This is a genomic window from Pelomonas dachongensis (assembly GCF_043555865.1).
GTDB lineage: Bacteria > Pseudomonadota > Gammaproteobacteria > Burkholderiales > Burkholderiaceae_C > Pelomonas > Pelomonas dachongensis.
In genome coordinates, this window is sequence record NZ_JBIGHY010000006.1 from 1 (window position 1) to 366,428 (window position 366,428).

The following is a 366,428-nucleotide window of genomic DNA, read 5'->3' on the forward strand; positions in this document are numbered from 1 at the left end:
CGGTTGATGCCGTCGCCTCTGCGTCGGGATCCGCAGGGAGCTTGCCGCTGTTCGTTCCCGCTACTGGCTCAGCTGCAAAACCGCGTCCTCACCGCCGAATAACAGCGGATCCTGACCGCCGCCAACAATGTCGAACGGCAGTTCGATATAGCGCGGGGAGCCTTGGTGGTGCGTATTCATTAGGCGGCACTTCAAGCCGACTTCGGTGAACGCGCACGCGCATTCAGCTCCTTCAATGCGCCTTCCTCTATCTCGCGCAAGTGGAAAACCCAGAGAGGGATGCTTTCCAAATACTTCTGCCGCATCCATTTAAAGAGTGAATTCCAGCCCTTGGCTGAAAGTCCCTGCCGTTCCAGTGCCAGTGCTCCAGCGTGAGGGAAGGGCGGCAGCGGCATTGAGATGCTCAAGATAGCGGGTCCCAATGGAGATGGGGCGGCAACAACTTCGATATTCGGGTGGGTTTCGGCCGATTCGATTGGTTGTAGCGTTGCTTTTCTGGTTTCAAAGTGGAAACCGAGGGTGCCACCCTTCATACACAGCACGGAAAATTCCTTCGTTTGGAGCTCCGTCAGGGCGTTAGCGATTGACGCTGAAATACGCTGGTCCGAAAGGGGCTCGGCAAAGGCGGAAATGAGAGTCGGAGGTTCCGCAAAGCGGTTTCGCGACGAGGGGATGGGGCTGGGAGTGACGACAGGCATTCGAAGAAACATTGATGAGCCAAGAGCCTCGGTCCGCGAAAGGGCGAGGGACGGGATCAATGGATTTCGATGCGCGACGGGCTGCGACGAAGTTAAAGGCTGGGCACCAATGGATCCGCAGCATCCAAAATGCGCAAAGCGCATTTGTTCAGAACGCCTTGCGCAGTCGCAATGTCGTTGCGATTTTGCCTAGTCAGTATAGGCCCGTGTTGCCGTATCCGCGAACGATGCTGCGTGAATTGTTCACGAAATTGTCGTCGATCTGAATTAAATGTAACTTGCAATTTGAGAGAAAGTGCTCGCCGTTCGCTTTGGGGCGTTCTTCTTTCATAACGTCAATTATGAAAGAAGAATTTTTGCTCTCATTCAGGGTGTCGGGGCTGTGGGTGCCTCTGCGGCCCAATTCAACGGTCGAGAGGCATGAAGTGGCTTCGGAAGGGGCTTCGAACTGGGCTGGAGGCAGCCTCCCTGGGAGCTGTCTGACACAGCGGGTGCACTAGGCCCTTGATTCAATATGGGGATTTTGGCTGCTGGGGCGGTAGGGTGGGTGGGCTGTCTGACGTTATATAGATATATATTAGGTAAGGATATAGATCAAAGCATTGATATGCTCATCTCTAAGATCTATGTAAGCGTTGATTGCCGTGCGCGCGAGGCTGCTTGCTTCGCCGGCGGCGGGCTTTGGGGTTGATGAGCTACTCCCGCCCGCAGCTGATGCGTGCCGCGACTCCTGCAACTGAGCTACTCCCGCCAATGTCCAACCAGGGACGAGCTGTCGCTCGTCTCGCCGGCTCGTTGGCCGGCTGGGTGGGACGCATGATCCGCTGCGCGGAGGGCCGTTGAGGTGTTAAACGAGTATTTGAGCGCTTCGGACATCGTCTGGCTACCCAGCCCTTGCCTGGCTCTCGTTCATGGCGTGGCGCCCGTATTCGCGCCCTTGCTGGCGGTCTTGGTGGGCCTGTCTTGCCTCGAGGGGGCTGTCGGCGGTTGGTCTGCCTGAAGCGGCCACCGGCCGCCTTGGTTGGGCTCGCACATATCCAGCGGCTTGACTCTCACATGCGTGCGTCCGAGGCGCCTCACCCGCAAGCGCGCAGCGCTTGGCTTTTGCTACACGCCGAGCCTCTCGTTCGTGCGCGCCAGCCGCTGTTCCAGCGCTTCTGCAAGCTCAGCTGCTTGCTGCATCAGCGCTTCGATCCGGCGCGTAGTCGAAGACAGCAGCGACAGCTCGCCGCGGTCAGCAAGCTCGTCGTGCGCTGCAACTCGCGCGCGCAGCAACTCAATCATCGTCTGCGTGCGCCGCAGCGTGTGCTCTATTGCGTGCAGCTCCGGTGCGTGCATGGCTTCCTCCTGCTTGCTCACAGTGTCGCCGGAGCTTCTGGCTTTTGCTACACGCCAGCCAGTGCGGCTGACTACCCCGGGTAGTAGAAGCCCGCCGAGTGGGGCGGGCTTCTGGCTGATGTGGTTGCACTTTCAGTGCGCGGGGCCGAAGACCTCGCCGATGTCAGCCCTTCCCGCATTTCGTCAGCGAGCAGTTCATGACGCAGTGCCGACATCTTGATGCGCGCCGGTGCGCATGCCTGTGACCATGTGGCTAATGCTGCCGAAGCTGTACTCGGGGTGCATATCGCTCTTAACTTGTGTCCAGGGCAGCCGCCTGAGCGTGTCGTGTAGCAAAAGCCAGAGCATCCGCCGAGCGTGTAGCAAAAGCCAGAACTTGCCCCGGGGCAACTCTGCCGGCGTCGTCTCCGCCGGCTGATCGAGGCCAGTTGCCGCTGATGTTGTCGACGACCAGGCGCATCGAAGAGCTGATGCTGCAAGCAGCTGAACTTGCGGAAGCGCTAGAGCAGCGCCTGACGCGTACTAACGAGCGGCTGCGCGTGTAGCAAAAGCCAGAGCAGTCGCCGCAGCGTGTAGCAAAAGCCAAAAAGTTGTCCTGGGACAACTCCGCCGCCGGTCACGTCTTCGCCTTCACCTTTGGCTTCATCTCCGCCTTCGTCTTCTGCTTCACCCTGAAGTTGCCCTGGGGCAAGTCGAGATGGGCGGGAGTTCTTCAGCGTGCTGTCGCTGCGCGTAGCCGGGAGTTTTTCAGCGTGCGATCAGGCCATGAGCGCCTGGCCAGCCACCTCGACGCCTCGTGCGCGCGTAAGTCAGACGGCTCAGGGACGCTGCATGACTCTACTCTAACGTCAGACTGCTCAGCCACCCTACCGATTGCAAAGGCCTGCCACCCGCAATCTCCCCACCCAGGCCCGCCACCCGCCATCTCACCACAAGCCCCTTCGCAAGCCCCTTCCACACCCCGCTCGCCTGCACTTATCCACCCCCGAAACGGCATAGCCAGACCCCTGGGGCGCAGCGTTTTTAGACCCGCTGGCGAGGCGTCTCCCAGCCCGCAGGCGAAGCGCAATCTGGCGCTACATGAGGGGTGCCACGCGAGCCCGGCAAGCCCGCCTGGGGCACGCTGCGGAGGCTCAGCGCGAGGGCTCGGCGCCGCGTTCGAGAGGTGCTAATCCGCGTTCGCGGGGCGCTTTGCCTGCGGGCTGGTGAGGCGCTCGAATCGCTGGCCGTCGAGCCGCCGTTTCAACCCCGCGCCGGGGTCGAAACAGCTCCCGACTCTGCGCTAGCTAGTGCGTCCGCGAAGAGTTGCCCCAGGGCAACTTTGCTCGGCGAAGCGCTACACGAGCCCGGCCCGGCCGTGTCCCTGGAGGGGTGGAAACCTGCTGTCTAGCGCAGCGCTGGAAGGCCGCCAGCGAGCGGCCGCCGAGGCGTGGATCAGAGTTCGGGGCCCCCTGGGGCGTTGCGCGCCTCGGCCCTGGTCGGACATCGAGGGTGGGGCGGAAATCAGTGCTGCAGGCGCCCGAGGGCCAGGTCTACAACTGATGGAACCGGCCCGGGCGCGTACCCGTGTTCGACCCCTTGGCGCAGCTCGGCGTTGAGCCCGAGCCGGTCGCAGACGGCCTCGAAAACCCACATCGGACAGTCGCCTCGGCCGCGCAACAAGTCAGCCATCTGCTGTCCGGAGATACCAGCCTGAATAGCGATGTCCCCGGCCCGCCGCCCGCTTGCTCGGATGGCTTGCCGAAGCTGATATTTGAGGGCTGCTCGCATGCGTTCAAGCATACTTGAAGCGTTGACTTTTTAGAGCCCGGCATAGCCTTTGAAACCACTGAAAACGCAGCGCTGGATGGGCTTGGGAGCCACGCTGAAGGGGTGGTTAGCCTACGTGCAGGAAGGGGTGAGCCTTCGGATGCAGCCCCGCCAGCTCAGGGTGTGCGTGCAGCAGCGCAGCTGGGTTGAACAGGCTCAGGAAGCCATCTCGCGCCAGACCTAGCGCGGGGTTCACGAGCTGGAAGCGTAGCCCCAGCTCTTGCTGCATCTGCCAGCACAGGAACTCTAGGCGCTCTGAGCTCGAGAGCTCGGCGTTATCGAGCCGGGCGCAGACTTCATCAAGCGCGGCTTCGACTGTGATCCCCGTGTCAGGCACCGGCAGGCGCAGGATAGCCTGGCGCAGGCGCTCTTCTTCAATGGCGCCCGGGCGCATTCCTGCTGGCGAGGGGCGCGGCGCTTCGGCAGTAGCTAGCCCGCCTTCGATAACTTTGAACTTCATCACGCGAGGGTAGCCGCGCGAGCACCCGCCGGCTCGGCGCTATACAGCCTCAGCGTGCAGTTCTGCTCGCAGCACGCGTCCGCGAACCCACCCCCTGGGGGTGTGCAAGGCGCTCAGGGGGGCGTAGCCCCCAGGGTGGCTGGCCTAGCGCCCGAAGGGCCCGGCTATGCCTGGTCGTGTAGAGTGGTTGCGGCCGCCCAGCGAGGCGGCTGCCGATGTTTGGGGATGTGGGCGGTCCTATGTGCATTGCGCACATCGGCCCTGGTCAGTACATGCCTTAGGCTCCCTGGATGTGAGGGAGCGGCCGCGCGTTGAGCGACGAGCGATCTCTCGGTACTGCTGCGGAGACATTGCCTTGCAGCAGGTGTCTGGTGGGATCAGAGCGCTTTGCGAGGCCTAATCATCCGCACCGGCCATCCGTTGATTCGTACCGCGCCATCTAGCCCAAAGCGCATTTCGACATCGCGCCCTGCCTTGGGCAGCCGCTCGATGGACGACTCGTATCGGTTGCTGAGGTAGTGAACGCCTTGATTCGTTGAGCCAATCCAACGCCTCTCCCTGTCCGGGTTCTGCGCCAAGTACGGACCATCTACCAAAACGTCTGTAACTTGCAGCAGGTCCTGCCACGCAACTGGCTGCACCGCTTCGAGCTCGTCGAGTGTGTAGCCTGTAAAGACCATCACTGAAAGGCCCATTGCCCGGGCTGCAAGCGCTACTTGGGCTAAACCACGCGCCTGTAGCATGGGCTCCCCTCCGAGGAATGTCACCCCTTCGATATCGAAAGTGCTCCGCGCAATGGATAGACGTCGGACGATTTCAGCAGCGGGCAGCAACTCCCGTTCGGTGAACTGAAGCATCCCGGGGTTGCAGCAACCTGGGCAGCGCTTGTCGCAACCCTGGACCCACAGCGCCGCGCGACGGCCAGGTCCCTCTGCCTCAGTGCATGGCAACCAGGACGCAACGTTGAGCCACGCGTCCTGCGTCATGCAAGGTCGAAGATAAAGGCGGCCCGGTCGCCTGCCTGCATGACTTGCAGGACTCTTCCGCGCGCGTCGTCCGGATGCGCCAGGTTGTCGAACAGGAACGACGACAGCGGATCGAACAGGTGCGTCATCATCGCATTGGGCACCCCGCGGCCGCCGGCGGTAGGGTCGGCTTGGCGCACGATTGCGCGCAGCGCACGTGCTTCGTCCTGAAAGCGTAGTTCCTCGATGCCCCACTTTTCGCGCAGTCGCTGGCGCAGTGGAGTGAGCTTGGTGCGCGCGATGTCGACGAGAAAGTCCTCGCTGCGAATGAAGTTGAACGGAACGATATTGCTCTCGCCGATGCGCCCGAGCAGTTCGGGTCGGTCGAGCTTGTGACAGAAGTGCTCGCGCACCCGTTCGACGAACGCGGCGCGTACGTCGACGGCTTCAGGGTCTACCTGTGAGGCTCCGATGTTGGAGGTGAAGACGATCATCGTCTCGGAGAACGACATCGTCTCACCCTTGCCATCGGTAAGCCGGCCGTCCTCCAGAATTTGCAAGAACTTGTCCAGGATGCGAGGGTGCGCCTTCTCGATCTCGTCGAACAGGAGCAGCGAAAAGGGTCGTTGCTTGACTGCGTTGGTGAGTTGTCCGCCGCTTTCGTAGCCGACGTAGCCCGGCGGTGCACCGACTAGGCGCTGGTCAGCATGCTCGTGGTTGAACTCGGACATGTCGAAGCGCAGGCAGGCCTCCTCGTCTCCGAAGATGAACTGCGCCAGCGCCTTGGCAAGTTCTGTCTTGCCAACACCCGTGGGGCCGACGAAGAACAACACGCCTTTTGGGGTGCGTTGGCGTGCCGAGTGCTGCAGGCCGGCCAGCCCGGTGAAGGCGCGTACCAACACTTGGTTAACGGCTTCAATGGCCTGAGGCTGGCCCTTAACACGCAGTGCCAGACGCTCGCGCGCCGAGACCAACTTGTCGCGGTCCAGTTCTTCCCACGGCGAGCGACGTGTGCCGTAGCGGTAAAGCGCCACCAGGGCGTCGGGTCGCATGCGCCCGGTCTGACGCGAAAGCCGGGCCAGATTGAGGATGTCGCGCATCGCTAGGCCGTCGAGGGCATCGGTCATGTCGGCCAAAGCCGTTGAGTTCGCCTGCAGCGCCGGGGCCACATCGAAGACATGAGCCAGTGTCAGCAGCGTTCGCTCGCGCTCCCGACGGGTGGGTAGTGGAACGGCCACGCCCTTGAACAGTGGGTTGTTCAGGTGCAACTGCGGTGGCAGTGCTAGCGCGCCGTCGACCACCATCACGAGCAGTGGCTGCGGACGGCGAAGATCTTGGAGTCGTAGATCGGTCGGTGCATCACGCGTGGCTTGCCCGATCTGTAGCAACCAGCCGCGCTCGGCCTCACTGAGGTTGTTTGCACTGCCGAACAGGTAGTGTGACCAGTCAATGACGAAGGCTACCGGCGCGCCGTTTTCGCCTGAGCGCAGGTGGTGCGCGACCGTGGCCAGAAAATCCTGCGGTGACACGCCCGGCGAGTTGCCTGCAGCGCCGCGCGGTACCGCAGTTGGCGCTCCGCGTGGAGGAATCGCGGGCTCGCCCAGGTCGTATTCCTCACCTGCGGTGGACTGTGGCGGCGCTGCCGCACGCGCATGAACGGCTCCGGCCTGGAGTGCCCGCCATGTCCGTTCGTCGACGCCCGAAACGCCATGCACGCGGTCCCAGGACACGACCTGGGAGTAGCCCAGCGCAGATAGCGCCTGTAGTGCCGCGTCGCGCGCCGTGATCCATCGACCGGCTTGCGTTGTGTCAGCCACCAAATCCTGCATCTGCCCATGCAGAATCACCACGCGCCGCAAGCCGCACTCGCGCCGGAAGGCACCCAGCCAGTCGTCCAGTTCGTCAGCCACGAGTGTTGCTCCTCTCGGTATCAGGACGCGGGCGTGCATCCTGTTGCAGGTCGTCGGGGTTCTCCCAAATTACGCGCCGCTCCGACAGGCGAATGCCGTAGACAGACTCAAGCGACGGCAGCACCTGGTCAATGTCTTTGCGGCAACTCGTGCCCTCGTAGCGGTCAAATTCATAGTGCATTGCGCCCGACAGGTCGACACGGAAGACGGCTTCGGCACCAGACGGGCGCGCTGCACGCAGCACTACTTCGTCCATGTCAGCCTCGTGCACGCGGCGCGGCTTCTCCACCACGAATCCCGCGTCTAGCAGGGCCTGATTCACCGCGCGCACCACCTCGCGACGCACCGCTTCGCCTACCGCTGCGTCGTCTTCTCGTTCCACTGCCTGGGCCAACGCTTGCGACAACGCTTGTGGCGACGCTGAAACATCTACGGGCGCAGCACCTACGGCCTGCAACTCGGCCCTCAGCGCCTGTGCAGCATGTGCCTCGGCCTCACGAGCAGCTTGCGCTCTGACGGCATCGGCACCGGCCTTCGCTTCGGCTTGCACCTGTGACAGTCCGGCGTCCAGATCGGAGAGCGTGGCCGTCTGCCCACGCTGCAATAGTTCCCGGCGTAGCCGTGCCAAAGCCGGTGCAGCCAACTCGCGTGCTAGCGGGTCTTCCCAGGCGGAAAGCCGGTCTCGCCAGGCGGCTTCCAGGCCTTGCAGCGCTACCTGCTCGGCATGTGCGTGCGCCTGCAGTTCTGCTTCCCGAGCAGCGCGGAATGTGGCGCGTGCCTGTGCCGGTAGGCCGTGCAGTCGGCTGCCGATCTCCATACTCAGCGTGCGCGCCGCCGCCGGGTCGCTGCGCAGCAAGGCGTGCGCGCGCTCCAGGTCTTGTCGCGCCTGACGCACTTCGGTCGCCACGCCGGCGTCAATGCCCTGAGTGCGCAGGTCGTCGAGCAGTGCCTCATGGCGCTGCAGAAAACGTTGCGCTGTCTCACGTACCCGCGCCTCGAACAACTCTTGGCGCCGTTGGCGCTCGAGTTCGTAGCGCATGTCTTCTTTCTTACTCATCGCACGGTGCTCCGGTCTCGCGCCGGTTGCAACGGCGCGTGGGGCTTGTTTAGGCTTTTTAGATAGTCCTGCGGCGTCTGCGCCGACACGCCAACGCCCTTGGCCGTGTGGCGCAGGTTGCGGTCGGTGCTTAACAGCAGCACGGGGCTGAGCGCGTAGTAGGCGGCAGCGGCCAGAATTTCGTTGTCGCGCGTGGGCGGCAGGTCGGCGGCACACTGCTCGCGACGTGGACCTTCGAAAACGATGCGATCAAGGTCTTGAAGTGCACGGCTAGCAGCCCTTGCGCGCTGCGCGAGGGCCTGCTTTTCCGGGTCTTCAGCCGGGCGGGGTTGCTTAAGTCCGTCCAACTCCTGGATCACCGCGCGCGAGACGATGGGAACGTCCTGTGCCGGTATGCACTCGAAAATCTCCGGCATGTCGAGCAACACGTTGGTGTCGATGACTACAGCCCGCTGGCCCGGCATCAGCGGCGGCGCCAGCCGGGCGTTCATCGCCAAGCGCAGCTCCTGCAGTCGGCCGGCTGGCTTGTCCAGAGCCTCCTTAGGAAGTTGCAGGACCGCAAGCACGTCGGCCATGGCACGCTGTAACTCGACAATGGCTGACAACGTGCGAGCCGGCTGCACGCGCATTGCCTCATGCCACGCTGCTGACGATTGAGCAGGCTGGTCGAGTAGCACCGGCGGTATCCGGCGTCGAGCCTGTCCGTAGGATTCCGCAAAGGCCTGTAGCGATGCCTGCAACTCGTGAGGTCCCCACGTCGGGGCCTTGTCGCCGCCTAGCGTTGCACGCAAAAGCGTCTTGCGCACCTGCTCGCCCAGCAGGCTTGCGGGTAGGACGATTGCCTCGTCACCTAGCGCCTGGCGTAGCCGTTGCAAGTCGGCGTCGTGATTTTGAGAGGAGATGCGATCAAGCACCATGCGCGCCAAGGCCGGCTGCCGCAGTGGCAGCCTTCGCAGCGCCTCAAGCAGTTCGATGCCTTCGGGCATGCTAAGTTGGCTGCCCGCACGGTCGATCACTCCTGCGCACGCTTCCCGCAAGGTCGTTGCCCAGGGGGCCCGGCCAAGCTGTTCTGACGAAACATCCAGTCTGTGTTTCAGGCGCGTCAGAAAGTCGGCCAGCCCGCCAAGCCAAGCGTCACTCCCAAGAGTTCCGGCATGGCGCAGCCATTGCGCCACAGCGGCTTCAGGGGATGCGACCCACAGTGCCATGGGAACGACGGCAAGCTGGGACTGGCTCGCCAACCACTCCCGCAGCGCGGCGCGCACCAAGTCCCACGCTGCCTGCGCGCGCTCAACGGTCAGTTCCGCGCGCATCTGCACCGGCCGGCCCTGGCCGCCCCAGTACACCATTGCGACACCCTCGGACCAGGCCTGTGGGGCGCCCTCGGGAGCGCGTAGCTCGATGCGGCGCAGGCCTACGGGTAGCTCTGCGGGAGTGTCTAGTTGCACCGCAATACTGCCCTCGGCCACTTTGGGTTCCTGGAGCTTGTGTGGCCACAAGCTGAACCGACGCGGGGCAGGGCGCAAGTGCACGATATCCGCCGCTTGCGCTGGCACGTCTTCCGTCGGCTCTTCGCCCGATAGAACAACCAGCGACCAGCCCTTGCGTGCCGGCACTTTCCGCTCGGTGTTCGAAAGTGGCGCGATGGTGGACGCTGCAACCACGTCGGTGAGGCTCAGCACCGGGGCACCGCCTATAGGCTGCGCACGCGTGACGCCCAAAGCCGGGGCTACGAGCCGCTCCCACACGATTTCGGGTTGTGCACTGCGCAGCCACGCGTTGAAAGCGTCATCGTTGACGGCTCGCAGTGTGAGTGTGCCGTCGGCTGCCATATCCAATTGCAGCGCCACGAGGCGCCAGCGCGTATCAACCACGCCCGCCTGCACGCTGACGATTTCGGTATTGGGCTTGAGCCAGGGGGGGCGCTTGGCATGCAGGGCCGCCGTCACCAGCGGGGCGAAATCGAGGTTAGGTACCGAATAGTCCAGGCTTGCCTGGGGGGCTTGCTCGCCAGTTTGCCCCTCGCGCCAGGGACTGAGCTCACCGCTGACTAGGTCGTAGCCGAGCATGACCGTCTCATGGTTGGCACGGCGCGGCAGTAAACCGCGGCGCCAGAAGTCACGGCCTTGAGCAGTGAGCTGCCACGTCGAAAGCGGTGCCTCTATCGGATCCTCGGCATCTGGTGCGACCAACACTTGTAGCCCGCACAGTTCGCCAATACACGGTGCGAGTAGTCGTGGCGCATCGGCCATGCCCAGCATGTCTTCGAAGGCTGCGCGCATGCTGGTCGCGCCCAGAGCGCTCTGGCTCTGTGCAGCTTCGACCAAACGCAGCACCATCTTCTCGAATGCCGTGGGCACGCGTGGCGTGACGTGCTCGACATCTGAATGCACCGCGAACACCGGTACACCTGCATTGAAACTGGCCAACAGCATTACCGACCTCCCTTTGTCTTATCGCCATGCATTTGTGGGCGAGGTGATCGCGGAGCCGGGCGCGGCGGTGCCAATACCTGGCGCGCCTCGACCAGGCGGCCGTCTCTCTCCAACTGTTTGAGCATGTCGCGGTAGACGGGACGGCTCACGATGCCGGGGCCATCCATGCGTGGCAGCGGCACCTCGAATCCTTCGAACATGGAGCGTGCGCCGAGCACCATGAGCAGGCTGCGCGCGCGCGACATCGCCACGTTAATGAACTCGTAGCGGGCCACGTTGGAGCGCGATGAGCGGTAGCGACGAGCGCCTCCGTCGTTGCGAACCAAGCTCACCAATACAACGTCCTTTTCCTTGCCTTGGTATCGGATGACAGTGTTGCTGTCTACATCCAGCGCACGCCAGCCCCCAGGCGGCTGGGCTGCTCGGATGGCCTGGCGCAGGCGTCGCAGCTGGCCGGCGTAGAAGGAAACTACGCCAACAGTGAGCCGCTTGGCAGTAGGGCCGCGAGTAGCCAGCGCCTGAGTGTCCAGCCGCTGCAGAAGCTCAACGATCAACTTCACCTCGAGCTCGTTGGTGCGCAGCGGCCGGCCTTGCGAGTCGAGGTCTTCCGTGCATAGCTGCCCGAGCAGGTCGCGGGAAGTGTCGATCCACAGCACGTGATCGTCGGGGCCCAGCAACTCGCGGCCAGAAGCGTCGGGAAGGGTGAGGCCATGGCTGCGCGCTTTGTCCGGGTCGGTCAGGCCGCAGGTGAGCGTGCCTTCGTAGAAGTGGTTGACCAGTTGCATGATCTGCGGATGCATGCGGAACTGGACATTGAGCCTGCCACGGATGTCGTCGGACGCCAGCTCAAAGTGCTCTTTGAACAGGGAGGCGGTGACCATACGCTCATAGCGCTTAAGGTTCGCTTCGGTCAACTCGGTGGCCTGGTTGCCACCGCCTTCCGAGGCCTCTTCGGCGGCGTCGGCGAACGTTACGGCGTCCATGCTCTCTTGGAACAGGGGCGGCAATTGGCGGTGGTCGCCCACCAGCACCGCGCGCCTCGCGCGCATCAGCGGCAGTAGCAACTCGAGTGGCGTGGCCTTGCTCACCTCGTCCACGATTGCTACGTCGAATCCGCTGTGTCCCTGGTCGTCGAGCGTGCGTGGGTTCTCAGTGCAGGTGATGGCCACTACATTGCATTGCGAGGGCCAGTCTTGCTCCAGTAGCTCCCAGTCTGCCGCTGCTGACTTCGCATCCCGCAGGTCGCGCACCCATTCCTGCAGCAGCGGCTGCCAAGCGTGGCGCCGCGCGTGCTGCAGGTCGGCCTGGCGCCTCAGCACATCCTGCGCCTGCATGCTGGTGGCTAGTGCGCTGCGCAGGCCTTCCTGCGCCTGGCCGCCACAGGACTGGAGCGCACCGGGCTGTGGGTGTTCCGCAAGCAATTGAGTCGCGCGGGTGTCAAATGATTCGGCTTCCTGCTGCAGTTCGGAAGCCACGGCGTGATGGCGCTGCAGTGCCGCCTGAGCCTCTTGCCAAGGTCTTTCGTCTACCGCGGTGTCCACTGGCGCTTGCGCTAGTCGGTTGGCTTGCTGAATCAGGCTTTGCAGCGCCAATTCCGCACAACGCAGCGGCGACTCGATGATGTCCAGCCGGCTTTGAAGTCGTGCGGCCCAGGCCTCGGCATCGCTGCCGACGACGAGCCAAGGGTGCGGCTCGACGAACAGATCGTGGCATGCGCCGACATCCAGTGCAGCCGTACCTTGTCGGCGCAATTGCTGCAGTTCCTTGTTCTTGCGTTGCCAGTCCTGTATGACCTGCGGCCCGGCATCCTCGCGCGCCGCAGCATTCATGAGTTCATTGACCTGCGCCGAGAGTTCGTCGATGCGCAGTCGCGTAGCAGGGTCCTGTGCCGCGGCCGGTTGTGCCTTGATGCGTAACGCGTCACTGCGCAGCTTGTCCCACGCCTTGCGTGCTCGCGTCGCGTCGCGCGACAGCAATGCCAGCACTTGGGGCCGCTGGTGGTCGAGGTCGCGCCAGTCCGCAGCCGTGGCCTTCAGCGGCACGCCTTGGGATGCCAAGTCCAGCACGGCGAGTGCCGCGGCATCGGCCTCAGCCAGCAGCCCAGGTGGCAGCGCGGCTAGTGTCCCTACCGCGGACGGGTCCTCTGCCAGACGGCTTAGCGCCGTCGCTGCCAAATGCTGAGCGGTGACTGTCTCGCGTGCGCGCAGCGTCGCCTGCAGGTCTTCCCATGCCGTGGACAGGGTGGCGCGAAGCGACTCTTCGTTCCGGGCATGCGACATCTGGCGGTCCAGCGCCGCCTGCGCGTCTGCCAGCACGAACTCGGCGCGCTGGCACCACGACGTGAGCGCCTGAAGCGCCTCGTCCTGACGCTGCCAAGGTAACAAATGCTCGCGCTCGGCATGGCTGGCCAGTGCCGCGTAGTACCGTCCAAGCGATGCTGCACCGATGAACGCCTTGCCATCGTCCGTCACTTTGTTGGGCGGACCCAGGCGAATAGCCCGCACTGCCGTGTTGTCGGCCAGTCGCGCTAGCGCGTTGTCAACGGCGGTATGGGCTTGGGACGCCAGCAACACCGACTCGCCGCGCCGCACCATCTGCGCAATGGCTTCGGCAATCACGGTCGTCTTGCCCGTCCCCGGCGGACCCTGCAGGAGGCAGAGGTCGGGGGCGTCCAGCATCTTGCGTACGGCCTCGCGCTGAGGCGGGTTGAGATCGGGCGATAACCAAGCCGGTTCTTGCCCTGCGCTCTGTGGACAGCGCGCCTGCTTGACGTCAAACAGGTAGGCCGACAGATAAGGCGAATACCCTCCCTGGTCGCGCAGCCGTCCCACGGCCTGTTCGTGACGGCGAAGCAGCGAAAGGTCGCCAGCCAGCGAAATTGAGAGGAAGCCCTGCTCCGGGATGCGGGCCAGAACCGCGGCCTGTGCTTCCGGGCCTCCGGCAATCAGGTCGACGTCGTCGTCCGCAGGCGCTATCTCCCATTCGGCACTCAGGCCGCCAGGATTCTCATCGCCGCGCGGTTGTGCGCGGCCAGTTCGGCGGGGATCGCGCGACGCTGCTCGGCCCAATGGGGTGCCTTGTGCGGACATGCGGCCGCGTCGACCCCGTTGCTCAGTCTCTTCAGCTGGAGTAAATGTCCAAGGGTCGGCTGAAGCTTCCAGCGGGAAGGCCTGAAGCGTCTCGTTGCGCAACGACTTCAGCGCATCAACCAGGGCGGCCTCGTCACTTACCTGCAGGCGGAACACCAAGTTGTTGCCGTCCTCGCTCCAGCCGCGGTCAACGTATCTCAGTCCGCGGGCGCAAGCCCGGACCAGATTACGTTTCCACTCAATGAAGTCGGTCCAGTCTTGGAGTCGCTGCTGGGTTTCGCGGGAGATTAGGGGCAGCGAGGCTGCCAGTTGGGAGTTGAGCAGGTTGTCTGCAAACGGTACACCGCGCGGCACGCGCTCGGCCTGATAGACGAAGGCTTGGGCCTGCGCCTCGAAGGCGCGGGTCGGCGCGTCGGCGATCTCGAACACATCGCGGATGCGTAGGACGGGCTGAGGCGCAGTGCGTGGCCATGAGCCGCTCACTCCTAGCGAGAAGCCGCGAGGAAAAGGCCAGGCCTCGGGCGCGAGAATCACTGGCCGCAGCGCCAGCGTCGTGCGCTCCTGCAAGTTGTCGAGGCTGACGTTGGCTACGTGCCAGGGTCGCGGCGCTCCATCTGGAAACAAGACATCGAGCAGGTACTGAACCGGGTCGTCGTCTTCGCGCAAATCCTGGAAATATCGGCCCGTCCTATGCAAGCGGCGCACCGTTCCGCGCAGCCGCTCTGTCGATCTTTCGTCGACATCTACGTACAGATTTGCCATGAACTCTGCCCCGCCTCCCGTCGGGATTCCGATTCATTTCCCCCAACGATACCAAGGCGAAGGCGCGCGCCAAAACATTAACTCGTGCCCAGAGGGTCCTCTCAACGAAAGATGCGGAATTTGCACATGCGTGTCTACGACGAATTCTGGAAAGTCGCCTGACAGGACGGCACGTACTGGACTGCGTTCGGTCGCAGGATTCATGTGTGCGACAGGCGCGCCTCTCCTGATCCCATGCGACCGCTGCGTCACCAACTGGCCTGGTCGGAGTCTGCCGGTGGCGCTTGAATGCTGCCTGGTTTACAAAGGATCAGTTCAACGCCAAGGATGTGCAGCAGCTTGAGAAGCCGGGCGGCTCCGACTGTGCCTGCGTTGCGCTCCAGCGCCGAGTACGTTTGCTGCGTCACACCCAGACGCAAAGCGACCTCGCTTTGGGTCAGCCGCGCCTCCTTGCGGAAGGCCTGAAGGAGGGTTGGTAGGTGGTCAGCGGTGCGGACCGTGAATTGCGAGCTCATACAGGCTGTGGGCAGCAAATTTGACTTACAGCATTTGATTTGTATCGCCAGAATACATATTAAAAGCTGTAGGGGCAATCGGCTGTGTTTTGGCTGGACTTCAGTGACATCAAAAAGTAGATGCAACCGTCGGACATGAGGGCCTCGGCGCCCTATACGTTGAATGTCCAACTTCAAATCGCCGGCTCGCCGGGTCAAGCCGTCTACCGAGGTAGCGCTGCAAAGCACTTCAGCATTCTCCCGAGTCCATTGCCGCTTGACCCAGGCCATCTGCATCGGCCCAGCAACCACCCCATGACGCAATCAACATCAAAACTCAAGAAGCAGGTCACCCAGCTCATCAATCAACTCGACTCGTTCGAACTCGAGTGCATCTACCTCGCTGGCGCGCGTCTGTGGCTGGACACGGGTGATCGGAGTAGTCTGTCCATTACGTATGTTCCACCTCCGGGTCGAGCGATGGACGAGGAGATGGACGATGACCCGAGCGTAGGTTCCTGGGTCTGGACGGACTTGAATTTCCGGACAGTCGAAGGCACGTTTCCAAACTCCGACGGCCATGAAATTGGCTTCGGCTGCCCAGGCCTTGCCGACTGGACGCGCCAGTTCTTGCTGCGAAGTGCCAAGGCGATTGCAGATGGCCTTGAGCATGCAGCGGAGATGACCTTCCACCGCCAATGCCTGGAGCGCATGTCGCGGTGGGCCTTGGTCCAAGCCGTGAAGTGTGGCCGGGCGATGCGTCACTGAAAGCTGGAGCATGTGTCGCGCGCCTCTAGGGCTGGCTTTAAAGGCGCGTACCGGCCCGGCGTTGCCAGGCCATGCGTGCGTTGAACCTGGACGCAGAGTCCAGCATCAGGGCAGCGCTAGTGCCGAACACCGGAGCGCGTGTCGGAGGTCCGCCCGTCGGCTGGCAACGGTATTCGGGTGCACACCCAGTTCGAGGGCGAGTTCCGAGACGCTCTTGGAAAGGTCGGCAATCCGTGCCAGGCCTTCCGACGAGAGCCGGAAACGCTTGTCATGCGCGAAGTCGAAATCCCGAGGACATGGGTGGCGGCCCGAAATGAACAGGTGATACGGATTCAGGCAGGTGCGGTCACCGCATGCATGGCTCACGATGTCGTATTTGCCTAGCGGGCCGTTGAACAGCGCGTAGACCTTGCGGTGTGCGCCAACCACTTCGCCAGACATGCTCGTTTCATGCACCTGCTGATAGCCATCGTGCGTGGAGTGGAGCCAGTCGCAATGCACGCATTCGCCCGGCTTGAACCCTCCAAAGCTCGCAGGCAAATGGCTGTCCTCAGCGCTGAGCACCAGAGGTTGCGGCATGAACACCGCCTCTTCACCGCGTCGATAAGTCAATTCGAGTGGACCCCATAGACAGTCGGCTTGTTGATGCAGGACCTTGTCCCTCCGGTTCTCCGCGTCTCCGCCTACATACAGGTGGTAGGGGTTGTAGCAACTCGCATGGCCGCATCGGTGAAGCGCCATGTCGCCGTATTTGAGAGGTCCGACTAGGAGCATGACCGCTAGTCGGTGTGCGGATACAGTGCCTTGGAAGTCTCGGGCCGTCAGCGTTGAGTAGCCGCTCTTGGTTCGAGGTAGCCAGGTCGGTGCGAAGCAGAGCTCAGGGTGGAGGCCGAAGAAGCAGGCTTCGCGTTGCTCGGCTGCGGGCGATGCAGGATTGAAAGAAGGCATATTTCCTCGCTAAAGGAACGCGTCGTTTTGATGACGGCCGCTTGGGCCAAAGAGAACGACGCGCCTGGTTGAATTCGATCTCCACGGCGTGGAGGGGTGCGGCAAGACATGCCGCCAACTGCCTCGCAACAGCCGGCGGTCAACGCTTGGGTGTCAGGCCGCCTCTTCGAGATGGGAATTTGCATCGGTCGAACCGACGTCGCCATCGGACTCCGAAGCGGGCTGCACCGCGGGTGCATCGGAGTCGCCAAGCGGCGTGTTCACAACCAACTCAAGCTTGACTTCCGCCTTGCTGGTCAGCCGCCTCCGCCCCTTGTGGGTCGTATGGGACTCGTCACCGGCGAACGCTGCGTCCAGTCGCTGGGCCAGACCTTTGGGGAGCAGGTTGGTGTAGCGCAGCAGCATGCGAAGGTCGCGATGGCCGCTGAACATCTGTAGGTCTGTGAGCGTAAATCCGCCGGGCGTATTGCTGCCGGCCTCTGCCACGCGAGAAATCGCCTCATGCCGCAGGTCGTGGATGTAGAGCGCGTCGTCGCCTTCCACTGGAATCCTGGCGGCAACGCGAATGCGCGTCCAGACCTTGCGCAGTCGCGCTTCGCTGATGGGGAAGATGCGTTCGTCCGTGCGCGGGAGTTGTCCGAGGAGGTGGATGAGGGCCGTGCGGACGATGAGGTTGCGAGGCCGCCCATTCTTCGTCTCGGGCAGGAAGATGCGCATGCCTTCAAGGTCGGCACGGTCCCACGTTGCCTTCAGGGCCTCGCTCTTTCGGGCGCCCGTCATCAGTTGGAATTGAATGAATGTCGCAAAGAGTGGCACATGGACGTAGCTGGCTTCTGCATCTGCCTGAACGACCTTGAGCAACTGAAGGCGTTGGTACTTCGTCTCGGTCGCTTGCGTGTACTTGGAAGCCAGGAGTTCCTCGACGCGGAAGGCGATGGAGGCCTTGCGGTCTTCATCCTCGGCGGCGGCCATGAGGCGTTGTTCCTCGTCACCCCGCAAGCGACGGTTCCGCTCGTTCCAATATTTGGGTGACTTGACCCCTTTCATGGGGTGGATGGCTACCGGGATACGGCAGAAGTCAATGCCGAAGTTGCACACGACGCGCAGGAGGTCGAACTCCCGATCCGCCGTGGCCGGGCTGACTTCCATGAGTCGCTCGTTGATGAAATCCCGAAAGTCTTCGGGCTCCAACGTGGCGAATGCCTTGCAGATGAAGTCGATCTTTTCGGACCGCGCCGACATGCGCTTCCCGTTTGGCTTGGGAAATTCCCGTTTGGGGTCGGCACGTCCTGGGTGCGCGGCGTACACCGCTGCGATGTCGTAGGTCGGCAGTCCTGCGTCACGCAGCCAGGAATTGATGGTGTAGGCGCTGATGAGATAGCCCTTGTTCTTCGGGGCTTCCTCATGCAGATAGCGCACCAAGACATCGGCGAACGATGTCTGATGACCTTTGGTGTGGTCGATGAAGAGCCCGTACTCCTGTTCGGACTCGATGCGCTTCTTGGTCGCGAGTGCTTCCTTCTCGGATGAACAGGCGAAGCTACGGCGTTTGCCGTTTACCTTGAATCGAACGAGGTAGGCCTCGTCGAGCACAGTCACGCTGGGCTTGAGTCCGTCGGCCTTCAACTGCTGGACGTAGTCGTAGGCGGCTTGCGACTTGTTGTAGGGGAAATGCTTGGTGAGGTCGCTGCGGTTCTTGACCGTGACCTGGGTGCGGGACTTGTTTTCGATACTTGCCATACGGCGAGCTCCAGTTGATTTAGGAACTCGGTATAGGAAAGTACAGGTGGCATGACGCGAACTTTTTCGCGTCCGTGGTACGTGTCGTACCACCGATTTACCACCGATCCCCTTCTTGCTGCATCTTGGACTGCCTCCTGATTCGGAGAAGTCCTTGATTCACAAGGGAAAATCTGGTCGGGGTGAGAGGATTCGAACCTCCGGCCTCTACGTCCCGAACGTAGCGCTCTACCAGGCTAAGCTACACCCCGAAGTCTTGTGTTGCCGCCAATTCCGTAACTTCAGGAGTGGCGCTCAACTGACTGAATCGCGAATTCTAGCAGAGATTCTGTCCACTTGTTGCGAGGCAGCAGCTTCAGCGATTCGGCTGCATGACGCGCTTCTTCGCGGGCGGCTTCGCGGGTCGACTCCAAGGCGCCCGTCGAGCGCACGATGGCGACGATCTCCTGGAGCCGTTCAAGTTCCCCTTCTTCGATGGCGTGGCGCAGCAATGCCCGCTGTTCGGGGCTGGCGCGCTCCATCGCGATCAGCAGCGGGAGCGTCGTCTTGCCCTCGCGAAGGTCGTCGCCGATGTTCTTGCCGAGTTCGTGCGTGTCGCCCTCATAGTCCAGCACGTCGTCGATGAGCTGGAAGGAGGTGCCCAGCGCCCGGCCGTACGCGGCACAGGCCTCTTCAACCTCGGGCGACGCGTCCGCCAGCACCGCGCCGAGCCGCGCGCTGGCCTCAAACAGCTTGGCCGTCTTGAAGCGGATGACGCGCAGGTAGCTGTCGACGGTGATGTCGGGGTCGTGCATGTTCATCAACTGCAGGACTTCGCCTTCGGCGATGACGTTGGTCGCTTCCGCCAGAACGTCCAGCACGCGCATGCGGTTCACCGACACCATCATCTGGAAGGCGCGCGAGTACAGGAAGTCGCCGACCAGCACGCTGGCCGCGTTGCCGAACAGCGCGTTGGCCGTGGGCTTGCCGCGGCGCAGGGATGACTCGTCGACGACATCGTCGTGCAACAGCGTGGCGGTGTGGATGAACTCCACAACAGCGGCGAGTTCGAAGCGATGCGCCTCGTCGTAGCCGAGTGCGTTCGCAAACAGCAGCACGAGCTTGGGGCGCATGCGCTTGCCGCCCGCGTGCACGATGTAGTGCGCGATCTGATCGATCAGCGCGACATCGGAGGACAGCCTTTTGGCGATGACGTCATCGACCTGGGCCATTTCGGCGGCCAGCAGGGACAGGGCCTCGGCAACTTGGGACGGGGGCGAGGCTGACTCGACACGCACTCTGGGGTTCTCCAGCAAGTAATCCGCTGATTATAGAAACGGCATGCCGGCGGCTTCCTTACTGGGCGAAGTCTTATCTCGCAGGCGCTGGCTCATGTGGCGGGTGACGAGCGGTTGCCTGATCGCAGGTCTCAGGGTATACTCGCGGGCTCTTTGCATCTCGTGCGTCCAGGCGCATTCGGGCAAGGAGACAAAAAATCGACAAAAAGGCTCGGCGAGAGTGGCAGGCTGCGATGCCTGGTGCGGGAGTCGGGTGAACGCACCGTCAGGTGTGAAAGGAAGAAAATGTACGCAGTCATCAAGACTGGCGGCAAGCAATACAAGGTTGCTGCCGGCGAGAAGATCAAGGTTGAGTTGCTCGACGCGGAAGTCGGCGCTGAGGTCACCATTGACCAAGTGCTGGCCATTGGCAGCGGTGATGGTCTGACGGTCGGCGCTCCGCTGGTCGCAGGCGCCACCGTCAGCGCCAAGGTCGTCAGCCACGGCAAGCACGACAAGGTCCGCATCTTCAAGATGCGCCGTCGTAAGCACTACAAGAAGAGCCAGGGCCATCGCCAGAACTACACCGAGCTGGAAATCAGCGCGGTGAATGGCTGATCCAGTCGTCTTTCGCTAATTTCTAGGAGCTAACTCATGGCACAGAAAAAGGGCGGCGGTTCCACACGGAACGGCCGCGACTCCAAGCCCAAGATGCTGGGCGTCAAGGTCTACGGTGGTCAGGTCGTCTCGGCCGGTTCCATCATCGTGCGTCAGCGCGGCACGCGCTTCCACCCGGGCACCAATGTCGGCATCGGCAAGGACCACACGCTGTTCGCACTGATCGACGGCGAAGTGTCCTTCACGGTCAAGGGCGAGAACAACCGCTCGACCGTCGTCGTGTCCCCCCTGGCCGCTTAATTGCAGGCCGTTTCGGGCGACAACATCGCCCGAACTTCCAAGCCCCGGCCTGCCGGGGCTTTGTCATTTCTGAAGTCTGGCGCGCCGCACGACGGTGCGACCCGACGCAACCCAGCCATTACGATGGCAGCCCGCCATGAAATTCGTTGACGAAGCCACCATCGATGTCGCCGCCGGTAACGGTGGCGCCGGCTGCGCGAGCTTTCGCCGCGAAAAATTCATCCCGTTTGGCGGGCCGGACGGTGGCGATGGTGGCAAGGGCGGCAGCGTCTGGGCTGAGGCCGACCGCAATCTGAACACGCTGATCGACTACCGCTACGCGCGTCGTCACGAGGCCCGCAACGGCGAAGCCGGCCGCGGCTCCGACTGCTTCGGTGCAGCGGCCGATGACATCGTGCTGCGCATGCCGGTTGGCACCATCATCACGGACCTTGAAACCGAGTCCGTCATCGGCGAATTGCTGGAGCCGGGTGAGCGCATCCTGCTGTGCAAGGGCGGCGACGGCGGTTTCGGCAACCTGCATTTCAAGACCTCGACCAATCGTGCGCCGCGTCAGAAGACGCCGGGCTGGCCGGGCGAGATCAAGAAGGTGCGGCTGGAACTGCGCGTGCTTGCCGACGTCGGCCTGCTGGGCCAGCCCAACGCCGGCAAGTCCACGCTGATCACGGCGGTGTCCAACGCCAAGCCCAAGATCGCCGACTACCCGTTCACGACGCTGCATCCCAACCTGGGCGTCGTGCGCGTCGCGCCAGAGAAGAGTTTTGTCGTCGCCGACATACCCGGCCTCATCGAGGGCGCTGCGGAAGGTGCGGGCCTTGGCCACCAGTTCCTGCGCCACCTGCAGCGCACGCGGCTGCTGTTGCACGTCGTTGATTTGGCGCCTTTCGACCCCGAGGTCGACCCGGTCAAGGAAGCCAAGGCCATCGTCGCCGAGCTGAAGAAGTATGACGCCGAGCTGCACGCCAAGCCCCGCTGGCTGGTGCTGAACAAGCTGGACATGGTGCCTGCGGACGAGCGTGCTGCGCGCGTGAAGGATTTCGTCAAGCGCTACAAGTGGAAGGGCCCGGTCTTCGAGATCTCGGCGCTGACCCGCGAAGGCTGCCAGCCGCTGATCCACGCCATCTACGACCACGTGGCCGCCGAGCAGCGCGTCATCGAAGAGCGCGACGTCCGTTTCGACACCCCCAGCGCTACCGATTCAGCCGCCGAATGAGTTTGCTGTCCAGCGCGCGTCGCATCGTTGTCAAAGTCGGTTCCAGCCTCGTCACCAACGAGGGCCGTGGCGTCGACGCCGAGGCGATTGCGAACTGGAGCCGCCAGTTGGCAGCGCTTGCGAACGAGGGGCGCGAGCTGGTCATGGTGTCCAGCGGTGCCATTGCCGAGGGCATGAAGCGGCTGGGTTGGGCAACGCGCCCCAAGGAGCTGCACGAGCTGCAGGCGGCAGCGGCCGTCGGTCAGATGGGCCTGGCCCAGATGTACGAAAGCCAGCTCAGCGCGCACGGCCTGCACAGCGCCCAGGTGCTGCTCACGCACGCCGACCTGGCGGACCGCGAGCGTTATCTCAATGCGCGCTCCACGCTGCTGACGCTGATGGCGCACCGCGTGCTGCCGGTCATCAACGAGAACGACACGGTCGTCAACGACGAGATCAAGTTCGGCGACAACGACACGCTGGGCGCGTTGGTGGCCAATCTTGTCGAAGCCGATGTGCTGGTCATCCTGACGGATCAGCGAGGGTTGTATTCAGCCGACCCCCGCAAGGATCCGGCGGCGCGCTTCATCGACACCGCCCAGGCGGGTGACCCGGAGCTGGAGCGCATGGCCGGTGGCGCCGGCTCGAGCATCGGTCGCGGTGGCATGCTCACCAAGATCCTCGCAGCCAAGCGCGCCGCAGGCAGCGGCGCCGGCACCGTCATCGCGTGGGGCCGCGAGCCCGACGTGCTGCTGCGCCTGGCGCGTGGCGAGGCTATCGGCACGGCGCTGCTGGCGGCAACGCCCAAGTTGCAGGCGCGCAAGCAGTGGATGGTGGATCACCTGCAGATGCGCGGCGCCGTCAAGGTCGATGCGGGCGCGGTGGGCAAGCTGCGCGGCGAAGGCAAGAGCCTGCTGCCCATCGGCGTCACCGAGGTGCAGGGCGACTTCCATCGCGGTGACGTGATCGCTGTGTTGGCGCCTGACGGCACCGAGCTCGCCCGCGGCCTGGCGAACTACTCGGGTGCAGAGTCCCGCCTGATTGCGCGCAAGCCGTCAGCGGAATTCGAGGCACTGTTGGGCTACGCCGCCGAGCCCGAGTTGATCCACCGGGACAATCTGGTTCTGCGCTGAGACGCGGATGGCCTGATCACTTGGTCGGCTCGCCGTCGGGTGGCAACGTCGCCTCGAGCGGCATCGGCCCGCTGTGGCGGCCGTCACCGCGGTGGCTGGGCCGCATGCCCGCTCTCAGATAGCGGTTGTGGTGGTTGATGCGTGGCAGATAGCGCGCCAGCTCCGTCAGCGCCATCTCGTAGACGCCGCGTTTGAACTCGATGACAGCCTCCAGTGGCACCCAGTACTCGTTCCAGCGCCAGGCGTCGAACTCCGGGTGGTCGGTGGCGCGCAGGTTCATGTCGCAGTCGCGGCCGACCATCTGCAGCAGGAACCAGATCTGTTTCTGGCCTTTGTAGTGCCCGCGTGCGTCGCGCCGGATGAAGTGCTCGGGCACCTCATAGCGCAGCCAGTCACGTGTCCGCGCAATGATGCGCACATGCTCTGGTATGAGCCCCACTTCCTCGTGGAGCTCTCGGAACATCGCCTGCTCAGGCGTTTCGCCGTGTTTGATGCCCCCTTGCGGGAACTGCCACGAATGCGTCCGGATGCGCTTGCCCCAGAACACCTCGTTGCGCTGGTTGAGCAGGATGATGCCGACGTTGGGGCGGAAGCCTTCACGGTCGAGCATAATCAACCTCGAATCTCTAGTTGGTTCGATTATTGCATCGGGCCGCAGTTGCCGGGCGGTCCTGGCTAACCCCGAGAGATCACCACGTTTTGCCCTGAATTGGCCGGGTTTTCACCCGGCCTTCGCATTTGCCGACGCCCATGAAAGCCACCCAGTTCTTCGTCTCCACGCTGAAGGAAGCCCCCGCCGACGCCGAGATCGTCAGCCACAAGCTGATGATGCGCGCCGGCATGATCAAGCGCCTGGGCGCGGGCATCTACAACTACATGCCGATGGGGCTGCGCGTGATCCGCAAGGTGGAGGCCATCATCCGCGAGGAGATGAACGCGGCGGGCGCGGTGGAGTGCCTGATGCCCGTGATCCAGCCCGCGGAGCTGTGGCAGGAGACCGGCCGCTTCGACAAGATGGGCCCGGAGCTGCTGCGCGTGAAGGACCGCCATGGCCGAGACTTCATCGTGCAGCCGACCAGCGAGGAAGTCATCACCGACATTGCCCGCCAGGAGCTGCGCAGCTACCGCCAGCTGCCGAAGAATTTCTATCACATCCAGACCAAGTTCCGCGACGAGCGCCGCCCGCGCTTCGGCCTGATGCGGGGCCGCGAGTTCACGATGAAGGATGCGTATTCCTTCGACCGTGATGTGGACGCGGCTGGCCGCAGCTACGACAACATGTACGCGGCCTACTGCAGGATCTTCGACCGCTTCGGCCTGGCCTACCGCGCTGTTGCTGCGGACACCGGCGCCATCGGCGGCGACCGTTCGCACGAGTTCCAGGTCATTGCCGACACCGGCGAGGACGCCATCATCTACTGCCCCACCAGCGACTACGCCGCCAACATCGAGCTGGCCGAGGCGCTGGCGCCGCAGGGCGGGCGCGCAGCCGCGTCGCTGCCGCTGACCAAGACGCCCACACCCGGCAAGTCCACCTGTGCGGACGTCGCCGAGCTGCTGGGCCTGCCGCTGACGCAGACCGTCAAGTCGCTGGTGCTGGCCACCGACGAGACGGACAAGGACGGCACCATCGTCAAGAGTCAGGTCTGGCTGCTGTTGGTGCGCGGCGATCACGAGCTGAACGAGGTCAAGGCCGGCAAGCTGGAAGGCCTGAAGGGTGGGTTCCGGTTCGCGACGGTGGCCGAGATCGAGGACCACTTCGGCTGCAAGCCGGGCTACCTGGGCCCCATCGGCTTGACGGCCGGCGTGAAGCACCCGGTCAAGATCATTGCCGACCGCACCGTGGCCCACATGGCCGACTTCGTCTGCGGCGCCAACGAGGCCGACTTCCATCTGACCGGCGTGAACTGGGGCCGCGACCTGCCCGAGCCGGACCTGGTGGCCGACATCCGCAACGTCGTCGCGGGCGATGCGTCGCCCGACGGCAAGGGCGTGCTGGCGATCCAGCGCGGCATCGAGGTGGGCCATGTGTTCTACCTGGGCACCAAGTACTCGGCCGCGATGAACGCGACCTTCCTCGACGAGACCGGCAAGCCCAAGCTGATGGAGATGGGTTGCTACGGCATCGGCGTGACCCGCATCCTGGGCGCGGCCATCGAGCAGAACCACGACGCGCGCGGCATCATCTGGCCGGACGCGATCGCGCCATTCACCGTTGTCATCTGCCCCATCGGCGCGGACCGCAGCGAAGACGTCAAGGCAGCCGCTGACAAGCTCTACGGCGAGCTGAAGGCACTGGGCGTGGACGTGCTGCTGGATGACCGCGGCGAGCGCCCGGGCGCGATGTTCGCGGACTGGGAGTTGATCGGCGTGCCGCACCGCGTGGTGCTGGGCGACCGCGGCTTGAAGGAAGGCCAGGTCGAGTACCAGGGCCGCCGTGACGAGGCCGCGACCAAGGTGGCCGTCGCCGACGTGCTGAGCTTCCTGAAGCAAAAACTGGCGTGACCGACGCCGCCCGTCAGCCGCCCCGCGAGCTGGCGGTGGATGCACTGCGGACGTTGGCGCTGCTGCCGGTGGTGGCGGTGAACTGGGTGGGCTATGCCGCGCTGCCCGACGCCGGACCGCTGGCCGCCGCGACGCCCTCAGCCTCGTGGCTTGCGCAGGGCGCGCTGATCGCCGTGGCCGCACTGCTGGCCGCCAAGGGCGTCACGTTGCTGACCTTCCTGTTTGGCTACAGCCAGGGCCTGTCGCGCCGGGCGCGCGGCGCGGATGCGCTGGCCGTGCGGCGGCGTCGCATGCAGAGCCTGCTGCTGCTCGGGTTGCTGCATGGCCTGTTGATCTACTCGGGCGACATCCTCACGCTCTACGCCGCTTGCGGGCTGGTCATGCTGGGCTGGTCGCGGCTGCGACTGCGGCAGCTGCGTCGGCGCTGCATCGTGCTGCTCGCGGCAGCCACGACGCTGGTCGTGCTCGTCGCGCCGCTGATGGTTCTCGGCGCCGAAGGCGAGCCCGCCGCCACGCGCATGTCGCTGGCAACGCCCACGGACATGCTGAGCTGGCTGGGCCTCAATGCGTGGGGCTTCTTCACCAACGTGGCGGCGTTGCTGCTGCTGGGCTTCCTGCTGCCGCTGGGCCTGATGACGGCGGGCCTGATGGCGGCGCGGTTGCGGCTGTTCAGCCATCCGCGCTGGCGACCGGCATTGCAGCGCTACGCGCGTCGCTGGCTGTGGCCGGGCCTGCTGCTCAATGCGGTGTGGGCGGTTGCGCTATGGCATGGGTTGCATCGGGCGCAGCCAGGGTGGGCGGATGCCTTCTACGCGCTCGGCATGCAGGTGGCGGTGCCGCTGCTGCTGGGGCTGGTGCCCGCGGCCGTGCTCGCGGCGCAGCGCGGTTCGGTCGTGATGGCGCGCCTGGCGGCGACGGGGCGGCACACGCTGAGCCTGTACATCGGCAGTTCGCTGGTGAGCCTGCTGCTGCTCAGCGGTGCGGGCCTGGCGTTGCCGCTGGGCACCGCGGCGCTGACCGCGTTGTCGGCGCTTTACTGGGGTCTGTGGGTGGCACTGGCGCCGCGCTGGCGCGGCCGGCTGCCGCTGGAAGCGTGGCTGTCGAGATGAAGGGTGCCAGGCACATGACGTTGTTGCTTGCCCGCCGCAGTCTGCTGGTGGGCGGTGTGGCCGGTTGGCTGCTGCCATGCACTGCGTGGGCCGGCGCGCAGGTCGAGGAGCCGCTGATCGACTCGGTGCGTTCGGCGCTGACGGCCTCCATCGCGCAATCGGCGCCACCGCGACCGAAGTTCGACGACCCGGACGCGCGCGTGGCCTACTTGCGCTGGCTGAGCGCGATGAGCGAGAAGCTGAAGAAGCGCAAGACCGAGACGCAGATCCGCATCGAGTTCCTGGAGACGGTCTGGTACGAGGCCAAGCGTGCAGGTCTGGAGCCCAGCCTGGTGCTCGGGTTGATCCAGGTCGAGAGCGGTTTTCGCAAGTACGCGATCAGCACGGCCGGGGCGCGTGGCTACATGCAGGTCATGCCGTTCTGGACGCGCAGCATCGGCGACGGTAACGCGTCCAGCCTGTTCCACATGCAGACCAACCTGCGCTTCGGCTGCGTGATCCTGCGGCACTACCTGGATCGGGAGAAGGGCGACCTGTACATGGCCCTGGGCCGCTACAACGGCAGCCGCGGCCGGCCCGAATACCCCAACCTGGTGTTCGGTGCGCGGCGGCAATGGCTGCTGCCCGGCGAAACGTAAAGCCGCATTTACAAACATGGCTTCCGGCCGCGGCTGGCGATGCGGTTAGCCTTCGCGGCTTCGTCCACAAGACATGTTTGCCATGCCCGCTGCTACCCGCTTCGCGCCCCTCCTGCTTGCCGGCCTGCTGGCCACCGGCCTCGCCGGCGCGCAGGCTCCGGCCACCGCCGCCGCCACAGACAACCCGCTGCTGACCCTCAGCCCGCTGCCGCTGCGCTATCCGCAGTTCGACAAGCTCAAGGACGAGCACTTCGCGCCCGCGCTGGACCGCGGCATGGCCGAGCAACTGGCCGAGATCCAGGCCATCGCCGACAACCCGGCCGCGCCAACCTTCGACAACACCATCGTCGCGTGGGAGAAGAGCGGCCGCCTGCTGGCCCGCGCGAACACGCTGCTGGGCAGCCTCAGCGGTGCCGACACCAACCCGGCCCGCCAGCAGCTGCAAAGCGACTACGCCGCGAAGCTGGCCGCCCAGCGCGACGCGGTGCTGCTGAACCCGAAGTTGTTCGCACGCGTGCAGGCGCTTTACGCCACGCGCGACAAGGCCGCGCCCAACGCCGAAGCGCGGCGCCTCATCGAGCGCTATCGCCGCGACATGGTGCGCGCTGGCGCGCAGCTGAGCGACGAACAGAAGGTCCGCATGAAGGCGATCAACGCCGAGCTGGCCACGCTGGGCGCACGCTTCAGCAAGGCGGTGCTGGCCGAGGTCAACGACTCGGCGATCGTCGTCGACAACGCCGACGAGCTGGCGGGCCTGAGCCCCGCGCAGATCGCCGCCGCGGCTGAAGCGGCCAAGAAGCGCGGCCTGGAAGGCAAGTACCTGCTGACGCTGCTGAACACGACCATCCAGCCGCTGGAGACCGAACTGCAGAACCGCGCGCTGCGCGAGCGGCTGCACCGGGCTTCGGTGGCGCGCGGCAGTCGCGGCAACGCCAACGACACCACCGCCCTCGTGTCGCGCATCATGACCTTGCGCCAGGAGCGCGCCGCACTGCTGGGCTATGCAACGCCGGCCGACTTCGTGCTGGAGGACGAGACCGCCCGGACGCCGGCCGCCGCGACCGCGCTGCTGCGCCAGCTGGCGCCGGCCGCGGTGGCGTCTGCCAAGCAGGAGGCCGCCGAGCTGCAGAAGCTCATCGACGCCGACCAGGCCGCCAAGGGCCAGCCGACGTTTGCGCTGCAGCCCTGGGACTGGAGCTACTACGCCGAGAAGCTGCGCGCCGCCAAGTACGGTTTCGACGAGGCCCAGCTCAAGCCGTACCTGGAAATCACCAGCGTGCTGGAGCGCGGCGTGTTCTTCGCGGCCAACCAGCTCTACGGCATCAGCTTCAAGCCTCGCACCGACCTGCCGGTCTACCGCGACGACGTGCGCGTCTACGACGTGTTCGACACCGATGGCAAGCAGCTGGCCATCTTCATCGCCGACCTGTACGCGCGCCCCAGCAAGCGCGGCGGTGCGTGGATGAACGCCTACGTCGGCCAGAACGCGCTGGAGGGCACGCAGCCCGTCGTGGCCAACCACCTCAACATCCCCAAGCCGCCCGCCGGCCAACCCACGCTGCTGACCTGGGACGAGGTGGAGACGCTGTTCCACGAATTCGGCCACGCGCTGCACGGCATGTTCAATCAGAGCCGCTACCCCAGCCTGGCACGCACGCCGCGTGACTTCGTCGAGTACGCGTCGCAGGTCAACGAGGTCTGGGCCGACACGCCCAGCGTGCTGGCCAACTACGCGCGTCACTACCAGAGCGGCGAGCCCATGCCGCGCGAGCTGCTGGACAAGGTGTCGCGTGCCAAGCGCTTCAACCAGGGCTACAAGACCCTGTCCTACCTCAGCTCGGCGCTGCTGGACCAGCGCCTGCACCAGCTGAAGGCCGGCGAGATGCCGGCGCCCGACGGCCTGATGGCCTTTGAGGCCCGGGTGCTGAAGGAGGAGGGCGTGGACTTCGCGCCGGTGCCGCCGCGCTACCGCACGCCGTACTTCAGCCACATCATGGGCGGCTACGCGGCCGGCTACTACGCCTACATCTGGAGCGAGGTGCTGGACTCGAACACCGTGGAATGGCTGAAGGCCAGCGGCGGTTTGAAGCGCGCCAACGGCGATCAGCTGCGCGCCAAGCTGTTGTCACGGGGCGGCAGCGAGGACGCGATGGTGCTGTTCCGCAACCTCGTGGGCCACGAGCCGAAGATCGAGCCGCTGCTGGAGCGCCGCGGGCTGGTGGTGCAAAAGCCCTGAACCCAGTGGGCCGCGCCGCTCAGGCGTTGGCGGTCAGCGATCCCGGGTAGGTCAGCGAGCTGCTGCCGGCCGACACGGAGAACACGACGCTGGTGGCGGCGGACTGCTGCATCAGCGTCTGGTACAGCGCGATGACGCCGCCGGAGGTCTTGGCCATCTTCGCGGCCTGCGAGATGGCGGCGCTCTGCTGGATCTCGGTCGACAGCTTCATCGCGTCGCGCGCCTGCGTGGCGATGCGGCTTGCGAAGCTCGGCTGGCTGGCGTCGGCCTTCAGAAAGGCCTGCGTGGCAGCCTTGTCGGCATCGCTGCCCTTGAGGCCGACGCTGCCGTCGGCCTTCACGGTGAATTCGATGGCGCCTTCGAGCTTGACGCCGGCCTTGGCCATTGCGGCGCGCAGATCGCTGCCGAGGGCCTTCTGGTTGGCCTGCAGCGACTGGACCGCCCCTGCGGCCTTGGCCGTGCCGGCGGCACGCTGCAACGCCGCCTGCGGCCCCGCCTTGGCGGCCGCACGCGCGACGACGGCGTCGCCCGCGGTGGCGGTGGTGGTGGTGGTGCTGCCGCCGGTCGTCGTCGAGCCCGCCTTGCCTTGGGTGGTCAGGTAGCTGAGCAGGGAGCTGTTGAGACGGGTGAACACCGCAAATCCACGGAGCGAGATCGAAAGGCGATCTTGCCCGCGCGGTACTGGCGCAAAGGCCGCAGCAACGCCGGATTTGCCCGGCTGATTGCGTTTGACGGCGGCGTTACAGCCCTGTCCAGGTCTTCGGCTGCGCTGCCGCCACGCCGGCCAGCTCCAGCACGCGCTCCACCGTCTCGGCCACCAGCTCGGCGATGGTCTGGGGGTGGTGATAGAAAGCCGGCAGCGGCGGGAAGCAGATGCCCCCCATCTCCGTGACCGCCACCATGTTGCGCAGGTGGGCCAGGTTCAGCGGCGTCTCGCGCACCATCAGGATGAGGCGGCGGCGCTCCTTCAGCGTCACATCGGCGGCGCGGGTCAGCAGGTTGTCGCCCAGCCCGTGTGCAATGGCGGCGAGCGACTTCATGGAGCAGGGCGCCACCACCATGGCAGCGGTGGTGAAGCTGCCGCTGGCGATGCAGGCGCCGACGTCGCCGGGTGCGTAGGCGTGGTCGGCTTCGGCTTCCAGCGTGGAGCGGTCCAGGCGCAGCTCGTGGTGAGCGTTCAGGATGCCCGCGGGCGTGGCGATCAGGTGCGTTTCAACGCCCAGCTCGCGCGCGCGGCGCAGCAGCTGGAGCGCGTAGGCCGCGCCCGTCGCTCCCGTGAGGCCTACCACCAGCCGTTGCTTCATGTCATCGAACCTTTGGAGCGCCCGCACCGGGCGGCAGCGTGCCTGACCGAGTCATGCCGTGGACCTGGCTTTGCCAGGTCACTGGCAGTTCCTCCCGGAGGGCGCGCGAAGTGCGTAGGGGGTGATCAGGCGGCCGACAGGGCCTGCTGCAGCTCACCCGACTCGTACATCTCCATCATGATGTCCGAGCCACCGACGAACTCGCCGCCGATGTAGAGCTGGGGGATGGTGGGCCAGTTGGCGTAGTCCTTGATGCCCTGGCGCACTTCCTCGTCTTCCAGCACGTTGAAGGTCTTCAGGTCGGTCACGCCGGCCGCCTTCAGGATCTGGATGGCGCGGCCGGAAAACCCGCACATGGGGAACTGGGCCGAGCCCTTCATGAAGAGCACGACGCGGTTGGACTTGACCAGATCGTCGATGCGTTGCTGAACGTCGCTCATTGCAGTTCTCGGTAAGGCAAAACCGCAATTATCCGGGACGCTTTCGTGTCGCCGTCAGTAGCTGTACGCCAGGCCCAGTTGCAGCAGGGGCTTGAAGCGCAGATCGCGCATGGCGTCCTCGAAGCCCTGGTCGGCGCTGCGACCCAGGCGCAGGCCACCCACGGACCCCGACATCAGACCCAGGTCGGCACTGAAGGCCAGGCCACCGCTTGTCACGCGGCCGGTGTAGCCGATGCCCAGATAGGACAGGCTGGCGCTGTGCTCCAGCGTGTACGGGTTCATGCCGCTCACCGACACGTGGCGCTGCCCGGCGGTGACGGGGCCGTTGCCCAGCGCCAGGCCGCCGCTGCTGTGCGACAGAGACACCGGGCCGGTCAGCAGGCCGCCCGTGGCGCGCAGGCCGCCGCTGAGGCCGCTCAGGCCGGATCGGGTCAGGTAATAGTCGCCCAGCAGATTGGCGCTCAGCACGCGCGAGCTGCCCAGTTGCAGGCGCGTGTCGGCAGTGCCATCGGTGCTGCTGAGCTGCAGCCGGGCCTGCCATCGCGGCTGCATGTCCACGTCCGCCGCCAGGGCAGTGGCCGTGGTCAACAGGGCAGAAAGGCTCAGTACTGCAGCGCGGGCGAGGCGGGTCATGGTCGTCTCCAGCGCGGTGCAAGGCAGGCACCGGAATTCGATACTACGCCCGCAATTCGTGCGCGGGAATGACGAACTGATGGCAAAACATCACGCAAACGACATCGCGCAAGCGCATGAGCGTTGCGTGGCGGCGCGCTTCACGCCTCAGCCCGGCCAGCGTCCGCCACTGGCGCGCGCGCGCTCGGCGAGGTCGCGGCGCAGCGTGACCTCGGCGAAGCCGCGCGTGGTCAGTTGTTGCGCCACCGCATCGGCCTGGTCCCAGCCGTGCTCCAGCAGCAGCCAGCCGCCCGGCGTCAGGTGGTGCGGTGCCGCCTCGACCAATGTGCGCAGGTCGTCCAGGCCGTCACCGCCGGGCGTCAGCGCAGTGATGGGCTCGTGCCGCAGGTCCGGCAGATGCGGGTCGTCGCCAGCGATGTAGGGCGGGTTGCTGACGATCAGGTCGAAGCGCTGGCCGGTCAGCGGCGCGAACCAGTTGCCCAACCGCCAGTCGACCGCCAGGCCCAGCCGCTCACCGTTGGCGCTGGCGACGGCCAGTGCCTGCGCACTCACGTCCACAGCCGTGACCCGCGCATGCGGGCAGGCCGCCTTGATGGCCAGCGCGATGGCGCCGCTGCCAGTGCCGAGGTCCGCGACGCTCGGTTGGCCGGGCAGGTCGGCCAGCAGCTCCAGCGCCCAGTCGACCAGCGTCTCGGTGTCGGGTCGCGGGATCAGCGTGTCCGGCGTGACGGCCAGCGTCAGGCCGTGGAAGGGTTGCCAGCCGGTCACGTGGGCCAGCGGCTCGCGGGCTGCGAGGCGGCGCAGCAGGCCTTCGGCGCCAGGTGCCGGCGCATCGCCGTGTGTGACGAGCCAGGTCCGGCTCTGGCCGGTCAGGTGGCCCAGCAGCGTCTGCGCGTCGCCGCGCTCCACGCCCAGCTGACGGGCGAGGGCGAGCGCCTCGTCGATGGTCATGTGCGTCCGGCTTCCAGCTCGGCCAGCTGCTCGGCGGCCTGCGCGGCCAGCAGCCCCTGGATGACGTCGCTCAGGTCGCCGTCCATGATCTGGCCGAGTTTGTACAGCGTCAGGTTGATGCGGTGGTCGGTCAGCCGGCCCTGCGGGAAGTTGTAAGTGCGGATTCGGTCGCTGCGGTCGCCGCTGCCAATCAGGCCCTTGCGCGTGGCCGCCTCCTTCGCGGCGCGCTCGCTGCGCTCCTTGTCCTGGATTCGCGCCTGCAGCACCTGCAGCGCCTTGGCCTTGTTGCTGTGCTGGCTGCGGCCGTCCTGGCATTCCGCCACGATGCCGGTCGGCAGGTGGACGACGCGCACGGCGGAGTCGGTCTTGTTGATGTGCTGGCCGCCGGCGCCGCTGGCGCGGAAGGTGTCGATGCGCAGATCGGCCGGGTTCAGCGTGATGGCCTCGGCCTCGTCGGGCTCGGGCATCACGGCGATGGTGCAGGCGCTGGTGTGGATGCGACCCTGGGCCTCGGTGGCCGGCACGCGCTGCACGCGGTGGCCGCCGGACTCGAACTTCAGGCGGCCGTAAACGCCACCATTCGCGCCGTCGCCCTCGATGCGCACGACCAGCTCCTTGTAGCCCCCCAGGTCCGACACGTTCTCGGACAGGATCTCCGTGCGCCAGCCCTGACTCTCGGCGAAGCGCAGGTACATGCGCGCCAGGTCCCCGGCGAACAGCGCGGATTCGTCGCCGCCCGCGCCGGCGCGGATTTCGAGGAAGGCGTTGCGTTCGTCGTCGGGGTCCTTGGGAATCAGCGCGAGCTGCAGCTCCGCGTCCAGGGCGGTCAACGCGGCTTCGTTGGCCGCGATCTCCTCGCGGGCCATTTCGGCCATCTCGGGGTCGGCGAGCATGTCGCGCGCCGCCGCGAGGTCGGCCTCATGCGCCTGGTAGCGGCGGTAGCGCTCGACCAGGCCCGACACCTCGGATTGCTCCCGGGTCAGCGCGCGGTAGCGCTTCATGTCCGAGGCGATGCTGCCGTCGGCGAGGATGGTGTCCAGCTCGGCGAGGCGGAAGCCGAGGCGGTCGAACTGCTGGCGCAGGGAGTCTTTCATGGGCGGAGAACGAAGAAGCAGTCAGGAGCGGCGCAAGGCTGGGCGCCGGGCGGCGAGCGAGGTCGCCGCTAAGACTGCCGGCCGCGCAGGAACAGGCGCGAGACGGTCTGCGCCAGCTGCAGCCGCTGCTCGCCATCGCTGGCATGCAGTTCGGCCAGCGTGCCGTGCAGCAGCTTCTGTGTCAGGCCGCGGGTGAGGGCGTCCAGCACCTCGTCCATGTCGGCGCCCTTGGCCAGCAGTTTGCGAGCCCGCGCGATTTCAGCGGCGCGCCAGTCGTCGGCCTGCTGGTGCAGGGCCTGGATCAACGGCACCGTGTGGCGCTGGTCCAACCAGTGCATGAAGCTCTGCACGCCGGTCTCGACGATGGCCTCGGCCTGTGCCACGGCGGCCTGGCGCTTTTCGCCGGCTGTCTGCACCTGCTGGGCCAGTTCATCGACGGTGTAGAGGTAGACGTCGTCCAGCTGCGCGACCTCGGGCTCGATGTCGCGCGGCACGGCCAGATCCACCATGAACATCGGGCGGTGCTTGCGCTTCTTGAGTGCGCGCTCGACGGCGCCCAGGCCGATCAGCGGCAGGCTGGATGCGGTGCACGACACGACGATGTCGAACTCGTGCAGGCGGTCAGGCAGGTCTGCCAGCCGCACGGACTCGGCGCCGAAGCGCGTGGCGAGCTTCTCGCCGCGTTCCAGCGTGCGGTTGGCCAGCGCCATGTGTCGCGGTGTCTTGGCGGCGAAGTGCGTGGCGGTCAGCTCGATCATCTCGCCCGCGCCGACGAACAGCACGCGCGTCTTGGCCAGGTCCTCGAACAGCTGGCCGGCCAGGCGCACGGCGGCAGCGGCCATGCTGATGGAGTGAGCGCCGATCTCGGTGGAGCTGCGCACTTCCTTGGCGACCGAGAAGCTGCGCTGGAACAGCTGGTGCAGCGTGGTGCCCAAGGCGCCGGCGTTCTCGGCCTCCTTCACCGCCTGCTTCATCTGACCCAGGATCTGCGGCTCGCCCAGCACCATGGAGTCCAGCCCGCTGGCGACGCGAAAGGCGTGGCGCGCGGCGGCACTGCCCTGCATCACATACGCGTGCTCGCGCAGTTCGCCGGCCTCGACGCCGCCCGTCTGCGCCAGCCAGGCAATGGCCGGCTGCACTTGCGTCGTCGGTGCGGCGACGTACAGCTCGGTGCGATTGCAGGTCGACAGGATGGCAGCCTCCGGCGTGCCGGGCAGCTTCTGCCGCAGTCCCACCAGCGAAGGCGCCAGTTGCTCCAGCGTGAACGCGAACCGCCCGCGCAGATCGAGCGGGGCGGTGTTGTGGTTCAGGCCAAGCGCAAAGACCGACATGGGTTGAATTGTAGGATTCGCGGCTTTGCCGCTTCTGACACCGGTCAAGCCCGAATGAGCCCTCTCGATGCTTTCTGGCATATCGCCAATTTGTTCGCACCCGCCTGGGGGCTGGCGGCGTTGCTGGCGGCGGCGATCAAGGTCGTGTGGCGGCGCGAGGCCAAGGCCTTGCGCTGGCTGCGGCTGTGGGGCTGGGGCACTGCGGGCGGCGTGCTCGCCACCCTCGTCGCGCTGGTCTTGTGGGGCCGCGACGGCCGCATGGCCGGCTACGCGTTGCTGGTGCTCGGCGTGGCCTTGCCGCAGTGGTGGCTGCTGAGTGTGAAGCGCTGATCAGGCGCTGAGCACGTCCTCGGTCGTGACGACCTCGCCGCGCAGCGAATGCGCGAACGCGGTCGTGATGCGCACGTCCACGAGCTGGTTCATCAAGCGCGGTGAGCCGGCGAAGTTGACGATGCGGTTGCACTCGGTACGGCCCATCAGCTCGGACGCGTCCTTGCGTGCGTTGCCGGTGACCAGCACCTTCTCGATGCGGCCGACCATGCCCTGCGAGATGGTCAGCGCATGCGCCTCGATGGCGGCCTGCAGCTCCTGCAGCCGCTTCACCTTGACCTCGTAGGGCGTCGTGTCCTCCAGCGCGGCGGCTGGCGTGCCGGGGCGGGGGCTGAAGATGAAACTGAACGACGCGTCGAAGCCGACGTCGTGCACCAGCTTCATCAACTTGGCATGGTCTTCATCCGTCTCGCCGGGGAATCCGACGATGAAGTCGCTGGCCAGGCGCAGGTCCGGTCGCAGCGCGCGCAGCTTGCGCACGGTGCTCTTGAACTCCAGCGCCGTGTAGCCTCGCTTCATCGCCATCAGGATGCGGTCGCTGCCGTGCTGCACGGGAAGGTGCAGGTGGTTCACCAGCTGCGGGATCTTGCCGTAGGCCTCGATGAGACGCGGGCTGAACTCGTTGGGATGGCTGGTCGTGAAGCGCAGGCGCCGGATGCCGGGAATCTCGGCGGCGTACTCCAGCAGCAGGGCCAGGTCGGCGAACTCGCTCGTGTCGCCCATCTTGCCGCGGTAGGCATTGACGTTCTGGCCGAGGAGGTTGATCTCCATCACGCCCTGGTCGGCCAGGCCGGCGATCTCGGTCAGCACGTCGTCGAACGGGCGCGAAACCTCTTCGCCGCGGGTGTAGGGCACCACGCAGTAGCTGCAGTACTTGGAACAGCCTTCCATGATGGACACGAAGGCCGACGCGCCCTCGACCTTGGCCGGCGGCAGGTGGTCGAACTTCTCGATTTCGGGGAACGAGATGTCCACCTGCGGGCGGCGCTGCTCGCGCCGGGCGTCCAGCATCTGCGGCAGGCGGTGCAGCGTCTGCGGGCCGAAGACCACGTCGACATACGGCGCACGCTCGATGATGGCCGCGCCTTCTTGCGACGCGACGCAGCCGCCCACGCCGATCATGACGCCCTTGGCCTTCAGATGCTTCACGCGGCCGAGGTCGCTGAACACCTTCTCCTGCGCCTTCTCGCGCACCGAGCAGGTGTTGAACAGGATCAGGTCGGCCTGTTCCGGGTCGTCGGTGGGTGTGTAGCCCTGGGCCGCCCCCAGCACGTCGGACATCTTGTCCGAGTCGTACTCGTTCATCTGGCAACCGAAGGTCTTGATGTAGACCTTCTTGCCCGTCACATCACTGCTCATCGCTTGATCCAGGTCTGGTTGCCCGGGTTGAACTGCCACGTGGCCGACTCGGCCGGCGTCGTGGGCCAGGGCTTGTTGGCGAACTCGACCGGATTCAGGATCCAGACGTCCATGATCAGCCCGCTGCTCTCAACCGTGTAGTGCACGACCAGCTTCTGCCCCGTCAGCCCAGCGGGTGGCACCCACAGGTTGACGTCGTTCCTGACCCGCGCGCCCGGCGCAAGGCGGGCCGGCTTGCCGTTCATCAGCACGCTGGGGAACTGCGTGATCTGCAGCTCGCCGCGCAATGCCGTGGCGGGAAAGGGGCGGTGTTGCTGCGCCTGGGCCACGAGGCAGGTGGCGGCGAGCGTCAGCGAAAGTGCACAGCGGTACATGGCATGTCCAGTGGCTGCGATGCAACCGCCTGATGGACGGCTGCGGAGGCTGAAAAGACAAACGGCCCGAGCATTGCTCGGGCCGTTCGGATTTTGGTGGCGCTTCAGGGACTCGAACCCCGGACCTGTGGATTATGATTCCATCGCTCTAACCAACTGAGCTAAAGCGCCTGAGCCCGCTATTCTAAGCGAAGTTTTTCAGGGCTGGCAAGAACTTCTGAAAAATCAGCGGACCGCCACCTGCAGGTAGGGCTGCAGCGGCTGACCTGGCAGGCGTTTCAGGGCCTCGACGAGCTGGGTGGCGTTGAACACCGCGCCGGCATCGTTGGTGTGCGTGCGGGCGTCGGAGAAGAAGGAGTCGACCTTCTCGGCACCGACAGCGCGGTAGGCCTGGGCCACCACCATCGTCAGGTCGATGAACTGGGCACCGTTGGCGCGAGCGACCTGTTCGCCCCAGGCGGCGTAGTTCTCGAAATCGCGTGGCTGCTCGGGCTTCCAGCGGTCCTTGTGCGGGATGGGCGACAGCACCACCACGTTCGCCCCTTTGGCTTTGGCATCGGTGATGTAGCGCTTCAGATACCAACCGAAGCTCTGCACCTGCTCCTTGCTGCCGTCGGGGCGCGTGTCTTCCTGCGTCTCGTTGCCGATGCCCGGCACCGAGCCGCGGTTCTTGCCGGCGGGGTCGCCGATGCGGGCGCCGTCGTTGTGGCCGAACTGGATCAGCAGCCAATCGCCGGCCTTGATGTTCTCCAGCACTGACGCCCAGCGGCCTTCCGTAAAAAAGGTGCGGCTGCTGCGGCCACCGATGGCGTTGTTGACGACGTTGACCTTCTGCGTGTCGAAGAAGGGCGCCAGGCGCTCGCCCCAGCCGAAGGCGCCGTTCTGGCCGCCGCTGCGCACGGTGGAGTCGCCGATCAGCACGAGGCTGGGCAGCTTGGGGTCGCGCGGGGCTTCGACCTTCACCTTGCGCGCATCCACCACGGGGCGGTCGTCCGAGCCGTCCAGCAGGAAGCGCTGCTTGTAGACGTCTTCCGGCAGCACCTTGTTCTGCAGCAGGCCGGCGATGACGAGCTGCGCATTGACCGCCGCGCCCAGCCAGTTGGTGTGCACGGTCTCGGGTGCCGGCGGGAACAGCGTGTCCACGATGGCCGGGCCCAGCGCCTCGTAGCGCTTGGCGCCCCACTCGTTGAGGTCGATGAAGGCCACGCCTTCCTGCTTGGCCACTTCGGCGGCCCAGCCGGCAAAGTTGCCGCCCGCGCGCGTCACGGTCTTGCCATCGGCCTCCCAGCGCTTGCGGATCACGGGGGACGCGATGACGGGCGTGGCGCCGGCCGCACGGATCTCGGCGACGTAGCCGCGAAGGTATGCGCCGTAGGTGTAGACGGTCTCGGGCTTGCCGGTCAGCAGGTTGGTGATGTCTTCCTTTTGCGGGCCGGTGCCGCGCAGCACGCCACGGGCACGGCTGTTGTCATTGACCGGGCTGGCGTCGTTATGGCCGAACTGCATGACCACCCAGTCGCCCTTCTTGATGAAAGGCTTGGTGCGCTCCCAGTGGCCGCTGCTGCGATAGGTGCGGCTGGACAGCCCGCCCACGGCGCGGTTCACGACGTTGATCTTGTTCTGGTCCAGATAGGCGGCGATGGGGTTGCCCCAGCCCCACTGACCCTCGGGCCCCTTGCCCTGGCCGTCGTCGCGGCCGTTGCGCACGGTGGAGTCGCCGATGAGGATCAGCGACGGCAGCGCGGGCTTGGCCGGTTCGGGCAGCGTGACCTGTGCGCGCGCGGGGTCGGTGCTGGCGGTGAACTCCTGCGCGTGCGCGGAGGCCAGCGGCAGGGCGAACAGCAGGGCCGCGACGAGGCGGCGGGTGTGGTGGGCAGTCATGGCGCGGATGCTAGGAGCAGGCCGGCCCGGGCGGCAGCCCCCGACGGCGCAAGTTCTTGAGCGATTGGGCGCCAGCAACATCGGGAAACGGCGCGCGTCCTAGAGTCCGCCCACTCAAGAATGGAGACCCACATGTCGTTGCGCAAGACTTCCCTGGTGCTGAGCCTGCTGCTCGCACTGGCACCCGCCTGGGCCCAGATCGGCCAGCGTTTCCCGTCCGAGAAGCGCGTCGTCAACGATCCGGTCACCGGCACGCCGCTGAGCTTCCTGACCACGCGGGCCGGCGGCGACTCCAAGATCTACCCCAGCCACCCGCAGTGGACGGCCGACGGCCAGTGGCTGGTGTTCCGCTCCAACCGCGTGAAGGGCGAGGCCATCGCCGTCAACGAGGCCACGGGCGACCTGGTGCAGGTCACCGAGGGCGGCTACGAGGGCATGTTGAACCTGTCGCAGTCGGGCGGCAACAAGCTGTACTTCATGCGCAAGCCGGCCACCGGGCCGGATAAGGCGCGCGAGGCCATCGAGGTGGACCTCGACCGCGTGTTCGCTGACAGCCAGACCGGCAAGATGAAGCCGGCCGCCACTTACCAGCGCGTCATCGCGACGCTGCCGGCTGAACTGGAGGCGTACGGCGACAACGCGCTGGATGCCGACAACCAGTGGTTCTACTTCCGCATCCAGGGCAAGGCCTACGCTGGCGCCAAGCTGCCCGCCGGCACCAAGATCGAGCCGCCGTTCGGCCCGCGCGGCATGGGCGCCGGCCCGCACGCCATCGGCAAGGTCAACGTGAAGACGGGCGAGTTCCAGCACGTCGTGTCCGTGCCCTTCCAGATCGGCCACATCCAGTCCAACCTGTGGAACCCGGGCGAGCTGGTGTTCAGCTGGGAGACCGGCGGCAAGTCGCCGCAGCGCACCTGGACGGTGAAGGGTGACGGCACCGGGCTGCGCCCCCTGTACCCCGAGGCGCCCTACGAGTGGGTCACGCACGAGGCCGTCATCAGCAAGGACGAGGTGGCGCTGGCCATCATGGGCCACCGCGCCATCCCCGGCGTGCAAGACCCGGCCCGCGCGCCGGGCACCGACGTGGGCGGCGCCAACCCGGGCCAGGATGCGTCCTGGGGCAACTCCGGCACGCGCGAGAAGCCGACCGGCCTGGCCATCGTGAACCTGCGGACTCGGGAGATGACCATCGCTGGCCAGACGCCCTCGGGCAGCGGCCTGTGGCATGTGCACGGCTCGCCGGACGGTCGCTTCGCGGTGGGTGACGACTTCAGCCGCAGCCTGTACCTGATCGACCGCAAGACGCGCGAAATGATCCTGTTGTCCACCGGCCACAAGGACACGGCGCGTGACCACCCGCATCCGACCTTCAGCCCGGACGGCAAAAAGATCCAGATCCAGTCCGCCATGCTGGCCGCGGACGGCCGCGAGATGAATATCGTGGTGGTGCCGGTGCCGCAGGCCTGGCTGGATCGCAAACCCTGAGCCGCGTTGCTGTTGAATATTTCATGAATATTCGGAGATCGAATTTCCAAACTCGATCCGAGGGATATGAAAAGTGATACGGGCCCGCTGAGCCATGTCGCAGTGCAGCATAGCTCGGCAATTTCGCTCACCTGCTTGATTGCTTTCTGCGTGTATCAGGGTTTGCCTGAGGCGAACCAATCACACGCTTGATTCTTTGGGGTGTGCCAAAGACGGCGGGAAACACCCCCTCTAGACTGCTTGCAGGGAAATATCGAGATTGCTGAAAAGCAGTCGTTAGTAGTAATTCAGTATTTCGGAGGTAGACACATGCTGAACACCCAACACGCAGGCGCACCGCGCTGGACCCCGCTGGCGCTGGCCATTTCCGCCGCGCTTGCCGGACAGGCTGCTCACGCCCAGGCCGCCGTTGCGCCGGCCGCCGCGGCGTCCGCGCCCGCCAAGGCCGAGACCACTCAGCTCGATACCGTCGTCGTGACCGGCATCCGTCGCTCCATCCAGAGCGCCAACGACCGCAAGAAGAATGCATCGACGGTGCAGGACAGCCTCGTGGCAGAAGACATCGACCAGTTCCCCGACAAGAACGTCGGCGAGGCGCTGTCGCGCGTGACCGGCGTGCAGTTGTCCCGCGATTTCGGCGAAGGCACGCAGGTGTCCATCCGCGGCGTCGAGCCGGATCTGAACCGCATCCAGATCAACGGCATGACGGCGCTAAACAGCAACGGCGGCACCGGCCGCGGCGCCGACCTGCGCGAGCTGCCGGCCGAGATGATCCAGTCCATCGACGTGGTCAAGGGCGTCACCGCCAACATGACCGAAGGCGGCATTGGCGGCACGGTGGACATCATCACGCGCAAGCCGCTGGACTTCACCAAGCGCACCGTGTCCATCCAACTGTCGGGCGAGAGCGGCAGCCTGCGCGGCGGCGTGCAGCCGCGCGGCTCCATCCTGGTGGCCGACAAGTTCCTGGATGGCAAGCTCGGCGTCATGGGCATGCTGGTGTACGACAACGTGCTGACGCGCGGCGACTTCGTCCGCAATACCTCCTGGGCCTTCCTGCGCGACTGGGACTTCTCGGACGAGAAGACGCTCACCAGCTTGAACCCCGCCGCAGCGGCCATCACCAGCCGCACCGGGTGCTCGGCCTTGTCGGGCAACGCCACCAACCTCGCCGATTGCAATCGGCAGTGGTTCGACTACTCGCCGCGCATCTCGCGCTACGGTATCTGGACGCGCGACCACAAGCGCACCTCCGTAGACGTGACGGCGCAGTACAAGTTCACCAAGGACTTCGACGCCTACGTGAGCCACAAGGTCAATACGGGCGACTCGATGCTCAATGACCGCAACTTCGGCACCGACTTCTCGGCGGTGACGCGGCTGTCCTCAGCGGGCACTGCGCCAACCTACAACGCCAGCGGTGTTCCGTCGGGCGGCACCTGCACGGGCGTGAGCGGCAGCGCAACACCGGCCGGCATGGTGGTCGAGAACCACCACGTCACCCAGTTCACCGTGGGCAACTGCCTGAATGTTGCAGGCCAGGGCGGCCAGGGCGCCTTCGGCACGTCGGCGCGCGACTTCAAGCAGGACAGCGAATCCAAGTACACCGACGTCGGCTTCAAGTACCGGAACAACGCCTGGCGCGTGGAAGGCCAACTGGTCGACTCCCAGGCCGACTACTCGAACGAAACCAACAACATCAGCCTGACGCAGAACGCGCCGGGCCTGGTCGTGAAGCTTGGTGCTGACCGACTGCCGCAGTTCATCTTCCCGGCCAACTACAGCCCCGACGACGCCTCCTCCTACGTGCAGGCTCAACTGCAATACCGCCCGACGGCCACGCAGCACAAGGAGCGCATGGGCAAGCTGGACCTGCAGTACAACTTCGACCATGGGTTCTTCCAGACCCTGTGGTTCGGCGGCCAGGCCAAGGAGAACAGGGCGCGCCAGTTCAACGGCGGCGGCTACTTGGTGCAGAACAACGGCAGCCTGTCGCTCACCGATGAGGCGGTGGACATTAACGCCCGCACGGCCAACGTCAACCAGATCATCAATTTCGATCCGCTGTATACGGGCACCGCACAGCGTCCGAATGTTACGCAGACATACATCAACAGCGGCTTTAAGGAGTCGTATGTAAATGGTGCGCGGATGCAGGAGATCATCAACGCCATCCGCACCACGTCGCCGGGCACCTTCATGGGCGGCTACGGCGGCTCAGGGTTGCCGAGCAACTGGACGGCCCCTAGTTACACATCAGCTGTTGCGTCCGGCATCTTTGACACCAGCGCGTTCAACCACAGCTACCTTTACGAAACGCCGGGCAACGACGGCAAGACCTATCCGCAGATCCCGGCCTTCGACATCCAGGAAAAGACCCAGGCCGCCTATGTGCGGCTGGACTGGGGCACTGAGCTGTTCGGTATGCCGCTGGACGGCAACATCGGTGTCCGCTATGCCAAGACGGACGTGTCCTCGACCGGCGTGCAGGTGGACCGCATCTGTGACCCGACCGTGTTGACCAGCTGCACGGTCCGCGTGATCTCCAACAAGGTGGTCACCCTCAACAACAGCTACAACGACGTGCTGCCCAGCCTGAACGCCGCGCTGCAGCTGGTTCCCAACAAGCTGATCGTTCGCGGCGGCTGGGCCAAGGTGATGTCGCGGCCTGCGCTCAACCTGCTGGCGCCCAACGTCACCTGCACGACCGGCGTTGGTGATCCTGGCCGAGGTGGCGATGGCACGGACGACTGCACGGCCGGCAATCCCGATCTGAAGCCCTACCGTGCTACCAAGTACGACCTGAGTTTCGAGTACTACCCCAACCGCGACACCAAGCTCTCGCTGGCGCTGTTCCGCACCGACATCGACACCTATGTGCGCAGCAACATTTACCAGCCGGCCGTGAACTTCTACGGCGACGGCCGCCTGTTCGATGTGACCCAGCCGATCAACGGCCAGGGCGCCAAGACCCAGGGCATCGAGTTGGACGGCAACCAGGCGCTGAGCTTCCTGCCGGGCTGGCTGAGCGGATTCGGTGTGAATGCCAACTACACCCGCATGACCTACAGCTATGCAGCCGGCAACCAGCTGGTCAGCGCGCTGGACGGTTCGGAACTGCCCTACCCGGGCCTGTCGAAGAACGCCTACAACGTGGGCTTGTGGTACGACAACGATGTGATTAACGCCCGCATCGCCTACCACCATCGCGACAAGTACTACACCGGCGGCAACGACGTGTCGGGCAACCCTAACTTCCGCGACAAGACCGGCTACCTGGATGCCAAGCTGCAGTGGAAAGCAACGAAGAATTTCACCATCTCGATCGAAGGCAAGAACCTGACTGACCAGGCCGAGCTGAGCTACGCGGGCGACCTGTCGCGCCCCAACGAGCTGGCGTGGTCGGGCCGTCGCTACTACGTGACCATCGGCTACAAGCTGTGATCTCCGGGCCTGGCCTGAGCGGCCAATCCTGTTGCACCTGAACTTCAGGTGCGGGCCCCGCAAGGGGCTTTTTTTTGGCCTCTCGCCCAGTCCGCCCTGCTGGACGCGGGCGGTCTGGTCGGTCCCCTGAGGGAACGGCGATGCACGCGGCGTCGAGCCGCGTGCACATCGACTGACGGGCCGGCTTGGGAGCGGCCCGGCGCTTGGCCCTAAAACACCAGAGATGGATTGCTGACATGAGTTTTTCGCTTCCCAAGCTGGCCTGCGGGCTGCTGCTGGCAGCGGCCGGCGTGGCCCATGCCGCCCCCCGCGTCGTCGAGAAGCTCGACCGCGGCGTCGTCGCGCTGGCGACGCCATCGGGCGTCTTCGTCAGCTGGCGGTTGCTGGGCAACGAGCCGGCCGGCGTGCGCTTCAACGTGTACCGCGATGGCAGGCAGGTGACCAGTGAGCCGCAGGCCCTGACGAACCTGACGGATCCGAAAGGCAGCGCCGACAGCCTCTACACCGTGCGCGCCGTCGTCGCCGGCCGCGAGCTGCCGGGCGAGGCGGGCGTGGCGCCGTGGGCCCAACCCTATCTGCGCGTGCCGCTTCAAAAGCCCGAGGGCGGCACCACGCCCGACGGCGTGGTCTACACCTACCAGGCCAACGACGGTGCGCCAGCCGACCTGGACGGCGACGGCCAGTACGAATTGGTCGTCAAGTGGCAGCCCACCAATGCCAAGGACAACTCGCACCGCGGCTACACCGGCAACACGTTTGTCGATGCCTACAAGCTGGATGGCACGCGGCTGTGGCGCATCGACCTCGGGCGCAACATCCGCGCCGGGGCGCACTACACCAGCTTGGTCGCCTACGACCTGGACGGCGACGGCAAGGCCGAGGTGATGATGAAGACCGCCGACGGCACGGTCGATGGCCAGGGCCAGGTGATGGGCGACGGCCGAGGCGACCACCGCAATGCGACGGGCTATGTGCTGACCGGCCCGGAGTGGATCACCGTGTTCAACGGTCAGACCGGCGCAGCCATGGCCAGCGCCGACTACGCACCGCTGCGAGGCGACGTGGCCGCGTGGGGCGACGCCTACGGCAACCGCGTGGATCGCTTCACCGCCGGCGTGGCCTACCTGGACGGCCAGCGGCCCAGCGCCGTGTTCGCGCGGGGCTACTACACGCGCGCCGTCCTCGCGGCCTGGGACTGGCGCGATGGCAAGCTCAGCCAGCGCTGGATTTTTGACAGCGCCGCGGACGACGCCAGCAAGCCCGCCGCAGGGCAGGGCGCGCACTGGTTCTCGGTGGCCGACGTGGACGGCGACGGCCGCGACGACATCGTCTACGGCGCCGCGACCATCGCCAGCACCGGCAAGCTGCTCTACAGCACCGGCCTGTGCCACGGTGATGCGCTGCACGTCAGCAACCACGACCCGGCGCGCGCTGGCCAGCAGATTTTCATGGTGCACGAGAGCCCGCGCTGCTACGGCGAGCATGGCCTGGAGATGCACGACGGCGCGACCGGCAAGGTCCTGTGGAGCATGTCTGGCAACAACACCGACGTGGGCCGTGGCGTCTGCTTCGACATCGACGCCGCCCACCCCGGCGCCGAATGCTGGGGCAATGTCGGCGGCCTGATGAACGCCAGCGGCAAGCTCATCAGCGACAAGCACCCGAATCGCTACAACTTCGCCATCTGGTGGGACGGCGACCTGCTGCGCGAATCGCTGGACCATGTCGCCATCGACAAGTGGAACCCCAGCGCCTTCAAGTTCGAGCCGCTGCTGAACGGCAAGGCGTTTGGTGCCGCGTCCAACAACGGCACCAAGGGCAACCCGGTGCTGTCAGCCGACCTGTTCGGCGACTGGCGCGAGGAGGTGGTCTGGCGCAACGACGACAGCACCGCGCTGCTGGTGTTCTCCACGGCCATCCCGACCGAGCACCGGCTGGTGACGCTGATGCACGACTCGCAGTACCGCGTGCAGGTGGCCGCGCAAAACGCCGGCTACAACCAGCCGCCGCACACCAGCTACCACCTGGGCGCCGCCATGAAGGCACCGCGCTACTTGCCCATCAAGGTCACGCCATGAAGCGCATCGCCTCGCTCGCCGTGCTGGCCGCACTTGCCGGCTGCGCCACCTCGCCTCCGCCGGCGCCTGAGCCCGCGCCGCGCCCGCTGTACCGCGACCCCACCTACGACGGCGCGGCCGACGTGTCGCTGGTATTCAACCGCGGCCTCAAGCGCTGGGAGATGTTCTACACGAACCGCCGCGCGACCGTGCGCATGGACGACCCCAAGGACGTCAGCTGGGTGCACGGCACGCCCATCGGTGTCGCGACGACCGACGACGGCAACCGCTGGCGCTTCGACCAGGAAGCGAAGTTCCCCGCCGAATGCACCGGCGTCACGCTGTGGGCGCCCGAGATCCAGGACATCGACGGCACCTACCACCTGTGGCTGACCATCGTGCCGGGCATCCACAAGAGCTGGACCGGCGAGCGCCGCATCGAGCACATGACCAGCACCGACCTGCGCAACTGGCAATGCGCCGGCACCGCGGACCTGGGCTCGCCCAAGGTCATCGACGCGTCCGTCATCCGCGCACCGCAGGGTGGCTACCGGATGTGGTTCAAGGACGAGGCGGCCGGCAGCAAGCTGAAGTTCGCCGACAGCCCCGACCTGAAGGCGTGGACCGTGCGCGGCCAGGTCAGCAACCTGCCGGGCGAAGGCCCCACGGTGTTCCAGTTCGGCGGCAAGTGGTGGCTGGTGGCCGACCTGTGGAAGGGCCTGTTGGTGCTGCGCTCCGACGACGCGTTGAATTGGGAAGAGCAGCCCACGCGGCTGCTGGCTGGCGTGGGCCAGCACCCCACCGACCGCGCCAAGGGTCAGCATCCCGGTGTGACCGTCGTGGACGGCCGCGCCTACCTCTTCTACTTCACGCACCAGAGCGGCGAGCCCGAGGCCAAGACGGACGATCGCTGGCACCAACGCACCGTGATTCAGGCGGCCGAGCTGACGGTGAAGGACGGCTGGCTGAGCGTGGACCGCAACGCGGCGCCGCCTGACCTTCGCTCCGCCTTCAAGAGCCGTTGACCGCCATGCGCCAGCTTCTGACTTCTCTGTGGTTGCTGGCGCTGTCCAGCGTTGCCCACGCGGGCCTGGACGTGTCCACCCGCGCCACGGCCGGCAGCCTGCCGCTCGATGGCGCCGTCATCGTCGGCAGCGCTAACGCCGACCCGCTGGAAGCCTTCGTCGCGCAAGACCTGGCCGACGACTTCAAGCGCCTGGGGCTGCGTACCGGCGACGAGGGCCCGGTGCAGATCTGGGTGGGGACGGCCGGCCGGCATGCGCAGATCGACGCGCAGGCCGAGAAGCTGGAGTTGGCCCGGCTCAACGGCTGCTGGGAGTGCTTTCGCATCGCCGTGCTGCGCGACCCCGCGCCCGGCGTGAGGCAAGCCCTCGTCATCGCCGGCGCCGACCGCCGCGGTACGGCCTATGGCGTCTACACGCTGAGTCAGGCGCTGGGCGTGTCGCCCTGGGTCTGGTGGGCCGACCTCGCGCCGCGCAAGCGCGGCCCGCTACATGTCTCGCTGAACGAGCCGCTGCAGGACGGCCCCGCCGTGAAGTACCGCGGCATCTTCATCAACGACGAGGGCTGGGGCCTGCAGCCCTGGGCGGCGCAGACCTTCGAGCCAGAGGCCGGCAACATCGGCCCGCGCACCTACGAGCAGGTTTTTCGCCTGCTGCTGCGCCTGAAGGGCAACACGCTGTGGCCGGCCATGCACCAGGTGTCGCGCGCCTTCAACGACAACCCGCGCAACGCGCAGCTGGCGCAGCGCTACGGCATCGTCATGGGCAGTTCGCACGCCGAGCCCATGCTGCGCAACAACGTGTCCGAATGGACCGCGCCGCACGACCAGTACAACTACGCGACGCATGCGAGCCAAGTGCGCGACTACTGGGCCGAGCGGCTGAAGACCAACGGCCGGTACGAGAACCTGTACACGCTGGGCATGCGCGGCATTCACGACTCCGGCATGCAGGGCGGCGGCACGGTCGCCGAGAAGCAGGCGCTGCTGAACCGGCTGCTGGCCGACCAGCGCGAGCTGATCCGCCAGCACGTGGGCGACCCGGCCAAGACACCGCAGATCTTCGTGCCCTACAAGGAGGTGCTGCCGCTGCTGCCCGGTCTGGTGCTGCCCGATGACGTGACGCTGGTCTGGCCCGACGACAACTTCGGCTATATCCGCCAGTTCCCCGACGCCGCTCAGGCGAAGCGTTCGGGCGGCTCCGGCATCTACTACCACCTGTCATACCTGGGCGCGCCGCTGTCCTACCTGTGGCTGGACACGACGCCGCCGGCGCTGGTGGCCGAGGAGATGGGCCGTGCGTTCGATGCCGGTGCGCGCCAGCTGTGGGTGGCCAACACGGGCGATATCAAGCCGCACGAAGTCAACCTCAGCCACTGGTTCGACCTGGCCTGGAACCCCGCCGCCGTGCGCGCGCAAGGCCAGCCGGCCTGGCTGCGCGGGCTCGCGCAGCGGCTGTTCGGCAATGACGAAGTGGCGCCGATCTGGGACGGCTATTTCCGCGTCAACTTCGAGCGCCGCCCCGAGCACCTGCAGTACCACCTGGTGGGCGAGCGCGTGAAACGCAGCGGCCTGAGCGTGGCGGCGGTGCAGCAGCGCCTGAGCCGCTTCGCCGAGCTGCTGGCCCGGGTCGACGCCGTGCGCCCGCACATCGCCGCCGCCCAGTTGCCCGCGTTCTTCCAGGTCGTCGAGTACCCGCTGCGCGCCTCGGCGCTGGCCAACGAGCGCTTCTTCGCGCTGGAGCGCTACGCCGCCACGCTGGAGCGCGACCCCGCCGGCGCACGGGCCTTCGCGTCCCAGGCCGTGCGTGCTGACCAGCGCCTGAAGGCGCTGACCGCGCGCTACAACCAGGGCCGCTGGGCGGGCATCCTTGCCGAGGAGCCCGCCGATGGCCTGTGGACGAGCTTTCGCCAGCAGCTGCCGCTGCTGCCCGCGCCCGGCCTGGGCGGCAGCGCGCCTGACGCGCTGCTCGATCTGGCCCGCGCCGCGGCCGACCTGGCGCCACTGCCGCTGCTGGAGCCCATCGCGCCGGCTCTGCGCGTGACGGCCAGCGACGCCTGGCGCCGCGTGCTCGGCCTGGGGCACGGCGAGGGCGTGCTCGCCGCCCGCGAGCCCGGCGCCACGCTGGTCATCACCGCGCCAGGTGTCGCCCCCGGCGCGACATGCCTGCGTGTGCACGTGCTGCCTCGATACACCGCGACGCCCGGTGAGGCCTGGGTCGCCGAGGTGCGGGTCGACGGCCAGACGCTGCCGCTGCGCTGGCCGCGCGGCCCGCAGGATGCCGCCTGGGCGCAGGGTGTGCTGGCCAACCGGCTGCCCGCATCGGTCACACTGCCGGAGCGCAGCGGTCCGCTGACGCTGCAACTGCGCGCACAGCAGCGCGACCTGATGTTCGACGGCGCCGAGCTGCTGCCCGGCGCGTGCCGCTGAACACGAGGAGCCCCCGATGACCTCTCGCCTGATTGCCTGGCTGCTCGCGCTGCTGCTGGCCCTGCCGGCGCTGGCCGCCGACAAGCCGCGCGTCTTTGTGCTGACCGACATCGAGAACGAGCCCGACGATGCGCAGTCGTTGGTGCGCTTCCTGCTTTACGCCCACCAGTTCGACATCGAAGGCCTGGTGGCCACGACGTCGGTGCACCAACCGCGCAAGACCGCCGCCTGGCGCATCCGCGAGATCCTGGCCGCGTATGGCCAGGTGCAGCCCAATCTGCTGCTGCATGAGCCCGGCTATCCGGCCGTCGACAAGCTGCTGGCCGTTGTCACAGAAGGCCGCGCCGACTACGGCATGCAGGCGGTGGGGCAGGGCATGGACTCTGCCGGTTCCGACGCACTGATTGCCGCTGCCGACCGCGTCGATCCGCGCCCGCTGTGGGTGAGTGTCTGGGGCGGGCCCAACGTGCTGGCGCAGGCGCTGTGGAAAGTGCGCGCCACGCGTTCGTCCGATGCGGTCGACAAGTTTGTTGCCAAGCTGCGTGTCTACGCCATCTCCGACCAGGACGACTCCGGCCCGTGGATCCGCAAGACCTTCCCCGGCCTGTTCTACATCGCCAGCCCCGGCTTTCACCCCGGCGGCGCTTATCACCACGCCACCTGGGCCGCGATGGGCGGCGACAACTTCCACGGCCGCTTCGTCGGCGCTGACCACTCGCTGGTCGACAACGCCTGGATCGACCGCTACATCCGCCGCAACAAAGGGCCGCTGGGAGCGCAGTACCCACACCTCGAGTTCATGATGGAGGGCGACACGCCCAGTTTCCTCGGGCTGATCGCCAACGGGCTGAACGTGCCCGAGCGGCCGGACTGGGGCGGCTGGGGCGGGCGCTACGAGTTCTACACGCCGCGCAAGCAGAAGTGGCACCTGGTGGCGGAGACCCGCCCGATGTGGACCGATGCGGTGGACGAGGTGCGCGGCGCCGACGGCCGCTGGCACACCAGCAACCAGGCCACGTTGTGGCGCTGGCGCGCCGCCGTGCAGAACGACTTCGCCGCACGCATCGACTGGACGACGCAGCCCTACGCCAAGGCCAACCACCCGCCCGTGCCGAAGCTCGCACACGGCGACGAGCTGACCGTCAAGCGTGGTGACACCGTCCAGCTCAGCGCTGCCGGCAGCAGCGACCCCGATGGCGATGCGCTGTCCTACGAGTGGTTCTATTACGGCGAGGCCGGCAGCTTCACCGTCTCCAGCGGCCGCTCCGGTCAGCCGCTGGACATCCGCGGCTTCGACCAGCGCGAGGCCTCCTTCGTCGTTCCCGCCCAGCGCGTGATGCCGCCGGGCACGGGCACGATGCACATCATCCTGGCCGTGACCGACCACGGCACGCCGCGCCTCACGCGCTACCGCCGCGTCATCGTGAAAGTCGAACCATGAAGCTCCTGCCTCTCGTACTCTCCGCGCTGCTCGCCACGTCGGCCTCTGCCCAGAACCCGCTGAACCTCGGCAAGGACCTGCGCACCGCCGACCCCTCCGGCCACGTCTGGAAGGACGGCCGGATGTGGCTCTACACGTCGCACGACGAGGAGTGCCAGGCTGACTTCCACATGAAGGACTGGTACGCCTTTTCGTCCACCGACCTGGTCAACTGGACCAACCACGGCGCGGTGCTGTCGGTGAAGGATCTGAAGTGGGCCGACGACTACGCCTGGGCGCCCGACGCTGCTTACAAGAACGGCAAGTACTACCTCGTCTTCCCCGCCGGCACCGGCATCAAGGACCGCCAGAACCCCAAGAACAGCACCAAGTGGATGGGCATCGGCATCGCCGAGAGCGACAACCCCGCCGGCCCGTTCAAAGACATGATCGGCGCGCCGCTTTGGCGCAAGCCGTATGCGAACGACCCGGTGCTGTTCGTCGACGACGCGGAGAGCGGCGGTCGCGCCTACCTCTACAGCCGCACTTCGGGCGTCAACTACCTCGTGGCCGAGATGGCCGACGACATGCGTTCTATCAAGGGTGAGCTGCAGAAGATGGACATGGGCGGCTACGAGCCGCCGATGGAAGGGCCGTGGGTGTTCAAGCGCAACGGCCTGTACTACTTCACGATGCCCGAGCACAACCGCATCCTGACTTACTACACGGCCAAGACGCCCACGGGCCCGTGGACCTACCGTGGCGTCATCATGGAGCAGGAGAACAACGCCAACAACCACCACTCCATCGTGCAGTACCAGGGCCAGTGGATCCTGTTCTATCACCGCTGGCTGGACACGCCCGGCGCGGCCTGCAACAAGAAGCAGCGGCACGTGGCGGCGGAGTACCTGCACTTCAACGAGGACGGCACCATCCGGAAGGTGGAGCGCACGCAGGAAGGCGTGCGCGATTTTCCTCGTCGGGCAACACCTGGCACTGCCGTCGGCATGGCAAAGTAGTTCGCATCACAAAGCGCGAACAAGCGCTCATCAAGGGGGGAACTTGTCATGACGAAACCGGGTGTTCGGCGTCTTGCGTGGCTGGGCGGCATCGCCTGTGTCGGTGCCATCGTTTTCGCTGCAGTTGGCTGGCGTGGCGATGACGCGGCAGCGCCGCAGCCGGCCCCAGCGCCCAAGCCAGCGCCGCCCATGGTGTCGGTCGTCCCGGTAGACCCGGTGCCTCCTGCCGCGGTGGCCGCCGCTTCGATGCCTGCCGTTGCCATTGCCGCGATGCCCGCATCTGCCGCCTTGCGAGTTCCGTCTTTGGACGTATCGCGCATGCAGCGCGACATTCAGCTCGCCATCAGTAGCGATCAGCCTGGCAAGGCCGGGGAGGCCGCGCGGCACATCCAACGCTGCCTGGCGCTGGAGCGCGACCCAGAGCGGCAGCGCAAGTCGCGGGAGGAATTCATCCGCCGCTTGCCCGAGGCCATGGCCAGCACCATGAGAAACGTCCAGCATCAGCTGGACGCTTCGTGCCAGGCCGTCGACGCGGCCTCTCGCGCCCAGCTGGTCCCGCTGCTTCGCCGCAGCCTGGCCGAGGGCGACAAGGGCGCGGCTGCAGGCCTGGTGCGGGCCTTGGGAAAGAACTTCACGCTGGCGGACGAGCCCGGCGTCGTCCCGGCGTTGCGTCGCGACGCCTGGGACTGCGACCGCACCTCGCAAAGCGTGCTGAGCAGCCTGGCCCGCCGGGATCCTCAACTGTTGACACCCAACGACATCGGGGCCTTGCGCGATCAGCAACGCCTATTGCTCGGCCAGGGTTTGGAGGCCGTGCGGCGCCAGTCTGAGGGTGACCCGAAGCGCCAAGCCGCCATCGAAGGCATGCTGGCGACCTTCAACCCGCCGCCCGAGGCCGACCCGGTGGAAGTGGCGCGGATCTCGGCCGAGATCCAGAGCCGCTGCAAGGCGGATCCGGCCAAAGCCGGCGGTCTGTGAACCACAGCACCCGATGAACGACCCGACGATCGACTACGACCAGATCAACGCACTGGCCCGCCAGGCCTTTGCGCACTGGGGGCAAGCGCGGCTGGCCGAGGCGGCAGCAGGCTATGCCGCAGCCATCACGCTCGTCCGCGAAAGCGGCCTGCCTGCCGGGGCCGACCTGCATGCCCAACGGGCCGGCGTGCTGGACGCTTGGGGCCAGTTGGATGAAGCTGTTGCCGAGTCCGAACTGGCGCTGGGCGCCGAACAGGCCCGAGGTGGGGCGAGTGATGCCGCGCCCGCCGTGAAGATCGCGCGTCACTTCCTGGCGGACAGGCTGGTGCGCCAGGGTCAGGCTGAGCGCGCACTGGAAGTGCTGGCGCCCTCGTTGGCAGTCTTGTCCGATGACTGGCTGCTCCACATGACGCAAGCCGAGGCACTGTCAGCGGCGGGCCGAACAGACGATGCCAGGAGGGCTGCCGAACATGCGGTCGCGCAGGCCGGCTCGGAGGCAAAGCGGGCACAGATCGCCGAGAGGCTGGCAGCGGTGTTGCGCCGCTGATGCATCGGCCCTGGCGGCAAGCGGCTGACCGTGCAGCCGCCATGCTTCAGAACCGGTACAGCCACCCCGCAAACAGGCTCGCCTGGTAGCGCCGCTCCACCAGTGGGCTGTCCTCCACCGCGCTGCCCAGCAGGCGGCCCGACACGTCCATGAACAGCGACTCGTTGCGATTGGTGGCGTAGGTGAAGCGCAGGCCGCCCTCGGTCTGCAGCGCGGACCTGCCCTGATAGGTCGGCCGGTCAGGAAGGGCCTCGCTGGGTTTCACGCCGAAGTAGTAGTCGACGTATTTGCGGTCCACGTGGCGCACGCCCAGGCGCGGCGTGACGGCCAGCGCGCCGAAGTCCAGGCGCCTCTCGAAGTCCAGCGACGCGATGAGTCCCTTGCTGTGCCCCAGCGTGTCGCCCTGCAGCTTCAGCGACAGCTCGCCCATGCCGGTGGCCCAGATGGCCGCGCCGCCCAGCCACAGGCTTTCCTTGCGGCGGTCCATCCCGCGCAGGAAGTCGGAGTCCTTGGCCTCGTAGCCATCGAACGCGTAGCGCGTCAGCAGCCGGTACTTCACCGGGCCCGTGCTGCCCAGCTTCAGGCTGATGCTCGGCAGGGCGACGGACACCCAGTCGTTCTCGTAGACCAGCAGCGGCAGCACGCGCGCCTTGGTGTCCACGCCGCGGTAGGGCTCCAGCGTGGCGCCGGCACCGATGCCGACGAGGGTCAGCGAGGTGGGCGGGCCGTTCTGGGCCAGGGCCGGTGAGGAGACCGCCAGCGCTGCTGCGAGACGAAGGACATGGGCTTGCATCGAGACTTCCTTGCTTGAGTGGGAGCGCTGCACCGGCTGCGCAGACTGACTCAGCGCCATGATGAACGAGCGACGTCGGCCCTGCCGAGACCGTTATACGCAGTCCGCCCCGTTTGGATCTCTAACGGGACGCGTGTCGTATGGCCCGCTGGGCGTGTCAACGAATGATGTGCACCACCAGCCCGTTCAGGTAGCGCTCGAGCTGCGTGTAGCCGCTGGCGGGGTCGATGGCTTTGGCGTCGCCGGGGTCGCGCGGGTTCAGCCCGTGCGCCACCTCCCAGGCGTCGGGCATGCCGTCACGGTCGCTGTCCAGCGGCGCCGGCTTGCTCTTCAGCTCGGGCCAGCCGCCCACCTCGGTCTGGCTGTTGATGAGCCCGCCGCGGCGCTGGCGCACGTCTTCGACGAGGCGCTGATCTACCGCGTCGCGCACCAGCGAGGCGCCCACGCCGGCCAGCACGCGCTCCAGCGTCTGGTCGGGGGCATCCACCGTGACCGGCGCGAAGGGCAGGGCCGCCGCCAGCTTGTAGCCCGCTGGCAGGCCGGCTGGCAGGTTCTTAGCGTGCGCGCGCACCAGCGTCCATGGGTCGGCGGGCACCTGGCCGTCCATCCTGTTGCCGGCGAAGAAGGCGCGTGCGCCGGGGTTGCTTTCCTCGAACGCGAAGGCCCCTTTGGAGCTGGGCCCGCGCAGGTAGACGTTGCCGACGAAGTTGTAGCTGGCGCGCTCGCCGCCGCGGTCCAGGTTGTAGCCGGCGCGTTCGGTGGCCCAGTTGTAGAAGACGTTGGCGCGCAGGTCGTAGAAGCCGCCGATGGGGTCGGCCTCGGGGCTCAGGTAGTTGCCGGGGCGCGGCATACGGTCCTGGTGGTGGGCCCAAAGGTTGTGGTGCAGGGACAGCCGGGTGCCGCGCGCGCCGCGCAGCAGGCTGCCGAAACCGTGGCAGGCGCGCTGCTTGGCGGTGTTGCAGTTCAGCGATTCGCCGATGAGGCTCCACTGCACGGTGACGTGCTGGTAGGCGGGGCGACTCAGGTCGGCGCGAGCGACCGAGACGGACAGCGACTCGTCGCTGGACCAACTGGTGGACACGTGGTCCAGGATGATGCGCTGGCCAGAACCCACGGAGATGGCGTCGGCGTCCGCGTTGGCCGCATCACCCAGGCGCGATCGGATGAAGCGCACGACGACGTCGTCGGCGTCGATCATCAGCGGGTGGTCGCGCAGCGTGATGCCGTCGCCGGGGGCCGTCTGGCCCGCGATGGTGATGCGGCCGTGGGTGACGTGCAGCGGCTTGGACAGCGCGATAGTGCCCGACACCGCGAACACGACGGTGCGCGGCCCCTGCGCCTCCACCGCGGCGCGCAGCGAGCCGTGGCCGTGGTCGGCCAGCGTGGTCACATAGATCGTGCGGCCGCCGCGGCCCCCCTGCGAGATGGCGCCTTCGCCCTCGGCGCCCGGGAAGGCCGGCAGTAGCGCAGCCGTAGGCGGCTGTACCGGGGTCGTGCACGCAGCAAGCAGCAGGGCGGCGGCGAGGGAGATCGTTGTTCGCATGGGCGGGATCTATGGATACGGCGGGAGTAGGTTGCGAACGCCCTGGCGCGCGACGGCCTGCATCAACGGCAGCCGCTGCCAAAGGCGGTCGCGGACATGACGCGAGGGCGCCTGGAGCGCCTCAATCGGCCGCCCACGCGCCGTTGGCGGCAAGTGCGCGCCAGGTTGCCATCGTGCGTCCGGTGCGGCTGGGCGGGGACGGTGCGCGACTGGGCATCAGCAGCGCCACGGCCTGCGTCGTGCGTGCCAGGAAGGGCAGCGCCGCCAGCAAAGGCGTCGCCACCAGCCGCGGCGCCTCGGGTGAATCCGTCCGTAGCTCGAACAGCTGGCCGACCGACGACGGCAGCGTGTGCGCGTGCTGCGACAGCGTCATCGTGATGCGCCCGTGCCATGCCGCGTCCACGCCGCTGTGCGCGCAGCGCTGCCGCTGGCTCAGATGGAAAGCGGGCGGCTCGCCCTTGGCGATGCGCTGTAGCAGCTCCCCGCGCAGCTCCGGCCGCAGCGACGGCAGGAACTGGTGATGTTCCAGCGCGGTGCGCCGCCGGTGGCCTTCCGCCTGGAGGTCCGTGCCGTCCTGCATCTTCATCCGCCGTGTCAGGTCATGCAGCTCCCACAGCCGGATGCGGAAGTCGCGTTCGGCGCTGCTCACGTCGTGCCCGGCCACGTACTCGAAGGCATCGAAGGCCTCCACGACGCTGCGCGCCACGGCACTCATGGACGCCACCAGCCACAGCCCGCCTGACGGCGTTGCGCTGACGCTGCCCGCCAGCTCGCGCAGCGCGATGCAGTGGGACAGCAGCTTGACGAAGATGCGCCCGCCGTGCGCGGCATTCGGCGTGATGGGCTGCAGCCCGTCGAGCGCGGCGGCCACCGCCTTGGCGTGCTCCAGAACGGCATCGAATTCGCGGGACTTGGCGCGGTAGTCGCCCCAGGTGGTGATGGTTGGCAGCATGGAAGGTTCATTGCCCTGAAGAGGCGCGGAGATTAGGCGAAGTCCGCGCGTTTCATTCGGGAGTTGCGCTTGCTCACGCGTCAAGGCCTCAGCCTGTCGGTCATCCACCGCGCCGCCAGGGCCGGCCACTGGTCGTGCGTGCCGTCGAGCCCGCGCAGCGCAAAGCCGTGCTCGGCTTGCGCGAACACATGGGCCTCGACGGGCCTCGACGTCCAGATGGTGCTGCTGCGCCGCGACGATGAGGTTGAGCGCGTACTGGATGGGAACGATGGGGGCGTGCAGTGCGTAGGCCAGGAACACCGGACACTTCGGCAGGCCGTGCGGCTGGCTGGCGATGCCGATGGGCCAGGCGTCGTAGAAGGCCTGCTTCTCGGGCGGCGGGAAGTCGGGCTTGCCGGGCGGGCAGTGGTCTTGGCTCCGCGGCGCTGTGCGGGCGCAACTCGCCCCATGCGGCGCCGACCGCGCCCCGCCGGCTGCGGCGCCGCGCTCCTCGCCACCCGTGTGCTTTCGGCCGCCGCCGTGAGCGTGCTGCCCAGCCCGCGCTTAACGGCGAGATCAGCCCGCAAGTTCACCGCGCTGCGAGCCTCAATTGGTGGCGAGTAAGAGCGGTTCGTCCCGGCGCACGATGTTGAAGCTCGGTGCTGTGCCAGCCGACCCCATTTCACTCATCGCTTGTACCAGCTGGGTGGCGCTGGATTGCGTCGGGCTGGGAACTGCCAGTTCGCCCTCGGTATCGAGGATCGCCTCGACACTGAAGTTCGAGGACGTGCGGGGCTGGTAGTAAAGAGGCGGCGGCTCGAAATCCCACCAGTTGCCCGCATGCTTCCAATGCCAACTAAATACCGCTTCAGCACCAATAGCAGAGACGGGATAGTCCGACAGGTCATAGTATTCATCAATGTAGAGCTCGCCATTGACGAAAACCGTCAGCCTGTTGATCGGGTCGGGCCCGGGTGCATACCGCTTGTGCGACCATGGCTCATGGGCGGGCACCGCGCCGACGTCGCGGATAACGCCATCGATGTAAACGCGATAGTCCCATGGTGCGGGATATTCAGAGTCATCTTGCTCGTCGAGTGCCAGGACGTCAGCGCTTGGAAAATAGTCGGTCTCGAAAGGGTCGGCCATTGCAAGCATGATCTCTCGGGGAAGGTACTTGAATTCCGCTGTTATTTGAGCTCTGTAGGGGCTGTCCGGGTCACGCGATCCATTCAGCATCAGCCCGGACTTGTCTACGTCCATCGATTCGCGGAGTCCGCCTGCGAGCGCTCCGATTGCTCCATCTACTGAATCGATAAAACTCTCGACGGTGCCTGGGATCAACTCGTTGAGCATTGCGGTCAAGTCTTCCCCCAGTGCGTTGACAATCGGAACGTCGAGTCCCAGGCTTTCCTGGATGTAGTACTGTGAAAAGTAGTTTCTCGCCTCCAGTTGCGACAAACCATCCATGAAGCCCGACAGATTGTCGCTGTCAATGGCATTGTTGAAGCTTGCGGAGTCAAACTCCGCTCCCTGACCGAAAAAACCACTGGCCATCAGCGATGTGCCGAGCTGCCCCATCAGTGTGGAGGTCACAGCCTCTTGCACCGTCATGCCAGCTCGAACCATGTTCGCAAGCGATGGCACAGAAATGGTGTATTCGTCCGCTGAAATCACTTCCGAGCCGAAGTCGCTGAAATTTAGGTTCAGCGCGGCGCCGGCCATCAGCGGCGCTAGTCCTTCGTAAGCCGCGATTTCACGAACATCGGCTTCGGTCAGGTTTGCTACACGGTCCATGGCCTGAGTGATGTCCTCCTCCTCGTAGCGATCCTGGAAATAACTGCTCGTAAGCGGGTTCGTCGCCGAAGGGGCGGGCATGCTGATCATTTTTCGAGGGCCGGTGTCCACACGCCATTCTCTCTTCTGGATCCCTGTCTCAATATCTTCAACCACCGTCCCATTGCGGGCGACCTGGAATTCTTCTGTATAGAGTGTTGCGAGCGCGTTCGGGTTGAACTTGAGCTGGTCGGGCACGGCGCCCAGTGCCGTCCCCAAGTTCTGGAAATAGCCCGTTATTCCTTCCAGCACCGCAGCAGAGGTGCCATTGAGGTCGTAGCCGCCGCCAATGCCGCAATGGTTCCCACGCATCCACATAGCGGTGACTCGTGGATCGTTGCTGAAGTCCATTGGCCGAAAATCGGTGCGTGTTTCGTCGATCGCATAGGCCACGAGGACTGAGGTTGTAACGTTTGGCGGGATGCCACGACTTTCATCAACTAAACGATTGACAGGGTCCATCATCGCGAACCCCCCGGAAATTTTTATGCTCCCTGGTTGTGCTAGGACGGTACCGTCGGCATTAGTTATGCCTCTGTCGTTGATCATCCATGCAAACTCAAGGCCAGCCGGACAACCGCGACTGAAGCAAGTGATGGAAGCCGTTATGTCCTCTGGCTTAAAGTCACTTTTGTTATTTAGATTTTCGTAATAGTTGCGAACGTTTTGTTTAAAGGAATCGAACGCCTTCTCGGCTATCGTGGTGATAGCTTTGGTTGGGCGGATTGAAGCTTGCAGAAATCCGCCTTCATCCCCCCCGTTCCGACGCCTTTGAAGTAGCCAAGCCTTAGTGTCTGATTTGTTGCTGTTGCTGCATCCACTTGATCGGCGAGGTTTGCGACATTTGTTTTAAGTTCTCCTGCCGGGATATTGTTTCTGTCGTTATTGGTCCCGTAGAAGGCTGCGACATAGTTGAATTTTGCCGTAGTTGCAGTGCCGGCGCCAACTGCGGACAACGGACATTGCGTTCCGTGCTTGTACGACGCCCTGCATTTCGGCTGTCGTAAGAGTGCCTGTGGTGCTCTTCCCCATTATTTCCTCTCCTGAGTTTTAAGATCGTTGTTGGGGTAAATTTCATAGGTCACTTGGTGGCGGGAGCGCCATGTTCTTAGTGGTGCCTGTGGGAGATTTGTGGTTATTTTTTTTGGTGTTACTAGATAGACATAAAGTTGTCGCCCGTCGAGCACGAAAGTTACTTCATGGTCTTTCATGTTGTATGGTAGGCGTCCGCGCAGATCGACCCGTTCTTCAACGATCTCGTTTGTGGATCTAATGCGCCATTTGACATAGAGAAAGCTTGCTGTTGGCATCGGGGACCACACTAGTCCTGCGCACCCGAGGCCGGTTTCATTTTGTGATTTTTTATGCAGTGATGGTATTTCGTCGCCGTAGCTATATTCAAGAAGTGCAACTTTCTCTCCCCACCCGTCATACCACATGTCGCAAGAGAAGCCTTGCGCCACTTGGCTCGGGCTGCTTGCGCATCCCGCCACCACCGAAATTAACAAAATCCAGATGGAGTTTCTTAGCGTTGAAAATAATGATCGAATCGTCATTTATCTCTCCTTCATGCTCTCGTTCAAATGCCGCTGAACCGGACTCAGCAGGTAGTCCGTAATCCGCCGCTTGCCGGTCATGATTTCAGCGGTGATAGTCATCCCCGGCACCAGCCTGACGCGTCTGCCCTCCACGCTGATGCCAGACTCCCCAGCACCAAACCCACCGGAAAAATTGCGCCGCGCTTCTCGTCCTGCACTGCGTCGGCCGCTGTGCTGCTCACCGTGGCCTGCACCGTGCCGTAGCGCGTGTACGGGAAGGTCTCCAGCTTGACCGTCGCGCTCTGCCCGGGTTGCACAAAGCCGATGTCCTTGTTCTCCAGCACCACCTCGGCCATGATCGCGCCGTCGTCGGGCACCAGCACCAGCAGCAGCTGGGCGGGCGTGACCACGCCGCCCGAGGTGTGGACGGCCAGCTGCTGCACCGTGCCGGCCACGGGTGCGGTCAGCCGGGTCAGCGCATTGCGCTTGTCGGCCTTCGTGGCTTCCTCGGCCAGCTGACGTGACTTGAGCCCGGCCTGCGTCTCGCGGTCCTTCAGGCCGCGCAGCGTCTCGGCGCGGTAGGCGTTCAAGCCCTGCTCCGTTTCCGTCAGCGCGGCCTTGGCTTCCTGCAGTCGGGCCTGGGCCATGGCCAGGTCGCGCTCCATCTCGATGCGCTCGCGCGTGCGGTCCTGGCCGGCATGGCTGGTGACAAAGCCCTGCTCCATGAGCGACCGGAAGTCCTTCTCGCGCGCCTGCGCCAGCGGCAGCGTCGTTTGCAGCTTTCCCACGAACTGCTCTGCGGTCGCGATCTCGGCCTGGCGCCGGGCGGCCTCGGCCGCGAACTTGGCCAGCCTGGCGTTGATGTCGGCCCATTCGTTTTGCAGCTGCGTCTGGATGCTGGCATGGTCGGTCGCGCCCAAGGCCTGCAAAGGCGAGGCGGCCAGGTTGGGTACGCCGCCCCGGGCCAGCGCGGTCAGCAGCGCCTGGCTCCGCAGCGCCTCTGAGCTTGCGGCGCTGCGCTCCTCGCCCACCCGCGCGCTGTCGGCCGCCGTGAGCGTGCCGTCCAGTTCCACCAGCAGGTCGCCCGCCTTCACCTTGTCGCCGTCCCTCACATGGATGGCCTTGACGACGCTGGTCTCCAGCGGCTGAATCGTCTTGCTCCGCTGGCTGACGAGGAGGCGGCCCTGCGCCACGGCGACGATGTCGATGTGGCCGAGGCAGGCCCACAGCAGCGCGATCGTGAAGAAGCTGCAGATGGCGAGGATGGCCCGGCGGGGGGCGGGGTGCGGCGGGGTCTCCTGCAGTGCGATGGACGCTGGCAAGAAGGCTTGTTCGTCCTGCATGCGCCGGGCGCCGGCCAGTTCGTCACGGCGGTCCCAGGCGGCCTCGAAGATGGTGCGGTAGCGGGCCAGCAGCTCGATCGCCGGGTGGCGCGGTACTTCGCCGGCTGTAGGCCGTTGGGGTGGGGTCATGGTGGTCATGCCGTCACCTCGTACCCCGCCTGCATGCGCGACAGGTGCGCATAGAGCCCGCTCGTCTTGGCCAGCAACTCGTCGTGGCTGCCCATTTCCACAATGCGCCCTTTGTCCATCGCAATGATGCGGTTTGCATGCCGCACTGCGCTCAGCCGGTGGGCAATGATGAAGACCGTGCGGCCTCGGCAGATGGCGCGCATGTTCTTCTGGATGATGGCTTCGCTCTCGTAGTCCAGCGCGCTGGTGGCCTCGTCGAAGATCAGGATGCGGGGCTGGCTGAACAGTGCCCGGGCGATGGCGATTCGCTGGCGCTGGCCGCCGGAGAGGCTGCTGCCCTGCTCGCCGACGGTGGTGTCGTAGCCCTGCGGCAGCTCGGTGATGAACTCGTGGGCGCCTGCCAGCCTGGCGGCCTGCATCACGGCCTCCAGCGGCGCGGCCGGGTCAGCGATGGCGATGTTCTCGCGCACGCTGCGGTTGAAGAGCATGTTCTCCTGCAGCACCACGCCCACCTGGCGGCGCAGCTGGGCGGCGTCGATGAGCGCTACATCGTGCCCGTCCACTATCACGCGCCCGTTCTCGGGCACGTACAAGCGCTGGATCAGCTTGGTCAACGTGCTCTTGCCCGAGCCGCTGCGACCGACGATGCCGATGACCTCGCCGGGCTTCACGTCCAGGCGCACGCTGTGCAGCACGGGCTGTGCGTCTGGGCGGTAGCGGAAGGTCAGGTTGTCCAGCGTCACCCGACCTTGCAGGCGGGGCAAGGGGCTGACGCTTTGCGGCGGCAGCTCGGTGCGGGTGTTCAGGATGTCGCCCAGCCGCTCCATGGACAGGCCGGTTTGCTGGAAGTCCGTCCACATCTGCGCGATGCGCATGATGGGCTGCGCCACTCGACCGGCAAACATATTGAACGCGATGAACATGCCGACGGTCAGCTCGCTGTCTATCACAAGCTGCGCGCCGTACCAGAGGGTGGCCGCGTTGACGACCTTGCCGATGAGGTTGATGCCCTCGTGGCCGTACTGAGCCAGTGTCTGCGTGCGCAGCGACGCACTGACGTAGGCTGCCAACTGTTCGTCCTAGCGGCGCGCCATCTGGGCTCCAGCGCGCTGGCCTTGACGGTCTGGATGCCGGTGACGGTTTCCACCAGCAGCGACTGGTTCTCGGCGCCTCGCGCGAACTTCTCCTTCAGCCGGCCACGCAGCACCGGCACGAGGGTCAGGCTGAGGATGAGGTACAGCGGCAGCGAGGCCAGCACGATAAGGGTCAGCGGCACGCTGTACGCAAACATCACCGCGATGAAGATTACCGAGAACAGCACGTCCAGCACCAGCGTCAATGCATTGCCGGTCAGGAACTGGCGGATGTTCTCCAGCTCCCGCACGCGGGCCACCGAGTCGCCCACACGCCGAGCCTGAAAATAGGCCAGCGGCAGGTTCAACAGGTGGCGGAACAGCCGGGCGCCCAGCTCTACATCGATGCGGCTTGTGGTGTGGCTGAGGACAAAGGTGCGCAGCACGGTCAGCACACTCTCGAACAGCATGATCACTACGAGGCCCATGACGATGACGTCGAGCGTGGTGACGCCCCGGTGCACCAGCACCTTGTCCATCACCACCTGGAAGAACAGCGGCGAGACCAGCGCGAATAGCTGGAGGAACAACGACACCAACAGCACCTCGCCCAGCAGCTTGCGGTGCTTGACGATGCTGGGGACGAACCAGGAGAAGTCGAACTTAGCGAGCGAGCCGGTCAGTGACGCTCGGCTCGTGACGAGGATGAGCTCGCCGCTCCACTGGGTGGCAAACCTCTCCAGCGGCTCGATGGTGGGGCGGGCGGCCTGATTGCCGTCAGCCGCGCCGCTGGCCGGGTCCATGAACAGCACGCGCTGGCCGTCGCATTGCGCCAGTACCACCTGCCGGCCGTCGTTCAAGCGGGCGAGTGCCGGCAGGGGAGCCAGCGTCAGCCGCTCGGGTGTGCTGCGTGACACCTTGGCCTTAAGGCCGATGCGCTGGGCGGCCAGCAGCAGGTCCTGCTGGCTGACCACAGCGGTGTCGCCCAGGCCCAGCTCATGACGCAGCGACTGCGGCTCCGCGGCGATGTGGTGCAGCCGGGCGACGACGCACAGCGCCTGCAGCGCGCAAGGGCGCTGCTGAGGTTCCGCCTGATCTGGTTGCGCGTCGCCAGGCGTACCTCCGCCTTGGTCGCTGCGTTGGACGTGGGTCCGCACTCGCTGTCTCCCCCTGATGCCGTGCCTGCTGATGCGTGGCCGACGTTTCACTTGTTATGGGCCGGGGAAATCTAGTCGATGCGCGGCGTCGCCGCATAACTCCAGCTTGTGCGCGCGTTAGGGGTTTCGAGAGGGGGGCAATCAATCAAGGATTTGATCGATTGCCGGGTGGCCAAGGCCTCAGCCTGTCGGTCATCCACCGCGCCGCCAGGGCCGGCCACTGGTCGTGCGTGCCGTCGAGCCCGCGCAGCGCAAAGCCGTGCTCGGCTTGCGGGAACACATGGGCCTCGACGTCCAGCTGGTGCTGCTGCGCCGCGACCATGAGGTTGAGCGCATGCTGCACCGGCACGATCGGATCGTGCAGCGCATAGGCCAGGAACACCGGGCACTTCGGCAGGCCTTGCGGCTCAGCCGCGATGCCGATGGGCCAGGCGTCGTAGAAGGCCTGCTTCTCGGGCGGCGGGAAGTCGGGCTTGCCCACCGGGAACTTGTGGTTGCGGTGGTTGGCGTTGATCGGTGCGTAGGCGATGACGGCACCGGCGCATTCACGCTGGCAGGACATCACGCCGGCCAGGTGGCCGCCCGAGGACAGACCCACGTGCAGCAGCGGCAGCGGCGGCAGCGTGGCGACGTGGTTCAGCGCCCTCAGGCCGTCCTGCAGCGCGATGTCGAACGCGTTGCCGTCCTGCCCCGGCAGGCGGTGCACCAGCACATAGGCATCCAGCCCCAGCGTGTTGAGCCACTGCGCGATCTCCACGCCCTCCTTGTCGTGCATCAGCTGCAGGTAGCCGCCGCCCGCGTAGACGAGCGCGCGGCCCCGCGCCGGCGTGGGCGACAGATAGGCGTGTAGCTCGGCGCGGGTAGGGCGGCGGCAGATGCGGTCGGGCGATTCGCCGTCAAACGCGTTGGGCGCGCCTTCGGTCAATGCAATCACGTCAGTCATCGCTGCGTCTCCTTCAGCGGCGGGCCGAAGTCCGGCATGCCGTCGGCGGTGAAATTCAATGGCTGCACGCGCGTGGCGCGGCCGGTGTCCTTCAACGGGTCGCCGACGATGTCCCGGTAGTTGCGGGCGTGGAAGACGTTCAGCACCGTGCCGTCGGGCTCGATGAGGAAGCTGTTGTGACCAGGGCCGAACTGACTGTTCTCAGCGCTGGTGCTGAACACCGGGCCGGGCGACTTGCGCCAGCTCTCGGGCGCAAGCAGGTCGGCTTTCTCGTCGGCCCACAGCAGGCCGAGGCAGTACTCGGCGCCGGTGCCGGCCGCGGAGTAGGTCATGAAGACACGACCGCCGTGGATGAGCACGGCCGGCGCCTCGTTGACCTGGTGACGCACCTTCTCCCAGGCGTACTCGGGCTGCGTGAGCCGCACCTGCGGGCCTTCCAGTTCGGTCGGGCTCTTCATGCGCGACAGATAGATGTTGGTGCTGTGGTTCTTGCTGGCCGGGTCGTTCTGCGCCCAGGCCATGTAGCGCTTGCCGCGGTGCTCGAAGACGGTGGCGTCCAGAGTGAAGCTTTCCCACGCGGTCTTGATCTGGCCGCGTTCGTTCCATGTGCCCTGCATGGGGTCTGCCGACGTGTTCTCCAGCGTCCACATGCGGATCTTCCACGGCTCCTTGGCTTCGCCGGCGCTGAAGTGGATGTACCAGCGGCCGTCCAGGAAGGCCAGCTCCGGTGCCCAGATGTGGCGGCTCATGGGGCCGCTGTCGTGCTTGCGCCAGACGACCTTGGCCTCGGCCGTGGCCAGGCCCGCGATGGACTTGGCGCGGCGCAGCTCCAGGCGGTCGTACTCCGGCACCGTGGCCATCAGGTAGTACCAGTCGCCGTGGCGCAGGATCTGCGGGTCGGCGCGCTGCGGGATCAGCGGGTTGGGCCAGGGCAGTGGTGCCTGGGCGGGCGCGGCGGGGGCTTGGGCCAGCGCAGGCAGCGCCGGGGCCAGCAGGGTGGCAGCGATCAGGCTGCGCCGGGTCAATGCGTTAGGAGTCATGAACTTTCAAATGCGTTGCAGCGCGCCGTTGCGGCGCTCGAATCGGGCGGTCTGGCCGGCCGCGAGCTTCAGCGGCAGTTTGCCGCCGGGCCAGCGCAGCTCGGTACTGCCGCCATTTTTGCCGCTGGTGATCCTCAGCGCCTGCAGCTCGCCGCCCTGCCAGCTGAAGGCCAGCTCGAAGCCGCCACGCGCACACAGGCCGCTGATACTGCCTGCCGGCCAGGCCTTGGGCAGCGCCGGCAGCAGCTGGATGCGGCCGCGGTGCGACTGCAGCAGCATCTCGGCGATGCCGGCCGCGCCGCCGAAGTTGCCGTCGATCTGGAACGGCGGGTGGGCGTCGAACAGGTTGGGGTAGCTGCGGCTGGGGTGCAGCAGGCGGTTCAGCGTGGCGTAGGCGTGCTCGCCGTCTTTCAGCCGCGCCCACAGGTTGATGCGCCAGCCGATGCCCCAGCCGGTGGTGTCGTCGCCGCGGCGATCCATCACGTTGCGCGCGGCGGCGGCGAAGGCGGGTGTGTCCTCGGGCGTGATCTGCGCCGACGGGTACATCGCGTACAGGTGCGACACATGGCGGTGCTGCAGCTCGGGCGCCTCCATGTCCCAGTCCTCCATCCACTCCTGCAACTGGCCGGCCTTGCCGATGCGGTCGGGCGGCAGGCGGTCGCGCATGGCCAGGCAGTCTCGCGCGAAGGGGCGGTCGGTACGCAGCTCGCGCGCGGCCTCGGCGCAGTAGGCGAACAGGTCGCGCAGCAACTGGCTGTCCATCGCCGGGCCGGCACAGACGGAGGAGCCGTGCGGGTGGCTGTTCTCGGGTGACACGCTGGGGCTGGTGACCATGTAGCTGCTCTTGGGGTCCTTCACCAGAGTGGCGAGCTGGAACTCGGCGGCGCCTTTCATCAGCGGGTACAGGCGCTTGAGCACGGCGGCGTCGCGGCGGAACAGCCAGCTCTCCCACAGCGTGTTCACCAGCCACACGCCGCCCATGGGCCACAGGCCCCACTTGGCGCCGTCGGTGGGCGCCGCGACGCGCCAGCCGTCGGTGTTGTGGAAGGTTACCCAGCCCGGTGCATCGAACATCGCGCGTGCCACCTTGGCGCCGCTGACGGCCAGGTCTTCCACCATCGCGAACAGCGGCTCCACCGTCTCGCCGATGTTGCACAGCTCGGCGGGCCAGTAGTTCATCTCCGTGTTGATATTGATGGTCCATTTGGACCCCCACGACGGATTGGTCTTTTCGTTCCACAGCCCCTGCAGGTTGGCCGGGAAGCGCGAGCCCGGCCTCGAGCAGGACAGCAGCAGGTAGCGGGCGTACTGCAGGTACAGCGCGGCCAGGCCCGGGTCCTGTCCCTCGGCGAAACGGGCGATGCGCTCATCGGTGGGCAGCTTGCCGTTGGGCCCGGCGCCGAGGTCGATGGCTACGCGCTGGAACAGCTGCTGGTGGTCGGCGCGGTGCGTCTCGCGCAGTGCCTCCGGGCCACGGGCGACGGCTGCAGCCAGGGTCTGCTGGTTGAGTGCAGCGGGATTGGCCGAGATGTCGTCAAAGCGCTTGTAGCCGGTGGCGCCGGCGATGAGGATGAATACCTCGTCCGCACCCTGCACGAACAGGCCGCCGTTGCGAGCCGAGACCTTGCCGCCGCGTGCGATGACCTGCAGCCGGCACTCGAACGGCAGCCGGCCCTCGATGCCGCGCACCGTGGGGCTGATGCCCGCCACCCACAGCGTGTGGTTGCCTTCACCGCCGCTGGTCTTCTGGTGCGGCGCATTCAGCGTGATGTCGGTGGTGATCCACCTGGGCTTGTCGGCTGCCAAGCGCACGACGATGAGCTGGTCGGCCGCCGAGGCATAGACCTCGCGCGTCAGCGTCGCGCTGCCGGCATGGAAGCGCGTGGTGGCAACGGCCTCGTCCAGATCCAGGCTGCGCTCGTAGCCGCGCACGCCGTCCAGGCCGGGAAAGACCAGCAGCAGCTCGGCCAGCGGCTGGTAGGTCATCTGCCCGTTGGGCACGCCCAGCAGCGTCTCGTTGGCCAGCTTCTCGGCATCGGCGTAGCGGCCGGCAAAGATCAGCTCGCGCACCTTGGGCAGGCCTTCGCGGGCCTTCGGGTTGGTCGTGTCGTAGGGGCCGCCGGAAAAGAAGCTGTTCTCGTTGAGCTGCAGCCGCTCCGTATGCGTGCCGCCGAAGACCATCGCACCCAGCCGCCCGTTGCCCACCGGCAGCGCCTGCACCCATTCGTCGGCGGGGCGGCGGTACCAGAGGCGGTGGGGCTGTGGCTTGTCGTCCTCGGCGCTGGCCACGGGCGCGGCGAACAGAGGGGCGAGCGGCGCGCCGAAGCGCAGCAGGCCGGCCTGGGCCGTCTGTTGTTGCAGCCAGTGGCGACGGGTGTGCTTGCTCATGGTTGGCGATAGAACTCGGCTTCGACGATGGACAGGACACCGCGGCCCAGTCGGGCGGCGCCGGTGTCGACGATCTTCTGGTTGGCGACTTCGGTGTTCGTGGTTGCCGCACCTCCCTGTGCGTCGCCAGTCAGCTCGATGGTGACGTTCTGACCGCGCCGGGGTTTCAGCGGCAGCGTGACGTAGCCCAGGCTGCGGTCGGTCAGGCCACGCCAGACTTCCACGCCATCGACGCTGATGCGCAGCGGGTAGCGGCGCTCGCGCCAGCCGCCCAGCTTCAGCGTGATCTCGCTGAGCGTGGCGGGTTCGGCGAGGCGGAACTGTAGGGCGCCTTTGCCCGCCTCGCTGGTCCAGGCGGTGGATTCGTCGTCGTCGAACGCACTGGCTGCGCTGCCGCTGTCGGCCGTGGCGCTGGCCACCGGCACGGCCACGCGGCTGACGGTGAATGACGGCGTGGCGGGCGTAGGACCACGCACGGATTGCGCCGGCACGCCGTCCGCCGGCATGCGACGGGACAGCCCACCGCTGACGGCGACCGGCTGCGAGCGCAGTTCGACGACGGCAGGCGCGAGGCCCTGCGCCTCGACGCGCAATGTGATGGCGCCCGCCTCGGTGGTGCTGCGCACCAGCACGCGGTTCACGCCTCCTTCCACCGGCAGTTCCTTGGCCAGCACGAAGTTGCCCGGCCCCTGCGCAATGCCACCGCGCCATTCGGCTGGGCCGTCCAGCGTGAACTTCACGGTGTCCAGCGCGATGGGGTTGCGCCGGCCTTGCGCATCGACGACTTCCACCTGCACCAGCGCCAGGTCGGCGCCATCGGCCTGCAGGCCTTGCGGGTGGGTCTGCGCGGTCAGCTTCAGCGCGGCGGGGGCGCCGGCGGTGATGCGGACGTCTTCGCAGACCTTGCGGCCGTCCTTGTCCAGCCCGATGGCGCGCAGCTCACCGGGCTCGAAGGCCACGCCGGGGAAGCTGAAGACGAAAGGCGCACTCGCCTCGGCCGCGCCCAGCGGCTTGCCGTTCAGCGTCAGCAGCACGCGCGCTGCGCTGGAGATCACGGTGACCGTCTTGACCGTGCCGGCCGCGTAGTTCCAGTGGCCGATCAGATGCGCTCTGGGCCGTTCCACGTCCACCCAGCCGTCCCACATCACCTGGTGCGCGAAGAAGCCGTCCTTCGGGATGCGCATGGCGTCGACCTCGCCGCTGCGGCGGTAGTTCTCGGCGCCGCGGTGGTGGGTGTTGCTGTCGCTGAAGATGATGTTGACGCCGCCCGACGACACGCGCGTGCCGGTGCCGGGGCGTTCGCGCCAGTAGTCCACCCAGCGGCGCACGTTCTCCAGCGCGTGCGAGTCCTGGTTGTGGTTGTAGCCGGACGCCGGCTGGCCTTTGTACGGCGGGCCGTCGCCGTTCTTGTGGAAGGGTGGGCTCAGCTCGTCCCAGAACTTGCGGGCGCCTTCGTCGCGCGAGTACTCGGTGGCCCACAGCGGGCGGCGCGCGCTCTTGTTGATGTAGAGCATCTCGCCGCCCCACTCGGCCACGTCCTGCAGCGCCTTGGTCAGCATCTCGCGGCTGCCGGCCGCGCGGCCGCCGTGCGGGTCGTAGCGGTCGCGAATGGCCTTGACCTCGGCCATGTGTTCGGCGCTGACGCCCCGGTTGCCTGCCTCGTACATGACGATGCTGGGGCTGTTGCGGAAGTAGATGATGGCGTCGCGCATGGCCTCCATGCGCTGCTCCCAGCGCCGGCCGGTCACGTCAGCCTCGGAGTCCCCGGCGGGCATGGCCTGCATCAGGCCTATGCGGTCCAGCGAGTCCACGTCCTGCTTCCAAGGCGCCGTGTGCATCCAGCGCACGAGGTTGGCGTTGCTGGCCAGCATCTGGCCGTTGCTGTGGTCGCTGAGCCAGGCGGGCACCGACAGTCCGATGGCCGGCCATTCGTTGGACGTGCGCTGCGCGTAGCCCTTGAACTGAATGACGCGGCCGTTGAGCTTGACCATGCCGTTGGCGAACTCGGTCTGGCGAAAGCCCGTGCGCGTGACGACTTTGTCGGTGGGCTTGCCGTTGACGGTCAACGTGGTCTCGACGTCGTACAGCGCGCCGTCCCCCCAGCTCCAGAACTGCAGGCCGTTGACCGGCGCCTTGGCGGTGACGGTGGTGGTGGCGCCAGCGGCAACCGTTTGTACCGGCGCTTTGAAGGTGGCGATGGCCTTGCCCTGCGCGTCACGCAGCGTCACATCGAAACCGAAGCGCTGCGCGGCCTGGTTCTCGTTTCGCACCTGGGCTTCGGCGGTGATGGTGGCGCGGCCGGCCTTGTGGTCGAAGTCCGCCGCGTGCACATAGACGCCGGTGGTGCCGAGATTGGAGAACAGCGGCAGCGTCTGGTAGAGCTTGTCGGTAACGTGCAGCCGCAGGTTCTTGGGCAGGCCGCCGTAGTTGGCGTTGAAGTTGCGGTCGGCCCACTGGTAGCGCTGGTTCGTCGCCTGCTCGCGGTAGTCCCAGCGGTTGTCCGTGCGCACGGCGATGAGGTTGTCGCCGGGCTTCATGACCGCGCTCAGGTCGAAGCCGAAGGCGGTGACGCCGTTTTCGTGCAGGCCCACGCGCTGCCCGTTGACGAACACTTCAGCGGCTTGCCTGGCGCCTTCAAACTCGATGAAGACCTTGCGGTTTGCAACGTCGTTGGGGAGCGTGAAGCGCTTGCGGTACCAGGCGATGCCGGTGCTGTGGTCGACGATGTCCTTGGCGAACGCATCGTCTTCGTTCCAGGCGCGGGGGAGGGTGACGGGCTTCCAGGCTTTGTCGTCGAATGTTGGAGCTTCCGCACCAGTCGCGTCGCCGACGTGCAGGCGCCAGCCCGGGTTGAAGTTGTAGACCTCGCGGGCGGCGTGGGCTTGCGTCGTGGCCAGCAGGGTGGCGATGAGCAGGAGGCGCTTCATGTGTTTGTCTCGTTGTTATGGCTTTGTGGGGAGGCCCAGCGGGGACTTCGCCCGCGCGGGCGAGTCACTTTCTCGTGCGCACAACAAAGTAACCAAAGAAGGCGCCCCGGCCGCACCGCCCCTCGCGTTGCTCGGGGTTCCCTGCGCGCCTTGCTAGCAAGCGGCAATTCCTTCGGCAGGCGTCGCACAGCACGCAGGTCGTGTGCTCGGTCCTGCCTCAGTACATCAGGTCTTGAGGGCCCGCGCGGAACTCGCGCCGCTACGTTCTGCTCGAACCACCGTGCGGAGTCAGTTCTTGAAGTGCGCTGCGCAAACGCACTCAAGACCTTGCGTTCCTCGGCGTTGCTAAAGGGGGGAAGAAAACTACCAACCACCAGTCGGCGTGCGCGAGTGACCTCGAGATTCCGACCCGAGGCAGCTGGCTTTTCCGGCTGTTCCGGCTGTTCCATCACCCCCCTTTGGAGGAGCCGAGAACCGCAGGAGCCCCGGGCTCGCGCGAAGCGCGCATCAAGGACTGACTTCGCGCCGCCTGTTTGAGCGGAGCGTAGCGAAGCGAGTTCGGCGCGGCCCTGCGTTCCGAGCATCGCAGGGGACCCCGCAGCGCAGCGAAGCGGCGACGGAGCAGGCGCGACTTTTTGCTTTCTTCTTGGTCGCTGAAAAAGAAGGTCGCCCGCTGGGGCGAACTCCCGGCTGGGCATTTCCACAAAGCAACTGCAACGAGTCACAACACCGAAACCTCGACAGCATGCCGATGGTCATGCGCCTCACCCAGCAGCGTCTCCACCTTCACGCGCTGCACGCTCACGCTGCGGATTGGCAGTGACGCCCCGATCCGCAGCCGGCTCACGTGCTTCGCTTCCAGCACCTCGATGTCCGACACGAACAACCCCTCGACGGGCGTCAACCGCTTCTACAGCGACTGCGTCAACAAGGGCGTCCGCATCGTGGCGCAGCAGGCCAGGCCCGCCGTTGCGGCCAGCGCGGCGCAGCGGGTCAACGTCACGACACCAGTCCGGCCGCTTTGGCGGCTTCGTCCAGCGAGTCGCCCACCAGCGCCAGGTTCTGGATGGCCGCCAGCCCCCACTGCGCCGAGCCGTTGGTGCTGATGCCCGGCTGCTCGTCCAGCGGCCGCAGCACATCCACCCCGCCGATACGCCGCGTGCGGCCGTCGCCCTTGAGCGCGTTCGACGAGAAGAACTCCCGCCAGGCGCGAAGCGCCAGCGCGCGGTCCTTCTCGTGGAATGCGGCATAGGCCGTCATGCGCGAGCCGGTGTCGGCCAGGTTGAGCTTGCCGGGGTCCTTGCCCAGCAGCGCGGTCAGCTCTGCCCGGGGCGCGTTGTAGTAGCGGCAGTACTCCAGCCAGGCCTTGCGGTAGGCGGGGACGTCCACCAGCGTCAGCAACTCTGAACTCATCTCGATGACGCCGAACACGCCGTTCAGGTGGGAGATGGAGACATGGTCCCCGGGCCCCTCGAACTTGCCGGTCTTGGCGTCGTAGGGCGCGCCGCCGGCGAACCAGCGGCGCTTCAGGTCGCCGATGCTCTGCATGCCGTTCACGAGCTTGTCGCGCCAGCGCTTGTCGCCGGTGCGCTCCCACTCGGTCAGCCAGGCGGCGATCCACGAGCCCCACGTGGTGCCGAAGGATGCGTTGGGCAGGCCCGGTGCCGAGGCGCGCGCGGGGTCCTTGGGCAACTTGCGCGAGATGTCGACCTTGTCGATGTCGGCGTCGGACTCCAGCAGTTCGCGGATCAGGTCGCCGCAGCGCTCGTCGGCGGTCAAGTAGAAGTAGATGCGGCGGTAGGCGGCGTTGGAGACGCGCGGCTGCTTGGACGAGTCTGACCAGTGCTGCACACCGTGACGCGTGCCGAAGCCCTTGAAGCGGCCCAGGTGATACACGTCCACCTCGCCGGTGTGGCGGGTCATCGCCTCGGCCATCTTGAACACGTCGGCGCGGCCGGTGCGCAGGTAGCTGGTCCAGAGCCACAGGTCGGTCGACAACTCCGAGTTGTCCCAGGCGTAGCCGCCGATGTCGTAGCGCCACATGTGCCGGTCGGCGTCGTAGGCGTGCATGACATCGCCGTAGTTCCAGAAGCCATACCAGCGGTGTTGTTCGATCTCCTTCAGGTACTGGTCCAGCTGAACCGACATGCGGTCTTCGATGAGCTTGCGCGCGGGCGTGCTGCGGTCGGCCGGATCCCAGTCGCCGAACACGGCGGCGGCGTGCAGCCGCTGCGGCGACAGCACCAGGCGCGCCGGGTTGGCGACCTGCTCGGCCATGTCGGAGAAGGCCTGGTGCGACGGCGTCGCGGGCAGGGCCCACAGCACCAGCTCGCTGGTGCGGGCGACGCCGTGCGCGTCGTCCCAGCCGGCTTCGTAGTCCTCGTAGGTGATGTTGAGGCCTTCGATCTGCTCCTGGAACGTGTCCATCTCACCCGCCGAGCGGTAGGAGCGCATGTCCATCGCCGGGGCAGACGGCGACCACAGCCACGCGGTTACCTCCGCGGTGGCCGTGGCGGCGCCGCGCACATCCAGCCGCACGGGGGCGCGCTGCCAGAAGTCCTTGAAGCCCAGCGCGACGCCGCCGGACGCGCCGCCGGCGTAGACCAGCCCCTTGGTCCGGTGGCCGGCGTTGGCGTCGATCCACGCGTGGCCGGCGGCCGTGCGCTTGCGCACGCTGAAGCCGTCCGCATGGGCCTGCGACAGCGAGAAGTCATTCCACTCGGGGATCCACTTCAACCCATCCTGCACGGTCTTCGCCATGCCCGACAGCGGCGGCAGCGCGCGGCCGGCGACCTGCGCGTCCTTGAAGGCCTGGCCAGGGTCGCGGCGCAGGCCTGTGATGGGACGCACAGCCTCGCCCCACACACCGATGTCCTCGCCCGAGAAGCGGACGTGACGGTCGTGAGAGGCGTCGGTCATCGGCACCTGCGCCGTCACGCCCAGACCGGCGATGTAGTCCTGGGCGGGCACGCCGTCGAAGATGAATGTGTGCACGATGCGCACGCTGTCGGACCCCGCGTGGAAGTACAGCCGCACGGAAAAGGGCAGCCAGTCGCGGCCCTTTGCCTGACTGCTGGCGGTGTGCATGCCGTCCAGCTTGACGACCGCGCGCACCGGTCCGCGTTGCTCGACGGTGACGGCCGTGACCTTGCTGGTGAAGGCCTGGCGCGCGACGCCGCCTTCACCTTCCAGCTCGGCGCCGTCCTGCCGCAGCGCGACGAGCTTGACGGCCTTCAGCGTGACGCGGCCGGCGCGTGTGGCCTCGGCGATCAGGTGCTCGCCGCGTGTTGGGATGGTCCAGCTCAGGTCGCCCGCGCTGACGACGATCTGCGCATCGCTCTGCTTCACGCTGAGGTTGCCGGCGAGTGACGCGCCGGGCTCCAGCTTCAGGCCCGCCGCTGGCGCGCCGCCGCCGACGGCGTGGGCCGTCCACTTCAGCGAACCGTCGGGCCAGTAGGCCAGCGGCCATGACTGCACCGGCAGGTTGGCGCCGGCTACGCGGAACTGCAGCGCCTGCCCTGCCGCGGGCTTGCGCACCTGGCCGCGTGGCCAAGGCACGCCGAGGGTCGTGCCCTCGAAGCGCGCGGGCGGCTGGCCGTCCAGCCACTGCAGCGCGGTTTCAGTCACCGGCTTGGCAGGTTGGCCGGGCAGGTTGGCCGTGGCCGCGTGGCCCAGCGGCGGCAAGGTGGAGGCGAGCGAGGCCGCCGCCGTGGTCTGCAGGAAGCCGCGGCGGGAGGGGGTCATCGAGGACATGGGAACTCCGAAGGAGAGGCGGCTCGGGGAGCCAAAGTGCGGTCGGGCAAGGCCTTCACGAAGGCCAGCATGTGCCTCAGGGCTGGACTTCCAGCACCAGAACGGACTTGGCCGGCACATTCAGCGCCAGCACGCCGTTCTTCGCGTCAGTCTTGAAAGGCTGGGGCTTCACGCGGTCAGGGGCGTCGTACCAGTTCTGGGCGTCCATGGACGCAGCGGTCAACAACTGGCCGGTCACGGCGCGCACGGCCTTGCCGCCGACGGCGAGCTGCACCGCCAGGTCTTGCCTGGGGTGGGTGTTGGTCAGGCTCAGGATGAGCTTGCCGTCCGTCGACTGGGCGGCGCTGGCGCTCAAGGCCGGGATGGCGTAGTTGCTGCTTGCATTGACGGGCACGACGACTGGCGCCTTGGGTCCGAGCGTGTACGTCGGCACGCCGCTCAGCTGCACCGGCAGCGAGGTCGCGTCCATGAAGGGCAGGTGCATCGCGAACGCGTGGTACGTCGGCGTCAGCACCATGCGCTCCTTGTCGGTCAGCACCACGGCCTGCAGCACGTTGACCATCTGTGCGAGGTTGGCCATCTTCACGCGGTCGGCGTGGCGGTGGAAGACGTGGAAGTGCAGCGCGGCCAGCACGGCGTCGCGCAGCGTGTTGCGCTGGACGAGGAAGCCGGGGTCGGTGCCCGGCTCGGGGTCGTACCAACTGCCCCACTCGTCGAAGTAGATGGCGAACTTCTTGGCCGGATCGTTGCGGTCCAGGATCTCGCGGTGCTTGGCGAGGTAGCCGTCGATGGTCTGCGGCACGGCCAGCGTGGAGATCCATTCGGCCTCGGGAAAGCCCACGGCCGCGCCCTTCTTCTTCCAGTCGCGCGTGGGCAGCGAGTACTGGTGGTGGGTGATGGCGCTCATCTGCTTGACCTCGGCGCTGAGCGTCTGGGTCCAGTGCAGCTCCAGCTCCTGGCCGCCGCTGGCGATCAGCTTGGGTCGGTTGCCGCGAGGTGCCTTGGCGAAGGTGGCCCATTGCTTGTACTGGTCCACGTAGTAGGCCGGCTTCATGTTGCCGCCGCAGCCCCAGCTCTCGTTTCCGATGCCCCAGTAGTGCACCTTCCAGGGCTTGTCGCGTCCGTTGGCACGGCGCTCGCGCGCCAGCGCGGTGTCGCCTTCAGCGGTCAGGTACTCCAGCCACTGGGCCATTTCCTGCACGGTGCCGGAGCCGAGGTTGGCGTTGATGTAGACCTCGGTGCCGAGCTGGTCAGCCAGGTCCATGAACTCGTGCGTGCCAACGGTGTTGGGCTCGATGACGCCGCCCCAGCTGGTGTTGACGCGCGGCGGACGTTGCGCCTGCGGGCCGATGCCGTCGCGCCAGTGGTACTCGTCGGCGAAGCAGCCGCCGGGCCAGCGCAGCACGGGCACCTTGATGGCCTTCAGTGCGTTGACGACATCGCTGCGCCAGCCGCGCACGTTGGGGATCTTGCTGTCCGTGCCGACCCACAGGCCTTCGTAGATGCCGGCGCCCAGGTGCTCGGCGAACTGGCCGTAGATCTGGCGCGCAATGACCGGGCCGGGCTTGTCGGCCTGGATGTCGATCTTGACCGGCTCCGCCGCCGGCACAGCGAACGACGTCAAGGAACTGAGGGCGAGGCTGAGGGCGGGGAGCAGGTTTTTCATCGGCATTGGAGGATCTGGAAATCTCTGATCTGCAACCGGCTGGCTGTTGTCCTCAGCGCGAAGTAGCCGTGCAGCCGCGCATTGGCGTCCGCCCGTGTAAAGAGTTCGTTGCTGTCGGCGCGCCAGCGCAGGTGAACAGCGTTGTCAGGCGTGGGGTGGCGCGAAACAATCTCGACGCTGAGCGGTTTGCCCAGGTGCAGACGGGTTTGCAGCGTCATCGGCTGCTCGTTCGGTTCGGCGATGGCGCCGTCGGCAAAGCCGGCCAGCAGCCGCTTCTGGCTGCCCGTGTAATGTCGCAGCCGCGTCGTCATGTTGGCATTGGCGCCAAAGCCGACGTAGTAGGTCGGCAGCGTGTCGTAGCCAGCGAACTTGCCGGTGCGGGGATACGGTTCGCTGCCGTCAGCCTCCAACGCATTCCAGAACATGTTCAGGTCCGAGATGCGGCCGGCGTGTTCTCCGGCACTGGCCGGCGCGGGCAGCGCCACGGCAGTGAAGCGGATAGCGTAGTCGCCGCCCAGCGGCTCGCGCCACCACAGGCTCAGGCCGGCCGGCGTGGCGATGTCCAGCACGCCGTTCTCAGCCGTGACGACGGCGCGCGCGTCCTCGGCTTCGAGGCGCCAGTGCTTGAGGCCGGCGCGGAAGTCGTCAGTGGCGATCTGATCCAGCTTTTTTGGCGCCTCGCACCAAGCCGCTGCAACGAGCGGCGCAGCGAGGATCAGCCCGCAAAGTGGAAGACGGAGGGCAGGTCCCATTGGCGCGGCTTGTTGTCGGGTTCCACTTCCATCAGCGGGGCCATGTAGTCCCACCAGCGGCGCATGACGGGCAGCGTTGGCAGCTCGGCGATGGGCATGCCCGGCTTGAGCTTCAGCACCGCGAACAGGCTCAGCGTGCTCTCGTCCAGAAAGATCGAATAGTCGTGGATGCCAGCGCCGCGCAGCGCCTCGGCCAGGTCGGGCCACAGCTCGTCGTGGCGCTTCTTGTACTCGGCGACCACGCCGGGTTTGAGCTGCATCTTGAAGGCGCGAATCTCGTCGCTCATGTCTGCTTGTCTCCTAGAGAACGTCTTGTTCGGCCATGGGCCGGTCGGACACATCGCGTCGTTTCAGCGCGGCGTCCACATGCCAATGGGTGGGTGCGAGCCCGTCGAGCTGGCAGCTGGCGCCTGCGCGCAGGGGCTCACCCAGCTGCAGGCGACAGGCGTCGTCGAAATGCCAGGCCAGCGCGTCCTGCACATGGCCGCCGCGTACGGCCTCAATGTCCAGCGCGCGGAAGTCGAAGCGGCGCAACGGCACCTCGGCCGTCGCGTCGACCTCGAACGCGGTTTGCGCGCCGCGCGCGACGAGACGCTGGATGCGCACGCCTTCGACGCGCGTGCGGCCTCGCTCGCGCGGCACGGGCTGCGCCAGGGTCTGCCAGTAGGGCGGGGCGTTGGGCAGTTCCGCCTCGGGGATCCGCGCCTGGCTGTAGGCGGGGTTCCAGTTCATCGTCGCGCGCATGGCGACCGGCACGTTGTGCAGGCTCAGGTCGCTGATGGACACGTCCTCGACGAAGCCGCCGCGCGTCGGCGCGCTCTTGAACAGCAGGCCCACCGGCACGGGCGCGTGCACGGCGATGCGCTGGGCGTTGATGCGCCGCAGGCCCCCCGAGGTCTCGCTGCCGAAGGTCAGGCCGGCCGCGCCCTCGCGGACGATGCAGTCGCTGATGCTGATGTCCTCGCAGACACGCGCCACGCGCAGGCCGTCAGCGTCGCGGCCGGCCTTCAGGCACAGTGCATCGTCGTTGACGGCGATATCGGCGTGGCGGATGGTCACGCGTCGCGACGAGTCGATGTCGATGCCGTCGGTGGACGGGCCGTGCGCGTCCTCGTTGTTGCGGATGGTGACGCCGTCGACGGTCACGTCCTCGCTGTAGCAGAGGTGCAGCGTCCAGAAGCCTGAGCGGCGCAGCAGCAGGCCCTCGCCGATGTTCACGCGGGCCGACTCGAAGACCTGGATCAGGCGGGGCCGCTGGCAGTCGTAGTCCGACGCCCAGCGCAGGCCGCGCGGCTCGTAGGTGGCACGCAGCGCCCAGTAGCTGTCCCAGAAGACCTTGCCGTCGCCGTCGATGCATCCTTCGCCGACGACGCCCACGTCATGCTCGCCGTAGATGTTGACGAGCGCGGCCGGCCAGCGCATCTCAATGCCGGCCACGCGGGTGGGCAGCAGCGGGTAGTCGGCCAGGTGGCGCGAGCCCAGTAACGTGGCGCCGCGGTCCAGCCGCAGCGTCATGCCGCTCTTCAGGAACAGCGCGCCGGTCAGGTAGACGCCGGGGCCCAGACGCAACTCCGCGCCTTGCAGGGCCGCCGCGTCGATGGCGGCCTGCAGGGCGCGGGTGTTGAGGGTGCACCCGTCGCCGCGTGCACCGTAGGCCTGCGCTTGCACGCAAGCCCGCGTCATCAGACGATGCCGGAGCCGGATGCGCCCGCCTTCGGGGGACGCTTGATGGCCACTTGCTCGCGATAACCGGCAGCGCGGTAAGTCGCCACCGGGTCGATCGCGCCGCCCGAACGCAGGCGGGCCATCGCGAGGATGGGGCTCACGTCGGTGCGGAAAGCCTTCTTCAGCGTCTGCGCGGCCTGCAGCACGTCGTTGCTTTCCTGGAAGCCGGCGAGCGCCACGCGGTCCACCATCGACGCCTGCACGAAGGCGCGCTGCACTTCGACGGCGCTGCTCATCAGGCTCTCGATGGGATCGGTCACGTTGTGCGACTGGTCCAGCATGTACGACGGGTTGAAGCCGGCACCGTCACGGGCCTGCGAATCCGCCAGCTCGTTGAAGATCAGGAACAGCTGGAACGGGTCGATGGAGCCCGAGTCCAGGTCGTCGTCGCCGTACTTGCTGTCGTTGAAGTGGAAGCCGCCGAGCTTGCCGAACTGCGCCAGGCGCGCCACGATCATCTCGATGTTGGTGTTCGGGGCGTGGTGGCCCAGGTCCACCAGGCACTTGGCCTTCGGGCCCAGCGTCTGCGCGACGGCGAAGCTGGTGCCCCAGTCGGCGATGACGGAGCAGTAGAACGCCGGCTCGAACAGCTTGTGCTCGATGTACATCTGCCAGTCATCGGGCAGCGCGTCGTAGATGCCCTTGGCGCTGTCGATGTAGCGCTCCAGCGCGCCGCGCAGGTTGCTCTGGCCGGGGAAGTTGGCGCCGTCGCCCACCCACACCGTCAGGCCCTTGGAGCCCAGCGTCTTGCCCAGCTCGATGCAGTCGATGTTGTGCTGCACGGCCAGCTCGCGCGAGGCCTTGTTGGTGCTGGTCAGGCTGCCGAACTTGTAGGTGGCGGGCTGGCCGGCCTGGTCCTGGAAGGTGTTGCTGTTGACAGCGTCAAAGCCCAGGCCCAGCTCGTCGGCCTGCTCGCGCAGGGCCTTCGGGTCGCTCGGCTTGTCCCAGGGGAAGTGCAGCGACACGGCGGGCGTGGCGCGCGTCAGCTGGTTGATGACGGCGCAGTCTTCCAGCTTCTCGGTCACGTCACGCGGCTCGCCCTTGCCGGGGAAGCGCGCGAAGCGCGTGCCGCCCGTGCCGGCGCCCCAGCTGGGCACGGCCACGCCGAAGGTTTGGGCCTTGGCGGTGAGGGCCTCAATGTCCACGCCGCGGCGGGACAGCATGCCGCCCAGCGCGTCGTAGTCGGCTTGCAGCTCGGCGCGCTGCTTGGCGTTGTGTTGCTCGACCTGGGCCGCGTCAATCATTTGCTTGGTCATGGATGTCTCCTGGTTCAACGCGTGAAGGCGGCAGCGTTGCCGGCGTCGACGTTGAGGATGTTGCCCGTGCTCTTGCCGGACTTGTCACTGGCCAGGAAGTACACCGCTTCGGCGATGTCCTCGGGCAGCACGCTGAGCTTGAGCATGCTGCGCTGACGGTAGAACTCTTCGATGTTGTCGCTGTCGATCTTGTTCGACGCGGCACGCTCTTCCTTCCACTTGCCGTCCCAGATGCGCGAGCCGCGGATGACGGCGTCGGGGTTGACGACGTTGACGCGCACGCCGACCGACGCGCCTTCCAGCGCGATGCAGCGGGCCAGGTGGATCTCGGCCGCCTTGGCCGTGCAGTAGGCGGACGCGCCAGCCGAAGCAACGAGGCCGTTCTTGCTGGCCACGAACACCATCGAGCCGCCAGTCTTCTGCTGCTTCATCAGGCGGAAGGCGCCACGGCCGACCAGGAAGTAGCCGGTGACCAGGATGTCCTGGTTGCGTTGCCAGATCTCCAGCGTCGTGTCTTCCAGCGGGGCGGCGGAAGCGATACCGGCGTTGGACACGAGGATGTCCAGGCCGCCGAAGCGCAGCGCGGTGGCCGTCAGCACGGCTTCCACTTCAGCTTCGGACGTGATGTTGCCCTGCACGGTGGCAATGGCGTCCTTGCCGCCGACCTTCAGCAGGTTGGCCTTGGCTTCTTCCAGCGCACCGGCGTCGATGTCGGTCAGCATGACGCAGGCACCTTCCTGCAGCAGCTGGCGGGCAACGGCCTGGCCGATGCCACCGGCACCGCCGGTGACCAGGGCCACGCGGCCGGCCAGGCTCTTGGGCTTGGGCATGCGCTGCAGCTTGGCTTCTTCGAGCAGCCAGTACTCGATGTCGAAGGCTTCCTGCTCGGGCAGGCCGACGTACTTGTCGACGCCGTTCGCACCACGCATCACGTTGATGGCATTGATGTAGAACTCGCCGGCGATGCGTGCGGTGGCCTTGTCCTTGGCGAAGGACAGCATGCCGACGCCGGGGATCAGGTAGATGATGGGGTTGGCATCACGCACGGCCGGGCTGGTCGGGCGCTTGCAACGCTCGTGGTAGGCGCGGTAGTCGGCGCGGTAGGCTTCCAGCGCGGCGTCCAGGCCGGCCAGCACGGCGTCCACATCGGGGTTGCTGGGGTCGAAGTCCAGCACCAGCGGGCGGATCTTGGTGCGCAGGAAGTGGTCGGGGCACGAGGTGCCCAGCGCGGCCAGCTTCTCCAGGTCGTTGCTGCCGACGAACTCCAGCACCGCGGCGCTGTCGTTGAAGTCGCCCAGCTTGCGCTCGTCGGCGCTGATGCGGCCGCGCAGCGCGGGCATCAGCTTGGCGGCGATGGCAGCGCGCTGCTCGGCGGCCAGCGTCACGGTCTTCACGCCACCGAACACCGGCTGCTTGATGTTCTCGTTCAGCCACTGCTCGGCCAGGCGGATCATGTCCAGCGTGATCTCGTAGCAGGACTTGGCGGTGTCACCCCAGGTGAACAGGCCGTGGCCTTCCAGGATGATGCCCTTCAGGTTCGGTTGCGACGTGGCCAGTGCTTCCAGCTTCAGGCCGAGGTCGTAGCCGGGGCGCTGCCAGGGCAGCCAGCCCAGCTGGCCGCCGAAGATCACTTCGGTCAGGCGCTTGCTGTCGGCGCAGGCGGCGATGGCGATGATGGCGTCCGGGTGCATGTGGTCGACATGCGCCTTCGGGATATAGGCGTGCAGGGGGGTATCGATACTCGCGGCACGCGGGTTCAGATTGAACGTGCAGTGCGGCAGGTAATCCACCATCTCGTCTTCATGCTCCAGGCCGCGATAACGCTTCTTCAGCGCATTCAGCTTGTCCATGTAGAGCGTGGAGAAACCGTCCAGCTTGATACTGCCCAGGTCGCCGCCCGACCCCTTGACCCACAGCACCAACACGTCTTCACCGGTCAGGTGGTCGCGCATCATGACCTTGGCCGAGGTATTGCCGCCGCCGAAATTGGTCACGCGCAGGTCCGAGCCCAACAGGTTGGAGCGGTACAGCAGCAGTTCCGGCTCGCTCAGCTTGGCGGCAACGGCGTCATCCCACTTGGAGGCGATCGGTGGTTGTGCGGGGGTTTGGGAATTTGCAGTCATGAGCTTGCCTGTGATCAGTGCGTCGTTCGTCAGCGTGGCCGCGACATGCGGCCCGGTGCCCGTTCTCCACGGGTGAAACGGGCCGCAGTGTGGACTCAAACCCGGGCTCATGCGCAGCGTGCGTGAGCAAAATCAAAAGGATGATCGAATGCTGCGCTGCACAAGCAAACGCTCACGAAACGCTCACGGCCGTGAGCGTTTCGTGATTGACGCCCCCTTGGGATTGACGTAATCTGCTTTCGGAACTGTGTTTCACCCTGCAACCTGAGCGATCTTGATTGCAGTGCAACATGGCGACGGCGCCCGGTGATGCTCTCACGGGGCGTGACCCGAGAGAGGGCCGATGAAGGCCTGATCCGGCAAAGCGATGCCCACCCTACGAGGTCGGGCAACTCCCAAGAGACAACGGTCGCCCTCGACCCGGAAGGCGCCCGACAGCAAGGTGGCTTCCATGATCAATCACAAGCGACACAAGCGTCTGCTGAAGCTGCTGGACGAGCGTGAGCACGCCAGCGTTCAGCAATTGATGGAGTGGTTGTCGGCATCTGCCGCAACCGTGCGCCGGGATATTTCCTGGCTGGCCGCCAAAAACCAGCTGACCCGCACCCGCGGCGGTGCGCAGCGGCTGGAACAAAAGAAAAAGTCATACACGCTGTCCAGCGAGACTTTTCAAAACAATATTCAGCAACATACTGCTGCCAAACGTGCCATCGCCCGTTATGCCACGTCGATGTGCAATAACGGCGAAACCATCATCATCAACGGCGGCAGCACCACGTTCATGATGGCTGACTTTCTCGTCGAGAAGCAGCTGAAGATCCTGACCAATTCGTTCCTGATGGCGCAGCGCCTGCTGCTGACCAGCGACAACGAGATCATCCTGCCCGGCGGCAAGGTCTACCGCGAGCAGAACGTCATCCTCAGCCCGTTCGAGAACGACGTCGCCCAGCACCACTATGCGGCCAAGATGTTCATGGGCGTCTACGGCCTGAGCATCCTGGGCCTGATGGAAGCCGACCCGCTGCTGATCCAGGCCGAGAAGCGCCTGATCGGCCAGGCAGAAGAACTGGTCGTGCTGGTCGACAGCTCCAAGTTCGCGCGCAAGGCCGGGCTGGTGTTGTGCGGGCTGAACCGCGTGTCCACGGTCATCACCGACACCGGCGCGTCTGACAGTGCCGTGCAGCTGCTGGAGCACTACGGCGTGCGCGTCATCACTGTCGAGCCGGAGGCCGTCGACCCCCAGGACGTGCACGCGGCGGCGCTGGGCCATGACTTCGCCGGCGTGCTGGATGCCAGCCCCTACGCCACCACGCCGCACTGAACACCTCAGCATGAAACAGACGGGCACCGTCGTCCTCGACATCGGCAAGACCAACGCCAAGCTCACCCTCATCGACGCTGCCGGCAGGACGCTGGCCGAGGTGCGCACGCCCAACACCGTGCGCCGCGTCGGGCCCTACCCGCACTGCGACACCGAGCGGCTTTGGACCTGGATGATGGGCCAACTGGCCGAGCTGGCCAGCCAGGCCGACATCCGGGCCATCGTGCCGGTCACGCACGGCGCCACCGCGGCGCTGGTGGGTGACGACGATCTGGTGCTGCCGGTGCCCGACTACGAGCACGAGTTCGATGACCCTGCCGACGTGGCGCGCTACGACGCGCTGCGGCCGGGGTTCGACACCAGCGGCTCACCCCGGCTGCCTGCGGGCCTGAATCTGGGCCGCCAGCTGGACTGGCTGCAAGCGCATTTCCCGGCCGAGTTCGCGCGCACCCGCCATGTGCTGATGTACCCGCAGTACTGGGCCTGGCGCCTGTGCGGCGTGGCCGCCAGCGAGGTCACTTCACTCGGTTGCCACACCGACCTGTGGCAACCGGCCGAAGGTCGTTGGTCGTCGCTGGTCGAAGCGCACGGCTGGCAGCACCTGTTCCCGCCGCGCCGCGATGCCTGGGCGCGGCTGGGCCGCATCAAGCCCGAGCTGGCGCAGCGCACCGGCCTCAGCGCCGACTGCGAGATCGTCTGCGGCATCCACGACAGCAACGCGTCGTTGCTGCGCCACCTGCTGACGCTGCAACAGAGCGGCCCCTGCACCGTGCTGTCCACCGGCACCTGGCTCATCGCCGCGGCGCTGGGCTCGGCGACCCGGCCGCTGGTGGAGGCCCAGGACATGCTGGCCAACTGTGATGTGTTCGGGGCCCCCGTGCCCTGCATGCGCTTCATGGGTGGGCGTGAGTTTGGCGCCATCGCCGGCACGCAGCCGGCGCCGTTCGAGCGTGCCGATGTCGAGCGACTGATCGCACAAGGCACGCTCGCCTTGCCCTGTTTTGCCGAGACGGGTGGTCCGTTCGCCGGTCAGGTGGGACGTTTCGTGGGCCCGCTGGCCAAGACGGCGGCCGAGCGCGCGGCGCTGGCCACGCTGTATGTGGTGCTGATGACTGACCACTGCCTGGACGCGCTGGGTGCCAGCGGGCGCGTGGTCGTGGAGGGCGCCTTCACCGCCAACGCGGAGTTCGGCCCGCTGCTGGCCGGCCTGGCTGGCGTGGATGGAGGCCGTGACGTGACCGTGTCCGACGACAGCAGCGGCACCACCTGCGGCGCCTGGCTGCTGGACGCCTGGGGCCGCCAGGCCGAGGGCGCGGCGGCGTCGGTACCCGCGTGGAATCCGCCGGGCTGGCATGGCTATCGTGACGCGTGGCGGGCACAGGCCGGCGCACGCTGACTTCCCTGCCTCACAACACAAAAGGGCCGGCCTCTCGCGAAGTCGGCCCTTTGCGTTGGTGCTGACGTGATCAGCGACGGCGGCGGCGCGCGCCGATCAGGCCCAGGCCGGCCAGCGATGCCAGCGCCAGCGAGCCGGGCTCGGGGATGGTGAAGCCCCGCACGCTGTCGATCTCGGCGCGGCTGTAGCCGCTGGTGTCGGTGGCGCTGTCGAAGGTGAACACGCGCACCTCGTCGAAGCCGGCTGCATCTTGCAGGCCCAGCACTTCGCCGACCAACTGGCTGCCCAGCGAGGCACGGCCGGTGCCGGTGACCACGCCGTCCAGAAGCGTCTGCCACAGCACGTGGATGCTGGCGTAGCCGGAGCCCACCGCGAACTCGATGCCATGCAGGTTGGGGCCGTCGGTGGCAATGGACACATAGGCGTTCGTGCCGGCGGTGCCGAAGAAGTTGCCGCTGAACTTCTCGGTGTAAACGTCGGCTGGATCGACAAGGCAGTCCAGGCCGGCGTAGCCGCAGCCGCCGTTGTCGTTGGCAAAGCCTGTGTGCCGCACCGTCAGCCCGCCCTCGCTCCAGGGGTTGTCGAGGTTGGTGTTGGTCTCGAAGTCAGCGGCGTAGACCAGATGCGTCGCACCCGGCGTGGCGCTGCCGGCGCCGGTGGTCTGCACGACGGCGGCCATCGCGGGCGCTGCGATCAGCGCAGCCATCAGGGAGATGAGTTTGCTTTTCATGATGTTCTTGTTCAGTTCGCGTTCACGAGGTCGATGGCGTCGAACGACAGCGCCGGGCTCAGGAAGCGGGCGCCCGCGGTACCGCTGACCGTGTTGATGGTCAGCACGTTGGTGCCGACGACCAGCTGGTTGGCGGGGATGTCGAACGTGTAGGTGCGGTTGAAGCCGCGGTAGGTGCCGACCGTCAGGTTGCGCGACACCTTGGGTGGTGCCGGTGGGATGGCGGAGTTCCAGCTGTTGACCGTGACCTGCGGGCGGGCGCCGGCGAAGTCGGCCGAGATGCCCAGGCGCAGTCGCAGCGGCGCCGTGTTCTGGCCCCGCTTGAGCACGAACCGCACCTGCAGGCCGTTGTTGACGTCCTTCCACTGGTAGGCGGGCCATTGCGTGGCGGCGTTGGACTGGCCGACGACGAAGGGGCCGACGTTCCACGACGCCATGCGCACGTCGCTGGGGTGCATGAAGGTCAGCTTGTCGCCGTTGATGAACTCTTGCGGCGTGCCGTCCCAGCGGCCAATGCGCCACAGGGCCGGCGTGGTCTCTGGGTCGGCCGTGATGGCCACCGGGTTCATCGCGTAGTTGGCGTTGGCGGTCACCGTCACGCTGGCGGTCTGCACGGCGAGCTCACCCTTGTAGACGGTCATCGTGTAGTTGCCCGGCAGCATGCCGGTGGCCGTGAAGTGGCCGTCCACCGGGTCGGCGTCGGCCCAGTACTGCGCCTGCGAGTTGGCGAAGCCCACCGTGTACGGCACGCCCGGCAGACGGTTCGTCAGGCCAGCCACGCTGACCGATCCACGGCCGACCGGCGGCACGTAGCCGACCATGCCGACCTGCCCGTACCAGCTGGTGTCGGGCCTGGCGGTCGGCACCGTGCCGTCGTTGAAGATCATCGTGTACGTGTTCAGCACGTTCAGCCGGAACGGCTCCGTCTGCGCCTCGCCGTAGTTGACGATGTAGGTCAGCTCGTTGGTGGTGCTGGTGATCTGCTGCAGCAGGCTGCGGTAGAAGGGGCCGCTGGAGCCGCCCTCGTTGTTGTCGCGCCAGAACCAGACGCCCACGCCGGGGCCGGTGCCGCCGACGAACTCCCAGTCCTTCAGGCGACGGTTGGCGTAGTGCTTGGAGCGGGTCTGGCCGTAGCGCGCGTCCGTGGCGGGGAAGCCGAACACGTCGCTGGCCTCGATGGCGCCGCTGGTGCCGCGCAGGTCCTCGGCCCAGAAGCTCTCGCCGCCGTAGGTGATCAGGCCGCCGGCGGCATGCGCCGGGCCGCCGTTGGGCAGCTTGGACACCGGGATGCGCGCGATGAAGCGCACCAGACCGTGCACGTCGGGCTGCTCGGTGAAGTGCGTGCCCATGTGGATGTTGGACTCGCCGCGCTTCACCACGTAGTAGTGCGTCAGCACGCCGCCCTTGGTGCTGGTGCTGGTCAGCGTGACGCGGATGTAGTCGCTCGCGTTGACAACGCCGCCGTTGGTGGTGGCAGCGGGCGTCACGGCGCCGTTGGCGCTGACGGCCTCGACCTTCAGGCCCACGGCGCCCACGCCGTTGTAGAGCCAGTCGGCGCCGGAGTTCAGCTGCGTGCCGCGCGACGGGTCGGCGTACTCCACGCCCTTGTACACCATGCTGGACAGGTCGCCGATGGCGGTGGTGCTGCTGGCGTCCCAGCCGCGCACCTTGAACACCAGGCCGCCATCGGTGTCGATGATGTACTGCGGCCGTGCCGGGTTGTTGTTGTCGTGGACGGTGGTGATGCTGAAGGCTGCCAGCGCGACCGGCGAGGCCGTGGCAGCGAGCAGGGCCGTGGCCATCCATCGCGCCCAGGCCGGGCGCGAACTTGTGGTGTTCATGAAGTCTCCTGGTGTGTCTTTTTTCACGACCTGACGGGGTTGCCGCCGGTCGCAGCGGACTCTAGGCAGGCACCCGGTCGCCGTGTACTCAACCGCGTGAGCGTTTGGCCGGGCCTATCCCGTAGCGAGCGTTCCCATGCGTGGCGCTATGCCCTGGCCGGCATAGGTGATGGCCGTCGGCCGGGTTTCGCCTCGCTGGCGACAATAGCCACCTCACCCGACCGTCACCGCCATGAACACCCGCACCGTCTTCGGCGCCTGCCCCCACGACTGCCCCGACACCTGCGCCATGCAGGTCACCGTCGAAAACGAACGCGTCATCAAGGTCCAGGGCCGCGCCGAGCATCCCAACACGCACGGCGCGCTGTGCACCAAGGTCTCGCGCTACCCCGAGCGCACCTACCACGCCGAGCGCGTGCTGCACCCGCTCAAGCGCGTCAGCAAGAAGACAGAGGCGCCGCGCTTCGAGCCGGTGAGCTGGGCCCAAGCGCTCGCCGACATCGCCGCGCGGCTGAAGGCCCTCCCGGACCCGCAATGCATCCAGCCTTACAGCTACGCCGGCACCATGGGCCTGATCCAGGGCGAGGCCATGGCCGGCCGGCTGTGGAACGCGCTGGGCGCCGCGCGGCTGGACCGCACCATCTGCGCCTCCGCCGGCGGCGCCGGCCTGGCAGTCACCTACGGCCACAAGCTGGGCATGCACACGCGTCACTTCGCGGGCGCCAAGCTCATCGTCATCTGGGGCAGCAACAGCATCACGTCCAACCTGCATTTCTGGACCTATGCCAACCAGGCCAAGCGCGAGGGCGCCAAGCTGATCTGCATCGACCCGCGCAAGACCGAGACCGCCGACAAGTGCCACCAGCACATCGCCGTGCTGCCCGGCACCGACGGCGCGCTGGCACTGGGGCTGATGCACGAGTTGATCGCCAACGGCTGGCTGGACCAGGACTACATCGATCGCCACGTCGACGGTTGGGATGAGCTGCGCGCGAAAGCGCTGGCCTGGGATCCTGAGCGCGTGGCCGCGACCTGCGGCATCACCGCTGACGAAGTGCGCGGCCTGGCGCGCGATTACGGCGACCGCGACGTGATGGCAGCACCCGCCGCCATCCGTTTGAACTACGGCATGCAGCGCGTGCGCGGCGGCGGCAACGCGGTGCGCCTGGTCGCGCTGCTGCCCTGCCTGACCGGGGCGTGGCGCCACGCCAGCGGCGGCATGCTGCTGTCGGCGTCGGGCTGGAACGCGCCGTTCAAGAACCCCGATCTTGAACGGCCCGACCTGCTGGCCGGACGCCAGCCGCGCATGGTCAACATGAGCACCATCGGCGACGCGCTGCTGCAGGCCGATCCGCCCATCCAGGCCATCGTGGTCTACAACAGCAACCCCGTGGCGGTGGCGCCCGAGTCGCCCAAGGTGGTCAAGGGCTTCCAGCGCGAAGACCTGTTCACGGTGGTGCTGGAGCACTTCATGACCGACACGGCCGACCTGGCCGACTACGTGCTGCCGGCCACCACGCAGCTGGAGCACCTGGACGTGCACACCAGCTACGGCCACACGGACGTGCTGATGAACCACCCCGCGGTGGCGCCGCTGGGCGAGGCCAAGCCCAACACGCAGATCTTCCGCGAGCTGGCGGCGGCGATGGGCCTGACCGACCCGTGCTTCAGCGACACCGACGAGCAGCTGGCCGACCAAGCCTTCACCGCCGACATCGACATGGCTGCGCTGCGCACGCAGGGCTGGCAACCGCTGCCCATTGCCGAAGCGCCGTTTGCCAACGGCGGCTTTCGCACGCCCAACGGCCGCGCGCAAGCCGGCGGCGCCGACTTCGTGCCCAACTACGAGAGCGCGCAGACGACGCCCGCGCTGGCCGCGCGCTACCCGCTGGCCATGATCTCGCCGCCGGCGCGCAACTTCCTGAACAGCAGCTTCGTCAACGTGAAGAGCCTGCGCGACATCGAGGGCGAGCCCATCATCGAGATGCACGCCGCCGACGCCGCTGCGCGCCAGCTCGCCGACGGCGCGCGCGTCGCCGCCTTCAATGACCGGGGCCGCTACGTCGCCACGCTCAAAGTCAGCCCGCGCGCCCGGCCCGGTGTCGTCAACGGCCTGGGCGTGTGGTGGCGCAAGCTGGGGCTGGACGGCACCAACGTCAACGAGGTCACGCACCAGCAGCTGACCGACCTGGGCAACGCACCGGCGTTCTACGACTGCCTCGTCGAGGTCGAGGCTGCGTGAACCGCGGCCTCTTTCAGAAGGTGTCCGCTTGATCCGCCGCCTGCTGCTGTCCGCCTCGCTGCTGGCTCTGGCCGGCTGCAGCGCCGTCGGCCACTGGAGCCAGGCGGCGGGCGGTCACCTCGGCATCACGCGCGCGGCCCGGCCGGTCAGCGACTGGCTGGCCGACCCCGCCACGCCGGCTGATCTCGCCGCGCGGTTGCGGCTGTCGCAGCAGATGCGTGACTTCGCCAGCCGCGAGCTGGCGCTGCCGGACAACAACAGCTACCGCCGCTATGCCGATCTGAAGCGCAGCGCCGCGGTCTACAACGTCATCGCCGCGCCCGAGTTCGGCTTCACGCTGAAGACGTGGTGCTACCCGCTGATGGGCTGCGCCGGCTATCAGGGCTGGTTCGAGCTCGACGCGGCGAAGCAGCGCGCCGACGCGCTGAAGGCCGAAGGCTGGGAGGTGCAGGTGCAGCCCATCCCGGCCTACTCCACGCTCGGCTGGAGCCGGCTGCTGGGCGGCGACCCGCTGCTGAACACCTTCATCCGCTACACCGAGGGCGAACTGGCCGCGATGATCTTCCACGAGCTGGCCCACCAGCGCGTCTACGTCAGCGACGACACCGGCTTCAACGAGGCCTACGCCAGCGCCGTCGAGCTCATCGGCGCACGCCGGTGGTTGGCCGGCAAGCCCGAAGCGCTGACCGCGTTCGAGGCGGGTCGCGAGCGGCGCGCACGCTTCCTGGCGCTGGCCCGCGACGGGCGCGAGCGGCTGCAGGCGGTCTACAGCGGCCCGGCTGCATCTCGCCCCGCGGGCAAGGCCGCTGTCATGGCTGCGCTGCGCCAGCGTGCGCCGACGGAAGCGCCGGGCTACGAGGCCTGGTTCCAGCGCGCCAACAACGCCAACTTCGCCATCTTGTCGGCGTACAGCGACCTCGTGCCCGCGTTCATGCGGCTGTTCGAGCAGGAGGGCCGGGACTGGGTGAAGTTTCACGCCGCCGTGGAGCGCCTGGCGCCGCTGCCGCGTGACGAGCGCCGGGCTACATTGCGGGGCCTTGAGGGAGGCTCTGATGACACTGATCCTGCGACGCGTCAAACCCGCTGACGCCGCCGCCATCGCCGAACAGTTTTCCGACCCGGACGTCTTTGGCGGCACGCTGCAGCTGCCGTTCGCCAGTGAAGAGATGTGGACCCAGCGCATTGCCGGCATGAACCCACCGGCGGCCGGCTCCAACGAACTGGTGCTGGCCGCGGTGCTCGGCGACAAGCCCGTGGGCCTGGCCGGTCTGCATCCGGTTGGCCCGTCGGTGCGCCGCCGCCACGTGATGGGCCTGGGCATCACCGTCGCCAAGGCATCGCAAGGGCAGGGCGTCGGCCAGGCGCTGATGGCCGGCCTGCTGGACTACGCCGACAACTGGGCGCAGGTGCTGCGCATCGAGCTGACGGTCTATCACGACAACGTGCGGGCGATCCGGCTGTACGAGCGCAATGGCTTCGAGCATGAAGGCCGGCTCAGGGCCTATGGGCTGCGCAACGGCGTGTACGAGGACGTGCTGACGATGGCGCGGCTGCATCCGCGGCAGCCGTTGGTGCGGCGAACTGTGTAGCCGTTCATCGGCGTTTGCCGGGCCAGGCGGCGCCCATCGCCAACACTGTGCTGATGAACACGCCCATGCTTGCCGAGTCAGCAAGGCTGTAGTTCCCTCGCGCGAGCACACCCTGCCAAAAGGCGATCTGCATCACGGCCACCATGGCGGACAGACATCCAGCCGCCCATGTCCAGACGGCGAGCATCACGGTTTTTCCGTCCGAGTCGAACCATCCCGTTCTTGGCGCGCGTTCGAGTTTCATCGTGGCGAACGTTCCTGCGCACGCAGCGATGAGGAATGGGTACGACAACAAAGTGCCGTAGGCGGCATGACTGGCGACGTCTTTTGAACGTCCCCACACGACCAGCGACCAACCCAACCCGCCGAGCAGCAGCAGCCACTTGCCGCCGCCCAGCGCTGAGGCGCGAAAGACCGGCCAAAGCCGCAACTGCTCAGGCACGATTCAATGGCGGCTTGCTCACGGCAACGCCTGTCCCCGCGCCGTCACATACAGCCGATACCACTCCTCCCGGCTCAGCTGAATCCGCGTCGCGTCACCACAGGCGCGAATTCGCTCCGCACTGCCGCTGCCGATGACCGGCTGGATGCCCGCCGGATGCCGCAGCAACCAGGCCAGCAGCACGGCATTGGCCGTCGTGCGGTGCGTCTCGGCAATCTCGTGCACGACCTTGGCGGCGCCCGAAGCGGCAGGTTCGTTGAACCGCCCCTGCGCCAGCGACCCCCAGGCCTGCAGCTGCACGCCGTGCTGCTGCGCGTACTCCAGCGTGCCGGCCCAGGCCGCGGCGCCGGGCCGGGTGGCGGCCTGCGGATCGTTGAACGTGGTGCCGGCGTCGATGAAGTCCAGCTTCGCCAGGCTCAGCTCCAGCTGGTTGGCCACCAGCGGCTCGTCCAGCGCGGTTTGCAACCAGCGCATCTGAGCCGCGTGCATGTTGGACACGCCGAGGTGTCCCACCTTGCCTGCCGCCTTCAATCGACCGAAGGCGCGGGCGACCTCGGCGGGTTCCATCAGCGCGTCGGGGCGGTGCAACAGCAGGATGTCCAGATGCGTGATGCCCAGCCGCTGCAGGATGCCGTCCACGCTGCGTTCGATGTGGTCGGCGCTGAAGTCGAAGCGGCCCACATTGGCGTCGTCGGCAAAGCGGATGCCGCACTTGCTCTGCAGCCGCATGCGCGCGCGCAGACCCGGGTCGCGCTTGAGCAGCTCGCCGAACACGGCCTCGGCCTTGCCGCGGCGGTAGATGTCGGCGTGGTCGAACAGCGTGACGCCGATGTCCAGCGCGGCCTCGACGGCTGCGTGCGCGTGGGCGATGTCGGTCTCGGTCACGGGCCCGCCGTTCCAGTCGCCACCCAGGGCCATGCAGCCGTAGACCAGCGGGGTGACGTCGCGGAGGTGGGTTTGAAGAGGCAGCGGAAACGACATGGATCAGGCGATGGACGTGGGGCCCGCATCATGCGGCACGCCGCCGCGGCCACGCCACCCGAACAACCCGGCCAGCGCGTCGGCCAGACGGGCGAGGAAAGCTGCGCTGCTCCCAGTCCGCGCGCCGTGGCCGCGCGGCCGGTGCCGCGTGATCTGTGAGAGCTGCTGCATCAGTGCGATCTCGCGCTGGCGTTCCTCGATGACGTGCGGCAGCGCACCCTCCAGCGCCAGCCGCCGCGCCAGCTCGCGCACGGCGGGCAGCTCGCGCTGGCGGATGCGCAGGCCCGGCGCGCGTAGCCGGCAGCCCAGGGCGCGGGCGCGCAGGAACAAGGCCTTGGCGGCCAGGCGGTCGAGTTGGCAGCCCCATCCGGCGTCCAGGCAGGCGGCCAGGTTGAACGTGGCGTCGGCGTGACCTCGCAGCGCCGCGCCGGCATACAGCGCGAAGCCGCGCGCCGGGTCGGGAGCGCCGCCCCAGCCGCCCAGCAGCGTGCGCCCGAGGTGGAACTGCGCGGTCAAGCTGCCCTGGGCCGCCGCCTGCTCCAGCCCGGCACGTGCCAGTGCGGGGGCGCGCGGCAGGCCCAGGCCTTCAAGCTGGCACCAGGCCAGCAGCGCCAGCGCCTCCGTGTCGCCGCCCTCGGCGGCGATGCGCAGCCAGTACACCGCCTGCGCGTGGTCGGGCTCGGCGGCGCGCAGGTGCATCAGGCCCCTGTCGAGCGGGGCGGGGTCTGGCGGGGCCGGTTCGTCAACGCGCATGGTCTCTCCCTGAGCGGTGCCGGCGGGCTTGGTGGCCCGGCTCTGGCGTTGCCGCAGTATGCGTTCAAACGGTGCGTCAGGGCGCGTGGCCGGGCTTCTCGCGTAGAGTGGGGCGCACGACATCCAGGAGAGCCGCCGTGGCCGAAATCCGCATCCACCGAGACCACGAACTCGGCTTGAAGAAAGCACGCGAGATCGCGTGGCAATGGGCCGAGAAGGTCGAGCAGAAGTTCGACCTGGAGTGCACCGTGCACGAGGGCGACGACGAGGACACTGTCGAGTTCACACGCTCTGGCGTGAAGGGCGAGCTGACGGTGTCGGCCAGCCGCTTCGAGCTGGTGGCGCAGCTGGGTTTTCTGCTGGGGGCGTTCAAGGCCACCATCGAGGGCGAGATCCAAAAGGAGCTGGACGCGCTGCTGGCCTCCGGCAAGAAGGCGTCGGCCAAAAGGAAACCGGCCTGAGGCCGGTAGGTCGTGGGCGCCGCGAGCGCTTACTTCAGTGATTCGATGAGGTCGACGTACTGCTGCATCGCGTCGTCCTGCGACGTGCCCTTCAGCTCGTTCCACGCGTCCCACTTGGCGCGCCCGACCATGTCGGTGAAGCCGGGGCGCTTGTCCTCGACGTCGCCGACGCTGCCTTGCTTGTAGAGGGCGTAGATCTTCAACAGCGTCATGTTGTCCGGCCGCTCGGGCAGGTTCTTCGAATCGGCGACGGCGGCTTCGAATTGATCTTTCAGGCTCACGGGGTTCTCCAGGGCTGATTCGATGGGTTCGACTGGTGACAATCGAATGATGGGCTGCGGAGTTTAGGCCCGCGAAAACAGGCATCAAGGAGACCAATTTGGCCCTCAGCAGCGAACGCATGTCCAAGGTGGATACGGCCTGGTTGCGCATGGATACCGAGGCCAACCTGATGATGATCGTCGGGGTCTGGTCCATCCGGCCCGGCATCACGCTGGACGCGCTGCGCACGCGCGTGGCCGAGCGGCTGCTGCAGTACCCGCGCTTTCGGCAGAAGGTGGTGGAGGACGCGCTGCTGGGCGCCCAGTGGGTGCAGGACAAGGACTTCGACATTGCCCACCACGTGGTGGGCGAGGTGCCGCTGCCGCTGCGCGGTCAGACACGTGACCAGGTGCTGCGCGAGCGCGTGGCCGAGCTGTGCAGCCAGCCGCTCGATCCCGCGCGCGCACTGTGGCAGATGCAGCTCATCGAGGACATGGGCGACGGTAGCAGCGCGCTGATCTGCCGCGTCCACCACTGCATCGCCGACGGCATCGCGCTGATCGCGGTGATGCTGTCCATCACCGACGACGGCAAGGCACCGCCTCAACGTTCAAGTGCGGGCTCGCGCCGCCCGGCGCAGGAGCCGCAGGAGGCGCACGAGGCCGATTGGCTGCTGGACGCCTTCCTGCGCCCGATGAGCAACATGACAGTCAAGGCCATCGGCCTGGCGGGCAAGGGCGTCTCCAAGGGCGTGGGCGCAATGATGAACGGCACCACGCCGGTGGACTCGTCGCTGGAGATGGCGCGCATGGGCTACCAGGCGGTGTCGGACGTGGCGGCCTTTGCGCTGATGCCGGACGACTCGCCCACGCGGCTCAAGGGCAAGCCGGGCGCGAAGAAGACGGTGGCCTGGGACGACAGCCTGTCGCTGGCCGACGTGAAGGCCGTCGGCAAGGCGCTGGGGGCGTCCATCAACGACGTGCTGCTGGCTTGCGCCGCAGGCGCCATCGGCAAATACCTGGCGGACAAGGGCGAGGATCCGGCCGGCAAGGAGATCCGCGCGATGGTGCCCGTCAACCTGCGCCCGCTGGAGCAGGCCTGGCAACTGGGCAACCGCTTCGGGCTGGTGCCGCTGGTGCTGCCGGTGGGTATCGCCAACCCGGTGGAGCGGCTGTTCGCGGTCCGTGCGCGCATGAGCGAGCTGAAGGGCAGCTTCCAGCCCGTGATGGCGTTCGGCCTGCTGTCGGTCGCGGGGCTGCTGATCAAGCCGGTGCAGCACGCCATGCTGAACCTGTTCGCCAAGAAGGCCACCGCGGTGATGACCAATGTGCCTGGCCCGGCCGAGGCGCTGAAGTTCTGCGGCTCGACGGTGGAGAAGGTGATGTTTTGGGTGCCGCAGTCGGGTGACATCGGCTTGGGCCTGAGCATCCTGACCTACGCCGGCCGGGTGCAGTTCGGCCTCATCACGGACGCGGGTTTGTGCCCCGACCCGGAGGCCATCATTGCCAATTTCGCGCCCGAGTTCGAGAAGCTGCTGATGCTGGCGCTGATGATGCCCTGGGAGCGCGACGCGGCCTGAACGGCGCAGGCCCCCAAGCAAAAGGCGCTCCGGGGAGCGCCTTTCTTGCGAAGGGAGAGTCGGCGCCTTACTGCGCGGTCTTCTCGACCTTCTTCTTCGTGGTGGGGCGGCCGGCGGCCGTCGGGTAGGCGGTCATCACCTTGGCCGGATCAGCCTTGTTGTCCAGGTAGGCGGCGTACTGCTGAGACGTGCAGGGCAGCAGCTTGCCCGGGCGAGCCTCACCCTTGTACTTGCCGTTGGCGTAGACGAATTGGTACTCGTTGGCCGCCACCGGCGTCGCGATGCTGCTGGTGTCGCTGTAGCTCTTGGCGCACTCGGCGCGCAGTTCAGCCTGTTCGGGCGTCGCGTTGTTGGCGGCCTGGGCGGCGAAGGCGGTGAATGCGGCGAGGGCGGGGATCAGGAACTTCATGGCGCTTGTCTCGTTCATTGGGGGGTGAGTGACGGCGTCAAGCTTACGTCTCGACGGGGTGGGGCGCATCCCCGGAAGCACGGGTAAAAACCGCGTGATATCCGTCACGCACGGGCACGTCCCTCAGGGTTTGTCACGGTCGACAGCCTCAGTCTTCCAGTTCCTCGCGGGCCAGCTCGACGTCCAGTTGCTCCATCGCATCCATCGCCTCGCAGGCGGCAGCGTCGGCGTAGAGCTGCTCTGCCACGTCCATGCGCTTGTCGCCCTCCAGCATGACCAGGCCGTTGGCCCGCTCGATCATCGCGATGGCGCTGCTGGGGTTCAGCTTGAGGGCCTGCTCGAACATCTTGAGGCCGGTGGCGGTGTCGGCGCCCTGCGTCTTGCCCAGCAGCTTGCCAACCTTGTCGATGACCTCGGCGTGGAAGGCGCCCAGCGCGATGTGGGCGTCGGCGTGCTTAGGCGCGAGCTTGATGGTGGTTTCCAGCGCCGTCTTGACCTTGGTGCCCAGCCCCTGCGCCAGCGCCTTGGCCACGCTGATGCCCTGGCCATAGCGACCCAGTGCGTAGGCCTGCCAGTACCAGGCGTTGGGGTTCTTGGGGTCTTCGGCCTGTTGCGCTGCGGCGCGCTCGGCGATCTCCAGGAACATCTCCAGCTTCACCGCGTCCTTCTTCTCAAGGTAGTTGGCGTAGATGCCCTGGGCCTTGTTGGCGACCGTCAGTCCGGCGCCACCGGCGGCCAGGCCGGCGTCGTAGGCGGCGCGGAATTCACCGGCGTGGAAGTGGATCCAGGCCTGCACCACGTCGGCGTCCTTGGGGAAAGGCTCGGCATCGCCGGCATGCAGGCGGGCCCAGTGCTTCTTCAGCGTGGCCGGCGTGTAGACGAACGCGCTGTTGTCGTAGGGGAAGGCAGTCCACTTGGCCATCGCTTGTCTCCGTCAAGGTGTTGATTGGTATTGGCCGGCGAGCTTGAAGAGGTGGTCCCTGGACGCGGGCTCCAGGTAGGGTAGCAGCAGGCTCAGCGCATGGAACGCGCCGCGCAGCAGCGCCGCGCCGGCGCGTTCGGGCTCCAGCGCGTGGCGGGGGTCGCGCACGTATTCGTAGCTCAGCCAGTAGCTGACGACCACGACCATCGCGTTCGCCGTGGGCGCGGCGTCGCGCAGGTCCATCTTCAGCGCGCCGCCCAGGTGCAGGCCCGACAGCACGTGGCGCATGGCTTGCTCCTTGGCGGCCAGCAGCGTCTGGAAATGCGTTTCCAGCCGGCGGTTCTTGAACAGCAGGTCGTTCAGGTCGCGATACAGGAAGCGGTGCTTCCAAATCAGCTCGAACAGCATGTGGAAGAACAGCCAGGCGTCCTCCACGTGTCGAACGTCGTCGGCGGCGCCGAGCAGCCGGTTCAGTTCTTCCTCGTAGCGGCCGAACAGCGCGTTGACCAGCTCGTCCTTGGCCGGGTAGTGGTAGTAGAGATTGCCCGGGCTGATCTTCAGTTCGGCCGAGATCAGCGTCGTCGACACGTTGGGCTCGCCGAAACGGTTGAAGAGGTCCAGCGTGACCTCCAGGATGCGTTCGGCGGTGCGGCGGGGTTTCTTGGGCGGCGGCATGGACCACGGCATTCTGGCAGCGAACGCGTGGCGGGCGCGCCGCGCATATGCATCGGCGAATTCCTTCGTTCGCCGGCGCCGCCGTCGCCCCTAGCCTGACGGTTTGCACCACAGCCCCGCATGAGCTCCGTCCTCCATTTCCCCTCCACGCCAGCGTCGATATCGACCGCCGACGCGCTGGCGCTGGCCGAGCCGCTGGCGCGCCAACTGGCCGACACGGCCATTGCGCGTGACCAGGCCGGTGGCCATGCAGCTGCGCAGCGTGAGCTGATCCGAGACAGCGGGCTGCTGGCGCTGACGGTGCCGACGGCGCTGGGCGGGCTGGGCGCTTCGTGGCCCACCTTCTACCGCGTGCTGCGCCGCCTGGCGCAGGCCGACAGCGCGCTGGCCCACGTGTTTGGTTTTCATCACCTGCAACTGGCCAGCGTGCAGCTTTACGGCACGGCTGAGCAGCAGCGGCGCCTGTTGGGCGACACCCTGCGCCACCGCTGGTTCTGGGGCAATGCGCTGAACCCGCTGGACCGCCGGCTGCGCGCGGTCGACACGCCGCAGGGCTACCGACTGGACGGCGTCAAGAGCTTCGCGTCGGGATCGGTGGGGGCTGACATGCTGACCTTCTCTGCCTGGCACGATGGCGCGCAGGCCGCGCTGATCGGCGTGCTGCGGGCCGACACGCCCGGTGTCGCCGTTCAGACCGACTGGGACGCCTTCGGTCAGAAGCAGACCGACAGCGGCACCGTTGCTTTCGACGCCGTGGCGTTGGCGCTGGCCGACGTGCTGCAGCCGCCCGGCCGCGTGCCCACCCCTCGCGCCACTTTGCGCCAGCAGATCGCGCAGCTCATCCTGGTGCACCTGTACGTGGGCATTGCGCAGGGCGCGTTGCAGGCAGGGCTGGGCTTCACGCGCGACGACGCGCGGCCGTGGTTCCAGTCCGGCGTCGCTGCCGCCGTGGACGACCCCTACGTGCAGCACCGCTGGGGCGACCTGTGGTTGCAGGTGCGGCCTGCGGAGGTGCTGGCCGACGCGGCAACGATAGCGCTGCAGCAGGCGCTGGACCGCGGCGAAGCGCTGACCTTCGATGAGCGTGGCGAGGTGGCGATCGCCGTCGCCGAAGCCAAAGTGCTGGCGCACCGGGCCGCGCTGTCGGTCAGCTCGCAGTTGTTCGAGCTGGCCGGCGCGCGCGCGACGTCGGGCCGCTACGGGCTGGACCGCTTCTGGCGCAACGCCCGCGTGCACACGCTGCACGACCCCGTCGACTACAAGCTGCGCGACCTCGGCCGCCACGCGCTGACCGGCGCGTGGCCTGAGCCCACGCCGTATTCCTGACCTTTCATCGCCAACTGAGCGCGCCCCATGCAAAGACGCCACCTCCTCCAGATCGCCGCCAGCGGCCTCGCCGCACCCGCCTTCGCGCGCGCGACAGACGACAAGCTGCGCGAGCTGCGGCTGGATTACGCCACCTACTCGCCGGCCAGCCTCGTGCTCAAGCGCTTCGGCTGGCTGGACGAGGACTTCAGGCAGCGCGGCATTGCGGTGAAGTGGGTGTTCAGCGCCGGCAGCAACCGCGCGCTGGAATACCTGAACGCCAACAGCCTGGACATCGGTTCCAGCGCCGGGCTGGCCGCTCTGCTGGCCAAGACCAACGGCAACCCCATCCGCGCGCCGTACATCTTCTCGCGGCCGGAATGGACGGCGCTGGTCGTGCCCAAGGACTCGTCCATCAAGACGCTGGCCGACCTGCGCGGCAAGAAGATCGCTGCGACCAAGGGCACCGACCCCTACCTGTTCCTGCTTCGCGCGCTGCACACCGTGGGCCTGAAGCGCAAGGACATCGAGCATGTCAGCCTGCAGCACGCCGACGGCCGCGTGGCGCTGGAGCAGGGCCGCGTGGACGCGTGGGCGGGCCTGGACCCGCTGATGGCCGCCACCGAGCTGAACACCGGCGCGCGGCTGCTGTACCGCAACGTGGCGTTCAACACCTATGGCTTCCTGAATGTGCGCGAGGACTTCCTGACGCGTCACCCCGCGGAAGTGAAACGCGTCGTCGGCCACTACGAGCGTGCGCGGCTGTGGATACAGGCCAACACCACGGAGGCTGCCCGCATCCTGGCCGATGAGGCCAAGGTGGACCTGCAGGTCGCGCTGCTGCAGCTGAAGCTGCGCACCGACCTGACGCAGCCGCTGCCGTCGCAGCAGCATGTGCAGGCGCTGCAGGCCGCGGCACCCATCCTGCTGGACGAGGCGCTGGTGAAGCCGGGGTCCGACTTGCGCGCGGTCATCGCGTCGCTGGTGGACACGAAGTTCGCCGCCGGGCTGGTGAAAGCCTGAAGTGAACGCGCCCTTCGCCCAGTCCCGCGCCACTGAACGCGGGCGGCCCTGGTCGGTCCCCCGAGGGGACGGCGATGCTGGCGGCATCGAGCCGCCAAAACATCCCCTGCCGGGCCGGCATGGGAGCGGCCCGGCGCTCCGCCCGAAGACGCATCGACCACCGCAGGTGTTGGGCCTGGTGGTGCCGCTGTTGCTGCTGGGCGGCGTGGAGTTGGCCGTGCGTGCCGGCCTCGTCGAGGGCCGGCTGCTGCCGGCGCCGACAGAGGTGCTCAGCGCGCTGTTCGGCCTGGGCGCGGCCGATGTAGCGGGCCATGTGGCGGCCAGCAGCGGTCGGGTAGCCATCGGCTTCCTGGCCGGTGCGTTGCTGGCGCTGGGCGTCGGTGCGCTGGTGGGGCTGTCGCGGCTGGCCGAGGCGTTGCTGGACCCGTTGTTCCAGGCGCTGCGCGCCATCCCGTCGCTGGCCTGGGTGCCGCTGCTGCTGTTGTGGCTGGGCATTGACGAGGCGCCCAAGCTGGTGCTGATCGGCATCGGCGCGTTCTTCCCGGTTTACATGGGCACCGTGGCCGGCATTCGCGACGTGGACCGCAAGCTGGTCGAGCTGGCGCGGCTGTACGGCCTGTCCGGCGTGGCGCTGGTGCGGCGCGTGCTGCTGCCGGCCGCGGCGCCGGCGGTACTGACGGGGCTGCGCAACGGGCTGAGCCTGGCGTGGATGTTCATGGTTGCGGCCGAGCTGATCGCGGCGACGCATGGGCTGGGTTACCTGCTGACCGACGGCCGCGAGATGGGCCGTGCGGACCTGGTGTTTGCCGCCATCCTGCTGCTGGCCGCGTTGGGCAAGCTCAGCGACGGCCTGATGCGCCGCTGGGAGACCCGCGCGCTGGCCTGGCGCGACAGCGTGGGGGCGACGCCGCGATGAGTGCGGACCCCGTGCTGGACCTTCACGTGCAGGCCAAGCGCTTTGGCGCGCGGCTGGTGCTGTCCGACGTGCGGCTGCAGCTGGCGCCGGGCGAGATCGTCAGCCTGGTGGGTGCCAGCGGCTGCGGCAAGAGCACGCTGCTGCGCGTGGCCGCCGGGCTGGATGCGGACTATGTTGGACGGCTGACGCTGGCGCCCGGCGCCGGGCCCCGCGACGTCGGCGTGGTGTTCCAGGAGCCGCGGCTGTTCCCGTGGCTGACGGTGGCGCAGAACGTCGCCTTCGCGGCCGGTGCGCCGCCGGAGGACGCGCGCGCGCTGGCACTGCTGGCCGAGGTGGGGCTGGCGGGCCAGGAGCAGGCCCTTCCCAAGCAGCTCTCAGGCGGCCAGGCGCAGCGTGTGGCCATCGCACGCGCGCTGTTCACCGCACCGCGCGTGCTGCTGCTGGATGAACCGTTCTCCGCCGTCGACGCCTTCACGCGCATGAAGCTGCAGGACCTGCTGGCTGACCTGGCGCGCCGCCACGCCGTGACGTTGCTGCTGGTCACGCATGACATCGACGAGGCCGTGCTGCTGGGCGACCGGGTGGTGGTGCTGGGCACCCAGGCGCGGGGCGTGGTGGACGACATCGCCGTGGCAGTGCGGCGCCCGCGTGACCGGCGCGATGCGGCGCTGGCCACCGCCCGCAGCCGCGTGCTGGACGTGTTGCGCGAGGCGCACGCGCTGTAGTCCAAACCGCGCGGCGCTGCAGCGGGCGGGGCAATGCGGCGCCTCCCTAGAATTCCGCGCCATGCCGAATTCGACCGCGCCCCCCGCCATCTCATTCCAGAACGTCAAGAAGACCTACCGGGGAGGGCAGCTGAAGGCGCTGGACGGCGTCAGCTTCGACATCCAGCCCGGCGAGTTCTTCGGCCTGCTGGGCCCCAACGGCGCCGGCAAGACGACGCTGATCAGCGTGCTGGCCGGCCTGGCCCGCGCCACCGAAGGCCGCGTGCGCGTGATGGGCCATGACGTGGTGGACGACTACGCCGCCGCCCGTCAGGCGCTCGGCGTGGTGCCGCAGGAGCTGGTGTTCGACCCGTTCTTCAGCGTGCGCGAGACGTTGCGCATCCAGAGCGGCTACTTCGGCGTCAAGAACAATGACGCCTGGATCGACGAGCTGCTGGCCAACCTCGGCCTGGCCGACAAGGCCAACGCCAACATGCGCCAGCTGTCGGGCGGCATGAAGCGCCGTGTGCTGGTGGCGCAGGCGCTGGTGCACCGCCCGCCGGTCATCGTGCTGGACGAGCCCACCGCCGGCGTGGATGTGGAGCTGCGCCAGACGCTGTGGCAGTTCATCGCCCGCCTGAACCGCGAAGGCCACACGGTGCTGCTGACCACCCACTACCTCGAAGAAGCCGAGGCGCTGTGCCAGCGCATCGCCATGCTGAAGCTGGGCCGCATTGTCGCGCTGGACCGCACGTCGCAGCTGCTGGCTGGCACGGCGTCGACCATGTTGCGCTTCAAGACGGACGCGGCGCTGCCGCCGGACATTGCCGAGCGGGCCCGCGTGACGGGCCGCATCGTGCAGGTGACGGCGCACGACGCCGCCGAAGTGGAGACCACGCTGGCCGCGCTGCGCGCCGCAGGCGTGCCGGTCGAAGACCTGGAGATCGGCCGCGCCGACCTGGAAGACGTGTTCCTCGAAATCATGCAAGGAGCACCCCAATGAACGGCGCCGCCACCCTGTTCTACAAGGAAGTGCTGCGCTTCTGGAAAGTCGGCGCCCAGACGGTGGGCGCGCCGGTGCTGACGGCGATCATGTACCTGCTCGTCTTCGGCCACACGCTGGAAGACCACGTGAAGGTCTACGACAACGTGGGCTACACGCAGTTCCTGATCCCGGGCCTGGTCATGATGAGCGTGTTGCAGAACGCGTTCGCGAACAGCTCGTCCAGCCTCATCCAGAGCAAGATCACCGGCAACCTGGTGTTCCTGCTGCTGACGCCGCTGTCGCCGCTGGCGTGGTTTGCCGCCTATGTGGGCGCGGCCGTCGTGCGCGGGCTGGCGGTGGGGGCCGGCGTGCTGCTGGCCACGGTCTGGTTCGCGCCGCCGGGGCTGCACAACATCGGCTGGGTGCTGGCCTTCACCGTGCTGGGTGCGGGGCTGATGGGCGCCCTGGGCCTCATCGCCGGGCTGTGGGCCGAGAAGTTCGACCAGATGGCTGCGTTTCAGAACTTCATCATCATGCCGATGACCTTCCTGTCGGGCGTGTTCTATTCGGTGCACTCGCTGCCGGCGTTCTGGCAGGGCATCAGCCACCTGAACCCGTTCTTCTACATGATCGACGGCTTCCGGCGCGGCTTCTTCGGTGTCAGCGACGTGTCGCCATGGATCAGCCTGGCGGTCGTGGCCGGCGCCTTCGCAGTGACGGCCGGGGTCGGTTTGTCGCTGCTGAAGCGGGGCTACAAGATCCGTTCGTAGACCCTATCTAAAATCCCGGGTTTCCACCGAGGACCCCTGATGGCCGACCCGACCCCGCAAGAAGTGCGCGATTTCATTGCCGCAGGCCTGCCCTGCGTGCATCTCGAAGTCGAGGGCGACGGCCGCCATTTCTTCGCCACCATCGTGTCGGCCGAGTTCGCCGGGCTGACCCGCATCAAGCGCCACCAGCGCGTGTACGCCGCCTTGGGCGAGCGCATGAAGGAGCAGATCCATGCGTTGTCCATGAAGACGCTGGCGCCCGAGGAGTGGACGCAATGAGCGGCCTGACCCTTGCCCTGTCCAAGGGCCGCATCTTCGAGGAGACGCTGCCGCTGCTGCGCGCCGCGGGCATCGAGGTGCTGGAGGATCCCGAGACCTCGCGCAAGCTCATCCTGCCGACCAACCGGGACGGCGTGCGCATCGTGATGGTCCGCGCCAGCGACGTTCCCACCTACGTGCAGTACGGCGGCGCCGACCTGGGCGTGGCCGGCCGCGACGTGCTGCACGAGCAGGCGCTGGCCGAGGGCGGCTCGCACGGCCTGTACCAGCCGCTGGACCTGAAAATCGCCCGCTGCCGCATGAGCGTGGCCACGCGTGCCGACTTCGACTACGAAGCCGCCGTGAAACAGGGCTCGCGCATCCGCGTGGCCACCAAGTACACCGAAATCGCGCGCCAGCATTTCGCCGCCAAGGGCGTTCATGTGGACCTGATCAAGCTGTACGGCTCCATGGAGCTGGCGCCGCTGACCGGCCTGGCCGAGGCCATCGTCGACCTGGTGTCCACCGGCGGCACGCTGCGCGCGAACAAGCTGGTGGAGGTGGAGCAGATCATGGACATCTCGTCCCGCCTCGTCGTCAACCAGGCCGCGCTGAAGCTCAAGCGCGACACGCTGCGACCGCTCATCGACGCCTTCGCCGGCGCCGTCACCGCATGATCCGCCAGCTCTCGACCGCCGCCGCCGACTTCCAAGCCGAGTTCGAGCGCCTGCGCCATTGGTCGGCGGAGACCGACGCGGCCATCGAGGGTCGCGTCGCGGAGATCCTGGCCGACGTGCACGCCCGTGGCGATGCCGCCGTGCTGGAGTACACCGCCCGCTTCGACCGGCTGAGTGCGGACAGCGTTGCCGCGCTGGAGATCAGTCAAGCTGAGCTGCAGGCCGCGCTGGCCTCCATCTCGCCTGCCCAGCGCGATGCGCTGCAGGCGGCGGCCCGGCGCGTGCGCTCGTATCACGAGCGCCAGATGGAGGCCTCGGGCCGCAGCTGGAGCTACCGCGACGAGGACGGCAGCCTGCTCGGCCAGAAGGTCACGCCGCTGGACCGCGTGGGCATCTACGTGCCCGGCGGCAAGGCGGCCTATCCCAGCAGCGTGCTGATGAACGCGATTCCGGCCGTTGTGGCCGGCGTGCAGGAAATCATCATGGTCGTGCCCACGCCGGACGGCGTGCGCAACCCGCTGGTGCTGGCCGCCGCCGCCGTGGCCGGCGTGCATCGCGTGTTCACCCTCGGTGGCGCGCAGGCCGTGGCGGCGCTGGCCTACGGCACGGCGACGATTCCGCGCGTCGACAAGATCACCGGCCCGGGCAATGCCTACGTGGCCTCGGCCAAGAAGCACGTGTTCGGCCAGGTCGGCATCGACATGATTGCCGGCCCCAGCGAGATCCTCGTCATCGCCGACGGCACGACGCCGCCCGACTGGGTGGCGATGGACCTGTTCAGCCAGGCCGAGCATGACGAGCTGGCGCAGAGCATCTTGCTGAGCCCCGACGCCGCGTTCCTCGACGCCGTGCGCGCGAGCATGGAGCGCCTGCTGCCGGAACTGCCGCGCGCCGACATCGTGCGCGCCTCGTTGGCCGGCCGCGGCGCGCTGATCCACACGCGCTCGATGGAAGAGGCCTGCGAGATCAGCAATGGCATCGCACCCGAGCACCTCGAGATCAGCGCCGCCGAGCCGGCTCGCTGGGAACCGCTGCTGCGCCACGCCGGCGCCATCTTCATGGGTGCTTACACGAGCGAAAGCCTGGGTGACTACTGCGCCGGCCCCAACCACGTGCTGCCCACGGCCAGCACGGCGCGCTTCTCGTCGCCACTGGGCGTGTACGACTTCCAGAAGCGCAGCAGCCTCATCGAGGTCAGCGAGCAGGGCGCGCAGACGCTGGGCCGCATCGCGTCGACGCTGGCGCACGGCGAGGGCCTGCAAGCCCACGCGCGAGCTGCGGAGCTGCGTCTGAAGTGATGGCCTGCGCGCCGCCAAGGCGCGGACATCGCCCGCGCGGCGCCCGGTTTGCGGCACGTCATGGCGCTGCAAAACCCGCTGCTGCCGCGGCTGATGAAACCTGAGCTCTGGTGCGGGCCTTGATGATCCACGAAGTTCGTGGAACACGAACTTCGTGTAATCTTGAGGCCATGAAGAACGTCACCGTCTCGATGGACGACGCCGTGGCCGAATGGGCCCGGCTGGAGGCGGCGCGGCGCAACACCAGCGTCTCGCGCCTGCTGGGCGAGCTGCTGGCCGAGAAGATGCGGCACGACGACGCCTACGAGCGGGCGCTGCAGGACTGGCTGCACCGCGAGCGCAGCTGGTCGTCCGACGGCCAGCCCTATCCCGTTCGGAGCACGCTGTGAAAGCTGACCCGGTCTTCGTCGACACCTCTGTGCTGCTGTTCAGCGAGGACGGCGCCCGCCCGGCCGAGCGCGAGCAGGTGCTGGCCTGGCTGCGCGAGCTGTGGGCCGCGCGCACCGGCCGGGTCTCCGTGCAGGTGTTGAACGATTTCTACCTGCTGGCCACGCAGCGCGTGAACCCGCCCATGCCGCAGGGTGACGTGCGCGCGGAGGTGCGGCGCTACCAGCACTGGCAGCCGTGGGGCGCTGACCAGGCCACCGTCGAGTCTGCCTGGTCGCTGGAAAGCCGCTTCGGCCTGCCGTTCGCCGATGCGCTGGTTGTCGCCAGTGCCAAGGCGCAAGGCTGCACCCGTCTGCTCAGCCTGTCCCTGCCCCACGACGCTCAGTACGACAGCGTCCAGGTCCTCAACCCCCTCGTTTGCCCGCCATGACCGACCGCCTGCAGCAAGCCCTCGCCCGCATCCGCCCCGACGTGCGCGCGGCCCATGCCTACGTGGTCCAGCCCAGTGCCGGCGTCGTGAAGCTGGACATCATGGAGAACCCGTTCCGCCTGTCGCCCGAGCTGCAGCGCGAGCTGGGCGAGCGCCTGGGTGCCGTGGCCATCAACCGCTACCCGGCCGAGCGCACCGCCGAGCTCGCTGCTGCGCTGCGCACACATGCAGGCGTGCCGTCCGACGTGGGCATCACGCTGGGCAACGGGTCGGATGAGCTCATCAGCCTGCTGACGCTGGCCGTCGCGCAGCCCGGTGCGGCCATCGTGTCGCCGCTGCCGAGCTTCGTCATCTACGAGATGTGCGCGCAGCACCAGCGGCTGAACTTCGTCGGCGTGCCGCTGCGCGCGGACGACTTCGAGCTGGACGAAGCGGCCATGCTGGCGGCCATCGAGCAACACCAGCCCGCTCTGGTCTACCTCTCGTACCCGAACAACCCGACCGGCAACCTGTGGGACGCGGGCGCTATCGAGCGCATCGTTGCCGCCGCGCCGGGGCTGGTGGTCATGGACGAGGCCTACCAGCCGTTCGCGTCCAGCGACAGCCTGACGCTGATGGCGCGCCACCCGCACGTGCTCGTCATGCGCACCATGAGCAAGTTCGGCCTGGCCGGCGTGCGCATCGGCTACCTGCTGGGCGCCAAGGAGCTGGTCGACCAGATCGAGAAACTGCGCCCGCCATTCAACGTCAGCGTGTTGAATGCCGAAGCCGCGATGTTCGCGCTGGACCATGCCGACGTGTACGCCGCCCAGGCCGCGACGCTGCGCACTGAGCGGGAGCGTGTGTTCGCCGCCTTGCAGGCGCTGCCGGGCATCACCCCGTGGCCCAGCCAGGGCAATATGATTTTGGCCAGGGTCGGCGACGCGGCGGCCACCTTTGTCGCGTTGAAGGCCCGCGGCGTATTGATCAAGAACGTCTCCGCGGCCCACCCCTTGCTCGCCAACTGCCTGCGCATCACCATCGGCACGCCGGACGAGAACATCCGCCTGCTGGCCGAACTGCCCGAATGTCTGTCATGACCGCCACCGCTCCCGTCGCTCCCCGCACTGCCGAAGTCACCCGCAACACCCGCGAGACGCGCATCACCGTGCGCGTCAACCTGGACGGCACGGGCCAGTCCAAACTGCACACCGGCATCGGTTTCTTCGACCACATGCTGGACCAGATCGCCCGCCACGGCTTGATCGACCTGGACATCCACTGCGAGGGCGACCTGCACATCGACGGCCACCACACCGTGGAAGACGTGGGCATCACGCTGGGCATGGCCATCGCGCAGGCGGTCGGTGACAAGGCCGGGCTGACGCGCTACGGCCACAGCTATGTGCCGCTGGACGAGGCGCTGTCGCGTGTCGTCATCGACCTGTCGGGCCGCCCGGGTCTGCACATGGACGTGAAGTTCACGTCCGGTGCCATCGGCGCGTTCGACACGCAGCTGACCTTCGAGTTCTTCCAGGGCTTTGCCAACCTGGCGCTGGCGACGGTGCACATCGACAACCTGAAGGGCCACAACGCCCACCACCAGGCCGAGACGATGTTCAAGGCCTTTGGCCGCGCGCTGCGCATGGCCACGACGCCCGACCCGCGCTCGGCGGGCGTGATCCCTTCCACCAAAGGCAGCCTCTGACATGACCCGGACTGTTGCCGTCGTCGACTACGGCATGGGCAACCTGCGCTCCGTGTCGCAGGCCGTCATCCATGCTGCCCAGGGGCAGGGCTTCGAGGTCGCCATCACCTGCGACCCCGACGTGATCCGCGCCGCCGAGCGCGTCGTGCTGCCGGGCCAGGGCGCGATGCGCGACTGCATGGCCGAACTGGCCGCATCGGGTGCCAAGGACGCCGTGCTCGAAGCCGCCGCCAGCAAGCCGCTGCTGGGCGTGTGCGTCGGCATGCAGATGCTGCTGGACCACAGCGAGGAGCAGGACACCCCGGGCCTGGGGCTGATCCCTGGCCGCGTGCAGCGCTTCCGCCTGGAAGGCCAACTGCAACCCGACGGCAGCCGCTACAAGGTGCCGCAGATGGGCTGGAACCGCGTGCACCAGCCGAGTGCGCATGCTGTGTGGGATGGCATCCCCGACGGCAGCTGGTTCTACTTCGTGCACAGCTTCTACGCGACCACCGCGTTGCCGCAACACAGCGCGGGCGAAACCGACTACGGCCTTCGCTTTACCTGTGCGGTAGCCCGGGATAATATTTTTGCGACCCAATTCCATCCCGAGAAAAGTGCCGCGCTGGGCCTCGCGCTCTACCGCAACTTCCTTCACTGGACGCCCTGACCGTTTCCCTGCGGTCCGCACCTTCTCGTCCCCCATCTTCTCCTTCCAGCCCCTCAGCCACCGGCCATGCTGCTGATCCCCGCCATCGACCTGAAAGACGGTCGCTGTGTCCGCCTCAAGCAAGGCGACATGAACGACTCCACCACCTTCGGCGAAGACCCCGCCGCGATGGCCCGCCGCTGGGTGGATGCCGGCGCGCGCAGGCTGCACCTGGTGGACCTGAACGGCGCCTTCGCGGGCAAGCCGGTCAACGAGCCGGCCATCAAGGCCATCATCAAGGAGGTGGGCGACGAGATCCCCATCCAGCTGGGCGGCGGCATCCGCGACCTCGACACCATCGAGCGTTACCTGGATGACGGCCTGAGCTACGTCATCATCGGCACGGCTGCGGTGAAGAACCCCGGCTTCCTGCGCGACGCCTGCACCGCGTTCGGTGGCCACATCATCGTGGGCCTGGACGCCAAGGACGGCAAGGTCGCCACCGACGGCTGGAGCAAGCTGACCGGGCACGAGGTGGTCGACCTGGCGCTGAAGTTCCAGGACTATGGCGTCGAGGGCGTCATCTACACCGACATCGGCCGTGACGGCATGCTGACCGGCATCAACATCGAAGCCACCGTCAAGCTGGCCCAGTCGCTGACCATCCCCGTCATCGCGTCGGGCGGCCTGTCCAACATCGCCGACATCGAACGCCTGTGCGCCGTGTTCGGCGACGGCGTCGAGGGCGTCATCTGTGGCCGCTCCATCTACACCGGCGACCTCGATTTCGCGGCCGGCCAGGCGCGTGCAGACGCCTTGATGGCGTCGCAAGCCTGATGCTCGCCAAGCGCATCATTCCCTGCCTGGACGTCACCGCCGGCCGCGTGGTCAAGGGCGTCAACTTCGTCGGCCTGCGTGATGCGGGCGACCCGGTGGACATCGCCGCTCGCTACAACGAGCAGGGTGCCGACGAGCTGACCTTCCTGGACATCACCGCCACCAGCGATGGTCGCGACCTGATCCTGCACATCATCGAAGCGGTGGCCAGCAAGGTCTTCATCCCGCTGACGGTGGGTGGCGGCGTGCGGGCGGTGGCCGATGTGCGGCGGCTTCTGAACGCGGGCGCCGACAAGGTGTCTTTCAACTCCGCTGCAGTGGCCGACCCCGAGCTGATCCGCGCCGCCAGTGACAAGTACGGCGCTCAGTGCATCGTCGTCGCCATCGACGCCAAGCGCCGAGCGGAAGATGACCCGCGAGGCAGGGGCTGGGACGTCTACACCCACGGTGGTCGCAAGAACGTGGGCCTGGACGCTGTTGCGTGGGCCAAGCAGATGGCCGAGTTCGGCGCCGGCGAGATCCTGCTGACCAGCATGGACCGCGACGGCACCAAGAGCGGCTTCGACCTGGCGCTGACCCGGGCTGTCAGCGACGCGGTGCCGGTGCCGGTGATCGCATCTGGCGGCGTCGGTTCGCTGGACGACCTGGCCGACGGCATCACCCAAGGCGGCGCCGATGCGGTGCTCGCCGCCAGCATCTTCCACTTCGGCCAGCACACGGTGGGCGAGGCCAAGGCGCTGATGGCGGCGCGCGGCATCCCTGTTCGGCAGTAGGCCATGGGCAAGCGGGACGAGCGCCGGGCCGACGCAAGCCGGCCCGCATCCCCTCGGGGGATCGCAGCCGGTACGCCGGCAGCGAGAGGCCCTGGAGAGATCCGCATCATCGGCGGCCAGTGGAAGCGCTCCAAGCTGCCAGTGCCCGACCTGCCCGGCCTGCGCCCGACGTCCGACCGGATTCGCGAGACGCTGTTCAACTGGCTGGGGCAGACGCTCTCCGGCTGGCGCGTGCTGGACGCGTTTGCGGGCAGCGGCGCGCTGGGTTTCGAGGCGGCATCGCGTGATGCGGCCGAGGTCGTGATGATCGAGCGCGAAGCGGCGCTGGTGGACGGACTGCGGGCCAGCCAGAAACGGCTGCAAGCCACGACCCTCGTCATCCACCGGGCCAATGCCCTGAACTGGATGACGGCCTGCGCGGACCGCTTCGACCTGATCTTTCTGGACCCGCCGTTCGCGGATGACCTCTTTGACCGGGCGCTGGCCGCCGCCGTCCCGCTGCTGAAGGATGACGGCGTGATCTACGTCGAATCGCCCCACGAGGTCGCCCCCCCAGCTGGATTCACCACCTGGCGCCAGGGCCGTGCCGGCGCGGTGCACTACCGATTGCTGCGTCGCGAGGACAATCCGGCGTCATGATCATGCCCCCACGCTCGCTTCGCTCGCTGCCCCCCAGGGGGGCGCCTCAGTGCCTTTGGGCGACCGGGCAGCACTGAGATGACCTCGCGCACGCAGATCACCGCCATCTATCCGGGCACCTTCGACCCGATCACGCTGGGGCACGAAGACCTGATGCGCCGCGCTGCCGGCATGTTCGAGCGCCTGGTGCTGGCCGTCGCCGTGGGCCATCACAAGAAGACGCTGTTCACGCTGGACGAGCGGCTGGTGATGGCGCAGGAGGTGGCCGCCCAGATCGGCAACGTCGAGGTCATCGCGTTCGACGGCCTGCTGCGCGATTTCGTGCGCACCCATGGCGGCCGGGTTGTCGTGCGCGGGCTGCGCACGGGCGGCGACTTCGAGTACGAGTTCCAAATGGCGGGCATGAACCGCAAGCTCATGCCCGAGGTCGAGACCATCTTCCTGACGCCCGGCGAGAAGCACCAGTACACGTCCAGCACCTTCGTGCGCGAGATCGCCACGCTGGGCGGCGAAGTGGCGGAGTTCGTGTCGCCCGGGGTGCTGACGCGGCTGAACGAGCGCTGCAGGAAGGGGGGCTGATGATGGCTTTGATGATCGCTGACACGCACGGCGGCGGGGATCGGCAAGGCATGCCTTGCCCCGCCGTGCGCGGCAAGCGCATGCAAGCGCTTGCCCTATTCGTCCGCCAGCGCGATGGAGGCGAAGCATGGCGCTGATGATCACGGACGAGTGCATCAACTGCGACGTCTGCGAGCCCGCCTGCCCGAACAACGCGATCTCGATGGGCGAGGAGTTCTACGAGATCGAGCCGTCCAAGTGCACCGAGTGCGTGGGCCACTTCGACGAGCCGCAGTGCGTGATGCTGTGCCCGGTGGCCTGCATTCCGGTGAACCCGGCCCACGTCGAGACGCGCGAGACGCTGCTGCAGAAGTACCAGCGTCTGACCGCCGTTTGAGCGCCGCTTGAGCCCGCTCAGGCGGTCGTGATCGCCGGCTGCTGCGCCAGCACGGCCGCCACCCAGTCGATGAAGGTGCGCAGCTTGGCGCTGACATGCCGGTTCGGCGGGAAGGCCATGTACAGCGGCATCGCGTCGACCTGCCAATCGGCCAGCACCGGCAGCAGTTCGCCACGCGCCACGTGCGCCGCGGCCATGTAGCGCGGCAACCAGAGCGCGCCCAGGCCCGCCAGGCCGGCGGCCAGGTAGGCATTGCCGTCGTCCACCGCCAGCAGGTGGCGGCCGTGCAGTTCGACGGTCTCGCCCTCGCGGTGCAGCGTGAGCGGCGCCACGCTGCCGCTGCGCCAGCGCAGGTAGCCGACGGTGCGGTGCGGTTCGTCCGCCAGGTCCAGCGGGTGCTCGGGTGTGCCGGCCCGCTGCAGGTAGGCCGGCGCGGCGTAGACGCCCATGGTCAGCGAGCCGACACGGCGCGCGATCAGTGTCGAGTCGGCCAGTTCGCCCCCCCGCAGCACGCAGTCGACGTGGTCGCCAATGACATCCACCATGCGGTCGCTGACACCCAGATGCAGCTGGATCTCCGGGTAGCGGGCGTGGAAATCCGGCAGTGCGGGCACCAGCACCAGCCGGGCGAGCGGGCTGGGCACGTCCACGCGCAGCCTTCCCCTCAGCGCGGCCGACGCATCGGACAGACTGGTGTCCGCGGCCTCCAGGTCGGCCAGCAGGCGCACGACGCGCTCGTAGTAGGCCGCCCCATCCTCGGTCACGCGCACCTGCCGCGTCGTGCGGTGCAGCAGCTTCACACGCAGCCGCGCCTCCAGTTGCTGCACGAGCTGCGTGACGGTGGCGTTGCTCACGTCCAGCGCGCGCGCCGCCTTCGTGAAGCTGCCGGTTTCCACGACGCGGGCGAATGCCTGCAGCGCATCGAAACGGTCCATGGCTTGCGGGGCTCCCGATTGTTTGGTGTGGGCAAAAACTGATTGTGGTGCCGGCCTCTTTTTCTGCCGCCGTCCGCTGCCTAGAGTTCACGACATCCCTGCAAAGAGAAAGTGATGCCATGTCTTCCCCACGCGATGTCGTCTTCCCCGCCGGCCGTCAGGCGCTGTACGAGCGCAACCGCTATTCGCCAGCCATCCGCGCCAACGGCTTCCTGTTCGTGTCGGGCCAGGTGGGCAGCCGGGCGGACGGCTCGCCCGAACCCGGGCTGGAGCCGCAGGTCGGGCTGGCGTTCGACAACCTGAACCACATCCTGGCGGCAGCCGGCTGCACGTTCGGCGACGTGGTGGACGTGACGGTCTTCGTCGTCGATGCGGAAAAGAACTTCGAACGGGTCTGGCCCGTGGTGATGGCGCATTGGGGCGAGGCGCCGCACCCCACGCTGACCGGCATCGGCGTGACCTGGCTCTACGGCTTCCAGTTCGAGATCAAGGTCATCGCCAAGCTGCCGCAGACGCTGGCTGCCTGACAACGCACCGGCCCGCCAGCGCCAACGCCAGCGTCAAGGCATGCCCAGCGTCGCCTGCAGCACCTGCGCCAGTCGTGCGGCAGCGCGCGTCAGCTGCTCGCGCTTGATCTCGGCCATCCGGGCCTCGTAATCCGGCGGCAGCGTGGCGGTCCAGACCTCGCCCTGGCGGGGGCCGAAGGCCAGGTCGTGCAGCGCCGGCCGGGCCTGGTCCAGCGACTCGCTGGCCCAGCGTGCCGGCCAGCCGGCCATCTCGCCGGGCGTGACCGGCACCTGGCGTGCGGCCTGAAGCCAGGCGGCGTCGATGCTGGCCGGCGTCAGCGCGGCCGGAACGCCGTCCCAGAGCGAATGCAGGTTGGGCATGCGCCAGCCGGCCGCCACGGCCTTCAGGCCCGCGGCGCCGGTGGGTGGGCGGGCCGGAATGACGACCTGATTGCTGCCACGCGTGAACGTGGCGGGGTCCAGGCCGGTCTTGTCCGGGTCCACGGGCTGCCCCTGCGCATCCAGGTAGACGGAGCCGATGTGCAGGGGCTGGTGCATGTCGCCAACGAGATGGGCGATCACCAGCAGCGCGTCGCGTGGCGACTCGAAGCCGAACGGCGCCGTGGCCGTCTGCCCCCGCAGCACGGCGATGGCCGCCGTGGCGGCGCCGACGATGTCGTCCGGCCGCGCGCCGGTGCTGCCCGGCAGGTAGCGGCTGCGCTGGTAGGCGAGGTTGGCGTAGTGGTAGCCGCGGTGGCAGTCCTCGGCACCGGGCGCGGGGTGGCACTGGCGGTGGTTGCGCTGCACGAAGGCGCGCAGCTCGGCGATGCCGGCATCGGTCTCGAACGGCGCGCATTCGGCATTGCGTCCGCGCGCCGTGTAGTCGAAGCCCTTGGCGGGGTCGATGCCGCGAGCGCAGTCCAGCCACACGGCGGCCTGGGCGAGCGGCAGGTCGCCCAGCAACTCGGCCACGCGCCGCGCGGCAGGCGTGCCCTGCAGCAGCTGTTCGGTCAGGGCGCCCACGGTCTGGTGGCCGACGCCGCTCCAGGCGTGTGCGGTGGTGGCAAGGGCCAGCAGCAGCGGGGCGGCAAGTCGGCGAACAAACACGGGTCAATCCTTCTTCATGCGATCAGGCCCGCCAGTTTGCCCGGTTGGAAGTGCAGGTCGATGAAATCCGCCAGGCCGTCGAACACCGCGTCCAGCGGCCGGCCGGTCTGGCCGAACAGCGCCTGCAGCACGGCCGGCTGCTCGAACAGGCCGTGGGCGTAGACGCCCAGCGTGCGCCCCGACTGCCAGCCGATCGCCTCGCCCGCCGCGTTGCGCAGCGCGACCTGCGGTGGCGGCAGACCCGCATGCGGCTGCGTGCGGCCGTGGTGGATCTCGTAGCCGTCGGCCTGCACGCCGGCCAATGTTGACCACGGACCGTCAGTGGCGCCGAACTGCAGCTGCGTGTTGCGCAGCAACTTTTCCGGCTCGAATGCCGTCACCAGCGGCAGCAGGCCCAGGCCGGGGGCATTGCCGTCCACGCCGTGCGTGTCGATCAGCGCCTCGCCCAGCATCTGCAGCCCGCCGCAGATGCCCAGCACGCGGCCACGGTGGGCGTTGATGGCCAGGTCCAGCTTCTGCGCACGCAGCCAGGCCAGGTCGGCCGTGGTGGCCTTGCTGCCGGGCAGGATGATCCAGTCGGCACCTTGCAGGTCCCGCGGCTCGCGCGCCCAGGACAGGCGCACGCCGGGCAGCTGGCGCAGCGGCTGGAACTCGTCGAGGTTGGAGATGCGCGGGTAGGCGATGACGGCGATGCGCACGCCTTCGCCCCCGTGGCCGGTCGTCGCGTCGTCGAACACGCCGTCTTCCTCCGGCAGGCCGTGACCGCGCCACATCGGCAGCGTCGCGATGGTGGGCACGCCGGTCAGGTGCTCCAACTGCTCGGGGCCGGGCGACAGCAGGCCCGCGTCGCCGCGGAAGCGGTTCAGCACGAAGCCCTTGACCCGCGCGCGCACGTCGGCGGGCATCAGCTGGTGCGTGCCGTACAGGTGGGCGAAGGCGCCGCCGCGGTCGATGTCGGTGACCAGCAGGCATGCTGCTTTCGCATCGCGCGCAGTGCCCAGGTTCACGTAGTCGGTCGGCGCGAGGTTGATCTCGGCCGGCGAGCCGGCACCTTCGACGACCACCACGTCGTTCTCGCTCAGCAGTTCGTGCAGCGCGGCGCGGGCGCGGGGCTTCAGCAGCGCGCTGCGCTCGCGCCAGGGCATGCGCGACAACGCCTCGTCCACCTCGCCCAGCACGACGACCTGGCTGCGCGTGTCCGCCTCGGGCTTCAGCAGCACGGGATTCATGCGCACCTCGGGCACGCGGCGCGCGGCCAGCGCCTGGAAGTACTGCGCGCTGCCGATCTCGCCCATCAGGCCGTTCAGTCCCGGCACCACGCGCGCGTTGTTGCTCATGTTCTGCGCCTTGAACGGCGCGACCTTCAGGCCTTGCCGCGCGTACCAGCGGCACAGCGCGGTGGCCAGCCAGCTCTTGCCCGCGCCGCTGGTGGTGCCCAGCACCATGACGGCTTTTCCTCTGCTCATGCATCCTCTCCCTCGATTTCCAGCACGGCCAGCTGCAGCGCTTGCTGCGCGGCCGGTGGTTGCGTCGACACGCGCACCCAGCCAGGCAGGCCGAACGAGGTCGCATCGCGCAGCCGGATGCCGCGCTCGCGCAGCCGCGGCAGCATGTCGGCCTGCGGCGGGCGGGCCAGCCAGAAGTTCGTGCAGCTGTCGCGCTGCTGCCAGTCCAGGTCGGCCAGCAGCGCGCGCTGGGCGGTGCGCCACACGCGCAGTTGTGTGCGCACATCGGCCAGCCAGGCTTGTGTGTCCTCGTCCAGCCAATGCGTCAGCAGTGCCACGCCCTCGGCCGACAGCACCCAGCTGGGGGCCAGCGAGAGTGCCAGCGCCCAGATGGCGTCGGTGGCCGGTGCGAGGGCGTAGCCGGCACGGATGCCCGTCAGGCCCAGCGCCTTGTTGGGGCACACCAACTGCCACGCATGCGCGGGCAGCGTGGGCGCCTCGCCCTGCAGCCGCAGCGGCTCGTAGGCGCGGTCCACGATGAGCAGCGTATCCCCCAGGTCGGGCCACGGCGCCAGGCACGCGCCGGTCGGGTTGCTGGGCTCGCAGATCCAGACGAGCGCAGGCGCGGTCGGCCGGATGTCGGCCGGGTCGCTGTAAGACTTCACCGCCAGGCCCAGCGCGTGTGCGGCGAGCGCGTAGTCGCCGAAGCCGGGTTGCGGCACCCAGGCCTCGCGGCGGCCCGACAGCATCGCCGCCAGCGTCAGCCGGCGTATGCCCTCGGCGCCGCCCGCGGTCGGCAGCACGCGTTGCTCGTCACCGAGGCGGCGGCGCAGCGCGCGGTAGCCCGGGTCGGGGTAGCACGCCCGGTCGGCGGCCTGCACGGCGCGCAGCAGCGCGGGCGGCGGGCCCAGCGGGCTGGCGTTGGTGGAGAAATCGAACGCCGCCGAGGGGCCGTCGTCCGGGCCGCCGTGTTCGGGCAGCAGGGGGGTGTGGATCATGACCTCAGCGTCCAGGCCAGCCCCGCGATCAGCGCGGCGCCGGCAACGACAGCGTGCCACGCCACAGCCAGCACGGCGTGCAGATCGTCGGGCCTTGCGGACCGGCCGTCGGCGTGCAGCGTGTAAACCCCCGGCTTGCCCAGCCTAACGCCCAGCCGCAGCGCCATGGCCGCCATGGGCCAGCCGCTGTTGGGCGACGGCGTGCGGCGGGCCTCGCGCAGCAGCCGCAGCGAAGGCCGCGCGATCAGCAGCGCCGTCAGGCGCGCGGGGATCCACGACAGCACGTCGTCGGCCCGCGCCGCCCATTTGCCGCTCCACTCGCGTTCGTCGCGGTAGCCCCACATCGCATCCGCCGTGTTGGCGAAGCGGTAGAGCGCCGCGCCCGGCAGCCCGGCGATGGCGAACCAGAACAGCGGCGCGATGACGGAGTCGTTCAGGTTCTCGGCCAGCGTTTCGATGGCGGCCTCGCGCACCTCGATGTCGGTCAGCGTGGACGTGTCGCGGCTGACGAGGCGGGACAGCCGCGCGCGGCCGGCGTCCAGCGACTCGCGCAGCGCGTCCTCGACGGCCCTGGCCTCGTCGGCCAGCATGCGCCACGCCAGCAGCGGCTTCAGCAACACGCCCACCAGCACCGCGGCACCGGCCAGGCGCAGCGGCGACAGCCAGGGCTGCAGCACCAGCAACACCTGGCCCTCCAGCCACAGCGCGATGAAGACCACGGCTGCCGCACCCAGCAGCCACGCCAGCGCACCGGCCGCGAAGGCCGCTGCCGCGGGCAGGCCTGTGAGCCTGAACCAGCCCAGGAAGCGCCCCATGCCGACGACGGGGTGCATCCAGCCGGGCGGCTCGCCCAGCCGGTCCACCAGCAGCGCCACCATCACCGCCAGCGGCAGCAACAGCGGCATCAGCGAGACGGCCTGCATCAGCCCAGCGGCGGCAGGCGGGCCAGCAGGCCGCTCTTGAGCCGCTCGGGGCGCCGTGCCCAGGCCAGCAGGCCGTCGCCGGGTTCGGCGTGCTGGGCGGCCACGTCCAGCAGCGCGGCGACGCTGTCCGCATCGGGCGCCAGTTGGCCGAAGAGGTAGCTGTGCTTGCCCGCACCCTGTAGCGCCGCGGTGCAGCTCTGCCGACAGGCGGCCATGCAGGCCTGGCCGCGGATGGGCAGCGGCAGGTCGCGCGCCAGCGCCTCGTTCTCGACGGCTTCCAGCAGTGCCTGGCCGCGGCCGTCATCACAGGTGGTGCAGATGATGAGCACGCTCAATCCTCGATGCCCCGCTGCGCCGGCACGCCGGCCTGGTAGTGATGCTTCACCAGCGTCATCTCCGTGACCGTGTCGGCCACGGCGATCAGCTCGGCCGGGGCGCCGCGGCCGGTCAGCACCACGTTCACGTGCGCCGGCCGCTCGCGCAGGCAGGCCAGCACCTGGTCCAGCGCCACCCAGCCGTAGCGCAGCGGGTACATGATCTCGTCCAGCACGACGAGGAAGTGGTCGCCGCTGCGCAGGGTGGCCTCGGCGCGCGCCCAACCTTCGCGGGCCAGCTCGGCACTGTGCTCCAGGTCCTTGCTCTTCCACGAGAAGCCGTCGCCCAGGCCGATGATGGGCACGCCCAGCTGCTCGAACACGCGGTGCTCGCCGAAGCGGGCGCTTGGCACCTTCATGAACTGGTAGATCAGCACGGGCTTGCCGCGGCCGTGGGCGCGCAGCGCCAGGCCGAAGGCGGCGGTGCTCTTGCCCTTGCCGTCGCCGGTGTGCACCAGCACGAGCCCACGGCGCTCGCCGGCGGGGGTGACACGTTCGCGGTTGACGGGTGGCGGTTCGATTTCCATGGACATTCAGCCGGCAAAGAAGGCGGCAACCGCCTCGGCGTTGGACGGGAAGTAGTGGTGCACGTAGCTCGCGCGCAGCGACCCCTGCTGGTACAGCGCCTCGGCGGTCTTGCCGCCGTTTGGGTTGCTGGCCGTGGCGATGGGCACGAGCGGCGTGTCCAGCGTGGAGTAGTGATAGCTGTGGCCACGCAGCGGGCCCTCGGGCCAGTTGATGGCCTGCAGCCCCAGGGCCGCCAGGCGCTGCTGCACATGGGCGCGGCCGGGCAGCAGGCCGGCCATGCGGCGCGTCTCGCCGGCCACATCCGTCAGGCCGTCCAGCAGCGTCAGCATGCCGCCGCATTCGGCCAGCAGCGGCTTGGCGCGCGCCACGTGCGCGGCCAGCGAGGCGGTCAGCGTGGGGTGAGCGGCCAGCCGGTCGGCGTACAGCTCGGGGTAGCCGCCCGGCAGCCACACGGCGTCGCAGTCGGGCAGCGGCTCGTGTCGCAAAGGCGAGAAAAACGACAGCTCGGCGCCCAGCGCGTGCAGCGTGTCGACGTTGGCCGGGTAGATGAAGCCGAAGGCCGCGTCGCGCGCGATGGCGATGCGGCGGCCCTGCAGCAGCGGCCGCGGCGGCGGATGGATTGCGTCCTCGAAGGACACGGGCGCGAACATGAAGCCTGGCTGCAGCGCGGCCTCCCAGGCGTCGGCCCAGGCGTCGAGTTGCACGTCCAGCCCCGGCTGCTCCAGCGCCTGCACCAGGCCCAGGTGGCGCTCCGGCATGGTGAGCCGGGGTTCCCGCGGCAGCGCGGCGATCAGCGGCAGGTCGGCGGGCAGCCCTTCGCCCACCATGCGGCCGTGCGCCGCGCTGCCCAGCCGGTTGGCGACGACGCCGCGGTGCCGCAGCCCGGGCCGGAAGTTCGCCAGCCCCGTGGCCAGCGCCGCGAAGGTCTGGGCCATGGCCGCTGCATCGATGACGCAGACCACCGGCAGGCCAAAGGCCTCGGCCAGATCGGCACTGCTGGGCTTGCCGTCGAACAAGCCCATAACGCCTTCGACCAGCAGCAGGTCGGCCTCGGCCGCCGCCTGCGAGAGCAGTGCCTGGCAGTGCGCGAAGCCGCCCATGAACAGGTCCAGCTGGTAGACGGGCGCCCCGCTGGCGCGTTCGAGGATGCTCGGGTCCAGGAAGTCGGGCCCGGTCTTGAAGACGCGCACGCGCTGGCCGCGCCGTGCGTGGCTGCGTGCGATGGCGGCGGTGACGCTGGTCTTGCCGGAGCCGGAGGAGGGGGCGCTGATGAACAGCGCGGCGCAAGTGGTCGTCATAGCGGCAGGGCGACCCAGCGCCCTTCGATCTGTGCAATATGAAGACGCGGGCCGAACACGCGCTTCAACGCGTCGTGCGTGCCCGCGTCTGCGGGTGAACCGGTGTGCACGATGCGGCCGTCGGCCATCAGCACCAGGTGGTCGGCCTGCAAGGCCAGGTGCAGTTCGTGCAGCACGCTGACGACCGTGTGGCCGCTGTGCACGCGCGCGCGCACCAGCGCCATCCAGTCGGCCTGGTGCGGTGGGTCCAGGTGAGCCAGCGGCTCGTCCATCAACGTGAGCGGCGCCTGCTGGGCCAGCGCGCGGGCCAGCAGCACGCGCTGGCGCTCGCCGCCGGACAGCGAACCCAGCCGGCGCTCGCGCCAATTCCAGCTCTGGGTGGCCGTCATCGCGGCCTGCACCGTGGCAAGGTCCACTGCGGTGGGGGGCGCCAGCCACGGCCGGTGCGGCAGGCGGCCCAGCATGACGACGTCCTGCGCGAGCAGGTCGTCGGCGCCGGTCTCCTGCTGGCCCATCCAGGCCAGCTGACGACCCCGCTCGCGGGCGGGCCAGTCGTGCAGCGCGCGTCCGGCGAGCTGCACGGCACCGTCGCAGCGCTGCAGGCCGGCGATGGCGCGCAGCAGCGTGGACTTGCCCGCGCCGTTGGGCCCGACGATGGCCGTCCAGCGGCACTCGGGAATGGCGAGGTCGATATCGCTGATGAGGTCGCGGCCGTCGATGCGGACGCGGGCTATGCGGGCGGTCAGCGCGTTCATCGGCGTGGTGCTCCGCGGCGATGCATCAGCACGAGCAGGTAGACGCCCCCGAGCAGCGCGGTGACCAGGCCCACCGGCAGCTCCTGCGGCCGGATCAGCGCGCGGGCCAGCACGTCTGCGGCCAGCAGCAGCGCGCCGCCGGCCGCGGCCGACAGCAGGATGAGCCGGCCGTGCAGCACCGGGCACATGCTGCGCACCAGGTGCGGCGCCACCAGGCCCACGAAGGCGACGATGCCGGTCTGCGCGACCGCAGCACCCGTGGCCAGCGCGAATGCGAAGATCAGCAGCAGCCGCACCAGCGGCAGCCGCACGCCCAGCGACGCGGCGGTGGATTCGCCCAGCGTCAGCGCGTCCAGTGCCGGGCTGGCCACCAGGCCCACCAGCAGGGCCGCCACGCCGCAGCCGGCCATCACGGCGACGCTGCGCCAGCCCAGCAGGCCGGTGTTGCCGAGCAGGAAGGCCTGCATGGCGCGCAGGATGTCCGGTGCCCACAGCGTGGCCAGGCCAGTCAGCGCGTTCAACACCACGCCCACGACGACGCCGGCCAGCAGCAGCCGAAGCGTCTGCTCCACGCCGCGCGCCAGCACCAGCGTCAGGCCCACGCCCACCAGCGTGCCGACGAAGGCGATGCCGGTCAGGCCGAGGTGGGCCAGCAGCGACGACGTGTGCGGCGACACACCGGTCAGCGCCAGCGCGATGGCAACGGCCAGGCCCGCGCCGGAGGCGCTACCCAGCAGGTAGGGGTCGGCCAGAGGGTTGCGGAACAGGCCCTGCGAGATGGCGCCGGCCATGCCCAGCAGCGCGCCGGCGCACCAGGCGCCCAGCGAGCGGGGCAGGCGGATGTCCCACAGGATGACGGCCATGTCGTCGTTGCGCAGGTCCGCCCAGCCGGTACTGCCAATCAGCACGCCGCCCAGCACGCCGGCCGCGCTGGCGGCCAGCAGCAGCGTGAGCAGGACGCCTGGCCTCAGGTTCACGAGCCGGCCTTCTCGCGCAGGCACTTGGCCATGATCTGCGCCGCCTCGGCCATGCGCGGGCCGGGGCGGGCGAGGATGTCGCCCTCCTCGGGCTTGAAGATGCAGAGGCGGCCGCGCTTCACCGCGTCGATCTGGTTCCAGCCCGGCCGCTCCGTCAGGCCTTGCGCGCCGCGCGAGCCGACCATGATGAGCGCCGGGTTGGCCTTCACGACGAACTCGGGGTTGATCTTGGGGAAGGGGCCGAGGTCTGCCGGGATGATGTTGCCGGCACCCAGACGTGTCAGCGTCTCACCCATGAACGACACCGGGCCAGCGGCCCAGAGGCCGCTGGCGACCTCGTAGTAGACGCGCACGCCGCGCGCCTGGGCCGGCACGCTACCGGCCGCCGCGGCCACGCCGGCCTCGATGTGGCGCCAGACGCGCTGCGCGTCTGGCACGGCCAGGATCTGGCCGATGGTGTTCAGCACGCGCTGCACGTCCTGGTAGCTGCGCGGCTCCAGCGCGACGACCTTCATGCCCAGTGCCCGCAGCCGCTCGGCCACGCGCGAGGACACGGCCACCAGCACCACGTCGGGCTTCAGCGCCGCGATCAGCTCGACATTGGTGTCGTCCATGCCGCCCAGCTTGGGCAGCGCGTTCACGCTGGCCGGAAAGTTGGAGTAGCGGTCCACGCCCACCAGCTTGCCGCACGCGCCCAGCTCGCAGACGGTCTCGGTCAGCGACGGCAGCAGGCTGACGATGCGTTGCGGCGGTGCCGGGATCTGCGTGACGTGGCCCAGATCGTCCTTGATGTCGACGGCGGCGGCTGGCAGCGTGGCGGCCAGCAGGCCAAGGGTCAGGAGTCTTCTAAGCATCTTGCGAATCCTCGATGGGCCGGGGCCAGGCCTGGCCGGCCACCATCAGTGTCAGCTGCCCGCAGCGGCGGGCCACATCCTGGTTCAGGCGGCCAAGTTCGTCCACGTACTCGCGCACCTCGCGACCCAGCGGCGAGATGCCCCAGCCGACCTCGTTGGAGACGAAGACGACGCGGGACTGCAGCCGGGGCAGCAAGGCCAGCAGCGCGTTGCGTTCGGCCTGCCAGCCGACGGTGTCTGGTGTGCCGCTCATGGGCATCAACCAGTTCGTCAGCCACAGCGTCAGGCAGTCGACGATGACCAGCGTGCCAGCCTCGTCGAGCTGTTGAAGGGCCGCAACCAAGGCCAGCGGCGCTTCGATGGTGTCAAAGCCCGCCGGCCGAGTGGCTCGGTGGTGGGCGATGCGCGCACGCATCTCCTCATCGGCCGCCAACGCGGTGGCGACGACGGCCACATGGCCGCCGAGCGCCTGCCAGCGCAACGCCAGCCTTTCGGCCTGGTGCGACTTGCCGCTGCGCTGGCCACCGACGATGAGTTCGTGCGCGCTCATCGGGCTCGTATTACAGCTGGGGTGTCCAGCGCAGCGAGGCCAGCGCGGTCATCGGCGACGAGGCATAGCCGTAGGCCGTTTGGTACTCACGCTTGAACACGTTGTCGACGTTGAACTGCAGCTTCACCTCGCGGCTGACGGCGATCTGCGCGCTCAGGTTCAGCAGCGCGTAGCCGCCCAGCTTGCGCGTGTTGAGCGCATCGTCGAAGCGGGCGCCTGCGGCTTGCACGCCCGCCCCCAGCGTCCAGTCGCCCAGCACCCAGTCGGCATTCACTGTGGCCAGCCGCTTGGCGCGGCGGGCCAGCAGCTTGCCGTCGGCGGTGTTGGTGGGTTTCTGCAGGTCCAGCGTGGCGCGCAGGTTGACGGCCATCAGCGTCGTGGCGCCGGCCAGGCTCACGCCTTGCAGGCGTGCCTTGGCGACGTTCTGGTAGCAGCCGAAATTGCTGTTGCAGGTGCCGGCGGCGCCGAAGACGATGAGGTTGCTGATGCGGTTGCGGTAGGCCGTGGCAGACAGCTCGTGCGCGCCGCTGTTCCACTTCAACGCCATCTCCACGTTGCGGCCGCGCTCAGCGTCCAGCGGGGTCACGCCGGGCTTGCTGAGGTCGGGGCCGTAGACGGTGCCTTGCTGGTAGATCGTCGGTGCGCGGAAGGCGTTGCCCACCGAGCCCACCGCGCGCAGGCCTCGGGCGATCTCGTAGCCTGCCAACAGCGTGCCGGTGTTGACGTCGCCGAACTGGCTGTCGCGGTCGTGGCGGGCATGGGCTTGCAGGTCGAAGGCGCCGGCCGACAGCAGATAGCCCAGGCCAAAACCGTCGCGGTCGCGCTTGCCGACGCCGGCGGTCACGAGGCCGCTGTTATCCAGTTTGTCTTCGATGCGCTCGGCCGTGAAGTTCAGCTGCTGGCCGGCGGCCAGCTTGTAGAAGCCAGTCAGCGCGAGGTTGCGCACGCGCGTGTCGGTCAGGTAGGGCGACGGGGTGGTCTCGTAGCGGTCGCGCGATTCACCGAAGCTCAGCTGCGTCTGCAGGTCGGGAGTCCATTGCGCCGTCCAGGCCAGGCGTGCGGCGTCGGCGTCCTGCTTGGTGATGTCGTCCACCAGCGGCCGCGAGCGGCTGCCGTCATACTGGCCGCGCGTGTAGGTGCGCATGACCAGAGCCTCGACGCGCTGCTCGGCGCTGAACTGCGCGCCCACGCGCACCATGGCCTGGCGCTTGCGGTGGCCGTCGCGGTCGGGCACGTAGCTGAAGGTGGATTCGGGCGTCGTCGCATTGAAGCCATCGGTGCCCTCGAATGCGCCGGTGATGGCGTAGTCGAAGATGCCGGCCGCGCCGAAGAGGCCGGCGTCGGCCTTGTAGGCGCCCAGGTTGCCGGCCGCCACGCCGAGGTCGGCGCTGGTGCGGCCACCGCCCTTGCGCGTGAAGATCTGCACCACGCCGCCGACGGCGTCGGAGCCGTAGATGGCGCTGGCCGGGCCCTTCAGCACTTCCACACGCTCGATCTGCGACAGCGGCAGGCCTTGCCAGCTGGCGCCGCCGGTGCTTTGCGAGTCGACCTTCACGCCGTCGATCAGCACCAGCGTGTGGCGGCTGTCGGCGCCGCGCAGGAACATGGACGTCGTCGCGGCCGGGCCGCCGTTGCGGACCATCTCGGCGCAGCCGTTGTTGCGCAGCAGATCCGCCAGGCTGGCGGCAGCCTGGCGCTCGATGTCGGCGCGGTTGATGACGGTCAGGTCGGCCAGCACCTCGGACAGCTTCTGCGGCGAGCGCGTGGCGGTGGTGACGACGGTGTCGAGCTTGTTGGACTGAGCGTGTGCGGACGCAGCCAAGGCCAGCACGGACAAGGCGAGCAGCGGCCGACGGGCCGCAATGGACAGTTGAGACATGAGAAAGACGCGAACGATCAACCAGCCGTGCTGACCCCCGCAGCAAGGCTGAAAAACGGCTGTTCGAAACAGCCCCGTTGTTGGCCGGTATCCGGGCTGGTGGACATCCGTTCGACGCCTTCCCGGTGTGGTGCACCAGTGGCTTGTGAGTCGAGCAGTGAGGCACGGGGCCTCGTCCACTTACCGTTGCGGGGACAGCTCAGGTTAGGCGTGCCGCGTGGCGGCGTGCCCTCCTGATTCCCGTTGAACTGCACCCGGCTTGGAACCGGGTGCGAGCACCAACGGCGCGCATTCTATCGGCCGCTGCTGGCGGCCGATCCGGGCTTGCGGCGCTTGGCCGTCTAGGGCGGATTCAACGTGGTGACCTGCGGGCCGCTGGCCGGCTGCGCTGCGGTCGGCAGCCTCTGGAACGACGCGTAGCCACGCTGGCGGCGCGCCTCGGCCGCGCTGGCGCGCCGTGCCGACGCCAGCGCGGCGGCCTGTTTCGCTTCCGGCAGATGGTGCGCACGCGCCGCGCGGCTGTCGGCGGCGCTGGGTCCGTCGAAGTCGATGGCGGCGCTGCTGCTGGCGCCGCGGCCGGCGGGGCAGGGCGAGTCGCGCAGGTCGCGGCCGTCAGGCCCGCCGCGGTAGACCTGGGCGCGTCAGACCTGGGTCTGCGCCGCCAGCGGCAGCGCGATGCACAGGGTCAGCAGCAGCACCAGGGTCTTGCTCACGGGGCGGGAGCGTCGCCCGGCGGCGCCGGTTTGGGGGGCTTGGGGCGGGGCGGCTTGGCGTGAATCTTGGCCAGTGCCTTGTCCATCTCACCCCGCAGCATCAGCTCGACGGCGCCGTAACTTTTCTCGATGCAGTCCTCCACCGCCTGGCGCTCGGCCAGAGGCGGCTTGCGCAGCACGTAGTTGGCCACCTCGGCCTTGTGGCCCGGGTGGCCGATGCCCAGCCGCAGCCGCCAGAAGTCGCCGCTGCCGAGTTGCGCGCGCATGTCGCGCAGGCCGTTGTGGCCGCCGTCGCCCCCGCCCAGCTTGAACTTCATCTCGCCGGGCGCCAGGTCCAGTTCGTCATGCACGGCCAGGATCTCCTGCGGCTCGATCTTGAAGAAGCGTGCCAGTGCCGCGACCGACTTGCCGGACAGGTTCATGTAGGTCATGGGTTCCAGCAGCCAGAGCGGGCCGCTGGCGCCGGGCGCGTTGTTCACGCGCGCCACCAGGCCGTGATAGGCCTTGTCGGGCTGCAGCGAGGCCTTTAGCCCGCGCGCCAGGCCGTCTATCCACCAGAAACCGGCGTTGTGCCGCGTGTCCTCGTACTCGGTGCCCGGATTGCCCAGGCCAACCATCAACTTGATCATTTCAGGATCGTAGCGGCCAGCAACGTGGCAGCTACATTCGGCCGGGACACTGCGCGCAACCAGGAGTGGACCGGATGAAGAACAAGGATTCCAGGGGCAGGTTGTCGGCAGGGGCCGCGCGGACATGGGTGTTGGTCGCGCTGGCCGTCGTGGCCCTCGCGCTGGCCGGTTGGTGGTGGACGGGTCGCAGTGCGGCCGATGGCCGCGACGCTGCGGCGTCTGCCGCATCGGGCGCCGCAGGCGCCGGCCGCCCGGCTGGCGGGCGCTTCGGCCGCAGCGGCCCGCAGCCGGTGTCTGCCGCGCGTGTGCAGCAGCGCGACATGCCGGTGGTGGTGGACGCCATCGGCAGCATCGCCGCCGCCAACACGGCCGTGGTGCGTGCGAAGGTCAGCGGCGAGCTGAAGGCGATTTACTTCAAGGAAGGCCAAGCCGTGAAGGCCGGCCAGGTGCTTGCGCTGATCGACCCGCGGCCCTTGGAGATCGCCCGCGACCAGGCGCAGGCCACGCTGGCGCGCGACCAGGCGCAGCTGGAGAACGCCCGCGCCGACCTGGCCCGGTACAAGGACCTGGTCGCCAAGGAGGCCGCGCCGCGCCAACAGCTGGACACGCAGCAGGCGCTGGTGCGCCAGCTGGAGGCGACGCTGCTGTCCGACCAGGCGAGCGTCGCCAATGCGAAGCTGCAGCTGTCGTACACGCAGGTCACTGCGCCCATCGCGGGCCAGGTGGGCCTGAAGCAGGCCGACCTGGGCAACAACGTGGGCCCGAACGATGCCAACGGCCTGCTGACCATCGCGCAGATGCAGCCGGCGGCGGTCGTGTTCGCGGTACCGGACGCGCGGCTGGCGCGCATCCGCGAGCAGCTGTCGGGCAAGCAGGCGCTGCCCGTGCAGGCCTGGGACCGCGAGCGCCGCGTGAAGCTCGCCGAGGGGCGCGTGGCCAGCACCGACAACGCCATCGACGCGACGACCGGCACGATCAAGGTCAAGGCGTTGTTCGACAACCAGGACGGCAGCCTGTTCCCCAACCAGTTCGTCAACGTGCGCCTGCAGCTGGACGTGCTCAAGGACGCGCTGGTGGTGCCGGCCGCCGCCGTGCAGCGTGGTGCGCCAGGCAGCTTCGTCTACGTCATCGCCGACGGCACGGTGACGCTGCGCAAGGTGCAGCTGCTGGCCACCGACGGCGACTGGACAGCGGTGCAAGGCGCGCTGAAGCCGGGTGAGCAGGTCGTCACCGACGGGGCCGACCGGCTGCGCGACGGCGGCAAGGCCGAGGTCATCACGGCGCCGGCCGGTGGCGCTTCGGCGCCGGGTGGCCGGGGGCGCAACCGCGGCGCGGCGGCGGCGTCCGCAGCCTCGGCAGCTTCGGACCGCTGACGGGACGCTGCGATGAACCCGTCACGCCTCTTCATCGAGCGGCCGGTGGCCACGTCGCTGCTGATGCTGGCCATTGTGCTGGCCGGCGCGCTGGCCTACCGGCTGCTGCCGGTGGCGGCCCTGCCCGAGGTGGACTACCCCACCATCCAGGTCACGACGCTGTACCCCGGCGCCAGCCCCGACGTGATGACGTCCTCCGTCACCGCGCCGCTGGAGCGCCAGTTCGGCCAGATGCCGGGCCTGGGGCAGATGTCATCCACCAGCTCGGGCGGCGCCTCGGTCATCACGCTGCGCTTCGACCTCAGCGTGTCCCTGGACGTGGCCGAGCAGGAGGTGCAGGCGGCCATCAACGCCGGCAGCAACCTGCTGCCGTCGGACCTGCCCATGCCGCCGGTGTACAGCAAGGTCAACCCAGCCGACGCGCCGGTGCTGACGCTGGCCGTCAGCTCCACGACGCTGCCGGTCACGCGTGTGCACGACCTGGTGGAGAGCCGGCTGGCGCAGAAGCTGTCGCAGGTGCCTGGTGTGGGCATGGTGGGCATCGCCGGCGGCCGGCGGCCGGCCGTGCGCATCCAGGCCAACCCCGGCGCGCTGGCCACGCTGGGGCTGTCCATCGACGACGTGCGCACCGCCATCGCGGCGGCCAACGTGAACCAGTCCAAGGGCAGCTTCGACGGCCCGCTGCGCGCGTCCACGCTGGATGCCAACGACCAGTTGAAGAGCGCGGCCGAGTACGCCAACCTCGTCATCGCCTACAAGAGCGGCAACGCGGTGCGGCTGCGCGACGTGGCCCAACTGGTGGACGACGCAGAAAACCTGCGCCTGGCCGCGTGGGCCGGCAGCAGCGGCCAGCCGTCCACGACCGCCGTCATCCTGAACGTACAACGCCAGCCGGGCGCCAATGTCATCGAGACGGTGGACCGCGTGCGCGCCGTGCTGCCTCAGCTACAGGCGTCGCTGCCGGCCTCCATCGACGTGCAGGTGCTGGGCGACCGCACCGAGACCATCCGCGCGTCGGTGCGCGATGTGCAGCATGAGCTGCTGTTCGCCATCGTGCTGGTCATCGGCGTCATCTTCGTTTTCCTGCGCAGCCTGCCGGCCACCATCATCCCGGCCGTCGCGGTGCCGGTGTCGCTGGTGGGCACCTTCGGCGTCATGTATCTCGCCGGTTTTTCGATCAACAACCTGACGCTGGTGGCCTTGGTGATCTCCACTGGCTTCGTCGTGGACGACGCCATCGTCATGATCGAGAACATCGCGCGGCACATGGAGGAGGGCGGCGAGGGCGTCAGCGCGTTCGCCGCGGCGCTGACCGGCTCCAAGCAGATCGGCTTCACCATCATCTCGTTGACCGTGTCGCTGATCGCGGTGCTGATCCCGCTGCTGTTCATGGGCGACGTGGTGGGCCGACTGTTCCACGAGTTTGCGATCACGCTGGCCGTCTCCATCCTGATCTCGGCCTTCGTGTCGCTGACGTTGACGCCCATGATGTGCGCGCGGCTGCTGAAGCACGAGCATCCCGAGGACCACGGCCGGCTGTGGCATGCGGTGGGCGACATGTTCGACCGCACCATCGCCGGCTATGGCCGCATGCTGACCTGGGTGCTGGACCGCTCGGCGGCGACGCTGCTGGTCTTCGTCGCGACTCTGGGGCTGACGGCCGTGCTGTACCTGATGGTGCCCAAGGGCTTCTTTCCAGTGCAGGACACCGGGCAGATTCAGGGCATCACCGAGGCGGCGCAGTCGGTGTCGTTCGGTGCGATGGCCGAGCACCAGCAGCGCCTGGCCGAGCGCGTGCTGCAGGACCCGGCGGTGCAGAGCGTGTCGTCCTTCATCGGTGTGGACGGCGGCAACACGACGCTGAACCAGGGCCGGCTGCAGATCGTGCTGAAGCCGCTGGACAGCGGCCGGCCGCGGGCGCCCGAGGTGACGCGGCGCATCACCGAGGCCGTGCGCAACGTGCCGGGCATTGCGCTGTACCTGCAGCCCGTGCAGGACCTGACCATCGAGGACCGCATCGCCAAGACGCAGTACCAGTTCACGCTGTCCTCGCCGGATTCGGCGGAGCTGAGCCGCGCCACCACCGCCGTGCTGGAGCGGCTGCGCAGCCTGACGCAGCTGGCCGACGTGGCCAGCGATCAGCAGGAGCAGGGGCTGCAGGCCTTTGTCGATATCGACCGCGACGCAGCCGGCCGGCTGGGCGTCAGCGTCGCGGCCATCGACAGCACGCTGTACAGCGCTTTCGGCCAGCGGCTGATCTCCACCATCTTCACGCAGAGCAACCAGTACCGCGTCGTGCTGGAGGTGGCGCCCAGCTTTCGCGACGGTCTGGACGGGCTGAACAAGCTCTACGTGCCCGGCACCGGCGGCGTGCAGGTGCCGCTCAGCTCGGTGGCGCGTTTCAGCGAGCGGCTGGCGCCGCTGGCGGTCAACCACATCGCGCAGTTCCCGTCGTCCACCGTGTCGTTCAATCTCGCGCCGGGCGCGTCGCTGGGCGAAGCGGTGCAGGCCATCCAGGCCGAGGTGGCGGCGCTGCAGCTGCCGCTCAGCGTGGAGACGCGCTTCGAGGGCGCGGCGCTGGCCTTCCAGGCTTCGCTCACCAGCACGCTGCTGCTGATCCTGGCGGCCATCGTGACGATGTACATCGTGCTGGGTGTGCTGTACGAAAGCACCATCCACCCGCTGACCATCCTGTCCACGCTGCCGTCCGCCGGGCTGGGCGCGCTGCTGGCGCTGCTGGCCTTCCGGCTCGACCTGGACATCATCGCCATCATCGGCATCGTGCTGCTGATCGGCATCGTCAAGAAGAACGCGATCATGATGATCGACTTCGCGCTGGAGGCCGAGCGGGATATGGGGATGGCGCCGCGTGAGGCCATCCATCAAGCCTGCCTGCTGCGTTTCCGCCCCATCCTGATGACGACGATGGCCGCGTTGCTGGGCGCGCTGCCGCTGATGCTGGGCACTGGCGTGGGCAGTGAACTGCGCCATCCGCTGGGTGTGGTGATGGTGGGCGGCCTCATCGTCAGCCAGCTGCTGACGCTGTTCACGACGCCGGTCATCTACCTGGGCTTCTCGGCGCTGGCCGCGCGGTTGAAGCGCGGTCGCGGCAAGACGGCTGAGGCTTCGGCGTGAACCTCTCGCGCGTCTTCATCGAGCGTCCCATCGGCACGGCGCTGATCACGTGCGGCGTCGCGCTTGCCGGGGCCATTGCCTACCTGCTGCTGCCCATCGCGCCGCTGCCGCAGGTGGAGTTCCCGACCATCTCGGTCAGCGCCTCGCTGCCCGGCGCCAGCCCCGACACGATGGCCGCCACCGTGGCCACGCCGCTGGAGCGCACGCTGGGCGCCATTGCCGGCGTCACGGAGATCACGTCGTCGTCTTCGCTGGGCAGCACGCGGGTGACGCTGCAGTTCGACCTCAGTCGCGACATCGACGGCGCCGCGCGCGAGGTGCAGGCCGGCATCAACGCGTCGCGTGCGCTGCTGCCCACCGGCATGCCTGGCAACCCGACGTACCGCAAGGTCAACCCGGCCGACGCGCCCATCATGATCCTGGCGCTGACGTCGGACACGTTGACGCGCGGACAGATGTACGACGCCGCCAGCACCGTGCTGGCGCAGCGGCTGTCACAGGTGGACGGCGTGGGCCAGGTCACGGTGGGCGGCGGGGCGTTGCCGGCGGTGCGCATTGACCTGGACCCGAACAAGCTGTCGGCGCAGGGCATCGCGCTGTCACAGGTGCGCGCGGCGGTCGTCGCCACCAACGCCAACCGTCCGAAGGGGCTGCTGGAGAGCGATGCCCGCAACTGGCAGATCGCGGCCAATGACCAGGCGCGCACGGCAGCGGACTATGCGCCGCTGATCATCAGCTACCGCAATGGCGCCGCGGTGCGGCTGCGCGACGTGGCTGACGTGACCGACAGCGTGCAGGACATCCGCAACGACGGCCTCGCCAATGGAAAGTCGGCGGTGCTGCTGATCCTGAACAAGGCCCCCGACGCCAACATCATCAAGACCGTGGACACCGTGCGCGGCCTGCTGCCGCAGCTGCGTGCGTCCATCTCGCCGGCCATCTCGTTGGACGTGATGATGGACCGCACGATGACCATACGCGGCAGCATCGACGAGGTGCAGCGCACGCTGGCCATCTCGTTCGGGCTGGTCATCGTGGTCGTGTTCGTGTTCCTGCGCCGGCTGCGCGCGGCGCTGCTACCGGCGGTGGCGGTGCCGGTGTCCCTGGCCGGCACCTTCGGCGTCATGTACCTGCTGGGCTACAGCATCGACAACCTGTCGCTGATGGCGATGACGGTGGCGACCGGCTTCGTCGTCGACGACGCCATCGTCGTGCTGGAGAACATCAGCCGCCACATCGAGCGCGGCATGGCGCCGCGCGAGGCCGCGCTGAAGGGCGCGCGCGAGATCGGCTTCACGGTCGTCTCCATTTCGCTGAGCCTGATCGCGGTGTTCATCCCCATCCTGGCGATGGGCGGCATCGTGGGTCGGCTGTTCCGCGAGTTCGCGGTGGTGCTGTCGGTGGCCATCCTGGTGTCCATGGTCGTGTCGCTGACCACCACACCGATGATGGCCGCCACACTGCTGCGCCCCCATGACAAAGCCAGGCCGCCGGGGCGCTTCGCACGCTGGCTGGGCCGCATCGGCAATGCGATGGTGCGCGGCTATCGACGTTCGCTGCGCTGGACGTTGCGCCACCAGCCCGTCGCGTTGGCGGTGCTCGCCGGCGTCGTCGCACTGAACGTGCATCTGTACGTGGCCATCCCCAAGGGCTTCTTCCCGCAGCAGGACACGGGCTTGATGATCGGCGGCGTGCAGGCGGACCAGGCCAGTTCCTTCCAGTCCATGCAGGGCAAGCTGCGCACCTTCCACGACATCGTGCGCGCTGACCCCGCCGTGGCCAACGTGACCGGCTTCACCGGCGGCGGGCGCAGCAACAGCGCCAACATGTTCATCAGCCTGAAGCCATTGTCCGAGCGCCGCGAGAGCGTGGACGCCGTCATCGCCCGGCTCCGCGGCAAGCTGGCCAAGGTGCCCGGCGCCAACATGTTCCTCGCGCCGGTGCAGGACATCCGCATCGGGGGACGGCAGTCCAACTCATCGTGGCAGTACACGCTGCAGGCCGACGAGCTGGCCGATCTGCGCACCTGGGAGCCGCGCATCCGCCGCGCGCTGACCGAGGTGCCCGAGATCACCGACGTCAACACCGACCAGCAGGACAAGGGCGTGCAGACCTCCCTGGTGGTGGACCGCGACGCGCTGACCCGCCACGGCCTGACGATGAGCGCGTTCGACAACGTGCTGAACGACGCGTTCGGGCAGCGGCAGGTGGGCGTCATCTACAACCCGCTGAACCAGTACCGCGTCGTCATGGGCCTGGCGCCGCCGTGGCTGCAGAGCCCGCAGACGCTGCAGAGCCTGCTGCTGACCGGCTCCGGCGGCCAACAGGTGCCGCTGGCCAGCGTGGCGCGCGTGGAGACGACGTCCGCGCCCCTGTCGGTGAGCCACCAGAGCGGCACGCCGGCCAGCACGATCAGCTTCAACCTGGCCGAAGGCGTGTCGCTGTCCGATGCGGTCGCCGCCGTCAACGACGCCGTGGCCCGCAGCGGCGCGCCGGTGTCGGTGCGCGGCAGCTTCCAGGGCACGGCGCAGGCGTTCCAGGCGTCGCTGAAGTCGCAGCCGCTGCTGATCCTCGCGGCCGTCGTGACCATCTACCTGGTGCTGGGCATGCTGTACGAGAGCCTCATCCACCCGATCACGATCCTGTCCACGCTGCCGTCTGCCGGCGTGGGTGCGCTGCTGGCCTTGATGGCCTTCAACACGGAGTTCTCCATCATTGCGCTGATCGGCGTGGTCCTGCTGATCGGCATCGTGAAGAAGAACGCCATCATGATGCTGGACTTCGCCATCTCGTCGCAGCGCGACGCCGAACTGCGGGGCAGCCGCCTTGCACCGGGCGCGGCCATCTACCGTGCCGCGCTGCTGCGGCTGCGGCCCATCCTGATGACCACCGTGGCCGCCGTGTTCGGTGCCGTGCCGCTGGCGCTGGGCCACGGCGAAGGCGCTGAGCTGCGCGTGCCGCTGGGCATCTCCATCGTCGGCGGCCTGCTGCTCAGTCAGCTGCTGACCCTCTACACCACGCCCGTCGTGTTCTGCTGCATGGACCGGCTCAGCCGCAGGCGCAGGCCAACCGCCACGCCCCGGACCGCCGCTGCAGCCGCCTACCCATGAAATCCATCCCCGCATTCGTCCCGCTGACGCTGTCCCTGCTGCTGGCCGGCTGCGCCGCGACGGCGCCCAGTCCACTCGCCGATGCGCCGCCGCCTGCCGCGTTCAGAGGTTCGACCGAGTGGCAGCGCGTGGCGGCCGACGTCGCCGTGCCGCAAGCCTGGTGGGCGCTGTTCAACGACCCGGTGCTGGACGAGCTGCAGGCCGCCCTCACTGTCGGCAACCAGGACCTTGCCGCCGCGCTCGCTCGCGTCGCGTCGGCGCGTGCGGTCGTGCAGGCCAGCAGTGCGGCGCTGTTCCCGACGCTGTCCGTCGGCGCTGGCACCGCAAGGTCGGCCAGCGAGGACAAGGTCGCCACCACGAACTCGCTGACGGCCAATGCAGCCTGGGAGATCGACCTGTGGGGGCGCCTTGCCGCCGGCGTGAAGGCAGCCGGCGCGAGCTACCGCGCCAGCCAAGCTGACCTGGCCGCGCTGCAGCTGTCGGCCCATGCGACGTTGACGCAGACCTACCTGTCGCTGCGCACCGCCGAGGCCCAGCAAGCGCTACTGGAACGCACCGTGGCCGCCAACGAGCGCGCGCTGGAGCTGACGCAGGCCCGCTACGCTGGCGGCGTCGTCGCCCAGACCGACGTGCTGCAGGCGCGCACGCAGCTGCGCAATGCGCAGTCGTCGCTGGCCGATGCGAGAAGCCAGCGCGCGCAGCTGCAGAACGCACTGGCGACGCTGGTGGGTCGCGCGCCGGTTGAGTTCCAGTTGCCTGCCAGCGCGAGCCTGCCAGCGCTGCCGCCCGTGCCCACGCTGCTGCCGTCCACGCTGCTGGCCCAGCGCCCCGACATCACCGCTGCACGCGAGCGTCAGGTCGCGGCCTATGCGCAGATCGGCATTGCCGACGCGGCGTTCTTCCCGAGCATCGACCTGTCGGCCAGCGCCGGCTACCGCGGCGCGTCGTGGTCCAACCTGGTGTCGGCGCCCAACCTCGTGTGGTCATTGGGCGCTGCCATCGCGGCGCCGCTGCTGGACGGCGGGCAGCGCCAGCTCGCCAGCGCGCAGGCACGGGCGTCCGCCGATGCCGCCACGGCGACCTACCGCCAGACCGTGTTGACGGCCTTCCAGGAGGTCGAGGACAACCTCGTGGTGCTGGCCGAGACCGGCGTCCAACTGGCGCTGCAGACCGATTCGCTGGAGGCCGCGCAGCGCAACCTGCAGATCGTGCTGGACCAATACCGTGCGGGCACGGTCAGCTATTTGAACGTCAGTGCCGCACAAGCCTCGGCGCTGTCTGCCGAGGCCGCTGTGCTGAGCGCCCGCAACCGCCAGTTGGCGGCGGCCAACGTGCTGTTGAAGAACCTGGGCGGGCGCCTGCCGCCGGGCTGATGCAGGCGAAGAGGCCGCCATACTGGGAGCCTCTTTCTTGACCTGCTGCTGCAAGAAGGGCTTTCCTGGCCGCCACCTTCTGGATGTGCGCGCCGGACGTGTCCTTTCGTCTCGGCCCTGACGCCGAGCGCAGCATGACTTCCTCTTCCCAACGTCTCCAGCGGGCCTTCGCCCGCCGTGCCATCGCGCTCGAACATCGCGATGGCATCTATCGCGTCCACAACGATGCTGCGCAAGCCACCTCCTGCTGCCGGCCGGATGGAGCGTTGAGGCGATGAGTGGATCTCACCGAGAAGCCCGCGAAGAAGACTGGCTGCAAGTTCCAGCGGCTGCCCAACATGTGTTTGGTTGCAACCTAACCGGACAGGTTGCTACTCATCCTTTAGTTGCAACCTTTGGGCTATGGTTGCGACTGATCCCTCAGTTGCAACTTTTCTGCCTCGTGGAAGACCTTGGCTTTGACCTGACCCTCGCGACCCCCACTGGCCGCAACGTGATCGTGGAGATCAAGCGCACGCATTCGATGCGTGACGTGCGGAACGCGCTCCTATCGCTGGTCACAGCGCTTGCGCAGCGCCCTGACGCCGACGCCCTCTGTCTGGTGTACGAGAGTCGGCTGTCGTCCCAGCGTCTGGAGGAGGAGCTTTCAACATTTCGTGAGCTGCTGCGACCCGACCTTGCCGAGCGCGTCTACTTGGCCATGGCCGTAGACCAAGATTTCCAAGGCACCCTGCCCCGTGGAACCGAAGGCCTGCTAGATGACTTGCGGGCTGCTATCCAACGGGACGGTGGCGAGGCGGCCGCACCCCGCGTGTCCCGCCAGCATGTGATGGCCACCTTGGTGCAACGGTGGCTTGACGGTTTCCAAGGCTCCAGCATCACGCAAACGCAGCGCCTCACTGGCGCGAGCCGTCCCACGGTCGCAGCAGCACACGCCGATCTGCGAGCTGCCAATGTCGTGCGGGTGCAGTCGCTCATGGTCACGGTCATTGACGACATCAGCGGGCCCATCCTGCAGAAGCTGGCTCAGGAGTACGCGAAGACGCGCAAGCTAGCTTGGTACACGGACGTTAGCGGGATGAACAGGTCGCCAGCCGAGATGGCGTCACGCCTCCTGAAACTGCAGGCCTCCGGGCGGATCGGCCTGGACGTGCAGATTGGGGGCGTGATTGGCGCCAAAGAGCACTATTCCGACCTGGACCTCACTGCCGCGCCGAGGCTGGATCTCTGCGTCTATGGCAGCGCCGACGGCATCGCGCGCCATCTTGATGCGGGCCTACAGCCGATCAAGCCTTTCGCGCATGGTCACCCCTTCTTGCAGCCCAGCCTCGTGCTCCACGAGCAGAGACCGTTGGCCGACACGACCGGTGCGAGCGGGAATGCTGCCCCCAGCTTGGACTGCCTGGCTGACCTGATGGAAATGGGGCTTGAGGCCCAGGCGCAACAGATGGCCAGCTTCCTTGTCGACCGCGCCAGAGGGATGCACCGATGAAGATCGACGAAGCGATTTCACCGTCCGAGGTTCTCGCCAGCGTGGCCGCCGCCCTGCCGGAGTCGGCACGGGCAAACGTCATCGTCGTCGGCGGCCTCGCCGCGGGCTACTACTTCTTCGCGGGCGATGGCGCCCGCGCTATTCGAACCGAGGATGTGGACTGCCTATTCAGTCCCTGGGCCCGCGCTGTGGCGGCGGCCGAAGACGTGACCGAGCAACTGCTTGAGGCCCACTGGACGCTTCGGGAAAACCGTGCGTTTGGAGCTCCCGGGGTCGGCAACAGATCCGCTGGAAGCTTTGCCGCGGGTCCGACTGCTGCCGCCTGGCGCCGATACGAGCCCCTGGTTCCTGGAACTGCTCTCGGCGCCGCCAAGCTTTGAGCCTGGCGACCCGTCGCGCAAGAAGCTGCGCAGGCTGCAAACCTCAGTAGGCGACTTCTCCATCGCCAGCTTCGACTTCTTGGCTTTGGCCGAGTGGCAGCCCATTCGGACCAGCCATGACCTCCACATCGCGCGGCCGGAGATGATGGCTCTCGCCAACTTGCTCCACCACCCCCGCGTAGACCCTCATCGCTGGCACGACGCAGAAGCGCTCAAACAAGGACCTGGGTCGAGTGCTGGCGCTGGCCTATCTCACCGTCCTACGGGACCGCCGGGACTGCGCGGACGAGTTGGCCACCTGGCCAGTCAACATGTGGGCCGCACTCCAGGACAAGTTCGGAGCCGCCGCCAGGAGTCTGGCCGCAGCTGCCAGTTCGGGCCTACAAGACCTGCTGTCCCGGTCGGTGGACTTCGATCAGGCGCTGATGATCGCCAACCTAGGGCTCTTGGCTTCGATGGACGTGGATCGCGAAGCGTTCCGCGCAACGGCCGAGCGCGTCCGGGCTGAGGTGCTCGAAGAACTGGTGGAGCTGGCGTCGTGAGGGCTGCGTCGCCTGAGCTGTCAAGCGCCCCTGCCGCCGTGGATCCACGCCAACGACGGCCACAACGGTGGCGATCCGCAGGCAGCCCTCGACCAGGTCAACGCCTTTGCGAACTGGTGGCGTGCCCGGCGGCCGGATGACGAGGCGCTCGCTGAAGTGCCTTTTGAAGCCAGGCGGGCGGACGGCACCACCTCGTACTGCTTGGCGAGGGCTTTGTACCCAATCGGTCCAGCCAGATAGGCCTGAACAATTTCGAGCTTCAGGCTCTCGTCATGCTTTGCCAATGAAAACACCCCATCGGTTGGATTGGTGTCCAACCTTTGGGGTGCAGTTCAAGAAGAAGCCCTTTGCGTTGGCTTGAAGCCGGCAGGAATTACTTCTTGCCCTTCTTGCCCTTCTTGTCGTCGGCGGCCGGAGCGGCGGCGACGATGATTTCTTCCGCCACCGGTGCCACCGGCGTCGCGACGACGGGGTTCGGCTTGCCGTGGGTGACGACCTTGACGCCGGCCGGCAGCTTCACATCATTGACGTGCAGCGAGTGACCTGCGGTCAGGCCGGACAGGTCCACCTCGATGAACTCGGGCAGTTGCTGGGCCAGGCAGGTGATTTCCAGCTCGGTGATGACGTGGTTGACCGTGTTCTTGTCGGTCTTCACGGCCACCGAGTTCTCTTCGCCGATGAAGTGCAGCGGCACCTTCTTCGTGATCTTGGTCGTGGCGTCCACGCGCTGGAAGTCAATGTGATTGACTTGCGGCTTGTAGGGGTGCATCTGGAAGTCGCGCAGCAGCACTTGCGTGACCGAGCCGTTCAGCTCCATGTCCAGCAGGGAGCTGTGGAAGGCTTCCTTCTTGAGGGCGTGGTACAGCGCGTTGTGATCGAGTTCGATCAGTGCGGGCTCACCGGCGCCGTAAACGATGCCGGGCACCTTGCCGGCCACTCGCAGGCGGCGGCTCGCTCCGGTCCCCTGCAACTTGCGCTCGAAAGCAACAAACTTCATGGTTTTCTCCAAAAGAGAACGGCACCCGCGACCAGGCGCCGTTGAAAAAGCCGTCTTGCGACGGCCGAGTGTTCCGATCAGAAGTTGTTGTTCTGCTCGGAGAAAAGGGAGGTGACCGACTCGCCGTCAGAGATGCGGCGGATGGTCTCGGCAAACAGGAACGCCACCGACAGCTGGCGGATGTTCTTGCAGGCCTTGGCTGCGTCGGTCAGCGGGATCGTGTTCGTGATGACGACCTCGTCCAGCTGCGAGCCGGCGATGCGCTCGATAGCCGGGCCCGACAGGATGGGGTGGGTGCAGTAGGCGTAGACGCTCTTGGCGCCGCGCGCCTTCAGCACCTCGGCCGCCTTCACCAGCGTGCCGGCGGTGTCGATCATGTCGTCCATGATCACGCAGTTGCGGCCTTCGATGTCACCGATGACGTGCATCACCTCGGACACGTTGGCGGCCGGGCGGCGCTTGTCGATGATGGCGAGATCGCAGCCCAGCTGCTTGGCCAGCGCGCGGGCGCGCACCACGCCGCCGACGTCGGGCGACACGACGACCAGGTTGCTGTAGTTGCGGCTCTTCAGGTCCGACAGCAGTACCGGCGAAGCGTAGATGTTGTCGACCGGGATGTCGAAGAAGCCTTGGATCTGGTCGGCGTGCAGGTCCATCGTCAGCACGCGCTCGACGCCCACGGTCTCCAGCAGGTTGGCGACGACCTTGGCCGAGATGGGCACGCGGGTGGAGCGCGGGCGGCGGTCCTGGCGGGCGTAGCCGTAGTAGGGGATCACGGCCGTGATGCGGCGGGCGCTGGCGCGCTTGAGCGCGTCGACCATGATCAGCAGCTCCATCAGGTTCTCGTTCGTCGGCGCGCAGGTGGGCTGCACGACGAACACGTCGCGGGCGCGGACGTTCTGCTGGATTTCGACGGTGACCTCGCCGTCTGAGAAGCGGCCGACGACAGCCTTGCCCAGCTCGAGACCGAGATGGGTGGCGATTTCCTGAGAGAGAACCGGGTTCGCGTTGCCGGTGAAGAGAACCGTGTTGAGCAGCACTTGGAGCCTCTGGTGTCAGTCAGTGGCTCGCTGAAGCGCGCGCCGGTTCAGCGAAGTATCAAAAGAATTTGGCAGGGGAGGAAGGACTCGAACCCTCGCATGTCGGAATCAAAATCCGATGCCTTGACCAACTTGGCGACTCCCCTACACAGGACCCGGCCTGGCGGCCGAACCCGTAAACCTTGTCAGTCGGCCCAGCCCGCGAGCGGGTGTTGAGCCAGACTGCGGCAGATTCGACCTGTCCACTCTGCAGGCTGAGCCTGCAGCAATGTCGCCAGGGACTGGTCGTCCTTGCCATCTATTCCATCCTCGGCGAGTACCGAAAACACCGCCGCGCCTGAGCCCGTCATCCGGGCGTTGCCGAATTGCTTCGACATCAGTTGCAACGCGTCTCGTACTTCACTGCTGATCGCTTCTGCTGCGGGCTGCAAGTCGTTGCGACCGAAGTCTTGACCAAAGCCTGCTGCGATTTGTTCTGCAGTTCCTGCCGAGGCGGGAAAGCCCGTGACTATAGCCAGATTTTCGGACCTTGCCAACAACGGGCTTGAAAAAATAGCCTGGGTCGACAAGCCCGCAGGTCCTTTGAGGATGGCGAAGCGCTGCTCCGGCAACTGGATGGGGTGCAGGATCTCGCCGATGCCTTCGACGAAAGCCGGGCCGCCGCCGAGGAAGAAGGGCACGTCGGCGCCGAGCTTCAAGCCCAGCTGCAGCAGGCGTGGCAGCGGCAGCTGCAGATCCCATAACCGGTTCAGCGCCAGCAGCGTGGTGGCCGCGTCGGACGAGCCGCCGCCCATGCCGGCACCGGCGGGAAGGCGCTTCTCCAGGTGGATGTCCGCGCCCAGCGTGCAGCCGGTCTCGGCCTGCAGCAGCCGCGCGGCGCGCAGACACAGGTCGTCGGCTGGCAATTCGGCATGACCGTCGCCCGGCACATCGTGGCGCTGCAGTCGACCGTCGGCGCGCCGCTCGATGTGCAGCGTGTCGGCCCAGTCGATGAGCACGAACACGGATTGCAGCAGGTGATAGCCATCGGCGCGCTTGCCGACCACGTGCAGGAACAGGTTCAGCTTGGCCGGCGCGGCCAGGTCATGGAGTGCCTTCATCGCTCCCTTCCAGCTTGGCGCGCAGCGTGACGACGGGATCGGCCAGACGCGTGGCCACGAGGCTGGGCAGCTTGGGCTCGATGCGCCAGCCCAGTTGCTCGAAGCCGCCGGCCGTCTTCTGGTGAGGCGCTGCCGCCCAAGGCCGGGCCTGCAGCCAGTCGAACAACGCGGCCACGGGCACCGGCTCGCCCAGCAGCTCGCGGGTCAGCGCGTCGAGGTCGTCGAAGCGGCGTTCGTCGTCGGGCGTCTGCAGCGTGACGCGGCCCGGCTGCCAGCTCGCGCGTGCGACCAGCGAGCCCAGCGGCGATGTCAGCTCCAGCCGGCCAGCCTGCGGCCCACCGAACAGCTCAAAACTGGCCGCGCCGCCGGTGCCGCGCTTGTGGGCGTCGCCGGCCACGGTCACGCTGATGCGCCCGCCCAGGCGTGTCTCGGCGGTGGTGGACGGTGGCGTCTTGGGCACCTGTGCGCAGCCGGCAAGGGCCAGCGCAAGGACGAGGAGTGCGGCTTTCATGGGTTCAGCTTCAGTCGGTTCATCGTCTCGCGCAGGGCCGCGTTGTCAGGCTCGCGCTTCGCAGCGTCGGCCAGCACGCGCCGGGCCTCGTCCTGTGCGCCGCTTGCCCACAGCACCTCGCCCAGGTGCGCGGCGATCTCGGCGTCGGGGCGCCCGGCATGGGCCTGGCGCAGCAGGCGTGCCGCCTCAGTCAGGTTGCCCAGGCGGAACTCGACCCAGCCCAGGCTGTCGACGATGAAGGGTTCGCCCGGCGCCAGCTTCAGCGCACGTTCGATCAGCTCCTTGGCCTCGGGCAGCCGCACGTTGCGATCCGCCAGCGAATAGCCGAGCGCGTTGTAGGCGTGGTGGTGATCGGGCTTGATCTCGATGACCCGGCGCAGCAGGCGCTCCATCTCGTCGAAACGGCCCAGCTTCTCGCCCATCATGGCCTGCTCGTAGACCAGGTCGGCGTCGTCCTTGAAGCGTTCCGAGGCGCTCTTCAGCACGGTGAACGCGCCGGCATGGTCGTTCTGATCGCGCAGCAATTGAGCTTCGGCCAGCAGCGCGCCGCGCACGGTGTCGTCGCTGGCGCCCGCGGCAGGCTGCAGCAGCTTGCGCGCGTCCGCCAGCTTGCCCTGGCGGGCCAGCAGGCTGGCGCGGCGGAAGGTCACGGCCGTGCTGTTGCTGTCGATCTTCTGCAGCGCGGCCTCGGCGCCCTTCAGGTCGCCGCGCTGCTCGGCCGCCTGCGACAGCATCAGCCAGCCGCTCTGCCGGCCTTCGGCGCGCGCGCGGATCTCGGCGTCGGTGCCGGCGGCAGGGGTGTCCAGGCGCTTCAGGCCTTCGCGCAGCGCCGTCTCGGCGGCGGCGGGGTTCTTCAGCTCCAGCTCGATCGCGCCGAGCGCGAGCCAGGCGGCGACGTTGTCGGGCGTCTGCTCGGTCAGCACGCGGAACTCGCGGCCCGCCTCGGCCGGGCGCTGCGCCTTCACCAGCGCGCGTGCGTAGGCCTGGCGCAGCGCGTGCTGTTCAGGCTTGGCGTTCAGACGCGCGGTGATGAGGGCCTCCGCCTGCGGTTCGGCGGGCAGCAGGTCCACCGCGAGCTGCATCGCGTCATCGCTGTCCGGCAGGGCCTGGCCGAGCTCGCGCGTCAGCGCCAGCGAGCGAGCGTTCTCGCCCGCGTTCAGCGCAAGCCGCGCCTCGGTGTACAGCGCCGCGGGCTTCAGTGCGCCGGTCTGCGCCTGCAGCACCGGCGTCAGCGCGGTCAGCACGGCCCTGGGGTCGGGCGAACGCTGGAACAGGCGCGGCAGCGCGGCGATGAGGCCCGGGCGCTGCACGGCAGGTGCCACACGCAGCAGCGTGGCCAGCGGCTGCGGCACCTCCGCCGGCTTGTTCATCAGTGCCAGCAGCTGCACCACGCTCTGGTGCGCTTCGACGGACGTCGGCTGCGTCTCGGCCCAGGCGCGGGCGGCCATCAGGGCCTGGTCGCCGGCGCGCTCCTTCAGCGCAATCTGGACGACGCGCTTGAACAATTCCTCGTCGCCGGTACGGCGGGCGGCGTCCAGCAGCACCTGGAAGGCCACGCCGGCCTGGCCGCCGTTCAGCTCCAGCTCGCCGATCAGCAGTTGGTAGAACAACGGCGCGTCCATCGTCGAGTTGGTGACGGGCGTGGCCGGCGCCTCTTGGGCCTGGGCATGCAGCCCCAGCAGCGACAGGGCGGCAGCGCAGACGGCGCGACGGACGGGAAGAGGCATGCGAAGGAACTCCGGGAGCGAGCGCTGATTATGATTTCCGTCCCATGCCCGAGTTACCCGAAGTCGAAGTCACCCGCCGCAGCTTTGCGACGGCCATCCACGGGGCTCGCGTGACGGGCCTGCGCCTGGGGAAACCGCTGCGCTGGCCCATCGGCGTGGACCCCGAAACGCTGCTCGGCAGCCGCGTGGGCGACGTGCAAAGGCGCGGTAAATATTTGTGGCTGCCGCTGCAGGAGCGCGGCGGGCTGCTGATGCACCTGGGCATGTCCGGCTCCCTGGCGTTCCTCGACGCGACGCCCGCCGCCGGGCCGCATGACCATTTCGACCTGCACACCGACCGCGGCCTGCTGCGGCTGACCGACCCGCGCCGCTTTGGCGCCGTGGTGTGGGGCGCGGCGCTGGATGCCGACCCTGTGGCGACGCTGCTGGCCAGCCTGGGTCTGGAGCCCTTTGACGACCGCTTCGACGGACTGCATCTGCATGCGGCACTCAGCGGCCGGCGCGTCGCCATCAAGCAGGCGCTGCTGGCGGGCGACATCGTCGTGGGCGCCGGCAATATCTACGCCTGCGAGGCGCTGTTCATGGCAGGCATCGACCCGCGCCTGCCCGCGGGCAAGCTCAGCCGCCCCCGCGCGGACAGGCTGGCGCTGGCCGTGCGCACGGTGCTGGGCCAGGCGCTGGAGGCTGGCGGCACGACGCTGCGCGACTTCCGCGACGCGCATGGCGTGGCTGGTAGCTTCCAGATGCAGGCGCAGGTCTACGGCCGCGAGGGCGAACCCTGCCGGCGCTGCGGCACGGCCATCCGGCGCATCGTGCAAGGCCAGCGGTCGACGTTCTTCTGCCCTTCATGCCAGAGGCGTTGATGGAAGACTTCGGCAAGATCGTCGTCGCCTGGCAGAAGCGCCACGGCCGCCACACGCTGCCGTGGCAGAACACGCGCGACCCCTACCGCGTGTGGCTGTCGGAGATCATGCTGCAGCAGACGCAGGTGACGACCGTGCTGGGCTACTACGAACGCTTCCTCGCGCGCTGGCCGCAAGTGACCGACCTGGCCGCCGCGACGCTGGACGAGGTGCTGGCCCAGTGGGCGGGCCTGGGCTACTACAGCCGCGCGCGCAACCTGCACGCCTGCGCGCAAGCGGTGGCGCAACTGCATGGCGGCGAGTTCCCGCGCAGCGCCGCGCAGCTGCAGACGCTGCCGGGCATCGGCCGCTCGACGGCAGCCGCCATCGCGGCGTTCTGCTTCGGCGAGCACGTGGCCATCCTGGACGGCAACGTGAAGCGCGTGCTGTCCCGCGTGCTGGCTTTTGACGGCGACCTGTCCAGCAGCGCGGCCGAGAAGCGGCTGTGGGACCGCGCCACCGAGCTGCTGCCGCAGCAGGACGTGGACCGCTACACGCAGGGCCTGATGGACCTGGGCGCCACCGTCTGCACTGCGCGGTCGCCGGACTGCCTGATCTGCCCCGTTCAGCCGCTGTGCCGCGGCCAGCATGCGGGCGACCCGACGCGCTACCCCGTCAAGACGAAGAAGCTCAAGCGCGGTCGCCGCGAGAACTGGTGGCTGTGGATGGAAAGAGACGGTGAAGGTGGGGGACAGGTCTTGCTGCAGCAGCGCCCGGCAACGGGTGTGTGGGCCGGCCTGTGGACGCTGCCCATGTTTGAAGACGAGGCCAGCGCCAGGGCGGCCCTGTCGGGCGCCCTGCCCGAGGTGCTGCCGCGCATCGAGCATGCGTTGACGCACTTCGACTGGGTGCTGCACACCTTGCGTACCTCGGGCGAACTGAAGGCTGCGCCTGGTGGCACCTGGGTGGCGCGCGAGAAACTGGCGGCCTACGCGCTGCCGGCGCCGCTGAAGAAACTGATCGGGGTGAACTGATGAGAGCGGAAGTCAAGAACGGCCTGGAGTACGCGGTGATCGCGCTGCTGGTTGCCGGGCTGTGCCTGTGGCAACTCATCGCCGGCACACAAGCAGGCGAGCCGCCCGCGGAAAAGGTCGTGCTGCTGAGCCTGGGGCTGATGGTGGCCGGCACCATGCATTGCGTTTTCATGATGCAGCTGGTGCAACGCACCGGTCGCTCGTTCTGGCCCTGGTTCGTCGCCATCGTGCTGCTGATGCCGCTGGGCAGCGCCGTTCTGCTGGCGTTGTTGCTGGGCGATTCGGAGGCTTCATCAAGCTGACGAACACGTGCCTTCTCCGCATTGCCTGAGTCTTTTGAAAGAGGCACAGTCTCCGGCAATAACGTGAGGAGACTGCCTTGAATTTCCTAAAGAACCTGCGCGTCGGGGCCCGTCTCGGCCTGGCCTTTGCGCTGCTGCTGGCGTTGCTGCTCGCGATGGCCGGTGTCGGCGCGATGCTGGCGAAGTCGATCAACAAACACGTCGAGTATTACGGCAGCGACATCGTGCCGTCGCTGCGCATCGTGCGCAATGTCGACAGCACGATTTCGGACGCGCGGCGCCTGGAGCAGCAGCACCTGCTGACGGAAGACGACAAGGAAAAGAAGTCGCTGTCCGAACGCGTGGGCAAGGCGCGGCAGGACTTCGAGGAGGCCGTCAAGAAGTACGAGGTCCTGGTGTCGGACGACAACGACCGCGCTTTCCTCAAGCGGGTGACCGACGGCGGCCGCGCCTACTTCGAAGTCGGCGCCAAGGTGCTGAAGGCCTCCGAGGAGAGTGCCGCCGACCCGGCCCAGGGAACGGCGGCCAAGGCCCTGACCTTTGGGCCTGCGCGCGATGCCTACCGCGGCGTTCGGGATGAAATCCAGAAATGGTGGGCCTACAACGAAGAAGTGGCCAATGAAGAGACCCGGGCCGGCGGGGCGGCCTACCAGCGCGTGCTGCTCAGTTTTGCCGTGGCCTCGGCCGTGGCCCTGGCCCTGGGCATTGTGGCTGCGATCGCCATCACGCGCTCGATAACGCGCCCGCTGGTGCAGGCGTCGGCGGCTGTGACGGCGGTGGCGGGCGGTGACTTGACGCAGCGCCTGCACAGCCACTCGCGCGACGAACTCGGGTTGCTGCTCGGCAAGCTCGACGAGATGACGCAGAACCTCGCGCGCATGGTGTCCGGCGTGCGCGCCGGCTGCGACCAACTCGGCGTGGCCGCGGCCGAGATCGCACAGGGCAACGCCGACCTGTCGGCTCGCACCGAAAGCCAGGCGTCCAGCCTGGAGGAGACGGCCGCGTCGGTCGAGCAGATGGCCGCGCAGATCAAGGCCAATGCCGACAACGCGCGCCAGGCCGACCAACTGGCCAATCACGCGTCGGAGACGGCCAAGACCGGTGGCGAAGCGGTGGGCGAGGTGGTCGCCACCATGGACGCGATTTCGGCGTCCAGCCGCAAGATCTCCGACATCATCGGCACCATCGACGGCATCGCATTCCAGACCAACATCCTGGCGCTGAACGCCGCGGTCGAGGCGGCGCGCGCCGGCGAGCAGGGCCGTGGCTTCGCGGTGGTGGCCGGCGAGGTGCGCCTGCTGGCGCAGCGCAGTGCCGAGGCGGCCAAGGAGATCAAGAGCCTGATCGGCGACAGCGTCACCAAGGTGGAGAGCGGCAGCGCGCAGGTGCTGTCGGCGCGCGACACCATCGTGCAGATGGTCAACGAGGTGCGCAAGGTGACCGACCTGGTGGGTGAGATCACCGTGTCCAGCCGTGAGCAGAGCGAAGGCGTGGGCCAGATCAACGCCGCCGTCAGCCAGCTGGACCAGGCCACGCAGCAGAACGCAGCGCTTGTGGAGCAGACGGCGGCTGCTGCGGAAAGCATGCGCCAGCAGACCAGCAAGCTCACCGAGGCGGTCGCGGCGTTCCGCGTGGATGGCAATGCAGCCGCTGCGGTGCGCAGCGCACCGCGGCCGGCGCCGCGTCCACCCGTGGCCGGGCCAAAGCCTCCAGCGCACAAGCCTGCCGCAACGCCGACCTCAAAACCGGCCATGAAACCGGCCACGAAGCCGGTGCCCAAGACTGCTGCAGCGGCGCCCGTTGCTGCCGCCCCGGCACCCAGGCCCGCGCCACCCGCCCCCAGCGCGGCCGAAGGCGACTGGGAGACCTTCTAGAACAAGTGGGCCAAGCGCCGCACGGCGTCCTCGGACTGGGTGCGATCCGGGCGCAGGTCGCTGCTGCCGAAGTCGCCCGGTGCCATGGTGGCGACCAGCAGGCCGTCGCGACGCGGCAGCGCGACGATGCCCTGGCCCCGGTAGATCAGTGCGTAGTCCACTTCGGGCTGCGGGATCAGCCGGGCCGTCTGGCCGCGCACCGGCGTCATGCTGGCGTCGCCCAGCAGCATGCGCGCGCCGTCGCCCGTGCAGTTGACGACGACGGTTTCTGGCAGGCGGGCAAAGTCACGTGTCGAGCGCAGCTCGTGCGGCTGCCACCGGCCGCCGTCGCGCATGAAGTCCTCCCACAGCAGCCGCTGGTAAGCCGGTATGTTGAACACCAGTTGCGTGAAGCGGCGCGCATGCCGCAGGCCGAACGGATGCTCGCCCGCTGCCAGGGCCAGTCCTTGCGGCCGCAGGTCGGCCACGTGCGGGGCCAGGTCGGGGTAGTCGGGCTCGCCCGCGTAGGGATTGGGCACCGGCTGATCGAAGCCGACATCGCCCACGACGTAGCCGTCATGCCATTGCACCGGCCCCGAGGACAGGCCCAGGTAGCTCTGGTGCACCTGGAACGCGTCGCGGGCCATGGCTTCCCAGTCGGACATCCACTCGGGGCTGGCATGTGCGGACGTGACGATGCGCGACTCCGGCGTCCACAACCCCGTGGCGGCCGACGAATGCACGCGGGGCGCCCGGTCCTTGCCATACAGCCGCACCGGGTACCCCGCCTGCTGGGCCCAGCGTGCGGTGGTGAGGCCGATGGCGCCCGCGCCCACCACGGCCAGCCGCTGGCCCGGCTTCAGCCCGGCGGCCTGCACCAGTGCCAGCGCACGTTGCGCCGAGCCCCACGACAGCGACCAGCCGCTGCCGCCGTGGCCGTAGTGGTGGACAACCGTCTTGCCGTGCAGGCGCTGGATTTGCAGGCGAGGCCCTTGCGCGCGGAACGGGCGGATGCCCACGGTGATGTCGATGATGCGGTCCGGGCTCAACCGCATCGCGACCGGCGGGCGCGGTGCTGCGAACTCCAGCGCTGAAGCGGGCAGGGCGAGACCCGCGGCGCCTGCCGCGAGCAGATGACGTCGTTGCATGAGGGACCTCAGGGTTTCGGGCGTGCCAGCGACTTGCGGATGAGCGCCGCGTCGCGAAGGCGCTGGGCCGAACCGTCGGCGTCCAGCAGCACGACGGTGATGGGGCGCTTGCCGTTGAGCATGCGCATCGCCAGGCAGCGCCCGGCCTCCTCGGTGTAGCCGGTCTTGGAGACGCGGATGTTCCAGCCCTTGGTGCCCACCAGCCGGTTGGTGTTGCGCAGCTCGCGGGCGCGACCGTCCAGCGTGGCGCTGGACTTTTTGACGCTGGTGATGCGCTCGATCTCGCGGTAACGCGCCGCGGCGGCCGTGATGACGGCCATCTCGTTGGCCGTGGAGATGTTGTCGGGCGACAGGCCGGTCGCCTCGGCGATGCGCGTGCGCTTCAGACCCAGTGCGCGCAGCTTGGCGTTGACGGACTTCAGGAAGCCCGCCTCGCCACCGGGGAAGTTGCGCGCCAGCGCCGAGGCCGCGCGGTTCTCGGACACCAGCAGCGCCATCTCCAGCGCATCCTGGCGTGTCATCTGCGTACCGACACGCACGCGCGAGCGGCTGTGCTTGAGCGTGTCGACATCGTCGCCGGTGATGCGCAGCTTCTCGGTCGGGTCCAGCTTGGCGTCCAGCACGACCATCGCAGTCAGCAGCTTGGTCAGCGATGCGATGGGCACGACGGCATCGGCGTCACGTGCCATCAGCACCTCGCCGGTGGCGTCGTCGATGACGGCCACATGCTTGGCATTGACGGGCAGGCGCAGCTGCTGGGCGGGCAGCACCTTGGCTGGCTGCGCGGCGGGTGCCGCGACGCCGGGGGCGTCGACGGGCGCTGGCGTGCTTTTCGCCTGCACGACGAAGCTGGTGGCAGCGATCAGCAGCGCTGGCAGCGCCAGCTTCCAGCCGGTGGCCTGGGGGCGCGGCGCCAGCAGCCGCTCGACACGGTGCAGCAGGTTGCCGCCGCGCGCGGCCAGTGCGACCCCGGACACGCGGCCGGGCGTGGATTGCGGCGCGTCGAGCTCGGCCAGCGCATGCAGCGCCTGGGCCAGGCGACGCGCGTTGCCGGGCAGCTCCGCCGCGATCTCGTCGGCCACCAGCTCGCGCTCGGCGCGCAGCCGCGCCGACAGCCACCACACCACCGGGTGGAAGAAAAGCAAGGCTTCCACGGCGCTCTGCAGCAGGTTGGCCGCGTAGTCCCAGCGACGCACGTGGGCCAGCTCATGAGCCAGCAAGGCCTCCAGCAGTTCCACCGGCAGCCGGCTCAGCAACGCGGCGGGCAGCAGCACGCAGGGTTTCAGGGTGCCCAGGGCGATGGGGCCGTCCAGGCCATCCAGCAGTCGCAGGCCGACGGGGCGACGCAGGCCCAGCCGGCGGGCGAGGGCGTCCAGCCGCGCCTGCCACTCGGCCGGCGCTGGCGCGGAGCGGCGCCGCGCGCGCCCCACCCAGGCCAGGCCCAGTGCCAGCCGCGCCAGCATCAGCACCGTGCCGAGCGCCCAGGCGCTGACCAGCGCCGGCATCTGCGCCAGCAGCGGTGGCAACTCTGCGGCGAACTCCACCTCGGCGGGCGCCAGGTCCAGGCATTGCGCCAGCGGCAGGCCCAGGCAGGCCAGCAGGCCCGCGGCACAGACGGCGTAGCGCCAGCGCGCAGGCGCACCACGCAGCAGCGCCAGCAGCGCCAGCAGCAGCGCGACGGCGAGCCCGACCACCACGCCCTGCCAGACGAAGTTCAACAGAGCCAGGCCCCAGGCATTCATGGCGATGTCCAGGTTCATCCCTGCTCTCCGTTCTTGGCCAGCAACTGGCGGATCTCGGCGCGCTCCTTGGCGCTGACGTGGCTCTTCAGGGCGGCCAGCACCAGCGCCTTGCCGGAGCCGGCAAAAGCCTTGGCGATGAAGTCCTTGACGAGGGACTGCTGCAGCTTGTCCTGCGTCTGCACAGGCGCGTAGCGCTGCGGGCGCTGGCTCTCGTCGCGGGTCAGCAGCCCCTTGCCGTGCATCACCTGCAGCTGGCGCAGCACGGTGGCATAGGTCGCGTCGGGCCGTTCGGGCAACAAGGCCTCATGCACGGCCTTGGCGTCGGCGGGGCCCAGGCGCCACAGCACCTGCAGCAGGTCCAGCTCGGCGGCCGTCGGACGCGTGGTGGAAGGGGAGGGGTGTGGCATGGCGAGCAGAATACGAGTTCTAGAACTCAATGTCTAGAACTTTTATTCTGAACTCGCGCGCCGTCTTTGGAGCACCGTTGCATGCCGCGATGCCACACCGGCACAAGCGAATGTGCTGCGTCTGGTCAGCCCGGCCTGCAGAGGCGTGCGGACCTAGCGTGCATCCAGCTCGCGGTGGCGCTTTAGAACGTGGCCGTGGTGGCCGAACTGCCGGGCCAGCATCTCGACGAGATAGACCGAGCGGTGCTGGCCGCCCGTGCAGCCGATGGCCACGGTCAGGTAGCTGCGTTGGTCGGCCGCGAAGTTGGGCAGCCAGCGCGACAGGAAGCCAGCGATCTGGCCCATCATCAGCCCCACCTCGGGCTGCGCCGCCAGGTAGGCGGCGACCGGCGCGTCGCGACCGGTGAGCGGGCGCAGCTCGCGGTCGTAGTAGGGGTTGGGCAGCACGCGCACGTCGAACACGAAGTCCGCGTCGCTGGGCACGCCATGCTTGAACGCGAAGCTCTCGAACACCAGCGTCAGTTTGGTGCCGGCGTTCGGGCCGACGAGGTCGCTGACCCAGGCCCGCAACTGGGCCGGGCGCAACTGGCTGGTGTCGATGACGGTGGACTCGGCCTTCAGCCCGCCCAGCAGCTCGCGCTCCAGCTGGATGGCATCCAGCAGCAGGCGATGGCCTTCCTCGACCGTGGGAGCCCCCAGCCCGCCGAAGTTGGTGTCACGGTCTTCGCGCAGTGGATGCGGGCGGCGAGTCTCGGAGAAGCGCCGCATCAGCGCCTCGTCGCTGGCGTCCAGGAAGATGGAGCGCACTGGCACGCCGGTGGCACGCAAGTCCTTCAGCAGCGGCAGCATCATGGGCAGCGAACTCGCGCTGCGCACGTCTACCGCAATGGCGACACGCCGCTCGCCGCGCTGCTGTTCCAGGCGCAGGAAGTCCAGCAGCAGCTCGGCCGGCAGGTTGTCGACGCAGAAGTAGCCGGCGTCCTCCAGTGCATGCATGGCGACGGACTTGCCGCCACCGGACATGCCGGTCAGCAGCACGACGTCGCCTTGCAGGTCGCCTTGCGGATGGAGATCGCCGGTCATGACTTGGCCTTCTTCTTGGGGCTGGTGGCGGCGGAGGCCGCCAGCATCTCCTGGGCGTGCGCGAGGCTGGTGGACGACAGGCGCTCACCGCCCAGCATGCGCGCGATCTCGGCCACGCGGGCTTCGCCGTTGACAGGCGCGACGGAGCTCACGGTGCTGCCATCTTGCAGCGCCTTGGCGACGACCAGATGACGGTCCGCGCAGGCAGCCACCTGAGGCAAGTGGGTGACGGCCAGCACCTGGCGCTCGCGGCCCAGCTGCTTCATCAGGCGCCCGACCGTCTCCGCCACCGCACCGCCGATACCCACGTCGATCTCGTCGAAGATCAATGTGCCGGGCGCGTATTCGCTGGCGTTCTGGCTGGTCGTCACGGCGATGGCCAGCGCGATGCGCGACAGCTCGCCGCCCGACGCCACCTTCGCCAGCGGCCTCGGCGTGCTGCCGGCGTGGCCTGCCACGAGGAATTCGGCGGACTCCTCGCCCCAGCTTTGCGGGCCGTCGGTCGGCGTCAGTGCGATGTCGAACTGGCCACCAGCCATGCCCAGCTGCTGCATCGCCGCGGTGACGGCGCCGGCCAGCGCGGGTGCTGCCTTGCGGCGCAGTCGGGTCGCGGCCTGGGCCTGCGTGTCGAAGGCTGCACGCGCTGCGGCCAGTGCGGCCTCCAGCTGCGCCGGGTCGCTGGCGGCGTCCAGCGCGGCCAGCTCCGCGCGCCATTGCGCCAGCAGTGCGGGCAGCTCCTGAGGCTGGCGGCGGTAGCGGCGGGCAAGCTGCATCCACGCCGACACGCGGTCGTCCAGCTCGGCGAGGCGGGCCGGATCCAGGTCGGTCTTGTGCAAGTAGGCAGACAGCGTGTGGCTGGCGTCCTGCAGTTGGGCCTGCACGTCGCGTAACGCCTGCACAGCGGGCAGCAAGCGGGCGTCGTGGTCCAGCACGCGCTCCAGCTGGTCCAGCGCCTGCGCCGTCAGCGATTGCGCGCTGGGCTCGGCCTCGTCCACTGCGTCCAACGCCGCCTTGGTGGCGTCCAGCAGCGACTGCCCGTGCGACAGCCTTGCATGCTCGGCATTCAGCTCGTCCCATTCATCGTCGGCCGGCGCCAGGCCGTCCAGCTCGCCGATTTGCCAGGCCAGGCGCTCACGTTCGCGCAGCGCGTCGGCCCGCTGGCCGCGGGCCTGGTCCAGCGCCTCGGCGGCCTGCTTCCACGCGGCGTGGGCGCGCGCCAGCGGCGCGGTGTCCAGGCCGGCGTACACGTCCAGCAGCTCGCGCACGGCGGCCGGGCGGGTCAGGCCTTGCCAGGCGTGCTGGCCATGGATGTCCAGCAGATGGTCCGCCAGCTCGCGCAGCTGCGTGGCGGTGGCGGCACCGCCGTTGATCCACGCGCGGCTCTTGCCGGAAGCGTCGATGACGCGGCGCAGCAGCAGCGTGTCTTCGCTGTCGAAGCCGGCCTCGTCCAGCCAGGGGCGCAACTGCGTCGGCGTGTCGAATTCGGCGCAGATCTCGGCCTTGGCCGCGCCCTCGCGCACTACGCCTGCATCGGCGCGGCCGCCGAGCGCCAGTTGCAGCGCGTCGATGAGGATGGACTTGCCCGCGCCGGTCTCGCCGGTCAGCACGGCAAAGCCGGACTCGAAATCCAGTTCGAGCGTGGGGACGATGACGAAGTCGCGAAGGGAGAGGTGCCGCAGCATGGTGAGTTGCGCTTACAGATACCAGCGGAGTTTGCGACGCAGCGTCGCGTAGTAGCTCCAGCCCTGGGGGTGCAGGAAGCGGACCTGATGCCGGCTTCGCCGCACGGTGATGGTGTCGCCGTGAAGCAGGCTGGCCAGGCTTTGCATGTCGAAGTTCACCGACGCGTCGCGCCCGGCGACGATCTCCATGCGAACCTCGCCGCTGTCCGGCAGCACGATGGGCCGGTTGGACAGTGTGTGCGGAGCGATCGGGGCCAGCAGCCAGCCGGCGATGCTGGGATGCATGATCGGACCGCCGGCCGACAGCGCATACGCCGTGGAGCCGGTGGGCGACGCGACGATGATGCCGTCGGCGCGCATGTTGGCGACGAACTGCTCGTCCACCGAGATCTTCAGCTCCACCATCCCCGCCGTGCCGCCGCGGCTGACGACGACGTCGTTCAGCGCCAAGCCCGCGTAGATGGACTCGCCGTCGCGCAAAACGGCACCTTCCAGCATCGCGCGCGGCTCGACCTCGTAGTCGCCGGCCAGCACGGGCGCGAGCGACTCGCGCCAGCGCTCGATGGGGATGTCGGTGATGAAGCCCAGCCGGCCCTGGTTGATGCCCAGCAGCGGCACGCCGTGGCGCGCCATCTCGCGCGCGAATCCCAGCATCGTGCCGTCGCCGCCGACGACGACGGCCAGGTCGCAGCGGCTACCGAGTTCGTCGTGGGACACGATGTCATAGCCCGTCATGCCGGTGTTCAGCGCCGTGTCCGCTTCCAGCGACACGTCGACGCCGTGAGTGCACAAAAATTGGGCAATCTCCTCCAGCACCGGCCTGATGCCCAGCGCTTGATGCTTGCCCACGATGGCGACATGTCTGAAGCGCTCGGCCATGCTGCAAATTACACCACAGGGGTATGGCCTCTCCGTGGATGAAAGGGCGTGGTTCTCAGTCAGTTGGAGCCAGGGCTGCTCGCTTCGCTCGGGTGGTCTGGCACGCAAGTTCTAGCCAGTTGGTGCCAGAGCTACTCGCTAACGCTCGATCGGTCTGGCACGCAAGACATAAGATCGCTTCATGCTCGACGAGCGCTCCAAATCCCTGTTGAAGACCCTGGTCGAACGCTACATCGCGGACGGGCAGCCCGTCGGCTCGCGCACGCTGTCCAAGGCCTCGGGCCTGGAGCTGAGCCCTGCGACCATCCGCAACGTGATGGCCGACCTCGAAGAGCTGGGTCTCATCGCCAGCCCGCACACCAGCGCCGGTCGCATCCCAACGCCGCGTGGCTACCGCCTGTTCGTCGACACGATGCTGACGGCACAACCCGGCCTCATCGGCGTGGAGACCGCGCAGCTGCAGCCCGACCAGCCCCAGCGCGTCATCGCCAGCGCGGCGCAGATGCTGTCCAACCTGTCCAGCTTCGTGGGCGTCGTCACGGCGCCCAAGAAGCCCAGCGTGTTCCACCACATCGAGTTCCTGCGGCTGGGCGAGCGGCGGGTGTTGGTCATCCTCGTGTCTCCCGACGGCGACGTGCAGAACCGCGTCGTCTTCACGCCGCAGGACCTGAGCCAGAGCGAACTGGCCGAGGCCAGCAACCGCCTGAACGCCGGCTATGCGGGTCTGACGCTGGAAGCTGTGCGCGAGCGCCTGCGTCACGAGGTGGATGCGCTGCGTGGCGAGATCGCAGGCCTCATGAGCGCGGCGGTGCAGGTCGGCACCGAGGCCATGACGCAGCAGGACGAGCAGGTCATCGTCTCCGGCGAGCGCAACCTGCTGACCGTGCAGGACTTCAGCCACGACCTGGGTTCGCTGCGCCGCCTGTTCGACCTGTTCGAGCAGAAGACCCAGCTGATGCGCCTGCTGGACAATTCCAGCCGCGCGGAGGGTGTGCGCATCTACATCGGCGGCGAGAGTCAGGTCGTGCCCTACGAGGAGCTGTCCATCGTCAGCGCGCCTTACGAGGTGGACGGCCAGGTGGTGGGCACGCTGGGTGTCATCGGCCCCACACGCATGGCCTACGACCGCATGATCCAGATCGTCGACATCACCAGCCGCATGGTGGGGCAAGCGCTGAGCCAACGCTGACTAGAATGCGCCCCTTCCCATCGGGGGCCGTTAGCTCAGTTGGTCAGAGCAGAGGACTCATAATCCTTTGGTCGTTGGTTCAAGTCCAACACGGCCTACCAATTAAATCAACAACTTAGGACGATATTTGCGCCTCGTCGGCGCCCTGGTTGTCAACCAAGTGTCAACGCCGTCAACGGGTTGAGCTTCACGACCTCTTGCAGATGGTCGGGTGCAAGATGCGCGTACCTCATGGTCATGGTCAGGTTCGCATGACCGAGGCTGCGTTGCAGCACAAGGATGTTCCCGCCGTTCATCATGAAGTGCGATGCGAAGGTGTGGCGCAGCGCGTGCGTAAGCTGGCCCTCTTGAAGCGTTAGGCCGGAGCGCTCAACCGCCTCGCGAAAAGCTGAGTACGCGTAGGCAAACAGGCGTTGTCCTGTCTCTGTCGTGCCGTGGTGCTGCCGAAGCTCCTTTTCGAAGTTGGAGCTGATAGGTATTGCCCGGACCTTGCCTGACTTTGTGCCCGCGAATTGGATCTGGCCGTTTCGGATGTGGCGCGCCTGAAGGTTCTCGGCCTCGCTCCACCGAGCGCCCGTAGTCAAGCACACCTTGGCAATCATGACGGCGTGACCTGCCAGTTCCTTGACCATCTGAAAGAGCTTGTGCGGACCGCTGGTCCGAAGCAGCAGTGACGGAATTGAGCCGGCGGTCCCAGCGGGAGGCGAGGACGGACGATGGGCTTGCGATGGCTGCGAGCCTTTTTCGCGTCCGCGAAATTCGGGTCAGGCTTGGAGGTGCCGTCGCGGCCCTCCGGACTGGTGCGACACCGGGCAGAATTGGCTGCATGGAAAAGTGGAGCCAGGACGAGGCCATTGCGTTTGAATGCGCCAGGGAGTGCATCACGCAGTTGATGGCGATTCTGACCGCGCGAATCTCCAGCGGTGAGCTCACGCCAGAGCAGTGCGAGAAGCTTCTAGCTAGGCGCTCTGTCCTTGCGGCTGAACGTGCGAGCCTACGTGTGGATCAACACGTTGAGATTGCCCGCATACGAAGCGTCTACGGGCAGGCCTGTCGATCGGCGACCTTCAGCGAAGGAGCGACGCGGTTCGTAGCGATCTACGCTGACGGTAGGGGTGCTGGATTGAAGCGAAGCGTAGGGCCTGCACCCCTGCCACGTGGCGAACGCCCCCGGAGGGGTGTCAGTCGCGACTTGACCTTCGTGGTAACACCTGTTATCATCCAACCTTGAGTCGGGAGTGCTGTCCTTGTTACGGTGCGTTGGGCGATTGTCCCACCCGGCTTACCAAATAAGAGCGGACCGCAGTTGCGGTCCGTTTTTCTTTGTGCTGCAGTGATCGCTCTATGTACCTCTTGTACCTTGATGAGTCGGGCCACTCTCATGACCCCAGTTCGCAATTTTTTGTGCTCGCTGGGTTCAGTATCTTTGAGCGTCAGACGCATTGGCTGGAGTCCGCAATTGATCCAATAGCGGCCAGATTCAATGCGGCAAATCCGAGCGCCATTGAATTCCATGGCGCTGTTATGCGCGCTGGTCGCGACGTCTGGCACGGAGTGGCTCCTGCTGATCGAGTGCAGGCGGTGGTTGATGTGCTTGCTCTGTTGGCAAACCCGCAATTGCAGGTTCGCGTCTTTGCATCTGTCATCGAGAAGGCCCTAGTGCCTCAGGATCAAATCCTTAGCAAGTCGTTTGAGAATTTGGCATCTCAGTTCGACAAGTACCTTGCGGGCATGTACCTCAGGAAGAATCCGCAACGAGGGCTGGTTATTTTTGACAAGACTTCGTATGAGGAGAAATTGCAGACGCTATCCCATTTCTTCAAGCATCAGGGACATGCGAATGGCAAGCTGAGGAACTTTGCTGAGGTGCCGTTGTTCTTGGATTCCAAAGCCTCTCGATTGATCCAGTTTGCAGACTTGCTCGCATACTGGATATTCCGGTATTTCCAGGCAGGAGATGATCGGGGCTTCAACATGATCTCGCCCTACTTTCATGCCTACAACGGAGTGCAGCATGGCTTTATTAAGCAGGTCAGTTCCGCGACGGAGCAGCGCTTAGCTGCGCTTGCTCCAGCACAGTACCCGTTTCCGACTCCTACACCCACGCCTTAATCCTTGTCTGGCGCGCGGCGTGCGACGGGTTGTTGGTGTCGACGAACTGTCGACCGCATAGTTGGATAAAGCAGCTCCAATGCATGGGTTGGGGCCAATAAGTACTTGATCTGAAGGGCAAAGCAGGCCCATTGCATAGGTATTGGATGGAATCATAATCCTTTGGTCATTGGTTCAAATCCAATACGGCCTACCATGTATTCATGCGGGTTTGCGGGCGATTTCACGAATCGCCGACGGTGCCGAAGATGGGCTTCGGTACAGTATCCCCCCGCGGCAGACTCCAGGTCTTCTGAAGGCGCAAGCTGTTCATCCCGTCGCTCCAAGTGTGCAGCATGCGCTTGCCCGTCTCATAGAACGCTGGGTACCTCTCTGCGGCCTCGACAACCTGTGGCGTGACCTGAACGATGGCCTCGCAGATGCGCTCGACGCGCTCGAGCGTTTGCGCCGGCATGACGTTGCACCTCGTCTGCAGAAACCGCTCCAGGGCTTTGCCAGGCATCCAGGTGCTGCGCCCGTCGACGGGCAGTATGCGTCCGCCCAAGTCACCTTGAAGTCGGGGGACCGAACTTGGATGCTTGTGTCCACGACATGCGTGGACATATGGGCACTTCAGACTTGAGCACAGAGGAACCGACGACACCGACCGGGCGTAGCTGGCGCCGGCACTCGGCAGAGTTCAAGACACTAGTTGTCGAGCTGGCGCGCCAGCCCGGCGTCTCGACGGCGGCGGTGGCTCTGGCCAACGGCCTCAACGCCAACATGCTGCGCCGCTGGGTTCGGGAGGCTGATGAGCGCGTGCCGAGCAGTGCACACAAGGACGCGGCGGAGGTGCCGGCGTTCGTTCAACTGCCCATGCCGCAGGAGGTGCCGCCCGCCTTGCCGTCCGTATCGGTGCAAGTGCGGAGCCGCATCTCCGTGGAGATCCGCCGCGGCAGCACGGCCGTGCATGCCGAGCTGCCGATGGACGCATGCAGCGCCGCCTGGCTGCGCGAGGTCCTGGGTTGATCCGCGTCGATGCGGTCTGGCTAGCCGTGCAACCGCTGGACATGCGGCTGGGCACCGAAGCGGCGCTGGCCCGCGTGGTCGGCATCTTCGGTGCCGCGCATCCGCACCACGCATACCTGTTCGCCAACCGGCGCGCCAACCGCATGAAGGTCCTCGTGCATGACGGCATCGGCGTGTGGCTCGCGGCCAGGCGGCTCAATGCCGGCAAGTTCGTGTGGCCGCTGGGCGGCGCGAGCACGCTGAGCCTGACGCGCGTGCAGCTCGACGCGCTGGTGCTGGGCCTACCGTGGCAACGCCTGGGCGAGGCCGGCATCATCCGCACGATCTGAAGTGCAGTGCCCTGGCACGGGCAATTGCTGGATGTGCCGATGTGCTGAGCGCGACGATGCGGCACGATGGCTGTCCATGATCAGTGCGCAGCAACTGGACGCCTTGGACCCGCAGACGCGGCAGGCCGTGCAGTCCCTGCTCGCCCAGGTCCAGCAGCGTGACACCGAGCTCGCCTTCAAGCAGGCGCTGATCGACAAGCTCACGCACGAGATGGCGATCCTCAAGCGGATGAAGTTCGCCGCCACCAGTGAGCGCTTCGCCAGCACCCTCTCGCCCGAGCAGAGAAGCCTGCTGGAGGAGACGCTGGACACCGACATCCATGAGCTCGACGGCGAGCTGCAGCGCCACCGCAAGAAGAGCGACAAGAAGGACGAGGACGAGAAGCAGCAACCCAAGCGCGCCCAGCTCCCCGCCCACCTGCCGCGTCGCGACGTGCCGCACGAGCCGACAGACACGAGCTGCCCGACACCGAATTGCGGCCAGGCCATGCAGCGCATCGGCGAACACGTGTCCGAGAAGCTGGACTACCAGCCCGGCGTGTTCACGGTCGAGCGCCATGTGCGCGGCAAGTGGGTCTGCAAGTGCTGCGAGCGCATCGTGCAGGCGCCGGTGCCCGCACACGTGATCGATAAGGGCATCCCGACGACCGGCCTGCTGGCCCACGTGCTAGTGGCCAAGTTCATGGATCACTTGCCCCTGTACCGGCAGGAGGCAGTGTTCGCGCGGGCCGGCCACGTGATCGCCCGCTCGACGCTGGCGGAGTGGGTGGGCGCCTGCGGCGCGCAGCTGCAGCCGCTGGTGCAGGCCCTGGCCGACGAACTCCGGCGCCACATGGTGTTGCACGCCGACGAGACGCCGGTGGCCATGCTCAAGCCCGGCAACGGCAAGACCCACAAGGCCTACATCTGGTCGTACTGCACGCCGAGCACCAACCCGGTCAAGGCGGTGGTGTTCGAGTTCAGCGAGACCCGCAGTGGCGAGAACGTCCGAGACTTCCTGCGCCTGGACACGCCCAACGCCTGGCAAGGAACGCTCGTCACCGACGGCTTCAGTGGCTACTCGGCCTGTGTCGACAAGGGGGTCACCTCCGCCCAATGCATGGCCCATAGCCGCAGGAAGTTCCACGAGCTCTGGGCCAACCACGGCAGCAAGGTCGGCGAGCAAGCGCTGCGCTTCTACCAAGCCCTGTTCCGCATCGAGCGCCAGGCCGAGCAGCTCACCAGTGACGAGCGCCGGCGGATTCGCCAGCGCAAGTCACGACGGGTGCTCGCCGTGTTCTACCGATGGCTGCTCGGGCAACGGCAGCTGGTGCCGCCGGGCTCCGCCACCATCAAGGCGATCGACTACAGCTTGAAGCGCTGGAAGGAGCTCACGCACTTCGTGAACGACGGCGACGTGCCGATCTCGAACAATTGGGTCGAGAACCAGATCCGCCCGATTGCGGTTGGACGATCGAATTGGTTGTTCGCTGGCAGCCTGCGGGCGGGCAAACGGGCCGCGGCAATCATGAGCCTGCTGCACTCGGCCCGCATCAACAGGCACGACCCGTACGCCTACTTCAAGGACGTGCTGGACCGCTTGCCGACTCACCCGGCCAGCAGGATCGACGAGCTACTGCCGCACCGCTGGATGGAACCCACGACGCGCAGCTAGGCGCTACAGATTGGCTGATCCACTCGGCCAAGCTCAACGAGCTTGATCCCTATGCCTAACTGCGCGACGTGTTGGAGGCGACCGACCGATCACCAACAAGGGTGGTCGCCGTTGCTCACTGCAGCCGCAGTGCTTCGATGTGCAGGCCCAACGGCGAGGTGACACCAACTGCCAGCAACTTCTTGCCGTCAAGTACCTCGCCTTGCGCCAGAAACGGGTCTGCGCACAGCCGTGACTTGACCTCCATGTACTTCACTTCAACCCGCTGAAGGCAAAGCGTCCGCCGGGACTCGTACCTACCGACGGTCACCACCTGAAGTTCGACAGTCGACTGATCGCGCGCAAGTAGCCGACTTCCGCCCGCTACCCAGCCTTGGCCCGAGATGAATAGCATGCCTGCCAGGCAGAGAATGAAGGCAGGCCAAACAAGCCATCTGACCCAAGCCGTGGGATATCGGGCACGCACTTGAGCACGCAATGGTGTTGACGTCATGAGAAGTGCTGATGGAGCGATCAGCATCGGTGCAAGCACCGCCGTCGGTATCGAATAAACCGCGAGAAACTGATCGCCAAAAACGCTGTCAAGCAGCAGCCCGCCAACGGCAAGGATCAGCAGCAGGAATAGGCTCACAACACCACGGTGACGCATCAATGTCTTGGGCTGATATCGAAGTCAGATTGTGATCGCTGACCGCCTTGAATCCGGGGCGTCAAGACGACTTGACCGGACGCATACCTCACAACACCACGGTGACGCATCAATGTCTTGGGCTGATATCGAAGTCAGATTGTGATCGCTGACCGCCTTGAATCCGGGGCGTCAAGACGACTTGACCGGACGCATACGACGGGCATGCCCGGTGGATTCTTCGCGTAGTCGTCGTAGACCGTGATGGTCAGCATGTCGTAGATGGGCGCCAGCTCGATGCGGTCGCGGGCGCTGTAGAGCAGGGCAATGTTCTTGGTGTGGCAGTCGGCGTTGCGCAGCGCGTAGGTCAGCAGCATCAGGTCGGCAAGGTGCGAGAGCGCCGTGTTTTGCTGCTCGGCCTGCAGCGTGACGTCCTTGATGCGCCCGACCACGCGCTCCCAGGTCGACTCGTACTTCTGCTCCGGCCGCAGCGTGAGCAGGCTGCACAAGTCCTCCATGCCCTTGCGGGTCGTGCCGTCGTCCTCGAAGTCGAAGCGGTGCACCACCAGCGCTTGCCCATCGGCGGAGACCTCGGTCGTTGCCGTCGGAAACCCAGCCTGGCGTGACACCTCCATGCACAGATGCTCGTTGAGGGCCACGCCGGGCAGCCGAGCGGTCGTGCCTTTGATGATGTAGCGCTCGGTGGCCAGCGTGCCCTTGCCGTGCTCGCCAAGGGCGTTCGGGGAGAGGAACTTCGGAACGACGCCGGACACGCCTGACGCTGCGTGTCGGCGCACCAGGTCCACAAAGGCCTCTTCCGAGTTGTCGCCCCGCAGGATGCCGCTCAGGTCGAACGGCACCGGCGGCTGCGTTGGGTCAGCGCCTGGTGTGGCGACCTTGACTCGCCCGATGGCATTGCGCCCGACGACAGAGAGCAGGTTCAGGGGCGATGCGCCGACGTGCGGTCCGAGTTGCTCTTGCAGGATGGAGAGCAGGAAGCCCTCGGGCAGATTCATCCGAAACAGCGGATGCAGTTCAGGGTAGGCATAGGACTCCGTGCGCACGGGCATAAGCAGGGAGACGAACTGCTCAGGCTGGACGTCCGGGTGGTACGTCATCACATGCCGGAAGCCGTCTGTCGACTCCAGCGTGGCGACAGGCTGGTTGTGGACATAGACGTGCAGCTTCATCGGCTCATACGCCTGCGCGGAACATCGGCGTTATCCGGCTCCCGCGCCAGCCGCTGCCGCTCTGCCAGGGCGTCGTCCAGAGTGAAGCTGCTGCTCTTGGGCGTGAACGTCAGCTCGTGGCCCAGAACCTCCAACAAGCGGAGCAGCTTGCGTGAGCCGAACTCCGCGACGCCCCCCGTCTCAAAGCGGGCCAGGGTCGACTGCCCCAGGCCGCAAAGCGCCGCGAGCTGCTTCTGGGTCATCCCGCGCTCCTGCCTGAGCTGCGCCACCGCTCTACCGAGGGAGTAAAGGCTGTCCATATGCTGTATGTGCTATCGCGGTAGTTGGCGTGAAGTCCCTCTCACCTTCGAGGCGAGTGCACTTCTTGCATGCATGAATATAGCAAATAAGGCATCTTTTGCTGCTGGGGGTGTGCTGATTTATTGCTGTATTTGCTATGCAAGGATGGGGAAGTCAGTCAAATACAGACTGTAAATACCCTCCTTGGCAGTTTGATTGATAGCAAATACGGCATCTATAGTGGCGACAGGTGCAAGAGAGCGCCGTCGCGGCGTGCGCCACGACGAGCCATCTCAAGAGAATGGGGCATGGTTCCAGCTGACTTTCCCGGCGGCACTCAAGCCGGCACATTGCCCGGAGCGGCGCCCAAATTCCTGGCGCGACTCGTTGATGGACGCTAAGTCGTTGGTCCCACGGCCGAGGAGGTCGAGGTGCGGAATCAGGGTTGTGTGGACCTAGTGGAGCAGTTGCAAAAGACGGTGCTTCAGTTCACCGCATAAAACCCCGCGTGGGCCGGGTCGGCGAGGGCGGTCTGGGGCGCCGTTCGGTACAGGGGCGAGAGTGTCGGGTCCTTGGCGCTGCCGGTGGCGTGCGAGCGGCTTCATGCACAAGACATGTTCAATGCGTCCAGCGCGGGCGTTGAGGGTCGCTCACCGGGCTCGGCTTCAGAGCGGCCCGGACGCGCTCCACGGTTGCTGATGAGTCCTTGTCGTCGACGGCAACGATCAGCCTCAGCCAGCTGGCCTTGAAGTGATCGACGTCACGCCGCGTCCAGCACCACACCTCCGCGCCAAGCTCGCCGGACCGATCAGCCAGGCGTACCTCGTCGAAATCCGCGCCCTCGTAGGTCAGGAGCTGTTCTTCGTCGACATAGGTGTTGAAGTAGGCGGGCATGCGTTGAGCGGGTGACGGAGACAAAAAGAACAGGGCGCCATCGGCGCCCTGGGTCAGCGTTCGCGGTGCTGTGCACCGCCCCCCAAAGGGCTCGTGACGTTGGAGATCAGAAGTCGCGGCGGCGGCGAGCCACGAACGCGACGATGCCGAGGCCGGCTGCCAGCAGCGCGTAGGTCTCGGGTTCCGGGACTGCCGTGACGGTGGACGACAGCGCGTAGGCAGAGCCGCCAGCCAACGCGCGGCCGCCAACGGTGTAGTAGTAGCTGCCGGCATCCAGCATCAACACGTTGTTGGTCGCGGGACCGGGCAGCGCGCTCAGATTCCACAGGCCCAGCGACACGTCGTCGGCGGTGCCGAACGCGTTGTCGGAACCGAAGGACCACAGGCCGTAGTTGCCGCCCAGCGAATTGCCGAACGACAGCACGCTGCTCGTGACGTTGGACGTCGAGTCCAGCGAGAACGAGAACGTATCGAGGAAATTGCCTGCGGCATTCCAGGCGCCGGTGAGCACCGGTGCGTCGGGATGCGTGCCCCAAGTCGTGTCGGCGGCTTGCGCCCCGGTAACAGCGAGGAACGCCAGCGTCGCGGCAGCGATGGATTTCAGTTTCACAGAGACTCCATAGTGAAAGGTTGCTTGGCACTTAAAGCATGATTTGTGCCATCGGCAACAACCCTTTCAGGGATAACCACTTACCGGGGTCGGACGCTTTGCGCGGAAGTCATCTGTCAAACGTGCCGACACGCGTGACGTCGCAGTTCGCCGTGAGGCACTCTCTTGAGTGGCGCCGAGAAATCGCAACTGCGGTGCTGTCCGACAAAGAGAAGGCCGCGGATGCGGGAGGCTCTCGGCTCAGCATTCAAGGCGCCGCCTTGGCTGACGAACCCCGGAGATTCGCATCATGAGCAACCCACCGTCTCGCACCACCTCGCAGGCCCAGCAGCAGGGGAGCCAGGATGCCACCCAGGCGCAGCACCAGGCGCCGCAAGCGGGTCAGCCCGAGAACCCGCCGTCGGATGCAGGCACGTGGAACCCGCCGGCCACCCGCCTGCCGCAGCACCCGCAGCAGCAGCAGGAAGATCCTGCCCAGCGCCCGGGCGAGCAGCAGCGCATCCGGCAACAGGGTGAAACCAGTGCTGAGGACACCTCCCTGCCGGCTCCCACTGAGGTCGACTGACCCGGTCGCCGCAGCGGCCTGACCGGGGCCGTGTCACTGAACTCAACAAACGCCGGCCACGCCTGTCGTCAGGCCTTGTCGCTGACGAGTTGGACGACGCTGGAGAAGTCCAGCCCGCCGCGCCCGGCCTGCTTGTTCAATGCGTAGAGGTTGCGGGCCAGTTCGCCGAGCGGGATCGTCGCGCCCACGCCCATCGCGGCTTCGACGGCCAGACCCAGGTCCTTCAGCATCAGGTCGTTGCCGAAGCCGCCCGTGTAGCCTCGCGAGGCCGGCGCGTTTTCCAGCACGCCGGGCCAGGGGTTGCAGACCTCGGTGGCCCAGCTGCGGCCGGTGCTGACGGCCATCATCTGTGATAGCACCTTGGCGTCCAGCCCATGCGCCGCGCCCAGCGCCAGCGCCTCGCCGGTGACGGCCATGATGACGCCCAGTGCCATGTTGTTGCACAGCTTGGCGACCTGGCCGGCGCTGCTGGCGCCCATGTGGAAGATGTTCTTGCCCATGGCCTGGAACACCGGCCGGGCGCGTTCCAGCACGTCGGCTTCGCCGCCGACGATGAAAGTCAGCGTGCCGGCCGCGGCGCCGGCGGTGCCGCCGGAGACGGGCGCATCCAGCATGGCAATGCCGCGCGCGGCGGCCGCCTGCGCGACCTTCAGCGCGGACGCTGGTGCGATGGTGCTGCAGTCGATGACCAGCGTGCCGGCCGGCAGCTTCGCCAGCAGGCCCTCGTCACCCAGGTACAGCGACTCGACATGCCGGCTGGCCGGCAACATAGAGATGACGATCTGCGCCCCGTCCACGGCGGCAGCAGCCGACGGCGCGATAGTCACGCCGGGCTGCTGGGCGGCCTTGGCGCAGGCTTCGGCGCTGAGGTCGTACGCAGCGACGCCGTGGCCGGCCTTCGCGAGGTTGACGGCCATTGGGCCGCCCATGTTGCCCAGGCCCAAGAAGGCGATGCGTGTCGTGATCATGGAGTCTCCTCTTGGGGTATTCAGCGGTTCTTCCACTGCGGTGCGCGCTTGCCGAGGAAGGCGCCGACGCCTTCGCGTTGGTCCTCGGTGTCGAACAGACCGACGAACAGCTCGCGCTCGCGGATCAGCGCCTGCTGCGCCGGCATGTGGCGCGCGCCCTGGATCAGCTGCTTGCAAGCCGCGACGCTGCTGGGGCTCTGCTTCCGCACGGCCTCGGCCATCTGCAGCGCGCGGGCCAGGCCCTGGCCCTTGTCGACGACCTCGTCGGCCAGGCCGATGCGCAGCGCCGTGGCGGCGTCCACCCGCTCACCCAGCAGCACCATGCGCTTGGCCCAGCTCTCGCCGACGGTCCATGTCAGCCACTGCGTGCCGCCCGCGCAGGGCAGCAGGCCCACGGCCGCCTCTGGCAGCGCCATGACGGCGTGCGCCTCGGCCACGCGCAGGTCGCAAGCCAGCGCGCATTCCAGCCCGCCACCCATCGCGTAGCCGTTGATGGCGGCGATGCTGACGCCGCGGAACGCGGACAGCGTCTCGAACGCGTCGCCGAAGCGCTTGGCCATCGTGGCGGCCACGCCCTTGTCGCCGTCGGCAAACAACTTGAGGTCGGCGCCGGCGCTGAAGAACTTCTCGCCGTCGCCGGTGATGACCAGCGCGTAGATGTCGCGGTCGGCGTTCAGGTCGTGCACGAGGCGCGTCAGCGCCGCGAGGCTGTCGGCCGTCCAGGTGTGCGCGGGCGGGTTGTGCAGCGTGACGAGGGCGGTGTGGCCGCGTTTTTCCAGCTTCAGGCCGGTGTAGTCCGTCATGTCGATTCCTTGTTCAGCGGATGTCGGAAGCGTCGTCCTGCAGCACACGGCGGGACACGATGACGCGCATGATTTCGTTGGTGCCTTCGAGGATCTGGTGCACGCGCGTGTCGCGCACCAGCCGCTCCAGCGGGAACTCGTTCAGGTAGCCGTAGCCGCCGTGCAGCTGCAGCGCCTCGTTGCAGATGGCGAAGCCCGCGTCGGTCGCGAAGCGCTTGGCCATGGCGCAATAGGTGCTGGCCTCGGCGTGGCTGGCGTCCAGCTTCGACGCGGCCAGCCGCACCATCTGGCGTGCGGCGACCAGCTCGGTGGCCATGTCGGCGATGCGGAACTGCAGCGCCTGCAGGCTGGCCAGCTTTTGTCCGAACTGCTGGCGCTCGTGCAGGTAGCGACGCGCGGCGTCCAGGGCGCCCTGCGCGGCACCCACGGAACAGGTGGCGATGTTGATGCGCCCGCCGTCCAGCCCCTTCATCGCCAGCTTGAAGCCCTGGCCCTCGGTGCCCAGCAGTGCGTCCGCCCCGACGCGCACGCCGTCGAAGCTGATGGTGCGCGTGGGCTGGCTGTTCCAGCCCATCTTGTGCTCCTTCTTGCCGTAACCGACGCCCGGCGCATCGGCCGGCACGACGAAGGCCGACACGCCCGACGGTCCCGCGCCGCCGGTGCGCGCCATCACGATCAGCACGTCGGTCGCGCCCGCGCCCGAGATGAAGGCCTTGCTGCCGTTCAGCACCCACTGCGTGCCATCCCAGTCGGCGCGCGTCTTCAGCGAGGCGGCGTCCGATCCCGCGCCGGGCTCGGTCAGGCAGTAAGACGCGAGCTTGCGGCCGGCGACGAGGTCGGCGCCCCAGCGCTCGCAGGCGGCGTCGCTGCCCCAGGTTCCCAGCATCCACGTCGCCATGTTGTGGATGGTGATGAAGGCCGTCGTGGACGGGTCTACCGCGGCCATCTCCTCAAACACCAGCGTCGCGTCCAGCCGCGGCAGCGCCAGGCCGCCGATGCGCTCTGGCGCATACAGACCGCACAAGCCCAGCTCGCCGGCCGCGCGGATCGCGTCGCGCGGAAAGGTCTGCTCGCGGTCCCACTGCGCCGCGAACGGCGCCAGCTCGGTCTGTGCAAACGCACGCGCGGTGTCGGCAAAGGCGCGCTGCTCCTCGCTCAGCTCGAAGTCCATCGCGCGGCCTTACTTCAGAGAAATCGTCGTGTTGACGCCGGTCGACACATCGTCATCGAACCAGCGCGCCGTCACTGTCTTGGTCTGCGTATAGAACATGATGACCTGCTTGCCGTAGGGTCCCAGGTCGCCCAGCTTGGACGCGCGCGAGCCCGTGAACGAGAACAGCGGCACCGGCACCGGGATGGGCACGTTGATGCCGACCTGGCCCACGTCGATCTCCTCCTCGAACTTGCGCGCCGCCGCACCCGACTGCGTGAAGAGGGCCGTGCCGTTGCCGTTGGGGTTGGCGTTGATCATGGCGATGGCTTCGTCCATCGTCGCAGCCTCGGCAATGCACAGCACGGGGCCGAAGATCTCCTGGTCGTAGATGCTCATGCCGGGCTTCACGCCCGAGAAGATGGTCGGGCCGACGAAGTTGCCTTTGCGCAGCGCGCCGTCCAGCGGCGGCTCGCGGCCGTCCAGCTCCAGCTTCGCACCGTCGGCCGCGCCGCGTTCGATCAGCGCCTCCACGCGGTCGCGCGCGGCGCAGGAGATCAGCGGGCCCACATCGGTGCCGGCTGCATCGCCCGCGCCGACCTTCAGCGTCTTCGCTTTGGCCACCAGTTCGGGAATCCAGCTGCGCGCCTCGCCCACCAGGATGGCCACCGACACCGCCATGCAGCGCTGCCCGGCCGCGCCGAAGCTGGCGCCGGCCAGCGCGTTCAGCGTCTGCTCCTTGTGCGCGTCGGGCAACACGATGGCGTGGTTCTTCGCGCCCATCATGCATTGCACGCGCTTGCCGGCCGCGCAGGCGCGGTGGTAGACGTGAGTGCCGACCTGTGTGGAGCCGACGAAGGACACGGCCTTGATGTCCGGGTGGTCGCACAGCGCGTTGACGACGTCCGCGCCGCCGTGCACCACGTTCAGCACGCCGGCCGGGATGCCGGCTTGCAGCGCCAGCTTCACCAGCTCCATCGTCACCATCGGGTCCTGCTCGGACGGCTTGAGCACGAAGGTGTTGCCGGTGGCGATGGCCATCGGGAACATCCACAGCGGGATCATGGCGGGGAAGTTGAACGGCGTGATGCCCGCGCACACGCCCAGCGGCTGCAGCAGCGTGTAGGTGTCGACGCCGCCGGCCACGTTGTGCGCGCGCTCGCCCATTTGCAGGCTGCCGATGTTGGCGGCGTGCTCCACCACCTCCAGACCGCGGAACACGTCGCCCTCGGCGTCGGCCAGCGTCTTGCCCTGCTCCGCGGTCAGCGTGGCGGCCAGCGACTTCATGTTCTCGCGGATCAGCTGCTGGTATTTCAGGAAGATGCGCGCGCGCGTGCCGATGGGCGTCTTCTTCCAGGTCTTGAACGCGGCCTGCGCGCTGGCGATTGCCGCAGCCACTTCGTCAGGCGTCGCCATGGGCACGCGGGCCAGCACCTGTTGCGTTGCCGGATTGACGACGTCGCGCCAGTGCGCCGTGCGCGACTCGACGAACTCGCCGTTGATCAGCAACGGGACGGTGGGGATGGCGGTGCCGGCATGCATCAGTGTCTCCAGAAGAAGGGGTCGCGGGACGCGATCTCGGCTCATCCTAGCTTTGCACTTTTGCGTCAGCAAGGCGCAAAACTGCGCTGCAGGTTTGCAAAAATGCGCATCACGATGGACTGGAACAACCTGCGCTATTTCCTGGAGCTGGCCCGCGCCGGCACGCTGCACGCCGCAGCGCGGCGGCTGGGGGTGGACTACACCACGGTCGCCCGTCGCATCCGCGCGCTGGAGCAGCAGAGCGGCTCGCCGCTGTTCACGCGCGAGGTGGACGGCCACCGGCTGAGCGAGGCCGGTCGGCGCCTGCTGCCGCAGGTCGAGGCCATGGAGGCGGCGTTCCGTCAGGTCGAGCGCAGCGCGCCGGTGACGGCCGCGGACGAGGGCCTGGCAGGCCTCGTGCGCATCGGCGCCACTGAGGGCTTCGGCACGCTGGTGCTGGCACCGGCGTTGTCGCGCTTCTCGCTCGCGCACCCGCGCCTGGTGGTGGACCTGCTGGCGCTGCCGCGGCTGGTACACCTGTCGCGGCGCGAGGCCGACATCGTCATCTCGCTGGAGCGGCCCGCGCGCGGGCCGGTCATCGTGGCCAGGCTGGCCGACTACAGCCTGCACCTCTACGCCAGCCGCGACTACCTGAAGGGTCGCCCGAAGATCGCCACCGCGCAGGACCTGGCCGGGCACAGCTTCGTCAGCTACGTGGATGACCTGCTGTTCAGCAAGGAGCTGCAGATCCTCGACGAGCTGCACCGGCCGCAGCGGTTCTCGCTGCGCTCGACCAGCATCCTGGCGCAGTGCGAGGCGGTGGTGGCGGGCGCCGGTATCGCGGTGCTGCCGGCGTTCGTCGCCACGCGCGACCCGCGCCTGGAGCGCCTGCTGCCGCAGCAGCAGTTCCGGCGTACGTTCTGGATGTCCATGCCGCAGGAGTCGCGGCAGCTGCCGCGCATGCAGGCGGTGTGGAGCTTCCTGCGCCAAGTGGCCGATGACGAAGGCGCGCGGCTGCTGGCGGTGTGACGGTCGTGCCTGGAAACATCCGTCACGGCGTTGCGGCGTATGCTGTTTTGCACCATGAACGCAGAACCGCTGCCGCAAATCCTGCTGGGTGCAGACCCGTCGCCGCAGGCCGACCTGGCGCTGGCCACCGAGGGCGTGCTGCGCTACGTCTGGCGCAGCGCGTTCGGCGACATGCTGATCGAGGTCATCGACGGCGTGAGCTACGTCAACGGCGAGCGCGTGGACGCGGCACCCGCGTCGCGCAAGGCCTAGCTGCCTAGCTGCCGCGCAACGCGGCCAGGAACCGCGCTGCCGCCACGTCCGACGGCCAGGGCTCCCAGGCCGCGCCACCGTAGACGGCCTGCAGCGGGTCGTCGTCGCGCACAGCCTGCTTGATGCCCAGCACCTCGCGCACCTCGTCGCGCGACCAGCCGGTGCAGTGCACCGCTTCGGAGGCAGCGGCAATGCTGTCGGCCAGCTTGTGCGCGCGGTAGGCGTCGGGCGTCCAGTCGGGCAGGTCGTAGCGCTGCGCGATGGCGGCCAGCAGCCGCTCGCTGACCTCACGGAACGGCGCGCCCAGCACCCGCTTCAATGGAGAGATGCAGTCAAAACCGAGGAAGCCTTCCTCGGCATCGTGCAGCAGCTCGGCGCGCACCCAGGCCGCGCCGAGCGGGCGCTCGGCGGCCTCGCGGCGCAGCGCCAGCACCAGCAGCGAATGCTGCGCGACCGACAGCGGCCACGGCCACACCGACTCGCCGCCCCAGCGGTAGGTGCGCGCCAGCCGCAGCGCCAGATCCTCGTCCGTCCAGGCATCGGGGGCGGGGTTGATCAGGTCCAGCGCGCGGCCGGAGGGCAGGCGTATCCAGGCGCGGGAGGGGGCAGGGGAACTCATGCCGGCAGCATAAAAGCCGGTTGACCAGATTGCGTCAGGTGTACTTCTTCTCCAGCGCGTCCCACGCCGGCTTGCCGACCAGGCGCTGACGCTCGGCGAAGGGTGCGACCAGGCCGCTGCTCTCCAGCACCTGCTTGTCGTCGCGCAGCGCGGTCAACGCCTTCTGCATGCCCAGCACGGCACCCTGCAGCGCGGCGTTGGCGTACAGCACGATGCCATAGCCCATCCGGCCCAGTTCCTCGGCGCCGAAGATGGGCGTCTTGCCTCCGATGACCATGTTCATCAGCTGGGGCTTGCCCAGCCGCTGCGGCAGGGCGCGGACTTCGTCCGCCTTCGTGACGGCTTCGACGAACAGGATGTCGGCGCCGGCTTCGGCAAACATCTGCGCGCGTTCGATGGCGGCCTCGAAGCCCAGCGTGGCGGCGGCGTCGGTGCGCGCCATGATCATGAAGTCGCTGTCGCGGCGTGCGTCCACGGCAGCCTTGATCTTGGCCGTGGCTTCCTCGGCGGAGATGACTTCCTTGCCCGAGAAGTGGCCGCAGCGCTTGGGCGCCATCTGGTCTTCCAGCTGGATGCAGTCGGCGCCGGCACGCTCGAGCGTGCGCACCGTGTGGACGACGTTCAGCGCATTGCCGAATCCGGTGTCGGCGTCGACGATCAGCGGCAGCTCGACGGCGTCGCGGATGCGGGCCGTGTGGTCGGCGATCTCGGCCAGGCCCATGAAGCCCTGGTCGGGCATGCCGAACCACATGTTGGTGACACCGGCGCCTGTGACGTAGAGGGCCTCGTAGCCCAGGTCTTCGACGACCTTCGCCGACAGCGCGTTGAACGCGCCCGGCACGATGACGCCACGGCGGGCTTCAACCAGGGCCTTGAGTTGCTTGCGGGTGGACATGACGTGTTGATGTTGAGTTAGAAACTGCCGGCCGGCACGCGCACGAAGCCTTCCATCAGGATGCGCGCGCTGCGGCTCATGACGGCCTTGGTGACGGTCCATTGGCCGTTGGCTTGCGCGGCCTGGGCGCCGACGCGCAGCACGCCGGACGGGTGGCCGAAGCGCACCGCCTCCCTCGCGCCGCCGCCGGCGGCGAGGTTGACCAACGTGCCGGGAATGGCCGCCGCGGTCGCGATGGCAACGGAGGCCGTGCCCATCATGGCGTGGTGCAGCTTGCCCATGGACAGCGCGCGCACCAGCAGGTCGATGTCGGCCGCCTTGATCTGTTTGCCGCTGGACGCGGTGTAGTCGGCGGCCGGCGCGACGAAGGCGATCTTGGGCGTGTGCTGGCGGGTGACGGCTTCTTCGGGCGTCTTGATGAGGCCCATGCGCAGGGCGCCGGCCACGCGGATGGCCTCGAACTTCGCCAGCAGTTCGGGCGAGCCGTTGATGTGCTCGCGCAGTTCGGCGCCGGTGTGACCGATGTCGGCCGCGTTGACAAACACGGTGGGGATGCCGGAGTTGATCAGCGTGGCTTTCAGTGTGCCCAGGCCAGGCACGTCCAGTTCGTCGACGAGGTGGCCGGTGGGGAACATCGCGCCGCCGTCGTCACCGTCGTCGGCCGGGTCCAGAAACTCCAGCACGATCTCGGCGGCCGCAAAGGTCACGCCGTCCAGCTCGAAGTCGCCGCTCTCCTGCACCTGGCCACCGCGCACGGGCACATGCGCCACGATGGTCTTGCCGATGTTGGCCTGCCAGATGCGCACGGTGCACACGCCGTCCTGCGGCACGGGGCGCACATAGCCGGCGTGGATTGCGAAGGCGCCAGCGCCGGTGGACAGGTTGCCGCAGTTGCCGCTCCAGTCGACGAAGTCCTTGTCGATAGACACCTGGCCGTACAGGTAGTCCACGTCATGGCCGGCGCGCGTGCTGGGCGAGATGATCACGCACTTGCTGGTGCTGCTGGTGGCGCCGCCCATGCCGTCGATCTGCGCAGCGTAAGGGTCGGGGCTGCCGATGACACGCTGGAACAGCCGGTCGCGCGGCTTTCCGGGAACGCGGCACGACTCGGGCAGGTCTTCCAGCCGGAAGAACACGCCCTTGCTGGTGCCGCCGCGCAGGTAGGTGGCGGGGATGCGTACTTGTTTTTCGTAGGTCATGCGTGCTCCGCCAGGAAGTCCTGCGCAAAGCGCTGCAGCACGCCGCCGGCCTCGTGCACCTGCACTTCTTCTGCAGTGTCCAGACGGCAACGCATTGGCGCGCGGTCCACACGGCCATCGCGACGGTGGATGACCAGCGCCAGCGTCGCGCCCGGGGCGATGTCGCCTTCGACGTCGTAGGTCTCTGTGCCGTCCAGTTGCAGCGTCAGGCGGTTGGTGCCGGGCAGGAACTCCAGCGGCAGCACGCCCATGCCGATCAGGTTGGTGCGGTGGATGCGCTCGAAGCCTTCGGCCACGACGACCTCCACGCCGGCCAGCCGCACGCCCTTGGCAGCCCAGTCGCGTGAGCTGCCCTGGCCGTAGTCGGCGCCGGCAATGATGATCAGCGGCTGGCTGCGCTGCTGGTAGGTCTCCATGGCCTCCCACATGCGCATGACCTGGCCCTCGGGCTCGACGCGCGCCAGAGAGCCGGCACGCACCGTGCCATCGGCATTGCGCACCATCTCGTTCTTCAGCGTCGGGTTGGCGAAGGTGGCGCGCATGGCCGTCAGGTGGTCGCCGCGGTGGGTGGCGTAGGAGTTGAAGTCCTCCTCCGGCAGGCCCATCTGATGCAGGTACTCGCCCGCGGCCGAGTTCATCAGGATGGCGTTGGACGGCGACAGGTGGTCGGTCGTGATGTTGTCCGGCAGGATGGCCAGCGGGCGCAGCCCGCGGCGGGTGCGCGGGTGTGCGGCCAGCGCGCCGGTGCCTTCCGTGTCCCAGTAGGGCGGACGGCGGATGTAGGTGGACTGCGGGCGCCAGTCGTACTGCGGCGCGGCGCGCTCGCCGCCGTCGGCGTGGATGGCGAACATCGGCTCGTAGACGGCACGGAATTGCGCGGGCTTGACCGCCTTGGCGACCAGCGCGTCGATCTCGTCGTCGCCGGGCCACAAGTCCTTCAAGCGGATCTCGCGGCCGTCCGCCACGCCCAGCACGTCGCGCTCAATGTCGAAGCGCATCGTGCCGGCAATCGCGTAGGCGACCACCAGCGGCGGCGACGCCAGGAAGGCCTGCTTGGCGTAAGGGTGGATGCGGCCGTCGAAGTTGCGGTTGCCGGACAGCACGGCCGTCGCGTACAGGTCGCGGTCGATGATCTGCTGCTGGATGGCCGGGTCCAGCGCGCCGCTCATGCCGTTGCAGGTCGTGCAGGCGAAGGCCACGATGCCGAAACCCAGCTGCTCCAGCTCCCCCAGCAGGTCGGCTTCCTTCAGGTACAGCTCCACGGTCTTGGAGCCGGGCGCCAGAGACGACTTGACCCAAGGCTTGCGCAGGAGGCCCAGCCGGTTGGCGTTGCGCGCCAGCAGGCCGGCGGCGATGACGTTGCGCGGGTTGCTGGTGTTGGTGCAGCTGGTGATGGCTGCGATGATCACCGCGCCGTCGGGCATCAGGCCCTGCGCTTCTTCCGCGCGCGCCTTGTCCAGATCGACGGCAATGCCGCGCTCGGCCAGCGCTGCGGTGGGCAGGCGGCGGTGCGGGTTGGACGGGCCGGCCATGTTGCGCTCGACCGTGGACAGATCGAACGTCAGCACGCGCTCATAGCTGGCGTCGGCCAGGCTGTCGGCCCAGAAGCCGGCCGTCTTCGCGTAGGTCTCCACCAGTTGCACCTGCGCTTCATCGCGGCCGGTCAGGCGCAGGTACGCCAGCGTCTGCTCGTCGATGCTGAACAGAGCGGCGGTGGCGCCGTACTCAGGGCACATGTTGGAGATGGTCGCGCGATCACCGATGGACAGGCTGCGCGCGCCGGCGCCGTAGAACTCCAGATAGGCGCCGACGACCTTCTGCTGGCGCAGGAACTCGGTCAGCGCCAGCACGATGTCGGTCGCCGTGATACCCGGCTGGCGCTGGCCGGTCAGCTCCACGCCGACGATGTCGGGCAGGCGCATCCACGACGCGCGGCCCAGCATCACGTTCTCGGCCTCCAGCCCACCTACACCGATGGCGATGACGCCCAGCGCATCAACGTGCGGCGTGTGGCTGTCGGTGCCGACGCAGGTGTCGGGGAAGGCGACACCCTCAGCAACATAGACCACCGGCGACATCTTCTCCAGGTTGATCTGATGCATGATCCCGTTGCCCGCCGGGATCACGTCCACGTTGTCGAAGGCGCGCTTGGTCCACTCGATGAAGTGGAAGCGGTCCTCGTTGCGGCGGTCCTCGATGGCGCGGTTCTTCGCGAAGGCGTCGGGGTCGAAGCCGCCGCACTCAACGGCCAGCGAGTGGTCGACGATCAGCTGAACCGGCACGACCGGGTTCACCTTGGCCGGGTCGCCGCCCTCCTTGGCGATGGCGTCGCGCAGGCCGGCCAGGTCCACCAGCGCGGTCTGCCCCAGGATGTCGTGGCAGACCACGCGCACCGGGAACCACGGGAAGTCCAGGTCGCGCTTGCGCCCGATCAACTGGCCGAGGTAGTCGTCCAGCTGCGCGGGGTCGGCGCGGCGCACCAGGTTCTCGGCATGCACGCGCGCCGTGTAGGGCAGAGCGGCCCAGGCACCGGGCGCCAGCCGCTCGACGGCCTCGCGGGCGTCGAAGTAGTCCAGCGTGCTGCCGGGCAGGGACTTGCGGTACGGCGTGTTCATGTCACTTGCGCTGGTCGATGGGGACGAACTTCTGATCTTCCGGCCCGGTGTAGTTGGCACTCGGCCGGATGATCTTGTTGTCGATGCGTTGCTCGATGACGTGCGCCGCCCAGCCGCTGGTGCGCGAGATGACGAACAGCGGCGTGAACATGGCCGTCGGCACGCCCATCATGTGATAGCTGACCGCGCTGAACCAGTCCAGGTTGGGGAACATCTTCTTGATCTCCCACATCGTCGACTCGAGCCGCTCGGCGATGTCGTACATCTTGGTGGAGCCGGCTTCTTCGCACAGCTTTTTGGCCACGCCCTTGATGACGACGTTGCGCGGGTCGCTGACCGTGTAGACCGGGTGGCCGAAGCCGATGACGACCTCCTTGCGCTCCACGCGGGCGCGGATGTCGGCCTCGGCCTCATCCGGGGTGTCGTAGCGCTTCTGGATCTCGAACGCCACCTCGTTGGCGCCGCCATGCTTGGGGCCGCGCAGCGCGCCGATGGCGCCGGCGATGGCCGAGTGCATGTCACTGCCGGTGCCGGCGATGACGCGGGCGGTGAACGTGCTGGCGTTGAACTCGTGCTCGGCGTACAGGTTCAGCGACGTGTGCATCGCGCGCACCCAGCTGTCGCTGGGCTTGTGGCCGTGCAGCAGGTGCAGGAAATGGCCGCCGATGGAGTCGTCGTCGGTCTCGACCTCGATGCGCCGGCCGTTGTGGCTGAAGTGGTACCAGTACAGCAGCATGGAGCCCAGCGACGCCATCAGCCGGTCAGCGATGTCGCGCGCGCCGGGCAGGTTGTGGTCGTCCTTCTCGGGCAGCGAGCAGCCCAGCGCCGACACGCCGGTGCGCATCACGTCCATCGGGTGGGCGGCGGCGGGCAATGTCTCCAGCGCGCTCATCACTGCGTCCGGCAGGCCACGCAGCGACCGCAGCTTGGCTTTGTAGCCCTTCAGCTCGGCGCGCGTTGGCAGCTTGCCGTGCACCAGCAGGTGCGCGATCTCCTCGAACTCGCAAACCTCGGCGATGTCCAGGATGTCGTAGCCACGGTAGTGCAGGTCGTTGCCGCTGCGGCCCACCGTGCACAGCGCGGTGTTGCCGGCCGTCACGCCGGACAGGGCCACGGACTTCTTGGGCTTGAAGCCGGGGGTGGGGGTGTCGCTCATGGAAGGTCTCCGGGAAGGCAGTGCGTTCTGATGTTCGCAATCTTCGCAGCGGTGCGCGGTGATCTCAACCGATATGGGGCGTTGAAGTGCGAAGATTGCGGACGCGATTTGCAATGTTTGCAAAGTTTGAGGGCGCGATGCGCAAGATATTCCTGGGCGTGAAGCTGAAGACGTTGCGCGAGCAGCGTGGCCTGACGCAGGCGGCGCTGGCGCAGCAGCTGCAGCTGTCGCCCAGCTACGTGAACCAGCTGGAGAACAACCAGCGTCCGCTGAGCATGGCGGCGCTGCAGCGGCTGCAGGCGGCGCTGGGCGTGGACCTGGCGTTCTTCTCCGAGGACGACGAGGCGCGGCGCTTCGCGCAGCTGCACGAGATTGCCGCCGAGGCCGCGCTGGCCGGTGGCGTGCCCGACGCCGAGCTGCGCGCACTGGCCCAGCAAATGCCCGCCATCTCACAGCTGCTGCTGCGCCTGCATGGCCGCGCACGCAGCGCCGAGCAGCGGCTGGCCAGCCTGGGCCGCGGCGAGCGAGACGGCGGCGCAGCGGCGGGCCAGGCCTCGCACGAGGAGGTGCGCGACTTCTTCTATGCCCACCACAATCACATGGACGGCCTGGACCGCGCCGCCGAAGCGCTGGCGCTGCGGCTGGACGCCGCCGACAGCACGCAAGACCTGGTGCCACGGCTGGAGGCGCACCTGCGGGCCGCGCACGGGGTGCAGGTGCGGGGCGTGGTGGAAGGTCGACTGCGCCGCTTCGACCCCGTTCAGCGCCGCCTTCGGCTGGCCGACACGCTGACGGCCGGGCAGCGCGCCTTCCAGCTCGCCACGCAACTGGCCTACCTGGAGGCCGGTGCCGAGATCGACCGGCTGGTCGCATCCAACCCCTTCAGCGCGGACGCCGCGGCGCTCGCGCGCATCGGCCTGGCCAGCTACTTCGCCGGCGCGCTGGTGCTGCCCTATGGCCGCTTCCTGGCCGCCGCGCAGGAGCAGCGCCACGACATTGCGCTGCTGGCGCGGCGCTTCAACGTCAGCTTCGAGACCGTGTGCCACCGCCTGTCCACGCTGCAGCGCCGCGACGCGCGCGGCCTGCCATTCTTCTTCGTGCGCGTGGACCGTGCCGGCAACATCTCCAAGCGCCAGTCCGCCACCGACTTCCACTTCTCGCGCGGCGGCGGCACCTGCCCGCTGTGGAACGTCTACGAGGCCTTCGCGCAGCCCGGCCGCGTGCTGACGCAGGTGGCGCGCATGCCCGACGGGCGCAGCTACCTGTGGATCGCGCACTGCGAGACCCGCGCCACCGGCGGCCACGGCTCCCCGGAGCGCGCGTTCGCGGTGGGCCTGGGCTGCGACCTGCGCCATGCCGGCCAGACGGTCTACGCCAAGGGCCTGGACCTCAGCGACCCCGACAGCGCCACACCCATCGGTCCCGGCTGCAAGCTGTGCGAGCGCGAGGGCTGCGCGCAGCGCGCCTTCCCGGCGCTGGGCAAGCAGCTGCGCATCGACGAGAACGAGCGTTCAGCGGAGCCCTACGCGGCGGGCTGATGCCCTCTCAGCGGCTCAGCGCACCCTCCACCCAGGCCTGCAACTGGGCGGCGGACATCGCGCCGCTCTGCCGCGCCACTTCGCGGCCGCCGACGAACAGCAGCGTGGTCGGGATACTGCGGATCTGCAGCCGGCTGCTGGCCTGGGGCGCGGCGTCGCTGTCGACCTTGACGAAGCGCAAGTCAGGCCGAGCGGCGGCCAACTGCTCGAAGTGCGGCGCGTACGAGCGGCACGGGCCGCACCAAGCCGCCCAGAAGTCCACCAGCACCGGCGCGTCCGTGCCTTGCAGATAGGCGGGCAGCGCGGCGTCGCTCAGCGAGACCGGCGCGTGTGGCGCGACCGCCGCGCCGCACTGGCCGCAGCTGGGGTGTTGTGCAACACGTTCGTCCGGCACGCGGTTGCGCGTGCCGCATTGGGGGCAGACCAGCAGCATGACAGCTCCTCGTGGTTTCAGCAGGCCTCAGTGTCGGCCACGTCGGTGGGCATCGCGGCGGCCGGCGGTGGTCAGGGCTCGGCGCTGCTCTTGTCGCTCGCCGCGCCCGGTGTGTTGAACAGCTTCCAGCGCCCGCCGCCGGTCAGCTGCAGCACGCGGCGGTGAAAGCCCGCCACCGCCGCGCGGTGGGCGATGCTGATCAGCGTGGTGCCGCGTTCGCGCAGCCGCTCGTACAGGCGCTTCTGGTTGGCGTCGTCCAGCGCGCTGGTGGCTTCGTCCAGGATGGCCACCTTCGGCGCGTGCACCAGCAGCCGCGCGAACGCCAGGCGCTGCTGCTCGCCGCCGCTGAGCACCTTCTCCCAGTCTTCCTTGCGGTCCAGGCCAGACGCGCTCTCGGCCAGGTGACGCAGCTGCACCTCGTCCAGCACCTTCAGCAGCGCGTCGTCGCCCAGTTCGGTGTGCGTGCTGGGGTAGATCAACTGGCTGCGCAGCGTGCCGGTCTGCAGGTAGGGGCGCTGCGGCAGGAAGAACACGTCGTCCTGAGGCGGCTGGTCGATCCTGCCGCCGCCCTGCGTCCACAGGCCGGCGATGGCGCGCAGCAGCGAACTCTTGCCGCAGCCGCTGGCGCCGGTGATCAGCAGCGATTCGCCCGCCGGCACGGTCAGGGACAGGTCCTGCACCAGCACGCGGTCGCTGCCGGGCGCGGTCACGGTCACGTTGGACAGCGCCAGGTCCTGCGCCGGCTGCAGGTCGATGCCGGCCGCCGCTGGTGCGGCCTCCAGCTTCTCGGCCATGAGGTGCAGGCGGTCGATGCCGGCGACGAAGCGTGACAGGCTCTCGAAGTTGTCGACGATCAGCGACACCGCGCTGAGCACCGCGGCGAACGCGCCGGCCGCCTTGACCGCCTGGCCCACCTCCAGCTCACCGGACAGCACCTGGGCGGCCAGCACGACGAACGGCACCAGCAGGCTCAGCTGGCTGAATGAGCGCTGGAACAAGTTCAGCAGGAACTGTGCGCGGATCATCTTCTTGGTGTTCAGCAGCGCGGCGCGCAGGCGCTGGTCCAGCTGGTGGCGCTCTTGTTGCTCGCCGCGATAGAAGGCGATGGACTCGGCGTTCTCGCGCAGCCGCATGAGCCGGAAGCGGAAGTCCGCTTCGCGCTTGAGCTGCCAGAAGTTCAGCCGGATGAGCGGCCGGCCGAACAGCCCGATGGACAGGACCGTCCCGATCACCGCGTACGCGATCAGGAAACCGACCAGCGTCTTCGACAGCCCCCACAGCACCGTGCTGAACGCGACCAGCTGCATCGCCGAGCCGAGCAGGATCAGCATGAAGTTCAGCGAGCGGCCGGTGAAGGTGTTGATGTCATCGGCGATGCGCTGATCGGGGTTGTCCACGCCGGCCAGGCGGAAGTAGGCGCGGTCGCCCAGGTAGGCGTCCAAGTAGCGGCGGGTCAGCCAGCGGCGCCAGTCATTCGCGTAGGCGTCGCGGGACGCGTAATAGAACGCATAGACCGGCACTGCGATGCCCACCACCCACAGCATGCCGCGCACGGCCTCCCAGAAGCGCCCCTCGTCGCGCGAGGCCAGCGCCGAGGTCAGCTCGCCGGCCTTGTCGTTGATGAGCACGGCCAACTGCGTGTCCAGCAGCATCAGGGCGATCAGGCCCACCAGCACGGACCAGGCGACGCGCTTGCGGTCGCCCAGCCAATAGGGCTTGGCGACCACGAGGAAACGCCCCCAGGCGGAGGGCGCATCGGCAGCGACGGTAGCGGTCATGGAGCAGGTCGAGGGTATGGCGACATTGCCAAGGCTAGGCGTCGGCCACCACAGCGCTTGTCGGACGCCGCGCCACGGCCGCGTCACCGGCCGGCGCGATTGGGGGGATGGGGCGGCGGTCGCGGCTGCAGTAAGGTGGTCCGGGTCTGCAACGAGATGGAGTGGCTCGCATGAGATCGATGAACAACCCCGTACCGCGTCTGTTGGTGCTCCTCACCACCTGGGCGGCCTTGACGACGGCGCATGCCGCCTCCGTGGCCCCCGTGGCCGCCGAGAACGGCATGGTGGTGACGGCCCAGCACCTGGCCACACGCGTGGGCGTTGACGTGCTGAAGGACGGCGGCAACGCGGTCGACGCGGCGGTGGCGGTGGGCTATGCGCTGGCCGTCGTCTACCCCGCGGCGGGCAACCTGGGCGGCGGCGGCTTCATGACCGTGCAGCTCGCCGACGGCCGCAAGACCTTCCTCGACTTCCGCGAGAAGGCGCCGCTCGCCGCGACGGCGAACATGTACCTCGACAAGGACGGCAACGTCATCAAGGGGCTGAGCACGCGCAGCCACCTCGCCGTGGGCGTGCCGGGCAGCGTGTCGGGCCTGGAGTACGCGCTGAGAAAGTACGGCACGCTGAAGCGCGCAACCGTCATCGCGCCGGCCATCCACTATGCCGAGAAGGGCTTCGTGCTCGATCAGGGGGACATCGACATGCTGCAAAGCGCGACCGACGACTTCCGCAAGGACCCGGCGACGGCCGCCATCTTCCTGAACAAGGGCGAGCCGTTCCAGGTCGGCCAGAAGCTGGTGCAGAAGGACCTTGCCACGACGCTGAAAGCCATCCGCGACAAGGGCGAGGCGGGCTTCTACAAGGGGCCGGTGGCGGCCGCCATCGTGGCCAGCAGCCAGGCCGGCAAGGGCATCCTGCAGCAGGCCGACTTCGACCAGTACACCACCCGCGAGCTGCAGCCCGTGGAGTGCGACTACCGCGGCTACCGTGTCGTGTCGGCGCCGCCGCCCAGCTCGGGCGGCGTCATCATCTGCGAGATGCTGAACATCCTGGAGGGCTACCCGCTCAAGGAGTTGGGCTTCCGATCCGCGCAGGCAGTGCATTACCAGATCGAGGCCATGCGCCACGCCTACGTGGACCGCAACAGCTACCTCGGTGACCCCGACTTCGTGAAGAACCCGCTGGACCGGTTGCTGAGCAAGGCGTACGCAGCCCAGATCCGCGCAGCCATCCAGCCGAACAAGGCAGGCGTGTCGCAAGAGATCAAGCCCGGCGTGGCGCCGCACGAGGGCAGCAACACGACGCACTACTCCATCGTCGACAAATGGGGCAATGCGGTGTCGGTGACGTACACGCTGAACGACTGGTTCGGTGCCCGGCTGACCGCCGCGAAGACCGGCGTGCTGCTGAACGACGAGATGGACGACTTCACCGCCAAGGTCGGCGTGCCCAACCTGTACGGCCTGGTGCAGGGCGAGGCCAACAAGATCGAGCCGGGCAAGCGGCCGCTGTCGTCCATGAGCCCCACCATCGTCAGCAAGGACGGCAAGCCGGTGATGGTGGTCGGCACACCGGGCGGCAGCCGCATCATCACGGCGGTGCTGCACACGATGATCAACGTCATCGACTACGGCATGGACGTGCAGGAGGCGACCGACGCGCCGCGCTTCCATCAGCAGTGGCTGCCCGAAGCCACCAACGTCGAGGACTTCGCGCTGTCGCCCGACACGCGCAAGATCCTGGAGGGCTGGGGCCACAAGTTCGCCGAGCCGCAACCGGCCAACCATCTCGCCACCATCCTGGTCGGTGCGCCGAAGCTGGGCGGCAAGCCGGTGGGCAAGAACCGTTTCTACGGTGCCAACGACCCGCGGCGCAACAGCGGGCTCGCCCTGGGGCATTGAAGCCCATCGCCCAGTCGCACCTCGCTGAACTCGCCTTCGCCTGGGCGGTGCCTCGAAGGGACAGCGATGCTCGCGGCTTCGAGCCGTGAGCACATCGCCATCGTGGGCCGGCTTGGGGCGGCCCGGCGCTCGGCCCGAAGGCGGCACCGTCGTCATCGATCTGACACACACCGACGCGAGCATGCGGCCTTTTGATCAGGCCCTGCTGCATGCGTCTGCCTTCCCTGTTGCTCGCCGCTGCGCTGAGCCTGTCGCCGCTGGCCTCGAGGGCTGCGGCGCCCGTTGAACTCCGCTTCACCGACTTCTTCGCCCAGCCCATCGGCCCGCGCGGCCTGGAGCCCAGCGCCAAACTGCTGTCGGTCAACGGGCAGGCGGTGAAGCTCACCGGTTTCATGGTGCGGCGCGAGCAGCCGCAGGCCGGCAGCTTCCTGCTGGTGCCCGTTCCCATCACGATGGCCGAGCACGCTGACGGCGAGGCTGACGACCTGCCGCCGTCCGCTGTCACCGTCGTGCTTGCGAGCGGGCAGCGCGACCGCCTTGTCGCCTTCCAGCCCGGCCCGCTGACGTTGAGCGGCCGTCTCGAATTCGGCGCCGCCGAGGACGCCACCGGCCGCGTGTCGTGGGTGCGCCTGCATCTCGACCCCGCCGCGCTGGCCACCCAGGCCGGCACCGCCGCACCCGCCCACACCCACGGTCATTCGCACTGAGCTTCAACGCGCCATGAAAAACATCGTCCTCCTGGCCTTGATCGCCAGCGCCTCGGCGAGCGCCGCGCCTACCGTCACGCGCCTCACGCCACCCAGCGAGCTGTTCGCCAGCGGCCAGCCCGATCCCGTCATCGCGCGCTTCCTGCCCGGCCAGCGATTCGACCTGCAGGCCACCATCAAGGCCGATGCGGGACAGAAGATCACCGCCGCGCGTTTCCTCATCGACGGCAAGCCGGTGAACGCCACCGTCGCGCTGCGCGATTGCGCCACCGGCTGCGTGAAGGATGTGGCTGCCGAGAGCAGTGTGGCCACCTTGCGCGCCGTGTCGACCGACCGCGCCGGCAGGCACGAGTTCAGCGTCGAGGCCACGCAGGCCGACGGGCAGAAGGTCGTGGCCAAGGGCAACTTCGAGGTCGTGCCGTTCACGGCCGCCATGGGTCCCAAGGTCAAGAACATCATCGTGCTGATGGGCGACGGCATGGGCGCCTCGCAGCGCACCGCAGCGCGCATCGTGCACGGCTATGCGCAGGGCAAGTCCCTGCAGCCGCTCGCGATGGACAGCTTCACTGCGACGGCGATGGTGAAGACCGCGTCTCTGAACTCCATCGTGACCGACTCTTCGCCCGGCATGACGGCCTACGTCAGCGGCAACAAGAACAACAACAACGAGGAGGGCGTGTTCCCCGACGACACCGTCGACGCCTTCGACAACCCGCGCGTTGAGTACCTCAGCGAGTACCTGCACCGCACGCAGGGCAAGCAACTGGGCATCGTGACGACGGCCGACGTGTTCGACGCGACGCCCGCCGGCAACGCCGTGCACACCAGCAACCGCGGTGCCGGCACCGGCATCGTGGACCAGTTCTTCGACGACCGCGGCCGCACCGGCCTGACGGTGCTGATGGGCGGCGGCCGCAAGTGGTTCTTGCCGGGCGGCAGCGCAGGCACTCCGGGCTCGGCGCGCACCGACAGCAACGACTACGCGTTCTCTGCCACCGACCCGCACACGGCCGAGATCGTCAGGCGCTGGGGCGCCGCACCGGGCGCGATGGACAAGGACCGCGACCTCATCAAGGACTTCCAGTCCGCCGGCTTCAGCTATGCCGCCACCAAGGCCGACATGGACCGTGCCGACAGCACCAAGCCGCTGCTGGGCCTGTTCGCGTTCTCCAACATGAACGTTGCGCTGGACAAGATCAACGGCCGCCGCGGCGCCGACAGCAATGGCCTGGGCGGCAGCAGCGTCGTCGCCGACTTCGGCCTGCCCGACCAGCCCATGCTGGACGAGATGGCCGCCAAGGCGCTGGGCGTGCTGCAGCGTTCGCCCAAAGGCTTCGTGCTGATGATCGAAGGCGCGTCCATCGACAAGCAGGCGCACGCGATGGACACCGAGCGGTGGATGCTGGACACGCTGGAGTTCGACCGCGCCGTTCGCGTGGCGCAGGACTTCGCCGCCGAGCACGGTGACACGCTGGTCATCGTGACGGCCGACCACGAATGCTCCGGCGCCGCGCTGATCGGCGGCGCCACCGTCACCGACAAGGCGCTGCAGGAACTGGGCGCAAAGAAGGGCGTGGTCAATCTGCGCAACGCCGTCGTCGGCCCCTACGAGAAGGCCGGCTTCCCGCGCTACAAGATCGCCGCCGACGGCTACCCCGAGACCACTGACATCGACTACCGGCTGCTGGTGGGCTACGGCGCCAACGCCGACCGCTATGAGGACTGGCGCACCAAGAAGACACCGCAGCGCGACGGCCAGCAGCCGTTCGGCAAGCAGCCGCCGTTGAGCTGGTACCCCGCGAATGCGCAGGAGCGCGACGACGCGGTGGGCGAGTACCTCATCACCGGCCAGGTGCCGGGCGACTCCGCGGTGCATACCGCCACTGACATCCCGCTGTCCGCCTACGGCCCCGGCGCCCTGGCTTTCACCGGCGTCATCGACAACACCGACGTGTTCTTCAAGCTCGCGCAGGCGGCCGTGCGCGGTGTCGTCGCGCCTGCCGACACCAACGGCGCGAAGAAGCCGCCGAGACCCAGGCGCTGAGCCGGGCACTGACGTCTGGCAGGGGGACTCAGGCGGCCCGATACTGGCCGCCCCCACAAGGAGACCTCTGCCCATGAAGACCTGGTTCACCGCCGCTGCTCTCATTGCCGCCGCCCTCGGCACGCAGGCCCAGACCGCCGACCCGCTGAAGGCGGCCATCGCGGCCGACCACCGCACGGTCGGCAACGTCGCGCGTGATGCCGCACGCCACCCCTACGAGACTTTGAGCTTCTTCGGCATCAAGCCGACCGACACGGTGGTGGAGCTGGCGCCGGGCGGTGGCTGGTACACCGAGATCCTGGCGCCCTACCTGCGCGAGCAGGGCCAGCTCTACGCAGTGGCCGGCGCCAGCGCTCGCTTCAAGGCCAAGATGGACGCGTCGGCCGTGTACGGCAAGGTCAAGATCACGACCTTCGATGCTGCCAAGGGCCAAGTCGAGATCGCGCCTGCCGGCACGGCCGATGCGGTGCTGACTTTTCGCAACGTGCACAACTGGATGAGCAACGGCAGCGCACAGGCGGTGTTTGACGCGGCCTTCAAGGCGCTGAAGCCGGGCGGCACGCTGGGCGTGGAGGAGCACCGCCTGCCGGCCGCCCGCACCCAGGACGCCAAGGCCAGCACCGGCTACGTGCATGAAGCCACTGTCATCAAGTTCGCCGAAGCCGCCGGCTTCAAGCTGGCCGGCCGCAGCGAGGTCAACGCCAATCCGAAGGACACGGCCGACCATCCCGAGGGCGTCTGGACGTTGCCGCCGACCTACGCGCTGAAGGACAAGGACCGCGCGAAGTACCAGGCCATCGGCGAGAGCGACCGCATGACGCTGAAGTTCGTGAAGCCCTGAGGATGCAGCGGCGCCATGCCGTCATCGGCCTCGGCCGGTTGGCGCAGGCGCTCGTGCCTGCGCTGCGGTCGGCGGGCGACGAAGTCGTCATCGGGCGGCGTACGCCGGCTGATGGCGAGTTCACGCCGACCGGTGCCGCGGCCCGGGCTGACTGGGTCTGGCTGACCGTCCCTGACGACCACATCGCCGCCACGGCCGCCGCGCTGACCTGGCGGGCCGGCCAGTTGGCGCTGCATTGCAGCGGTGCGACGCCGCTGGCCGCGCTGGCCCCGGCGCCGGCCGCGGCAGGTTTTCATCCGCTGAAGCTGCTGGCGGGCGACACCGGCCTGGCGGGAGCCCACGTCGGCATCGAGGCCGACGCTGCGCACCGGCCTGAGCTGCAGGCGCTGGCGCTGAGGCTGGGCATGCAGCCGCTGGCGTTGCCGTCGCCCATGCCGGCGAGCGCGCGCGCCGCCTATCACGCAGCGGCCAACCTCGCCGCCAGCGGTGTGCTGGCCGTGCTGGCTGAAGCGGGATCGCTGTGGAGCGCCGCGGGCCTGGCCGGCGATGACGCCTTGCCCGCGTTGCTGCCGCTGACCCGCGGCGCGTTGGACACCGCACAGGGCCGTGGCCTGGCGGGCGCCGTGTCCGGCCCCATCGCACGCGGCGACGCCGGCGTGCTGGCGCGCCACCTGGACGCACTGACCGCCGCCGGGCTGGACGACGACCTGTTGCGGGCGCTGGGCCGCCGGCAACTGCGGCTGGCCGAGGCTGCCGGGCGGCTGGATGTGGCACAGGTCACGGCGTTGAGGGCGTTGCTTGCGCCGCTGTGACCGCACCGCCCCGCGCCGGTGCGCCCGGCGTGAACTAGGCCGCGCCCGGCGCGTTTGAGGCTGTGCAATGCAGCAGGCCCGCTCCTAAACTGCCCACCGGCCAGCGCCAGTGCGGGTCGCAGCCCCAAGGGAGTTCACATGTCCGACGCGTCGTCCATCCAGACCCAGATCAAGGCCGAAGCGGCTCAGGTGTTGCGGGGCGTCGCCGCCGAGCTGCCCGACGCTCGGGAGCGCCTCGCCTACGTGCGCAGCATGACCGAGCAGGCCGCCACCAAGGTGCTGAACCTGGTGGAGGCCGCGCAGGAAGATGCCGAGGCCGTGCGCAAGAAGGGGCGGGAGCTGTCCGACGCGCTGAACCGGCTGGCACTGTCCAGCAACATCAGCCAGGACCGGGCCCGCGCGCTGATGAAACTGTGCGCCGCCTACGCCTCCGACGCTGCCAGCTTTGCCGCGCGCGAGAAGTCGTTGCACACCGAGATCATGATGTCGCAAGACTTCCAGGATCTCTCCGGCCAGGTCATCAACAAGGTGACCAAGATGCTGGAGCGCGCCGAGCCGCCGCTGAACGACCTGATCGCCAGCCTGCCGATGGCCGACGCCGCGGTGCCGGAAGAGCTGACCGGCGTACAGACGCCCGACAAGGCGCTCAAGCAGGACGACGTGGACGACCTGCTGGCCAGCCTGGGCTTCTGAGCGCCAGGCTTGCTGGCCCGCCGGCGCCTCAGTGCCAGCCTGCGGGATCCAGCCGGTAGTAGCGGCTCAGTTCGGCGTACAGCGCCGGGTGCGCCGCGGCCAGCTCCAGTGGCCGCTCGAAGAACAGCTCGCTGATGACGGCGAAGAATTCCGCCGGCTCGGTCGCGCCATAGGCGTCGATCAGCGAGGGCTCGCCTTGCGCCAGCCGCGCTCGCAACGCATCGAACTCGTTTTGCATCACCGTCGACCAGCGACGGTAGTCGGCCGCCGTGGCCAGGGCCGGCGCGCCGTTGGCCTGGCCGCCCGCCTGATCCAGCTGGTGGGCGAACTCGTGGATGACCACGTTGTGGCCGTCGCCCGGCGTGGCGGCGCCGCGCTTCACTTCGTCCCAGGCCAGCAACACCTGGCCCTGGCTCCAGCTCTCGCCGGCCAGCACGCGGCGCTGGTCGGACAGCACGCCGCCCGATTCGGTCACCGGTCGCTCGACGACGAAAGCGCCGGGGTACAGCAGGATCTGGCGCAGCTCGGGGTACAGGCCACGCGCCGCGCCCAGCAGCGGCAGGCAGGCCAGCGCGGCGATGGTCACCCGCATCTCGTCCGTCACCTTCAGTCCGCGGCAGCCGATGATGGGTTTCTCGGCCAGAAACACCTGCATCAGCCCTTTCAGCCGCAGCTGCTGGCGGGCCGGCAGCCGGGCCACCAGCGGCACATGGCGGCGCAGCAGCCGCCGCCACGCGGGCGGGAACGGTTGGCTGGCGATGCGTTCGCGGCGGCTGCGCACCCACCGCGGCCACAGCGCGATGGCGGCGGCGGCCAGCAGGACGAAGGCGAAGCAGATCAGCAGCGGCATGGTGGGCACATAGGTCTGGCGGCTGGCTTTGCAAGTGCGGACCTTCCCACCCATCAGGGGAGGCGCGATGCGCGTTAGGCTGACCGGCATGCCGCACGAATCCAGACTGCAGGCGTGGCAGGTGCTGCTGGGCGGCATCTGCGCGCTGGTGCTGACCATCGGCCTGGCCCGCTTCGCCTACACGCCGCTGCTGCCGCAGATGCAGGCGCAGGCGGGCCTGGGCCTGGCCGACGGCGGGCTGCTGGCGGCCATCAATTACGCCGGCTACATGAGCGGCGCGCTGTTGGCGGCCTGGATCGAGAGCCCAGTGTGGCGCCAGCGGTTGTACAGCTGGGGGCTGCCGCTGGCGCTGGCGATCACCGCACTGATGGGGTGGAGCACGTCGTTCGGCGTGTGGGCCGCATCGCGCTACCTGGGCGGCTTGTGTGGCGCGGCCGGCATGCTGCTGGGCTCGGGGCTGGTGCAGGGTTGGCTGATCCGCTCCGGCCGGCGGCCCGAGCTGGGCATCTACTTCATCGGCCTGGGGCTGGGCATCGTCGTGTCGGCGCTGGGCGCCATGGGCATGACCGGCGCGGGCCTCGCCTGGGACAGGCAGTGGCTGGGCTTCGCGCTGCTGGGGTTGGTGTTCCTGATTCCAGCCTGGCGCTGGCGGCCGCCCGTCCCGCCGCCCGGCAAGTCCGCCGCCAGGGGCGACGCGCCCAGCCGGCGCTGGATGGCGCTGATGGTGGCGGCCTACTTCTGTGCCGGCTGGGGCTTCGTCATCAACGCGACGTTCACGGTTGCCATCGTCGAGGGGCTGCCGCTGCTGGCGGGGCAGGGCGCCTGGGCCTGGCTGCTGGTGGGACTGGCGGCCACGCCGGCGGTGTTCCTGTGGGACCACGTCGCCAGACGGTTGGGCGACGTGGGGGCACTGCTGCTGGCCTTCGGCCTGCAGATCGTGGGTGTGCTGCTGCCGGTGCTGGCCGGCGGCCTGGCTGCGGCGCTGCTGGGCGCGCTGCTGTACGGCGCGACCTTCATCGGCATCGTCAGCCTGACGCTGGCCCTTGTCGGCCGCCGCTCGCCAGCCAACCCTGGCAAGGCGATGGCGCGGCTGACGCTGAGCTACGGGGCCGCGCAGGTCAGCGCGCCGGCGCTGACGGGCCGCATGGTCGAGGCCAGCGGCAGCTTCGAGGCTGCGCTGTGGCTGACGGCGGCGGTGCTGGCAGCCGGCATGGCCTGCCTGGCCGCCGTGCTGCGCGAAGCGGACGGCTGATCAGGGACCCTTGCCGCCGCCCACAGGCGTGGGGGCGCTCTGACGCATGTTCTCGCCCACCGCAGCGGCAGCGCGCCGCTCCGCCTCGCGCTGCGCTTCCGTGCGGCAGCGCGAACTGGACAGCATGCTGCCCGTGCGCGACTCGCGCTCGCAGATGGTGCCTTCGGCGTCGGCGGTGGTGCCGGCACCTCGGGGTGACGCTGCGCACGCAGCAAGCAAGAGCGAAAGCAAAGGCACCAGCAACAGTTTCATGACGAGCGATGAAAAGGAAGAGGCGCGCAGGATACGCGGTCACTGCGGTTGAGCCGGCAGGGTGGGGCGTGAATCGTGCCGCGAGGCGCCGCTCCGCGTGAGGTAAAGCTGGCGTAACGCCTTGTGAGCGAGGTCATCCCCAGCGCCCGCCGCACAGTTAGATCACGCGGGCCGCGCTCTTGCGGCCGGAGAGAAATTCATGAAACGAACGACCCTCGGCGTGGTGTTGGTGGCTGCCGCAATGTTGTCCGGCTGCATCATCGTGCCGCCGCGCCACCATGGACACCGCTATGGCTCGGCCCATGTGACCGTGGTGGAGAGCCCCCGCTACGAGCGCGGCGACAGTGGTGATCGCGGGGGCCGCGACTACGGCCCACCGCCGCGGCGCGGCTGGTGAGCTGTCGCGCCGTCAGGCGTCGCCGCTGGACGCCTGGCGGCGGCCGCTGCGCCTTGCCTTGTCGGCGGCCTGTGCCGCCTCGCGCTCGGCGGCCTGCAGCGCCTCGGCCTCGGCCAGCTCGCGGCGCCAGGCGGCCATCTCGTCCGGCGTCTCCAGCGTGATGGCGCCCAGTTGTCCGCCGCGGAAGTCGCCCAGCAGTGCCTCAGCGGCCTTGTGCATCTGCACCGCGCCACCGCGGATCTTGGCGCCGCGTTTCACGCCGATCGCCTCCAGCACCGCCTCGTCCGTGCCCAGCTCGGCCAGGTCGTAACGCTGCTGCAGCCGCTCGGGATAGTGGCGCTTCAGCGTCGCGATCAGTTCCAGCGCCACCTCTTCCTCGTCGAACGCGTTGCGGCCGATCGCACCGCTGGCGGCCAGGTGGTAGCCGCTCTGCGCGATGGCGATGCGCGGCCACATCATGCCGGGCGTGTCGAACAGGTAGAACCCGTTTTCCAGCACGATCTTCTGCTCGATCTTCGTGATGCCGGGCTCGTCGCCGGTCTTGGCGGCGCGCTTGCCCACCAGCGTGTTGATCAGTGTGCTCTTGCCGACGTTGGGGATGCCACAGATCAGCACGCGCAGCGGCTTGTGCATGTCGCCGCGCAGCGGTGCCAGTTCGCGGCAGGCCTTGATCAGCGCGCGTGCCGGTGCCTTCTCGCCGGCATCCAGCGGGATGGCGCGGGTGTGCGGCTGCGCGTTGTAGAAGTCCAGCCAGGCCGCGGTCTGCGCCGGGTCGGCCAGGTCCTGCTTGTTCAGCACCTTCAGCGCCGGCCGGCCGGTCGTCAGCGCGGCCAGCATCGGGTTGCTGCTGGAGCCGGGCAGCCGCGCGTCCAGCAGCTCGATCACGACGTCCAGCCCCGCCTTGACGCGATCCTTGATCGCGCGGGCGGTAGAGTGCATGTGGCCGGGAAACCAGTGGATGGACATTCGCTAGGGATTCGCAAAGGCGTCAAAAGCCAGCATTGTCGGGCTTACATCCCGTTGCGGGGCGCACGCTGGCTGCGCCCACCATTGGAGGATTGCGTCAGAGGAGCGTATGAGATTTGAAGGAACGCTGAGCGCCTGGAACGCCGATGGCGGTTACGGCAGCATTCGCCCGCTGGGTGGCGGGGATGAGGTGTTCGTGGCGCTGGCGGCTTTTCCGACCGATGGCGATGGGCCGCGGCTCGATGAGCCGCTGAGCTTTGAAATTGTGACCGGGCGTGACGGCCGCAAGCAGGCCGTGCAGCTGAAGCGGCTGCCTGCGGCGCAGCGCAGCGCGGCGTTGCGCGAGGCCACCGGCATCGGCCACCAGCGGGTGCGGCAGGCGCAAAGAAAACGGCGCCTGGGCCTGGCGGCCGGCGCCGTGTTCGCGGTAGCGCTGGTGGTGGGCGGTGTGCGGCTGTGGCCCGGTTCGCACGCGGGCGACGTGCCGCCCTCCATGCGGCGCTGAGCGCCTGCAGCCGGCGTGGTGCCGGCTCAGCCGCTCAGTCTTCGTTCTTGAAGACCAGCTTCACTTCGTGCGTGCCCTTCTCGCCCGCCTCGAACTTCCACTCCATCAGCGCTGCTTTCACGGCACGATCGAACACGCGCTTGGGCTCGGCCTCGAGGATCTCGACGTCGCTGACCTTGCCGTCGGCCTCGATGACCAGCTTGGCCTTCACAGAACCCGTGGAGATGCCCTTCTTGGCCGCCTCCGAGGGGAATTCGGGCGGCACCTTCTTGACGACCTTGGGGGCGGCTTGCGCTGCCCCCACCGCCAGCATCAGGCTGGCGGCGACGGCGGTGATGGAACGCAGGATGGACATGGCGAACCTCGCGTGAGAGTGACTAGGGTTCAGGCAGCGCGGAAGAAACCGACCGCTTCGATGAGGCGTGTGGAGCTGTCGCGCAGCGCGTCTGCCGAGCGGCTCAGGTCGCCCACCAGGCTGGTGTTCTGCTGCGTGGCCTTGTCCAGCTCGTTCATGGCGCCGTTGACGACGCCCACGCCCGTGGCCTGCTCCTGGGCCGAGTGCGAGATCTCCTCGATCAGCTGACCCATGTTGTTGACCTCGTCGACGACGCTGCGGATGGTGACACCGGCGTTGTTGACCAGCGTGGTGCCGTTCTCCACCTTGACGGTCGATTCTTGGATCAGCACCTTGATTTCCTTGGCGGCGCCGGCCGAGCGCTGGGCCAGCGCGCGCACTTCGGCGGCCACCACGGCGAAGCCGCGGCCATGTTCTCCGGCACGGGCGGCTTCCACGGCAGCGTTCAGCGCGAGGATGTTGGTCTGGAAGGCGATGCCGTCGATGACGCCGATGATGTCGCCGATCTTCTTGGAGCTGGCGCTGATCTCTTCCATCGTCTCGACGACCTTGGAGACCACCGAGCCACCGTTGCTGGCGGCCTGACGGGCTGTCACCGCGATGCCGGCAGCGCGACGGGTCAGGTCGCTGGCGCCCTTCAGTGTGGAGGCGATCTGCTCCACCGAGGCGGCGGTGTTCTGCAGGCTGGCGGCAGAGCGCGTGGTGCGCTCTGCCAAGTTGGTGTTGCTGTCGGCGATGGAGCCGGAGTTGGAGGCGACCTCGCTGGCCGCGGTGGACACGTCGCGCACGACGCCGGACAGCGCCGCCTGCATGTCCTTCATGGCCTGCAGCATCTGGCTCAGTTCGTCACGGCCTTCGACCTTGATGTCCTGCGTCAGGTCGCCGGCGGCGATGGCTTCGGCGGCCTGCTGCGCCTTGCGGGCCGGGCCGACGATGGAGCGGGCGATGACCAAGAAGCTGCCGATGCCGATGATGACGGCCACCACCACCAGCACGCCGGTGATCATGACCGACAGGCGTGCCAGGCTCACGCCGTTGGTGGCCAACTGCTTGCCGTTCTCGAACTGCATGTCGACCAGCTTCTTGATGCCGTCCTGCAGCGCGGTCTGGGCCGGGCGCAGGTCGGTGATCAGGCTCTCGCGGGCCTCGTCGGGGCTGCCGTCGGTCTGGATCTTCTGGAACTTCTCCAGCGCGGCCAGGAACTTGGTCTTGTGGCCGCGCACATCGGCGACGACCGCCTTTTCCTGCTCGTCGACGATGTTGGCCTCCAGCTCCTTGAGCTGCTTCTCGCTCTCGTCGACGGCGCCGGTGATGGCAGCCTTCTGCTTCTTGATGGCTCCGGCGGTGTCCAGCAGCAGCAGGTCGCGCACGGCGCGCGAGATGATGTTGACCTGACTTTCGAGGCCGTTGGCGGCGCCGATCTTCACCAGGCTGGAGTTCGCGGTGCGGTCCAGGTCCTTGGCCAGGCTGTTGGCGTTGTAGGCACCATAGACGCCGATGCCGACCAGCAGCAGGGTGAGAAAGCCAAAGCTCACGGCCAGGCGGAGGCCGATGCGCAATTGCGTCAGGAAGTTCATGCTTTCAGATCCTTGTCCGGTGATGCCCGGGTAGCGGCAGCGTGGTCGCTGCCGTGATTCCAACGATGACTTTGGGGCGCGCCGCCCGCTTGTTCTGGCCACACCAACTGGCCGCCGTGCAGTGTGGGGCGACCTGTGACTGTTTGCATCACAGGTGCTGGCGGGACGCGTGAAAACCTTCACGTCGCCCTCCTTGCTCGGGGGCTGGCGGCGGACTGACGGACCGTTAGCGGGCGGCTGCGGCCGCTCGCAGGCGCAGAACTTCGACCGTGTCGACCTCGCCGGCCCGGTGCCCAAACGACTCGCGCAGGTGGCTGGCCAGCGCGGCCAGTTCCTCGGCACCCAGCACGCCGGCAAAGGGCGGCATGCCGTAGGGGCGCGGGTGCCCGGGCGTGGCCGGGGCGAAGCCGCCGCGCTCGATGAGGCGCAGCAGGTTCGCCGCGCTGGCCTGCGTGACCAGCCGGCTGCCGGCCAGGGGCGGGTAGGCCAGCGCGCCGGACGCGTCGCGCCGGCCCTCGCCGGCGTCGCCGTGGCAACTGGCGCAGTGCTCGCGGTACAGCGCCGCGCCGAGCTGGCGGCGGCTCACGTCGGGGTCGGCCGGCCGGGCGCGCGCCACGGCCTGCTCCGGCAGGCTGCGCAGGTAGGTGCTCATCGCACCCAGGTCACCATCGTTCAGCGCCGCCGTGCTGCCCAGGATGACCTCGGCCATCGGGCCCTGCGCGGTGTGGCTGTCGACATGGCCATCGCGCAACCAGCGCCTCAGCGTGGCGTCGGGCCAGCGCTGCACGCCCGCCTCGGCCGGGTCCAGCAGCGACGGGGCGTACCAGCCCAGCCCGGCCAGCAGGCCGCCGCGAAAGTCCGCTGCACCGCCGTCGCCGCCCAGCGGGCCGCGCGTCGCATGGCAGGCGCTGCAGTGCGCCAGGCCTTGGGTCAAGTAGGCGCCGCGGTTCCAGGTCGCATCCTGGGCGGCGTCCGGCCGGTACACGCCCGGCTTGAAGTACAGCGCCCGCCAGCCGGCGATGGCCAGCTGCGAGCCGTAGGGCCAGCGCAGCTCGTGCGCGCGGCGCGGCGCGGCGACGGCCGGTTGTGCCTGCAGCCAGGCGTGCAGCGCATCGGCGTCGTCGCGCGTGACGAGTGTGGTGTTGGTGATGGGATGCACCGGCACCAGCAGCCGGCCGTCGCGCGACTGGCCCAGGTGCAGCGCGCGCCAGAAGTCGTCGGCGCTCCAGCCGGCCAGCCCGCTGGCATCGGGGGTCAGGTTCGGCGCGAACACGGTGCCGAACGGCGTCGGGATACCGCGACCACCCGCCAGACGCTCGCCGCCGCGCGCCGTATGGCAGCCGGCGCAGTTGCCGATGGCGCCCAGGTAGGCGCCGCGCTGGATGCTGACCGGGCCTGTGCGCGGCGCCGCCGCCTCCGTCAGGTTGCGTTGCCAGCCCAGCAACGCCGCAGCGGCCAGCACGGCCAGCAACACCAGCGCCGCGGCGCCGAGCAGCAAGCGTTTCACCGTCATGGCGCCACCCCGCCGCAGCGGACCGGTGCCGGCGCGGGCAGCGCGGCGACGGGATGCGGATCGGCAGGCAGCGGCCGGCTGGCCAGGAACTGCGTGATGGCATTGATCTCGGCGGGGGCCAAGGTCTTGGCGATGTCCGCCATGCAGTCGGGCGCATGGGCACGGCGCAGGCCGCTGCGCCAGGCGCCGAGCTGGCCATTCAGGTAGTCGCGCGACAGTCCGAGCAGGCCGGGTGTGCCGGGCTGCGCGCCCGTGAGGCGCTCGCCGTGGCAGGCGGTGCACGCCGGCAGGCGGCGGGCCGCGTCGCCGTCGCGGATCAGCCGCTCGGCCTTTGCCAGCTCGGGGGCGGGCAGCGTGGGCGGCTGCGGTGGCGGGTAGGGCAAGTCCAGCGCCGCAAAGTGTCCGGCCAGCGCCTTCAGGTAGTCATCCGACAGGGGCGCGATCAGCTCGCTCATCAAGCCGTAGTCGCGCCGGCCGTCACGGAAGTTCAGCAGTTGGTTGTACAGATAGCCGGCCGGCTTGCCGGCCAGGCGCGGGTAGTAGCCGTCTGCCGCGGCGCGGCCTTCCTTGCCGTGGCAGACGGTGCAGGCGACGGCGCGCTGGGCCAGCGTGTCGGGCACGGGCACGGGCACGGGCATGGGCGGAGCGGCAGGCAGCGTCTGTGCCTGGGTCCACGAGGCCAGCAGGCACAACGCGGCAATGAGCGAGCGGATCACGGAGGGCATGGCCCGTCATCTTGCCTGCATTGGCGCGGGCGGATAAGGAGCAGATGCGGCCGTCTGCGACCGTATCAGTTCGCCCAGCCGTGCGACGGCCGCGGCGAGCGTGGGTGTCCAGGGTTGGCCGGCATTCAGGCGCAGGCAGTTCAGGAAGCGGCCCTGCGCGCAGAACAGCGGTCCGGGCGCGAGGCTGATGCCTTCTTGCAGGGCCGCGCGCTGCAGCGAGAGGCTGTCGTGCGCCGCGGGCAGCTCCACCCACAGGAAGTAGCCGCCCTCCGGCTGCGTCACGCGCGTGCCGGCCGGAAAGTGCCGCAGCACGGCGGCCCGCAGCGTGCGCTGCTGCGCCGCCAGCGCCCGGCGCAGCGCGCGCAGGTGGCGCTCGTAGTCCCCGCCTTCCAGGTAGTGGGCGATGGCGGCCTGCGCCGGCCAGGAGCCCGACAGGCTCTGACTGAGCTTGGCGCGCTGCAGCGCTGGCGCGAACCGGCCCGCGGCGACCCAGCCGACGCGCCAGCCCGGTGCCAGCGTCTTGGCGAACGAACCGGCGTGCAGCACGCCGCCCTGCGTCGCGTAGGCCTTGGCGGGCAGCGGGGGCAGCCCGTGGTGCTGCAGCTCGGCGTAGACGTCATCCTCGATGAGCGGGATGCCGTGGCGCTCCAGCAGCGCCACCAGCGCTCGCTTCTTCTCCACCGGCATCAGGCTGCCCAGCGGGTTTTGGAAGCTGGTCATCAGCCAGCAGGCAGCTGGCGCGTGGCGCTCGATCAGACGGGCCATGGCGTCCAGGTCGGCGCCGGAGGCGGCCTGCGTGGGCACCTCGATGGCGCGCAGGCCCAACCGCTCCAGCGCCTGCAGTGCGGCGTAGAAACAGGGCGACTCGATCAGCACGGCGTCACCCGGCCGGGTCAGCAGCTGCAGCGAGAGGTTCAGCCCTTCCAGCGCGCCGTCGGTCAGCACGATCTCGTCAGGCGCGATGCTCATGCCCAGCCGCAGGTAGCGCAGCGCGATCTGGCGCCGCAGGCCCTCGTGCCCGCCGGGAAGCTGCTGTGTCAGCTCCTCGGGCACCAGGCGCCGGCTGCCGGCGATCATCGCGCTGCGCAACCGCGCGAACGGAAACAGCGTCGGGCTCGGAAAGGCCGAGCCCAGCGGCGTGTGGATCTCGTGCCCACCGGTGCCGAGCAGCTGGAACACCATCTCGCTGACGGCAACGGGCTGTGGCTCGTGTGCCGGCGTTGCCACGGGGGCGGCTGCCGGCGCGACGAAATAGCCGGAGCGCTCGGCGGCGCGGATCAGGCCGCGCGCTTCGAGCAGGTGGTAGGCCTGGAACACCGTGGCAGCGCTGCAGCCGCGGCTGGCCTGGGTCTGGCGCACGGAGGGCAGCCGGTCGCCCGGGCGCAGCGCGCCGGCCTGGATCAGCGCCGACAGTTCATCCGCGAGCCGGCGGTAGCGCGGTGGCTCCGCGCTCACCGCGCGCCAAAAATGGCGGAGCCCACGCGCACCATCGTCGAGCCGGCCGCGATGGCGTCCTCCAGGTCGGCGCTCATGCCCAGCGACAGCGTGTCCAGCGGGAGGCCTTCCGCCTGCAGCCTCGCCCACAGCGCCGCCATGGCTTGATGCTGGGCCAGCGCGCCCGGGCCAGGCTCGGGCACGGCCATCAGCCCGCGCAGCGACAGCCCGGGCAGCGCGGCCACTTGATGGGCAAGTGCGGCCGCGTCGGCCGGCAGCAGACCGCTCTTGCTGGCCTCCGCGCTGATGTTGATTTGCAAGCAGATGTTCAGCGGCGCCAGCCCGGCCGGGCGCTGCTCGGACAGGCGCTGCGCGACCTTCAGCCGGTCCACGCTGTGCACCCAGTCGAACCGCTCGGCCACGGGTTTGGTCTTGTTGGACTGCAGCGGCCCGATCAGGTGCCACTGCATCTGGCTGCGCAGATCGCCCAGTTCCTCGATCTTGGCCAGGCCTTCCTGCACATAGTTCTCGCCGAACGCGCGGGCGCCGGCGTCGAAGGCTTCACGCACGGCGGCGGCAGGGAAGGTCTTGCTGACCACCAGCAGCTGTACCGCCTCGGGTGGACGGCCGGCTGCGACACATGCCGCAGCAATGCGGGTTTTGACGGCTTGGAGGGAGTCTGGGATCGCCATAATCAGCTGAGCATCTACAGGCACACCAATGGACATCACTCAGCTGCTGGCATTCTCGGTCAAGAACAAGGCCTCCGACCTGCACCTCTCCGCCGGCCTGCCGCCGATGATCCGCGTGCATGGCGACGTGCGCCGCATCAATGTCGAGGCGCTGGACCACCGCGCGGTGCACGACATGGTGTACGACATCATGAACGACTCCCAGCGCAAGGTGTACGAGGACACGCTGGAGGTCGACTTCTCGTTCGAGATCCAGGGCCTGGCGCGCTTTCGCGTCAATGCCTTCAACCAGAACCGCGGCGCGGGCGCGGTGTTCCGCACCATCCCGAGCAAGATCCTGTCGCTGGAGCAACTCAACGCGCCCAAGGTCTTCGCCGAGCTCGCGCTGCGCCCGCGCGGCCTGGTGCTGGTGACGGGGCCTACCGGCTCGGGCAAGAGCACGACGCTGGCCGGCATGGTGAATCACCTCAACGAGAACGAGTACGGGCACATCCTGACCATCGAGGACCCGATCGAGTTCGTGCACGAGTCCAAGAAGAGCCTGATCAACCAGCGCGAGGTGGGGCCGCACACGCACAGCTTCAGCAATGCGCTGCGCTCGGCGCTGCGCGAAGACCCGGACTGCGTGCTGGTGGGCGAAATGCGCGACCTGGAAACCATCCGCCTGGCGCTGACCGCGGCCGAGACGGGTCACTTGGTGTTCGGCACGCTGCACACTTCGTCGGCCGCCAAGACGGTGGACCGCATCGTCGACGTGTTCCCCGCGGCCGAGAAGGAGATGGTGCGCGCGATGGTGTCGGAGTCGCTTCAGGCCGTCATCTCGCAAAGCCTGTGCAAGCTCAAGGACGGCACCGGCCGCGTCGCGGCGCACGAGATCATGCTGGGCACCTCGGCCATCCGCAACCTGATCCGCGAGAACAAGGTGGCGCAGATGTACTCGGCCATCCAGACCGGCAACAGCCAGGGCATGCAGACGCTGGACCAGAACCTCACCGACCTCGTCCGCCGCAACATCATTTCGCCAGCCGAAGCGCGCGCCAAGGCCAAGTTCCCCGAGAACTTCCCGGGCTAGCCCGGGGAGTTTGACGTCACTCATATGGCCAAGCCATGTGGGTGACTGCAGAACGCTGTACGAGAAAGACAGGACCAACATGGAACGCGATCAGGCCTCGAAATTCATCAACGACCTGCTGCGGCTGATGCTGTCGCGCAAGGGCTCCGACCTGTTCCTGACAGCCGAGTTCCCACCCGCCATCAAGGTGGACGGCAAGATGACCAAGGTGTCGCCGCAGCCGCTGACCGGCCAGCACACGCTGCAGCTGGCGCGGGCCATCATGAACGACAAGCAGGCCGCCGAGTTCGAGCGCTCCAAGGAGTGCAACTTCGCGATCTCGCCGCACGGCATCGGGCGCTTTCGCGTCAACGCGTTCATTCAGCAGGGCCAGGTGGGCCTGGTGCTGCGGACCATCCCGTCCACGCTGCCCACCATCGAGTCGCTGGACTTGCCCATCGTGCTGAAAGAGGTGGTGCAGCAAAAGCGCGGGCTGGTCATCATCGTGGGCGCCACCGGCTCGGGCAAGAGCACGTCGCTGGCCGCGATGATCGATGAGCGCAACGAGACGACCTACGGCCACATCGTGACCATCGAGGACCCGATCGAGTTCGTGCACCCGCACAAGAACTGCATCGTCACGCAGCGCGAGCTGGGCATCGACACCGACAGCTGGGAGGCGGCGCTGAAGAACTCGCTGCGCCAGGCGCCCGACGTCATCCTGATGGGCGAGCTGCGCGACCGCGAGACCATGGACCACGCCATCGCCTTCGCCGAGACCGGCCACCTGTGCATGGCCACGCTGCACGCCAACAGCGCCAACCAGGCGCTGGACCGCATCATCAACTTCTTCCCTGAAGACCGCCGCCAGCAGCTGCTGATGGACATCTCGCTGAACTTGCGGGCGCTCGTCAGCCAGCGGCTGCTGCCGCGCCGCGAGGGCAAGGGCCGCGTCGCGGCGGTGGAGATCCTGCTGAACACGCCGCTGATCTCCGACCTCATCTTCAAGGGCGAGATCAGCGAGATCAAGGAGCTGATGAAGCGCTCCCGCGAGCAGGGCATGCAGACCTTCGACCAGGCGCTGTTCGACCTGTACGAGGCCGGCAAGGTGACCTACGAGGACGCGCTGCGCAACGCTGACTCGGTCAACGACCTGCGCCTGCAGATCAAGCTCAACAGCGAGCGCGCCCGCAGTGGCGACCTCACCACCGGCACCGAACACCTGACAATCCTTTGACCATGAGCACTCGTGCCTACGAAGCCCAACCCTCCCGCCGCGTGGCCTTCCTGGGCCTGGGCGTCATGGGCCACCCGATGGCCGGCCACCTGGCACGTGCTGGCCACCATGTCACGGTCTACAACCGCACGGCGGCCAAGGCCGAGGCCTGGGTCAAGGAGTACGGCGGCATGTGCGCCGCCACACCGGCAGAGGCGGTCAAGGCAGCGGAGTTCGTGTTCTGCTGCGTGGGCAACGACGACGACCTGCGCTCGGTCGTGCTGGGCGACAACGGCGCGCTCGCCGGCATGGCTGCGGGTGCGGTGTTCGTCGACCACACCACCGCATCGGCTGAGGTCGCGCGCGAGCTGCACGGCGAAGCCGCCCGGCGCGGCATCGCCTTCGTCGATGCGCCGGTCTCCGGCGGTCAGGCCGGTGCTGTCAACGGTGCGCTGACCGTCATGTGCGGCGGCGACGCGGCGGCCTTCGACGCGATGAAGCCGCTGGCGCTGAACTTCGCCAAGGCCGTCACGCTGCTGGGCGGATCGGGTTCGGGGCAGCTGGCCAAGATGGTCAACCAGATCTGCATCGCCGGTGTCGTCCAAGGCCTGGCCGAGGCGGTGCGTTTCGGCCAGAAGTCGGGCCTGGACATGGCGCAGGTGCTGGACGTCATCGGCAAGGGCGCGGCCCAGAGCTGGCAGATGGAGAACCGCGGCAAGACCATGGTCGAGGACAAGTTCGACTTCGGCTTCGCGGTCGACTGGATGCGCAAGGACCTGGGCCTCGTGTTGGACGAGGCCCGCCGCAACGGCGCCCGCCTGCCGCTGACGGCGCTGGTCGACCAGTTCTATGCCGACGTGCAGGCGCAGGGCGGCAATCGGTGGGACACGTCCAGCCTCATCAAGCGCCTTTGATTCAAGCGCGCCGTCTCAGGGCGGTCCCGCCCCGCGCATCAGCCCTGGGCGAGCGGCTCACTGCGCCGGCTTGGGCGCGTACCCCGCCAGTTCGTCATCGCTGATGATCTCGAATGACCGGATCACCTTGCGCACGCCGCTGACCTGGCGGGCGATTTCGGTGGCGCGGTTGGCCTCGCGCTCGCTGACGCGGCCCATCAGATAGACGTTGCCGCGTTCAACCACGACGAAGAACGCATTGCTGATCAGGTCGCGGGCGTCGATGAGCCGGGCCTTGACCTTGCTCTCGATCAGCAGGTCGTTGGAGCGGCCGCTCAGCGAACTGGCTGGGCCCACGGCGATCTCGTTCATCACCCGCTGCACGTTCTCGACGCCGCCCGCCAGTTCGCCGGCCCGGGCGCGCGTCTCTTCCGTCAGCGCCTCGCCAGTCAGCAGCGCGACGCGGTTGTAGCTGTTGACGTTGATGTGGGCCTTGTCGCCCAGCTCGCGCAGGCGCGCGCCGGCCTTGATCTCGATGCTCTTGTCCTCCAGCTGCGTGCCGGAGGTGCGGCGGTCGGTGGCGACGTTGACGCCGCCGACCATGGCGCCGCCGATCAGCAGCGGGGCGCAGCCGGTGGTCAGCGTGCTGACGAGGACAGCGGCGAGCAGGGTGCGGTGCAAGGTTGACTTCATCGGATTTCCATCAAGAGGGTTTCATTCGTCGCTGCCGAGCAGTTGCATGTCGACGGCGTCGGCCAGCGCATGCAGCAGCACGCGCTGGGCCTCGATAACGCGCGGCTCGCGCGCGTGGCTGACGCGGATCTGGATGTCCGTGTCCTCCAGCAGGCCGCGCCATTCGTCGGTGTTGCCACCCGTCAGCGCGATGACGCTCATCTCCTGCGAATGCGCCGCAGCCAGCGCGGCGGCCCAGGCGTCGCGCTGTTCGCGCAGCGGCTCCAGCATGACGAGCACGTCGCCCGGATGGCCGTGCGCCTGCAGCAGCCGCGCCAGGTCCAGGCCTGCCGCGTCGCGCGCCTGAGCCGACAGGCTCCAAGCGGCCAGGCCCGGGCGCTCCTGCTCGAAGCGGCCGGCCAGCCGGGCGGCGAGGTAATCGGCGTCCAGCGCTGCCAGGCCATGCGCGGCGCACAGGATGCGGTTGCCCCCGGTGATGGCGTCCACCACCATCTGCGCGGCCATCGCCAGGGGGCGGGCCAGCTGCTCGGCCGCCTGGTAGAGCAGGTCGGCGCTTTCGAAGAACTGCTGCTGGATTCTTTGTTCGATCATTGGGGCCGGATCATAGTCAGCGCCTCAGGGTTGCCCCCGAGGGCCGGCGCGTTGGCATCTTCATCCAGTGTCGAAGGCGCCTTGTAACCAGGTGAGTTCGGCGCCGACGATGGCGACCGCGTCGAACCGGCAGGGCGGCGGGCTGGTGTGGCGTTGTAGGTCGTGCTGGGCGGCGTAGATGAGGCGCTGCTGCTTGCGTGCCGTCACGCTGGCCCCAGCGCCGCCGTGCGAGGCATCGGCGCGGGCGCGCACCTCCACGAACACCAGCGTGCCGTCACGGTCCTGCAGGATCAGGTCCACCTCGCCGGCACGGCGGCTGGGGCCGCGGCGACTCGATAATTGCGCTCCAGCAGGCGCAGGCCCGCGCGCTGCAGATGCGCCAGCGCGGCTTCCTGCGCCGCGTCGCCGCGCGTCTTGGACGCCGGTTTTGATCGAGAGCCCCAGTTGAACATTGACGCTACCCTGCTCAGACAGGCCGCCCAGGCGGCGGCCGGCGGCCAGCAGTATCCGGCCGCCACGCTCTACCTGGTCGCCACGCCCATCGGCAACCTGGCCGACCTGTCGCTGCGTGCCATTCACTGCTTGAGTCTGGTCGACGCGCTCGCCTGCGAGGACACGCGCCAGGGCGGCGGCTTGCTGCGCCACCTGGGCCTGCACAAGCCGCTGATCGCCGTGCACCAGCACAACGAACGTGAGGGGAGCGCCGCCGTCATCGCGCGGCTGGCGGCCGGCGAGCGCGTGGCCTATGCATCGGACGCCGGCACGCCTGCGGTCTCCGACCCCGGTGCGGTGCTGGTGCGTGAGGTCGTTGCGGCGGGCTACCGCGTGTTGCCGCTGCCTGGGCCCAGCAGCGCGGTGACGGCGCTCAGCGTGGCCGGCGACACGGGCGCCACGAGCTTCGCGTTCATCGGCTTTTTGCCCACCAAGACCGGTGAGCGGCGCGCGGCCCTGCAGGCGCTGCTGGCCATCGAGGCCCAGAGCCAGGTCGTGTTCGAGGCGCCGCATCGCATCGTCGAACTCATTGCACTGCTGGCCGAACTCGCGCCCGGGCGCCGCGTGACGGTGGGACGCGAGCTGACCAAGCAGTTCGAATCCATCCACACGGCCGAGGCCGCCACGCTGCCAGCATGGCTGGGTGCCGACTCGCAGCGCCAGCGCGGCGAGTTCGTGCTGGTGCTGCATGCGCTCGGCGCCCAGGCGGCGGCGGACGATGACCTGCCGGCCGAGGCGCTGCGGGTGCTTGCCCTGCTGGCGGCGGAATTGCCGTTGAAGCAGGCCGTGGCGCTGGCCGCACAGGTCACCGGCGCACCGCGCAACCGGCTCTACGACGCCGGCTTGAAACTCAAGCGCGGCGGCGACGAGTGAGCAGGCTGACCGCCGCCAGGCCCAGCGCCAGTAGCAGGGCCGGTGCGGGCTCCGGCACCGCGGCTGCGAGCAGGTAGACGCTGCCGTTGCCGACCGCGTAGAGCGCGCCGTCGCTGCCTTCGCCGAAGCTGGTGAGCTGGAAGCCGCCGAAAGGTGAGTCCAGTGCCGTCCTCGTGCCGGCGCTGTAGCTCCAGATGTCGCCGCTGACGAAATCGCCGAACACGTACTTGCCTTCCAGGCTGGCATCGGCGCCGCCGCGATAGACATAGCCACCGATGACCGTGCCGCCGACATCGCGGCCGTAGTCGAACAACGGGTCGGTCATGCCGGGCGCTGCCGGGCCACCCACGCCGGGCGTGGCGATGCCGCCTTCCCGCACACGCCAGCCGTAGTTGGCGCCGCGGCCCAGGCCCGCCGCTGCCGACGCGAAGTTCACCTCTTCGCGCGCGCCCTGGCCGACGTCGGCGAGCCACAGGTCGCCGGTCTGGCGGTCGAAGCTGTTGCGGAAGGGGTTGCGCAGGCCATAAGCCCAGATTTCGTCGTTGCCCGCCGTGCCGACGAACGGATTGTCCGTGGGCACCGTGTAGCCCCCGGCCGCGGCGCTACCGGGCGTGACGCGCAACAGCTTGCCGAGATTGCTGTTCAGGTTCTGCGCGTTGTTGTCGGGGTCGTTGCCGCTGCCGCCGTCGCCGGTGGCGATGTAGAGGTTGCCCGGGTCGGCGGCGCTGAAGCCAATCCAGCCGGCCTTGTGGTTGCTGCGGCCAGCCGGCTGCTCGACGGTGAGGATGGTGCGAGCGCTGTTCGCGTCGCCCTTGCCGTCGGCGCCGAGGGTGTAGCCCGCGACGACGGTGTTCAGCGTCGTCTTGTCGATGTAGTTGACGTAGAAGCGGCCATTGGCCGTGAAATTGGGGTCGAACGCCAGCCCCAGGAGGCCACGCTCACCGCTGGTGTCCACTTTGGCACTGAGGTCCAGCCACGGGGCGGCTTGCCCCACCACCTTGATGACGCCGGCTTTCTCGACGACGAACAGGCGCGAATCGCCAGCCGCCGACGCGAGGAACAATGGGTCGGTGAAGCCTGTGCTGACCAGGGTGGCGGCAAAGGCCGGCGCGGTGGCCAGCGCGAGGCCGGCGGCGGCAAACAGTTTCATGAAAACTCCAGCGGGAGGTGGACGCGCCGGATGCTGTGCTTTGGTGCAGCGCCTCGACATCCCTAGCAGCGAGAGCTGCGGCATTGATTTGTGAGCAGGTGTTCAGATGACCCGCCAGCACAGACGCGTGCGACTTCCTAGAATCGGCCCATGATCGCCGTCGAACCCACCCTGGCCCGCCTGGCCACCGCCCGCTCGCAACTGCTGGAGCCCTTTGGCCTGACCGAAGCGTCGCTGTCGCAGGCGCTGCGCCTCATCACCGAGCACCGGGTCGACGACGCCGACCTGTACTTCCAGACCACGCGCGCCGAGGGCTGGAGCCTGGAGGAGGGCATCGTCAAGAGTGGCTCCTTCAGCATCGACCAGGGCGTGGGCGTGCGCGCCGTGGCCGGCGAGAAGACGGCGTTCGCTTATTCGGACGACATCTCGATGGAGTCGCTGCTGGACGCGGCGCGCACCGTGCGCACCATCGCCGCCGCGGGACAAAGCAAGAAGGTCAAGGTGCCCAGCCAAGGCCGCGTGGCCGGCAGCCGCGAGCTGTACGGCGTGGCCGACCCCATCGCCAGCTTGGACAGTACGGCCAAGGTGGCGCTGCTGGAGCGCGCGGAGAAAATGGCCCGCGCCAAGGACCCGCGCATCGTGCAGGTGATGGCCGGCCTGGCCGCGGAGCACGAGGTGGTGCTGATCGCGCGCGCCGACGGCACGCTGGCGGCTGACGTGCGCCCGCTGGTGCGGCTGTCCATCACCGTCATCGCCGAGAGCAACGGCCGCCGCGAGGTGGGCTCCGGCGGCGGCGGCGGGCGCTTCGGCCTGGCCTACTTCACCGACGAAATGATCGCGACCTACGTCGAGCAGGCCGTGCATGCAGCGCTGACCAACCTGGAGAGCCGCCCCGCGCCGGCCGGCGAGATGGTGGTCGTCGTCGGCCCGGGCTGGCCCGGCGTGCTGCTGCACGAGGCGGTGGGCCACGGGCTGGAAGGCGACTTCAACCGCAAGGGGTCAAGCGCCTTTGCCGGCCGCATCGGCCAGCGCGTGGCTGCCAAGGGCGTGACGGTGCTGGACGACGGCACGCTGCCCGACCGCCGCGGCTCGCTGAACGTGGACGACGAGGGCTGCGCTTCGCAGCGCAATGTGCTCATCGAGGACGGCATCCTGAAGGGCTACATCCAGGACGCGATGAACGCGCGCCTGATGAAGACCGCCCCGACCGGCAACGGCCGCCGCGAGAGCTACGCCCACGTGCCGATGCCGCGCATGACCAACACCTACATGCTGGGCGGCAAGGACGACCCGCAAGAGATCGTCGCGTCCATCAAGAAGGGCCTGTACGCCACCAACTTCGGCGGCGGCCAGGTCGACATCACGAGTGGCAAGTTCGTGTTCTCGGCCAGCGAGGCCTACTGGGTGGAGAACGGCAAGATCCAGTACCCGGTCAAGGGCGCCACCATCATCGGCAACGGCCCGGACGCGCTGACCCGCGTCAGCATGATCGGCAACGACATGGCGCTGGACACGGGCGTCGGCGTGTGCGGCAAGGAGGGCCAGAGCGTGCCGGTGGGCGTGGGCCAGCCGACGTTGCGCATCGACGGGTTGACCGTCGGCGGCACGGCCTGAAGCAAGCCTTGGCATCTCGCGAACGCCCGAACCTGCCAGCGTGCTAGATTCCGCCCCCATGTTCCGCGCAGCTTATTTTGGCTTTTGGTTTTTTCCCCGTCCCGGCGGTGGAGAGTCCTGAGCGCGCGCGCTGAACACAGAAACTCCCCAAAAACCGCCGAGGCCGCCAAGCCCGGCGGTTTTTTGTTTTGCAGAGGTGCCCCCGATGAACGCCAAAGTCTCTTCCGTCGAACCCGAAGCCCAGCGCTGGTACTCCCAGGACGACAAGACCAGCGCCACCGACGACGAGCGCATCGTCGACGTGACGCCGTTGCCGCCGCCGGAGCACCTGATCCGCTTCTTCCCGATCCGCGGCACGCCCGTCGAAGGCCTGATCGGCCAGACCCGCCAGCGCATCCGCAACATCATGGGCGGCAAGGACGACCGGCTGCTGGTCATCATCGGGCCGTGCTCGATCCACGACCCCGCCGCCGCGCTGGAGTACGCCCGCAAGCTGAAGGTCGAGCGCGAGAAGTACGCCGACACGCTGGAAATCGTCATGCGCGTCTACTTCGAAAAGCCGCGCACCACCGTCGGGTGGAAGGGCCTCATCAACGACCCCTACCTGGACGAGAGCTACCGCATCGACGAGGGCCTGCGCATCGCGCGCCAGCTGCTGTTGGAGATCAACCGCCTGGGCATGCCGGCCGGCAGCGAGTTCCTGGACGTGATCTCGCCGCAGTACATCGGCGATCTCATCAGCTGGGGCGCCATCGGCGCGCGCACCACCGAGAGCCAGGTGCACCGTGAGCTGGCCTCGGGGCTCTCGGCCCCCATCGGCTTCAAGAACGGCACGGACGGCAACATCAAGATCGCGACCGATGCGATCCAGGCGGCGGCCCGGGGCCACCATTTCCTGTCGGTGCACAAGAACGGACAGGTCGCCATCGTCGAGACGCGCGGCAACGCCGACTGCCACGTCATCCTGCGCGGCGGCAAGGCGCCCAACTACGACGCCCAGAGCGTCGCGGAGGCCTGCGCCGACCTCGACAAGGCCAAGCTGCCGCAGCGCCTGATGGTCGACTGCTCGCACGCCAACTCCAGCAAGCAGCACCAGCGCCAGCTGGATGTGGCGCGCGACATCGCCGGCCAGATGCGCGAGGGCAGCAACAGCATCTTCGGCGTCATGGTGGAAAGCCACCTGAATGACGGCGCCCAGAAGTTCACGCCCGGCAAGGACGACCCGGCCAAGCTGGAGTACGGCAAGAGCATCACCGACGCCTGCCTGGGCTGGGATGACTCGCTGGCCGTGCTCGATGTGCTGTCGGAAGCCGTCGAGGCACGCCGCTGACACAATCGCGGCTCTTGAAATCTGCATCGCGCGGCCCCAGGTGGGCCGCGTTTTCGTTCACGGACCTCTCCACCATGACCAAGCAAACCCACGCCTTCCAGGCCGAAGTCAAGCAGATCCTGCACCTCGTCACGCACTCGCTGTACTCCAACAAGGAGATCTTCCTGCGCGAGCTGGTCAGCAACGCCAGCGACGCCTGCGACAAGCTGCGCTTCGAAGCGCTGGACAACGCGGCGCTGTTTGAGGACCAGCCCAACCTGGAAGTGCGCATCAGCTTCGACGAGGAAGCCAAGACGCTGACCATCAGCGACAACGGCATCGGCATGAGCGCCGAGGAGGCCGCATCGCACCTGGGCACCATCGCCAAGAGCGGCACGAAGGAGTTCATGGCCAAGCTGGAAGGCGACCAGAAGAAGGACGCCCAGCTGATCGGCCAGTTCGGCGTGGGCTTCTACTCCGGCTTCATCGTGGCCGACCGCATCACCGTCGAGACGCGCCGCGCGGGGCTGCCCGCCGATCAGGGCGTGCGTTGGAGCAGTGAAGGCACTGGCGAGTACGAGCTGGAGACCATCACCAAGGCCGGCCGCGGCACCGATGTCATCCTGCATCTGCGCGAGGGTGAAGAGGAGTTCCTGAAGACCTGGCGGGTGAAGTCCACGGTGGGCAAGTACAGCGACCACATCTCGCTGCCCATCCTGATGAAGAAGGAGACCTGGGACGCAGAAGCCGCGAAGCAAGTCGTCACGGACGAGTGGGAGCCGGTCAACAAGGCCTCGGCGCTGTGGTCGCGTTCCAAGAGCGAGGTCACGCAAGAGCAGTACGAAGAGTTCTACAAGCAGATCAGCCACGACACCGAAGCACCGCTGGCGTACACGCACAACCGCGTGGAAGGCCGCAGCGAGTACACGCAGCTGCTCTACATCCCGGCCAAGGCGCCGTTCGACCTGTGGAACCGTGACAAGCGCGGCGGCGTGAAGCTGTATGTGAAGCGCGTCTTCATCATGGACGACGCCGAGGCGCTGATGCCGGTCTACCTGCGCTTCGTGAAGGGCGTCATCGACTCGGCCGACCTGCCGCTGAACGTGAGCCGCGAGCTGCTGCAGGAGAGCCGCGACGTGCGCGCCATCCGCGAGGGCTCGACCAAGCGCGTGCTGGGCATGCTGGAGAGCCTGGCCAACAGCGAGGAGCAGGCCGACAAGGACAAGTACGCCGCGTTCTGGACCGACTTCGGCCAGGTGCTGAAGGAGGGCATCGGCGAGGATCACCAGAACCAGGAGCGCCTGGCCAAGCTGTTCCGCTTCGCGTCCACGCACGCTGACGCCAACGTCAGCCTGGCCGACTACGTGTCGCGCGCCAAGGAAGGCCAGGAGGCCATCTACTACATCACCGCCGACTCGCTGGCCGCGGCCAAGCACAGCCCACAGCTGGAGATCTTCCGCAAGAAGGGCATCGAGGTGCTGCTGCTGGTGGACCGTGTCGACGAGTGGATGCTCAGCCACCTCTACGAGTTTGAGGGCAAGCCGCTGCAGTCCGTCGCCAAGGGCGCGGTGGACCTGGGCAAGCTGCAGGACGAGGACGAGAAGAAGAAGGCCGAGGAAACCGCGGAAAGCCTCAAGCCGCTGCTGGACAAGCTCAAGGACGCGCTGAAGGACCGCGCCAAGGACGTGCGCGTGACGACCCGCCTGGTCGACTCGCCGGCCTGCATCGTCGTGGAAGAGGGCGACGTCAGCGGCCACCTGGCGCGTCTGCTGAAGCAGGCCGGCCAGACGGCGCCGGTGTCGCTGCCCACGCTGGAGATCAACGCCGAGCATGCGCTGGTGAAAAAGCTGGAGGCAAGTTCGGCGTCTCAGAGCCATTTCGACGACCTCGCCCAGGTGCTGTTCGACCAGGCCGTGCTGGCCGAAGGCGGTCACCTGGAAGATCCGGCGGCCTACGTGAAGCGTGTCAACGCGTTGCTGCTGGGCTGACGACGCTTCCATCAAGGTGCATTTGCGCCCCGAGAAGCGGCATTTGTGCGCTATTGCTGGGATTTGTGACAACAATGCGACAAATCCCAGCCGTCGGGCTTCCAGTCAAGTCGTTGAGTGGATACCCTCCTAGGGTTTTCACCGAATTCTGACGAGATGGTTCAGCTTGAGTCCCGCGAGCCTGTCGCCGCCGTTCCGGCAGCCATGGTTACCCGCCGCCTGGTGCTGCGCCCGCCCCGCAGCAGCGATCTGGACCTCCTGATGGCGCTGTACGCGGACCCGGCAGTGACCCGGTTCTGCGCAGCCGCCACCCCGCATGGCCGCCAAGCCACCGAGGCCCAGTTGCAGGCCTGGTTGGCGCACTGGCAGACGCACGGTTTTGGCCACTGGGCCATCGCCGAGCGCGAGCAGCCCGATCAGTTGATCGGTTTCGGCGGACTGATGCACCGCAGCGTGGCCGACCACTCGGGGCTGTTCCTCTACTACCGCATCACGCCCCAGGCCTGGGGCCGCGGGCTGGCGTCGGAGATGGCGCAGTATGCGATGGCGCAAGCCTTCGAGCAGCGCCGCGAGGGTTCGGTCGTTGCGGCCGTGCTGCCTAGCAATGCGCCGACGCGCAAGACGCTGGAACGCCTGGGCCTGCGTTTGAAGGGCTCGCTGGCCGATGGCCCGGGCAGCGCCGCAGCGCTGCTGTACGAGATGAGCGCCGAACGCTGGGCGAGCACGCCCCACGGCGAGCCCGAAGCGATCGCATTCGCCGCTTGATCAGCCGGGAAACCGGCGCAGGCCCTGCAGTTCCAGGACTCTGAGCCCGCCGTACTCGATCCGGATGAGCCCGGCAGCGCTCAGCCGGTGCAGCGCCTGGTTCACGCGCTGGCGTGACAGGCCCACCAGATAGCCCAGCTCCTGCTGCGTGATGCGCAGCCAGTTGCCCACGCCCGGGTACAGCTGCGGATGGAAGAGGGCGGCCAGGTTGCGTGCCACTCGCACGTCGGGGTCGTGGACGCGGTCGGTCTCACGCGCGGCGATGAACTGGCCCAGCCGCTCGTTCAACTGGTTCAGCACGAAGCGGTTGAACGCGATGCTGCCGTCCAGCAGCGCGTGGAAGCTGGCGACAGGCAGCCCCGCCACGATGCTGGGCCGCAGCGCCTGAATGTTGTAGCGGTAGGCCTCGCGCTTGAGCAGCGTGCCCTCGCCGAACCAGCCGCCTGGCGGGATGCCTGTGAAGGTGACGGCCGCGCCCCGCGTGTCGTCGTTGCTCATCTTCAGCAGCCCGTCGACGACGCCGAACCAGAAAGTCGCCGGCCGGCCAATGCGGCACAGCCGCTCACCCGGCTCGGCGTCGGCCACTTCCAGCGTGCTGACGGCCAGTTCCTGCTGACCGTCGTCCAGCAAGGTCAACCACGGAATGGCGTCCAGCTCGGCAGGTGTCGGCCGTCGGGCGCGTTGGCGCAGAGGGGTGTTCGCCATGCGGGAAAGTCTGGGCCGTGAAGACCCTTGGATTGTCGTCGGACCGACAGATGGGCGTCAAAGTCGTGGCCAGAATGGTTTGCACAGACGGAGGCTCCAGCCCCCGCGACGGAGACAAGCTTGACGGACACCTTCCCTCGGCTCCTGCTCGACCACGCTGCACAACGGCCGCATGCGCCCGCGCTGCGCGAGAAGGCGTTCGGCCTGTGGCAGACGCTGAGCTGGGGTGAACTGGCCGCGCTGGTGCAGGACCTGGCCCTGGGGCTGGCGGCCGCCGGGCTGCGCCGCGGCGAGCACGTGGTGGTCATCGGCGAGAACCGTCCGCGGCTGTACGCCAGCATGCTGGCCGCGCAGGCGCTGGGCGCCGTGCCGGTGCCGCTGTACCAGGACGCCGCGGCGGCCGAGTTCGCCTTCCCGATCAACAACGCCGAGATCGCCTTTGCCGTAGTGGAGGACCAGGAGCAGGTCGACAAGCTGCTGGAACTGCGCGCCCAATGTCCGCAGCTGCGCCAGATCTGGTTTGATGACCCGCGTGGGCTGCGCCACTACGACGAGCCGGGCCTGGCGGCGCTGGACGCGCTGGTCGAACAGGGGCGCGCCGCGCAGGCGCAGCGGATGGGCTTCTTCGCCACCGAGGTGGCGGCCGGTCAGGCCGGCGACGTCGCCGCGCTGTTTTTCACGTCGGGCACCACTGGCCACCCCAAGGGCGTCGTGCACACGCACGCCACGCTGATTGACCGGGCCCGCGCCGGCCAGCGCTTCGACCGGCTGACCGAGCGCGAGGAGGTGCTGGCTTATCTGCCGCCGGCATGGATCGGCCAGAACATCTTCAGCTTCGCGCAGTGGCTGGCGGTGGGCTATGTCGTGAACTGTCCGGAGTCGGCGGCCACTGTCGGTATCGACTTGAAGGAAGTCGGCCCGACCTACTACTTCGCGCCACCTCGCGTGTTCGAGGCGCTGCTGACGACGGTGATGATCCGCATGGAGGACGCCGCCCGCCCGAAGCGCTGGCTGTTCGAGCGCTGCATGGCGCTGGCAAGGCGCGTCGGCACGCGGCTGATGGACGGCGAGCGCGTGGGTCTGCCGGACCGCCTGGCGTATGCCCTGGGCGACTTGGCCGTCTACGGTCCCCTGCGCAACACGCTGGGCTTCTCGCGCGTGCGGGTGGCCTACACGGCGGGCGAGGCCATCGGGCCCGACCTGTTCAGCTTCTACCGCGCGATCGGCATCAACCTCAAGCAGCTCTACGGCTCGACCGAGACGGCCGTGTTCGTCTGCCTGCAGCCCGACCACGAGGCGCGCGCCGACACGGTGGGCGTGCCCATCGAGGGTGTGGAGATCCAGCTGAGCGACAGCGGCGAACTGCTGGTGCGCTCGCCGGGGCTGCTCAAGGGCTACTACAAGAACGACGCCGCCACGCGCGAGGCGCTGGACGCGGACGGCTGGTTCCACACGGGCGACGCGGGCTTTCTGACGCCGGGCGGCCACCTGAAGATCATCGACCGCGCCAAGGACGTCGGGCGGCTGCAGGGCGGCGCCTTCCACGGCGCGATGTTTGCGCCCAAGTACGTCGAGAACAAACTGAAGTTCTTCCCGCACATCAAGGAGGCGGTCTGCTTCGGCGATGGCCGCGAGAAGGTCTGCGCCTTCATCAACATCGATTTCGAGGCGGTGGGCAACTGGGCCGAGCGCCGCAACCTGCCGTATGCCGGCTACGCCGATTTGGCGCAGCGCGAGGAGGTGTACGCGCTGATGCTGGAGTGCGTGGAGAAAGTCAACGCCGACCTGGCGCGTGACGAGCTGCTGGCCGGCAGCCAGATCAGCCGCTTTCTCGTGCTGCACAAGGAGCTGGACGCCGACGACGGGGAGCTGACGCGCACACGCAAGGTCCGCCGCGGCGCGATCGCCGAGAAGTACGGCGTGCTGATCGATGCGCTGTACGACGGCAAGGTCTCGCAGCACATCGAGACGCAGGTGACGTTCGAGGACGGTCGCACCAGCCTGGTGGCGGCGGACCTGCGCATCGTGGAGGCGCGCACCTTCCCGGCCATCAAGGGAGCGGCGGCATGAACGAGATCGCCAGCCCCCACGCTCGCGGCGATGCCGCTTCGCTGCCCCCCGAGGAGGTGCTCAACGACCTGGGGGCGGCCCGGCGGTCGTTGATCGGCGATGCCGTGCTCGACGTGCAGAACATCTCGCTCGCCTTTGGGGGCGTGAAGGCGCTGACCGACATCAGCTTCGATGTGCGCGAGCACGAGGTGCGCGCCATCATCGGCCCCAACGGCGCGGGCAAGAGTTCGCTGCTGAACTGCATCAACGGCGTCTACCAGCCGCAGCAGGGGCAGATCAGGTTACGCGGCAAGACCTTCAAGGGCATGAGCCCGCGCCAGGTGGCCGAGATGGGCGTGGCGCGCACCTTCCAGAACCTGGCGCTGTTCAAGGGCATGAGCGTGCTGGACAACCTGATGACCGGCCGCAACCTGCGCATGCGTCGCGGCCTGTTCTGGCAGGCGCTGCACGTGGGGCCGGCGCGGCGCGAGGAGACCGAGCAGCGCGCGGCGGTGGAGCGCATCATCGATTTCCTGGAGATCCAGGCGCACCGCAAGACGCCGGTGGGCCGCCTGCCGTACGGCCTGCAAAAGCGCGTGGACCTGGGCCGGGCGCTGGCGATGGAGCCCAGCCTGCTGCTGCTGGACGAACCCATGGCGGGCATGAACGTGGAGGAGAAGCAGGACATGTGCCGCTTCATCCTCGACGTCAACGACGAGTTCGGCACGACCATCGTGCTGATCGAGCACGACATGGGTGTGGTGATGGACATCTCGGACCGCGTGGTGGTGCTGGACTACGGCAGGAAGATCGGCGACGGCGTGCCCGACGAGGTGCGCCGCAATGAAGACGTGATCCGCGCCTACCTCGGGGCGGGGCACTGATGGGCCCCTTCCTCGAAACCCTCATCGGCGGCCTGATGGCCGGCATGCTGTATTCGCTGATCGCGCTGGGCTTCGTGCTGATCTTCAAGGCCAGCGGCGTCTTCAACTTCGCGCAGGGCGCGATGGTGTTGTTCGCGGCGCTGGCGATGGCGCGCTTCGCCGAGTGGATTCCGAAGTTCACGGGCCTGGACGGCAAGGTGCTCATCAATGTGCTGGCCTTTGCCGGCGCGGTGGTGGTGATGGTGGTAGTCGCCTGGCTGGTCGAGCGGCTGGTGCTGTCCCGGCTGGTCAACCAGGAGGGCATCACGCTGCTGATGGCGACGCTGGGCATCGCCTACCTGCTCGAAGGCCTGGGCCAGACGCTGTTCGGCAACGACATCTACAAGATCGACATCGGCCTGCCCAAGGACCCGATGTTCCTGTTCGAGCAGCAGTTTCCCGGCGGCATCCTGGTCAGCAAGGAGGATCTGTATGCCGCGCTGATCGCCGCGGCGCTGGTCGCGTCGCTGAGCCTGTTCTTCCAGAAGACCGCGACGGGCCGCGCGCTGCGTGCCGTGGCCGACGATCACCAGGCGGCGCAGAGCATCGGCATCCCGCTGTCGCGCATATGGGTCATCGTGTGGAGCGTCGCCGGCTTCGTCGCGCTGGTGGCCGGCATGATCTGGGGCAGCAAGCTGGGCGTGCAGTTCTCGCTGTCGCTGGTCGCGCTGAAGGCGCTGCCGGTGGTCATCCTCGGCGGCCTCACCAGCGTGCCCGGCGCCATCGTCGGCGGTCTGCTGATTGGCGTGGGCGAAAAGCTGTCGGAGGCCTACCTGGGGCCCATGCTGGGCGGGGGCATCGAGTACTGGTTTGGCTATGTGCTCGTGCTCGTCGTGTTGCTGGTCAGGCCGCAGGGCTTGTTCGGCGAGAAGATCATCGACAGGGTGTAGACATGCAGCCCCCACGCTCACTTCGTTCGCTGCCCCCCGAGGGGGTACAAGCCTCCTTTGAGGCGGCTCGGCAGGAGGCTTGATGCTCTACCGCGAGAACGGCCAGTTCAAGACGACCTACGCGGCGGACAGCCAGATCCTGCCCATCCGCCAGGACCGCATCGCCTTTGCCGTGCTGATGGCGGTGGCTTTCGTCGTTGTGCCCATGGCGGCCAGCGAGTACCTGCTGCGCGCGATCCTCATCCCGTTTCTCATCCTCAGCCTCGCCGCGCTGGGGCTGAACGTGTTGGTGGGCTACTGCGGCCAGATCTCGCTGGGCTCGGGCGCCTTCATGGCCGTTGGCGCCTACGTGGCCTACAACTGCCAGGCGCGCTTTGACGGCATGCCGCTCGTCGTGTCGTTGCTGGCCGGGGGGCTGGGTGCGACGGTGCTGGGTGTGGCCTTCGGCCTGCCGTCATTGCGCATCAAGGGGCTGTACCTCGCGGTCGCGACGCTGGCGGCGCAGTTCTTTGTCGACTGGGCCTGCCTGCGGCTGAAGTGGGTCACCAACGGTTCGACATCGGGCTCGGTCAGCGTCGCCCACCTGGACCTGTACGGCCTGCCCATCGAGTCGCCGCAGGCGCGCTACCTGCTGTGCCTGGCCATCGTGGTGCTGTTTGCTTTGGTCACCAAGAACCTCGTGCGCGGCCATATCGGCCGCTCCTGGATGGCCATGCGCGACATGGATGTGGCCGCCGCCGTCATCGGCATCCGGCCTCTGCAGGCCAAGCTCAGCGCCTTTGCCGTCAGCAGCTTCATCATCGGCGTGGCGGGTGCGCTGTGGGGCTTTGTGCATCTGGGCTCATGGGAGCCGGCTGCCTTCGGCATCAACCGCTCGTTCGACCTGCTGTTCATGGTCATCATTGGCGGGCTGGGCTCGATCTCGGGCGCCTTCCTGGGCGCGGCCTTCATCGTCGTGCTGCCGCTGCTGCTGGACAAGCTGCCCTACTGGACCGGCCTGCCCATGGACACGGCCACCGCCTCGCATCTCGCGCTGATGATCTTCGGCGCGCTGATCGTCTTCTTCCTGATCAAGGAGCCTCATGGCCTGGCGCGGCTGTGGGCGACTACAAAAGAGAAGTTGCGCCTCTGGCCCTTCCCGCATTGAGACCCACAACGACAGGAGACAGCCCATGAAGACGTTCATCACCTGCGCGGCCCTGGCCGCTCTGCAACTTGTTTCTCCGGCCGCCCAGGCGCAGGCCAAGGAGCAGTTCTTCCCGTTGCTGGTCTATCGAACCGGGCCCTACTCGCCCAACGGCACGCCGTGGGCCAACGGCAAGCAGGACTACATCAAGCTCATCAACTCCCGCGACGGCGGCGTCAACGGCGTGAAGCTGACGTTCGAGGAATGCGAGACCGGCTATGCAACCGACAAGGGCGTGGAGTGCTACGAGCGCCTGAAGGGCAAAGGCGCCAGCCTGTTCGACCCGCAGGCCACTGGCATCACCTTCGCGCTGACCGACAAGGTGCCTGCCGACAAGATCCCGCTGATCACGCTGGGCTACGGCCTGTCCGCTTCCGCCGATGGCGGCGTGTTCGCATGGAACTTCCCGCTGATGGGCAGCTATTGGACCGCGGCCGACATCCTCATCCAGCACCTGGGCAAGAAGGAGGGCGGGCTGGACAAGCTCAAGGGCAAGAAGATCGCCCTGGTGTATCACGACAGCCCCTTCGGCAAGGAACCCATCCCGCTGCTGGACGAGCGCCAGAAGATGCACGGCTTCGAGCTCGTGAAGATCCCCGTCACCGCACCCGGCGTGGAACAGAAGAGCGCCTGGCTGCAGGTGCGCCAGGCGCGACCCGACTACGTGCTGCTGTGGGGCTGGGGTGTCATGAACTCCACCGCGCTGAAGGAGGCGCAGGCCACCGGCTATCCGCGCGAGAAGATGTACGGCGTCTGGTGGTCGGGCGCCGAACCCGACGTGAAGGACGTGGGCGAGGGTGCCAAGGGCTACAACGCGCTGAACCTGAACACCTCGGGCACCTCGCCCAAGGTCATCCAGGACATCCTGAAGCACGTGCACGCCAAGGGTCAGGGCACGGGCCCGAAGGACGAGGTGGGCTCGGTGCTCTACACGCGCGGCCTGGTCATCCAGGCGTTGGGGGTGGAGGCCGTGCGGCGTGCGCAGGAGCGCTTCGGCAAGGGCAAGGTCATGACCGGCGCACAGGTGCGCTGGGGGCTGGAGAACCTGGCGCTGGATGATCAGAAGCTGGCTGCTCTGGGGCTGACGGGCGTCATCCGGCCGATCAGCACCAGTTGCACTGATCACCAGGGATCGACATGGGCGCGCGTGCACACCTGGGACGGCAGCAAGTGGGGCTTCAGTTCGGACTGGTACCAGGCAGATGAGCAGATCATCAGGCCGATGGTGAAGGTGGCGGCGGACCGCTATGCCACCGAGAAGAAGCTCACTCGTCGCACGCCGGCGGAATGCCAGAGCTGAGCCGCTGGGCGGCTCAGCTCTTCGAGCTGGTACAGCCCGCTCCGACCCCTCCCCCGCGGGGAGGGGGATCAAGCGCGAGAACCTACATGCTGATCCGAGAGTCGCCATGACTGCACCCCTGCTCAACGTCAACGGCATCGAAGTCATCTACAACCACGTCATCCTCGTGCTCAAGGGCGTCAGCCTGCAGGTGCCCGAGGGCAAGGTTGTCGCGCTGCTGGGTGGCAACGGCGCCGGCAAGACGACCACGCTCAGGGCCGTGTCCAACCTCCTTGAAGGCGAGCGCGGCGAGGTCACCAAGGGCAGCATCGAGCTGCGCGGCGAGCGCATCGAGAAGCTGTCCACCGCGGCCATGGTGGAAAGGGGCGTCGTGCAGGTCATGGAAGGCCGACACTGCTTCGCCCATCTGACGATCGAGGAGAACCTGATGACGGGTGCCTACACCCGCCGGGATGGTCGCGCGGCGATCGCCGCGACGCTGGACAAGGTCTACACCTACTTCCCGCGCCTCAAGACCCGCCGCGGCAGCCAGGCGGCGTACACGTCGGGCGGCGAGCAGCAGATGTGCGCCATCGGCCGTGCGCTGATGGCCAGCCCGAAGATGGTGCTGCTGGACGAGCCGTCCATGGGGCTGGCGCCGCAGATCGTCGAGGAAGTCTTCGAGATCGTGCGCGACCTTAACCAGCGCGAAGGCACCACCTTCCTGCTCGCCGAGCAGAACACCGCCATGGCATTGCGCTATGCGGACTACGGGTACATCCTGGAGAACGGCCGCGTCGTGATGGACGGCGCTGCCGCCGAGCTGCGCGAGAACGAGGACGTCAAGGAGTTCTACCTCGGCGTGGGTGGCGAGGGTCGGCGCAGCTTCAAGGACGTGAAGTCGTACAAGCGCAGAAAGAGGTGGCTGGCATGAGTGACGATGGCTGGGAGGTGGCGCTGCCGCCCTTCAACGCAGAGGGCACGCTGCAGACGTTGAAGCGCTTCATCCGCGATCTGGGCGCGCTGACAGAGCGCAGTGAGGGCTGGACGCTGCGCGGCAGCGTCGTGCTGAAGCTGGCCGTGGACGGCGCGTCCATCCGCGCACACCTGGCCAGACGCCCGGCAAGCACCCCCGAATGGGATGTGTTCACGCTGAAGTCCGCGCCCGACGCGCGCAAGCTGCAGGACGAGATCAGGCGCCGCCTGGTGCGCTGGAAGGACGATGTGTGATCGACGATTGCTTTGACGCGCTGGAGGCGCGCGACCCTGCCGAGCGCGAGGCCGCGCTGCTGGTCGCGTTGTCGGCGCAAATCGCGCATGCCCAGCGCAGCAGCCCGGCGTACACCGAGCTGCTGGCCGATGTGGACCCCGGTGCCATCACGTCGCGTGCCGCGCTGGCGCAGGTGCCGCTGACCCGAAAGAGCAGCCTGGCCGCGGCCCAGGCCGCGCGGCGGGCGCTGCGGCTGGGTGGTTTCGCGGCCGGCATGCCGCGGCGCATCTTCCAGTCGCCTGGCCCGCTGTACGAGCCAGAGCCGGACGCCGACGCGCTGGACCCCTGGCGCCTTGCGCGCGCGATGCATGCGGCGGGTATCCGCGCCGGGCAGCTGGTGCATGTGGGCTTCAGCTACCACCTGACCCCGGCCGGCGCGATGGTGGAAGGCGGTCTGCGTGCCATCGGCGCGGCCAGCTTCCCTGGCGGTACGGGCAACACCGACCAGCAGCTGCAGGCCATGCTGGACCTGCAGCCGCAGGCCTATGCCGGCACGCCCAGCCTGTTGCGAATCTTGCTCGACAAGGCCGCCGAGGCCGGCCACCCGCTGCCCGGGTTGAAGCACGCGCTGGTCAGCGGCGAGGCCTGCCCGCCGCCGCTGGTGGCATGGTTCGCTGCGCGCGGCGTGCAGGTCAGCCAGTGCTACGCCACGGCCGATCTGGGCCTGATCGCCTACGAGACCGCTGCGCGCGACGGCCTGGTGGTGGACGAGGGCGTGCTCGTCGAGATTGTGCGCCCCGGCTCGGGCGACCCGCTGCCCGACGGCCAGGTGGGCGAGGTGGTGGTGACGACGCTGTCGCCCGGGTACCCCCTGATCCGCTTCGCGACCGGCGACCTGTCGGCGGTGATGCCCGGTACCAGTCCTTGCGGCCGCACCAACCAGCGGTTGCGCGGCTGGCTGGGCCGGGCCGACCAGTCGGCCAAGGTGCGCGGCATGTTTGTGCACGCCGGGCAGGTGGCCGACATCGTCAAGCGCTACCCCGAACTGCTGCGCGCGCGCCTGGTCGTCAGCGGCGAGCTGGCGCAGGACCAGGTGCAGCTGCAGGTCGAAGCCATGCCGCTGGATGCCGCTGCCTTCGTGGAAAGCCTGATGCAGACCGCGCGCGAGCTGACCAAACTGCGTGTCGAGGTAGTCCTGCTGCCGTCTGGTAGCCTGCCCAACGACGGACAACTCATCGAAGACCGTCGTTAACCGTTGGAGACACCCTTATGCGCACCACCCTGTTGCTTGCCGCCGGCCTGATCGCCTGCGTGCCGGCCCTGGCCCAAGCTCCGTACCCCGGCGACAAACCCATCACGCTGATCGTGCCATTCACGGCCGGCGGTCCCACCGACAAGGTCGGGCGCGACCTCGCGGAGGCGCTGCGCAAGCCGCTGGGCGCGACGATCATCATCGAGAACGTCGGCGGCGTGGGCGGCACGCTGGGCGCCAACAAGGTGGCCAAGGCGGCACCGGACGGCCACACGCTGCTGCTGCACCACATCGGCCTGGGTACCGCGCCGGCGCTGTACCGCAGCCTGCCGTACAAGACGCTGGACGACTTCGAGTACCTGGGACTCGTCAACGAAGTGCCCATGACGCTGATCGGCCGCTCCACGCTGCCCGCCAACAACTACGCCGAACTGGCCAAGTGGCTGGAGGCCAACAAGGGCAAGATCAACCTCGCCAACGCAGGCGTGGGCTCGGCCTCGCACCTGTGCGGCCTGATGTTCCAGTCGGCCATCAAGATCGACATGACGACCGTGCCCTACAAGGGCACCGCGCCGGCCATGAACGACCTGCTGGGCGGGCAGGTCGACATCATGTGCGACCAGACCACCAACACCACCGGCCAGATCGAGTCCGGCAAGGTCAAGGCTTACGCGTTGATGTCGTCCCAGCGGCTGACCACCGGCGCGCTGGCCAAGCTGCCGACCGCCGACGAGTCCGGTCTGAAGGGCTTCAACCTGGCGATCTGGCATGGCCTGTACGCCCCCAAGGGCACGCCCAAGGCCGTCGTGGACAAGATCAACGCCGCACTGCGTACGGCGCTGAAGGATGCCGACTTCCAGAAGCGCCAGGCGGCACTGGGCGCGGTCATCGTCACCGATGCCCGCCTCTCGCCAGCCGAGCACAAGAAGTTCGTCGAGGCCGAGATCAACAAGTTGGGCCCGGTCATCAAGGCCGCCGGGCAATATGCCGATTGACGTGAACTAGACGCGCCCCCAGACGTCTCAGAAGGGCCCACCACGCAGCGCGTGGTGGGCCCTTCATCCGTCAGGTGGCGTTGACCTGATCGACCACCAGCCGGTGGTCGGCATCCAACACCCAGGCATCCTCGTAGTCCACCTCGAACAGATGCCCGTCCGGGTCGGCGAAGTAGCCGGCCACGCCCCAGTGCGTGCGAGTAGCGGGCTTCACGAGCCGGCCCCCAGCCACCACCGCCTGGGCCAGGATGCGCGGCACCTCTTGCGGCGACGCGGCCAGGTAGATCAGTCCCACGCCGGCAAACCCGCTGCCCTGCGCTGACGCGAAACCGGCGTCCTGCGCGAACGCCTCGCGCGAGATCAGGCACAGCGCATAGCCCCCCAGATCGAACTTCGCAAAGCCGTCGTTGCCGGTGGGCGAGCGCGTCCAGCCCAGCGCCTCGAAGAAGGCCGTGGACCGCGCCACATCCGCCACGCCCAGCAGCACCAAGTGCAGGCGCTGGCGCGGTGACAGGCCGGCGACGGCAGTGCTGGGAAAGACGGTGCCAGTGGGCTGGTCGAGCATGGTGAGCGGCGATGTTGAGATCGGCGCGCATGCTAGCGACGCCGTCAGGGGCGTGGGTTGCGGCTGAGGTACGCGCGCGGCGTTGCATTCGGAACACAGCGGGTTTTTGCGCGGATTGACGTGTGAAGTCTTTCCGAAGAAGAATGCATGAAAACGTTTACATGGCCGGCGCAGCAATGCAGCCGGCATCACGGATGAGACAACCGTTCCCGCCCGACTTCCTGTGGGGCTGCGCGACTTCTGCCTATCAGATCGAAGGCTCGCCGCTGGCCGACGGGGCCGGCGTCAGCAACTGGCATCGCTTCGTACGCACGCCCGGCCGTGTGGCCGGCGGCGACACCGGCGACGTCGCGTGCGACCACTACCGCCGCATGAAGGACGATGTGGCCCTGATGCGCGAGCTGGGTCTGACCGCCTACCGCTTCAGCATCGCCTGGAGCCGGGTCTTGCCCGAGGGGCGCGGCCGGGTCAACGCCGCCGGCCTGGGCTTCTATGAGCGGCTGGTGGACGAGCTGCTGGCCAACGGCATCACGCCCATGGCCACGCTGCATCACTGGGACCTGCCCGCCGTGCTGGACGATCGCGGCGGCTGGCTCAGCCCCGACATGCCCGGCTGGTTCGCCGACTACGCGCAGGTCTGCTTCAAGGCGCTGGACGACCGCGTGCCGCTGTGGACCACGCTGAACGAGCCCTGGGTGATTGCCGATCAAGGCTACATGCACGGCAACCTGGCCCCGGGCCACAAGAGCGCCTATGAGGCGGCCATCGTCGCCCACCGGCTGATGCAGGCCCATGCGGCCGGCGTGCAGGCCTACCGGGCCGTCGGCCGCCACAAGATCGGCCTTGTGGTCAACATCGAGCCCAAGCACGTGGCCCCCGACGCGACCGACGCCGACCGCCATGCCGCGCAGCTGGCCGACGCCTACATGAACCGGCAGTACCTGGACCCTGCGCTGCTCGGCACTTACCCCGACGAACTGCGCGAAGTCTTCGGCGAGGCCTGGCCCGACTGGCCGGCAGCAGAGGTCCAAGCGCTGAAGGTGCCCATCGACTTCCTGGGGCTGAACTACTACACCCGCGCCGTCGTGCGGCACGACCCCAAGGCCTGGCCGCTGCCCGTTGCGCCGCAGCGCCAGCCGGGGGGCATCTACACCGAGACCGGCTGGGAGCTGCACCCGCAGAGCCTGGCGGACACGCTGGTCTGGATGCACGAGCGCTACGGCGGCCTGCCGCTGTACGTGACCGAGAACGGCGCCGCCTTTTACGACCCGCCGGCGGCGATCAACGGTGAAGTGAACGACCCGCTGCGCGTGCATTACCTGCGCACCCACATCGCTGCCGTGCAGGACGCGATGGCCCGCGGTGCCGACATGCGCGGCTACTTCGCCTGGTCGCTGTTCGACAACCTGGAATGGGCGCTGGGCTTCGCCAAGCGCTTCGGCCTCGTGCACGTGGACTTCCAGACGCTGCAGCGCACGCCCAAGGCCAGCGCGCGCTACTACGCCGATGTCATCGCCAGCCACGGCGCCGCGCTGGACCAACCGTCATGAGTGCGCGTCCGCCCGCCACCATCAAGGACGTGGCCCGCGAAGCGGGCGTGTCGGTCGCCACCGTGTCCCGCGCGCTCAACGGCGCGGAGAACGTGCTGCCCGATACGCGCCAGCGCATCGTCGAGGTTGCCCGCGAGCTGCGCTATGCGCCCTCGGGCGCCGCGCGCAGCCTGATCACGCGCAAGACCGACACGGTGGGCGCGCTGCTGCCCGACCTGCACGGCGAGTTCTTCTCGGAGCTGATCCGCGGCATCGACCAGGCCGCCCGCGCGCGTGGCCTGCACCTGCTGCTGTCCAGCTCGCATGACGATGCGAACGAGGCCGCCGCCGCACTGCGCGCGATGAACGGACGCGTGGACGGCCTGGTCGTCATGTCGCCGCATGCCGACGACGACTTCCTCGCGCAGAACCTGCCGCACAACCTGCCCGCCGTGCTGCTGAACTCCGGCGTGCGTCGGCCGTCGCAGCGGGTGTTCGCCATCGACAACTTCGGCGGCGCGCGTGAGATGACCGAGCACCTGGTGCGCACCGGCCGCCGCCGCATCGCCTTCCTGGGCGGCCCCGCCGCCAACTTCGAGGCGCGCGAGCGCGAGCGTGGCTACCGCGCTGGCCTCGGCAAGTCTGCCAAGCCCTGGCTGCTGGCAGGCGACTTCTCCGAGTCCGCCGGCGAGCGCACGGGCGCGGCGCTGCTGGCCATGCCGGCGGCCGAGCGGCCCGATGCTGTTTTCGCCGCCAATGACATCATGGCCATCGGCCTGCTGGGCGCGCTGCAGGCCGGCGGCGTGCGCGTTCCCGAAGACATCGCGCTGGCGGGTTTCGACGACATCCCCGTGGCGCGTTACGTCAGCCCTGCGCTGACGACCATGCAAGTCCCCATCGCCGCACTCGGCGGCCAGGCGCTGGATGCGCTGGCCGACGCGCTCGACGGGGCCGCTGCAGGCACGGACGCGACCGTCATGCCCGTGCAATTGGTCGTGCGCCGATCCTGCGGCAGCAAGACCTGACCCTCTGATTCCAGTCCGTTACCAGAGCACCCACACAACACCAGGAGACAAGGATCATCATGAGCACACGTACCACTTGCGGCAAGCCCAGCCTGCTGGCCCGCCACCTCTGCGCCGCCGGCCTGCTCAGCGGCCTGCTGATCGCCGCGCTCCCCGCGCAGGCGCAGACCGCCAATGCCACGGTGCGCGGCACCATCACCACGGCCGGCGCCGCGGTGCCTGCGGGCACCGATGTCATCGCCGTCAACAAGGCCAATGGCAACACCTACCGCACCAAGGCGCTGGCCGACGGCAGCTACGTGCTCGTGGGCCTGAACCCCGGCACCTATGAGATCCGCGTGGGCGGCGCGACCTCGGGCAGCCTGGTCACGCTGTCGGTGGGCCAGAACGCGACGGTGGACCTCGGCAGCGCTGCCGGCACCGCGACCAGCCAACTCGGCACCGTGGTCATCGAAGGCAGCGCGCAGCGCCAGGGCGTCATCGACTCGCAGGTCGGCACCACGGTGTCGAACAAGATGATCGAGGCCATCCCGCAGGCGTCGCGCAACTTCCTGTCGGCAGCGGACTTTGCACCGGGCGTTCGTTTCGACACGGACGCCGGCGGCAACACGCGGCTGCGCGGCGGCTCGCAGAACATCGATTCGGTCAACGTGTTCATCGACGGCGTGGGCCAGAAGAACAACATCCTGCGAGGCGGCGTCGTCGGCCAGGACACCAGTCGCGGCAATCCATTCCCGCAGGCGGCCATTGCCGAGTACCGCGTGCTGACGCAGAACTACAAAGCCGAGTACGACCAGGTGTCCAGCGTGGCGATCTCCGCAGTCACCAAATCCGGCGGCAATGAAACGCATGGAAACGTTTACGTCAACCGCACCGGGAGCAACTGGACGGCGCTGAGCCCCATTCAGAAGAAGGACGAGGCCAACGGCATCGCCTCGCCGTCCAGCCGGCAGATCGAGGCCGGCTTCAGCCTGGGCGGCGCGATCAAGCCGGACACGCTGCATTACTTCCTGGCTTACGACGGCAAGTCGCTGGACAAGCCGCGCCAGCTGACCGCGATGAACCTGGACAAGTACCCGGGCAGCCCGGGGCTGGTGCCGACCATCGCGGGTCAGCAGGGTTCGTTCAAGGGCCAGTTCGAGCAGCACCTGCTGTTTGGCAAACTGTCCGCCGAGATCGACGACCGCCAGCGCCTGGACATCTCCACGACGTTGCGCAAGGAGACCGGTTACTCGGTGGATGGTGACCGCTTCGCGCCGAGTACGGCCCTCAACAACAACAACAACGCCTACCGCGTCGACGTGACGCACGAATACACCGGCAACGACTGGCTCAACGAGGCGCGCGCCGGCTGGGAAAGCAGCAAGTGGAACCCGCAGTCGGATTCGGCCGAACCGCTGGTGCGCTACAAGTACTCGCCCACCAACGCGATCAGCAACGTCCAGGACATCTTCTTCACGGGCGGCTCGCCCAACGCGCAGGACCGCCGCCAGAGCGGTTTCTACCTGAAGGACGACGTGACCTACACCGGCCGAGCCGGCCACGTCATCAAGGGCGGCGTGCAGTTCAAGGCGATGGAGTATGAGTTGAGCGGCACGGCCTTCCGCGTGCCGGCCATCGACACCGTGCTGAACGTGACGACTGGCCAGCCCTACTTCAACGGCCTCGCCTGCACGGGCACCAACGTCAGCAGCAACGGTCTGTCCAGCGACCAGTGCAACATCCGCCTGGCCATTCCGACCGCGTCAGCCGCGTTCAAGAACAACCAGTTCGGCATCTACCTGCAAGACGACTGGAAGGTCACCAAGCAGCTGGAAGTGAACGTCGGTGCGCGCTGGGACTATGAAGACAACATGCTCAACAACAACTACGTGACGCCCGCCGACCGCGTCGCCGCGCTGAACGCGCTGGACGGTCGCACGGTCGACGGCATCACCGCTCCGGCGGGGCAGACGTACGCGCAGTCGCTGGCAAAGGGCGGCATCAACATCGCCGACTACATCTCCAACGGCAGCTCGCGCAAGCCCTTCAAGGGTGCGTTCGCGCCGCGACTGGGAGCCTCGTACGACGTGCTGGGCAACAAGGCCACGGTGATCTACGGCGGCTGGGGCCGCAGCTACGACCGCCGCATGGCCAACAACGCGCTGGACGAACTGCAGAAGAACGCGGCGCCTGGTGGCGAGACCTGGCTGATCAAGAACGACTTCAAGATGCCCTATGCGGACCAGGCCAGCCTCGGCGTGCGCCAGGCGCTTGGCATGTGGAACATGGACGTTGCCATCTCCAAGATCCACGCGAAAAACCAGTTCATCTGGTTCCACGGCAACCGGGACCCCAACGGCGGCTTCGGTAACTCGAACTCGGTGGATCCGCTGTGGGGTGGCCCGAACGGCTTCGGTTCCGTGGTGCTGGGCGATTTCAAGGGCCAGAACAAGGCGACCAGTCTGTTCCTGTCGCTGGAGAAGCCCTACACACAGGCCAGCGGCTGGAGCATGACGGTGGCCTACACCTACACCGATGCGAAGACCACCAACAACGAGTGGTCAGACGACATTTTCGACTGGACATACGGCAAGAGCACCTACGGCTTCCGGCCCTCCAAGGATGCCGAGAAGCACCGGTTGGTCGTCGGCGGCCTGATGGACAAGCTGCCCTGGGGCATGCAGCTGTCCGGCAAGCTGACGGTGGGTGACGGCCAGCCGCGCCGCGTGGTGGACTGCCACACCGGTTTCAGCGGTGCGAACGGCTGCAGGGCGGTCTCGCGCGGCTCCGACACGTTCAAGCAGATGGACCTGGCGCTGGCCAAGAACTTCAAGGTCTGGGGTGGCGAGCTGCAGCTGCGTGCCGACGTGCTGAACCTGTTCAACACCGCCAACTGGGGCTATTACGACGACTGGGTCGGCGGCCCCTCCACGCCGCCGAAGAACGCGCTGGGCGGCGACAACGCCAACTTCGACACCCGCACCGGCGTGCGGGGCTCAATGCGTCAGTTCAAGCTGGGCGCCAGCTACACGTTCTGATCCTGCTGATCCGGAGCCGGCTTTGCCGACGGCGAAGCCGGCTCCCACAATCCCGCGACATGATGGATTCACTGACCCGACGCGCCTTGCTGGCGCAAGGCGCCGGTCTGGCCTTGGCCACCGCGCTGCCCTCGCTGCCGGCCTGGGCCGAGGCGCCCCCGGCTGCGGCCGACCTGTTCCTGGCCGACCTCGAACGCCGCACGTTCGATTTCTTCTGGGAGACGACCGACGCCCGCACCGGCCTGGCGCCGGACCGCTGGCCCACGCCGTCGTTCGCCAGCATCGCAGCCGTGGGCTTCGCGCTCAGCGCCTATCCGGTGGGCGTGGCGCGCGGCTACATCACGCGCGCGCAGGCCCGCGAGCGCACGCTGAACACGCTGCGCTTTTTCATCGGCCTGCCGCAGGGGCCAGCCAAGCGCGGCGTGGCCGGTCACAAGGGCTTCTTCTATCACTTCCTCGACATGAAGGAAGGCCTGCGCTTCGGCCGCTGCGAGCTGTCCACGGTGGACACGGCGCTGCTGCTGATGGGCGCGCTGCATGCGCAGAGCTTCTTTGACGGCGTGCATGCCGAGGAGGCCAGCATCCGGGCGCTCGTCGACGAGCTCTATGGCCGCGTCGACTGGACGTGGGCACAGGTGCGCCCGCCGTCCATCGGCCACGGCTGGACGCCGGAGAAGGGGCACATTCCCAACGACTGGAAGGGCTACAACGAGGCCATGATGGTCTACCTGCTGGCACTGGCCTCGCCCACGCAGCCAGTCAAGGCAGAGGCCTACGACGCCTGGCTCAGCACCTATGACCGCAGCTGGGGCGACAGCTACGGCCATCAGCTGCTGCGCTTCCCGCCGTTGTTTGGCCACCAGTTCACGCACTGCTGGGTGGACTTCCGTGGTATTCGCGACGCCTACATGCGCGCCAAGGGCCTGGACTACTTCGAGAACTCGCGTCGCGCCACCTATGCGCAGCAGGCCTACGCCGCGGCCAACCCGCTGGGCTGGCAGGGCTACAGCGCCGAGGTCTGGGGCGTGACGGCCAGCGACGGCCCCGCCGACATCACGCTGCCGTACAGGACCACGACCGGCAAGACTGTGCGGCGCCGCTTCATCAGCTACGCTGGCCGCGGCATGGGCGAGTATGACGACGGCACGCTGGCGCCCTACGGCGCGGGCAGCTCCATCGCGTTCGCGCCCGAGATCGTCATCCCGGCGCTGATGGCGATCAAGGAGCGCCATCCCCACACCTGGAACCGCTACGGCTTCTGGGACTCGTTCAACCCCAGCTTCAACTACCCGGATGTCAGGCTGCAGCACGGCCGCATCGAGCCTGGCAAGGGCTGGGTGGATACGGACATGCTGGGCATCGACCAGGGCCCCCTGCTGGCCATGATGGGCAACCACAACGGCGAGCTGATCTGGCAGGTGATGCGCAGGAACGCGCACCTGGTGAAGGGCCTGAAGCGCGCTGGCTTCACCGGAGGCTGGCTGGATTGATCGACATGCGCCGTCGCAGTCTGCTCACTGCTGCTGCAGCCGCCTCGCTGGCCGGCTGCGCACGAGACACCGGCATCACCACGCTGCGCTTCTGGGCCATGGGCCGCGAGGCGGAGGTGGCGGCCGAGCTGATCGCTGGCTTCGAGCGCGAGCAGCCCGGCGTGCGCGTGAAGGTCGAACAGCTGCCGTGGACCGCCGCGCACGAGAAGCTGCTGACGGCCTTCGCCGGCGACGCCACGCCCGACCTCGCGCAGGTGGGCAACACCTGGCTGCCCGAGATGCAGGCGCTGGGCGCGCTGGAGCCGCTGGACGCGTGGATCGCTCGCACGCCCGTGCTGCAGCCGGCCGACTACTTCGACGGCATTTGGGCCACCAACGCGCCCAATGGCGAGCGCGTGGGCCTGCCCTGGTATGTCGACACGCGGCTGCTGTTCGTGCGGGAGGACCTGCTCAAGCTTGCTGACATCCCGCGCATCCCGCAAAGCTGGGACGAATGGCGCGCCGCGCTGGCCCGGCTGCGCGAGACCGGCATGGCCACGCCGCTGCTGCTGCCCACCAACGAGTTCGAGCCGCTGCTGGCGCTGGCGCTGCAGCAGCCGGCTGAGGTGCTGCGCGACGGTGGCCGGTACGGCAACTTCTCGTCGCCCGACTTCCGCCGCGCCCTGGGCTTCTACATCGAGCGCTTCCAGACCGGCGACGCGCCGGGGCTGACAAACAATCAGGTCGCCAACCTGTACCAGGAGTTTGGGCGCGGCACCTATGCGTTCTACATCTCCGGCCCGTGGAACATCGGCGAGTTCAAGCGCCGCCTGCCGGCCGAACTGGACGGCGCGTGGACCACGGCCGAACTGCCGGGGCCGGCCGGCCTGGGTGCCTCAGTGGCCGGCGGTGCCAGCCTGGCGATGTTCAAGCGCTCGCGCCACAAGCGCGAGGCCTGGGCGCTGATCAGCTACCTGAGCCGGCCCGACGTGCAGCAGCAGTTCTACCGCCTGACCGGCGACCTGCCGCCGCGGCGCAGCACGTGGGCCATGCCGCTCCCCGGCGCTGACAGCGGCGCCACGCTGGCCGAGGATCGCCATGCGGCGGCCTTTCGCCGCCAGCTGGAGCGCGTGCGGCCCACACCGGCCGTGCCCGAGTGGGAGCGCATCGCCAACGAGATGCAGCTGGCCGCGGCGCGCGTGGTGGGTGGCCGCGACAGCCTGGACGCCGCCGTGCGTGAGCTGGACCAGCGCGTGGACGGCATTCTGGAAAAGCGCCGCTGGATGCTGGACAGGCAGGCTGCATGAGTGCCCGCAAGGAATCCCTGGCCGGCTGGGCCTTCGCGGCCCCGGCGCTGATCGTCATCGCGCTGTTCTTCGGCGTGCCGGTGTTTGCTGGCCTCGCGTTGAGCCTGACCGACTTCGACATCTACGCGCTGGCCGATCTGCGCAACCTGCGCTGGCAGGGCTGGGACAACTACGTGCAGGTGCTGTCCATGCCGCTGTTCTGGCAGGCGCTGGGCAACACGGCCTACTTCGTCGTGCTGGGCGTGCCGCTGTCCATCGCGCTGTCGCTGGCCGCGGCGGTGCTGCTGCAGAGCAAGCTGGTGCGCTTCAAGCCGTTGCTGCGCACGGCGCTGTTCGCGCCGGTGGTCACGACGCTGGTGGCCGTGGCCGTCATCTGGCGCTACCTGTTCCACGTCAAGTACGGACTGGTGAACTACACGCTGCAGTCGGTCGGCATCGACCCCATCGACTGGCTGGGCGACCCGCGCTGGTCCATGCCCACCATCATTGGCTTTGCCGCGTGGAAGAACTTCGGCGGCAACATGATCATCTTCATCGCCGCGCTGCAGGCGGTGCCGAACGACTTGTACGAGGCTGCGCGGCTGGACGGCGCGCGCAGCTGGAACCAGTTCCGCCACATCACGCTGCCCAGCATCGCGCCGACGCTGCTGATGGTCACCATCCTGACGACGGCAGGCTACTTCCAGCTGTTCGCCGAGCCCTATGTGATGACGCAGGGCGGCCCGCTGCAGAGCACGGTCAGCGTGCTGTACCTGATGTACGACGAAGGCTTCAAGTGGTGGAACCTGGGCCTGGCCTCGGCCGTGGCCTTCGTGCTGTTCGTCATCATCGTGGCCGTCAGCAAGGGCCTGATCGCGCTGCAGCGCCGCTGGACGGGAGGCGACGCATGAAGCGCTGGCTGCTCAACGGCGCGCTGTGGCTGTTCGCCGGTCTGGCGATCTTCCCGCTGGTGTGGATGGTCTGCGTGTCGCTGATGCCGGCGGGCAGCGCGTCCAGCCTGCCACCGCCGCTGATCCCGCACGATCCGACCTTGGTGCACTACCAAAAGCTGCTGGGCGACGGTGGCCTGAAGCGAGCCTTCGTCAACAGCCTGGCGCTGGCAGTGGTCAGCACCTTCGTGTCGGTGAGCTTCAACACGCTGGCCGGCTACTCGTTTGCCAAGCTGCGCTTCAGGCATCGGGAGCGGGTGTTCGGGCTGCTGATTGCCGCTCTGGTGATTCCGGGTCAGGTGGCCATGCTGCCGTTGTTCCTGATGCTCAAGGGCATGGGCCTGGTGAACACGTGGATGGGCGTGCTGATCCCGTCGATGGCGGGGATCTTCGGGATCTTTCTCGTGCGCCAGTACGCACGGGGGGTGCCGGACGAGCTGTTGGAGGCTGCACGTTTGGACGGCGCCGGCGAGTGGCGCATCTTCTGGAACATCGTGCTGCCGACGTTGAAGCCGGTGCTGGTGACGCTGGCGGTGTTCGCGTTTTTGGGCAGCTGGAACGATTTCATGTGGCCGTTGATCGTGCTGACCGATGGCGACATGCACACGTTGCCGGTGGCTTTGGCGGCACTGTCGCGGGAGCATGTGCAGGACAGCGAATTGATGATGGCGGGGGCGGTGATCACCGTGCTGCCGGTGCTGGTGTTGTTTGTGGCGCTGCAGCGGTACTACATGCAGGGCTTGTTGATGGGAAGCGTGAAGTGAGCAAACTCTTCGCCCTGGTCCTGCTGCTGACGGCTTCGACGGCCGGTGCTGCGGTGCTGGACGACATGAAGGACGCAACGCTTTGGAAGGCCACCGCCTCAGACCAGGTGAAGGCCACCGTCCGCCGCGACGCCCGGGACGACAGCCTGTGCCTGGACTACGACTTCGCCGGCGTGTCCGGCTACGCCGTGCTGCGCCGCGAGCTGCCGCTGGACTGGCCGGCCGACTTCGCGCTCACCACGCAGCTGAAGGGCGCCGGCAAGGCCAACGACGTGCAGATCAAGTTCGTCGATGCCAGCGGCGACAACGTCTGGTGGATCAACCGCCCGGCCATGCCGCTGCCCGACACGTTGACGGACACCACGTTCAAGCGCCGCCACGTCGCGTTCGCCTGGGGCCCCACGCCCGACCGCACGCTGACCCGCAGCCAGTTCATCGAGTTCGTCGTCGTCGCCGGCCAGCAGGGCGGCGGTGGGGCAGGGGCTTTGTGCGTCGGTGCATTGGCGCTGGAGCCCCGCGAGCCCGCACCCGCGAGCTGGCCGGAACCGAAGCGCAAGGTCAGCGGCGGCGAGCTGACGCTGGACTTCCAGCAATTGCGAGAGTTCAACGGGCTGTGGTTCCCGAACGGCGGCGTCGTGCGCGTCGAGGCCTCCGACGACAACCGCCGCTGGAAGCTGCTGTCGGCCCGCCCCGGCCGCGCGCTGTTCCTTGGCGAGCAAGAGTGGCGCTGGCTGCGCATCCGCCACGACGGCGGCCGCAAGCCGCCCGAGGTGCAGCTGCGCGACGCCGCCCAGTGGCCCGACCGCAATGCCGCCGTCTCGGAGCTGGCCAAGGCCTTGCCGCGCGGCGAGCTGCCACGCGCCTTCCTCGGCGAGCAGAACTACTGGACCGTCGTCGGCGTGGACGGCGGCGCGCAGCGCTCGGGCCTCGTCAGCGAGGACGGCACCATCGAGCTGACGCGCGGCGGCCCGAGCATCGAACCCGCCATCCGCCTGGCCGACGGCCGCTTCGTCACCTGGGCCCAGGTGCGCACGGAACACAGCCTCGTCGAGCACGCGCTGCCCGTCGTGCAATGGCGGCACGCCGACGTCGAGCTGCGTGTGGAGGCAGGCGCCGACGGTGCGGCGCAGCATCCGCAGCTGCTGGCACGCTACACGCTGCGCAACCCGACGAGCAAGCCGCAGCGTTACGCCCTGCTGCTGACGCTGCGGCCCTGGCAGGTCAACCCGCCGCAGCAGTTCCTCTCCACGCCGGGCGGCATCAGCCCGCTGCAGGCCATCGGCTGGGAGGCCGGCGCGCTCAGCGCCGCTGGCCTGCAGCTGAAGCCGCGCGAGACGCCTGCCGAGGTCCGTGCCGCGCGTTGGAGCGGTGGCCCCGGGCTGGCCACATTGCTGCAGGCCGCGCCGCTGACGCAGCTGAGCGACCCCGAAGGCCTGCCGTCCGCGCTGATGCGATTCGACGTCGAGCTGGCGCCTGGCGAGGCCAAACAACTGGGCTGGGTGTCCGGCAGCGGCGCCGTTGGTGCCTCGCTGCTGGACACCCGCCTGGCCGTCACCGCCGCGCAGTGGCGCGACCGCCTGGGCGTGCTGGAGCTGCGCCTGCCGCCGCAGGCGCAGCCCGTGGTCGACACCATGCGCGCGGCGCTGGCGCAGATGCTGATGTCCCGCGAGGGCCCCGCGCTGCGGCCCGGCACGCGCTCCTATGCACGCTCGTGGATACGCGACGGCGCCATGATGGTGGCGGGCCTGGTGCGCATGGGCGAGGTGAGGGCAGCGCGCGAGTTCGTCGACTGGTTCGGAGGGCACATCTTCGAGTCCGGCAAGGTGCCCTGCTGCGTGGACCAGCGGGGGGCCGACCCCGTCGTCGAGAACGACAGCCATGGGCAGTACCTGTTCTCGGTCGCCGAGCTGTGGCGGCACACGCAGGATCGAGCGCTGCTGGATCGCCACTGGCCCCAGGTGCAGAAGGTGATGGCGTGGATGGAAGGCCTGCGCCAGAGCGAGCGCCTGCCGGGTGCGGACCCACGGTTCAAAGGGTTGATGCCGCCCTCGATCAGCCACGAGGGTTACAGCGACAAGCCGGCCTATTCGTACTGGGACGACTTCTGGGCACTGCGCGGCTACAAGGACGCCGTGCAGATGGCCGAGGCGCTGGGCGACAAGGCGCTCGCCGCGCGCTGGGCCGGCTGGCGCGACGAGTTTGAGGCCGATCTGTCCGCGTCCATCACCGCGACGGCCCAGCACTTCAAGCTCGACCACATTGCTGGCGCCGCCGACCGAGGCGACTTCGATGCCACGTCCACGACGATGGCGCTGAATCCCGCGCAAGCCGAAGGCAAGCTCCCCGCTGATCTGCTGCGCGGCACCTTCGACCGCTACGTGAAGGAGGCCGACGCGCGCATCAGCGGCGCCAAGGCGTGGAAGGACTACACGCCCTACGAGCTGCGCAACGTCAGCGCACTGGCCCGGCTGGGCCGCGTGGAAGACGCACACCGGCTGCTGGCCTGGTTCTTCACGCACCAGCGCCCGGCCGGCTGGCACAGCTGGGCCGAGGTCGTGCTGCCCAACGCGCGCGAGCCGCGCTTTCTGGGCGACATGCCGCATGCGTGGATCTCGTCGGACTACCTGCGTGCCGCGCTGGACCTGCTGGCCTACGAGCGCGAGGCCACAGGCAGCGTCGTGCTGGGCGCGGGCCTGTCGCCCGCGTGGCGCGCGGCCGGTGACATCGTCGTGACGGGCCTGTCCACCGCCTGGGGCCGGCTGGACTACCGGTTGCTGAAGCGTGCCGACGGTGGCTGGACGCTGCACATCGACCGCCGCCCCGAGCGCCTGCCCGGCGAGCTGCGCCTGGCCTGGCCAGGCTCGGAGCCGCTGCCGCGCGCTAACGGCGAAACTCAAGGCCTCACCTGGCAGGGGCGCGAGCTGACGCTGCCCGCCAACGCCACCACCATCCATCTGGAGCCCGTGCCATGACGATGAACCGCCGCCAGCTGCTGTTGACGACACCTGCGCTGTTGAGCGCCTGCGCCGCCTTGCCGCCCAAGGTGCCCGATGGCCTGGCCGCTGGTGAGCAGCGCGCCTGGGAGCTGGACGGCCAGCGTTTCTGGATCTGGCTGCCACGCGACTACGCGCAGCGCAGCGAGCGCTGGCCGCTGGTGGTCTTCCTGCACGGCTCCGGCGAGCGCGGCACCGACCTGGCCAAGGTCAAGGTGCACGGTCCGCCCAAGCTGATCGCCGCCGGTGCCGCCTGGCCCGCCATCGTCGTCAGCCCGCAGTGCGAGGACGGCCGGCGGTGGGACCCCGAGCGGCTGCACCGGTTGCTGGGCGAGCTGAAGGCCAGGCTGCATGTCGATGCGCAGCGCTGCGTCGGCACCGGCCTGAGCATGGGCGGCTTCGGCATGTGGCAGTGGGCTTGCCGCCATCCACGTGACCTGGCCGCCATCGCCCCCGTCTGCGGGTACGGCGACCCGGTCGAGGTCGCGGCGATGCGTGATGTGCCCGTGCGGGCCTACCACGGCGACCAGGACACCGTGGTGCCGCTGGCGCCGCACATCGCGTGCGTGGACGCCCTGCGTGCCGCGGGCGGCAAAGCCTCGCTGACCATCTACCCCGGCGTGGGCCACGATTCGTGGACGCGCGCCTACAACGACCCCGACCTGCTGCCTTGGCTGTTGGCACAGAAGCAAACATGACCCCGCACCTGATCCGCAACGCCGCCGGCCTCGAAGCCGAGCTGCTGTCCCACGGCGCGCTGCGCCGGCTGCAACTCGACTCCGGGCTGCTGCTCAACCTCTTTCCCGGCAACGAGCTGGAGGGCGGGCCTGCCAACCTCTGGTTGCGCCGCCGCGACGCCGGCGGTGGCGACTGGCGCGCCGTGCCGCTGCTGGGGCCGCTGTCGCCGCTGAGCGCGCACTTCGGCGACAACGCCTTGGAGATGCGCGGCGTGTGGGACGGCCTCGCGCTGCGGCTGCAGTTGCGCCTGGCAGCCGACGAGCCCGTGCTGTTCTGGCATCTGCAGGCCATCAACGACTGCGGCACCGCGTGCGACATCGCGCCGGTGCTGGTGCACGACGTGGGCCTGGCCGACTACGGCGCGGTGCGCACCAACGAGTTCTACGTCAGCCACTACATCGACCTGCAGCCGCTGCGGCATGCGCAGCACGGCGCGCTGCTGGCCGTTCGGCAAAACCAGGCGCAGAAGGGGCGCCACCCCTGGTTGCTGGCGGGCTCGCTGACACGGGCGGAGAGTTTTGCGACCGACGCCGCACAGGTCTGGGGCCATGCCGCGCGCGACGGCGCCGTGGTGCCACCCGCCGTGCTGGCCGGCCTGCCCGGCGCGCGGCTGCAGCAGGAGCACGCCGTGGTGGCGCTGCAGGACCAGGCCGTCACACTGGTGCCCGGCGCCAGCACGTCGGCCGGCTTCTTCCTGGCGCTGCAACCCCATCACCCCGACGCCAGCGGCGACGCTGACCTGGCCTGCGTGCCCGCTCTGCTGGCATTGCCCGAGGCCAGCCCCGGCTCGGCGCTGGACGAGCCCGGCCAGGCGCCTGCGGCCAGCCTGTTCGCCACGGCGGCGGCGCTGGCCGCCATCGACCTGGACGACGCGGCCTGCAGCGAGCTGTTCCCTGGTGAGCGCCGCCACGAGGAACGTGATGACGCGGGCCGGCTGCTGAGCTTCTTCACCGGCGACGCAGGCCACGTCGTGCTGCGTGCCAAGGAAATGCTCGTGCAGCGCCCGCACGGCCACATCCTGCGCGCGGGCGACCACCTCGTGCCCGACGAGGGCGCGCTGACCTCCACTTGCTGGATGGGCGGCGTGTTCCATTCCATGCTGACGCAAGGCCATGTCAGCATCAACCGGCTGCTGTCCACGCAGCGCAGCCTGCTGGGCCTGTTCCGCACGGCCGGCCTGCGGCTGTTCGTGCAACCGCAGATGGCCGACTGGCAGCTGCTGGACCTGCCCTCGGCCTTCGAGATGCAGCCGCAGCAGTGCCGCTGGCTTTATGCGCATGCGGGCGGTGTCATCGAAGTGGTGGCCGCGGCCGGTACCACGCCGGACGAGATGGCGCTGACGCTGCGCGTGTTGAAGGGCCGTGGCCTGCGCCTGCGCGCCAGCCTGAACCTCGCGCTGGGCGGTGACGACGGCGCAGCGCCGCACAAGCCCGCGTGGGAACACAGCGGCGACAGCCTGCGCATCACGCCCCCGGCCGGCAGCGCGCTGGCCGAGCGATTCCCGGGCGGTGCGCTGGTCATCGAGGCGCCAGGGCTGGCCATCGTGGGCGACGACGGGCGGCTGTACGACGACGGCGTCAGCCGCGGCGAGCCCCTGGTCTGCCTGGACTTCTCGCCGGGACATGCCTTCACGCTGACACTGCGCGGCGAGCTGCTGCGCGTGGCGCCGCCGCCGGCCCAGCCGCTGGCACTGCCGCAATGGCGCCACCCGGCGCTGGCCCAGCTGCGCGACATCCTGCCCTGGTATGCCCACAACGCGCTGGTGCACTACCTGTCGCCGCGCGGGCTGGAGCAGTACTCCGGCGGTGGCTGGGGCACGCGCGACGTCTGCCAGGGACCGCTGGAGATGCTGCTGGCGCTGGGTCAGACGGCGCCCGTGCGCGACCTGCTGCTGCGCGTGTTCAGTGCGCAGAACCCGGATGGCGACTGGCCGCAGTGGTTCATGTTCTTCGACCGCGAGGTGGACATCCGCGCGGGCGACTCGCACGGCGACATCGTGTTCTGGCCGCTGCTGGCGCTGGCGCAATACCTCCTCGCCAGCGGCGACGCGGGCGTGCTGGACGCCGTGCTGCCCTTCCATGGCGACGCGCCCGCGCCGCTGGCGGCGCATGTCGAGCGCGCGCTGGGCCTGATCCGCCGGCGCGTGGTGCCGGGCACCGGCCTGGCCGCGTACTGGCATGGTGACTGGAACGACTCGCTGCAGCCCGCCGACCCCGCGCTGCGCGAGCGCCTGTGCAGCGCCTGGACCGTCACGCTGCATCACCAGATGCTGCACACGCTGGCCCGCGCCTTCAGCCAGATCGGCCGCGCCGACGACGCCGCGCGCCTGGTGGCCGAGGCAGCCGGCGTGCGCGCCGAGTTCCAGCGCCTGCTGGTGCAGGACGGTGTGGTGGCCGGCTATGCGCTGTTCCCGCAGCAGGGCGAGCGCGAGCTGTGGATCCACCCACTGGATGCGCGGACCGGCCTGCGCTACAGCCTGCTGCCGATGATGCATGCCGTCATCGACAGCCTGCTCACGCCCGAGCAGGCACGCACCCAGGCGGCGTTGATCGAGCAGCACCTGAAGGGGCCTGACGGCGCCCGCTTGTTCGACGCGCCGCTGCCCTATCGGGGCGGTCCGTCGCAGCTGTTCCAGCGCGCCGAGACCAGCACCTTCTTCGGTCGCGAGATCGGCATCATGTACATGCACGCCCACCTGCGCTACGCGCAGATGCTGGCGCACCTGGGCCACGCCGAGGCCTTCCTGCACGCGCTGATGCAGGCCCATCCCATCGCGTTGCGCGACCGCGTAGCCAGCGCCAGCCCGCGCCAGGCCAACTGCTACTACTCCAGCTCCGACGCCGCTTTCCCGGACCGTTATGTGGCTCAGGCCGACTATGACCGGGCGCTGGCTGGCGAGGTGGCGCTGGACGGCGGCTGGCGCATCTACTCCAGCGGCCCCGGCATCGCGCTGGGCCTGGTCATTGGCTCACTGCTGGGCCTGCGGCTGGAGCAGGGCGAACTGGTCATCGACCCGGTGATGCCGCAGCGGCTGGACGGCCTGCAGGTGCAGGTGCAGCTGGCTGACCTGCAGTTCGAGCTGAACTACCGCGTGGGCCCGCGCGGCCACGGCGTGGAGCGCGTGTGCGACGAGGCCGGTCAGGCGCTGCCCTCCACGCGCCGGCCCCATGCCTATCGCATGGGCGCGCTGGCGCTGCCGCGGCCGGCGCCGGGCAGCGTCAGCCGCTGGACGATAGAGCTGGGTTGATCAGGCCCTACTTGGTTTACAGGTCGATGATCCTGGCCGGCTTGCCCTTGTCGTCCGGGAACTGGATGCTGGGCTTGCCGTCGGGCGTGACCATCAGCATCAGCATCAGCCGCGGCTTGCCGCTGGCGTCGCTGAGCGTCAGCGCCGAGGACTTGCTGAGCGTGTTGCCCAGGCGCACGCGGTTGGCCGGCAGCCGACCCTGCTCGCGCATGGCCGGGATAGCGGCCTTGCGCGCCTCGGGCTCCAGCTTGAACGCGGCGTCGACCTTTTCGGTGCGCCTGTAGCACGTCCATCTGCAGGCCGTCGGGCTCTTCGTTGATGCTAGTGTGCTGACGGGCTGGCCGCCCTGCTCGGCATGCAGCAGCTGGATGACCTGGCCCTGGCGGAAGCGGTCGAAGCTGAGGCTCAGCCAGCCATTGGGCTTGCAGTCGGCGCCGATGACGCCTTTCTGGATCAGGCCGCCGTTCTCGGTGCCCTCGTCATGCGTTCACATCAACGAAGACGAAATGCTTCCTCACTGCCTCCACCACCTCGAACTCCCCCTCGAACCCCGGCGGGATGACGGCGCCCTGGCCGGGGCCGATGTCAACCGTGCCCGCCGGGCCATGCAGCCGCACGCGGCCCTGCAGCACATGGAAATACTCCTGCCGCCCGGCGGGAAACACGATGCGCCAGCGGCCCGGTTCGCATTCCCATATGCCGGCGCTCATGGGGCCCGCCTCGTGCAGCGTCCACGTGCGGCGCTGCGGCGCGCCCTGCACGCGCCGGTCCGCGCGGGGCTGGTCCAGCGCCGGCTCGCGGCCGGCCGTGGCATCGATCAGGACGATATTGGGTGTGGTCATCAGTTCATCCGCATCGGAAGGGTGACGGGGCCATCGTTGACCAGGTGCACCTGCATGTCGGCGCCGAACTCCCCGCTGGCGACCACTGGGTGCTGCTGGCGCGCAATCGCCAGCGCGTGTTCGTAGAGCCGCCGTCCCAGCTCGGACGGCGCCGCACCGGTGAAGCTGGGCCGGTTGCCGCCAGAGGTGTCGGCGGCCAGCGTGAACTGGCTGACGATGAGCAGCCCGCCGCCCACGTCCTGCACGCTGCGGTTCATCTTGCCGGCGTCGTCGCTGAATACGCGCAGCTTCAGGACCTTGGCGATCAGCTTCTCGGCGGTGGCTTCGGTGTCGGTGGGCTCGGCGCAGACCAGCACCAGCAAGCCCTGGCCGATGGCGCCCACGACGGCGCCGCCCACTTCCACGCGCGCTTCGCGCACCCGTTGCAAGACCGCAATCACTTCGTCGTCTCCTGGTCGTCCAGCGTTCGGGGTTCCACGTCCATGGGCAGCAACTGGATGCTGGCGTGCAGGTGGGGAATGGCCTGCATCAAGGCCTGCTCCACCTCGGCCCGCAGCGCGGCCGAGCGGGCCAATGTCCAGTTGGCGGGCAAGTGCATGTGCAGGTCGATGAAGTGGCGCTGGCCGGCGACACGGGTGGCGATGTGGTCGAAGCGCAAGCCGTGGGGCTCACGAAAGCCGTCAAGCACCGCCTGCACGCGGGCCTGGTCGTCGTCGTCCAGCGCGCGGTCCATCAGGCCGTTGCTGGATTCACGCAGCAGGTGCACGCCCTCTCTCAGGATGTTCAGCGCGACGACCATCGCCAGCAGGGGGTCGAGCCAGTGCCAGCCGGTGGCCATCACGCCGATCAGCCCGGCCACCACGCCGGCGGAGGTCCAGACGTCGGTGATCAGATGGCGGGCGTCGCCCTCCAGCGCCACGGAGCGCACCTCGCGCGCTTTGCGCAGCATGGCCCAGGCCATCAGGCCGTTCAGCGTCGAGCTGACGACGGCGAGCGTGACGCCCAGCCCGATGGCCTGCAGCGGCTCGGGGTGCCGCCAGCGGTCCACGGCACCCCACAGGATGCCCAAGCCCGCCGCGATGATGAGGATGCCCTCGAAGCCGCTGGAGAAGTATTCGGCCTTGTGGTGGCCGTAGGGGTGCTCTTCGTCGGGCGGCTGGGCGGCCAGCGTGACCATGGCCAGCGCGAACACGGCACCCGCCAGGTTGACCAGCGATTCCAGCGCGTCCGCCGCCAGGCTGACCGAGCCGGTCCACCACCAGGCGGCCGTCTTCAGTGCGATGGTCACCAGCGCGGTCGCGACGGAGAGCTTCAGGTAGGTGCGGGCGTGCATGGCGGCATTTTCGCCACGGGCAACAATGCCGGTCTTGCAAGACCGGCCGGGAGCCCGCGTGACGACTCTCCTCGTGAAGTTCTGGATGCTGCGCTTTGTGCAGTCCTTCCTGGGCGCGGGGGCGGCGCTGGCCCTGTTTGAGTGGCCGCAGCAGCGCGGGGCAGGATTCGACGGCGTCTCAGTGGTCGCGTGGGCCGCGCTGACGGCGCTGCTGACGGCCAGCGTATCGGCCTGGTGGGCCTACAAGCGCCAGTGCCGGGTGGTGTTCAAGCAGCCCAGCTGAGACGCTCTTCCTAGAATGCCGCCCAAATCTCCGGAGATTCCTGCATGACCACCCCTCACACCACCGACGTCTCCCACATCGCCCCGCGCGAGAAGGCCGAGATCCTCTCGCAGGCCTTGCCCTACATCCGCAGGTTCCACGGCAAGACCATCGTCATCAAGTACGGCGGCAACGCGATGACCGACCCGGAACTTCAGCAGGACTTCGCCGAGGACGTGGTGCTGCTGAAGCTGGTGGGCCTGAACCCGGTCGTGGTGCACGGCGGTGGCCCGCAGATCGAGGACGCACTGAACAAGCTGGGCAAGAAGGGCCACTTCATCCAGGGCATGCGCGTCACTGACGCCGAGACCATGAGCGTCGTCGAATGGGTGCTGGCCGGCGAGGTGCAGCAGGACATCGTGGGCCTGATCAACGCCGCCGGCGGCAAGGCCGTTGGACTGACCGGCCGTGACGGCGGCATGATCCGCGCGCGCCAGCTGAAGATGGTCGACAGGGACGACCCTGCCAAGGAGCACGACATCGGCCAGGTGGGCGACATCGTCTCCATCGACCCCAGCGTCGTGAAAGCGCTGCAGGACGACCAGTTCATCCCGGTCGTCAGTCCCATCGGCTTCGGCGAGAAGAACGAGAGCTACAACATCAACGCCGACGTCGTGGCGGCCAAGCTGGCCACCGTGCTGCAGGCCGAAAAGCTGCTGATGTTGACCAACATCCGCGGCGTGCTGGACAAGCAGGGCCAGCTGTTGACCGAGCTGACACCGCGCCGCATCGACGAGCTGGTGGCCGACGGCACCATCAGCGGCGGCATGATCCCCAAGATCGCCGGCGCCATCGACGCGGCCAAGAGCGGCGTCAACGCGGTGCACATCATCGACGGCCGCGTCCCGCACTCCATGCTGCTGGAAGTGCTGACCGACCAAGCCTACGGCACGATGATCTCCTCTCGATGAACCCACGCGACCGCGTCTGGCTGTTCGATCTCGACGACACGCTGCACAACGCCTCCCACCGTGCGTTCGTCGAGCTGAATGCGTCGATGGCCACCTACATCGAGACCCACCTGGGCATGACCGCGGCCGAGGCGGCCACGCTGCGCAACCACTACTGGCTGCGCTACGGCGCGACGCTGACCGGCCTGCAGCGCCACCACGGCGTGAAGCCCGCGCACTTCCTGCACGAGACCCACCTGTTGCCGGGACTGGAGCCGCACCTGCATGGCCATGCGCACGATCTGGCGGCGCTGCGCCGGCTGCCGGGCCGCAAGTTCCTGATGACCAACGCGCCGCGCTCGTACGCCGAGCGGGTGCTGAAGAGGGTCGGCCTGCAAGGTTTCTTCGAGCAGTTGATCTGCGTCGAAGACATGGTCTGCTTCGGGCAGTCGCGGCCCAAGCCGGACGCGCGCATGTTCCGCATCGTGCTGGCCAGGCTGGGTCTGAGGCCGCAGCAGTGCATCCTGGTGGAAGACACGCTGATGCACCAGAAGACCGCGCGCCGGCTGGGGATGGCCACCGTCTGGATGCAGCGCTGGATGCGCCAGGCCGGCGCGCAGCGCCTGCACCGCCGCCCTTCCTACGTCAGTCGGCGTGTGCGCTCGCTGGCCGTGCTGGCGCGCTCTCCCAAGTTCTGAAGTGGTGTCCGCGGGGTTCAGGGGTATCCTCCACCCGCCAAGCGAAACACGCGTTACCCGTTGCCCCTGCTGACTCGATGACCTCCTTTTCGGTCCTGATTGTTGAAGACCAAGCCCGCTTCCGCGAAGGCTTCACACACGCGCTGTCCAGCGTGCCCGACATCGAGTTGCTGGGCATCGCGCCCGATCTGCCGCAGGGCCGGCGCATGTTCGACCAATTGCTGCCCGACGTGCTGCTGGTGGACCTGGACCTGCCTGGCGGCAGCGGCATCGAGCTGATCCGCCACGCCGCGCAGACGCGCCCGCAGTGCGAGGTCATGGTCATCTCCGTGTTCGGCGACGAGCAGCACGTGGTGTCGAGCATCGAGGCCGGCGCCACCGGCTACCTGCTGAAGGACAGCCTCGCGCTGGACCTGCCCGGCCAGCTGCGCTCGCTGCGCGCCGGCGGCAGCCCCATCAGCCCGATCATCGCGCGCCGATTGCTGACGCGCCTGGCGCCCGGCGCGCAGGGCAGCAGCGGCCCGTCGCCCGAGGCGATGGCTGCGGCGATGGCCGACGAGGAAGTCGTCGCGCTGTCCGAGCAGGAATCGCGCGTGCTGCATCTTGCGGCCAAGGGCTTCACGTTCGATGAGATCGCGCAGTTCATGCAGGTCTCGCCGCACACGGTGATGACCTACGTGAAGCGCGTCTACCGCAAGCTGCACGTGCGCTCCAAGGTCGAGGCGATCTACGAAGCGCGCCGGCTGGGCTGGCTGCGGGACTAGGTGCCCGTCATGGACGCCGACCTGCCGGCCGCCGCCGACTTCCCCAGCCCCGCGCCCAGGAAGCGCCCCAAGCCCGGCGAGCGCCGCACGCAGATCCTGCAGGTGCTGGCCGGCATGCTGGAGCAGCCCGGCGCCGACCGCATCACCACTGCCGCGCTGGCGGCCCGGCTGGACGTCAGCGAGGCGGCGCTGTACCGCCACTTCGCCAGCAAGGCGCAGATGTTCGAGGCGCTCATCGACTTCATCGAGAGCAGCGTGTTCGGCCTGGTCCACCAGGTCGTCGATGTGCCCCAGCCCATGCCGGGCCAGGCCGCGCGCATCGCCGCGCTGATCCTGCAGTTCGGCGAGAAGAACCCCGGCATGGCCCGCGTGATGGTGGGTGATGCACTGGTCTACGAGAACGAGCGGCTGACCGCGCGCATCAACCAGTTTTTCGACCGCATCGAGTCGTCGCTGCGCCAGGTGCTGCGCACAGCGGCCGAGGCGCAGGGGTCGCTGACGCCCACCGTGCATGCCAACGCGCAGGCGTCGGTGTGGGTCTGCTTCATCATCGGCCGGCTGCAGCGCTATGCGCGTTCGGGCTTCAAGCGGCTGCCGACGGAGCAGCTGGAAGCCTCGCTCAAGAGCATCGGCTAACTACACTGGCGGCATGTCCGCCGCTCTTGATTCCTTCCTCGCCCGCGCCGAGGGTCTGCTGACCCGGCTGGAGGCCGTGATGCCCCATGCCGCCACGCCGCCCGACTGGGCCGCGTCCACCGCGTTTCGCGCGCGCCGGCGGCATGGCGCGCTGTGCCTGGAGCCGGTGCGGGCCATCAGCCGCATCCGGCTTGCGGACCTGCAGGAGGTGGAGCCGCAGAAGGAAAAGCTGCTGCGCAACACGGCCCAGTTCGTCGCCGGACGGCCGGCCAACAACGTGCTGCTGACGGGGGCCAAGGGCACCGGCAAGAGTTCGCTGATCAAGGCCGTGCTGAATGAGTTCGCCGACCGCGGCCTGCGCCTCATCGAGGTCGACAAGGCCGACCTGGTGGATCTGCCGGACCTCGTCGAACAGGTCGCGGCACGCCCGGAGCGCTTCGTCGTTTTCTGCGATGACTTGAGCTTCGACGAAGGTGAGGCCAGCTACAAGGCGCTGAAGAGCGTGCTCGATGGATCGGTCGCGGCCGCCAGCGACAACGTACTCATCTACGCGACCAGCAACCGTCGCCACCTGCTACCCGAGAAGATGGTCGACAACCTCGCCGGCACGCGGGGCGAGCACGGCGAGATCCACCCCGGCGAGGCGGTGGAGGAAAAGATCTCGCTGTCCGAGCGCTTTGGGCTGTGGATCAGCTTCTACCCGTTCAGCCAGAACGAGTACCTGGCCATCGTGGCGCAGTGGCTGCGCCATTTCGGGCTGGATGACGCGGCCATCGAGGCCGCGCGCCAGCCGTCGCTGGTGTGGGCGCTGGAGCGCGGCTCGCGTTCGGGTCGGGTGGCCTACCAGTTCGCACGTGACCTGGCGGGGCGCGGCGAATGAACGAGCCGCGTCCCATCACGGAAGTTGCCGTCGGCGTGCTGGTGAAACCTGACGGCCAGTTCCTGCTGACCTCCCGCCCCGAAGGCAAGGTCTACGCCGGCTATTGGGAGTTCCCGGGTGGCAAGGTCGAACCGGGCGAGAGCGTCGAGCAGGCCCTGGCGCGCGAGCTGCGGGAGGAGATCGGCATCCAGATCGGCGCCGCACACCCGTGGCAGACGCTGGTGATGGACTATCCCCATGCCCGCGTGCGGCTGAACTTCTGCAAAGTGTTCGACTGGACCGGCGAGTTTCAGATGCTGGAGGGTCAGCAGATGGCCTGGGCCGCGCTGCCGGTGCACGTGAAGCCGGTGCTGCCCGGCACCATCCCCGTGCTGCAGTGGTTTGCCACCGAACGCGGGCATGCCGGCCCGACTCACCTAGACTGACTCCAATGAACAGCAGTTGGCTTGATGAAGTGAAGTGGGACGACAAGGGCCTGGTGCCTGTCATCGCCCAGGAGCAGGGCACGGGCGACGTGCTGATGTTCGCGTGGATGAACCGCGAGGCGCTCAGCGCCACCGCCGAACGCGGCCAGGCGGTCTACTGGAGCCGTTCCAGGGGCAAGCTGTGGCACAAGGGCGAGGAGAGCGGCCACTTCCAGCAGGTGCACGCCATCCGCATGGACTGCGACAACGACGTCGTGCTGCTGACCATCACGCAGCTGGGCCACGAACCCGGAATCGCTTGCCACACGGGCCGGCACAGCTGCTTCTTCCAGAAGCTGGAAAACGGTGCCTGGAGTGTGGCCGAGCCCGTGCTGAAGGACCCCGCCAGGATTTACGAATGAGTGACGACATCCTCCGCCGCGTCGGCGCGGTCATCGACAGCCGCAAGGGTGCCGACCCGGGCACCAGTTACGTCGCCAAGCTGTTCGACAAGGGTCTGGACAGCATCCTGAAGAAGGTCGGCGAGGAGGCCACCGAGACTGTCATGGCGGCAAAGGACGTGCAGACGGGCGGTGACCCGCACAAGCTCGTCTACGAAGTGGCCGACCTGTGGTTCCACAGCCTGGTCGCGCTGGCGCATTTCGGCCTGAAGCCCGAAGACGTGCTGGCCGAACTGGCACGGCGCGAAGGCCTGTCCGGCCTCGCAGAATTTGCGTCCCGCACGCAGGATTGAAACGGAGTCAGCATGCAACCCGGAAACCTTGACGTCGTCCCCGCGGTCGACACCCAGCAGCTGCAAAGCCTGCGCACCCTGACGTTGGTGGTCTATCTCCTCTACGCGGTCGGCCTGTTCACCGGCCTGCCGGCGCTGATCGGCATCATCGTCAACCATGTGAAAGTGGGCGACACCGAGGGCACGATCTACCGCAGCCACTTCAGCTGGCAGATGCGCAGCTTCTGGTGGAGCCTGCTGTGGGCCATCGTGGGCTGGGTCACCGTCTGGATCGGTGTGGGCTTCGTCATCCTGGCCGCCAACTGGATCTGGCTGGTCTACCGTCTGGTGCGGGGCTTCCTGAACTGGAACGACGGCAAACCCATGCCCGTCTGAACGAGGAATCGACGTGTCCCACGACCCCAACTGCATCTTCTGCAAGATCGTCGCCGGCCAGATCCCGAGCCGCAAGGCCTACGAGGACGACGACGTTCTTGCCTTCCACGACATCAACCCCTGGGCGCCGGTGCACCTGCTCATCATCCCCAAGCGCCATATCGCGTCCATGGCCGATGTGACGCAGGCCGACGGCCCGCTGCTGGGCAAGATGGCCGCGCTGGGCCCCCGGCTCATGAAAGAGCTGGGCGTCACGGGGGGCTTTCGCCATGTCATCAACACCGGTCCCGATGGCGGTCAGGAGGTGTATCACCTGCATCTGCATGTGATGGGCGGACCTCGCCCGTGGTTGAAAGGCTGAGTTCCGCCCCGACCTAGGGCTTGCGTACGGCACAAGCTGCCGGCAATCCGCGCGGTGGTGTCACAGGCGTCACCTAGAATTTGAGCCAGTCCTCAAGGAGTCAACATCATGGGTTCATTCAGCATTTGGCACTGGCTGATCGTGCTGGTCGTCGTCATTGCCATCTTCGGCACCAAGAAGCTGCGCAACGTCGGCTCCGATCTGGGCGCCGCCGTCAAGGGCTTCAAGGACGGTGTGAAGGACGGCGGTACGGCCGACGACCCGCAGGTGCCGCCCCAGCAGGTCACCGCCAACAAGGTCAACGACCCGAACACGGTCGACGTCGACGCCAAGACCAAGTCCTGAGCTGACACCGAGTGCTGGATTTCGGCTTTGACAAGCTCGCGCTGATCGGCGCGGTGGCGTTGATCGTCATCGGCCCCGAGAAGCTGCCCCGCGTCGCCCGCACGGTGGGCACGCTGCTGGGCAAGGCGCAGCGCTATGTGGCCGACGTGAAGGCCGAGGTCAACCGCTCCATCGAGCTGGAGGAACTTCAGAAGATGAAGTCCCAGTTCCAGACGGCGGTCAGCGACGTCGAGCAGAGCGTGCGCCAGGAGGTCAACTCCGCCACGCAGGCACTGAACCAGACCTGGAGTGACGTGACCGCTGACGGCACGTCGTACGAGGCCAGCCTGCAGACGCCGACGCCCGAGTACCGGCATCCGAAGAAGAACTGGCGCCTGAAGCGCGGCGCCACGCCGCTGTGGTTCAAGCAGAAGGCCGGCGTGAAGCGACATACCCAGTCGGGAGCCGCCCGGGTGGCGCGCTTCCGGCCCCCAGGCCTGAACCGATGAGCTCCTTCCAGAAACCCGACCACGACGAACTGGCGGGCACCGAGCAGCCCTTCGTCGCGCACCTGATGGAGCTGCGCGACCGACTGCTGCGTGCGGTCATCGCGATCGCCGTCTGCTTCGGCGCGCTGGCCGTCTACCCCGGCCCTGGTGCGCTGTACGACCTGCTGGCGGCGCCGCTGGTGGCCCACCTGCCGGCTGGCACCACGATGATCGCCACGAACGTCATCGCGCCGTTCTTTGTGCCGGTCAAGATCACGCTGATGGCGGGCTTCATGCTGGCGCTGCCGGTGGTGCTGTACCAGGCCTGGGCGTTCATCGCACCCGGCCTGTACTCCCACGAGAAGCGCCTGGTGCTGCCGCTGGTGGTGTCGAGCACGCTGCTGTTCTTCGCCGGCGTCGCGTTCTGCTACTTCTTCGTCTTCGGCCAGGTCTTCAAGTTCATCCAGAGCTTTGCGCCCAAGAGCATCACCGCGGCGCCGGACATCGAGGCCTACCTGGGCTTCGTCATGAACATGTTCATCGCCTTCGGCGCCGCCTTCGAGGTGCCGGTGGTGGTGGTGGTGCTGGCCCGCATGGGCATCGTGCCGGTCGAGAAACTGCGCGAATGGCGCGGCTACTTCATCGTCGGGGCCTTCGTCATCGCAGCCATCATCACGCCGCCTGACATCGTGTCCCAGCTGGCGCTGGCCATCCCGATGTGCCTGCTCTACGAGGTGGGGCTGCTCGCCGCGACGTACCTCGGGCGAGGCGCCGTGAAACCGGCCGCAGGCGAAGAGGCCGCCGAGCCCTGATCAGTCCTCTTCAGTCTTCTTCGTTCAGCTGCCGCGGGCGCTGTTCGACGGCGAGCTGAAAACTCAGGGCCTTGCCGGCTCGCTGCACGGCCACTTCGACCCGGCTCTTGGGCGGCAGCGCGGCCACGCTGGCCAGCAATTCGGCCGGCGACGTCACTGCATGGTCACCCACGCGCGTCAGCAGGTCGCCTGGCTTGATGCCGGCACGGGCGGCGGGCGCATCTGTGATCACGCCGCCGATCAGCACGCCCTTGACGTCGCCCAGGTTCAGCGCCTCGGCCAGCTCCGGCGTCAGCTCGCGCGTCTGCACGCCGATCCAGCCGCGTGCTACGGAGCCGTCCTTCAGGATGGCCGTTGCCACCTGACGGGCCACGTCCACGGGGATGGCGAAACCGATGCCCAGCGAGCCGCCGCTGCGAGAGAAGATGGCTGTGTTGATGCCGATGAGCCGGCCGTCGGCATCTACCAGTGCACCGCCCGAGTTGCCGGGGTTGATGGCCGCGTCGGTCTGGATGAAGTTCTCGAAAGTGTTGATGCCGAGCTGGTTGCGGCCCAACGCGGACACGATGCCCGAGGTCACCGTCTGACCGACGTTGAACGGGTTGCCGATGGCCAGCACCATGTCGCCCACCTGCAGGCTGGCTGCGTCACCCAGCGCCACGACGGGCAGATCGCGCAGGTCTATCTTCAGCACGGCCAGGTCGGTCTCGGGATCGGTGCCGACCAGCGTGGCACGCGCCTGGCGGCCGTCGGTGAGCTGCACTTCGATGTCGGAGGCGCCGTCAACGACGTGGTTGTTGGTCAGCAGCACGCCGTCGGCCGAGATGATGACGCCCGAGCCCAGCCCGCGCTGCGGCGCACCGCGCGGCTGGCGCTGGCCAAACGGGAAGTTGAACGGGAAGCCGTGCTCCTGTGCGCGATTCGCGGCGCGCGGCGGCGCCTTGCTGGCGGTGATGCTGACGACAGCCGGTGACGCGGCGCGTGCGGCCTGGGCAAAGCCCGTTCGCAAGACCGAGGCTGCGGGCGACGGCGGCGCGGGCGGCAGTGCGATCTCCCGGGCGGTCGCGGCCGTCACCGGAGGCGGCGCGTCGCGCCAGCGGCCCTGCTGCAGCCACTGCGGCTTCAGCGTCGCGATGACGAAGAGCACGCCCAGCGCGACCGTCACCGCCTGCGCGAAAATCAGCCAGAGCCTTTTCAACACCCCACACCCCTCAAGCCATGACCGACCGCGCCGCGCTGGAGCGCCATCTGAACCAGATGCTGGAGCCCTCGCGCTTCAAGGATTATGGGCCGAACGGTCTGCAGGTCGAGGGCCGAGCGGAGGTCAACCGGCTGGTCTGCGGGGTCACCGCGAGCCTGGCGCTGATCGACGCCGCCGTGGAAGCGCGTGCCGATGCGATCCTGGTCCACCACGGCCTGTTCTGGCGCGGCCAGGACGGGCGCGTGACGGGCTGGATGAAGCATCGGCTGGCGCAGCTGATCCGCCACGACATCAACCTGTTCGCCTACCACCTGCCGCTGGATGCGCACCCCGAGCTGGGCAACAACGCGCAGCTGGGCAAGCGCCTGGGATGGACGGCGGAGGCGCGCTTCGGCGATGCCGAGCTGGGCTTCATCGGGTCCACCGCGCCGACCACGCTGGATGCACTGGCCGCGCAGCTGCGCACGCTGACCGGCCGTGAGCCGGTGCTGGCGTTGGGCGACGGCCGGCCGCTGCGCCGCGTGGCCTGGTGCACGGGCGGCGCGCAGGGCTACTTCGAGGCGGCGATCGCGGCCGGCGCCGACGTGTTCATCACCGGCGAGATCTCCGAACCCCAGGCCCACTATGCCCGCGAGACGGGCGTGGCCTTCATCGCCGCCGGCCACCACGCGACCGAACGCTACGGCGTGCAGGGCGTCGGTGCCCAGGTCGCTCAGGACCTGGGCCTGGACTGGCAGTTCATCGACGTGGACAACCCCGCTTGAGGGGCTGCCGCAGGTTCACTGGCTGAAGTCCAGTGCATCGATGGACACGCCCGGGCTCAGGTAGGTGGTGCCGGACGAGCCGCTGATAACGTTGATGGTCATCGTGTTCGTGCCGGCCACCAGCGCGCTGGCGGGCAAGGTGAAGCTGTAGGTCGTGTTGTTGCCGCGGTAGGTGCCCACCGTCAGGGTGCGCGTGCCGGGTTGCGTGGAAGGCGACGGGTTGGCCGCAGTCCAGTTGTTCACGGTGATGCGCGGGCGTCCGCCGGCAAAGGCGGTGGTGATGCCGATGCGCACGGTCGAGTCCTTCAGCTGCGCGGCGCTCAGGTTGAACTGCACCACCTGCGCGTCGTTCACGCTCTTCCACAGGTAAGCCGGGAAGGCCGTGTTGCCCGAGCTGCCGACGACGAAGCTGCCGGGCACCCAGCTGGCCATGCGCACGTCGGAGGGATGCATCCAGGTGAGCTTGTCGCCGTTGCGCAGCTCGGCGGGCGAGCCGTCCCAATTGCCGATGCGCCACAGCGATGTGGTGGCTGCCGGGTCGGCATTGATGGTCAGCGTGTTCAGCGTCGTCGTGCCGCCGGCGTTGACGGTGACACTGCCGGTGTAGACGGCGAGTTCGTTCTTGTAGACCTTCAGCGTGTAGGTGCCCGGCAGCATGCCGGTGCTCTTGAAGAAGCCGTTGCTGGCCAGGTTCGCGCCGGCCCAGTACTGCGCCTGGTTGTTCGAGAAGCCCACCGTGTAGGTGTTGCCCGCCACCGTGCCGGCCAGCCCCACGCCGGCCACCGTGCCGCGGCCCGAGGCGGGCACATAGCCTTGCAGGCCCATCACCGAGAACCAGCTGGTGTCGGGTGCGGTGGGCGCGCTGCCGTTGGTGAACACCAGCGTGTAGCTGTTCAGCACGCCCATGCGGTAGGCCTCGGTCTGCGCCTCGCCGTAGTTGACGATGTAGGTCAGCTCGTTGTCGGTGCTGGTGATCTGGTTGAGCAGGCTGCGGTAGAACGGCCCGCCGGAGCTGCCTTCGTGGTTGTCACGGTAGAACCACAGGCCCACGGTGCCGGCGCTGTTGCGGCCGCCGAAGAAGCTCCAGTCCTTCACGCGCATGTTGGCGTAGTGCTTGGAGCGCGTCTGCCCGGCCAGGCTGCCGGAGGAGAAGCCGAACACGTCGCCGGACTCGATGGTGGTGTCGGTGCCGCGCAGGTCCTGGGCCCAGCTGCCGCTGGGCGTCAGGCCGCCGGGCAGGCCCGCAGCCGGGCCGCTGGACAGCACACCCACCGGCACGCGCAGGATGTATCGCACCAGGTTCAGCGTGTCGGGCTCCTGGGTGAAGTGCGTGGCCATGTAGATGCGCGGCTCACCCGCCTTGGCCAGGTAGTAGTGCTTCAGCACGCCACCGGTGCTGCTGTTGCTGGTGACGGTGATCTTGATGTAGCTGCCGCCGCTGACGACACCGTTCTGCGCCGTGGAGGCCGGCGTGGCTGCACCGGTGGCCGAGACCATCTCGGCGCTGACGCTGACGGCCGACACGTTGCTGTACAGGAAGTCGAAGCCCGAGTTCAGCTGCGAGCCGCGCGACGCGTTCTGGTACTGCGCGCCGTTGTAGACCAGGCTGGAGATGTCGCCCGCGGACTGCGTGCTGACGCCGTTGTCGTAGGCCCGGATCTTGAAGACCAGGCCGGCATTGGTGTCCACCTCGTACTGCGGCTGGGCGGCATTGCCGCTGTCCCAGCGCGTGGTGATGCTGAACGCGGCCTGGGCCAGCGGTGCGGCCGTGGCCAGCACGGCCGAGAAGAGGCCGGCGACGAGTTGTCGCCAACGACGGGAATCGAACATGTTGTCTCCTTGGTGTGGTGGACTGCAGGCCCGTTCCCGCGTCCGGTTTGGAATGCTCGTTGCAGGCAGTCTAGGAAGCGGCCTCGCGGCGCACCGCTCATTCGGATGAGTGTTGCGAGGCGGTGTGGCGCGCGGTCCACGCGGGTTTGCATGGCGACAATGCGCTGAATGACCACTGCGCTGCCGCTGTTGCTGACCCAGGGCGACCCCTGCGGGATCGGCCCCGAGATCCTGGCCCGGCTGTGGCTGGCTGACACGCCGGCGCATGCGCCGCGCGATGCCGTCATCGTGGCCGACGTGCAGGTGATGCGCGCCGCGCTGGCGCGCCTGGGCGGCGGTCTGGCCGTCGCCGAACTGGACAGCCCGCTGGCGCTGCACCGCGTGCCGCCACACTGCCTGCCGGTCTGGCAACCGCCGGGGCTGCCGCCGGGGCTCGCCGACCTGCCGCTGGGCCGCGTGGACGCGCGCGCCGGTGCTGCAGCCGCGCGCTGCATCGAGGCGGCCGTGGCCGAGATCCAGGCCGGCCGGGGCCGTGCGCTGGTGACCGCGCCCATCCACAAGGAGGCGCTGCACGCGGCCGGCTCGCCCCACCCGGGCCACACCGAGATGCTGCAGGCGCTGGCCGGCCAGGATGGGCAACTCAGGCCGGTGCGCATGATGCTGGCCAACGAGGAGCTGCGTACGGTGCTGGTGACCATCCATTGCTCGCTGCGCGACGCCATCGCGCGCGTGACGCGCGAGGCCGTCCTGGAGACCCTGCGCATCACCGGCACGGCGCTCAGGCGCATGGGGCTCGAAGCGCCGCGCATCGCCGTGGCGGGCTTGAACCCGCATGCGGGCGAGGGTGGCCTGTTTGGCGACGAAGAGATCCATCACATCGCTCCCGCCATCGCCGACGCGTGCGCCGAGGGCTGGGACGCCACCGGCCCCTACGCGCCTGACACCGTCTTCATGCGCGCGCGCCGTGGCGAGTTCGACGTCGTCGTCGCGATGACACACGACCACGGGCTGATCCCCGTCAAGTACCTGGGCGTGGAGCACGGCGTCAACGTGACGCTGGGCCTGCCGTTCGTGCGCACCAGCCCCGACCACGGCACCGCCTTCGACATCGCCGGCCGCGGCGTGGCCGATCCGGCCAGCCTGGCCGCGGCACTGAAGATGGCGCGTCGGCTAGCATCTGCGCAGACATGAGCACAGGCCAGGGAGGCCGACATGCAGATGATCAGGAGAGCGCTGACGACTGCCGCGCTGATGGTCTTCGCCGGCGCGGCGGTGTCAGACGACAGCTACCGCGTCACGGCCGTCTTCGATACGTTGTTCGATGCGCAGGGGCAGGTCGCCGGTCTGCGGCCCCATGACCAGTCGGCGTATCCCGCCGCCTTCTGGGAGGTCGTGCGCCAGCGCGTCGGACTGCTGCGCATCCCACCGCCCACCGACGCCGCCACCGGGCGCCCCGCGACGCTGAGCACCGGGTTGTACGTGACCTTGCAGGTGACGCCGGACCGGCAAGGCAACGGCGTGCTGAAGATCGTCGATCTGGACGTCAAGCCGCTGGTGCTGCAGCAGGTGCACGCCGCGTTTCCGCCCGAACTGGTTCGCAGCGCCGGGTGGACCGGGGCCGTGCAGGCGGAATGCGTGGTCGGCACCGACGGGCGCTGTGGCGACGTGAAAGTCAAGGCACTGCCCGGCATGCCGCAATCCTTGCTGCGCTGGGCTCGGGACACGATGGAGCTCTGGGAGTTCGAGCCACCGCGCCTGAACGGCCGGCCCATCATGGCGCCGACCCGAGCGAGCTTCGAGCTGGAGACCCCCGACATCGCCCCAGTGAACTTCATCGAACGCGGCAGCGGGCAGTTCCGCTGGTGAGCCTCACCCGGCCGTGACCGGTTTGTCCACACCCCAGCGGCGGTACAGCTCCGCGGCGTCGGGGCCGCGCAGCCAGCGCTCGACGGTCTGGTCGTAGCGCTGCGCGAGCGCCTCGCCCGACGCGCTGCGTGCGAAAGCCATGTGGCCGTGCAGCACGTCCAGCGGCGGCGAGCATCGCGTCAAGGCGTCACCGAGATTCAGCCGTTGCAGCACCGGCAGGCAGTTGCGGTCGTTGGCGGCGAACAGCTCCACGCGGCGGCGCGCCAGCATCTGCAGGCCGGACTCGACGTTCTGCACCCAGGTCAGCTGCGCCAGCGACGGCTTCAGCCGCTCGAACCGGCTGCCGTAGGCCCAGCCGCGCACGGCGGCCACGGGCACCTGCGCCAGCTCGGAGAACTCGCCGCTCCAGCGCGACTCTTCGCCGCGACGTGCGTACCAGGCCATGGCGTCCGAGTAGAACGAGCGCACGCTGAACAGCATGCGCGCCTCGCGCTCCGGCGTGCGGTAGGGGCCGATGAGGATGTCGGCTTCCCCTTGCTCGACCATCAGCTGCGCACGCGACCACGGCACCCACTCGCAGCGCACGCCGTCACCGAACATCTGCCCGAGCAGGTCCACGGCCAGGCCTTTGGGCGGTTGGCCCTCGGTGCCCTCGAAGATGCGCGAGAACTGCGAGCCCACGGCGCGCAACGGCGGTGCCGCCGGCGTGCCCGGCGCCGCAGCCGCCGACCCGGCCATGGCCAGCCCGCCCATCCATCCCAGCCCCGTCTTGCACCACGCGCGTCGTGTCGGCATGTCGGCCTCCCTTGCGTCCTTGGGGATGAGCGGATGATGCGCCCGAGTTCAGGCGATGTCGATCTCGTGCAGCCCGTATCCGCGGCCGGCGCGGCGATCGTCGAAGAAGCGAAGCAGCGTCTCGCGCGTGGTCTTGAACGCGATCTCGTCCCACGGGATCTCTTGCTCGGCGAACAGCTGCGCCTCCAGCGATTCGGGGCCGGGGTTGAAGTCCGGCGAGCGCAGCGTGGCGCGGTAGAACAGGTGAACCTGGCCCACGCGCATCACGTTCAGCACGGTGTACAGCCCGCCCATCTCGATGTCGGCGCCGGCTTCCTCGTGCGTCTCGCGCAGCGCGCCCTCGGCGGTCGTCTCCCCGAGCTCCATGAAGCCGGCGGGCAGCGTCCACAGGCCGCGGCGCGGCTCGATGGCGCGGCGGCACAGCAGCACGCGGCCGTCCGCCTCCCACACCGGCAGCGTGCCCACCACGTTGAGCGGGTTCTGGTAGTGGATGGCGTGGCAGGCCGGGCACACCGCGCGTTCGCGGCTGTCGTCGGCCGGCACGCGCAGCTCCACTTCGGTGCCGCAGTTCGGGCAGTGCTTGAAGGGCGTGGGGAAGGGCATGCGCGGAGTTTAGAGGTCGCAAAATGACAGCCATGAAGCTGCACAACTACTTCCGCTCCAGCGCCTCGTGGCGCGTGCGCATCGGCCTCGCGCTGAAGGGCTTGAGCGCCGACTACGTGTCCGTCCACCTGCAGAAGAACGAACAGTTCGCCGGCGCCTTCGCGCAGCGGCAGGTGTCGCACCTGGTGCCGGCGCTGGAGCTGGACGACGGCCACTGGCTGAGCCAGTCGCTGGCCATCCTGGAGTACCTGGACGAGACCCATCCCGCGCCGCCGCTGTTGCCGCGCGACCCGTTCGAGCGCGCCCAGGTGCGCGCGCTGGCCATGGACATCGCCTGCGACATCCACCCGATCAACAACCTGCGCGTGCTGCGCTATCTGAAGAGCGACCTGGGCCACGAGCAGGCGCAGGTCGACGGTTGGTACCGCCACTGGGTGGCGACCGGGCTGGCCATCGTCGAGCAGCGGCTGGCGCAGACCGCAGGGACCTTCTGCTTCGGCGATTCACCCGGCCTGGCCGACTGCCTGCTGGTGCCGCAGGTCTACAACGCGCAGCGCTTCGAATGCCCGCTGGACGCCTACCCGACCGTCATGCGCATCAACGCCGCCTGCCTGGCGCTGCCGGCGTTTGCGGACACCCGTCCCGAGGCCTGCCCCGATGCCGGTTGATGCGAACTGGCTGCGGCCGGACTGGCCGGATCGCCGCGCCTTCATGACCACGCGTGGCTTCAACTGCGGCCGCAAATCGGGCGACGCCGACGAGGTTCGCGCCCACCGCGCCGAGTTGCAGCGGCTGCTGGGCGCGCGGCCCATCTTCCTGGACCAGGTCCACGGTGCCGACGTGGTGCGGCTGCAGCGTGACTGGCACGACGACAACGCGCCCTCCGCGGATGCTGCCGTGTCCACCGACCCCGAGCTGGCCGTCGCCATCCTGGTGGCCGACTGCCTGCCGGTGCTGTTGAGCGCACCCGGTGGCGTGGCGGGCGCGCATGCGGGCTGGCGCGGCCTGGCCGCAGGCGTGCTGGAGCGCACGGTCGCCGCGCTGTGCGACGCCAGCGGCTGCGCGCCGCGCGACGTGCAGGCGTGGCTGGGCGCCTGCATCGGCCCCGAGGCCTTCGAGGTCGGACCCGAGGTGGTGACTGCCTTCGGCCGCGAGCCGATGGCGCACGACCAGCCCGGCTTTCTGTACCGGCCCAATCCGCAGCCTCGCTGGCGCGCGGACCTGACCTTGCTGGCTCGCGAACGGCTGATGGCCGCCGGTGTCACCCGAATCAGCGGCGGCGGCTGGTGCACGCTGACCGATGATTCACGTTTCTTCTCGTTCCGGGGCGAGTCCCTGGGCCGGCCCCGGGGGCGCATGGCCGCCTGCGTCAGCCTGGGCCGCTAGTTCCGCGGCCTGTCGCCTGCGCCTGCGCCCCGGCGTACCCAGGATGTAGAGCAGCAGGCCCAGCGGCAGCACGCCGTACAGCATCAGCGTGACGAACGCGCCGAACAGCGTGCCCTGCGGGCTGATCGCTTCGGCGGCGGCCATCATCAATGCAACATAGGCCCAGGCGATGGCGATGAGGTACATGAGGGTCTGTTGACCTTTGTCATTGGCATGTCGGCACATGCGGGTACAACCACCGCTGCTGCCGGGATGTGGCAAGCTTATTGCAATGGTCTTTCGCAAGACCGGCTCGACGGAGAGTTCCAGGAGATTCATGGCTACTCGCAAGAAGAATGATGCACCGCCCCCGGCGGACGGGCAGGTCTTTTCGGACCTGATGCAGCAGGTGGCGCAGCTGCCGCAGATCTCTCCGCTGACGCTCGCCGAGCTGCAGGCCGGCTACCTGCAGCAGGCCACCGCGCTGTGGAACGCCTCGCTGGGCCAGGCAGAGGCTCCGGCACTCGGCGACCGCCGCTTCGCCGCGCCCGAATGGCGCTCCAGCCCGGCGACCCATTTCATGACCCAGCTCTACCTGCTCAACGGCCGCACGCTGCAGCAGATGGCCGCGGCCGTGGAAGCCGACGACAAGACCAAGGCGCGCATCCGCTTCGCGGTGCAGCAGTTCGTTGACGCCGTGTCGCCCAGCAACTACCTGGCGCTGAACCCCGAGGCACAGAAGCTGGCGCTGGACAGCCAGGGCGAGACGCTGACGCGCGGCCTGCAGCAGCTGTGGGGCGACTTGCAGCGCGGCCATGTGTCGCAAACCGACGAGAGCGCCTTCGAGGTGGGCAAGAACGTGGCCACGACAGCCGGCCACGTCGTCTACGAGAACGACCTGTTCCAGCTCATCGAGTACGCGCCGCTGACCGCGCAGGTGAAGGCGCGCCCGCTGCTGATGGTGCCGCCCTGCATCAACAAGTACTACATCCTGGACCTGCAGCCGGACAACTCGCTGATCCGCTACGCGGTGGCCGAGGGCAACCGGGTGTTCGTCGTCAGCTGGCGCAACCCGGACGAGTCCGTGAAGCACCTGGGCTGGGACGACTATGTCGAGCAGGGGGCCATCCAGGCCGTTCGCGTGGCGCAGGACATCTCGGGTCAGGCCCAGATCAACACGCTGGGCTTCTGCGTCGGCGGCACGCTGCTGGCCACCGGCCTGGCCGTGCTGGCCGCGCGCGGGGAACAGGCCGCGGCGAGCCTGACGCTGCTGACCACGCTGCTGGACTTCGAGGACAACGGCGTGCTGGACATCTTCGTCGACGAGGCCAGCGTGCGGCTTCGCGAGGCGACCATCGGACCCGACGCGCCCAAGGGCCCGCAGCTGCTGCACGGCCAGGAGCTGGCCACCACGTTCAGCTTCCTGCGGCCCAACGACCTGGTGTGGAACTACGTCGTTGGCAACTACCTGAAGGGGGAGGCGCCGCCGCCGTTCGACCTGCTGTACTGGAACGGCGACTCGACCAATCTGCCGGGGCCGATGTACTGCTGGTACCTGCGCCACACCTACCTGCAAAACGAGCTGAAAGCGCCGGGCCGGCTGACCGTCTGCGGCGAGAAGCTGGACCTGACCCTCATCGAGGCGCCGGTCTACATCTACGGCTCGCGCGAGGACCACATCGTGCCCTGGCACGCCGCCTACCGCAGCACGCAGCTGATGAAGGGCAAGAAGCGCTTCGTGCTGGGCGCGTCGGGTCACATCGCCGGCGTCATCAACCCGCCGCCCAAGCCCGGCAAGCCGCCCAAGCGCAGCCATTGGATTGGCAAGGGTGCCGCGCTGCCGGCAGACGCCGATGCCTGGCTGGCCGGCGCCACCGAGCACGCCGGCAGCTGGTGGCCCGACTGGTCCGCCTGGCTGGCCTCGCACGCCGGTGCGGCCAAGGCCGCGCCCAAGGCGCCCGGCAGCCGCAAGTTCAAGGCGATCGAGCCCGCGCCCGGTCGTTACGTCAAGGTCAAAGCCTGATCATTTCCTAGGAGACACCATGAGCCAACAAGACATCGTCATCGTCGCCGCCGCGCGCACCGCCATCGGCAAGTTCGGCGGCACGCTCGCCAAGACGCCCGCCAGCGAGCTGGGCGCGGCCGTCATCCAGGACCTGCTGCGCCGCACCGGGCTGGCGGGCGAGCAGATCAACGAGGTCATCCTGGGCCAGGTGCTGACGGCCGGCGTGGGCCAGAACCCCGCCCGCCAGGCGGTCATCAAATCGGGCCTGCCGAACGCCGTGCCGGCCATGACCATCAACAAGGTCTGCGGCTCGGGCCTGAAGGCCGTGATGCTGGCTGCGCAAGCCATCCGTGACGGTGACAGCGACATCGTCATCGCCGGCGGGCAGGAGAGCATGAGCCTGAGCCCGCACGTGCTGCCCGGCTCGCGTGACGGCCAGCGCATGGGCGACTGGAAACTGGTGGACACCATGATCACCGACGGCCTGTGGGACGTGTACAACCAGTACCACATGGGCATCACCGCCGAGAACGTCGCCAAGAAGTACGGCATCACCCGCGAGCAGCAGGACGCGCTCGCGCTGGGCTCGCAGCAGAAGGCGGCCGCCGCGCAGGAAGCCGGCCGCTTCAAGGACGAGATCGTGCCGTTCACCATCCCGCAGAAGAAGGGCGACCCGGTCGTCTTCGCCGCCGACGAGTTCATCAACCGCAAGTCCACCGCCGAAGCGCTGGCTGGGCTGCGTCCCGCCTTCGACAAAGCCGGCAGCGTGACCGCCGGCAACGCGTCCGGCCTGAACGATGGCGCGGCCGGCGTGATGGTCATGACCGCTGCCAAGGCCGCCGCCCTGGGCCTGACGCCGCTGGCGCGCATCGCGTCGTACGCGTCCGCCGGCCTGGACCCGGCGTTCATGGGCATGGGGCCCGTGCCCGCCGCACAGAAGGCCCTGGCGCGCGCCGGCTGGAAGGCCGCCGACCTGGACCTGCTGGAGATCAACGAAGCCTTTGCGGCCCAGGCCTGCGCCGTGCACAACGAGATGGGCTGGGACACGAGCAAGGTCAACGTCAATGGCGGCGCCATCGCGCTGGGCCACCCGATCGGGGCCAGTGGCTGCCGCGTGCTCGTCACGCTGCTGCACGAGATGGTCAAGCGCGACGCCAAGAAGGGCATCGCCTCGCTGTGCATCGGCGGCGGCATGGGCGTGGCCCTGACCGTCGAGCGCTGATACCCTCATTCACCACAACAGGAGACATCCAATGAGCCAGAAAGTTGCCTACGTCACGGGCGGCATGGGTGGCATCGGTACCGCCATCTGCCAGAAGCTCGCCAAGGCCGGCTTCAAGGTCATTGCCGGTTGCGGGCCGAGCCGCGACTACCAGAAGTGGCTGGACGAACAGAAAGCCCTGGGCTACAGCTTCCACGCGTCGGTCGGCAACGTGGCCGACTGGGACTCCACCGTCCAAGCCTTCACCAAGGCCGTGCATGAGCATGGCGTCATCGACGTGCTGGTCAACAACGCCGGCATCACGCGCGACCGCATGTTCCTGAAGATGACGCCGGAGGACTGGAAGGCCGTCATCGACACCAACCTGAACTCCATGTTCAACGTGACCAAGCAGGTCGTGCCGGGCATGGTGGAGAAGGGCTGGGGCCGCATCATCCAGATCAGTTCGGTCAACGGCGAGAAGGGCCAGGCCGGCCAGACCAACTACTCCGCCGCCAAGGCCGGCATGCACGGCTTCACGATGGCCCTCGCCCAGGAAATGGCGGCCAAGGGGGTGACGGTCAACACCGTGAGCCCCGGCTACATCGGCACGGACATGGTCAAGGCCATCAAGCCCGAGATCCTGGAAAAGATCGTCGCGACCATTCCAGTCAAGCGCCTGGGCACACCCGAGGAAATCGGCTCGGTGGTGACCTGGCTGGCTGGTGAGGACAGCGGCTTCACAACCGGCGCGGACTTCTCCTGCAACGGCGGCCTGCACATGGGGTGATGTTTGGATGGTGCTCCCTGTGTTTCTCATTCTGTTCAATTTCTATGATTTGACTGAAATGAGATTCATAAGCCATCCAAAGCGCCATTCAGCAGTCTGGCGGTCAACGCCCAGTTGACCGAACTCGGCGCGCGTATCCGCGCGCAGCGCCAGCGCCAGAGGGTTTCGGCGACCCATGCGGCCGAGGCCGCTGGCTTGTCGCGTGTGACCCTGCATCGCATCGAGCGCGGCGAGCCATCGGTGACCATGGGCAACGGTGTAGTCCTTCTCGGTCCTTTCCCCCCTATGGAGAGACTAGAGGTGGCCGCCGAGGGGTCATGGGCGGCCCGGCGGGATTGGCGGCCATCACTCGGCCCGGCGCCGCGCTGAGGCCGGTGCGCGACCTGCGCGCCGACCAGTACGGCCTGCGCACGCTGGTGGGTGAGGGCGGGGTGCCCATCAAGTTCGAGATCGTGCTGGAAGCGCGCATCTCCTTCGACCGACCCGGGCCGAGTGACGTCATCGCAGGCGTGGCCGGCCTGATGCCACTGGACTTGGCGGCCACCAAACTGCTGCCCCTGACCGATCGCTGGCGTGATGACGGCGTCTTCAGCCGCGACCTCATCGATCTGGCCATGATGCAGCCGGATCGGTCACTGCTGCGCGCGGCCATCGAGAAAGCGGCCCAAGCCTACGGGGACAGCGTCGAAACCAGCCTGAACAAGGCGGTGCAAGACTTGCGCGAGCGCCCCCACCGGCTCGATGCCTGCATGGGGGCGATGCAGATGACGACGCTGTCCAAAGCCCAGTTGTGGGCCCGGATCAAGGCGCTGGAAAAGCGCTGAAGGTCAGGCTTCCCAGGGCAGCGCCGCAGGGATCACGATTCCCGGCGCAAGGCCGGAAGGATCAGGACTCCCGGCGCAAGGCCGGGAAGAGGATCACGTCGCGGATCGACGGCGAGTCGGTGATCAGCATCATCAGCCGGTCGATGCCGATGCCGCAGCCACCCGTCGGGGGCATGCCGTACTCCAGCGCGCGGATGAAGTCGGCGTCGAAGTACATCGCCTCCTCGTCGCCGTCGTCCTTGTTGGCGACCTGAGCCTGGAAGCGCGCTGCCTGGTCCTCGGCGTCGTTCAGCTCCGAGAACCCGTTGGCGTACTCGCGGCCGGTGATGAACAGCTCGAATCGCTCGGTGATCTTGGGGTCGGCGTCCGACGCGCGGGCCAGCGGCGAGACCTCGACCGGATAGTCGATGATGAAGGTGGGCTCCCAGAGCTTTTCTTCGACCACGGCCTCGAACAGGCCGAACTGCAGCTCGGCCAGGCTCCACCGGGCGGGCGCTTGTTCACCTGCGGCAATGATCTTCGCGCGCAGCACCTCGGGGTTGTCGGCCTCCTCGCCCGTCAGGCCGGCGAACTGGATCAGCGAGTCGCGCACCGACAGGCGCGTGAACGGCTTGTCCAGCGCCACCGGCTTGCCGGCATAGGTCAGCGCGGCGCTGCCGGTCGCGGCGATGGCCGCGTGGCGCAGCACGGCTTCGGTGAAGTCCATGATGTCGTGATGCGTCCAGTAGGCCGCATAGAACTCCATCATCGTGAACTCGGGGTTGTGGCGGACCGAGATGCCTTCGTTGCGGAAGTTGCGGTTGATCTCGAACACGCGCTCGAAGCCGCCCACCACCAGGCGCTTCAGGTACAGCTCGGGCGCGATGCGCAGGAACATCTCCTGGTCCAGCGCGTTGTGGTGCGTCACGAACGGCTTGGCATTGGCGCCGCCCGGGATGGGGTGGAGCATGGGCGTTTCCACTTCCAGGAAGCCGTGGTCCACCATGAAGCTGCGGATGGCGGACACGCCCTGGCTGCGCGCGACAAAGCGCTTGCGGGCCTCCTCGTCAGTGATCAGGTCGACGTAGCGCTGGCGGTACTTCTGCTCCTGGTCGGTCATGCCGTGGAACTTGTCCGGCAGCGGGCGCAGGCTCTTGGTCAGCAGGCGCAGCGTGGTCACGGCAACGGACAGCTCGCCGGTCTTGGTGCGCATCAGCGTGCCTTCGGCGCCCAGGATGTCGCCCAGGTCCCAGTGCTTGAAGGCGTCGTAGACCTCGGGGCCGACGTTGTCGATGGTCACGCGCAGCTGGATGCGGCCGGTGGCGTCCTGCAGCGTGCAAAAGCTCGCCTTGCCCATCATGCGCTTGAGCATCATGCGGCCGGCCACGCTGACCTTGACGGCCTGCGGCTCCAGCTCCTCGTTGGGCATCTCGCCGTACTGCGTTTGCAGCGGCAGCGCCCGGTGCTGGGGCTTGAAATCGTTGGGGAAGGGCACCGCTGTGGCGGCCCGCAGCGCGGCCAGTTTGCCGCGGCGCTCGGCGATCAGTTGGTTGTCGTCTGCCTGAGCGGGGAGGGCGGGGGTCGGAGTGGCTTGAGTCATTGCGGGCCTTGGTGAATCCGCGATTTTAGAATCCGTCACCCGCCTGCGCCCGCATCCCGCCTCACGATGCGGCGCCAACCACCCTTCGCCCCTTCCCTCCGCCATGTCGCGACCCGCTGCCGCCCCTGCTTGCCTGCCGTGCCGCCACGCGACGCGGGTGCCGCGCTGATGGCGCTCTGGCCGTATCGCATCGAGGCTGCTGCCGCCCGCCTGCGTGCGTTGCTGTGGCGGCTGCGCGGGCTGGCCGTCGGGCAGGGTGCGGCCGTGCATGGCGGCGTGCGCCTGCGTTTTGGTGCTGGCAGCGCGCTGGGCGCGCGCAGCGTGCTGTATCGCGACGTGCAACTGCTGGCCACCGGCGACGGGCGCTTTCGGATCGGCCGCGACAGCCACCTGGCGCCGGGCGCCTATGTGCTGGTGGGCGGGCAGACGCTGGACATCGGCGACGACGTCGCCATCGGCCCCGGCCTGATGCTGTTCTGCGAGTCCAACGACGCGGGCCCGGACGGGCTGTTCCGCACGCAGTACCGGCGGGCGCCGGTGCGCATCGGCTCCAACGTCTTCATCGGTGCCCGCGTCACGGTGCTGCCGGGCGCGGTGATCGACGACCACGTCGTGGTCGCCGCGCATGCGGTGGTCAGCGGGCGGTTGGCGTCCGGCTGGGTCTATGGCGGCTGCCCGGCGAGGCCGCTGCGGCCGCTGCGACATCCGGCGGCCGCCTCATGAAGTCCCACGCGGCGACGGCGCTGCGCTGGCTGGACTTCCCGATGGCCACCTGGCGCTGGCTGCGGCGGGGCGACGCCAGCCTGAAGGACTTCCGAGCCCGCTTTGCGGCGTCGCTGGGGGTGGAGCCGGCGCGCGTGCACCTGTTCGGCAGCGGCCGCGCGGCGCTGCATGCCTACGTCGCCAGCCTGGGTCTGCCTTCAGACGCCGAGGTACTGCTGCCGGGCTACACCTGCGCCGTGGTGCCCAATGTCTTCGAGCATCTGGGCCTGGCGGTGCGCTACGTGGACATCGCCCCCGGCGGCTTCAATCCCGATGCCGCGGCCGTGGCGGCAGCCATCGGCCCCCAGACCCGGCTGGTGGTGCTGCCGCACAACTTCGGCCTGTGCATGGCCGGCATCGCCGGGCTGCGCGAGCGCTTCCCGCGGGTCGTGTTCGTCGAGGACGCCGCGCATGCCTGGGGCAGCCGCGACGCCGATGGCCGCATGGTCGGCACGCTGGGGCATGCCGCCTTCTTCAGCTTCGAGTACTCCAAGCCGCTGTCCACCGGATTGGGGGGCGCGCTGCTGGTCAACACTGAAGCCGTCTGGCAATCTCCCCCGCTGCATGCACCCGCTGCCAGCGTCGTCGCAAAACAGGCGCTGACGCTGGCCTGGCACCGCCTGGTGCAGGCGCTGCCCGCGCCCTGGCTGCGCGGCATCAAGCAGTTGCTGCGCGCGCCGACGCGGCGTCTGGGCGTCGTGGCCGACACACCGGCGGGCGAGCTGCAGGGCAGCGCGAGGCCGGACTACCGCCTGGGGCTGCATCCCTGGTCGGCCGCGCTGGGCGACCGCCAAGCCTGCCGAGCGGCCGAGGTCTGGGCCGCTCGCCGCGCGCAGGCCCAGGTGTATGACACGCTGGTGCCCGCCGCGCTGCGCCCCGAGCGCGGGGCCGGCGATGTACTGCTGCGCTATCCGGTGCGGCTGCCCGCCGGCCTGAGCCGGGAAGCGTTTGCCGCGCTGCTGGCAGTCGACGACATCGAGCTGGGCTGCTGGTTCGACGACGTCGTGCACCCACGGGGCAGCCTTCGCTACGGCTATTGCACCGGGGATTGCCCGGTGGGCGAGGCGACGGCGGACAGCGTTGGCAATCTGCCGCTGGGCCTGCATGCCGGCCTGAGCGATCGGCACCGGCAGGCGCTGCAGCGGCGGCTGTCGGCATGAGCCTGCGCCAGCGTTTCGCGCAGCTGGCCGCCGCCTCGGCCATCAGCCAGGCACTGCCGATGGCCATGGCGCCGCTGCTGACGCGCACCTTCGGCGCCGAGGTGCTGGGCCAGTGGGCCTGGTTCGCCGCCATCGTCGCCAGCCTGGCAGTGGTGGCCAATGCGCGCTACGAGTACGCCATCCCACTGCCCCGTCGGCGCGGCGAAGCCGGCTTGCTGCTGGCGCTGTCGTTGGCCCTCGCGCTCGCGGCCACGGGGGTGACGGCCTTGCTGGCCTGGGGGCTGGCCGCGTTGCCCGGTGGCGCCCTGAGCGGGCGCTGGGCGCAGGTCGGCTGGCTGCAGGATTACGCGCTGCCGCTGGCGCTCGCCGTGGGCCTGCTGGGCCTGCAGCAGGGCCTGGCACTGTGGAACAACCGCCATGGACGATTCGCCGCGATTGCTCAGGCGCGCGTGGGCCAGCAAGTCGTGATGGCCCTGGCCCAGCTGGCCGCCGTGGCGGCCGGCTGGCTGACGGCCGCGGCGCTGGTGGGCGCGCAGCTGCTGTCCCTGCTGCTGCCGCCGCTCTGGCTGTGGTGGCGCGGGCAGGCCCTGCGGCTGCGCGTCGCCCGCACGGCGGTGGCCGCGCGGCGGCGCTGGCGGCGGGTGCGGTCGCTGGCCTGGCGCTACCGCCAGTTCCCGCTCGTGAACAGCCCTCACGCCTTCGTCAACGGGCTGCAGGAAGCCATCGCGCTGTCGCTGATCGCAGCCTATGCCGGCCTGGCCGCGGCCGGCTGGTATGCGGTCATGGTGAGGCTGGTGAAGGCGCCCGCCACGCTTGTGGGCGGCGCGTTGTCGGAGGCGCTGCTGTCGCGGCTGGCCGAGGACTGGCGTGAGGGGCGCAGCCTGCAACCCACGCTGGCCCGTGCGATGCGCGGCCTGCTGTTGCCGGCCATCGGGGGCGCAGTGTTGCTGGCGCTGGTGGGGCCCACGCTGTTCGGCTGGGCGCTGGGCGCCGACTGGGCGCCTGCGGGCGAGTACGCGCGCTGGATGGCGCCGTATGTCGCGGCACACTTCGTCTGTGCGCCGCTGACCGTCGCGCCCATGGTGACGCAGCGCCAGACCGGCGCGCTGGCCTTCAGCCTGGTGGGCAACGCCTTGTATGCGCTGGCGCTGGCCGCCATGCTGGCGTCGGGGCGGCCGGTCACCGAGGCGCTGGGCGCCGTGTCGATCGTGATGCCGCTGTACTTCGCGGCCTATCTGGCCTGGCTGTATCGGGGCGCGGTGCCGCCTGCCGTTGTGAGGACCTGACTTTGAAACTGGTGTTGATCGGCGACGGCGAAAGCCCGCACCTGCTGAAATGGGCGCGCATGCTGCAGCCGCGCGTGCGGCTGTACGCCATCTCGTCGCGCGGTTTCGCGCCGGGCTGGGAGCTGCTGCTGCCGGATGCACAGCGGCTGGCGCTGAACCTGGCGCCCGACCATGGCGGCGGCAACGTCGCGTTGGTGAAGACGTTGCCCCGCGTGGGCGCGTGGCTGGCGCAGGTGGACGCCGACTGGCTGCACGCCCACTACCTGACCTCTCACGGCACGCTGGCCTGGGCGGCCCGGCTGGGCTGGCGGCTGCGCGCGCAGATCGCCGGTTCGGCATGGGGCAGCGACATCCTCGTCACGCCGCAGCGCGGTGGTGCCTGGCGCTGGCTGACGAAGAAGGCGCTGCGCGAGTGCGCGGTCACGACGTCGGACTCACAGCACATGACCGAGCGCATGCGCGAACTGGGCGCGCGCGAGGTGATGACCTTCCCCTTCGGCCTGGAGGCCATGCCCAAGCAAAACGTGAAGAAGCAGCCGTGGCTGTGCTTTGCCAACCGCGGGCTGGAGCCCATTTACCGGCCGCAACGGGTCATCGAGGCGTTTGCGCGCATCGCGGGGGTGCAGCCCGATGCGCGGCTGGTGGTGGCCAACGATGGCTCGCTGCGCGCTGCGCTGCAGGCCGATGTGGCCACACGTGGACTGGCGGATCGGGTCAGCTTCGTCGGCCTCCTGGATGCTGCAGCGCAGGCCGCGCACTACGCCCGCTCGACATGGTTCCTGAGCCTGCCGCAAAGCGATTCGGTCTCCGTGTCGGTGCTGGAGGCGATGGCGCACGGCTGCGTGCCGCTGCTGTCCGAGCTGCCGGCAAACCGCGAGTTGATCGGCGATTCGGCCCGCGGGCTGATCGTGTCGGACACCGACGGCGCGCTGGACGACCTGCCGGCCCGCATGGCGACGCTGGACACAGCGAAGCTCGCCATCGCCAATCGCGACTGGGTGGCCGCGAACGGCCTGTTCGAGCCGCATGTGCAGCGTTTCCTGACCCGCCTGCGCGAGCTGTCGACATGAAGCTGCTGCTCGTCAACCACTACGCCGGCTCGCCGCACCATGGCATGGAGTTCCGGCCTTACTACCTGGCCCGCGAGTGGGTGCGGGCGGGGCACGAGGTCACCATCGTCGCGGCCAGTCATTCGCATGTGCGGGCCGTGCAGCCGGTGGTGCCGGGCCAGCCCGTCGAGGAGATCATCGACGGCATCCGCTACCGCTGGCTGCCCACGCCCACCTACCAGGGCAACGGCGTGGGCCGGCTGCGCAACATCCTGAGCTTCCTGCGCCAGCTGCGCGCTGACGCGTGGCGGCTGACGCGCGAGTTCCGGCCCGATGCGGTCATCGCGTCCAGCACCTACCCGATGGACGTGTGGGTGGCCAGGAAGCTGGCCAAGCTCGCCAAGGCCAAGCTGGTCTACGAGGTGCACGACCTGTGGCCGCTGTCGCTGATCGAGCTGTCCGGCATGTCGCCGCGGCACCCGTTCGTGCTGATGTGCGGCAAGGCCGAGGCTGATGCGTACCGCGACGCCGACCGCGTGATCTCCATGCTGCCCTGCGTGCATGAGCACATGGCATCGCGCGGCCTGGACCTGAAGAAGCTGCACGTCGTGCCCAACGGCTTTGCGCCCGAGGAGTGGCAAGGCGAGTCGCAGCCGCTGGGCGCGACGCTGCAGGCGCATCTGGATGCCGAGCGCGCCGCCGGCCGCGTGATCGTCGGCTATGCCGGCTCCATGGGCCTGCCGAACGCGCTCGACGTGCTGCTGGATGCCGCCGCCCGCGTGAAGGGCGCGCCGTTGAGCTTCGTGCTGGTTGGCAGCGGCCATGAGGCCACGCGTCTGGCTGAGCGCGCCGCAGCCGAGGGGCTGGCGAACGTGCGCTTCTTCGCGCCCATCCCCAAGCTCCAGATCCCGACGCTGCTGGGCCACTTCGACATCGCCTACATCGGCTGGCAGCGCACACCCATCTACCGCTTCGGCATCGCGCCCAACAAGCTGATCGACTACCTGATGGCCGGCCGCGCCGTGCTGCATTCGGTCGAGGCGGGCAACGACCCGGTCGCCGAAGCCGGTGCGGGGCTGACCGTGGCACCCGAGGACCCGCAGGCCGTGGCCGACGGCCTGCTGACGCTCGCGGCGCTATCGCCCGCCGAACGCGCGGCCATGGGCCAGCGTGGCCGCGCCTTCGCGATGGCGCACCACGCTTATCCCGTGCTGGCCGCACGCTTCATCCACGCCCTGCAATGAGCGAACTGGACCAGATCGCTCAGCGCTACGCCCGCCGCGATACCGGTGATCGCTACAGCCTGCTGCGCCCGGAGGTCTGGCAGATGTGGCAGGAGCGCCAGCGCGTGCTGCTGCGTCTGCTGGCGCTGCGGCCTGGCGTGCCAGCCGATTGGCGAGCCACGGAAGTCGGTTGCGGCGCCGGTGGCAACCTGATGGACTTGCTGCGCCTGGGCCTCCAGCCGGCGCATCTGACCGGCATTGAGCTGCTGCCCGAGCGCCTGACCGCCGCCCGCGCCGCGCTGCCGGAAAGCGTGCGCCTGCTGGCCGGCGATGCTGCCGCCGCTGACGTGCCGACCGCCAGCCAGGACCTGGTGCTGCAGTCCACCGTGTTCTCGTCCATCCTCGACGATGCCTTGCAGCAGCGCGTGGCGGACGCGATGTGGCGCTGGCTGAAGCCCGGAGGTGCCGTCGTCTGGTACGACTTCACCGTCGACAACCCGCGCAATCCCGACGTGCGCGGCGTGCCGCTGGCGCGCGTGCGACAGCTCTTTCCGCTGGGCCGCTTCACGGACCGCCGAGTGACCCTGGCGCCGCCGTTGGCGCGCGCTTTTCCGCTTGCCTACCCCGTGTTCAATCTCATCCCGTTGCTGCGCACGCACCGCCTGATTTTGATTGAGCGTTAACATCAGCGCATCACTGCATCAGATGTATTGCTATGCGCACCACACTTGATATCGACGATGACTTGCTGGCGGCGACGAAGGAACTCGCGCGTCACGAAGGCACGACGGCCGGTGCCGTGGTGTCCCGCCTGCTGCGGCAGGCCTTGACTGCGCGGGGTGTGGCTGAAGACGCGCCACGTTATTCGGTGCCCGGCTTCAGGCCGTTTGCAGCCAAACCGGGCGCGGTGGTGACCAACGACATCCTCAACCGGCTGCGCGACGAGGAGGGCGTTTGACGTTGCGCGCACTGCTTGACGTCAACGTCCTGCTGGCCCTGCAGGATCAGGCCCACGTTCACCATCACACCGCGATGCAGTGGCTGGCTGGCCATTGGGACGGCGGCTGGGCGTCTTGCCCGTTGACGCAGAACGGCTGCCTGCGCATCCTCAGCCGCCCCGGCCATCCCAACGCGCAGACGCCCAATGCGGTACGCGAGCGTCTGGCCGAGGCGACCAACCACGAGATGCACCGCTTTTACGCCGACGATTTCAGCTTGCTGGACCCCGGTGTGCTGAACTGGAGCCACATCACCGGCTCGCGCCAGCTCACGTACGCCTATCTGCTCGCGCTTGCGGTGCGCCACGGCCTTCGCTTGGTCACCTTCGACCGTGGCATCCCGCTGCACGCGGTACCCGGCGCGCGGCCCGAGCATCTCGTCACACTGGCCTGATGACGAAGCTCGCCGCCTCGTGACGATCGCCAAGCCCCGATGACCGAAAATCCCGCCCGATGAGCGCCCAGCCCCTTCTTCCGTTCCTGCCCTTCGCCCTGCCCGACATGGGTGACGACGAGATCGCCGAGGTCGTCGACACGCTGAAATCCGGCTGGATCACGACCGGCCCCAAGGCCAAGCGCTTCGAGCAGGCCTTCGCCGATTTTCTCGGTGACCCGCAGATCGAATGCATCGCCGTCAACTCGGCGACCGCCGGCCTGCACCTGGCGCTGGAGGCCATCGGCCTGGGCCCGGGCGACGAAGTCATCACGACGACCCACACGTTCACCGCCACGGCCGAGGTCGTGCGCTATCTGGGCGCCGACGTGAAGCTGGTCGACATCGACCCAGCGACACTGAACATCGACATCGCCGCCATCGAGGCCGCGATCACGCCGAAGACCAGGGCCATCCTGCCGGTCCACTACGCCGGGCTGGCGGTTGACATGCTGGCCATCCTCGACATCGCCCGCCGCCACGGCCTGCGTGTCGTCGAGGACGCGGCGCACGCGTTGCCGACCACGCTGGAAAAGGAGCTGATCGGCACGCTGGGCAGCGATGCCACGGTGTTCAGCTTCTACGCCAACAAGACCATGACGACGGGCGAGGGCGGCATGCTGGTGACGCGCAACCCGGAGTTGGCCAAGCGCGCCCGCGTGATGCGCCTGCACGGCATGAGCCGCGACGCTTTCGACCGCTTCACGGCGAAGGTGCCGAGCTGGTACTACGAGATCGTGGCGCCGGGCTTCAAGTACAACCTGACCGACATCGCGGCGGCGCTGGGGCTGCACCAGCTGAAGCGCCTGCCGGCCTTCCAGGCGCGCCGCGAGCAGATTGCCGACCGATTCAACGAGGCCTTTGCCGACCTGCCGCTGATCCTGCCGCCGGACGCCCCCGAAGGCGACACGCACGCGTGGCACCTGTATGCGGTGAGACTGTCCGACGACGCGCCCATCACGCGCGACGCCTTCATCGAAGGCATGTACGCGGCCGGCATCGGCTGCAGCGTGCACTACGTGCCGCTGCACCTGCACCCCTACTGGCGTGACCGCTACGCGCTCACGCCGGAGCAGTTCCCGCAGTCGCAGAAGGCGTTCGAGCGCACGGTCAGCCTGCCGCTGTACACGGCGATGAGTGACGCCGATGTCGAGCGCGTCGTCGCGGCCGTACGCGGTCTGCTGGCCTGAGCCTGCCTTGGCCAAGCGCTTGTTCGACGTGATCTGCGCGGGGCTGGGCCTGCTGCTGCTGTCGCCGCTGCTGCTGGCTGCGGCCGTCTGGGTCCGGATCGACTCGCCAGGCCCGGTGCTGTTTCGCCAGACGCGCGTAGGCCGCTTCGGCGTGCCCTTCACCATCCACAAGTTCCGAACGATGCGAACTTCGGCGGGTGCGCAGATCACCGTCGGCGCGGACCCGCGCATCACCCGCGCTGGCCGTTTGCTGCGCGCCACCAAGCTCGACGAACTGCCCCAGCTGTGGGACGTGCTGCGCGGCGCGATGAGCCTGGTCGGCCCGCGGCCCGAGGTGCCGCGCTACGTGGCGCTGTACCCGGCCGAGCTGCGCGAGGTGGTGCTGTCGGTGCGGCCGGGCATCACCGATCCGGCCTCGCTGCGCTTTCGCAATGAGAGTGAGCTGCTCGCCAAAGCCGCTGACCCCGAGCGCGAGTACGTGGAAGTCGTGCTGCCGACCAAGCTGCGGCTGGCGGCCGACTACGTGCGCAGCGCCAGTTTGATGGGCGATGTGCGGCTGATCCTGGCCACGCTGGGCGCGCTGAAGAACTGAGAGCCTGACGATGAACTGGTTGTCCCTGGATGCCTGGCTGACGCGCATCCGCCCCCACCGCGAAGCGCTGGCGCTCGCACTGGACATGGTGGCCGTGGCCGTGGCTTGGCAGGCCACCTACCTGTTCCGCCTCGGCTTCGAACGCTGGTTCAGCGCCCGGCCCGACTACGACGCCTGGGTGCTGCTGGGTGTCGTCGCCGTCTACGCGCTGCTGTTGAAGCTGCTGAAGGTGCCCAAGGGCATGTGGCGCTTCAGCGGCTTCGGTGAGATCAAGCGGCTGGCCGTCGTCTGCGTGGCTGCTGGCCTGACCGTGGCCGTCGTGGTGCTGATGGCTCAGCTGACCAAGGTGCCGCGCGCCGTGCTGGCGCTGCATCCGGTCTTCACGCTGATGGCGCTGGCGATGATGCGCATGGGCTACCGCATGCTCTACGAGCACATGCGCAGCCGCATCAGCGGCAGCGCCCAGGAGCAGCGGCGCGCGCTGGTGATGGGCGCAGGAGACGCCGGCCGGTTGCTGGTGGCCGGCATCCAGCACAGCCAGGGCTGGGTGGTGGTCGGTTTTCTCGACGACGCGCCCGAGAAACGCGGCGCCCGCGTCGCCGGCGTGCCGGTGCTGGGCACACTCGAGGAGGCCCCGCGCTTTGCGGAACTGCACGGCATCACCCACATCGTCGTCGCGATGCCGGCGGCGACCACTGCGCAACGACGACGTGCACTGGACCTGGCCGGCCAGGCTGGCCTGCCCTTGCTGACCGTGCCCACCAGCCAGGAGCTGCTGGCCGGCCGTCACGTGGACCAGGTGCGAGACATCGAACCCGAGGATCTGCTGGGCCGCGAGCCGGTCGAGCTGGACGAGGGTGGCATCAGCGAATGTCTCAACGACAAGGTCGTGCTGATCACTGGCGCGGGCGGTTCCATCGGCTCCGAGCTGTGCCGGCAGGTGGCACGCTACGGCCCGTCCAAGATCGTGCTGTACGAACTGAGCGAGTTCGCGCTGTACACGATCGAGCAGGAACTGGGCGAGAAGTTCCCGCACATCCCGCTGGTGCGCCTGATCGGCGACGTGAAGGATCTGGAGCACTTACGCCATGTTTTCGGCAAATACAAACCGCAGATCGTGTTCCATGCGGCGGCCTACAAGCATGTGCCGTTGATGGAGGAGGAGAACGCTTGGGCGGCGTTGCGGAACAACACGCTGGGGACATATCACGCGTGCCTGGCGTCGGCGGAGCACGGGGTCGAGCGCTTCGTACTGATCTCGACGGACAAGGCCGTCAATCCGACCAACGTGATGGGGGCGACCAAGCGTGCGGCAGAACTGGTGATCAGCCACATGGCGCGTCAAGGCCATGCGACTAAGTTTATGGCGGTGCGCTTCGGCAATGTGCTGGGGTCTAGCGGGAGTGTGATCCCGAAGTTCAAGGAACAGATCGCGAAGGGCGGGCCGGTGACGGTCACGCATCCGGACATCACGCGCTACTTCATGACGATTCCGGAGGCCGCGAGGTTGGTGGTGCAGGCGGGCGCGATCGGGGACTCGGGCCAGGTGTTCGTGCTCGACATGGGCGAGCCGGTGAAAATCGTTGATCTGGCCCGGACCATGATCCGGATGAGCGGCAAAGACCTGCGTGAGATTGGTATCGAGTTCTCTGGACTGCGCCCGGGTGAGAAGCTATACGAGGAACTTCTAGGCGACGAGGACACCACATTGCCCACCCGGATCGCAGCGCTACGGATTGCCCTGCTGGGCGACAATGTGATCGACGACGAGGCGGTGTCAGTGCTGCTAGAGGTGCTCGAGTCGGGCAGACTTGCCGGTGAAGGCTCGACTACCCGCGCCTTTCTGGCGAAGCTGCCGTTGAGCTACCGCTGTCCAGGATGAGCGATCAAAGGTGAGCGGCGGTGAGGGGCCGGTTCGGCCCCCTCTCCATTGCCATTCGGGGCGATCAGCCAGAGGCCTTCTTCCAGACCTTTCGGTTCACGAAGTCGGTGTAGCTGACGATGATCCGCAGCACCTTGTCTGAGACATTGGCTGGCGCGTAATCGGCCACCAAGCGCAGCAGTCGCTCGTCGCCGCGTGGTTGGTCCTGGAGTATGCGCAGTCCATCCAAGACGCGATCAACGTCCAGGCCGACCATCATGACCGCAGCTTCCTCGACGCCCTCTGGGCGCTCATGAACCTCGCGCAGGTTCAGGGCTGGGAAGTTCAGGATCGACGATTCTTCGGTAATCGTGCCGCTGTCCGACAGCACCGCGCGGGCGCGGGTCTGCAGGTGTATGTAGTCCAGGAAGCCGAAGGGCTTCATGAACTGCACCCGCGGGTGCACCTTCACGGCGTCGCCGAGCTGCTCCAGCCGCTTGCGCGTGCGCGGGTGGGTGGAGACGATCATCGGTTCGTCGTAGCGGTCGGCCAGCGTGTTCAGCACCGCCAGCAGACGCTGCAGGTTCTCGGCCGAGTCGACATTCTCCTCGCGATGCGCGCTGACGACGAAGTACTTGCCGGCTTCCAGGCCCTGGCGTGCTAGCACGTCGGAGGCCTCGATGCCGTCGCGGTAGAACTCGATCACCTCGCGCATCGGGCTGCCGGTGCAGATGACCTGGTCGGGCGGCAGGTTCTCCCGCAATAGGTAATCGCGCGCGATCTGGCTGTAGGTCAGGTTGATGTCGGAGGTGTGGTCGACGATGCGGCGGTTGATCTCCTCGGGCACGCGGAAGTCGAAGCAGCGGTTGCCGGCCTCCATGTGGAAGATCGGCACCTTTCGGCGCTTCGCGGCGATCGCGGCCAGGCAGCTGTTGGTGTCACCCAGGATCAGCAGCGCGTCCGGCCGCGTTTGCTCGATCACCTTGTCGACGTTCATGATGACCTGAGCGATCGTTTCGGCCGCCGTGCCGCCGGCAGCTTCCAGAAAGTGGTCCGGCTTGCGTATGCCGAGGTCGCTGAAGAAGACTTCGTTGAGCTCGTAGTCGTAGTTCTGGCCGGTGTGTACCAGCACGTGTTCGCAGAAGCGGTCCAGCTTGTCGATGGTCCGCGACAATCTGATGATCTCCGGTCGAGTGCCGACTACAGTCATCACCTTAAACACGGACGGCCTCCTGCACTATTTCGAGCTTCATCAGCACTTCCTTCACTTGCTTAACGTTCAGGCGGTGCGTGTTGTGTGAGGTGTAGTCCTCGATGCGCGAGATCTCGGTCTCGCCCTGCACAAAGTACTTGTCGTAATTCAGGTCGCGGGAGTCGGCCGGGATGCGGTAGTAGCCGCCCAGGTCCTCGGCGCGAGCCATCTCCTCGCGCGACACCAGCGACTCGTACAGCTTCTCGCCGTGGCGCGTGCCGATCACTTTGACCTCCGACTGAGCCTTGAGCAGTTCGCGCAACGCCTGCGCCAGGTCGCCCACTGTGGAGGCGGGCGCCTTCTGCACAAAGATGTCGCCGGGGCGCGCATGCTCGAAGGCGTACAGCACCAGGTCCACGGACTCGTCCAGGGACATCAGGAAGCGGGTCATCGCCGGATCCGTCACGGTCAGCTGCTTGCCGGCACGGAGCTGGTCCAGGAACAAGGGGATCACCGACCCGCGCGAGGCCATCACGTTGCCGTATCGAGTGGCGCTCAGGACAGTCTTACCGGGGTCGCACAGACGCGACTTGGCGACCATCACCTTCTCCATCATCGCCTTGGACATGCCCATGGCGTTGATCGGATAGACCGCCTTGTCCGTGCTCAGCACGACGCAGCGGCTGACTTCGTTGGCGATCGCGGCGCGGATGACGTTCTCGGCTCCGACGATGTTGGTGCGCACCGCTTCCATCGGGTAGAACTCGCAGGACGGCACCTGCTTGAGCGCGGCCGCGTGGAAGACGTAGTCGACGCCGCGCAGCGCGTCGTGGACCGCGTCGTAGTCACGCACGTCGCCTATGTAGAACTTCACCTTGTCGTTCTTCAACGCGATGCGCATGTCCTCCTGCTTCTTCTCGTCGCGCGAGAAGATGCGGATCTCCGCGAAGTCAGAGTGCAGGAAGCGCTGCAGCACAGCGTTGCCGAAGCTGCCGGTGCCACCGGTGATGAGGAGGGTCTTGTCTTTGAACATGATCGGAAACCGGGTCGTCGGTGGAAGCGTGTCTCAGCCGAACGCGCGCATGCGCTGCACGAGTTCGGGCCAGGCCGGCGGCTGGTAGCCGGTGGCCTCACGGAAGCGGGAGGAGTCGAGCGAACGATCGATCACGAGGCGATCGTCCGGCGTGATGACGATGTCGCGGCCGTAGGCTTGGCCGACGAGAGTCAGCAGCGCGTGCTTGTCAATGGGCGCGGCCGACACGTGGTACAGGCCGCGCAGCGCAGGCTGCGGCAGCACGTGGTCGCGGATCACGCGAGCCAGCTCCACAGTCGGCAGCCCCGAGAAGATTGCACGGGTGAAGCCCTTGACCGTGCCGCTCTGCGAAAGGAACCAGCCCACGAGACCGTTTGCGCTGTCGAGCTCGTGGCCGATGATGGACGTGCGCAGCGTAATGGCGTTGGGGTAGTCCACTTCTCCCATCAGCTTGCTGCGACCGTAGAGGTCGGTCGCGTCGGGCGTGTCACTCTCGTGGTAGCCGCCGGTCTTGCCGGAGAAGACGCAGTCGGTGCTCATGTGGATCAGGCGGGCGCCGGCCACGTCGCACAGCCGCGCCAGCCGGTGGGGCAGCAGCGCATTGATCGGGATCGCAGCGAGCGGGTCCTCGGCCTCGGCCAACTGCTTGATCAGGCCGACACAGTTGATGACGACGTTCGGCCGCGTGACGGCGAGAAGGCGCGCCAGGCTGTCGGCGTTGTCGACATCGACACCGGTGACGATGTGCGGATGCAGCGCCGCAGGCAGCTTGCGCAGCAGCGCGGCGGAGCGCGCGGAGCCGAAGGTGCGGTAGCCTTCGCTCTCGGCGAACACCCGTAGCATGGCATTGCCGAGCATGCCAGAGGCGCCGATGACGAGGACCTTGGTGGGGGTGGGCTCGAACATGAGTCAGTCTTTCAGGCGCGTCGCGGCTGAGAGCGGCGCGGCGCGTGTCAGTTCCTCGAACATCCCGATCAGGCGTCGGGACAGCATCGCGGGTTCGAAGTGATTGTCGTAGAAGCGACGCGCGGCGTCGCCGAGCACCTGCCGGCGATCGGCTGGCATGTCAGCCAGGTCCAGCACGGCCTGCGCCAGCGCGGCGGCATCGCCCGCCCGGCAGGCGATGCCCGCGCCGGCTTCCTCAATGACGCGGGCGCCTTCGCCGTTCAGCGACGCAATCACCGGCCTGCCGGCGGCCAGGTAGGCCTGGACCTTGCTTGGGATGGTTTGGTCCATGATGGGACTGGGTACCAGGCTGACCATCAGCGCCGAGGCCTGTTCGAACAGAGCCGGCATCGCGGTCACCGGGAAACGGCCCGGGAGTTCCACGTTCTCGAGGCGCCTGGCCGCGACTTGTTCCTTGAGCCATTCCAGCCGGCTGCCGCTACCCACCAACACGAAGCGGAGCCCGGGACGGTTGCGCAGCAGCTCGGCGGCATCGATGACCGTGTCCAGCGACTGCACGGTGCCGAGGTTGCCCGCGAAGACCACGTTGAAGCCCGGCTTGAGCGTCAGCGCCGGCGGTTGCGACCGATCCGGCGGCGCGCTGAAGGCAGCCTCGCCCGGATTGGGGTAGTACTTTACCGGCGTGTCGCCCGCCATGGCCCGAATTGTCCGGGCGAAGGCCTCCGACTGAGCCAGCAGCAGATCGTTGCGGCGATAGATCCAAGACACCAGCCGGCGCACGGCGCCCAGGACCTGCGGATTGCGGACAAAGCCAGTCACCTCAAGGCTCTCAGGCCACAGGTCCTGCACCCAGGTGACCAACTTCGCGCGCTGGATCGTCGCGACGACATGCGCCGACAGTGCATGGAGAACCGGCGAAGTGGCGTACACGAAGACTACGTCATACCGCCTGCCGCGCAGCAGATACGGGCCGAGCACCGCCATGTTGACGATGCTGGCGAGGTAGTTGCGAGCCAAGTTCGAGGCGTTGCCGCGCCGGCGCGGATGGCTGGGCACTCGCACGACATCAAAGCCGGCCGGATGGCGCTCGCGCCGGATCGAGAGGGCCCGATAACCGGGAAAGATGTCGCCGTCGGGATAGTTGGGCTGGCCGGTCAGGACGGTGACCTCGCAACCCTGCGCAACCAGCTCTGCCGCCATATCGTTGATGCGGAAGGACTCGGGCCAGAAGTAGTGGCTAACGATCAGGACCTTCAAGCGCTCTTCCCGGAAAGCGAGGCGGGCCGCGAGATCGGCGCGCCGAAGTGACGCATAACCGTGTCGTGCAGGGCCTTCACGTGAGCGCCGGAGGCCGGCGCGTGACGCGCGATGTCGCCGCGGAAGAAGCTGAAGCCGCGGCCACTGTGCATGCCGTTCTTGATAGCGACAAAGGCCACGTCGTCGTGGAAGTCCCAGGTCCGGCCGTTGCCGTCCTTGATTTTGAAACCTACCGAGATCTCCTTTGGATAGGTCAGCGTGACAAAGAGGCTGGTGCCGCGCGGATCGATGTCGCCGAAGATCGCCTGGTCGTCCGACACTGCGCGCACGGCGGCCAGCCGCTGGGCAGCCTCGGCCGCCTGCGCCTCGTCGGCGCACTCAACCAGGAAATCCCGCGTCATCCGCGGCAGGGCCTGCGTGAACGGCACACTCAGGCGGGAGAGGAAGGCCTTGTGGTTCTTCAACCGGTAGTAGAACTTGACCCTGTCATAGGGGACCTGCGACAGCCCGGTCGCGACGATCAGGTCGCGCGACTCGTCGAGGTGGCGTCCCAGGACGCGGTCGTAAACCTCGAGCATCTCGCCGAAGGGGTCCACGTCGGGGCTTACGTACCAGCTTGGATTGCTCAGCCGGTTTTGCTCCAGGCCGCGGGCATTGAACAGGTAGTGGTGCTGGATATGAGCCCCGGCGTTCAGGAACAGGACGGTGAACTGCGGCCGTTTGGCGCGCAGCAGGCCGGCATGCACGTCGTCGAGGAAGGCGTCGAGGAACAGCGCCTTGCGCCACGGTGCCCCGCGCGCGCGGGAGAGCAGCGACTTGTAAAGGCCCAGGTTGCGCCAGCTCGCGAAGCGCGCGAACGCCAGCGCCAGCCAGGCCACGGTGGACGGCGTCAGTCGGCTCTGGGCGTTATCGTTGACCGCCTGCGAGATCGCGTCCCAGATGCGCGCGCTCCAGGTGGAACCGTCAGTGGGCGTCTGCGTCCACGGGTCCGGGATGAAGTAGGCCGGCGCACGCGTCTGGTTGGACATGTTCATCGGGGACACGCCGCCGACCGAGACGCCGTGGCGCTCCAGCGTGCCCAGCAGCTGCGGGAAGTCGGTGTTGACCGCGTCCCCGAGACGGAAGACGCCATGCTCGTCGGCCGTCATCCCCGAATGGGCCGAGACCCACTGGATCCAAGGCTCGAGCTTCTCGTAGCTGTCCTCCGACGAGGTCTCCCGGTACTCAATGCGCAGCAGGCGCTCGAAGTTGGGGAAGCGTGCGGGGAACTGCTGCGTGTAGCGGCGCACGATGTCGAAGTTCAGCTCGTTGAGTTCGAGCAGCGTCAATGGGCGCTTGCCGGTCGCGGCGGTCGGGGAGGGCTGTTTCATGACGATTGGCCAGGCACGGAGGTCGGGGAAGATCGCACCATCATGCGTGCGCGATGCGCGACGGCATAGTGGCGTTCATCAACTCGTCCTTCTGCTCGGGGGTCGGATAGCTGATTAGCACCGCACGGTACTGGCCCTTGAAGACGAAGAAGCTGCCCGCGGAGGCTCCGACCACGCCGCATTCCTTGATCAGCGCGCCGATGTCCTGGAGCGAGCCCGCGCCGCCCAGCACCGACATCGGCAGCCGGGTGGCTTCGCGGATCTTGCGGGCCAGCGCCAGATCGTAGCCCTTCATCTGGCCGTCGCGGTCGATCGAGTTGATGACGACCTCGCCGGCACCCAGGCGTTCGGCCTCCTTGGCGAGCTCGAGCGGCGACTTGCCGCTGTTCTTGCGGGCGTTGTGGGTCCAGACCTCCTGCTTGCCGAACAGGCTGGTCTTGACGTCCAGCACGACGACCACGCTCTGGCTGCCCACCTCGGCCGCGATGCGGGAGATCAGCGTCGGGTCCTCGACCGCGGCGGCGCTCAGCGCGACCTTCTCGACGCCCAGTCCGATGATGCGCTTGGCCTGCTCAACGGTGCGCACGCCGCCGCCGTAGCACAGAGGCATGCGGCATTCGGCGGCGAACTGCGCGATCAGGCGGAAGTTGGGCTCGCGACCCTGCACGGTGGCGTCAATGTCCAGGACGATCAGCTCGTCCGCTTCCTTCTCGTTAAAGATTTTGACCGCGTTGATCGGATCGCCGACGTACTTGGGATCCTTGAACTTGACGGTCTTGACCAGTCCGTCGTCGTGGACCAGCAGGCAGGGAATGATGCGGGGACGCAGCATGTCAGAGCTCCGCGAAGTTTTTCAGGAGCTGAGCACCGAAATGATGGCTCTTCTCCGGGTGGAACTGGACGCCGTAGATATCGCGGGCGCTGACAGCACAGCTGAAGTCCTTGCCGTAGCTCGAGACGGCGGCGGCATGCGCGGGGTCCGTGCACTCGAAGTAGAACGAGTGAAGGAAGTAGAAGCGCGCATCGGCCTCGAGTTCCTTGAACAGCGGATGGCCGGCGGTCGGCTGTACGTCGTTCCAGCCCATGTGCGGGAGCAGCAGGTCGGGCTGGTTCAAGCCCTTGAAACCCTTCACTTCGCCAGGGATCCAGCCCAGGCCGGGCAGCTTTCCCTCGTCGCTGCGCTCGGCCAGCATTTGCATGCCGACGCAGATGCCCAGCACCGGCATCTTGCGATCCAGCACCAGCTCGTCCAGCCGCGCGCGCATGCCGGAGCGATCGAGCTCCTCCATCGCATGGTCGAAGGCGCCGACGCCTGGCAGGATCAGGCGCGTCGCGTCGGACAGGTCGTCTGCCGTCTTCGCCAGCCCAACAGGCACGTTGAGCCGCTTGTACATGTTCTGGAAAGCCAGGATGTTCCCCAGCCCGTAGTCCACGATCCTTATCATCGGATGATGCCCCGCTGGATGCCAACCGCGCGCATGACCTTGGTGCCCACATCGATCAGACTCTTGCGCGACTTGTAGTCGCGCCAGCTCTTCTTCGGGCCTTCATGCAGCGCGCGTAGTTCCTCGACCGAGATGTCGAGCTTGGTGGCGATGTACTCGAAGTCGGTGGCGATGGTTGCCTCGTCGTAGGCCGGCTTGGCGATGCGCTCCAACGCCTCGTCCCGGGTCATCTGCCCGGTGAGGATGAGGCTGGAGAAGTGTGCGCGGCGCTTGTCGTAGCCGAACTTGGTCGGCTGCCAGTAGCCTTCGTAGAAGCGGGTGAAGCGCGACTCGTAGTGCTTGTGGGCGTACTTCTGCCAGCCGAACTTGTCGATCAGCAGCTGCATCGCCTCGTCCTTGATGTAAGGCACGCAGTTCAGCGGGCGCCAGACCTGCACGCCCTTGATGTAGCGGTAGTAGATTTTGTAGGTGAAGATGTCCGACTGCGGGAAGGTCTTCAGCGGCCGGGTGCCGAACTTCGAATGGATGTCGCGCAGTTGGACCAGGTCCGAGGCGTGATACGCCCACTCCAGCGGCTCGCGCACGCACTCGGTGGAGTAGTTGCCGCCGTTGAGGATGTACTTGATCTTGTGCTTGGCCGCGAAGTTGTAGAGCGTGGCGAAGAAGGCGTGATCCTGGGGCGTGTCGAGATGAGGCACCTGGGCCTTGAAGTAGGCCAACTGCAGGTCTTTCATCTCCTGCCAGTTGATCACCTCGGTGTGCAGGTGCAGGCCCAGGCCGTCGACGATGCGCTCTATGTTGTGCACCGCCTGCTGCGAGTTCCAGCCCGCGTCGACATGGAAGATCAGCGGGCGTAGCCCGAACTTCTCCTTGGCGAGATAAGCGAGGTAGGAACTGTCGACGCCGCCGCTGATGCCGAGCAGGCAGTCGTACTCGCGGCCTTCTCCGTCCTTCTTGATCTTGGCGACCATAGCGTCGATCTCGGCCTGGCCGCGCTCGTCCGTGTGCCAGTTCGGCAGGATGTTGTCGTAGTAGTTGTTGCAGTAGTCGCACCAGCCGCGGGCATCGAAGGTGATGCCGGCATCGCTGGTGTCCATGATGCAGTTGGCGCAAATACGATAGTTCTGTTGTGACATGACGGACGGTCCCTGGAGGAATTCAGATGGTCGAGTAGAGGGTGCGGTTGTGCTCGAGCGCGACGGGGTCCGACAGACGCGCCGCGGCGGCCTGCTGGATCGCCGGCCGCGCTGCGGCACGGGCCTCGGGCGTCTGGCTGGCAAGATCGTCCAGCACCTGTGCGAAGGCGGCGGTGTCGGCCAGGTCGAGGTCCCAGCCCACGCCGTCGACGGCAAGGCCACGCCAGGGCGTGTTCTGGCTGATTAGCACCGGGGTGCCAACGGTGATCGATTCCGCGACGACGTGGCCGTAGTTCTCGCCATGCGACGGGAACAGGAACACGTCATATCCGGCCAGGTGCTGGAAGACTTCCTCCGGCGCGACCGGACCGAGGTAGCGGGCCTGGACATGCGCCGGCAGCTGCTGCAGCAGCGCGGCGCATTCGGACCAATAGGCAGGGTCTTCCTGCGGGCCGATGATGTCGAAGTCCATCGGGCGACGAACCTGCTGCAGGATACGCAGCGCGCCGTCCAGGTTCTTCTCCCGCGTCAGCCGCGATAGGAACACCACGCGCAGCCGTTCCTGCGGCGGCGACTGGGGGGCCAGGACGACGGCTTCGCGGATCGGGAGGTCGATGGCCGAACGCACGCGGGACGCCGGCAGCCGCATGGCGTTGACGATGCCCTGCGCCTCGTGCGGGCTGGAGGCATGCCATTGCATGCCGCCGCCGTAGAAACCGGCCAGGCGGGAAAGCTCGATGTAGAGCTTCTTCTTCGCATACTTGATCTGCAGCGGGCCCTCGACGAACTCGCCGCGCGGCGACATGACGACCCGGGATGGGCGAATGCGGCCCAGGCGCATCAGCAGCAGCAGCTTGATGGTGAAGACCGGATCGAAGAAGCTGTTGAGGTGCAGGATGTCGTGGGGCGTGCCGTTGACCAAATCGGCCAGTGCGGACAACCCCAGTTCCTCCGGTGCGAGGTAGCGCACGCGGGAGCGACCCATTGGCACCCAATCGCCTCGGCGCACGTCGTAGGGCTGGTCCGAGCCCAGGTCGCGATCGCGGGTGACGATGAGGAAGGAGAACTCGTCTCCCAGCCATTCGACCGTGTTGAGGACGGTGCGCGCGATGCCGCCCGACATGTAGCCGGGGAAGTAGTTGGGGACAAAGATCAGGACGGTCTGCATGACTTGGGGGCGGCTCAGGTCGGAGTGAGCGTATGCGGTAGTGCGGCGGTCTGTAAGACAGGCACGGTGGGATCGGGCGCCGACCCCGGAGACGCAACACCTGCAGCCACGGCCGGCGCGCGACGCTGTTCGCAGGCGAAGGCGATCAGCAGGAACAGGTAGATGTGGAACACGGCGCTGTCGGTGGACATCGCCTGATTGCCATTCGTACCCATGTAGAAGAAGAACGGTAAACCCGCCGACATCAGGAACAGGCCCAGCGGATCGCGGATGCGGCGCGCCTGCATCACGCCGAACAGATAGCTGCCGAAATAAAGTGCGCTGCCTATCAAGCCCAGCTTCATGAGGGTGGCCAGAAAGTCGACCTCGTAGCTGAATGGACGTTCGTCGCTTCGTCGCAGCGAGGCGTAGGTGCCGAAGCCCCCGCCGAGGATGGGATGCTCAGCAATCTTGTCCAGTAGGGGAGGAATCTGCTCGAAGCGCGCCGCGGAGGACACGTCCGAGTCGGTGAACTCGAAGCGCTGCTGGATCCAGTCTAGGTTCGCGACGACGGCCACCGTGGATAGCGCGACGGCGCCCAGCGTCAGTCTTAGCCGCTGGGCCGGCTTCAGCATGGCCAGCAGCTGAGGGGCAGCGATGAGCAGTTGTAAGATGGCCGCGATGGCCAGCGCGCGACGCCCGTCCAGCAGCAGCGCGACCAGGTAGAGCAGGACCAGCAGCAGCTCGCGTCGGCGCCGCGCGAGCGAGAAGCGATACAGCGACAGCGCGAGGCCGAGCATCATCAGGTGGGCGACGTTGGTGTACAGGCCTAGCGCGCCGGAGTTGCTGTCGACCTTCCAGGACAGGCCAAGACCTTTCAGGAAGGCGTTCACAAGCAGCAGGGAGTCCGCCTCGACCGGACCGAAGAGTACGAAAAAGCTCACCGCCAGCACAACGCTGAGTACGGCGATCACCATCGACAGCTGTTCAATGATCTGGAAGAACGAGTGCTGCAGGTCGTTCTGCCGGATCAGCAGGTAGAGCACAGGCAGGACGCCGATGTAGAGCAGGAAGCCCGCAGAGTCCGTGACGATGTACTGCCCTACGTTGCCGTGCACGATCGCGACGGCGCACCAGCCGACGTAGACGATCAGCAGCGATGCCCAGATGCCAAGGATGAAGGTGGACGGCATGCGCAGCCGGCGGTGCAGCAGGCCCGCGCCTGCAACCATGGCGGCCAGTGCGAACGACATTGCCAACACCGGCGCGATGAACTGCTCCAAAAGCGGATAGAAGCCCAGCGAACCGCAAGCGGCCAGCAGCAGCAGCTGTTTCAGTCGCAGTGCCGTCGTCGGCGCCGGCCGCGGCATATCAGTGAGAACGGAGGTATGCATGGATCAGCGGTCCGACGCGCATCTTGCGCCGCAGCTTGGCCATCGACGCCGCAGCCGCGCGCAGGCGGAATTCGCCCGGGCTCGTGCTCTTGGCATCGCCGTGATAGATCACCATGCGCGGGTCGTAGACCACGCGCAGGCGGCGGCGGACGCAGTTGAAGGCAATCAGGTCCTCCTCGCCGTACATGAAGATGTCCTCGTCCAGCTCGCCGAAGGCATGCAGGTAGTGTTCGGAGAGGAACAGGAAGCAGCCGTGGACCATGTAGACGTCGGTGAGCCCGTCCCGCGCATCCGTTGCACCCGGCGCGTCCGCTGCGGCCGGATCCGGTGACCGGCTTGGACGCGGTTTGACCACCGTTCGCATCGCGATTCCCTTGAGCGCTGTCCAGAGCTTGCCCAAGTGGATGGCCGCGATGTACTGCAAGGTCAGCCGCGGCAGCATCGGGTTGTCGGAGCCGGGTTCGTCGCCACGCACATAGGGACCCACGACGGCGATGCCGGCGTCGCGCGCGGCCAGGCAGCGGGCGACGAGATCGGGCGATTCCACGCGCGTGTCGCTGGTGGCGATCACGACATTGAGGATGCCCCGTTCCCTAAGCGCACGGATGCCCACGTTGTTGCCCGACGAATAGCCGCCGTTGCGACCCGACTGCAGCACGGTGACGCGGGCGTGACCGGCAAAATGCCGCGCCAGCACGTCGAACGCGCCATTCGGCGAGGCGTTGTCGACCACGATGACCGGCGCGTCGCCCGCCAGGGCGAGGATGCTGTCGACGCAGCGCGCCGTTTCGTCGTGGTTGACGTAATTCAGGACGACGAAGCCAAGGTCGGGGGACATGGAAAGACGGTCAGCGAGAAGTGAAACGGGGAGCTCGCGGCGCATCGGCCACCGTCCTAAGGATCTGCAGATATCGCTGCCCGAACTCGACTGTCCGGCGGTGGAGCGCGATTCTAGCGGTGGCCTCGGCGGGCTCGTCCACGCCGCCGGGCAGCGATTGCCAGGCCTGGCGCATCAGCGCGGCCAGCGCCGACGGATCCTTCGGATCGAAATAGGCGGCGTGGGGATGGGCCTGCTCGCGGTGCACGGCGAGGTCCGAGGCGATCAGCGGCTTGCCCATCGACTTGGACTCTTCGACGCTGCTGCTCCAGCCCTCGAAGAAGGACGGGTTGACCACTGCGACGCAGGCGCGCATCAGGCCCTGTACGTCGGCGTAGTCGATGCTGCCCAGCAGCCGGACGTGCTGCTCCAGCCCCTGCGCCTCGCGCACACGCAACGCGTCGTCGGCAAGCGTGTTGCCGTTCGGGTCCTTGATCCAGCCGGTGCACACCAGCGTGACGTCCAGGCCTTCGCGCTTGAGCTGGGCGACGGCCTCGAAGGCGGCCCGGTGGTTCTTGTGGGCCCAGAACTGGTTGGGCAGGAAGAAGAAGCGCTCCGGCAGGCCGTGCTTGTCCAGCAGCGCGCGTGTCGCCTCGGCGCTGGTCGGGCCCAGGTGGAGCTGCGAGACGAAGGGCAGCACGTGGGTCCGCGCCGGGTCGGCCACGCCCATCACCTGCGCGAAGTCCTTGTGCGCGTCCAGGCTGCTGACGACCACCGCGTCGCTGTGGCGGTGCAGCGCGCGCAAGTCGGCGCTGCGGCGTTCGACGTTCAGACCCGGGAAGAGGTGGGGCAGGTGCAGGTACTGGAAGTCAGGGATCCAGGAGATCAGCCGGAAGCGCGGGCTCAGGCGTTCCACCATTGACGGGTGCGACACGACGTCCACGTCGTGGCGGCGGAGTTCGCGCTCGACGAACACCTGCCAACGCAGGCCGCGGTAGGCAAGCCGGTGGAAGAACCAGGGCACGGTGCCGCGGGTGAGGATGTCCAGTTGGACAACTTCGGTCACGGTCTGGAACTCCGCCAGCAGCCGGTCCGGTATGTCCTTGCCGATGAATAGCGTGACGCGCACGTGCGCCGGCCGCGCGGCGTGCAACGCATGCAGCAGGTTTCGGAAATAGTTCAGGCCGCCGGCGTAGGCGAGACCGAAGTCAAACCAGAAGCCGACATGGAGCGGTTCTTGGGACGATGCGGACACAGGCGTCGAGACAGTCATGGGGCAGGTAAGTGGGCTTTGCGCGCCCAGAGGGCGTAGTCCGCAAGTCCCTGTTCCAACGTGATCGATGGGCTCCATCCTGCGGCATGCATCCGTTGGACGGCTGCGTGATAGAAGCGTGGATCGCCGGCGCGGACGGTGCCATTGAACCGGATCTCCGCGGGACTGCCGAGTGCGAGAGCAAGCCGTTTCAATACCTCGCGCACCGTCACGCGCTTGCCGGACGCGCCGTTCACAAGGTCCAGGCGAGCCTGACTGGTGGGCTTTGCCTTGACGCGGTCGGCGAGGTGCAGGATCAGGGCTGCAGCATCGTCGACGTGGATCCAATCTCGAGTCTCTTCGCCTGTGCCGAAGAAGGTCTGCGGTGACTCGCCCGACAGCAGCCGGCCCGACGCGTCCCACAGCAATTGCTTGCGCAGGCCCGGGCCGTAGATGGAGAAGAAGCGCACCGCGACCGCCGGCTGGCCGAAGCAGGCGGCATGCGCGGCCAGCAGCTGCTCGACCATCACCTTGTGGAAGCCGTACGGCGAGACCGGGTTGGGAGGGTCCGACTCCTGCAGCGGCCGGTCCGGCGCGGCGCCGTAGACGGCCGCGCTGGAGGGATAGAGCACCATGGCTTGTGGCGCATGCCGGCGAAGATAGTCCAGGAGCACGGCGGTGATGCCGACGGTGCGCTCATAGGCGTCCAGCGGATGCTCCAAAGAGTACGGAACGGAGCCGTTGCTGGCGCAGTGGGCCACGGCGTGCAGATCTTGGCCGAGATCTGCCAGGCCCTCCAGCGCCTCGGCCGTCACACCTGCGTTGACCCAGCGGTCGTAACCGGCCGCGCGCGCTTCATCGGCGGTCCAACGACCATGGCCGAGGCCCACGACACGCCAGCCCGCCACTCGGAAGCGTCTCGCGCAAGCCTGGCCGAGGAAACCGGCGCCGCCAGTGATGAGCACTGTCGGGAATGGGGTATTGGAAGTCTGCCGCATACCGGTTCAGAGACTACCCAGGTCGGCGGCCAGGGCGACCCACGGCATGTCCACTTGCGGATGCGTCGAGCGCAGCCGAGCGAGGTAGGTCGAGGCGTCGGGGTTATCGTCCAAGTCGCCTGCTTGCATGGCGTCGACGGCGATCCAGGCGTCTCGCTGGAAGCTGTAGCGCTTGAGCACACGGGCCGGGTTGCCGACGACCAGGCTGAAAGGTGGCACATCTGAAGTTACGAGCGCACCCGCGCCGATCACGCAGCCGTGACCGATCTCAACGTTCCCCAGCACCATGGCGTTCACGCCGAAGAAGCAGTTGTCCCCGACTCGGATCTCGTCCTCCCCGGTCGTGCCGGTGGTGACGATCGGTGAGTTCCGGATGTCCGCGATGTGGGTGCTGCAGATGAACTTGCAACCCAGCGTGGTCAGGCAGTAGTGACCGATCCGGATCGAGCGGCCTGAACTCATGAAATTGTCGCGGCCAATGAAGGCGTGATCACCGATCGTGATCGCGTAGCCACCTGGCAGCGGATGATTGACATTCAACCAGCAACGTTCAGAGAGGCCGCTGTTCTCGCCAATCCACACATGGCGGCGCCCCAGGATCTGTACGGACCGGTGCACGTGAGATCCCTGGCCCAGCGCCAGCGGTCCGCGTTGACGCCACAAGGAGATCCGCTCGCGCAGGAGAGCGGGGGCATGGCGCCGCACAATTCGCTTCAGGGCCTGGAACATTTCCTCTGGTCCTTAGGCAGGAGCGACCGCGTCAGCGGTTGGCAGGTGTTGACGCAGCTGGTGCTCGTGGTTTAGCACTGCCGAGGGCGTTCCGGTCTCGAGCACGGACAGGATCACGTCCACGTCAGGAGCGACTAGCAGGTCCGCTAACGGGCGCAGGAAGAAATCATCGCTCACTGGGTTGAAATGGGTGAAGTTCCAGTTGCAGACCTGCGTCGTGTAGTAGCAGAGCAGCGCATCTCGCGACATGGCCGGCGTGACCGTCAACTGCCCGTGGGCGGCCTGCCCCAGCAACTCGAAGTAACGTTCGCGCGACTTGGCGGACCATACGAACCCGAGGTCGGCGTAGTAGCTACGCGAGGCGGTGATGGTCGGTTTTCCCAGGGCGCTGGCTTCGACACCGAAAGTCGACGTGTAGGCGAGGACGGCAGATGACACCGATAGCAGGTCGTAGCTATTGAGCGGATTCGCCGCGGAGATGAAGAACAGGCGTTCGTGGTCGCCGACGGCCTTCCGCAGCAGCGCACCGTAGTCGTCCGACGTGCGGGCCAGATCGAACCGCTCAGCCGGATGCTGGCGGACGACGACCTTTGCGTCTGTATGTTCGAGGATCCATCGCACCGACTCAACGATCCATTCTGTGCTGTCCTTGAAGACGACGTGTAAGCCCAGGGCGGCCTGGTCCCACGAGGAGTTCAACGCGATCAGGATGGCACCCTTGTAAGGATCCAGCGGATCGGCGATACCCGATGCTTGTTGGTAGTTGAAGGCGCTGCGACCGTTGTGGCGCTTCTCGATCTCGGCGCGCCCCAAGTTCAGCATGACAGCCTCTTGCGCCGGGGAAGCCGCGTCCTGCTTTACGCGGGCAAAGGCGGCCGGTATGTCCTGCAACTGGGCGGCGATGCCGCGGGCGGCGAGCAACACCAGTCCTGCGCCAGCATCGTAGGTAGAGACGCGCACGCCGCGCGCCTCCCCAGCAGCGATCCATAGGCCGCTGGTTCCGTACACGCCGCCAGGCATCACGATGGCATCAAAGTCGTGTTCGCTCACGACCCGCTCGATCGCGGGGAGGGCGCGGCGCAGTTGTTTACGCACCAGTGTTTCGTAGGCCGATCGGCCTGCGGCCAAGGTCTCACCCCGCAGCTTATGTACGGCGTTGAGTTCGGCGAGCCGAGCGATCCGGACGAGCGCTTCGTCGGAGAGGGCGGTGCCGTCACGGAGGAAGTCCGAGAGGTTGATCACCTGGTAGCGCGCGGCTAGTCGTCGCATCACGCGACGGATGAAGTGGCGCACGATCGAGGCGACCCATGGCGCGTCGCTGAACGGCAGGTCGTCATGGATATAAACGACTCGATTGCCGCGCACGCTCAGGAGCAGACCCATCAGTACGGCATACCAAGGCACCCAAGTCGTGAGCCACACGGTCACCACGAGAGCGATGGTGCGCTGCTCCGAGCCCGAACGGATACTGCGCGCGTGTTGGGCCTCAGTCTGGTCCACCAGCGCGTGCATGTGGCCCACGCTTTCCGACCACCGCAGTGGATTGATGCCGAGCCATTCGCCGATGAGGTTCTTGAAGGTCTTCTTCTTGGCGGTCATGCCAAAGCTCCTGCGGAGAAGGGGTGCAGGTCCGCCGGTGGGCGGTCTGATAGGTCACGCATGACGGGCTGACAATCTTCGATGGATGACAAAAAGCGTTCCAGCCAGCGCAGCCGAGAAGGCGAACTTGGCGGCCAGCAGCGTCGCCAGTGGCCAGCTCTGTGCCGAAAGCCACTGGGCACCACCGCCGATGGCGCCCAGCGCCGTCAGCGATGTCGCTATCAAGAGGAAGTCGCTTTGTCCTGTAAGCCGGCGTGCCATCCATTGACTCACCAGCATCCGGCCGGCAAACGCGGTGCAGGTGGCGACCGCCGCGCCCAGAATGTGGTGTTCCGGGATCAGCACCAGCCCGAGGAGCATCGCCAGGATTGCGCTGAGGATGGAAACCGCTACCGAGGTCTTGGGGCGGCGGTGGTAGAGCAGCACCGTGTCTGACATCAGCGTGAAGGTATTGCTGAAGTTGGCCGCCACCAGGATCAGCAGGAGCGTCAGGCCGCCCGCGTAGCCGCGTGGTGCGACCAGGGCAAAGATCTCCTGCGCGAAGATCATCAGTGCCGCGCACACTGCCAGCATCAGTACCATCAGGATGCGAGTGGCGCGATGGATCATGCGCGGCACCTGGTCAGCCTCGGCCCCGTAGACGGCCGGCTGCAGGGCCATGCCGAACGACGAGCAGGCGATGCCGGCCACCATCGATAGCTGCTGCGCCAGGCCAAAGACGGCCAGTTCCTCTGCCGGCACGTGATGCTGAAGGATCAATGTGCTGGCGCGGTTGAGCAGGAAGTACGCGACATAGCCGACGAGGATGGGGACAGCGTACCTCAGCGTTTCAGCCAGCCAGGCGCGCGGCAGGGCCAGCCGGAAGGACTTGCCCAGCATCACTGGGAGCGCGCCGGCCGACAGCACCGACCCCGCGAGCAATGCCAGCAAGATGCCGGTCAGGCCCAAGTGGAAAAACTGCAGCATCACCGTGGCGACGATGGCGATCAGCGCTGCGCCGCCGACCTGCAAGGACACGACCGCGATTGCGCGCCCTTGCATGCGCAACCATATGACGCTGATCGCGCTGAGAAAACCGAGTGCGCCGATGGCCACGCTTAGCGGGAGATTGGGGATGATCGGTACCGCTGGCGAAAGCCCGCTCCACAGCGCGCGGCCGGCCAATGCCAGCACGGCGCTGGTGCACAGCAACAGCAGTCCGAAGAAGCAGACCAGCGCGCTGATGTACTCCCGCTCCGTGCCTGCCTTCCTGTGGTCGAAGTAAAGGCGACCCAGAGCCGACGGGATGCCAAACTGAAGCAGGTAGGTGAAGATATCGATGTTGGCGCGAACGGCGACGAAATGACCGAACTCCGCCTGAGTGAGGCTGCGTGTGTACATCGGCAGCAGCAGGAAGCCACCCACGACGAGGACAGCCATGTCGGCCAATCCATAAATCGCGGCAGAGGAAAGCAGGCGGCGGGTATCCATCGTGGCGGGACGTCGTCAATCTTGCCGGGACTCACTCATGCGAATTCAGCGCCTTGAAGCCGTGGCCTTTGATCAACTCGTCGCGCTGAGCTGCGATCAAGTCCTCACGGGTCATCTCGCGCACCAGTTCCTCGAAGCTGATCTTTGGCTCCCAGCCCAACTGCTTCTTCGCCTTGCTGGGGTCGCCCAGCAGCGTCTCCACCTCAGCCGGACGGAAGTAGCGCGGATCCACCGCCACGACGACACGCTCCGTGCCATCCGCGTGCACGAGGAACGCCTTCTCATCGACGCCTCTGCCTTCCCAGCGCAGCGTCATCTCCAGTTCCTTGGCCGCGGCCTTGACGAAGTCGCGCACGCTGTACTGAACGCCGGTGGCGATGACGTAGTCCTCGGGCCTGTCCTGCTGCAGCATCAGCCACTGGGCCTCGACATAGTCCTTCGCATGACCCCAATCGCGCAGCGAGTCCATGTTGCCCAGGTATAGGCAGCTCTGCAGGCCCAGCTTGATACGGGCCAGCGCGCGGGTAATCTTGCGCGTCACGAAGGTCTCGCCGCGCAGGGGGGACTCGTGGTTGAACAGGATGCCGTTGCAGGCGTACATGCCATAGGACTCGCGGTAGTTCACCGTGATCCAGTAACCGTAGAGCTTTGCCACGCCGTAGGGGCTGCGCGGATAGAAGGGCGTGGTTTCCTTCTGCGGGATCTCCTGCACCTGTCCATACATCTCGGACGTGCTGGCCTGGTAGAAGCGGGTCTTCTTCTGCAGGCCCAGCAGGCGGATTGCCTCCAGGATGCGCAGCGGGCCGATGGCGTCAGAATTGGCGGTGTACTCGGGCTCCTCGAAGCTCACGTGCACGTGCGACTGCGCGGCCAGGTTGTAGATCTCGTCGGGCTGCACCTGCTGGATGATGCGCACCAGGCTGGACGAGTCCGTCATGTCGCCGTAGTGCAGGAACAGCCGCGTGTCGGGCAGGTGCGGATCCTGGTAAAGGTGGTCGATTCGGGCGGTATTGAACAGCGAGGCGCGGCGGCGCACGCCGTGGACGACGTAGCCCTTGTCCAAAAGGAATTCTGCGAGGTAGGCACCGTCCTGGCCGGTGATGCCGGTGATAAGAGCGACTTTTTGGTTCATGGCTGCGCGTTCGATGAAGGGCGTGGGAAGGGGACGAGGAACGGGCGGGTTCAGCGGACGCCGGGCGCGTCTGCCCAGTGCGAAGCCAGCGCCCAGTCGTCGGCGGTGTCGATGTCCAGGCTCTCGCGAGCATCGGTCATCACGAAGGGTAGGACGCCAGGCCGCACGATTGGGTGGCCGGTTCGGGCGTCCTCGGCCGGGATCACGTAGAGCGCGCCGTTGAGCGCGTAGGCCGGGGTCAGGTCTTGCGAGCGCAGCGCCAGCGGCTCCCAGCCGAGGCTGGGGCGCAGCTCGCCGTCCTGCCAGGCGAAGGTCCAGGCTGGGTGCGACGCGGCGGGGCTGACGCTGACCACCGGATGGCGCGTCGGACCGGGCTGGTCGGAGTAGCTGCGGACGGCGCCGCGGATCGCTGCGGCACTCCGGAAGGGGCTGGTCGGCTGAAGCAGCAGCACCGCGTCGACGGCGCCGTGCGCCTGCTCATACCAGGCTAGCGCGTGCGCAATGACGCCGGCGCTGCCGGCGGTGTCGGTGGCCAGTTCGGCCGGGCGCAGCCAGGGCACCATCGCACCGCCGGCACGGGAAGTCGCGGCGATCTCCTCGTCGTCGGTGCTCACTAGCACGTCAGCGCAGACACCGCTCTCCAGCGCCGCCGCGATCGACCACTGGATCAGCGGACGCCCCCCCAGCGGCAGCACGTTCTTGCGCGGCAGCCGCTTGCTGCCTCCGCGGGCCGGGACCAGCGCGAGCAGGCGCGGCGCGCCGACCAGGGACTCAGCCATGGAATAGCCCTGCGACGTCGTACTGGGCGCGCTGGAAGTCTTCCATGCGGCCGATGTCCAGCCAGTACTCGTGGACCGGGAACATGTTGACTGGCTGGCCCTGCTCCATCCGCTGCTGCAGCAGCGTCGGCATGTCGATGCGCTGGCCGCGCGCGACGCCGTCGAGCACCGACGGCGACAGCACGTAGATGCCGGCGTTGATGAAGTAGCGATAGGCCGGCTTTTCGACCATCGAGGTGATGCGCAGGCCGTCGCCCTCGATGACGCCATAAGGCACGCGGTGTTCGTGCTCACGCACGCACATGGTGGCCAAGCCGTCATGGCTGTCGTGGAAGTCCAGCAGCTTGTTAAAGTCGAGGTTGGTCAGCAGGTCGCCGTTCATCATGAACATCGGCTCGCGGATCGCGTCGCGCGGCAGCAGGCCCAGCGCGCCGCCGGTGCCCAGCGGCTCGTCCTCGTGCACGTACTGGACCTCGATGTCCCAGCGGCTGCCGTCGCCAATGTGCTCGCGGATCATCCCGGGCAGGTAGTGCGTCGAGATGAAGAAGCGGTGGAAACCGGCGCGCACGAAGTTCTCGATGATGATCTCGAGGATGGGCTTGTCGCCGACGTTGAGCAGCGGCTTGGGGCAGTTGTCGGTGAGCGGCTGCAGCCGCGTGCCGAAGCCGCCAGCCATCAGGAACACCGCGTTGTCGCGGCGCCTGCCGTGCAGCAGGCCGTGCAGCGTCTCGATGCCGACGACGCGGCCTTCGGCGTCCACCAGCGGGATCTGCGAGACCTGGTGGCGCTCCATCAGCTGCAGCACGCGTTCCTTGGTCGAGCCGGCCGTGGCGGTGCGGGGCTGGCGGTTCATCGCCTCGGCGACGGGGGCCTCCAGGCCGACCTGGCGGATCAGCGCGCGGCGCACGTCGCCGTCGGTGACGGTGCCCAGCAGGCGGCGATCGCCGTCGACGACGACGGTGATCTGCAGCCCGCCGCGATCGAGGGCTGTCATGGCGTCGCGCAGCGAGGCGCCGGGCAGGACGAGGGCGAGTTCCCAGTGGTTCATGGTCGGGTGGTCGGTAGGCGGGCGGGGCACTCGCGAGCCGGCGCGAGCAGCTCGGCGAGCGAGCGCACCAGGCCCTGCGGTTGATGTTCGGGCGCGGGCGCGAGCGCCTGGCCGTGCTCGGTCCCGGGGCGGACGATGCGCAGCGTGCGCATGCCCAGCTGATGGGGCCCGGCGAAGTCCTTCAGCGGGTTGTCGGACACGTACAGCGCTTCGTCGCCGCTCACGCACAGCGCGTCCAGGATGCGTTGGAAACCGCGTGGCGAAGGTTTCCAGGCGTCGCGGCCGATTTCGTCGGTGATCACGATCTCGTCGAAGAAGGGGGCCAGCCCGAGGGTGTCCAGCTTGCGCCGCTGCACCTCGGCCCAGCCGTCGGACAGCAGGGCCAGGCGGTGGCCGCGCGCGCGCAATTCGGTGAGCACGGGGATCGTCTCGACATGCGGGCGGATGGCCGGCGCGTGCTCGCGATACGCGGGCACCAGCACGCGGCCGACATAGTCGTCCCCCGGCGTGGCGATGCCGAGGTCGGCGAGCACCGTGCTCATCAGGTCGCCCCGCTGGCCGGCGGCGAAGCGGCGTCGCAGTTCGGGTTCGATATCCACGCCCAGGTCCTGCCAGGCACGTTCGGCCACTGCGCGGTGGCCCGAGCGGACGAAATCGGCTTCCGGATACAAGGTGTCGTCCATGTCGAACACGATTACCGGCGGCAGCGGGACCGGGATGCCGCGCGGCACCGACAGCCGGGACGGTGGCAGGAATATCGAGCGGTCCGTGCGCGTCATGACCATGCCGTCGTGCACCGTCGCCGCCGCGACGGAGGGTTCGCGTCCAGCGGCCATCTGGAGGATCCATCGCGGCCAGTCCGCGCCGGCGCCGATAGCCAGCGGCAAGCCGCCGCCCATTCGGGCGTTGAGCTCCATCGCGACCCAGCGTCCGGGTGCTGGATTGCGGAACTGCACTGTCACCGGGCCGATGCAGCCCAGACCTGCCGCGATCGCCATCGCGCGCGCCTCGAGCTCGGGGGAACGTTCCACGATGCCGCGCGTCACTTCGCCGCCCCGCACCTGCAGCCGACGGCGCGGCACCGCGCACAGGGCGCGCCCCGAGAGGTCCAGCAGGACGTCGACCGTCGTTTCGTCGCCGCCGACCAGACGTTCGACCATCGGGTCGGCGGTCTCGGCCAAGCGGGCGCGGAGTTCATCGGCGTCCTCGACGCGGACCGCCCCGATTGATGCCGAGCCGGAGGCCGGCTTGATGAAGAGCGGGAATGTCAGGTCCGGCGCGGAAGGGTCGACCGCCTCGGGCACCTCGGCGCCGAGCGCGGCGAAGGCGTCGCGGCTTAGGCGCTTGTCGCGGGCGATCTGGATGACCCGGGGCGGGGACAGCAGCAGGCGCGCGTCGGGCGCGCGCTCCGCCAGAGCCGCGCGCCAGCGGTCCAGGCGTACGAGGTCCGGATCGATCGTGGGGATCACCAGGTCGATGCGCTCGTGCACGAGGAACGCGCACAAGGCGTCGATGAACGCGTCGCTGTCGATCGGCGTGGGCAGCTCGATCCGGCGATCGACGACGGCCAGCGCCGGCGCGAGCGGGTTCGGGTCGCTGCCCCAAATCAGGCCGGGAGACACCGCCGGCAGCGCCCGGGCGAAGGCCTCGACCAGCTCGCAGCGGCGTCCGACATTCAGGAAGAAGACATTCATGGAGGTTCCGTCGCGGCGGGCGTTCAGCCCAGCCAGGGCTTGTCGACGGCCAGGGGCCAGCTCAAGCGGTCGAACAGGGAAAGGGTCCGCGCGGTGAAGCTGCCGTCGCCGTAGGGATTGATCACGCCGCGGCTGCGCTCGACGAAGGCGGGCGACAGCGCGAGGTCGATCGCGTCGGCGATCGCCGCGGGGTCGAACGGGCAGTCGAGCACGTTGCCGGCGCGGTCGCGACCGGCCTGGCGATCGCCGATGTTGAGCACCGGCAGGCCGGCCGTGGCGGCCTCGATGATGCCGGACGAGGAATTGCCGACCATGGCCGCCGCGTGATGCAGCGCGGCCACGTAGCGGCGCAAGCCCAGATTGGGGACGTAGCGGACGCCTTCCCGGCGACGGGGCAAGGCGTCGCACAGCGCTAGGAAGGGCGCGTTGCCCGGATCCGCGCAGGGCGCGGTGATCAGGATCTGCGGCGCCGCCGTCGCCAGCGCCTGCTCAGCGGCATGGGCAAAGCGGGTATTGGCCGCTTCGTCCACATTGGTCTCCGGATGCAGCGTCACCAGCAGGAAGGGGCGCGCCGGGTCCAGGCCGACCTCGGCGCAGAAGGCGTCGCGCGCGGCCGGCGCGGTGCGCACCAGCGCGTCGAGTTCGGGCGCGCCGGTGACATGGATGGTGGCGGGGTCCTCGTGCAGCGCCGCCACGCGGGCGCCGCAGCCCTCGGAGGCGACCAGGTGCAGCGCGCTGAGCTTGGACAGCGCATGTCGCACCCGCTCGTCTATCGCGCCCAGCGTCAGGTGACCGCCGCCGATGTGGATGACCGGCACGCGCGCCAGCATCGCGGCCTGCGCGCCGGCCAGCATCTCGTAGCGGTCGCCGAGGATCAGCAGCGCGTCCGGACGACGGCGCTCCAGCCATTGCGCCATGCCGGACAGCACCGCGGCGCTCTGCGCTCCGGCGTCGCCGTCGACGGCCGGCAGCACGCAGTCCAGCGGCAGGCCGCTGCGTTCGACATCGCCTAGCGTGCGGCCCAGCCGCTCGTCATGATGTCCCGCGCCCGCGGCGAGCAGCAGCCGGTAGCGGTCGGAGGCATGCAAGGCGCCGTACAGTTCCTCCATGCGGCCGAAATCGGACCGCGCTACGGTGAGCGAGGCGAGCGTGATCGGGGCGGGCATGGGGCGGGTGTCGAAGGCGGCGCGGCGGCGGGGAGCGGCCGGCGGTCAGGCCAAGTCGGTCCAGCGGATCAGCGCGTTCTCGGCGACGTCGCGCGCGAGCGTGCGGCCGAACACCAACTCGGCGTCCATCGCGGGGATTCCGGTGCCGGGACGTTTGGCGGTCAGGTCGGCCTCCGTGATTACGTGGCCCGCGTCCATGGCGCGCACCGTGACGATGGACTTGCGTGCCACCTTAGCGACCTCGACCTCGACCGGCCACGGACGTTTCTCGCCATGTCCCAGGGCCGCATTGATATTGCGGATGCCGTCGACCAGCGCGCGGAACTCATGCGGCTCCAGCGAGGCGGCCTGGTCCGGGCCGGGCAGCTTCTTGTCGAGGGTGAAGTGCTTCTCGATGACCGTCGCGCCCAGTGCGACGGCGGCCAGCGAGATCTCGATGCCGGGCGTATGGTCCGAGTAGCCGACCGGCAGGCCGAACTCGCGCGCCATCGTCGCCATGGCCCGCAGGTTGCAGTACTGCGGTTCCGCCGGGTACTGCGTCGTGCAATGCAGCACCGTGACCGGACCGCTGTCGTGGCGCTTCAGGAAGTCCAGCGAGCGCCGGACCTCCTCCAGCGTGGCCATGCCGGTGGAGACGATGAGCGGCAGCCGGGTCGCGGCGGCGGCGCGCAGCAGGAAGGGGTTGACCGTCTCGCCCGACGGGATCTTCATGCGCCGCATGCCGATCGTGCCGAGGAAGTCGGTGGAGGGTACGTCGAAAGGCGAGGACAGGAACTCGATACCCAGCTCCTTGGCGTAGGCCTGCAGCGTCAGGGTCTCGTCGAAGGACAGTTCCAGGCGGCGCGCCAGTTCGAGGAAGTTCTTGTCCCCGTCCTTCATATAGCCGGCCAGGGGCGTCTCGTCGGTCATGACTTCCTCGGCCTTGTAGGTCTGGAACTTCACGACGTCGACGCCGGTCTCCCTGGCGGCGGCGATCATTTCCTTGGCGAGGCCGATGTCGCCGTTGTGATTAACGCCGATCTCGGCGATGACGAGGGTCTGGTCCATGTCGAATCCGATCTTGTTCCGGGTTGATCTATCGGTACTTGAGGGGGCCGGCGAACCGTCGTCAGCCCGGCGTCACGCTGCTGGGCAGGTTCACGACTCGCGCTTCCAACCACTCCGAGTTGTCCAGCGGACCGCGCGGCGCGTTCGCATACAGCGGCAGGCGGTTCATCAGCGCCCAGATCGGCCGCGTCATCACGCCGGCGTCGTTGGTCGCCTTGAGCAGCGCGTCGCGTTGCGCCGGGGTCTCGCAGATCACGCCGTTGAGCCAGTAGTTCGAGCGGCAATGCTCTGGCTCGACGATCGGCCGCAAGTCCGTGCCCAGGAAGAAGGCGATGTAGCGCTCCGCCAGCGCGCGCTTGGAGGCCAGGAAAGCCGGCAGCTGCTCTAGCTGCGCGCAGCCCAGCGCCGCGTTCAGGTTGGGCATGCGGTAGTTGTAGCCGACCTCGTCGTGGAAGAACTCGTACGGGTGCGGGATCTTGGCCGTCGTCGTCAGGTGCTTGGCGCGCTTGCCGATGACTTCGTCCGCCAGCACCATGCCGCCGCCGCCCGTAGTCATGATCTTGTTGCCGTTGAAGCTCAGAACGCCGATGCGGCCGAAGTTGCCGGTGTGGCGACCCTTGTAATAGCTGCCCAGCGATTCCGCCGCGTCTTCCACCAGAACCAGGTGCCAGCGGTCGCAGACCTCGACCAGCGCGTCCAGTTCGACCGGGTGGCCGAAGGTGTGCATCGGCAGGCAGGCGCGGATGCGGCGGCCGCCCTCGCGAGCACGGCACACGCCGTCGTCGTCGATCCGGGCACGCGCCTGCAGCCAGGCGTCCAGCGCCGTCGGCGACAGGCCCAGCGTGTGGCGGTCGACATCGATGAACAGCGGCGTCGCGCCGCAATAGGCGATCGCGTTGCAGGTCGCCACGAAGGTCAGCGACTGTGTCACCACCAGGTCGTCCCGCTCGACGCCCGCCAGCACCAGCGCGATGTGCAGCGCCGCCGTGCCGTTCATCACCGCGACCGCGCGCGCGCTGCCGGTGAAGGCAGCCGTGTCCTTCTCGAAGCGGTCAACATAGGCGCCGACGCTCGACACGAAAGTTGAGTCGATCGTGTCCACCAACAGCTCGCGCTCGCGGCCGCGGAACACGGGCGCGTGCAGCGGGATGAACTCGTTCGTGGCGTATTGCTCGCGGACGAAACTGACGAGGCGGTCGAACATCGCAGCGGTCCTCAGACGTTGTAGATGTGGGCCTTGTACTTCGCCAGGTTGGCCGACTGCGTCATCCAGTCGATGGTGCGCTGCAGGCCGTCGCGGATGTCGTGGCGCGGCTCGAAGCCGGTCAGGCCGCGGATGCGCGTGTTGTCGCACCACAGGCGGAAGACCTCGGACTTCTCCGGGCGGATGCGCTGGTCGTCGGTGATGAACTCGACGTCGCTGCCCATCAGTTCCTTGATCAGGTTGAGCGTGTCGCTGACCGAGATCTCGAAATTGGAGCCGATGTTTACGGTCTCGCCGATCGCCTGCTCACATCGCGCCAGCTCGAGGAAACCGCGGCAGGTGTCGGCCACGTAGTTGAAGTCGCGCGTGGGCGTTGTATCGCCGAGCTTGATCTGCTTCATGCCCGAGGCGATCTGCGTGATGATCGTCGGAATCACTGCGCGGGCCGACTGCCGCGGGCCGTAGGTGTTGAACGGTCGCGCGATCGTCAGCGGCAGGTTGAACGCGTTGAAGTAGCTCAGCGCCATCGCATCCGCGCCGATCTTGGACGCGCTGTACGGCGACTGCGGCTGCAGGGGATGCTTCTCGTCGATGGGCACGTAGCGCGCGGTGCCGTAGACCTCGCTCGTCGAGGTGTGGATCACGCGCTGCACGCCGTTGTCCAGCGCCGCCTGGCAGATGTTGAGCGTGCCTTTCACGTTGGTATCGACGTAGCTGTCCGGAGCCACATACGAGTAGGGAATCGCGATCAGCGCCGCCAGGTGGAACACGGCGTCTTGGCCCTTCGTGACTTTGCGGCAGAAGTGGGGGTCGCGGACGTCGCCGCTGACGATCTCCACATCCTTGGCACAGTCGATGTCGTCCAGCCAGCCCCAGTAGTTGAAGGAGTTGTACTGGCTCAGGGCCCTGACCTCCAGTCCATCACGAACAAGGAGTTCGACGAGGTGGGAGCCGATGAAACCGTCGGCGCCGGTCACGAGTACACGCTTCATTGTGGTGTTGCTTTCAATCAGGACTTGGAGGTCGGAGAGGGGGGCGCGTCGGCATCGACCTGCGGGCTGCGCCGGAGCTCTTCGTGCAGCGCGTCGATCGTGCGGCGCAACGTTTCGAACTCCGCTTCCTTGCGCTGAAGGAATTCCTTGGTCATGCGCGCCTTCTCTAGCAAGCCTATGGGTGTCAGCAAATAGCTGTACGCCAGCTTGTGGTCGCTGCGCTCGAAATTGCGCATCTTCACCAGCCCCTTGTTCAGCAGCGCCTGCAGCAGATAGTGCGTCTTCCCCAGGCTTATGCCCAAATGCCTGGCGAGGCCGCGCTGCGAGATGTGTGGATCCTGTTCCAAGGCGCGCAGCACCATGAGGCGGGCGTCGTCGGTCGTGGGATCGGCGGCTTCTTCGGCTACAGGGGCGGGGAGGGCGGACATGCGTTCAGATTATGAACGGATAGTCTAGCACGTCCGTTCATTGATTGAACGCGTTGGGTCTCCTTCGGGTAGTCTCCGAAGCTCTGTAGTTTCGTTATGACGCCTTCAGCGTGACGGTGCAGAGCGCCACAGATGACGGCTCACAACGTGCACCGCCAGAAGCAGAGCCACGATCAATGACACGGCTAGCGCGATCGATGCTCGCTTTGGCTTGCTTTTCCACTCGGGCACCAGGGCTTGATCGACTACTTGGATGTTGTTGTCCTCAAGACTTTCTTCTAGTCTCGCCGCTTCGAATTGTCGAGCAATCTGGTCGAAAAGCACCTCTTGATACTTGTACTCGCGGTACTTGCTGACGTAATCAGGTCCCTGTGCTGCATCCGTCTTTTTCTCCAGCGCCTGCAATTGCGAGCGTAGAGATGCAGCGGTTACTGAGAGCCTGGTGACCTCGGGTGACCTGTCTGCAAGTACGCTACGCGTACTATCCAAACTAACTTCAGTTGCAGCAAGTTCAGCCTTGATGCGCGCATACTCTTCGGCTGCGGCCTTGGGCTCCGCGCGAAGCGCACTTTGATTGAATCCACTTCCTTGCAATGCGGTTTGTGCAGCGCTCAAGTTGACTTTTGTGCGCTCGAGTTGTCGTTCGAAGAATGAGCGTTTGCGCTGCGCTTCGGTTAATGACATGTTCGTGGTCGCCGTGCGTAACTCGCTGACATATTGGTTGGCCAATGCTGCAGCGCGCTTTGGATCGTTGTCATCTACTTCGATAGCAATCAACCCATCTTTCTTGTTGAAAGAAATTCGAGATACCGATCGGAGAACTTCTCGCGCTTCAAATCGGTGCTGAGTTTTATAGAGCTGTTGAAGTTGAAATTGATCAATCAACCTGTCAGCGATGGTTCTGCTCTGAAGCAGAGATACATACATGTCACCTGACCCTTTTGCAGCTCCACCCGACAGCCCTGCAAGCGATCCAAGAGAGGAGTTCAAGGCGGCAGTCAAGGCGCCGCCGCTGCCACCCTGCGGCGGCAGGAAGCTGGTACGCGCAGTGAACTGAGGGGTCATCAGATAGGTCGCGCACAGCGCGATAGCACCGGCGGCAAACGATCCAAAAATCAGGCGGCGCCAGTGTCGAGCAAGCTCACGTGCAACATCTATCAAGCTGATCTCGGCTTCGCGGGCAGCAGTGTTATCTGCCCTACCCTCGGTGGGGAGTTGCGTCATTATCAATTCCTGATGGTCTTGAGGGCCGCAGCGCCAAGTCCGAATTGGTAAAGGATCTGTGTCCAGTCCTTCGCCTCTTGCATGAACGTGGTCTTATTCATCTCCTCCGGTACAAAGACTGTATCGCCCGGCAAAGCCTGCAGACTAGCCAGGCGCGAGCCAAAGTTGATCCACCCACCCCCTGTGCTGCGTGAACTCGTGACGGAGCCATTGGCGCGAATGACGAAGATGCTGCCGGTGTCTGCGCCACGGGTCGGGCCGCCGGCGAGTTGCAGGATGTCTTCAACGGAATTGCCGTCGCTCAGCAGGTAACTGCCGCCGTTGAAGACGCTGCCGAACACCCCCACGGTGTTGGGGCGCGGCGGTATATAGAGGCGGTCGCCATCCTCTACAGGCAGTGAAGGCAGTTGTGCGGACTCCGCCTTCAGATCCAAAACGATGCGACCTGTCGGGCGAATTGCACGCAAACGCTCAATCAAGCGGCTAGTGCTGAGTTGGTTCTGCGTAACTGCCTGGGCGTCGTCCGAGCTGGCGACCTTCTTCGTTGCGTTGTTGCGAGTGAAGTCAGTCTCGAGGTCGCGCAACGCGCGGTCGTACTGCACCTCCTGGACTTTTCTGACGCTCTCGCGCGAGAAATCGGTGCCGAACACATAGGCTTGCGTTGTGAACCCCCCCGCCGCCTGCACAGCCTCCATCAGCGTGCTCGTTGGGGGTAGCACGTAGTCGCCGGGGCGTGCCACTTCACCTTCGATTCGGACATTTTTGTACTGTTTGGCTTGCGGCAGTGCGGCCGTCACGCTGTTGAACGCCCTCACCACATCGCCGTTGGCGACCTTCTGTTCACCATCGCGAGGCATGGCCAGCACAACCACCCTACGGTCATTGCGCTCACTGAGGCGCTCGATGGCCAGTCGGGTGGTATCGGCTACGGTAGAAAGTCCGCCCACGTAGGCGAGGGCGTCGCTCACGGTGTCGCCGGACGTCAGCTCAATGACCGCCGGCTTATTGACGCTGCCGATCATTGCGATTTGCGGACCAATGGGGCCGACGTGGAGGACGTCATCCGCCTGCAGCGGTAGGTCACCCCTCTTGTCGCCGCGCACCAGCATGTCGTAGAGGTCAAAGCGAGTCACAACCTGGCCGTTGCGGCGCAGCTCGATGTTGCGGAGACTTCCGGCCACAGAAGGCCCCCCAGATTGCACCAGGCCGGTCATCACGGTCGCCAGGCTGCTGACGCTGTAGGCGCCTGGCTTGGTGACGAAGCCGGTGACGTAGTACCGAATACTGCGCAGCCGGCCCAGCGTGGCGCTCAGTTGGAAGTTCTTGAACACCTGCCCGACGCGTCGCGTCAGCAGGTCATTGAGGTCCGCGTGGCGCACGCCCGCGACTACGACAGGGCCGACGCGCGGAACGACGATGCGACCGGACCGATCCACGGTCAGGCGCAGGTCGGCATCGACGGAGCCCCACAGCGTCAGCTGGATCTCGTCGCCCAAGCCTACGATGTAGTCGGGTGGTACCTGGCGATTGGCCTCCGTGGCAGCCACGCTGCGGCTGGGTAGCATCAAGTCGCTGCCCAGCCGCCGGATGGGCGCCCCCGCCAACTGCGATGCATACGTCTCGAATTCACTGCGCTTGGTGCCGGCGCCAACTAATTGGTCTGAATTGCCGGGCGGTGTCGCCAGGCCTTCTGTCAGCTGCGCAGACTCTCCGGCGGCATTGGATCGAGGCAAATTCAGCCGGATTGGCCCTTGGCCAGCGCTTGAGCTGTCAACGTCTGTCGCATCAATGGCTGGAGCGACGGCGGCCGCAGAACTGCTCCACAACGCCAAGACAGTGAGGCCACATGAAATGGGGTGCCGGCGAAGAACGTTCATCAGTGAATGGTGCATGAAGGGCCGGTCGGGTCGAGCCGACGCCTTGAAGGCAAATGGACGCGGATTCTAGTGGGCATCCCAACCGGAATTCCTGCGGCAGGCTCTCTCTAGAATGGCGTTAATGCTCTATCTTCTCGTGTCATTTCTTGTTGCTGCGGTGGTGACCCTGCTCGTCATCCATTCCTCGCGCAGCCACGCGCATTTCTCTGCTGACGTCGATCTTTCCGGCCCCCAGAAGTTCCATGCCGCGCCGGTGCCGCGCATCGGCGGCGTGGGAATGTTCACCGGCCTGCTGTGTTGCATATTGGTCGCAGCCTTTACGGCGCGGCCTGACTGGAAGTTCGGTGCGATGCTGCTGGCCTGCGGGCTGCCAGCGTTCCTGGCGGGCCTGGTCGAGGATTTGACCAAGCGCGTGTCGCCGGCGAAGCGGTTGCTGGCCACTGCGATCTCGGCTGCGCTCGGCAGTTGGCTGCTGGGCGCGACCATCACCAAGACCGACATCCCGGGCATTGACTGGCTGGTGTCCTCGGCTGCTGGCGCATGGATTGCAACGGTGTTCACCGTCTCCGGCGTCGCGAACGCGGTCAACATCATTGACGGCTTCAACGGCCTGTCGTCCATGTGCGTGAGCCTCATGCTGCTGGTGTTTGCCTATGTGGCCTACCAGGTGGGCGACGTCACCCTGGCGCTGTGGGCCTTGGCGGGCGTGGGTGCGGCGTTGGGCTTCTTTGTCTGGAATTTCCCGGCAGGCCTGATTTTTCTGGGTGACGGTGGTGCCTACTTCCTGGGCTTCTACCTGGCCGAGATCGGCATCCTGCTGGTCGGGCGCAATGCCGAGGTGTCGCCGCTGTTCCCGTTGATGGTCTGCATCTACCCGGTGTTCGAGACGCTGTTCTCCATGTACCGCCGCCAGATCGTGCGCTCGGTTCCCGCCGCCCTGCCGGACGGTATCCATCTCCATTCGCTGATCTACCGCCGCCTGATGCGCTGGGCCATCGGTGCGCGTGACGCCCGCGCGATGACGCGCCGCAACTCCATGACGGCGCCCTATTTGTGGATGCTGTGCCTGTCGTCGCTGCTGCCCGCTCTGGCCTTCTGGGACTCCACGCCGCTGATCGCCGTTTGCATGCTTTTGTTCATCGTCACCTACGTGGGGCTGTATCGCCGCATCGTGCGATTCAAGACGCCCAAATGGCTGGTCATCACGCGTTGAAAGGGTTTCCAGGTACTCCGGCGATAATCGTCGGATATGAGCGAACACGCTTTCGAGCCTGACACGACCGCCACCGCGGTCGAAACCTCCGCGCCGCCCGCGCGGTTTGATACCCTTCCCCTGGACGCCAAGCTGCTGCGTGCCGTGGCCGATTCCGGCTACCTGACGATGACGCCCATCCAGGCCAAGGCGATCCCCATCGTGCTGGAAGGGCGTGACGTGATGGGTGCCGCGCAGACCGGCACCGGCAAGACGGCCGCCTTCTCCATCCCGCTGCTGCAGCGCATGCTCAAGCATGAGAACCCCAGCGTGTCGCCCGCCCGCCACCCGGTGCGCGCGCTGGTGCTGGCGCCCACTCGCGAGCTGGCCGACCAGGTCGCCGAGAACGTCAAGAAGTACGCCAAGCACACGCATCTGCGCTCGGTGGTTGTCTTCGGCGGTGTCGACATGAAGCCGCAGACCGCCGCACTGAAGGCTGGCGTCGAGGTGCTGATCGCCACGCCCGGCCGCCTGCTGGACCACATCGAAGCCAAGAACTGCGTGCTGAACCAGGTCGAGTACGTGGTGCTCGACGAGGCCGACCGCATGCTGGACATCGGCTTCCTGCCCGACCTGCAGCGCATCCTCAGCTTCCTGCCCAAGACGCGCCAGACGCTGCTGTTCTCGGCCACGTTCTCGCCCGAAATCAAGCGGCTGGCACAGAGTTACCTGCAAGACCCCATCTTGGTCGAGACCGCGCGGCCGAACCAGACGGCTTCGACCGTCGAGCAGCGCTTCATCAGCGCGACCGACGACGACAAGCGCGCCATCATCAAGCAGATCCTGAAGGATCGTGCCATCCGCCAGGCCATCGTGTTCGGCAATTCCAAGCTGGGTGTCGCCCGCCTGGCGCGCTCGTTCGAGCGCGACGGCCTGCGCACGGCTGCGCTGCATGGCGACAAGTCTCAGGACGAGCGGCTGAAGTCGCTGGACGCGTTCAAGCGCGGCGAGGTCGACCTGCTGGTGGCCACCGACGTGGCCGCCCGCGGCCTGGACATCGCCGACCTGCCGGCCGTCTTCAACTTCGACGTGCCGTTCAATGCTGAGGACTACGTGCACCGTATCGGGCGCACGGGTCGGGCCGGCGCGTCCGGCCTGGCGGTCACGCTGGTCACCAAGTCCGATGCCCGCCTGGTGGCTGACATCGAGAAGCTGATCAAGCGCAAGATCGATCCCGAGGCGTTTGAGGTGGTGGATGCCGAGCGGCCTCGTTTCGAGCACCGTCGCCGCGACGAGGTGCCGGGTGCCGAGCGTGTGGAGCGCGCGGAACGCAGCGACCGGGGCGTGCGCGACGAGTCGTCGCCGCGCCCGCCGCGGCCGTCTTACCGCCCGCCGGCGCCGCCTGCCGACCCGTTCTTCGACAAGCCCTATGAATCCAGCGGCCGCGATGAGCCGCCGGCCTGGGAAAAGGCCAAGTCTGCCTCGCCGGGGGCCAAGGGTCTGTCCAGCTACATCAAGCCCAAGCGCCAGGTCGCCGCGCTGTTCGGCGCCAAGAAGCCCGCGCAGGCCGAGTCCTGAGCGGCGGCGCTCAGGCCAGCAGCGCAAACACCGCAGGGATGCGGTCGGGCAGGGTGGTGCGGTTGGCGCGCCAGTCGGCCACCGTGGCGGTCTGGGTCCAGCCGCCGGGCAGTGTCAGGCCCACGCTGACGGACAGTCGCGTCGACGGCTTCAGCGTGGCGAGCAAGGCCTGGCGCAGCGCCTCATTGCGGTAGGGCGTCTCGATCAACAGCTGGGTCTGTTGTGCCCTGGCGGACAGTGCCTCCAGCTCACGGATGCGCGCCGTGCGTCCGCCTGCATCCACGGGCAGATAGCCCACGAAAGCGAAGCTCTGGCCGTTGAGTCCGCTGGCGGCCAGCGCCAGCAGCAGGGAGCTCGGGCCCGACAGCGCGACGACTTCGATGCCCGCCTCATGTGCAAGTGCCACCAGCCGCGCGCCCGGGTCGGCCACTGCGGGCAGCCCTGCCTCCGAGATCAGGCCCAGGTCGTGTCCCGACTGCACCGGGTCCAGCAAGGCGAGCCATGCCGCGGCGTCGTCGCCACCGCCGCGGCCTCCCTTGGGCGGGCGCGGCAACTCGGTGATCTGCAGGGCCTGCAATGGCTGAGCCAGCGGCACGAGGGCGTCGACGCGCTTGAGCAGGGCGCGTGTGGTCTTCGCACTTTCTGCCGCCCAGTGCGTCAGGCGCGCGGCAGTTGCGATCACGTGCTGTGGCAGCACCTCGCGCAGGTCCAGGGAGTCGTCCACGCCGAAATCCAGCGTGTTGGGCATCAGCATCAATCGTCCCCGCGTCGCGCTCATGCCAGCGGCTCCAGCCCGGCGCGGCGCAGCAGCGCGCACGTGCGGATCAGCGGCAGCCCCACCAGCGCGGTGGGGTCGTCGGACTCGACGGCGTCCAGCAGCGCAATGCCCAGGCTCTCGACCTTGGCGCTGCCGGCGCAGTCGTAGGGCTCATCGGCGCGCAGGTAGGCCTCGATGGCGGCGTCGGTGAGTTCTCGCACCTGCACGCGCACCTCGGCGCGTTCGATGGCGGCCAGCCCGGGTGCGACGACAGCAACGGCGGTTTGGAAGACCACCTCGCGCCCGCTCATGCGCCGAAGCTGCGCCGCGGCGGCCTCGTGGGACCCGGGCTTGCCGATGGCCTCGCCGCCGAGGTCGGCGACCTGGTCGGAGCCGATCACCACGGCGTCTGGATGCGCGGCAGCGACGGCGCGCGCCTTGGCCAGCGCCAGCCGTTCGGCCAGCGCTCCCGGCGTCTCTCCGGGCAGGGCGGCCTCGTCGACGGCCGGGCTGATGGCCTCAAACGGCAGGCGCAGCCGTGACAGCAGCTCGTGACGGTATCGGGAGGTGGAGGCAAGGATCAGGCGGGGCATGCGGTCATTCTCGCCCGCCTAAACTGCGGGATATGAAACCGCGCGCCTTTGTTCCTGAGAAGCTCGATGTCGCCGTCTTCGCCCGTGAAGATGGCAGCCTGGAGGGCGAGTGGCCGGCTGTCACACTGCAGCGCCTGGCCGATTCCGCTGCGCCCGAGGCACCCGCGTCAGGCTGGCCCGCGCTGCGCTGGAGCCTGCGCGGCGAGATCCGCCAGCCCAAGGGCGGCAAGGCCCAGACGTGGCTGCATCTGCGCTGCCATGCCGAGGTCGCGCTGACCTGCCAGCGCTGCCTCAAGCCGGTCACCGAGGCGCTGGACATCGACCGCTGGATCCGTTTCGTCGAGAGCGAGGCAGAGGCCGAGGCGCTGGACGCGGACAGTGAGGACGACGTGCTGGCGCTGCCACGCCATCTGGACGCCCGCGAGCTGATCGAGGACGAGTTGCTGCTGGCGTTGCCGCTGGTGCCGCGTCACGAAACCTGCCCTGAGCCACTGGCCCATGTCGATGATGACGAGGAGGCCGACGCCGAACTGGAGCGTCCCAACCCGTTCGCGGCGCTGGCGGCCCTGAAGAAGTCCGGCGGCAGCGCCTGAGTTCCGCCATGCCCTGCCGGCGTCCACGAGCCCCGGTTTCAGGCGGGGTTTGGCGAACTGCACATTCAGCGCTATACTCGTGGGCTTTTCTGCGGCCTGGAGATCGAGCGCAAGTCTCTCTCCCCGGGGCAGAGCCCCAAAGTCCGCCCTCAAACCCCGCAGAGTCTGGAGTTTTTCATGGCTGTTCAGCAAAACAAGAAGTCGCCTTCCAAGCGCGGCATGCACCGTTCCCACAACGCCCTGGTCACGCCGGGCACGGCCGTCGAGTCGACGACCGGCGAAGTGCACCTGCGTCACCACATCAGCCCCAACGGCTTTTATCGTGGCCGCAAGGTGCTGAAGAGCAAGGCCGACGCGGCTTGATGCTCTCGCGCCGCCGCGTGGCGGTGCGCATCGATGAATCTGCCGACCCGGCCTGCGCATGGCGCTGTGCCGGGTTTGGTCTTTTCTGAATCGCTTTCGCCTCCATGACCCACGCGCCCCTGCCTGATCCTGTCCGTCTTGTCGTCGACTGCATGGGCGGCGACCACGGCCCTTCGGTCACGCTGCCGGCCTGCCGCGCCTTCCTCGACAAGCACCCCGGTGCCGAGCTGATCCTGGTCGGCAAGCCCGAGGCGCTGACCGCAGCCGATGCCTGGCCGCGCTGCCGCATCGTTGCGGCCAGCGAGGTCGTCACGATGGACGACCCCATCGAGGTGGCGCTGCGCCGCAAGCGCGACTCGTCGATGCGCGTGGCCATCCAGCAGTTGAAGGAAGGCCGCGACGGTGAGGCGCCGCTGGCGCACGCCTGCGTGTCGGCCGGCAACACCGGTGCACTGATGGCCATGGCCAAGGTGATGCTGAAGACGGTGCCCGGCATCGACCGACCGGCCATCGCCGCGGTGATGCCCAACGCTGCCGGACGCTTCACCACCGTGCTGGACCTGGGCGCCAATGTCGACTCGTCGGCCGAGAACCTGCTGCAGTTCGCCGTGCTGGGCAGTGCGCTGGTGTCGGCCGTCGACGGCATCGAGGAGCCCAGCGTCGGCCTGCTCAACATTGGTGAAGAGGCCATCAAGGGCAGCGAGACCATCAAGCAGGCCGGCGAACTGCTGCGCGCCGCCGGCGGGGCGGGTCAGTTGAATTTCTACGGCAACGTCGAGGGCAACGACATCTTCAAGGGCACGACGGACATCGTGGTCTGCGACGGCTTCGTCGGCAACGTCATGCTGAAGGCCTCCGAAGGGCTGGCCAGCATGATGAGCGGCTTCATCAAGACCGAGTTCACGCGCGACTGGTTCAGCATGCTGGGCGGTCTGCTGGTCAAGCCGGTGCTGAGCCGCTTCAAGCACCGCGTGGACCACCGCCGGTTCAACGGCGCGGCGCTGCTGGGCCTGCGCGGCCTGGTGTTCAAGAGCCACGGCTCGGCCGATGCCTTCGCCTTCGAGAACGCGCTGGCGCGCGCTTATGATGCCGCCCGCAACCGGCTGCTTGACCGGGTACACGACCGCATCGTCAGCACGCTGCAGGCGGGCAACACCGATGCCGGAGACACGGCGGCGCCGACCGCCCAGGCCGCATGAGCCCCACTGCAAACTCCCCCCGCTATTCCCGCATCCTCGGCACCGGCAGCCATCTGCCGGCTGACCGCGTGACCAACCAGGCCCTCGTCGACCGCCTGGCGGTCGAAGGCATCGAGACCTCGGACGACTGGATCGTCGAGCGCACCGGCATCCGCGCGCGCTACTTCGCGGCGCCCGATCAGACCGCCAGCGACCTGGCCTTCCCCGCCGCGCAGGCGGCGCTGGCCGCGGCCGGCATCTCGGCCGAAGAGCTGGACCTCATCATCGTCGCCACGTCCACGCCCGACATGGTGTTCCCGTCCACGGCCTGCCTGCTGCAGCAGAAGCTGGGTGTGCACGGCTGCGCCGCGTTCGACCTGCAGGCCGTCTGCTCGGGCTTCGTCTACGCGCTCAGCGTGGCGGACTCGATGATCAAGGCCGGCGCCGCCAACAAGGCGCTGATCGTGGGCGCCGAGGTGTTCTCGCGCATCCTGGACTTCAAGGATCGCACCACCTGCGTGCTGTTCGGCGACGGCGCCGGTGCCGTGGTGCTGGGTGCCAGCGCCGAGCCTGGCATCCTGGCCACCGAGCTGCACGCGGATGCCCGCCATGTCGACATCCTGTGCACGCCGGGCGCCGTCAGCGGTGGGCAGGTCATCGGCACGCCGCTGCTGCGCATGGACGGCCAGGCCGTCTTCAAGCTCGCCGTGGGCGTGCTCGAGAAGGTCGCACGTTCCGTGCTCGAGAAGGCTGGCAAGACGGAGGCCGACGTGGACTGGCTGATCCCGCATCAGGCCAACATCCGCATCATGCAGGGCACGGCCAAGAAGCTGAAGCTGGACCTGAACAAGCTCATCGTCACCGTCGACGAGCATGGCAACACCTCGGCCGCCTCCGTGCCGCTGGCACTGGACGCCGCCGTGCGCAGCGGCCGCGTGCAGCGTGGCGACACCGTCATGCTCGAAGGCGTGGGCGGCGGCTTCACGTGGGGCGCAGCCCTGCTCAATTATTGATATCTCTGAGACCATGACCGCACCCTTTGCAGTCGTCTTCCCCGGGCAGGGTTCGCAGGCCGTCGGCATGCTGGACGCCTGGGGCGACCACCCCGAAGTCCGCTTGACCCTGGAAGAGGCCTCCACCGCGCTGGGCGAGGACATCGGCGCGCTGATCCACGCCGGCCCCAAGGAGCAGCTGGACCTGACCACAAACACCCAGCCGGTCATGCTGACGGCCGGCATCGCCTGCTGGCGCGCCTTCGTCGCCGAGACCGGCGCCGTGCCGGTCGCCGCCGCGGGGCATTCGCTGGGCGAGTACACGGCGCTGGTCGCATCCGGCGCGCTGAGCCTGGCCGACGCGCTGCCCCTCGTGCGCTTTCGCGCGCAGGCGATGCAGGAAGCCGTGCCGGTGGGCGTGGGCGCGATGTACGCCATCCTGGGCCTGGACGGCGACGCCGTGCGCGCCGGTTGCGCGCAGGCCGCCGCCGAGACCGGCGAGGCCATCGAGGCCGTCAACTTCAATGATCCGAAGCAGACCGTCATCGCCGGCAGCAAGGCCGGCGCCGAGAAGGCCGCCGAGATCCTGAAGGCTGCGGGCGCCAAGCGCGCGCTGCCGCTGCCGGTGTCCGCGCCGTTCCACTCCAGCCTGATGAAGCCGGCCGCCGAGCGTCTGAAGGAAAAGCTGGCCTCGGTCCAGTTCCACAAGGCGGCCTTCCCGGTCGTCAACAACATCGACGTGGCCGTCACCGACAGCGACGCCGCACTGCGTGACGCGCTGTACCGCCAGGCCTTCGGCCCGGTGCGCTGGGTCGAGGTCGTGCAGGCCTTGAAGGCCCGTGGCGTCCATCACTTCATCGAGGCCGGCCCGGGCAAGGTGCTGACGGGCATGGTCAAGCGCATCGACGGCGAACTGCAGGCTGTCTGCGTGCTCGATCCCGCCTCACTCACCGAAGCTCGCGCGCTGCTGGGAGGCGGCTGAACCATGACTGAATCCGCAATCAAGGGCGTCGCCCTCGTCACCGGTGCAAGCCGCGGCATCGGCCGCGCGATCGCGCTGGCGCTGGCCGCTGAGGGCTGGCGCGTCGTCGGTACCGCGACGACCGAATCGGGCGCCGCCGGCATCACCGAGGCGCTGGGTCCCCATGGCGGCCGCGGCATCGTGCTGAACGTGACCGACGGCGAGGCCGCGCAAGCCGCGGTGGACGGCATCGTGGCCACCGATGGCGGCCTGCACGTGCTGGTAAACAACGCCGGCATCACGCGCGATGGCCTGTCCATGCGCATGAAGGATGACGACTGGGACGCTGTCATCGACACCAACCTGAAGGCGGTGTTCCGCCTCGCCCGCGCGGCCACCAAGCCGATGATGAGGCAGCGCTCGGGTCGCATCATCAACATCACGTCCGTCGTCGGCGCCTCCGGCAACGCCGGCCAGGCCAACTACGCGGCCGCCAAGGCCGGCGTGGCCGGCCTGACGCGCTCGCTGGCGCGCGAGCTGGGCAGCCGCGGCATCACGGTTAACTGCGTCGCGCCCGGCTTCATCGCCACCGACATGACCGAGGTGCTGCCCGAGGCCCAGAAGGCCGCGCTGCTGGCGCAGATCCCGCTGGGCCGCCTGGGCGCGCCCGAGGAGATCGCCGCCACCGTCGCCTTCCTGGCCTCGCCTGGCGCGGCCTACATCACTGGCAGCGAACTGCACGTCAACGGCGGCATGTTCATGGCCTGATCACCGTGGCCTGCGGACCCTCCCAGGCCACCCGGCGCTGCCAACTTAGGGGCGTCACCCTAGAGCCCGTAGAATGACGGGCTGTTTTCTGCAAACCCCTCCTGGAGGAGTCATGAGCGATATCGAAGCACGAGTCAAGAAGATCATTGCCGAACAACTGGGCGTGGCCGAGGCCGACGTCACCAACGAGAAGGCTTTCGTTGCCGACCTGGGCGCCGACTCGCTGGACACCGTCGAGCTGGTGATGGCCCTCGAAGACGAGTTCGGCATCGAGATCCCCGACGAAGAGGCTGAAAAGATCACCACCGTCCAGCTGGCGATCGATTACGCCGTCAAGCACCAGAAGGCCTGAGCGCCTTCGTTTCCTTGCAACTTTGATCCGTTCTGCATGACCCGTCGCCGTGTCGTCGTCACCGGTCTTGGCCTGATCAGTCCCGTCGGCAACAGTGTTGCCGAAGGGTGGGCCAACATCCTCGCCGGGCGTACCGGCATTGCCAACATCACCCGCTTCGACGCGAGCAACTTCGCGTGCAAGTTCGCGGGTGAGGTCAAGGGCTTCAACATCGGGGATTACGTCCCCGGCAAGGAAGCCCGCCACATGGATACCTTCATCCATTACGGCCTGGCGGCATCCATGCAGGCGGTGCGGGACGCGGGTCTGCCCACGGGCGACCAACTGACCGAAGAGCAGGCCGAGCGCATTGGCGTGCTCGTGGGATCGGGCATCGGCGGCCTGCCGCTGATCGAGGAGACCCACGCCGAACTGACGAATCGCGGCCCCCGCCGCATTTCGCCGTTCTTCATTCCGGCCTCGATCATCAACATGATCTCGGGCCACGTTTCCATCCAGTACGGCTTCCAGGGGCCCAACCTGGCGATCGTGACGGCCTGCACCACGGGCCTGCATGCGATCGGCGAGGCCGGCCGCCTCATCGAGTACGGCGACGCCGACGTGATGATCGCCGGCGGTTCCGAGTCGGCCGTGTCGCCGCTGGGCATCGGTGGCTTCGCGTCCGCCCGTGCGCTGTCGACCCGCAACGACGACCCCGCGACCGCGTCCCGCCCCTGGGACAAGGACCGTGACGGTTTCGTGTTGGGCGAGGGCGCCGGCGTGCTGGTGCTCGAAGAGTACGAACACGCCAAGAAGCGCGGCGCCAAGATCTACTGCGAACTCGCCGGCTTCGGCATGGGCGCTGACGCCTATCACATGACCGCGCCCAACGTCGACGGCCCCAAGCGCTCCATGCGCGCGGCGCTGCGCAACTCGGGCATCAACCCCGACCAGGTTCAGTACATGAACGCCCACGGCACGTCCACGCCGCTGGGTGACGTGAACGAGACCAACGCGGTCAAGCTGGCCTTCGGCGACCACGCCAAGCAGATGGTCGTCAGTTCCACCAAGTCCATGACTGGCCACCTGCTGGGCGGCGCGGGCGGCATCGAGTCCGTCTTCACGGCGCTGGCTTTGCGCGACCAGGTCGCGCCGCCGACGATCAACATCTTCAACCAGGACCCGGAGTGCGACCTGGACTACTGCGCCAACGAGGCGCGGCCGATGAAGATCGAGTACGCCGCCAAGAACAATTTCGGCTTCGGCGGCACCAACGGCACGCTGATCTTCAAGCGCGTCTGACCACCGCCCGGCGATGCGCCGCACGCCGCCGCTTGCTGTCGAACTCCAGCCCCTGCCTGCCGTCCAGGCCACCGTCGCGTTGATCGCGTTGCTGGCCGTGGGCGGCCTGGCTGCATGGGCTTTCAGTCATCAGCCTCTGCTGGGGTTGCTGGGGTTGCTGGGGTTGCTCGGCCTGGCCGTGCCCGCCGTGTCGGCGTGGGCCTGGCGTGAAGCTGCGATGCGGCCGCGCCGGCTGCGTTGGGACGGGCAGGCCTGGTGGCTGGCCGACACTGCCAATGCCGCCGACACCGCCGTCCAGCTCGCCGCGCTGATCGACCTCGACCGCAGGATGTCCCTGGGCGCCACGCTGTTCGCCGCGCCAGGCGGCGCCGTGGCGCGATGACGGCCGACGCGGACGCCGACGCGCTGTTGGTGCGCGAGGCCCAGAAGGGGAGCCGCGCGGCCTTCGACATGCTGGTGATCAAGTACCAGCGCCGCGTCGAACGGCTGCTGTCGCGCAGTGTGCGCTCGCCCGAGGATGTGGCCGACCTGTGCCAGGAGACTTTTCTGGCCGCCTACAAGGCGCTGCCGTCGTTCCGCGGCGACAGCGCGTTCTACACCTGGGTTTACCGGATCGCCATCAATGCGGCCAAGCGTCACCACGGCCGGCAGCGTCCCGTCGAGTCGCTGGACGACGAGGAGGGAACTTTCGGCACGCAGGCGGCTCCAAGCGACGATGCGACCCCCGAGGCCTTGCTCGCCAGCCGCCAGCTGGCACGCAGCCTGGACGAGGCGGTCGACGCCCTGGCCGAAGATCAGCGCCGGGCATTGCTGCTGAGAGAGGTGGATGGCTTGAGTTACGACGAAATTGCCGACCTGATGGAATGCCCGCCCGGCACGGTGCGCTCGCGCATCTTTCGCGCCCGCGAAGCCGTGGCCGCCCGGCTGCGGCCGTTGCTCAACGTGGGAGGCCGGCGATGGTGAGCGCCGAGCAAGCCGCGCTGGAACACGCGCTGTCCGCCGTCATGGACGGCAGCGCCACCCCTCAGCAATGGGCGCAGGTGGAAGAGGCTTGGGGCCGGGAGCCTGCACTGCGTGAGCGCTGGATGCTGTGGCACACCGCGGGTGACGGCCTGCGTTCGGCCGACCTCGCTGCCACGCGCCGCCATCCCGCTGATTTGCTGCATGCGCTGCATGCGGCCATGCCCGCACAGGCACCGTCGTCCGCGTGTCGCAACGAATGGTGGTCGCCGCTCGCCGTGGCGGCCGGTTTCGTGGCGCTGGCGCTGGGTATCACGCAACTGCAGCCCGCGGCGCCGGTGGAGCTTGGCCCTGTCGCCGCTCGCACGGTGCGTGTGCCGGCGCAGGGGCTGGTGGGCATCAGTTTTGCCCAGACGGCGGCGGGCGGCGCGCTGCCCGGCGTCGGCGCTGGTGATGTGGCCTGGCAGCCGTTGCCATCGCTGGACGCGATGGATTCGTCCGTGCCTGAGATGGCAGCCGGCAACCCCACCCGTCACCGTTGAAGCGCTCAGCGCCTACCATCCGTTTTTGTTGTCCTAGCCCTTTCCAACCCGGAAGTCCTTATGCACGCTGAGAACCCTGTCTTCCGCGCCCGTGCGCGCTCCCTGCTGTCGGGTACGGCCCTGGCACTGACCGTTGTGCTGGGGCAGCCCGCCTTCGAAGCGCAGGCGCGCGAGCTCCCGGACTTCAGCGAAGTGGTCGAGCGCGTCGGCCCCGCCGTCGTCAACATCCGCACGTCCGAGAAGGTCCGCGTGCCGGAGGGCCAGGCCGAGGCCAACGAGCAGATGCAGGAACTGCTGCGCCGCTTCGGCCTGCCGGTGCCCAACCAGCGCCGCGGTGCGCCGCGGGGCGGTGCGCCGGGTGACGACGATGACGCGCCCACGCGCCGCGGCGTCGGCTCGGGCTTCATCCTGAGCGCCGATGGCTATGTGCTGACCAATGCGCACGTGGTGCAGGGCGCCGACGAGGTGTTCGTCACGCTGACGGACCGGCGCGAGCTGAAGGCCAAGTTGATCGGCGCCGACCAGCGCTCCGACGTGGCGGTCGTCAAGGTCGAGGCGGCGGGCCTGCCGGTCGTCAAGGTCGGCGACAGCAACAAAGCCAAGGTCGGCGAATGGGTCATGGCCATCGGTTCGCCGTTCGGGCTGGAGAACACCGTCACGGCCGGCATCATCAGCGCCAAGCAGCGCGACACGGGCGACCTGCTGCCGCTGATCCAGACCGACGTGGCCATCAACCCCGGCAACTCGGGCGGCCCTCTGGTCAACATGCGCGGCGAGGTCATCGGCATCAACTCGCAGATCTACAGCCAGAGCGGCGGCTACATGGGCATTTCGTTTGCGATCCCCATCGGCGACGCGATCCGCGTGGCCGACGAACTGCGCGCGGGCGGTCGGGTCGTGCGTGGCTACCTGGGCGTGCTGCCTGACGACATCAGCAAGGAAGTCGCCGAGGCGATCGGCCTGGGCAAGCCGCAGGGCGCCATCATCCGCAACGTCATCGCCGGCAGCCCGGCCGAGAAGGCGGGCGTGGAGGGCGGCGACGTCGTCACGAAGGTCGACGGCAAGACGGTCGACAAGGCTGCCGATCTGCGCCGCCTCATCGCCACGGTGAAGCCCGGCGCCAAGGCCACGCTGACCGTGTTCCGCCGCGGTGCCTACAAGGACCTGGTGGTCACGATGGCCGAGGACGAGCGCAGCCGCCGTGCCGGCAGCGGCGCAACGCCCGACGCAGACTCCGCTGCGGGTGATGCGCCCAGCATGGCGCTGGGCCTGAAGGTGTCCGAGCTGACGGAAGCGCAGCGCAAGGACCTGAAGGTCAAGGGCGGCGTGCGTGTCGACGGTGCTACGGGCGCTGCCGCGCGGTCCGGTCTGCGCGAGGGCGACCTGATCCTGGCCGTCGACAACGTCGACGTCGAGACGGTCAAGGGCTTCCAGGCTCAGATTGCCAAGGCCGCGAAGGCCAAGGTCATCAATCTGCTGGTGCGCCGCGACGACATCGTCAACTTCGTGCTGCTCAAGCCGGGCAAGTAAAGCGGAAGACTCGGCCGGCCAGTCGGGCTTTCCGCGATGCGGCAAGCCCGGCGACCCCTGCCGGGCAGGTTGTCCACCGCAGACGAAAGTTGGCGCCTGCTAACTTTTGGTTGTGAACGTGGATTGTTCGCGCCAGCCGCTAAAATCATGACCAGACGCGCTGCAAAAGACGGTGCCTCGTGCAGGAATCCAGCAGGCTGGATGACGGCAGGGTTTGATCCACAGGTGATCCACAAGAACATGTGAATAACCTGTGGATGAAAATCCTTGTTGGCGGACTGCAACGGCCGGGAAACCAATGCTGGTGCGGTTTCCCGGCCGATGCTTTTGGCTACAATGAAGGCCCAACAAGCAGTTGCCATACCTTTTGTTGGAAGGCGCGTCACCTCTTCGACGTGCCTTTTTTTTATCTTCGGCAAGGCCTTTGCGGGCCTTCGCGTCGCGGCCGCGACGTGAGCCGGGGCTGCAGCGTTTGATGACGCCGCCTCCGCAGTGCCGAACGCAGTTCCGAACATGAACCACATCCGCAACTTCTCCATCATTGCCCACATCGACCACGGCAAGAGCACGCTGGCCGATCGCATCATCCAGCGCTGTGGAGGGCTGAGCGACCGCGAGATGGAAGCGCAGGTGCTGGACTCGATGGACCTGGAGCGCGAGCGCGGCATCACCATCAAGGCACAGACTGCAGCGCTGCAGTACAAGGCCAAGGACGGTCAGGTCTACAACCTGAACCTGATCGACACGCCGGGGCACGTGGACTTCTCGTATGAAGTCAGCCGCTCGCTGTCGGCCTGCGAGGGCGCGCTGCTGGTGGTGGATGCATCGCAAGGCGTGGAAGCGCAGACGGTCGCCAACTGCTACACGGCGCTGGACCTCGGCGTCGAGGTCGTGCCGGTGCTGAACAAGATGGACCTCCCGTCCGCCGACCCGGACAACGCCAAGGCCGAGATCGAGGACGTCATCGGCATCGACGCCGACGACGCGATTCCCTGCTCGGCCAAGACCGGCATGGGCATCGACGAGATCATCGAGGCCGTCATCGCCCGCATGCCACCGCCGCGCGGCAACCCCGACGCGCCGCCGCGCGCGATGATCATCGACGCCTGGTTCGACAACTACGTCGGCGTCGTCATGCTGGTGCGTATGGTGGACGGCGAGCTGCGCAAGGGCGAGCGCATCCGCATGATGAACACCAACACGGTGTACCCGATCGATCACCTGGGCGTGTTCACGCCCAAGAGCGAGAACCGAGAGGCGCTGAAGGCCGGCGAGGTGGGCTTCATCATCTGCGGCATCAAGGAACTCGCCGCGGCCAAGGTCGGCGACACCGTCACGCTGGAAAAGAAGCTGCCGAACAACCACGGTCCGGCGACCGAGGCGCTGCCCGGCTTCAAGGAAATCCAGCCGCAGGTGTTCGCGGGGCTGTACCCGACCGAGGCCAGCGAGTACGACCAGCTGCGCGACGCGCTGGAGAAGCTCAGCCTGAACGACTCGTCGCTGCGCTACGAGCCCGAAGTGAGCCAGGCGCTGGGCTTCGGTTTCCGCTGCGGCTTCCTGGGCCTGCTGCACATGGAGATCGTGCAGGAGCGTCTGGAGCGTGAGTTCGACCAGGATCTCGTCACCACCGCGCCCAGCGTCATCTACGAGGTGGAGCTGAACACCGGCGAGGTCATCCAGGTCGAGAACCCGTCCAAGATGCCCGAGATCGGCGCGATGAAGGAGATCCGCGAGCCGATCGTGACGGTGCACCTGTACATGCCGCAGGACTACGTCGGTGTCGTCATGACGCTGGCCAACCAGAAGCGCGGCGTGCAGCTGAACATGGCCTACCACGGCAAGCAGGTCATGCTGACCTACGAGATCCCGCTGGCCGAGATCGTGCTGGACTTCTTCGACAAGTTGAAGAGCGTCTCGCGCGGCTATGCCTCCATGGACTACGAGTTCAAGGAATACCGTGCCGCTGACGTCGTCAAGGTCGACATCCTGATCAATGGCGACAAGGTCGATCCGCTGTCCATGATCGTGCACCGCAGCCAGAGTCAGTACCGCGGCCGCGGCGTGGCCGCCAAGATGCGTGAGCAGATCCCGCGCCAGATGTATGACGTGGCCATCCAAGCCGCCATCGGCGCCAACATCATCGCCCGCGAGAACATCAAGGCGCTGCGCAAGAACGTGCTGGCAAAATGCTACGGCGGGGACATCACCCGCAAGCGCAAGCTGCTGGAAAAGCAAAAGGCCGGCAAGAAGCGCATGAAGCAGATCGGCTCGGTCGAGGTGCCGCAAGAGGCCTTCCTCGCGATCCTGCAGGTCGACGATTAACCCCATTCCCTGAATCGATGAGCGCACTCACCGGTGTTTTGTATGCGGCCCTGGTGGCCTACCTGGGCGGCTGGTACACCGGCTACTGGTCGGGCAACTTCGCATTGCTGCTGTTCATCCTGACGGCAGTCACGATGCTGTACTGGCTGGCCGAGCGCTTCCATTTCGCGCCGGCGCGGGCCCGCGCGGCGCAGGCGCTGGTCAGCAACGATGCCAAGCGCCGCGAGACCCTGGCGGCGCAGGGCATCAGTCGCGTGGACGGCGACATCGAGCCCGCGCGCCAGCAACTGCTGCAGCAGCCCTGGTGGCTGGACTGGACCGCGGGCTTGTTCCCGGTGATCCTGGTCGTGTTCCTGCTGCGCAGCTTCCTGGCGGAGCCGTTCAAGATCCCGTCGGGTTCCATGGTGCCGACGCTGCTGGTGGGCGACCTCATCCTGGTCAACAAGTTCCACTACGGCATCCGGCTGCCGGTGATCAACAAGAAGATCATTGCCAACAACGATGTGAAGCGCGGCGACGTGATGGTGTTCCGCTACCCCGAGGACCCCAGCACGGACTTCATCAAGCGCGTGGCCGGCATTCCGGGCGACGAGGTGAGCTACGTCAACCAGAAGGTCTACATCAACGGCCAGCTGGCGCCGCTGCAACCGCAGGGCAACTTCTACGACGAGGACGCGCGGGTCTACCGCCAGCGCTTCCTGGAAAAGCTCGGCGACAAGGAGCACCAGATCCTGGTGCAGCCCGACGCCCAGCGCTTCTTCCGCGCCGACCGTGCGGACGGTCCGTTCCCGTTCCAGCAGAACTGCCGCTACACGATCGAAGGGGTGACCTGCAAGGTGCCGGCCGGTCACTACTTCATGCTGGGTGACAACCGCGACAACTCGCGCGACTCGCGCTTCTGGGGGTTCGTGCCCGACGAGAACATCGTCGGCAAGGCCTTCATGGTGTGGATGAATTTCGGTAACCTCAAGCGCGTCTTCACCTTCTTCGACTGAAGCCACCGATGACCCTTCGCCGCCGCAACACGCCTTCCTTCCGTCCGCAGCGTGGCTTCACGCTGATCGGCCTGCTGTTCTGGGGCGCCGTCATTGCCGTCTCGGCCGTGGTGGCGATGAAGGTGTTCCCGACCGTGCTGGAGTACTACACGGTCAAGCGCGTCGTGGACCGCATCGCCGCGGCCAACCCGTCCACCGTGCCGGCCGTGCGCCAGCAGTTCGACACATCCAAGCAGGTCGAATACTCCATCGTCAGCATCTCCGGCAGTGACCTGACCATCAGCAAGGATGGCAACGACCAGGTGGTCATCGAGTTCGGCTGGGACAAGGAGATCGAACTGTTCGGGCCGGTCCATCTGCTGATCAAGTACCGCGGCACGTCGCGTTGACGCTGCTGCCGCGACGATGAACGCTGCGCTCGACAACCTGCAGCGCCGCCTGGGCCATCGCTTCCAGCGACCCGAACTGCTGGCGCGGGCATTGACCCACCGCAGCTACGGCGCCGACCACAACGAGCGCCTTGAATTCCTCGGCGACGCCGTGCTCAGCCTGGCCGTGTCCAGCCTGCTGTACGAGCGCGATGCCGGCTCCGACGAAGGCGACCTCACGCGTGTGCGAGCCCACCTCGTGCGCGAAGACAGCTTGCACAAGCTCGGCCTGGCCTTGGGGCTGCCCGAGGTGCTGAAGATGTCCGACGGCGAGGCCAGGGGCGGTGGCGCGCACCGGCCGTCCATCCTGGCGGACGCTGTCGAGGCCGTGCTGGGCGCGGCCTACATCGACTCGGGCTACGAAGCCGCGCTGGCCATCGTGCGCCGGCTGCTGGGCGAGACGATTGCCATGTCCGCCAGCGCTGGTGACTTCGGCAAGGACGCCAAGACCGCGCTGCAAGAATGGCTGCAGGCCCGCCGCATCGCGGTGCCGAGCTATCGCATCGTGGCCACCCGCGGCCAGGCCCATGCGCAGACCTTCGAGGTCGAATGCGCCGTGCCGGCGCTGGATGTGGCCGAATTGGGCGAGGGGCGCTCGCGCCGCACCGCCGAACAGGAGGCGGCGCGCCGGCTCCTGGACAGACTCACCGCCGAACGAGGCAAATCATGACCACCGACGCAGCTCCTCCCGCCACACCGGTCGCCGAAGGGCCCGCCCAACGCTGCGGTCTCATCGCCATCGTGGGCCGCCCCAACGTCGGCAAATCCACGCTGCTGAACGCGCTGGTGGGCCAGAAGGTCAGCATCACCTCCGACAAGGCGCAGACCACGCGCCACCGCATCACCGGCGTGCGCACGGTCGACGAGGCGCAGTTCGTCTTTGTCGACACACCGGGCTTCCAGACCAAGCACAACGCGGCGCTGAACCGCACGCTCAACCGCACCGTGCACGGCGTGCTTGCCGACGTGGACCTGGTGCTGTTCGTCGTCGAGGCCGGCCGCTTCGGGCTGGACGACGCCAAGGTGCTGGCGCTGCTGCCCGAGGACCGGCCCGTGGTGCTGATCGCCAACAAGCTGGATGCCGTGCACCGCCGCGCGGAGCTGGCGCCCTGGCTCAAGGGCATGCAGGAACGCCGCAACTTCGCCGAGTTCGTGCCACTGTCGGCCAAGAAGGAGGCCGACGTGACGCGCCTCTTCAAGATCCTGAAGCCCTACCTGCCCGAGCAGGGCTGGTTCTACGACGGCGAGGCGCTGACCGACCGCAGCGAGAAGTTCCTGGCCAGCGAGATCATCCGCGAGAAGCTGTTCCGCCTGACCGGCGACGAGCTGCCCTACACGTCCACCGTCATCATCGACAAGTGGGAAGAGGAGGGCGAGCTGCGCCGCATCAGCGCCAGCATCGTCGTGGAGCGCGACGCCCACAAGGGCATGATCATCGGCCAGGGTGGCGAGCGGCTCAAGCGCATCGGCTCCGAGTCCCGCCAGGAGCTCGAGCACCTGATGGACGGCCGCGTGTTCCTGGAGCTGTGGGTCAAGGTGCGCTCGGGCTGGGCGGACACGGAAGAGCATCTGCGCAGCTACGGCTACGAGTGAACGCGTGAGCGCCGCCCGGACGCCGACGGTCCAGCCGGCCTATGTGCTGCACCAGCACGACTGGAGCGAGTCCAGCCTCATCCTCGACCTGTTCACCCGCGAGTCCGGCCGCGTCGCCGTCGCGGCCAAGGGCGCCAAGCGGCCGTACTCGCAGCTGCGCGCCGTGCTGCTGCCGCTGCAGCGCATCAGCGTCTCCTTGAGCAAGCCCGCCAAGACCGAGGGCGGTGAGGTGCAGACGCTGCGCAGCGCCGAGTGGGGCGGCGGCGCGACGCTGCCGGCTGGCGCCGCACTGTTCTCCGGCTACTACCTGAACGAGCTGCTGCTGAAGCTGCTGGCGCGGCACGATCCGCATCCCGCGCTGTTCGACGCCTATGCGGACGCGCTCGCCCATCTGTCCGAGGGTGACGAAGTGCTGCGCGCCTTCGAGCTGAAGCTGCTGACCGAACTGGGCCTGCTGCCCGACCTCAGCGTCGTCACGCCCACGCAGGCGGCTGTCGATCCGGCGCGGCGCTATCAGCTGTCGCCCGAGTCCGGCGTCATCCCGCCCACCAGCGATGCCAGCCTGCCTGGCGCGCTGCTGATTCAGCTGCAGGCCGCGCTGCTGCACGGCAGCCCTGCAGCGCTGCGCCAGGCCTGCGCGGCGGCCCCGCAAGGCCTGAAGACGACGTTGCGGGGGCTGCTCCACTACCATCTTGGCCACCAGACCCTGCGCACGCGAGCCTTGATGGTCGACGTGCAACAACTGCTCGAGCCCTGACCTGATGAACCCCTTCGCCCATGCCGGCGCCCGCTGCGCGCTGTCGGTCAACGTCAACAAGGTCGCGCTGCTGCGCAACACCCGGCATCTGGGAATTCCCAGCGTGCTGCGCGCGGCCGAGCACTGCCTGCTGGCCGGCGCGCAAGGCATCACCGTCCATCCCCGGCCCGATGCGCGCCACATCCGCGCCGAGGACGTCGACGACCTCGCCGCGTTCCTGAAGGACTGGCCGCAGGCCGAGTTCAACATCGAGGGCAACCCGACGCAGAACCTGATGGACTTCGTGCGCAAGCACCGCCCGCACCAGGTCACGTTCGTGCCCGACTCGGAAGACCAGTTCACGTCCGACCATGGCTGGACGTTGCCGCAGGATGGCGCACGCCTGCAGCCGCTGATCCGCGAAGCGCAGGACCTGGGCGTGCGCGTCAGCCTGTTCATGGACCCCAACCCCGCTGCGATGGCTGCGGTGGCCGAGCTGGGCGCGGACCGCATCGAGCTGTACACCGAAACCTTCGCGAGTGCCTTCGGCAGCGCGCGCCAGGAGGCCGTGCTGGCCGGCTTCACCGCCACGGCCGAGGCGGCGCTGAAGGTGGGGCTGGGCATCAACGCCGGCCACGACCTGAACCGCGACAACCTCAGCGTGTTCCTGCGCCACGTGCCGGGTGTGCTGGAAGCCTCCATCGGCCACGCGCTGATTGCCGACGCGCTGGAGCTGGGCTACGCGGAGACGGTGCGGGCCTACCAGCGCGTGATCGCGACGGCCTACACATGACCTTGCGCCGGGCGTGTGCGGACGACGCGCCCCGCCTGGCCGCGCTGGCGCAGTGGGTGTGGCTGGACAGTTATGCCGATGCCGGCGTTGAAGACCGCTTCCTGCCCTATCTGAGCGAGTCGTTCGTGCCGGCCGCGTTTGAGCGTCTGATCGCGGACCCGGCCCGCGTGCTGTGGGTGCTGGAAGAGCGGGGCGCACTGCAAGGTCTGGCGCAGCTCAGGCGCGACGCAGCGGCGCCGGTGCCGGCCGCAGCGTCGGCCGAGCTGGAACGGCTCTACGTGGCGCCGCCGTGCACGAACCGGGGCCTGGGCGCGCAGCTGCTGGCCGCCGCGCGCCAGACCTGGCCTCAGCACTCGCTGTGGCTCAGTGTGTGGGATGGCAACGAAGGCGCGTTGCGCTTCTATGCCCGTGAGGGCGGCCACGTCGTCGGCGAGACCGACTTCCTGCTCGACGGCCAGCCCATTCGCAACCTCGTCATCACACTCTCATGATCTACGGCATCGGTACCGACATCTGCGACATCCGCCGCATCCGCGTCACGCTGGCGCGGCGCGGCGAGCGCTTTGCCGAGAAGGTGCTCGGCCCGCACGAGCTGGCGGTGTTCCGCGAGCGCAGCGCCAAGGTGGCCGCGCGCGGCGAGGCCTACCTGGCGACGCGCTTCGCAGCCAAGGAGGCGTTCTCCAAGGCCATCGGCATGGGGATGCGCATGCCGATGACATGGCGCGCGATGGAGGTCGTCAAGGCGCCCAGCGGCAAGCCCGAGATCGCGTTGCATGGCGAGCTGGCCGCGTGGTTCGAGGCCCGAGGCCTGCGAGCCCATGTGACGGTCAGCGACGAGCAGGACTACGCGGTCGCCTTCGTCGTCGTCGAGCGCGACTGACCCGCCACAGGCGGGTTCAGCGCGGCGGCTGGAACAGCAGCTTCTCGGCCAGCTGGCGGCGCGCCGCCGGCTGACCCGCCAGGCGGTCCAGCAGCGCGGTCACGCCGTCGCAGCCGGAGCCACCGGCGGAGGGCGCGCCCGGGGTGTCCGCCCACAGGCGGGACAGCAGGCCCAGTGCTGCGCGGCCGGCGGTGCGGTCCAGCACCTCGACTTCGATGGCGCTGGGCGGGCGGGGCAGCCAGCGCGGCGGGTCGCCCAGCGTGGCCTCCAGGATCCACTGGGCCTCGCGGGCCTGCAGCTCCAGCGGCAGAGTCGAGCGCACGGCGAGTTGCCCGTCCAGCAGCGCGCGGCAGGTCGGTGCGCGCAGGGCCTTCAGCTGGTCAGACACCAGTTGCACGTAGCGGCGCCGCTGCAGGGGCGCGGTGCCGTTGAGCAGGTCTGGCATCTGCAGGGCCAGCGGCCCAAGCGCGGCGATCTGCACGATCTCGTCGTCGGCCCCGGCCTCGCGGGCCTGCCACATGCGTTGCGCCGACTGCTCGACGGTGCCGCGATATCGGCGCTCCACGGCAGCCCAGACCGGATGCTGACGCAGTGCGTCGTCAAAGTCGGCCTGCGTGGTCTCGGGGCCGGCTGCGGGCAGCGGCACGGCCAGCGTCTGCGGGGACGCAGCGATCAGCCCATAGGCCAGCAGGTCGGCGCGTGGCGCGAACCACATGCTGCGTGACGGGGTGTCCAGCGTCTTGTCGATCAGGCGCTCGGGCAGGCCCAGGCGCCGGTAGCTGCCGGCCAGGTGCTGGTTGGCCAGTTCGTCGAACACCGGGTTGTAGGTGCCGGTGGACGCGCGGTGGAAACCGAGTTGACCCTCGGGCGCCAGCTGGCGCGGCTGGCCGGCCAGGAACACCAGCGTGCAGGCGCTGGCGCAGGTGCCCACGGCCCGGCTGGCCTGGCCACGCTGCTTCAGCGCATCGGCCATGCGCTCGGCCTCGCGCACGCGCCCGCCGGGCGAGCTCAGCTCCACGCGCTTGAGGCCGCGTGCCGCGTCACTGGCCAGCAGCGCGTTCAGGCGCTCGCCGTCACCCATGCCGATGGCGCCCTCCAGCCGCAGGCTGCGGCCGTCGGCGGAGAAAGTGAACTTGGCCTGGCCCAGCGGGTCGATGCCGCGTGCCAGGGTCCAGAACTCGTCCAGGCGCGGCAACAGACCGAAGGCCACAGACACCGCCAGCTGCAGCGCGCCCAGCATCAGCACGAGGCGCGCCAGCCAGCCCCACAGCAGCGAGCCGTGCTCGCGCAGGTAGTGGCTGGCTGCGCGCCAGGCGCCCACCAGGCACCAGACGTTCAGCGCCACCAGCAGCGGCATGCCCAGCAGCACCGTGATGGCGCTGATCTGGAGGGAGTCGCCCTTGACGCTGATCCAGCCCATCAGCGCTGTCAACGCCATCGCCAGCGGTGTGGCCAGCAGCAGGTTGTTGACCCAGAAGCTGCGCGCCAGACTCAGTTCGCCGCGCCAGTGGCGCGTGGCATAGCCGGTGGTGGGCGCAGGCCGGGGCGCCGGGCGCGGACGCGCGGCGGCGCGTGGCCGTGCCGACGCCTGCTGCCATTGGGGCGTGGGCTCGGGCGGCGGTGGTGGTCCCCCGAGGGCGTCGGCCGCTGCCGACGTGGGATCGACGTAGGGTCGCGGCGGGCGGGCGTTGCTCATCATGACCCCCGGGTGGCGTGTGCCGGCTTCAGGACTTCTTCTTGGCAGGCGCCGCGGCGGGCTTGCCCACCGCTTTGCCCAGCGCCTCGCCCTTCGACTGGATCTTCATCTGCATGTCCATGAACACGCGGCTGTTGTTGGGGACCTGCATCTCCATCTTCATGTCCATGTCCAGTTGGGTGCTCAGCGCCAGTCGGTCCGCCAGGCGCAGCGTGCTGCTGCCCTTGCCGGTGCCCGTCAGCTGCATGTTCATCGCTTGGGGCGCCGCGGGCGCGGCGTCGGCCGCAGAGGCTGCAGAAGCGGCCGGGTCAGGCAGCGGCGTGTTCGCATCGATCTGCATGTCCATGGCCAGGTCGAAGTAGGCCACGCCGCGGTCCACACGCTTGAGCGTGTAGCGCACCTTGCTGTCCATCTTGCCGGCGCCGCCGGGGATGGGCATGGGCAGCGCCATGCTCATCGGCACGTCCACGCTCTCGCCCACCTTCAGCGGACGCTGGCTCAGCACCTTGGCCAGCTGCAAGGCCTCGGTGAGCATGCCGGCGCCCTTGGTGCGAAGCATCTCGTCGACGCCGGTCGCGCCCTGCACCTGCGTGATCTCGAACGCGAAGTCCTGCGGGTTGAAGCGGGCGTCGACGCTCAGGTCCATCTTCTTGTCCTGCGGCAACGGCATCTGGTTGCCGCCGACCTCGATCTGGCCGCCCTTGCCGACCACGGCGACCGTCATCGGCAGCCAGCCTTGTTGGTCGGGCTGGCCGACCTTCAGCGTCTGCTCCATGCGGAGGCCCATCTTCATCTGCCCCATCTGGGCCATCTGCTGCTGCGCCTGCGCGATCTTCGCGCGCTGCTCCTCGGTGGCGTCCGGACCGGCCTCCACGCGGGTCTTCATCAGCATCTGCATGTCCATCAACTGGCGTTGATGCTGGCCGGCGCGCGGCGTGATGTCGAAGCTGATGGCGGCGGGCTGGGCGGCGGCGCTGCCCAGGTGCAGGCCGAGGGCGGCGACGGCCAGCGCGATACGGAGCGGAGAAATGGTCAAGGTGCGATCCCGTCAAAAGCAGAGATGCCGCCGGGCTGGCAGCCGGGCGGCATCCTAGGGCGAGAAGGCGGGTTTCAGCGCGTGTACGGCGTGGGGAATTTCACCCGACGGCGTGGATTCAGTCGCGGTAGTTGTTCAGCATCGGGTAGCGCCGTGCCACCAGCGCGAACAGCAGTGCCGCCAACAGGGCGAAGCCGGCGAAGAAGAACATCAGGCAGGCCGTCTCGCTGTAGCCGCTGGACTGGATGGCGGCCAGCGCACCGGGGCTCTTGATGCTGACGTTGGACAGCAGCACCCAAAGATTGCCGACCGTCACCGACAGGCTCCAGAACGCCATGATGGTGCCCTTCATGGACTGCGGCGCCTGGCTGTAGGCAAACTCCAGGCCGGTGGCCGACACCAGCACCTCGCCAAGCGTCAGCAGCGCATAGGGCAGCACCTGCCAGACGATGGTGACCGTGTCGCCCGCATCCAGCCACAGCTGCAGCATCCCCGCCGCAATCCACGCGAAGCCCGCCAGCGCGATGCCCGCGCCCATGCGGCGCAGCGGCGTCACGCGCAGGCCCATGCGCTGCAGCGCCGGGTACAGCACCAGGTTGTTGAAGGGGATGAGGATCATCACCAGCAGCGGGTTCAGCGCCTGCATCATGGACGACTGGAACCAGGCGGGCTTGGCCATCTGGTCGGCCTGCAACACCCAGGTGGACGCCTTCTGGTCGAACAGCGACCAGAACGGCGTGACCAGCGCGAACAGCACGAGCACACGCAGCACCGAGCGCACGCCGTCCACGGCGTCGTCGGGATGGATGCCGCGTGCGCGGTCCAGTTGCAGCGACGCGCCCACGCCGCCGAAGCCCATCACCAGCACCAGCGCCAGGCACACCGACGCGACGAAACCCAGGCTGGCCATCTGGCTCAGCGAGAAGGCCGCCAGCAGCAGGCCAACGGCAGCCACGCCCATGCCCAGCCCGCCGGCCTTCAGCGCCGTCCACACCACCCACAGGAAGCTGTGCGGGTTGGCGCCGCGTGGCGGCTGGTGCACGTACTTCTTGCGGCCGCTCCACAGGATCAGCGTGGCCAGCGCCATCAGGATGCCCGGCAGGCCGAAGGCCACGCTGGCGCCGTAGTGTTTCAGGATCACCGGCATCAGCAGCGACGCAAAGAAGCTGCCGAAGTTGATGATCCAGTAGAAGGCGTCGTACACCTTCTGCGCCAGCGAGCGGTTGCTCTTGTCGAACTGGTCGCCCACGAAGCTGGTGACGAGCGGCTTGATGCCGCCCGAGCCCAGCGAGATCAGGAACAGGCCGAAGTAGAAGCCCTTGATGTTGTTCTCGAACACCGCCAGGCAGGCGTGGCCGGCGCAGTAGACGAGGCTGAGCCAGAAGATGGTGGGGTACTTGCCGAAGAAGCGGTCGGCCAGCCAGCCACCCAGCAGCGGGAAGAAGTACACGCCGATGACGAAGGTGTGGAACACCTCCTTGGCCTCGGCCTTGCGCAAATCCTCGGGAATGGCCAGCAGCAGGCTGGTCATCATGAACACCGTCAGGATGTTGCGCATGCCGTAGAAGCTGAAGCGCTCGCATCCTTCGTTGCCGATGATGTAGGGAATCTGACGCGGCATCTGGGCCGCTGGGCGCGCCGCAGCGGCGGCCGGGTCGGGGAGGGCAGAGGTGGTCATGGGCCTTGGGATGGGGCGCTTGATGTGATGACGCCGCCGGCTTGTGGCCGAGCGGCGTCCGGTCTGGAGGGGGCAGGGGCGAAGCGTATCTCAGCGGCCGCGTCACGGCGCACGGGTGGAGCAGGTGTCGACCGGACCGGGTCGGAGCTGGACAAGCGAGAACTGCTGCGCGAAAAGCCTCTGGACTCGCGTCGGAGCCAGCACGCGGCGGCGCCGCCACATGCGACAGTGGCCGCGCTGCCAGCGCATGCGGGCCGTCTGCGGGCCTCTGGCCCGCGTCCCTGCTGCCGGGCCGTTGCATGGGCGTCCAGTCCGACGCTGCCTGACGGAGACCGACCAATGAACCTGAACAATCTGCGCGTTTCGAGCAAGCTCTGGGGTGCCATCCTGCTGCTGATGACGGCCATGCTGGTGATCTCCGGCTTCACGCTCAAGCGCGCCAGCAGCGTCCATTCCGAGGCGATGGTGGCGGTCAACGCGAGCCATGACCTGATCGAGAAGTCGGCCGTCTGGAAAGGCATGACCGAGGCGACCGTGACCCGCAGCATGGCCTCGGCGGTGAGCAGTGATCCTAGCGTCGCGGAGATGTTCAAGGACAACCTGGCCAACGACACCGCGCGCGTCATCAAGCTGCGCGAGCAGATCACCGAGCTCGCCACGTCCGAGGCTGACCGAGCCCAGATGCAGAAGATCAAGGCCAACGGCGGTGTGCTTTTGGCGGCCAGCAAGAAGGCCCGGGAACTGGGCGCTGCAGGGGACCAAGCGGGTGCCCGGGAGATGGTCCAGAAGGAATACGTGCCCTCAGTGGCGGCCTACCTGGGCGCCATCGACGAGTTCGCCAAGTTGCAGAAGGACAAGAACGAACGTGCCCAGGCCAGCGCCGCTGACGCGCAGAGGGGGCTGCTGCTGTGGAGCTCGATCGGCGCCTTGGTGGTGATCGGCCTGGGCATGTTCGTCGCGGGCGCGCTGGTGCGCGCGATCCGTCAGCCGCTTCAGACAGCGGTCGACTTCGCCAAGGCCATCGCCGACGGCGACCTGACCCGCAGCATGAGTGCCGACCGCAACGACGAATTCGGCGAGTTGCTGAACACGCTGGGCCAGATGAACGCGTCGCTGTCGCGCATGGTCAGCAACGTGCGCAGCGCTACCGACAGCATCGCCACCGCCTCCTCGGAGATCGCGACCGGCAACACCGACCTGTCCAGCCGCACCGAGCAGACGGCCAGCAACCTGCAGCAGACCGCGTCCAGCATGGAGCAGCTGACCGGCACGGTGCGAAACACCGCTGACTCCGCCACCACCGCCAACCAACTGGTCAGCTCCGCCACGGCCGTGGCGCAGCGGGGGGGCGAGGTCGTGTCGCAGGTCGTCTCGACCATGGACGAGATCAACGCCAGCTCCAGAAAGATCAGCGACATCATCGGTGTCATCGATGGCATCGCGTTCCAGACCAACATCCTGGCGCTGAATGCCGCCGTGGAGGCCGCCCGCGCGGGTGAGCAGGGCCGCGGCTTTGCTGTGGTGGCGGGCGAGGTGCGGCTGCTGGCGCAGCGCAGTGCCGAGGCCGCCAAGGAGATCAAGACCCTGATCAGCACCAGCGTCGAGAAGGTCGACTCCGGTTCCCGCCTGGTGGCCACGGCCGGCGAGACCATGGGCGAGATCGTCACCAGCGTGCAGCGCGTCACCGACATCATTGGCGAGATCAGCGTGGCCAGCGGCGAGCAAAGCTCGGGCATCGCCCAGGTCAACGGCGCGATCAGCCAGCTGGACCAGATGACGCAGCAGAACGCCGCGCTGGTCGAGGAGTCCGCGGCTGCCGCGATCAGCCTGCGCGAGCAGGCGAACCGTCTGGCCGAGGTCGTCAGCAGCTTCCGCGTCCCGGGCGCCGGTGCTGCTGCCATCGTCGTGCCTCGCGCACCAAGCCAGGCCCCGGCACCGGCACCACGGCCGATCAGCCGATCTGCCCCGGTCAAGAAACCGGCCGCTCGCCCGGCGGTGGTGGCGCCGGTACCGGCACCTCGCGAAACCCGGCTGCCGCCCACCAAGGCCGCAGCGCCCGCCACCGCGGACTCTGGCGAGTGGGAAACCTTCTGAGCCAGACGGGCTCAGAACGCCCTCAGAACGCCCGCAGCACCCGCCGCCGCGCTAGATCGCCCGCGCTCCCGCGCGTGGTCACCGGGGCGCTCACGGCTCGCGATCTTCGAACGCGGGCTTTGGCGCCTTGATTCAAGCGTACGGCGGCGCCACCCGGACCTGGTACGGGCTCGACGTCCTGGGTCCGCAGCGGTTGCTGGACAGTGACTGGCGGGCGAGCGCGCCGCCATCGTGATGAGTCTTTGCAGGCGGCGCGCATGCATCGGCGGACTCATCAGCCCGAAGGGCAAGCTGACGCTCGTTGCCGCGCTCACCGTGCCGTTCGCGAGCGACTGTTTGGTAGCCATCCGACAAACAAAAAACGCCGCGCGGCGTGTAGCCGGCGGCGTTCGGGGGCGGGTCAGCGCGAGGTGATCAAGCCTCGAAAGGCAGCTTCACCTGACTCAGATCCTTGCGGGTCTCGACCAGCACCAGCGGGCCTTCATCGACCACCACCATCGGGGCCGGCTCGCGGCCCAGCGGCGCGGGGGCCGGCTCGGCAGCGATGGCGGCCTGTGCGGCGGCGATCTTGTCGGCGTCGGAGTTGACCCACGACAGGCCGGCGCCTTCGGCGATGGCTTGCAGTTCACCCATCGGCAGCTTGAAGGCCTCGACAGCCGGCGCGGCTGCCGGTACGGGCGCCGGCGGCGGCGGAGCGATCACGGCGACCGGCGCCGGAGCCGGGGTCGGCACATCGGCGCTGGCCATCGCGCTCTCGATCAGCGAGGCTTGCTGCGGCGCGGCGGCCTCGACAGGCTCTGACGCTTCGGCGCTGACGGACGGATCCTGCCCGTCGACGGCACCTTCCTCGCGGCGGCCACGGCCCCCACGACGGCGGCGGCGCGGCTCGCGGTCATTGCCTTCGGTGGCGTCATCGCCCTCGGGGTTCACGGCAGCCGGTGCGGCTTCGGCGCCGACCGGCACGCCGGCGTCACCCTGCTCGGCCGGCACTTCGGCGCCAGCTTCCGTGCCTTCAGCGCCTTCCGCGCCGGGGGCGCGGTCGTCGCGGTCGCGGCCACCACGGCGGCGGCGGCGGCGGCCCGAACGCTCCTCGCCGGCCGGCGTGTCACCGGCGGCCAGGGGCAGCGCGGCATCGGCCTGGCTGTCGACGAAGGCGGGCGGCGCGTCATGCAGGGCGGCCTGGACTTCCGTCAGCGGTGCGGCCAGGGCCTCGACAGCCTCGGGTGCCTGCTGCGGACGCTCGGCGCGTTCGCCACGCGGGCGACGCTCACCGCGCTCACCACGTTCGCCGCGCTCCGGACGGTCCTGGCGCTCACCGCGCTCACCGCGGTCGGCTCGTTCCGCACGCTCGGGGCGCTGCTGCTGTTCGGGCTTGTCGCCGCCCTCGTTGCGGGACTTGCGGTCGCCGCGCTCGGCGCGTTCACCACGCGCCTCGGCGGGCTTGCCGTCCTTGCCATCACGGCGGCCGTCGCGGCGGCCTTCGCTGCTGCGTTCGCCACGTTCACCGCGCTCGCCACGGCGGCCACCGTCGCGGCGGCCGTCACGGCCACCTTCGCGCTTGGGCTTGTCGGTCGTGGCCGGTGCCGGGGCCACCGGGGCTTCGACTGCCGGCACGGGGGCCGGGGCCGGTGCGCCGGTGAAGAAGCCGATCAGGCGGCTGAAGAAGCCCTGAGGTGCCGGTGCCGGCGTCGGTGCGGGCGGCGGCGGAGCCACCACCGTCACAGGGGCAGGGGCAACGACCGGCGCGGGCGCCGGTGCGGCCACGGGTGCGGGCTGCTCGGGCAGGATGCCCTTGATGACCGGCTCCTGCTTGTTCTTCTTCTCGATGTCGCCGCGGCGCGTGATGCCGACCTCGTCGTCCGGCTCCTGCACCATGGTGTAGCTGGCTTGCAGGTTCTCAAGGCGCGGGTCGTCGTGGCGCAGGCGCTCCAGCTTGTAGTTGGGCGTCTCGAGGTGCTTGTTGGGCACCAGCAGCACGGTCACGCGCTGCTTCAGTTCGATCTTGGTGATCTCGGTGCGCTTCTCGTTCAGCAGGAACGAGGTGACCTCCACCGGCACCTGCACGTGCACGGCGGCGGTGTTGTCCTTCATGGCCTCTTCCTGGACCATGCGCAGGATCTGCAGCGCGCTCGACTCGGTGTCGCGGATGTGGCCGGTGCCGTTGCAGCGCGGGCAGGTGATGTGGTTGCCTTCGCTGAGCGCCGGGCGCAGGCGCTGGCGGCTCATCTCCAGCAGGCCGAACTTGCTGATGGAGGCGAACTGCACGCGGGCGCGGTCACTGCGCAGCGCGTCGCGCAGGCGCTGTTCCACGTCACGGCGGTTCTTGCTCTCCTCCATGTCGATGAAGTCGACGACGATCAGGCCGCCCAGGTCGCGCAGGCGCATCTGGCGGGCGATCTCGTCGGCCGCTTCGAGGTTGGTGCGGGTGGCGGTTTCCTCGATGTCGCCGCCACGGGTGGCGCGCGCCGAGTTGACGTCGACGGAGACCAGCGCTTCGGTGTGGTCGATGACGATGGCGCCGCCCGAGGGCAGGTTCACCGTGCGGCTGTGGGCCGTCTCGATCTGGTGCTCGATCTGGAAGCGGCTGAACAGCGGCGCGTCGTCACGGTAGCGCTTCACGCGATGGCCCTGGTCGGGCATCACGTGGTTCATGAACTGGTGGGCCTGGTCGAACAGGTCGTCCGTGTCGATCAGGATCTCGCCGATGTCGGCGGTGAAGTAGTCGCGGATCGCGCGGATCACCAGGCTGGATTCCTGGTAGATCAGGTAGGCGCCCTTGCCGCCCTTGCTCGCGTCGTCGATGGCCGACCACAGCTTGAGCATGTAGTTCAGGTCCCACTGCAGCTCGGCGGCGGAGCGGCCGATGCCGGCAGTGCGGGCGATCAGGCTCATGCCCTTGGGGTACTCGAGCTGGTCGAGGTTTTCCTTCAGCTCTTCGCGGTCCTCGCCCTCGATGCGGCGCGACACGCCACCGCCGCGCGGGTTGTTGGGCATCAGCACCAGGTAGCGGCCGGCCAGCGACACGAAGGTCGTCAGCGCCGCGCCCTTGTTGCCGCGCTCTTCCTTCTCGACCTGGACCAGCAGTTCCTGGCCTTCCTTGATCGCGTCCTTGATGGTTGCGTTCTTGACGTCGGTGCCTTCGCGGAAGAAGGATCGCGAGATTTCCTTGAACGGCAGGAAGCCGTGGCGGTCCTCGCCGTAGTCAACGAAGCAGGCTTCAAGCGACGGCTCGACGCGCGTCACGACGGCCTTGTAGATGTTGCCCTTGCGCTGTTCGCGGCCTTCGATTTCGGTCTCGAAGTCCAGCAGCTTCTGGCCATCAACGATCGCGAGGCGCCGCTCTTCCGGCTGCGTCGCATTGATCAGCATGCGTTTCATGTCATTACTCCTTCGCGCGTTCCGTGCGGGAACGCGCCACGTCATGCCACCCGCAGGTGGCGTTCAAGACGCACGAGCGACGAGCGTGGAAACCGTGGAAGGAGTGCCCTGGACCGCTCGGGTTTCTGACGTGAGGTCAGACGGCGAGCGGCGTTGGCGCATGCGACCGGCCGACCGCGCGGGAAAGACCTGCCTCCACCTGGCCGCACGCCAAGGCGCCAGGCCGCACGACCGCCACAGCTTCTGGCTGGGGTCGAGCGGCGGGGCGCAGCGGGAAGGGGAGGAAGAGACTCATCCGCGTGGGACTGCTGGACGCTGGCACGAGCCTTTGCAGCTGATCCAGCCGCTTGCTCTCGCACCGTGAAAACCTTGTTCTGGCAACCGGATCTCGTCGGGCCGCGGGGGCTGTCGAAGAGAGGCCGGTGGGTTCCGGGTGTCGTCGCTCTGCCGCACCGTGCTGCCGACCGCGCTTTCACTTGGGGAAACCGCCTGCCTGCCACATGATGCGTTGCATCGCCTGTTGTGGCCCGCAGGACTGGCCCGCGAGCGCCCCGTTGTCGCCGCTAAAATCAGAAAAATCAAACACTTACGGCAGCAACGTGGTGAAAAGGATTATAGGGGCACGCACTGCGGCCCCTGCCACGGGGGCGAGTACCGCGGTGAGTACGGACAAACCCGCAGTGCGGCCGTCGGTTCGCCATGTGGTCGTGGACGACGGATCGGCCGGCCAGCGGCTGGACAACTTCCTGCTGCGCGAGCTCAAGGGCGTGCCCAAGACCCACGTCTACCGCGTCATCCGCGCCGGTGAGGTGCGGGTCAACAAGGGCAGGGCGCAGGCCGACACGCGGCTGGAGATCGGCGACGAGGTGCGCATCCCGCCGGTGCGTGTCCCCGAAAAGGCCGAGGCGCCTGCCGCCCCGGCCCGGGAGTTCCCCATCGTGTTCGAGGACGAGCACCTGCTGGTCATCGACAAGCCGGCCGGCGTGGCGGTGCACGGCGGCTCGGGCGTCAGCTACGGCGTCATCGAGGCGCTGCGCCGGTCTCGGCCGACGGCCAGGTTCCTGGAACTGGTGCACCGGCTGGACAAGGAAACGTCGGGCCTCTTGATGATCGCCAAGAAGCGCAGCGCGCTGGTGGCGCTGCAGGACCAACTGCGCGAGCGCGAGACAGGCAAGACCTACGCCGCCCTGGTCTGGGGCGATTGGCCGGCCAAGCTCAAGGTCATCGACGTGCCGCTCGTCAAGTTCGTCGGCAGCGACGGCGAGCGCTGGGTGCGGCCGGGCAAGGCCGACGAGGCCGAAGCCAAGCGGTCCATCAGCCTCGTCAAGGTCGTTCAGCGCACGGCGCAGTTCAGCCTGCTCGACGTCACCATCAAGACCGGCCGCACACACCAGATCCGCGTGCACCTGCAGCAGGCGGGCCACGCCATCGTGGGCGACCCCAAATACGGCGACTTCGATCGCAACCGCGAGTTGGCCCGCGGCCCCGCGAAGTTCGATCGCATGTTCCTGCACGCGCGTCGGTTGGCTTTCCAGCATCCGGCCACTGGTGAGACAGTGACGTGCGAGGCGCCGCTGCCGGCGCCGTGCCGCGACCTGCTGGCCGACTGACTCAGAACATGCGACCGACGTTCAGCAGCGTCAGCACGCCCAGCACGGCGAAGATGATGGCCGCGATGGCATGGACCAGCGGCATGGACACCTTGGCGGCGATCTTGTCGCCAAGGAACACGGCGGGCGCATTGGCCAGCATCATGCCCACCGTCGTGCCCAGAACGACCTGCACCACCTCGGGGTAGCGCGCAGCCAGCGCGACGGTCGCGATCTGCGTCTTGTCGCCCATCTCGGCCAGGAAGAAGGCCACGACGGTCGTGCCGAAGACGCCGAAGCGCTGGCGCTTCGCGGCGCCCTCGTCGTCGTCCAGCTTGTCCGGGATCAGCATCCAGACTGCCATCGCCAGGAAGGACAGGCCCACCACCCAGCGCAGCACGTCCGGACCCAGCGCCTGGGCCACCCACCCGCCCAGCAGGCCGGCGGCGGCGTGGTTCAGAACGGTGGCGACGAAGATGCCCAGGATGATGGGCACAGGCTTGCGGAAGGTGGCGGCCAGCACGATGGCCAGCAATTGCGTCTTGTCGCCCATTTCACCGAGCGCGACGACGCCGGTGGACACCAGGAAAGCTTCCAAGAGATTCTCCAAAGGGCCGACACCAAACCAAAGACCACGCCGCCACCCGGCCCTTACCGGAGGCGATGTGGTCAAAGGTCTTGCCAGGCTCTGGAGCTGCTGGCGCCATGGTCCATCGGACCAAGTGTGTTGACGCGAGCTCCTGCGTGCGCAGGACGGCTACTCCCCAATGACGAGCCGGTATTGTAGCGATGTGGCCAACGGCGCCGGCCCATGCTTGCCAGCGAGCCCGATGTGCGGTTTTGGGCCTGGGTCAGGTTCTGTACGGCTATAAGCCGTACAATTGCGACAGGAGATCATCACCATGCCTTCCGCCACCACCGCCAGCGCCCGCCTGGAAGCCCGCATCAGCACCGACCTGCACGGTCTGCTCAAGCGTGCGGCCGAGTTGCAAGGCCGCACCATGACCGACTTCGTCGTGGCCGCTGTGCAGGATGCCGCCCAGCGTGCCATCGAGCAGGCGCAGGTGCTGCGCCTGTCCCGCGCCGATCAGGAGTGCTTTGCCCAGGCGCTGCTCGAGCCGCCCGCCGCTGCGCCCGCCTTGAAGCGCGCGCTCGCCCGTCGCCGTACGTTGCTGCGAGACGTGTCCGGTGAGGCGCAATGACGCCTGCGCCCTTCGAAGTCGCCCTGCTGAATGCCTCGCATGGCCGCAGCCGCTTTGATTGCGGTACCCCCGCCCTGAACCGGTACCTGGCCGAGCAGGCCAGCCAAGATATGCGCCGCCGCGTCGCTTCCTGCTTCTTGGCTCACAGCGACGATGGACGCATCGCCGGCTACTACACGTTGGCTGCTGCCAGCGTGCCGCTCGCCGAGCCGCCGGCCGCCGTCACCAAGAAGCTGCCCCGCTACCGCGCCCTGCCGACCGTGCGCATGGGGCGCCTGGCCGTGGATCTGGGCTTCAAGCGCCAAGGCCTGGGTGGGGCGCTGTTGGCGGACGCCTTGACCCGCTGCAAGCGCTCCGAGATCGCTGCCTATGCCTTGCTCGTGGACGCCAAGGACGAGCAGGCCAGCGCCTTCTACCAACACCACGGCTTCATCCTGCTGTCCGACGCCGCCCTGACGCTGTTTCTGCCGCTGGCCAGCGTGCCGGCTCAGACCTGAGCGCGCAGCCGCTCTACATCCCTACAGCCCTGTAGCCAAGGGAAGAAGCCGGACGGCGCCGGCGGGCGCTCCGCTGTTTGCTCGCTAGCTCGCCACGCAGTGATCTACCAGAGCATGACCCCGTTTCCCCCCGGTGACCGGCTGATTTGAAGCCTCCCGGGAGCTGCGCGGCAACGCGGGGCGGTCAGTGCAGCGCCTCTGAGCTGGAGCATGTCTGGCAGGGTCAAGGGTTGGACTGACAATCCGGACATGACCGCCCGCCCCCAACGCTTTGACCTGATTGCCTTCGACTGGGACGGCACCTTGTTCGACTCCACCGCGCTGATCGCCCGCTGCATTCAGCGCGCTGCTGTCGACCTGGGCTTGCCCGAGCCCGAGTTCGAGCGTGCCAAGTACGTCATCGGCCTGGGCCTGCGCGATGCACTGGAGCATGCCGTGCCAGGCCTGGCCGAGGACCGCTACCCGGAGCTGGGCCTGCGTTACCGCCACCACTACCTGGCCTCGGAGCACGAGCTGTCGCTGTTCGAAGGCAGCCTGGCGATGCTCGAAGCACTGAAGGCGCGTCACCACTGGCTGGCCGTGGCCACCGGCAAGAACCGGGTGGGCCTGGACCGGGTGCTCGCGTCCAGCGAACTGGGCCATTTGTTCGACGGCACGCGCACGGCCGACGAGACGCGTTCCAAGCCACATCCGCAGATGCTGCTGGAGCTGATGCGCGAGTTTGGCGTAGAGCCCGAGCGCACGCTGATGATCGGCGACACCACGCATGACCTGCAGCTGGCGGTCAATGCGGGCACGCCGTGCGTGGCCGTCAGCTTCGGCGCGCATGACCACGCGACCTTCGCGGAGTTCAACCCGCTGTTCGTGGCGCACTCGACGCGCGAACTGCACGACTGGTTGATTGCCCATGCTTGATGACGACGCCAGCCCGCCGCAGCGGCTGTGCGCTTCTGCGGAGCTGCAGGAGCGCGGCAAGGCGGTCAGCTTCGACGTCATCCAATGGCGCGAGCCGGTGCGCGCGTTCGCGCTGCGCTTCGACGGCCAGGCTGTGGCCTACCTGAACCGCTGCGCCCACGTGCCGACCGAAATGGACTGGCAGGAGGGCGAGTTCCTCGACGGCGACAGGCGCTACATCATGTGCAGCATCCACGGCGCCGTCTACGAGCCGCTCAGTGGCCTGTGCGTGATGGGCCCCTGCACCCGCGGCCGCCTGACCAAGATTGCCGTGACCGAGCGTGATGGCGAGGTCTACTGGCACCCGACACGAGACACCAAGCCTGCTTTCCAGGACTGATATGAGCACCACCTCCAACGACGATCTGCCACCTCCCATGCAAGAGCCTGTCGGCGTGCCACCCATGGTCTCGTCTCAGGCCGAGCCGGTACTCGCCGCGCTCGCGCGCGACTTCCTGCGCGAGCGCCGGGCCGAGCGACGCTGGCGCCTGGTGTTCCGGCTGTTCTGGCTGCTGCTGGCGGGCTTGCTGGTTTACAACCTGTGGCTGCAGGGACGGCATGTGACGCCGACGGCCACGCCGCACACGGCGCTGGTGGAGGTGCGCGGCGAGATTGCCGTCGACTCCGAGGCCAGCGCCGAGCTGCTGCTGGCTGCGTTGCGGGATGCCTTCAAGGACGAGGCGGCCCAGGCGGTCGTCATGCGCATCAACTCGCCCGGCGGCAGCCCGGTGCAGGCCGGCATCGTCTACGACGAGGTCAGGCGGCTGAAGAAGCTGTACGACAAACCCGTCTACGCCGTCGTCGAGGAGATGTGCGCATCGGGCGCGTACTACATCGCCGCGTCGGCCGACGAGATCTTCGTCGACAAGGCCTCGGTGGTGGGCTCCATCGGGGTGCTGATGGACGGCTTCGGCTTCACCGGCCTGATGGACAAGGTCGGCATCGAGCGCCGCCTGCTGACCGCCGGCGAGAACAAGGGCATGCTGGACCCGTTCAGCCCCCTGCAGCCCAAGCAGCGCGCCTACGCGCAGGCCATGCTGGACCAGATCCACCAGCAGTTCATCGCGGTCGTGCGCGAGGGCCGCGGCAAGCGGTTGAAAGAAACGCCCGAGACCTTCTCGGGTCTGTTCTGGAACGGCGAGCAGGCCGTGCAACAAGGCCTGGCCGACCGCTTCGGCAATCTGGACTACGTGGCCCGTGAGGTCGTCAAGGCCGAAGAGGTTGTCGACTACACGCCCAAGGACAACGTCGCCGAGCGGCTGGCCAAGCGCTTCGGCGCGGCCGTCGGTGCCGGCGCCGTGAAGGCCATGCGCGAGGTGGCGCCCATCCGCTGACGCGCGGATCAGCGCCGGCGGCGCTGCCTTGCGGCGCCCACGGCGAGCAGGCCCAGCCCCACCAGCGCCAGCGAGGCCGGCTCGGGCAGGCGCTGCACGCGTAGCGCCGGCATGGGCGCGTCGTTGACCTGCACGCTGCTGTTCCAGTCCTTCACGACCACCTGGCCGTTGATCTGGCCCCAGCCCTGGCCGACGCTGGCGTTCGTGGCCAGCAGCGACGCGTTGATGCCGCCGTTCAGGATGATGCTGGTCGCGTCGGGCAGGTTGAACAACACCTGGCCCTTGTTGAACCCGGTGTAGCCGTGGTTGCCGAAGTCGACGGTCTTGCCGTGGATGTTGATCAGCACTTGCGCGCCGTCCAACAGGTTGTCGATCTGCAGGTTCTTGCGCGCATCAACGGCAAGGATGTCGAACACGGCCAGCATCTGGCCAGCCGCGTTGAAGTGCAGGGTGCCCCACTGGTCAACGGCGCTGCCCGTGTTGACCATCGCGTCCAGCGAGGACGACAGCGACGTGAGGCGCTGGTTCTCGCTGGCGAAGGCGAAGCCGACGCCCGGCGTGGTGCTGCCGATCACGTTGCCGCTGTTGTTGGGCGTGTAGCTGCCGCCGACGCTGGCGCCACCCCAGACCGTGCCGTTGGTGAAGGCGAGGGCGCCGCCGACCGTCAACCCCGTGCCGTCGTACAGCGCGCTGGAGCCGGTCTTGGTGTTGATGGAGTAGCCGTTGATCGTCGCGTTGCCGCCGACGGCGACGCGGCCTTCCACGTCGCTGCTGGCCACGGTCATGTTGCCGAAGGCGAGCAGGTTGAGGCTGGGGTCCAGGCCCAGGCTGATCGGTGCTGCCTGGACGGCGCTGGCGGCAAGAAGGGCGCTGGCGAGGGAGAGAAGGCGGGGGAAGAACTGCATGCCCGGCAGTCTAGGAAGCCAGCCGCTGTAGCGTCACGCCGTGACGCGGGGGGTGGTGATGCGCTTCGCGAAGCAGTTCACGATTCGTCGGCATGCTGTTGCAGAACGCCGCAGCTGAGACCGATGGCGGGTGCCTGAACAGCGCTCGCAGGCCTTGCCGTGCGCGGGTGGAGTCCGCCTGTCGGGGCCTCGGCAACAAGATCAATGGGGTTGCTTCAGGTCTGCAGCGCGCCGGGGGGCGTACCATCGGCTCGCCACTTGGACCATTCGATGCTCAAGTGGAGGCACTTCAGCCGACACAAGGCGTTCAGCCTTCAACGCTGCGGAAGGACTTTGAAAGGCCCACCGCTTCACCCATGGCTGAACCTAGATTCACAGCACCCAACCCTGACAGCGCCGACCCGACGACCGTACCCGCCGCCAGCTTGCTGGTGTTGGTCGTCGAGCGGGATCCGCACATTCGGGCGCTTGAAGCTCACTTCCTGACGGAAGCCGGTTTCGAGGTCGCATTCGCGACCGATGGTCACGAGGCCCTCAAGCGCGTGCGAGAACGCAGTCCGGACATCGTCATCACCGAGGTGCTGGTGCCAAAGCTCGATGGCCTGTCGCTGTGTCGGCAGCTGAAATCGGATCCGCTCACGAAGCACATCGCCGTGCTGATATTCAGCATCCTCGCGGCGAGCAGTCGGGCGGCCGAAGCTGGCGCGGATGCCTTCCTGATGAAACCCTTGGCCGAACAGCGGTTGCTCAGCACCGTGAACTCGCTCATCGAAAAAAGACGCAAGTCGAAAGGTTAGAGCACCATGGGTCATCTCAACGAGCCCGTCGAGCCGTCGCCCGAGCGGCCGGCATTGCCTCGGCTGACTACCGGCAATTGGGAGCTCGACCTGATCCTGGACGGCGGGTTCCCCGCCAACTCGATCAACATCCTGATGGGCGAGCCAGGCAGTGGCAAGACCATCCTGGCGGAGCGACTGATGTTCGCCAACGCCGAGGACGATGGTCGGCCCATCCTGTTTTTCACGACCCTGTCCGAACCCGCTGACAAGGTGGTGCGCTACCTGCAGCAGTTCAGCTTCTTTGACGAGTCCAAGCTGGGGACCGTCATTCACTACAGCTCCATAGGCCACGAGCTGTCGGAGCAGGGCGTGGGCGTGCTGGTGGCGCTGCTGACTGAAGCGATCACCACCCACCGCCCCAAGATCATCGTCATCGACTCGTTCAAGGCAATCCACGACCTGTCCACGTCGATCCCGGAGATGCGCAAGATGCTCTACGAGGTCGCGGGCCTGCTGACAGCCTACGAAACCACGGCCTTCTTTGTCGGCGAGTACAGCGCCGACCAGGTCTCCACTTATCCCGAGTTCGCCGTTGCCGACAGCATGGTCGAACTGGCTCGCGACAAGTTGGGCACGCGGGATGAGCGGTTTCTGCGCGTGCTCAAGCTGCGCGGCAGTTCCTACCTGGAGGGCCTGCACGCCTTTCGCATCACCGGCGGCGGGCTGGAAGTGTTCCCGCGGCTGGTCAGCCCGACGACCCCGCCCGTCTACGACTTTCTCAGGGAGCGTGTGACCACCGGCGTCAGCGGGCTGGACGACGTTCTGGATGGCGGCCTGTACCGTGGCCGCTCGACGTTCCTGCTCGGGCAGACGGGCGCCGGCAAGACAACGCTGGCGATGCAGTTCGTCATGCAAGGCGTGCGGCTGGGTGAGCCGAGCATGTACGTCTCCTTCGAAGAAAACCCCACGCAGCTCGACGCACAACTGAATTCGCTGGGCCTTGACGCACGGCAGGCGCGCGATGGCGGGCTGCACTTCCTCTACGTTTCGCCGGTGGAACTGCAGATCGACAGCATCGTCTCCTCGATCTATCGCACCGTGAAGGGCAAGGGCATCAAACGCATCGTCGTGGATGCCGTGGGTGATCTGCTGATGAGCACGACCGACACCAAGCGACTGCACAGCTACCTGTACGCGCTCGCACAGCATTTCGCCGTCATGGGTGTTTCCAGCGTCTTCACCTATGAGACCTTCGGCCAGGAGCTCTTTTCCGAAACCCGCACGAGCGCCCTGGCCGACAACATCATCCTTCTGAGCATCACGCTGGAAGGGCGTCGGGCCCATCGCACGCTGCGCGTCATCAAGGCCCGCGGCATTGCGCACGATCTGAACGCGCACGAGCTCAGCATCACGTCCGCCGGCATCGAAGTCGTGTGATGGGATCGGCTCGGTTTCACGTCAACAAGAGGGCGCAGCAGTTGCGCAAGCTCACGGAGATCAGCCGCGCGCTCACCTACGCCGTCTCGTTGGAGGAAGTGCTGGACCTGACGGTCGACCGCGCCGCCGAGTTGCTCGATGCACCTCGGGTGGTGCTCATGCTGACCAACGACGAGGGTCTGCTGGCCGTGCGTGCGTCGTTCGGCCTTGATGTTGATGCGCACAGCGACTTCCAGGAGCCGTTGCAGGACGCCCTGATCACGCGCCTGAAGCTGCTGCTGGGCACCACGGAGCAGGAGCCGTTCCTGGGAGTGCCGCTCGTGGTCGCCGGCGAGGTGACAGGCCTGTTGGCCGTTGCCATGCGGCCGTCCAGTTCGCTGCCGGAGGACGACGAATGGCTGCTCTCGGCACTGGCTGACCAGGCCGCGGTTGCGCTGGAGAAGACTCGTCTGGACCAGACCGCCGAATTTCGCGAGCGCCTGATCGGCATCGTCAGTCACGATCTGCGCAACCCCGTCTCGGTGATCAAGATGACGGCGACGCTGCTCAGACGCTGGGAGCGACTCGACCCGCGGACCGTCGACGATCTGATTGCACGCGTCCACAGGTCTGCGGACCAGGTCACCGCCATGATCCACGAACTGCTTGACTTCACGCAGGCCAGGCTCGGTGGCTCCATCCCGCTGGCCCGAAAGCCCGGCGACCTCCATGCCGTGGTGCGGCAGGTGGTCGAGGAGTTTGGAATAGCGCATCCGGGTCGCACGTTCGAGCTGCAGTACGAAGGCGACGCGCAGGGGTCCTGGGATGCCGGTCGACTGACCCAGGTCGTGGGCAACCTTTTGTCCAACGCCGTCAGCTACAGCCCGGCCGGCTCGGTCGTGAAGGTCAGCTCGCGCGTCGACAGTGGCATGGTGGCGCTCGTGATCCAGAACGACGGGCCGCCCATTCGCCCCGACCTCCTTCCCAACCTGTTCGAACCGATGCAGCGCGCCAGCTCGGAGCTGGACAACGCCAGTCGCAGCGTCGGTCTCGGGCTGTACATCGTCAAGCACGTTGTGCAAGCGCATGGCGGTACCGTCGCCGTGCGGTCGGAACACGGGCTGGGCACCGAGCTGACGGTGACGCTTCCGCTGAAGGCCGACTGAGCAGTTCTCAGGCGCCAACGGCGGGTGACTGATCCCCGCCCCTCCGTTCGCGAAAGCCGGCGAGCAAGAAAAGAAGGCCGCAGCCGGTGAGGGCTGCGGCCTTGCGCGGAGCGCTGTTGCGCTTACTGCGTCTTGGCCTCGGTCTTGACGGCGGCCTTGGCCTCGGCGTGGTTCTTCTTGTGCTTGTGGGCATGCTTGGCGGCGCTGGCGGCTTCAGCCGGTGCGGCGGCAACCGCAGGCGTCGCAACGGGTGCGGGCTTGGCGGCCGGCGCTGCGGCGGTGGCCATGGCGGCTTCGGTGACAGGAGCCGCAGTGGCTGCAGTGGCAGCAGGGGTCTGGGCCATCGCGGCGCCCGAGGCGAGCGTGATGAGGGCGGTGGCGATGGTGGTCTTCAGCGTGTTCATCTTCGGTGCTCCAGGGTGTTTGGGGTTGCTCGGGGCTTCGCGAAAGCTTGTGTCGACAACGCCCTCTTTTCTCGCAGCGTTGACGGGGTTGCAAAGCCTTACACCGCGCAGAATCAACCCTCATGAGCACCTCACACCGCTTCGATTGGACCGCCGGTTACCCGAGCCGGCGCAGCCCGCTGTTCGCGCGCAACATCGTCTCGACCTCGCACCCGCTCGCGGCCCAGGCGGGTCTGCAGATGCTGTGGCAGGGCGGCAATGCAGTGGACGCGGCGATTGCCGCCGCAGCGTGCATGACGCTCGTGGAGCCCTGCAGCAACGGCCTCGGCTCCGACGCCTTCTGCATCCTGTGGGACGGCCGGCAACTGCACGGACTCAATGCCTCGGGGCCGGCGCCGGCAGCATGGACACCGGGCTTCTTCCAGGGTCAGGTCATGCCCAAGCGCGGCTGGGGTTCTGTCACCGTGCCCGGTGCGGTGGGGGCCTGGGCGGCGTTGAGCCAGCGCTTCGGCAAGCTGCCGTTCGCGGACCTGCTGCAGCCCGCCATCGAGATTGCCGAGCGCGGCTACGCCGTGCCGCCCATCGTGCAGGGCAAATGGGCGATGGCCGCAGCCTTGAGTGAGCTCACGTCCCAGCCCGGCTTTGCGCAGGCCTTTCTGCCCAAGGGCCGCGTGCCCGAGGTTGGCGAGCTGTTCCGCTTTGAAGAAGCGGCGCGAAGCCTGAAGCTGATTGCAGCATCGAAGGGCGAGACCTTCTACCGGGGTGAGATCGCGCAGGCGTTGGCGCGCTTCGCTCGTGAGACGGGCGGCGCGTTGACCGAGTCGGACTTGGCTGCGTACCAACCGGAATGGGTCACGCCGCTGGCCAAGGATTTCGCCGGCCACACGCTGCATGAGATCCCGCCCAACGGCCAGGGCATCGCGGCGCAGATGGCACTCGGCTTGCTGGAGCAGTGCGGCGTGACGGCTCATGCGGTCGACAGCCCCGAGGCTCAGCACTTGATGATCGAGGCGATGAAGCTGGCCTTTGCCGATGTCTACCGCTACGTGGCTGAGCCGGGCGCGATGACGGTCAGTGCTGCGCAACTGCTCGCTTCGAGCTACCTCGCCGAGCGCGCCCAGCTGATCGACCCCGCCCGCGCCCAGGTGTTCGGCGCCGGCAATCCCGCCAAGGGCGGCACCATCTACCTGACCGCTGCGGACGAGTCGGGCATGATGGTCAGCTTCATCCAGAGCAACTACATGGGCTTCGGCTCCGGCCTTGTGCTGCCGGGCTATGGCATCAGCCTGCAGAACCGCGGCCACTGCTTCACGCTGGAGCCCGGTCACCCCAACCAGGTCGCGCCGGCCAAGCGCCCCTTCCACACCATCATTCCCGCCTTCCTGACCAAGGACGGCGCGCCAGTCATGAGCTTTGGTGTCATGGGCGGCAACATGCAGCCGCAGGGCCATATGCAGACGCTGGTGCGCATGCTCTGCTACGGCCAGAACCCACAGGCCGCCTGCGACGCGCCGCGCTGGCGCTTCAACGAGGGGCTGTCCATCAACGTCGAGCCGCACATGCCGACTGCCACCATCGAGGCGCTGCGTGCACGCGGCCATGAGATCGGCGACATCCACGACAGCTACCAGGATTTCGGTGCCGGCCAGTTCATCTGGCGGCTGGGCGACCCGGGCGTGGAGGGCTACGTGGCCGCCAGCGATCCGCGCCGCGACGGTGCTGCCGTCGGCAGGTGAGGCCGCGCGGGCGCCGCGCCGCAATACACGTGCGCGGCAGCGACTTGTGCCGGCCGGTTTGCCGGCGCGCGCAGCGGCGCGCACGATGCGGGCATGTGCACTCCCGCTTCCCTTGCCGCGTCCTGCGGCGACATCGCTGCCACGGCTCTGCGGGCCGCGGCGGCGTTCCACGACTTAAGCTGGGCAGCAAATAAGGTTCAAATGGCTAAATTAGCTATAGGTGCCATATTTGCTGACCAGCAAATATTCAAGCCAACAATCATGCCAGCACCGTGGTGGAGGGGCGACCTCTCCCCAGGGGCAGATGCCATGATCGATGACTAGGCGCTCCGTCCTGAGATCGCCAGCTCTCCCACCAACCACGCCTTCGCGATTTGTGATGGCCTTTCTGTTCGCGCTGGGCTGGACTTTTCCAGCCGATTCATCCGAGGGATGGATGTCGTGGCCCAGCTCAACCACCTCGTCGAGCAGGCTGCGTTCCGCTCGGTGCGCGCCGGGGTGGAGGGGGGCCGGTCAAGCCGGTGGCCAAGGAGGCGGGCATGCCCTGACCGGCCTGAACGCGCACAGGCCAGCGACCCTGGCGCGGCTGCGCGCCTAGAATCTGTGCCATGACCAAGCTGCTCGACCTCGACTGACGCCGCCAACGCGTCACAGCCCCGCGGGCGTTGCCCGCACGTCGAATCCTGGCAGTTTCCCTTCGCGTCATGTCCTTCAAGTTCCTCACCCTCGCGCCCGGCGACCTGCTGCGCGACGCTGTCTACCGGCGGCTCTGGACTTCCATCCTCGTGTCCTCGCTGGGCGGACAGATCACGCTGCTGGCGCTGCCGCTGACAGCGGCCGTGCTGCTGAATGCCAGCCCCACGCAGATGGGCATCCTTCAGGCGCTGGAGGTGCTGCCGTTCGCGCTGTTCTCGCTGCCCACGGGCGTGCTGCTGGACCGCGTGCGCAAGTTGCCCGTGTACATCGCCGGCGAGGTCGTGCTGGCGGTGGCCGTCGCCTCGGTGCCGCTGGCGGCGGTGCTGGGTGTCTTGAGCATGGGCTGGCTGTATCTGGTGGGCTTCATCATCGGCGCCGTGCACACAACAGCGGGCAGCGCCGGCCAGATCGTGCTGACGCAGGTCGTACCGCGTGAGCGGCTGGTGGAGGCGCATGCGAAGAACGCGCTAGCGTCGTCGGGCGCCGAGGTGGCCGGGCCGGGCGTCGCGGGCCTGCTGATCAAGCTGGTGGGCGCGCCGCTGGCGCTGGCGGTGGACGCGGTGATGCTGGCGCTGTCAACGCTGATCCTGCGCGGCATCCGCGTGCAGGAGACGCTGCCGCCGCGCCAGGCGCAGGACTTCTGGCGCGAGCTGAAGGCAGGCCTGCGCTTCGTGCGCGAGCGCGAGTTGCTCGTCAGCATGGCCATCGTCGTGGCGGCCTGGAACCTGTTCCACAACGGGGCGCTGGTCGTGCAAATCCTGTTCGCGACCCGCGAGCTGAAGCTGGCGCCGCAGACGGTGGGCTGGTCGTATGCGGCCATCGGCCTGGGCACCGTGCTCGCCAGCGTGTGGGGCCACCGCATCAGCAAGCGGCTGGGCCCCGGGCCCTGCCTGGTGGTGGGCTTTGCAACCTGTGGCCTCGGCTGGCTGCTGCTGGCGCTGGCGCCCTCGGGACCGCTGGGCGTCGTGGGCTTTGGCGCGATGCTGTTCATCTGGGGCGTGGGCGCGGTGTTGATGTTCATCAACTTCCTGTCGCTGCGCCAAGCCGTCACGCCGGCGCCGATGCTGGGCCGCATGACCAGCACCGTGCGCTGGCTGATCTTGCTGCCGGCCGCACCGGGTGCATTGCTGGGCGGCTGGATGGGCGAACACCTGGGCCTGCGCGCCACGCTGGCGTTCTCGGGCATCGGCTGCCTGCTGGTGGCCGTGTGGGCATGGAACCATGCGACGCTGCGCGCCGTGCGCGAACTGCCCAAACCTGTGGAGGTGCTGCCGGCATGAATACGAATACGGATCCCCTGCTGATCGAGGTCCGGGAGCGCCTGGAGGGTGAGCGCACCGTGCTGCAGGCGCCCCGCGCCGGCCTCGGTGCGGAGATGGCCGTGGTCATTGCGCAGTCGCTGTCGCACCTGCGGCCCTGGATGCCGTGGGCGCAGGAGGCGCCGACGGCCGAAAGCTCGGAGCTGGTGGTGCGCCGCATGCACGCCGACTTCATCGCTCGCCGCGACTTGTGCTTTCAGATCTACGCACGCCGCCCGGACGGCAGCGCCGGCCGGCTGCTCGGCGGCACCGGCCTGCACCGCATCGACTGGTCGGTGCGCAAGTTCGAGATCGGCTACTGGATACGCCCCGACGCGGCCGGGCAGGGGCATGTCAGCGAGGCCGTTCGGTTGCTGACGTCACTCGCCTTCGACCGACTGGGCGCCCGCCGCGTGGAGATCCGCTGCGACGCGAAAAATCTCAAGAGCCGCGGCGTGGCAGAGCGCTGTGGATTTGAGCTGGAAGGCGTGCTGCGGCGTGACGCGCTGGGTGTAGACGGCACGCCGCGCGACACGGCCCTGTACGCGCGAATCATGGCCTGAGGCGGCCCACGGGATCGGCGATTGCGCGGCGGATGCTGCAGGCGGTCAGCCGCTGCGCTGCGTCGGACAGCGCTTGATGGTGAGCTTCACGGCGTGGCCAAGTGGATCCCGTGTGCGCGGGCAGCACGCTTGAAGTCTCGAGGGTTATCCACCATCACGCCCGCGATACGTCCGCTGGACTGCAGGCGCAGCAGCCGCCTGAGCAGGTCGGCTGCTTCGTGGTTCTTTCGTTCGGTGAAGACCCAGCACATCAGCCTGGCTTGTGGCAGGTGCTCGCTCACCAGATCGAGCGTGGCTTCGCAGAGCATCTCCTCCGGCACCACGATGATGTCGGGCCCGATGGCCTGCAACTCGGGTGCGCGCAGCGTGGCTGCTGTCAGCGGCGTGTAGCTGCCGGCGCTGCCGGGATGCCAGGGGAACAGACTGGCAGATGGTTGATCCGGTGTCAGAAAGATCGCACCGACGGGCGACTGCGGCAGGCGTTCTCTAACCACCGACAGTGCGGGATGATTGAAGGTGGACAACAGCACCTGGGAAGGCTGCAGCACCTGTGCCTGAAGCGCAGCGTCCACGATCTGCACCACTGCGAGCACCGTCTCGTAGCCCTTGATCTCGATGTCGAGTAGCTTGCCAGGCAGCGAGCCCACCAAGCGAATTGCCTCCTGCAGTGCGGGCAATGCGGACCCATCGCGCAGACGCAGCTGAAGCATTTCGGCCGTGCGCAGTTGGTCAATGCGCCGGTTGCCCAGCAACTGTTGGCTGCTCTGATCGAGATGCTCGGACAGGCAATACACGACGCCCGCTTCGGCGGTGACGTACTTCGCCTCATGAACGAGAAAAACCTCCCCGTCGGCGTCCACGCAGGCATCCGTCTCGAATCCGTCGGCCCCGTCCAAGGCTTCTTGAAAAGCGCCAGCGCTGTTCTCATGGTGCGGGCCACCATGCAGGATGGCGCCGCGGTGGCCCAGCACCTGCAGGCCTGAGTTGTCGATCGAGAGGGTGGAGGGCATGGGGCGCATGTGTGTGAGGACCGGGGTCAGATGCGGAAGCTGGCTCTGAGTCCCTCGTGCAGCGGGGTGAATTGCAGCTCCGGGAAGCTTGCCTGCAGGCGTTGCGAGTCGACGGCGAAGAAGTTCTCGGAGAGTGCGGCATGCTGCCAGTAGTCAAAGGGAGTCCAGCCCAACAGGCGACGCACCCATGACGGGATCTGGATCGAACGTGTGGCGGCAGGGCAGTCGTGCAGCGCGCCGACAGCCTGCACGATGGCTTCCATGCCATGGATGACACCGTCCGATACGCAATAGACCTCAGGCCTCGTGTCGGCCACGCGGTTCGCGAAGACCGTGGCTATCACGCGGGCAGCGTCCGGTGCAAACAACAGGCTCAGCGTGCCCGGGAGATGTATGTGTCGCAGCACACGCCCCCGTGCTGCTCGCTGGCACCAGGCAAGAAAGGACGTCGGCGCGAAACCCGGGCCATACAGGAAAGGCAGCCGCAACACCGTGGCGGACAGACCCGAGCAAAGCACCAGCCGCTCGGCCAGCAGCTTGGAGCGACCGTAGTCCGTGTGGGGAGATGGCTCGCTCAGTTCGTCGGTGGGCACGAAAGGGTCGCTGGCCTGATCCACCGCCGAAACACTGCTCACATAGATGAAATGCCTGATGCAGGAGGCCTGCGACGCCTTGATGGCCGCGGCAACGGCGTCGACGTTGACGGCCATCAGCCGCGACAGCGACTGACGGTGGTCGCGGTCGGCGCCTAGCCAGATCACCAGGTCGTGGCGGCGCAATTCGTCCAGCCAGGTCTGTGGCTGAGCCAAGTCACCGCTGACGTAGCGGACTCCGCTTGGCGCGCCCGGAGGTGGGCGTCGGGTCAGCACGGTCCATTCGGTCGGCCCCTGCAACAGCGCCATCAGCCCGGGTAGGAGGTTGCGGCCAAGGAAGCCGGTTCCCCCCGTGACGAAGATGCGAGTGGGTTGCGGCCAAGACAAGATGCCCTCGCTACTCGTTGGACTTGAAAGGCGTCGCCGCCGTGTTGCGGATGCGAAGAATGATGGTCTTGAGGCGCTGGACGTCCAGCTTGTCCGTGATCAGGTCAACGCCCAGCAACACCTGGTTGGGGCTGAAGTGGAACTCGGCGGCCATGTCGTCGTTGATGACGAAAAAGTCCCGGTGTTCTTCCTCGTTGAGTGCCTGGTTGTCGAGCATGCACGTGTAGACGGAGACGAACTCGGATTGGCTCTTCAGGATGGGCAGCTTTTCGGCGCGGTGACCTTCGTCGCGCAGGACGAAGATGCGTTCAATGCGGGCGCCGCGGGCATGGGCATCACGGTTGAGTTGCATGTATTCCTTGCCGTAGCGCTCCTTCCAGTAGTCGCCTCCGGCGAAATAGCTGGTGGCGATCAGCGTATCGCCCTCGCGCAGCCGCCCGTAGATGGTGGCGGCCACGAGCATGAAGCGATCAGGGGACAGGCGTTGAAGTCCGCGTCCCATTTGGCCCACCTGGTTGGCGAAGTCGCGGACCAGGCAGTCGGCGATGGCAGGATTGAAACGACTCTCGAGTCGAGTGGCGTTGCGGATGTGAGTCGGCACCTCCGCCAGGCCTCGAACGGCGGCGATGTCTCCCAGGGATGCATGGACCGCGTCCACTCGCTGCAGGGCGATGTGGCACAGCAGCACGATTTCAAGCAGAAAGGCGAAGATCAGCGAGAAGGTGGCGTCGGTGATCTTCAGTCCCCAGAGGACAAAGAACAGTCCTGTGCTGACGGTGAACGGAATGAAGCCACGAAGGAACTTGGCAGTCATGCGACGGTCTCGGCAGGGTTGAGGGCTTGGCGCACCAGACGAAGGACGGTGTTCTCGAAATTTGGTGACGCGCGGGTGGACACGGCATGGTCGCCCGGCACCCGATGCAGCGTACCAAGGGCGCGAAGCCGGGTGTGGATCAGAGTGGCGCGCAGGCGCGCCAGCTCGCGGTCCCCGTAGACGAGGTGGACCGCCGCCCGGATCGGCGGCACGAGCGCCATCCGGGCCTCACGGCAGCACATCAGCCTGGCCCACAGACGGGCCTGAACGGTGGCCTCGTTGTCGTAGAGCGCTGTGCGGGTCTTACGCAAGGCGGCGGGATCGTCGCTTTTGAGTTCGGACCAACGGAACGCCCAACGGCCCAACAGGCGTTGCAGCGGCGTGGGCGGCAGGGCGTGCAAGGCCCGAAGTGCAGCACGCTCGAGCCAGCCGATCGGCCACCAGGAGATCAGCAGCAGGCCGACCAGACGTCGCCCCAGTGCCCTCGCAACAGCCAGGGCGACCTGGGCGCCGAACGAGACGCCGACCAACACGATCCTCTGGGCGCCTGCCTGTTCAATGAAAGCGCGCCAGTGGGCCACGTGGGCCTGCAGGTCGCTCCAGGGCGGCGCAAAGAAGTCGCCATGGGGCTGGGTCAATACGGGCGCCGCCTCCTGCAACGCACGAATCAGGTCCGCGTGAAAGGCCGGATGCCCGCCAATGCCCGGAATCACCACGATGGCCGTGCCTGCAGCGACGGGCTCAGGATCGGGCGTGCAGGACATGTTGGCGAGGATAGCCGCGCTTCGTCGCAAGGCAACCCAGTCGCCGGCCTCTGGGAGGGTAGGGGAAAGCGCCCTCGGTTAGCATTCCGCCCCTTGCCGCTGTCGGGTTTTCCGGTGGCGATGCGCCCTGACTCGACTCCCGCTGGTGCAGCCGCGCCGGACGCCATGAACGCTCCGCACCCCTTGATGCTCAACGCCACCGAGCACGAGACCGCAGCCCCCCGGTTGCGTGAAATTCCCTACAACTACACATCGTTCTCCGACAGGGAGATCGTCATCAGGTTGCTGGGCTCCCGTGCCTGGGAGTTGCTGGACAAGCTGCGCGGCGAACGGCGCACGGGCCGGTCCGCACGGATGCTGTACGAGGTGCTGGGCGACATCTGGGTGGTGCAGCGCAACCCTTACCTGCAGGACGACCTGCTGGACAACCCCAAGCGCCGTGTGCTGCTGATCGAGGCATTGCATCACCGGCTGGCGGAGGTCGAGAAGCGGCGTGACGCCGTGGCCGATCCGCAACGCGACGCGTACGTGGGCGAGTTGCTGGTGGCCGCGCGCGAGGCGGTTGCACAGTTCGCGGTGATGTTCGAGCACGTGGCCGACCTGCGCAAACGCGCGGCCAAGCGGCTGGGAAAGGTCACGGCCAAGGACAACATCAAGTTCGACGGCCTGTCGCGCGTGTCCCATGTGACGGACGCAACCGACTGGCGCGTGGAGTACCCCTTCGTCGTTCTGACGCCGGACACCGAGGCCGAGATGGCCAGCCTGGTGGGTGCCTGCTTCGAGCTGGGCCTGACGGTGATTCCCCGCGGCGGTGGCACGGGCTACACGGGCGGCGCGATTCCGCTGGTGTGGAACAGCGCGGTCATCAACACCGAGAAGCTCGAAGCGCTGCGCGGCGTCGAGATGCTGAAGCTGCCCGGCCTGGACCGTGAAGTGCCGACCATCTTCAGCGAGGCCGGTGTCGTCACCCAGCGCGTGGCGGACCTGGCGGAGGCCAACGGCTTCGTGTTCGCGGTCGACCCGACCTCGGCCGAGGCCAGCTGCATCGGTGGCAACGTGGCCATGAACGCCGGCGGCAAGAAGGCCGTGCTGTGGGGCACGGCGCTGGACAACCTCGCCAGCTGGCGCATGGTGACGCCCGAGGCCAAGTGGCTGGAGGTCGTGCGCCTGAACCACAACCTCGGCAAGATCCACGACGTGGAAGTGGCCAGCTTCGAGCTGCGCTACTTCGATGCGGGCGGCCGGGTGCTGGAGCGCACCGAGCGCCTGGACATCCCGGGCCGCGTGTTCCGCAAGGAGGGCCTGGGCAAGGACGTGACGGACAAGTTCCTCGCCGGCCTGCCGGGCATCCAGAAGGAAGGCTGCGACGGACTCATCACCAGCGCGCGCTGGATCGTGCACCGCATGCCCGCGCACGTGCGCACGGTCTGCCTGGAGTTCTTCGGCAACCCGAAGGACTGCGTGCCCAGCATCGTGGACATCAAGGACTACATGTTCTCGATCGCCCACACCGGCGTGCTGCTGGCCGGCCTGGAGCATCTGGACGACCGCTACCTGAAGGCGGTGGGCTACGCGACCAAGAGCAAGCGCGGCGGGCTGCCCAAGATGGTGTTGGTGGGCGACATCGTTGGCGATGATGCCGATGCAGTGGCGCGCGCCACGTCCGAAGTCGTGCGCTTGGCCAATGGCCGCTCGGGCGAGGGCTTCGTGGCCGTCAGCGCCGATGCACGCAAGAAGTTCTGGCTGGACCGCAAGCGCACGGCCGCCATCAGCAAGCACACGAACGCGTTCAAGGTGAACGAGGACGTGGTGATCCCGCTGGACCGCATGGGCGAGTACACGCTGGGCATCGAGCGCATCAACATCGAGCTGTCGCTGCGCAACAAGCTCGAGCTCGTCGACGCGCTGACGGGTTTGTTCACCGCGGGCAAGCTGCCACTGGGCAAGAGCGACGACGCCGGCGAGATTCCCAGCGCCGAGCTGCTGGAAGACCGCGTCCAGCAGGCGATGGCCTTGCTGCGTGATGTGCGCGCGCTGTGGCAGCAGTGGCTGGACGGCATCGACAGCTCAGGCTTCTTCGACGGGCTGCAGACTCACGAGCTGCGCGCGTCGTGGAAGGTGCAGATCCTCAAGCCGCTGCAGGCCATCTTCAGCGGTGCCTCGTTCGAGCCGTTGTTGGCCGAAGTGCGCCGCATCCACAAGGACGTGCTGCGCGGCCGGGTGTGGGTGGCGCTGCACATGCATGCCGGCGACGGCAACGTGCACACCAACATCCCCGTCAACAGCGACAACTATCAGATGCTGCAGACGGCCCACGAGGCCGTGGCTCGCATCATGGTGCTGGCGCGGTCCTTGAACGGTGTGATCTCCGGCGAGCACGGCATCGGCATCACCAAGGTCGAGTTCCTGACGGATGAGGAGCTGGCGCCCTTCACCGAATACAAGCAGCGCATCGACCCGGAAGGCCGCTTCAACAAGGGCAAGTTGCTGAAGAACGCCGATCTGCGCAATGCGTACACGCCGTCGTTCGGGCTGATGGGGCACGAGTCGCTGATCATGCAGCAGAGCGACATCGGCGAGATCGCCAACTCGGTGAAGGACTGCCTGCGCTGCGGCAAGTGCAAGCCGGTGTGTGCCACGCACGTGCCGCGCGCCAACCTGCTCTACTCGCCGCGCAACAAGATCCTGGCGACCTCGCTGCTGGTCGAGGCCTTCCTGTACGAGGAGCAGACGCGTCGCGGTGTGTCCATCAAGCACTGGCAGGAGTTTGAGGACGTGGCCGACCACTGCACGGTCTGCCACAAGTGCCTGACGCCGTGCCCGGTCAAGATCGACTTCGGCGACGTCACGATGAACATGCGCAACCTGTTGCGCAAGATGGGCCAGAAGAGCTTCCGCCCCGGCAACGCCGCGGCGATGTTCATGCTGAACGCGACCAACCCGGAGACCATCAAGCTGGCCCGCACGGCGATGGTGGGCGTGGCGATGAAGGCACAGCGAGTGGCCGTGGACCTGTTCAGGCCCGCGGGTCGCAAGCAGACGAACGCGCCTCGAGCGACCGTCGGCCCCGCGCCGATCAAGGAACAGGTCATCCACTTCATCAACAAGAAGTTGCCTGGCGGCCTGCCCAAGAAGACGGCGCGTGCGTTGCTGGACATCGAGGACAAGGACTACGTGCCCATCATCCGGCCGCCGCAGAGCGCCGCGGAGACGGAGGCCGTGTTCTATTTCCCCGGCTGTGGCTCCGAGCGCCTGTTCAGCCAGGTGGGCCTGGCAACGCAGGCCATGCTGTGGCATGCCGGCGTGCAGACGGTGCTGCCGCCCGGCTACCTGTGCTGCGGCTACCCGCAGCGCGGCTCGGGCCAGTTCGACAAGGCAGAGAAGATGATCACCGACAACCGGGTGCTCTTCCACCGCGTCGCCAACACGCTGAACTACCTGGACATCAAGACCGTGGTGGTGAGCTGCGGCACCTGCTTCGACCAGCTGCAGGGCTACAAGTTCGAAGACATCTTCCCGGGCTGCCGCATCATCGACATCCACGAGTACCTGCTGGAGAAGGGCATCACGCTGGCCTCCAAGCAGAGCTACCTCTACCACGACCCCTGCCACACGCCGATGAAGCAGCAGGAGCCGATGAAGACGGTGAAGGCGCTGGTGGGCGAGAACGTCGTGAAGAGCGAGCGCTGCTGTGGCGAGAGCGGCACGCTGGGCGTCACGCGGCCTGACATTTCGACGCAGGTGCGCTTTCGCAAGGAAGAGGAACTGCTCAAGACCGAAGCGCAGCTGCGCGAGTCCGGCAAGGTCGGCGCCAACGAGAACCTGAAGATCCTGACGTCCTGCCCGAGCTGCCTGCAGGGACTGAGCCGCTACCAGGACGACCTGCAGAACGGCCTGCTCGAAGCCGATTACATCGTCGTCGAGATGGCCCGCCAGATCCTCGGCGAGAACTGGATGCCGGAGTACGTCAAGAAGGCCAACGACGGCGGCATCGAGCGGGTGCTGGTGTGACGCTTGCGGGTTACCTGCGCGCCGCCTTCCGGTGGCAGCGCGGGCGCCAGGGCAGCGGCTACGACAAGATGCTGCTGCTCACTGCGCGTTGGCCCGTGCCGTTTGACAGCTACCTGATCCGCTACCCCGAAGGCAGCGCCATCCCGCCGCACACCGACCCGGTGCAGGCCGGGCGCCACTACCGGCTCAACGTTGTGGTGAAGGCCTCGCCGCGCGGCGGCGAATTCGTCTGCGCGACGCCCATCTGGCAGAGCCGGCGCATCAAGTTCTTTCGCCCCGACGCCTGCGAGCACAGCGTGACGCGCGTCGAAGGCGGCAGCCGCTACGTGCTGTCGCTGGGCTGGGTCCTGAAAGGCTGAACCATGTCCTGTCCGCTTTGCAGCACCGACGGCGGCCTCGTCGTCGCGCGCACGCCCCAGTTCCGTGTCGTGCGCGTGCTCGACGAGCCCGCGCATCCGGCGTTCTACCGGCTGATCTGGAACGACCATGTCGCCGAGTTCAGCGACCTGTCCGTCACCGATAGACACGCGTGCATGGACGCTGTCACCGAGATCGAGCGCGCACTAAGGTCATTGCTGGCGCCCACGAAGGTCAACCTGGCCTCGCTCGGCAATGTGGTGCCGCATCTGCACTGGCATGTCATCGCGCGCTTCGACGGCGATGCGCAGTTCCCCGCGCCCATCTGGGCCGCCGCGCGACGCGAGGCCGTGCCGGTGCTGGCGCGGCCCCTGGAGGCGGTCGACGCGGCGATTGCTCACTCGCTGGCCAGCGCGACGCGCACACGGGACTGAGCACCCGCGATGCGTGTATCGCTGCTGTCGTAGCGGCGCGCCTCGGGGTCGACGAAGTCCACGGCGAAGCGGTAGATCTGCGCGCCGGCGAGCTTCTGCGGGCCGCAGTCCAGATCCTGCACCGCGTTGCGCACCGCGCGTGCGACCGGGAACGACAGGCCACGGGCCTTCACGGCGGTGATCTGGCCTTCTTCCATCAGCAGTTGCACGCGGACGCTGCCGATGGCGCGTTGCCTGGCCCACGTGGTCTGCAGCGCGTCTTCCAGCTGTGCGCCGATGTTGCGGCACTGGGCGGCCACGTCGTAGCGCGCCGGCGCCTCGACGATGCGACCGCTGACTTCCACGCGGTCCAGCGTCGGGCTCTGCGCCAGCGCGGGGCCGGCCGTGAGCGTCAGCGTGATGGCACAGGCCAGCGCGGCGAAGAGGGTGTTCTGCGGGGTGGTGCGTTGCGACAGCGAGTAGCGGGTGGACATGGCGGGACTCCTTGGTTTGCCTGAACGGGGACACGAAACGCGTCGACCTGTCGTCAGGCTAGGCCCACCGTTGCAGGCACCCAAGGCGCACGCGATGAGTTGCCTGCTGGATGCGATGGCATGCGGAAAAGCGGCACCGAATTGCACGAACTGCGACCGGATTGCAGGCACGCCGCACATGTCATTCGTCATGCTGTCTTGCCATCGGGTGTTGCCCCATCGGGTGACTTGCGTCCCCGCCCCCAGTGACAAGGGTCCCTTCGTCAAATCGACACACTGGGTCGCTCCGGAAGGTGCCGGGTTGGCGTGCAAGCGGGATCAGGACCGCCTCGCCAGCCAACCGTGAATCAGGTGGCGCTTCTCGTGGTGATCCCACGGGCCGGGACGGCGCGCCGTCTGCCACGGCGACATTTGCGGAACTACCAACATGAGCTTTGTGAACCAGAAGACCCTGCTTGCACTGGCCTGCGGGCTGCTGGCAGCCGGCGTCACCCACGCCGGCGTGTCCAACACCGACGTTGATCGCGGCATTGCCAGCATCGTCCAGCGCGCGGCCCCGGTGACGGACCGGCTGATCGTCAGCTACCGCGACGCGTCCGAGGCGGACACGGCCGATACCCGCGTGCTGCGCGCCCGCGCCTTGCCGGCCAACGCCATGAGCGCGCGGCTGGCGGGTTTGAACGCGCGCCTGGCGCTGCGCGGTGCCCGTGCAGGCCTGCTGCGCCAGACGGGCACGGGCGCGCATGTGTTCAAGCTGGACCGCAAGCTGTCCAACGCCGACCTGCAGCGCGTCGCTGCCGAACTGCAGGCGGCCGACCCCAACATCGCCTACGCCGAGCCCGACCGCAAGATGTACGCGCTGATGACGCCCAACGACACGAGCTACACCTCGCAGTGGGATCTTTACGAGACGGCGGGCGGCATCCGCGCGCCAGCGGCCTGGGACCTGGCGACCGGCACGGGCGTGGTCGTGGCCGTCATCGACACCGGCATCCGCCCGCACGCCGACCTGTCGGGCCAGACGGTGGCCGGCTACGACATGATCAAGGACACCGCCGTCGCCAATGATGGCAACGCGCGCGACAGCGACCCCAGCGACCCGGGCGACTGGACCGCTGCCAACGAGTGCGCGGCCGGGGACCCGGCCTACGGCTCCAGCTGGCACGGCACGCACGTGGCGGGCACCATCGCGGCACGCACCAACAACGCGTCCGGCATCGCCGGCATTGCGTTCAACGCCAAGATCCAGCCCATCCGCGTGCTCGGAAAGTGCGGCGGCTACACGTCCGACATCGCCGACGGCATGATCTGGGCGTCGGGCGGCACCGTCTCCGGCCTGCCCGCCAATGCCACGCCGTCCAAGGTGCTGAACCTGTCGCTGGGCGGCGGGGGCAGCTGCGACACGACCTCGCAGAACGCCATCAACAGCGCGCGCTCGCGTGGCTCCGTGGTGGTGGTGGCGGCCGGCAACGAGAACCAGAACGCCAGCAACTCCAGTCCGGCCAACTGCTCGGGCGTCATCACCGTGGCGGCGACCGATCGCAACGGCGCCCGCGCCTACTACTCCAACTTCGGCAACGTCGTGACGCTGGCCGCCCCCGGCGGCGACGTGCGCTCGTCCAGCAGCAACGGCATCCTGAGCACGCTCAATGCCGGCACGCAGGCGCCCGGTGCGGACAACTACGCCTGGTACCAGGGCACGTCGATGGCGGCACCTCACGTGGCGGGCGTCGCGGCGCTGATGCTGAGCGCCAAGCCGACGGCCACGCCAGACCAGATCAAGGCGGCGCTGCAGAGCAGTGCGCGCGCCTTCCCGGGCAGCTGCTCCGGCTGCGGCGCGGGCATCCTGAACGCGCAGGCGGCCGTGCAGGCCATCACCGGCGGCACCACGCCGCCGCCGACCGGCGCAGTCAACGAGACCGAGTCGAACAACACGCGGGCCACGGCCAACATGGTGGCATCGCCGGCCACGGTCAACGGCAGCATCGGCTCCAGCAGCGACACCGACTACTTCAAGGTGACGCTGCCGGCCGGCAGGACGCTGGCCTCGACGCTGACGATGGCCAGCGGCAGCGCGGACTTCGACCTCTATATCCGCAACAGCTCGGGCACCATCCTGGCCCGCAGCGAACGCGCGGCCGGCCAGGTCGACAGCACCAGCTACGCCAACGGCGGTAGCGCCGCCATCACGCTGTATGTGCATGTGCAGCGCTACAGCGGCACAGGGGCCTACACGCTGGGTCTGAACTGGTAAGGCGGCACTGCGCCTGAAAGCACGAACGGGGCCTCGGCCCCGTTTTTAACGGCCCGGCGACGGATGTCGCCTGACGGCGTCCTGTGCGGATGACTGTCCATGCCTGCTGGTCGGATCGACGAGCTGCTGCCGAACCGCTGGTCGCAGCAGGGCTGAAATAGAGCTGCCGCCGCGCAAGCCGAATCCCATCACCGGTGTCAGGGGTGGTGAATCTGCATCGGTGCCTGGACTGCAGCCGTCAAGGTGGGTTCGGCGGGGCTACCGTGGGCGCCCTGCGTTGCCGGCGCACCGGCATCATCGCTAGCGAGGCGCAGGTCAGTGATAGTCCGCTTCGTGTTGGTGTCGAACGGCCAGCACAACGACAAGCTCCGGCGAAGCGATTTCGTACTTCAAGACATAGCCCGAAGCGCCAAAAGGCACGACCAGTTCGCGACGAAGTGCTGTGTGCGATCCAGTGGCCCTTCGGAATAGGAACGGTGCCTTGGCCAACGAGGCTATCGCCTCCTCGAGAATCTGCAGCGCACGATCAGCAATGCCCAGGTCCTCAACGTACTCCGCGCGCTCAAGCAGGTACTCGTACAGCCTGAGCAAATCCGCGCTCGCCTCGGGATCGACAATGACCGTGAAGGTCATGCGCCGGTCGGTCGATGTTTGCCTTCCAGTTCACGCCGCCGAGCTTCCAACCGCCCGCGCAACTCCGCAATGACCTCTCCTGCCGGCACGCCAACGCCAGTCTGTTGGAAGCGCGTCCAGGCCGCCTCAGCGCGGGCATCAAACTCGGCTTGCATGCGCCGGTAGTCCACCGCTTGGCGCACTGTCGTTTCTAAGAACTCGGACAGAGTTTCACCGTCGCGCAGTACCGCTTCAAGGTCGGCTCGAAGCTGGGGCTCCACACGCACTTGGGGAAGGATGGCGGTCTTCATGTGGTGAGTGTATTGCATATGTGTTGCATGGGCGCCGGGGTAAACGCGCCGCGATTTCGAGGTCGCACCTGTACCGCAGAGCATGGGCGGACGAACAAGCAACCCTGCCTGCGCTCGCAGAGCGGAACATCGCCCGCTCTGCACACATCACAGGGCTGAACTCAAGCTGCCGCCGGCCGATTGCGATGCCCGGTGTCATAGGCGGGGGCCTACGCCGTTCCTCGGGCCGCAACCGTCAAGATGTGTTTGGCGGACGCCTACTGTGCGCCGGCGTGACGCTGAGCTCCTCGATCCCGCTGGACGCCAAGGACTCGCTGGCTGCGTTCGCCAATGTGCGCGTGCGCAAAATGCCTCACAGGGCACGGGGCCAAAAACATGGACTTGTGAAACGGCCATCCCCAGGCTTCAGGGATGTACGGCAAGGGCGCTTGCAGCTGCTGGTGGACGGACGGCACCGCGCCTTCGCGCCTTCGCTCGTGGGGCGAGAAGCCAGGCCAACGTAGGAGCAGCGAGAACCTACGCGGGGGTGGCGTCAGCGACACGCCGCCGGTGGTTTGCCCAAGCTCTCAACCTGCATGATCATGGGTGACAAGGGGCGGCCAGCGGGCTGCCAAGTTCCTGCAAGCACCGTCTCGCATTTCTAGAGGCAGCTGTCCAGCCATGGGCCGGGCGAGCGTGCAGCAGCACCGCGCGAGACGGACGGGGCTGCTGGCCTGCGACGCAGTCGTCGCCCGGCTCGTGGGGCCTCAGACTGTGCGCACCTCGATGCGTCGACTCGGCCGCGCATCTGGGCGTGACAGCTCGATGCGCAGCACGCCGGCCTCGTAGGTGGCCTTCGCGCGTTCGACGTCAACCGGCACGGGCAGACGGATGTCGCGCCGGAAGGTGCCGTAGGCGCATTGCACCAGCGCATAGACGCTGGACGCATGCTCCTTGTCATGGCGCTTGCGCCCCAAGACGCTCAGCAACTCCGGCGAACTCATCTCGATCTGGAAGTCGTCCTGATCCATTCCCGGGGCCTCGATGCGCACGAGCAGCCTGTCGGTCGAGACGAACACATCTACCGCCATGAACGCCCAGCGCGACGGCGGCAGCCAGCGGTCTTCATGCGCCTGCGCTGCCGGCGTTTCGCCGCTGGCATTCGCCAGCGGTGGGTCATCGCCGCCAGGCCAGAAACGCGTCAGGGCCCCGCTCGCACGGGCGCCCAACTCGCGCCAGCCTTCCGACAGCGATTCCCAGGCTTGGCCGGCTCCATGCTTCAATTGCTCAGCAAGATTGGTCATGGTTTCGGCCCTCCGTTCACGCGGCGTTCACCGTGATGCGCCGTGGCTGGGCATGCACCTGCTTGGGAATGCGCAGCGTCAGCACACCGTCCTTGAGGTTGGCATCGATCCGAGCCGTGTCCAGCTCGCGGCTGAGGGTGAAGCTGCGGCGATAACGCGGCACACGGAGTTCCGCATAGATGGCCTCCAGCCCCGCCGGCGTCGGCGCCTGCACGCACCCCTCGATGTGAAGCGCGTCTCCCTCGACGCGAAGGTCGAGGTTGTCGCGCGACACACCAGGCATGTCCGCCAGCAACGTGATGCCGGTCTCATCTTCCAGCACGTCAACGGCGGGGGACGCGGCGCGTTCGTTGGCCCGGTCGCCTGAGGGCTCAACGGCCGGCTGTTGCTTGTCGGTCTGGGTGATCTCCTTGCTCATGATGTCGACTCCTTTCGCAGCTTTTACTGGATGCTGATGCGCTTGGGTTTCGCTGTCTCACGGCGGGCAATGCTCACCTGCAAGACGCCGTCGCGATAGTTCGCCTTGACGTGCTCTGGATCGATGTCCTCAGGCAGCGAAACGGACCGGTCGAAGCGGCCCGACGCGCGCTCACGGGCATAGACGCGCTGGCGCTCGTTGCCGTCCCCCGGCTGCGAACGCTCCCCGCTCAGGCGCAGCACGCCACGGTCGAGCGTCACCTCGATCTTGCTGGCGTCTAGGCCGGGCGCAAACGCATAAACCTCGATGCTCTGCGGTGTGCGTCCAACATTGATCTGCGGCAACGTCCCAGTGGCAACCGAGCGGATGCTGCTGGGCAACGACGACAGGCCGAAGAGCATGTCGTCGAGCTCACGCTGGAGGCGGTCGAAATGTCCGAACAGGCTGTTCGGATGGTTCAGCAATGAATTGAACATGGCTTGATCTCCGTTCAGAGGTGTTCACCGGCCGGGACATTCCGACCGGTCAGGGGTGAACTAGGAACAGCGAAAGACTTTTCAAGGGGACCTCCCTGGTTCAGCACTTGCATTGCCGCCCTGCCGTGAAGACGCCGCCGCACTGCTCATGCGGCGCAGCGTTTCACGCGCAAGGAGGTAGGCCTCCAGTTGCAGGGGCGTCATCCACGGGCGCGGCTTGCGCACACGCCTCGCGGTGAGTTGACGGGATGCCTTTTGCGTCTGGTCCACGATTCAGTCCTTCCCGAAGCAGCTGGTTGCGATGGAAAGCGACAGCAACCTATGAACGCGCGAGCCCGCCTCAAGACCCTAGACTTAGGGGTGCCTTTATGGACTTCATCAAGACCTCCTTGCCCCCCGGCGCGTCAAGATAGTTGCTGCCTGATTCACGCAGCTTTGCCGATCCGGCTAATGTTCTCGCTGCCGTTCCTGAAGCACGCGTTCAATGAGAGCGATGAGTCGGTGGTCGAGCGCTGGAGCGAAAACGTGGTCTGGGTGCGCCGGCTAAACCGGCAAGGAGTAGGTGGTGCAAGTCCACTGCAATGAAGGAGTAGCGATCCGCATTGGCCCCAAGCCGTGCGGTCACGCCCGCGAGGACTTGGCCGAAGCGTCGGCAGGGGTACGCGTAGGCCAGCCATTGAGCCTCGATATCGTTCTTGTCCCGGGTGCTGACACTCTCCAGACTGTGGAGGGCAATACCGCGCAGCGCGCCATCGCAAGCGCAGCGCGGACGAGGCGGGGTCGTAGAACCTGGCATGCCCGCACGCTCCTTGATCGGGAACCGGGAGATCTCGAGTCTGACCGTCGGTGCCAGTACGGACCGACGGCCCGCATCGGGAAGGCGAGGAGCCGAAGCCGATGATGCACCCACTGGAGAAGTCAGACCCTGTCGTAGTAGCGATGAAGCCTGCGAACAATGCTGACCTGTCGGCGGCGGAGTGGGTGGAGCCAAGGACGGGGACCAAGGGGAACGCGGACTAACCACGCACGCGACGGAGCGTCGGGACCTGCTTGAGCTGCAGGACGACCGGGTGGGCTGCCGCAGCATGCTCATCACGAGCCAGATGCCCAGCAGCGCCTGGCATCAATGGCTGGGTGAGCCCACCATCGCCGACGCCATCATGGACCGGCTGATGCACGGCTCACACACGATTGCGCTCAAGGGCGAGTCGCTGCGCCGGAGAGCATCCCAGGCCTGACCCAGCACGCCGTTCCACGCTGATCGCGGACACCGTTCCAGATTAATGGCGGACAGTTAACCTACCTGTTGGGTCCCATGTGATCATGTTCCCGTTCGCAGCTGGGCCTTGTTCAAAGCCAGGGACGTGCTGCGAGAGTTGATCCGAACCCTCAAGGCCGAGCAGTCGGTCGTCAAAGTCGCATGAGCCAAGTCCACGCCCGAGCCCGCACCACCCCTCTGACCCGCACAGAGATTCGAGAGTCCGAATCTAGCCTGGCAGACCTGGCCGAGCGCTACAACATCAGCCGCCAAACGGCCAGGAAGTGGAGGAACCGGGAGGACGTGCAGGACCGCTCGCACCGCCCGCACAAGCTCAGCACCACGCTGACTGAGGGGC

At 67.7% G+C, this 366,428-nt stretch carries 342 protein-coding genes, 5 tRNA genes, 4 pseudogenes and 2 riboswitches; of the genes and pseudogenes, 181 read left to right on the forward strand and 170 right to left on the reverse strand.

The window, feature by feature from the left end; all coding sequences use genetic code 11:
- Positions 1–191 precede the first annotated feature (191 nt).
- The 10 genes from ACG02S_RS16445 to ACG02S_RS16490 all read right to left on the reverse strand — a co-directional run bounded on the left by ACG02S_RS16445 (position 192) and on the right by ACG02S_RS16490 (position 15,038).
- Positions 192–698 carry a hypothetical protein gene (locus tag ACG02S_RS16445; RefSeq protein ID WP_394471561.1) on the reverse strand — a complete coding sequence of 169 codons (507 nt, stop codon included), beginning with the start codon at positions 696–698 and terminating at the stop codon, positions 192–194.
- A 1,107-nt stretch (positions 699–1,805) separates the two neighbouring features.
- The gene (locus ACG02S_RS16450) at positions 1,806–2,036 is read right to left on the reverse strand and encodes a hypothetical protein (protein WP_394471562.1); all 231 of its coding nucleotides are present in this window, start codon (positions 2,034–2,036) and stop codon (positions 1,806–1,808) included.
- A 1,503-nt stretch (positions 2,037–3,539) separates the two neighbouring features.
- A complete protein-coding gene (locus ACG02S_RS16455) occupies positions 3,540–3,818 on the reverse strand; it encodes a helix-turn-helix domain-containing protein (RefSeq protein ID WP_394471563.1) in 279 nt (92 codons plus the stop codon).
- A gap of 94 nt (positions 3,819–3,912) precedes the next feature.
- Positions 3,913–4,305 carry a hypothetical protein gene (locus tag ACG02S_RS16460; protein WP_394471564.1) on the reverse strand — a complete coding sequence of 131 codons (393 nt, stop codon included), beginning with the start codon at positions 4,303–4,305 and terminating at the stop codon, positions 3,913–3,915.
- A 377-nt stretch (positions 4,306–4,682) separates the two neighbouring features.
- The gene (locus ACG02S_RS16465; RefSeq protein ID WP_394471565.1) at positions 4,683–5,291 is read right to left on the reverse strand and encodes a 4Fe-4S single cluster domain-containing protein; all 609 of its coding nucleotides are present in this window, start codon (positions 5,289–5,291) and stop codon (positions 4,683–4,685) included.
- Positions 5,288–7,180 (reverse strand): AAA family ATPase, encoded by a 1,893-nt coding sequence (locus tag ACG02S_RS16470; RefSeq protein WP_394471566.1) that lies wholly within the window; start codon positions 7,178–7,180, stop codon positions 5,288–5,290. Before ACG02S_RS16470 ends, ACG02S_RS16465 begins: the two co-directional genes overlap by 4 nt.
- Entirely contained in the window at positions 7,173–8,237 is a 1,065-nt protein-coding gene (locus ACG02S_RS16475) for a coiled-coil domain-containing protein (RefSeq protein WP_394471567.1), read from the reverse strand. The genes ACG02S_RS16470 and ACG02S_RS16475 overlap by 8 nt, the downstream gene beginning before the upstream one ends.
- Entirely contained in the window at positions 8,234–10,672 is a 2,439-nt protein-coding gene (locus ACG02S_RS16480) for a PIN domain-containing protein (protein WP_394471568.1), read from the reverse strand. Before ACG02S_RS16480 ends, ACG02S_RS16475 begins: the two co-directional genes overlap by 4 nt.
- The gene (locus ACG02S_RS16485; RefSeq protein WP_394471569.1) at positions 10,672–14,523 is read right to left on the reverse strand and encodes a DEAD/DEAH box helicase; all 3,852 of its coding nucleotides are present in this window, start codon (positions 14,521–14,523) and stop codon (positions 10,672–10,674) included. The genes ACG02S_RS16480 and ACG02S_RS16485 overlap by 1 nt, the downstream gene beginning before the upstream one ends.
- Before the next feature lie 248 nt (positions 14,524–14,771).
- Positions 14,772–15,038: a helix-turn-helix transcriptional regulator gene (locus ACG02S_RS16490; RefSeq protein ID WP_394471570.1), complete on the reverse strand. Its 267-nt coding sequence runs from the start codon at positions 15,036–15,038 to the stop codon at positions 14,772–14,774.
- Positions 15,039–15,332: 294 nt separating this feature from the next.
- On the opposite strand from ACG02S_RS16490, the gene ACG02S_RS16495 reads away from it, so the two are divergent.
- Positions 15,333–15,785: a hypothetical protein gene (locus ACG02S_RS16495; protein ID WP_394471571.1), complete on the forward strand. Its 453-nt coding sequence runs from the start codon at positions 15,333–15,335 to the stop codon at positions 15,783–15,785.
- A gap of 105 nt (positions 15,786–15,890) precedes the next feature.
- Here ACG02S_RS16495 and ACG02S_RS16500 read toward each other — a convergent pair whose 3' ends face one another.
- The 4 genes from ACG02S_RS16500 to ispB form a co-directional block, all read right to left on the reverse strand.
- Entirely contained in the window at positions 15,891–16,364 is a 474-nt protein-coding gene (locus ACG02S_RS16500; RefSeq protein WP_394471572.1) for an HNH endonuclease, read from the reverse strand.
- A gap of 522 nt (positions 16,365–16,886) precedes the next feature.
- Positions 16,887–18,473, reverse strand: coding sequence for a site-specific integrase (locus ACG02S_RS16505; RefSeq protein ID WP_394471573.1), 1,587 nt, complete (start codon positions 18,471–18,473; stop codon positions 16,887–16,889).
- Between the two features lie 174 nt (positions 18,474–18,647).
- Positions 18,648–18,724, reverse strand: a tRNA-Pro gene (locus ACG02S_RS16510).
- A gap of 30 nt (positions 18,725–18,754) precedes the next feature.
- On the reverse strand, positions 18,755–19,684 hold the full coding sequence (ispB, locus tag ACG02S_RS16515; RefSeq protein WP_394471574.1) for an octaprenyl diphosphate synthase: 930 nt from the start codon (positions 19,682–19,684) through the stop codon (positions 18,755–18,757).
- Between the two features lie 351 nt (positions 19,685–20,035).
- Here ispB and rplU point away from each other — a divergent pair, with 351 nt between their 5' ends.
- The 4 genes from rplU to proB all read left to right on the forward strand — a co-directional run bounded on the left by rplU (position 20,036) and on the right by proB (position 22,972).
- Positions 20,036–20,347, forward strand: coding sequence for a 50S ribosomal protein L21 (rplU, locus tag ACG02S_RS16520; RefSeq protein WP_394471575.1), 312 nt, complete (start codon positions 20,036–20,038; stop codon positions 20,345–20,347).
- Positions 20,348–20,383: 36 nt separating this feature from the next.
- A complete protein-coding gene (gene rpmA / locus ACG02S_RS16525; RefSeq protein WP_310323782.1) occupies positions 20,384–20,647 on the forward strand; it encodes a 50S ribosomal protein L27 in 264 nt (87 codons plus the stop codon).
- Between the two features lie 136 nt (positions 20,648–20,783).
- Complete coding sequence (gene obgE, locus ACG02S_RS16530; protein WP_394471576.1) at positions 20,784–21,860, forward strand: GTPase ObgE; 1,077 nt, start codon at positions 20,784–20,786, stop codon at positions 21,858–21,860.
- On the forward strand, positions 21,857–22,972 hold the full coding sequence (gene proB / locus ACG02S_RS16535) for a glutamate 5-kinase (protein ID WP_394471577.1): 1,116 nt from the start codon (positions 21,857–21,859) through the stop codon (positions 22,970–22,972). Before obgE ends, proB begins: the two co-directional genes overlap by 4 nt.
- A gap of 16 nt (positions 22,973–22,988) precedes the next feature.
- On the opposite strand, the gene ACG02S_RS16540 is transcribed toward proB, so the two are convergent.
- Positions 22,989–23,582: an RNA pyrophosphohydrolase gene (locus ACG02S_RS16540; protein ID WP_394471578.1), complete on the reverse strand. Its 594-nt coding sequence runs from the start codon at positions 23,580–23,582 to the stop codon at positions 22,989–22,991.
- A 140-nt stretch (positions 23,583–23,722) separates the two neighbouring features.
- On the opposite strand from ACG02S_RS16540, the gene ACG02S_RS16545 reads away from it, so the two are divergent.
- The 4 genes from ACG02S_RS16545 (at position 23,723) to ACG02S_RS16560 (ending at position 29,460) form a co-directional block, all read left to right on the forward strand.
- Entirely contained in the window at positions 23,723–25,477 is a 1,755-nt protein-coding gene (locus ACG02S_RS16545; protein WP_394471579.1) for a proline--tRNA ligase, read from the forward strand.
- Positions 25,474–26,586, forward strand: coding sequence for a DUF418 domain-containing protein (locus ACG02S_RS16550; RefSeq protein ID WP_394471580.1), 1,113 nt, complete (start codon positions 25,474–25,476; stop codon positions 26,584–26,586). Before ACG02S_RS16545 ends, ACG02S_RS16550 begins: the two co-directional genes overlap by 4 nt.
- Positions 26,587–26,600: 14 nt before the next feature.
- Positions 26,601–27,224 carry a lytic transglycosylase domain-containing protein gene (locus ACG02S_RS16555; RefSeq protein WP_394471581.1) on the forward strand — a complete coding sequence of 208 codons (624 nt, stop codon included), beginning with the start codon at positions 26,601–26,603 and terminating at the stop codon, positions 27,222–27,224.
- Between the two features lie 82 nt (positions 27,225–27,306).
- Positions 27,307–29,460 (forward strand): M3 family metallopeptidase, encoded by a 2,154-nt coding sequence (locus tag ACG02S_RS16560; RefSeq protein ID WP_394471582.1) that lies wholly within the window; start codon positions 27,307–27,309, stop codon positions 29,458–29,460.
- Positions 29,461–29,479: 19 nt separating this feature from the next.
- On the opposite strand, the gene ACG02S_RS16565 is transcribed toward ACG02S_RS16560, so the two are convergent.
- The 7 genes from ACG02S_RS16565 to hemA all read right to left on the reverse strand — a co-directional run bounded on the left by ACG02S_RS16565 (position 29,480) and on the right by hemA (position 35,213).
- Positions 29,480–30,094, reverse strand: coding sequence for a hypothetical protein (locus tag ACG02S_RS16565; RefSeq protein ID WP_394471583.1), 615 nt, complete (start codon positions 30,092–30,094; stop codon positions 29,480–29,482).
- Positions 30,095–30,200: 106 nt separating this feature from the next.
- Positions 30,201–30,764, reverse strand: coding sequence for a UbiX family flavin prenyltransferase (locus ACG02S_RS16570; protein WP_394471584.1), 564 nt, complete (start codon positions 30,762–30,764; stop codon positions 30,201–30,203).
- A gap of 125 nt (positions 30,765–30,889) precedes the next feature.
- Positions 30,890–31,204 (reverse strand): Grx4 family monothiol glutaredoxin, encoded by a 315-nt coding sequence (gene grxD / locus ACG02S_RS16575; RefSeq protein ID WP_394471585.1) that lies wholly within the window; start codon positions 31,202–31,204, stop codon positions 30,890–30,892.
- A 54-nt stretch (positions 31,205–31,258) separates the two neighbouring features.
- On the reverse strand, positions 31,259–31,837 hold the full coding sequence (locus ACG02S_RS16580) for a hypothetical protein (protein ID WP_394471586.1): 579 nt from the start codon (positions 31,835–31,837) through the stop codon (positions 31,259–31,261).
- A gap of 147 nt (positions 31,838–31,984) precedes the next feature.
- The gene (gene prmC, locus ACG02S_RS16585; protein ID WP_394471587.1) at positions 31,985–32,788 is read right to left on the reverse strand and encodes a peptide chain release factor N(5)-glutamine methyltransferase; all 804 of its coding nucleotides are present in this window, start codon (positions 32,786–32,788) and stop codon (positions 31,985–31,987) included.
- Complete coding sequence (gene prfA / locus ACG02S_RS16590) at positions 32,785–33,882, reverse strand: peptide chain release factor 1 (RefSeq protein ID WP_394471588.1); 1,098 nt, start codon at positions 33,880–33,882, stop codon at positions 32,785–32,787. The genes prmC and prfA overlap by 4 nt, the downstream gene beginning before the upstream one ends.
- Before the next feature lie 68 nt (positions 33,883–33,950).
- Entirely contained in the window at positions 33,951–35,213 is a 1,263-nt protein-coding gene (gene hemA / locus ACG02S_RS16595; RefSeq protein WP_394471589.1) for a glutamyl-tRNA reductase, read from the reverse strand.
- A gap of 54 nt (positions 35,214–35,267) precedes the next feature.
- Here hemA and ACG02S_RS16600 point away from each other — a divergent pair, with 54 nt between their 5' ends.
- The gene (locus ACG02S_RS16600; RefSeq protein WP_394471590.1) at positions 35,268–35,543 is read left to right on the forward strand and encodes a hypothetical protein; all 276 of its coding nucleotides are present in this window, start codon (positions 35,268–35,270) and stop codon (positions 35,541–35,543) included.
- Here the strand turns inward: ACG02S_RS16600 and miaB are convergent, their stop codons facing one another.
- From miaB to ACG02S_RS16620, 4 genes are all read right to left on the reverse strand, one after another.
- A complete protein-coding gene (miaB, locus tag ACG02S_RS16605) occupies positions 35,544–36,902 on the reverse strand; it encodes a tRNA (N6-isopentenyl adenosine(37)-C2)-methylthiotransferase MiaB (protein WP_394471591.1) in 1,359 nt (452 codons plus the stop codon). It lies immediately after the preceding gene.
- Positions 36,899–37,276 carry a hypothetical protein gene (locus ACG02S_RS16610; RefSeq protein WP_394471592.1) on the reverse strand — a complete coding sequence of 126 codons (378 nt, stop codon included), beginning with the start codon at positions 37,274–37,276 and terminating at the stop codon, positions 36,899–36,901. The genes miaB and ACG02S_RS16610 overlap by 4 nt, the downstream gene beginning before the upstream one ends.
- A gap of 94 nt (positions 37,277–37,370) precedes the next feature.
- Positions 37,371–37,447: transfer RNA gene (locus ACG02S_RS16615), tRNA-Met, on the reverse strand.
- Positions 37,448–37,501: 54 nt separating this feature from the next.
- Positions 37,502–39,157, reverse strand: a complete 1,656-nt coding sequence (locus tag ACG02S_RS16620; protein ID WP_394471593.1) for a rhamnogalacturonan acetylesterase — start codon at positions 39,155–39,157, stop codon at positions 37,502–37,504.
- Between the two features lie 132 nt (positions 39,158–39,289).
- On the opposite strand from ACG02S_RS16620, the gene ACG02S_RS16625 reads away from it, so the two are divergent.
- The 9 genes from ACG02S_RS16625 (at position 39,290) to ACG02S_RS16665 (ending at position 53,558) form a co-directional block, all read left to right on the forward strand.
- The gene (locus ACG02S_RS16625; RefSeq protein WP_394471594.1) at positions 39,290–40,642 is read left to right on the forward strand and encodes a TolB-like translocation protein; all 1,353 of its coding nucleotides are present in this window, start codon (positions 39,290–39,292) and stop codon (positions 40,640–40,642) included.
- 309 nt (positions 40,643–40,951) lie between these two features.
- Positions 40,952–44,086: a TonB-dependent receptor gene (locus ACG02S_RS16630; protein WP_394471595.1), complete on the forward strand. Its 3,135-nt coding sequence runs from the start codon at positions 40,952–40,954 to the stop codon at positions 44,084–44,086.
- Between the two features lie 236 nt (positions 44,087–44,322).
- Positions 44,323–46,164 (forward strand): rhamnogalacturonan lyase, encoded by a 1,842-nt coding sequence (locus tag ACG02S_RS16635; RefSeq protein WP_394471596.1) that lies wholly within the window; start codon positions 44,323–44,325, stop codon positions 46,162–46,164.
- The gene (locus tag ACG02S_RS16640) at positions 46,161–47,168 is read left to right on the forward strand and encodes a glycoside hydrolase family protein (protein ID WP_394471597.1); all 1,008 of its coding nucleotides are present in this window, start codon (positions 46,161–46,163) and stop codon (positions 47,166–47,168) included. Before ACG02S_RS16635 ends, ACG02S_RS16640 begins: the two co-directional genes overlap by 4 nt.
- Positions 47,169–47,173: 5 nt before the next feature.
- Positions 47,174–49,594: a glycosyl hydrolase 115 family protein gene (locus ACG02S_RS16645; RefSeq protein ID WP_394471598.1), complete on the forward strand. Its 2,421-nt coding sequence runs from the start codon at positions 47,174–47,176 to the stop codon at positions 49,592–49,594.
- Positions 49,595–49,610: 16 nt separating this feature from the next.
- On the forward strand, positions 49,611–51,035 hold the full coding sequence (locus tag ACG02S_RS16650) for a nucleoside hydrolase-like domain-containing protein (RefSeq protein WP_394471599.1): 1,425 nt from the start codon (positions 49,611–49,613) through the stop codon (positions 51,033–51,035).
- The gene (locus ACG02S_RS16655) at positions 51,032–52,033 is read left to right on the forward strand and encodes a family 43 glycosylhydrolase (RefSeq protein ID WP_394471600.1); all 1,002 of its coding nucleotides are present in this window, start codon (positions 51,032–51,034) and stop codon (positions 52,031–52,033) included. The genes ACG02S_RS16650 and ACG02S_RS16655 overlap by 4 nt, the downstream gene beginning before the upstream one ends.
- A 189-nt stretch (positions 52,034–52,222) precedes the next feature.
- Positions 52,223–53,011 (forward strand): hypothetical protein, encoded by a 789-nt coding sequence (locus tag ACG02S_RS16660; protein WP_394471601.1) that lies wholly within the window; start codon positions 52,223–52,225, stop codon positions 53,009–53,011.
- A 13-nt stretch (positions 53,012–53,024) separates the two neighbouring features.
- Complete coding sequence (locus ACG02S_RS16665) at positions 53,025–53,558, forward strand: tetratricopeptide repeat protein (protein ID WP_394471602.1); 534 nt, start codon at positions 53,025–53,027, stop codon at positions 53,556–53,558.
- Positions 53,559–53,604: 46 nt separating this feature from the next.
- Here ACG02S_RS16665 and ACG02S_RS16670 read toward each other — a convergent pair whose 3' ends face one another.
- From ACG02S_RS16670 to ACG02S_RS16760, 19 genes and pseudogenes are all read right to left on the reverse strand, one after another.
- Positions 53,605–54,351 (reverse strand): MipA/OmpV family protein, encoded by a 747-nt coding sequence (locus ACG02S_RS16670; protein ID WP_394471603.1) that lies wholly within the window; start codon positions 54,349–54,351, stop codon positions 53,605–53,607.
- Positions 54,352–54,508: 157 nt separating this feature from the next.
- On the reverse strand, positions 54,509–55,894 hold the full coding sequence (locus ACG02S_RS16675; protein WP_394471604.1) for a pectate lyase family protein: 1,386 nt from the start codon (positions 55,892–55,894) through the stop codon (positions 54,509–54,511).
- A 121-nt stretch (positions 55,895–56,015) separates the two neighbouring features.
- On the reverse strand, positions 56,016–56,846 hold the full coding sequence (locus ACG02S_RS16680) for a hypothetical protein (RefSeq protein WP_394471605.1): 831 nt from the start codon (positions 56,844–56,846) through the stop codon (positions 56,016–56,018).
- Positions 56,847–57,431: 585 nt separating this feature from the next.
- The gene (locus tag ACG02S_RS16685; RefSeq protein ID WP_394471606.1) at positions 57,432–59,123 is read right to left on the reverse strand and encodes a hypothetical protein; all 1,692 of its coding nucleotides are present in this window, start codon (positions 59,121–59,123) and stop codon (positions 57,432–57,434) included.
- A 569-nt stretch (positions 59,124–59,692) separates the two neighbouring features.
- Positions 59,693–60,217, reverse strand: coding sequence for a hypothetical protein (locus ACG02S_RS16690; RefSeq protein ID WP_394471607.1), 525 nt, complete (start codon positions 60,215–60,217; stop codon positions 59,693–59,695).
- A 98-nt stretch (positions 60,218–60,315) separates the two neighbouring features.
- The gene (locus ACG02S_RS16695) at positions 60,316–61,680 is read right to left on the reverse strand and encodes an HlyD family type I secretion periplasmic adaptor subunit (protein WP_394471608.1); all 1,365 of its coding nucleotides are present in this window, start codon (positions 61,678–61,680) and stop codon (positions 60,316–60,318) included.
- A pseudogene (locus ACG02S_RS16700) lies at positions 61,677–63,808 on the reverse strand (type I secretion system permease/ATPase). The gene ACG02S_RS16695 and the pseudogene ACG02S_RS16700 overlap by 4 nt, the downstream one beginning before the upstream one ends.
- 238 nt (positions 63,809–64,046) lie before the next feature.
- Positions 64,047–64,844, reverse strand: a complete 798-nt coding sequence (locus ACG02S_RS16705) for an alpha/beta hydrolase family protein (RefSeq protein WP_394471609.1) — start codon at positions 64,842–64,844, stop codon at positions 64,047–64,049.
- Positions 64,841–65,884, reverse strand: a complete 1,044-nt coding sequence (locus tag ACG02S_RS16710; RefSeq protein ID WP_394471610.1) for a glycoside hydrolase family 43 protein — start codon at positions 65,882–65,884, stop codon at positions 64,841–64,843. Before ACG02S_RS16710 ends, ACG02S_RS16705 begins: the two co-directional genes overlap by 4 nt.
- Before the next feature lie 6 nt (positions 65,885–65,890).
- Positions 65,891–68,272, reverse strand: coding sequence for a glycoside hydrolase family 95 protein (locus ACG02S_RS16715; protein WP_394471611.1), 2,382 nt, complete (start codon positions 68,270–68,272; stop codon positions 65,891–65,893).
- Positions 68,269–71,199, reverse strand: a complete 2,931-nt coding sequence (locus ACG02S_RS16720; protein WP_394471612.1) for a DUF4982 domain-containing protein — start codon at positions 71,197–71,199, stop codon at positions 68,269–68,271. Before ACG02S_RS16720 ends, ACG02S_RS16715 begins: the two co-directional genes overlap by 4 nt.
- Positions 71,200–71,920: 721 nt before the next feature.
- Positions 71,921–72,079 carry a hypothetical protein gene (locus ACG02S_RS16725; RefSeq protein ID WP_394471613.1) on the reverse strand — a complete coding sequence of 53 codons (159 nt, stop codon included), beginning with the start codon at positions 72,077–72,079 and terminating at the stop codon, positions 71,921–71,923.
- 119 nt (positions 72,080–72,198) lie between these two features.
- Positions 72,199–74,952, reverse strand: a complete 2,754-nt coding sequence (locus ACG02S_RS16730; RefSeq protein WP_394471614.1) for an exo-rhamnogalacturonan lyase family protein — start codon at positions 74,950–74,952, stop codon at positions 72,199–72,201.
- A 76-nt stretch (positions 74,953–75,028) separates the two neighbouring features.
- Positions 75,029–76,618, reverse strand: a complete 1,590-nt coding sequence (locus ACG02S_RS16735) for an alpha-N-arabinofuranosidase (RefSeq protein ID WP_394471615.1) — start codon at positions 76,616–76,618, stop codon at positions 75,029–75,031.
- Positions 76,615–77,370 (reverse strand): DUF6250 domain-containing protein, encoded by a 756-nt coding sequence (locus tag ACG02S_RS16740; protein WP_394471616.1) that lies wholly within the window; start codon positions 77,368–77,370, stop codon positions 76,615–76,617. Before ACG02S_RS16740 ends, ACG02S_RS16735 begins: the two co-directional genes overlap by 4 nt.
- Complete coding sequence (locus ACG02S_RS16745) at positions 77,334–77,657, reverse strand: L-rhamnose mutarotase (protein ID WP_394471617.1); 324 nt, start codon at positions 77,655–77,657, stop codon at positions 77,334–77,336. The genes ACG02S_RS16740 and ACG02S_RS16745 overlap by 37 nt, the downstream gene beginning before the upstream one ends.
- A gap of 13 nt (positions 77,658–77,670) precedes the next feature.
- Positions 77,671–79,053 (reverse strand): glycoside hydrolase family 28 protein, encoded by a 1,383-nt coding sequence (locus tag ACG02S_RS16750; protein WP_394471618.1) that lies wholly within the window; start codon positions 79,051–79,053, stop codon positions 77,671–77,673.
- Positions 79,053–80,351, reverse strand: a complete 1,299-nt coding sequence (gene rhaI / locus ACG02S_RS16755; RefSeq protein ID WP_394471619.1) for an L-rhamnose catabolism isomerase — start codon at positions 80,349–80,351, stop codon at positions 79,053–79,055. Before rhaI ends, ACG02S_RS16750 begins: the two co-directional genes overlap by 1 nt.
- A gap of 14 nt (positions 80,352–80,365) precedes the next feature.
- On the reverse strand, positions 80,366–82,474 hold the full coding sequence (locus ACG02S_RS16760) for a bifunctional rhamnulose-1-phosphate aldolase/short-chain dehydrogenase (RefSeq protein WP_394471620.1): 2,109 nt from the start codon (positions 82,472–82,474) through the stop codon (positions 80,366–80,368).
- A 451-nt stretch (positions 82,475–82,925) separates the two neighbouring features.
- Between ACG02S_RS16760 and ACG02S_RS16765 the strand changes: the two genes are divergently transcribed.
- Positions 82,926–83,795 (forward strand): DeoR/GlpR family DNA-binding transcription regulator, encoded by an 870-nt coding sequence (locus ACG02S_RS16765; protein ID WP_394471621.1) that lies wholly within the window; start codon positions 82,926–82,928, stop codon positions 83,793–83,795.
- Positions 83,796–83,805: 10 nt separating this feature from the next.
- Complete coding sequence (locus ACG02S_RS16770) at positions 83,806–85,191, forward strand: FGGY-family carbohydrate kinase (RefSeq protein WP_394471622.1); 1,386 nt, start codon at positions 83,806–83,808, stop codon at positions 85,189–85,191.
- A 70-nt stretch (positions 85,192–85,261) separates the two neighbouring features.
- On the opposite strand, the gene ACG02S_RS16775 is transcribed toward ACG02S_RS16770, so the two are convergent.
- Both ACG02S_RS16775 and ACG02S_RS16780 read right to left on the reverse strand, forming a co-directional pair.
- Entirely contained in the window at positions 85,262–85,921 is a 660-nt protein-coding gene (locus ACG02S_RS16775) for a PEP-CTERM sorting domain-containing protein (RefSeq protein ID WP_394471623.1), read from the reverse strand.
- An 11-nt stretch (positions 85,922–85,932) separates the two neighbouring features.
- Entirely contained in the window at positions 85,933–87,762 is a 1,830-nt protein-coding gene (locus ACG02S_RS16780; protein WP_394471624.1) for a rhamnogalacturonan lyase B N-terminal domain-containing protein, read from the reverse strand.
- Positions 87,763–87,994: 232 nt separating this feature from the next.
- Here ACG02S_RS16780 and ACG02S_RS16785 point away from each other — a divergent pair, with 232 nt between their 5' ends.
- From ACG02S_RS16785 to ACG02S_RS16795, 3 genes are read left to right on the forward strand one after another with little or no spacing between them, the layout of a single operon-like run.
- Positions 87,995–90,004: a molybdopterin-containing oxidoreductase family protein gene (locus tag ACG02S_RS16785; RefSeq protein WP_394471625.1), complete on the forward strand. Its 2,010-nt coding sequence runs from the start codon at positions 87,995–87,997 to the stop codon at positions 90,002–90,004.
- A gap of 28 nt (positions 90,005–90,032) precedes the next feature.
- Entirely contained in the window at positions 90,033–91,091 is a 1,059-nt protein-coding gene (locus ACG02S_RS16790; protein ID WP_394471626.1) for an aminopeptidase, read from the forward strand.
- On the forward strand, positions 91,057–91,593 hold the full coding sequence (locus tag ACG02S_RS16795; RefSeq protein WP_394471627.1) for a GNAT family N-acetyltransferase: 537 nt from the start codon (positions 91,057–91,059) through the stop codon (positions 91,591–91,593). Before ACG02S_RS16790 ends, ACG02S_RS16795 begins: the two co-directional genes overlap by 35 nt.
- Positions 91,594–91,597: 4 nt before the next feature.
- Here the strand turns inward: ACG02S_RS16795 and ACG02S_RS16800 are convergent, their stop codons facing one another.
- From ACG02S_RS16800 to ACG02S_RS16810, 3 genes are read right to left on the reverse strand one after another with little or no spacing between them, the layout of a single operon-like run.
- Entirely contained in the window at positions 91,598–92,035 is a 438-nt protein-coding gene (locus tag ACG02S_RS16800; RefSeq protein ID WP_394471628.1) for a hypothetical protein, read from the reverse strand.
- A gap of 18 nt (positions 92,036–92,053) precedes the next feature.
- The gene (locus tag ACG02S_RS16805) at positions 92,054–93,016 is read right to left on the reverse strand and encodes an aldo/keto reductase (protein ID WP_394471629.1); all 963 of its coding nucleotides are present in this window, start codon (positions 93,014–93,016) and stop codon (positions 92,054–92,056) included.
- A gap of 3 nt (positions 93,017–93,019) precedes the next feature.
- The gene (locus ACG02S_RS16810) at positions 93,020–93,769 is read right to left on the reverse strand and encodes a tetratricopeptide repeat protein (RefSeq protein WP_394471630.1); all 750 of its coding nucleotides are present in this window, start codon (positions 93,767–93,769) and stop codon (positions 93,020–93,022) included.
- A 137-nt stretch (positions 93,770–93,906) separates the two neighbouring features.
- Here ACG02S_RS16810 and ACG02S_RS16815 point away from each other — a divergent pair, with 137 nt between their 5' ends.
- On the forward strand, positions 93,907–94,230 hold the full coding sequence (locus ACG02S_RS16815) for a polyhydroxyalkanoic acid system family protein (protein ID WP_394471631.1): 324 nt from the start codon (positions 93,907–93,909) through the stop codon (positions 94,228–94,230).
- 29 nt (positions 94,231–94,259) lie between these two features.
- Here the strand turns inward: ACG02S_RS16815 and ACG02S_RS16820 are convergent, their stop codons facing one another.
- Entirely contained in the window at positions 94,260–94,511 is a 252-nt protein-coding gene (locus ACG02S_RS16820; RefSeq protein WP_394471632.1) for an acyl-CoA-binding protein, read from the reverse strand.
- Positions 94,512–94,630: 119 nt separating this feature from the next.
- On the opposite strand from ACG02S_RS16820, the gene ACG02S_RS16825 reads away from it, so the two are divergent.
- A complete protein-coding gene (locus ACG02S_RS16825) occupies positions 94,631–96,070 on the forward strand; it encodes a wax ester/triacylglycerol synthase family O-acyltransferase (RefSeq protein ID WP_394471633.1) in 1,440 nt (479 codons plus the stop codon).
- Positions 96,071–96,137: 67 nt separating this feature from the next.
- Here the strand turns inward: ACG02S_RS16825 and ACG02S_RS16830 are convergent, their stop codons facing one another.
- From ACG02S_RS16830 to ACG02S_RS16840, 3 genes are all read right to left on the reverse strand, one after another.
- Positions 96,138–96,479, reverse strand: coding sequence for a hypothetical protein (locus ACG02S_RS16830; RefSeq protein WP_394471634.1), 342 nt, complete (start codon positions 96,477–96,479; stop codon positions 96,138–96,140).
- 148 nt (positions 96,480–96,627) lie between these two features.
- Positions 96,628–97,401 (reverse strand): hypothetical protein, encoded by a 774-nt coding sequence (locus tag ACG02S_RS16835; protein ID WP_394471635.1) that lies wholly within the window; start codon positions 97,399–97,401, stop codon positions 96,628–96,630.
- 12 nt (positions 97,402–97,413) lie between these two features.
- Entirely contained in the window at positions 97,414–98,076 is a 663-nt protein-coding gene (locus tag ACG02S_RS16840; RefSeq protein WP_394471636.1) for a TetR/AcrR family transcriptional regulator, read from the reverse strand.
- 120 nt (positions 98,077–98,196) lie between these two features.
- Here ACG02S_RS16840 and ACG02S_RS16845 point away from each other — a divergent pair, with 120 nt between their 5' ends.
- The 19 genes from ACG02S_RS16845 (at position 98,197) to ACG02S_RS16935 (ending at position 112,348) form a co-directional block, all read left to right on the forward strand.
- Complete coding sequence (locus ACG02S_RS16845) at positions 98,197–99,402, forward strand: acyl-CoA dehydrogenase family protein (protein ID WP_394471637.1); 1,206 nt, start codon at positions 98,197–98,199, stop codon at positions 99,400–99,402.
- A 27-nt stretch (positions 99,403–99,429) separates the two neighbouring features.
- A complete protein-coding gene (locus ACG02S_RS16850; protein ID WP_394471638.1) occupies positions 99,430–100,404 on the forward strand; it encodes an aliphatic sulfonate ABC transporter substrate-binding protein in 975 nt (324 codons plus the stop codon).
- 85 nt (positions 100,405–100,489) lie between these two features.
- Positions 100,490–101,320, forward strand: coding sequence for an ABC transporter permease (locus ACG02S_RS16855; RefSeq protein ID WP_394471894.1), 831 nt, complete (start codon positions 100,490–100,492; stop codon positions 101,318–101,320).
- Positions 101,317–102,045 carry an ABC transporter ATP-binding protein gene (locus ACG02S_RS16860; RefSeq protein ID WP_394471639.1) on the forward strand — a complete coding sequence of 243 codons (729 nt, stop codon included), beginning with the start codon at positions 101,317–101,319 and terminating at the stop codon, positions 102,043–102,045. Before ACG02S_RS16855 ends, ACG02S_RS16860 begins: the two co-directional genes overlap by 4 nt.
- Positions 102,046–102,106: 61 nt before the next feature.
- Positions 102,107–103,027, forward strand: coding sequence for an ABC transporter ATP-binding protein (locus ACG02S_RS16865; RefSeq protein ID WP_394471640.1), 921 nt, complete (start codon positions 102,107–102,109; stop codon positions 103,025–103,027).
- Positions 103,024–103,779, forward strand: a complete 756-nt coding sequence (locus tag ACG02S_RS16870; RefSeq protein ID WP_394471641.1) for an ABC transporter permease — start codon at positions 103,024–103,026, stop codon at positions 103,777–103,779. The genes ACG02S_RS16865 and ACG02S_RS16870 overlap by 4 nt, the downstream gene beginning before the upstream one ends.
- Before the next feature lie 39 nt (positions 103,780–103,818).
- Positions 103,819–104,058: a BolA family protein gene (locus tag ACG02S_RS16875; protein WP_394471642.1), complete on the forward strand. Its 240-nt coding sequence runs from the start codon at positions 103,819–103,821 to the stop codon at positions 104,056–104,058.
- Positions 104,055–104,714 carry an ATP phosphoribosyltransferase gene (hisG, locus tag ACG02S_RS16880; protein ID WP_394471643.1) on the forward strand — a complete coding sequence of 220 codons (660 nt, stop codon included), beginning with the start codon at positions 104,055–104,057 and terminating at the stop codon, positions 104,712–104,714. The genes ACG02S_RS16875 and hisG overlap by 4 nt, the downstream gene beginning before the upstream one ends.
- A complete protein-coding gene (gene hisD, locus ACG02S_RS16885) occupies positions 104,711–106,012 on the forward strand; it encodes a histidinol dehydrogenase (RefSeq protein ID WP_394471644.1) in 1,302 nt (433 codons plus the stop codon). Before hisG ends, hisD begins: the two co-directional genes overlap by 4 nt.
- Positions 106,013–106,182: 170 nt before the next feature.
- Entirely contained in the window at positions 106,183–106,401 is a 219-nt protein-coding gene (locus ACG02S_RS16890) for a CopG family transcriptional regulator (protein WP_394471645.1), read from the forward strand.
- The gene (locus tag ACG02S_RS16895) at positions 106,398–106,829 is read left to right on the forward strand and encodes a PIN domain-containing protein (RefSeq protein WP_394471646.1); all 432 of its coding nucleotides are present in this window, start codon (positions 106,398–106,400) and stop codon (positions 106,827–106,829) included. Before ACG02S_RS16890 ends, ACG02S_RS16895 begins: the two co-directional genes overlap by 4 nt.
- Complete coding sequence (gene hisC / locus ACG02S_RS16900; protein ID WP_394471647.1) at positions 106,826–107,908, forward strand: histidinol-phosphate transaminase; 1,083 nt, start codon at positions 106,826–106,828, stop codon at positions 107,906–107,908. The genes ACG02S_RS16895 and hisC overlap by 4 nt, the downstream gene beginning before the upstream one ends.
- Positions 107,905–108,516: an imidazoleglycerol-phosphate dehydratase HisB gene (gene hisB / locus ACG02S_RS16905; RefSeq protein WP_394471648.1), complete on the forward strand. Its 612-nt coding sequence runs from the start codon at positions 107,905–107,907 to the stop codon at positions 108,514–108,516. Before hisC ends, hisB begins: the two co-directional genes overlap by 4 nt.
- Position 108,517: 1 nt before the next feature.
- On the forward strand, positions 108,518–109,165 hold the full coding sequence (gene hisH, locus ACG02S_RS16910) for an imidazole glycerol phosphate synthase subunit HisH (RefSeq protein ID WP_394471649.1): 648 nt from the start codon (positions 108,518–108,520) through the stop codon (positions 109,163–109,165).
- A 66-nt stretch (positions 109,166–109,231) separates the two neighbouring features.
- A complete protein-coding gene (gene hisA, locus ACG02S_RS16915) occupies positions 109,232–109,981 on the forward strand; it encodes a 1-(5-phosphoribosyl)-5-[(5-phosphoribosylamino)methylideneamino]imidazole-4-carboxamide isomerase (protein ID WP_394471650.1) in 750 nt (249 codons plus the stop codon).
- Complete coding sequence (gene hisF / locus ACG02S_RS16920) at positions 109,981–110,754, forward strand: imidazole glycerol phosphate synthase subunit HisF (protein WP_394471651.1); 774 nt, start codon at positions 109,981–109,983, stop codon at positions 110,752–110,754. Before hisA ends, hisF begins: the two co-directional genes overlap by 1 nt.
- A 3-nt stretch (positions 110,755–110,757) precedes the next feature.
- A complete protein-coding gene (rsmD, locus tag ACG02S_RS16925; RefSeq protein WP_394471652.1) occupies positions 110,758–111,393 on the forward strand; it encodes a 16S rRNA (guanine(966)-N(2))-methyltransferase RsmD in 636 nt (211 codons plus the stop codon).
- A 78-nt stretch (positions 111,394–111,471) separates the two neighbouring features.
- A complete protein-coding gene (gene coaD, locus ACG02S_RS16930; protein ID WP_394471653.1) occupies positions 111,472–111,972 on the forward strand; it encodes a pantetheine-phosphate adenylyltransferase in 501 nt (166 codons plus the stop codon).
- Between the two features lie 127 nt (positions 111,973–112,099).
- Positions 112,100–112,348, forward strand: coding sequence for a YfhL family 4Fe-4S dicluster ferredoxin (locus ACG02S_RS16935; protein WP_394471654.1), 249 nt, complete (start codon positions 112,100–112,102; stop codon positions 112,346–112,348).
- A 17-nt stretch (positions 112,349–112,365) separates the two neighbouring features.
- On the opposite strand, the gene ACG02S_RS16940 is transcribed toward ACG02S_RS16935, so the two are convergent.
- Positions 112,366–113,283 (reverse strand): LysR family transcriptional regulator, encoded by a 918-nt coding sequence (locus tag ACG02S_RS16940; protein ID WP_394471655.1) that lies wholly within the window; start codon positions 113,281–113,283, stop codon positions 112,366–112,368.
- Positions 113,284–113,402: 119 nt separating this feature from the next.
- Here ACG02S_RS16940 and ACG02S_RS16945 point away from each other — a divergent pair, with 119 nt between their 5' ends.
- Complete coding sequence (locus ACG02S_RS16945; RefSeq protein ID WP_394471656.1) at positions 113,403–113,810, forward strand: Rid family hydrolase; 408 nt, start codon at positions 113,403–113,405, stop codon at positions 113,808–113,810.
- Positions 113,811–113,843: 33 nt separating this feature from the next.
- Here ACG02S_RS16945 and ACG02S_RS16950 read toward each other — a convergent pair whose 3' ends face one another.
- The 13 genes from ACG02S_RS16950 to pth form a co-directional block, all read right to left on the reverse strand.
- The gene (locus ACG02S_RS16950) at positions 113,844–114,896 is read right to left on the reverse strand and encodes a S1/P1 nuclease (RefSeq protein WP_394471657.1); all 1,053 of its coding nucleotides are present in this window, start codon (positions 114,894–114,896) and stop codon (positions 113,844–113,846) included.
- 14 nt (positions 114,897–114,910) lie between these two features.
- The gene (locus ACG02S_RS16955) at positions 114,911–116,362 is read right to left on the reverse strand and encodes a cobyric acid synthase (protein ID WP_394471658.1); all 1,452 of its coding nucleotides are present in this window, start codon (positions 116,360–116,362) and stop codon (positions 114,911–114,913) included.
- Positions 116,359–117,339, reverse strand: coding sequence for an aminotransferase class I/II-fold pyridoxal phosphate-dependent enzyme (locus ACG02S_RS16960; RefSeq protein WP_394471659.1), 981 nt, complete (start codon positions 117,337–117,339; stop codon positions 116,359–116,361). The genes ACG02S_RS16955 and ACG02S_RS16960 overlap by 4 nt, the downstream gene beginning before the upstream one ends.
- Positions 117,336–118,262: an adenosylcobinamide-phosphate synthase CbiB gene (cbiB, locus tag ACG02S_RS16965; protein ID WP_394471660.1), complete on the reverse strand. Its 927-nt coding sequence runs from the start codon at positions 118,260–118,262 to the stop codon at positions 117,336–117,338. The genes ACG02S_RS16960 and cbiB overlap by 4 nt, the downstream gene beginning before the upstream one ends.
- Complete coding sequence (locus ACG02S_RS16970) at positions 118,262–118,591, reverse strand: DUF1636 family protein (RefSeq protein WP_394471661.1); 330 nt, start codon at positions 118,589–118,591, stop codon at positions 118,262–118,264. Before ACG02S_RS16970 ends, cbiB begins: the two co-directional genes overlap by 1 nt.
- Positions 118,592–118,593: 2 nt before the next feature.
- Positions 118,594–119,163 (reverse strand): cob(I)yrinic acid a,c-diamide adenosyltransferase, encoded by a 570-nt coding sequence (gene cobO, locus ACG02S_RS16975; RefSeq protein WP_394471662.1) that lies wholly within the window; start codon positions 119,161–119,163, stop codon positions 118,594–118,596.
- A 6-nt stretch (positions 119,164–119,169) separates the two neighbouring features.
- Positions 119,170–120,462 (reverse strand): cobyrinic acid a,c-diamide synthase CobB, encoded by a 1,293-nt coding sequence (locus ACG02S_RS16980; protein WP_394471663.1) that lies wholly within the window; start codon positions 120,460–120,462, stop codon positions 119,170–119,172.
- Complete coding sequence (locus ACG02S_RS16985; protein ID WP_394471664.1) at positions 120,459–121,217, reverse strand: ABC transporter ATP-binding protein; 759 nt, start codon at positions 121,215–121,217, stop codon at positions 120,459–120,461. Before ACG02S_RS16985 ends, ACG02S_RS16980 begins: the two co-directional genes overlap by 4 nt.
- Positions 121,214–122,194 (reverse strand): FecCD family ABC transporter permease, encoded by a 981-nt coding sequence (locus ACG02S_RS16990; RefSeq protein ID WP_394471665.1) that lies wholly within the window; start codon positions 122,192–122,194, stop codon positions 121,214–121,216. The genes ACG02S_RS16985 and ACG02S_RS16990 overlap by 4 nt, the downstream gene beginning before the upstream one ends.
- Positions 122,191–123,048, reverse strand: coding sequence for an ABC transporter substrate-binding protein (locus ACG02S_RS16995; protein WP_394471666.1), 858 nt, complete (start codon positions 123,046–123,048; stop codon positions 122,191–122,193). Before ACG02S_RS16995 ends, ACG02S_RS16990 begins: the two co-directional genes overlap by 4 nt.
- Complete coding sequence (gene cobU, locus ACG02S_RS17000) at positions 123,041–123,598, reverse strand: bifunctional adenosylcobinamide kinase/adenosylcobinamide-phosphate guanylyltransferase (protein WP_394471667.1); 558 nt, start codon at positions 123,596–123,598, stop codon at positions 123,041–123,043. Before cobU ends, ACG02S_RS16995 begins: the two co-directional genes overlap by 8 nt.
- Before the next feature lie 10 nt (positions 123,599–123,608).
- The gene (locus ACG02S_RS17005; RefSeq protein WP_394471668.1) at positions 123,609–125,477 is read right to left on the reverse strand and encodes a TonB-dependent receptor domain-containing protein; all 1,869 of its coding nucleotides are present in this window, start codon (positions 125,475–125,477) and stop codon (positions 123,609–123,611) included.
- A 65-nt stretch (positions 125,478–125,542) separates the two neighbouring features.
- Positions 125,543–125,775, reverse strand: a riboswitch (cobalamin riboswitch).
- Between the two features lie 411 nt (positions 125,776–126,186).
- Positions 126,187–126,819, reverse strand: coding sequence for an aminoacyl-tRNA hydrolase (pth, locus tag ACG02S_RS17010; protein WP_394471669.1), 633 nt, complete (start codon positions 126,817–126,819; stop codon positions 126,187–126,189).
- 74 nt (positions 126,820–126,893) lie between these two features.
- On the opposite strand from pth, the gene ACG02S_RS17015 reads away from it, so the two are divergent.
- The 7 genes from ACG02S_RS17015 to ACG02S_RS17045 all read left to right on the forward strand — a co-directional run bounded on the left by ACG02S_RS17015 (position 126,894) and on the right by ACG02S_RS17045 (position 138,224).
- Complete coding sequence (locus ACG02S_RS17015; RefSeq protein WP_394471670.1) at positions 126,894–128,192, forward strand: MdtA/MuxA family multidrug efflux RND transporter periplasmic adaptor subunit; 1,299 nt, start codon at positions 126,894–126,896, stop codon at positions 128,190–128,192.
- A 12-nt stretch (positions 128,193–128,204) separates the two neighbouring features.
- Positions 128,205–131,327, forward strand: a complete 3,123-nt coding sequence (locus tag ACG02S_RS17020) for an MdtB/MuxB family multidrug efflux RND transporter permease subunit (protein ID WP_394471671.1) — start codon at positions 128,205–128,207, stop codon at positions 131,325–131,327.
- Entirely contained in the window at positions 131,324–134,437 is a 3,114-nt protein-coding gene (locus ACG02S_RS17025) for a multidrug efflux RND transporter permease subunit (RefSeq protein WP_394471672.1), read from the forward strand. Before ACG02S_RS17020 ends, ACG02S_RS17025 begins: the two co-directional genes overlap by 4 nt.
- A complete protein-coding gene (locus ACG02S_RS17030; RefSeq protein WP_394471673.1) occupies positions 134,434–135,810 on the forward strand; it encodes an efflux transporter outer membrane subunit in 1,377 nt (458 codons plus the stop codon). Before ACG02S_RS17025 ends, ACG02S_RS17030 begins: the two co-directional genes overlap by 4 nt.
- Positions 135,811–136,216: 406 nt before the next feature.
- Positions 136,217–137,302 (forward strand): hypothetical protein, encoded by a 1,086-nt coding sequence (locus ACG02S_RS17035; RefSeq protein WP_394471674.1) that lies wholly within the window; start codon positions 136,217–136,219, stop codon positions 137,300–137,302.
- Positions 137,299–137,682, forward strand: a complete 384-nt coding sequence (locus ACG02S_RS17040; protein WP_394471675.1) for a hypothetical protein — start codon at positions 137,299–137,301, stop codon at positions 137,680–137,682. The genes ACG02S_RS17035 and ACG02S_RS17040 overlap by 4 nt, the downstream gene beginning before the upstream one ends.
- A gap of 233 nt (positions 137,683–137,915) precedes the next feature.
- Complete coding sequence (locus ACG02S_RS17045; RefSeq protein WP_394471676.1) at positions 137,916–138,224, forward strand: hypothetical protein; 309 nt, start codon at positions 137,916–137,918, stop codon at positions 138,222–138,224.
- A 20-nt stretch (positions 138,225–138,244) separates the two neighbouring features.
- Here ACG02S_RS17045 and ACG02S_RS17050 read toward each other — a convergent pair whose 3' ends face one another.
- The 7 genes from ACG02S_RS17050 to ACG02S_RS17080 form a co-directional block, all read right to left on the reverse strand.
- Positions 138,245–138,541 carry a hypothetical protein gene (locus tag ACG02S_RS17050; protein ID WP_394471677.1) on the reverse strand — a complete coding sequence of 99 codons (297 nt, stop codon included), beginning with the start codon at positions 138,539–138,541 and terminating at the stop codon, positions 138,245–138,247.
- Between the two features lie 56 nt (positions 138,542–138,597).
- Positions 138,598–139,221, reverse strand: a complete 624-nt coding sequence (locus ACG02S_RS17055) for a 50S ribosomal protein L25/general stress protein Ctc (protein ID WP_394471678.1) — start codon at positions 139,219–139,221, stop codon at positions 138,598–138,600.
- Positions 139,222–139,298: 77 nt separating this feature from the next.
- Positions 139,299–140,261, reverse strand: a complete 963-nt coding sequence (locus ACG02S_RS17060; RefSeq protein WP_394471679.1) for a ribose-phosphate pyrophosphokinase — start codon at positions 140,259–140,261, stop codon at positions 139,299–139,301.
- A 69-nt stretch (positions 140,262–140,330) separates the two neighbouring features.
- A tRNA-Gln gene (locus ACG02S_RS17065) sits at positions 140,331–140,407 on the reverse strand.
- Between the two features lie 39 nt (positions 140,408–140,446).
- Positions 140,447–141,361, reverse strand: a complete 915-nt coding sequence (locus ACG02S_RS17070; protein ID WP_394471680.1) for a 4-(cytidine 5'-diphospho)-2-C-methyl-D-erythritol kinase — start codon at positions 141,359–141,361, stop codon at positions 140,447–140,449.
- On the reverse strand, positions 141,345–141,872 hold the full coding sequence (locus ACG02S_RS17075; RefSeq protein ID WP_394471681.1) for an outer membrane lipoprotein LolB: 528 nt from the start codon (positions 141,870–141,872) through the stop codon (positions 141,345–141,347). Before ACG02S_RS17075 ends, ACG02S_RS17070 begins: the two co-directional genes overlap by 17 nt.
- Entirely contained in the window at positions 141,869–143,599 is a 1,731-nt protein-coding gene (locus tag ACG02S_RS17080) for a tetratricopeptide repeat protein (RefSeq protein ID WP_394471682.1), read from the reverse strand. Before ACG02S_RS17080 ends, ACG02S_RS17075 begins: the two co-directional genes overlap by 4 nt.
- Before the next feature lie 44 nt (positions 143,600–143,643).
- Here ACG02S_RS17080 and mutM point away from each other — a divergent pair, with 44 nt between their 5' ends.
- The 4 genes from mutM to ACG02S_RS17100 all read left to right on the forward strand — a co-directional run bounded on the left by mutM (position 143,644) and on the right by ACG02S_RS17100 (position 147,651).
- Positions 143,644–144,462, forward strand: coding sequence for a bifunctional DNA-formamidopyrimidine glycosylase/DNA-(apurinic or apyrimidinic site) lyase (gene mutM, locus ACG02S_RS17085; RefSeq protein ID WP_394471683.1), 819 nt, complete (start codon positions 143,644–143,646; stop codon positions 144,460–144,462).
- Positions 144,447–145,475, forward strand: coding sequence for an A/G-specific adenine glycosylase (gene mutY / locus ACG02S_RS17090; protein WP_394471684.1), 1,029 nt, complete (start codon positions 144,447–144,449; stop codon positions 145,473–145,475). Before mutM ends, mutY begins: the two co-directional genes overlap by 16 nt.
- Entirely contained in the window at positions 145,475–145,777 is a 303-nt protein-coding gene (locus tag ACG02S_RS17095; protein ID WP_394471685.1) for a hypothetical protein, read from the forward strand. Before mutY ends, ACG02S_RS17095 begins: the two co-directional genes overlap by 1 nt.
- A gap of 77 nt (positions 145,778–145,854) precedes the next feature.
- The gene (locus tag ACG02S_RS17100; protein WP_394471686.1) at positions 145,855–147,651 is read left to right on the forward strand and encodes a methyl-accepting chemotaxis protein; all 1,797 of its coding nucleotides are present in this window, start codon (positions 145,855–145,857) and stop codon (positions 147,649–147,651) included.
- Here the strand turns inward: ACG02S_RS17100 and ACG02S_RS17105 are convergent.
- The 6 genes from ACG02S_RS17105 to ACG02S_RS17130 form a co-directional block, all read right to left on the reverse strand.
- Positions 147,648–148,778, reverse strand: coding sequence for an FAD-dependent oxidoreductase (locus tag ACG02S_RS17105; RefSeq protein WP_394471687.1), 1,131 nt, complete (start codon positions 148,776–148,778; stop codon positions 147,648–147,650). The two genes, ACG02S_RS17100 and ACG02S_RS17105, sit on opposite strands and share 4 nt — an antisense overlap.
- An 8-nt stretch (positions 148,779–148,786) precedes the next feature.
- A complete protein-coding gene (locus tag ACG02S_RS17110; RefSeq protein WP_394471688.1) occupies positions 148,787–150,538 on the reverse strand; it encodes a M56 family metallopeptidase in 1,752 nt (583 codons plus the stop codon).
- Positions 150,535–150,927: a BlaI/MecI/CopY family transcriptional regulator gene (locus ACG02S_RS17115; protein ID WP_394471689.1), complete on the reverse strand. Its 393-nt coding sequence runs from the start codon at positions 150,925–150,927 to the stop codon at positions 150,535–150,537. Before ACG02S_RS17115 ends, ACG02S_RS17110 begins: the two co-directional genes overlap by 4 nt.
- A 153-nt stretch (positions 150,928–151,080) precedes the next feature.
- Positions 151,081–152,010: an RNase adapter RapZ gene (gene rapZ / locus ACG02S_RS17120; RefSeq protein WP_394471690.1), complete on the reverse strand. Its 930-nt coding sequence runs from the start codon at positions 152,008–152,010 to the stop codon at positions 151,081–151,083.
- Complete coding sequence (gene recN / locus ACG02S_RS17125) at positions 152,007–153,692, reverse strand: DNA repair protein RecN (protein ID WP_394471691.1); 1,686 nt, start codon at positions 153,690–153,692, stop codon at positions 152,007–152,009. Before recN ends, rapZ begins: the two co-directional genes overlap by 4 nt.
- A 12-nt stretch (positions 153,693–153,704) precedes the next feature.
- A complete protein-coding gene (locus tag ACG02S_RS17130; RefSeq protein ID WP_394471692.1) occupies positions 153,705–154,571 on the reverse strand; it encodes an NAD kinase in 867 nt (288 codons plus the stop codon).
- A 181-nt stretch (positions 154,572–154,752) separates the two neighbouring features.
- On the opposite strand from ACG02S_RS17130, the gene hrcA reads away from it, so the two are divergent.
- Both hrcA and ACG02S_RS17140 read left to right on the forward strand, forming a co-directional pair.
- Positions 154,753–155,760, forward strand: coding sequence for a heat-inducible transcriptional repressor HrcA (gene hrcA / locus ACG02S_RS17135; protein WP_394471693.1), 1,008 nt, complete (start codon positions 154,753–154,755; stop codon positions 155,758–155,760).
- Positions 155,761–155,784: 24 nt separating this feature from the next.
- Positions 155,785–155,861: transfer RNA gene (locus tag ACG02S_RS17140), tRNA-Ile, on the forward strand.
- 51 nt (positions 155,862–155,912) lie between these two features.
- Here the strand turns inward: ACG02S_RS17140 and ACG02S_RS17145 are convergent.
- The gene (locus tag ACG02S_RS17145; RefSeq protein WP_394471694.1) at positions 155,913–156,392 is read right to left on the reverse strand and encodes a tyrosine-type recombinase/integrase; all 480 of its coding nucleotides are present in this window, start codon (positions 156,390–156,392) and stop codon (positions 155,913–155,915) included.
- Between the two features lie 712 nt (positions 156,393–157,104).
- Between ACG02S_RS17145 and ACG02S_RS17150 the strand changes: the two genes are divergently transcribed.
- Positions 157,105–157,872 carry a DUF3800 domain-containing protein gene (locus ACG02S_RS17150; RefSeq protein ID WP_394471695.1) on the forward strand — a complete coding sequence of 256 codons (768 nt, stop codon included), beginning with the start codon at positions 157,105–157,107 and terminating at the stop codon, positions 157,870–157,872.
- 124 nt (positions 157,873–157,996) lie between these two features.
- Positions 157,997–158,068 (forward strand) — tRNA-Met (locus ACG02S_RS17155).
- A gap of 27 nt (positions 158,069–158,095) precedes the next feature.
- On the opposite strand, the gene ACG02S_RS17160 is transcribed toward ACG02S_RS17155, so the two are convergent.
- On the reverse strand, positions 158,096–158,326 hold the full coding sequence (locus tag ACG02S_RS17160) for a hypothetical protein (protein ID WP_394471696.1): 231 nt from the start codon (positions 158,324–158,326) through the stop codon (positions 158,096–158,098).
- Positions 158,327–158,490: 164 nt separating this feature from the next.
- On the opposite strand from ACG02S_RS17160, the gene ACG02S_RS17165 reads away from it, so the two are divergent.
- From ACG02S_RS17165 to tnpC, 3 genes are all read left to right on the forward strand, one after another.
- Positions 158,491–158,880 (forward strand): transposase, encoded by a 390-nt coding sequence (locus ACG02S_RS17165; RefSeq protein WP_394471697.1) that lies wholly within the window; start codon positions 158,491–158,493, stop codon positions 158,878–158,880.
- Entirely contained in the window at positions 158,877–159,209 is a 333-nt protein-coding gene (gene tnpB, locus ACG02S_RS17170) for an IS66 family insertion sequence element accessory protein TnpB (protein ID WP_394471698.1), read from the forward strand. Before ACG02S_RS17165 ends, tnpB begins: the two co-directional genes overlap by 4 nt.
- 76 nt (positions 159,210–159,285) lie before the next feature.
- Positions 159,286–160,863 (forward strand): IS66 family transposase, encoded by a 1,578-nt coding sequence (gene tnpC / locus ACG02S_RS17175; protein WP_394471699.1) that lies wholly within the window; start codon positions 159,286–159,288, stop codon positions 160,861–160,863.
- Positions 160,864–160,978: 115 nt separating this feature from the next.
- Here tnpC and ACG02S_RS17180 read toward each other — a convergent pair whose 3' ends face one another.
- The 5 genes from ACG02S_RS17180 to ACG02S_RS17200 form a co-directional block, all read right to left on the reverse strand.
- Positions 160,979–161,512: a hypothetical protein gene (locus tag ACG02S_RS17180; protein WP_394471700.1), complete on the reverse strand. Its 534-nt coding sequence runs from the start codon at positions 161,510–161,512 to the stop codon at positions 160,979–160,981.
- Between the two features lie 134 nt (positions 161,513–161,646).
- Positions 161,647–162,681, reverse strand: a complete 1,035-nt coding sequence (locus ACG02S_RS17185) for a type II toxin-antitoxin system HipA family toxin (RefSeq protein WP_394471701.1) — start codon at positions 162,679–162,681, stop codon at positions 161,647–161,649.
- On the reverse strand, positions 162,678–162,980 hold the full coding sequence (locus tag ACG02S_RS17190) for a helix-turn-helix domain-containing protein (protein ID WP_394471702.1): 303 nt from the start codon (positions 162,978–162,980) through the stop codon (positions 162,678–162,680). The genes ACG02S_RS17185 and ACG02S_RS17190 overlap by 4 nt, the downstream gene beginning before the upstream one ends.
- Positions 162,981–163,578: 598 nt before the next feature.
- On the reverse strand, positions 163,579–163,854 hold the full coding sequence (locus ACG02S_RS17195; RefSeq protein WP_394471703.1) for a hypothetical protein: 276 nt from the start codon (positions 163,852–163,854) through the stop codon (positions 163,579–163,581).
- Between the two features lie 106 nt (positions 163,855–163,960).
- Entirely contained in the window at positions 163,961–164,464 is a 504-nt protein-coding gene (locus tag ACG02S_RS17200) for an FxDxF family PEP-CTERM protein (RefSeq protein WP_394471704.1), read from the reverse strand.
- 289 nt (positions 164,465–164,753) lie between these two features.
- On the opposite strand from ACG02S_RS17200, the gene ACG02S_RS17205 reads away from it, so the two are divergent.
- The gene (locus tag ACG02S_RS17205) at positions 164,754–165,029 is read left to right on the forward strand and encodes a hypothetical protein (RefSeq protein WP_394471705.1); all 276 of its coding nucleotides are present in this window, start codon (positions 164,754–164,756) and stop codon (positions 165,027–165,029) included.
- 68 nt (positions 165,030–165,097) lie between these two features.
- Here the strand turns inward: ACG02S_RS17205 and mmsB are convergent, their stop codons facing one another.
- The 4 genes from mmsB to ACG02S_RS17225 are packed head-to-tail and all read right to left on the reverse strand — an operon-like array spanning position 165,098 to position 169,492.
- A complete protein-coding gene (mmsB, locus tag ACG02S_RS17210) occupies positions 165,098–165,997 on the reverse strand; it encodes a 3-hydroxyisobutyrate dehydrogenase (protein WP_394471706.1) in 900 nt (299 codons plus the stop codon).
- A gap of 20 nt (positions 165,998–166,017) precedes the next feature.
- Positions 166,018–166,800: an enoyl-CoA hydratase gene (locus tag ACG02S_RS17215; RefSeq protein ID WP_394471707.1), complete on the reverse strand. Its 783-nt coding sequence runs from the start codon at positions 166,798–166,800 to the stop codon at positions 166,018–166,020.
- Between the two features lie 13 nt (positions 166,801–166,813).
- Positions 166,814–167,971, reverse strand: coding sequence for an acyl-CoA dehydrogenase family protein (locus ACG02S_RS17220; protein ID WP_394471708.1), 1,158 nt, complete (start codon positions 167,969–167,971; stop codon positions 166,814–166,816).
- A 9-nt stretch (positions 167,972–167,980) separates the two neighbouring features.
- Positions 167,981–169,492 carry a CoA-acylating methylmalonate-semialdehyde dehydrogenase gene (locus tag ACG02S_RS17225; protein ID WP_394471709.1) on the reverse strand — a complete coding sequence of 504 codons (1,512 nt, stop codon included), beginning with the start codon at positions 169,490–169,492 and terminating at the stop codon, positions 167,981–167,983.
- A 114-nt stretch (positions 169,493–169,606) separates the two neighbouring features.
- On the opposite strand from ACG02S_RS17225, the gene ACG02S_RS17230 reads away from it, so the two are divergent.
- A complete protein-coding gene (locus ACG02S_RS17230; RefSeq protein ID WP_394471895.1) occupies positions 169,607–170,500 on the forward strand; it encodes a LysR family transcriptional regulator in 894 nt (297 codons plus the stop codon).
- Positions 170,501–170,554: 54 nt separating this feature from the next.
- Positions 170,555–170,752 carry a hypothetical protein gene (locus tag ACG02S_RS17235; protein WP_394471710.1) on the forward strand — a complete coding sequence of 66 codons (198 nt, stop codon included), beginning with the start codon at positions 170,555–170,557 and terminating at the stop codon, positions 170,750–170,752.
- A 4-nt stretch (positions 170,753–170,756) separates the two neighbouring features.
- Here the strand turns inward: ACG02S_RS17235 and ACG02S_RS17240 are convergent, their stop codons facing one another.
- Genes ACG02S_RS17240 through prpC form a run of 5 tightly spaced genes read right to left on the reverse strand, consistent with a single transcriptional unit; the run spans position 170,757 to position 177,236 of the window.
- Positions 170,757–171,371, reverse strand: a complete 615-nt coding sequence (locus ACG02S_RS17240; protein WP_394471711.1) for a phosphohydrolase — start codon at positions 171,369–171,371, stop codon at positions 170,757–170,759.
- Positions 171,372–171,405: 34 nt separating this feature from the next.
- A complete protein-coding gene (locus ACG02S_RS17245; protein WP_394471712.1) occupies positions 171,406–172,266 on the reverse strand; it encodes an isocitrate lyase/PEP mutase family protein in 861 nt (286 codons plus the stop codon).
- Positions 172,267–172,283: 17 nt separating this feature from the next.
- A complete protein-coding gene (gene prpF / locus ACG02S_RS17250; RefSeq protein WP_394471713.1) occupies positions 172,284–173,465 on the reverse strand; it encodes a 2-methylaconitate cis-trans isomerase PrpF in 1,182 nt (393 codons plus the stop codon).
- Positions 173,462–176,080 (reverse strand): Fe/S-dependent 2-methylisocitrate dehydratase AcnD, encoded by a 2,619-nt coding sequence (gene acnD, locus ACG02S_RS17255; protein ID WP_394471714.1) that lies wholly within the window; start codon positions 176,078–176,080, stop codon positions 173,462–173,464. The genes prpF and acnD overlap by 4 nt, the downstream gene beginning before the upstream one ends.
- 1 nt (position 176,081) lies before the next feature.
- Positions 176,082–177,236 (reverse strand): bifunctional 2-methylcitrate synthase/citrate synthase, encoded by a 1,155-nt coding sequence (prpC, locus tag ACG02S_RS17260; protein ID WP_394471715.1) that lies wholly within the window; start codon positions 177,234–177,236, stop codon positions 176,082–176,084.
- A gap of 137 nt (positions 177,237–177,373) precedes the next feature.
- Between prpC and ACG02S_RS17265 the strand changes: the two genes are divergently transcribed.
- Positions 177,374–178,774 (forward strand): short-chain fatty acyl-CoA regulator family protein, encoded by a 1,401-nt coding sequence (locus ACG02S_RS17265; RefSeq protein WP_394471716.1) that lies wholly within the window; start codon positions 177,374–177,376, stop codon positions 178,772–178,774.
- A 7-nt stretch (positions 178,775–178,781) separates the two neighbouring features.
- On the opposite strand, the gene trxC is transcribed toward ACG02S_RS17265, so the two are convergent.
- Both trxC and ACG02S_RS17275 read right to left on the reverse strand, forming a co-directional pair.
- Positions 178,782–179,207 (reverse strand): thioredoxin TrxC, encoded by a 426-nt coding sequence (gene trxC / locus ACG02S_RS17270; RefSeq protein WP_394471717.1) that lies wholly within the window; start codon positions 179,205–179,207, stop codon positions 178,782–178,784.
- A 71-nt stretch (positions 179,208–179,278) separates the two neighbouring features.
- Positions 179,279–180,985 (reverse strand): ABC transporter ATP-binding protein/permease, encoded by a 1,707-nt coding sequence (locus ACG02S_RS17275; protein ID WP_394471718.1) that lies wholly within the window; start codon positions 180,983–180,985, stop codon positions 179,279–179,281.
- Between the two features lie 179 nt (positions 180,986–181,164).
- Between ACG02S_RS17275 and ggt the strand changes: the two genes are divergently transcribed.
- From ggt to ACG02S_RS17305, 6 genes are all read left to right on the forward strand, one after another.
- A complete protein-coding gene (ggt, locus tag ACG02S_RS17280) occupies positions 181,165–182,886 on the forward strand; it encodes a gamma-glutamyltransferase (protein ID WP_394471896.1) in 1,722 nt (573 codons plus the stop codon).
- 209 nt (positions 182,887–183,095) lie between these two features.
- On the forward strand, positions 183,096–183,593 hold the full coding sequence (locus ACG02S_RS17285; RefSeq protein WP_394471719.1) for a hypothetical protein: 498 nt from the start codon (positions 183,096–183,098) through the stop codon (positions 183,591–183,593).
- Between the two features lie 13 nt (positions 183,594–183,606).
- Entirely contained in the window at positions 183,607–185,637 is a 2,031-nt protein-coding gene (locus ACG02S_RS17290; protein WP_394471720.1) for an alkaline phosphatase, read from the forward strand.
- Positions 185,638–185,710: 73 nt separating this feature from the next.
- Positions 185,711–186,478: a class I SAM-dependent methyltransferase gene (locus ACG02S_RS17295; protein ID WP_394471721.1), complete on the forward strand. Its 768-nt coding sequence runs from the start codon at positions 185,711–185,713 to the stop codon at positions 186,476–186,478.
- A 2-nt stretch (positions 186,479–186,480) separates the two neighbouring features.
- Positions 186,481–187,290: a DUF2520 domain-containing protein gene (locus tag ACG02S_RS17300; protein WP_394471722.1), complete on the forward strand. Its 810-nt coding sequence runs from the start codon at positions 186,481–186,483 to the stop codon at positions 187,288–187,290.
- A gap of 138 nt (positions 187,291–187,428) precedes the next feature.
- The gene (locus ACG02S_RS17305; protein WP_394471723.1) at positions 187,429–187,983 is read left to right on the forward strand and encodes a protein phosphatase CheZ; all 555 of its coding nucleotides are present in this window, start codon (positions 187,429–187,431) and stop codon (positions 187,981–187,983) included.
- 28 nt (positions 187,984–188,011) lie between these two features.
- Here the strand turns inward: ACG02S_RS17305 and ACG02S_RS17310 are convergent, their stop codons facing one another.
- A complete protein-coding gene (locus ACG02S_RS17310) occupies positions 188,012–188,887 on the reverse strand; it encodes a M90 family metallopeptidase (RefSeq protein WP_394471724.1) in 876 nt (291 codons plus the stop codon).
- A gap of 13 nt (positions 188,888–188,900) precedes the next feature.
- On the opposite strand from ACG02S_RS17310, the gene ACG02S_RS17315 reads away from it, so the two are divergent.
- Positions 188,901–190,085 (forward strand): YbfB/YjiJ family MFS transporter, encoded by a 1,185-nt coding sequence (locus ACG02S_RS17315; protein WP_394471725.1) that lies wholly within the window; start codon positions 188,901–188,903, stop codon positions 190,083–190,085.
- On the opposite strand, the gene ACG02S_RS17320 is transcribed toward ACG02S_RS17315, so the two are convergent.
- Entirely contained in the window at positions 190,086–190,337 is a 252-nt protein-coding gene (locus ACG02S_RS17320; protein ID WP_394471726.1) for a hypothetical protein, read from the reverse strand.
- 199 nt (positions 190,338–190,536) lie between these two features.
- Here ACG02S_RS17320 and ACG02S_RS17325 point away from each other — a divergent pair, with 199 nt between their 5' ends.
- The gene (locus tag ACG02S_RS17325; protein WP_394471727.1) at positions 190,537–190,734 is read left to right on the forward strand and encodes a hypothetical protein; all 198 of its coding nucleotides are present in this window, start codon (positions 190,537–190,539) and stop codon (positions 190,732–190,734) included.
- A 12-nt stretch (positions 190,735–190,746) separates the two neighbouring features.
- Here ACG02S_RS17325 and ylqF read toward each other — a convergent pair whose 3' ends face one another.
- Complete coding sequence (ylqF, locus tag ACG02S_RS17330; protein ID WP_394471728.1) at positions 190,747–191,700, reverse strand: ribosome biogenesis GTPase YlqF; 954 nt, start codon at positions 191,698–191,700, stop codon at positions 190,747–190,749.
- A 109-nt stretch (positions 191,701–191,809) separates the two neighbouring features.
- Between ylqF and ACG02S_RS17335 the strand changes: the two genes are divergently transcribed.
- Positions 191,810–192,205: a cold-shock protein gene (locus tag ACG02S_RS17335; RefSeq protein WP_394471729.1), complete on the forward strand. Its 396-nt coding sequence runs from the start codon at positions 191,810–191,812 to the stop codon at positions 192,203–192,205.
- 34 nt (positions 192,206–192,239) lie between these two features.
- Here the strand turns inward: ACG02S_RS17335 and ACG02S_RS17340 are convergent, their stop codons facing one another.
- The 6 genes from ACG02S_RS17340 to ACG02S_RS17365 form a co-directional block, all read right to left on the reverse strand.
- Positions 192,240–192,560, reverse strand: coding sequence for a TonB family protein (locus ACG02S_RS17340; RefSeq protein ID WP_394471730.1), 321 nt, complete (start codon positions 192,558–192,560; stop codon positions 192,240–192,242).
- Positions 192,561–192,589: 29 nt separating this feature from the next.
- On the reverse strand, positions 192,590–194,137 hold the full coding sequence (locus ACG02S_RS17345) for a methyl-accepting chemotaxis protein (RefSeq protein WP_394471731.1): 1,548 nt from the start codon (positions 194,135–194,137) through the stop codon (positions 192,590–192,592).
- Between the two features lie 226 nt (positions 194,138–194,363).
- A complete protein-coding gene (locus ACG02S_RS17350; protein WP_394471732.1) occupies positions 194,364–195,650 on the reverse strand; it encodes a c-type cytochrome in 1,287 nt (428 codons plus the stop codon).
- Complete coding sequence (locus ACG02S_RS17355; protein ID WP_394471733.1) at positions 195,647–196,375, reverse strand: c-type cytochrome; 729 nt, start codon at positions 196,373–196,375, stop codon at positions 195,647–195,649. The genes ACG02S_RS17350 and ACG02S_RS17355 overlap by 4 nt, the downstream gene beginning before the upstream one ends.
- A gap of 6 nt (positions 196,376–196,381) precedes the next feature.
- Positions 196,382–197,830 carry an aminotransferase-like domain-containing protein gene (locus ACG02S_RS17360; RefSeq protein WP_394471734.1) on the reverse strand — a complete coding sequence of 483 codons (1,449 nt, stop codon included), beginning with the start codon at positions 197,828–197,830 and terminating at the stop codon, positions 196,382–196,384.
- Complete coding sequence (locus tag ACG02S_RS17365) at positions 197,827–198,501, reverse strand: YggS family pyridoxal phosphate-dependent enzyme (protein ID WP_394471735.1); 675 nt, start codon at positions 198,499–198,501, stop codon at positions 197,827–197,829. The genes ACG02S_RS17360 and ACG02S_RS17365 overlap by 4 nt, the downstream gene beginning before the upstream one ends.
- Before the next feature lie 28 nt (positions 198,502–198,529).
- Here ACG02S_RS17365 and ACG02S_RS17370 point away from each other — a divergent pair, with 28 nt between their 5' ends.
- The 3 genes from ACG02S_RS17370 (at position 198,530) to ACG02S_RS17380 (ending at position 201,682) form a co-directional block, all read left to right on the forward strand.
- The gene (locus ACG02S_RS17370) at positions 198,530–199,573 is read left to right on the forward strand and encodes a type IV pilus twitching motility protein PilT (RefSeq protein ID WP_394471736.1); all 1,044 of its coding nucleotides are present in this window, start codon (positions 198,530–198,532) and stop codon (positions 199,571–199,573) included.
- A 79-nt stretch (positions 199,574–199,652) separates the two neighbouring features.
- On the forward strand, positions 199,653–200,789 hold the full coding sequence (locus ACG02S_RS17375; protein WP_394471737.1) for a PilT/PilU family type 4a pilus ATPase: 1,137 nt from the start codon (positions 199,653–199,655) through the stop codon (positions 200,787–200,789).
- Positions 200,790–200,791: 2 nt separating this feature from the next.
- A complete protein-coding gene (locus ACG02S_RS17380; RefSeq protein WP_394471738.1) occupies positions 200,792–201,682 on the forward strand; it encodes an NAD(P)-dependent oxidoreductase in 891 nt (296 codons plus the stop codon).
- A gap of 57 nt (positions 201,683–201,739) precedes the next feature.
- Here the strand turns inward: ACG02S_RS17380 and ACG02S_RS17385 are convergent, their stop codons facing one another.
- The 3 genes and pseudogenes from ACG02S_RS17385 to ACG02S_RS17395 all read right to left on the reverse strand — a co-directional run bounded on the left by ACG02S_RS17385 (position 201,740) and on the right by ACG02S_RS17395 (position 203,397).
- Positions 201,740–202,354 (reverse strand): BON domain-containing protein, encoded by a 615-nt coding sequence (locus ACG02S_RS17385; protein WP_394471739.1) that lies wholly within the window; start codon positions 202,352–202,354, stop codon positions 201,740–201,742.
- A 21-nt stretch (positions 202,355–202,375) separates the two neighbouring features.
- Complete coding sequence (locus tag ACG02S_RS17390; RefSeq protein ID WP_394471740.1) at positions 202,376–202,945, reverse strand: SIS domain-containing protein; 570 nt, start codon at positions 202,943–202,945, stop codon at positions 202,376–202,378.
- A 60-nt stretch (positions 202,946–203,005) separates the two neighbouring features.
- Positions 203,006–203,397, reverse strand: a pseudogene (locus tag ACG02S_RS17395) (YraN family protein).
- Here ACG02S_RS17395 and rsmI point away from each other — a divergent pair.
- Positions 203,390–204,310: a 16S rRNA (cytidine(1402)-2'-O)-methyltransferase gene (gene rsmI / locus ACG02S_RS17400; RefSeq protein ID WP_394471741.1), complete on the forward strand. Its 921-nt coding sequence runs from the start codon at positions 203,390–203,392 to the stop codon at positions 204,308–204,310. The pseudogene ACG02S_RS17395 and the gene rsmI sit on opposite strands and share 8 nt — an antisense overlap.
- Here the strand turns inward: rsmI and ACG02S_RS17405 are convergent.
- Positions 204,288–205,460: a PQQ-dependent sugar dehydrogenase gene (locus ACG02S_RS17405; RefSeq protein WP_394471742.1), complete on the reverse strand. Its 1,173-nt coding sequence runs from the start codon at positions 205,458–205,460 to the stop codon at positions 204,288–204,290. The two genes, rsmI and ACG02S_RS17405, sit on opposite strands and share 23 nt — an antisense overlap.
- A 150-nt stretch (positions 205,461–205,610) precedes the next feature.
- On the opposite strand from ACG02S_RS17405, the gene tldD reads away from it, so the two are divergent.
- The 4 genes from tldD to ACG02S_RS17425 all read left to right on the forward strand — a co-directional run bounded on the left by tldD (position 205,611) and on the right by ACG02S_RS17425 (position 211,136).
- Positions 205,611–207,074 (forward strand): metalloprotease TldD, encoded by a 1,464-nt coding sequence (gene tldD, locus ACG02S_RS17410; RefSeq protein ID WP_394471743.1) that lies wholly within the window; start codon positions 205,611–205,613, stop codon positions 207,072–207,074.
- Positions 207,075–207,279: 205 nt separating this feature from the next.
- A complete protein-coding gene (locus tag ACG02S_RS17415; RefSeq protein WP_394471744.1) occupies positions 207,280–208,404 on the forward strand; it encodes a 3-deoxy-7-phosphoheptulonate synthase in 1,125 nt (374 codons plus the stop codon).
- A 74-nt stretch (positions 208,405–208,478) separates the two neighbouring features.
- Complete coding sequence (gene htpG, locus ACG02S_RS17420; RefSeq protein ID WP_394471745.1) at positions 208,479–210,371, forward strand: molecular chaperone HtpG; 1,893 nt, start codon at positions 208,479–208,481, stop codon at positions 210,369–210,371.
- Between the two features lie 204 nt (positions 210,372–210,575).
- On the forward strand, positions 210,576–211,136 hold the full coding sequence (locus ACG02S_RS17425) for a GNAT family N-acetyltransferase (RefSeq protein WP_394471746.1): 561 nt from the start codon (positions 210,576–210,578) through the stop codon (positions 211,134–211,136).
- Here the strand turns inward: ACG02S_RS17425 and ACG02S_RS17430 are convergent, their stop codons facing one another.
- A complete protein-coding gene (locus tag ACG02S_RS17430) occupies positions 211,137–211,841 on the reverse strand; it encodes a Crp/Fnr family transcriptional regulator (protein WP_394471747.1) in 705 nt (234 codons plus the stop codon).
- Between the two features lie 120 nt (positions 211,842–211,961).
- Here ACG02S_RS17430 and ACG02S_RS17435 point away from each other — a divergent pair, with 120 nt between their 5' ends.
- From ACG02S_RS17435 to ACG02S_RS17475, 9 genes are all read left to right on the forward strand, one after another.
- Positions 211,962–213,911: an AMP-dependent synthetase/ligase gene (locus tag ACG02S_RS17435; RefSeq protein WP_394471748.1), complete on the forward strand. Its 1,950-nt coding sequence runs from the start codon at positions 211,962–211,964 to the stop codon at positions 213,909–213,911.
- The gene (locus ACG02S_RS17440; protein WP_394471749.1) at positions 213,908–214,774 is read left to right on the forward strand and encodes an ABC transporter ATP-binding protein; all 867 of its coding nucleotides are present in this window, start codon (positions 213,908–213,910) and stop codon (positions 214,772–214,774) included. The genes ACG02S_RS17435 and ACG02S_RS17440 overlap by 4 nt, the downstream gene beginning before the upstream one ends.
- Positions 214,774–215,703: a branched-chain amino acid ABC transporter permease gene (locus ACG02S_RS17445; protein WP_394471750.1), complete on the forward strand. Its 930-nt coding sequence runs from the start codon at positions 214,774–214,776 to the stop codon at positions 215,701–215,703. The genes ACG02S_RS17440 and ACG02S_RS17445 overlap by 1 nt, the downstream gene beginning before the upstream one ends.
- Before the next feature lie 82 nt (positions 215,704–215,785).
- Entirely contained in the window at positions 215,786–216,850 is a 1,065-nt protein-coding gene (locus tag ACG02S_RS17450) for a branched-chain amino acid ABC transporter permease (RefSeq protein ID WP_394471751.1), read from the forward strand.
- Positions 216,851–216,875: 25 nt separating this feature from the next.
- Entirely contained in the window at positions 216,876–218,189 is a 1,314-nt protein-coding gene (locus tag ACG02S_RS17455; RefSeq protein ID WP_394471752.1) for an ABC transporter substrate-binding protein, read from the forward strand.
- 106 nt (positions 218,190–218,295) lie between these two features.
- Positions 218,296–219,102, forward strand: coding sequence for an ABC transporter ATP-binding protein (locus ACG02S_RS17460; RefSeq protein ID WP_394471753.1), 807 nt, complete (start codon positions 218,296–218,298; stop codon positions 219,100–219,102).
- Positions 219,099–219,398: a hypothetical protein gene (locus tag ACG02S_RS17465; protein ID WP_394471754.1), complete on the forward strand. Its 300-nt coding sequence runs from the start codon at positions 219,099–219,101 to the stop codon at positions 219,396–219,398. The genes ACG02S_RS17460 and ACG02S_RS17465 overlap by 4 nt, the downstream gene beginning before the upstream one ends.
- On the forward strand, positions 219,398–220,630 hold the full coding sequence (locus tag ACG02S_RS17470; RefSeq protein WP_394471897.1) for a phenylacetate--CoA ligase family protein: 1,233 nt from the start codon (positions 219,398–219,400) through the stop codon (positions 220,628–220,630). Before ACG02S_RS17465 ends, ACG02S_RS17470 begins: the two co-directional genes overlap by 1 nt.
- Before the next feature lie 17 nt (positions 220,631–220,647).
- Positions 220,648–221,625, forward strand: coding sequence for a tripartite tricarboxylate transporter substrate-binding protein (locus ACG02S_RS17475; protein WP_394471755.1), 978 nt, complete (start codon positions 220,648–220,650; stop codon positions 221,623–221,625).
- A 70-nt stretch (positions 221,626–221,695) separates the two neighbouring features.
- On the opposite strand, the gene ACG02S_RS17480 is transcribed toward ACG02S_RS17475, so the two are convergent.
- Positions 221,696–222,190 (reverse strand): VOC family protein, encoded by a 495-nt coding sequence (locus tag ACG02S_RS17480; RefSeq protein WP_394471756.1) that lies wholly within the window; start codon positions 222,188–222,190, stop codon positions 221,696–221,698.
- 194 nt (positions 222,191–222,384) lie between these two features.
- Between ACG02S_RS17480 and ACG02S_RS17485 the strand changes: the two genes are divergently transcribed.
- The 10 genes from ACG02S_RS17485 to ACG02S_RS17530 all read left to right on the forward strand — a co-directional run bounded on the left by ACG02S_RS17485 (position 222,385) and on the right by ACG02S_RS17530 (position 239,211).
- A complete protein-coding gene (locus tag ACG02S_RS17485; RefSeq protein ID WP_394471757.1) occupies positions 222,385–223,740 on the forward strand; it encodes a GH1 family beta-glucosidase in 1,356 nt (451 codons plus the stop codon).
- Positions 223,737–224,744: a LacI family DNA-binding transcriptional regulator gene (locus ACG02S_RS17490; RefSeq protein ID WP_394471758.1), complete on the forward strand. Its 1,008-nt coding sequence runs from the start codon at positions 223,737–223,739 to the stop codon at positions 224,742–224,744. Before ACG02S_RS17485 ends, ACG02S_RS17490 begins: the two co-directional genes overlap by 4 nt.
- Positions 224,745–224,803: 59 nt before the next feature.
- Positions 224,804–227,764, forward strand: coding sequence for a TonB-dependent receptor (locus ACG02S_RS17495; RefSeq protein ID WP_394471759.1), 2,961 nt, complete (start codon positions 224,804–224,806; stop codon positions 227,762–227,764).
- Positions 227,765–227,826: 62 nt separating this feature from the next.
- Entirely contained in the window at positions 227,827–229,254 is a 1,428-nt protein-coding gene (locus ACG02S_RS17500) for a glucoamylase family protein (RefSeq protein ID WP_394471760.1), read from the forward strand.
- 5 nt (positions 229,255–229,259) lie between these two features.
- On the forward strand, positions 229,260–230,540 hold the full coding sequence (locus tag ACG02S_RS17505; RefSeq protein ID WP_394471761.1) for a sugar ABC transporter substrate-binding protein: 1,281 nt from the start codon (positions 229,260–229,262) through the stop codon (positions 230,538–230,540).
- Positions 230,537–231,430, forward strand: coding sequence for a carbohydrate ABC transporter permease (locus ACG02S_RS17510; protein WP_394471762.1), 894 nt, complete (start codon positions 230,537–230,539; stop codon positions 231,428–231,430). The genes ACG02S_RS17505 and ACG02S_RS17510 overlap by 4 nt, the downstream gene beginning before the upstream one ends.
- Positions 231,427–232,233 (forward strand): carbohydrate ABC transporter permease, encoded by an 807-nt coding sequence (locus ACG02S_RS17515; protein ID WP_394471763.1) that lies wholly within the window; start codon positions 231,427–231,429, stop codon positions 232,231–232,233. Before ACG02S_RS17510 ends, ACG02S_RS17515 begins: the two co-directional genes overlap by 4 nt.
- Positions 232,230–235,205: a glucosidase family protein gene (locus ACG02S_RS17520; RefSeq protein ID WP_394471764.1), complete on the forward strand. Its 2,976-nt coding sequence runs from the start codon at positions 232,230–232,232 to the stop codon at positions 235,203–235,205. Before ACG02S_RS17515 ends, ACG02S_RS17520 begins: the two co-directional genes overlap by 4 nt.
- Positions 235,202–235,924: a carboxylesterase family protein gene (locus tag ACG02S_RS17525; RefSeq protein WP_394471765.1), complete on the forward strand. Its 723-nt coding sequence runs from the start codon at positions 235,202–235,204 to the stop codon at positions 235,922–235,924. Before ACG02S_RS17520 ends, ACG02S_RS17525 begins: the two co-directional genes overlap by 4 nt.
- Positions 235,921–239,211, forward strand: coding sequence for a hypothetical protein (locus ACG02S_RS17530; protein ID WP_394471766.1), 3,291 nt, complete (start codon positions 235,921–235,923; stop codon positions 239,209–239,211). The genes ACG02S_RS17525 and ACG02S_RS17530 overlap by 4 nt, the downstream gene beginning before the upstream one ends.
- Before the next feature lie 16 nt (positions 239,212–239,227).
- Here ACG02S_RS17530 and ACG02S_RS17535 read toward each other — a convergent pair whose 3' ends face one another.
- The 4 genes from ACG02S_RS17535 to ACG02S_RS17550 form a co-directional block, all read right to left on the reverse strand.
- Complete coding sequence (locus ACG02S_RS17535) at positions 239,228–239,422, reverse strand: hypothetical protein (protein WP_394471767.1); 195 nt, start codon at positions 239,420–239,422, stop codon at positions 239,228–239,230.
- A 268-nt stretch (positions 239,423–239,690) separates the two neighbouring features.
- Complete coding sequence (locus ACG02S_RS17540) at positions 239,691–240,053, reverse strand: cupin domain-containing protein (protein ID WP_394471768.1); 363 nt, start codon at positions 240,051–240,053, stop codon at positions 239,691–239,693.
- Positions 240,053–240,493: a D-aminoacyl-tRNA deacylase gene (gene dtd / locus ACG02S_RS17545; RefSeq protein ID WP_394471769.1), complete on the reverse strand. Its 441-nt coding sequence runs from the start codon at positions 240,491–240,493 to the stop codon at positions 240,053–240,055. The genes ACG02S_RS17540 and dtd overlap by 1 nt, the downstream gene beginning before the upstream one ends.
- Entirely contained in the window at positions 240,490–241,386 is an 897-nt protein-coding gene (locus ACG02S_RS17550; RefSeq protein ID WP_394471770.1) for a cation diffusion facilitator family transporter, read from the reverse strand. Before ACG02S_RS17550 ends, dtd begins: the two co-directional genes overlap by 4 nt.
- Positions 241,387–241,444: 58 nt before the next feature.
- Here ACG02S_RS17550 and ACG02S_RS17555 point away from each other — a divergent pair, with 58 nt between their 5' ends.
- The 14 genes from ACG02S_RS17555 to tatC all read left to right on the forward strand — a co-directional run bounded on the left by ACG02S_RS17555 (position 241,445) and on the right by tatC (position 249,094).
- On the forward strand, positions 241,445–241,669 hold the full coding sequence (locus tag ACG02S_RS17555) for a hypothetical protein (protein ID WP_394471771.1): 225 nt from the start codon (positions 241,445–241,447) through the stop codon (positions 241,667–241,669).
- A 44-nt stretch (positions 241,670–241,713) separates the two neighbouring features.
- Positions 241,714–242,619: an acetylglutamate kinase gene (argB, locus tag ACG02S_RS17560; RefSeq protein WP_394471772.1), complete on the forward strand. Its 906-nt coding sequence runs from the start codon at positions 241,714–241,716 to the stop codon at positions 242,617–242,619.
- Positions 242,616–243,296: a pyrimidine 5'-nucleotidase gene (locus ACG02S_RS17565; RefSeq protein WP_394471773.1), complete on the forward strand. Its 681-nt coding sequence runs from the start codon at positions 242,616–242,618 to the stop codon at positions 243,294–243,296. The genes argB and ACG02S_RS17565 overlap by 4 nt, the downstream gene beginning before the upstream one ends.
- Positions 243,297–243,373: 77 nt before the next feature.
- Positions 243,374–244,060, forward strand: coding sequence for a response regulator (locus ACG02S_RS17570; RefSeq protein ID WP_394471774.1), 687 nt, complete (start codon positions 243,374–243,376; stop codon positions 244,058–244,060).
- A 9-nt stretch (positions 244,061–244,069) separates the two neighbouring features.
- Positions 244,070–244,696: a nucleoid occlusion factor SlmA gene (gene slmA / locus ACG02S_RS17575; protein WP_394471775.1), complete on the forward strand. Its 627-nt coding sequence runs from the start codon at positions 244,070–244,072 to the stop codon at positions 244,694–244,696.
- 13 nt (positions 244,697–244,709) lie between these two features.
- Positions 244,710–245,576: an ATP-binding protein gene (locus ACG02S_RS17580; protein WP_394471776.1), complete on the forward strand. Its 867-nt coding sequence runs from the start codon at positions 244,710–244,712 to the stop codon at positions 245,574–245,576.
- The gene (locus tag ACG02S_RS17585; protein ID WP_394471777.1) at positions 245,573–246,001 is read left to right on the forward strand and encodes an NUDIX domain-containing protein; all 429 of its coding nucleotides are present in this window, start codon (positions 245,573–245,575) and stop codon (positions 245,999–246,001) included. Before ACG02S_RS17580 ends, ACG02S_RS17585 begins: the two co-directional genes overlap by 4 nt.
- A gap of 5 nt (positions 246,002–246,006) precedes the next feature.
- Entirely contained in the window at positions 246,007–246,402 is a 396-nt protein-coding gene (gene hisI / locus ACG02S_RS17590; protein WP_394471778.1) for a phosphoribosyl-AMP cyclohydrolase, read from the forward strand.
- Positions 246,399–246,734 (forward strand): phosphoribosyl-ATP diphosphatase, encoded by a 336-nt coding sequence (locus ACG02S_RS17595; protein ID WP_394471779.1) that lies wholly within the window; start codon positions 246,399–246,401, stop codon positions 246,732–246,734. The genes hisI and ACG02S_RS17595 overlap by 4 nt, the downstream gene beginning before the upstream one ends.
- A 12-nt stretch (positions 246,735–246,746) precedes the next feature.
- On the forward strand, positions 246,747–247,109 hold the full coding sequence (locus tag ACG02S_RS17600) for a DUF4870 family protein (RefSeq protein ID WP_394471780.1): 363 nt from the start codon (positions 246,747–246,749) through the stop codon (positions 247,107–247,109).
- A gap of 13 nt (positions 247,110–247,122) precedes the next feature.
- The gene (locus ACG02S_RS17605; RefSeq protein WP_394471781.1) at positions 247,123–247,470 is read left to right on the forward strand and encodes a histidine triad nucleotide-binding protein; all 348 of its coding nucleotides are present in this window, start codon (positions 247,123–247,125) and stop codon (positions 247,468–247,470) included.
- 108 nt (positions 247,471–247,578) lie between these two features.
- Positions 247,579–247,815, forward strand: a complete 237-nt coding sequence (gene tatA, locus ACG02S_RS17610; RefSeq protein WP_394471782.1) for a Sec-independent protein translocase subunit TatA — start codon at positions 247,579–247,581, stop codon at positions 247,813–247,815.
- An 11-nt stretch (positions 247,816–247,826) separates the two neighbouring features.
- Positions 247,827–248,303: a Sec-independent protein translocase protein TatB gene (tatB, locus tag ACG02S_RS17615; RefSeq protein ID WP_394471783.1), complete on the forward strand. Its 477-nt coding sequence runs from the start codon at positions 247,827–247,829 to the stop codon at positions 248,301–248,303.
- A complete protein-coding gene (tatC, locus tag ACG02S_RS17620) occupies positions 248,300–249,094 on the forward strand; it encodes a twin-arginine translocase subunit TatC (protein ID WP_394471784.1) in 795 nt (264 codons plus the stop codon). Before tatB ends, tatC begins: the two co-directional genes overlap by 4 nt.
- A 10-nt stretch (positions 249,095–249,104) precedes the next feature.
- Here the strand turns inward: tatC and ACG02S_RS17625 are convergent, their stop codons facing one another.
- Positions 249,105–250,295, reverse strand: coding sequence for a S1C family serine protease (locus tag ACG02S_RS17625; protein ID WP_394471785.1), 1,191 nt, complete (start codon positions 250,293–250,295; stop codon positions 249,105–249,107).
- 17 nt (positions 250,296–250,312) lie between these two features.
- Here ACG02S_RS17625 and ACG02S_RS17630 point away from each other — a divergent pair, with 17 nt between their 5' ends.
- Positions 250,313–251,059: a Nif3-like dinuclear metal center hexameric protein gene (locus ACG02S_RS17630; protein WP_394471786.1), complete on the forward strand. Its 747-nt coding sequence runs from the start codon at positions 250,313–250,315 to the stop codon at positions 251,057–251,059.
- A 15-nt stretch (positions 251,060–251,074) separates the two neighbouring features.
- Here ACG02S_RS17630 and ACG02S_RS17635 read toward each other — a convergent pair whose 3' ends face one another.
- The gene (locus ACG02S_RS17635) at positions 251,075–252,889 is read right to left on the reverse strand and encodes a rhamnogalacturonan lyase B N-terminal domain-containing protein (protein ID WP_394471787.1); all 1,815 of its coding nucleotides are present in this window, start codon (positions 252,887–252,889) and stop codon (positions 251,075–251,077) included.
- 168 nt (positions 252,890–253,057) lie between these two features.
- On the opposite strand from ACG02S_RS17635, the gene pdxA reads away from it, so the two are divergent.
- Positions 253,058–254,080: a 4-hydroxythreonine-4-phosphate dehydrogenase PdxA gene (pdxA, locus tag ACG02S_RS17640; RefSeq protein WP_394471788.1), complete on the forward strand. Its 1,023-nt coding sequence runs from the start codon at positions 253,058–253,060 to the stop codon at positions 254,078–254,080.
- Between the two features lie 21 nt (positions 254,081–254,101).
- Positions 254,102–254,755 (forward strand): energy transducer TonB, encoded by a 654-nt coding sequence (locus ACG02S_RS17645; protein ID WP_394471789.1) that lies wholly within the window; start codon positions 254,102–254,104, stop codon positions 254,753–254,755.
- 3 nt (positions 254,756–254,758) lie between these two features.
- Here ACG02S_RS17645 and ACG02S_RS17650 read toward each other — a convergent pair whose 3' ends face one another.
- Positions 254,759–255,550 carry a substrate-binding periplasmic protein gene (locus ACG02S_RS17650; protein ID WP_394471790.1) on the reverse strand — a complete coding sequence of 264 codons (792 nt, stop codon included), beginning with the start codon at positions 255,548–255,550 and terminating at the stop codon, positions 254,759–254,761.
- Between the two features lie 48 nt (positions 255,551–255,598).
- A complete protein-coding gene (locus ACG02S_RS17655; RefSeq protein ID WP_394471791.1) occupies positions 255,599–256,153 on the reverse strand; it encodes an NUDIX hydrolase in 555 nt (184 codons plus the stop codon).
- A gap of 32 nt (positions 256,154–256,185) precedes the next feature.
- Between ACG02S_RS17655 and maiA the strand changes: the two genes are divergently transcribed.
- Positions 256,186–256,821 carry a maleylacetoacetate isomerase gene (gene maiA / locus ACG02S_RS17660; RefSeq protein WP_394471792.1) on the forward strand — a complete coding sequence of 212 codons (636 nt, stop codon included), beginning with the start codon at positions 256,186–256,188 and terminating at the stop codon, positions 256,819–256,821.
- A complete protein-coding gene (locus ACG02S_RS17665; RefSeq protein WP_394471793.1) occupies positions 256,811–257,539 on the forward strand; it encodes a purine nucleoside phosphorylase YfiH/LACC1 family protein in 729 nt (242 codons plus the stop codon). The genes maiA and ACG02S_RS17665 overlap by 11 nt, the downstream gene beginning before the upstream one ends.
- Here ACG02S_RS17665 and ACG02S_RS17670 read toward each other — a convergent pair.
- Positions 257,459–257,857 carry a hypothetical protein gene (locus ACG02S_RS17670; protein ID WP_394471794.1) on the reverse strand — a complete coding sequence of 133 codons (399 nt, stop codon included), beginning with the start codon at positions 257,855–257,857 and terminating at the stop codon, positions 257,459–257,461. The two genes, ACG02S_RS17665 and ACG02S_RS17670, sit on opposite strands and share 81 nt — an antisense overlap.
- Positions 257,858–257,918: 61 nt before the next feature.
- On the opposite strand from ACG02S_RS17670, the gene phaC reads away from it, so the two are divergent.
- From phaC to ACG02S_RS17695, 5 genes are all read left to right on the forward strand, one after another.
- Positions 257,919–259,541 (forward strand): class I poly(R)-hydroxyalkanoic acid synthase, encoded by a 1,623-nt coding sequence (gene phaC, locus ACG02S_RS17675; protein WP_394471898.1) that lies wholly within the window; start codon positions 257,919–257,921, stop codon positions 259,539–259,541.
- A gap of 19 nt (positions 259,542–259,560) precedes the next feature.
- Positions 259,561–260,745: an acetyl-CoA C-acetyltransferase gene (locus ACG02S_RS17680; RefSeq protein ID WP_394471795.1), complete on the forward strand. Its 1,185-nt coding sequence runs from the start codon at positions 259,561–259,563 to the stop codon at positions 260,743–260,745.
- Between the two features lie 31 nt (positions 260,746–260,776).
- The gene (phbB, locus tag ACG02S_RS17685; protein ID WP_394471796.1) at positions 260,777–261,514 is read left to right on the forward strand and encodes an acetoacetyl-CoA reductase; all 738 of its coding nucleotides are present in this window, start codon (positions 260,777–260,779) and stop codon (positions 261,512–261,514) included.
- Positions 261,515–261,628: 114 nt separating this feature from the next.
- Complete coding sequence (locus tag ACG02S_RS17690; protein ID WP_394471797.1) at positions 261,629–261,883, forward strand: helix-turn-helix domain-containing protein; 255 nt, start codon at positions 261,629–261,631, stop codon at positions 261,881–261,883.
- Complete coding sequence (locus ACG02S_RS17695; protein WP_394471798.1) at positions 261,832–262,338, forward strand: nucleotidyl transferase AbiEii/AbiGii toxin family protein; 507 nt, start codon at positions 261,832–261,834, stop codon at positions 262,336–262,338. Before ACG02S_RS17690 ends, ACG02S_RS17695 begins: the two co-directional genes overlap by 52 nt.
- A gap of 61 nt (positions 262,339–262,399) precedes the next feature.
- Here ACG02S_RS17695 and lysS read toward each other — a convergent pair whose 3' ends face one another.
- Entirely contained in the window at positions 262,400–263,917 is a 1,518-nt protein-coding gene (gene lysS, locus ACG02S_RS17700; RefSeq protein WP_394471799.1) for a lysine--tRNA ligase, read from the reverse strand.
- A 138-nt stretch (positions 263,918–264,055) separates the two neighbouring features.
- Here lysS and ACG02S_RS17705 point away from each other — a divergent pair, with 138 nt between their 5' ends.
- The 11 genes from ACG02S_RS17705 to ACG02S_RS17755 are packed head-to-tail and all read left to right on the forward strand — an operon-like array spanning position 264,056 to position 274,492.
- The gene (locus tag ACG02S_RS17705) at positions 264,056–264,640 is read left to right on the forward strand and encodes an acyltransferase (RefSeq protein ID WP_394471800.1); all 585 of its coding nucleotides are present in this window, start codon (positions 264,056–264,058) and stop codon (positions 264,638–264,640) included.
- A complete protein-coding gene (locus ACG02S_RS17710; RefSeq protein ID WP_394471801.1) occupies positions 264,637–265,839 on the forward strand; it encodes a DegT/DnrJ/EryC1/StrS family aminotransferase in 1,203 nt (400 codons plus the stop codon). Before ACG02S_RS17705 ends, ACG02S_RS17710 begins: the two co-directional genes overlap by 4 nt.
- The gene (locus ACG02S_RS17715) at positions 265,836–267,125 is read left to right on the forward strand and encodes a lipopolysaccharide biosynthesis protein (protein WP_394471802.1); all 1,290 of its coding nucleotides are present in this window, start codon (positions 265,836–265,838) and stop codon (positions 267,123–267,125) included. The genes ACG02S_RS17710 and ACG02S_RS17715 overlap by 4 nt, the downstream gene beginning before the upstream one ends.
- Before the next feature lie 11 nt (positions 267,126–267,136).
- Positions 267,137–268,195 (forward strand): glycosyltransferase, encoded by a 1,059-nt coding sequence (locus tag ACG02S_RS17720; protein WP_394471899.1) that lies wholly within the window; start codon positions 267,137–267,139, stop codon positions 268,193–268,195.
- The gene (locus ACG02S_RS17725; protein WP_394471803.1) at positions 268,192–269,418 is read left to right on the forward strand and encodes a glycosyltransferase family 4 protein; all 1,227 of its coding nucleotides are present in this window, start codon (positions 268,192–268,194) and stop codon (positions 269,416–269,418) included. Before ACG02S_RS17720 ends, ACG02S_RS17725 begins: the two co-directional genes overlap by 4 nt.
- Positions 269,415–270,080, forward strand: a complete 666-nt coding sequence (locus ACG02S_RS17730) for a class I SAM-dependent methyltransferase (RefSeq protein ID WP_394471804.1) — start codon at positions 269,415–269,417, stop codon at positions 270,078–270,080. Before ACG02S_RS17725 ends, ACG02S_RS17730 begins: the two co-directional genes overlap by 4 nt.
- 32 nt (positions 270,081–270,112) lie before the next feature.
- Positions 270,113–270,355 carry a hypothetical protein gene (locus tag ACG02S_RS17735; protein ID WP_394471805.1) on the forward strand — a complete coding sequence of 81 codons (243 nt, stop codon included), beginning with the start codon at positions 270,113–270,115 and terminating at the stop codon, positions 270,353–270,355.
- Between the two features lie 2 nt (positions 270,356–270,357).
- Positions 270,358–270,789 carry a TA system VapC family ribonuclease toxin gene (locus ACG02S_RS17740; RefSeq protein ID WP_394471806.1) on the forward strand — a complete coding sequence of 144 codons (432 nt, stop codon included), beginning with the start codon at positions 270,358–270,360 and terminating at the stop codon, positions 270,787–270,789.
- Positions 270,790–270,848: 59 nt separating this feature from the next.
- Entirely contained in the window at positions 270,849–272,018 is a 1,170-nt protein-coding gene (locus tag ACG02S_RS17745) for a DegT/DnrJ/EryC1/StrS family aminotransferase (RefSeq protein WP_394471807.1), read from the forward strand.
- A gap of 7 nt (positions 272,019–272,025) precedes the next feature.
- Entirely contained in the window at positions 272,026–272,610 is a 585-nt protein-coding gene (locus ACG02S_RS17750; protein ID WP_394471808.1) for a sugar transferase, read from the forward strand.
- Positions 272,611–272,620: 10 nt separating this feature from the next.
- Positions 272,621–274,492, forward strand: coding sequence for a polysaccharide biosynthesis protein (locus ACG02S_RS17755; protein ID WP_394471809.1), 1,872 nt, complete (start codon positions 272,621–272,623; stop codon positions 274,490–274,492).
- 64 nt (positions 274,493–274,556) lie between these two features.
- Here the strand turns inward: ACG02S_RS17755 and wecB are convergent, their stop codons facing one another.
- From wecB to ACG02S_RS17890, 27 genes are all read right to left on the reverse strand, one after another.
- Positions 274,557–275,681: a non-hydrolyzing UDP-N-acetylglucosamine 2-epimerase gene (gene wecB, locus ACG02S_RS17760; RefSeq protein ID WP_394471900.1), complete on the reverse strand. Its 1,125-nt coding sequence runs from the start codon at positions 275,679–275,681 to the stop codon at positions 274,557–274,559.
- A 4-nt stretch (positions 275,682–275,685) separates the two neighbouring features.
- On the reverse strand, positions 275,686–276,696 hold the full coding sequence (locus ACG02S_RS17765; RefSeq protein ID WP_394471810.1) for a polysaccharide biosynthesis protein: 1,011 nt from the start codon (positions 276,694–276,696) through the stop codon (positions 275,686–275,688).
- A gap of 33 nt (positions 276,697–276,729) precedes the next feature.
- Positions 276,730–277,602, reverse strand: coding sequence for a dTDP-4-dehydrorhamnose reductase family protein (locus tag ACG02S_RS17770; protein WP_394471811.1), 873 nt, complete (start codon positions 277,600–277,602; stop codon positions 276,730–276,732).
- Positions 277,603–277,605: 3 nt separating this feature from the next.
- Entirely contained in the window at positions 277,606–278,859 is a 1,254-nt protein-coding gene (locus ACG02S_RS17775; protein WP_394471812.1) for a glycosyltransferase family 4 protein, read from the reverse strand.
- Positions 278,856–280,229 (reverse strand): hypothetical protein, encoded by a 1,374-nt coding sequence (locus ACG02S_RS17780; protein WP_394471813.1) that lies wholly within the window; start codon positions 280,227–280,229, stop codon positions 278,856–278,858. Before ACG02S_RS17780 ends, ACG02S_RS17775 begins: the two co-directional genes overlap by 4 nt.
- Before the next feature lie 40 nt (positions 280,230–280,269).
- The gene (locus ACG02S_RS17785; RefSeq protein ID WP_394471814.1) at positions 280,270–281,061 is read right to left on the reverse strand and encodes an AglZ/HisF2 family acetamidino modification protein; all 792 of its coding nucleotides are present in this window, start codon (positions 281,059–281,061) and stop codon (positions 280,270–280,272) included.
- Position 281,062: 1 nt separating this feature from the next.
- Positions 281,063–281,674 carry an imidazole glycerol phosphate synthase subunit HisH gene (gene hisH, locus ACG02S_RS17790; protein WP_394471815.1) on the reverse strand — a complete coding sequence of 204 codons (612 nt, stop codon included), beginning with the start codon at positions 281,672–281,674 and terminating at the stop codon, positions 281,063–281,065.
- The gene (locus tag ACG02S_RS17795; protein ID WP_394471816.1) at positions 281,671–282,810 is read right to left on the reverse strand and encodes an N-acetyl sugar amidotransferase; all 1,140 of its coding nucleotides are present in this window, start codon (positions 282,808–282,810) and stop codon (positions 281,671–281,673) included. The genes hisH (ACG02S_RS17790) and ACG02S_RS17795 overlap by 4 nt, the downstream gene beginning before the upstream one ends.
- A 22-nt stretch (positions 282,811–282,832) precedes the next feature.
- A complete protein-coding gene (locus ACG02S_RS17800; RefSeq protein WP_394471817.1) occupies positions 282,833–283,978 on the reverse strand; it encodes a glycosyltransferase family 4 protein in 1,146 nt (381 codons plus the stop codon).
- A gap of 14 nt (positions 283,979–283,992) precedes the next feature.
- On the reverse strand, positions 283,993–285,351 hold the full coding sequence (locus tag ACG02S_RS17805) for an O-antigen ligase family protein (RefSeq protein ID WP_394471818.1): 1,359 nt from the start codon (positions 285,349–285,351) through the stop codon (positions 283,993–283,995).
- On the reverse strand, positions 285,329–286,189 hold the full coding sequence (locus ACG02S_RS17810) for a glycosyltransferase (RefSeq protein WP_394471819.1): 861 nt from the start codon (positions 286,187–286,189) through the stop codon (positions 285,329–285,331). The genes ACG02S_RS17805 and ACG02S_RS17810 overlap by 23 nt, the downstream gene beginning before the upstream one ends.
- Before the next feature lie 10 nt (positions 286,190–286,199).
- Positions 286,200–287,441 (reverse strand): glycosyltransferase family 4 protein, encoded by a 1,242-nt coding sequence (locus tag ACG02S_RS17815; RefSeq protein WP_394471820.1) that lies wholly within the window; start codon positions 287,439–287,441, stop codon positions 286,200–286,202.
- The gene (locus ACG02S_RS17820) at positions 287,438–288,418 is read right to left on the reverse strand and encodes an NAD-dependent epimerase/dehydratase family protein (RefSeq protein ID WP_394471821.1); all 981 of its coding nucleotides are present in this window, start codon (positions 288,416–288,418) and stop codon (positions 287,438–287,440) included. The genes ACG02S_RS17815 and ACG02S_RS17820 overlap by 4 nt, the downstream gene beginning before the upstream one ends.
- 6 nt (positions 288,419–288,424) lie before the next feature.
- Entirely contained in the window at positions 288,425–289,147 is a 723-nt protein-coding gene (locus tag ACG02S_RS17825) for an acyltransferase (RefSeq protein WP_394471822.1), read from the reverse strand.
- A gap of 12 nt (positions 289,148–289,159) precedes the next feature.
- Complete coding sequence (locus tag ACG02S_RS17830; RefSeq protein WP_394471823.1) at positions 289,160–290,746, reverse strand: capsular polysaccharide export protein, LipB/KpsS family; 1,587 nt, start codon at positions 290,744–290,746, stop codon at positions 289,160–289,162.
- 54 nt (positions 290,747–290,800) lie between these two features.
- A complete protein-coding gene (locus ACG02S_RS17835) occupies positions 290,801–292,216 on the reverse strand; it encodes an oligosaccharide flippase family protein (protein WP_394471824.1) in 1,416 nt (471 codons plus the stop codon).
- Positions 292,217–292,247: 31 nt separating this feature from the next.
- Positions 292,248–293,348, reverse strand: a complete 1,101-nt coding sequence (gmd, locus tag ACG02S_RS17840) for a GDP-mannose 4,6-dehydratase (protein ID WP_394471825.1) — start codon at positions 293,346–293,348, stop codon at positions 292,248–292,250.
- A gap of 50 nt (positions 293,349–293,398) precedes the next feature.
- Complete coding sequence (locus tag ACG02S_RS17845; protein ID WP_394471826.1) at positions 293,399–294,127, reverse strand: acylneuraminate cytidylyltransferase family protein; 729 nt, start codon at positions 294,125–294,127, stop codon at positions 293,399–293,401.
- Positions 294,120–295,175, reverse strand: a complete 1,056-nt coding sequence (locus ACG02S_RS17850) for a nucleotidyltransferase family protein (RefSeq protein ID WP_394471827.1) — start codon at positions 295,173–295,175, stop codon at positions 294,120–294,122. The genes ACG02S_RS17845 and ACG02S_RS17850 overlap by 8 nt, the downstream gene beginning before the upstream one ends.
- Positions 295,172–296,869: an HAD-IA family hydrolase gene (locus tag ACG02S_RS17855; RefSeq protein ID WP_394471828.1), complete on the reverse strand. Its 1,698-nt coding sequence runs from the start codon at positions 296,867–296,869 to the stop codon at positions 295,172–295,174. The genes ACG02S_RS17850 and ACG02S_RS17855 overlap by 4 nt, the downstream gene beginning before the upstream one ends.
- Before the next feature lie 23 nt (positions 296,870–296,892).
- On the reverse strand, positions 296,893–298,035 hold the full coding sequence (neuC, locus tag ACG02S_RS17860; protein ID WP_394471829.1) for a UDP-N-acetylglucosamine 2-epimerase: 1,143 nt from the start codon (positions 298,033–298,035) through the stop codon (positions 296,893–296,895).
- Positions 298,036–298,080: 45 nt separating this feature from the next.
- A complete protein-coding gene (gene neuB, locus ACG02S_RS17865; protein ID WP_394471830.1) occupies positions 298,081–299,082 on the reverse strand; it encodes an N-acetylneuraminate synthase in 1,002 nt (333 codons plus the stop codon).
- Positions 299,083–299,143: 61 nt separating this feature from the next.
- Positions 299,144–300,286 carry a LegC family aminotransferase gene (locus ACG02S_RS17870; RefSeq protein ID WP_394471831.1) on the reverse strand — a complete coding sequence of 381 codons (1,143 nt, stop codon included), beginning with the start codon at positions 300,284–300,286 and terminating at the stop codon, positions 299,144–299,146.
- An 11-nt stretch (positions 300,287–300,297) separates the two neighbouring features.
- The gene (locus tag ACG02S_RS17875) at positions 300,298–301,278 is read right to left on the reverse strand and encodes an NAD-dependent 4,6-dehydratase LegB (protein WP_394471832.1); all 981 of its coding nucleotides are present in this window, start codon (positions 301,276–301,278) and stop codon (positions 300,298–300,300) included.
- Between the two features lie 17 nt (positions 301,279–301,295).
- A complete protein-coding gene (locus ACG02S_RS17880; protein WP_394471833.1) occupies positions 301,296–301,706 on the reverse strand; it encodes a MarR family EPS-associated transcriptional regulator in 411 nt (136 codons plus the stop codon).
- Between the two features lie 105 nt (positions 301,707–301,811).
- On the reverse strand, positions 301,812–302,930 hold the full coding sequence (locus ACG02S_RS17885) for a Wzz/FepE/Etk N-terminal domain-containing protein (RefSeq protein ID WP_394471834.1): 1,119 nt from the start codon (positions 302,928–302,930) through the stop codon (positions 301,812–301,814).
- A 2-nt stretch (positions 302,931–302,932) separates the two neighbouring features.
- Complete coding sequence (locus ACG02S_RS17890) at positions 302,933–304,807, reverse strand: SLBB domain-containing protein (RefSeq protein WP_394471835.1); 1,875 nt, start codon at positions 304,805–304,807, stop codon at positions 302,933–302,935.
- Between the two features lie 121 nt (positions 304,808–304,928).
- Between ACG02S_RS17890 and ACG02S_RS17895 the strand changes: the two genes are divergently transcribed.
- Positions 304,929–306,020: an MraY family glycosyltransferase gene (locus tag ACG02S_RS17895; RefSeq protein WP_394471836.1), complete on the forward strand. Its 1,092-nt coding sequence runs from the start codon at positions 304,929–304,931 to the stop codon at positions 306,018–306,020.
- A 36-nt stretch (positions 306,021–306,056) separates the two neighbouring features.
- Positions 306,057–307,577 (forward strand): DEAD/DEAH box helicase, encoded by a 1,521-nt coding sequence (locus ACG02S_RS17900; RefSeq protein WP_394471837.1) that lies wholly within the window; start codon positions 306,057–306,059, stop codon positions 307,575–307,577.
- Positions 307,578–307,587: 10 nt separating this feature from the next.
- Here the strand turns inward: ACG02S_RS17900 and ACG02S_RS17905 are convergent, their stop codons facing one another.
- Complete coding sequence (locus ACG02S_RS17905; protein ID WP_394471838.1) at positions 307,588–308,355, reverse strand: SAM-dependent methyltransferase; 768 nt, start codon at positions 308,353–308,355, stop codon at positions 307,588–307,590.
- Entirely contained in the window at positions 308,352–308,927 is a 576-nt protein-coding gene (locus tag ACG02S_RS17910) for a Maf family nucleotide pyrophosphatase (protein ID WP_394471839.1), read from the reverse strand. Before ACG02S_RS17910 ends, ACG02S_RS17905 begins: the two co-directional genes overlap by 4 nt.
- Before the next feature lie 32 nt (positions 308,928–308,959).
- Between ACG02S_RS17910 and ACG02S_RS17915 the strand changes: the two genes are divergently transcribed.
- The 21 genes from ACG02S_RS17915 to acpS all read left to right on the forward strand — a co-directional run bounded on the left by ACG02S_RS17915 (position 308,960) and on the right by acpS (position 326,194).
- Positions 308,960–309,520 (forward strand): YceD family protein, encoded by a 561-nt coding sequence (locus ACG02S_RS17915; protein ID WP_394471840.1) that lies wholly within the window; start codon positions 308,960–308,962, stop codon positions 309,518–309,520.
- Between the two features lie 177 nt (positions 309,521–309,697).
- The gene (gene rpmF, locus ACG02S_RS17920) at positions 309,698–309,883 is read left to right on the forward strand and encodes a 50S ribosomal protein L32 (RefSeq protein WP_394471841.1); all 186 of its coding nucleotides are present in this window, start codon (positions 309,698–309,700) and stop codon (positions 309,881–309,883) included.
- A gap of 104 nt (positions 309,884–309,987) precedes the next feature.
- On the forward strand, positions 309,988–311,082 hold the full coding sequence (plsX, locus tag ACG02S_RS17925) for a phosphate acyltransferase PlsX (RefSeq protein WP_394471842.1): 1,095 nt from the start codon (positions 309,988–309,990) through the stop codon (positions 311,080–311,082).
- The gene (locus ACG02S_RS17930; protein WP_394471843.1) at positions 311,079–312,074 is read left to right on the forward strand and encodes a beta-ketoacyl-ACP synthase III; all 996 of its coding nucleotides are present in this window, start codon (positions 311,079–311,081) and stop codon (positions 312,072–312,074) included. The genes plsX and ACG02S_RS17930 overlap by 4 nt, the downstream gene beginning before the upstream one ends.
- A 13-nt stretch (positions 312,075–312,087) precedes the next feature.
- Complete coding sequence (gene fabD, locus ACG02S_RS17935; RefSeq protein WP_394471844.1) at positions 312,088–313,035, forward strand: ACP S-malonyltransferase; 948 nt, start codon at positions 312,088–312,090, stop codon at positions 313,033–313,035.
- Positions 313,036–313,038: 3 nt separating this feature from the next.
- Positions 313,039–313,782 carry a 3-oxoacyl-ACP reductase FabG gene (gene fabG, locus ACG02S_RS17940; RefSeq protein ID WP_394471845.1) on the forward strand — a complete coding sequence of 248 codons (744 nt, stop codon included), beginning with the start codon at positions 313,039–313,041 and terminating at the stop codon, positions 313,780–313,782.
- A 112-nt stretch (positions 313,783–313,894) separates the two neighbouring features.
- Positions 313,895–314,134 (forward strand): acyl carrier protein, encoded by a 240-nt coding sequence (gene acpP, locus ACG02S_RS17945; RefSeq protein ID WP_056204266.1) that lies wholly within the window; start codon positions 313,895–313,897, stop codon positions 314,132–314,134.
- Positions 314,135–314,170: 36 nt separating this feature from the next.
- Positions 314,171–315,415 (forward strand): beta-ketoacyl-ACP synthase II, encoded by a 1,245-nt coding sequence (gene fabF, locus ACG02S_RS17950; protein WP_394471846.1) that lies wholly within the window; start codon positions 314,171–314,173, stop codon positions 315,413–315,415.
- A 13-nt stretch (positions 315,416–315,428) separates the two neighbouring features.
- A complete protein-coding gene (locus ACG02S_RS17955) occupies positions 315,429–315,797 on the forward strand; it encodes a hypothetical protein (RefSeq protein WP_394471847.1) in 369 nt (122 codons plus the stop codon).
- Positions 315,794–316,378 (forward strand): sigma-70 family RNA polymerase sigma factor, encoded by a 585-nt coding sequence (locus ACG02S_RS17960; RefSeq protein WP_394471848.1) that lies wholly within the window; start codon positions 315,794–315,796, stop codon positions 316,376–316,378. The genes ACG02S_RS17955 and ACG02S_RS17960 overlap by 4 nt, the downstream gene beginning before the upstream one ends.
- Positions 316,372–316,917: an RseA family anti-sigma factor gene (locus tag ACG02S_RS17965; RefSeq protein WP_394471849.1), complete on the forward strand. Its 546-nt coding sequence runs from the start codon at positions 316,372–316,374 to the stop codon at positions 316,915–316,917. Before ACG02S_RS17960 ends, ACG02S_RS17965 begins: the two co-directional genes overlap by 7 nt.
- A gap of 60 nt (positions 316,918–316,977) precedes the next feature.
- Complete coding sequence (locus tag ACG02S_RS17970) at positions 316,978–318,447, forward strand: Do family serine endopeptidase (RefSeq protein WP_394471850.1); 1,470 nt, start codon at positions 316,978–316,980, stop codon at positions 318,445–318,447.
- Between the two features lie 513 nt (positions 318,448–318,960).
- Positions 318,961–320,769, forward strand: coding sequence for a translation elongation factor 4 (lepA, locus tag ACG02S_RS17975; RefSeq protein ID WP_394471851.1), 1,809 nt, complete (start codon positions 318,961–318,963; stop codon positions 320,767–320,769).
- 17 nt (positions 320,770–320,786) lie between these two features.
- Positions 320,787–321,764, forward strand: coding sequence for a signal peptidase I (gene lepB, locus ACG02S_RS17980; protein ID WP_394471852.1), 978 nt, complete (start codon positions 320,787–320,789; stop codon positions 321,762–321,764).
- Between the two features lie 8 nt (positions 321,765–321,772).
- Entirely contained in the window at positions 321,773–322,153 is a 381-nt protein-coding gene (locus tag ACG02S_RS17985; RefSeq protein WP_394471853.1) for a DUF4845 domain-containing protein, read from the forward strand.
- Between the two features lie 16 nt (positions 322,154–322,169).
- Positions 322,170–322,862, forward strand: coding sequence for a ribonuclease III (gene rnc, locus ACG02S_RS17990; RefSeq protein ID WP_394471854.1), 693 nt, complete (start codon positions 322,170–322,172; stop codon positions 322,860–322,862).
- Entirely contained in the window at positions 322,859–323,785 is a 927-nt protein-coding gene (gene era / locus ACG02S_RS17995) for a GTPase Era (protein WP_394471855.1), read from the forward strand. The genes rnc and era overlap by 4 nt, the downstream gene beginning before the upstream one ends.
- Before the next feature lie 4 nt (positions 323,786–323,789).
- Positions 323,790–324,542: a DNA repair protein RecO gene (recO, locus tag ACG02S_RS18000; protein ID WP_394471856.1), complete on the forward strand. Its 753-nt coding sequence runs from the start codon at positions 323,790–323,792 to the stop codon at positions 324,540–324,542.
- A 4-nt stretch (positions 324,543–324,546) separates the two neighbouring features.
- Positions 324,547–325,314 carry a pyridoxine 5'-phosphate synthase gene (locus tag ACG02S_RS18005; protein ID WP_394471857.1) on the forward strand — a complete coding sequence of 256 codons (768 nt, stop codon included), beginning with the start codon at positions 324,547–324,549 and terminating at the stop codon, positions 325,312–325,314.
- The gene (locus tag ACG02S_RS18010) at positions 325,311–325,805 is read left to right on the forward strand and encodes a GNAT family N-acetyltransferase (RefSeq protein ID WP_394471858.1); all 495 of its coding nucleotides are present in this window, start codon (positions 325,311–325,313) and stop codon (positions 325,803–325,805) included. The genes ACG02S_RS18005 and ACG02S_RS18010 overlap by 4 nt, the downstream gene beginning before the upstream one ends.
- Positions 325,802–326,194: a holo-ACP synthase gene (gene acpS, locus ACG02S_RS18015; protein ID WP_394471859.1), complete on the forward strand. Its 393-nt coding sequence runs from the start codon at positions 325,802–325,804 to the stop codon at positions 326,192–326,194. Before ACG02S_RS18010 ends, acpS begins: the two co-directional genes overlap by 4 nt.
- A gap of 16 nt (positions 326,195–326,210) precedes the next feature.
- Here the strand turns inward: acpS and ACG02S_RS18020 are convergent, their stop codons facing one another.
- From ACG02S_RS18020 to ACG02S_RS18030, 3 genes are all read right to left on the reverse strand, one after another.
- Positions 326,211–327,890 carry a hypothetical protein gene (locus ACG02S_RS18020; RefSeq protein ID WP_394471860.1) on the reverse strand — a complete coding sequence of 560 codons (1,680 nt, stop codon included), beginning with the start codon at positions 327,888–327,890 and terminating at the stop codon, positions 326,211–326,213.
- A 28-nt stretch (positions 327,891–327,918) separates the two neighbouring features.
- Positions 327,919–328,926, reverse strand: coding sequence for a hypothetical protein (locus tag ACG02S_RS18025; protein ID WP_394471861.1), 1,008 nt, complete (start codon positions 328,924–328,926; stop codon positions 327,919–327,921).
- A 118-nt stretch (positions 328,927–329,044) separates the two neighbouring features.
- Entirely contained in the window at positions 329,045–330,604 is a 1,560-nt protein-coding gene (locus tag ACG02S_RS18030) for a POT-type proton-dependent oligopeptide transporter (RefSeq protein ID WP_394471862.1), read from the reverse strand.
- A gap of 339 nt (positions 330,605–330,943) precedes the next feature.
- Between ACG02S_RS18030 and ACG02S_RS18035 the strand changes: the two genes are divergently transcribed.
- Positions 330,944–332,698, forward strand: coding sequence for a methyl-accepting chemotaxis protein (locus ACG02S_RS18035; RefSeq protein WP_394471863.1), 1,755 nt, complete (start codon positions 330,944–330,946; stop codon positions 332,696–332,698).
- A 414-nt stretch (positions 332,699–333,112) separates the two neighbouring features.
- Here the strand turns inward: ACG02S_RS18035 and ACG02S_RS18040 are convergent, their stop codons facing one another.
- Positions 333,113–336,076 carry a ribonuclease E/G gene (locus tag ACG02S_RS18040; RefSeq protein WP_394471864.1) on the reverse strand — a complete coding sequence of 988 codons (2,964 nt, stop codon included), beginning with the start codon at positions 336,074–336,076 and terminating at the stop codon, positions 333,113–333,115.
- A 602-nt stretch (positions 336,077–336,678) separates the two neighbouring features.
- Here ACG02S_RS18040 and ACG02S_RS18045 point away from each other — a divergent pair.
- On the forward strand, positions 336,679–337,686 hold the full coding sequence (locus ACG02S_RS18045) for an RluA family pseudouridine synthase (protein ID WP_394471865.1): 1,008 nt from the start codon (positions 336,679–336,681) through the stop codon (positions 337,684–337,686).
- Between the two features lies 1 nt (position 337,687).
- Here the strand turns inward: ACG02S_RS18045 and ACG02S_RS18050 are convergent, their stop codons facing one another.
- Positions 337,688–338,263 (reverse strand): TMEM165/GDT1 family protein, encoded by a 576-nt coding sequence (locus tag ACG02S_RS18050; RefSeq protein ID WP_394471866.1) that lies wholly within the window; start codon positions 338,261–338,263, stop codon positions 337,688–337,690.
- A 10-nt stretch (positions 338,264–338,273) separates the two neighbouring features.
- Positions 338,274–338,444: riboswitch (yybP-ykoY riboswitch) on the reverse strand.
- A gap of 123 nt (positions 338,445–338,567) precedes the next feature.
- On the opposite strand from ACG02S_RS18050, the gene ACG02S_RS18055 reads away from it, so the two are divergent.
- The 5 genes from ACG02S_RS18055 to ACG02S_RS18075 all read left to right on the forward strand — a co-directional run bounded on the left by ACG02S_RS18055 (position 338,568) and on the right by ACG02S_RS18075 (position 341,652).
- Positions 338,568–338,867 (forward strand): type II toxin-antitoxin system TacA family antitoxin, encoded by a 300-nt coding sequence (locus ACG02S_RS18055; protein ID WP_394471867.1) that lies wholly within the window; start codon positions 338,568–338,570, stop codon positions 338,865–338,867.
- Positions 338,864–339,364 (forward strand): GNAT family N-acetyltransferase, encoded by a 501-nt coding sequence (locus tag ACG02S_RS18060; RefSeq protein ID WP_394471868.1) that lies wholly within the window; start codon positions 338,864–338,866, stop codon positions 339,362–339,364. The genes ACG02S_RS18055 and ACG02S_RS18060 overlap by 4 nt, the downstream gene beginning before the upstream one ends.
- Positions 339,365–339,613: 249 nt before the next feature.
- Positions 339,614–340,279, forward strand: a complete 666-nt coding sequence (locus ACG02S_RS18065; protein WP_394471869.1) for an HAD family hydrolase — start codon at positions 339,614–339,616, stop codon at positions 340,277–340,279.
- Complete coding sequence (locus tag ACG02S_RS18070; RefSeq protein ID WP_394471870.1) at positions 340,272–340,658, forward strand: Rieske (2Fe-2S) protein; 387 nt, start codon at positions 340,272–340,274, stop codon at positions 340,656–340,658. Before ACG02S_RS18065 ends, ACG02S_RS18070 begins: the two co-directional genes overlap by 8 nt.
- Before the next feature lies 1 nt (position 340,659).
- Positions 340,660–341,652 (forward strand): S49 family peptidase, encoded by a 993-nt coding sequence (locus tag ACG02S_RS18075; protein ID WP_394471871.1) that lies wholly within the window; start codon positions 340,660–340,662, stop codon positions 341,650–341,652.
- 8 nt (positions 341,653–341,660) lie between these two features.
- Here the strand turns inward: ACG02S_RS18075 and ACG02S_RS18080 are convergent, their stop codons facing one another.
- Positions 341,661–342,557, reverse strand: coding sequence for a choice-of-anchor A family protein (locus ACG02S_RS18080; RefSeq protein ID WP_394471872.1), 897 nt, complete (start codon positions 342,555–342,557; stop codon positions 341,661–341,663).
- A 92-nt stretch (positions 342,558–342,649) separates the two neighbouring features.
- Between ACG02S_RS18080 and ACG02S_RS18085 the strand changes: the two genes are divergently transcribed.
- The 3 genes from ACG02S_RS18085 to ACG02S_RS18095 are packed head-to-tail and all read left to right on the forward strand — an operon-like array spanning position 342,650 to position 345,918.
- Entirely contained in the window at positions 342,650–343,354 is a 705-nt protein-coding gene (locus ACG02S_RS18085; protein ID WP_394471873.1) for a response regulator, read from the forward strand.
- A gap of 6 nt (positions 343,355–343,360) precedes the next feature.
- Positions 343,361–344,773: an RAD55 family ATPase gene (locus ACG02S_RS18090; protein ID WP_394471874.1), complete on the forward strand. Its 1,413-nt coding sequence runs from the start codon at positions 343,361–343,363 to the stop codon at positions 344,771–344,773.
- A gap of 41 nt (positions 344,774–344,814) precedes the next feature.
- Positions 344,815–345,918, forward strand: coding sequence for a GAF domain-containing sensor histidine kinase (locus tag ACG02S_RS18095; RefSeq protein ID WP_394471875.1), 1,104 nt, complete (start codon positions 344,815–344,817; stop codon positions 345,916–345,918).
- Between the two features lie 122 nt (positions 345,919–346,040).
- Here ACG02S_RS18095 and ACG02S_RS18100 read toward each other — a convergent pair whose 3' ends face one another.
- Positions 346,041–346,322, reverse strand: a complete 282-nt coding sequence (locus ACG02S_RS18100) for a hypothetical protein (RefSeq protein WP_394471876.1) — start codon at positions 346,320–346,322, stop codon at positions 346,041–346,043.
- 122 nt (positions 346,323–346,444) lie between these two features.
- Here ACG02S_RS18100 and ACG02S_RS18105 point away from each other — a divergent pair, with 122 nt between their 5' ends.
- The 3 genes from ACG02S_RS18105 (at position 346,445) to ACG02S_RS18115 (ending at position 350,615) form a co-directional block, all read left to right on the forward strand.
- Entirely contained in the window at positions 346,445–348,058 is a 1,614-nt protein-coding gene (locus tag ACG02S_RS18105) for a gamma-glutamyltransferase family protein (RefSeq protein WP_394471877.1), read from the forward strand.
- Between the two features lie 704 nt (positions 348,059–348,762).
- Complete coding sequence (locus tag ACG02S_RS18110; protein WP_394471878.1) at positions 348,763–350,034, forward strand: MFS transporter; 1,272 nt, start codon at positions 348,763–348,765, stop codon at positions 350,032–350,034.
- Positions 350,031–350,615: a GNAT family N-acetyltransferase gene (locus ACG02S_RS18115; RefSeq protein WP_394471879.1), complete on the forward strand. Its 585-nt coding sequence runs from the start codon at positions 350,031–350,033 to the stop codon at positions 350,613–350,615. The genes ACG02S_RS18110 and ACG02S_RS18115 overlap by 4 nt, the downstream gene beginning before the upstream one ends.
- An 86-nt stretch (positions 350,616–350,701) precedes the next feature.
- On the opposite strand, the gene ACG02S_RS18120 is transcribed toward ACG02S_RS18115, so the two are convergent.
- Genes ACG02S_RS18120 through ACG02S_RS18135 form a run of 4 tightly spaced genes read right to left on the reverse strand, consistent with a single transcriptional unit; the run spans position 350,702 to position 354,183 of the window.
- Entirely contained in the window at positions 350,702–351,625 is a 924-nt protein-coding gene (locus tag ACG02S_RS18120; RefSeq protein ID WP_394471880.1) for a glycerophosphodiester phosphodiesterase, read from the reverse strand.
- Positions 351,626–351,651: 26 nt separating this feature from the next.
- Positions 351,652–352,605, reverse strand: a complete 954-nt coding sequence (locus tag ACG02S_RS18125; protein WP_394471881.1) for an NAD-dependent epimerase/dehydratase family protein — start codon at positions 352,603–352,605, stop codon at positions 351,652–351,654.
- Positions 352,606–352,615: 10 nt separating this feature from the next.
- On the reverse strand, positions 352,616–353,419 hold the full coding sequence (locus tag ACG02S_RS18130; protein WP_394471882.1) for a hypothetical protein: 804 nt from the start codon (positions 353,417–353,419) through the stop codon (positions 352,616–352,618).
- Complete coding sequence (locus ACG02S_RS18135) at positions 353,416–354,183, reverse strand: alpha/beta fold hydrolase (RefSeq protein WP_394471883.1); 768 nt, start codon at positions 354,181–354,183, stop codon at positions 353,416–353,418. The genes ACG02S_RS18130 and ACG02S_RS18135 overlap by 4 nt, the downstream gene beginning before the upstream one ends.
- 165 nt (positions 354,184–354,348) lie before the next feature.
- On the opposite strand from ACG02S_RS18135, the gene ACG02S_RS18140 reads away from it, so the two are divergent.
- The 3 genes from ACG02S_RS18140 to ACG02S_RS18150 are packed head-to-tail and all read left to right on the forward strand — an operon-like array spanning position 354,349 to position 358,985.
- Positions 354,349–358,194, forward strand: coding sequence for a DUF3683 domain-containing protein (locus tag ACG02S_RS18140; protein ID WP_394471884.1), 3,846 nt, complete (start codon positions 354,349–354,351; stop codon positions 358,192–358,194).
- Positions 358,191–358,553, forward strand: coding sequence for a 2OG-Fe(II) oxygenase (locus ACG02S_RS18145; RefSeq protein WP_394471885.1), 363 nt, complete (start codon positions 358,191–358,193; stop codon positions 358,551–358,553). The genes ACG02S_RS18140 and ACG02S_RS18145 overlap by 4 nt, the downstream gene beginning before the upstream one ends.
- A gap of 3 nt (positions 358,554–358,556) precedes the next feature.
- The gene (locus tag ACG02S_RS18150; RefSeq protein ID WP_394471886.1) at positions 358,557–358,985 is read left to right on the forward strand and encodes an HIT family protein; all 429 of its coding nucleotides are present in this window, start codon (positions 358,557–358,559) and stop codon (positions 358,983–358,985) included.
- On the opposite strand, the gene ACG02S_RS18155 is transcribed toward ACG02S_RS18150, so the two are convergent.
- Complete coding sequence (locus ACG02S_RS18155) at positions 358,949–359,458, reverse strand: hypothetical protein (RefSeq protein WP_394471887.1); 510 nt, start codon at positions 359,456–359,458, stop codon at positions 358,949–358,951. The two genes, ACG02S_RS18150 and ACG02S_RS18155, sit on opposite strands and share 37 nt — an antisense overlap.
- Positions 359,459–359,885: 427 nt before the next feature.
- Here ACG02S_RS18155 and ACG02S_RS18160 point away from each other — a divergent pair, with 427 nt between their 5' ends.
- Positions 359,886–361,712 (forward strand): S8 family peptidase, encoded by a 1,827-nt coding sequence (locus ACG02S_RS18160; RefSeq protein ID WP_394471888.1) that lies wholly within the window; start codon positions 359,886–359,888, stop codon positions 361,710–361,712.
- A gap of 315 nt (positions 361,713–362,027) precedes the next feature.
- On the opposite strand, the gene ACG02S_RS18165 is transcribed toward ACG02S_RS18160, so the two are convergent.
- The 5 genes from ACG02S_RS18165 to ACG02S_RS18185 form a co-directional block, all read right to left on the reverse strand.
- A complete protein-coding gene (locus ACG02S_RS18165; protein ID WP_394471889.1) occupies positions 362,028–362,345 on the reverse strand; it encodes a type II toxin-antitoxin system RelE/ParE family toxin in 318 nt (105 codons plus the stop codon).
- On the reverse strand, positions 362,342–362,635 hold the full coding sequence (locus ACG02S_RS18170; RefSeq protein ID WP_394471890.1) for a YlcI/YnfO family protein: 294 nt from the start codon (positions 362,633–362,635) through the stop codon (positions 362,342–362,344). Before ACG02S_RS18170 ends, ACG02S_RS18165 begins: the two co-directional genes overlap by 4 nt.
- A gap of 746 nt (positions 362,636–363,381) precedes the next feature.
- Positions 363,382–363,918 carry an Hsp20/alpha crystallin family protein gene (locus tag ACG02S_RS18175; RefSeq protein ID WP_394471891.1) on the reverse strand — a complete coding sequence of 179 codons (537 nt, stop codon included), beginning with the start codon at positions 363,916–363,918 and terminating at the stop codon, positions 363,382–363,384.
- A 16-nt stretch (positions 363,919–363,934) separates the two neighbouring features.
- Positions 363,935–364,336, reverse strand: coding sequence for an Hsp20/alpha crystallin family protein (locus ACG02S_RS18180; RefSeq protein ID WP_394471892.1), 402 nt, complete (start codon positions 364,334–364,336; stop codon positions 363,935–363,937).
- 23 nt (positions 364,337–364,359) lie between these two features.
- Positions 364,360–364,812, reverse strand: a complete 453-nt coding sequence (locus ACG02S_RS18185; protein WP_394471893.1) for an Hsp20/alpha crystallin family protein — start codon at positions 364,810–364,812, stop codon at positions 364,360–364,362.
- Positions 364,813–365,840: 1,028 nt separating this feature from the next.
- Between ACG02S_RS18185 and ACG02S_RS18195 the strand changes: the two are divergent.
- A pseudogene (locus ACG02S_RS18195) lies at positions 365,841–366,050 on the forward strand (ATP-binding protein); the annotation flags it as partial.
- A gap of 182 nt (positions 366,051–366,232) precedes the next feature.
- A pseudogene (locus ACG02S_RS18200) lies at positions 366,233–366,428 on the forward strand (IS481 family transposase); the annotation flags it as partial.

Bases quoted from the DNA above. Each gene is read 5' to 3' on its own strand.
- ACG02S_RS17565 (WP_394471773.1), top strand. From the start codon at position 242,616: ATGAACCCACGCGACCGCGTCTGGCTGTTCGATCTCGACGACACGCTG.
- ACG02S_RS18130 (WP_394471882.1), bottom strand. From the start codon at position 353,419: ATGACTGCCAAGTTCCTTCGTGGCTTCATTCCGTTCACCGTCAGCACA.
- ACG02S_RS16860 (WP_394471639.1), top strand. From the start codon at position 101,317: ATGAGTGCGGACCCCGTGCTGGACCTTCACGTGCAGGCCAAGCGCTTT.
- ACG02S_RS17915 (WP_394471840.1), top strand. From the start codon at position 308,960: ATGAAACCGCGCGCCTTTGTTCCTGAGAAGCTCGATGTCGCCGTCTTC.
- ACG02S_RS17345 (WP_394471731.1), bottom strand. From the start codon at position 194,137: ATGAACTTCCTGACGCAATTGCGCATCGGCCTCCGCCTGGCCGTGAGC.
- ACG02S_RS17350 (WP_394471732.1), bottom strand. From the start codon at position 195,650: ATGACGGTGAAACGCTTGCTGCTCGGCGCCGCGGCGCTGGTGTTGCTG.
- ACG02S_RS17880 (WP_394471833.1), bottom strand. From the start codon at position 301,706: ATGTCCGCCCTCCCCGCCCCTGTAGCCGAAGAAGCCGCCGATCCCACG.
- ACG02S_RS17630 (WP_394471786.1), top strand. From the start codon at position 250,313: ATGACCGACCGCGCCGCGCTGGAGCGCCATCTGAACCAGATGCTGGAG.
- ACG02S_RS17300 (WP_394471722.1), top strand. From the start codon at position 186,481: ATGCAGCGGCGCCATGCCGTCATCGGCCTCGGCCGGTTGGCGCAGGCG.
- ACG02S_RS17665 (WP_394471793.1), top strand. From the start codon at position 256,811: ATGCCGGTTGATGCGAACTGGCTGCGGCCGGACTGGCCGGATCGCCGC.
- ACG02S_RS16695 (WP_394471608.1), bottom strand. From the start codon at position 61,680: ATGACCACCATGACCCCACCCCAACGGCCTACAGCCGGCGAAGTACCG.
- ACG02S_RS17095 (WP_394471685.1), top strand. From the start codon at position 145,475: ATGAGAGCGGAAGTCAAGAACGGCCTGGAGTACGCGGTGATCGCGCTG.
- tldD (WP_394471743.1), top strand. From the start codon at position 205,611: ATGATCGCCGTCGAACCCACCCTGGCCCGCCTGGCCACCGCCCGCTCG.
- ACG02S_RS17970 (WP_394471850.1), top strand. From the start codon at position 316,978: ATGCACGCTGAGAACCCTGTCTTCCGCGCCCGTGCGCGCTCCCTGCTG.
- ACG02S_RS16660 (WP_394471601.1), top strand. From the start codon at position 52,223: ATGGTGTCGGTCGTCCCGGTAGACCCGGTGCCTCCTGCCGCGGTGGCC.
- ACG02S_RS17785 (WP_394471814.1), bottom strand. From the start codon at position 281,061: ATGCTGCGTCCCCGCATCATTCCCTGCCTGCTGGTCCACGACGACGGA.
- ACG02S_RS18110 (WP_394471878.1), top strand. From the start codon at position 348,763: ATGTCCTTCAAGTTCCTCACCCTCGCGCCCGGCGACCTGCTGCGCGAC.
- ACG02S_RS17385 (WP_394471739.1), bottom strand. From the start codon at position 202,354: ATGAAGTCAACCTTGCACCGCACCCTGCTCGCCGCTGTCCTCGTCAGC.
- ACG02S_RS17830 (WP_394471823.1), bottom strand. From the start codon at position 290,746: ATGACCGCCAAGAAGAAGACCTTCAAGAACCTCATCGGCGAATGGCTC.
- ACG02S_RS16730 (WP_394471614.1), bottom strand. From the start codon at position 74,952: ATGTCCTCGATGACCCCCTCCCGCCGCGGCTTCCTGCAGACCACGGCG.
- ACG02S_RS18060 (WP_394471868.1), top strand. From the start codon at position 338,864: ATGACGCCTGCGCCCTTCGAAGTCGCCCTGCTGAATGCCTCGCATGGC.
- ACG02S_RS18040 (WP_394471864.1), bottom strand. From the start codon at position 336,076: ATGAAACGCATGCTGATCAATGCGACGCAGCCGGAAGAGCGGCGCCTC.
- ACG02S_RS16620 (WP_394471593.1), bottom strand. From the start codon at position 39,157: ATGACTGCCCACCACACCCGCCGCCTCGTCGCGGCCCTGCTGTTCGCC.
- ACG02S_RS16705 (WP_394471609.1), bottom strand. From the start codon at position 64,844: ATGACTGACGTGATTGCATTGACCGAAGGCGCGCCCAACGCGTTTGAC.
- ACG02S_RS17550 (WP_394471770.1), bottom strand. From the start codon at position 241,386: ATGCACGCCCGCACCTACCTGAAGCTCTCCGTCGCGACCGCGCTGGTG.
- ACG02S_RS17810 (WP_394471819.1), bottom strand. From the start codon at position 286,189: ATGTCCCCCGACCTTGGCTTCGTCGTCCTGAATTACGTCAACCACGAC.
- ACG02S_RS16765 (WP_394471621.1), top strand. From the start codon at position 82,926: ATGATCAATCACAAGCGACACAAGCGTCTGCTGAAGCTGCTGGACGAG.
- ACG02S_RS16645 (WP_394471598.1), top strand. From the start codon at position 47,174: ATGCGCCAGCTTCTGACTTCTCTGTGGTTGCTGGCGCTGTCCAGCGTT.
- ACG02S_RS17055 (WP_394471678.1), bottom strand. From the start codon at position 139,221: ATGAAGTTTGTTGCTTTCGAGCGCAAGTTGCAGGGGACCGGAGCGAGC.
- ACG02S_RS17460 (WP_394471753.1), top strand. From the start codon at position 218,296: ATGACTGCACCCCTGCTCAACGTCAACGGCATCGAAGTCATCTACAAC.
- ACG02S_RS17040 (WP_394471675.1), top strand. From the start codon at position 137,299: ATGAAGATCGACGAAGCGATTTCACCGTCCGAGGTTCTCGCCAGCGTG.
- ACG02S_RS17710 (WP_394471801.1), top strand. From the start codon at position 264,637: ATGAAGTCCCACGCGGCGACGGCGCTGCGCTGGCTGGACTTCCCGATG.
- ACG02S_RS17020 (WP_394471671.1), top strand. From the start codon at position 128,205: ATGAACCCGTCACGCCTCTTCATCGAGCGGCCGGTGGCCACGTCGCTG.
- ACG02S_RS16940 (WP_394471655.1), bottom strand. From the start codon at position 113,283: ATGGACCGTTTCGATGCGCTGCAGGCATTCGCCCGCGTCGTGGAAACC.
- ACG02S_RS16640 (WP_394471597.1), top strand. From the start codon at position 46,161: ATGAAGCGCATCGCCTCGCTCGCCGTGCTGGCCGCACTTGCCGGCTGC.
- ACG02S_RS17540 (WP_394471768.1), bottom strand. From the start codon at position 240,053: ATGACCACACCCAATATCGTCCTGATCGATGCCACGGCCGGCCGCGAG.
- acpS (WP_394471859.1), top strand. From the start codon at position 325,802: ATGATCTACGGCATCGGTACCGACATCTGCGACATCCGCCGCATCCGC.
- ACG02S_RS17800 (WP_394471817.1), bottom strand. From the start codon at position 283,978: ATGCAGACCGTCCTGATCTTTGTCCCCAACTACTTCCCCGGCTACATG.
- ACG02S_RS16875 (WP_394471642.1), top strand. From the start codon at position 103,819: ATGGCCGACCCGACCCCGCAAGAAGTGCGCGATTTCATTGCCGCAGGC.
- ACG02S_RS17070 (WP_394471680.1), bottom strand. From the start codon at position 141,361: ATGAAGGCACTCCATGACCTGGCCGCGCCGGCCAAGCTGAACCTGTTC.
- ACG02S_RS17305 (WP_394471723.1), top strand. From the start codon at position 187,429: ATGTCCGACGCGTCGTCCATCCAGACCCAGATCAAGGCCGAAGCGGCT.
- ispB (WP_394471574.1), bottom strand. From the start codon at position 19,684: ATGGCCCAGGTCGATGACGTCATCGCCAAAAGGCTGTCCTCCGATGTC.
- ACG02S_RS17275 (WP_394471718.1), bottom strand. From the start codon at position 180,985: ATGACCGCTACCGTCGCTGCCGATGCGCCCTCCGCCTGGGGGCGTTTC.
- fabD (WP_394471844.1), top strand. From the start codon at position 312,088: ATGACCGCACCCTTTGCAGTCGTCTTCCCCGGGCAGGGTTCGCAGGCC.
- ACG02S_RS17500 (WP_394471760.1), top strand. From the start codon at position 227,827: ATGGATTCACTGACCCGACGCGCCTTGCTGGCGCAAGGCGCCGGTCTG.
- acpP (WP_056204266.1), top strand. From the start codon at position 313,895: ATGAGCGATATCGAAGCACGAGTCAAGAAGATCATTGCCGAACAACTG.
- lepB (WP_394471852.1), top strand. From the start codon at position 320,787: ATGAGCGCACTCACCGGTGTTTTGTATGCGGCCCTGGTGGCCTACCTG.
- ACG02S_RS17075 (WP_394471681.1), bottom strand. From the start codon at position 141,872: ATGAAAGCCGCACTCCTCGTCCTTGCGCTGGCCCTTGCCGGCTGCGCA.
- ACG02S_RS18165 (WP_394471889.1), bottom strand. From the start codon at position 362,345: ATGACCTTCACGGTCATTGTCGATCCCGAGGCGAGCGCGGATTTGCTC.
- hrcA (WP_394471693.1), top strand. From the start codon at position 154,753: ATGCTCGACGAGCGCTCCAAATCCCTGTTGAAGACCCTGGTCGAACGC.
- ACG02S_RS17455 (WP_394471752.1), top strand. From the start codon at position 216,876: ATGAAGACGTTCATCACCTGCGCGGCCCTGGCCGCTCTGCAACTTGTT.
- ACG02S_RS17215 (WP_394471707.1), bottom strand. From the start codon at position 166,800: ATGACGGACTACACCGGCCTGAAGCTGGAAAAACGCGGCCACACCGCC.
- ACG02S_RS16650 (WP_394471599.1), top strand. From the start codon at position 49,611: ATGACCTCTCGCCTGATTGCCTGGCTGCTCGCGCTGCTGCTGGCCCTG.
- ACG02S_RS16805 (WP_394471629.1), bottom strand. From the start codon at position 93,016: ATGTCGTTTCCGCTGCCTCTTCAAACCCACCTCCGCGACGTCACCCCG.
- ACG02S_RS17815 (WP_394471820.1), bottom strand. From the start codon at position 287,441: ATGACTGTCTCGACGCCTGTGTCCGCATCGTCCCAAGAACCGCTCCAT.
- ACG02S_RS17340 (WP_394471730.1), bottom strand. From the start codon at position 192,560: ATGTCCATCCTGCGTTCCATCACCGCCGTCGCCGCCAGCCTGATGCTG.
- ACG02S_RS17355 (WP_394471733.1), bottom strand. From the start codon at position 196,375: ATGCCCTCCGTGATCCGCTCGCTCATTGCCGCGTTGTGCCTGCTGGCC.
- grxD (WP_394471585.1), bottom strand. From the start codon at position 31,204: ATGAGCGACGTTCAGCAACGCATCGACGATCTGGTCAAGTCCAACCGC.
- ACG02S_RS18155 (WP_394471887.1), bottom strand. From the start codon at position 359,458: ATGTCCACCCGCTACTCGCTGTCGCAACGCACCACCCCGCAGAACACC.
- ACG02S_RS17325 (WP_394471727.1), top strand. From the start codon at position 190,537: ATGAAACGAACGACCCTCGGCGTGGTGTTGGTGGCTGCCGCAATGTTG.
- lepA (WP_394471851.1), top strand. From the start codon at position 318,961: ATGAACCACATCCGCAACTTCTCCATCATTGCCCACATCGACCACGGC.
- ACG02S_RS17765 (WP_394471810.1), bottom strand. From the start codon at position 276,696: ATGTTCAAAGACAAGACCCTCCTCATCACCGGTGGCACCGGCAGCTTC.
- ACG02S_RS17535 (WP_394471767.1), bottom strand. From the start codon at position 239,422: ATGCGCGAGCAGGGTCGGCTGCCGGCCAACCGCGTGCGCCTGGGCAAC.
- ylqF (WP_394471728.1), bottom strand. From the start codon at position 191,700: ATGTCCATCCACTGGTTTCCCGGCCACATGCACTCTACCGCCCGCGCG.
- ACG02S_RS17735 (WP_394471805.1), top strand. From the start codon at position 270,113: ATGCGCACCACACTTGATATCGACGATGACTTGCTGGCGGCGACGAAG.
- ACG02S_RS18005 (WP_394471857.1), top strand. From the start codon at position 324,547: ATGAACCCCTTCGCCCATGCCGGCGCCCGCTGCGCGCTGTCGGTCAAC.
- ACG02S_RS16760 (WP_394471620.1), bottom strand. From the start codon at position 82,474: ATGACTGCAAATTCCCAAACCCCCGCACAACCACCGATCGCCTCCAAG.
- rpmA (WP_310323782.1), top strand. From the start codon at position 20,384: ATGGCACAGAAAAAGGGCGGCGGTTCCACACGGAACGGCCGCGACTCC.
- rsmD (WP_394471652.1), top strand. From the start codon at position 110,758: ATGGGCAAGCGGGACGAGCGCCGGGCCGACGCAAGCCGGCCCGCATCC.
- ACG02S_RS16685 (WP_394471606.1), bottom strand. From the start codon at position 59,123: ATGGACCCTGTCAATCGTTTAGTTGATGAAAGTCGTGGCATCCCGCCA.
- ACG02S_RS17850 (WP_394471827.1), bottom strand. From the start codon at position 295,175: ATGAACCACTGGGAACTCGCCCTCGTCCTGCCCGGCGCCTCGCTGCGC.
- ACG02S_RS16845 (WP_394471637.1), top strand. From the start codon at position 98,197: ATGAGCTCCGTCCTCCATTTCCCCTCCACGCCAGCGTCGATATCGACC.
- ACG02S_RS17965 (WP_394471849.1), top strand. From the start codon at position 316,372: ATGGTGAGCGCCGAGCAAGCCGCGCTGGAACACGCGCTGTCCGCCGTC.
- ACG02S_RS18105 (WP_394471877.1), top strand. From the start codon at position 346,445: ATGAGCACCTCACACCGCTTCGATTGGACCGCCGGTTACCCGAGCCGG.
- ACG02S_RS16495 (WP_394471571.1), top strand. From the start codon at position 15,333: ATGACGCAATCAACATCAAAACTCAAGAAGCAGGTCACCCAGCTCATC.
- ACG02S_RS17315 (WP_394471725.1), top strand. From the start codon at position 188,901: ATGCGCGTTAGGCTGACCGGCATGCCGCACGAATCCAGACTGCAGGCG.
- ACG02S_RS16610 (WP_394471592.1), bottom strand. From the start codon at position 37,276: ATGTACCGCTGTGCACTTTCGCTGACGCTCGCCGCCACCTGCCTCGTG.
- mutY (WP_394471684.1), top strand. From the start codon at position 144,447: ATGCCAGAGGCGTTGATGGAAGACTTCGGCAAGATCGTCGTCGCCTGG.
- ACG02S_RS17825 (WP_394471822.1), bottom strand. From the start codon at position 289,147: ATGTTCCAGGCCCTGAAGCGAATTGTGCGGCGCCATGCCCCCGCTCTC.
- ACG02S_RS16825 (WP_394471633.1), top strand. From the start codon at position 94,631: ATGTCCAAGGTGGATACGGCCTGGTTGCGCATGGATACCGAGGCCAAC.
- ACG02S_RS17955 (WP_394471847.1), top strand. From the start codon at position 315,429: ATGCGCCGCACGCCGCCGCTTGCTGTCGAACTCCAGCCCCTGCCTGCC.
- ACG02S_RS17670 (WP_394471794.1), bottom strand. From the start codon at position 257,857: ATGAATCTCCTGGAACTCTCCGTCGAGCCGGTCTTGCGAAAGACCATT.
- ACG02S_RS16600 (WP_394471590.1), top strand. From the start codon at position 35,268: ATGAGCCCTCTCGATGCTTTCTGGCATATCGCCAATTTGTTCGCACCC.
- ACG02S_RS17755 (WP_394471809.1), top strand. From the start codon at position 272,621: ATGAACTGGTTGTCCCTGGATGCCTGGCTGACGCGCATCCGCCCCCAC.
- ACG02S_RS17195 (WP_394471703.1), bottom strand. From the start codon at position 163,854: ATGCCCGCCTACTTCAACACCTATGTCGACGAAGAACAGCTCCTGACC.
- ACG02S_RS18055 (WP_394471867.1), top strand. From the start codon at position 338,568: ATGCCTTCCGCCACCACCGCCAGCGCCCGCCTGGAAGCCCGCATCAGC.
- ACG02S_RS17185 (WP_394471701.1), bottom strand. From the start codon at position 162,681: ATGAAGCTGCACGTCTATGTCCACAACCAGCCTGTCGCCACGCTGGAG.
- ACG02S_RS16480 (WP_394471568.1), bottom strand. From the start codon at position 10,672: ATGCTGTTGGCCAGTTTCAATGCAGGTGTACCGGTGTTCGCGGTGCAT.
- ACG02S_RS17015 (WP_394471670.1), top strand. From the start codon at position 126,894: ATGAAGAACAAGGATTCCAGGGGCAGGTTGTCGGCAGGGGCCGCGCGG.
- ACG02S_RS17110 (WP_394471688.1), bottom strand. From the start codon at position 150,538: ATGAACCTGGACATCGCCATGAATGCCTGGGGCCTGGCTCTGTTGAAC.
- ACG02S_RS16665 (WP_394471602.1), top strand. From the start codon at position 53,025: ATGAACGACCCGACGATCGACTACGACCAGATCAACGCACTGGCCCGC.
- rnc (WP_394471854.1), top strand. From the start codon at position 322,170: ATGAACGCTGCGCTCGACAACCTGCAGCGCCGCCTGGGCCATCGCTTC.
- ACG02S_RS17730 (WP_394471804.1), top strand. From the start codon at position 269,415: ATGAGCGAACTGGACCAGATCGCTCAGCGCTACGCCCGCCGCGATACC.
- ACG02S_RS17365 (WP_394471735.1), bottom strand. From the start codon at position 198,501: ATGGCGATCCCAGACTCCCTCCAAGCCGTCAAAACCCGCATTGCTGCG.
- rplU (WP_394471575.1), top strand. From the start codon at position 20,036: ATGTACGCAGTCATCAAGACTGGCGGCAAGCAATACAAGGTTGCTGCC.
- ACG02S_RS17475 (WP_394471755.1), top strand. From the start codon at position 220,648: ATGCGCACCACCCTGTTGCTTGCCGCCGGCCTGATCGCCTGCGTGCCG.
- neuB (WP_394471830.1), bottom strand. From the start codon at position 299,082: ATGGACCAGACCCTCGTCATCGCCGAGATCGGCGTTAATCACAACGGC.
- ACG02S_RS17430 (WP_394471747.1), bottom strand. From the start codon at position 211,841: ATGGCGAACACCCCTCTGCGCCAACGCGCCCGACGGCCGACACCTGCC.
- ACG02S_RS17390 (WP_394471740.1), bottom strand. From the start codon at position 202,945: ATGATCGAACAAAGAATCCAGCAGCAGTTCTTCGAAAGCGCCGACCTG.
- ACG02S_RS17220 (WP_394471708.1), bottom strand. From the start codon at position 167,971: ATGGACTTCGAGCTGAGCGAGGAGCAGCGCGCCTTTGCCGACACCGCG.
- ACG02S_RS16485 (WP_394471569.1), bottom strand. From the start codon at position 14,523: ATGGCAAATCTGTACGTAGATGTCGACGAAAGATCGACAGAGCGGCTG.
- ACG02S_RS17930 (WP_394471843.1), top strand. From the start codon at position 311,079: ATGAGCCCCACTGCAAACTCCCCCCGCTATTCCCGCATCCTCGGCACC.
- tnpC (WP_394471699.1), top strand. From the start codon at position 159,286: ATGATCAGTGCGCAGCAACTGGACGCCTTGGACCCGCAGACGCGGCAG.
- ACG02S_RS17285 (WP_394471719.1), top strand. From the start codon at position 183,096: ATGCGTCTGCCTTCCCTGTTGCTCGCCGCTGCGCTGAGCCTGTCGCCG.
- ACG02S_RS16475 (WP_394471567.1), bottom strand. From the start codon at position 8,237: ATGAGTAAGAAAGAAGACATGCGCTACGAACTCGAGCGCCAACGGCGC.
- ACG02S_RS17695 (WP_394471798.1), top strand. From the start codon at position 261,832: ATGGGCGGCCCGGCGGGATTGGCGGCCATCACTCGGCCCGGCGCCGCG.
- rhaI (WP_394471619.1), bottom strand. From the start codon at position 80,351: ATGACCAAGCAAATGATTGACGCGGCCCAGGTCGAGCAACACAACGCC.
- ACG02S_RS16560 (WP_394471582.1), top strand. From the start codon at position 27,307: ATGCCCGCTGCTACCCGCTTCGCGCCCCTCCTGCTTGCCGGCCTGCTG.
- ACG02S_RS16795 (WP_394471627.1), top strand. From the start codon at position 91,057: ATGACACTGATCCTGCGACGCGTCAAACCCGCTGACGCCGCCGCCATC.
- ACG02S_RS17235 (WP_394471710.1), top strand. From the start codon at position 170,555: ATGAACGCAGAACCGCTGCCGCAAATCCTGCTGGGTGCAGACCCGTCG.
- ACG02S_RS17230 (WP_394471895.1), top strand. From the start codon at position 169,607: ATGGACTGGAACAACCTGCGCTATTTCCTGGAGCTGGCCCGCGCCGGC.
- ACG02S_RS17160 (WP_394471696.1), bottom strand. From the start codon at position 158,326: ATGCCGGCGCAAACGCTCGAGCGCGTCGAGCGCATCTGCGAGGCCATC.
- ACG02S_RS17985 (WP_394471853.1), top strand. From the start codon at position 321,773: ATGACCCTTCGCCGCCGCAACACGCCTTCCTTCCGTCCGCAGCGTGGC.
- recN (WP_394471691.1), bottom strand. From the start codon at position 153,692: ATGCTGCGGCACCTCTCCCTTCGCGACTTCGTCATCGTCCCCACGCTC.
- pdxA (WP_394471788.1), top strand. From the start codon at position 253,058: ATGACCACTGCGCTGCCGCTGTTGCTGACCCAGGGCGACCCCTGCGGG.
- ACG02S_RS16865 (WP_394471640.1), top strand. From the start codon at position 102,107: ATGCCGAATTCGACCGCGCCCCCCGCCATCTCATTCCAGAACGTCAAG.
- ACG02S_RS18100 (WP_394471876.1), bottom strand. From the start codon at position 346,322: ATGAACACGCTGAAGACCACCATCGCCACCGCCCTCATCACGCTCGCC.
- ACG02S_RS17525 (WP_394471765.1), top strand. From the start codon at position 235,202: ATGACGATGAACCGCCGCCAGCTGCTGTTGACGACACCTGCGCTGTTG.
- ACG02S_RS16955 (WP_394471658.1), bottom strand. From the start codon at position 116,362: ATGAGCAGAGGAAAAGCCGTCATGGTGCTGGGCACCACCAGCGGCGCG.
- ACG02S_RS18085 (WP_394471873.1), top strand. From the start codon at position 342,650: ATGCTGTTGCAGAACGCCGCAGCTGAGACCGATGGCGGGTGCCTGAAC.
- ACG02S_RS18180 (WP_394471892.1), bottom strand. From the start codon at position 364,336: ATGAGCAAGGAGATCACCCAGACCGACAAGCAACAGCCGGCCGTTGAG.
- ACG02S_RS16835 (WP_394471635.1), bottom strand. From the start codon at position 97,401: ATGGCCAAGTGGACTGCCTTCCCCTACGACAACAGCGCGTTCGTCTAC.
- ACG02S_RS16710 (WP_394471610.1), bottom strand. From the start codon at position 65,884: ATGACTCCTAACGCATTGACCCGGCGCAGCCTGATCGCTGCCACCCTG.
- slmA (WP_394471775.1), top strand. From the start codon at position 244,070: ATGGACGCCGACCTGCCGGCCGCCGCCGACTTCCCCAGCCCCGCGCCC.
- prfA (WP_394471588.1), bottom strand. From the start codon at position 33,882: ATGAAAGACTCCCTGCGCCAGCAGTTCGACCGCCTCGGCTTCCGCCTC.
- ACG02S_RS17655 (WP_394471791.1), bottom strand. From the start codon at position 256,153: ATGCCCTTCCCCACGCCCTTCAAGCACTGCCCGAACTGCGGCACCGAA.
- ACG02S_RS18160 (WP_394471888.1), top strand. From the start codon at position 359,886: ATGAGCTTTGTGAACCAGAAGACCCTGCTTGCACTGGCCTGCGGGCTG.
- gmd (WP_394471825.1), bottom strand. From the start codon at position 293,348: ATGAACCAAAAAGTCGCTCTTATCACCGGCATCACCGGCCAGGACGGT.
- ACG02S_RS16810 (WP_394471630.1), bottom strand. From the start codon at position 93,769: ATGCGCGTTGACGAACCGGCCCCGCCAGACCCCGCCCCGCTCGACAGG.
- ACG02S_RS16750 (WP_394471618.1), bottom strand. From the start codon at position 79,053: ATGACGCGGGCTTGCGTGCAAGCGCAGGCCTACGGTGCACGCGGCGAC.
- ACG02S_RS16715 (WP_394471611.1), bottom strand. From the start codon at position 68,272: ATGAGCAAGCACACCCGTCGCCACTGGCTGCAACAACAGACGGCCCAG.
- ACG02S_RS17370 (WP_394471736.1), top strand. From the start codon at position 198,530: ATGGACATCACTCAGCTGCTGGCATTCTCGGTCAAGAACAAGGCCTCC.
- cobU (WP_394471667.1), bottom strand. From the start codon at position 123,598: ATGAGCGCGCACGAACTCATCGTCGGTGGCCAGCGCAGCGGCAAGTCG.
- ACG02S_RS17780 (WP_394471813.1), bottom strand. From the start codon at position 280,229: ATGAAACAGCCCTCCCCGACCGCCGCGACCGGCAAGCGCCCATTGACG.
- ACG02S_RS16935 (WP_394471654.1), top strand. From the start codon at position 112,100: ATGGCGCTGATGATCACGGACGAGTGCATCAACTGCGACGTCTGCGAG.
- ACG02S_RS16830 (WP_394471634.1), bottom strand. From the start codon at position 96,479: ATGAAGTTCCTGATCCCCGCCCTCGCCGCATTCACCGCCTTCGCCGCC.
- ACG02S_RS17205 (WP_394471705.1), top strand. From the start codon at position 164,754: ATGAGCAACCCACCGTCTCGCACCACCTCGCAGGCCCAGCAGCAGGGG.
- ACG02S_RS17650 (WP_394471790.1), bottom strand. From the start codon at position 255,550: ATGCCGACACGACGCGCGTGGTGCAAGACGGGGCTGGGATGGATGGGC.
- ACG02S_RS18010 (WP_394471858.1), top strand. From the start codon at position 325,311: ATGACCTTGCGCCGGGCGTGTGCGGACGACGCGCCCCGCCTGGCCGCG.
- tatA (WP_394471782.1), top strand. From the start codon at position 247,579: ATGGGTTCATTCAGCATTTGGCACTGGCTGATCGTGCTGGTCGTCGTC.
- ACG02S_RS17485 (WP_394471757.1), top strand. From the start codon at position 222,385: ATGAGACAACCGTTCCCGCCCGACTTCCTGTGGGGCTGCGCGACTTCT.
- ACG02S_RS17415 (WP_394471744.1), top strand. From the start codon at position 207,280: ATGAACGCCAAAGTCTCTTCCGTCGAACCCGAAGCCCAGCGCTGGTAC.
- ACG02S_RS17570 (WP_394471774.1), top strand. From the start codon at position 243,374: ATGACCTCCTTTTCGGTCCTGATTGTTGAAGACCAAGCCCGCTTCCGC.
- pth (WP_394471669.1), bottom strand. From the start codon at position 126,819: ATGATCAAGTTGATGGTTGGCCTGGGCAATCCGGGCACCGAGTACGAG.
- ACG02S_RS16745 (WP_394471617.1), bottom strand. From the start codon at position 77,657: ATGAGCGACGAGATTCGCGCCTTCAAGATGCAGCTCAAACCCGGCGTG.
- ACG02S_RS17835 (WP_394471824.1), bottom strand. From the start codon at position 292,216: ATGGATACCCGCCGCCTGCTTTCCTCTGCCGCGATTTATGGATTGGCC.
- ACG02S_RS17680 (WP_394471795.1), top strand. From the start codon at position 259,561: ATGAGCCAACAAGACATCGTCATCGTCGCCGCCGCGCGCACCGCCATC.
- ACG02S_RS17295 (WP_394471721.1), top strand. From the start codon at position 185,711: ATGAAGACCTGGTTCACCGCCGCTGCTCTCATTGCCGCCGCCCTCGGC.
- era (WP_394471855.1), top strand. From the start codon at position 322,859: ATGACCACCGACGCAGCTCCTCCCGCCACACCGGTCGCCGAAGGGCCC.
- ACG02S_RS17795 (WP_394471816.1), bottom strand. From the start codon at position 282,810: ATGTCACAACAGAACTATCGTATTTGCGCCAACTGCATCATGGACACC.
- ACG02S_RS17895 (WP_394471836.1), top strand. From the start codon at position 304,929: ATGCTCTATCTTCTCGTGTCATTTCTTGTTGCTGCGGTGGTGACCCTG.
- ACG02S_RS16540 (WP_394471578.1), bottom strand. From the start codon at position 23,582: ATGCTCGACCGTGAAGGCTTCCGCCCCAACGTCGGCATCATCCTGCTC.
- ACG02S_RS17130 (WP_394471692.1), bottom strand. From the start codon at position 154,571: ATGGCCGAGCGCTTCAGACATGTCGCCATCGTGGGCAAGCATCAAGCG.
- ACG02S_RS16675 (WP_394471604.1), bottom strand. From the start codon at position 55,894: ATGCGAACAACGATCTCCCTCGCCGCCGCCCTGCTGCTTGCTGCGTGC.
- ACG02S_RS17245 (WP_394471712.1), bottom strand. From the start codon at position 172,266: ATGTCCACCCGCAAGCAACTCAAGGCCCTGGTTGAAGCCCGCCGTGGC.
- hisH (WP_394471649.1), top strand. From the start codon at position 108,518: ATGACCCGGACTGTTGCCGTCGTCGACTACGGCATGGGCAACCTGCGC.
- ACG02S_RS16850 (WP_394471638.1), top strand. From the start codon at position 99,430: ATGCAAAGACGCCACCTCCTCCAGATCGCCGCCAGCGGCCTCGCCGCA.
- ACG02S_RS17005 (WP_394471668.1), bottom strand. From the start codon at position 125,477: ATGTCTCAACTGTCCATTGCGGCCCGTCGGCCGCTGCTCGCCTTGTCC.
- ACG02S_RS16785 (WP_394471625.1), top strand. From the start codon at position 87,995: ATGAACACCCGCACCGTCTTCGGCGCCTGCCCCCACGACTGCCCCGAC.
- ACG02S_RS17310 (WP_394471724.1), bottom strand. From the start codon at position 188,887: ATGGGTGGGAAGGTCCGCACTTGCAAAGCCAGCCGCCAGACCTATGTG.
- ACG02S_RS17890 (WP_394471835.1), bottom strand. From the start codon at position 304,807: ATGAACGTTCTTCGCCGGCACCCCATTTCATGTGGCCTCACTGTCTTG.
- acnD (WP_394471714.1), bottom strand. From the start codon at position 176,080: ATGAACACGCCGTACCGCAAGTCCCTGCCCGGCAGCACGCTGGACTAC.
- ACG02S_RS17290 (WP_394471720.1), top strand. From the start codon at position 183,607: ATGAAAAACATCGTCCTCCTGGCCTTGATCGCCAGCGCCTCGGCGAGC.
- ACG02S_RS16500 (WP_394471572.1), bottom strand. From the start codon at position 16,364: ATGCCGCAACCTCTGGTGCTCAGCGCTGAGGACAGCCATTTGCCTGCG.
- ACG02S_RS16445 (WP_394471561.1), bottom strand. From the start codon at position 698: ATGCCTGTCGTCACTCCCAGCCCCATCCCCTCGTCGCGAAACCGCTTT.
- ACG02S_RS17820 (WP_394471821.1), bottom strand. From the start codon at position 288,418: ATGCGGCAGACTTCCAATACCCCATTCCCGACAGTGCTCATCACTGGC.
- ACG02S_RS17030 (WP_394471673.1), top strand. From the start codon at position 134,434: ATGAAATCCATCCCCGCATTCGTCCCGCTGACGCTGTCCCTGCTGCTG.
- ACG02S_RS16680 (WP_394471605.1), bottom strand. From the start codon at position 56,846: ATGCTGCCAACCATCACCACCTGGGGCGACTACCGCGCCAAGTCCCGC.
- mutM (WP_394471683.1), top strand. From the start codon at position 143,644: ATGCCCGAGTTACCCGAAGTCGAAGTCACCCGCCGCAGCTTTGCGACG.
- ACG02S_RS17440 (WP_394471749.1), top strand. From the start codon at position 213,908: ATGAACGAGATCGCCAGCCCCCACGCTCGCGGCGATGCCGCTTCGCTG.
- ACG02S_RS17265 (WP_394471716.1), top strand. From the start codon at position 177,374: ATGCGCAAGATATTCCTGGGCGTGAAGCTGAAGACGTTGCGCGAGCAG.
- ACG02S_RS17190 (WP_394471702.1), bottom strand. From the start codon at position 162,980: ATGGACAGCCTTTACTCCCTCGGTAGAGCGGTGGCGCAGCTCAGGCAG.
- ACG02S_RS17240 (WP_394471711.1), bottom strand. From the start codon at position 171,371: ATGAGTTCCCCTGCCCCCTCCCGCGCCTGGATACGCCTGCCCTCCGGC.
- ACG02S_RS17870 (WP_394471831.1), bottom strand. From the start codon at position 300,286: ATGTTCGACCGCCTCGTCAGTTTCGTCCGCGAGCAATACGCCACGAAC.
- ACG02S_RS17145 (WP_394471694.1), bottom strand. From the start codon at position 156,392: ATGGTCAAGGAACTGGCAGGTCACGCCGTCATGATTGCCAAGGTGTGC.
- rapZ (WP_394471690.1), bottom strand. From the start codon at position 152,010: ATGACCGGCGATCTCCATCCGCAAGGCGACCTGCAAGGCGACGTCGTG.
- lysS (WP_394471799.1), bottom strand. From the start codon at position 263,917: ATGACTCAAGCCACTCCGACCCCCGCCCTCCCCGCTCAGGCAGACGAC.
- ACG02S_RS16460 (WP_394471564.1), bottom strand. From the start codon at position 4,305: ATGAAGTTCAAAGTTATCGAAGGCGGGCTAGCTACTGCCGAAGCGCCG.
- coaD (WP_394471653.1), top strand. From the start codon at position 111,472: ATGACCTCGCGCACGCAGATCACCGCCATCTATCCGGGCACCTTCGAC.
- fabG (WP_394471845.1), top strand. From the start codon at position 313,039: ATGACTGAATCCGCAATCAAGGGCGTCGCCCTCGTCACCGGTGCAAGC.
- ACG02S_RS17425 (WP_394471746.1), top strand. From the start codon at position 210,576: ATGGTTACCCGCCGCCTGGTGCTGCGCCCGCCCCGCAGCAGCGATCTG.
- plsX (WP_394471842.1), top strand. From the start codon at position 309,988: ATGACCCACGCGCCCCTGCCTGATCCTGTCCGTCTTGTCGTCGACTGC.
- ACG02S_RS16740 (WP_394471616.1), bottom strand. From the start codon at position 77,370: ATGGGACCTGCCCTCCGTCTTCCACTTTGCGGGCTGATCCTCGCTGCG.
- ACG02S_RS16775 (WP_394471623.1), bottom strand. From the start codon at position 85,921: ATGAAAAGCAAACTCATCTCCCTGATGGCTGCGCTGATCGCAGCGCCC.
- ACG02S_RS16985 (WP_394471664.1), bottom strand. From the start codon at position 121,217: ATGAACGCGCTGACCGCCCGCATAGCCCGCGTCCGCATCGACGGCCGC.
- ACG02S_RS17580 (WP_394471776.1), top strand. From the start codon at position 244,710: ATGTCCGCCGCTCTTGATTCCTTCCTCGCCCGCGCCGAGGGTCTGCTG.
- argB (WP_394471772.1), top strand. From the start codon at position 241,714: ATGACCACCCCTCACACCACCGACGTCTCCCACATCGCCCCGCGCGAG.
- hisC (WP_394471647.1), top strand. From the start codon at position 106,826: ATGACCGACCGCCTGCAGCAAGCCCTCGCCCGCATCCGCCCCGACGTG.
- ACG02S_RS17380 (WP_394471738.1), top strand. From the start codon at position 200,792: ATGAGCACTCGTGCCTACGAAGCCCAACCCTCCCGCCGCGTGGCCTTC.
- ACG02S_RS16890 (WP_394471645.1), top strand. From the start codon at position 106,183: ATGAAGAACGTCACCGTCTCGATGGACGACGCCGTGGCCGAATGGGCC.
- ACG02S_RS16625 (WP_394471594.1), top strand. From the start codon at position 39,290: ATGTCGTTGCGCAAGACTTCCCTGGTGCTGAGCCTGCTGCTCGCACTG.
- ACG02S_RS16780 (WP_394471624.1), bottom strand. From the start codon at position 87,762: ATGAACACCACAAGTTCGCGCCCGGCCTGGGCGCGATGGATGGCCACG.
- phbB (WP_394471796.1), top strand. From the start codon at position 260,777: ATGAGCCAGAAAGTTGCCTACGTCACGGGCGGCATGGGTGGCATCGGT.
- ACG02S_RS17600 (WP_394471780.1), top strand. From the start codon at position 246,747: ATGCAACCCGGAAACCTTGACGTCGTCCCCGCGGTCGACACCCAGCAG.
- hisI (WP_394471778.1), top strand. From the start codon at position 246,007: ATGAACAGCAGTTGGCTTGATGAAGTGAAGTGGGACGACAAGGGCCTG.
- mmsB (WP_394471706.1), bottom strand. From the start codon at position 165,997: ATGATCACGACACGCATCGCCTTCTTGGGCCTGGGCAACATGGGCGGC.
- fabF (WP_394471846.1), top strand. From the start codon at position 314,171: ATGACCCGTCGCCGTGTCGTCGTCACCGGTCTTGGCCTGATCAGTCCC.
- phaC (WP_394471898.1), top strand. From the start codon at position 257,919: ATGCAGCAGGTGGCGCAGCTGCCGCAGATCTCTCCGCTGACGCTCGCC.
- ACG02S_RS18185 (WP_394471893.1), bottom strand. From the start codon at position 364,812: ATGTTCAATTCATTGCTGAACCATCCGAACAGCCTGTTCGGACATTTC.
- ggt (WP_394471896.1), top strand. From the start codon at position 181,165: ATGAACAACCCCGTACCGCGTCTGTTGGTGCTCCTCACCACCTGGGCG.
- cbiB (WP_394471660.1), bottom strand. From the start codon at position 118,262: ATGCAGGCCGTCTCGCTGATGCCGCTGTTGCTGCCGCTGGCGGTGATG.
- proB (WP_394471577.1), top strand. From the start codon at position 21,857: ATGAGTTTGCTGTCCAGCGCGCGTCGCATCGTTGTCAAAGTCGGTTCC.
- tatC (WP_394471784.1), top strand. From the start codon at position 248,300: ATGAGCTCCTTCCAGAAACCCGACCACGACGAACTGGCGGGCACCGAG.
- ACG02S_RS18135 (WP_394471883.1), bottom strand. From the start codon at position 354,183: ATGTCCTGCACGCCCGATCCTGAGCCCGTCGCTGCAGGCACGGCCATC.
- ACG02S_RS17505 (WP_394471761.1), top strand. From the start codon at position 229,260: ATGCGCCGTCGCAGTCTGCTCACTGCTGCTGCAGCCGCCTCGCTGGCC.
- ACG02S_RS17320 (WP_394471726.1), bottom strand. From the start codon at position 190,337: ATGAAACTGTTGCTGGTGCCTTTGCTTTCGCTCTTGCTTGCTGCGTGC.
- ACG02S_RS17180 (WP_394471700.1), bottom strand. From the start codon at position 161,512: ATGCGTCACCGTGGTGTTGTGAGCCTATTCCTGCTGCTGATCCTTGCC.
- ACG02S_RS17335 (WP_394471729.1), top strand. From the start codon at position 191,810: ATGAGATTTGAAGGAACGCTGAGCGCCTGGAACGCCGATGGCGGTTAC.
- ACG02S_RS16570 (WP_394471584.1), bottom strand. From the start codon at position 30,764: ATGAAGCAACGGCTGGTGGTAGGCCTCACGGGAGCGACGGGCGCGGCC.
- rpmF (WP_394471841.1), top strand. From the start codon at position 309,698: ATGGCTGTTCAGCAAAACAAGAAGTCGCCTTCCAAGCGCGGCATGCAC.
- ACG02S_RS18070 (WP_394471870.1), top strand. From the start codon at position 340,272: ATGCTTGATGACGACGCCAGCCCGCCGCAGCGGCTGTGCGCTTCTGCG.
- ACG02S_RS18150 (WP_394471886.1), top strand. From the start codon at position 358,557: ATGTCCTGTCCGCTTTGCAGCACCGACGGCGGCCTCGTCGTCGCGCGC.
- ACG02S_RS17900 (WP_394471837.1), top strand. From the start codon at position 306,057: ATGAGCGAACACGCTTTCGAGCCTGACACGACCGCCACCGCGGTCGAA.
- ACG02S_RS16635 (WP_394471596.1), top strand. From the start codon at position 44,323: ATGAGTTTTTCGCTTCCCAAGCTGGCCTGCGGGCTGCTGCTGGCAGCG.
- ACG02S_RS17585 (WP_394471777.1), top strand. From the start codon at position 245,573: ATGAACGAGCCGCGTCCCATCACGGAAGTTGCCGTCGGCGTGCTGGTG.
- ACG02S_RS18065 (WP_394471869.1), top strand. From the start codon at position 339,614: ATGACCGCCCGCCCCCAACGCTTTGACCTGATTGCCTTCGACTGGGAC.
- ACG02S_RS16455 (WP_394471563.1), bottom strand. From the start codon at position 3,818: ATGCTTGAACGCATGCGAGCAGCCCTCAAATATCAGCTTCGGCAAGCC.
- prpF (WP_394471713.1), bottom strand. From the start codon at position 173,465: ATGACCTACGAAAAACAAGTACGCATCCCCGCCACCTACCTGCGCGGC.
- ACG02S_RS17910 (WP_394471839.1), bottom strand. From the start codon at position 308,927: ATGCCCCGCCTGATCCTTGCCTCCACCTCCCGATACCGTCACGAGCTG.
- ACG02S_RS17405 (WP_394471742.1), bottom strand. From the start codon at position 205,460: ATGAAACTGTTTGCCGCCGCCGGCCTCGCGCTGGCCACCGCGCCGGCC.
- ACG02S_RS17375 (WP_394471737.1), top strand. From the start codon at position 199,653: ATGGAACGCGATCAGGCCTCGAAATTCATCAACGACCTGCTGCGGCTG.
- ACG02S_RS16545 (WP_394471579.1), top strand. From the start codon at position 23,723: ATGAAAGCCACCCAGTTCTTCGTCTCCACGCTGAAGGAAGCCCCCGCC.
- ACG02S_RS17595 (WP_394471779.1), top strand. From the start codon at position 246,399: ATGAGTGACGACATCCTCCGCCGCGTCGGCGCGGTCATCGACAGCCGC.
- ACG02S_RS17905 (WP_394471838.1), bottom strand. From the start codon at position 308,355: ATGAGCGCGACGCGGGGACGATTGATGCTGATGCCCAACACGCTGGAT.
- ACG02S_RS16490 (WP_394471570.1), bottom strand. From the start codon at position 15,038: ATGAGCTCGCAATTCACGGTCCGCACCGCTGACCACCTACCAACCCTC.
- ACG02S_RS17745 (WP_394471807.1), top strand. From the start codon at position 270,849: ATGAGCGCCCAGCCCCTTCTTCCGTTCCTGCCCTTCGCCCTGCCCGAC.
- hisD (WP_394471644.1), top strand. From the start codon at position 104,711: ATGATCCGCCAGCTCTCGACCGCCGCCGCCGACTTCCAAGCCGAGTTC.
- hisB (WP_394471648.1), top strand. From the start codon at position 107,905: ATGACCGCCACCGCTCCCGTCGCTCCCCGCACTGCCGAAGTCACCCGC.
- hisG (WP_394471643.1), top strand. From the start codon at position 104,055: ATGAGCGGCCTGACCCTTGCCCTGTCCAAGGGCCGCATCTTCGAGGAG.
- ACG02S_RS17960 (WP_394471848.1), top strand. From the start codon at position 315,794: ATGACGGCCGACGCGGACGCCGACGCGCTGTTGGTGCGCGAGGCCCAG.
- ACG02S_RS17845 (WP_394471826.1), bottom strand. From the start codon at position 294,127: ATGGCTGAGTCCCTGGTCGGCGCGCCGCGCCTGCTCGCGCTGGTCCCG.
- ACG02S_RS18170 (WP_394471890.1), bottom strand. From the start codon at position 362,635: ATGAAGACCGCCATCCTTCCCCAAGTGCGTGTGGAGCCCCAGCTTCGA.
- hisF (WP_394471651.1), top strand. From the start codon at position 109,981: ATGCTCGCCAAGCGCATCATTCCCTGCCTGGACGTCACCGCCGGCCGC.
- ACG02S_RS18035 (WP_394471863.1), top strand. From the start codon at position 330,944: ATGAACCTGAACAATCTGCGCGTTTCGAGCAAGCTCTGGGGTGCCATC.
- ACG02S_RS17805 (WP_394471818.1), bottom strand. From the start codon at position 285,351: ATGCATACCTCCGTTCTCACTGATATGCCGCGGCCGGCGCCGACGACG.
- ACG02S_RS17645 (WP_394471789.1), top strand. From the start codon at position 254,102: ATGCAGATGATCAGGAGAGCGCTGACGACTGCCGCGCTGATGGTCTTC.
- wecB (WP_394471900.1), bottom strand. From the start codon at position 275,681: ATGACTGTAGTCGGCACTCGACCGGAGATCATCAGATTGTCGCGGACC.
- hisH (WP_394471815.1), bottom strand. From the start codon at position 281,674: ATGATAAGGATCGTGGACTACGGGCTGGGGAACATCCTGGCTTTCCAG.
- ACG02S_RS18080 (WP_394471872.1), bottom strand. From the start codon at position 342,557: ATGCAGTTCTTCCCCCGCCTTCTCTCCCTCGCCAGCGCCCTTCTTGCC.
- ACG02S_RS17530 (WP_394471766.1), top strand. From the start codon at position 235,921: ATGACCCCGCACCTGATCCGCAACGCCGCCGGCCTCGAAGCCGAGCTG.
- ACG02S_RS17770 (WP_394471811.1), bottom strand. From the start codon at position 277,602: ATGTTCGAGCCCACCCCCACCAAGGTCCTCGTCATCGGCGCCTCTGGC.
- ACG02S_RS16770 (WP_394471622.1), top strand. From the start codon at position 83,806: ATGAAACAGACGGGCACCGTCGTCCTCGACATCGGCAAGACCAACGCC.
- ACG02S_RS17465 (WP_394471754.1), top strand. From the start codon at position 219,099: ATGAGTGACGATGGCTGGGAGGTGGCGCTGCCGCCCTTCAACGCAGAG.
- ACG02S_RS17115 (WP_394471689.1), bottom strand. From the start codon at position 150,927: ATGCCACACCCCTCCCCTTCCACCACGCGTCCGACGGCCGCCGAGCTG.
- ACG02S_RS16735 (WP_394471615.1), bottom strand. From the start codon at position 76,618: ATGAAAAACCTGCTCCCCGCCCTCAGCCTCGCCCTCAGTTCCTTGACG.
- ACG02S_RS18090 (WP_394471874.1), top strand. From the start codon at position 343,361: ATGGGTCATCTCAACGAGCCCGTCGAGCCGTCGCCCGAGCGGCCGGCA.
- htpG (WP_394471745.1), top strand. From the start codon at position 208,479: ATGACCAAGCAAACCCACGCCTTCCAGGCCGAAGTCAAGCAGATCCTG.
- obgE (WP_394471576.1), top strand. From the start codon at position 20,784: ATGAAATTCGTTGACGAAGCCACCATCGATGTCGCCGCCGGTAACGGT.
- ACG02S_RS16980 (WP_394471663.1), bottom strand. From the start codon at position 120,462: ATGACGACCACTTGCGCCGCGCTGTTCATCAGCGCCCCCTCCTCCGGC.
- ACG02S_RS16555 (WP_394471581.1), top strand. From the start codon at position 26,601: ATGACGTTGTTGCTTGCCCGCCGCAGTCTGCTGGTGGGCGGTGTGGCC.
- ACG02S_RS17635 (WP_394471787.1), bottom strand. From the start codon at position 252,889: ATGTTCGATTCCCGTCGTTGGCGACAACTCGTCGCCGGCCTCTTCTCG.
- ACG02S_RS18020 (WP_394471860.1), bottom strand. From the start codon at position 327,890: ATGAGCAACGCCCGCCCGCCGCGACCCTACGTCGATCCCACGTCGGCA.
- ACG02S_RS18030 (WP_394471862.1), bottom strand. From the start codon at position 330,604: ATGACCACCTCTGCCCTCCCCGACCCGGCCGCCGCTGCGGCGCGCCCA.
- ACG02S_RS16870 (WP_394471641.1), top strand. From the start codon at position 103,024: ATGAACGGCGCCGCCACCCTGTTCTACAAGGAAGTGCTGCGCTTCTGG.
- prpC (WP_394471715.1), bottom strand. From the start codon at position 177,236: ATGAGCGACACCCCCACCCCCGGCTTCAAGCCCAAGAAGTCCGTGGCC.
- ACG02S_RS17510 (WP_394471762.1), top strand. From the start codon at position 230,537: ATGAGTGCCCGCAAGGAATCCCTGGCCGGCTGGGCCTTCGCGGCCCCG.
- ACG02S_RS18175 (WP_394471891.1), bottom strand. From the start codon at position 363,918: ATGACCAATCTTGCTGAGCAATTGAAGCATGGAGCCGGCCAAGCCTGG.
- maiA (WP_394471792.1), top strand. From the start codon at position 256,186: ATGAAGCTGCACAACTACTTCCGCTCCAGCGCCTCGTGGCGCGTGCGC.
- ACG02S_RS16670 (WP_394471603.1), bottom strand. From the start codon at position 54,351: ATGCAAGCCCATGTCCTTCGTCTCGCAGCAGCGCTGGCGGTCTCCTCA.
- ACG02S_RS17445 (WP_394471750.1), top strand. From the start codon at position 214,774: ATGGGCCCCTTCCTCGAAACCCTCATCGGCGGCCTGATGGCCGGCATG.
- ACG02S_RS16945 (WP_394471656.1), top strand. From the start codon at position 113,403: ATGTCTTCCCCACGCGATGTCGTCTTCCCCGCCGGCCGTCAGGCGCTG.
- ACG02S_RS16505 (WP_394471573.1), bottom strand. From the start codon at position 18,473: ATGGCAAGTATCGAAAACAAGTCCCGCACCCAGGTCACGGTCAAGAAC.
- ACG02S_RS18120 (WP_394471880.1), bottom strand. From the start codon at position 351,625: ATGCCCTCCACCCTCTCGATCGACAACTCAGGCCTGCAGGTGCTGGGC.
- ACG02S_RS17480 (WP_394471756.1), bottom strand. From the start codon at position 222,190: ATGCTCGACCAGCCCACTGGCACCGTCTTTCCCAGCACTGCCGTCGCC.
- ACG02S_RS17885 (WP_394471834.1), bottom strand. From the start codon at position 302,930: ATGACGCAACTCCCCACCGAGGGTAGGGCAGATAACACTGCTGCCCGC.
- miaB (WP_394471591.1), bottom strand. From the start codon at position 36,902: ATGAGCAGTGATGTGACGGGCAAGAAGGTCTACATCAAGACCTTCGGT.
- ACG02S_RS18075 (WP_394471871.1), top strand. From the start codon at position 340,660: ATGAGCACCACCTCCAACGACGATCTGCCACCTCCCATGCAAGAGCCT.
- ACG02S_RS16995 (WP_394471666.1), bottom strand. From the start codon at position 123,048: ATGCTTAGAAGACTCCTGACCCTTGGCCTGCTGGCCGCCACGCTGCCA.
- ACG02S_RS17725 (WP_394471803.1), top strand. From the start codon at position 268,192: ATGAAGCTGCTGCTCGTCAACCACTACGCCGGCTCGCCGCACCATGGC.
- ACG02S_RS17150 (WP_394471695.1), top strand. From the start codon at position 157,105: ATGTACCTCTTGTACCTTGATGAGTCGGGCCACTCTCATGACCCCAGT.
- ACG02S_RS17490 (WP_394471758.1), top strand. From the start codon at position 223,737: ATGAGTGCGCGTCCGCCCGCCACCATCAAGGACGTGGCCCGCGAAGCG.
- ACG02S_RS17855 (WP_394471828.1), bottom strand. From the start codon at position 296,869: ATGAATGTCTTCTTCCTGAATGTCGGACGCCGCTGCGAGCTGGTCGAG.
- ACG02S_RS18115 (WP_394471879.1), top strand. From the start codon at position 350,031: ATGAATACGAATACGGATCCCCTGCTGATCGAGGTCCGGGAGCGCCTG.
- ACG02S_RS17225 (WP_394471709.1), bottom strand. From the start codon at position 169,492: ATGCATGCCGGCACCGCCATCCCCACCGTCCCGTTGCTGATCAACGGC.
- ACG02S_RS17080 (WP_394471682.1), bottom strand. From the start codon at position 143,599: ATGCCTCTTCCCGTCCGTCGCGCCGTCTGCGCTGCCGCCCTGTCGCTG.
- ACG02S_RS16630 (WP_394471595.1), top strand. From the start codon at position 40,952: ATGCTGAACACCCAACACGCAGGCGCACCGCGCTGGACCCCGCTGGCG.
- ACG02S_RS17450 (WP_394471751.1), top strand. From the start codon at position 215,786: ATGCTCTACCGCGAGAACGGCCAGTTCAAGACGACCTACGCGGCGGAC.
- ACG02S_RS16960 (WP_394471659.1), bottom strand. From the start codon at position 117,339: ATGATCCACACCCCCCTGCTGCCCGAACACGGCGGCCCGGACGACGGC.
- ACG02S_RS17875 (WP_394471832.1), bottom strand. From the start codon at position 301,278: ATGAAGCGTGTACTCGTGACCGGCGCCGACGGTTTCATCGGCTCCCAC.
- ACG02S_RS17515 (WP_394471763.1), top strand. From the start codon at position 231,427: ATGAAGCGCTGGCTGCTCAACGGCGCGCTGTGGCTGTTCGCCGGTCTG.
- ACG02S_RS16840 (WP_394471636.1), bottom strand. From the start codon at position 98,076: ATGCCGCCGCCCAAGAAACCCCGCCGCACCGCCGAACGCATCCTGGAG.
- hemA (WP_394471589.1), bottom strand. From the start codon at position 35,213: ATGTCGGTCTTTGCGCTTGGCCTGAACCACAACACCGCCCCGCTCGAT.
- cobO (WP_394471662.1), bottom strand. From the start codon at position 119,163: ATGGAAATCGAACCGCCACCCGTCAACCGCGAACGTGTCACCCCCGCC.
- ACG02S_RS16450 (WP_394471562.1), bottom strand. From the start codon at position 2,036: ATGCACGCACCGGAGCTGCACGCAATAGAGCACACGCTGCGGCGCACG.
- prmC (WP_394471587.1), bottom strand. From the start codon at position 32,788: ATGACCATCGACGAGGCGCTCGCCCTCGCCCGTCAGCTGGGCGTGGAG.
- trxC (WP_394471717.1), bottom strand. From the start codon at position 179,207: ATGCTGCTGGTCTGCCCCCAATGCGGCACGCGCAACCGCGTGCCGGAC.
- ACG02S_RS18140 (WP_394471884.1), top strand. From the start codon at position 354,349: ATGAACGCTCCGCACCCCTTGATGCTCAACGCCACCGAGCACGAGACC.
- ACG02S_RS16690 (WP_394471607.1), bottom strand. From the start codon at position 60,217: ATGACGATTCGATCATTATTTTCAACGCTAAGAAACTCCATCTGGATT.
- ACG02S_RS16465 (WP_394471565.1), bottom strand. From the start codon at position 5,291: ATGACGCAGGACGCGTGGCTCAACGTTGCGTCCTGGTTGCCATGCACT.
- ACG02S_RS17495 (WP_394471759.1), top strand. From the start codon at position 224,804: ATGAGCACACGTACCACTTGCGGCAAGCCCAGCCTGCTGGCCCGCCAC.
- ACG02S_RS16580 (WP_394471586.1), bottom strand. From the start codon at position 31,837: ATGACCCGCCTCGCCCGCGCTGCAGTACTGAGCCTTTCTGCCCTGTTG.
- ACG02S_RS17105 (WP_394471687.1), bottom strand. From the start codon at position 148,778: ATGCAACGACGTCATCTGCTCGCGGCAGGCGCCGCGGGTCTCGCCCTG.
- hisA (WP_394471650.1), top strand. From the start codon at position 109,232: ATGCTGCTGATCCCCGCCATCGACCTGAAAGACGGTCGCTGTGTCCGC.
- ACG02S_RS16655 (WP_394471600.1), top strand. From the start codon at position 51,032: ATGAAGCTCCTGCCTCTCGTACTCTCCGCGCTGCTCGCCACGTCGGCC.
- ACG02S_RS17715 (WP_394471802.1), top strand. From the start codon at position 265,836: ATGAGCCTGCGCCAGCGTTTCGCGCAGCTGGCCGCCGCCTCGGCCATC.
- neuC (WP_394471829.1), bottom strand. From the start codon at position 298,035: ATGCCCGCCCCGATCACGCTCGCCTCGCTCACCGTAGCGCGGTCCGAT.
- ACG02S_RS16720 (WP_394471612.1), bottom strand. From the start codon at position 71,199: ATGAAGCGCCTCCTGCTCATCGCCACCCTGCTGGCCACGACGCAAGCC.